This is a genomic window from Nocardioides sp. NBC_00850 (assembly GCF_045207335.1).
GTDB lineage: Bacteria > Actinomycetota > Actinomycetes > Propionibacteriales > Nocardioidaceae > Nocardioides.
The window spans coordinates 4,513,771-4,972,337 of record NZ_CP108845.1; the positions used below are offsets into that span (position 1 = coordinate 4,513,771).

Annotated in this window: 427 protein-coding genes, 2 tRNA genes and 2 pseudogenes (2 of these 431 only partly in view); 184 read left to right on the forward strand and 247 right to left on the reverse strand. The window is 69.3% G+C overall.

The features are described 5' to 3' along the window. From OH802_RS21975 to OH802_RS21985, 3 genes are all read right to left on the reverse strand, one after another. A protein-coding gene (locus tag OH802_RS21975) for a GAF domain-containing protein (protein ID WP_406022069.1) crosses the window boundary here: on the reverse strand, positions 1-1,298 show its 5' portion. It extends 361 nt beyond the left edge of the window; only the first 1,298 of its 1,659 coding nucleotides appear in the window; it begins with the start codon at positions 1,296-1,298; the stop codon falls past the left edge of the window. A gap of 135 nt (positions 1,299-1,433) precedes the next feature. Beyond that, positions 1,434-2,105 (reverse strand): response regulator, encoded by a 672-nt coding sequence (locus OH802_RS21980; protein WP_406022071.1) that lies wholly within the window; start codon positions 2,103-2,105, stop codon positions 1,434-1,436. 88 nt (positions 2,106-2,193) lie between these two features. Further along, positions 2,194-2,943, reverse strand: coding sequence for a DUF4389 domain-containing protein (locus tag OH802_RS21985; protein ID WP_406022073.1), 750 nt, complete (start codon positions 2,941-2,943; stop codon positions 2,194-2,196). Positions 2,944-3,097: 154 nt separating this feature from the next. On the opposite strand from OH802_RS21985, the gene OH802_RS21990 reads away from it, so the two are divergent. Next, positions 3,098-3,619 (forward strand): flavodoxin family protein, encoded by a 522-nt coding sequence (locus OH802_RS21990; protein ID WP_406022074.1) that lies wholly within the window; start codon positions 3,098-3,100, stop codon positions 3,617-3,619. A gap of 1 nt (position 3,620) precedes the next feature. Next, on the forward strand, positions 3,621-4,604 hold the full coding sequence (locus OH802_RS21995) for an Acg family FMN-binding oxidoreductase (protein ID WP_406022076.1): 984 nt from the start codon (positions 3,621-3,623) through the stop codon (positions 4,602-4,604). A 1-nt stretch (position 4,605) separates the two neighbouring features. Here the strand turns inward: OH802_RS21995 and OH802_RS22000 are convergent, their stop codons facing one another. The 4 genes from OH802_RS22000 to OH802_RS22015 all read right to left on the reverse strand — a co-directional run bounded on the left by OH802_RS22000 (position 4,606) and on the right by OH802_RS22015 (position 11,129). Then, on the reverse strand, positions 4,606-5,835 hold the full coding sequence (locus OH802_RS22000; RefSeq protein WP_406022078.1) for a universal stress protein: 1,230 nt from the start codon (positions 5,833-5,835) through the stop codon (positions 4,606-4,608). Positions 5,836-6,247: 412 nt separating this feature from the next. After that, on the reverse strand, positions 6,248-8,992 hold the full coding sequence (locus tag OH802_RS22005) for a GNAT family N-acetyltransferase (RefSeq protein ID WP_406022080.1): 2,745 nt from the start codon (positions 8,990-8,992) through the stop codon (positions 6,248-6,250). A 218-nt stretch (positions 8,993-9,210) separates the two neighbouring features. Further along, complete coding sequence (locus OH802_RS22010; protein ID WP_406022082.1) at positions 9,211-10,095, reverse strand: universal stress protein; 885 nt, start codon at positions 10,093-10,095, stop codon at positions 9,211-9,213. Positions 10,096-10,229: 134 nt separating this feature from the next. Beyond that, entirely contained in the window at positions 10,230-11,129 is a 900-nt protein-coding gene (locus tag OH802_RS22015) for a carbamate kinase (RefSeq protein WP_406022084.1), read from the reverse strand. A 168-nt stretch (positions 11,130-11,297) separates the two neighbouring features. Between OH802_RS22015 and OH802_RS22020 the strand changes: the two genes are divergently transcribed. Genes OH802_RS22020 through OH802_RS22030 form a run of 3 tightly spaced genes read left to right on the forward strand, consistent with a single transcriptional unit; the run spans position 11,298 to position 13,072 of the window. Next, entirely contained in the window at positions 11,298-11,912 is a 615-nt protein-coding gene (locus OH802_RS22020) for an HPP family protein (RefSeq protein ID WP_406022086.1), read from the forward strand. Positions 11,913-11,919: 7 nt separating this feature from the next. Further along, complete coding sequence (locus OH802_RS22025; protein ID WP_406022088.1) at positions 11,920-12,132, forward strand: hypothetical protein; 213 nt, start codon at positions 11,920-11,922, stop codon at positions 12,130-12,132. 4 nt (positions 12,133-12,136) lie between these two features. Continuing rightward, the gene (locus OH802_RS22030; RefSeq protein ID WP_406022090.1) at positions 12,137-13,072 is read left to right on the forward strand and encodes a universal stress protein; all 936 of its coding nucleotides are present in this window, start codon (positions 12,137-12,139) and stop codon (positions 13,070-13,072) included. Here the strand turns inward: OH802_RS22030 and OH802_RS22035 are convergent. The 5 genes from OH802_RS22035 to OH802_RS22055 form a co-directional block, all read right to left on the reverse strand. Then, a complete protein-coding gene (locus OH802_RS22035; protein ID WP_406022092.1) occupies positions 13,069-13,938 on the reverse strand; it encodes a carbohydrate ABC transporter permease in 870 nt (289 codons plus the stop codon). The two genes, OH802_RS22030 and OH802_RS22035, sit on opposite strands and share 4 nt — an antisense overlap. Then, positions 13,938-14,903 carry a carbohydrate ABC transporter permease gene (locus tag OH802_RS22040; RefSeq protein ID WP_406022094.1) on the reverse strand — a complete coding sequence of 322 codons (966 nt, stop codon included), beginning with the start codon at positions 14,901-14,903 and terminating at the stop codon, positions 13,938-13,940. The genes OH802_RS22035 and OH802_RS22040 overlap by 1 nt, the downstream gene beginning before the upstream one ends. A 2-nt stretch (positions 14,904-14,905) precedes the next feature. Continuing rightward, positions 14,906-16,273, reverse strand: coding sequence for an ABC transporter substrate-binding protein (locus OH802_RS22045; RefSeq protein ID WP_406022096.1), 1,368 nt, complete (start codon positions 16,271-16,273; stop codon positions 14,906-14,908). Between the two features lie 30 nt (positions 16,274-16,303). Beyond that, positions 16,304-17,941 carry an alpha-amylase family glycosyl hydrolase gene (locus OH802_RS22050; RefSeq protein WP_406022098.1) on the reverse strand — a complete coding sequence of 546 codons (1,638 nt, stop codon included), beginning with the start codon at positions 17,939-17,941 and terminating at the stop codon, positions 16,304-16,306. 122 nt (positions 17,942-18,063) lie between these two features. Then, entirely contained in the window at positions 18,064-19,083 is a 1,020-nt protein-coding gene (locus OH802_RS22055) for a LacI family DNA-binding transcriptional regulator (RefSeq protein WP_406022100.1), read from the reverse strand. 89 nt (positions 19,084-19,172) lie between these two features. Here OH802_RS22055 and OH802_RS22060 point away from each other — a divergent pair, with 89 nt between their 5' ends. The 4 genes from OH802_RS22060 (at position 19,173) to OH802_RS22075 (ending at position 23,252) form a co-directional block, all read left to right on the forward strand. Next, positions 19,173-19,862 (forward strand): FadR/GntR family transcriptional regulator, encoded by a 690-nt coding sequence (locus tag OH802_RS22060; protein ID WP_406022102.1) that lies wholly within the window; start codon positions 19,173-19,175, stop codon positions 19,860-19,862. Then, positions 19,859-20,620: a creatininase family protein gene (locus tag OH802_RS22065; RefSeq protein ID WP_406022104.1), complete on the forward strand. Its 762-nt coding sequence runs from the start codon at positions 19,859-19,861 to the stop codon at positions 20,618-20,620. Before OH802_RS22060 ends, OH802_RS22065 begins: the two co-directional genes overlap by 4 nt. Positions 20,621-20,724: 104 nt before the next feature. After that, positions 20,725-21,705: an alpha/beta hydrolase family esterase gene (locus OH802_RS22070; protein WP_406022106.1), complete on the forward strand. Its 981-nt coding sequence runs from the start codon at positions 20,725-20,727 to the stop codon at positions 21,703-21,705. 5 nt (positions 21,706-21,710) lie between these two features. Continuing rightward, a complete protein-coding gene (locus OH802_RS22075) occupies positions 21,711-23,252 on the forward strand; it encodes an AbgT family transporter (RefSeq protein WP_406022108.1) in 1,542 nt (513 codons plus the stop codon). Positions 23,253-23,318: 66 nt separating this feature from the next. Here OH802_RS22075 and OH802_RS22080 read toward each other — a convergent pair whose 3' ends face one another. Further along, positions 23,319-24,014, reverse strand: a complete 696-nt coding sequence (locus OH802_RS22080) for a type 1 glutamine amidotransferase domain-containing protein (RefSeq protein ID WP_406022111.1) — start codon at positions 24,012-24,014, stop codon at positions 23,319-23,321. 93 nt (positions 24,015-24,107) lie between these two features. Here OH802_RS22080 and OH802_RS22085 point away from each other — a divergent pair, with 93 nt between their 5' ends. Then, positions 24,108-25,001, forward strand: coding sequence for a LysR family transcriptional regulator (locus tag OH802_RS22085; protein WP_406022113.1), 894 nt, complete (start codon positions 24,108-24,110; stop codon positions 24,999-25,001). Between the two features lie 18 nt (positions 25,002-25,019). Here the strand turns inward: OH802_RS22085 and OH802_RS22090 are convergent, their stop codons facing one another. Both OH802_RS22090 and OH802_RS22095 read right to left on the reverse strand, forming a co-directional pair. Beyond that, the gene (locus OH802_RS22090; RefSeq protein ID WP_406022115.1) at positions 25,020-26,378 is read right to left on the reverse strand and encodes an FAD-binding oxidoreductase; all 1,359 of its coding nucleotides are present in this window, start codon (positions 26,376-26,378) and stop codon (positions 25,020-25,022) included. After that, a complete protein-coding gene (locus tag OH802_RS22095) occupies positions 26,375-27,106 on the reverse strand; it encodes an alpha/beta hydrolase (protein WP_406022117.1) in 732 nt (243 codons plus the stop codon). Before OH802_RS22095 ends, OH802_RS22090 begins: the two co-directional genes overlap by 4 nt. Positions 27,107-27,232: 126 nt before the next feature. Between OH802_RS22095 and OH802_RS22100 the strand changes: the two genes are divergently transcribed. From OH802_RS22100 to OH802_RS22140, 9 genes are all read left to right on the forward strand, one after another. Next, positions 27,233-28,120 carry a LysR family transcriptional regulator gene (locus OH802_RS22100; protein ID WP_406022119.1) on the forward strand — a complete coding sequence of 296 codons (888 nt, stop codon included), beginning with the start codon at positions 27,233-27,235 and terminating at the stop codon, positions 28,118-28,120. A gap of 122 nt (positions 28,121-28,242) precedes the next feature. Beyond that, positions 28,243-29,475, forward strand: a complete 1,233-nt coding sequence (locus OH802_RS22105; protein ID WP_406022121.1) for an LLM class flavin-dependent oxidoreductase — start codon at positions 28,243-28,245, stop codon at positions 29,473-29,475. Beyond that, positions 29,472-30,671 (forward strand): acyl-CoA dehydrogenase family protein, encoded by a 1,200-nt coding sequence (locus OH802_RS22110; RefSeq protein WP_406022123.1) that lies wholly within the window; start codon positions 29,472-29,474, stop codon positions 30,669-30,671. The genes OH802_RS22105 and OH802_RS22110 overlap by 4 nt, the downstream gene beginning before the upstream one ends. 46 nt (positions 30,672-30,717) lie before the next feature. Continuing rightward, entirely contained in the window at positions 30,718-32,373 is a 1,656-nt protein-coding gene (locus tag OH802_RS22115; RefSeq protein WP_406022125.1) for an ABC transporter substrate-binding protein, read from the forward strand. A gap of 7 nt (positions 32,374-32,380) precedes the next feature. After that, a complete protein-coding gene (locus OH802_RS22120) occupies positions 32,381-33,409 on the forward strand; it encodes an ABC transporter permease (RefSeq protein ID WP_406022127.1) in 1,029 nt (342 codons plus the stop codon). Between the two features lie 2 nt (positions 33,410-33,411). Continuing rightward, the gene (locus tag OH802_RS22125) at positions 33,412-34,257 is read left to right on the forward strand and encodes an ABC transporter permease (protein WP_406022129.1); all 846 of its coding nucleotides are present in this window, start codon (positions 33,412-33,414) and stop codon (positions 34,255-34,257) included. A 13-nt stretch (positions 34,258-34,270) separates the two neighbouring features. Then, positions 34,271-35,944 carry a dipeptide ABC transporter ATP-binding protein gene (locus tag OH802_RS22130; protein WP_406022131.1) on the forward strand — a complete coding sequence of 558 codons (1,674 nt, stop codon included), beginning with the start codon at positions 34,271-34,273 and terminating at the stop codon, positions 35,942-35,944. Further along, on the forward strand, positions 35,941-38,235 hold the full coding sequence (locus OH802_RS22135) for a molybdopterin-dependent oxidoreductase (protein WP_406022133.1): 2,295 nt from the start codon (positions 35,941-35,943) through the stop codon (positions 38,233-38,235). Before OH802_RS22130 ends, OH802_RS22135 begins: the two co-directional genes overlap by 4 nt. 12 nt (positions 38,236-38,247) lie before the next feature. Further along, positions 38,248-39,066 (forward strand): sulfurtransferase, encoded by an 819-nt coding sequence (locus OH802_RS22140; RefSeq protein WP_406022135.1) that lies wholly within the window; start codon positions 38,248-38,250, stop codon positions 39,064-39,066. 10 nt (positions 39,067-39,076) lie between these two features. On the opposite strand, the gene OH802_RS22145 is transcribed toward OH802_RS22140, so the two are convergent. Then, positions 39,077-40,276: a PrsW family intramembrane metalloprotease gene (locus tag OH802_RS22145; RefSeq protein WP_406022137.1), complete on the reverse strand. Its 1,200-nt coding sequence runs from the start codon at positions 40,274-40,276 to the stop codon at positions 39,077-39,079. After that, a complete protein-coding gene (locus OH802_RS22150) occupies positions 40,273-40,923 on the reverse strand; it encodes a hypothetical protein (protein WP_406022139.1) in 651 nt (216 codons plus the stop codon). The genes OH802_RS22145 and OH802_RS22150 overlap by 4 nt, the downstream gene beginning before the upstream one ends. Before the next feature lie 187 nt (positions 40,924-41,110). On the opposite strand from OH802_RS22150, the gene OH802_RS22155 reads away from it, so the two are divergent. Beyond that, positions 41,111-41,986, forward strand: a complete 876-nt coding sequence (locus tag OH802_RS22155) for an NAD(P)-dependent oxidoreductase (protein WP_406022141.1) — start codon at positions 41,111-41,113, stop codon at positions 41,984-41,986. Here OH802_RS22155 and OH802_RS22160 read toward each other — a convergent pair. Continuing rightward, on the reverse strand, positions 41,975-42,391 hold the full coding sequence (locus OH802_RS22160; protein ID WP_406022143.1) for a VOC family protein: 417 nt from the start codon (positions 42,389-42,391) through the stop codon (positions 41,975-41,977). The genes OH802_RS22155 and OH802_RS22160 overlap by 12 nt on opposite strands. Before the next feature lie 49 nt (positions 42,392-42,440). After that, positions 42,441-43,154 (reverse strand): TetR/AcrR family transcriptional regulator, encoded by a 714-nt coding sequence (locus OH802_RS22165; RefSeq protein ID WP_406022145.1) that lies wholly within the window; start codon positions 43,152-43,154, stop codon positions 42,441-42,443. A gap of 355 nt (positions 43,155-43,509) precedes the next feature. On the opposite strand from OH802_RS22165, the gene OH802_RS22170 reads away from it, so the two are divergent. Continuing rightward, a complete protein-coding gene (locus tag OH802_RS22170; protein ID WP_406022147.1) occupies positions 43,510-44,901 on the forward strand; it encodes a hypothetical protein in 1,392 nt (463 codons plus the stop codon). 58 nt (positions 44,902-44,959) lie between these two features. After that, on the forward strand, positions 44,960-46,843 hold the full coding sequence (gene nhaA / locus OH802_RS22175) for a Na+/H+ antiporter NhaA (RefSeq protein WP_406022149.1): 1,884 nt from the start codon (positions 44,960-44,962) through the stop codon (positions 46,841-46,843). Here the strand turns inward: nhaA and OH802_RS22180 are convergent. Continuing rightward, positions 46,840-47,376, reverse strand: a complete 537-nt coding sequence (locus OH802_RS22180; protein ID WP_406022151.1) for a DoxX family protein — start codon at positions 47,374-47,376, stop codon at positions 46,840-46,842. The two genes, nhaA and OH802_RS22180, sit on opposite strands and share 4 nt — an antisense overlap. A gap of 91 nt (positions 47,377-47,467) precedes the next feature. Between OH802_RS22180 and OH802_RS22185 the strand changes: the two genes are divergently transcribed. Next, a complete protein-coding gene (locus OH802_RS22185; RefSeq protein WP_406022153.1) occupies positions 47,468-48,334 on the forward strand; it encodes a hypothetical protein in 867 nt (288 codons plus the stop codon). A gap of 3 nt (positions 48,335-48,337) precedes the next feature. On the opposite strand, the gene OH802_RS22190 is transcribed toward OH802_RS22185, so the two are convergent. After that, on the reverse strand, positions 48,338-48,970 hold the full coding sequence (locus OH802_RS22190) for a TetR/AcrR family transcriptional regulator (protein WP_406022155.1): 633 nt from the start codon (positions 48,968-48,970) through the stop codon (positions 48,338-48,340). Between the two features lie 139 nt (positions 48,971-49,109). Between OH802_RS22190 and OH802_RS22195 the strand changes: the two genes are divergently transcribed. From OH802_RS22195 to OH802_RS22205, 3 genes are read left to right on the forward strand one after another with little or no spacing between them, the layout of a single operon-like run. Next, entirely contained in the window at positions 49,110-49,892 is a 783-nt protein-coding gene (locus tag OH802_RS22195; RefSeq protein WP_355016987.1) for an SDR family oxidoreductase, read from the forward strand. 2 nt (positions 49,893-49,894) lie between these two features. After that, positions 49,895-51,028 carry a DUF5938 domain-containing protein gene (locus OH802_RS22200; RefSeq protein ID WP_406022158.1) on the forward strand — a complete coding sequence of 378 codons (1,134 nt, stop codon included), beginning with the start codon at positions 49,895-49,897 and terminating at the stop codon, positions 51,026-51,028. Between the two features lie 10 nt (positions 51,029-51,038). Then, positions 51,039-52,580 carry an acyl-CoA synthetase gene (locus tag OH802_RS22205; RefSeq protein WP_406022160.1) on the forward strand — a complete coding sequence of 514 codons (1,542 nt, stop codon included), beginning with the start codon at positions 51,039-51,041 and terminating at the stop codon, positions 52,578-52,580. 5 nt (positions 52,581-52,585) lie between these two features. On the opposite strand, the gene OH802_RS22210 is transcribed toward OH802_RS22205, so the two are convergent. Genes OH802_RS22210 through OH802_RS22225 form a run of 4 tightly spaced genes read right to left on the reverse strand, consistent with a single transcriptional unit; the run spans position 52,586 to position 55,944 of the window. Then, the gene (locus OH802_RS22210; protein WP_406022162.1) at positions 52,586-53,092 is read right to left on the reverse strand and encodes a pyridoxamine 5'-phosphate oxidase family protein; all 507 of its coding nucleotides are present in this window, start codon (positions 53,090-53,092) and stop codon (positions 52,586-52,588) included. Positions 53,093-53,144: 52 nt separating this feature from the next. Next, complete coding sequence (locus tag OH802_RS22215; RefSeq protein ID WP_406022164.1) at positions 53,145-53,534, reverse strand: acyl-CoA thioesterase; 390 nt, start codon at positions 53,532-53,534, stop codon at positions 53,145-53,147. Beyond that, complete coding sequence (gene fahA, locus OH802_RS22220) at positions 53,531-54,733, reverse strand: fumarylacetoacetase (protein ID WP_406022166.1); 1,203 nt, start codon at positions 54,731-54,733, stop codon at positions 53,531-53,533. Before fahA ends, OH802_RS22215 begins: the two co-directional genes overlap by 4 nt. After that, positions 54,730-55,944 (reverse strand): homogentisate 1,2-dioxygenase, encoded by a 1,215-nt coding sequence (locus tag OH802_RS22225; RefSeq protein WP_406022168.1) that lies wholly within the window; start codon positions 55,942-55,944, stop codon positions 54,730-54,732. Before OH802_RS22225 ends, fahA begins: the two co-directional genes overlap by 4 nt. Positions 55,945-56,050: 106 nt before the next feature. On the opposite strand from OH802_RS22225, the gene OH802_RS22230 reads away from it, so the two are divergent. The 3 genes from OH802_RS22230 to OH802_RS22240 all read left to right on the forward strand — a co-directional run bounded on the left by OH802_RS22230 (position 56,051) and on the right by OH802_RS22240 (position 58,989). After that, the gene (locus OH802_RS22230; RefSeq protein WP_406022170.1) at positions 56,051-56,446 is read left to right on the forward strand and encodes a hypothetical protein; all 396 of its coding nucleotides are present in this window, start codon (positions 56,051-56,053) and stop codon (positions 56,444-56,446) included. Positions 56,447-56,843: 397 nt separating this feature from the next. Then, positions 56,844-58,118, forward strand: coding sequence for a DUF222 domain-containing protein (locus OH802_RS22235; RefSeq protein ID WP_406022172.1), 1,275 nt, complete (start codon positions 56,844-56,846; stop codon positions 58,116-58,118). A 301-nt stretch (positions 58,119-58,419) separates the two neighbouring features. Next, entirely contained in the window at positions 58,420-58,989 is a 570-nt protein-coding gene (locus OH802_RS22240) for a Uma2 family endonuclease (RefSeq protein WP_406022174.1), read from the forward strand. Here the strand turns inward: OH802_RS22240 and betT are convergent. From betT to OH802_RS22255, 3 genes are all read right to left on the reverse strand, one after another. Continuing rightward, positions 58,970-61,117, reverse strand: coding sequence for a choline BCCT transporter BetT (gene betT / locus OH802_RS22245; protein WP_406022176.1), 2,148 nt, complete (start codon positions 61,115-61,117; stop codon positions 58,970-58,972). The two genes, OH802_RS22240 and betT, sit on opposite strands and share 20 nt — an antisense overlap. A gap of 71 nt (positions 61,118-61,188) precedes the next feature. Then, positions 61,189-62,925, reverse strand: coding sequence for a choline dehydrogenase (betA, locus tag OH802_RS22250; protein ID WP_406022178.1), 1,737 nt, complete (start codon positions 62,923-62,925; stop codon positions 61,189-61,191). Between the two features lie 5 nt (positions 62,926-62,930). Beyond that, a complete protein-coding gene (locus OH802_RS22255; protein WP_406022180.1) occupies positions 62,931-64,418 on the reverse strand; it encodes an aldehyde dehydrogenase family protein in 1,488 nt (495 codons plus the stop codon). A gap of 167 nt (positions 64,419-64,585) precedes the next feature. Here OH802_RS22255 and OH802_RS22260 point away from each other — a divergent pair, with 167 nt between their 5' ends. The 5 genes from OH802_RS22260 (at position 64,586) to OH802_RS22280 (ending at position 67,823) form a co-directional block, all read left to right on the forward strand. Further along, positions 64,586-65,158 (forward strand): TetR/AcrR family transcriptional regulator, encoded by a 573-nt coding sequence (locus OH802_RS22260; RefSeq protein ID WP_406022182.1) that lies wholly within the window; start codon positions 64,586-64,588, stop codon positions 65,156-65,158. A gap of 93 nt (positions 65,159-65,251) precedes the next feature. Next, a complete protein-coding gene (locus tag OH802_RS22265) occupies positions 65,252-66,433 on the forward strand; it encodes an NAD(P)/FAD-dependent oxidoreductase (protein WP_406022184.1) in 1,182 nt (393 codons plus the stop codon). Next, the gene (locus OH802_RS22270) at positions 66,430-66,654 is read left to right on the forward strand and encodes a hypothetical protein (protein ID WP_406022186.1); all 225 of its coding nucleotides are present in this window, start codon (positions 66,430-66,432) and stop codon (positions 66,652-66,654) included. The genes OH802_RS22265 and OH802_RS22270 overlap by 4 nt, the downstream gene beginning before the upstream one ends. Beyond that, entirely contained in the window at positions 66,642-66,803 is a 162-nt protein-coding gene (locus tag OH802_RS22275; protein WP_406022188.1) for a hypothetical protein, read from the forward strand. Before OH802_RS22270 ends, OH802_RS22275 begins: the two co-directional genes overlap by 13 nt. A 72-nt stretch (positions 66,804-66,875) precedes the next feature. Then, positions 66,876-67,823 (forward strand): RNA polymerase sigma-70 factor, encoded by a 948-nt coding sequence (locus OH802_RS22280; RefSeq protein ID WP_406022190.1) that lies wholly within the window; start codon positions 66,876-66,878, stop codon positions 67,821-67,823. 37 nt (positions 67,824-67,860) lie between these two features. Here OH802_RS22280 and OH802_RS22285 read toward each other — a convergent pair whose 3' ends face one another. From OH802_RS22285 to OH802_RS22295, 3 genes are all read right to left on the reverse strand, one after another. Then, on the reverse strand, positions 67,861-69,192 hold the full coding sequence (locus OH802_RS22285; RefSeq protein WP_406022192.1) for an MFS transporter: 1,332 nt from the start codon (positions 69,190-69,192) through the stop codon (positions 67,861-67,863). A gap of 86 nt (positions 69,193-69,278) precedes the next feature. Continuing rightward, on the reverse strand, positions 69,279-70,139 hold the full coding sequence (locus OH802_RS22290) for a shikimate dehydrogenase (protein WP_406022194.1): 861 nt from the start codon (positions 70,137-70,139) through the stop codon (positions 69,279-69,281). A gap of 133 nt (positions 70,140-70,272) precedes the next feature. After that, positions 70,273-70,953, reverse strand: coding sequence for a TetR/AcrR family transcriptional regulator (locus OH802_RS22295; protein WP_406022196.1), 681 nt, complete (start codon positions 70,951-70,953; stop codon positions 70,273-70,275). Positions 70,954-71,036: 83 nt separating this feature from the next. On the opposite strand from OH802_RS22295, the gene OH802_RS22300 reads away from it, so the two are divergent. Next, positions 71,037-72,833 (forward strand): bifunctional sugar phosphate isomerase/epimerase/4-hydroxyphenylpyruvate dioxygenase family protein, encoded by a 1,797-nt coding sequence (locus OH802_RS22300; RefSeq protein WP_406022198.1) that lies wholly within the window; start codon positions 71,037-71,039, stop codon positions 72,831-72,833. 111 nt (positions 72,834-72,944) lie between these two features. Here OH802_RS22300 and hppD read toward each other — a convergent pair whose 3' ends face one another. Beyond that, the gene (hppD, locus tag OH802_RS22305; protein WP_406022200.1) at positions 72,945-74,150 is read right to left on the reverse strand and encodes a 4-hydroxyphenylpyruvate dioxygenase; all 1,206 of its coding nucleotides are present in this window, start codon (positions 74,148-74,150) and stop codon (positions 72,945-72,947) included. A gap of 119 nt (positions 74,151-74,269) precedes the next feature. Between hppD and OH802_RS22310 the strand changes: the two genes are divergently transcribed. Next, a complete protein-coding gene (locus tag OH802_RS22310) occupies positions 74,270-74,740 on the forward strand; it encodes an Lrp/AsnC family transcriptional regulator (protein ID WP_406022202.1) in 471 nt (156 codons plus the stop codon). A gap of 6 nt (positions 74,741-74,746) precedes the next feature. Here OH802_RS22310 and OH802_RS22315 read toward each other — a convergent pair whose 3' ends face one another. Next, positions 74,747-75,832 (reverse strand): sensor histidine kinase, encoded by a 1,086-nt coding sequence (locus OH802_RS22315; RefSeq protein ID WP_406022204.1) that lies wholly within the window; start codon positions 75,830-75,832, stop codon positions 74,747-74,749. 10 nt (positions 75,833-75,842) lie between these two features. Beyond that, a complete protein-coding gene (locus tag OH802_RS22320) occupies positions 75,843-76,508 on the reverse strand; it encodes a response regulator transcription factor (protein ID WP_141804182.1) in 666 nt (221 codons plus the stop codon). A gap of 85 nt (positions 76,509-76,593) precedes the next feature. On the opposite strand from OH802_RS22320, the gene OH802_RS22325 reads away from it, so the two are divergent. Continuing rightward, the gene (locus OH802_RS22325) at positions 76,594-77,724 is read left to right on the forward strand and encodes a lipid II:glycine glycyltransferase FemX (RefSeq protein ID WP_406022206.1); all 1,131 of its coding nucleotides are present in this window, start codon (positions 76,594-76,596) and stop codon (positions 77,722-77,724) included. A 40-nt stretch (positions 77,725-77,764) separates the two neighbouring features. Further along, complete coding sequence (locus OH802_RS22330) at positions 77,765-78,346, forward strand: VanZ family protein (RefSeq protein WP_406022208.1); 582 nt, start codon at positions 77,765-77,767, stop codon at positions 78,344-78,346. On the opposite strand, the gene murF is transcribed toward OH802_RS22330, so the two are convergent. Beyond that, on the reverse strand, positions 78,302-79,645 hold the full coding sequence (gene murF, locus OH802_RS22335; RefSeq protein WP_406022210.1) for a UDP-N-acetylmuramoyl-tripeptide--D-alanyl-D-alanine ligase: 1,344 nt from the start codon (positions 79,643-79,645) through the stop codon (positions 78,302-78,304). The genes OH802_RS22330 and murF overlap by 45 nt on opposite strands. Before the next feature lie 206 nt (positions 79,646-79,851). Between murF and OH802_RS22340 the strand changes: the two genes are divergently transcribed. Genes OH802_RS22340 through vanX form a run of 3 tightly spaced genes read left to right on the forward strand, consistent with a single transcriptional unit; the run spans position 79,852 to position 82,491 of the window. Beyond that, positions 79,852-80,847 (forward strand): D-isomer specific 2-hydroxyacid dehydrogenase family protein, encoded by a 996-nt coding sequence (locus OH802_RS22340; RefSeq protein WP_406029379.1) that lies wholly within the window; start codon positions 79,852-79,854, stop codon positions 80,845-80,847. After that, complete coding sequence (gene vanA / locus OH802_RS22345; RefSeq protein WP_406022212.1) at positions 80,840-81,880, forward strand: D-alanine--(R)-lactate ligase; 1,041 nt, start codon at positions 80,840-80,842, stop codon at positions 81,878-81,880. The genes OH802_RS22340 and vanA overlap by 8 nt, the downstream gene beginning before the upstream one ends. Next, entirely contained in the window at positions 81,877-82,491 is a 615-nt protein-coding gene (vanX, locus tag OH802_RS22350; protein WP_406022214.1) for a D-Ala-D-Ala dipeptidase VanX, read from the forward strand. The genes vanA and vanX overlap by 4 nt, the downstream gene beginning before the upstream one ends. A gap of 1 nt (position 82,492) precedes the next feature. Here vanX and OH802_RS22355 read toward each other — a convergent pair whose 3' ends face one another. Continuing rightward, positions 82,493-83,335: a CHAD domain-containing protein gene (locus tag OH802_RS22355; protein ID WP_406022216.1), complete on the reverse strand. Its 843-nt coding sequence runs from the start codon at positions 83,333-83,335 to the stop codon at positions 82,493-82,495. A gap of 10 nt (positions 83,336-83,345) precedes the next feature. Further along, a complete protein-coding gene (locus OH802_RS22360; RefSeq protein WP_406022218.1) occupies positions 83,346-84,341 on the reverse strand; it encodes a hypothetical protein in 996 nt (331 codons plus the stop codon). Between the two features lie 113 nt (positions 84,342-84,454). Between OH802_RS22360 and OH802_RS22365 the strand changes: the two genes are divergently transcribed. After that, positions 84,455-85,069 (forward strand): TetR/AcrR family transcriptional regulator, encoded by a 615-nt coding sequence (locus tag OH802_RS22365; protein WP_406022220.1) that lies wholly within the window; start codon positions 84,455-84,457, stop codon positions 85,067-85,069. Here the strand turns inward: OH802_RS22365 and OH802_RS22370 are convergent. From OH802_RS22370 to OH802_RS22395, 6 genes are all read right to left on the reverse strand, one after another. After that, the gene (locus OH802_RS22370; RefSeq protein WP_406022222.1) at positions 85,057-85,560 is read right to left on the reverse strand and encodes a hypothetical protein; all 504 of its coding nucleotides are present in this window, start codon (positions 85,558-85,560) and stop codon (positions 85,057-85,059) included. The genes OH802_RS22365 and OH802_RS22370 overlap by 13 nt on opposite strands. Then, positions 85,557-86,417 carry a dihydropteroate synthase gene (gene folP / locus OH802_RS22375; RefSeq protein ID WP_406022224.1) on the reverse strand — a complete coding sequence of 287 codons (861 nt, stop codon included), beginning with the start codon at positions 86,415-86,417 and terminating at the stop codon, positions 85,557-85,559. Before folP ends, OH802_RS22370 begins: the two co-directional genes overlap by 4 nt. Continuing rightward, positions 86,417-87,331, reverse strand: a complete 915-nt coding sequence (locus OH802_RS22380; protein ID WP_406022226.1) for a glucosyl-3-phosphoglycerate synthase — start codon at positions 87,329-87,331, stop codon at positions 86,417-86,419. The genes folP and OH802_RS22380 overlap by 1 nt, the downstream gene beginning before the upstream one ends. A gap of 69 nt (positions 87,332-87,400) precedes the next feature. Beyond that, positions 87,401-87,913 carry a DUF3830 family protein gene (locus OH802_RS22385; RefSeq protein ID WP_406022228.1) on the reverse strand — a complete coding sequence of 171 codons (513 nt, stop codon included), beginning with the start codon at positions 87,911-87,913 and terminating at the stop codon, positions 87,401-87,403. Next, on the reverse strand, positions 87,910-89,361 hold the full coding sequence (locus OH802_RS22390; RefSeq protein WP_406022230.1) for an amidase: 1,452 nt from the start codon (positions 89,359-89,361) through the stop codon (positions 87,910-87,912). The genes OH802_RS22385 and OH802_RS22390 overlap by 4 nt, the downstream gene beginning before the upstream one ends. Continuing rightward, a complete protein-coding gene (locus OH802_RS22395; protein WP_406022232.1) occupies positions 89,346-90,353 on the reverse strand; it encodes a D-2-hydroxyacid dehydrogenase in 1,008 nt (335 codons plus the stop codon). Before OH802_RS22395 ends, OH802_RS22390 begins: the two co-directional genes overlap by 16 nt. Positions 90,354-90,448: 95 nt before the next feature. Between OH802_RS22395 and OH802_RS22400 the strand changes: the two genes are divergently transcribed. The 4 genes from OH802_RS22400 (at position 90,449) to OH802_RS22415 (ending at position 94,227) form a co-directional block, all read left to right on the forward strand. Further along, positions 90,449-91,159: an Asp/Glu/hydantoin racemase gene (locus tag OH802_RS22400; RefSeq protein ID WP_406022234.1), complete on the forward strand. Its 711-nt coding sequence runs from the start codon at positions 90,449-90,451 to the stop codon at positions 91,157-91,159. After that, positions 91,156-91,875: a maleate cis-trans isomerase gene (locus OH802_RS22405; protein ID WP_406022236.1), complete on the forward strand. Its 720-nt coding sequence runs from the start codon at positions 91,156-91,158 to the stop codon at positions 91,873-91,875. Before OH802_RS22400 ends, OH802_RS22405 begins: the two co-directional genes overlap by 4 nt. A gap of 158 nt (positions 91,876-92,033) precedes the next feature. Continuing rightward, a complete protein-coding gene (locus OH802_RS22410; RefSeq protein WP_406022238.1) occupies positions 92,034-93,407 on the forward strand; it encodes an MFS transporter in 1,374 nt (457 codons plus the stop codon). A gap of 163 nt (positions 93,408-93,570) precedes the next feature. Next, positions 93,571-94,227: a GntR family transcriptional regulator gene (locus tag OH802_RS22415; protein ID WP_406022240.1), complete on the forward strand. Its 657-nt coding sequence runs from the start codon at positions 93,571-93,573 to the stop codon at positions 94,225-94,227. On the opposite strand, the gene OH802_RS22420 is transcribed toward OH802_RS22415, so the two are convergent. Beyond that, positions 94,224-95,039 carry a helix-turn-helix transcriptional regulator gene (locus OH802_RS22420; RefSeq protein WP_406022242.1) on the reverse strand — a complete coding sequence of 272 codons (816 nt, stop codon included), beginning with the start codon at positions 95,037-95,039 and terminating at the stop codon, positions 94,224-94,226. The genes OH802_RS22415 and OH802_RS22420 overlap by 4 nt on opposite strands. A 94-nt stretch (positions 95,040-95,133) precedes the next feature. Between OH802_RS22420 and OH802_RS22425 the strand changes: the two genes are divergently transcribed. Beyond that, positions 95,134-96,561, forward strand: a complete 1,428-nt coding sequence (locus tag OH802_RS22425; RefSeq protein ID WP_406022244.1) for an aldehyde dehydrogenase family protein — start codon at positions 95,134-95,136, stop codon at positions 96,559-96,561. A 55-nt stretch (positions 96,562-96,616) separates the two neighbouring features. On the opposite strand, the gene OH802_RS22430 is transcribed toward OH802_RS22425, so the two are convergent. After that, positions 96,617-98,083 carry an NAD-dependent succinate-semialdehyde dehydrogenase gene (locus OH802_RS22430; protein ID WP_406022246.1) on the reverse strand — a complete coding sequence of 489 codons (1,467 nt, stop codon included), beginning with the start codon at positions 98,081-98,083 and terminating at the stop codon, positions 96,617-96,619. Positions 98,084-98,190: 107 nt separating this feature from the next. Between OH802_RS22430 and OH802_RS22435 the strand changes: the two genes are divergently transcribed. The 3 genes from OH802_RS22435 to OH802_RS22445 are packed head-to-tail and all read left to right on the forward strand — an operon-like array spanning position 98,191 to position 100,339. Further along, on the forward strand, positions 98,191-99,444 hold the full coding sequence (locus OH802_RS22435) for an aspartate aminotransferase family protein (protein ID WP_406022248.1): 1,254 nt from the start codon (positions 98,191-98,193) through the stop codon (positions 99,442-99,444). Positions 99,445-99,462: 18 nt separating this feature from the next. Then, positions 99,463-99,648, forward strand: coding sequence for a hypothetical protein (locus OH802_RS22440; RefSeq protein ID WP_406022250.1), 186 nt, complete (start codon positions 99,463-99,465; stop codon positions 99,646-99,648). A 43-nt stretch (positions 99,649-99,691) separates the two neighbouring features. Next, positions 99,692-100,339, forward strand: a complete 648-nt coding sequence (locus tag OH802_RS22445) for a GNAT family N-acetyltransferase (protein WP_406022251.1) — start codon at positions 99,692-99,694, stop codon at positions 100,337-100,339. Between the two features lie 6 nt (positions 100,340-100,345). Here the strand turns inward: OH802_RS22445 and OH802_RS22450 are convergent, their stop codons facing one another. Genes OH802_RS22450 through OH802_RS22460 form a run of 3 tightly spaced genes read right to left on the reverse strand, consistent with a single transcriptional unit; the run spans position 100,346 to position 102,972 of the window. Then, positions 100,346-101,098, reverse strand: a complete 753-nt coding sequence (locus OH802_RS22450; protein WP_406022253.1) for a DoxX family protein — start codon at positions 101,096-101,098, stop codon at positions 100,346-100,348. A gap of 35 nt (positions 101,099-101,133) precedes the next feature. Next, on the reverse strand, positions 101,134-102,255 hold the full coding sequence (locus tag OH802_RS22455) for an FAD-dependent oxidoreductase (RefSeq protein WP_406022255.1): 1,122 nt from the start codon (positions 102,253-102,255) through the stop codon (positions 101,134-101,136). A gap of 48 nt (positions 102,256-102,303) precedes the next feature. Next, positions 102,304-102,972: a polysaccharide deacetylase family protein gene (locus OH802_RS22460; RefSeq protein WP_406022256.1), complete on the reverse strand. Its 669-nt coding sequence runs from the start codon at positions 102,970-102,972 to the stop codon at positions 102,304-102,306. 186 nt (positions 102,973-103,158) lie between these two features. Here OH802_RS22460 and OH802_RS22465 point away from each other — a divergent pair, with 186 nt between their 5' ends. Together OH802_RS22465 and OH802_RS22470 are read left to right on the forward strand one after the other, a co-directional pair. After that, a complete protein-coding gene (locus OH802_RS22465) occupies positions 103,159-103,575 on the forward strand; it encodes a hypothetical protein (protein WP_406022258.1) in 417 nt (138 codons plus the stop codon). 34 nt (positions 103,576-103,609) lie between these two features. Continuing rightward, positions 103,610-103,996: a nuclear transport factor 2 family protein gene (locus tag OH802_RS22470; protein ID WP_406022260.1), complete on the forward strand. Its 387-nt coding sequence runs from the start codon at positions 103,610-103,612 to the stop codon at positions 103,994-103,996. A 7-nt stretch (positions 103,997-104,003) separates the two neighbouring features. Here OH802_RS22470 and OH802_RS22475 read toward each other — a convergent pair whose 3' ends face one another. Both OH802_RS22475 and OH802_RS22480 read right to left on the reverse strand, forming a co-directional pair. Beyond that, a complete protein-coding gene (locus tag OH802_RS22475; protein ID WP_357352657.1) occupies positions 104,004-104,315 on the reverse strand; it encodes a hypothetical protein in 312 nt (103 codons plus the stop codon). Positions 104,316-104,397: 82 nt separating this feature from the next. Beyond that, on the reverse strand, positions 104,398-105,015 hold the full coding sequence (locus OH802_RS22480; RefSeq protein ID WP_406022263.1) for a TetR/AcrR family transcriptional regulator: 618 nt from the start codon (positions 105,013-105,015) through the stop codon (positions 104,398-104,400). Between the two features lie 86 nt (positions 105,016-105,101). On the opposite strand from OH802_RS22480, the gene OH802_RS22485 reads away from it, so the two are divergent. Beyond that, a complete protein-coding gene (locus OH802_RS22485) occupies positions 105,102-107,342 on the forward strand; it encodes an MMPL family transporter (protein WP_406022265.1) in 2,241 nt (746 codons plus the stop codon). Between the two features lie 5 nt (positions 107,343-107,347). Here OH802_RS22485 and OH802_RS22490 read toward each other — a convergent pair whose 3' ends face one another. The 6 genes and pseudogenes from OH802_RS22490 to OH802_RS22515 all read right to left on the reverse strand — a co-directional run. Then, positions 107,348-108,607 carry an alpha/beta hydrolase family esterase gene (locus OH802_RS22490; RefSeq protein WP_406022266.1) on the reverse strand — a complete coding sequence of 420 codons (1,260 nt, stop codon included), beginning with the start codon at positions 108,605-108,607 and terminating at the stop codon, positions 107,348-107,350. 131 nt (positions 108,608-108,738) lie between these two features. Continuing rightward, entirely contained in the window at positions 108,739-109,362 is a 624-nt protein-coding gene (locus OH802_RS22495; protein WP_406022269.1) for a flavin reductase family protein, read from the reverse strand. Between the two features lie 55 nt (positions 109,363-109,417). After that, positions 109,418-110,692 carry a DUF222 domain-containing protein gene (locus tag OH802_RS22500; protein ID WP_406022271.1) on the reverse strand — a complete coding sequence of 425 codons (1,275 nt, stop codon included), beginning with the start codon at positions 110,690-110,692 and terminating at the stop codon, positions 109,418-109,420. 396 nt (positions 110,693-111,088) lie between these two features. Beyond that, entirely contained in the window at positions 111,089-112,393 is a 1,305-nt protein-coding gene (locus tag OH802_RS22505) for a hypothetical protein (RefSeq protein WP_406022273.1), read from the reverse strand. Positions 112,394-112,432: 39 nt separating this feature from the next. After that, positions 112,433-112,816, reverse strand: a complete 384-nt coding sequence (locus OH802_RS22510; RefSeq protein WP_406029381.1) for a DUF6508 domain-containing protein — start codon at positions 112,814-112,816, stop codon at positions 112,433-112,435. Between the two features lie 72 nt (positions 112,817-112,888). Beyond that, positions 112,889-113,389, reverse strand: a pseudogene (locus OH802_RS22515) (O-acetyl-ADP-ribose deacetylase); the annotation flags it as partial. Between the two features lie 145 nt (positions 113,390-113,534). Between OH802_RS22515 and OH802_RS22520 the strand changes: the two are divergent. Then, entirely contained in the window at positions 113,535-114,926 is a 1,392-nt protein-coding gene (locus OH802_RS22520) for a purine-cytosine permease family protein (protein ID WP_406022275.1), read from the forward strand. A 33-nt stretch (positions 114,927-114,959) separates the two neighbouring features. Here OH802_RS22520 and OH802_RS22525 read toward each other — a convergent pair whose 3' ends face one another. From OH802_RS22525 to OH802_RS22545, 5 genes are read right to left on the reverse strand one after another with little or no spacing between them, the layout of a single operon-like run. Next, positions 114,960-115,877, reverse strand: a complete 918-nt coding sequence (locus tag OH802_RS22525) for a LysR family transcriptional regulator (RefSeq protein ID WP_406022277.1) — start codon at positions 115,875-115,877, stop codon at positions 114,960-114,962. A gap of 20 nt (positions 115,878-115,897) precedes the next feature. Then, the gene (locus OH802_RS22530) at positions 115,898-117,346 is read right to left on the reverse strand and encodes an aspartate ammonia-lyase (RefSeq protein WP_406022279.1); all 1,449 of its coding nucleotides are present in this window, start codon (positions 117,344-117,346) and stop codon (positions 115,898-115,900) included. Continuing rightward, positions 117,343-118,482 (reverse strand): M20 family metallopeptidase, encoded by a 1,140-nt coding sequence (locus OH802_RS22535; RefSeq protein WP_406022281.1) that lies wholly within the window; start codon positions 118,480-118,482, stop codon positions 117,343-117,345. Before OH802_RS22535 ends, OH802_RS22530 begins: the two co-directional genes overlap by 4 nt. Before the next feature lie 4 nt (positions 118,483-118,486). Continuing rightward, positions 118,487-119,155: a DUF1028 domain-containing protein gene (locus OH802_RS22540; protein WP_406022283.1), complete on the reverse strand. Its 669-nt coding sequence runs from the start codon at positions 119,153-119,155 to the stop codon at positions 118,487-118,489. Then, on the reverse strand, positions 119,152-119,604 hold the full coding sequence (locus OH802_RS22545) for a RidA family protein (RefSeq protein ID WP_406022285.1): 453 nt from the start codon (positions 119,602-119,604) through the stop codon (positions 119,152-119,154). Before OH802_RS22545 ends, OH802_RS22540 begins: the two co-directional genes overlap by 4 nt. A gap of 168 nt (positions 119,605-119,772) precedes the next feature. On the opposite strand from OH802_RS22545, the gene OH802_RS22550 reads away from it, so the two are divergent. Next, positions 119,773-121,032: a flavin-containing monooxygenase gene (locus OH802_RS22550; protein ID WP_406022287.1), complete on the forward strand. Its 1,260-nt coding sequence runs from the start codon at positions 119,773-119,775 to the stop codon at positions 121,030-121,032. Between the two features lie 222 nt (positions 121,033-121,254). On the opposite strand, the gene OH802_RS22555 is transcribed toward OH802_RS22550, so the two are convergent. From OH802_RS22555 to OH802_RS22565, 3 genes are read right to left on the reverse strand one after another with little or no spacing between them, the layout of a single operon-like run. Further along, the gene (locus OH802_RS22555) at positions 121,255-123,339 is read right to left on the reverse strand and encodes an FAD-dependent oxidoreductase (protein ID WP_406022289.1); all 2,085 of its coding nucleotides are present in this window, start codon (positions 123,337-123,339) and stop codon (positions 121,255-121,257) included. Continuing rightward, entirely contained in the window at positions 123,336-124,850 is a 1,515-nt protein-coding gene (locus OH802_RS22560; protein ID WP_406022291.1) for an APC family permease, read from the reverse strand. Before OH802_RS22560 ends, OH802_RS22555 begins: the two co-directional genes overlap by 4 nt. 29 nt (positions 124,851-124,879) lie before the next feature. Next, positions 124,880-126,364 carry an aldehyde dehydrogenase gene (locus OH802_RS22565; protein WP_406022293.1) on the reverse strand — a complete coding sequence of 495 codons (1,485 nt, stop codon included), beginning with the start codon at positions 126,362-126,364 and terminating at the stop codon, positions 124,880-124,882. A gap of 99 nt (positions 126,365-126,463) precedes the next feature. Between OH802_RS22565 and OH802_RS22570 the strand changes: the two genes are divergently transcribed. Continuing rightward, entirely contained in the window at positions 126,464-127,117 is a 654-nt protein-coding gene (locus OH802_RS22570) for a TetR/AcrR family transcriptional regulator (RefSeq protein WP_406022295.1), read from the forward strand. Positions 127,118-127,119: 2 nt separating this feature from the next. On the opposite strand, the gene OH802_RS22575 is transcribed toward OH802_RS22570, so the two are convergent. The 4 genes from OH802_RS22575 to OH802_RS22590 form a co-directional block, all read right to left on the reverse strand. Beyond that, positions 127,120-127,713 (reverse strand): GNAT family N-acetyltransferase, encoded by a 594-nt coding sequence (locus OH802_RS22575; RefSeq protein ID WP_406022296.1) that lies wholly within the window; start codon positions 127,711-127,713, stop codon positions 127,120-127,122. A gap of 67 nt (positions 127,714-127,780) precedes the next feature. Continuing rightward, positions 127,781-128,344, reverse strand: a complete 564-nt coding sequence (locus OH802_RS22580; RefSeq protein WP_406022298.1) for a PIN domain-containing protein — start codon at positions 128,342-128,344, stop codon at positions 127,781-127,783. Continuing rightward, on the reverse strand, positions 128,341-128,727 hold the full coding sequence (locus OH802_RS22585) for an excisionase family DNA-binding protein (RefSeq protein ID WP_378837717.1): 387 nt from the start codon (positions 128,725-128,727) through the stop codon (positions 128,341-128,343). The genes OH802_RS22580 and OH802_RS22585 overlap by 4 nt, the downstream gene beginning before the upstream one ends. A gap of 74 nt (positions 128,728-128,801) precedes the next feature. Then, positions 128,802-130,004 carry a CynX/NimT family MFS transporter gene (locus OH802_RS22590; protein ID WP_406022301.1) on the reverse strand — a complete coding sequence of 401 codons (1,203 nt, stop codon included), beginning with the start codon at positions 130,002-130,004 and terminating at the stop codon, positions 128,802-128,804. A gap of 47 nt (positions 130,005-130,051) precedes the next feature. Here OH802_RS22590 and OH802_RS22595 point away from each other — a divergent pair, with 47 nt between their 5' ends. The 9 genes from OH802_RS22595 to OH802_RS22635 all read left to right on the forward strand — a co-directional run bounded on the left by OH802_RS22595 (position 130,052) and on the right by OH802_RS22635 (position 138,801). Next, positions 130,052-130,708, forward strand: a complete 657-nt coding sequence (locus tag OH802_RS22595) for a FadR/GntR family transcriptional regulator (protein WP_406022303.1) — start codon at positions 130,052-130,054, stop codon at positions 130,706-130,708. 133 nt (positions 130,709-130,841) lie between these two features. Next, the gene (locus OH802_RS22600; protein WP_406022305.1) at positions 130,842-131,531 is read left to right on the forward strand and encodes a sensor histidine kinase; all 690 of its coding nucleotides are present in this window, start codon (positions 130,842-130,844) and stop codon (positions 131,529-131,531) included. Between the two features lie 64 nt (positions 131,532-131,595). Further along, complete coding sequence (locus OH802_RS22605; protein WP_406022307.1) at positions 131,596-132,363, forward strand: ANTAR domain-containing protein; 768 nt, start codon at positions 131,596-131,598, stop codon at positions 132,361-132,363. A 61-nt stretch (positions 132,364-132,424) separates the two neighbouring features. Continuing rightward, entirely contained in the window at positions 132,425-133,027 is a 603-nt protein-coding gene (locus OH802_RS22610) for a chemotaxis protein CheB (protein WP_406022309.1), read from the forward strand. After that, positions 133,027-134,940: a CheR family methyltransferase gene (locus OH802_RS22615; protein WP_406022311.1), complete on the forward strand. Its 1,914-nt coding sequence runs from the start codon at positions 133,027-133,029 to the stop codon at positions 134,938-134,940. The genes OH802_RS22610 and OH802_RS22615 overlap by 1 nt, the downstream gene beginning before the upstream one ends. Before the next feature lie 28 nt (positions 134,941-134,968). Beyond that, positions 134,969-135,817 (forward strand): GAF domain-containing protein, encoded by an 849-nt coding sequence (locus OH802_RS22620; RefSeq protein ID WP_406022312.1) that lies wholly within the window; start codon positions 134,969-134,971, stop codon positions 135,815-135,817. 171 nt (positions 135,818-135,988) lie between these two features. Continuing rightward, the gene (locus OH802_RS22625; protein WP_406022314.1) at positions 135,989-136,867 is read left to right on the forward strand and encodes a DUF1295 domain-containing protein; all 879 of its coding nucleotides are present in this window, start codon (positions 135,989-135,991) and stop codon (positions 136,865-136,867) included. Continuing rightward, a complete protein-coding gene (locus OH802_RS22630) occupies positions 136,864-137,982 on the forward strand; it encodes an FAD-dependent oxidoreductase (RefSeq protein WP_406022316.1) in 1,119 nt (372 codons plus the stop codon). The genes OH802_RS22625 and OH802_RS22630 overlap by 4 nt, the downstream gene beginning before the upstream one ends. Before the next feature lie 108 nt (positions 137,983-138,090). Further along, a complete protein-coding gene (locus OH802_RS22635; RefSeq protein ID WP_406022318.1) occupies positions 138,091-138,801 on the forward strand; it encodes a hypothetical protein in 711 nt (236 codons plus the stop codon). Here OH802_RS22635 and OH802_RS22640 read toward each other — a convergent pair. From OH802_RS22640 to OH802_RS22675, 8 genes are all read right to left on the reverse strand, one after another. Next, entirely contained in the window at positions 138,798-140,939 is a 2,142-nt protein-coding gene (locus tag OH802_RS22640) for a hypothetical protein (protein ID WP_406022319.1), read from the reverse strand. The two genes, OH802_RS22635 and OH802_RS22640, sit on opposite strands and share 4 nt — an antisense overlap. Positions 140,940-141,012: 73 nt before the next feature. Beyond that, entirely contained in the window at positions 141,013-141,438 is a 426-nt protein-coding gene (locus OH802_RS22645) for an RICIN domain-containing protein (protein WP_406022321.1), read from the reverse strand. 100 nt (positions 141,439-141,538) lie between these two features. Further along, positions 141,539-142,390, reverse strand: coding sequence for a class II fructose-bisphosphate aldolase (locus OH802_RS22650; RefSeq protein ID WP_406022323.1), 852 nt, complete (start codon positions 142,388-142,390; stop codon positions 141,539-141,541). A 1-nt stretch (position 142,391) separates the two neighbouring features. Further along, a complete protein-coding gene (locus OH802_RS22655; protein WP_406022325.1) occupies positions 142,392-143,300 on the reverse strand; it encodes a hexose kinase in 909 nt (302 codons plus the stop codon). After that, positions 143,297-144,235: an ROK family protein gene (locus OH802_RS22660; protein WP_406022327.1), complete on the reverse strand. Its 939-nt coding sequence runs from the start codon at positions 144,233-144,235 to the stop codon at positions 143,297-143,299. The genes OH802_RS22655 and OH802_RS22660 overlap by 4 nt, the downstream gene beginning before the upstream one ends. Before the next feature lie 4 nt (positions 144,236-144,239). Then, positions 144,240-145,160 carry an SIS domain-containing protein gene (locus tag OH802_RS22665; RefSeq protein WP_406022328.1) on the reverse strand — a complete coding sequence of 307 codons (921 nt, stop codon included), beginning with the start codon at positions 145,158-145,160 and terminating at the stop codon, positions 144,240-144,242. A gap of 91 nt (positions 145,161-145,251) precedes the next feature. Next, positions 145,252-146,034: a DeoR/GlpR family DNA-binding transcription regulator gene (locus OH802_RS22670; protein ID WP_406022330.1), complete on the reverse strand. Its 783-nt coding sequence runs from the start codon at positions 146,032-146,034 to the stop codon at positions 145,252-145,254. 38 nt (positions 146,035-146,072) lie between these two features. Then, positions 146,073-149,936: an endo-alpha-N-acetylgalactosaminidase family protein gene (locus OH802_RS22675; RefSeq protein ID WP_406022332.1), complete on the reverse strand. Its 3,864-nt coding sequence runs from the start codon at positions 149,934-149,936 to the stop codon at positions 146,073-146,075. Positions 149,937-150,041: 105 nt separating this feature from the next. Here OH802_RS22675 and OH802_RS22680 point away from each other — a divergent pair, with 105 nt between their 5' ends. Next, positions 150,042-151,808, forward strand: a complete 1,767-nt coding sequence (locus OH802_RS22680; RefSeq protein WP_406022334.1) for a glycoside hydrolase family 35 protein — start codon at positions 150,042-150,044, stop codon at positions 151,806-151,808. Positions 151,809-151,834: 26 nt separating this feature from the next. Next, positions 151,835-153,529: a dihydroxy-acid dehydratase gene (gene ilvD / locus OH802_RS22685; RefSeq protein ID WP_406022336.1), complete on the forward strand. Its 1,695-nt coding sequence runs from the start codon at positions 151,835-151,837 to the stop codon at positions 153,527-153,529. Here ilvD and OH802_RS22690 read toward each other — a convergent pair. Further along, on the reverse strand, positions 153,519-154,340 hold the full coding sequence (locus OH802_RS22690) for a helix-turn-helix domain-containing protein (protein WP_406022338.1): 822 nt from the start codon (positions 154,338-154,340) through the stop codon (positions 153,519-153,521). The two genes, ilvD and OH802_RS22690, sit on opposite strands and share 11 nt — an antisense overlap. 18 nt (positions 154,341-154,358) lie before the next feature. On the opposite strand from OH802_RS22690, the gene OH802_RS22695 reads away from it, so the two are divergent. Together OH802_RS22695 and OH802_RS22700 are read left to right on the forward strand one after the other, a co-directional pair. Next, positions 154,359-154,724, forward strand: coding sequence for a DUF4345 domain-containing protein (locus tag OH802_RS22695; protein ID WP_406022340.1), 366 nt, complete (start codon positions 154,359-154,361; stop codon positions 154,722-154,724). Between the two features lie 137 nt (positions 154,725-154,861). Further along, positions 154,862-155,299, forward strand: a complete 438-nt coding sequence (locus OH802_RS22700; protein ID WP_406022342.1) for an NUDIX hydrolase — start codon at positions 154,862-154,864, stop codon at positions 155,297-155,299. Positions 155,300-155,330: 31 nt separating this feature from the next. On the opposite strand, the gene OH802_RS22705 is transcribed toward OH802_RS22700, so the two are convergent. Both OH802_RS22705 and OH802_RS22710 read right to left on the reverse strand, forming a co-directional pair. Beyond that, positions 155,331-155,801: a GyrI-like domain-containing protein gene (locus OH802_RS22705; RefSeq protein ID WP_406022344.1), complete on the reverse strand. Its 471-nt coding sequence runs from the start codon at positions 155,799-155,801 to the stop codon at positions 155,331-155,333. 88 nt (positions 155,802-155,889) lie between these two features. After that, the gene (locus tag OH802_RS22710) at positions 155,890-156,579 is read right to left on the reverse strand and encodes a TetR/AcrR family transcriptional regulator (RefSeq protein WP_406022346.1); all 690 of its coding nucleotides are present in this window, start codon (positions 156,577-156,579) and stop codon (positions 155,890-155,892) included. A gap of 313 nt (positions 156,580-156,892) precedes the next feature. Between OH802_RS22710 and OH802_RS22715 the strand changes: the two genes are divergently transcribed. Genes OH802_RS22715 through OH802_RS22725 form a run of 3 tightly spaced genes read left to right on the forward strand, consistent with a single transcriptional unit; the run spans position 156,893 to position 158,585 of the window. Then, positions 156,893-157,636 carry a terminase gpP N-terminus-related DNA-binding protein gene (locus OH802_RS22715; protein WP_406022348.1) on the forward strand — a complete coding sequence of 248 codons (744 nt, stop codon included), beginning with the start codon at positions 156,893-156,895 and terminating at the stop codon, positions 157,634-157,636. Beyond that, positions 157,633-158,106, forward strand: coding sequence for an NUDIX hydrolase (locus tag OH802_RS22720; protein ID WP_406022350.1), 474 nt, complete (start codon positions 157,633-157,635; stop codon positions 158,104-158,106). The genes OH802_RS22715 and OH802_RS22720 overlap by 4 nt, the downstream gene beginning before the upstream one ends. 5 nt (positions 158,107-158,111) lie before the next feature. Further along, entirely contained in the window at positions 158,112-158,585 is a 474-nt protein-coding gene (locus OH802_RS22725) for an NUDIX hydrolase (RefSeq protein WP_406022352.1), read from the forward strand. A gap of 25 nt (positions 158,586-158,610) precedes the next feature. Here the strand turns inward: OH802_RS22725 and OH802_RS22730 are convergent, their stop codons facing one another. Together OH802_RS22730 and OH802_RS22735 are read right to left on the reverse strand one after the other, a co-directional pair. Further along, positions 158,611-158,988, reverse strand: coding sequence for a nitroreductase family deazaflavin-dependent oxidoreductase (locus tag OH802_RS22730; RefSeq protein ID WP_406022354.1), 378 nt, complete (start codon positions 158,986-158,988; stop codon positions 158,611-158,613). 1 nt (position 158,989) lies between these two features. Beyond that, a complete protein-coding gene (locus OH802_RS22735) occupies positions 158,990-159,508 on the reverse strand; it encodes a nitroreductase family deazaflavin-dependent oxidoreductase (protein ID WP_406022356.1) in 519 nt (172 codons plus the stop codon). Positions 159,509-159,524: 16 nt separating this feature from the next. Here OH802_RS22735 and OH802_RS22740 point away from each other — a divergent pair, with 16 nt between their 5' ends. Further along, the gene (locus tag OH802_RS22740; RefSeq protein ID WP_406022358.1) at positions 159,525-159,908 is read left to right on the forward strand and encodes an MmcQ/YjbR family DNA-binding protein; all 384 of its coding nucleotides are present in this window, start codon (positions 159,525-159,527) and stop codon (positions 159,906-159,908) included. Between the two features lie 25 nt (positions 159,909-159,933). Here the strand turns inward: OH802_RS22740 and OH802_RS22745 are convergent, their stop codons facing one another. Both OH802_RS22745 and OH802_RS22750 read right to left on the reverse strand, forming a co-directional pair. Then, a complete protein-coding gene (locus OH802_RS22745) occupies positions 159,934-160,479 on the reverse strand; it encodes a hypothetical protein (protein WP_406022360.1) in 546 nt (181 codons plus the stop codon). 188 nt (positions 160,480-160,667) lie between these two features. Beyond that, positions 160,668-161,093: an MmcQ/YjbR family DNA-binding protein gene (locus OH802_RS22750; RefSeq protein ID WP_406022362.1), complete on the reverse strand. Its 426-nt coding sequence runs from the start codon at positions 161,091-161,093 to the stop codon at positions 160,668-160,670. Positions 161,094-161,573: 480 nt separating this feature from the next. On the opposite strand from OH802_RS22750, the gene OH802_RS22755 reads away from it, so the two are divergent. The 5 genes from OH802_RS22755 to OH802_RS22775 all read left to right on the forward strand — a co-directional run bounded on the left by OH802_RS22755 (position 161,574) and on the right by OH802_RS22775 (position 168,682). Continuing rightward, a complete protein-coding gene (locus tag OH802_RS22755; RefSeq protein WP_406022364.1) occupies positions 161,574-162,461 on the forward strand; it encodes a nucleotidyltransferase in 888 nt (295 codons plus the stop codon). Beyond that, on the forward strand, positions 162,458-163,093 hold the full coding sequence (locus OH802_RS22760; protein ID WP_406022366.1) for a hypothetical protein: 636 nt from the start codon (positions 162,458-162,460) through the stop codon (positions 163,091-163,093). The genes OH802_RS22755 and OH802_RS22760 overlap by 4 nt, the downstream gene beginning before the upstream one ends. Positions 163,094-163,247: 154 nt before the next feature. Then, positions 163,248-164,900, forward strand: a complete 1,653-nt coding sequence (locus OH802_RS22765; protein WP_406022368.1) for a hypothetical protein — start codon at positions 163,248-163,250, stop codon at positions 164,898-164,900. Positions 164,901-165,356: 456 nt separating this feature from the next. Then, entirely contained in the window at positions 165,357-167,021 is a 1,665-nt protein-coding gene (locus OH802_RS22770; protein ID WP_406022370.1) for a hypothetical protein, read from the forward strand. An 8-nt stretch (positions 167,022-167,029) separates the two neighbouring features. After that, positions 167,030-168,682, forward strand: a complete 1,653-nt coding sequence (locus tag OH802_RS22775; protein WP_406022372.1) for a UvrD-helicase domain-containing protein — start codon at positions 167,030-167,032, stop codon at positions 168,680-168,682. Between the two features lie 112 nt (positions 168,683-168,794). Here the strand turns inward: OH802_RS22775 and OH802_RS22780 are convergent, their stop codons facing one another. Continuing rightward, complete coding sequence (locus OH802_RS22780; protein ID WP_406022373.1) at positions 168,795-169,529, reverse strand: hypothetical protein; 735 nt, start codon at positions 169,527-169,529, stop codon at positions 168,795-168,797. A gap of 147 nt (positions 169,530-169,676) precedes the next feature. After that, positions 169,677-170,603 carry an IS110 family transposase gene (locus tag OH802_RS22785; RefSeq protein ID WP_406022375.1) on the reverse strand — a complete coding sequence of 309 codons (927 nt, stop codon included), beginning with the start codon at positions 170,601-170,603 and terminating at the stop codon, positions 169,677-169,679. A gap of 772 nt (positions 170,604-171,375) precedes the next feature. Between OH802_RS22785 and hrpB the strand changes: the two genes are divergently transcribed. Together hrpB and OH802_RS22795 are read left to right on the forward strand one after the other, a co-directional pair. Continuing rightward, positions 171,376-173,925, forward strand: coding sequence for an ATP-dependent helicase HrpB (hrpB, locus tag OH802_RS22790; protein ID WP_406022377.1), 2,550 nt, complete (start codon positions 171,376-171,378; stop codon positions 173,923-173,925). A gap of 151 nt (positions 173,926-174,076) precedes the next feature. Beyond that, on the forward strand, positions 174,077-175,696 hold the full coding sequence (locus OH802_RS22795; protein WP_406022379.1) for a helicase: 1,620 nt from the start codon (positions 174,077-174,079) through the stop codon (positions 175,694-175,696). Positions 175,697-175,830: 134 nt separating this feature from the next. Here the strand turns inward: OH802_RS22795 and OH802_RS22800 are convergent, their stop codons facing one another. Further along, entirely contained in the window at positions 175,831-176,163 is a 333-nt protein-coding gene (locus tag OH802_RS22800; protein ID WP_406022381.1) for a hypothetical protein, read from the reverse strand. A gap of 193 nt (positions 176,164-176,356) precedes the next feature. On the opposite strand from OH802_RS22800, the gene OH802_RS22805 reads away from it, so the two are divergent. After that, on the forward strand, positions 176,357-176,872 hold the full coding sequence (locus tag OH802_RS22805) for a hypothetical protein (RefSeq protein WP_406022383.1): 516 nt from the start codon (positions 176,357-176,359) through the stop codon (positions 176,870-176,872). A 239-nt stretch (positions 176,873-177,111) separates the two neighbouring features. After that, entirely contained in the window at positions 177,112-177,591 is a 480-nt protein-coding gene (locus tag OH802_RS22810) for a GNAT family N-acetyltransferase (protein ID WP_406022385.1), read from the forward strand. Between the two features lie 113 nt (positions 177,592-177,704). On the opposite strand, the gene OH802_RS22815 is transcribed toward OH802_RS22810, so the two are convergent. Beyond that, positions 177,705-178,385, reverse strand: a complete 681-nt coding sequence (locus OH802_RS22815; RefSeq protein ID WP_406022387.1) for a DUF6928 family protein — start codon at positions 178,383-178,385, stop codon at positions 177,705-177,707. Positions 178,386-178,536: 151 nt separating this feature from the next. On the opposite strand from OH802_RS22815, the gene OH802_RS22820 reads away from it, so the two are divergent. The 6 genes from OH802_RS22820 (at position 178,537) to OH802_RS22845 (ending at position 185,820) form a co-directional block, all read left to right on the forward strand. Continuing rightward, positions 178,537-178,917 (forward strand): RidA family protein, encoded by a 381-nt coding sequence (locus OH802_RS22820; protein WP_406022389.1) that lies wholly within the window; start codon positions 178,537-178,539, stop codon positions 178,915-178,917. Between the two features lie 542 nt (positions 178,918-179,459). Then, positions 179,460-180,473, forward strand: a complete 1,014-nt coding sequence (locus OH802_RS22825) for an NAD(P)-dependent alcohol dehydrogenase (RefSeq protein WP_406022391.1) — start codon at positions 179,460-179,462, stop codon at positions 180,471-180,473. A 193-nt stretch (positions 180,474-180,666) separates the two neighbouring features. Continuing rightward, entirely contained in the window at positions 180,667-181,269 is a 603-nt protein-coding gene (locus OH802_RS22830) for an antibiotic biosynthesis monooxygenase family protein (protein WP_406022393.1), read from the forward strand. A 125-nt stretch (positions 181,270-181,394) separates the two neighbouring features. Next, positions 181,395-181,802, forward strand: a complete 408-nt coding sequence (locus tag OH802_RS22835) for a hypothetical protein (RefSeq protein WP_406022395.1) — start codon at positions 181,395-181,397, stop codon at positions 181,800-181,802. Further along, the gene (locus OH802_RS22840; RefSeq protein ID WP_406022397.1) at positions 181,799-183,703 is read left to right on the forward strand and encodes a caspase domain-containing protein; all 1,905 of its coding nucleotides are present in this window, start codon (positions 181,799-181,801) and stop codon (positions 183,701-183,703) included. The genes OH802_RS22835 and OH802_RS22840 overlap by 4 nt, the downstream gene beginning before the upstream one ends. 164 nt (positions 183,704-183,867) lie before the next feature. Continuing rightward, positions 183,868-185,820 carry a tachylectin-related carbohydrate-binding protein gene (locus tag OH802_RS22845; RefSeq protein ID WP_406022399.1) on the forward strand — a complete coding sequence of 651 codons (1,953 nt, stop codon included), beginning with the start codon at positions 183,868-183,870 and terminating at the stop codon, positions 185,818-185,820. Between the two features lie 112 nt (positions 185,821-185,932). Here the strand turns inward: OH802_RS22845 and OH802_RS22850 are convergent, their stop codons facing one another. The 3 genes from OH802_RS22850 to OH802_RS22860 form a co-directional block, all read right to left on the reverse strand. After that, positions 185,933-188,875 (reverse strand): metallophosphoesterase, encoded by a 2,943-nt coding sequence (locus tag OH802_RS22850; protein ID WP_406022401.1) that lies wholly within the window; start codon positions 188,873-188,875, stop codon positions 185,933-185,935. Between the two features lie 119 nt (positions 188,876-188,994). Continuing rightward, the gene (locus OH802_RS22855; protein ID WP_406022403.1) at positions 188,995-189,651 is read right to left on the reverse strand and encodes a response regulator; all 657 of its coding nucleotides are present in this window, start codon (positions 189,649-189,651) and stop codon (positions 188,995-188,997) included. After that, a complete protein-coding gene (locus OH802_RS22860; RefSeq protein ID WP_406022405.1) occupies positions 189,648-190,781 on the reverse strand; it encodes a sensor histidine kinase in 1,134 nt (377 codons plus the stop codon). The genes OH802_RS22855 and OH802_RS22860 overlap by 4 nt, the downstream gene beginning before the upstream one ends. 132 nt (positions 190,782-190,913) lie before the next feature. On the opposite strand from OH802_RS22860, the gene OH802_RS22865 reads away from it, so the two are divergent. Together OH802_RS22865 and OH802_RS22870 are read left to right on the forward strand one after the other, a co-directional pair. Next, positions 190,914-193,034, forward strand: coding sequence for an MMPL family transporter (locus OH802_RS22865; protein WP_406022407.1), 2,121 nt, complete (start codon positions 190,914-190,916; stop codon positions 193,032-193,034). Positions 193,035-193,188: 154 nt separating this feature from the next. Beyond that, positions 193,189-193,518: a hypothetical protein gene (locus OH802_RS22870; RefSeq protein WP_406022409.1), complete on the forward strand. Its 330-nt coding sequence runs from the start codon at positions 193,189-193,191 to the stop codon at positions 193,516-193,518. A 25-nt stretch (positions 193,519-193,543) separates the two neighbouring features. Here OH802_RS22870 and OH802_RS22875 read toward each other — a convergent pair whose 3' ends face one another. Then, positions 193,544-194,455, reverse strand: a complete 912-nt coding sequence (locus OH802_RS22875; protein WP_406022411.1) for a LysR family transcriptional regulator — start codon at positions 194,453-194,455, stop codon at positions 193,544-193,546. 115 nt (positions 194,456-194,570) lie between these two features. On the opposite strand from OH802_RS22875, the gene OH802_RS22880 reads away from it, so the two are divergent. Together OH802_RS22880 and OH802_RS22885 are read left to right on the forward strand one after the other, a co-directional pair. Beyond that, complete coding sequence (locus tag OH802_RS22880; RefSeq protein WP_406022413.1) at positions 194,571-195,857, forward strand: MFS transporter; 1,287 nt, start codon at positions 194,571-194,573, stop codon at positions 195,855-195,857. Next, a complete protein-coding gene (locus OH802_RS22885; RefSeq protein ID WP_406022415.1) occupies positions 195,815-196,651 on the forward strand; it encodes an alpha/beta fold hydrolase in 837 nt (278 codons plus the stop codon). Before OH802_RS22880 ends, OH802_RS22885 begins: the two co-directional genes overlap by 43 nt. On the opposite strand, the gene OH802_RS22890 is transcribed toward OH802_RS22885, so the two are convergent. Further along, positions 196,620-196,988: an SDR family oxidoreductase gene (locus OH802_RS22890; RefSeq protein ID WP_406022417.1), complete on the reverse strand. Its 369-nt coding sequence runs from the start codon at positions 196,986-196,988 to the stop codon at positions 196,620-196,622. The genes OH802_RS22885 and OH802_RS22890 overlap by 32 nt on opposite strands. A gap of 20 nt (positions 196,989-197,008) precedes the next feature. Here OH802_RS22890 and OH802_RS22895 point away from each other — a divergent pair, with 20 nt between their 5' ends. Then, positions 197,009-197,161 (forward strand): hypothetical protein, encoded by a 153-nt coding sequence (locus OH802_RS22895; RefSeq protein WP_406022419.1) that lies wholly within the window; start codon positions 197,009-197,011, stop codon positions 197,159-197,161. Between the two features lie 18 nt (positions 197,162-197,179). On the opposite strand, the gene OH802_RS22900 is transcribed toward OH802_RS22895, so the two are convergent. The 5 genes from OH802_RS22900 to OH802_RS22920 all read right to left on the reverse strand — a co-directional run bounded on the left by OH802_RS22900 (position 197,180) and on the right by OH802_RS22920 (position 203,087). Then, positions 197,180-198,025 (reverse strand): hypothetical protein, encoded by an 846-nt coding sequence (locus tag OH802_RS22900; protein ID WP_406022421.1) that lies wholly within the window; start codon positions 198,023-198,025, stop codon positions 197,180-197,182. A 3-nt stretch (positions 198,026-198,028) separates the two neighbouring features. Next, a complete protein-coding gene (locus OH802_RS22905; protein ID WP_406022423.1) occupies positions 198,029-198,706 on the reverse strand; it encodes a hypothetical protein in 678 nt (225 codons plus the stop codon). A gap of 41 nt (positions 198,707-198,747) precedes the next feature. Next, positions 198,748-200,112, reverse strand: coding sequence for a pyridine nucleotide-disulfide oxidoreductase (locus OH802_RS22910; RefSeq protein ID WP_406022425.1), 1,365 nt, complete (start codon positions 200,110-200,112; stop codon positions 198,748-198,750). Between the two features lie 73 nt (positions 200,113-200,185). Then, on the reverse strand, positions 200,186-201,574 hold the full coding sequence (locus tag OH802_RS22915) for an aspartate aminotransferase family protein (RefSeq protein WP_406022427.1): 1,389 nt from the start codon (positions 201,572-201,574) through the stop codon (positions 200,186-200,188). Then, the gene (locus OH802_RS22920) at positions 201,567-203,087 is read right to left on the reverse strand and encodes a CoA-acylating methylmalonate-semialdehyde dehydrogenase (protein WP_406022429.1); all 1,521 of its coding nucleotides are present in this window, start codon (positions 203,085-203,087) and stop codon (positions 201,567-201,569) included. The genes OH802_RS22915 and OH802_RS22920 overlap by 8 nt, the downstream gene beginning before the upstream one ends. 119 nt (positions 203,088-203,206) lie before the next feature. Here OH802_RS22920 and OH802_RS22925 point away from each other — a divergent pair, with 119 nt between their 5' ends. After that, positions 203,207-204,796, forward strand: a complete 1,590-nt coding sequence (locus OH802_RS22925) for a PucR family transcriptional regulator (protein ID WP_406022431.1) — start codon at positions 203,207-203,209, stop codon at positions 204,794-204,796. A 53-nt stretch (positions 204,797-204,849) separates the two neighbouring features. On the opposite strand, the gene OH802_RS22930 is transcribed toward OH802_RS22925, so the two are convergent. From OH802_RS22930 to OH802_RS22945, 4 genes are read right to left on the reverse strand one after another with little or no spacing between them, the layout of a single operon-like run. After that, entirely contained in the window at positions 204,850-207,345 is a 2,496-nt protein-coding gene (locus OH802_RS22930) for a beta-glucosidase (RefSeq protein WP_406022433.1), read from the reverse strand. A 53-nt stretch (positions 207,346-207,398) separates the two neighbouring features. Then, on the reverse strand, positions 207,399-209,204 hold the full coding sequence (locus OH802_RS22935; protein WP_406022435.1) for a sulfatase: 1,806 nt from the start codon (positions 209,202-209,204) through the stop codon (positions 207,399-207,401). 38 nt (positions 209,205-209,242) lie between these two features. After that, positions 209,243-209,863: a TetR/AcrR family transcriptional regulator gene (locus OH802_RS22940; RefSeq protein WP_406022437.1), complete on the reverse strand. Its 621-nt coding sequence runs from the start codon at positions 209,861-209,863 to the stop codon at positions 209,243-209,245. A 10-nt stretch (positions 209,864-209,873) separates the two neighbouring features. Continuing rightward, complete coding sequence (locus OH802_RS22945; RefSeq protein ID WP_406022439.1) at positions 209,874-210,851, reverse strand: formylglycine-generating enzyme family protein; 978 nt, start codon at positions 210,849-210,851, stop codon at positions 209,874-209,876. 83 nt (positions 210,852-210,934) lie between these two features. On the opposite strand from OH802_RS22945, the gene OH802_RS22950 reads away from it, so the two are divergent. Then, entirely contained in the window at positions 210,935-212,482 is a 1,548-nt protein-coding gene (locus tag OH802_RS22950) for a sulfatase (protein ID WP_406022441.1), read from the forward strand. 36 nt (positions 212,483-212,518) lie between these two features. Here the strand turns inward: OH802_RS22950 and OH802_RS22955 are convergent, their stop codons facing one another. The 3 genes from OH802_RS22955 to OH802_RS22965 are packed head-to-tail and all read right to left on the reverse strand — an operon-like array spanning position 212,519 to position 216,266. Beyond that, complete coding sequence (locus tag OH802_RS22955; RefSeq protein WP_406022443.1) at positions 212,519-213,688, reverse strand: family 1 glycosylhydrolase; 1,170 nt, start codon at positions 213,686-213,688, stop codon at positions 212,519-212,521. After that, on the reverse strand, positions 213,685-214,491 hold the full coding sequence (locus OH802_RS22960; RefSeq protein WP_406022445.1) for an alpha/beta hydrolase: 807 nt from the start codon (positions 214,489-214,491) through the stop codon (positions 213,685-213,687). The genes OH802_RS22955 and OH802_RS22960 overlap by 4 nt, the downstream gene beginning before the upstream one ends. Next, positions 214,488-216,266 (reverse strand): sulfatase, encoded by a 1,779-nt coding sequence (locus OH802_RS22965; protein WP_406022447.1) that lies wholly within the window; start codon positions 216,264-216,266, stop codon positions 214,488-214,490. Before OH802_RS22965 ends, OH802_RS22960 begins: the two co-directional genes overlap by 4 nt. Positions 216,267-216,351: 85 nt before the next feature. Between OH802_RS22965 and OH802_RS22970 the strand changes: the two genes are divergently transcribed. Next, positions 216,352-217,503 carry a serine hydrolase domain-containing protein gene (locus OH802_RS22970; RefSeq protein ID WP_406022449.1) on the forward strand — a complete coding sequence of 384 codons (1,152 nt, stop codon included), beginning with the start codon at positions 216,352-216,354 and terminating at the stop codon, positions 217,501-217,503. 18 nt (positions 217,504-217,521) lie between these two features. Here the strand turns inward: OH802_RS22970 and OH802_RS22975 are convergent, their stop codons facing one another. From OH802_RS22975 to OH802_RS22995, 5 genes are read right to left on the reverse strand one after another with little or no spacing between them, the layout of a single operon-like run. Further along, on the reverse strand, positions 217,522-218,460 hold the full coding sequence (locus OH802_RS22975) for a DUF3068 domain-containing protein (RefSeq protein WP_406022451.1): 939 nt from the start codon (positions 218,458-218,460) through the stop codon (positions 217,522-217,524). A gap of 38 nt (positions 218,461-218,498) precedes the next feature. Continuing rightward, complete coding sequence (locus tag OH802_RS22980) at positions 218,499-219,341, reverse strand: ATP-binding cassette domain-containing protein (protein ID WP_406022453.1); 843 nt, start codon at positions 219,339-219,341, stop codon at positions 218,499-218,501. Next, positions 219,338-221,155, reverse strand: coding sequence for a dipeptide/oligopeptide/nickel ABC transporter permease/ATP-binding protein (locus OH802_RS22985; protein ID WP_406022455.1), 1,818 nt, complete (start codon positions 221,153-221,155; stop codon positions 219,338-219,340). Before OH802_RS22985 ends, OH802_RS22980 begins: the two co-directional genes overlap by 4 nt. Next, positions 221,152-222,093 (reverse strand): ABC transporter permease, encoded by a 942-nt coding sequence (locus OH802_RS22990; RefSeq protein WP_406022457.1) that lies wholly within the window; start codon positions 222,091-222,093, stop codon positions 221,152-221,154. The genes OH802_RS22985 and OH802_RS22990 overlap by 4 nt, the downstream gene beginning before the upstream one ends. Before the next feature lie 6 nt (positions 222,094-222,099). Then, positions 222,100-223,629, reverse strand: a complete 1,530-nt coding sequence (locus OH802_RS22995) for an ABC transporter substrate-binding protein (protein ID WP_406022459.1) — start codon at positions 223,627-223,629, stop codon at positions 222,100-222,102. Positions 223,630-223,761: 132 nt separating this feature from the next. On the opposite strand from OH802_RS22995, the gene OH802_RS23000 reads away from it, so the two are divergent. From OH802_RS23000 to OH802_RS23010, 3 genes are all read left to right on the forward strand, one after another. Beyond that, positions 223,762-224,367, forward strand: a complete 606-nt coding sequence (locus tag OH802_RS23000; RefSeq protein WP_406022461.1) for a TetR/AcrR family transcriptional regulator — start codon at positions 223,762-223,764, stop codon at positions 224,365-224,367. Beyond that, positions 224,364-224,726 carry a YidH family protein gene (locus OH802_RS23005; protein WP_406022463.1) on the forward strand — a complete coding sequence of 121 codons (363 nt, stop codon included), beginning with the start codon at positions 224,364-224,366 and terminating at the stop codon, positions 224,724-224,726. Before OH802_RS23000 ends, OH802_RS23005 begins: the two co-directional genes overlap by 4 nt. A gap of 80 nt (positions 224,727-224,806) precedes the next feature. After that, complete coding sequence (locus tag OH802_RS23010; protein ID WP_406022465.1) at positions 224,807-225,634, forward strand: SDR family NAD(P)-dependent oxidoreductase; 828 nt, start codon at positions 224,807-224,809, stop codon at positions 225,632-225,634. A 67-nt stretch (positions 225,635-225,701) separates the two neighbouring features. On the opposite strand, the gene OH802_RS23015 is transcribed toward OH802_RS23010, so the two are convergent. Then, positions 225,702-226,751 carry an Lrp/AsnC family transcriptional regulator gene (locus OH802_RS23015; RefSeq protein WP_406022468.1) on the reverse strand — a complete coding sequence of 350 codons (1,050 nt, stop codon included), beginning with the start codon at positions 226,749-226,751 and terminating at the stop codon, positions 225,702-225,704. A 150-nt stretch (positions 226,752-226,901) separates the two neighbouring features. Between OH802_RS23015 and OH802_RS23020 the strand changes: the two genes are divergently transcribed. Genes OH802_RS23020 through OH802_RS23035 form a run of 4 tightly spaced genes read left to right on the forward strand, consistent with a single transcriptional unit; the run spans position 226,902 to position 231,778 of the window. Continuing rightward, positions 226,902-228,197 carry an MFS transporter gene (locus tag OH802_RS23020; protein WP_406022470.1) on the forward strand — a complete coding sequence of 432 codons (1,296 nt, stop codon included), beginning with the start codon at positions 226,902-226,904 and terminating at the stop codon, positions 228,195-228,197. Next, a complete protein-coding gene (locus tag OH802_RS23025) occupies positions 228,187-229,479 on the forward strand; it encodes an amidohydrolase (protein ID WP_406022472.1) in 1,293 nt (430 codons plus the stop codon). The genes OH802_RS23020 and OH802_RS23025 overlap by 11 nt, the downstream gene beginning before the upstream one ends. Then, positions 229,476-230,891 (forward strand): amidase, encoded by a 1,416-nt coding sequence (locus OH802_RS23030; protein ID WP_406022474.1) that lies wholly within the window; start codon positions 229,476-229,478, stop codon positions 230,889-230,891. Before OH802_RS23025 ends, OH802_RS23030 begins: the two co-directional genes overlap by 4 nt. Before the next feature lie 8 nt (positions 230,892-230,899). Continuing rightward, positions 230,900-231,778, forward strand: a complete 879-nt coding sequence (locus tag OH802_RS23035) for an alpha/beta hydrolase fold domain-containing protein (protein ID WP_406022476.1) — start codon at positions 230,900-230,902, stop codon at positions 231,776-231,778. A 15-nt stretch (positions 231,779-231,793) separates the two neighbouring features. Here OH802_RS23035 and OH802_RS23040 read toward each other — a convergent pair whose 3' ends face one another. Next, a complete protein-coding gene (locus OH802_RS23040; protein WP_406022478.1) occupies positions 231,794-232,222 on the reverse strand; it encodes a DUF309 domain-containing protein in 429 nt (142 codons plus the stop codon). 81 nt (positions 232,223-232,303) lie between these two features. Here OH802_RS23040 and OH802_RS23045 point away from each other — a divergent pair, with 81 nt between their 5' ends. Together OH802_RS23045 and OH802_RS23050 are read left to right on the forward strand one after the other, a co-directional pair. After that, positions 232,304-232,846 (forward strand): YciI family protein, encoded by a 543-nt coding sequence (locus OH802_RS23045; RefSeq protein WP_406022480.1) that lies wholly within the window; start codon positions 232,304-232,306, stop codon positions 232,844-232,846. 28 nt (positions 232,847-232,874) lie between these two features. After that, positions 232,875-233,225, forward strand: a complete 351-nt coding sequence (locus OH802_RS23050) for a UBP-type zinc finger domain-containing protein (protein ID WP_406022482.1) — start codon at positions 232,875-232,877, stop codon at positions 233,223-233,225. Between the two features lie 49 nt (positions 233,226-233,274). Here the strand turns inward: OH802_RS23050 and OH802_RS23055 are convergent, their stop codons facing one another. Then, on the reverse strand, positions 233,275-233,478 hold the full coding sequence (locus OH802_RS23055; protein WP_141804077.1) for a cold-shock protein: 204 nt from the start codon (positions 233,476-233,478) through the stop codon (positions 233,275-233,277). Positions 233,479-233,694: 216 nt separating this feature from the next. Beyond that, complete coding sequence (putP, locus tag OH802_RS23060; protein WP_406022484.1) at positions 233,695-235,203, reverse strand: sodium/proline symporter PutP; 1,509 nt, start codon at positions 235,201-235,203, stop codon at positions 233,695-233,697. A 180-nt stretch (positions 235,204-235,383) separates the two neighbouring features. Here putP and OH802_RS23065 point away from each other — a divergent pair, with 180 nt between their 5' ends. Beyond that, complete coding sequence (locus tag OH802_RS23065; protein WP_406022486.1) at positions 235,384-235,836, forward strand: hypothetical protein; 453 nt, start codon at positions 235,384-235,386, stop codon at positions 235,834-235,836. Positions 235,837-236,128: 292 nt separating this feature from the next. Here OH802_RS23065 and OH802_RS23070 read toward each other — a convergent pair whose 3' ends face one another. The 3 genes from OH802_RS23070 to OH802_RS23080 are packed head-to-tail and all read right to left on the reverse strand — an operon-like array spanning position 236,129 to position 237,944. Next, the gene (locus tag OH802_RS23070; RefSeq protein WP_406022488.1) at positions 236,129-236,587 is read right to left on the reverse strand and encodes an ArsI/CadI family heavy metal resistance metalloenzyme; all 459 of its coding nucleotides are present in this window, start codon (positions 236,585-236,587) and stop codon (positions 236,129-236,131) included. A 27-nt stretch (positions 236,588-236,614) separates the two neighbouring features. Beyond that, the gene (locus OH802_RS23075; RefSeq protein ID WP_406029383.1) at positions 236,615-236,824 is read right to left on the reverse strand and encodes a DoxX family protein; all 210 of its coding nucleotides are present in this window, start codon (positions 236,822-236,824) and stop codon (positions 236,615-236,617) included. A 55-nt stretch (positions 236,825-236,879) separates the two neighbouring features. After that, entirely contained in the window at positions 236,880-237,944 is a 1,065-nt protein-coding gene (locus OH802_RS23080) for a Kelch repeat-containing protein (protein WP_406022490.1), read from the reverse strand. 112 nt (positions 237,945-238,056) lie between these two features. Here OH802_RS23080 and OH802_RS23085 point away from each other — a divergent pair, with 112 nt between their 5' ends. Further along, a complete protein-coding gene (locus OH802_RS23085) occupies positions 238,057-238,914 on the forward strand; it encodes a helix-turn-helix transcriptional regulator (RefSeq protein WP_406022492.1) in 858 nt (285 codons plus the stop codon). A gap of 33 nt (positions 238,915-238,947) precedes the next feature. On the opposite strand, the gene OH802_RS23090 is transcribed toward OH802_RS23085, so the two are convergent. After that, entirely contained in the window at positions 238,948-239,793 is an 846-nt protein-coding gene (locus OH802_RS23090; RefSeq protein WP_331915638.1) for an SDR family oxidoreductase, read from the reverse strand. Between the two features lie 62 nt (positions 239,794-239,855). On the opposite strand from OH802_RS23090, the gene OH802_RS23095 reads away from it, so the two are divergent. Then, positions 239,856-240,452, forward strand: coding sequence for a TetR/AcrR family transcriptional regulator (locus OH802_RS23095; protein ID WP_160024183.1), 597 nt, complete (start codon positions 239,856-239,858; stop codon positions 240,450-240,452). Between the two features lie 96 nt (positions 240,453-240,548). Here OH802_RS23095 and OH802_RS23100 read toward each other — a convergent pair whose 3' ends face one another. Further along, complete coding sequence (locus OH802_RS23100; protein WP_406022495.1) at positions 240,549-241,634, reverse strand: oxygenase MpaB family protein; 1,086 nt, start codon at positions 241,632-241,634, stop codon at positions 240,549-240,551. Between the two features lie 355 nt (positions 241,635-241,989). Between OH802_RS23100 and OH802_RS23105 the strand changes: the two genes are divergently transcribed. The 4 genes from OH802_RS23105 to OH802_RS23120 are packed head-to-tail and all read left to right on the forward strand — an operon-like array spanning position 241,990 to position 247,047. After that, positions 241,990-242,616 (forward strand): (2Fe-2S)-binding protein, encoded by a 627-nt coding sequence (locus tag OH802_RS23105; RefSeq protein WP_406022497.1) that lies wholly within the window; start codon positions 241,990-241,992, stop codon positions 242,614-242,616. After that, positions 242,616-243,593 (forward strand): xanthine dehydrogenase family protein subunit M, encoded by a 978-nt coding sequence (locus tag OH802_RS23110; RefSeq protein ID WP_331915646.1) that lies wholly within the window; start codon positions 242,616-242,618, stop codon positions 243,591-243,593. The genes OH802_RS23105 and OH802_RS23110 overlap by 1 nt, the downstream gene beginning before the upstream one ends. Before the next feature lie 36 nt (positions 243,594-243,629). Further along, on the forward strand, positions 243,630-244,775 hold the full coding sequence (locus tag OH802_RS23115) for an XdhC/CoxI family protein (RefSeq protein WP_331915648.1): 1,146 nt from the start codon (positions 243,630-243,632) through the stop codon (positions 244,773-244,775). 10 nt (positions 244,776-244,785) lie between these two features. Further along, positions 244,786-247,047, forward strand: coding sequence for a xanthine dehydrogenase family protein molybdopterin-binding subunit (locus OH802_RS23120; RefSeq protein WP_406022500.1), 2,262 nt, complete (start codon positions 244,786-244,788; stop codon positions 247,045-247,047). Between the two features lie 81 nt (positions 247,048-247,128). Here the strand turns inward: OH802_RS23120 and OH802_RS23125 are convergent, their stop codons facing one another. Next, positions 247,129-248,142, reverse strand: coding sequence for an AraC family transcriptional regulator (locus OH802_RS23125; protein WP_406022502.1), 1,014 nt, complete (start codon positions 248,140-248,142; stop codon positions 247,129-247,131). Positions 248,143-248,258: 116 nt separating this feature from the next. Here OH802_RS23125 and OH802_RS23130 point away from each other — a divergent pair, with 116 nt between their 5' ends. Continuing rightward, positions 248,259-248,651: an ester cyclase gene (locus OH802_RS23130; RefSeq protein WP_331911425.1), complete on the forward strand. Its 393-nt coding sequence runs from the start codon at positions 248,259-248,261 to the stop codon at positions 248,649-248,651. A 28-nt stretch (positions 248,652-248,679) separates the two neighbouring features. On the opposite strand, the gene OH802_RS23135 is transcribed toward OH802_RS23130, so the two are convergent. From OH802_RS23135 to OH802_RS23145, 3 genes are all read right to left on the reverse strand, one after another. After that, on the reverse strand, positions 248,680-249,447 hold the full coding sequence (locus OH802_RS23135; protein ID WP_406022505.1) for a helix-turn-helix transcriptional regulator: 768 nt from the start codon (positions 249,445-249,447) through the stop codon (positions 248,680-248,682). A gap of 468 nt (positions 249,448-249,915) precedes the next feature. After that, a complete protein-coding gene (locus tag OH802_RS23140) occupies positions 249,916-250,962 on the reverse strand; it encodes an SDR family NAD(P)-dependent oxidoreductase (RefSeq protein WP_406022507.1) in 1,047 nt (348 codons plus the stop codon). 75 nt (positions 250,963-251,037) lie between these two features. Then, the gene (locus tag OH802_RS23145) at positions 251,038-252,417 is read right to left on the reverse strand and encodes an amidohydrolase family protein (RefSeq protein ID WP_406022509.1); all 1,380 of its coding nucleotides are present in this window, start codon (positions 252,415-252,417) and stop codon (positions 251,038-251,040) included. 95 nt (positions 252,418-252,512) lie between these two features. On the opposite strand from OH802_RS23145, the gene OH802_RS23150 reads away from it, so the two are divergent. After that, complete coding sequence (locus OH802_RS23150; RefSeq protein WP_160024194.1) at positions 252,513-253,151, forward strand: TetR family transcriptional regulator; 639 nt, start codon at positions 252,513-252,515, stop codon at positions 253,149-253,151. A gap of 270 nt (positions 253,152-253,421) precedes the next feature. On the opposite strand, the gene OH802_RS23155 is transcribed toward OH802_RS23150, so the two are convergent. After that, a tRNA-Val gene (locus OH802_RS23155) sits at positions 253,422-253,493 on the reverse strand. A gap of 111 nt (positions 253,494-253,604) precedes the next feature. Between OH802_RS23155 and OH802_RS23160 the strand changes: the two genes are divergently transcribed. After that, positions 253,605-254,414, forward strand: a complete 810-nt coding sequence (locus OH802_RS23160; protein ID WP_406022512.1) for an alpha/beta fold hydrolase — start codon at positions 253,605-253,607, stop codon at positions 254,412-254,414. Here OH802_RS23160 and OH802_RS23165 read toward each other — a convergent pair. Then, entirely contained in the window at positions 254,411-254,764 is a 354-nt protein-coding gene (locus OH802_RS23165; RefSeq protein ID WP_406022513.1) for a nuclear transport factor 2 family protein, read from the reverse strand. The two genes, OH802_RS23160 and OH802_RS23165, sit on opposite strands and share 4 nt — an antisense overlap. 99 nt (positions 254,765-254,863) lie before the next feature. Here OH802_RS23165 and OH802_RS23170 point away from each other — a divergent pair, with 99 nt between their 5' ends. After that, on the forward strand, positions 254,864-255,733 hold the full coding sequence (locus tag OH802_RS23170; RefSeq protein ID WP_406022515.1) for a LysR family transcriptional regulator: 870 nt from the start codon (positions 254,864-254,866) through the stop codon (positions 255,731-255,733). Positions 255,734-255,736: 3 nt separating this feature from the next. Here the strand turns inward: OH802_RS23170 and OH802_RS23175 are convergent, their stop codons facing one another. Continuing rightward, on the reverse strand, positions 255,737-256,384 hold the full coding sequence (locus tag OH802_RS23175) for a DUF3159 domain-containing protein (protein WP_406022517.1): 648 nt from the start codon (positions 256,382-256,384) through the stop codon (positions 255,737-255,739). A gap of 223 nt (positions 256,385-256,607) precedes the next feature. On the opposite strand from OH802_RS23175, the gene OH802_RS23180 reads away from it, so the two are divergent. Next, the gene (locus OH802_RS23180) at positions 256,608-258,362 is read left to right on the forward strand and encodes a histidinol-phosphatase (RefSeq protein ID WP_406022519.1); all 1,755 of its coding nucleotides are present in this window, start codon (positions 256,608-256,610) and stop codon (positions 258,360-258,362) included. Next, complete coding sequence (locus OH802_RS23185) at positions 258,359-258,901, forward strand: hypothetical protein (RefSeq protein WP_406022521.1); 543 nt, start codon at positions 258,359-258,361, stop codon at positions 258,899-258,901. The genes OH802_RS23180 and OH802_RS23185 overlap by 4 nt, the downstream gene beginning before the upstream one ends. A gap of 3 nt (positions 258,902-258,904) precedes the next feature. Here OH802_RS23185 and OH802_RS23190 read toward each other — a convergent pair whose 3' ends face one another. Beyond that, complete coding sequence (locus OH802_RS23190) at positions 258,905-259,534, reverse strand: trimeric intracellular cation channel family protein (RefSeq protein WP_406022523.1); 630 nt, start codon at positions 259,532-259,534, stop codon at positions 258,905-258,907. Positions 259,535-259,769: 235 nt separating this feature from the next. Between OH802_RS23190 and sepH the strand changes: the two genes are divergently transcribed. Together sepH and OH802_RS23200 are read left to right on the forward strand one after the other, a co-directional pair. Next, positions 259,770-260,765 (forward strand): septation protein SepH, encoded by a 996-nt coding sequence (sepH, locus tag OH802_RS23195; RefSeq protein ID WP_406022525.1) that lies wholly within the window; start codon positions 259,770-259,772, stop codon positions 260,763-260,765. Positions 260,766-260,923: 158 nt separating this feature from the next. Further along, a complete protein-coding gene (locus OH802_RS23200) occupies positions 260,924-262,606 on the forward strand; it encodes an alkaline phosphatase D family protein (protein ID WP_406022527.1) in 1,683 nt (560 codons plus the stop codon). A 133-nt stretch (positions 262,607-262,739) separates the two neighbouring features. Here the strand turns inward: OH802_RS23200 and OH802_RS23205 are convergent, their stop codons facing one another. From OH802_RS23205 to OH802_RS23235, 7 genes are all read right to left on the reverse strand, one after another. Beyond that, entirely contained in the window at positions 262,740-263,384 is a 645-nt protein-coding gene (locus OH802_RS23205; protein WP_406022529.1) for a thymidine kinase, read from the reverse strand. A 10-nt stretch (positions 263,385-263,394) separates the two neighbouring features. Next, positions 263,395-264,030, reverse strand: a complete 636-nt coding sequence (locus OH802_RS23210; protein WP_406022531.1) for a CGNR zinc finger domain-containing protein — start codon at positions 264,028-264,030, stop codon at positions 263,395-263,397. Between the two features lie 31 nt (positions 264,031-264,061). Then, a complete protein-coding gene (locus tag OH802_RS23215) occupies positions 264,062-264,685 on the reverse strand; it encodes a pyridoxamine 5'-phosphate oxidase family protein (protein WP_406022533.1) in 624 nt (207 codons plus the stop codon). A gap of 154 nt (positions 264,686-264,839) precedes the next feature. Continuing rightward, a complete protein-coding gene (locus tag OH802_RS23220; RefSeq protein WP_378833934.1) occupies positions 264,840-265,964 on the reverse strand; it encodes an alkaline phosphatase family protein in 1,125 nt (374 codons plus the stop codon). Between the two features lie 7 nt (positions 265,965-265,971). Beyond that, positions 265,972-266,556 carry a DUF5998 family protein gene (locus OH802_RS23225; RefSeq protein ID WP_141804060.1) on the reverse strand — a complete coding sequence of 195 codons (585 nt, stop codon included), beginning with the start codon at positions 266,554-266,556 and terminating at the stop codon, positions 265,972-265,974. Between the two features lie 34 nt (positions 266,557-266,590). Further along, a complete protein-coding gene (locus OH802_RS23230) occupies positions 266,591-269,293 on the reverse strand; it encodes a GNAT family N-acetyltransferase (protein ID WP_406022536.1) in 2,703 nt (900 codons plus the stop codon). A 49-nt stretch (positions 269,294-269,342) separates the two neighbouring features. After that, entirely contained in the window at positions 269,343-269,570 is a 228-nt protein-coding gene (locus OH802_RS23235) for a type II toxin-antitoxin system VapB family antitoxin (RefSeq protein WP_406022538.1), read from the reverse strand. A gap of 153 nt (positions 269,571-269,723) precedes the next feature. On the opposite strand from OH802_RS23235, the gene OH802_RS23240 reads away from it, so the two are divergent. Then, positions 269,724-272,204 (forward strand): DNA topoisomerase (ATP-hydrolyzing) subunit A, encoded by a 2,481-nt coding sequence (locus tag OH802_RS23240; protein ID WP_406022540.1) that lies wholly within the window; start codon positions 269,724-269,726, stop codon positions 272,202-272,204. Positions 272,205-272,309: 105 nt separating this feature from the next. Here the strand turns inward: OH802_RS23240 and OH802_RS23245 are convergent, their stop codons facing one another. The 6 genes from OH802_RS23245 to OH802_RS23270 are packed head-to-tail and all read right to left on the reverse strand — an operon-like array spanning position 272,310 to position 278,336. Then, entirely contained in the window at positions 272,310-273,296 is a 987-nt protein-coding gene (locus OH802_RS23245) for a cyclase family protein (protein WP_406022542.1), read from the reverse strand. Beyond that, on the reverse strand, positions 273,293-274,465 hold the full coding sequence (locus OH802_RS23250; RefSeq protein WP_406022544.1) for an alpha/beta hydrolase family protein: 1,173 nt from the start codon (positions 274,463-274,465) through the stop codon (positions 273,293-273,295). The genes OH802_RS23245 and OH802_RS23250 overlap by 4 nt, the downstream gene beginning before the upstream one ends. A 27-nt stretch (positions 274,466-274,492) precedes the next feature. After that, complete coding sequence (locus OH802_RS23255; protein WP_406022546.1) at positions 274,493-275,209, reverse strand: SDR family NAD(P)-dependent oxidoreductase; 717 nt, start codon at positions 275,207-275,209, stop codon at positions 274,493-274,495. Continuing rightward, positions 275,206-276,195, reverse strand: a complete 990-nt coding sequence (locus OH802_RS23260; RefSeq protein ID WP_406022548.1) for a fumarylacetoacetate hydrolase family protein — start codon at positions 276,193-276,195, stop codon at positions 275,206-275,208. Before OH802_RS23260 ends, OH802_RS23255 begins: the two co-directional genes overlap by 4 nt. 9 nt (positions 276,196-276,204) lie before the next feature. Further along, the gene (locus OH802_RS23265) at positions 276,205-277,182 is read right to left on the reverse strand and encodes a VOC family protein (RefSeq protein ID WP_406022550.1); all 978 of its coding nucleotides are present in this window, start codon (positions 277,180-277,182) and stop codon (positions 276,205-276,207) included. 26 nt (positions 277,183-277,208) lie between these two features. Continuing rightward, positions 277,209-278,336: an FAD-dependent monooxygenase gene (locus OH802_RS23270; RefSeq protein ID WP_406022552.1), complete on the reverse strand. Its 1,128-nt coding sequence runs from the start codon at positions 278,334-278,336 to the stop codon at positions 277,209-277,211. Between the two features lie 116 nt (positions 278,337-278,452). Here OH802_RS23270 and OH802_RS23275 point away from each other — a divergent pair, with 116 nt between their 5' ends. The 5 genes from OH802_RS23275 to OH802_RS23295 all read left to right on the forward strand — a co-directional run bounded on the left by OH802_RS23275 (position 278,453) and on the right by OH802_RS23295 (position 284,418). After that, positions 278,453-279,379, forward strand: a complete 927-nt coding sequence (locus OH802_RS23275) for a LysR family transcriptional regulator (protein WP_406022553.1) — start codon at positions 278,453-278,455, stop codon at positions 279,377-279,379. A 122-nt stretch (positions 279,380-279,501) separates the two neighbouring features. Then, on the forward strand, positions 279,502-280,692 hold the full coding sequence (locus tag OH802_RS23280) for an MFS transporter (protein ID WP_406022555.1): 1,191 nt from the start codon (positions 279,502-279,504) through the stop codon (positions 280,690-280,692). A gap of 17 nt (positions 280,693-280,709) precedes the next feature. Next, positions 280,710-281,912, forward strand: coding sequence for an MBL fold metallo-hydrolase (locus OH802_RS23285; protein ID WP_406022557.1), 1,203 nt, complete (start codon positions 280,710-280,712; stop codon positions 281,910-281,912). 62 nt (positions 281,913-281,974) lie between these two features. Further along, positions 281,975-282,697, forward strand: coding sequence for an LppX_LprAFG lipoprotein (locus OH802_RS23290; protein WP_406022559.1), 723 nt, complete (start codon positions 281,975-281,977; stop codon positions 282,695-282,697). After that, the gene (locus OH802_RS23295; RefSeq protein WP_406022561.1) at positions 282,694-284,418 is read left to right on the forward strand and encodes an MFS transporter; all 1,725 of its coding nucleotides are present in this window, start codon (positions 282,694-282,696) and stop codon (positions 284,416-284,418) included. Before OH802_RS23290 ends, OH802_RS23295 begins: the two co-directional genes overlap by 4 nt. Here OH802_RS23295 and OH802_RS23300 read toward each other — a convergent pair. Beyond that, positions 284,405-284,965, reverse strand: a complete 561-nt coding sequence (locus tag OH802_RS23300) for a DUF4188 domain-containing protein (RefSeq protein ID WP_406022563.1) — start codon at positions 284,963-284,965, stop codon at positions 284,405-284,407. The two genes, OH802_RS23295 and OH802_RS23300, sit on opposite strands and share 14 nt — an antisense overlap. Before the next feature lie 44 nt (positions 284,966-285,009). Here OH802_RS23300 and OH802_RS23305 point away from each other — a divergent pair, with 44 nt between their 5' ends. Then, positions 285,010-285,690, forward strand: a complete 681-nt coding sequence (locus tag OH802_RS23305; protein ID WP_406022565.1) for a MerR family transcriptional regulator — start codon at positions 285,010-285,012, stop codon at positions 285,688-285,690. A 19-nt stretch (positions 285,691-285,709) separates the two neighbouring features. Here OH802_RS23305 and OH802_RS23310 read toward each other — a convergent pair whose 3' ends face one another. The 5 genes from OH802_RS23310 to OH802_RS23330 form a co-directional block, all read right to left on the reverse strand. Continuing rightward, positions 285,710-285,958: a hypothetical protein gene (locus tag OH802_RS23310; RefSeq protein WP_406022567.1), complete on the reverse strand. Its 249-nt coding sequence runs from the start codon at positions 285,956-285,958 to the stop codon at positions 285,710-285,712. A gap of 85 nt (positions 285,959-286,043) precedes the next feature. Further along, entirely contained in the window at positions 286,044-286,187 is a 144-nt protein-coding gene (locus tag OH802_RS23315) for a GPGG-motif small membrane protein (RefSeq protein WP_328531433.1), read from the reverse strand. Between the two features lie 38 nt (positions 286,188-286,225). After that, on the reverse strand, positions 286,226-286,468 hold the full coding sequence (locus tag OH802_RS23320; RefSeq protein WP_406022569.1) for a hypothetical protein: 243 nt from the start codon (positions 286,466-286,468) through the stop codon (positions 286,226-286,228). A 96-nt stretch (positions 286,469-286,564) separates the two neighbouring features. Beyond that, positions 286,565-287,527 carry a glycosyltransferase gene (locus tag OH802_RS23325; protein ID WP_406022571.1) on the reverse strand — a complete coding sequence of 321 codons (963 nt, stop codon included), beginning with the start codon at positions 287,525-287,527 and terminating at the stop codon, positions 286,565-286,567. Continuing rightward, positions 287,524-288,618: an NAD-dependent epimerase/dehydratase family protein gene (locus OH802_RS23330; protein ID WP_406022573.1), complete on the reverse strand. Its 1,095-nt coding sequence runs from the start codon at positions 288,616-288,618 to the stop codon at positions 287,524-287,526. The genes OH802_RS23325 and OH802_RS23330 overlap by 4 nt, the downstream gene beginning before the upstream one ends. 180 nt (positions 288,619-288,798) lie before the next feature. On the opposite strand from OH802_RS23330, the gene OH802_RS23335 reads away from it, so the two are divergent. The 3 genes from OH802_RS23335 to OH802_RS23345 are packed head-to-tail and all read left to right on the forward strand — an operon-like array spanning position 288,799 to position 290,142. Beyond that, a complete protein-coding gene (locus OH802_RS23335; RefSeq protein WP_406022575.1) occupies positions 288,799-289,593 on the forward strand; it encodes a sigma-70 family RNA polymerase sigma factor in 795 nt (264 codons plus the stop codon). A 58-nt stretch (positions 289,594-289,651) separates the two neighbouring features. Then, positions 289,652-289,876, forward strand: a complete 225-nt coding sequence (locus tag OH802_RS23340) for a hypothetical protein (RefSeq protein WP_406022577.1) — start codon at positions 289,652-289,654, stop codon at positions 289,874-289,876. After that, the gene (locus OH802_RS23345) at positions 289,873-290,142 is read left to right on the forward strand and encodes a hypothetical protein (protein ID WP_406022579.1); all 270 of its coding nucleotides are present in this window, start codon (positions 289,873-289,875) and stop codon (positions 290,140-290,142) included. Before OH802_RS23340 ends, OH802_RS23345 begins: the two co-directional genes overlap by 4 nt. Before the next feature lie 92 nt (positions 290,143-290,234). On the opposite strand, the gene OH802_RS23350 is transcribed toward OH802_RS23345, so the two are convergent. From OH802_RS23350 to OH802_RS23365, 4 genes are all read right to left on the reverse strand, one after another. Next, positions 290,235-290,561, reverse strand: coding sequence for a plasmid stabilization protein (locus tag OH802_RS23350; RefSeq protein WP_406022580.1), 327 nt, complete (start codon positions 290,559-290,561; stop codon positions 290,235-290,237). Position 290,562: 1 nt separating this feature from the next. Beyond that, on the reverse strand, positions 290,563-290,709 hold the full coding sequence (locus OH802_RS23355; protein WP_355231268.1) for a hypothetical protein: 147 nt from the start codon (positions 290,707-290,709) through the stop codon (positions 290,563-290,565). 28 nt (positions 290,710-290,737) lie between these two features. Continuing rightward, positions 290,738-291,289 carry a sigma-70 family RNA polymerase sigma factor gene (locus tag OH802_RS23360; RefSeq protein WP_406022582.1) on the reverse strand — a complete coding sequence of 184 codons (552 nt, stop codon included), beginning with the start codon at positions 291,287-291,289 and terminating at the stop codon, positions 290,738-290,740. Positions 291,290-291,475: 186 nt separating this feature from the next. After that, on the reverse strand, positions 291,476-292,096 hold the full coding sequence (locus OH802_RS23365) for a response regulator transcription factor (protein WP_406022584.1): 621 nt from the start codon (positions 292,094-292,096) through the stop codon (positions 291,476-291,478). Positions 292,097-292,255: 159 nt separating this feature from the next. Between OH802_RS23365 and OH802_RS23370 the strand changes: the two genes are divergently transcribed. Together OH802_RS23370 and OH802_RS23375 are read left to right on the forward strand one after the other, a co-directional pair. Further along, a complete protein-coding gene (locus OH802_RS23370; protein WP_406022586.1) occupies positions 292,256-292,828 on the forward strand; it encodes a hemerythrin domain-containing protein in 573 nt (190 codons plus the stop codon). Between the two features lie 66 nt (positions 292,829-292,894). Then, on the forward strand, positions 292,895-293,092 hold the full coding sequence (locus tag OH802_RS23375; protein ID WP_406022588.1) for a hypothetical protein: 198 nt from the start codon (positions 292,895-292,897) through the stop codon (positions 293,090-293,092). Positions 293,093-293,095: 3 nt separating this feature from the next. On the opposite strand, the gene OH802_RS23380 is transcribed toward OH802_RS23375, so the two are convergent. Together OH802_RS23380 and OH802_RS23385 are read right to left on the reverse strand one after the other, a co-directional pair. Next, positions 293,096-293,698 (reverse strand): dihydrofolate reductase family protein, encoded by a 603-nt coding sequence (locus OH802_RS23380; protein WP_406022590.1) that lies wholly within the window; start codon positions 293,696-293,698, stop codon positions 293,096-293,098. A 118-nt stretch (positions 293,699-293,816) separates the two neighbouring features. Beyond that, positions 293,817-295,853 carry a M3 family metallopeptidase gene (locus OH802_RS23385; RefSeq protein WP_406022592.1) on the reverse strand — a complete coding sequence of 679 codons (2,037 nt, stop codon included), beginning with the start codon at positions 295,851-295,853 and terminating at the stop codon, positions 293,817-293,819. A gap of 61 nt (positions 295,854-295,914) precedes the next feature. On the opposite strand from OH802_RS23385, the gene OH802_RS23390 reads away from it, so the two are divergent. The 5 genes from OH802_RS23390 (at position 295,915) to tuf (ending at position 303,870) form a co-directional block, all read left to right on the forward strand. After that, complete coding sequence (locus OH802_RS23390) at positions 295,915-296,409, forward strand: beta-class carbonic anhydrase (protein WP_406022594.1); 495 nt, start codon at positions 295,915-295,917, stop codon at positions 296,407-296,409. Positions 296,410-296,489: 80 nt separating this feature from the next. Next, the gene (locus tag OH802_RS23395) at positions 296,490-297,275 is read left to right on the forward strand and encodes an ABC transporter ATP-binding protein (RefSeq protein WP_406022596.1); all 786 of its coding nucleotides are present in this window, start codon (positions 296,490-296,492) and stop codon (positions 297,273-297,275) included. 241 nt (positions 297,276-297,516) lie between these two features. Continuing rightward, positions 297,517-300,126 carry an ABC transporter permease gene (locus tag OH802_RS23400; RefSeq protein ID WP_406022598.1) on the forward strand — a complete coding sequence of 870 codons (2,610 nt, stop codon included), beginning with the start codon at positions 297,517-297,519 and terminating at the stop codon, positions 300,124-300,126. A gap of 10 nt (positions 300,127-300,136) precedes the next feature. After that, a complete protein-coding gene (locus tag OH802_RS23405; RefSeq protein WP_406022600.1) occupies positions 300,137-302,401 on the forward strand; it encodes an FdhF/YdeP family oxidoreductase in 2,265 nt (754 codons plus the stop codon). Between the two features lie 281 nt (positions 302,402-302,682). Further along, entirely contained in the window at positions 302,683-303,870 is a 1,188-nt protein-coding gene (gene tuf / locus OH802_RS23410; RefSeq protein ID WP_406022602.1) for an elongation factor Tu, read from the forward strand. Between the two features lie 57 nt (positions 303,871-303,927). Here the strand turns inward: tuf and OH802_RS23415 are convergent, their stop codons facing one another. After that, positions 303,928-304,380 carry a PaaI family thioesterase gene (locus OH802_RS23415; protein ID WP_355018477.1) on the reverse strand — a complete coding sequence of 151 codons (453 nt, stop codon included), beginning with the start codon at positions 304,378-304,380 and terminating at the stop codon, positions 303,928-303,930. Between the two features lie 25 nt (positions 304,381-304,405). Further along, on the reverse strand, positions 304,406-305,353 hold the full coding sequence (locus OH802_RS23420) for an NAD-dependent epimerase/dehydratase family protein (RefSeq protein WP_406022604.1): 948 nt from the start codon (positions 305,351-305,353) through the stop codon (positions 304,406-304,408). An 82-nt stretch (positions 305,354-305,435) separates the two neighbouring features. On the opposite strand from OH802_RS23420, the gene OH802_RS23425 reads away from it, so the two are divergent. Continuing rightward, positions 305,436-306,332 (forward strand): RNA polymerase sigma-70 factor, encoded by an 897-nt coding sequence (locus tag OH802_RS23425; protein ID WP_406022607.1) that lies wholly within the window; start codon positions 305,436-305,438, stop codon positions 306,330-306,332. A 12-nt stretch (positions 306,333-306,344) separates the two neighbouring features. On the opposite strand, the gene OH802_RS23430 is transcribed toward OH802_RS23425, so the two are convergent. Continuing rightward, the gene (locus OH802_RS23430) at positions 306,345-306,767 is read right to left on the reverse strand and encodes a hypothetical protein (protein WP_160024247.1); all 423 of its coding nucleotides are present in this window, start codon (positions 306,765-306,767) and stop codon (positions 306,345-306,347) included. Between the two features lie 4 nt (positions 306,768-306,771). Continuing rightward, positions 306,772-308,757: a type IIA DNA topoisomerase subunit B gene (locus OH802_RS23435; protein ID WP_406022609.1), complete on the reverse strand. Its 1,986-nt coding sequence runs from the start codon at positions 308,755-308,757 to the stop codon at positions 306,772-306,774. Between the two features lie 452 nt (positions 308,758-309,209). On the opposite strand from OH802_RS23435, the gene OH802_RS23440 reads away from it, so the two are divergent. The 5 genes from OH802_RS23440 (at position 309,210) to OH802_RS23460 (ending at position 312,861) form a co-directional block, all read left to right on the forward strand. After that, positions 309,210-309,416, forward strand: coding sequence for a hypothetical protein (locus tag OH802_RS23440; protein WP_040756289.1), 207 nt, complete (start codon positions 309,210-309,212; stop codon positions 309,414-309,416). A gap of 87 nt (positions 309,417-309,503) precedes the next feature. Then, a complete protein-coding gene (locus OH802_RS23445; RefSeq protein ID WP_406022612.1) occupies positions 309,504-309,992 on the forward strand; it encodes a DUF456 domain-containing protein in 489 nt (162 codons plus the stop codon). A 195-nt stretch (positions 309,993-310,187) separates the two neighbouring features. After that, the gene (locus OH802_RS23450; RefSeq protein WP_406029385.1) at positions 310,188-310,964 is read left to right on the forward strand and encodes an ABC transporter ATP-binding protein; all 777 of its coding nucleotides are present in this window, start codon (positions 310,188-310,190) and stop codon (positions 310,962-310,964) included. Further along, positions 310,961-311,818 (forward strand): ABC transporter permease, encoded by an 858-nt coding sequence (locus OH802_RS23455; RefSeq protein ID WP_406022614.1) that lies wholly within the window; start codon positions 310,961-310,963, stop codon positions 311,816-311,818. Before OH802_RS23450 ends, OH802_RS23455 begins: the two co-directional genes overlap by 4 nt. 35 nt (positions 311,819-311,853) lie before the next feature. After that, positions 311,854-312,861, forward strand: a complete 1,008-nt coding sequence (locus tag OH802_RS23460) for an ABC transporter substrate-binding protein (RefSeq protein ID WP_406022616.1) — start codon at positions 311,854-311,856, stop codon at positions 312,859-312,861. A 122-nt stretch (positions 312,862-312,983) separates the two neighbouring features. On the opposite strand, the gene OH802_RS23465 is transcribed toward OH802_RS23460, so the two are convergent. The 3 genes from OH802_RS23465 to OH802_RS23475 all read right to left on the reverse strand — a co-directional run bounded on the left by OH802_RS23465 (position 312,984) and on the right by OH802_RS23475 (position 317,383). After that, complete coding sequence (locus tag OH802_RS23465) at positions 312,984-314,948, reverse strand: N-acetylmuramoyl-L-alanine amidase (RefSeq protein ID WP_406022618.1); 1,965 nt, start codon at positions 314,946-314,948, stop codon at positions 312,984-312,986. Positions 314,949-315,090: 142 nt separating this feature from the next. Further along, on the reverse strand, positions 315,091-316,665 hold the full coding sequence (locus OH802_RS23470) for an RNA polymerase sigma factor (protein ID WP_355231231.1): 1,575 nt from the start codon (positions 316,663-316,665) through the stop codon (positions 315,091-315,093). Between the two features lie 139 nt (positions 316,666-316,804). Beyond that, a complete protein-coding gene (locus OH802_RS23475; RefSeq protein WP_406022620.1) occupies positions 316,805-317,383 on the reverse strand; it encodes an HhH-GPD-type base excision DNA repair protein in 579 nt (192 codons plus the stop codon). An 84-nt stretch (positions 317,384-317,467) separates the two neighbouring features. On the opposite strand from OH802_RS23475, the gene OH802_RS23480 reads away from it, so the two are divergent. Further along, positions 317,468-317,923 (forward strand): hypothetical protein, encoded by a 456-nt coding sequence (locus OH802_RS23480; RefSeq protein WP_406022622.1) that lies wholly within the window; start codon positions 317,468-317,470, stop codon positions 317,921-317,923. Here the strand turns inward: OH802_RS23480 and OH802_RS23485 are convergent. Then, on the reverse strand, positions 317,920-318,846 hold the full coding sequence (locus tag OH802_RS23485; protein WP_406022624.1) for a DUF4192 domain-containing protein: 927 nt from the start codon (positions 318,844-318,846) through the stop codon (positions 317,920-317,922). The genes OH802_RS23480 and OH802_RS23485 overlap by 4 nt on opposite strands. A 137-nt stretch (positions 318,847-318,983) precedes the next feature. Between OH802_RS23485 and OH802_RS23490 the strand changes: the two genes are divergently transcribed. The 3 genes from OH802_RS23490 to OH802_RS23500 all read left to right on the forward strand — a co-directional run bounded on the left by OH802_RS23490 (position 318,984) and on the right by OH802_RS23500 (position 323,733). After that, complete coding sequence (locus OH802_RS23490) at positions 318,984-320,294, forward strand: DNA polymerase IV (protein ID WP_406022626.1); 1,311 nt, start codon at positions 318,984-318,986, stop codon at positions 320,292-320,294. A 150-nt stretch (positions 320,295-320,444) separates the two neighbouring features. Next, positions 320,445-322,580, forward strand: a complete 2,136-nt coding sequence (locus OH802_RS23495; RefSeq protein WP_406022628.1) for a S9 family peptidase — start codon at positions 320,445-320,447, stop codon at positions 322,578-322,580. Positions 322,581-322,785: 205 nt separating this feature from the next. After that, complete coding sequence (locus tag OH802_RS23500) at positions 322,786-323,733, forward strand: RNA polymerase sigma factor RpoD/SigA (RefSeq protein WP_406022630.1); 948 nt, start codon at positions 322,786-322,788, stop codon at positions 323,731-323,733. A 123-nt stretch (positions 323,734-323,856) separates the two neighbouring features. On the opposite strand, the gene OH802_RS23505 is transcribed toward OH802_RS23500, so the two are convergent. The 4 genes from OH802_RS23505 to OH802_RS23520 all read right to left on the reverse strand — a co-directional run bounded on the left by OH802_RS23505 (position 323,857) and on the right by OH802_RS23520 (position 328,017). Continuing rightward, positions 323,857-324,996 (reverse strand): DNA polymerase IV, encoded by a 1,140-nt coding sequence (locus OH802_RS23505; protein WP_406022632.1) that lies wholly within the window; start codon positions 324,994-324,996, stop codon positions 323,857-323,859. A gap of 35 nt (positions 324,997-325,031) precedes the next feature. Next, complete coding sequence (locus OH802_RS23510) at positions 325,032-326,324, reverse strand: glycoside hydrolase family 3 N-terminal domain-containing protein (RefSeq protein WP_406022634.1); 1,293 nt, start codon at positions 326,322-326,324, stop codon at positions 325,032-325,034. Between the two features lie 86 nt (positions 326,325-326,410). Next, positions 326,411-327,001: a dephospho-CoA kinase gene (coaE, locus tag OH802_RS23515; RefSeq protein ID WP_406022636.1), complete on the reverse strand. Its 591-nt coding sequence runs from the start codon at positions 326,999-327,001 to the stop codon at positions 326,411-326,413. 41 nt (positions 327,002-327,042) lie between these two features. Continuing rightward, positions 327,043-328,017, reverse strand: coding sequence for a helix-turn-helix domain-containing protein (locus OH802_RS23520; protein WP_406022638.1), 975 nt, complete (start codon positions 328,015-328,017; stop codon positions 327,043-327,045). Positions 328,018-328,106: 89 nt separating this feature from the next. Between OH802_RS23520 and OH802_RS23525 the strand changes: the two genes are divergently transcribed. Beyond that, positions 328,107-328,253, forward strand: coding sequence for a hypothetical protein (locus OH802_RS23525; RefSeq protein WP_406022640.1), 147 nt, complete (start codon positions 328,107-328,109; stop codon positions 328,251-328,253). A 175-nt stretch (positions 328,254-328,428) separates the two neighbouring features. On the opposite strand, the gene rpsA is transcribed toward OH802_RS23525, so the two are convergent. After that, positions 328,429-329,910, reverse strand: coding sequence for a 30S ribosomal protein S1 (gene rpsA, locus OH802_RS23530; RefSeq protein WP_350661292.1), 1,482 nt, complete (start codon positions 329,908-329,910; stop codon positions 328,429-328,431). 250 nt (positions 329,911-330,160) lie between these two features. On the opposite strand from rpsA, the gene OH802_RS23535 reads away from it, so the two are divergent. Then, a complete protein-coding gene (locus tag OH802_RS23535) occupies positions 330,161-331,048 on the forward strand; it encodes a class I SAM-dependent methyltransferase (RefSeq protein WP_406022642.1) in 888 nt (295 codons plus the stop codon). A 93-nt stretch (positions 331,049-331,141) separates the two neighbouring features. Here the strand turns inward: OH802_RS23535 and OH802_RS23540 are convergent, their stop codons facing one another. Next, positions 331,142-332,104, reverse strand: a complete 963-nt coding sequence (locus tag OH802_RS23540) for a DUF3068 domain-containing protein (protein ID WP_406022644.1) — start codon at positions 332,102-332,104, stop codon at positions 331,142-331,144. 110 nt (positions 332,105-332,214) lie between these two features. Here OH802_RS23540 and OH802_RS23545 point away from each other — a divergent pair, with 110 nt between their 5' ends. Together OH802_RS23545 and OH802_RS23550 are read left to right on the forward strand one after the other, a co-directional pair. Beyond that, the gene (locus tag OH802_RS23545) at positions 332,215-334,137 is read left to right on the forward strand and encodes a hypothetical protein (RefSeq protein ID WP_406022646.1); all 1,923 of its coding nucleotides are present in this window, start codon (positions 332,215-332,217) and stop codon (positions 334,135-334,137) included. Positions 334,138-334,169: 32 nt separating this feature from the next. Further along, positions 334,170-335,402, forward strand: a complete 1,233-nt coding sequence (locus tag OH802_RS23550) for an acyltransferase family protein (protein ID WP_406022648.1) — start codon at positions 334,170-334,172, stop codon at positions 335,400-335,402. A gap of 2,123 nt (positions 335,403-337,525) precedes the next feature. On the opposite strand, the pseudogene OH802_RS23555 reads toward OH802_RS23550, so the two are convergent. Both OH802_RS23555 and OH802_RS23560 read right to left on the reverse strand, forming a co-directional pair. Further along, positions 337,526-339,577, reverse strand: a pseudogene (locus OH802_RS23555) (alpha-(1->3)-arabinofuranosyltransferase family protein); the annotation flags it as partial. Continuing rightward, a complete protein-coding gene (locus OH802_RS23560) occupies positions 339,544-340,341 on the reverse strand; it encodes a class I SAM-dependent methyltransferase (RefSeq protein WP_355018317.1) in 798 nt (265 codons plus the stop codon). The gene OH802_RS23560 and the pseudogene OH802_RS23555, both read right to left, overlap by 34 nt. Before the next feature lie 134 nt (positions 340,342-340,475). On the opposite strand from OH802_RS23560, the gene OH802_RS23565 reads away from it, so the two are divergent. Continuing rightward, positions 340,476-341,633, forward strand: a complete 1,158-nt coding sequence (locus OH802_RS23565) for a glycosyltransferase family 4 protein (protein ID WP_406022651.1) — start codon at positions 340,476-340,478, stop codon at positions 341,631-341,633. An 85-nt stretch (positions 341,634-341,718) separates the two neighbouring features. Here the strand turns inward: OH802_RS23565 and OH802_RS23570 are convergent, their stop codons facing one another. Both OH802_RS23570 and OH802_RS23575 read right to left on the reverse strand, forming a co-directional pair. Continuing rightward, complete coding sequence (locus OH802_RS23570) at positions 341,719-341,874, reverse strand: hypothetical protein (RefSeq protein WP_160024268.1); 156 nt, start codon at positions 341,872-341,874, stop codon at positions 341,719-341,721. 20 nt (positions 341,875-341,894) lie between these two features. Beyond that, the gene (locus OH802_RS23575; RefSeq protein WP_406022653.1) at positions 341,895-343,601 is read right to left on the reverse strand and encodes a hypothetical protein; all 1,707 of its coding nucleotides are present in this window, start codon (positions 343,599-343,601) and stop codon (positions 341,895-341,897) included. Positions 343,602-343,772: 171 nt separating this feature from the next. Here OH802_RS23575 and OH802_RS23580 point away from each other — a divergent pair, with 171 nt between their 5' ends. After that, the gene (locus tag OH802_RS23580; protein WP_406029387.1) at positions 343,773-345,014 is read left to right on the forward strand and encodes a lipopolysaccharide biosynthesis protein; all 1,242 of its coding nucleotides are present in this window, start codon (positions 343,773-343,775) and stop codon (positions 345,012-345,014) included. Between the two features lie 151 nt (positions 345,015-345,165). Here the strand turns inward: OH802_RS23580 and polA are convergent, their stop codons facing one another. Continuing rightward, the gene (gene polA, locus OH802_RS23585; RefSeq protein WP_406022655.1) at positions 345,166-347,853 is read right to left on the reverse strand and encodes a DNA polymerase I; all 2,688 of its coding nucleotides are present in this window, start codon (positions 347,851-347,853) and stop codon (positions 345,166-345,168) included. 102 nt (positions 347,854-347,955) lie between these two features. On the opposite strand from polA, the gene OH802_RS23590 reads away from it, so the two are divergent. Then, positions 347,956-348,426 (forward strand): hotdog fold thioesterase, encoded by a 471-nt coding sequence (locus tag OH802_RS23590; RefSeq protein ID WP_406022657.1) that lies wholly within the window; start codon positions 347,956-347,958, stop codon positions 348,424-348,426. Positions 348,427-348,488: 62 nt separating this feature from the next. Here OH802_RS23590 and OH802_RS23595 read toward each other — a convergent pair whose 3' ends face one another. Further along, a complete protein-coding gene (locus OH802_RS23595) occupies positions 348,489-349,733 on the reverse strand; it encodes an ABC transporter substrate-binding protein (protein ID WP_406022659.1) in 1,245 nt (414 codons plus the stop codon). 309 nt (positions 349,734-350,042) lie between these two features. On the opposite strand from OH802_RS23595, the gene OH802_RS23600 reads away from it, so the two are divergent. Further along, positions 350,043-350,633, forward strand: coding sequence for a GNAT family N-acetyltransferase (locus OH802_RS23600; protein WP_406022661.1), 591 nt, complete (start codon positions 350,043-350,045; stop codon positions 350,631-350,633). Between the two features lie 139 nt (positions 350,634-350,772). On the opposite strand, the gene OH802_RS23605 is transcribed toward OH802_RS23600, so the two are convergent. From OH802_RS23605 to OH802_RS23625, 5 genes are all read right to left on the reverse strand, one after another. Beyond that, positions 350,773-351,552, reverse strand: coding sequence for an ABC transporter ATP-binding protein (locus tag OH802_RS23605; RefSeq protein WP_406022663.1), 780 nt, complete (start codon positions 351,550-351,552; stop codon positions 350,773-350,775). After that, positions 351,549-352,499 (reverse strand): ABC transporter ATP-binding protein, encoded by a 951-nt coding sequence (locus OH802_RS23610; protein ID WP_406022665.1) that lies wholly within the window; start codon positions 352,497-352,499, stop codon positions 351,549-351,551. The genes OH802_RS23605 and OH802_RS23610 overlap by 4 nt, the downstream gene beginning before the upstream one ends. Before the next feature lies 1 nt (position 352,500). Further along, a complete protein-coding gene (locus OH802_RS23615) occupies positions 352,501-353,493 on the reverse strand; it encodes a branched-chain amino acid ABC transporter permease (RefSeq protein WP_406022666.1) in 993 nt (330 codons plus the stop codon). A gap of 8 nt (positions 353,494-353,501) precedes the next feature. After that, positions 353,502-354,842 (reverse strand): ABC transporter permease subunit, encoded by a 1,341-nt coding sequence (locus OH802_RS23620; RefSeq protein ID WP_406022668.1) that lies wholly within the window; start codon positions 354,840-354,842, stop codon positions 353,502-353,504. Positions 354,843-355,009: 167 nt separating this feature from the next. Further along, on the reverse strand, positions 355,010-355,549 hold the full coding sequence (locus OH802_RS23625; protein WP_406029389.1) for an ANTAR domain-containing response regulator: 540 nt from the start codon (positions 355,547-355,549) through the stop codon (positions 355,010-355,012). A gap of 182 nt (positions 355,550-355,731) precedes the next feature. Between OH802_RS23625 and OH802_RS23630 the strand changes: the two genes are divergently transcribed. Then, a tRNA-Leu gene (locus OH802_RS23630) sits at positions 355,732-355,807 on the forward strand. A gap of 794 nt (positions 355,808-356,601) precedes the next feature. Here OH802_RS23630 and pyk read toward each other — a convergent pair. Together pyk and OH802_RS23640 are read right to left on the reverse strand one after the other, a co-directional pair. Then, a complete protein-coding gene (gene pyk, locus OH802_RS23635) occupies positions 356,602-358,071 on the reverse strand; it encodes a pyruvate kinase (protein WP_406022670.1) in 1,470 nt (489 codons plus the stop codon). Between the two features lie 204 nt (positions 358,072-358,275). Continuing rightward, on the reverse strand, positions 358,276-359,409 hold the full coding sequence (locus tag OH802_RS23640) for a flavin-containing monooxygenase (protein ID WP_406022672.1): 1,134 nt from the start codon (positions 359,407-359,409) through the stop codon (positions 358,276-358,278). A 123-nt stretch (positions 359,410-359,532) separates the two neighbouring features. Between OH802_RS23640 and OH802_RS23645 the strand changes: the two genes are divergently transcribed. Further along, a complete protein-coding gene (locus tag OH802_RS23645; protein WP_406022674.1) occupies positions 359,533-360,645 on the forward strand; it encodes a helix-turn-helix transcriptional regulator in 1,113 nt (370 codons plus the stop codon). A 115-nt stretch (positions 360,646-360,760) separates the two neighbouring features. Here the strand turns inward: OH802_RS23645 and OH802_RS23650 are convergent, their stop codons facing one another. The 7 genes from OH802_RS23650 to trpC all read right to left on the reverse strand — a co-directional run bounded on the left by OH802_RS23650 (position 360,761) and on the right by trpC (position 371,482). Then, entirely contained in the window at positions 360,761-362,227 is a 1,467-nt protein-coding gene (locus OH802_RS23650) for a glutamate synthase subunit beta (RefSeq protein WP_406022676.1), read from the reverse strand. Further along, positions 362,220-366,776: a glutamate synthase large subunit gene (gene gltB / locus OH802_RS23655; protein ID WP_406022678.1), complete on the reverse strand. Its 4,557-nt coding sequence runs from the start codon at positions 366,774-366,776 to the stop codon at positions 362,220-362,222. The genes OH802_RS23650 and gltB overlap by 8 nt, the downstream gene beginning before the upstream one ends. 277 nt (positions 366,777-367,053) lie before the next feature. Next, positions 367,054-368,004, reverse strand: a complete 951-nt coding sequence (lgt, locus tag OH802_RS23660; RefSeq protein ID WP_406022680.1) for a prolipoprotein diacylglyceryl transferase — start codon at positions 368,002-368,004, stop codon at positions 367,054-367,056. Between the two features lie 28 nt (positions 368,005-368,032). Further along, a complete protein-coding gene (locus OH802_RS23665) occupies positions 368,033-368,641 on the reverse strand; it encodes an SCO family protein (protein ID WP_406022682.1) in 609 nt (202 codons plus the stop codon). Continuing rightward, positions 368,638-369,435 (reverse strand): tryptophan synthase subunit alpha, encoded by a 798-nt coding sequence (gene trpA / locus OH802_RS23670; protein ID WP_406022684.1) that lies wholly within the window; start codon positions 369,433-369,435, stop codon positions 368,638-368,640. The genes OH802_RS23665 and trpA overlap by 4 nt, the downstream gene beginning before the upstream one ends. Continuing rightward, positions 369,432-370,691, reverse strand: coding sequence for a tryptophan synthase subunit beta (gene trpB, locus OH802_RS23675; protein WP_406022686.1), 1,260 nt, complete (start codon positions 370,689-370,691; stop codon positions 369,432-369,434). The genes trpA and trpB overlap by 4 nt, the downstream gene beginning before the upstream one ends. Before the next feature lie 8 nt (positions 370,692-370,699). Next, positions 370,700-371,482, reverse strand: a complete 783-nt coding sequence (gene trpC, locus OH802_RS23680) for an indole-3-glycerol phosphate synthase TrpC (RefSeq protein WP_357355929.1) — start codon at positions 371,480-371,482, stop codon at positions 370,700-370,702. 149 nt (positions 371,483-371,631) lie between these two features. Here trpC and OH802_RS23685 point away from each other — a divergent pair, with 149 nt between their 5' ends. Next, positions 371,632-371,967, forward strand: a complete 336-nt coding sequence (locus OH802_RS23685; protein WP_406022689.1) for a DUF4190 domain-containing protein — start codon at positions 371,632-371,634, stop codon at positions 371,965-371,967. Between the two features lie 80 nt (positions 371,968-372,047). On the opposite strand, the gene OH802_RS23690 is transcribed toward OH802_RS23685, so the two are convergent. The 3 genes from OH802_RS23690 to hisI form a co-directional block, all read right to left on the reverse strand. Beyond that, positions 372,048-372,248 (reverse strand): HGxxPAAW family protein, encoded by a 201-nt coding sequence (locus OH802_RS23690; protein WP_378836587.1) that lies wholly within the window; start codon positions 372,246-372,248, stop codon positions 372,048-372,050. Between the two features lie 74 nt (positions 372,249-372,322). Beyond that, positions 372,323-372,874 (reverse strand): Trp biosynthesis-associated membrane protein, encoded by a 552-nt coding sequence (locus tag OH802_RS23695; RefSeq protein ID WP_406022691.1) that lies wholly within the window; start codon positions 372,872-372,874, stop codon positions 372,323-372,325. Next, positions 372,871-373,227, reverse strand: coding sequence for a phosphoribosyl-AMP cyclohydrolase (gene hisI / locus OH802_RS23700; RefSeq protein ID WP_355021876.1), 357 nt, complete (start codon positions 373,225-373,227; stop codon positions 372,871-372,873). The genes OH802_RS23695 and hisI overlap by 4 nt, the downstream gene beginning before the upstream one ends. 186 nt (positions 373,228-373,413) lie before the next feature. Here hisI and OH802_RS23705 point away from each other — a divergent pair, with 186 nt between their 5' ends. Then, positions 373,414-373,671: a CD225/dispanin family protein gene (locus OH802_RS23705; protein ID WP_350661348.1), complete on the forward strand. Its 258-nt coding sequence runs from the start codon at positions 373,414-373,416 to the stop codon at positions 373,669-373,671. Beyond that, positions 373,668-374,084 (forward strand): DUF2752 domain-containing protein, encoded by a 417-nt coding sequence (locus tag OH802_RS23710; RefSeq protein ID WP_406022694.1) that lies wholly within the window; start codon positions 373,668-373,670, stop codon positions 374,082-374,084. Before OH802_RS23705 ends, OH802_RS23710 begins: the two co-directional genes overlap by 4 nt. A 1-nt stretch (position 374,085) precedes the next feature. On the opposite strand, the gene OH802_RS23715 is transcribed toward OH802_RS23710, so the two are convergent. Both OH802_RS23715 and OH802_RS23720 read right to left on the reverse strand, forming a co-directional pair. Next, positions 374,086-375,903, reverse strand: coding sequence for an ABC transporter ATP-binding protein (locus tag OH802_RS23715; protein ID WP_406022696.1), 1,818 nt, complete (start codon positions 375,901-375,903; stop codon positions 374,086-374,088). After that, complete coding sequence (locus OH802_RS23720; RefSeq protein WP_406022698.1) at positions 375,900-377,684, reverse strand: ABC transporter ATP-binding protein; 1,785 nt, start codon at positions 377,682-377,684, stop codon at positions 375,900-375,902. Before OH802_RS23720 ends, OH802_RS23715 begins: the two co-directional genes overlap by 4 nt. Positions 377,685-377,772: 88 nt before the next feature. On the opposite strand from OH802_RS23720, the gene OH802_RS23725 reads away from it, so the two are divergent. Further along, a complete protein-coding gene (locus tag OH802_RS23725) occupies positions 377,773-378,396 on the forward strand; it encodes a TIGR03085 family metal-binding protein (RefSeq protein ID WP_406022700.1) in 624 nt (207 codons plus the stop codon). A gap of 216 nt (positions 378,397-378,612) precedes the next feature. Here the strand turns inward: OH802_RS23725 and OH802_RS23730 are convergent, their stop codons facing one another. Then, the gene (locus OH802_RS23730) at positions 378,613-379,875 is read right to left on the reverse strand and encodes a DUF222 domain-containing protein (RefSeq protein ID WP_406022702.1); all 1,263 of its coding nucleotides are present in this window, start codon (positions 379,873-379,875) and stop codon (positions 378,613-378,615) included. 466 nt (positions 379,876-380,341) lie between these two features. Between OH802_RS23730 and OH802_RS23735 the strand changes: the two genes are divergently transcribed. Beyond that, on the forward strand, positions 380,342-381,769 hold the full coding sequence (locus OH802_RS23735; protein WP_406022704.1) for a YncE family protein: 1,428 nt from the start codon (positions 380,342-380,344) through the stop codon (positions 381,767-381,769). 179 nt (positions 381,770-381,948) lie between these two features. Here OH802_RS23735 and hisF read toward each other — a convergent pair whose 3' ends face one another. The 11 genes from hisF to hisD form a co-directional block, all read right to left on the reverse strand. Continuing rightward, positions 381,949-382,740 carry an imidazole glycerol phosphate synthase subunit HisF gene (gene hisF, locus OH802_RS23740; RefSeq protein WP_406022706.1) on the reverse strand — a complete coding sequence of 264 codons (792 nt, stop codon included), beginning with the start codon at positions 382,738-382,740 and terminating at the stop codon, positions 381,949-381,951. After that, the gene (priA, locus tag OH802_RS23745; RefSeq protein WP_406022708.1) at positions 382,737-383,486 is read right to left on the reverse strand and encodes a bifunctional 1-(5-phosphoribosyl)-5-((5-phosphoribosylamino)methylideneamino)imidazole-4-carboxamide isomerase/phosphoribosylanthranilate isomerase PriA; all 750 of its coding nucleotides are present in this window, start codon (positions 383,484-383,486) and stop codon (positions 382,737-382,739) included. The genes hisF and priA overlap by 4 nt, the downstream gene beginning before the upstream one ends. Positions 383,487-383,643: 157 nt before the next feature. Then, entirely contained in the window at positions 383,644-384,363 is a 720-nt protein-coding gene (locus OH802_RS23750; protein WP_406022710.1) for a VOC family protein, read from the reverse strand. A 63-nt stretch (positions 384,364-384,426) separates the two neighbouring features. Beyond that, positions 384,427-384,897: an SRPBCC family protein gene (locus OH802_RS23755; protein ID WP_406022712.1), complete on the reverse strand. Its 471-nt coding sequence runs from the start codon at positions 384,895-384,897 to the stop codon at positions 384,427-384,429. 41 nt (positions 384,898-384,938) lie between these two features. Then, positions 384,939-385,448: a DinB family protein gene (locus OH802_RS23760; protein WP_406022714.1), complete on the reverse strand. Its 510-nt coding sequence runs from the start codon at positions 385,446-385,448 to the stop codon at positions 384,939-384,941. Then, a complete protein-coding gene (locus tag OH802_RS23765) occupies positions 385,445-385,879 on the reverse strand; it encodes a DUF1801 domain-containing protein (protein WP_406022716.1) in 435 nt (144 codons plus the stop codon). The genes OH802_RS23760 and OH802_RS23765 overlap by 4 nt, the downstream gene beginning before the upstream one ends. 9 nt (positions 385,880-385,888) lie before the next feature. Next, the gene (locus tag OH802_RS23770; RefSeq protein ID WP_406022718.1) at positions 385,889-386,221 is read right to left on the reverse strand and encodes a hypothetical protein; all 333 of its coding nucleotides are present in this window, start codon (positions 386,219-386,221) and stop codon (positions 385,889-385,891) included. Beyond that, positions 386,222-386,866, reverse strand: coding sequence for an imidazole glycerol phosphate synthase subunit HisH (gene hisH / locus OH802_RS23775; protein ID WP_406022720.1), 645 nt, complete (start codon positions 386,864-386,866; stop codon positions 386,222-386,224). 79 nt (positions 386,867-386,945) lie between these two features. Then, entirely contained in the window at positions 386,946-387,557 is a 612-nt protein-coding gene (gene hisB, locus OH802_RS23780) for an imidazoleglycerol-phosphate dehydratase HisB (RefSeq protein WP_406022722.1), read from the reverse strand. Further along, positions 387,554-388,648: a histidinol-phosphate transaminase gene (locus tag OH802_RS23785; protein ID WP_406022724.1), complete on the reverse strand. Its 1,095-nt coding sequence runs from the start codon at positions 388,646-388,648 to the stop codon at positions 387,554-387,556. Before OH802_RS23785 ends, hisB begins: the two co-directional genes overlap by 4 nt. After that, positions 388,645-389,955, reverse strand: a complete 1,311-nt coding sequence (gene hisD, locus OH802_RS23790; protein ID WP_406022726.1) for a histidinol dehydrogenase — start codon at positions 389,953-389,955, stop codon at positions 388,645-388,647. Before hisD ends, OH802_RS23785 begins: the two co-directional genes overlap by 4 nt. Positions 389,956-390,092: 137 nt before the next feature. Between hisD and OH802_RS23795 the strand changes: the two genes are divergently transcribed. From OH802_RS23795 to ybaK, 3 genes are all read left to right on the forward strand, one after another. Then, positions 390,093-390,848: a hypothetical protein gene (locus tag OH802_RS23795; RefSeq protein WP_406022728.1), complete on the forward strand. Its 756-nt coding sequence runs from the start codon at positions 390,093-390,095 to the stop codon at positions 390,846-390,848. Between the two features lie 75 nt (positions 390,849-390,923). Then, positions 390,924-391,592 (forward strand): LON peptidase substrate-binding domain-containing protein, encoded by a 669-nt coding sequence (locus tag OH802_RS23800; protein ID WP_406022730.1) that lies wholly within the window; start codon positions 390,924-390,926, stop codon positions 391,590-391,592. Continuing rightward, positions 391,592-392,080, forward strand: coding sequence for a Cys-tRNA(Pro) deacylase (gene ybaK, locus OH802_RS23805; protein WP_406022732.1), 489 nt, complete (start codon positions 391,592-391,594; stop codon positions 392,078-392,080). The genes OH802_RS23800 and ybaK overlap by 1 nt, the downstream gene beginning before the upstream one ends. Before the next feature lie 77 nt (positions 392,081-392,157). Here ybaK and OH802_RS23810 read toward each other — a convergent pair whose 3' ends face one another. From OH802_RS23810 to dnaE, 3 genes are all read right to left on the reverse strand, one after another. Further along, positions 392,158-393,678 carry a hypothetical protein gene (locus OH802_RS23810; RefSeq protein ID WP_406022734.1) on the reverse strand — a complete coding sequence of 507 codons (1,521 nt, stop codon included), beginning with the start codon at positions 393,676-393,678 and terminating at the stop codon, positions 392,158-392,160. An 89-nt stretch (positions 393,679-393,767) separates the two neighbouring features. After that, positions 393,768-394,397 carry a hypothetical protein gene (locus tag OH802_RS23815; protein ID WP_406022736.1) on the reverse strand — a complete coding sequence of 210 codons (630 nt, stop codon included), beginning with the start codon at positions 394,395-394,397 and terminating at the stop codon, positions 393,768-393,770. Next, positions 394,382-397,966: a DNA polymerase III subunit alpha gene (gene dnaE / locus OH802_RS23820; protein WP_406022738.1), complete on the reverse strand. Its 3,585-nt coding sequence runs from the start codon at positions 397,964-397,966 to the stop codon at positions 394,382-394,384. Before dnaE ends, OH802_RS23815 begins: the two co-directional genes overlap by 16 nt. A 144-nt stretch (positions 397,967-398,110) precedes the next feature. Here dnaE and mmuM point away from each other — a divergent pair, with 144 nt between their 5' ends. Next, positions 398,111-398,992 (forward strand): homocysteine S-methyltransferase, encoded by an 882-nt coding sequence (gene mmuM, locus OH802_RS23825; RefSeq protein ID WP_406022740.1) that lies wholly within the window; start codon positions 398,111-398,113, stop codon positions 398,990-398,992. 85 nt (positions 398,993-399,077) lie between these two features. Next, on the forward strand, positions 399,078-399,491 hold the full coding sequence (locus OH802_RS23830) for a hypothetical protein (RefSeq protein WP_406022742.1): 414 nt from the start codon (positions 399,078-399,080) through the stop codon (positions 399,489-399,491). Between the two features lie 55 nt (positions 399,492-399,546). Here OH802_RS23830 and OH802_RS23835 read toward each other — a convergent pair whose 3' ends face one another. From OH802_RS23835 to mraZ, 22 genes are all read right to left on the reverse strand, one after another. Continuing rightward, positions 399,547-400,023 (reverse strand): GNAT family N-acetyltransferase, encoded by a 477-nt coding sequence (locus OH802_RS23835; RefSeq protein WP_406022744.1) that lies wholly within the window; start codon positions 400,021-400,023, stop codon positions 399,547-399,549. Then, complete coding sequence (locus tag OH802_RS23840) at positions 400,010-400,876, reverse strand: RluA family pseudouridine synthase (RefSeq protein WP_406029391.1); 867 nt, start codon at positions 400,874-400,876, stop codon at positions 400,010-400,012. The genes OH802_RS23835 and OH802_RS23840 overlap by 14 nt, the downstream gene beginning before the upstream one ends. Before the next feature lie 71 nt (positions 400,877-400,947). Continuing rightward, a complete protein-coding gene (gene lspA, locus OH802_RS23845) occupies positions 400,948-401,466 on the reverse strand; it encodes a signal peptidase II (RefSeq protein WP_406022746.1) in 519 nt (172 codons plus the stop codon). A gap of 29 nt (positions 401,467-401,495) precedes the next feature. After that, positions 401,496-401,924 (reverse strand): TraR/DksA family transcriptional regulator, encoded by a 429-nt coding sequence (locus tag OH802_RS23850; RefSeq protein ID WP_406022748.1) that lies wholly within the window; start codon positions 401,922-401,924, stop codon positions 401,496-401,498. Positions 401,925-402,394: 470 nt separating this feature from the next. Continuing rightward, positions 402,395-403,162 (reverse strand): DivIVA domain-containing protein, encoded by a 768-nt coding sequence (locus OH802_RS23855; RefSeq protein ID WP_229788310.1) that lies wholly within the window; start codon positions 403,160-403,162, stop codon positions 402,395-402,397. 152 nt (positions 403,163-403,314) lie between these two features. Further along, positions 403,315-403,800, reverse strand: a complete 486-nt coding sequence (locus OH802_RS23860) for a cell division protein SepF (protein WP_141803932.1) — start codon at positions 403,798-403,800, stop codon at positions 403,315-403,317. Between the two features lie 36 nt (positions 403,801-403,836). After that, a complete protein-coding gene (locus OH802_RS23865) occupies positions 403,837-404,541 on the reverse strand; it encodes a YggS family pyridoxal phosphate-dependent enzyme (protein WP_406022751.1) in 705 nt (234 codons plus the stop codon). Then, on the reverse strand, positions 404,541-405,251 hold the full coding sequence (gene pgeF / locus OH802_RS23870) for a peptidoglycan editing factor PgeF (RefSeq protein WP_406022753.1): 711 nt from the start codon (positions 405,249-405,251) through the stop codon (positions 404,541-404,543). Before pgeF ends, OH802_RS23865 begins: the two co-directional genes overlap by 1 nt. Before the next feature lie 9 nt (positions 405,252-405,260). Beyond that, positions 405,261-406,499, reverse strand: coding sequence for a cell division protein FtsZ (ftsZ, locus tag OH802_RS23875; RefSeq protein WP_355229924.1), 1,239 nt, complete (start codon positions 406,497-406,499; stop codon positions 405,261-405,263). A 200-nt stretch (positions 406,500-406,699) separates the two neighbouring features. Beyond that, a complete protein-coding gene (locus OH802_RS23880; RefSeq protein ID WP_406022756.1) occupies positions 406,700-407,614 on the reverse strand; it encodes a cell division protein FtsQ/DivIB in 915 nt (304 codons plus the stop codon). Between the two features lie 17 nt (positions 407,615-407,631). Continuing rightward, positions 407,632-409,050, reverse strand: a complete 1,419-nt coding sequence (gene murC, locus OH802_RS23885) for a UDP-N-acetylmuramate--L-alanine ligase (RefSeq protein WP_406022758.1) — start codon at positions 409,048-409,050, stop codon at positions 407,632-407,634. Continuing rightward, on the reverse strand, positions 409,047-410,123 hold the full coding sequence (murG, locus tag OH802_RS23890) for an undecaprenyldiphospho-muramoylpentapeptide beta-N-acetylglucosaminyltransferase (RefSeq protein WP_406022760.1): 1,077 nt from the start codon (positions 410,121-410,123) through the stop codon (positions 409,047-409,049). Before murG ends, murC begins: the two co-directional genes overlap by 4 nt. 13 nt (positions 410,124-410,136) lie before the next feature. Next, complete coding sequence (gene ftsW, locus OH802_RS23895) at positions 410,137-411,429, reverse strand: putative lipid II flippase FtsW (protein WP_406022762.1); 1,293 nt, start codon at positions 411,427-411,429, stop codon at positions 410,137-410,139. A 107-nt stretch (positions 411,430-411,536) separates the two neighbouring features. After that, on the reverse strand, positions 411,537-413,000 hold the full coding sequence (gene murD / locus OH802_RS23900; protein ID WP_406022764.1) for a UDP-N-acetylmuramoyl-L-alanine--D-glutamate ligase: 1,464 nt from the start codon (positions 412,998-413,000) through the stop codon (positions 411,537-411,539). Beyond that, positions 413,000-414,118 (reverse strand): phospho-N-acetylmuramoyl-pentapeptide-transferase, encoded by a 1,119-nt coding sequence (mraY, locus tag OH802_RS23905; RefSeq protein WP_406022766.1) that lies wholly within the window; start codon positions 414,116-414,118, stop codon positions 413,000-413,002. The genes murD and mraY overlap by 1 nt, the downstream gene beginning before the upstream one ends. A 138-nt stretch (positions 414,119-414,256) precedes the next feature. Further along, on the reverse strand, positions 414,257-415,717 hold the full coding sequence (locus OH802_RS23910; protein ID WP_406029393.1) for a UDP-N-acetylmuramoyl-L-alanyl-D-glutamate--2,6-diaminopimelate ligase: 1,461 nt from the start codon (positions 415,715-415,717) through the stop codon (positions 414,257-414,259). A 139-nt stretch (positions 415,718-415,856) separates the two neighbouring features. Continuing rightward, the gene (locus OH802_RS23915; RefSeq protein WP_406022768.1) at positions 415,857-417,572 is read right to left on the reverse strand and encodes an MFS transporter; all 1,716 of its coding nucleotides are present in this window, start codon (positions 417,570-417,572) and stop codon (positions 415,857-415,859) included. Between the two features lie 56 nt (positions 417,573-417,628). Further along, the gene (locus OH802_RS23920; protein ID WP_160024333.1) at positions 417,629-418,063 is read right to left on the reverse strand and encodes a MarR family transcriptional regulator; all 435 of its coding nucleotides are present in this window, start codon (positions 418,061-418,063) and stop codon (positions 417,629-417,631) included. A 168-nt stretch (positions 418,064-418,231) separates the two neighbouring features. Then, positions 418,232-420,055: a peptidoglycan D,D-transpeptidase FtsI family protein gene (locus tag OH802_RS23925; protein WP_406022770.1), complete on the reverse strand. Its 1,824-nt coding sequence runs from the start codon at positions 420,053-420,055 to the stop codon at positions 418,232-418,234. A gap of 13 nt (positions 420,056-420,068) precedes the next feature. Further along, the gene (locus tag OH802_RS23930; RefSeq protein ID WP_406022772.1) at positions 420,069-420,665 is read right to left on the reverse strand and encodes a hypothetical protein; all 597 of its coding nucleotides are present in this window, start codon (positions 420,663-420,665) and stop codon (positions 420,069-420,071) included. Beyond that, complete coding sequence (rsmH, locus tag OH802_RS23935; RefSeq protein ID WP_406022774.1) at positions 420,662-421,660, reverse strand: 16S rRNA (cytosine(1402)-N(4))-methyltransferase RsmH; 999 nt, start codon at positions 421,658-421,660, stop codon at positions 420,662-420,664. Before rsmH ends, OH802_RS23930 begins: the two co-directional genes overlap by 4 nt. A gap of 251 nt (positions 421,661-421,911) precedes the next feature. After that, positions 421,912-422,334 carry a division/cell wall cluster transcriptional repressor MraZ gene (gene mraZ, locus OH802_RS23940; RefSeq protein ID WP_008363047.1) on the reverse strand — a complete coding sequence of 141 codons (423 nt, stop codon included), beginning with the start codon at positions 422,332-422,334 and terminating at the stop codon, positions 421,912-421,914. A 254-nt stretch (positions 422,335-422,588) separates the two neighbouring features. Here mraZ and OH802_RS23945 point away from each other — a divergent pair, with 254 nt between their 5' ends. From OH802_RS23945 to OH802_RS23955, 3 genes are read left to right on the forward strand one after another with little or no spacing between them, the layout of a single operon-like run. Next, a complete protein-coding gene (locus OH802_RS23945; protein ID WP_406022777.1) occupies positions 422,589-423,566 on the forward strand; it encodes an AAA family ATPase in 978 nt (325 codons plus the stop codon). 21 nt (positions 423,567-423,587) lie between these two features. After that, a complete protein-coding gene (locus OH802_RS23950; protein WP_406022779.1) occupies positions 423,588-424,880 on the forward strand; it encodes a DUF58 domain-containing protein in 1,293 nt (430 codons plus the stop codon). Continuing rightward, entirely contained in the window at positions 424,880-427,168 is a 2,289-nt protein-coding gene (locus OH802_RS23955) for a transglutaminaseTgpA domain-containing protein (protein WP_406022781.1), read from the forward strand. The genes OH802_RS23950 and OH802_RS23955 overlap by 1 nt, the downstream gene beginning before the upstream one ends. Positions 427,169-427,192: 24 nt before the next feature. Here the strand turns inward: OH802_RS23955 and OH802_RS23960 are convergent, their stop codons facing one another. The 5 genes from OH802_RS23960 to OH802_RS23980 all read right to left on the reverse strand — a co-directional run bounded on the left by OH802_RS23960 (position 427,193) and on the right by OH802_RS23980 (position 430,944). Further along, positions 427,193-427,561, reverse strand: coding sequence for a DUF3040 domain-containing protein (locus tag OH802_RS23960; RefSeq protein WP_406022782.1), 369 nt, complete (start codon positions 427,559-427,561; stop codon positions 427,193-427,195). Positions 427,562-427,706: 145 nt separating this feature from the next. Beyond that, positions 427,707-428,912, reverse strand: a complete 1,206-nt coding sequence (dinB, locus tag OH802_RS23965; protein ID WP_406022784.1) for a DNA polymerase IV — start codon at positions 428,910-428,912, stop codon at positions 427,707-427,709. A gap of 33 nt (positions 428,913-428,945) precedes the next feature. Continuing rightward, a complete protein-coding gene (locus OH802_RS23970) occupies positions 428,946-429,671 on the reverse strand; it encodes a methyltransferase domain-containing protein (RefSeq protein ID WP_406022786.1) in 726 nt (241 codons plus the stop codon). A 49-nt stretch (positions 429,672-429,720) separates the two neighbouring features. Continuing rightward, positions 429,721-430,182 carry an SAV_6107 family HEPN domain-containing protein gene (locus tag OH802_RS23975; protein ID WP_406022788.1) on the reverse strand — a complete coding sequence of 154 codons (462 nt, stop codon included), beginning with the start codon at positions 430,180-430,182 and terminating at the stop codon, positions 429,721-429,723. A 168-nt stretch (positions 430,183-430,350) separates the two neighbouring features. Next, positions 430,351-430,944: a hypothetical protein gene (locus OH802_RS23980; protein WP_406022790.1), complete on the reverse strand. Its 594-nt coding sequence runs from the start codon at positions 430,942-430,944 to the stop codon at positions 430,351-430,353. A gap of 142 nt (positions 430,945-431,086) precedes the next feature. Here OH802_RS23980 and OH802_RS23985 point away from each other — a divergent pair, with 142 nt between their 5' ends. Beyond that, positions 431,087-431,722 (forward strand): DUF4126 domain-containing protein, encoded by a 636-nt coding sequence (locus OH802_RS23985; protein ID WP_406022792.1) that lies wholly within the window; start codon positions 431,087-431,089, stop codon positions 431,720-431,722. Continuing rightward, complete coding sequence (locus OH802_RS23990; protein WP_406029395.1) at positions 431,632-433,044, forward strand: phytoene desaturase family protein; 1,413 nt, start codon at positions 431,632-431,634, stop codon at positions 433,042-433,044. Before OH802_RS23985 ends, OH802_RS23990 begins: the two co-directional genes overlap by 91 nt. 7 nt (positions 433,045-433,051) lie before the next feature. On the opposite strand, the gene metF is transcribed toward OH802_RS23990, so the two are convergent. Then, positions 433,052-433,942, reverse strand: a complete 891-nt coding sequence (metF, locus tag OH802_RS23995) for a methylenetetrahydrofolate reductase [NAD(P)H] (protein ID WP_406022794.1) — start codon at positions 433,940-433,942, stop codon at positions 433,052-433,054. A 34-nt stretch (positions 433,943-433,976) separates the two neighbouring features. Between metF and OH802_RS24000 the strand changes: the two genes are divergently transcribed. Then, complete coding sequence (locus OH802_RS24000; RefSeq protein ID WP_406022796.1) at positions 433,977-435,062, forward strand: polyprenyl synthetase family protein; 1,086 nt, start codon at positions 433,977-433,979, stop codon at positions 435,060-435,062. Positions 435,063-435,068: 6 nt separating this feature from the next. Here the strand turns inward: OH802_RS24000 and OH802_RS24005 are convergent, their stop codons facing one another. After that, complete coding sequence (locus OH802_RS24005; RefSeq protein WP_406022798.1) at positions 435,069-435,746, reverse strand: anti-sigma factor domain-containing protein; 678 nt, start codon at positions 435,744-435,746, stop codon at positions 435,069-435,071. Then, on the reverse strand, positions 435,736-436,338 hold the full coding sequence (sigK, locus tag OH802_RS24010; protein ID WP_406022800.1) for an ECF RNA polymerase sigma factor SigK: 603 nt from the start codon (positions 436,336-436,338) through the stop codon (positions 435,736-435,738). Before sigK ends, OH802_RS24005 begins: the two co-directional genes overlap by 11 nt. A 101-nt stretch (positions 436,339-436,439) precedes the next feature. Here sigK and OH802_RS24015 point away from each other — a divergent pair, with 101 nt between their 5' ends. Further along, a complete protein-coding gene (locus tag OH802_RS24015) occupies positions 436,440-438,014 on the forward strand; it encodes a molybdopterin-dependent oxidoreductase (protein WP_406022802.1) in 1,575 nt (524 codons plus the stop codon). Here OH802_RS24015 and OH802_RS24020 read toward each other — a convergent pair whose 3' ends face one another. From OH802_RS24020 to OH802_RS24030, 3 genes are all read right to left on the reverse strand, one after another. Further along, positions 438,015-438,437, reverse strand: a complete 423-nt coding sequence (locus tag OH802_RS24020) for a barstar family protein (RefSeq protein ID WP_406022804.1) — start codon at positions 438,435-438,437, stop codon at positions 438,015-438,017. It lies immediately after the preceding gene. 85 nt (positions 438,438-438,522) lie between these two features. After that, positions 438,523-438,939 carry a ribonuclease domain-containing protein gene (locus OH802_RS24025; protein ID WP_406022806.1) on the reverse strand — a complete coding sequence of 139 codons (417 nt, stop codon included), beginning with the start codon at positions 438,937-438,939 and terminating at the stop codon, positions 438,523-438,525. A 33-nt stretch (positions 438,940-438,972) separates the two neighbouring features. Continuing rightward, on the reverse strand, positions 438,973-439,344 hold the full coding sequence (locus OH802_RS24030) for an Rv2175c family DNA-binding protein (RefSeq protein WP_406022808.1): 372 nt from the start codon (positions 439,342-439,344) through the stop codon (positions 438,973-438,975). 289 nt (positions 439,345-439,633) lie between these two features. On the opposite strand from OH802_RS24030, the gene pknB reads away from it, so the two are divergent. The 4 genes from pknB to OH802_RS24050 all read left to right on the forward strand — a co-directional run bounded on the left by pknB (position 439,634) and on the right by OH802_RS24050 (position 444,382). Further along, positions 439,634-441,673, forward strand: a complete 2,040-nt coding sequence (gene pknB / locus OH802_RS24035) for a Stk1 family PASTA domain-containing Ser/Thr kinase (protein ID WP_406022810.1) — start codon at positions 439,634-439,636, stop codon at positions 441,671-441,673. A gap of 2 nt (positions 441,674-441,675) precedes the next feature. Further along, complete coding sequence (locus OH802_RS24040; protein ID WP_406022812.1) at positions 441,676-442,575, forward strand: deoxyribonuclease IV; 900 nt, start codon at positions 441,676-441,678, stop codon at positions 442,573-442,575. A 193-nt stretch (positions 442,576-442,768) separates the two neighbouring features. Then, positions 442,769-443,746 carry a hypothetical protein gene (locus OH802_RS24045; RefSeq protein ID WP_406022814.1) on the forward strand — a complete coding sequence of 326 codons (978 nt, stop codon included), beginning with the start codon at positions 442,769-442,771 and terminating at the stop codon, positions 443,744-443,746. Between the two features lie 168 nt (positions 443,747-443,914). After that, positions 443,915-444,382, forward strand: coding sequence for a GNAT family N-acetyltransferase (locus OH802_RS24050; protein ID WP_406022816.1), 468 nt, complete (start codon positions 443,915-443,917; stop codon positions 444,380-444,382). A gap of 99 nt (positions 444,383-444,481) precedes the next feature. Here OH802_RS24050 and OH802_RS24055 read toward each other — a convergent pair whose 3' ends face one another. Further along, complete coding sequence (locus tag OH802_RS24055; protein ID WP_183545321.1) at positions 444,482-445,822, reverse strand: class II 3-deoxy-7-phosphoheptulonate synthase; 1,341 nt, start codon at positions 445,820-445,822, stop codon at positions 444,482-444,484. Positions 445,823-445,932: 110 nt separating this feature from the next. Beyond that, positions 445,933-447,381 (reverse strand): APC family permease, encoded by a 1,449-nt coding sequence (locus OH802_RS24060; RefSeq protein WP_406022819.1) that lies wholly within the window; start codon positions 447,379-447,381, stop codon positions 445,933-445,935. A gap of 143 nt (positions 447,382-447,524) precedes the next feature. Between OH802_RS24060 and OH802_RS24065 the strand changes: the two genes are divergently transcribed. The 4 genes from OH802_RS24065 to OH802_RS24080 are packed head-to-tail and all read left to right on the forward strand — an operon-like array spanning position 447,525 to position 451,196. Next, complete coding sequence (locus OH802_RS24065; protein ID WP_406022821.1) at positions 447,525-448,367, forward strand: DUF1028 domain-containing protein; 843 nt, start codon at positions 447,525-447,527, stop codon at positions 448,365-448,367. Next, positions 448,364-449,833 (forward strand): FGGY family carbohydrate kinase, encoded by a 1,470-nt coding sequence (locus OH802_RS24070; protein ID WP_406022823.1) that lies wholly within the window; start codon positions 448,364-448,366, stop codon positions 449,831-449,833. The genes OH802_RS24065 and OH802_RS24070 overlap by 4 nt, the downstream gene beginning before the upstream one ends. Beyond that, on the forward strand, positions 449,830-450,294 hold the full coding sequence (locus OH802_RS24075; RefSeq protein ID WP_406022825.1) for a hypothetical protein: 465 nt from the start codon (positions 449,830-449,832) through the stop codon (positions 450,292-450,294). Before OH802_RS24070 ends, OH802_RS24075 begins: the two co-directional genes overlap by 4 nt. Positions 450,295-450,323: 29 nt before the next feature. Further along, positions 450,324-451,196, forward strand: a complete 873-nt coding sequence (locus OH802_RS24080) for a metallophosphoesterase (protein ID WP_406022827.1) — start codon at positions 450,324-450,326, stop codon at positions 451,194-451,196. Positions 451,197-451,273: 77 nt separating this feature from the next. Here OH802_RS24080 and OH802_RS24085 read toward each other — a convergent pair whose 3' ends face one another. Beyond that, the gene (locus OH802_RS24085) at positions 451,274-452,575 is read right to left on the reverse strand and encodes an endo-1,4-beta-xylanase (RefSeq protein WP_406022830.1); all 1,302 of its coding nucleotides are present in this window, start codon (positions 452,573-452,575) and stop codon (positions 451,274-451,276) included. Positions 452,576-452,802: 227 nt separating this feature from the next. Here OH802_RS24085 and OH802_RS24090 point away from each other — a divergent pair, with 227 nt between their 5' ends. Next, entirely contained in the window at positions 452,803-453,330 is a 528-nt protein-coding gene (locus OH802_RS24090; protein WP_406022832.1) for a GNAT family N-acetyltransferase, read from the forward strand. Between the two features lies 1 nt (position 453,331). Here OH802_RS24090 and OH802_RS24095 read toward each other — a convergent pair whose 3' ends face one another. The 5 genes from OH802_RS24095 to OH802_RS24115 all read right to left on the reverse strand — a co-directional run bounded on the left by OH802_RS24095 (position 453,332) and on the right by OH802_RS24115 (position 457,218). Beyond that, the gene (locus OH802_RS24095) at positions 453,332-454,150 is read right to left on the reverse strand and encodes an NADPH-dependent oxidoreductase (RefSeq protein ID WP_406022834.1); all 819 of its coding nucleotides are present in this window, start codon (positions 454,148-454,150) and stop codon (positions 453,332-453,334) included. Between the two features lie 63 nt (positions 454,151-454,213). Continuing rightward, a complete protein-coding gene (locus OH802_RS24100; protein WP_406022836.1) occupies positions 454,214-455,119 on the reverse strand; it encodes a hypothetical protein in 906 nt (301 codons plus the stop codon). A 25-nt stretch (positions 455,120-455,144) separates the two neighbouring features. Further along, positions 455,145-455,990: an arylamine N-acetyltransferase gene (locus tag OH802_RS24105; protein WP_406022838.1), complete on the reverse strand. Its 846-nt coding sequence runs from the start codon at positions 455,988-455,990 to the stop codon at positions 455,145-455,147. Beyond that, positions 455,987-456,430: a flavin reductase family protein gene (locus OH802_RS24110; protein WP_406022840.1), complete on the reverse strand. Its 444-nt coding sequence runs from the start codon at positions 456,428-456,430 to the stop codon at positions 455,987-455,989. The genes OH802_RS24105 and OH802_RS24110 overlap by 4 nt, the downstream gene beginning before the upstream one ends. 50 nt (positions 456,431-456,480) lie before the next feature. Further along, positions 456,481-457,218, reverse strand: a complete 738-nt coding sequence (locus tag OH802_RS24115) for a lysophospholipid acyltransferase family protein (RefSeq protein WP_406022842.1) — start codon at positions 457,216-457,218, stop codon at positions 456,481-456,483. A 181-nt stretch (positions 457,219-457,399) separates the two neighbouring features. Between OH802_RS24115 and OH802_RS24120 the strand changes: the two genes are divergently transcribed. Next, on the forward strand, positions 457,400-457,888 hold the full coding sequence (locus OH802_RS24120; RefSeq protein ID WP_406022844.1) for a hypothetical protein: 489 nt from the start codon (positions 457,400-457,402) through the stop codon (positions 457,886-457,888). Here OH802_RS24120 and OH802_RS24125 read toward each other — a convergent pair. Next, positions 457,885-458,567, reverse strand: the 3' portion of a protein-coding gene (locus OH802_RS24125; protein ID WP_406022846.1) for an ROK family protein. Its footprint extends 283 nt past the window's final position; only the last 683 of its 966 coding nucleotides appear in the window; its start codon lies beyond the right edge, outside the window — the gene reads right to left on this strand; it ends in the stop codon at positions 457,885-457,887. The two genes, OH802_RS24120 and OH802_RS24125, sit on opposite strands and share 4 nt — an antisense overlap.

Consider the following 458,567-nt stretch of genomic DNA (forward strand, 5'->3'; position numbering starts at 1 on the left):
TGGGACTGGATGTCACCGCTGTGCTCGGGGGCGCCGAGCTCGAAGACCGCTCGCCGGAGGTCGCGGATGGTGTCGTCGATGTCATCCACCGCCTTGTCGAGGCGGGCGCGAAGCTTGGGGCTCTCGGCCAGGTTGAGCCCGCCCTGCAGCCGCATGCCGATGACGAAGAGGCGTTGGATCACGATGTCATGGAGGTCACGACCGATCCGGTCGCGATCGTCGTAGACGGCCAGCCGCTGGCGCTCCTCGCGGTTCTGCGCGAGTCGGATGGCCAGCGCGACCTGCTCGGCGAAGGCGTTGGCGACGGCCAGATCCACGTCCTGGGCCTGGTCGGCGTGCTCGCGGCTCCAGGCGAGCGCGAGCACGCCGACCGCGTTCATCTCCTCGGAGGGGTCGGTACGCCCCAGCGGCACGAGCACGCCAGGTCCGATGTCGCTCAGGTCGATGACGGCAGCCGCGCTGCCGCCACCGGCGGCGGTCGCGATGTCCTCCACCATCATCGGCGCGCCGACGCCGATCGCCTGGCCGGCGACCGACTCGCGCAGCGGCGCGTTCTTCAGCGCCTCGACATCGATGTCGGTGCCCGAGACCACCTCCACCCGCAGCCGTTCGGCCGTGGGTCCGGTGACGATCCAGGAGACGTCGGCGCCGGAGATCTCGCGGGCCCGGTCGGCCACCAGCTGAAGGGTGGTGGTGCGGTCGATGTCGCCCATCAGCGCACTGGTGATCTCGGCCCGGGCGTCGAGCCACCGGCTACGGCGGGCAGCCTCTTCGGCCAGCAGGGCGTTCTCGATCGCGACGCCGGCGGCTGCGGCCAGGGCGACCACGATGTCCTCGTCCTGGTCGGTGAACTCGTCGCCGTCGATCTTCTCGGTGAGGTAGAGGTTGCCGAACACCTTCTCGCCGATGCGGACGGGCACGCCGAGGAAGGAGTGCATCGGCGGATGATTCGCGGGGAACCCGTAGGACGCCCGATGCGCGGTGATCTCAGGCAGCCGGAGCGGCTCGGGGTGGTCGATCAGCAGGCCGAGCACGCCGTGTCCGCTCGGGAGGTCGCCGATCAGGATCTGCTCCTCCACGCTGAGCCCATGGGTGATGAACAGGCGCAGCCGGCGATCGCCGGCGCTGGCAAGGACTCCGAGCGCTGCGTACTTAGCGCCGGCCAGTGCCCCGGCGACCTTGACGATCCGGTCCAGCAGGTCGTCGATGGAGAGCCCGGTGCCCATGGTGACGATGGCGTCGAGCAGCAACCGCCACCGCACCTGCTCGTCTCGAGCATCGGTGACCCTATCGAGCACTTCGGTCAGCAGCTCGTCGAACGGTGCGCCGTGAACTGTCGCTTCTACGGTCGTGGAGCTCGATCCACGACGCTGTCGGGGCGGTGTGCGTCCCACATCGACCCTCCCCATCGGATGAGTGGTACGCCCCCCAACCTAGCCCCCTTGCAGGGTCCTGGTCACCAGAATCGCAGCTTGGGTGCGGCTCTCCAGGCCCAGCTTGGCGAGCAGGGACGAGACGTAGTTCTTCACCGTCTTCTCCGCGAGGTGCATCTCCTTGCCGATCTGACGGTTCGTCAGCCCCTCGCCGATGAGCTCCAGGATCCGGCGCTCGTGATCGGTCAGGTGCTCGAAGGCCGAGTTGGTCTTCGGACCGCTGCGGATCCGGTCGAGGACCTGCGCGGTGACCGCGGGGTCCAGCATCGACCTGCCCGCGGCGACCTGGCGAACGGTCTCGACGAGGTCGGCGCTGCGCACCTGCTTGAGCAGGTAGCCGGACGCGCCGGCCATGATCGCGGAGAACAGCGCGTCGTCGTCGTCGAACGAAGTGAGGATCAGCGCGGCGATGCTCGGGTCGACCGAGCGTATGTCGCGGCACACGTCGATGCCGGACCCGTCCGGGAGGCGGCCGTCGAGGATGGCGACATGGGGCCTCAGCGCCGGGATCCGGCGCCGAGCCTCTTCGGCGAGGCCCGACTCGCCCACGACGACCATGTCGTCCTCGTCCTCGAGGAGGTCCTTGATCCCGCGGCGGATCACCTCGTGGTCATCGAGCAGGAAGACCCGGATGGGCTCTGCTGCGCTCTCCAGCGCTGGTGATTCGGTCACCTGTTCAATCTACGACCGCGTACGGCCAACGCCAATGCGCGTCGGGCCCGCAGGCCGAGGACCAAGGTCCCTAGACGCACCTGCTTCCTCACAGCTGACCCGTTTCGACAGGGCTGGGCGCGGGCTCGGGCGCCACCGCCTCACCCGACGGCATCGACGGCTCCGGCGGGACCAGTCCGGCCGGATCGCTCCCACCCTGGTCGAGGCGGAACGGCGGGTAGGTGTCGGTCATCAGGCAGACGTACGCGGCGACCCGAACCGCCCACCGGTCGATACCGAGGACCAGGTCGAAGATGCCCTGTGGGTAGCGACGCCCGAACAGCATCACCACGCCGGCGAAGAGAACCAGCAGTCCGAGGATCCCGCTCCCCCAGGACCAGGCGATCGCGTCGGTCCCCTGGGTCGCGTACAGGCCGCTGCCCAGGAAGAAGGCGAGGACCATCAGGTGCGGGATCGCCAGCAACCACGACTTCACCAGCACCAGGCCGCGAGAGAGGTGCTCGGGGTACGCGATGTGGAGGCGGGCCGGGTAGTCGGGCACGTCCTCGAGCGTGAACGGTGGATAGGTGTCGGTGCCGAGCGCGGCGTAGCCGTAGTAGTCCACCCGCCACGTCCAGCGCATCACGCCGAGGTTGAAGTCGAAGATCGCTCGCGGGTAGCGACCGGTGAACAGGATGGCGAACCAGGCGATCACGGTGAGTACGGCAAAGGCGATCCAGAGAAAGAGCAGGATGACGTAGTGCGGGATCAGCAACAGCCACTTGACCAGCCACAGCGCGCGGCTGATCCCGGAGTCGAGGCGTCCCTCCAGCACGACCGGGGAATCGAATGAGTTCATGTCTCCACCCTCCGCGCCATGTGGGCCGGCGGCATCGGACCAAGGTCCTCGGGTCGGGGACGTGCGCCACTGCCCGCGCGAACTGACGCGGCCGGAAGGTGGTGACACTGGCAGGACGCGGTGGGCGCGGCGCCAGAGGGAGGACGTGAGACAGATGCGAGCAGCAGTCGTCTACGAGTCGATGTTCGGCAACACCGCCACGATCGCCGGCGCGGTCGCCAACGGACTCCGGAAGGCCGGCGTCCAGGTCAAGGTGATCCCGGTGGCGCTCGCCGGCGACGACCTGCTCCGCGACCACGACCTGGTCGTGATCGGGGCGCCGACCCACGCGCTCGGGCTGAGCAGACCCAGCACCCGCGCCGATGCCGTCCTCCAAGGCGCTCCGGCCGAGGTCGAGGCCCGCGGCGTCCGGGAGTGGCTCGCGGATCTGACCGACGCTGACCCGAAGTCGGTGCGAATCGCCACCTTCGACACCCGGGCGCGAGCGATGCGCCACCTCCCGGGCTCTGCCGCCCGGCACGTAGCCCACCTGCTGCGCCGCCGCGGCTACGACGTACCCCCGGCGACCAGCTTCTACGTCGCCGCCACCGTGGGACCCCTCGCCCACGACGAAGAGGCACGTGCCAGCAACTGGGCCGCGAACCTCGGCCACCAGCTGAAGCGGCAGGTGGCCTGAGATGTCGAGGCTCCCCAACGAGACCACCTTGCACGCGATCCTGGAGCTGGCCTGCCGCGCGCCATCGGTCCACAACACCCAGCCCTGGGCATGGGTCGTACGCGACACCATGCTGCTGCTGCGTGCCGACCCGCATCGCAAGCTCCTCCACGCCGACCCGAACGAGCGCGACCTGGTGGTGAGCTGCGGCGCCGCGCTCCACGAGCTCGTCGTGGCAGCGGCCGGGATGGGCTGGGAATGCACCGTGCACCGCACCCCCGAAGGGGGCCGCACCGATCTGCTCGCCGTGGTGACGTTCACGCCCCGGGATCCCGACGTCGCGGACCTCGGCATGCTCGCGGCCATTGAGCAGCGGCAGACCGACCGGCGCCAGGTCTCGTCGTGGCCGGTGCCGCGCCAGCGCCTCGACCACCTCGCCGGCCTCGCCCTCGACTACGGCGTCGTGGCGACCACGGTCCCCGACGACCTGCGTCCGGTTGTGGTGGCCGCCCTGGAGACCGCTCGTGCCCATCAGACCACCGACGAGGCGTACGTGGCCGAGCTCTACTCCTGGACTCGCGGGGGCAGCGACGAGGGCGTCCCGCCATCCAGTCTGCTCGCCGCCGACGCCGACCCGACCTCCTACACCCGATTCCCGAGCGGCACCCTCGCCGAGGACCACGACGAAGTCGTGGTGCCCGCTGAGGAGTGGCTCGTCCTGGCGACCGCGTCCGACGATCCGGTCTCCTGGCTGCGCGCCGGGGAGGCACTCGACGCGATGTGGCTCTCGTGCACCACCTCAGGGCTGGCCCTGGTGCCGTACACGCAGCCGATCGAGGTCGGCTCCACCCGGCGAACGCTGCAGCACGACCTGCTCAGCGACAACTCCTGCCCCCAGGTGCTGGTACGCATCGGCTGGCCGCAGCGCCACCACCGGCCGCTGCCCCCGACCCCACGGCGTGCTCTCGACGACGTCCTCCACCACGAGAGCGCCTCGTCCTCGTGACCTACTGCTCGATCAGGTCGCCGATCGAGCCAGGCACAGAGCCAGGCACGGAGCCAGGCACGGCCTCGGCAGCGGCGTGCCAACCGGTCGGGACGACCGCCACCGGGACGGTGGCGCGGTGCAGCAACCGCCGGCTCACCGACCCCAGCGGCATCCGCCAGTGCCGGCCGTGGCCGGGTCTGCCGACCACCAGCAGCGATGCGTTCTCGGTCAGGCCGAGGATCACCTCCACCGGAGGGCCGGTCGGAGTGCGCTGCGTCACCGGAACGTCCTGGTAGAGCGCCCGTAGCGGGGTCACCGCCGCATCCTGGCCGTCGGCGATGCGCTCCATCCACTCCTCCTCGCTCTCGAGGAGCATGCGCGTGCCCGGCGCCACACCTGGCTGCCAGACCGAGACAGCGACGAGCGGGACGCGCTGCTCGTGCGCGTACGCCAGGGCGAACTCCACCGCCTCCAGGTGCGGCTCGAGCGCGTCGATCGCCACGACCACCGGTCTCCCGGCGACTGGGGGCGACCAGCCGGTCGGCACGGCCACGACCGGCACCCACGCGTTCTGTGCGATCGTGATCGCCGTCGCCCCCACATAGGAGTCGTCGCTCTCTTCATCGGCACGGCCCATGACAACCATCTCGCTGCCCAGCGACCGGGTGAGCAGGGCGCTCTCCGAGCCGACCAGGACCGAGGACGCGACGGTCACGCCCGGGTGGTCCTGGCGTACCTCCTCGACCAGGTCGGCCATCTCGTCCGTCGCGTCGGAGACCGAGCCACGTAGCGTACGTTCCCACGCCGGACCGGCGTCGTCGACGACGTGACACAGCTCGATCCCGAGACCGCTCGCCGCCGCATGCGCCAGCGACCACTGGACGGCTGACGTGAGGCCGAGCGGCCGGTCGATCCCGACGAGCGTCCTCGGCACCGACCGCCGCGCGCGGATGCGTCGTTCGGGCTCCTCGCTCGCCTCCGGCCCCGGCCCCTCCACCAGTTGACGTGCTTCGCCGAGCAGGCCGACCGCAAGCTGCTCGAGGGCGCGACTGGCGGCGAGCGTCTCCCCCACGGCCAGGTCCTGACCGGGGCAAAGACCCGCGTCCCCGGTGCCGACCAACGCCTCTCGGCCGCTGGCGTGGAGCTTCGCCTCGGCGTGCACGGTGCCGTCCTCGCTGTCGAGGAACACGTCCACCGCCCACACCGTGCCGGCGTGGCGCTCCACCTCGGAAGAAGTCTGGGAGCTCACCGATCCGTCTCCAGCCAGCCCTTGAGATCCGCGAACGGGTTGGTCGCGCGCTTGATCACCGTGCTCATCTGTCCTCCATGGGTTCGGCAGGCACCCGTGCGGCGCCTCCGTCCTCAGTCTTGTTCCGCTCGAGTCGGGGGCTCACGAGACCTTGGTCATCTTTGCCGGGACCTCCGCCATCTGCCCCGTCGAGCAGGGGGTGGTTGCCTGGGAGCGCAACCCCTACGGCCCCGGAAGGGAATCTCCCGATGTTTCGACTCATCCGACGTCGTGACGATCACCCTGACCCCGGCCCTGGACGGCGCGGATGCCCAGCCGGTCGGCGAGCCTGAACAGCCCGACCCCGGCATCGCGAGCTCGGCGCCCGACAGGCGCCCGTCACCTGTCGGTCGCCAACCCCGCATCGTCGCCATCACGAGCCGTCCCCCGCGGGCGGGCGCATGTTCCTCAGGTCGGGGTCGGGTGCCTGCGGCAGCGGGCGCAACCGCACCTTCGCATCGACGACCGAGACTCCGTGCTCGTGCACGATCACCGGGTTGAGGTCGATCTCGGCGACCTCCGGAACATCGTCGGCGAGACGACCGAGGCAGACCAGGAGGCGCTCGACGGCGGCCACGTCCAACCGAGGCGCGCCGCGGTAGCCGGAGAGCAGCGGCGCGGTGCGGAGATCGCCGAGCGCCGCGGCGGCATCGGCGCGGCTGAGCGGCGTGAGTCTGAAGGTGCGGTCGCCGATCAGCTCGGTGTAGGTGCCGCCGTAGCCGACCATGACCAGCGGTCCGAAGACCTCGTCCTGGGTGACGCCGGCGATCAGCTCGACCCCCGCGGCGGCCTGGCGCTGGACGAGCAGCCCGGGGCGCTCGGTCGGGGTGCGGAGCAGCTCCTGCGCAGCGGAGCGCACCTCGTCGGGACCGTTCAGACCGACGCGTACGCCGCCCACGTCGGTGCGGTGCACGATGTCGGGATCGGCGATCTTGACCGCTACCGGACACCCCAGCCATCCAGCGGCCTCGACGGCCGTCTCCGCATCGGCGGCGAGCACGCTCGGCAAGACCTCGATCCCGTACGCACCGAGCAGGTGCCGCACGTCGGGCTCCGCCAGCCGGCCTCCCTCCGGCGCCACCGCAGACGTCCTGGTGATCACGTCACGAGCCGCCGCCCGGCTGCCGGGCGCCGCATCGGCGACGGCTTGGCGTGGCTCGGCCCGCCACTCTGCGTAGGTGGCGATCGGGCCGAGCGCACGCGCAGCGTCCTCGGGGAACGCGAAGACGGGCACATGGCGGCTCCCGGCACTGATCGGACGACTCGGACCCCGCTGGTCGAGCACGACGGCCACAGTGGTGACCGGGGCGATGGCATCCCCCGGTGCACGGCGCAACGCTGTGCGCAGCGCACGGGCGAAGGATGCGTACGAGAGCGCGGGCAACGCCGTGCGCAACACGATCAGCATGTCGACCTCGCCGCTGCGGGCGATGGTCGAGACCACCTCGGAGTAGGCCTCTCCAGCGACCCCTGACCCGAGGTCGACCGGCATCTGCACCGACGACGCGTCGGGCACCGTCTCGCGGATCCTGGCCATCGTCTCGGCGCTCAGCGTCGTCAGCTGCAGACCGGCGCGCTCGCAGGCGTCGGCGGCCAGGATGGCCGGACCGCCGGCGTTGCTGACGATTCCCACCCGACGGCCGGCGGGCAGCGGCTGGTTGGCCAGCACGCTGGTCGTCTGCAGCAGCTGCTCGAGGCCGTCGACACCGATCACACCGCACTGCCGGAAGAGTGCTTCCACCCCGGACGTGGACGTCACCGCCGCCGCAGTGTGACCGACGGCCGCCTGCCGACCGGTCCGGCTGCTGCCACCCACCAGGGCGACGACCGGCTTGTGTACCGCTAGCCGCCTCGCCACCCGAGAGAACTTGCGTGGGTTGCCGAACGACTCCAGGTAGAGCGCGACCACGTCGCTGGCATCGTCCTCGGCGGCGTACATGAGCAGGTCGTTGGCGCTGACGTCGGCCTTGTTCCCCGAGGAGATGAACGCCGACAGTCCGACACCGAGCTCATCGGCCCGTTGCAGCGCGGCGATGCCCACCGCACCTGACTGCGCCATCATCGCCACTCGTCCGTGGGCGACGCTCGTCGGCGAGAAGGTGGCGTTCAGGCGCACATCGGGGTCGGTGTTGGCGATGCCGAGGCAGTTGGGGCCCACCAGCCGCATGCCCGCTCTGCGGGCCACCACAAGGACCTCGTCCTGGAGCCGCCGTCCCTCCGGCCCCTCCTCGGCGAAGCCGCTGGCAAGGATCACCAGATTCCGTACGCCGCTGTCGGCACAGTCCCGCACGACCTCCAGCACCCCAGCGGCCGGCACCGCGACGATCGCCAGATCCACCGGTGCCACCTCGCGTATCGAGGAGCGACAGCTGAGCCCGAGAAGGTAGTCACTGTGCGGGTTGACCGGATGGATGGTGCCGGTGAACCCGGCACGCAGCAGGTTGCGCACGACCTGGTGGCCGGCATGGTCCACACGCCGACTTGCCCCGACCACGGCCACGGAGCGCGGCCGCAGCAACGCGCGTAGAGAATCGGCGTCGGCCCGCTGCTCGCGGGAGATCATCGCCTCCAGCACCCGATCGGTGAGCCGCACCGGGAAGCGCAGCTCGACGGTCTCCTCATGCGGGATCGAGGTGATCTCGAACCCGGAGTGCCGGATGACGTCGAACGCAGCGGCATTGTCAGCCATCACGTACGCGACGAAGTCGGTCACCCCGGAGCCGGCCGCCGCGACGGCGAGATGCTCGAGCAGCAGGGTGGCCACGCCGCGTTGGGCATATCCTTCGGCAACGACCAGGTCCAGCTCGGCCTCCTCGTCGCGTCCCGTCTTCAGGGCGGTCGCCAGCCCGACGACGTGACCGTCGACGGTCGCCAGCTTCCCGAACGCCTCATCGCTGGTGAGCCGTGGCAGCAGGGAATCCACGAAGTGCACACCGTCGTGGTGGCCGACGTGGAAGAACGGTTCGCGGCGATCGCCCTCGGAGCACGCATCGTGCAGCCGGACCAACCGGTCCCGGTCCCCTGCCACCGCATCGCGTACGCGGGCGATCGTGCCGTCGCGCAGCAGCACGTCCTCCCAGCCCGGTCCCTGCACACCCAGCTCGATCCGAGCGGTCATCGTGCTACCCCCTGCTGTCGATCTCCGCACCCGCGCCATGCGACGCGTCGGGCCATCAACACCAGCGAACCGTCCGCGGCCCGCGCGCCGCGAGAGAACGGAGTCCGAAGGATTGGGGCCGTACGTCCCCTAGGCACGAGGACGTTCGGCGAGCTGAGATCAGCCCCATGTCCTCCCCGACGCGGTCTCCGCCGCATGCAGCGGGGACGTCTCTACGTTCATGGCGCCTCGGGCGCGGGCGGAACCACCTCGACGGGGCAGCTGGACTCCCGGAGCAGTGCGTGTCCGGTCCCGCCCAGACGCCGCAGCGGGAACGCATGCCCACGTCGGCCGATGACGAGCAGGTCGGCCCCCTTCGACTCGTCGGCGACGACCTGGGCGGGCTGTCCCTGGCGGATCTGGATCCAGGCCTCGGTCCCGACCGCGTGCGGCGCCAGGCGCCGCGCCCGGTCGAGGGTCTGCATCAGGCGGTGACGAGTATCCGCCTCCCAGGCGACCTGGTCGTGTTCCAGGGTCGTGTCGTAGAAGACCGCCGGCAGCTCCCACGCATGCACGAGAACCAGCTCGCCACCGCGGTCGGCGGCCTCGCCCAACGCGTGGGCGACGAGCTCGGCAGAGGCATCCCGTTCCGCGACGGCGACGACGACCCGAACGGTGTCCTGGCCGGGAGACCACACCGTCGGAACGACCACGACGGCCACCGGCGCGCGGGAGGCGACCCGGCCGGTCACCGAGCCGGTCACCAGGCGGGACAGCCCGTGGCGACGCTCGTCGCCGAGCACCACCATCCGGGCGTCGGCGGCCGCGTGAACGAGCTCGGCGACGACACCGCCGTCCAGAAGCGTCGTGGTCACGTGGTCGGCACCGACGAGGTCGGCGGCCAGCTTCTCCGCCCGGTCCAGAACGGTCTTGCCGGCCTCACGCACCTGATCCGCCAGCCCCTCATAGCCGTACGGGTAGAAGACACCGGTCGCGACCGCGAGGTCGACCACGTGAACGAGCCACAGGTCGGAGCCATCTCGTCGGGCCGCGGCGTAGCGGATCGCCGCCCGGCCACCCTCTCCCCCGTCGATGGCGACCAGGATCCGGTCGTGCTCGGACATGTGCCCTCCTTACGAGCTCGGCACGCGCGTCCGGCTCCCGGGTCTCCAATCTCGTCGGGACGGCCGGCGTACGTCAGGGCCTTCGGGGCCACGCACGGAGGACCTAGGTCCACTTGATCTCACCGGCACCGGCGTCATCGCCGCAGCTGAGTGCCCGACGTACCGGCCAGCACGCCGTCGATCTGGTCGAGAGAGCCGATCGCCGAGCGTCGGCCGGTCCGTCGGGTGAAGGCGCAGACGGCCTCGACCTTGGGTCCCATCGACCCTGAGGGGAACCACATCGAGGACAGCTCGGCGACGCTCACCTCCCGCAGCACCTTCTCGGCGGGGCCGCCGAAGTCCCGGATCACACCCTCCACGTCGGTGATGACGATCAGCAGGTCGGCACCGAGCCTCTCCGCGGCGAGGGCAGCCGCCCGGTCCTTGTCGACCACCGCGTCGACACTCTCGTATCTTCCGTCTCGGTTCACGACCGGCACTCCCCCGCCGCCTGCGAGCACGACGGTCACGCCTGCGTCGAGGAGCCGCGCGGCCACCGGGAGCTCGACGATGTCACAGGGAAGCGGGGAGGCGACCACTCGTCTCCAGCCCTCGTGGTCCGCCTGGATCGTCCAGCCGTACCAGCCGGCGAAGCGACGCGCCGACAGCTCGTCGTAGACCTGTCCGATGAACTTGGTCGGCACCTGGAACGCCCCGTCCTCCGGATCCACGACGGTCTGACTGACGAGCGTCACCACCTCGCCGGCCATCTCGGCGAGAAGAGCCTGCTGGAGCCATAGCCCGATGAGGCCCTGGGACTCCGCGACCAGATCGGCCAGTGGATAGGGCTCCGAGAGGCTGGGGTCCGAGCCGCTCTCGAGTGCCAGCAGACCGACCTGGGGCCCGTTGCCATGGACCACCACGACCTGGTGCTCGCGGGCGATGTCCGCCAGCGCGGCCGCCGCCGTGGCCACGTGACGGCGTTGGGGTGCCGCGTCCGGCCGCTCGCCACGCCGCAGCAGGGCGTTGCCGCCGATGGCGACGACGATCCTCACCTGGGTCCCTCCCCTCGGATGGTCGTGGACGGGTCCAGCACACCCCGATCGCGATCTCCGCAGGAGTGCCGAAGGTCTCCCCGGCTCGGGACCTTGCGCTCATGACCGACCTTCCCGGCCGGACGAGGCTGTCCCTATGAAAGACCAGCACTCGCACCGGGGATGACCATGCTTGTTCGAGAGATCATGACCCAGTCACCGGTCACCGCACGGAGAGGCACTCCCGTCAAGGAGGCGCTCGCCCTGCTCCGTGACCACCACATCACCGCCCTCCCGGTGGTGACCTCCGCGGGCCGCGTCTGTGGCGTCGTCGCGGAGATCGACCTGATCCGCGACCGCGTCCTGCAGGACCCTCGCGCGCACGTGCTCCCGCTCATACCGGTCACCGATCGGCCCGCGGCGTACGTCCAGGACGTGATGAATCCGGTGACGATCGCCGTGCGAGCCAGCGCAGAGGTCGCCGTGGCGGTCGGCATCATGGCCGACCGGTCGTTGAAGAGCCTCCCGGTCCTCGATGACGACGACGTTCTCGTCGGGGTCATCAGCCGCAGCGACGTGGCCAGCGCCCTGGCCCGCGACGACGACACGATGGTCCGGGACCTGACAGCGCTCGTCACCGAGCTAGGTCACCCCGACTGGGTCGTCGACGTCGCCGACGGAGGTGCCGTGATCTTCGGACCGGCGACACCCAACGAGCGCGCCCTGGCCGAGTCCGCCGCAGCGACCGTCCCGGGAGTCACCCGGATACGTACCGACTCGCAGCAACCGCACACGGAGGAGTGATCACGCCATGAAACGCATCCTGATCCCAGCAGCAGCGGCAGCAATCGCCACCGTAGCTCTCGTCGTCCCCGCATCGGCAGCACCCGGTGACGGGCAGGAGTTCGGACACCACGTCGTCCACTGTGCTCAGGCCGTCGGCTTCGACGGCACCCACAACCCGGGCATGCACCAGGGTTTCCGCGGCTTCACCGCCGACCACATGTGCATGATGGCGGGCTGACCAGATGACCGCCGACACCACGCCCGCTCCCATCGTCGTCGGCATCCTCGATCCCGAGGTCGAGACGGCACTCCTGGAGTACGCCGGAAGGCTGGCCGCGACCAGCGGGCACCCGTTGCGCCTGGTGCATGTCTTCCAGGCGAACGTCCTGTTCGGAGATCCCATCCTCGGCCTCCCCGGCGCGATGCAGCCGCAGTCGATGATCATCGATGACTCCGCGGTCGGGCGGATGGCCGAAGAGCTGCTCGGTGAGGCCACCGCGATCGCCCGGGACGTCGTCGCCGGAGCCGTCGATGTCTCCGGCGAGCTGTTGCGCGGCCACGCGGCCCACGTCCTGATCGAGGAATCGGAGGAAGCACACCGAGTCGTGATCCAGCGCCGCGGGTTCTCTCGCATCCACCGGATCTTCACCGGATCGATCTCCTCCCGGGTCGCGGCGCACGCCCACTGCCCGGTCGCCGTGGTCCCCGAAGGCTGGTCCGCCGAGGGCCGCACCGGAGTCGTCGTCGGCGTCAGTGACGACAAGGGCGACGCTCAGGTGCTGGGCCACGCCCTCGAGGAGGCGACCCGGCTGGGAGAGCCGATCTCCTTGCTCCACGGTCTCGACCTCCCGGCCCTCCACGGGGACCTGGTCGACCACGCCACCACCCGGGACTGGACGGCGCGTGGCGAGCAGTACCTGGCAGACCTAGTCGAGAAGGCCCGCGACCAGGCCCCGGAGCATCCCGAGACACCCCTCGCGACCCGCGTCTTCGCGGAAGCCCCGGCCGACGCCTTGGTGGCCGCGAGCGAGCAAGCCCGTCTCGTCGTCGTGGGACGAGCCTCGCATCTCAACGCATTCCCGCACCTGGGCGGAGTGACCCGCGCACTGCTTCGCGAGGCGGGCTGCCCGGTCGAGGTCCTTCCGCTGCCGAACCGACCGGGCCATCATCGCCGCTAACCCTTCACTGCCCCCTCCAGACCCTCGCTGCGCAGGAAGAATCGCTGGAAGAGGAGGAAGAAGAGGATCGGCAGCGCGGCGGAGATCGCCATCGCGGCGAGCAGGACCGAGAGGTCGGTGGTCGGCGCGATGGAAGGCAGCCTGACCGCGATGGGCTGCTTGGCCGGGTCGGGCAGCACGATCAACGGCCAGATGAAGTCCTTCCACGCGGCGAGCACGGCGAAGACCGACACCACGCCGAGCACTGGCCGCGACATCGGCAGGACCACCGACCAGAAGAGCCGGTACGCCCCGGCGCCGTCGATCCGCGCTGCGTCCAGGATCTCGCGGGGCAGGCTGTCGAAGAACCGCTTCATGATCACCACGTTGAACGCCGAGGCGCCCGCGGGCAGGAACGCTCCGGCGTACGTCCCGACCAGCGACCAGTGCACGACCGGCAGGCTCAGCACGGTGAGGTAGAGCGGGACGAGCAGCAGCACGATCGGCACGAACATGGTGGCGAGCACGGCTGCGTAGATGACCCGCCCGAACCGCGGCCGCAGCACCGAGAGCGCATAGCCCGCGGTCGTGGCGACCACGACCTGGACGGCCCAGGAGCCGGCGGCGATGACCACGGTGTTGACCAGGTAGGCCGACAGGCCCAGCTCGGTCCACGCCTGCGACAGGATCGAGAGGTCCGGCCCGTTCGGCCACAGCGAGATCGGCGAGCGCAGCGTGTCCTGGGTGGGCGTGACCGCCGACTTCGCCAGCCACAGCAGAGGCCCGAGGCAGACGACCACCAGCGCCAGGAGCGTCGCCAGCTGTACGCCGCGAAGACCCCAGCGCACCGACATACGCCGCCGGTCGAGGGAGGAGACGAAGCTCATCAGTCGCTCCACCCGCGAGTCAGCCGGAAGTAGGCCCACGACAGCAGCGCCAGCCCGACCGCCATCATCAGGCTCAGCGCGGTCGCCGGGCCGTAGTCGCCGCCGCCGGTGGTGCTGCCGAAGGCGTACTCGTAGATCAGGAGCAGCAGCGTCAAGGACGCGTGCGAGGGCCCGCCGCCGGTGAACAGGTAGGGCTCCAGGAAGACCTGCGCGGTGCCGATGATCTGCAGGATCAAGGTGATCAGCAGCACCGGGCGCAGGTGCGGGAGGGTGACGTGCCAGACCTTGCCGAGCACGCCCGCTCCGTCGGCAGAGGCCGCGTCGTAGAGCTCCTGCGGCACCGTGGTCAGCGCCGCGAGATAGATGATCACCGTGCCTCCGGCCGCGGCCCAGGTCGCCTCCATCACCAGAGACGGCAGCACCCAGTCGGCCGACTCCAGCCACGGCACCGGCCCGAGCCCGACCCAGCCCAGGACCGTGTTGAACACTCCCCCGGACCCGGCGTCGTAGAAGGTCTTCCACAGCAGCACCGCCACCGCGGGCGGCACGACGACGGGCAGGTAGGCCAGGCAGGCGTACAGCCCTCGCAGCCTGCGCAGCGAGCTGAACACCACCGCCATGACCAGCGGGATCGGATAGCCGAAGACGAACGCGATCGCCGCGAAGACCGCCGTGTTGCGCAGCGCCACCGGCAGCAGCGGATCGGTGAGCACCGTGCGGAAGTTGTCCAGGCCCACCCATTCCGCGGGCCCGACGAGGTTGGTCTCCTGCAGGCTCATCACCACGGTCCGCGCGATCGGCCACCACGAGAACAACCCGAAGACCAGAAGCATCGGCAGCAGGAAGACCAGCGTCGCCGCGCCCCCGCGCCACCACCTCGCGACCACGGAGACGAAGGACGTACGCCGGCGAGCCGGCCCTCTCACGAAGGCCGGCCCACCCACCCGGGACATGTCAGCGACCACGCTCAGCCCTTGTCCAGGATCTGCTGCACCGAGGCGTCGGCATCCTTCAGCAGCGCTGGGATGTCGGCGTTCTCGTCGCTGAGCACCTTCTGCACGACCGGGTCGAGCGCGCCGTACACGGCCTGCGTCTGCGCGGGCGGCTCGGCGACCAGGGTGAGGTCGAACATCCTCGAGGTGTAGCCGGTCATCTGCTCCAGCGGCACGTTGACGTAGTCCTTCACCCAGCCCTGGTAGGTCGTGTACGACGCCTCGTCGAAGATCGGGAAGGTCGGTGTCCCCACGGGCTGCTCGGCAGCGGTCTGGGTCTTGGCATCGGCGACGGCCGCCGACTCGTCGGTGTACTTGCGGACCCGGAAGAAGTCCGCCCAGGCCACGGCCGCCTCGGCCTCCGCATCGGTCGCCTTGGCGCTGACGACGTTGACCGAGCCACCACCGAGCGCACCGGCGTCGGCCGAGTCCCCCATCGGGACCGCGGTGAGCCCGTACGTCTTCGGGTCGATCGCCGAGGTGGTGACGAGGGAGTTGTAGACGTCCGATCCGCTGATGTACATCGCGACCTTCCCCGCCGCGAACGCCTGGTTGATGCTGTTCCAGTCGTAGGAGGTGTTGCCGGAGAAGGACTTGTCGGTCCAGCGCATGTCGTGCAGCAGCTGCAGCGCCTGCTCGGTCTGCGGGTTGTCGACGGTCGCGGTGAACGTGTCACCGTCCTGGGTCTCCATCCGGCCGCCGAGGGAGTAGGTCAGGGTCGTGAGGATCCAGCCGCCGGTGTTGGAGCTGGTCATCTCGGCGTAGCCGGTGGCACCGGTCCGGTCGTTGATCTGCTTGGCGGCCGCACGCAGCTCCTCCCACGTGGTCGGCGGCTTGTCGGGGTCGAGGCCGGCCTTGGTGAACAGGTCGCGGTTGTAGTGGAGCGCGTTGGCGTAGACGTCGGAGGGCAGCCCGTAGACCTTCCCGTCGGTGCCCTGTGCCGCGGCCAGCACGGTGGGGTTGAGCTGGTCGAAGTAGGGCAGCTCGCGGACCTCGGCGTCGACGTCGGCGACCTGCTTGCGCTCGACGAGGCCCTTGGTGTCGGTGAACGGCACCCGGAACGAGATCGGCAGCGTGCCGCCGGAGAGCTGGGCGGGGAACGTCTGCGCGTTCCACTGCCACTCCACCGGCTTCACGGTGATGTCGGGATGCTCCTTGTTGAAGGCCGCCGCCTGCGCCTTGACGGCGTCGATCGTGGCCTGCTTGTCGCCGGGGCGCCAGCCCTCGACGGTGATGGTGACGCCGTCGCCGTCGTCCGACGTCTCGCCGCAAGCGGTGAGCGAGCCGAGCACGACAGCCGCGACCGCGGCGAGCGCGACGCTGCGCAACCGAGTGGTTCTCATGGTCTGTCTCCTGGATGTTGTGGTGGGGTCTCAGGTCGTGGGCCGCAGCCAGACCGCGGCATCGGGAACGAGCCGGCCCGCCTCGAGCGGCGAGCTGGCGAGCCAGACGTGGTCGCTGCTCGGCAGCTCCACGGGCGTGTCGGTCAGGTTGACCACACAGGCGAAGTGGGTGCCGCGCCGGAAGGCGAGGATCCCGGGGGCGGTGTCGATCCAGCTGAAGTCGCCGGTGACGAGGTCGGGATGCGTACGCCTGATCAGCAGCGCCATCCGGTGCAGCGAGAGCATCGAGCGGGGGTCGGCCGACTGCGCCTGCGCCGTCAGCCGCGCCCAGCCCTCGGGCTGCGGCAGCCAGGTCTTCACGCCCGGCGGACTGAAGCCGTACGGCGGCCGGTCCCCGCTCCACGGCAGCGGCACCCGGCAGCCGTCCCGGCCGGGGTCGACACCGCCGCTGCGGAAGTGCATCGGGTCCTGGATCCGGTCTGGCGGGATGTCGGCCTCGTCCAGGCCCAGCTCCTCGCCCTGGTAGAGGTAGTAGGCCCCGGGCAGCCCCATCGCCAGCATCGCCGCCGCCCGCGCCCGCCGTTCGCCGAGGGCCCGGTCGGTCGGGGTGCCGAAGCGCTTGGTCTCGAACGAGAACGCGGTGTCCGCGCGGCCGTAGCGCGTCACCGGCCTGGTGACGTCGTGGTTGGAGAGGACCCAGGTGGCTGGCGCATCCGCCTCCCCGTGCACGCGCAGCGTCGTCTCGATGGAGGTCCGCAGTGCCTCGGCCTCCCACGGCGCGGTCATGAAGTCGAAGTTGAACGCCGCGTGCAGGACGTCGGGGCGCAGGTAGCGGATGAACCTGGCGGTGTCGGGGAGCCAGACCTCGCCGATCAGGGCCCGGTCGGTGCCGTACTCCTGCGCGATCCGCCGCCAGCCACGGTAGATCTCCTGGAGCTCCTCGCGGTCGACGTAGGGGTGCTCGCCGGGTCGCGGGTCGGCGGGGACGTCGGGGAGAGCCGGGTCCTTGGCGAGCAGCGCGGCGGAGTCGATCCGGATCCCGGCGACGGCCCGGTCGAACCAGAATCGCAGGATCTCCTCGTGCTCACGGCGTACGTCCTCGTGCTGCCAGTTGAGGTCGGGCTGCTCGGCGGAGAAGAGGTGCAGGTACCACTGCTCGGGAACGCCGTCGGGCGTCGTCAGCCGCGTCCATGGCGTGCCGCCGAACTCCGAGGTCCAGTCGTTGGGCGGCAGCTCGCCATCAGGTCCGCGGCCGTCTCGGAACCAGAACCGCTCCCGTTCAGGTGCGCCGGGCCCGGCAGCGACCGCGGCCCGGAACCATCGGTGCTGGTCGGAGACGTGGTTGGGGACGATGTCGATGATCGTGCGGATGCCGAGGTCGAGGGCGTCCTGGATCAACGCCTCCGCCTCGGCGAGGTCGCCGAAGATCGGGTCGATCGCGCGGTAGTCGGCGACGTCGTAGCCTCCGTCGGCCATCGGCGAGGGAAACCACGGCGTGAACCAGATCGCGTCCACCCCGAGGTCGCGCAGATAGGTCAGGCGCGCCCGCACGCCGGCCAGGTCACCGGTGCCGTCGCCGTTGGCGTCGGCGAAGCTGCGCGGGTAGATCTGGTAGATCGCCGCGGAGCGCCACCAGTCGGCGGGGCGCTCTCCGTTCTCAGTGCTCATCGCTTCGGGCTCCGCTTCAGCGGTAACTCACACTCGTGTGACAGCCGTCACCTTGACGGCGTGCAGCGACCGTAGAGCCAGCCACAGAAGGCGCGCAAGAACTTGACAGAGCGTAATTAATTTCAGGACTTTGCGCGCTGACTTGCGGGTCCGGTCGAGCGCCGGACCACCAGCTCGCCCTCGAAGAGCAGCTCGTCGACCGGCCCGAGCGTGCCGTCGATCTGGCTCACCAGGAAGTCGACCGCCGCCCGGCCCATCGCCTCGATCGGCTGTCGGATCGTGGTGAGCGGCGGGTCGGCGAAGGCCATGAACGCCGAGTCGTCGAAGCCGATCACCGACACGTCCCCGGGCGTCGAGAGCCGGGCTCGGCGGACCGCCCTGACCGCTCCCAGAGCGAGCGGGTCGCTGGCGCACACGATGCCGGTCGCACCCTGCTCGACCAGCCGCGCAGCGGAGGCCTGTCCGCTCTGGAGCGAGTAGAGGCTGCGTACGACCAGGTCCTCGTCGAACGGGACGCCGGTCCGGTCGCAGACGGCACGGAAGGCGGCCAGCTTGCGCTCGGAGGGAACGTGGTCGCGCGGGCCCAGGACCAGCCCGATTCTCTCGTGCCCAAGCGAGATCAGGTGCTCGGCAGCCTGCTCCATCGCGTCGGCGTCGTCGCAGACCACCCGGGGAAAAGGCAGGTCGTCGATGGCCGCGTTGATGAGCACGACGGGAAGGTTGCGGCCGGCCAGACGGTCGTAGTGGGCATGGTCCGCGTCTCGCTGTGCGTAGGCGCCGCCGGCGAAGACGACGCCGGCCACCTGCTGCTCCAGGAGCAGGTCGACGTACTCCGACTCGGTCACCCCGCCGGCGGTCTGGGTGCACAGCACCGGGGTCAGACCCTGCTGGGCGAGATGGGCGCCGAGGACCTCGGCGAGCGCCGGGAAGATCGGATTCTGCAGCTCGGGCAGGACCAGGCCCACCAACCTGGCGCGCTCGCCGCGAAGCTTCACCGGGCGCTCGTAGCCGAGCACGTCGAGCGCGGTCAGCACCCGCTCGCGGGTCGCCTCCGAGACCCCCGGCTTGCCGTTGAGCACCCGGCTCACCGTCGCCTCGGAGACCTTGGCACGGGCGGCTGCGTCGGCAAGACGTCTACTCATGAGCGCAAGAATATAACTGCTTTACGCAAACTGTCTGCAAGCGTTGCCTTCCTTGACGAGCAATTCAATAAGTGATTTAGTCACTTTCTGTGACCAGCAACACATCATCGCTCTCTGAACGCATCGCCGACGGGATCGTCGCCATGATCGAGGCCGCGGGCTTGGAGCCGGGCGACGCCCTGGCCTCCTCGCGCGAGCTGGCCAAGCGGTTCGAGGTGACCACACCGACGATCCGGGAGGCGCTGCGCCGTCTCGAGGCGACCGACGTGATCCGCTTCCGGCACGGATCGGGCACCTACGTGAGCGGCGGGGTGAACCGGCGCCTGCTGGTCAACCCGCATGTCTCGGAGTCGCGCAGCGAGTCGGTCCTCGAGCTCCTCGACGCGAGGATCGTGCTCGAGCCGCCGGTCGCGGCGGCCGCGGCCTCAGCGCGCACCGACGACGACCTGGCCGCGCTGACGCTCTCGGCCGACAACTCGCTCAAGCCACAGTTCGCCGACGAGCGCCCCGAGCTGCACTTCCACGTCGCGCTCGCCGGCGCCTCGGGCAACCTGCTGCTGCGCGAGACCGTCGAGGCGCTGCTGCAGGTGCGAGCCCGCGACCAGATCGAGATCCGGCACCGCTACACCGACCGCGACCGCGACCACGCCGACCACCTCCGGATCGTCGAGGCCGTACGCGACGGCGACCCCGACGCCGCGGCCACCCTCACCCGCGAGCACCTGCTCGCGATCCGCGAGGCGATCGCCTCCACCCTCGGCCCGGAGCAGGCCCGATGACCGCGAAGCTCGCCGAGATGACCACTCTCGAGGCCGCAGAGGCCGCCGAGAGCGGGACGGTCGTGGTGATCCCCGTCGGCGCGTTCGAGCAGCACGGCGCCGGGCTGCCCCTGGCCACCGACCAGATCCGCGCCGAGGCCCTCGCCGACGCCGTCGCGGAGGCCCTGCCCGGCAAGGTCGTCATCGGCCCGGGCGTACCGGTCGGCGTCTCGCCCCACCATCAGGCCTTCGCCGGCACGGTGAGCCTGCGCCCGGCGCTCTTCGCCGCCGTCGTCCGTGAGTACGTCGAGTCGCTGGCCGCCCACGGCTGGCGCCGGTTCCTCGTGCTGACCGGGCACGGCGGCAACAACGCCACCCTCGGCACCCTGGCCCAGGAGCTGCTGCGCGACCGGCCCGACCTGGAGCTCGCCTGGGCGCCGGTGACCGCGCTCGCCAAGGACAGCATGGCCGGCATGGAGCTGAGCGAGATCTCCGGACACAGCGGCGAGGCAGAGACCTCCCAGATGCTGCACATCGCTCCCCATCTCGTACGCCGCGACCTGCTCGCACCGGGCACCACCTCGCCCGACCAGCTCGACCCCTTCGCCCGGCTGGCCCGCTCGGTGAACCATCCCGCCGTGGCCCTCCCCTACGACCGCCTCTCCCCCAGCGGCGTGCTCGGCGACCCGCGTCGCGCCACCGCAGAGGACGGCCGCGCCATCCTCGCCGAGGCCACCGACCGCATCGTCGCCTTCATCAAGGAGTGGCTCGACACCTAGGCCACCTGCCCCCTCCAGCTCGGGACCCGACCGGGACGCACACCGCGTCGCCGGGCGATCCAGCACACCCGAAAACGCATCGACCTGCCCCGAAGGAGCACCCCATGTCCCCACGACAATCCCGCCTCCTGGCCCCGGCCGCCGCGGTCGCGGCGGTGGCCGCGCTGTCCCTGACTCCGACCGCCACCTCCGCCCTCACCCACGCCTCCGGTCAGGGCCGAGCGTCCGGCGAGAGCACCCCGGCGCCCTGCGCCAAGCCCACCGACCAGGAGTCCGACAGCAGCCAGAAGTACGAGCTGACCAGCGGCGACATCGAGCGCAGCTACGTACTCCGCCTGCCCGAGAGCTACGACCGGCGCGCGGACTGGCCGCTGATCGTCGCCTACCACGGCCGCGGCAGCACGGGCGTCGAGGTCGAGGGCTTCTCCGAGCTCTCCGACCTGCCTGCCGTGGTCGCCTATCCCGACGGCGCGATCGGCACCGGGTCCGGCTATCGCAAGGCCTGGCAGGGCGCACCGTACGAGGCACCCGGCGTCGACGACGTCGCCTTCACCACCGACCTGCTCACCGCCATCGAGGCCGACCACTGCATCGACACGAGCCGCGTCTATGCCACCGGGAAGTCCAACGGCGCCGGCCTGGCCGCCCTGCTCGCCTGCCGGCTGCCAGGCACGTTCGCCGCCGTCGCCCCGGTCGCGCCTGCCCTCTATCCAGGCACCCGGACCGGCTGCGCCGAGGCACCGCCGACGCCGATCCTGGAGATCCACGGCGTCGCCGACGCGACCATCCCCTATGCGGGCGACGCCGACCGTGACCTGCCCGCGATCCCCGAGTGGGTCCAGGGCTGGGCCGACCACAACGGCTGCACCGCCTCCACCACGCGCACCAACCGCGACGTCGAGACCACCCGATGGACCGGCTGCGACCAGGGCGCCGATGTCCAGCACGTCGCCGTCGACGGCGGCGGCCACGTCTGGCCGGGCGGCGACATCTACTCAGGTGGCGGCCACGTCACCCACACCATCGAGTCCGCGACGGTGATCTGGGACTTCTTCTCCCGCCACCGCCTCACCAGCGAAGGGTGACTCCCATGACCAGCACCACCACACCCACCGGCAGCGACAGGCTGCCGTGGATCATCCGCGCCATGGGCGTGATCGAGCGCGTCGGCAACGCCCTGCCGCACCCGTTCTGGCTCTTCTGGATCCTCGCTGCGATCCTCGCCGTGATCAGTGCGATCTGCGCTGCCGCCGGCGTCTCGGTCATCTCCCCCGGCGACGGGGAGGAGGTCGTCGTACAGAGCCTGCTCAGCGGCGAGGGCCTGGCGATGGCGGTCTCCACGATGGTCTCCAACTTCGCCGAGTTCCCACCGATGGCGACCATCGTCGTGGTCATCATGGGCGTCGCCGTCGCCGAGCGCACCGGGTTCCTCACCGCCGCGATGAAGACCGGCATCTCCCGGGTGCCCGTCGGCTGGGTCGTCTTCGCCGTCGCGTTCACCGGAACCGTCGCCCACGTGGCCTCGGCGGCTGCGTACATCATCCTGGTGCCGCTCGGCGGCCTCGCCTTCCGGGCCGTGGGCCGGTCCCCGATCCTCGGGATCGTGGTCGCCTACACCGCGATCGCCAGCGGGTACGACGCCAGCCCGATCCCCACGCCCAACGACGCGATCTTCGCCGGCATCACCACCGCCGCGGCCCAGATCGTCGACGAGAGTGCGTACGTCTCCCCCGTCAGCAACTGGTTCTTCAACATCGCCTCCTCGCTGCTGCTTGCCGCGGTGATCACCCTGATGACCAAGTTCGTCCTCTCCAAGCGGCCCGACCTCGACGCCGACGAGGACGCCGACGACGGCGACTTCGGCTCTCTCGATCTCGACGGCCGTGAGCGCCGGGCGCTGCGCTGGTCCATGCTGAGCCTGCTGGTCGCGATCGTGGTCGTCGCCGCCGTCGTGATCCCGCCGGCCTCTCCCCTGCGCGGCGAGGACGGGTCGCTGACCGAGTCGCCGTTCCTCACCGGCATCGCCGCGATCGTCGCAGTGCTCTTCGGCCTCGCCGGCACGGTGTACGGCACGCTGTCCGGTTCGATCACCAAGGCCGGCGACGTGCCGGCGCTGATGGGCCAGGGGATCAAGCAGATGGCGCCGGTGCTGGTGCTGTTCTTCGCGATCGCCCAGTTCCTGGCGTACTTCGAGTGGTCCAACCTCGGCGACGTGCTCGCGGTCAACTCCGCCGAGGCCCTGGAGACCAGCAACATCCCGGTGTGGGTGGTCTTCCTGCTCGTCCTGGCACTGCTCAGCATCGTCAACATCATGGTCACCAGCGGCTCGGCGATGTGGTCCATCGCCGCGCCGGTCCTGGTGCCGATGCTGATGCTGCTCTCGGTGCCGCCGGAGACCACCCAGGCGCTCTTCCGGATCGCCGACTCCGGCTCCACCGCGATCACCCCGATGAGCCCCTACTTCGTGATGGCCCTCGGCTTCCTGCAGCGCTACCGCAAGGACGCCGGCATCGGCACCCTCGCCTCCTACACGCTGCCGCTGGCCATCGCTATGAGCCTCGCCTGGACCGCCCTGTTCTTCCTCTGGTGGGCCCTCGGCATCCCGCTCGGCCCGGGCGCTCCGGTCCGCTGACCTTCAGACGGCGAGGCCCGGCGACCTGCTGAGGTCGCCGGGCCCTGTCACGCCTTCGGGAGCGGATCAGGCGAGCCGCTCCAGGAGCGCCTTCGCGGTCGAGACGCTGGACTGCGGGTTCTGTCCGGTGATCAGGGTGCCGTCGACGATCACGGTGTCGCTCCAGGGGTCGCCGGTCTCGACGATCCCGCCGGCCGTACGCATCCGCTGCTCGACCGAGAAGGGGATGCTGTCTCCGTAGCCGCCCTGCTGCTCCTCGGTGTCGGTGAAACCGGTCATCCGGCGGCCGCGGAAGAGCCAGCCGCCCTCGCCGGTGGCGGCGAGGAGGCCGGCGACGCCGTGGCAGAGCGCGACGACCGGTCGGCCGGCCGAGTCGGTGGCGGCCAGGATTGCGGCGAGCGACGGATTCTCGACCAGGTCCGTCATCGGGGCGTGGCCGCCCGGGATGTAGACGGCGTCGTACACGGCCGGGTCGATGTCGGCGAGATCGAGCGGGTGGGCGAGCTCCTTCTCGAGGGTCTCGAGGTAGGCGCGGAACCGCTCGGCGTCCTCGGGCTGGACGCCGCCCTGCTCGCTGAGCGAGAGCGCGTCGACCGTCGGCGCCTTGCCGCCCGGGGTGGCGATGTCGATCTCGACGCCGGCTCCGGCGAGCGTCTCGTGCGAGGCGGCGACCTCCTCGGCCCAGTAGCCGGTCGGGTGCTCGGTGCCGTCGGCGAGAACGAGGGTGTCGGCCGCCGAGACGACCATCAGTACGCGTGTCATGAGTTCTTCCTTCTTGTTCGGTTCGGTGATGACGTAACGACGACCCTCGCCCACTTCACTCCCGGCACGACGCGTGAGGTCATAATGATTTCTATGACCTCGCTCGACCTCTGGGAAGCGTTCGCGCATGCCTACCGGGAGCGCTCCATCAGCGGCGCGGCCCGTCGCCTCGACCTCACCCAGCCCGCGGTGACCGCGCGGATCCGCAAGCTCGAGGACGAGCTCGGCGCGACCCTGTTCGAGCGCTCCCGCACCGGTCTGGTGCCGACCGCGCGGGCCGACGCGCTCGCCGCCCGGATCACGCCGCTGGTCGACCAGCTTCGCGGCGCCGTCGGCACCGAGCCCTCGATCGGGCCCGCGAGCATCCGGATCGGCGGCGCCGCCGACGTGATGACCACCCGGATCGTGCCGGCCCTCGCCCCGCTCGTACGCGACGGCCTCGACGTCTCGGTGACGACCGGCCTCGCGCAGGACCTTCTCGACGACCTGGCCGCCGAGCGCCTCGACCTCGTCGTCTCCTCCGTACGCCCCGGCGACGAGCGGCTGCGGTCGGCCGCTCTGGTCGACGAGGAGTTCCTCCTGGTCGCGGCGCCGGCGGTCGCGGCACAGGTCGATCCCGCCGAGCTGGCACAGGACCCGGTGCGCGCGCTCGCGGCCGTGCCGCTGGCGGCCTACTCCCCCGACCTGCCGATCATCCGGCGCTACTGGCTCACCGAGTTCGACGAGCGCCCCACCAACCGCACCGCGCTCGTCCTGCCCGACCTGCGCGGCATCCTCCGCGCCGTCGTCGCCGGCATCGGCGCCTCGGTGCTCCCCCGCTACCTCGTCGACGGAGCCCTCGCCGACGGCACGGTCGTACGCCTCCACGAACCCAGGCTCGGGCCGCTCAACACCCTCTGGCTCGTCACCGGCGCCAGCGCGCCACCGGCCGTCGGCCACGTCTGCCGACACCTGAGCGCCGAAGCCGCCGGATGGGCCAGCACCTGACCTGCGATCCCCACCGGCTCAGTAGCCCTTGCCGGGGTTGAGGATGCCGCGCGGATCGAGGGCGGCTTTGATCGCGCGATGCACGCCGAGCGCCTCGGGGCCGACCTCGCGGGCGAGCCAGGAGCGCTTGAGAAGGCCGATGCCGTGCTCGGCGGTGACGGTGCCGCCGAGGTCGAGCGCGATGCCGAAGATGTCGTCGCCGGCGGCGATGACCTCCTTCGGCACCGGGCCGGCCGGGTAGCCGATCAGCGGGTGCAGGTTGCCGTCGCCGGCGTGGGCGAAGGAGTAGATGCGTACGTTGCGGCGCCGGGCCACTTCCTCCACACCGGCGAACGCCTCGGCCAGGCGGGAGCGGGGCACGCAGATGTCCTCGATCAGCACCGATCCCTTGGTCTCGATGGAGGGCAGGGCGAGACGGCGGGCCGCAACGAGCCGCGCCGAGGCCTCCTCATCGACGCCCTGCTCGATCCAGGTCGCCTCCTTGCCGAGCACCTCGGCGATCGCCTCGATCTCGGTCTGCGCTGCCGGGCCGTCGGCCTGGGCGATCACCAGGGCGCCGCCGCGCTGGGCGTAGGCGGTCCCCTGGGCGTCGTCGACGACCTGGAGCGTGGCCTGGTCGAGCAGCTCGAGCATGGCCGGATCGCGACGGTCGTGAGCCAGAGCAGCGCAGGCCCGGGCAGCGGCCTCCACTCCCGCAAATGAAGCAGCAACGGTCAGGGTCCGCTCCGGGAGGGGCCGCAGGCGTACGGTCGCCCCGACCACCACGCCGAGGGTGCCCTCGGAGCCGACGAAGAGGCCGGTGAGGTCGAGGCCGGCGACGCCCTTCAGCGTTGCCCGGCCGGTGCTGATCAGGGTGCCGTCGGCGAGCACGACCTCGAGACCGAGCACGGCGTCACGGGTGACGCCGTACTTCACGCAGCGCAGCCCGCCGGCATTGGTGGCGACGTTGCCGCCGATCGTCGAGATCGCGGCCGAGGCCGGGTCCGGGGCGTAGCGCAGCCCGTGCTCACCGGCGGCCCGGTCCAGATCAGCGGTGATCACCCCGGGCTCGACGTGGGCGATCTGGTCGACCGGGTCGAGCGAGACGATCCGGTTCATGCCGCTCACATCGAGCACGAGCGTGCCCGGCGCGGCGACCGCGCCCCCGGCCAGTCCGGTGCCGGCGCCACGGGGCACGACGGGTACGCCGTGCTCGAAGGCCAGCCGGAGCGTGGCCCGGACGTCTCCGACCGTGCTCGCACGGACCACCACGTCGGGCACTCCCTCGGCGACGATCCCGGAGCGGTCGACGGCGACCGCGGCACGGGACGACTCCTCGGTCGAGGCCGTCGGCACCGCCGCGGTGAGCTCGGCCAGGAACCGGGCGGGCAGGGTCACCGGCCGACCTGCCGCACGATCACCGGGAGGTCGGCGCCCAGCTTGAGACGCTCGAGGAAGAGCACCACGGTCGCTGCGACCGAGCGGTGCGTGACGTCGTTGAGGATGTCGTGGCGCCCGCCCTCGACGACGTGCTGCTCCACCGTCCCCGCACCGACCCACGGCTTCAGCGCATCGCCGACCGGGGTGACCCGGTCCTCGCGACCATGGACGACCAGCAGTGGGACGCCGGGCACGCTCAGCGAGACCTCGTCCCACGGCAACGTTCCGGCCAGGGCGCCACGAGCGAAGTCGGTGTCGGCGGAGATGGTCCCGCGGTATGTCGGACAGGCGCTGCGTACCTCCAGCTCGTCCTCCCACGCCGCGTCCACATCGCCGCTCGCGCCGGGCAGCGCGAGACCGGCGATGACGGCGGCGTCGACCGGCAGCTCGCCGACGAGAAGCGCGGCGAGGGTGGCGCCGGTGTCGGAGCCGACCAGCACCTTCGGGGCGGGTAGCGCCTCATCGGCCACCAGCTCCGAGACTGCCGTCCGGGCCGCGGCCAGGTCGCCGAGGTCCACCTCCGCGACCCGCACCTTGTACGCGTCGGCGGAGATGCGGCGGCCGAACCGGGCGTACGTCGCCGCGGTCTCTCCCCTTCCGGTGAGCAGGATCAGGGTGCCGCGAGGAGCGACCCCCTCGGGCTCGTCCCAGCTGTGAGGCAGGTCGGTCACGACGGTGGCAGTCATGCCACCATGCTCGACGCGACCGGCCGGTCGCGTCCAAGACCAATCTGCTCACCTGATCCATCGCCGATCGTGATCGGTATCTGGAAGGTCCCTCCACAAACGTCGCCGAGGGCGCAGACTAGATATATGAGTATTTCGCTGGACATTGAGCACCTGCGTACGCTCGTGGCGATCGCCGAGAGCGGCGGGTTCACCAAGGCGGCCGCGGTGAGACACATCAGCCAGCCAGCGCTGAGCCAGCACGTACGACTCCTCGAGCGCACCCTCAAGCGCCGCCTCTTCGAGAAGGACGGCCGCACGATGCGGTTCACGCCCGACGGGGAGCGGGTGCTGGTCGAGGCGCGCAAGATCCTCGCCACCCACGATGCCTCGCTCGCACTGCTGGAGGTCGCCAACCCGACGACCATCACCGTCGGCTGCGTCGAGCACGCGGTCGAGCAGATGCTCCCCGAACTCCTGCACGCGCTCACCCAGGCGTTCCCCGAGACCGGCACCCGCTTCGAGATCGGCCGCTCGACCCAGCTCTACGACTCGGTGGCCAAGGGGTCGGTCGACCTCGCCTTCGTCCTCGACCCCAGCGGCCAGGCCGCCGGCCACCAGGTCGGGCTCCTCCCCCTCCACTGGTACGCATCCCCCAGCCGCACCACGGTCTCCACCGCGACCACCGCCGACACCTTCAACCTGGTCGCGTTCGAGGAGCCGTGCGGACTGCGCGAGCGCGCGCTGGCGCTGCTCGCCGAGGCCGGCCACCAGGTCGAGGTGACCGCCACCTCGACGACGCTGGAAGGCGTACTGGCCGGGGTGCGCGCCGGGCTCGGGACGGCCCTCCTACCCGGCATCGGCGGCCGACCGCAGGGCGTCGTCGAGCGCTCGAGCCTGCCCGCCGCCGGCACCGCCCACCTGCGGATGATCGCCCGGCGCGGCCTGGACGAGGCGGTCGAGGAAACAGCGCTGGCCACGGGGCGCGACTTCCTCGCCGCCACCCCACCGCTGCGCCTGATCAGCAACGCATAAGCCAGCGCGAAGGATTCACATCCCACATTCCTGTTGGACGCCACGGCTCCCGCACCCCAGCATTGACAACTAAGTCAGTGAACTTTCTCGACTGAACCCGTGCGCCCCGGAAGGAACCCCTCGTGACCACCCCAGTCTTCGACGCCCAGATCCCGGCGACAGCATCACCGAAGGTCGAGTTCATCAGCCTCTCGCACCTGAACCCGTCCACCGAGCTGAACCCGGTCAAGGTCCCCCACGGGATCGACCTGGGCTACTTCAAGCGCTACGTGGCCACCTTGGAGGAGCAGGAGTACGACTACACGCTGCTCCCCTACGGCTCCAACTCGGCCGACTCGTTCATCACCGCGGCGGCCGTCGGCACGCTCACCGAGCGGATCAGGCCGATCGTCGCGCTGCGCCCCAACACGACGTTCCCGCTGGTCGCGGCCCAGAAGCTGGCCACCCTCGACCAGCTGACCCAGGGCCGCGCGGTCGTCCACCTGATCTCCGGCGGCTCCGACGACGAGCAGCACCGCCAGGGCGACTACGAGCCGAAACCGCGGCGCTACGCCCGCACCGGGGAGTACATCGATCTGCTGCGCCGAGCCTGGACCGAGAAGGAGTCGTTCAGCCACGAGGGCGAGTTCTACAAGTTCGACGACTTCGGTCCCGGTTTCGCCACCTACTCCGGCGAGCCGATCCCGATCTCCATCGGCGGCCAGTCGCAGGAGGCGTTCGACATCGGCGGCACCCAGGCCGACATCTTCTCCTTCTGGGGCGAGCCGCTCCCCGAGCTGCGCACCGAGATCGACCGGGTCAACGCGATCGCGGCCGCCGCCGGCCGGCCCAAGCCGCGCATCTGGGTCACCTTCCGGCCCATCGTCGCCGCCACCGACGCGCAGGCCTGGGAGAAGGCCTACGACTACATCGGCAAGATCGGCGCGACCTACGAGAAGGCCGCCTACTTCACCCGCCGCCACCAGTCGAAGGCCACCAACATCGGCTCGGTGCGCGCCCTCGAGTTCGCCGGCGCCTCCGAGCGCTACGACCGCGCGCTGTGGACCCGCACCGCCGCCGCGACCGGCGGGCAGGGTGCCTCCACCGCCCTGGTCGGCAGCCCCGAGACCGTCGCCGCCGCGATCCTCGACTACGTCGACGCCGGCGTCGACCTCGTCTCCATCCGCGGCTACGACACCTTGGCCGACGCCGCCGACTACGGGAAGTACGTCCTCCCGCTGGTGCGCCAGGAGATCGCCCACCGCGAGGCGACCGGCCGCCGTGGCACGCTCCAGTCCGAGCACCTCGGCTACTACAGCGACGACTTCGTCGCCGCCGCCGACAAGGCCGCGGCGCTCGAGGGTGCTGGCGCATGACCGCAACCGACGACACCGGCAAGAGGACGTACGACCTCCCCGTCCCGGACCTCTCCGAGACCGCGCTCGCCCAGGTCACAGCGGAGATCGCCGAGCACGCCGCCGACTACGACCGCTCCGGCGAGGTGCCGGCCAAGGGCCTCGAGGCCGCCTGGCGCGCGGGCCTGGTGACCGCCACCGTCGGCCAGCGCTACGGCGGCCCGGGAGTCGGGACCATCGACGCCGTACGGATCGTCGAGGCCATCGGAGAGGGCGACCCGTCGGTGGCCCTGATCGTCACCAACACCCTGATGGCGCACGCCGCCCAGGCCGAGCTCGGCGGCTGGTACGCCGAGCACTACGACGACCTGCTGCGCCGTTCGCTCCGGGAGCCGTCGTTCGTCAACGCCATCCGTGCCGAGCCCGAGCTGGGCGCCCCGGCACGCGGCGGGATCCCGAAGACCACCATCACCCGCACCGAGAGCGGCTGGCGTCTCGACGGTCACAAGGCGTACGCCACCGGAGGGACCGCCCTGACCTACCACAGCGTCTGGGTCACCGCCGACGAGCCGGACACCCCGTCACACCGGCCTCGGGTCGGGCACGTCACCGTTCCTGGGGACGCCGAGGGCATCACCTGGGTCGAGACCTGGGACCATCTCGGCCTGCGCGCGTCCAACACGCATGACGTCGTCTACGACGGGGTCGAGGTGCCGTACGAGGCCTTCCGGGAGATCCCGCGCCAGCCGGACGGCTCCTACCGCGACCCCGCCGCCACGGCCGGCCCCGGAAGCTTCGCCCATCCCGCGCTCTACATCGGCGTGGCCCGCGCGGCACGGTCGGCGTTCGCCGAGTTCGCCCGCACCCGGGTGCCCAGCGCGCTGGGCAGGCCGATCGCCGAGACCGAGCGGATCCAGGCGGTCGCCGGCGAGATCGACCTGCAGATCGCGACCGCCGAGACCCTCGCGTACGGGACCCTGCGCCGGCTCGAGGCCGGCGACGACACGGTCCTTCCCCAGCTCTCGGTGATCAAGGTCGCCATCGCCCGGGCCGTCGTCTCGGCAACCCAGACCGCGGTCGCCGCGCTCGGAAACCCGGGCCTGACGCGGAACAACCGTCTCGAACGCCACCTGCGCGACGCCCTCTGCATCCGGGTGCACCCGCCGCAGGAGGACTTCGCCCTCGTCCAGGCCGGCCGACGCGTTCTCCGCGCGTGAGTCACCCCACCTCGCACACGTCACGCACACCACCGAAGGAACCCAGATGAACATCGATCGACGCATCGCCGCGGGCCGCGCCCGCCTCGGCTCCTGGCGCCGCAAGGTCGCCCTGGCGGCGGTCGCCGCCACCGCCGCGGCCTCGCTGACCGCCTGCGGCAGCGCCTCCTCCGGGGCCTCCGCCGACGGCGAGCTCACCTTCCTGCTCGACTCCCTCGGCAACTCCTGGGTGCCCAACGGCGCGTCGATCTCCAGCTTCCAGGGCAACGTCTTCAGCCAGATCTACGACAAGCTCGTCTACGTCGACGACCAGGGCGAGATCTCTCCCTGGGTCGCCGAGAAGTGGGAGAACAACGAGGACTACACCTCCTTCACGCTCCACCTGAAGAAGGGGGTGACCTTCTCCAACGGCGACCCGCTCGACGCTGCCGCAGTGGTGGCCAACCTCGACTACTGGGCCAAGGGCCAGCCCGACCAGGGCATCGCCCCGATCAGCCTGTTCCCCAAGACGTTCGCAGGGGCGAAGGCCGTCGACGCGACGACCGTCCAGGTGAGCTTCTCGGCCCCGACGCTCGGGTTCATCCCCACCCTCGGCTACGCCGGCAGCGCGCTGTTCGCGCCCAAGGCGATCGCCGGCACCGCCGAGGAGCAGGCCGAGCTCTCCACCAACTACGGCTCCGGGCCGTACGTCGTGAAGTCCTGGAAGGCCGACGACAACGTCGTGCTGGAAAAGCGTGACGACTACGACTGGGGGCCCGAGGCGCTCGGCAACACCGGCCCGGCGAAGATCGAACAGATCACCTACAAGGTCAGCCCCGACGCCGCCGTACGCACCGCCGCGGTGCAGTCGGGCCAGGCCCAGGTCGCCTACAACCCGACGCCGCAGCAGATCTCCGACCTCAAGGGCCAGGGTTTCAGCGTGCACACGCCGGTCTACCTCGGCTTCGCCTTCGGCTGGGCGCTCAACACCAAGACGGCGGTCTTCAAGGACCTGAAGGTGCGCCAGGCGGTCCAGCACGGCATCGACCGCGGCGAGATCATCGACACCGTCTACACCTCCGACTGGAAGCCGGCGACCTCGTTCTTCAACGACACCGTCCCCGGCGTCTCCGACCAGTCCGCGGAGTTCGGCTACGACCCCGAAGCCGCGGCGAAGCTGCTGGCGGACGCGGGCTATGCGAAGGGCGCGGACGGCATCCTCGCCAAGGGCGGCCAGAAGCTGGAGTTCACCCTCTACTCCAACCCCTACCTGCCGACCTCCAAGCAGGTCGACCAGCTCATCGCCACCCAGCTGGGCAAGCTCGGCTTCAAGGTGAGCGTGCAGACGTACGACGTGATCACGTACGGCGAGAAGATCACCGTCGGGGCACCGAACGTGGCCGCCTACGAGGTCACCCGCTCGATCGGTGACGCCTCCACCGCCGCCAACGTGTTCACCGACGCCGACAGCGGTGAGAACTGGTTCGGCATCGGCGAGGCGGACGCCACCATCAACAAGCTGCGCGACTCGATCCGGGTCGCCACCGATCCGACCCGGCGCGACGCCGACCTGGCCGAGCTGCAGCGCCACGTGCTCGAGCAGGCCTACTACGTGCCGATCACCCAGATCGTGCAGCGGCCGCTCCTGGCCAGCCCCGATCTGAAGGGCGTCCAGACCGACAGCACGGCGTTCGCGAAGTTCGCCGCGGCCACCATCCAGTGAGCGCGTCATGAGGAGCTCCTACCCCGCATTCGTGCTGCGGCGCGTCGGCCAGGCGGTCGTGGTGATCCTGCTGGCCTACATCGCCACCTTCCTGGTGATCAGCGTGCTGCCCGGCGACCCGGTCTCCAACATGCTCAACAACCCGGAGAACGGGTTCTCGCCCGAGCAGGTCGACCAGATCGTGTCCTACTACAAGCTCGACCAGCCCGTGCTGGTGCAGCTGTGGGAGTCGCTGTCCCGCTTCCTGACCGGAGATCTCGGCGTCTCGCTGCGCACCAACCTGCCGGTCGCCCCGATGATCGGGCAGGTCGCGGCCTCGACGTTCTCGCTGGCCGGCACCGCCCTCGCCATCGCGCTCGTGCTGGCCTTCGCGGTCGGCTACGGCGCCCACGCGCTGCCCCGCTGGGCCGGGCGGGACCTGCTGCGGGCGTTCCCGTCGCTGTTCCTCTCGGTGCCCAACTACGTGGTCGGGCTGCTGGTGCTGATCTTCTTCTCCTTCCAGCTGCACCTGTTCTCGGTGATCGACTCCGAGACGCCGGTCGGCACCTTCTTCGCCGCGCTCACTCTCGCGATCCCGGTCTCGGCTCAGCTGGCCGAGGTGATCATCGCCAACCTCGACCACGAGTCCGCCCAGGAGTACGCCACGGTGGCCCGCTCCCGGGGCCTGACCCAGGCCGGCCTCTTCGTCCGGCACCTGCTCAAGCCGGCCTCGCTGCCGGTGGTCACCGTCATCGCGCTCATCGTCGGCGAGCTGCTCGGCGGAGCGGTGCTGACCGAGCAGATCTTCGGCCGCAACGGGCTCGGCAGCCTGGTCCAGCAGTCGGTGACCACCCAGGACACCCCGGTGCTCCAGGCCGTGGTGTCGCTCTCCGCGGTGGTCTTCGTCGTGGTCAACCTGGTGGCCGACCTCGTCTACCCGCTGCTCGATCCACGCGTACGCCTCGCCGAGACGCGCACGCGGCCGACCGTCCCGGCGCCCGGCCGCACCCCCGGTCCGTTCGCGCCGTCAGGCCTCTCCACCACGAAGGCGGGCTGAGAATGACCGTCGCAACCCTGTCCAAGCCGACTGTCGACGCCTCCCGCGTCACCGCGCTGAGGAGAGTCCCGCCGACCGTCGCCGTCTCGCTGCTGTGGTTGGCGATCATCGTGGCCTGGTCGCTGGCGCCGGGGCTCTTCACGAGCCACGACCCGGCCGCCGGCGTACCCACCGAGAAGCTCCTCGGTCCCGGTGCCGCCCACTGGTTCGGCACCGACGACCTTGGCCGCGACCTCTTCGCCCGGGTCGTGCACGGCTCGGCCTCCTCGGTCAGCTCCGCGCTCATCTCGGTGGCCATCGGGGTCCTCGCCGGCAGCCTGATCGGCCTGCTGGCCGGGTTCCTGGAGGGCTGGGTCGACACCGTGCTCGCCCGGCTCGTCGACGTACTCCTGGCGATCCCCGGATTCCTCTTCGCCGTCGTCATCGTCTCCGCGCTCGGGTTCAGGACCGTCAACGCCGCGATCGCGACCGGGGTGGTCGCGGTGGCCGTCTTCGCCCGGGTGATGCGCGCGGAGGTGATCAAGGTGCGCAAGGCGACGTTCGTGGAGGCCTCCTACCTGCAGGGCGGCTCACGGTGGCAGATCCTGCTCACCCACATCCTGCCCAACGCCTCGCGCTCGATCGTGCCGCTGGCGGTGCTGCAGTTCGGTGTCGCGATCCTGGTCATCGCCGGGCTCGCGTTCCTCGGCTACGGCGACCCGCCGCCAGCCTCCGACTGGGGCCGCCTCGTCGCCGACGGGGAGAAGTTCCCCTTCGCCCCGTGGATGATCTACGCCCCCGCCGCGGTCATCGTCGCCACGGTCCTCGCCCTCAACCGCGTCAGCCGCTGGCTGCGGCGGCCCGCCTGACCTCGGAGCACCCATGACGAACAGCCCTTCCGCATCACAGCCGCCCGCCCCACTGCTGGCCGCCGAGTCACTCTCGGTCTCCTACGGGCGTACCCAGGTGGTGACCGACGTCAGCTTCGCTCTCGCCGAGGGCTCCAGCCTCGCGCTGATCGGCGAGTCCGGCTCCGGCAAGTCCACCATTGCCCGCTCGGTGCTGCGGCTGCTCCCCCGCGACCTCGGCCGGGCCACCGGCTCGGTGCGTCTGTCCGGCCGCGAGATCCTCGACCTGCCCGAGCGGCGCTTCCGGCCGCTGCGCGGACGCGAGCTCGGGTTCATCCCGCAGGACCCGACCAGCTCGCTCAACCAGGTGCGTACCGTCGGCTCGCAGGCGTTGGAGGCGACCAGGCTCCTCGACGGCGACCAGGGCGCGAACAAGCACAGCGGCGCAGCGCGACGCGAACTCGTGCTCGACACGTTCGCGCGGGTCGGTCTCGATGACCCGCGGCGGGTCTTCGACTCCTACCCGCACCAGCTCTCCGGCGGGATGCTGCAGCGGGTGCTGATCGGGCTCACGATCATCCCCGAGCCGAAGCTGATCATCGCCGACGAACCCACCTCGGCACTGGACGTGACCATCCAGAAGCGGATCCTCGACCTGCTCTCGGGGCTGCGCGAGGAGCGCGGCATCAGCCTGCTCCTGATCACCCACGACCTGGCCATCGCCGCCGACCGCACCGAGGAGATCGTCGTACTCAAGGACGGCAGCGTCCAGGAGGCCGGCCCCACCCGGCAGGTCTTCGCCGCCCCGGCCTCCGATTACGCCCGCAAGCTGCACGGCGACGTACCCGCCCTGAACCCCGGCCGCTACGCCGACCTGCGCGACCGCGCCCTCGCCGCAGACCCGGCCCAGGCCGGTCCGAAGATCGAGTTCCGCGAGGTCGGCAAGACCTTCACCGTCGAGGGCCAGGACCTGCCAGCCGTCTCGGAGGCGTCCTTCACCATCGCGCCCGGCACGACCCACGCGCTCGTGGGCGAGTCCGGGTCGGGCAAGACCACCGCGGTACGCCTCCTGCTCGGTCTGGAACAGCCGACCGCCGGTGAGGTGCTGGTCGACGGTGAGACGGTCAGCCACCGGACCCACGCGGACCTCCGTGACGTACGTCGCCACCTCCAGCTCGTCTACCAGAACCCGTTCACCTCGCTGGACGCCACCTGGCGGATCCGGCACATCATCCGCGAGCCCCTGGACCGCTACCGGGTCGGCACGCGACGGGAGCGGGACGAGCGGGCACGGGAGGCGCTGGCCGCGGTCGGCCTGGACGAGGGGCTGCTCGACCGGCGCCCGACGAATCTCTCCGGCGGGCAGCGGCAGCGGGTCGCGATCGCACGATCACTGGTGCTGCGGCCCGATGTGATCGTGCTCGACGAGCCGACCTCGGCGCTCGACGTCAGCGTCCAGGCCGACATCCTCGAGGTGCTCCTCGGTCTGCAGGCCGACCTGGGGCTGACCTATGTCTTCGTCTCTCACGACCTGGCGATCGTGCGTCAGATCGCGCACACTGTCACGGTGATGAACCGCGGCCGGATCGTCGAGCAGGGCCCGGTCGACCGAGTGCTGTCCCGGCCGTTCACCGACTACACCCGCGAGCTGGTCGCGGCCATCCCCGGCCAGGACCTCGCCGAGCGGCCGATACCGCAGACCGCATGAGCACGGTCTCTTCCAGCGCCCACTGGGGCACGTTCGAAGTCGACGTCGGTCCGGACGGCGAGCTCGTCGCGGCCCGGCCGCACGCCGACGACCCCGACGCCTCCCCCGCCATCGGGAACGTGGTGACCGGTCACCGTCACCGCAGCCGGGTGCTCCGGCCGGCCGTACGCCGCGGCTGGCTCGAGGGCGGTCCGGGGCCGAGCGAACGCCGCGGCTCCCCCGACGAGACGTACGTCGAGGTCGGCTGGGACACCGCGCTCGACCTGCTCGCGGGTGAGCTGAGCCGGATCGTCGACGCCCATGGCAACAGTGCGATCTTCGGCGGCTCCTACGGCTGGAGCAGCGCCGGGCGGCTCCATCACGCGCAGAGCCAGCTGCACCGGTTCCTCAACCGGATCGGCGGCTACACCCGCTCGGTGAGCGACTACAGCCGGGGTGCGAGCCTGGTGCTGCTCCCCCACCTGATCGGGCGGGCGGCGATGACCGAGCTCCGCTCGCGACCGGTCTCCTGGCCGCAGATCGCCGAGCACACCGACCTGCTGGTGACCTTCGGCGGGCTGCGGCGCTCCAACACCTGGGTCGTCCCGGGCGGGCACGACCGCCACCTCGGCACCGCCGCCGCGAACCGCGCCGGCGCAACCACCCGCGTCGTCTCCCTGAGCGCGCAGCGCGACGACGCCTACAGCGGTCTCGAGGCCGAGTGGGTCGGCGTGATGCCGGGCACCGACACCGCGGTGATCCTGGCGCTGATCCACGTGCTCGTCGTCGAGGGCCTCGCCGACGACGCGTTCCTCGCCACCCACACGGTCGGCGCCGAGCAGGTCCGCGCCTACGTCCGGGGCGAGTCGGACGGCATGCCCAAGACGCCTGAGTGGGCCGCGGCCATCTCCCGCACCCCGGCGGAGCGGATCCGGCGGCTGGCCCGCGAGATGGCGGCGGGGCGCACCCTGGTCAACGTCGCCTATGCCCTGCAACGGGGAGAGCGCGGCGAGCAGCCGGTCTGGGCGGCGCTGACTCTCGCGGCGTTCCTCGGCCAGATCGGGCTGCCCGGCGGCGGGTTCACGCACGGCTACGGGTCGATGGGCGACTACGGCATCGGGGTCGCACCGGTGCCGCTGCCGACCTTCCCCAAGGGCATCAACCCGGTCGCCGACCTGATCCCGTGCGCCCGGATCGCGGATCTGCTGCTCCACCCCGGCGAGTCGTTCGCGTTCGACGGGCGGGTCCTGACCTATCCCGACATCCGGCTCGCCTACTGGGCCGGCGGCAACCCGTTCCACCATCATCAGGACCTCGGCCGGCTGCGCAGCGCGTTCGCCCGGCTGGAGACGTTCGTCGTCCACGAGACCCACTGGACCCCTACCGCGCGGCACGCCGACATCGTCCTCCCGGTCGCCTCGACCCTGGAGCGCTCCGATCTGGCTGCCGGCGCCGGCGACCGCAGACTGCGGACCATGCCGAAGGCGGCCGAGCCGCCCGGCGAGGCGCGCGAGGAGCTGTGGATCTACGGCGAGCTCGGCCGTCGCCTGGGCGCCGACGTCGACGAGGGGCTCACCTCCGGGCAGTGGCTGCGCCGGCTCTACGAGGACTGGCGCGAGCTGCCGACGACGCCGGACGACGCACCACCGTTCGAGGAGTTCTGGGCCGCCGGTGGACTCCTTCTGCCGCAGGACCTCTATCGCGACGCCGCGTTCTCGACCTTCCGTCACGATCCCCGCCAGCACCCGCTGGAAACCCCCAGCGGCCGGATCGAGCTGTGGTCGGCCACCATCGACGGCCTCGGCCTCGACGACCTGGTCGGTCACGCTCAGTGGCGCGAGCCCGATCAGTGGTGGGGATCGCGGTCCGCGGTGACGTACGACCTGCATCTGCTCGCCAACCAACCGTCCCACCGGCTGCACAGCCAGCTCGACATGGGTGAGGCCAGCCAGGCCACCAAGGTCGCCGGCCGCGAGCCGATCCGCCTCCACCCCGACGACGCAGCCGCCAGGGACCTCGCCGACGGCGACCTGGCACTCGTCCGCAGCGCCCAGGGCAGCCTGCTCGCCGGCGTACGCACCACCGACGATCTGCTGCCCGGCGTCGCGCAGATGCACACCGGCGCCTGGTTCGACCCCAGCGCGCCCCAGATCGCCGACTGCGTCAACGGCAATGTCAACGTGCTCACCCGCGACCTGCCGACGTCGTCGTTGACCCAGTCCAACACCGGCGCCCACGTCCTGGTGTCGGTCACCCGCTACGACGGCCCGACACCGCCCGTGCGTGCCTATGAGCCACCCACCTTCTCCTGAAAGACTTCACCCGTGAACGTACTCATCGACGCCGACGAGCTCGCGACCGCGCTCGCATCCGACCAGCCCCCGGTCCTCCTCGACGTACGCTGGCAGCTCGGCGGCCCGCCCGGACACGAGTCCTACCTCGAGGGCCACATCCCCGGCGCCGTCTACGTCGACCTCGACACCGAGCTGGCCCGCCACGGCGAGCCCACCGACGGCCGCCACCCGCTTCCCGAGCTCGCAGACCTTCAGGCTGCCGCCCGACGGTGGGGCATCTCCGAAGGTGACACCGTCGTCGCCTACGACGCCGTCGGCAACACCTCCGCCGCTCGCGCCTGGTGGCTGCTGCGCTGGGCGGGCGTCGCCGACGTACGCCTCCTCGACGGCGCCCTCGGCTCCTGGACCTCCGCCGGGCACCCGCTGGCCACCGACGACGTCGTGCCCGCGCCCGGCACGGTGACGCTCACCCCGGGCAACCTGCCCGTGCTGCCGTTCGATCAGGTCGAGGCGTACGAGGGCCTTCTGCTCGACGCCCGTGCCGCCGAGCGCTACCGCGGCGAGGTCGAGCCCGTCGACCCGAAGGCCGGCCACATCCCCGGCGCGGTCTCCGCGCCGACCGCCGACAACCTCGGAGCCGACGGCCGGTTCCTGCCCGCCGAGGAGCTCCGGGTGCGGTTCGCCTCGCTCGGAGTCGAGGCCGACGCTCCAGTGACGGCCTACTGCGGCTCCGGGGTCACCGCCGCCCATCAGATCGCCGCGCTGGCGATCGCCGGCTACGACGCCGCGCTCTACCCCGGCTCGTGGAGCCAGTGGAGCAACCACGACCTCCCGGTCGCCACCGGCTGACCGCTCGGGCTCAGGACTGTCTGGAACGCAGCCTGAGGACCTCGGCGCGCGCGAACTCGACCCGCTCGTCGCTGTCGCCTCCCGACCGCCCGAACTCGTGGGCGAGGTCGAAGACCGCCTCGAGCACATGGCGGTTGCGGCGGCGCTGACCCAGCCCATGGCCACTCGTGCGGTAGCGCCGGCGTGCCTTGCCGTCACCGGCCGCGGCGTCGGCCTCAGCCTGGGTCAGCACGCCGCGGGCCACCTCCGGAGTCAGGATCGGATGGAGGCTGGCCCTCTCCTCGGCGACGGCCAGGCGGAAGACCTGGATCACGATGGCGATCCCGATCAACGGCAGGCCGGCCATCAGCACCACCTGCGCGACGGCTGCAGCAGTGCCGCTGAACAGGCTGGCGACGATCGCCGCCTGTCCGTCCCAGGTGCCGTGCAGCACCATCGCCAGCAGGATCAGCCCGATCCCGCGACCCAGACGGCGCGGCTGCTCAGGCAGACCGAGTGCGTAGATCAGCCCCGTACAGAAGATCGCGCTGAACAGGATGTGCGAGCCGATCCCGGACGCCATCCGTACGGCGAAGGTCGACAGCGATGCCTCGATCTGGTTGGCCCCGAACTGGGTCGGTGCGGACTGGGACACGTAGAGGACGTCCTCGAGGATCTGGAATCCCAGGCCGAGGAAGGCGCCGGCCACGAAGCCGTCGTAGGCTGTGCGCATCACGCCGGGAGCCAGCGCGACGAGCAGCACGATGCCCAGCCCCTTGCCCCACTCCTCGGTGAACGGCGCGGCCAGAGCTGGCCCCCAGTCCATGGCGAAGGGCTGCCCGAAGAGCTTCGCGTAGATGCCGAGCAGCGCGTCGTTGGCTGGCAGCGCGATCGCGAAGGTCGCGGCGAACCCGCCCCACAGGAAGGCCATCATCCGCAGGAGCGCGGGATGGGATGCGTAGCGGTCGATGTGCTGGGTGAACCACCAGAAGACCGCCCCGTAGACCGCGAAGACGACGAGCGCGAGCCCGATCGCGGGCGCGTAGTAGCGGGCGGCGATCGTCGACTGCAGGTTGTACCAACCACCCCACACCACGAAGACACCCCAGACCCAGAAGGCGAGGTTGCGTGGTTGGAAGAAGCGGACACGAGCACCCCAGCCGTACGCTGCGATGGCGGCGCTGCGCTCCTGGTCGAGTGCGGCGAGATCGACGGACGATGAGGTGCTCACGCGCCCTCCTCCTCGGCGAACTCGACGCTGAGGATCATCGCCGAGACCTGCACGGCGACGTCCTGGTCGGTGTCGGCCGGACCGGTCGAGGTGACCTCGACTCCCGTGCCGTCGTGGACGTACGCCGCCAGCACACCGTCCGTGCCGACGCCGCCGTATCGCGTGAGCAGGCCGTCCTCGCCGTCGGCGCTGCGGATGCCGTGCGGCGCGCCGGTGAGGTGCAACCCGCCGCCGGTGGCGTCGGACGTCTTCTTCAGCTGCCTCATCAGCCCAGGGAGGTCGCCGTCGAAGGCCCCGACGGTGACCGTGAAGGAGACCTCCTCCGAAGTCAGGACCGTCGTCCGGGGCAGCGAGCCGCTCACGGGCTCGTCGCCCTCCACGATGCCGGACTCGATGCTCCATCCCGGCGCGGCGGCGAACGACACCCCCGACGACAGCAGCATCCGGTCACCCGCCGCCGTCACCTCGTCGTACGACAGCGCGGCATTGATCGCGGGGAGGCCGAAGTGCGCGACCAGCACGAACGCCAGGACGGCAAGGGCCGGGCGCAGGCTCAGCCGATCGAACCCCCACCAGCGACGATCTGCCGGAACCCATCCAGGTGGCGCCGCCGGAGGGCTCGTCGCTTCTGCGGATGCAGGCGCCATTCGGAGATCCTGTCGGCTCGATTTCACACGGTTTGTGTCAATTTCGAACGGCTTGTCGAAACCCGAGCTCATCGTAGGTGAAGCGCGCGGCGCCGAGGCGCAGGTTCGATGAAGTCGTACTCCCTTGACCTCAAGTCGGCTTCATCTTCGAGCATGGAGGCACACCGACGAGAGATGGAGCTGGACCATGACGGAACACAACGACCGCCCGGCCGTGACCGTGATCGGGATGGGCAACATGGGATCGGCGGTCGCCCGGGCATACCTCGAACGCGGCTACCGGACCACGGTCTGGAACAGGACGGCCGACAAGGCCGAGGCGCTCGCCGACGCGGGAGCGGTCGTCGCCTCCACCGCCGCGAAGGCGGTGGCGGCCAGCCCGCTGACGATCCTCAGCCTGCTGGACAACACCGCGGTCGAGGACGTCCTGGAGTCGGTCGGGCAGGCAGCAGCCGGCCACACCCTGGTCAGCCTGACCAGCGGCTCCCCCGCTCAGGCGCGGGCCAACGAGAGCTGGGCGGCCGAGCACGGCGCGGCGTACGTCGACGGGAAGTTCATGGGAGACCCGCCCGATGTCGGCACACCCAAGGTGTCCCTGGCCTTCAGCGGGGACCGCGACGCCTTCGAGACCGCCGAGCCGGCGCTGCGGGAGCTCGGCACAGTCCTCTACCACGGGCCCGACGCCGGGTTCGCGGCCGTCGAGTTCAACGCCCAGGTCGCGATGGGCTACGAGTTCCTGATCGGCTTCCTGCACACCCTCAACCTGGTGGAGAGGGAGGGCATGGACCTCGAGGCGTTCACCGAGCGGCTCGCCGGTTCGCTGAACGGCTACGCCGGCCTGCTGACCATGATGGCCGGAGCGATCAAGGGCGGCACGTACGGCCCCGACCTCGGCTCGCTCGACGTCCAGGCGGCCCTCATGGACGACCTGATCGGGCACCGGGAGTCGACCGGTGTCGAGGCCGTACGGATGCGGGAGGTGAAGTCGCTGATGGACCGCCGGATCGCCCAGGGTCACGGCGATCAGGGGTTCTCCAGCATGTATGAGCTGCTACGCCCCTGACGCCTGTGCCTCCCAGGCGGCGACCTCTGCCTCCGAGCGCAGCACGCAGAGCTGGTTGCCCTCGGGATCGGCGAAGATCACCCAGCCGGTCCCGGGGCCGTACTTCCCGCGGTGGTCGGCGATCTGGGTCGCGCCGAGCTCGAGGAGCCGGTCGACCTCCTCGTCGCGGGTGCCGGTGCGCGGGCGCAGATCGAGATGGATCCGCTTGGCGGGCAGCTCCTCACCGGGCACCTCGATGAACAGCAGCCGGTGACCGGTCTCCGGGTCGAGGATCATGCACTCCTCGTGACCGGGGAGGTTCGGGTCACCCTCCACGTCGACGTAGCCGAGCAGAGCCTTCCACCACTCCGAGAGTGCGTACGCGTCGTGGCAGTCGATGGTGGTGTGCGAGACGAAGAGGGTCATGCCCACATCGAAACCTAAGCGCGCACCCGAGTCCACCGGGTTTTGGGCCTCAGGCGGGCTCGACGACCTTCTCGTCGATGAACTGCGGGAGCAGCTCGATGGCGATGGGCGCCGCGGCGTCGATCTTCTCCTGCGGCACGTCACAGATCCGCAGGCAGGTGGCGGCGATCGCCCAGGCCTCGCGGCACGGGATCCGACGGTTCGGGTCCTCGGTGCGCATGTTGATCACGCCCTCGACCTGCTGGATGAGCAGGTCACCCAGCTGCTTGCGGCTGACCGTCGAGCGGACCGTCTTCGAGGCGATCTCGCCGGCCAGGTGTGCGTAGTGGCCGGCCAGCTCCGCGTGCTCGTTGCGGAACTCGTCGTAGACCTCGCACTTGGCCACGTCGGGGAGCTGGTAGAGCATGCCGACGTTGTGCGGCACGTCGGCGAGGGTGCGTACGTCGACGAGGACCAGCAGGTAGAGCGCGGTCTCGTAGTCGAGCGGCGGCACCCGGTCGAGGATCTTCTCGACCTTGTCCGTGGTCGGTCGCACCGACCGGCGGAGCAGCTCGCCGAGGATCTCGTCCTTCCCCGCGAAGTGGTAGTAGAGGGACGCCTGGCGGATGCCGACCATGTCGGCGATCTCGCGGGTAGACGTCGCCGCGAAACCCTGGGAGACGAACAGCCGCGAAGCGGCATCCAGGATCTGGTCGCGCGGTGAGGTCGTACCTGAATCGGGAACATGCCTAGGGCGGCCGGGCCGAGAACGCCTAGTTGTCATGTTGCCCATCTAACTCCCATCCAGACTTTCAAGGAAGACTTGAAAGGACTTTATCCTCTACAAAATATGAGTCATAGGACCTATTGGACATAGTTCGATCGGGCTATGTCCACGATGTGCGTGTTTGCGCCTGTCAGTACCCGGACGCATACGCCGGAAGCCCCCATGTACGGCTGAGCACCGGGTCGCGCCACTTGGTTCGGCGCTGTCATCCGGCTGTTACCCGCCGTCAGAGGGGCTAACGACGATGTGGGTGACAGGTCACGCATCTGTTGGACATTCGTGTAACGCCTGTGGCGACCGCCACATGATCTTCGACCGACCCGCTCGACTTACTCGTGCTTAGATCCTCCCCATGATCCGCCGGACCGCGCCCGCCACCGTCCTTCTGGCCCTTGTCGTCGTCCTCATGGCCGGCCCGGCAGTCGGCCCGGCGGCCGGCGCGGCCATGCCGCCGAACCCGTACGCCGGCCCGGACGGCACCTGGAACATGCACGGCGACGCCGGGGCGTCCGACACGACTCCGTTCGAGGGACCGGGAGCCGACCCCTCCCCCGCACAACCGGCGCCGCTGCCCGCGGTGTGCCCGACGATCCTCAGCGGAGCCGACGGCATGGTGCAGGCGCTGTGCACCGAGTACATCGACCGGGCGCCCAGCCTCTATCTGCTCGACCCCACCACGCTGCTCCCGGTCGCCCGGCGCCATCTCTCGGCCGGCTCGCTCCTCGGCGGCGTCTATGCCTACGTCGACAACGAGTCGCGACTCGTCACCGTGGACGGATCCGGCTCCCTGCTCTGGCTGGCGCACTCCCGGTCCGGCCTCCGCTGGTCGATCGACGTGGAGCGCGAGGTGCCACTGACCCTGCCGGAGGGCGACGCGGTCACCACCGTCGGACCGGGCTACGACTCCAACGTCTGGTTCGCGACCGCCCAGGGCCGCGCCGGGTACGTCACGCCCGACGGCGACGTCGTCATCGCGAGCCTCGGCGCCGGCGACGAGAAGGTCGCCAACTCCATCTCCAGCGCCCCCAGCGGGGTCGCGGTGACGACCGACCACGCGACGTACCTCCTGCGTGCGGGCGGCGACGGCGTGCGGACCGTCTGGCGGCAGCCCTATGACCGCGGAGAAGCCCGCAAGCCCGGACAGCTCAGCCACGGCAGCGGGTCGACGCCGACGTTCTTCGGCAAGCGCACGGGGGCAGAGTTCGTGGTGATCACCGACAACGCCGCCCCGCGCGAGAACCTCCTCGTCTACCGGGCGCGGGACGGACGGGAGGTCTGCCAGCTCCCGATCCTCACCGAGGAGAGCAGCGGCACCGAGAACTCCCCCGTGGCCTGGGGAAACTCCGTCTACATCGCCAGCACCTACGGCTACCCCTACCCCGCACAGGCGACCGAGGACGCTGGCGAGTCCATCCCGGCAAAGGCCGACTTCGCCGGCGGCATGGAGCGCACCGACGTCGACGAGCGCTCCGGCGCCTGTGAGTCGGTCTGGCGCAACGAGGTGCCCTCGGCCGCGGTCCCCCGGCTCTCCCGCGGCGAGGACGTCCTCTACACCGTCACCCGACGCGGCAGCGGGCTGACCTGGCGCCTGGCCCGGATCGACCCGGCCGACGGCCAGATCCTCTCCGAGACCTTCCTCGGCCTCGGGCCGCTGGCCAACACGCTGCAGATGGTCGGCACGATCCTCCCCGACGGCACCCTGCTCCAGGGCACGCTCGCCGGCCTGGTCGCCGTGCGGCGCTGAGGCGACTCTCACGCGGACAACGACAGATCGCGGCCCAGACGCGGCCTAGGATCATTCCGTGGGGAAACAGCAGACGACGTGCCGGCGTGACGAGGACCTGACCGGGCAGCTCGGCACCAGGCTGCGGCACTTCATGCATCTGGAGTCGACGAGCGCCACATTGCTGGTGATCGCCTCGCTGCTGGCGCTGGCCTGGGCCAACTCGCCGTGGTCGGACAGCTACGAGCACCTGTGGGAGACGGTGTTCTCGGTCCGGTTCGGGGACGTCGGCCTCTCGATGAACCTGCACCACTGGGTCAACGACGGCCTGATGGTGGTCTTCTTCTTCGTCGTCGGCCTGGAGGTACGCCGCGAGCTCGCCGTCGGCGAGCTCACCGACCGCCGCCGCATGGTGGTGCCACTGATCGCCGGTGCGGGCGGCCTGCTGCTGCCGGCCCTGATCTACCTGCTGCTGAACCCCTCCGGTGAGGCGGCGCGCGGGTGGGGCATCGTGATCGGCACCGACACCGCGTTCCTGCTCGGCATGCTGGCGCTGGTCGGGCCTGCGGTCTCGACCCAGCTGCGCATCTTCCTGCTCACGCTCACCGTCATCGACGACATCGTCGCGGTCAGCGTGATCGGGGTCGCCTACACCGAGAATCTCGAGGTGGGCCCGCTGGTCGTGGCCGGGCTGGCCCTGGTCGGGATCTTCGTGCTCGACCGGGTCAAGGTATGGCGGGCCGGGCCCTACGTACTGCTCGTCCTGATCGCCTGGGTGGCCACGCTCGGCGCCGGGCTGCATGCCTCGATCGCCGGGATGCTGGCCGGCCTCTTGGTGCCGGCCGCTGAGCCGACCCGGGCCCAGATGGAGGTCGCGACCTCGCGGTTCCGGGCTTTCCGGCAGTCGCCGCTGCCCACGCTGCAGCGCGAGACCCGCGACGAGCTGACCCGCACGATCTCGGTCAACGAGCGGCTCCAGGAGACGCTGCACGTACCGACGAGCTATCTCATCGTGCCGGTCTTCGCGCTCGCCAACGCGGGCGTCGACCTGCGCAACGGGGTGCTCGGCGAGGCGCTGAGCTCGCCGGTGACCTGGGGCGTCGTGGCCGGCCTGGTCCTGGGCAAGACGCTCGGCATCGGCGGCGGCGCGCTCGTGGCCACGCGGCTGCGGCTCGGAAGGCTGCCCCAGGGCGTCGGTGGCGGCCACGTTCTCGGCGGCGCGGCGCTGTCCGGCATCGGCTTCACCGTCGCACTGCTGATCACCACCCTCGCCTTCGACTCCGAGACGCTGCAGCGCGACGCGATCGTCGGCGTACTCCTCTCCGTAGTGCTCGCCTCCGCGCTCGGCTGGGTGATCTTCCAGCTCGCCGCGCGCTTCCTCGGGCAGCGGGACGCGGCCCTGCCGAAGCTGCTCTCTCCCGAGGTCGACCCGGAGCGCGACCACATCTACGGCGCCGAGGACGCCGAGGTCACCCTGGTCGAGTACCTCGACTACGAGTGCCCCTTCTGCGCCCGTGCCACCGGCACCGCCAACGAGGTCCGGGACTACTTCGGGCCCCGGATCCGCTACGTCGTACGCCACCTGCCCCTCACCCAGCACCCGCATGCCGAGCTGGCTGCCGTCGCCGCCGAGGCCGCCGCCCGGCAGGGCAAGTTCTGGGAGATGCACAAGCACCTCTTCGAGCATCAGAACGAACTCGAGCACCAGGACCTGGCGGGCTACGCCGGCCTCCTCGGGCTCGACGTCGAGCAGTTCCTCCGCGACCTCGAGGACCCGGCGCTGGCCGAGCACGTCCGCGAGGACATGGCCTCGGCCAACGCCAGCGGCGCCCGCGGCACCCCGACGTTCTTCGTCGGCTCACACCGCCACGAGGGCCGCTACGACGCCCGCACCCTCATCGCCGCGCTCGAGCGCTCTGCCACCGGGGAGACCGCTCGGCTCGGGATCCGATCGCGCCGTTAGGCCTCCGGGGTCGGCTCCTCCTCGGCATCCGCGGGCGCCTCGTCCCGCTGCGGCCGCCAGAACGCGGCGAGGAGGAGGGCGGTGCCGAGGACGCCGGCGCCGAGCGCGACCGCGCCGCCGACCCAGCCGTCGTAGACGATGTCGAGGGCCGAGTCGAGCGAGATCGTCCCGGGTCCGGTGACACCGAGCACGACCGCGACGACAGCCAGGATCATGACGTACTCCCAGCCGTCCTTGAAGATGAAGAATCCGTTGGGGCGGTGCGCGAGCAACGCAGCCACGAGCATCACCGAGACGACGGCGGCCGCTGCCAGCGGCGTGATCAGGCCCAGGATCAACAGCACGCCGGCACCGATCTCGGTCACCACGCTGGCCCACGCCTGCATGGTGCCGTGGCGCAGGCCGAGACTCTCGAACCAGCCCGCGGTGCCGGCGATCTTGCCGCCTCCGCGCCAGTGGTTGACGCCGTGGGCGATCATCGTGCCACCCACCGCGAGCCGGAGAAGCATCAGAGCCAGGTCGACGGGGTCCATCACAGAATTCCTCGGTGTTGTGGGGTTGGAGTGGCCCACCCTAGGAGGAGTCCGGTCATGATGCGCGCAGCGACGCCGTAGGCTCACCCGAATGCTGCTGCTCGGAGTCGTTCTCGCCCTGGGCTCAGCGATCGCCCACGCTGCCTGGAACACGGCCTCGAAGACCATCGCGCCGGCAGGAAGACCGGCGCTGTGGGCGGTGGCGATCGTGGAGAGCTGCCTGGTCGTCACGGTCACCGCGGTGGTGATGATCGTGCGTGGGCACGGCATCGCGTTGTCGTGGGAGCTCCTCCTGCTCTCGCTCGGCAGCACCACGATGCACGCACTGACCATGGGCCTGGTCCAGGTCGCCTACCGGGACTTCGACGTCAGCCAGATCTACCCGCTGTCCCGCGGCCTGGCCCCGGTCGTGGTGGCGCTCACCGGCATGGTGGTGCTCGGGCAGTGGCTGAGCTGGACGCAGTGGGTTGGCGTACTCCTGATGGCGGCGGCGGTCGGGGCGCTGCTGTTCGAGACCGTCCGCACCCGGGGCTCGCTGCAGGCGAAGCCACTGCTGTGGTCGGCCTGCATCGCCGTATCGATCGCCGGCTACACGACCTACGACGGCTGGGTGGTCGTCGAGCGCGGCCTCGACCCGATCGCCTACTACGCGGTCGGCACGGTCATCCAGGTGGTGCTGTGGAGCGTGATCGTCCACGGGAAGTACGCCGAGGGACTGCGCCAGGCCAGGACCCACGCGCGGACCGTGGCCGTGCTCGCGGTGCTGATCCCCACCTCGTACGTCCTCAGCCTCTACGCCACCCTGCATGCCCCGGTGTCGCTGGTGGCCGCGGTGCGCAGCTCGAGCCTGATCTGGGTCGCACTGTCGGCGGCCCTGGTGCTGCGCGAGCCGATCGGGAGGGTACGCGTCGCCGCGACGATCCTCGCCGCGGCGGCCGTGGTCGCGATGGTGGTCTGAGCCCTACGCCTTCGGCGCGAGCAGCATCGGCATCAGCCCGACGACCTGGTTGCGCAGGTCGTCCAGGGCGCCGTCGCGACCGTTGAGGTGGCCCAGCAGCGCCTGCTGGAAGATGCCGTCGAACATCCCGTAGGCCACCGGGGCCGCGATCGCGGGCTCGGTGCCGGCGAGCTCGGCGTAGCGGTTCACGACGCGCGCGATCATGTCCTCCAGGCTCTGGTCGATCTGGGTGACCGCCTCGCGCAGACTCTCCTCGAACATGGACTGCGAGCGCAGGTCGTACCAGAGCCGGTGCATCGGCGCTTCCTCGACGATCGTCTCGACGAGCTTGTCGCCGAAGCGGACCACGAGGTCATCGGGAGAGGTCGCCTCGGCGACGACACCGTCGTAGCGATGGACGCAGGTCTGCTTGTAGTAGCGCACGCAGTAGACGATCAGCTCGAGCTTGTCGTTGAAGTAGTAGTGCACGACGCCGTGGCTGAACTCGGAGTTGTTGGCGATCTCCCGCAGGCTGGCGCGGGCGTAGCCCAGCTCCCCCAACGTACGCAGCGCCGACTCGGCGAGCGTCTTGCGGCGTTCGTCGTGCTTGTCGGCAGGCGTGCGGCGAGGCGACTTGGGTGCGGCGACCTGGGTCATGGGCGGCAACGATACCCCCTCCCGTGCGTCGTTCGATGCCATCCGGACCATTTTCTAGTCAATCGTCAAGAGAAATCTTGACACTCGTCAAGATTCGCGATTGTCTGTGAGCCCGATCACAGCGACGAAGGAGTCACAGATGACCGATCTGAGTGGACGCACAGCACTCGTCACCGGCGGTGCCCAAGGCTTGGGCGAGGGAATGGCCCGAGCGCTCGCGGCGGCCGGCGCCAAGGTGGCCGTCGCTGACCTGAAGGACGACCAGGGCGCCAAGGTGGCCGAGTCCATCGGCGGCACCTTCGTGCACCTCGACGTCACCGACGACGCCTCCTGGGAGGCGGGCGCGGCCGCCGCGGTCGACGCGCTCGGCGGACTCGACATCCTGGTCAACAACGCCGGCGTCGAGATCACCAGCCTGGTCACCGAGCTCGACCCGAACGACGTGAAGAAGATGCTCGAGGTCAACGTGCTCGGCACCGCCCTCGGCCTCAAGCACGGGCTCCGTACGATGCGGCCCGACGGCGCCGCCGGCAACGGAGGCGTGATCGTCAACGTCGCCTCGGTCGCGGCCACCATCGCCTTCCCCGGCATCTCGGTCTACTCGGCCACCAAGAGCGCCGTCGACCGGCTGACCCGCGTGGCGGCGATGGAGAGCGGCAAGCTCGGCTACGGCGTACGCGTCAACTGCATCTACCCCGGGCTGGTCCCGACCGAGATGGGTGCCGGGCTGGCCAACGACGTCGCCCAGCTCGGTCTCTTCGAGTCTCCGGAGGCGGCCGTCGGCGGCGTCGTCGAGCTGACCCCGTCGGGACGCCTCGGCACGGTCGAGGACATGGCAAACGCGGTCGTCTTCCTGGCCTCCGACCAGGCGGCCTTCGTCAACGGAGTCGGCCTCGCGGTCGACGGCGGAATGGGGATGTGAAAATGAGCGAGAACAAGCCTGTCGTCGTCTACGGCGCCTCCGGCTACACCGGCCGACTGGTGTGCGAATACCTGCGCGAGCTCGGTGTGCCGTTCGTGGCCGCCGGCCGCTCCAAGGACAAGCTGGTCGCCTCGATGGCCGCCAACGTGCCCGGCATCGAGACCGCCGACTACGAGATCGCCGAGGTCGAGCACTCCGTCGAGGCGCTCACCGACCTGCTCACCGGCGCGCGTGTCGTGCTCAACACCGTCGGGCCGTTCTCGACGTACGGCCCCCAGGTCGTGGAGGCCGCACTGGCCGCCGGTGTTCACTACACCGACACCACCGGCGAGCAGGACTGGCTGATCACCTGCGACGAGACGTACAGCGAGGGCTTCGCCGAGAAGGGCCTGCTGCTCGCGCCGGGCATCGCGCAGATGTACACCACCGGCGAGATCGCGGCCGAGATCTGCCTCGAGCAGCCCGGCCTCGACACCCTCGACATCGCGGTCTTCTGGGGTGGCTCCCCCACGATCGCCTCGACCCGCACGATCCTGGTCAACGCGGCGACCTCGAAGGCGCACTACCTCGAGCAGAACGCGTACGTCGAGTTCGACCCCACCGCCGGGCTGGTCCCGCTGGTGGTGCCGGGCCAGCACGAGCTGGCGCTCTCGCTGCCGTGGGGCGGCACCTCGCACCCGGTCTGGTACCGCCGCGACCCGAAGGTGGCCAGCTGCAAGGCCCAGGGCGGCGTCTTCAACGCCGCGCTGATGAACGGGGTGCCGCAGATCGTGGCGGCCGCACTCGAGGCGACCAAGGACATGGACGCCGAGCAGCGCGACGAGGCACTGACCGCGACGGCGGCCCAGGTGATGAACCAGATGCCGCCACGCGAGAACCCGCGGCTCAACAAGTCGCTCGACTCGGTGCACGCCTCCGGCCCGCTGGGGCGCGCGCACTGCGTCATCCACGGCAACCAGAACTACAAGCAGACCGGCCTGCTGCAGGCGTACGTCGCCTACTCCCTGCTGCAGCAGCCGCCTCGCCGGGTGGGCTTCGCCTCGGGCTGCCAGGCTTTCGGTCACCGCGAGCTCCTCGGCCAGCTGCAGGCCTTCGGGCTGGTCTCGGAGCCGGTCGTGACCCGGCAGCGCGGCTGAGGGCGGCCCGATGCGGCTCGTCGACTATCTGGACAAGGGTGCCTCGCTCGGAGGCGACGCGCCCTGTCTCGTCTGCGGCGAGGACACCTGGTCGTACGCCGAGGTCGTCGATCTCTCGGTGCGCGTCGCCGCGGGCCTGCGGGCCCGCGGCGTCGCCCCGGGCGCGAAGGTCGCCATCCTCTCGGCCAACGACCCGGTCGCCTTCGCCTCCGTCTTCGGGATCAGTCGTGCCGGGGGCGTCTGGTGCCCGATCAACCCGCGCAGCGAGGCGGCGGAGAACCGGGAGCTCCTCGACCTCTTCGGCTGCTCGGCACTGATCTTCCAGTCGGCCTTCGCCGGCCTGGTCGACCAGATCCGCGGAGATCTCCCGGAGCTGACCACCCTGGTCTGTCTCGACGCGACCTATGACTGGGCGATCGGCTGGGACGACTTCCTCGGCTCTGCCGACGAGGTGTTCGAGCCGGCTGATGACATCGACGACCTCGCGATGGTCGTCGGCACCGGCGGGACCACCGGGCGCCCCAAGGGCGTCATGCTCACCGGCGCCAACCTGGAGACGATGTCGGCCATCACCCTGATGGCCTACCCGTGGCCGGGCGCGCCTGAACGTCCGACCTATCTCGCGCTCGCGCCGCTCACCCATGCCGCCGGGGTGCTCTGCTTCCCGGTGCTGTGCCTGGGCGGCAAGATCGTGGTGATGCGTACGCCGGACGTGGGTGCGTTCCTCGAGCACATCGAGCACCACCACGTCACCCACACGTTCCTGCCGCCGACGCTGATCTATCTGGTGCTGGACCACCCTGCGCTGAAGTCGACCGACCTCGACTCGCTGCGCTGCTTCTGGTACGGCGCGGCACCGATGTCGGCGACGCGCCTGGAGGAGGCGCTGACCCGGATCGGTCCGGTGATGGCGCAGCTCTTCGGTCAGACCGAGGCGCCGATGATGATCGCGACGATGGCGCCCGCCGACCACTTCCACGAGGACGGCACCGTCGCCACCGAGCGTCTCTCCTCGGCCGGTCGGCCAGCACCGCTGGTGACCGTGTCGATCATGGGCGAGCACGGCGCGCTGCTCGGCTCAGGTGAGCGTGGCGAGATCGTCGTACGCAGCTCGCTGGTCATGCGCGGCTACCTCGACAACCCCGAGGCAACCGCCGAAGCGAGCGCGCACGGCTGGCACCACACCGGCGACATCGGCTTCCTCGACGAGGACGGGTTCCTGCACATCGTCGACCGCGCCAAGGACATGGTGATCACCGGTGGTTTCAACGTCTACTCGACCGAGGTCGAGCAGGCGCTGATGACCCACCCCGCCGTCGCCGACTGCGCCGTGATCGGGCTTCCCGACGAGAAGTGGGGCGAGCGCGTCACCGCCGTCATCCTGCCCCGGCCCGGCGCCGAGGTCGACGTCGCCGAGCTCAAGGCGTACGTCAAGGAGCGGATCGGCGCGGTCAAGACCCCCAAGCAGATCGAGGTCTGGCCGGACCTGCCGCGTTCGAAGGTCGGCAAGGTGCTCAAGACCGAGATCAAGAAGAGCCTGACTCGGCCGTAAAGCACTCAGCCCGGGAACGAGGCGGGTTCGGCGGCGTACGCCACCATCCAGCTCGGCTCGATGGTGGCGTAGACGACGCCCGGTCCCTCCCAGGTCTGCGGGTCCGAGCCGTAGAACTCGGTGAAGTAGGCGTTGTGCTTCTCGAACTCCGGCCCCTCGGAGACCACGTGCGCGGTGCCGTGGGTGAAGACGCCGATGCGCTCCCCGTCGACGTGGGTCGCGCTGACGGCGGGGCGGGCGAGCATGTGCTTGGCCTTGATGGCGGTGGGAGAGGTCCCGAACAGCCAGCGACCGTGTACGAAGTGGCCGTCGACGCAGCTCGTCCGCGGCTCACCGCGGGCGGTCACGGTGGCCAACACGAGCACCTTCATGCCCGTCAGCTCGGTGACGAGCTGACGGGCGTTCAGGCGCTGGTCGTCGTTGACGATGCCGGTCAGATGGCCGCTCGCGCGGCCGATCGAGGCGTCCAGGAGGCGTTGCAGGTCGGCGATCTCTTCTTCTGTCTCGTGCACACGACGAGTCTCACACCGACGGCCACCGGGTCGCTTGACCGTTCTTGCGCGGCTATTCGATCGCGGCGGCGATCTCGGGCGGGATGGCGATCGACCCGGAGCCGTCGGCAGCGACGACCACGTAGACGACCGACACGGCGCAGGTGACGTCCTCGCCCCGGCGGAACTCGAACCCCAGCGTGAAGCTCTTGGTGCCGATCCGGGTGGTGCGCACCGGCACCTGGACGCGGTCGCCGAAGCCGATGCCGGCCTTCCAGTCCAGGTCGGCGTGGGCGAGGTGGGCGTCGACCCCCAGCTCCTTCCAGCGGGAGTAGGGCACCCCGCGGGCGTCGATGAAGTGGTTCATCGCCTCGTCGACGTAGCCGAGGTACCAGCTGTTGAACATCACCCCCTGCATGTCGACCTCGAAGTAGCGGGGCGTGAACTCGTAGACCGACGTCATGCGCGCTCCTTCGCGGGCAGGATCCGCCCGCTGACCTCGCCGAGCGCGATCCGGCCGCCGCCCGGCGCGGGCGCGGTGGCGGTGATGGTGACCTCGTCGCCGTCCTCCAGGAACGTACGCATCGACCCGTCGTCCAGCTTGAACGGCTCGGCCCCCGACCAGCTGAGCTCGAGCAGCGAACCGCGCTGGCCCGGCTCGGGGCCACTGATCGTGCCGCTGGCGAACAGGTCGCCGACGCGCAGCGACGCGCCGTTGGCGGTCATGTGCGCGAGCATCTGCGGGGCGGTCCAGTACATGGTGGCGTACGGCGGCTCGGCGACCAGCGAACCGTTGAGGCGCACCTCGAGGGCGAGGTCGAGGGCCCAGGGCTCCAGCGCCGAGTCGTCCAGGTAGCCGGCCAGCGGAACGTCTCGTTCCGGGGGCCGGACCCGGGCCGCCTCGAGTGCGGCGAGCGGGAGGACCCACGGCGAGATCGAGGTGGCGAACGACTTGCCGAGGAACGGGCCCAGCGGGACGTACTCCCAGGCCTGGATGTCGCGCGCCGACCAGTCGTTGAGCAGCGTGATCCCGAAGATGTGGTCGGCGGCCTCGGCGAGCGGGACGGGGTGGGCCATCTCGGAGCCGACGCCGACCACGAACCCCAGCTCGGCCTCGATGTCGAGCCGGATCGAGGGGCCGTCGACGATCCCGTCGGGCGTCTTCCGCAGCCCGGTCGGCCGGACGACGTCCGTGCCGGAGACGACGACCGTGCCGGAGCGGCCGTGGTAGCCGATCGGCAGGTGCTTCCAGTTGGGCGTCAGCGGCTCGGAGTCGGGGCGGAACATCTTCCCGACGTTGGACGCGTGGTGCTCGGAGGCGTAGAAGTCGACGTAGTCGGCCACCGTGAACGGCAGCAGCAGGTCGGCGTCGTCGATCGGCACCAGGTGCGGCCTGACCTCGGCCTCGCAGGCGGGGTCGCTGAGCAGCCGGGTCACCTCCGCGCGCACCTGCGCCCACACCTCCGGGCCCGAGGCGAGCAGGCCGTCGAGGCCACCCTCGCACTGCCCGGCCAGACCTTCGGCCGCCGCGGCGACGTCGAGCACCAGGTCACCGATCCGCACCCCGAGCCGCGGGGTGGAGTCCGCGGAGGTGCGGTAGGTGGCGTACGGGAGCGCCTCGAGGCCGAACCGACTGTTGTTGATGTCCAGCCACGACGTCACTTGCGGCCTCCCGCCCAGGTCCAGGCGTACTTGCCGTCGTCGACCGTGGCGCCGGCCTCACCGACCTCCAGGGGCCGGAAGGTGTCGACCATGACCGCGAGCTCGTCGAAGAACTCCGCGCCAAGGCTGCGCTCCATCGCGCCGGGCTGCGGCCCGTGGGCGTGGCCACCGGGGTGGAGGGTGATCGAGCCGATGCCGATCCCGGAGCCCTTGCGGGCCTCGTAGTCGCCACCGACGTAGAACATGACCTCGTCGGAGTCGACGTTGGAGTGGTAGTAGGGCACCGGCACCGCGAGCTCGTGGTAGTCCACCTTGCGGGGCACGAAGTTGCAGATCACGAAGTTGTTGCCCTCGAAGACCTGGTGGGCGGGCGGCGGCTGGTGGACCTTGCCGGTGATCGGCATGTAGTCGGCGATGTTGAAGACGTACGGGTAGAGGCAGCCGTCCCAGCCGACGACGTCGAACGGGTGGTGCGGGAGGACGTGGACCGAGCCGGCGATGCCGCCGGCGCCCGGGCCGCGGTGCTTGATGAAGACCTCAATTCCTTGGGCCTCCGCCTCGGTCGCGTCCACGGTCTGCGGGTCGGTCGGGAGCCGGAGGTCCCGCTCGCAGTACGGGGCGTGCTCGAGGAACTGGCCGAACCGGGAGAGGTAGCGCTTCGGCGGGGCGATGTGGGAGTTCGCCTCGATCGCGTAGACCCGCAGCGGAGCGTCGCCGCTCGGCACCCACCGGTGGGTGGTGGCACGCGGGATCACCACGTAGTCGCCCTCACCGACCTCCAGGTTGCCGAAGACGGTCTCGACGACCCCGGTCCCGGACTCGACGTAGACACACTCGTCGCCGATCGCGTTGCGGTAGAGCGGCGAGGTCTCCCCCGCCACCGCATAGTGAAGACGTACGTCGCCGTTGCCGAGCACCAGCCGGCGCCCGGTCACCGGGTCGTGACGCTTCCATTCCTCACCTGGGAAGAGGTCGTGAAGCCCGAGGTGCATCGGGCGCAGAGGATGGTTGGGGGTGGTGCCGTGGTCTGGCAACTCCCAGATGCGTACGTCCTTCACCGCCGAGGGGATGTGGCGGTGGTAGAGCAGGGAGGAGTCCGAGGAGAACCCTTCCTCGCCCATGAGCTCTTCGTAGTAGAGATTCCCTTCTCCGTCGCGGTGTTGGGTGTGCCGCTTGGGCGGGATGTGCCCGCGCTGTTGGTAATGCGCCATACCCCGGATCGTACGTGACCTGGACCACAGTGATCACGGGGGCCGAACGTCCTGAATTCGTCCCAGGTACCTCCCGGGGCATGCCTCCCTCCCCTAGGCTCCGGAGATGCCCTCCGACACCCCCGAGACCCTCTTCGTCGCACACGCGACGGGTCGTCTCCTGCATGTCCGGGCCTGCCCCCAGCTCCTCGGCCTCGACGCCCCGATCAGGGCCACCGCCGCGCAGATCGAGACGCTGGGCACGTGCGTTTGGTGCGCCAAGGAGCTCTCCGAGGCCGGCCGAAAATACTTCGACTCCGTCGAACAGGCCGTACGCACCCTCGACCCCTCCGACGACGCTGTCCGGGCTACCGAGGCGGCTCTGGGTGACGTCGACTATGAGCTCGTCTGGGTTCCGCCTAGCTATTCGCACATTGCTGTCGGGGACAAGGAACATGCGGTTGCTTGGATTGGGCGGGGTTGTGTGATGCATGAGGATGGGCGGCTCATCGACTTCGGTTGAGTCTGTTTTCACCCCTTGTTGCGGGCTGCTTCTTCTTGGTTGGCGTGGGCCGCCGACCCGTTCTTGGAGGGTCTTCTCGATCTGGACCGGCGTCAAGGACGCCCTTCGGGCGCCGGCTTCGCCGGCCGCTTCGCGGTCCTGGACTCCGGACCAGATCGAGAAAAGATTTGGCTGGCTATCGGGGCGGCGGCCCGGGTGTGGCGCAGCGGATCCTTGCCTGGGAAAGGTCAGGTTGAGGGGTGCGAGGGTGGCCCTTCGGGCCACTTACCATCCACAGATGCTAGGTCGTTCGCTCACCGCGAAAACCGTGGTTGACCTGGGAAAATAGATGGCCAGAGAAGGGCTGGAGGCGTAGAATCAGACCCATCACAGCACACCTCTGAAGGGGAAGATGGCGATGAGTCTCGGCCGCTCGATCGACCACTGGGGCACCAACCCAGGTGATGCGATCGACGCTGCCTTGAGGGCCATCGAGTCCGCCGTTCAGGAGCTGCTGGCCACCGATCCCGCCTATTGGCGCACGGGGCAGAAGAAGGATCTGCTGGAGCGGTTGGAGAAGCTCCAGGCCCAGCAGGCCGCCCTGAAACTCCGGGTACTCGCCACGGTCGGCGACATCGCCGAAGAGACCGGTGCCAAGGACGCCTCGGGGTGGATGCGGACCGAGCTCTTGGTCGACAAGGCCGTCGCCCGATCCCAGATCAAACTTGCCGCGAGTGTCGAGAAGTACGAGCTCGTCGCTGCTGGTCTGGCGGACGGTGTGGTGTCTCTGGACAAGGCCCGGGTGATCACCAAAGCGCTCGACAAGATCGGGGCTGATCCCGTCGCCAGCGCGGAGGATCTCGTGTTGGCCGAGAAGCTGCTGGTCGACTACGCCACCCGGTTGACCGCCAACGAACTCCGCATCGTCGGCAAACGCATCCTGGCCGAGATCGACCCCGTCCGGTTCGAAGACGCCGAAGCCAAAGCCCTCCTCGCCGAAGAAGAACGCGCCCACCAGAAGACCGCGCTACGGGTGTGGAACAACCACGACGGCACCATCGGCTTCGACGGCGTCCTCCCGACCTCGATCGGGATGCGGTTCAAGCGGCTGGTCGAGGCCTACGCCCAACCCCGCAATCAACAACTCATCGCCAAGGGTGCACCGCTGCCTCCCTGGGAGCGGCTGATGGGCCAGGGCTTCGTCCGGCTCCTGGAGACCGTGGATCCGGCCGCTCTGCCCCGCCACGGCGGCGACGCGACCACCATCAACGTGGTGATCAACCTCGAGGAACTCCGCAAAGACCTCGGCATCGCGACTCTGGGCTACGACGAGACCAACGGCACCACGATCAGCGCGGCGGAGGCCCGGAGGATGGCGTGCAACGCGACCATCATTCCCTGGGTGTTGGGCAGCGACAGCGAGGTCCTCGACGCCGGTCGAGGCAGCAGGTTCTTCCAACCCATCCAACGCAAAGCGATGCGGTTGCAGCAGAAGTGCTGCCAAGCCGAGGGCTGTGACATGCCACCGGAATGGTGCGACGCGCATCATCTAGAACCCTGGGCTGTCGGCGGGAAGACAGATCTCAAGGACGGGGCGCTGTTGTGCCCGCACCATCACCGCCTGGCGCACAACCCTGCCTACGTCCACGAGCGGCTACCCGACGGCACCATCCGGTTCACCCGCCGCCCCTAACCGGCTGCGCTGGAACCCTCTCGACTCCACACTCGCCGTTTCCCTGCTGATGGGAACACTTCCCCACCCCGGCGAAGGTTCCCCACGCTCCGGAGGATGGGGAACCTCCACGCCCAAGGGGAACTCTTCAGATCAGTGGGGAACTCGTCACCCTGCCGGCACCGAGCCGCCCGCGCACGACCAGCCACACCCCCAAGCCCGCACCCAACTGAATCCGCTGCGCCAAACCCTCGCCGCAACGAAGCGACGGTCACGTCCGCGCTCACCCACCGACCCCAACAACAGGCGGTATCCTCGAAACATGACCGCGTTGCCCGACTGGATGCACCCTCCCCGTGAGGAGGGTTGGTACTCCGAAGACCTCGACATGCTCGTCGAGGCGCCGCGTCATACCGAACTCATCGACGGAGCCCTGGTCTTCAATATGTCACCGCAGCGCCGCTGGCACAGTCGGCTCGTCACGGCCCTGACCAACTCGCTGACGGCGCAGGCGCCCGACGGGTTCGAGGTGGATCGGGAGCTGACGGTGGTGCTCGACAGGCGCAACCGGCCGGAGCCGGACGTGCTGGTGAGCACGGCACGGATCTCCGACCAGGCGTCGTTCTATGATGCCGATTCTGTGGTCCTGGTGGTCGAGGTGGTCTCGCCGGAGTCCGAGCACCGCGACCGGGCGGTGAAGCCGCAGAAGTACGCCGAGGCGGGCATCACCCACTACTGGCGCATCGAGAACGAGGACGGCGCGCCCGCGATCCATGTCTACGAGCGCGACGACCTCACCAACGTCTACGTCCCGATCGGGATCTTCCGCGACCGGCTCGACGTCCCGGTGCCGTTCCCGGTCAAGATCGACCTCACCGATCTGCTCCGCTGACATCCGCCGCCGGCACCTCGGGCACCTCGGCGGGCAGCTGCTCCTGCTGGACGAGGTGGAGGTAGGAGAGGTGGCGCTCGTACTGGTCGAGGACGTCACCCATCAGCTGCTCGCGTGAGTAGCCGTTGACGTCGTAGCCCTGGGTGCCCTCGGCGAGGTGGACCTCGGCGCGGAAGTAGACGTCGCCGGTGACCCGGCCGACGGCGAAGGTCGGAGCGGGGCACGGCAGCGGGGTGACCTTGTAGACGAACGCGGGCGCGTCCTCCAGGTCGGTGTGGATCTGGACCCCGGCGACGCCGCGTACGGCCTTGGTCTCGGTCACGACCGAGGACAGCCCGTGTGAGGAGAGCTCGGCGGCGACCTCCTCGAGGACCGGCTTCGCGACCGAGTCGATGAATCGCTCGGTGTCCCTGGCGGTGGGATAGGTGACCGAGCGGCGCAACCGCTGCGCGAGCGAAGGACGTACGCCGCCCTCGCCCGCCCCGGCCAGGCGGGCCGAGGAGATCGCGCCCGGGAACGAGTAGCGCGCGCTCGCGGTCTTGAACGACTCCAGCCGTAGCGAGCGGTGGAGTCCCACGGCGACCAGGGCGAGCACGACCGAGAAGGGCAGGCCCATGATGATCGTCGCATTGGTCAGAGTGGTCAGCCACGCGTCACCGCCGGCGAACATCAGAGCGAGGGTCAGCGCGCCGATCGCGACCGACCAGAAGATCCGCACCGGGATCGAGCAGTCGGCCATCGGGTGCGGCAGCCGCGAGGTGAAGTTGCCCATCACCAGCGCGCCCGAGTCGGCCGAGGTGACGTAGTAGAGGAACCCGGTCATGGTGGCGAGCGCGACCAGCGCGATCGCCCCCGGGTAGTTGTCGAGGAAGGCGTAGAAGCCCTGCGCGTAGTTGGCGTTGGTCAGCTCGCCGAACTCGGCGTCGCCGCCGCGGATACGGCCGAGCGCGCTGTTGCCGAAGATCGAGACCCACAGCAGGATGAACCCGAACGGGATCATCATCACGCCGACCAGGAACTGCCGGATCGTCCGCCCGCGCGAGATCCGCGCCAGGAACAACCCGACGAACGGCGACCAGGCCACCCACCAGGCCCAGAAGAAGAGCGTCCACAGGTTCTTCCAGACGCCGACGTCGGGGTTCTCGACGGTGTCGTACGGCATCGTGTCGAAGCTCATCCCGGGCAGGTGCACGAGATAGTCGCCGAGGTTCATCACCAGCGAGTTGAGCAGGAACGCGGTGTCGTCGGAGAAGAGCACGTAGAGCATCAGCGCCAGCGAGAGCAGCACGTTGAGCTCGGAGAGCCGCCGGATGCCCTTGTCGACCCCGGAGACGGCCGAGATCGTGCCGAGCAGCACCGCGACCACGACCAGGCCGACCTGCGCGCCACGGCCCTCGGGGATCCCGAAGAGAACGTTGAGACCCGCGTTGAGCAGGGCGATCGAGATGCCGAGCGAGGTGGCGATGCCGAAGATGGTGCCGAGCACCGCGGCCATGTCGATGCCGTCACCGAACCGCCCGTGAACCCGCTTGCCGAAGATCGGGTAGAGCGCGGAACGGATCGAGAGCGGCAGCCCGTGGCGGAAGGAGAAGTAGCCCAGCGCCATGCCCATGACGGCGTACATCGCCCAGCCGGACAGGCCGTAGTGGAACAGCGTCCACCCCACCGCCTGCTCGGCGGCGGCGATGGTGCCGCCCTCGCCGGTCGGCGGGGTGAGGTACTGCGAGACGGGCTCGGCGACCGAGTAGAACATCAGGTCGGCGCCGATCCCGGCCGCGAAGAGCATCGCCGTCCAGGTGAACATCGAATATTCCGGCCGGGACTCCTCCGGGCCGAGCCGGACCCGCCCGTAGCGGGACAGACAGATGAACAGCACGAACGCGATCAGCGCGGCGGCGAGCGCGAAGTACCACCAGCCGAAGTACGTCGAGATCCACCCCACGACGCGCCCGATCGCGGCGCCAGAGGCGTCCGGCGCGAGCAGCGTGAAGAGCGTGAACGCGACCACCACCCCGGCCGAGCCGAAGAAGACGGTCTTGTTCAGCTCCGGCTTCGTCGTCGGGATCTCGTCTGGGTCTGCGGCGGGTTCACCCAAGGGCGTACGCGACGGGTCGATTGTCTCCGGCATGAGCTGTCTCCTCCGGTTGGGGTGCCCGGCACGCTAGTCCGCCCGGCGCCGGTTCGGGTCACGGTTGGGTTTCAGGACTTGTTGCGCGGATCCCCGGCCGGCCACAGCGGCGAGTCGTCGCGGTGGCGGTAGTAGGGCACATCGGAGGGCGCCAGCGGAGTGTTGCCGGCGATCAGGTCGGCCGCCTTCTCCGCGACCATCATCACGGGCGCGTAGATGTTGCCGTTGGTGACGTACGGGAAGACGCTCGCGTCCACGACCCGTAGTCCTTCGGTGCCGTGCACCTTCATCGAGGTGGGGTCGGTGACGGCCATCTCGCCGGTCCCCATCGCGGCGGTACAGGAGGGGTGCAGCGCGGTCTCGGCGTCCTTGCGGACCCACTCGAGGATCTCCTCGTCGGTCTCCACGCTCGGCCCCGGTGACATCTCGCCCGCGTTGAACGGCGCGAAGGCGGGCTGGTTGAGGATGTTGCGAGCCACCCGGACCGCCTCCACCCACTCCTTGCGGTCCGTCGGGGTGGAGAGGTAGTTGAAGAGCATCGACGGCTTCCGCATCGGGTCGGCGCTCTTGATCCGCACGTAGCCGCGGGTGTCGGCGTACATCGGGCCGATGTGCACCTGGTAGCCGTGCTGGCCCTTCTCCTGGCCGGGCGCCATCGACCCGTCGTAGCGGATCGCGATCGGCAGGAAGTGGAACATCAGGTTGGGCCAGTCCACGTCCTCGTTGGACCGCGCGAACCCGCCGCCCTCGAAGTGGTTGGTCGCGCCCAGGCCCTTCTTCTGGAAGAGCCACTGCCAGGCGATCTTGGGCCGCTGGTGCCACACCAGACCGGGCGCGATCGAGACCGGCTGCTTGGAGGCGTACTGGATGTAGACCTCGAGGTGGTCCTGGAGGTTCTCCCCCACGCCGGGAAGGTTGTGCACGACGTCGATCCCGTGCTGTCGCAGCAGCGACTCCTCCCCCACGCCCGAGAGCTGGAGGAGCTGGGGCGTGTTGATCGCGCCGCCGCAGCAGATCACCTCGCCGGCGTTGACGGTGTGCTCCCGGCGCGCCCGGCCGACACCGCGTACGTAGTCCACACCGGTCGCCCGCGGAACATCGCCGGAGGTGTCGAAACGGATCTTGGTGGCGTACGCGAAGGTCTCGACGTCGAGGTTGGGGCGGTTCATCACCGGGTGCAGATACGCGCGGGCGGCCGACCAGCGGCGGCCGTCCTTCACGTTGCGGTCGAAGGGGGCGAACCCCTCCTGGCGGTAGCCGTTGACGTCGTCGGTCAGCGGGTAGCCGGCCTCCTGGGCGGCCTCGAAGAAGGCCGAGAAGAGCGGGTTGGAGGCTGGACCACGCTCGAGATGGAGCGGCCCGGAGCCACCGCGCCACTGGTCGGCGCCGGAGGTGCCGTCCTCGAGGAAGCGGCTCTCCATGCGCTTGAAGTAGGGCAGGCAATGGCGGTAGTCCCAGGTCTCCATGCCAGGGTCGGCCGCCCAGCGCTCGTAGTCCATCGGGTTGCCGCGCTGGAAGATCATCCCGTTGATCGAGCTCGAGCCGCCGAGCACCTTGCCGCGCGCGTGGTAGACCTTCCGGCCACCGAGATGAGGCTCAGGATCGGTCTCGTAGCCCCAGTCGTAGAGCTTCGAGCCGATCGGGAACGGCAGCGCCGCGGGCATGTGGATGAACGGGTCGATCTTGAAGTCGCTGTGACCGGCCTCGAGGACCAGAACCTTCGTGGACGGGTCGGCGCTGAGCCGGTTGGCGAGCGCGGAGCCGGCCGAGCCACCGCCGACGATCACGTAGTCGTAGGTCTGGGTCATCGTCTTCACTTCTCCTCGGTGGTACGCGGGGCGAACCAGTGCTGCGGGCTGGGATCGATGTTGTGCCAGATGTGCTTGGTCTCGCGGTACTCCTCCAGCCCGGCCTGGCCGAGCTCGCGCCCGATCCCGGACTGCTTGTAGCCGCCCCACTCGGCCTGGGCCACGTAGGGGTGGTAGTCGTTGATCCAGACCGTGCCCATCCGGAGCCTCGCGGCGACCCGCTCGGCGCGGCCGGCGTCGGAGGTCCACACCGCGCCGGCGAGGCCGTAGATGGAGTCGTTGGCGATGCGGACGGCGTCGTCCTCGTCGGTGAAGGTCTCCACGGTGAGGACCGGCCCGAAGGACTCGTCCTGGGTGACGGACATGTCGGTGGTGCAGTCGTCGAGGATCGTCGGCAGGTAGTAGAAGCCGTCGGCGAGCGCGGGGTCGTCGGGGCGCTTTCCGCCGGTGCGGAGGGTGGCACCCTCGGCGAGGCCCTTCGCGACGTACGCCTCCACCTTGTCCCGGTGGGCGCTGCTGGTCAGCGGGCCGGTCTCGGCCTCCTCGTCGAAGGGGCCGCCGAGACGGATCTGCTCGGCCCGGGCGACCAGCTCGTCGACGAAGCTGTCCTTGATCGACTCCTCGATGATCAGCCGCGCGCCGGCGGAGCAGACCTGGCCGGAGTGCAGGAAGACGGCGGTCAGCGCGAAGTCGAGCGCGGTCTCGCGGTCGGAGTCGGCGAAGACGATGTTGGGGTTCTTGCCGCCGAGCTCGAGGGCCACCTTCTTCACCGTCGCCGCGGCGTTGGCCATCAGCCGCTTGCCGGTGGCCAGGCCACCGGTGAAGGAGACCAGGTCGATGCGGGGGTCCTCGGACAGCGGCGCGCCGGCGGTCGGTCCCTCACCGAGGACCAGGTTGCCGACACCCGCAGGGAGCCCGGCCTCCTCTAGCACCTTCAGCAGATGGATCGCACTGTGCGGCGTGATCTCGCTGGGCTTCAGCACGAACGTGTTGCCCGCGGCCAGGCACGGCGCGACCTTCCAGGCGACCTGCAGCAGCGGGTAGTTCCACGGCGTGATCAGCCCGCAGACCCCGATCGGCTCGTGCACGATCCGGCTCTTCACAGCAGGGTTGCCGCTGTCGATCACTCGACCGGCGTCCTCGGTGGCGACGTGCCCGAAGTGGCGGAACACCGAGACCACGTCGGCGACGTCGTACTCGCTCTCGACCAGCCGCTTCCCGGTGTCGAGCGACTCCGCGCGGGCGATGATCGCGGTGTCCCGCTCGAGCAGGTCGGCGACCCTCAGCAGCAGGTCACCCCGCTCGCGCGCGGGCGTCGCCGGCCACTCGCCACTGTCGAAGGCATTCCGCGCCGCGGCGATCGCGGCCCGGGTGTCCTCCGCCCCAGCCTCCGCAACGGTTCCGACGACCGCGCCGTCGGCGGGACAGCGGATCTCCCGCTGCTCGCCCGACTGCGCAGGCAACCAGCGCCCGTCGATGTAGATCTGGCTCATGCAACCTCCGACGTCGGGTTGCTCGACAGGCAACCGCGGGTGAATTGCAAATGATCTTGTGCCGACATGAAGGGCCAGGTCAAGGGCCGGGAGGACAAAATTGTTGCAGGTGGTACAAATTTGTTGCAACTGATACAAATGGTTGCGGCGATTGTTACAGTCGCCGCATGACGACCGCTGGTACCGCGCCTGCAAAAGATCCACAGCGCCGCGCTGCCTGGGCCGAGCTGGCGACCGACTACGTCCACGAGCACGGCCTGATCGGCCTGAGTCTGCGCCCGCTGGCGGCCGAGCTGGGCACCAGCAACCGGGTCCTGCTCTACCACTTCGGCACCAAGGACCAGCTGGTCGCCGACGTGCTCCGCACGTCCAACGAGCGGTCGGTCGCCGAGGTCGCCACGCTCGAGCCCTCGGAGGACTTGCGATCCGCTGTCTATGACCTCTGGGCGGTGATGGAGGGCGACCGGTGCAGCCGGATCTATGTGGAGGCGGCCGCGCTCGGCCTCTTCGGCAGGGAGCCGTACGTCTCGGCGGTCCGCGAAGCCAACACACTGTGGATGGGCGTTCTCATCGCGCATCTGGACAAGTCCGGCGTGGATCCCGCCGTCGCCGAACGGGCAGCCCACGTCATCGACGCCGCCTTCATGGGCTTCCAGCTCAGCCTGGGTCCCGACGGCAGCCTCCCGGAGCGCGCCCGGTCCGTCGACGATCTAGCGGACGCCGTCGCCGCTCTGGCCTGATCCACCTGGTGCTCGTTCCTCTCCTCCGACCTGTCACGGATCGGCGACTGCCGGTGTCCTAGGGGCATGAACCTCGACAAGCAGGAGCAAGACATGAGCAAGCCCCATGTGATGGTCGTCGGAGGCGGATACGCGGGTGTGATGGCCGCGAACCGGCTCACTAAGCGCGAGGACGTCGCCATCACCCTGGTCAACTCGCGCGACCACTTCGTCGAGCGGATCCGGCTGCACCAGCTGGTCGCCGGCTCGTCCGAGGCGGTGGTGGCCTACGCCGACGTCCTGAGTCCGCGCGTGCGTCTGCACGTCGGCACGGTGAGTGCCATCGACGCCGCGGCTCGGACGGTCGCGCTCGAGGACGGGGAGGAGGTGGCGTACGACTATCTGGTCTACGCCGTCGGCAGCACCGGCGAGACCCAGGTCGCCGGGGCGGCGGAGCACGCCTTCGGGGTCTCGACCTACGAGGAGGCGACCCGGCTGAAGGCGGCGCTGGAGACGACGCCGGCCGACGCACCGGTGGTCGTCGTCGGCGGCGGACCGACCGGCATCGAGGTCTCCTCCGAGCTCGCCGAGGCCGGCCGGAACGTGGCTCTGATCTGCGGAGACAGGCTTGGTCCGTGGCTGCATGAGAAGGGCCGCGCCGATGCCGAGCGCGCCCTGCGGCGGCTCGGCGTCGGCATCGTCGAGGGCGCCCGGGTGGCAGAGGTGCTGGACGGCCGCGTACGCCTCGACAACGGCCGCGAGCTGACCAGCTCGGTGACGATCTGGACCGCCGGGTTCACCACCCCGGACCTGGCGCGCCGCAGCGGGCTCTCCACCGACGAGGCCGGCCGACTGGTCACCGACGAGACCCTGACCAGCGTCGACGACGACCGGATCGTCGCGACCGGAGATGCCGCGGCGCCGTCGGGACTGGCGTACCGGATGAGCTGCCAGGCCGCCAACCAGCTCGGGCCGCTGGCCGCGGAGACGGTGCTGAGCCGGCTCGCCGGCGCCACGCCCGAACCGATCAGCATCGGCTTCGTGGGACAGTGCATCAGCATCGGCCGCGGGCTGGGCCTGGTGAACTTCGCCCGCCGCGACGACTCGGCCGTGGGCGCCCGGCTCCGTGGGATGCCCGCGGCGAAGGTCAAGGAGCTCGTCTGCCGCAGCACGATCTGGGCCCTGGGGATGGAGGCGCGTCGTCCCGGATCCGCGATCGGGTTCAAGGACCGGTCTCGCGCCGCACGCGTCCAGGCGGCAGCGGTCACGCCACTGGTCCGGGAGCCCAGCCTGTGAGTCTCGCCGTCACCGTCGTCGCCTGGCTCCTGGCCGCGCTCCTGCTCGTCGTCGGTGTGGCCCACCTGGTCACCCCCGGCAAGGTCGAGCCGCTCGTTCCGGAGTGGTGGCCGGCCAAGCGGCTGACGGTGTACGCCTCCGGGGTCGCCGAGGTGGTCATCGGGGGGTCGGCCTGCTGGTTCCGGCCACCCGCCCCTGGGCGGCCGGCGTGGCGGTGCTGATGTTCCTCGCCTACACGCTGGTCCACCTCGACGACCTCCGCCACACCGCCGGTGCCTCCCGCCGCAGCGAAACCACCAGCGGGGTCGCCACCCGGGGCGTCGTGAACCTCGCGTACGCGGGTCTGGCGACCTTCGTCCTTCTCGGCTGAGGCCGCCATGTCACAGTCCCGGGCGCCGTCTCGTCCCAAGGGTGGAAGATGTTGACCCGAGGGAGGACGACCGTGACACCTGAGACCGAGATCGAGTTCGAGGAGCTGCGACCGCTGCTGTTCTCGATCGCCTACCGGATCCTCGGCAGCGTGACCGAGGCGGAGGACGCCGTGCAGGAGACCTGGCTCCGACTGGAGGGGACCTCGACGCAGCCCGACTCGCTCAAGGCCTACCTGTCGACCGTGGTCACCCGGATCTCCCTCGACGTGCTGCGCTCCGCGCGGGTGCGGCGGGAGACGTACGTCGGGCCGTGGTTCCCCGAGCCGCTGCCGACCGACACCCACGTCGATGATCATGCGGGCCTCTACGCCAGCCCGGAGCGCGCGACGGAGCTGGCCGACTCGGTGTCGATGGCGGCGCTGCTGCTGCTCGAGCGGCTCAGTCCGCTGGAGCGGGCGGTCTTCGTGCTGCGCGAGGTCTTCCACTTCGGCTTCGCCGACATCGCCGCGGCGGTCGACCGTTCCGAGGCCGCCTGCCGTCAGCTCGCCTCCCGGGCGCGGCGGCACATGGACGAGGGCAAGCCGCGGTTCGAGGCCGACCGGCGCAAGCGCGTCGAGCTGTCCAGCCGGTTCTTCGAGGCGCTGCGCGACGGTGACCTCGGCCAGCTCCAGGCTCTGCTGGCGGCCGATGTCGAGACCGTCAACGACGGTGGTGGTGTAGCCGGTGGCGTCGGCGGCCGGTTCGGTGCGGAGAAGGCCGCGCGCATCCTGATCGCGGCGGTGCCGCCGCTGCTCGCCATCGGTGCTCGCCTGGAGCAGCGCGAGCTCAACGGCGAGCCGGGCGCCATCCTGCGCGACGCCGATGGTGCCATCCTCGGCACCTGGACCCTCGACATCCTCGACGGCCAGATCCAGCGGATCCGTTCGGTCACCAACCCCGAGAAACTGGGCCACCTGGGCCCGGTCGCCGACCTGAAGGACGTCGTACGCCGCCGCAACCGCCACCGCCGCGGGCTGTGACTGGTGGTCACAGCCCGCGACGCGGGGGTTGAGGGGGTCAGACCGTCGCGCCCTGCGGTGTCGGAGCCGGCCGCATACCGAGGTCGGCGGTACGTACGTCCTTGGTCTCGCGGGCGGTCAGGGCAGCGATCGACGCGACGAGGCAGACGACCGCGGTGTAGCCGGCGGTGACGACCCAGCCACCCTCCTGCACGCCACCCAGCGCGGTGACGATCGACGGCGTGAACCCGGCCAGCAGGAAGCCGATCTGGGTGCCGATCGCGACACCGGAGAACCGCACCGGGGTCGAGAACATCTCGCCGTAGAACGACGGCCAGGTCGCATTCGCTGCCGCGTAGCCGAAGGAGAAGGTGACGATCGCGAGCGCGAAGACGAGCAGCTCGTTGCCCTGACTCATCGAGAGCAGATAGAACGGCATCATCACCGCACTGGCCACGGCGCCGTAGATGAAGACGGGCTTGCGCCCGATCCGGTCCGCGAGCCGGCCGAACATCGGCTGGGTGAACAGCGCGACGACGTTGGCAGCGACGACCAGCCACAGCGTGATCGAGTCGACCATGCCGACCGCGACACCGTAGGCGATGGCCAGGTTGCCGAAGACCGTGGAGACGGCCGCGATGAAGGCGCAGCAGATGACCCGCACCACGTCGACCCAGTGGTCACGCAGCAGCACCGCGAGGGGCAGCTTGGCGACCTGGTTGTTGGCCTTGGCCTCCTCGAACTCCGGGGTCTCGTTGAGGCGGCTGCGGATGAAGAACGCCACCATGACCACGATCGCGGAGAGCCAGAACGGGATCCGCCAGCCGATGCTGTACTTGATGTCGTCCGGCAGCGCGACGACCGGAATGAAGACGAGCGCGGCCAGGATCTGGCCGCCCTGGGTGCCGGTGAGCGTCCAGGAGGTGTAGAAGGAGCGCTGGTCGTCGGGGGCGTGCTCGAGCGTGAGCGAGCTGGCGCCGGCCTGCTCGCCGGCGGCCGAGAGTCCCTGGAGCAGCCGGCAGAAGACCAGCAGCGCGGGCGCGATCCAGCCGGCCCGGTCGTACGACGGCAGGCAACCGATCAGGAACGTGCCGCCACCCATCAGCAGGAGGGTGAACAGCAGCACCTTTCGGCGGCCGATCCGGTCGCCGAAGTGACCGACGAAGACCGCGCCGACCGGGCGGGCGACGTACGCGAAGGCGAACGTCGCGAACGACATCACCAGCGCGGCGTCGCCGGCGCTGGGGAAGAACACGTGCGGAAAGATCAGCGCCGCAGCAGAGCCGAAGACGAAGAAGTCGTAGTACTCGACGGCACTGCCCATGAAGCTGGCCAGCGCGGCCCGGACCGGGGTCTTGCCTTCTTGGTTCTCGGTGTCAGGTCCCGCCATCGGGTCCTCCTCGGGTAGGCCCGCGGTTCCTGACCGCGGACGGGTGGGGGGTGGAGTTTTCTGGATCTTCGAATTCTTGGGGGAGGTCAGCCGGCCGCGGCCAGCTCGCGCAGGTGGGCGAGCATCCGCTCGGCATCGGGGTCGATGCCGGTGATCAGCCGGAAGGCGTCGACGGCCTGGTAGACCGCCATGTGGCCTCCGTGGAGCGTCCGGCAGCCGACCTCGCGCGCCGCCTGCAGCAGCGCGGTGTCCAGAGGCCGGTAGACGATGTCCGCCACCCACAGCTCGGGGTGGAGGAGGCTCGTGTCCAGCGGCGTACCGGGGTGGTCGGCCATGCCGACCGGGGTGCAGTTGACCAGTCCGTCGGCGTCGGGAAGGAGCGCCGGCAGCTTGTCGACGTGGCTCGCATCGACGGTGCTCTCCGGGTGGTGGCGCCGGATCTCCTCGACCCGCGCCTGGGCGCGGTCGAGGTCCATGTCGGCGATGACCAGGTTGTCGACGCCCTGGCTCACGAGTGCGTGAGCGACGGCCGATCCCGCCCCTCCCGCGCCGAGCTGCACGACGGTGCCGAGCGGGGCGCCCGGCATCCCGGTACGCAGCGCGTGGCCGAAGCCGGTCGTGTCGGTGTTGTAGCCGACGGCACCCTCGTCGGTGAAGACGACGGTGTTGACCGCACCGAGTCGGGCCGCGGTCTCGTCGAGCCGGTCGAGGTGCTCGATCACGAGCTCCTTGCACGGGTGGGTGATGTTGAGCGCGTCGAAGCCGAGTCGCCGCGCCTCCCTCATCAGGTCGCCCACACCCTCGGCAGGGATCCCCAGCTCGGTGATGTCGAGCGTCTTGTAGACGTACGACAACCCGTGCTCGAACCCTTCGCGCATGTGCAGCGCCGGACTCAGCGAGGGTCCGACGCCCGCGCCGATCAGGCCGACAAGAAACGAAGACTTCATCCAGACGATCTTTAATGTACGAACTAGTACGTTACGAGAGTGAAGGGGATCACATCCGGCACCGCGTCGTCAACCCCCGCACGGCAAAGAGCCCGTCCCCGCGGCGCGGGAACGGGCTCTTCAGGGGTTTGCGTCAGCGGGCGGTGAGCCAGCCGACGACGATGTCGCCGAGGATGCGGCGGTGGCGCTCGCGCACGTCGGGGGCGAGCATGTCGCGGCCGAACAGGAAGCCGAAGGTGGCGCTGTTGGCGACCTGGAAGACGCAGTAGGAGCTGATCATCATGTGCACGTCGACGGCGTCGACGTCGGCGCGCAGCTCGCCGGAGGCGCGACCGCGGGCGAGGACCTCGTCGAGGAGGGAGGCGGCCGGCGTACCGAGGTCGCGCAGCGACTCGACCTTCCCCAGGTGCTGGCCGTGATGGATGTTCTCGACCGAGACGAGACGGATGAAGGCCGGGTGATCGTGGTGGTGGTCGAAGGTCAGCTCAGCGATCCGTCGCACCGCCTCGACGGGACTCAGGTGGTCGGCATGCAGGCTCTGCTCCCTCTCGCGGATGCGGCGATAGGCGGCCTCGAGGACGGCGAGGTAGAGCCCCTCCTTGCCGCCGAAGTAGTAGTAGATCATCCGCTTCGTGGTGCGGGTGCGCTCGGCGATCTCGTCGACCCGCGCACCGGAGTAGCCCTGCTCGGAGAAGATCTCGGTCGCGATCTCGATCAGATCGGCGCGGGTGCGTTCGGCATCTCGCAGCCGCTCTGCCGACTTCTGGACCGATTTCTGGACCGACTTCTGGGCTGACGGTTGGGTGTCGACCATGTCCCAGAGCCTAGAGCACGACCGGCTTCCCAACTCACAACAATGTATGTACCGTTTCGTACATTAGCGACGAACGGAGAACCATGCGCACCTCGATCGCCACGGTCTGCCTCAGCGGCGGCCTGGTCCAGAAGATGTACGCCGCGGCCGAAGCCGGCTTCGACGCGATCGAGATCTTCGAGCCAGACCTCATCGCCGCACCTCAGTCCCCCGAGGAGATCCGGGCGCTCGCCGACCGGCTCGGGCTCACCCTCGACCTCTATCAGCCCTTCCGCGACGCCGAGGGCGTCGACGAGACGACCTTCCAGGACGTGCTGCATCGCGCCGAGGCGAAGTTCCGGCTGATGAACCGGCTCGGCATCGACCTGATGCTGGTCTGCAGCAACGTCGGCACCGCGACCGTCGACGACGACGAGGTCTCCGCGGGACAGCTGCGGCGGCTGGGTGCTCTGGCTGCGACGTACGACATCCGGCTCGCCTACGAGGCGCTCGCCTGGGGACGGTTCGTCGACGACTACCGGCGCTCGTGGCGCATCGTCGAGCTCGCCGACCACCCCAACGTCGGGATCTGCCTGGACAGCTTCCACATCCTCTCCCGCGGCCACGACCCCAAGCAGATCGAGGAGATCCCGGCCGAGAAGATCTTCTTCCTGCAGCTCGCCGACGCTCCGGCGCTCAGCATGGACGTGCTCTCCTGGAGCCGTCACCACCGGCTCTTCCCCGGCGAGGGCAGCTTCGACCTGCCGGCCTTCCTCGGCCACGTCATGCGCGCCGGCTACGACGGCCCGCTGTCGCTGGAGGTCTTCAACGACACCTTCCGCCAGACCGACCCGGTCCGCACCGCCCGTCAGGCTCAGCGCTCGCTGCGCTGGCTCGCCGACCGCACCGCCGACCTGCTCGGCGAGGAGGCCGACAGCTCGCTCCCCCGGCTGCCCGAGATGGCCGCGCCGGAGGCCTTCGACTTCGTCGAGATCAAGGCGCCGGACACCTCCGGCGTCGAGGTGCTGCTCGAGCAGCTCGGCTTCGACTTCGGTGGCCGCCACAAGAGCAAGCAGGTGCGCCTGTGGACCTGGGGTGTGGCCCGCGTCGTGTGCAACGACGTGCCCAGCGCCTCCCCCGAGCCGCGCATCGCGGCCGTCGGCTTCGACGTCGCCGACTCGGACCCGGCCGCCGAGCGCGCCGCCCGGCTGATGGCGCCGCCGGTCCACCGCCGGACGTACGCCGGCGAGCAGGCCCTGCGCGCCTTCACCTCCCCCGACGGCACCGAGGTCTTCCTCTCGCACGCGGAGGACTGGATCGGCGAGTTCGACGGCGGGGTGTCGAACTCCGGGCGCGGCGCCCGGATCGACCACGTCAACCTGGTCCAGCCCTGGCACAGCTTCGACGAGGCGGTCCTCTTCTACACCAGCGTGCTGTCGCTGACCCCGCAGCCGACCCAGGAGGTCGCCGGCCCGTCCGGTCTCGTGCGCAGCCAGGTGATGAGCTCACCAGCCGGCGGCGTACGCCTTCCGCTCAACCTGCTCCCAACCGGGCAGCTCCCCAACGACCAGCAGGGCCACGCCCAGCACATCGCGCTCGCCTGCCACGACATCATCGGGGTCGTCACGGCCGCCCGGGAGCGCGGCCTGCGCCCGCTCGAGGTCCCGGGCAACTACTACGACGACCTGGTCGCCCGCTTCGGCCTCGCCGACGACCTCGTCGCCACCCTGCACGAGCTCGATCTGCTCTACGACCGCGACGCCGACGGCGAATACCTGCACTGCTACACCGAGACCGTCGGCGAGGTCTTCTTCGAGCTCGTCGAGCGCCGCGAGCGCTACGACGGCTACGGCGCCGGCAACGCTCCCGTACGCCTAGTCAGCCAGGCGACCGCTGGTTGAGCCCGGCGAGCGCCAGCGAGCCGGTGTCGAAACCAACACAGTTCGTACGCGACTGTGTTGGTCTCGACACGGATTCGCTCGTTCCTCACGAATCCGGCTCGACCAGCGGGGTCAGAAGTTGCCGCGGCGCTCCTGCTCGCGCTCGATGGCCTCGAAGAGGGCCTTGAAGTTGCCCTTGCCGAAGCCGAGGGAGCCGTGGCGCTCGATCATCTCGAAGAAGACCGTGGGGCGGTCGCCGATCGGCTTGGTGAAGATCTGCAGCAGGTAGCCGTCCTCGTCGCGGTCGACCAGGATGCCGCGCTTCTGCAGCTCCTCGATCGGCACGCGCACCTCACCGATCCGGGCACGCAGCTCGGGGTCCTCGTAGTAGGAGTCGGGGGTGTTGAGGAACTCGATCCCGGCGTCGCGCAGCGCGTCGACGGTGGCCAGGATGTCGCCGGTGGCCAGCGCGAGGTGCTGGGCGCCGGGACCCTGGTAGAACTCCAGGTACTCGTCGATCTGCGACTTCTTCTTGGCGATGGCCGGCTCGTTGAGCGGGAACTTCACCCGGTGGTTGCCGTTGGCCACGACCTTCGACATCAGCGCGGAGTAGTCGGTGGCGATGTCGTCGCCGATGAACTCGGCCATGTTGGTGAAGCCCATGACGCGGCCGTAGAAGTCGACCCACTCGTCCATCTTGCCGAGCTCGACGTTGCCGACGACGTGGTCGAGCGCCTGGAAGAGGCGCTTGGGGGCGCCCTCGGGCTTCTTCAGCGTCGAGGTGCGGGTGACATAACCGGGCAGGTAGGGGCCGTCGTAGCCGGACCGGTCGACCAGCGTGTGGCGGGTCTCGCCGTAGGTGGCGATGGCGGCGATGCGTACGGTGCCGTGCTCGTCGCTCACATCGTGGGGCTCCTCCAGCACGCGGGCGCCCTGCTTGCGGGCGTGCTCGATGCAGCGGTCGACGTCGGGCACCTCGAGGGCGATGTCGATGACGCCGTCACCGTGGCGGGCGTGGTGGGTGATGATCTCGCTCTCGGGCGCGACACCGCCCTTGATCACGAACCGGACTCCCCCGCTGCGCAGCACGTAGGAGTGGTGGTCACGGTTGCCGGTCTCGGGTCCGGAGTAGGCGACCAGCTCCATGCCGAAGGCGCTCTGGAAGAAGTGGGCGGTCTGGGTGGCGTTGCCGACAGCCCACACGACCGCGTCCCAGCCGGTGACCGGGAAAGGGTCAGAGGTGTCGTCGTAGGCCACCAGGCCGACGAGCTGCTCCAGCTCGGCCAGCCCGAGTCCGGCGAGCTTCTCTTGGTTGGTCAGGGTGTCTGCAAGCGTCATGCGGGCAAGTCAAGTGGGCCGAGTCACACCAAACAAGTTGACCACCGAGCACTGGTCAATCTGTCAGATCAGACCAGTCTAAACCACGGTTTGCTAGGCAATCTGACTACCATCGAGTCATGAACCTCGATGGCCTCGACGTCACCCTGCTGGAGACTCTGCACGCCCACCCGCGAGTCGGCGACCTCGAGCTCTCCCGGGTCGCCGGCGTCGCCCGCGCCACCGTGCAGAGCCGGCTGCGCAAGATGACCGAGGCCGGGGTGATCCGCGACTGGGCACCGACGGTCGACCCGGCCGCCGCCGGCCACACGGTGCAGGCGTTCGTGACCCTGGAGATCTCCCAGGGAGCCCTCGAGGACGTACGTCGCGACCTCGCCGAGATCCCCGAGGTGCTGGAGGCGTACGTCACCACGGGCTCCTTCGACGTCTTCTGCAAGGTGGCGACCGGGTCGCACGCGAAGCTCCAGGAGGTGCTCGTACGCATCGACCAGTCCCACGCCGTGGTCCGCTCGACCAGCGTGGTCACCCTCTCCACCCTCATCGAGCCGCGCACCCTCGACCTGCTGCGCACCGGAGCCACGCCGCGCTGACCGAGCTCAAGAGGCTCTGGGCAGCTCGACCGAGACCCGGAGCCCACCGCCGGAACGGGCGAGGACGGCGAGGTTGCCGTCGTGGGCGCGGGTGATGCTCTTGACGATCGCCAGGCCCAGACCGACCCCGGGGTGGTCGCCGTGGATGCGCTGGGTGCCTCGCTGGAACGGCTCGGTGAGCGTGGCGACGAGCTCGCGGGAGAGCTCCTCGCCTGTGTTCGCGACGGTGAGGACCACGCTCCGCTCGTTGGCGGCGATGGTGACCGACACCGACCCGTCCGCGGGCAGGTTGTGGACGATCGCGTTGTGGATCAGGTTGGTCGCGACCTGCAGCAGCAGAGCCGGCGAGCCACTGACCGACGCCTGGTCTCCGGAGGTCTCGATCCGCACGCCGCGCTGCTCGGCCAGCGGCAGCAGCGTCTCGACCGCCTCCTCGGCGACCAGCGACAGGTCGACCCGCTCGCGGACGAAGGAGCGTTGGTCGGCACGGCTGAGCACGAGCAGGGCCTCGGTGAGGTCGATCGCGCGGGAGTTGATCAGGCGCAGCCGGTCGAGGAGCTCGTCGACGTCGCGGTTCGGGTCCTTGCTCGCCACGTCGAGGAGCGTCTGCGTGATTGCGAGCGGAGTGCGCAGCTCATGGGACGCGTTGGCCGCGAACCGCTGCTGCTCGGCCACCTGCGACTCGAGCTTCGCGAGCATGTCGTCGAAGCCGTCGGCCAGCTCACGGAATTCGTCGCCGGGGCCGTCGAGCTCGATCCGGTGCGAGAGCGATCCATCGCCCGCCGTACGCGTGGCCTCGGTGATCTTCCGCAGCGGCGCGAGCATCCGGCCGGCGAGGATCCAGCCCCCGACCAGCCCGAACACGAGCAGGAAGCCCATCATCGTGGCCGCCCGTGGAACGAAGGCACGCTCCAGGTCCGAGCGGTTCGGGACGAAGGGCGCACTCGGCCTCCCCGGCTGCTGCGGCCACTCCATCCACACCCCGTCAGGGACGTAGCGCAGCAGGAAGACCCACACGACGGCGAGCAGCAGCACGCCGGTGACCACGATGACCCCGGCATAGCTGAGCGTCAGCTTGAGCCGGACACTCATCCCGGGACGTCTAGGAATCGACATCGATCCGGTATCCGACGCCCGGCACGGTGGCGATGATCGCGGGCTCGCCGAGACGTTTGCGCAGGGCGGAGACGGTGATGCGTACGGCGTTGGTGAACGGGTCGGCGTTCTCGTCCCAGGCCCGCTCCAACAGCTCCTCGGCGCTGACCACGCCACCCTCGGCGGCGGCGAGCACCTCGAGCACCGCGAACTGCTTGCGGGTCAGCGCCACGTAGCGGCCGTCGCGGTAGACCTCGCGCCGGAACGGGTCGACCCGCAGGCCGGCGATCTCCCGTACCGGCGGCCGGTTGTAGGCGCGCCGCCGGTCGAGCGCCCGCAGCCGCAGCACCAGCTCACGCAGCTCGAACGGCTTGGTCAGGTAGTCGTCGGCGCCGAGCTCGAAGCCGGAGGCCTTGTCGTCGAGGCGGTCGGCCGCGGTGAGCATCAGGATCGGCATCCCGGTGCCGGAGGCGACGATGCGCTTGGCGACCTCGTCCCCCGAGGGCCCGGGGATGTCGCGGTCGAGCACGGCGATGTCGTAGGCGTTGACGCTCAACAGCTCCAGAGCCGTGTCGCCGTCACCGGCGATGTCGGCGGCGATCGCCTCCAGCCGCAACCCGTCCCGGATCGCTCCAGCCATCAACGGCTCGTCCTCGACCACCAGCACCCGCATGCTCTGATCCTAGGTTGAGGACATATCGCCGACGTATCCGAAATGCCATACGCCCTGACGACATCCGCGCGGGTTCACTGGCACGGTGACCTTCACTGTCCGACCGATCAGCCCCGCCGAGCACCTCGACCACGTCAGGTCGCGGCGGTCGGTCAGCTTCCTGCAGACCCCCGCCTGGGCCGACGTGAAGACCGAGTGGCGCAGCGAGTCGCTGGGTTGGTACGCCGGCGACCGGCTCGCCGGGACCGGGCTGGTGCTGCACCGGCCGGTGCCGCGGCTTGGCTACACGCTGGCCTACCTGCCGTGGGGCCCCGACATCGACTGGGTCGGCGGGCTCACCGTCTGGTTCCCGCCGCTCGTCTCCTACCTGCGCTCGCAGGGCGCGTTCGCGATCCGGGTCGCTCCTCCGGTGCCCACCGACACCTGGAACGCTGCACAGGTCAAGGAGGGCATCGCCGACCCCGAGGTCGTACGCCTCACCGACATCCCGGGCCGGGCCGACCTGGTCGGCGCCGAGGTGACCCGCTATCTCCGCGACTCCGGCTGGATCCCGCAGAACCCCGCGGACGGGTTCGGGGCGGGGCAGCCGCAGTTCACGTACGAGATCCCGCTGCGTCACCCGGACGGAAGCGCCCGGTCCGAGGACGACGTGCTCGCCGGGATGAACCAGCTCTGGCGACGCAACATCAAGAAGGCCGCCAAGGCCGGCGTCGAGGTCACCACCTCGGCCGGCGGCGAGGACCTGAAGGCGTTCCACGACCTCTACGTCCACACCGCCGAGCGCGACCACTTCACCCCGCGGCCGCTGGCCTACTTCGAGAAGATGTTCGCGGCGCTGTCCGCGGAGGATGACGAGCGGATCAAGCTCTACCTCGCCCGTCACGACGGCGACCTGGTGGCCGCGACGATCTACGTCCGCGTCGGCGCCCACGCCTGGTACGTCTACGGCGCCTCCTCCACGGAGAAGCGGGACGTACGCGGCTCCAACGCCTGCCAGTGGGCGACGATCCGCGACTCCCTGGCCGCCGGGTGCGACGTCTACGACCTGCGCGGGATCACTCCGACCCTGTCCACCGACGACTCCCACGTCGGGCTGATCCAGTTCAAGGTCGGCACCGGTGGACAGGCGGTGAGGTACGTCGGCGAGTGGGACCTGCCGCTGCGGCCCATCGTCTACCGGGCGTTCGACCTCTACATGAAACGGCGGAGTCGATGAAGAAGATGTCGAGCAGGAAGATCAGGGAAGGGCACCTCGGATGATCGTGAACGAATCGGGCTCGCTGACGGAGACCGGCATCGTCGTGCTGACGGTGCTGGCGTTTCCAGTGGCCGTACTGGCCGTGCCTGTGCTGGCGGTGCTGCGCCGGGTCTTCGGGGTCGCCTGGCGGCCGGCTTGGCGCCGCTCGCTGGCAGAGGTCGCCATCGTCTACGGCACCGTGCCGGGTGTGCTGCTCACCATGTTGCCCGGCAACAACGGCATCCTGTCGGGCAACGTGAGTCTGGTGCCCTTCGAGGACATGTCCACCATGGGCCCCATCGGGCTGATCGGCAACCTGCTGATCTTCGCCGCGCTGGGCTTCTTCGGCCCCATTCGCTTCCCGGCGCTCCGCTCTGTGTGGCGGGTCCTGATCCTGGCCGGCACGGCCTCGGTGTCGATCGAGATGCTGCAGCACCTGCTGCCTCTCGGCCGGGTCTCCTCGGTCGACGACGTCATCCTCAACGCCGGAGGCGCCACCGTCGCCGCGATCCTGTCGTGGCCGTGGTGGCGCCGCCGGCGACCCCTTCCGCCGACCTCAGACCAGCGCCGCGGCGACCTGGTCGAGGCGGGCTCCGCGTGAGGCCTTGACCAGCACCACGTCGCCGGGCGCGAGGTGGCTGCGGAGCCAGTCGATCGCGGCGGCGTTGTCGGGCAGGGCGAGAGCCCGCTCCCCCGCGCCGTCCGCGATGACGACAGCCGCGGCGCCGACGGTGAGGACCAGGTCGGCCCGGGTGGCGGCGTACGTCCCGATCTCGTGGTGGGCGTAACGGCTCGTCTCGCCCAGCTCGAGCATCTCGCCGAGCACGGCGATGCGGCGCCTGGCGTCGATCGAGGCGAGCGCGTCGAGACCGGCGCGGGTGGACTCGGGGTTGGCGTTGTAGGAGTCGTTGAGCAGGGTCGCGCCGCTGGCGAGGGCGCGCAGCTCCATGCGCCACTTCGAGATCGAGGCGGTGTTCAGCGCGGTCGAGGTCTGCTCGAGCGGAACCCCTGCGGCCAGCCCCGCCGCCGCGGCGGCCGCGGCGTTGAGCGTCCAGTGGGCGCCGACGAACGGGAGCGTGACGACGGCCTCGGCGTCTGCGTGCTGAAGGGTGAAGGTGGGCCGGCCGAGCCGGTCCAGGGCGAGGTCGCGCACGCGTACGCTCGCCCGCTCGCCGGCGCCGAAGGCCAGCACCGGACCGTCGGTGAGCTCACCCATGGTGAGCACACGCGGGTCGTCGGCGTGGAGCACCGCCGTGCCGCCGGTCGCCAGCCCACGCACCAGCTCGCTCTTGGCCACAGCGATTGCCTCGCGCGACCCGAACGCGCCCAGGTGGGCCCGGCCGACGTTGGTCACGACGGCGATGTCCGGCGCGACCAGGCCGGTCAGCTCGGCGATGTCGCCGATGTGCCGGGCCCCCATCTCCAGGACGAGGAACCTGGTGGTCGCATCGGCGCGCAGCATGGTGAGGGGTACGCCGAGCTCGTTGTTGAACGAGCCGGAGGTCGCGACGGTCGGCGCCTCGCTCGCCAGCACCGCCTCGATCATGTCCTTGGTGCTGGTCTTGCCCTGGGAGCCGGTGACCGCGACCACGGTCATCTCGTCGCGCAGCAGCGCGACGACGTGGGCGGCCAGCCGCTGCAGCGCGGCCTGCGCGTCGTCGACGACGACCGTCGGGAGCGCCGTCGGACGCGAGCCGAGCACCGCGACGGCACCGGCCTCGGCGGCCTGTGGTGCGTACTCGTGGCCGTCGGTGCGCTCGCCCGCGAACGCCACGAAGAGGCCGCCCGGGTCTGCCTCGCGGCCGTCGATCACGGCCGGCGCGCTCACGGTCACCGAGCCGTCGCCGACGACCTTCCCGCCGACCAACGAGGCGATTTCGTCCAAGCTGAGGGGAATCATCCCCTCAGTCTTCGAAATCCCACGTTGCCGGCGCGTATCCGCTAATCGATATACGGACGATAACTCCGCCCGGTCCGGCCACGGTGATCCGTGCAGGCACCTATCGTCGGCATATCGGAAATTCCATACGGGGCCGCAACCGTTCCTGAGGTTTGCTGGCGTCGATGATCTACCACGAGCCGACCCTGACGGCGCCGACCGAGCCGATGGAGCAGACCGTGATCTCGCCGACCGTCGGGATCACGGTCTACGGCTGCGCCCCTGATGAGGGCCTCCTTTTCGACTCATTGGCGCCAACTCTCCGGGTCTCGCTGAGGACCACGACCGAGCCGGTCTCCGAGGAGAATGCCGCCCTCGCGATCGGAGACCGGTGCATCAGCGTCAGCCACAAGTCGCCGATATCGAACGAGACACTTCTCGCTCTGCACAAGAGCGGCGTCCGATATATCTCGACGCGAAGCGTCGGTTTCAACCACATCGACGTCGACTTCGCGAAAAGCATCGGGATAACGGTCGGAAACGTCTCCTATTCACCCGATTCCGTCGCCGACTACACGTTGATGCTGATGCTCATGTCGGTGCGCCAGGCGAAGTCGACGATCCGGCGCACCGATGCCCACGACTACCGCCCGGCGGCCACGCGTGGTCGGGAGCTGCGCGACCTGACCGTCGGCGTGGTCGGGACCGGGCGGATCGGCGCAGCGGTCATCGACCGGCTGCGGGGCTTCGGCTGCGACGTACTCGCCTATGACATCCGGCCCCGACCCGCGGCCGCCGGTGTGGAGCACGTCGATCTGGACACGCTGGTCGAGCGCAGCGACATCGTCACGCTGCACGCGCCGCTCAGCGCGGAGTCGCACCATCTCCTCGACCGGCGGCGCATCGACCGGATGCGCCCCGGTGCGTACGTCATCAACACCGGTCGCGGCGCGCTCATCGAGACGCCGGCGCTCATCAACGCGCTCGAGGACGGCCGGCTGGGCGGTGCGGCCCTCGACGTCATCGAGGGCGAGGAGGGCATCTTCTACGCCGACCTCCGGGGGCGGGATGTCCCCAACACCTGGCTGGCACGGCTCCAGGAGATGCCGAATGTGCTGGTCAGCCCCCATATCGCCTACTTCACCGACCATGCCCTCATGGACACGGTCGAGAACTCCATCGTGAACTGTCGTGAATTCGAAAGCAGGTTTCGGCATGTCTAAGCTCAAGGTCGGCATCATCTTCGGTGGCGTCTTCGAGGAGCACCCCGTCTCGGTGAAGTCGGCGCAGGAGGTCGCCAAGAACCTCGACGCCGACAAGTACGAGGCCTACTGGATCGGCATCACCAAGAGCGGTGACTGGCGCCTGTGCGACGGCCCCGAGGCGAGCTGGGAGGACGGCGCGCACCGCCCGGTCGTCCTCTCCCCCGACCGCAGCGTCCATGGCTTGCTCGTCCTCGATGGGGGCAGCTACGAGACGATCCGGCTGGACGTCGTGCTCCCGGTCCTGCACGGCAAGCTCGGCGAGGACGGCGCGATCCAGGGGCTCTTCGAGCTCTCCGGGCTCCCGTACGTCGGCTGCGACGTGCAGAGCTCGGCGCTGTGCATGGACAAGTCGCTGGCCTACACGGTCGTCGGCGAGGCCGGGATCCCGACGCCGAACTTCTGGATCCTCGGCCCCGGCGAAGCCGTCGACCCCGGCGCACTCCCCTATCCGGTCTTCGTGAAGCCGGCCCGCTCCGGGTCCTCGTTCGGGGTCAGCAAGGTGACCTCTGCCCAGGAGCTGGCCGACGCGGTGGCGACCGCGCGGCAGTACGACGAGAAGGTGCTCGTCGAGGAAGGCGTCGTTGCCGAGGAGATCGGCTGCGCGATCCTCGGCAACGGTGCCGAGCTCGTCACCGGAGAGGTCGACCATGTCGCGCTCTCGCACGGCTTCTTCAAGATCCACCAGGAGGACGCCCCCGAGACCGGCTCGGAGAACGCGACCTTCATCGTGCCCGCCGACATCCCGGCCGAGGCCCAGGAGTTGGTCAAGACCGAAGCGCAGCGGGTCTACCGCGCGCTGGGCTGCCGCGGTCTGGCGCGGGTCGACATGTTCCTCAAGGCGGACGGCACCGTGGTGCTCAACGAGGTCAACACCCTGCCCGGGCTCACCTCCTACAGCCGCTATCCACGGATGATGGCCGCGGCCGGGATCTCGATGGCCGAGTTCCTCGACCGCGCGGTCACCCTGGCTCTTGAAGAGACCCCGCGATGAAGGACGGCTTCGGCTTCGTCGACGAGCTCGCGCCGGGCATCCGCTGGGACAGCAAGTACGCCACCTGGGACAACTTCACCGGCAAACCGGTCGACGGCTACCTGGTGAACCGCATCGTCGGGACCCGCGAGCTGTGCGCCGCGCTCGTCCAGGCGCGGGACAAGGCCGCTGCTCTCGGGTTCGGGATCCTGCTGTGGGACGGCTACCGCCCCCAGCGCGCCGTCGACGCGTTCCTGCGCTGGGCCGCGGAGCCCGCGCCGGAAGACGACGAGCGCAAGCGAGTCCACTATCCCGCGATCACCCGCCCGGAGATGTTCGAGAAGGGGTACGTCGCCACGAAGTCCGGCCACAGCCGTGGCAGCACCGTCGACCTGACCCTCTTCTCGTTGGCCACGGGCGCACTGCTCGACATGGGCGGTGATCACGACCTGATGGACGAGATCTCCCACCACGGCGCGGCCGGGGTCTCCGAGGTCGCGGCGCGCAACCGGTCGCACCTGTGCTCGGTGATGGAGTCGTGCGGGTTCAGCCGCTACGAGAACGAGTGGTGGCACTACTCACTCGTCGAGGAGCCCTACCCGGACACCTACTTCGACTTTCCTGTCGGCTGACTCAGGGATTCAGCCAGCCGTGGACCTTCGAGCGGTTCGCCTTCTTCCAGATCGAGGCGAACTTCTCCTCGGCGTCGTCGGCGGCGGCCTCCTCGGCCTCGAGGAACTCACGGACGGCGTCGTCGGGCCCTGGAACCTGCCCGATCGTCTGGATCATGACAGCGGCGTCGTTGAGGTCGCCGAGAGTCGACTGGATCGACTTGGCGGCCTTCGCAAGGCGCGCGGCGTCCTTGCCGAAGACCTCGCGCGACGACTCGGCCGCGTAACGGACCCGCTTGGCCTTCTTGCGCACCTCGTGGAGCTGCCGGCGACGCTCTTCCGCGTCCTCGGTGTTCGCGGCCGCGTCGGCCGCGGCCGCCAGGCGCCGCCAGCTCCGGCGGAGCCGCTTGCGCAGAGCCTTGTTGCCCGGGCCCGCCCCTGACCAGGGCAGACCGTCGGCGAGGGCTGCGATCAGCGCCCGGTAACGATCGCCGCCCAGCTCCGGCAGCAGCCGGGCGCGCCCCTGGATCTGGCGCTCGGCGAGCGCCGCCCGCAGTGCGTCGACACCGGTCGGTCCCGGTCCATGCGCGGCCGCCCAGCGTCGCAGCCGTTTGCGCAGCACCTCTGCGTCGCGTACCTCTCCGAGGAGATCGGCCAGCCACTTCAGCTCTGCCCGGAGCGGCTCGGACCGTGCCACGTCGAGGAGCGGGCGGTACGTCGCCAGGACGCTGCGGAGCCTGCGTACGGTCACACGCATCTGGTGGACCGAGTCGTCCTCGTCACGCAGCACGAGCCGGCCCCAGCGGTGGAGCGCGACCACCTGGTCGCGCCACCACTCGCCGACCGGCTCGTGTGGATGGCTCATCCCTACTGTTCTACCGCGCCACGGAGTCCAGGTCACGCTCGGTTCGTCCGGCTCCGGCGTCCTCGGCGCTGCCCTTCTCGCGGTGCGGGAGCAGGGTCAGGAGCAGACCGAACCCGGCCCAGCAGGCGAGGACGATCAGCGGCGTCGTGGTCCCGGCGCCGTCAAAGAAGGAGAAGCCGCGCAGGACCGACCCGGCCGCGCCCGGGGGCATCAGCTGGCCGAGCCAGCCGAACGGCACCATCTCCGGTGCGGAGGTGATCCCGGAGAGCGGGTTGCCGACGAGCAGGATCAGGAGGGCGACGATGCCGACGCCTGCGGGGCCGATGAGGTGGCGCAGGCCGATGATCGGGAGCGCGACCGCGAGGATGCCGAGGGCGACGACTCCTGCGTTGGCCAGGTAGCTGCCCTCCAGAGCTCCGAGCCAGCCCTGGACGACGCCGGTCATCGCGAGACCGCCGCCGATCGCGATCAGGAAGGCGGCCGCGACCCGGTCACGGGTGCGGGTCAGCACCAGCGAGGTGATGGCGCCGGCCATGATGCCGCCGATCACCAGCGGTAGCGCGGACGCACCGAAGACGATGCCGCGCGGGTCGTCCTCCGCGCTCGCGACGACGTCGGTCACCTGGGGCTGCGTGCCCGTCTCGGCGCCCATGGCGGTGGCCATCTGGGTGAGCTGCTGAGCGACGTTGGCGCTGGCGGCGGAGGCGACCAGGAACTCCGGGCCCTGGGGGCCGACGACGATCGCGCCGTACGCCTCGCGGTCCTCGATCGCCTCGACCGCCTCGTCGCGGTCCTCGACGGCGGTGATCTCGAAGGCGTCCTCCCCCGCGTTGGCGGCGAGCTGGGTCTCGATCTGGGTGACCGCGGCCTCGGGGCCGGCGACGACCAGCGGCAGCGACCTGGGCTCCAGCTCGCTGGTGGGCCAGGCGAACGCGGAGATGAGCAACGTGAGCAAGGTGACCAGACCGAGGCTGACCCCGATCACGGCTTTCACTGACTTGGACATGGCGGGTTCCCTCCAAAAAAACGAATGTTCATTCTCTTTAAGGCGAACTCTCCTCCACCTCGTCGGATTTATCAAGAATGAATGTTCGTTTTCTTTTGAGGTATGCTTCCGGCATGCCGAAGATCAGCGAGGAGCACCGCGCCGAGAAGCGCCAGCAGATCATCGCGGCGACGCTGCGCTGCGTGGAGCGTGACGGCTTCCACAAGACGACGATGGCCGCCGTGGTCAAGGAGTCCGGGCTCTCCGCCGGCTCGGTCTACACATACTTCCGCGGCAAGAACGACATCATCCGCGCGATCGCCGAGTCGGGCCTGACGACCATCGTGGAGGCGATCACTCGTTTCACCCCGGACCCGAGCTCCGATGAGGACACTCTCCCGCCTTCACGGGCGATCGAGGCCGCGACCCAGCACTTTCTCGACGTCTCCGAAGAGCTCGGTGTCGACCTTCCCCGGATCGCCCTGCAGACCTGGGCCGAGGCCGCCCGCGACCCGGAGATCCGAGAGGTGATGGCCCCCGAGGCGCGCCGCATCCGGGCCGCCTGGCGCAGCTACGCCGAAGGCGCAATCGAGGCCGGCCGGTTCCGCAAGGATGCCGATCCCGAACGGATCGCGATGGTCCTCACCGGCCTGCTGCCCGGCTTCATCCTGCAGCGGCTCATGCTGGGCGACGTCACCCCGAAGATCTACGCAGCCGGGCTCACCGACCTGCTCGACTACGCCGACTGAGCCCAGCGGGCGACCCAGTAACGCACCCCGTAGGGGTCGCCGTCGTAATCGACCGCCACCGTGCCGACGCTGCGCAGCAGGTCGGCCGCCTCGATGATCGGGCCGACGTCGGCCCAGAGCTCATCGGCCAGCACCAGATCGAGCGCGCCGAGCGCCTCGGGATCGGGCGTGACCAGCGCCTTGCCGAGCGCCTCGTCGAACCCGGCGGCCCGCGGGTCGAGGTGGCCCGGCGCCTTCTCGCTGCGGCAGGCCGAGCCGTTGCCGACGATGAGGTACGCCGCCTCGCCGCTGGTCACCGGAGCCGTGCCGACCTCGGCCAGCAGCGAGGAGGCCACCCGGGCACCCTGCGCACCCGCGATCACGCGTACGTCCTCGCCCAGCCAGGCCACCGCGGCCAGGCAGGCCGAGCGGAGCTCGTCGACCGGGTCGTCGAGCGAGGCGTACTCCGGCAGCAGGGCCAGGCATCCCGGAACCAGCGCCACTCGAGTCACTGCAGTCCCCTGATCGCTCGCTTCGGACGTCGCCGGCCGGCGATCGTCCAGACCATGTCGACGGTCTGCCGGGTCTGCGGGACCTGGTGGACTCGGTAGATGCGGGCACCCGCCAGGGCGCAGACCGAGGTCGCGGCCAGGGTGCCGAGGAGGCGCTCTCCGACCGGCAGGTCGAGCGTCTCCCCCACGAAGTCCTTGTTGGAGAGCGAGACCAGCACCGGCCAGCCGGTCGCGACCATCTCCCCGAGCCGGCGGGTGATCTCGAGGGAGTGGAAGGTGTTCTTCCCGAAGTCGTGGGCCGGGTCGATCACGATCGAGTCCTTCGCGACGCCGGCGTCCAGGGCCCGCTGGGCGTAGCCGAGGGTCGAGTCGATCGCGTCGCGGACCACGTCGTCGTACTCGATCCGGTAGGGCCGCGTCCGCGGCGTCACGCCGCCGGTGTGGGTGCACACAATCGCAGCGCCGTGGGCGGCGGCGACGTCGACGAGCTCCGGGTCGGCCCCGCCCCAGGCGTCGTTGATGACGTCGGCGCCGGCCGCGCACACCGCGTCGCCGACCTCGGCGCGCCAGGTGTCCACCGAGATCACCAGTGCCGGGAACTCCTCACGGACCTGGGCGACGAAGTCGACCACACGGGCCTTCTCCTCCGCGGCGTCGATCTCGGCCCCGGGTGCGGCCTTGATCCCACCGATGTCGACGATCTCCGCGCCCTGGGAGGCCACCAGGCGTACGCGCTCGAAGGCCGCGTCCTCGGCCCAGGTCGCTCCCTTGTCGAAGAACGAGTCCGGGGTGCGGTTGACGATCGCCATCATCAGCGCCTCGTCATCACCGAAAGAATGTCGTCCGAGGCGCAGCATCAGGCGACCATACCGCCCGAGCCGTCGCGCACCGGCGGCCGCTCCAGGAGGCTCACGGACCGGTCGACGACCTTGGTCGAGCCGTCGATCGGGATGTACTGCCGCATCTCTACGTCGTCGCCCGCCGGACCGGTGCCGAGGCGGCGCGACATCATGCCCACGATCTGGGTCGCCATCAGGCCGAGATCGAAGAGATCCTGGTGGCTGTGGTCGCGCTGGCCGAGATCGACCTGGGCGATCGCGTCCATCCCTCGCGTGTCCAGGGTGTCGACGAGGGCGGCGAGCTCCACGCCGTAGCCGGTCGGGACCCGCAGCCGCTCGAACAGCGAGCGCCGGATCGACCACTCCCCCGCCAGCGGCTGGATCAGGTCACGCAGGGGCGTGCGGTGGAGGGCCAGCAGCGGGCGGGCGACGAGCTCGGTGACCCGGCCTCCGTCGAGACCGTGCTCCCCGGGGCGCCGATAGAAGCCCTTGACCAGCTCGATCGTCGGATTGTTGACAAGGGGGCCGACCAGGCCGCGTACGAAATGGGTGTCCCAGTCGGTCAGGTCGGCGTCCATGAAGACGATCAGCTCGCCGGTGGTCACGAACTGCGACTTCCACATCGCCTCGCCCTTGCCCGGGTATGAGCCGAGCTCGGGCCGGATCGCGGCCGAGGCGTAGACGTCAGCACCGGCGTCGGCGGCGATCCGCGCGGTGTCGTCGGAGGAGTCGGAGTCGATGACGACGAGCTCATCGACCAGATCCGAGGTCTCCATCAGGCTGGTACGCAGCTTGTCGACCAGGCCGCCTACGGTCGCGGCCTCGTTGCGCGCCGGCACCACGAGGCTCACCCGCTGCCCCTGCTTGGCCGCGACGAGGTCGGCCAGCGACCAGTCGTCCCAGTGATGGGTGTTGCTCTCCGACCACGACATGTCCAAACCCTATCGACGGTGCCCTCGAACACCGGACCGATACCCGATCCGTCCGGTTCCCAGCCGTCGCTACTGCGCGTCGTCGTGCGAGCGCGCGAAGGTGAGGATCTCGTCGGTGGCGCCGTTCATCCAGACGTCCTGGCAGGCCTGCGCCATCTCCTCGAGGCCGTCCACGACCGTGCCGAAGACGTTGCCCGGGACCCAGCCCTGGTCGCCGTTGATCAGCAGGTTGTTGCGGCCGTAGAAGAGGGCGAGGTCGACGATCTCGGTCATCTCTCCCGGTCCGCGGTCCTCCGGGTAGCCGTAGGACGGGTTGCCGAGGTCGTCGGAGGAGAAGGCGAAGTAGCACAGGTCCCCGGGGATCGGTGTGACCGTCGTGTTCTCCTTGCCGGGCTCCTTCGCCGCGAAGGCGGGCACCAGGTTGTAGATCTCGTTGCGGGCGTACTTGCCGTGGAAGACCTGGCCGCTGAGCGGCAGTGCGTCCCACACGGCGCCGGCGGTGCGTGGCGCCTCCTCGTCGAGCAGGCGGGCGAGGCAGGAGACGCCGCGGCGCTCCAGGGTGACGGTGATGTAGCGGCTCATCGGGCTCCTCGAGGATTGTCGACAGGTCGGACGAACAGCTCACCGCTGGCCCGTTCGTAGGCCCGCGCCACGCGCAGCACCCGGGCGTCGTCGTGGCGGGCGCCGACGATCTGGAGGCCGACAGGCAGTCCCTCCCCTGTGGTGCCGCAGGGCACGCTCGCCGCCGGCTGCTGGGTCATGTTGAAGGGGTAGGTGTAGGGCGTCCAACTCGGCCACCACTGCGAGGGCCAGCCCTTGGGCGCCTGCAGCCCCCGCTCGAAGGCGGTGATCGGCATGGTCGGGGTGACCAGCAGGTCGTACGTCTCGTGGAACCGCCCCATCAACCGGCCGAGGTCCATCCGGACCGCGGTGGCGTCCAGGTAGTCGGCCGCGGAGCCACGGCCCTTGGTCTCGATGCCCTCGCGCAGCAGCGGGTCGATCTTGTCGATCGCGCCAGGAGGATAGGCGTCGAGCACCTTCGCCGCACCGCAGAACCAGAGCACCTCGAACGCCTCGACCGGGTCGGTGAACCCGGGATCGACCTCGTCGACCTGGGCGCCCTCGGACTCGAGCACGGCGACCGCCTCACGGACCAGCCGCTCAACCTCCGGGTCGTTCTCGACGTACCCGAGCGTGGGCGAGAACCCGATCCTCAGCCCTTCGACACCGCCCTCGAGACCGGCCAGGAAGGAGGCTCCCGGTGTAGGCATCGCCGACCAGTCGCGGGCGTCGAAGCCGGCGATCACGTCGAGCAGCGCCGCCGCGTCGGTCACGGTCCTGGTCATCGGGCCGGCGTGGGAGAGGGTGCCGAAGGGGCTGGCGGGATAGAGCGGGATCAGCCCGTAGGTCGGCTTGATCGTCACCGTGCCGGTGAAGGAGGCCGGGATCCGGACCGAGCCGCCGCCGTCGGTGCCGAGCGCCCACGGTCCCATGCCGAGACCGACCGCCGCCGCAGCACCGCCGCTGGAGCCGCCCGAGGTCAGGCCCGGATCCCAGGGGTTGCCGGTGGAGCCGTAGCGGAGCGAGTCGGTGACGCCCTTCCAGGCGAACTCGGGGGTCGTCGTCTTCCCGGTGATCACGGCACCGGCCTCGCGCAGCCGCGCGACCGTGGGAGCGTCCTCGGGCCACGGGCCGGCCTCGTCGATGAACCAGGTGCCGCGGATTGTCGGCAATCCGGCGGTCCACAGGATGTCCTTGACCGAGGTCGGTACCCCGTCGGCGCTGCCGAGCGGATGCCCGGCCCGCCATCTCTCCGTGGACGCGGTCGCCTGCGCCAGCGCGCCATCCGGGTCGACCCGGACGAACGCGTTCACACCGGGGTCGCGCTCCTCGATCGTGTCGAGCACCGACCGCGTCGCGTCTAGCGGGGTGAAGGCGCCCGAGCGATAGCCGGCCACCAGCTCGGCGGCGGTCAAGGCGCTCAGCTCTGATCCGAGCGCGGTCTTCGGGTCGGTCATCGGGTCGGCCACGACCTCTCCCCCTGCTCCGCGACGACGAAGCCGCGCTGCTTGTCGACGACGTTCAGCAGCGGCTCGCCACTCAACCAGCGCCGGGCGTTGTCGACGAACTGGTCCGCCAGCGCCTCCCGCCAGCCCTCGTAGTCGCCCGACATGTGTGCCGAGACCGCCACTCCCGGCATGGTCCACAACGGGCTCTCGGCCGGCAGCGGCTCGACCTCGAAGACGTCCAGGGACGCCGCCTCGACAGGGCCGTCACGGAGCGCGGAGACGAGCGCGACCTCGTCGACGATCTGCCCACGGCCGACGTTGACCAGGTGGCTGCCCGGCTTCATCGCCGCGAGCACGTCCTCGCTGATCAAGCCGCGGGTCTCGTCGGTCAGCGGGGCCGTGACGACGACGTGGTCGGCCCAGCCGACGTGAGCGACCAGATCGGCGCTGGCGAGGACCTCACCGAAGTCCGGATCGCCGCTGCGGGCGGTGCGGCCGGCGCCGCGTACGTCCATCCCGGCCGCGCGCAGCAGCCGGGCCGTCTCGCGACCGATCGCGCCGGTGCCGACCACGAGCGCGGTCTCGGCGCTGATCAGCCGAGTCTCGCGGCGCAGCCATTTCCGGGCCGTCTGCAGATCGTGGCTGAGGTGGATGTCCTTGGCCACGGCCAGGATCGAGCCGAGCACGAACTCCGCCATCGCCCGGTCGAAGATCCCACGGGCGTTGGTGACGACCACGTCGGAGGCGACCAGCTCCGGGAACAGCAGCTTGTCGACACCGGCGGCCGCGACATGGAGCCAGCGCAGCGAGCCGGCGCTCGGCCAGGCGTCATGGACAGCCTCGGAGAAGTAGTCCCACAGCAGCAGCGCCTCGGCGCCGCGAAGCGCGTCGGCCAGGCCCGCGGCATCGGTGTAGGTGAGCTCGGCATCCGCCTCGAGACGCTCCATCCCGGCGGGTCTGCCGCCGTCAGGCGGACAGAGGACCGTGATCGCGGGGCGCCGGGACGTCTCCAAGAAAAATCCTCCGTCGCATCGACACACCTCCGCAATAATCCGAGACTACGCTAGGAGAGTCGATTGCAGATTGTCAACAATCCTAGCGAGGTGCGATGTCCCCAACGGTACGCATCGCCGTGGTCGTTCCCCATGACATGGTGCTCGACCACGAGCTGTGGCGGTGGGCCCCGCCCGACACCAGCCTGCTCTTCAACCGGACGCCCTTCACCGACCGCGCGGTCACCCTCGAGATGGCTGAGGAGATCGGCGAGACCGCCGTCGTCGAGCAGGCCGTGCGCGACCTCTCGGCCGCCGAACCCCACCTCTACGTCTACGCCTGCACCTCCGGCAGCTTCGTCCACGGCCGGCACGGCGAGCGGCGGCTGACCGCGGCGATGAGCCGAGCCGGCGACGCTCCCGCGATCACCACCTCCGGCGCCGTGCTGGAGTCGCTCGCCGCTCTCGGCGTCTCCCGGGTCGCGGTCGCCACGCCCTACGACGTCGCGCTCGCCGCCCGGTTCGGCAGCTTCCTGGCCGAGGCAGGGATCACCGTCGTGAGCACCGGCGACCTCGGGCTGGGCCACCACATCTGGGAGGTTCCGTACGAGACCACGCTCGACCTGGTGCGGGCCGCCGACACCGACGCCGCCGAGGCGGTCGTCGTCTCGTGCACGAACCTGGCGACGTACGACATCATCGGCCGGCTCGAGGCCGAGCTCGGGAAGCCGGTGATCTCCGCGAACCGGGCGACCATGGAGGCCGCGCTCCGGATGGTCGGACGCACCCCGCCGGCCGCCGAGGATCTGTTGGGGCATGCCTCATGACCCGGCCACCGGTCGTCGGGCTGCTCTATCCCGGCTACGCAGCCGAGGACGACTTCCCGGCGCTCGAGAACGCGCTGGGCGGTGCGATCTGGCTGCCGCTGGTCCACACCTCCATGGGCCGCGACGAGCACACCGTCGAGGCTCTCCTCGACACCGGTTCCGCGGACAGGCTCGCCGCGGGTGCCGACGCGATCGCGGCCCACTCCCCCGACGCGGTGATGTGGACGTGCACGTCGGGCAGCTTCGTCTACGGCCGGGACGGCGCCGCGGCGCAGGCGGCCGCGATCAGCGACCGCCTCGGCGTCCCCGCCTCGTCGACCTCGATCGCCTTCGTCGAGGCGTCCCGCGCGCTCGAGCTCAGGAAGGTCGCCGTCGCCGCCTCCTACCCCGAGGATCTGGCCGGACACTTCAGCTCCTTCCTGGCGGCGGGCGGGATCGACGTCGTCTCCTTCGGCGCCAGCGGGATCTTCACCGCCGTCGACGCCGGCCGTCTGGGCCCGGACGCGGTCCTGGAGATGACCTTGGCCGTCGACGTTCCCGAGGCCGAGGCGGTCCTCGTCCCCGACACCGCGCTGCATACGTTGACCTGCATCGATACGTTGGAGAAAGCCGTCGGGAAACCCGTGCTGACGGCCAACCAGGTGACCGTCTGGGAGGGCCTTCGACTCGCCGGGAGGCCCCGCCCCCTGCCCGGGCTCGGAGCCCTCTTCAGGTAGCGTCGCGGCTTTACATAAACCTCCCGTCACACCCCACGCCACCTAGCCATGTCGCACGGACAGCGCTAACGTGGCGCGAATTGTTGACAAACCTACAGTCAACACTGCGGGTCAAAAGCGGTCCCCAGCCATCAATCACACCGAGCAGGTGAGAAGAAATGTCAGGAACCCCAACCATCCCCTCCAACGAGGCACAACCCGACAAATCGAAGCTCCGAAGAGCCATCACCGGCTCAGCGGTCGGCAATGCGACGGAGTGGTTCGACTACGGCGCCTTCGCCTACGTCGCGACCGAGATCACCGCCAACTTCTTCCCCGAGTACGGCTTCGCCGGCACGGCGCTGACCTTCGCGATCTCGTTCATCCTGCGACCGCTCGGCGGCCTCTTCTGGGGCCCCCTCGGTGACCGCATCGGCCGCCAGCGCGTCCTCGCGATGACGATCATCCTGATGGCCGGTGCGACCTTCCTGGTCGGCTGCCTGCCGACGTACGACTCGGTCGGCATCTGGGCCGTGGTCCTGCTCGTGCTGCTCCGGGTGATCCAGGGATTCTCGACCGGCGGCGAGTACGGCGGCGCCGCGACCTACATGGCCGAGTGCGCACCAGACAAGAAGCGCGGGTTCTACGGCAGCTTCCTCGAGTTCGGCACCATCGTCGGCTTCACCGCCGCCATCGCCGTCGTCTTCATCACGGAGAAGAGCATCGGCCAGGAAGCGATGACCGAGTGGGGCTGGCGGATCCCGTTCCTGATCGGTGGCCCGATCGGCCTCATCGGCCTCTACATCCGGACCAAGCTCGAGGAGACGCCGGTCTTCCAGGAGCTCGAGACGCAGGACGCCGTCGAGGGCGGCGCCGGGGCCGCGCTGAAGGAGCTCTTCGCACTGTTCTGGAAGCCGATCCTCACCCTGATCGGCCTGGTCGCCGCGCTCAACATCGCCAACTACACGCTGCTGGCCTACATGGCGACCTACCTGCAGGAGGAAGCCGGCTTCAGCAGCTCCGACGCCGACCTGCTGGTCATCTTCGGACAGATCGCGATGCTGGTCTTCCTGCCGATCGCCGGAGCGCTCTCGGACCGGGTCGGCCGCAAGCCGATGTGGGGCGGCTCCTTCATCGGGCTGATCGTGCTGTCGGTCCCGATGTTCCTCCTGATCGGTCAGGGCTTCTGGCCGGCGGTCCTCGGGTTCACCGTGCTGGGCATCGTCTACGTCGCCCAGCTCGCGACGATCTCGGCGACATTCCCGGCGATGTTCCCCTCGCAGGTGCGCTACGGCGGCATGGCGATCGGCTACAACATCTCCACCGCCGCGTTCGGCGGCACGGCGCTGTACGTCAACAACGCACTGATCGGCGCCACCGGTGACGTGCTGATGCCGGCGTACTACATGATCGCCGGATCCGTGGTCGGTCTGATCGCGCTGTTCTTCGTCGTCGAGACGGCCGGCAAGTCGATCCGGGGCACCGAGATCCCGGGTACGCCGGAGTCCGAGGCGGAGCTCGCCGAGCTCGACAGTCTCGACAAGACCGTCTGACCGACGTCCGCGAACGAGCGTGCCGGGTGCGTCCCGCGTACCCGGCACGCTCGGTCGATCCGCTCACTGCCGGATCGGCCACATGCAATGATTGTCAACAATCAAACTCTTTCTCGGTGACCCATCGGAGACCACGTTGACAGTGACATCGAGCTTCGAACCCGTGCACAGGGAGTCGACGGCCTCGGTCATCGCTCGCCAGCTGCGCACGGCGATCATGGAGCGCACCCTGCAGCCCGGTGCACAGCTGAGCGAGACCGCGCTCTCGGCCCAGTTCGGCGTCAGCCGCGGCCCGCTGCGCGAGGCGATGCAGCGTCTGGTCCAGGAGGGCCTGCTCCGCAGCGAGCCCAACCGCGGGCTCTTCGTGATCGAGCTCGACGAGGCCGACATCCGAGACATCTACGTGGCCAGGGCTGCCGTCGAGGGTGCCGCCGCCACGATGATCGCCAAGGCACGGGTCCCCGCGGCGCTGCGCGAGCTCCGCGCCGCCTGCGACGCGATGACCAAGTCGCTCGAGCTGGGCGACCCGGCGGCGCTGAGCGATGCCGACTTCCACTTCCACGACGTGCTCGTGCAGTGCTCCGGTAGCCGGCGCCTGGCCCGGATGCACCAGACCCTGATCGTCGAGACGCGGATGTGCCTGACCGCCCTGGAGGGCACCTACCAGCAGCCGCTCGAGCTGGTCGAGGAGCACAACCAGATCGTCGACGCCATCGAGGCGGGCGACGTGAAGCTGACCCTCAAGCGCGTCGAGCTGCACATGGATGAGGCGCTGCGGCGCCTCATCCACGCCGAGGACAACGACGAGGGTTACGTCTAGACCCGTGACAGCATCCTGAGTCGACGCTCGCTCTCACTCCCGGGCTCGGCGGTGAACACCGTCAGAGCCTGGGGCCGATCGGGGTCGTGCAGAGTCTGGCCGTGCAGCTCGAGCTCGCCGACCTCGTCGTGGATCATGCGTTTCGCATCGCAGTAGGGACCGACTACCGGGTGATGGCTCCACAGCTCCTCGAACTCGGAGCTCGAGCGCCGCAGCGCGGTGATCATCGCGTCGGCGCGGGGACATGTGCCGGACGCGGCGGCCCGCGCGAGCTGGGCAACCAGTGCACGGCTGTGGGCCGGATGATCCTCGGGGGGCGTGCGCCGGCGCGTCGCAGGGTCGGTGAACCACCGATAGGCGCGGCTGCGCATCATCCCGGAGTAGCGGGTCTCGTCCCCGAGCAGAGCGACCGCCGCGGGGGTCTGCAGGAGGGTCTCGCCGACCTCGTCGACGATGAGGGCCGTCTCGTCCTGGAGCCGGTCGAAGATCCGCCGCAGGCCCGGGCTGATCCCGGGTTGCGGGTCCGCCGGACGTACGGCTGGATGGCCCGCCAGGCGCTGAAGGTGATCGAGCTCGTCGGAGTTGAGCCGCAACCCTCGGCCGATGGCCGCGAGCACCTGTGCTGACGGCACCGGGCCGCGCGGTTGCTCGATGCGGGTGTAGTAGTGCGTCGAGATGCCACTGAGCTCTGCGACCTCGTCGCGCCGGAGTCCTGGCGTCCGGCGGTGACCTCCCCGGGGAAGTCCGACGTCCTCTGGTTGAAGCGCCTCGCGGCGCGTGCGCAGAAACTCTGCGAGTCGTACGCGATTCACGTCTTCCCAACAACGGCAGGCGATCTCTTACTCCCCTTCAGCCTTGTCATGACCGGGCATGGATGGGGTCCGCCGGGCGAAGCACCGTAGTGGCATGACAAGCATCGACCTGACCTATGACGTCCCCGGCCACTGGGTGGCCGGCACCGTCGTCCCCGCGACCACCACGATGGAGATCGTCAGCCCTGTCGACGGGCGAGTGGTCGCCACCGCTCCGCTCGGCACCGCCGCCGACGTCGACCGGGCGGTCGAGGCCGCTCGTACGGCACTTCCGGGTTGGGCCGGCCTCGGCCCCGCCGCCCGAGCCGATGTGTTGGGAGTCCTCGCGGACGAGCTGACCGCTCGCAGCGAGCGGATCGCTCACGCCATCTCGACCGAGATCGGCGTTCCGATCGGGTTCTCCCGGCTCGCGCAGGCGGCGTTCCCGCCGTTGGTGACCAAGGCAGTCGCCGCCCTGGCCGCCGAGATCTCGTGGGAGGAGCGGGCCGGCAACGCATTGCTCGTCCGTGAGCCCGTTGGAGTCGTCGGCGCCATCACCCCATGGAACTTCCCGCTCCAACAGGTCGTGACGAAGGTCGTCCCGGCGCTGCTGGCCGGCAACACGGTGGTCCTCAAGCCTGCCGAGACCGCTCCGCTGACCGGACCGATCCTGGCCGAGGCAGCAGCGGCCGCCGGGATCCCGGCTGGCGTGTTGAACATCGTCTACGGCACCGGAAGCGTCGTGGGAGAGGCCATCGCGGCGCACCCTGGCATCGACATGGTGTCGTTCACGGGCTCGACCGCCGCGGGCAGGCGTGTCGCAGCGGTCGCGGCCGACACGGTCAAGCGAGTGGGGCTCGAGCTCGGCGGCAAGACCGCCAGCATCGCGCTCGACGACGCCGACTTCGACGAAGTGGTCGCGGAGACCCTGCAGTACGCCTGGAGCAATAGCGGTCAGGCCTGCGGCGCCTGGACGCGGCTGCTCGTCCCGGCCGCACGACACGACGAGATCGTGGCGAAGCTGCGCGAGGCCGCCGCCGAGTACACGGTAGGCGACCCTGCGGATGAGACGACCCGACTCGGACCGGTTGCCTCCGAGGCCCAGTGGCAACGGGTGAACGGCTACATCGAGAAGGGGCTCGCGGAGGGGGCCGAGCTCGTCATCGGCGGGCCCGGACGGGTCCCCGGCCTGGAAGGCGGTGCGTTCATCCGTCCGACGATCTTCGCGAACGTCGACCCGGACTCGACGATCGCCCAGGAGGAGATCTTCGGACCGGTGCTGAGCGTCATCGCCTACACCGACGACGACGATGCGGTGCGCATCGCCAACGGCACGCCGTACGGCCTCACCGCGGCGGTGTTCGGGAGTGACAGCCGAGCTCTCTCGATCGCACGGCGGCTCGAGGTCGGCCAGGTCCATGTCAACGGCGGGGCGTTCACGCCGCTGGCGCCTTTCGGTGGACGCAAGCAGTCCGGGACCGGCCGGGAGATGGGCAAGTCCGGGATCGAGGAGTTCACCGAGCTGAAGGCGATCCTGCTCTGACGTGGCCATGCCTGCGCCCCGGTTCCGGGGCGCAGGCATGGGCCAGGTCCTCGGCTCACATCGCGATGCCGACGTACTTGGTCTCGAGGAACTCCTCGATCCCGGTACGCCCGCCCTCCCGCCCCAGTCCCGAGGCCTTGACGCCGCCGAAGGGCGCGGCGGGGTTGGAGACGACGCCCTGGTTGAGCCCGACCATGCCGGACTCGAGCGCCTCGGCGACCCGCAGGCCGCGGCGCAGGTCGTTGGTGAAGACGTAGTTGACCAGGCCGTACTCGGTGTCGTTGACCGCCTCGACCACCTCGTCCTCGGTGTCGAACGGCGTCAGCGGCGCGACCGGCCCGAAGATCTCCTCGCTGCCCATCTTCGCGGAGGCGGGGACCCCGGTGAGCACGGTCGGCGGGTAGAAGTAGCCCGGCCCGTCGGGGGCGGTGCCGCCGGTCAGCACCCGCGCGCCACCGGCCACCGCGTCGTCCACGAGGGTCTGCACCTTCTCCCTGGCCGCCTCGTCGATGAGCGGCCCGACGCGTACGCCCTCCTCGACGCCACGACCGACGAGCAGCTCGGACATCGCCTTGGCGAGCCGGTCGCCGAACTCCTCGATGACCGAGCGCTGTACGAAGATCCGGTTGGCGGCCGTGCACGCCTCCCCCGTGTTGCGCATCTTCGCGGCCATCGCACCGGCGACCGCCTCATCGATGTCGGCGTCCTCGAAGACGACGAAGCCGGCGTTGCCACCGAGCTCCATGGACGTACGCAGCACCTGCTCCGCGCTCTGGGCGAGCAGCACCCGCCCGACCGCCGTGGAGCCGGTGAAGGAGAGCTTGCGGATCACGCCGGAGCGCAGCAGCGGCTCGGTCAGCTCACCTGGCCGGGTCGTCGGCAGAATGTTGACAACGCCGTCGGGCACACCGGCCTCACGCAGGATCTCCCCGAGCGCCAGCATCGAGAGCGGCGTCTGCTGGGCGGGCTTGATGATGCTGGTGCAGCCGGCCGCGATCGCCGGCCCGATCTTGCGGGTCCCCATCGCCATCGGGAAGTTCCACGGCGTGATCAGCAGCGCCGGCCCGACCGGCTGCTTCGTGATCAGGAACCGGGAGCCACCGGCGGGCGCGGTCTGGTAGCCACCCTCGATCCGCACCGCCTCCTCGGCGAAGTGACGGAAGAACTCCGCTGCGTACGCGATCTCGCCTCGCGCCTCGGCCAGCGGCTTGCCCATCTCGAGCGTCATCAGCAGCGCGAGGTCGTCGATCCGCTCGTGCAGGAGGTCGAAGGCGGCCATCAGCATGTCCGCGCGGGCGCGCGGCGCGGTGGCGGCGAACTCCTTCTGCGCGCCCGCCGCGGCGTCGAGCGCACGGCGGCCGTCCTCGGGGGTCGCATCGGCGACCGCACAGAGCACCTCCCCCGTCGACGGGTCGAGCACGTCGAAGGTCGCTCCGTCGCCGGCATCCACCCACTGACCTGCGACAAGAAGCCCCTTCGGCACCCCTGCCACGACCCGTGCCTCGTTCGGTTCTCCGCCCATCCCGCATCAGCCTCCAAGGTCAGCATTCGACTGTCCTACTGACAGCCGTCGAACGCTCGCCTACTGTAGTAGCCAGTCGGATTGTCGACAATCAACAGGAGTTCACGGTGGCCAAGCTCTCCCCCATCCTCAAGCAGGCAACTCCGGTCGTGGCGGCTCGCGGCGAAGGCGTCCTCCTCTTCGACGAGGACGACCGGCGCTATCTCGACTTCACCGCCGGCATCGGCGTGACCAGCACCGGACACAGCCACCCGAAGGTCGTCGAGGCCACCCAGCGCCAGATCGCCAACCTGGTCCACGGGCAGTACACGACGGTCAGGCACCGCCCGCTCCTCGACCTGGTCGACCGCCTCGGCCCCGTCCTCCCCGCCGGCCTCGACAGTCTCTTCTTCGCCAACTCCGGCTCGGAGGCCGCCGAGGCCGCGATCCGCCTGGCCCGCCAGGCCACCGGCCGCCCCAACATCGTCGTCTTCCACGGCGGCTTCCACGGGCGGACCGTCGCGGCCGCCTCGATGACCACCTCGGGCACCAAGTTCCGTGCCGGCTTCAGCCCGCTCATGGCCGGCGTCGTGGTCTCCCCCTTCCCCGACGCACCCCACTTCGGCTGGCCGCAGGAGCAGGCGACCGAGTTCGCGCTGCGCCAGCTCGACTACACACTGCAGACCCAGAGCGCCCCGGCCGACACGGCCGCGTTCCTCGTCGAGCCGGTCCTCGGCGAGGGCGGCTACGTGCCTGCCGACGAGACCTTCCTCAACGGCCTGCGCGAGCGCGCCGACCGGCACGGCATCCTGCTCATCATCGACGAGGTCCAGACCGGCTTCGGCCGCACCGGCGAGTTCTGGGGACACGACCACTTCAACGTACGTCCCGACATCATCATGACCGCCAAGGGCCTGGCCTCCGGGTTCCCGCTGTCCGCGATCGCGGCGAGCGAGGCGCTGATGTCGAAGGCCTGGCCCGGATCGCAGGGCGGCACCTACGGTGCCAACGCCGTCGCCTGCGCCGCGGCCCTGGCGACCCTCGACGTGATCGAGGAGGAGGGTCTGGTGAAGAACGCCGCCGAGCGCGGCGCCGAGCTCCGCTCCGCGCTGGAGCAGGTCGCGAGCAAGCACGAGGCGATCACCGACGTACGCGGCCTGGGGCTCATGCTCGGCAACGAGTTCCGCACCCCGGACGGGGAGCCCGACGGCGCCACCGCCGCCGCGGCCCAGCAGGAGGCCGCCCGACGCGGCCTGCTGCTGCTCACCTGCGGCGCCTGGGGCCAGGTCGTGCGGTTCATCCCCGCCCTCGTCGTCGACTCCGCGGCCATCGACGAGGCCGCCGGTCTCTGGGCCCAGTCCGTCGACGCCGTCCTCGGCTGACCGCACGGATCGCCGACGATGACGTACGACCTCGAGCGACTGCTCCGCTGGGAGCAGGCCGGCGCGACCTGGGAGGCGATCTGGCCGCGCGCCGGCGAGGTGACCATCGTGCTGTGCACCTGCGACAGCGGCGAGGAGGTCGACCGCTACACCTCGGCGGCAGCCGACCTGCTCGACCACGTGAGGAGTCACTCCGAGGGGTGATATCCGGTTGCTTGCTGCGTACGCGCTCTCGAATGATGGCCGGATGACTCCGACCGAGGTGTGGCCGCTGTTCGGCCTGGTGATCCGGACCCCGCGCCTGGAGCTGCGGCTGCCGACCGACGTCGAGCTCGCGCGGCTGGCGCAGGTCGCCGCAGACGGCGTGCACGAGCCGACCCAGCGGCCGTTCCTGACCCCGTGGGCCGAGCGGCCCCCGCTGGAGCGAGCCCGCCATGTGATGCGCGGCGCCTGGTCCAGCCGGGGCGAGTGGAAGCCCGACGACTGGAGCCTGGGGCTGGCCGCCTTCCTGGACGGCGACCCGATCGGGGTCGTGTGGGTCTCGGCGAGCGAGTTCGCCACCCGACGCGAGGTCAGCACCGCGTCCTGGCTCGGCCTGCGACACCACCGCCGCGGCTTCGGCACCGAGGCCCGCCTCGGCGCCCTCACCCTGGTCTTCGACCACCTCGGCGGTGCCTACGCCACCTCCGAGGCCTTCCCCGACAACGCCGCCTCGGTCGGGGTGTCGACCAAGCTCGGCTACGAGCCCGACGGCATCTCCCGCGACGTACGCGACGGCGAGGTGCTCGTCTCCCACCGCCTCCGGCTCGGCCGGGAACGGTGGGAGCTCAACGACCGCAGCGAGATCGCGGTCAGCGGCGTGGAGCCGTGCCTGCCCCTGTTCGGCACCGCGTAGACCGCCTCAGCCGAGGAAGCAGAAGACGAAGACGGCCACGCACAGGACCAGCGACCCCGTTGCGTTGAGGACGAAGTTGCGGCCGAAGTCGCGGGCCCGGATATGGGCCGAGACGGCGAGCACGAAGTAGGCCACCAGCGCCGCGCTGGTCAGCGCGCCGACGTACGGCACCCACAGCCCGGCGACCAGGCCCGCGGTGGCGGCGACCTTGACCCACGGCATCACCGGCCACAGCGCCCGCGGCAGCCCGACATCGGTGAAGCACTGGGCGATGAAGCTGGCCGGCTTGAAGCACATCGCCGCGTCGCCGATCTGGATCACCGCGAGCAGCACGACCGGCCACCACGAGTCCGGAAGATCGTTGACGTACGCCTCGACCGCCCCGCCGAGATCGTCCTGTCCCGCCGCGTACATCCCGGTGACGACGAGCGTGGCCAGCGAGAGCGCGAGCCCACCGACCGCGCGGCCCAGGCTCCGGTCCCCCACCCGCAGGTGCGCCCCGATCGCGAGCACGAAGAAGACCACGAACCCGGCGGCGGCGACGGTCCCGACCGCCGGGACCGCCAGCCCGACCAGCAGTCCCAGGAAGCCCAGGCCGTACGACGCCCCGATCGGGAACCTCAGCCATTCCATCGGCACCGAGAGCCGTTGGGCCTCGGTCACCGGTATCCGGTGACCGGTCAGGTTGAGCACCGCCCCGCCGAGCGCGGCGATCGAGGCGATAAGCGTCAGGGTGAGATAGGTAGCCGTCATGGCCATCCAGACACCGGCGCCCGCCCGGCTGTGACGCGGACCTACCTGCTCAGCAGCCCCGCGATCGCGCCGAGCCCCGCGAGCCCGGCGTCACGGACCGCCACCACCGGGCCGTTGTCGACCTGGCCGAGCACCCCGACCAGCCGGGAGGCCCGCACCAGCCGCTGGGTCGCCGGCCGCCGGGTGCGGTCGTACGCCACCAGCGCACTCTCGACGCGGGCATGCCCGGCGAGCTGCGCGGCCAGGACGGCGGCGTCCTCGATCGCGGCGCAGGCACCCTGGCCGAGGTTGGGGGTGGTCGCATGCGCGGCGTCACCGAGGAGCACGACCCGCCCGTGGTCGAACCGCTTCAGCGGCAGCCGCAGATCACAGATGTCGCCGCGGAGGACGGCGCTCGGCGGGGTCGCTGCCAGCAGCTGCGGGATCGGGTCGTGCCAGTCGCCGACGAGCGCGGTGACGTCGGCGTGATGGTCCCCGCCGGCCTCGCCCTCCGGTCGGTTGGCGGTGACGAACCAGTAGGTCCGGCCATCCACCAGCGGCGCGTAGCCGACGCGCACCCCGGTCCCCCAGGTCTCCCCGCCCGTCGTCGAGGCCTCACCCGGCACCGGCTCGGCGGTGACGCCGCGGTAGGCGGTGTAGCCGGCATAACGTACGTCCTCACGCTGGTGCAGCTCGTTCCTGATCGTGCTGCGGATCCCGTCGGCGGCGACCACCACGTCGGCCGGGCCGCGACCGTCGACGTCGTCGATGTCATCGAGATCGGCCAGACCGGTGACGGTCACCCCGGTGCGTACCTCGATCCCGTCGCGCGTCTCCAGCTCGCTCACCAGAGCCTCGTGCAGCCGGGCCCGATGCACCATCACCGGGGTCCGCTCGGCGGCGTCGGGACCCACCTTCGCCAGCCAGCGACCGTCGGGCCGCCGCAACCCCGCTTGTATCGCCGGCCGGGTCCCGTCCACGAGGCGATCCGCGACCCCGAGATCGGCGAGGATCTTCCACGCCCGCGGCCAGATCGAGAGGCCGGCGCCGACCTCGCCCAGCTCCGGCGCGCGCTCCAGCACGGTCACCTGCCACCCCACCCGGGACAGCGCGAGCGCCGTCGTGAGCCCGCCGATCCCCGCACCGACCACCAGGGCACTCCGGCTGTTCGTCGATCCACTCACGACGCGCAATCTAGCCGACGTCGCCGGCCCCGGCCGAGGCCGAGCCGCCTACGGCCTGGGCGTCCAGTCCGCGCCCGGGATGCCACCCTGCGGCAGGGTGAAGGTGTATCCCTCGGCAAGCTTCTCCGGGAGCACCGTCTCGATCGCGTCGACGGTGTTCTCGCGGTTGCCACCACCGTCGTGGGCCAGCGCTACCGCGCCGGGCTGGATCGCCGCGCGGAGGTTGCTCGCCAGCGTCTCCTCGGACAGGTCGTTGCCGTCCCAGTCGAAGATCACGTTGCCCAGCCCGAGCGGCTGCATGCCGAGGGATGCGGCGACCTCTCCGGTGTTGCCCCAGCTGCCGTTGGGAGCCCGGAAGTAGGGCACCTTCTGAGCCGGGTTCCCCAGCACCTCTCGGATCGTCGCGAGGTTGGCCTTGAGATCCCGCTCGACCTGGGCGTGCGACCAGTTGCCCATGTCGGCGTAGGACGTGGAGTGGTTGCACAGCGTGTGGCCCGCGGCGACGATGCGCCCAAGGATCTCGGCGCCGCCGGGGGCGGTGATGTTCTGGCCGATGACACAGAACACCGCGGTGACCTCGTGAGCCGCCAGGATCTCCAGCAAGCGATCCGTTTCGCCCGGGTTCGGGCCGTCGTCGAAGGTGAGGGCGGCAACGTTGCCCGCGCCTCTGGCGGCGGCGAGCGGCGTCGACGTCGGACGGACCGCGCCTCCCGGCACGAACCCGGGGTCCGGGCTGGGCTGCCAGTCGCTGCTCTTCTCCGCCGTAGTGATCTCCTCTCTCCTTCGAAATCGTTGTCGAACACGATCGAGGCGTAGCTGATCCGTGTCAAGCGTCGAGTCGTTCCCGCAAGTCTGAGTACTCGCACTCATGCGCCCCGCAGCCCGATCAGCGAGGCTGGAGACATGAAGCTCCTCGTACGCCTCGCCGTGATCCTCGGCGGCAGCCTCCTGTTCTCGATCGTGATGACCAACCTCTTCCCGACCGAGGACGCGAACATCGGCGCCGGCCTGATCTACTTCGCACTGCTGCTCGCCGTCTCAGGAATCTGGGGGCTGTGGGACGGCCACCACGCGAAGGCCCTCCCGCCCGTCTTCGTACGCTGGGCGCTGATCGCCGGCGTGGTCGGGCTCAGCGGCCCGTTCCGGATCTGGTTCGAGGAGGGTCGCGACTTCGGCGTGCTGTGGAGCGACCTGTGGAACCTGACTCCGTTCCTCGCCGGGCTCGTCCTCGCTCCCGCGGCGGTCGGGATCGGCATCGGCTACGCCCTCAACAGCGGTCGGAGGCTCGCGCCGAGCACGCCGCACCACCCGTCCCTCTAGGCTCTCTCCAGCAACCGACCCAGGAGGAGCCCAGATGACCACCTTCCGTGAGGCGATCGAGGCCAAGGACATGGACGCCGTGGAGGCGATGCTCGCCGACGACGTCGTGTTCACCAGCCCGGTCGCGTTCAAGCCGTACCCCGGCCGGGCGATCACCGCCGCGATCCTGCGCGCCGTGGTGAAAGTGTTCGAGGACTTCACCTACGTCCGCGAGATCCACGACGGCGTCCACCACGCCTACGAGTTCACCGCCAAGGTCGACGGCCTCGACCTCAACGGCTGCGACTTCCTCACCTACGACGACGAGGGCCGGATCGTCGACTTCAAGGTGATGGTCCGCCCGCTGCGTGCCGCCGAGGCCCTCGCCGCCCGGATGGGCGAGCAGTTCGAGGAGATCAAGGCCGCCGCCGTGCGAGGCTGACGCGCCGTCAGTCGACGGGTCGCCCCTGCCGGCGCTCCTCGAGCCGCTGCTGTGCCTCGGGCAGGAACTTCAGGCACGGCGCGTCCGCCTCGGGATGCTTCTGCGTCAGGTGGAAGATCCATCGGTCCATCGCCGCCATGAAGCCGTTGTCCTCACCGGCACGGTAGGTCGCCCACTTGATCCTGTCCCTGACGACGCACTCCGTGCAGGTGATCTTGTAGACGAACTGCTCCTGAGCGTCGAGGTCGATCCTCACCGTGGCCAGGGGCCCGGCCTGCGAGGCTGCCTTCCGCTCACGAGCGGACCTGCTCGCTGTCATGCTGCACCTCGTTCTGATCGGGAGACGAAGCCTACGTCAGCCACGCCGGACAGTTCGCCTCGGAGTCAGCGCAACGCGGGGTTCAGGCGCGAGTGAGATAGCCGGCCAACGCAGTGCGGAGCTCGGCCGTGAGTGCCTCACGGGTTGCCGGATCGGGAGCCTCGGTGATCAGCGGCATCATCCCGCGGACGATCTGGATCGCGACGGTGGCGATGCGATCGACGTCTGCCGGCTCGCGCTCGGTCATGAACCGTGCGATCAGCGTCGCGACCGTCTGGTGCATGGCCTGCTGGACCGGGGCGACGGCATCGCGCATGTCGGCCGGCAGATCAGATCGCGCGAAGAGGGCCTTGAACCCGGGGTGAGCGAGGCTGAACGCAACCAGCGGACCGACCACGGCGTCGATCGACGCCTCGATCGACGTCCCCTGACCGACGTCCATGATCGTCTGGCGCACGCCGGAGAGCTCGGCGGCGTAGTGCTCGCTGAGGGCGCGGGCGATGTCGGCCTTGCTGCTGAAGAACTGATAGAGCGAGCCCGGCGAGATCCCGGCCTCGGCGGCTATCGCATTGGTCGTCGCCCCATCCGGTCCACGTTCGGCGAAGACCACCGCGGCCGCACGCACGATCTCGCGCATGCGCTCTTCCCCACGCGCCTGCCGCTTGCGGCGTGTCCGGATCGGAACCGCAGGATCGGTCATCGTCGCCCTTCCTTGAAATATGCGAGTAGATACTCGTATATTTATCGCGAGCATCTACTCGTAAAACTAGCAGGGAGAGCGCGACAATGGTCGAGCCGATCCGCGAATTGATTCCCACCTCCGCCCCCACCACCCCCACCGCGCCGGCATTCCGCTCGACCTGGCTGGCGAAGCTGGGCCGCCTTGTCGCCCGTCGTCCCGGATGGATCCTCGGCATCGCGATCAGCGCGTTGCTCGTTCTCGGGTTCGTCGCCTCCGGGGCGATGTCATCGTTCGTACTGTCTCGCTGGGAGGTGCCGGGCACCGAGTCGGTGGCAGCACAGGACGAGCTCACCGAGCGCTTCGGCACCGGCACCGCGAACGTCATCCTGCTCGTCGAGGCGACCGGCGGATCCGTCGATGATCCCTCGGTCGAGCGGGAGGCCATGGCAGTCTCCGCCGACCTCGCCGATGAGTCGCGGGTGGCGGAGGTCTGGTCCTACTGGTCGAACGGACGAGACCCTTCCATGCGCAGCGACGACGCCGGCTCCGCGGTTGTTCTCGCCCACGTCGCCGGCGACGCCACGAGTGCGCGTGAGGTGATCGCGGGCCTGATCCCCGCCTACACGGTCCATGGTGAGGCGATCGAGGTACGCGTGGCCGGCGGAGAGGCGGCCTCGACTCAGATCAGCGAGCAGGCGGCGCTCGACTTCGTGCGCGCCGAGCTGATCATCCTTCCGCTGATGTTCGTACTGCTGCTGATCATCTACCGCCGGCTCAGCTTCGCGCTGCTGACCCTCGGCGTCGGTGTCTTCGCCGTGGTCGGCGCGCTGGCCGGACTCCGCGCCCTGACCGGTGTGACCGAGATAGCCTCGTTCGCCGCGAACATCACCCTGGTGATGGGCATCGGCTTGGGCGTCGACTACAGCCTGTTCGTGATCTCCCGATTCCGCGAAGCCCTCGGCGCAGGGCGGTCGGTTCCGGAGGCTCTGGCCGAGACCCTGGACACCGCCGGACGTACGGTGATCTTCAGCGGCCTGACGGTCGCGGCAGCGATGTCGATGCTGTTCGTCCTGCCGTACGACTTCCTGCGCTCCTTCGCATGGGCCGGCGTCCTCACCGTCCTCACCACGGGCATCGGCGCCATCGTCGTCCTCCCGGCCGCGCTCGCGCTCATCGGCGCGCGAATGGCCCGGCGCGGCAGCACTCCCCCTGCCCCAAGGCCGGTCGAGGCCGGGCGCTGGTACCGGCTGGGGCGACGGGTGATGGACCGTCCGCTCGCCTGGGGCGGGATCGCGCTGATCAGCCTGATCGCACTTGCCGCGCCCGCGGCGGGGGTTCAGATCGGAGTCCCCGACGACCGCGTACTACCGCCAGGACATTCGGTGCGCGACACCTACGACGAGTTGCGTGCAGGCTTCTCGGCCGAGCCCAACGATGCCCTTCAGGTCGTCAACACCGGCCCCGCCGTGGCTCCCCAGGACATCGTCGAGTACGCGACCGAACTCTCCACCGTGGACGGGATCGTGCAGGTCAACTCCCCTGCCGGGGTCTTCGCCGACGGCACCCGCATCGCCACGGCGCCCGACCGCCTCGACCAGGCCGACGGGCAGCGTCTCGAGGCGGTCCCGTCACGCGCTGCGCTCGACGCCGGTGTCCCGACCGAGCTCGTCCACCAGGTGCGTTCCCTGGACAGCCCCTTCACCGAACAGGTGGTCGGGGGTGACCCGGCGGAGCTGGTCGACTTCCGCGACGCACTGATGGAGCGGCTCCCGCTGGCCGGCGTCCTGATCCTGATGGTCACCTTCGTGCTGCTGTTCCTGTTCAGCGGCAGTCTGCTGATCCCTCTGAAGGCAGTCCTCCTGAACATGGTGAGCATCGCCGTGATGTTCGCGGTGCTCACCGTCGTCTTCCAGAACGGGCTGTTCGCCGACCTCCTCGGCTTCACCCCCATCGGCACTCTCGACCCCGCCTTCCCGATACTCATGTTCTGCGTCGTCTACGGGCTGTCGATGGACTACGAGGTGTTCATGGTCTCCCGCATCCGCGAGGAGTACGACCGAACCGGCGACAATCGGCAAGCCGTGCTCCTCGGCCTGCAACGCTCCGCCCCACTGATCACGGCGGCCGCCGTCACCCTCGCGGTCTCCTTCGCCGTCTACGCCTCCGGCGAGGTCATGTATCTGAAGATGATCGGCATCGGTACGGCCGTGGCCATCCTCGTCGACGCCACGATCATCCGCGGTGTCCTCGTCCCGGCAGCCATGCGGCTGGGCGGCAGCGCCAACTGGTACCTGCCGCCCTGGCTCAACCGCATCTTCGGCCGCCTCAGGCTCCGCGAATCGTGACCCGATCAGCAGGCGGTGACCACGTCGAAGCGGCCGCCCGCCGACTCCTGCAGGGTCGTCACGGTGGCGTCGCCCTGCCCGAGGTAGTCCTCCGAGACGTTCGCGTAGAACGGGTTGTACGGGTTGGTGCCGTAGGAGTGGGCGCGGCCGGCAGCCTCGTGCTGGGCGTTGGTCGCAGCGCCGCAGTAGAGGCCCGGCTCGGTCGGCGGGTCGGTGGGCTCCTCCGTCGGCGGGTCCGTCGGCTCGGCGCCCCGCTCGACGCGGCGGTTGTTGTCGAAGAAGAAGTCCGTGACGTACGCCGGGTAGTCGATCGAGTTCGTCGTGACGTACGAGCCACCGGGGCCGCCGCCGGCCGGCCAGTTGTGTCCCATCCCGGTGTTCTGGATCAGGGACACGCGCGGGCCGGTGCCGTCCGACCACAGCGTGCCGGAGCCGGCGGTGTTGTTGCCGTCGAGGCCAGACAGGGAGAAGGACGACTGCGACCCGGCGCCGTAGATCCCGGCCATGACCTGCGCGTTCAGCGTGTTGTAGCCGGGCGCGACGGTGGTGTCGTTGGAGCCGTAGATCACCGAGGTGAGCTGGCTGCCGAACCCCGACGAGGCGGAGCCGGCGAACGTACGGCAGGTGTTGGTGACCTGCGACTGGGTCACCGCCACCGAGCCGATCTGCCCCGAGGTCGTCCCGACCGAAGGGCCGGCGTTGATCCCGATCCCGGCGAACACGTCGGGCGCGAGACAGCCCATCACCATCGTCTCGCCACCACCCGAGGACAGCCCGGACAGATAGACCTGGTCGGGGTCGATGTCCAGGGCCGGATCGGCGATCAGGTCGTTGACCAGCTGGAGGAGGTTGTCGTCGTGCCGCCCCGGCGAGGTCCGGGAGTGGTTGCTGTCGTAGTAGTCCCAGCAGCCGAGGAGTACGCCGCCGTTCGGTGCCGCGGGGATCGCCACGACCATCCCGCGCGCATCCGCCGTCGCGGCCCAGTTGCCGCCGTCGCGCAGGGCGGCCGAGGTCTGGACGCAGCCGTGCAGGTTGACCATGAGCGCACGCCCGGTGCCGAGCGTAGGAGCGGTGCTGGGGACGTACAGCTGGGTCGTCATCCCGCCCGCCGTCCTCGCCGACCACGTACCGGCGGCGGCCGTGGACGTCTCGGCGGGTGCGACCGCGACAGCCGCTCCCCCGGCCAGCACCAGGCCGAGGCCCGCGAGCGCGGCGCCGATTCGTTGCTGCCGAAGCCTGGACGAGATCCGAAACCCGAGACCCATGACCGATCCTCCTGAGCGAGACCAGCCCGCCGCCTCCCGGCAGGCAGACCGACCGTAGATGTGACGCCCGCCACAGGTCTATGTCGACGCGGACCACAATCCGACGCCCGGACGTGTCGTTCCGGTGCCGCTCACCGATAGAGCTCCTCGTCGATGCTCGCCAGCCGCGACGGGTGGACCCGCTCCCCCAGCCCGTAGAACTGCTGAAAGCTCATCACCAGCGGCCGCCAGCGATCAGGATCGATCCGGTGGGCGTGGCCGTCGAGGCGCAGCTCCGGTGCGACCCGCACCGCGGTCACCGAGACCTCGACGGCGAGCAGCTTCGGCTCACCGAGCTCGTGGAGCGCCGCCACCGTCCCCTCGATGTGCACCGGGCACTCCGCCACCGACGTCGGCAGCACCGTGTCGGATCCGTACGCCGTCAGCCCGGCATGGGCGTACTTGTCGGAGACATGCACATACCCGCGCTCGGCCTTCGCCGCCGACATCGCCGCATTGCCCGTCGTCAGCGCGAGCCGGTCGACCTGGGTGACCAGGTCGACGCCAGGAAGATTGAGCACGATCTCGGGCCGATCCCTCAGATTGCGCGCGGTCTGCGACGACGCGCCGATCCCGAGGACTGCCGTACGTCCCAGCCAGAACACCGACGACATCGGCATCAGGTTCGTGGTGCCGTCCTCGTTGAGAGTGGAGAGCAATACCACCGGTGTACCGAAGTAGAGGATGGCCGGATCGATGTCGACATGCGTACCCATGCCTCGAAACTAGGGCGCCTCACCCGCGACTTCCGGCGGGTATCCGACGGCGCAGTCAGGGACGTCGGGCGAACCGAATCGTGCCATCCGGCAGGCGCTCATGGACGTACGCCGGGTTGTGCGCCAAGCGGTGATGGTGGGGGCAGAGCAGGGCGCCGTCTTTGAGGTTGGTCTTTCCGCCGGTTGCCCATGGTTCTAGGTGGTGGGCGTCGCACCATTCCGGTGGCATGTCGCAGCCCTCGGCTTGGCAGCACTTCTGCTGCAACCGCATCGCCTTACGTTGGATCGGCTGGAAGAACCTGCTGCCACGACCGGCATCGAGGACCTCACCGTCGCCGCCCAACACCCAGGGAATGATGGTGGCGTTGCACGCCATCCGCCGGGCCTCGGCCGCCGAGATCGTGGCCCCGTTGGTCTCGTCATACCCCAGAGTCGCGATCCCGAGGTCCTTGCGGAGCTCCTCGAGGGAGATCACCACGTTGATGGTGGTCGCGTCGCCACCGTGACGGGGCAGCGCGGCCGGGTCCACGGTCTCCAGGAGCCGGGCGAAGCCCTGGCCCATCAACCGCTCCCACGGCGGCAAAGGCGCGCCCTTGACGACCAGCTGCTGTTTGCGGGGTTGGGCGTAGGCCTCGACCAGCCGCTTGAACCTCATCCCGATCGAGGTCGGGAGGACACCCTCGAACCCGATGGTGCCGTCGTGGTTGTCCCAGACTCGCAACGCCGTCTTCTGCTGGGCCCGTTCCTCTTCAGCCAGGAGGGCTTGGGCTTCGGCGTCCTCGAACCGGACCGGGTCGATCTCGGCCAGGATCCGCTTGCCCACGATGTAGAGCTCGTTCGCCGTCAGGCGGGTGGCGTAGTCGACCAGCAACTTCTCCGCCAGGACCAGGTCCTCGACGCTCGCGACGGGGTCGGCGTCGATCTTGTCCAACGCCTTCGTGATCACCCTCGCCTTGTCCTGGGACACGACACCCTCAGCAAGGCCGGCCGCAACGAGGTCATACTTCGCGACACCAGCTGCGAGTTTGATCTGCGACCGCGCGGCCGCCTTGTCGACCAGTAGCTCAGCGCGCATCCACGCGGACGCGTCCTTGGCGCCGCTCTCCTCAGCAATATCGCCGGCAGACGCGAGCACCCGAAGCTTCAACGCAGCTTGTTGGGCCTGGAGCTTCTCCAACCGCTCCAGCAGGTCTTTCTTCTGCTCGGTGCGCCAGTAGGCGGGATCGGTGGCCAGCAGTTCTTGGAGGGCGGCCTCGATGGCCTTCAAGGCAGCGTCGATCGCGTCGCCGGGGTTGGTGCCCCAGTGGTCGATCGGGCGGCCGAGACTCATCGCCATCCTCTCCTTCAGAGGTGTGCTGTGATGGGTCTGATTCTACGCCTCCAGCCCTTCCCTGACCATCTATTTTACCAGGTCAACCACTGTTTTCGCGGTGAGCGAACGACCTAGCATCTGTGGATGGTAAGTGGCCCGAAGGGCCACCCTCACGCCCCATCAACCTCACCTGTCCCAAGCAAGAATCCGCCGCGCCACACCCGGGCCGCCGCCCCGATAGCCAGCCAATTCTTTTCTCGATCTGGTCCGGAGTCCAGGACCGCCGAAGGCGGCCGGCGAAGCCGGCGCCCGAAGGGCGTCCTTGACGCCGGTCCAGATCGAGAAGACCCTCCAAGAACGGGTCGGCGGCCCACCCCAACCCCGAAGAACAGTCCGAAGCAAGCGCCCCCAAGATCACCCCCGCCACGCCCTCCAGATCGCGTCGAGCAAAGGCCGGACCTCCTCGCGCCGTTCGGATTCGGACACCTCGATCTCGTCTCCGGCGCTCCGGAAGGTGACCTCCCGCCCGTCGTCGTCGCTGACAGTAACCAGCGTCCCGAAACCAGCGAGCGGCTTGACCACCCGAACCATGTCGGGCACCTCATCGATAGCCACGGTCACCGAGAAGTCGTCATCGGTGACCGTGAACGGCGCGTAGGCAGCAAGCCGCGGTGCCGCAGCAACTCGCTCAGCGACCACGTCCGGGGGTCCGGAAATCTGGTATCTCTCATCCCCGGCGACGGTGCCGGAGATCGAGATCCGGCTGAGACCGGCGGCGTCGGGCTCCCGTGCAATCTGCTGATGGATGGCGACGACATCGTCCAGGTCGACGCCACCGATCTGGAGACCGCGAGTATCGCTGCTGACCGACCCCACCGACGAGAGCGCAGCGAGATCGAGGACGAGCTGAGCAGCGGGGACGTCCTGGCTCCAGGCACTGATCTTGCCGCCGCTGACGCTGACGCGTTGACCGGGCGTCCTGCGCGCGAGCTCGTCGGCCGCAACCACGTCCTCGCCGCGACTCATCTCCAGCACCAGCGAGCCCGGCCTGATCGCATAGCTCACGACCTCGAGCCGATCCCGGATCTCGCGGAGGCCGGCGATCGGCTCCGTCATCGAAACCGCTTCAGGCAACGTTTCGACGTGCTCCCAGTAGTCAGCCGCATCGGTGACGCTCTGATCCTCTCCGTGGGTCACCAGCACACCGGCGCGCTCACAGCCCGGCGTCGCGGCCCGGAGCGAAACCAAGCCGTGATAGGCCGTCACCGCATCCGCACTCGCTTTCGCCGCGACGACACATGCCTGTGACCCAGCGCCGTAGGCGATGGTCGCGCTGCCCAGATCGGTGCGCTGCCGCACCTCGTCGAGCAACCGCAACCCGCTCGCGTTGCTCTCCTCGGATGGGCTCACCTGGAGATCGACGCGGTCGATCCCGAGCATGAGCTCGTAGTCGGGACTCTCCCCGGACACGTACGGCTCGAGGATCGCGGCGATCTCAGCGGCCCGCGCCGTGCTGATCCCGTCCTCCAAGACGATGGTTCCGCTGGCGTCACCCGCGAACGGCAGCACGTTGTTGCCACCGACCTCCACCCGCTCGATGCCGTCGACACCCTCGAGCCGATCGCTCAGCTCATCGGCCAGCTGGTCGCCCCGGTTGGCCGCGCACGACGACGCCATCAGCGCGATCGCGAGCGCCATGACGACAGTGCGAGTGCTCACAATGCTTCCTTTCGGTCCCGAGACATGGGTCATCACTGCTCAGCGCTCGCTCTCGAACCACGTACGCAACCGAGCGACGATCGCATCGATGGACCCGTCCTGAAGTGCACGCCCGAAGACACCGTCGTTGAACCGCTCACCACGAACATAGACCGTGGCGAGCCGAGCAGCGTCAGCGACCGGCGCGGCGGCGAGCAGCGAGGGGTCGGAGAGAAGCGGATTCCCCCACATCCACTTCATCCAGTCGACAGAGGCGCCCGGGAGCGAGCGGTAGAGCTGGCGGACCCGGTCGCTGTAGGCGGGATACGGCATCTGGATCGCGCCGCTCTCGGTCTTCTGCCCGCCACCCCAGGCGAAGTCGCGGTCCTCAGCAGTCAGCGCGTCGGCGGCCCGGAAGGCCTCGCGCCACATCGTCTCCGGCATGCTCCGCAGCTCAGATTCGACCTGGGCATCGGAGGGATCGAGGGCCTCGCGGGCGCGGTCGAAGGTGTCGTACGCCTTCTGGTCGAAGAGCACGACACGCACCTCGTCGACAGAGGTCGGGGTCCGGGCGAGGGTCCACAGCGAGACGTACGCGGCCTCGTCGAGCGGATAGCGGTAGACGCCGGTCGAGATCGCCGGGAACGCGACCGTGCGCGCCCCGAGCTCGTCGGCCACCCGGAGCGACTCACGGAAACACGACGCCAGCAGGGCGATGCGATGTCCTGAGCCTGTCGAAGGGTTGTCCTGGCCGTCGGTATAGACCGGCCCGACCGTGTGGATCACCCACCGCGCCGAGAGGTCGCCGGCAGTCGTCGCGACCGCCTGCCCGACCGGCAGACCGCCGCCGAGATGTCCGGCCCGCAGCCGCCGGCACTCCTCGAGGATCGCCGGACCACCTCGCCGATGGATCGCCCCGTCCACCCCTCCCCCGCCCAGCAGCGAGGAGTTGGCGGCATTCACGACCGCGTCGACCTGCTGCTCGGTGATGTCCCCGCGTACGACCGTGATCCTCACCTGCGCAAATCTAGCCGCCGCGACGCACGCAACCAGAGCCAGTCATCGGTTCTGCCGATGCATTACGCCAAAAGGATTCGTTTGCCAGAGGAACAGGCGAGTCACGACCATGGTGGGGCGCCTCACACCTTTTGGAGAATGAACCATGACAGACCAGCCAGTCGTCGAGAAGCACACCATCGGCTACGTCCCACCCGAGGACCGCCATGGCAAGGTGCGCGACCTCTTCACCCTGTGGTTCGGGACCAACATCGCTCCCCTGCCCGTCGTCACCGGTGCCGCCGGCGTCACCGTCTTCGGCCTCGACCTGTTCTGGTGCGTCGTCGCCATCGTGGTCGGCCACCTCGTCGGCGGTGTCTTCATGGCGCTGCACTCGGCGCAGGGCCCGCAGATGGGCATCCCGCAGATGATCCAGAGCCGCGGCCAGTTCGGCTCCTACGGGGCACTGATCGTCGTGGTGATCGCGGCGGTCATGTACCTGGCCTTCTTCGCCTCCAACATCGTCCTCGCCGGCCAGTCGCTGCACGGCATCGCCGACCCGATCCCGGTGGAGGCGGGCATCGTCCTCGGGGCGCTCGGCTCCGGCCTGATCGCCGTGATCGGCTACAAGGTGATCCACTCGCTCAACAAGGTCGCGACCTGGGTCCTGGGCATCGGGATCGTGCTCGGCACCGTCGCGATCTTCGTCTCCGGCGTGCCCGCGGGCTTCTGGACGCAGGGCGGCTACAGCACCGCCGGCTTCCTCGCGACGGTATCGCTGGGTGCCCTGTGGCAGATCGCGTTCGCGCCGTACGTCTCGGACTACTCCCGCTACCTGCCGGCGAGCGTCGGGGTGAAGGCGACCTTCACCGCCACCTACCTCGGCTGCACCCTCGGCTCGATCCTGCCGTTCGTCTTCGGCGCGATCGTGGCGCTGGCGATGAAGCCGGGCGTCGAGGTCATGACCGGGGTGCGCGACACCACCGGCGCGTTCGGGACCCCGCTGCTCGTCCTGTTCCTGCTCTCGGTGATCAGCCACAACGCGCTCAACCTCTACGGCACCGTGCTCTCGGTCATCACCTGCGTGCAGACGTTCGTCGCCAGCTGGATCCCGACCGCCCGCAGCCGCGTGGTGCTCTCGCTGGTGGTGATGGCCGCCTCGACGTACTTCGCCATCGGCGTCTCCGGCAACTTCATCTCGCACTTCGTCGACATCGTGCTCGCGCTGCTCGTCGTGCTGGTCCCGTGGACCGCGATCAACCTGATCGACTTCTACCTGATCCACCGCGGCAACTACGACCTCGACTCGATCTTCGCGGCCGACGGCGGCATCTACGGCCGCTTCAACGGCCAGGCGATCCTCGCCTACGTGATCGGCATCGTCGTCCAGATCCCGTTCATGGCGACGCCGCTCTACACCGGGCCGGTCGCGGACAGGCTCAACGGCGCCGACCTGAGCTGGATCATCGGCCTGGTCGCGACCGCGCCGATCTACTACCTGCTGGCGCGCGGCCGGAAGCTCGCGCCGAGCGAGATGGCGCTCGCCTCGCACGCCTGAGGCACCGAGCACTCCCACGGCGGGGAGGTCGCGTCAGCGGCCTTCCCGCCGTCGCGCTGCCCGGCCCGAGGAGCGGACGAACGCCTGGGCGCGGGCGGTGAGGCGTACGCCCTTCATCGAGGCCAGCACGACCTCGAGGGGCTCGACCGGGTCGGTGATCTCGAGGGTCACGATCTGCGCACCGTCGTACGTCGTGTCACTCGCCGGGCGCTGGTTGAGGACCGACCATCCCTGGCCGTTCGCGACCATCGCCCGGACGGTCTCGAAGCCGGCGCTGCGGTGGCGGATCTGCGGGCGGAAGCCGGCCGACTCGACGAGCCGCTCGAAGTACTGCCCGCTGTGCGGCAGGTCCAGGAGCACCATCGGCTCCTCCTCGAGCTCGGCGAGCGCGACCTTCTTGCGGCGAGCCAGCCGGTGGCCCTTGCCGATGAGGACGTACGGCGCGGCGAGGCCGACCCGGACGTGGTCGATGTCGTCGTCGAGGTCGTAGCCGTACATGAGCGCCAGCTCGCAGCTGCCCGAGCGCAGCGCGTGCTTGAGCGCGGCGTGCTCGTCCTCGACGACGGAGACGTGGATGCCGGGGTGGTCCTGCTCGCAGGCGGCCAGCAGCCGCGGCAGCTCGAACGGTCCGAGGGTGGTGAAGCAGCCGACGGCGAGGTCGCCGACGAGCGCCTGGCCGGCGGAGCGTGCGACCTCGACCAGCTCGCTGGTGTGGACGAGGTAGCTGCGCAGCTCGCGGAAGAACTCCTCGCCGGCAGCCGTCAGGGTCAGGCCGCGCGCGTGGTGGCGCAGCAGCAGCTGGACGCCCAGCTCCTTCTCCAGCTGGGCGACAGCCGTCGAGACCGCCGACTGCGAGACCACGAGCTGCCGCGACGCGGCGGTCATGCTGCCCAGCTCCGCAGCCGCGGCGAAGTAGCGCAGCTGGGTCAGGGTGAAGGACGGCTCGGCCATGCGAGCCATCCTGCCCGAAGTCACTCCCGTTTGGCCCCGTTCACGCTGTCGACGCCGGTCGCATCGAGGTTCGCGAGCGTCTCGGGACGCAGCAGCGCGTCGAGCACGACCGGGTCGAGACCACCGGCGGCAAGCGCCAGATCCCGTACGTCGCCCGCACCGCTCAGCGCGGCCTTGGCGATCTCGGCGGACCGCGCGTAGCCGAGCAGCGGGGTCAGGGCGGTCGCAAGGCCGGCGTTGCCGGCGGCAGCGGCGGCGAGCTTGGCGGCGTCGACGGTGATCCCATCGACGCACAGCTCCCGCAGCGAGTCGAAGGCGGCTGCGGTCCAGGTGAAGCCCTGGAGCAGCCCGTGCGCCATCACCGGCTCGAACGCGTTGAGCTGGAGCTGGCCGCCTTCGGCAGCCATGGTGACGGTGAGGTCGTTGCCGATCACCCAGAAGGCGACCTGGTTGACCATCTCCGGGATGACCGGGTTGACCTTGCCGGGCATGATGCTCGACCCGGCCTGGCGGGCGGGGAGCTGGAGCTCGCCGAGCCCGGCCTGCGGGCCAGAGCTGAGCAGCCGGAGGTCGTTGCAGATCTTGGACGCCTTGACGACGATCCGTTTCAGCACGCTGGAGACCTGCACGAACGCGCCGGTGTCGCTGGTCGCCTCGACGAGGTCTCCAGCGCCCACCACCGGCAGTCCGGTGATCTCGGCAAGGTGCCCGACGGCGAGCCGCCGATAGTCGGGATGCGCGGTGATCCCGGTGCCGATCGCGGTGGCGCCGAGGTTGATCTCGCACAGCAGCACCCGCGAGTCGGCCAGCCGGGCGAGTTCCTCGCGGAGCGTGATGGCGAAGGCGCCGAGCTCCTGGCCGACCGTCATCGGGACGGCGTCCTGGAGCTGCGTACGTCCGATCTTGGGGACCGCGCTGAACTCGGCCGCCTTGCGGGCGAACGAGTCGGCGAGGGCCTCGGTGCTCTCGGCCAAGCGGTCGATCGCCCCGACCAGGGCGAGCCGGACGGCGGTCGGGTAGACGTCGTTGGTCGACTGACAGCGGTTCACGTGGTCGAGCGGGTGGATCTCGTCGTAGCTGCCGAACGGCAGCCCGAGGATCTCGAGCGCGCGGTTGGCGACGACCTCGTTGGCGTTCATGTTGGTCGAGGTGCCGGCGCCGCCCTGGATCACGTCGACGACGAACTGGTCGTCGAGGGCCCCGTCGCGGACCTCCTGCGCGGCGGCGGCGATGGCGTCGTGGCGACGGTCGTCGAGCAGCCCGAGCTCGTGGTTGGCCCGTGCGGCGGCGAGCTTGACCGCGCCGAGGGCCGCGACCAGCGAGCGGTGGCTCTCGACGGTCGTGCCGCTGATCGGGAAGTTCCGCAGCGCGCGGGCGGTGTGCACGCCCCAGTAGGCGGTCGCCGGGACCTCGAACGGGCCGAGGGAGTCGTGCTCGGTGCGGGTCAGTGGGGCGTCGACGGTGGTCATCGCGCGGCCGCCTCCTCGGCGACGTCGAGCGCGGTCCAGGCCAGCGCAGTCGCGGCGTCGAGGAGCGCCTTCTCGGCGTCCCCGCCGACGCAGTGCGCGGCGAACTCGGGCTGGTGGTTGAGGGCGGTCCCGGAGTTGATGCCGACGTAGGGGTGGATCGCGTTCACGACCTGGGAGACGTTGCCCATGTCGGTGGAGGCTCGGTTCATCCGGCGAGCGGGAGTCCCCGGGTCGAAGACGCGTCCGATCTCCTCGGCATTGCGCCGGTACGCCGCCAGAGCGGGCGCGAAGGTGCGGAACTCGGCGTACGGCTTGCTCTCGGGTTCGACCGTGAGGTTCGCGCCGGTGGCGAGCGCGCCGGCCTCGAAGCAGCGCCAGACCTTCTCCTCGGTCTCGGCGAGCTGGGCGAGGCTCTCGGCACGGACGTACCAGCGGCCCTCGGTCCGCGCGGGGATGGCGTTGGGCGCCTCTCCCCCGTTGGTCATCACGCCGTGCACGCGCACGGTCGGCGGCAGCTGCTGACGGAGCAGGCCGATCGCGACCTGGGCGATGGTGAAGGCGTCGGCGGCGTTGACGCCCTGCTCGGGATAGGCCGCCGCATGGGCTGCCTTGCCGCGGTACTCGACGTGCGAGTGCGACACCGCGAACGGTTCGGCCTCGGCGACGTCGACGGGAGCGGGGTGGGCCATCATGGCCAGGTCCAAGCCGGCGAAGGCGCCGCGCTCGAGCAGCTCGATCTTGCCGCCGCCGCCCTCCTCGGCGGGGGTGCCGTAGACCTCGATCGTGAGCCCTGCGGCGTCGGCCAGCGGGGCGAGGGCACGGGCGGCGCCGACGGTGATCGCGGAGATCAGGTTGTGGCCGCAGGCGTGGCCGAGGCCGGGGAGTGCGTCGTACTCGGCGCACAGGCCGAGGCGGAACGGGCCGCTGCCGAAGGTCGCCAGGAAGGCTGTCTCCAGCCCGAGGTAGGCCGGGGTGACGGTGAACCCGGCCTCCTCGAGGGACTCGGCGACCCAGCGCGAGGAGCTGTGCTCCTCCCAGCCGGTCTCGGGGTTGGCGTGCAGCTGCTCGGAGAGTCGGACGAGCCGCTCGGCGTCGCTGCTGACGGTGGTCGCGGCGTACTGCTTCGAGGTGGTCATCGACTCACTCGTCCCCGGGCACGCCGTAGGACGGGGCGGCGGTGGGGTCGAGGCCGCGGGTCACGTAGTCGTCGCGCTGCGGCATCCAGACCTTCAGCAGGTCGCGGAGGTCCTCGACCGGGTGGTCGCTCCAGTCGACGCGGAGGTCGGTGACCCGCCAGGCGACGTCGCGTACGACGGACAGGCCGGCCGAGTGCAGCGGTCCGGCCTCGCCGCCCGCGGCCAGCCCGGCCTCCAGGGCGGCCAGGAGCCGCTCCTCGAGGTCCCCGGTCGCAGCCTCGAAGCCGGCGACGACGGCGTCGACGACCTCGGTGCCGGCCAGCAGGTTGCCGGCGGCGACGACCTGCGGCGCGACGGCGTGGTGGTGGATGCCGAGCGACCCGGACCCGCTGTACGCCGCACCGGCGCCGTCGAGGCCGAGCACGGTCAGCTGGCGGTGGTCGATGTGCTCGCGGCCCTGGGTGACCGATGCGAGGGCGGCCCGGGCGTCGAGCCCCGAGGTGAGCGCGTCGAGCAGCTCGGTGCCCAGCCGCGGGTCGGTGATGTTCTGCGAGGAGGCGCCGCCGACGCCGGGGCGCAGGTGGATGCAGCGCGCGGCGACTGCCGGGCTGGAGGAGGTCACGGCGATGCCGACGGCGCCCTTGCCGTCGGTCGCGAGGACGGAGAAGGTCACTTCGCCACCCCGGGGATGACCGCGATCGCGTCGACCTCGACCAGCCACTCCGGGCGGGCCAGTGCGGAGATCACCAGGCCGGTGGAGATCGGGTGCACGCCCTTCGTCCAGCGGCCGATCGTCCGGTAGACCGTCTCGCGGTAGCGCGGGTCGACGATGTAGATCGTGAGCTTGACCAGGTGCTCCATCTCGGCACCGGACTCCTCGAGCAGCATCTTGATGTTGGCCATCGCCTGCTCGGTCTGCGCCTCGACGTCGCCGATGCCGACCGACTCGCTGGTGTCGAGGTCCTGCCCGATCTGACCGCGTACGTAGACCGTGTTGCCCGCGACGACGGCCTGGCACAGGTCGTTGTCGAGGTTCTGCTCGGGGTAGGTGACGCTGGTGTTGAACGGGCGGATCCGGGTGTGCCCGCCGACGACGATGCTGCTGGGTTTGTTGGTCTCCACGACGACCAGTCCACCTCGCCCGAGAGCATGTGTCCAACAGATGTTTCCAAGGACTATCGTCAATGAAACAGATGCAGTGGCGTCGGCCGTGATTGCATCAGTCGATCCGATGGGTAAGGCCAACAACATCTGTTGGACACGAGCAACGCGGCGGCTCAGGATCTGAGTATGTCCAACGAACAGATCGAGGTCCTCGTCGTCGGCGCCGGTCAGGCCGGTGTGGCGGTGAGCGAGCACCTGAGCGACAACGGCGTCCCCCATCTCGTGCTGGAGCGTGACCGGATCGCGGAGCGCTGGCGCACGATGCGCTGGGACTCGCTCGTCGCCAACGGCCCCGCTTGGCACGACCGGTTCCCGGGCCTGGAGTTCCAGGACGTCGACGCTGACGCGTTCGCCACCAAGGACCAGGTCGCCGCCTACTTCGAGGCGTACGCCGAGAAGATCGCCGCCCCGATCAGGACCGGTGTCGAGGTCACCTCGGTGACCCGCAACCAGGGCCGTCCGGGCTTCCGGGTCGAGACCTCCGACGGCGTCATCGACGCCCGATTCGTCGTCGCGGCGACCGGCCCGTTCCAGCGGCCGGTCTACCCGCCGATCGTCCCCGACGGCGCGGTCGCCGTGCAGATGCACTCGAGCGACTACCGCAACCCCGAGCAGCTTCCCGAGGGCAACGTCCTCGTCGTCGGCGCCGGCTCCTCCGGCGTCCAGATCGCCGACGAGCTGCAGCGCTCCGGCCGCCAGGTCCACCTCTCGGTCGGCCCCCACGACCGTCCCCCGCGCAGCTACCGCGGCCGCGACTTCTGCTGGTGGCTCGGCGTCCTCGGTCTCTGGGACCTCGAGACCCCGGCCGCCGGCGCGGAGCACGTCACAATCGCCGTCAGCGGCGCCCGCGGCGGCCACACCGTCGACTTCCGCGCCCTCGAGGCGAGCGGGATCCAGCTCGTCGGCATGACCGACACCTACGACGCCGGCACCCTCACCTTCCGCGAGGACCTGGCCGAGAACATCGCCCAGGGCGACGCCAACTACCTCGCCCTCCTCGACGCCGCCGACGAGTACGTCACCCGCAACGGCATCGACCTGCCCGAGGAGCCCTCGGCCCGCGACCTCGGCCCCAGCCCTGCCGCCGCCACCACTCCGCTGCTCTCCCTCGACCTGGCCGAGGCCGGCATCACCACGGTGATCTGGGCGACCGGCTTCGCGACCGACTACGGCTGGCTCCAGGTCGACGCGCTCGACGAGAACGGCCGCCCGGCCCACCGCCGCGGCGTCTCCACCGAGCCCGGCGTCTACTTCGTCGGCCTCCCCTGGCTCTCCCGCCGCGGCTCGTCCTTCATCTGGGGCGTATGGCACGACGCCAAGCACGTCGCCGGCCACATCGCGACCCAGCGGAGCTACGCGGCGTACGACCGTCAGGCGCGCGGCTGATCCACGGCGCACAGCCGCATCGGTCGAAGGCCCGGATCCCTGATGGGGTCCGGGCCTTTCGGCAGGCCCGACCCCAACATACGACGGGGAGTTCAACAGGGGTTACCAGCGCGTAACCGGTGCAGAACTCCCCGTCGTACCTCTTTCGGTGGACCACGCGAGAAAGCCCGGTGTGGAGGGGAAGTCCCTCCACACCGGGCGCCAGCCGGCGGAGTTTGCGCCTCAGGCCAGCTGGGTCACCTCGCGCCGGAACGGCACCTCGTCGTTGGAGGGCAGGACGGCGTCGAACTCCTCGGCCGCGCGGCGGCCGGACCAGACGGCGGCGGCGATGGTGCCGGGGCCCCAGGAGTCGCCGATGCCGCGTACGGAGGCGATCTCGCCGGCGTCGCGACGAGCGAGCAGGTCGAGGTAGAGCTCCTCGCGCGGGAGGCGGGCGGTCACCATGATGACGGCGTCGCAGTCGAGGTCACGCTCGATGCCGGCGTAGACGTCCTTGACCCGGACACCGCCGGTCCCGACCGACGTGACCGCGTGGTCGGTCACCCGGGTGATGCCGTTCTCGATGAGCCGTCGCTGGATCCGGTTGATCTCGAAGGTGTTGTTGGTCCACGACGACACCTGCGCGCCGGTGGTGACGATCGAGACGTCGTAGCCCTTCTGCACGAGCAGCTCGGCGAGGACGCCGCCCAGGTAGTAGTGGTCGTCGTCGTAGACGACCACCTTCTTGCCCTCGGGCAGCCGGCCGGCGAAGAGGTCGTCGGGCCCGAGAACCTGGGCGCCCTCGGCGATCGGCATCGGGGTGGTGTGGAAGCGGGCGACGCCATCGGTACGCCAGGTGGCGCCGGTCGCTGTGATGACGTGCTCGAAGCCGAACTCGACGATGTCCTCGGCGGTCATCGGGCTCTCGCGGTAGATCTCGACGTTGGGGAGGTCGGCGAGGACCGCCTCGCGGTACTCCTTGACCCGGCCCCAGGCCGAGAGTCCGGGCAGCTTCGACTCGGACGTCACCCGGCCGCCGAGGTCGCGGCCGGCCTCGGCCAGCACGACGTCGTAGCCGCGTACGCCGAGCGCCCGGGCCGCCTCCAGGCCGGAGGGACCGGCGCCGACGACGAGGATGCGGGAGTCGCTCTCCTTGGCCCGGATCCGCTCGGGGTGCCAGCCGCGGCGCCACTCCTCCCCCATGCTCGGGTTCTGGGTGCAGCGGATCGGCGACATGGTGAGGTCGCCGGAGACGCAGATGTTGCAGCCGATGCACTCGCGGATCAGGTTGAGCCGGCCGTCGCGGATCTTGTTCGGCAGGAACGGGTCCGCGATCGACGGGCGCGCGGCGCCGATCAGGTCGAGGATGCCGGCCTTGACCTGGCGCACCATCGCGTCCGGCGACGTGAACCGGCCGACGCCGACGACGGGCTTGGAGGTGAGCTTCTTCAGCCCGGCGACGAACTCCTCCTGGCGGCCCTCGGGCGCGAACCGAGAGGTGACCGAGTCGCCCTCCCAGCTGCCCATCGCGAAGTCCCACAGATCCGGCAGCTCGCCGAGCTCGCGCAGCACGCCCTCGATGTCCTCGCGGGTGATCCCGCCGTCGATCTCCTCCTCGACCGTGATCCGGCAGGCCACCGCGGCCCGGCCGGCGACCTCGTCGATGGTGTCCTCGAGGAGCTCGCGCAGCAGTCGCATCCGGTTCTCCAGCGAGCCGCCGTACGCGTCGGTGCGGTTGTTGTAGCGCCGCGAGAGGAAGTGGTGCGGGGTGCCGTAGCCGTGGGCGCCGTAGACGTAGACGACGTCGTAGCCGGCCTCGAGGGAGCGGCGTACGGCATTGCGGTGCCAGCGCCGCAGGTCCTCGATGTCCTGCAGCGACATGGCCCGGGCCTGGACCGGCGCGATGGTGTCGGGAGCGACCGGGAGGTGCGCGGGCCCGAGCGGGGTCTCCCGGCTGAGCTGGTTCGGCGCGTTCATCCCGTTGTGCGCGAGCTCGATGCCGGCCAGGCCGCCGCCCTCGTGGATCGCGTCGGCGATCCGGGTGAGCGCGGGCAGGTCCTGGTCGTCCCAGATCCGCAGCTCGATGAAGGGCGCGATGTCGGAGGTCGCGTGGATCTCCACCTGCTCGGTGCACACCACCGACCAGCCGCCCTCGGCCTTGATCTTGCGCATCGCCGCCTGGGCGCTGGGGTCGCGGTAGCCCATGCCGTTGCAGTGGGGCACCTGGTAGAAGCGGTTCTTCGTGGTGAACGGCCCGATCTGCACGGGCTCGAACAGGATGTCGTACGGGGCGGCCACGGGCTTCTGCCCAGCGGTCTGCTCGGTCATCGGGTGGGCTCCTCGGTGGGAACGGACGGGGCGGGGGCGCCGACCTCGGCGCGGACGCTGGCACCGCGGACGTACCCGATGCCGCACAGGAGAAGCAGGCAGCCGAGGGTGCCGAGCGTGAAGACCTCGAAGGTCACTTGGCTCACGCCCCAGATCTCCTTGAACGGGTACGCCTCCCCGAACAGCCGCTCGAGGGTGCCCGGGAACACCGCGACCCACGAGCCGAGCAGCACCCAGGCGAAGGCAACCCAGCCGAGCACCGCGAAGCCGCGGTCGGAGACCGGCACGCGGAACGGGCGCGGGCGGTCGGGGTAGCGGGTGCGCAGCCGGATCGCGGCCGGGATGACCAGCAGGTAGCTGAGCAGGAAGGTGGAGATCGAGATGGTGAGTACGACGCCGAAGATCGACGCGCCCGAACCGGTCACCTGCATCGCGACGAGCAGGAACACCGTGGCCACGACGCCGGAGAGCATGTTGACCCGCACCGGCGTACCGAGGCCCTCGTGGAAGCGGCCGAAGAACCCGCCGAAGAAGGCGCCGTCGGCAGCGGTCATCGCCTGCATGCGGTCGGAGATGATCATCCACGCCGCGCCCTGGCTCATCAGGATGTAGACGAAGACGACGGCGGTGAGCGTGAGCAGCGGCTCGGCCGCGGCGCGGTAGACGGAGTAGACGGTGCCGACGGCGTCGAGGAGGCCGCCGATGCCGGTGATGTCGTCGCTGGGGACGACGAGCAGGATCGCGAAGATCGGCACCAGGTAGCAGACCGCGGCGGTCGCGCAGGAGCGGAAGATCGAGACCGGCACGTCGCGGGCCGGGTTCTCCATCTCGCCGGCGGCGCTGTTGGAGGACTCGAAGCCGAGGTAGGCGAAGAGCAGGATCGGGACCGACCCGAACAGGCCGAGCAGGGTCGGGCTGAAGTCGCCGCCGCTGAGGTCGACGACGCCGTTCTTCGCGGCGTAGATGATCGTGGTCAGCACGAAGAAGGCGAGCAGGCCGACCTTGAGGATCGCGCCGCTGGTCGGCAGCCACTTGCCCTTGGCGAGGCTGGCGATCGCGGCGACCACGGTGATCCAGATGAAGACGATCTTGAACAGGTAGTCGCCGAGCGAGCCGTGCTCGAGCGGGGTGATGTAGACGCTCACCGTCTCGGCGGCAAGGAAGGCCATCGAGCCACCGACCCACACCGGCTGGGTGATCCAGGTCAGGATCGCGGCCACCGCGGCGGCCGGGCGCCCGAAGGCGTCCCGGACCCAGGTGTATGCCCCACCCTCCTCGCTGAACGCGGCGCCGGTCTCGGCGAAGATCAGGCCGTACGGCACGAGGAAGAAGACCGCGAGCACGAGGGCCCACGTGAACGCCTCGGCGCCGTAGAGCGAGACCTGCCCGAGGGTCTCGAGGCCGACGACGGCGGCGATGAGCAGGAAGACGATGTCGAAGCGCCGCAGCGTCTTGCGTAGATGTGACTGTTGCTCGGCCGCGAGGGCGGTCGGCTGGTTGGTCTGCGTCATGGTGTGTCCCTGGCTGGTCGGGCTGGAGGTCAGTGGTTGATCCAGACGGTCTTGAGACCGACGTACTTGTCGAGGGCGTGCAGCGAGAGGTCGCGCCCGAAGCCGGAGCCCTTGAACCCGCCGAACGGGGTCCAGGCGCTGAAGGCGTCGACGCCGTTCACCGTCACGGTGCCGGCGTGGATCCGGTCGGCGAGCCGGTGGGCGCGGCTCAGGCTGCTGGTCGCGACCGAAGCGGCCAGGCCGTACGGGGTGTCGTTGGCGAGCGCGACGGCCTCGTCCTCGGTGTCGAAGGCGGTGACCGCCAGGACCGGCCCGAAGACCTCCTCGCGGGCGAGGGTGGAGGCCGGGTCGACGTCGTCGAAGACGGTGGGCTGGACGTAGCAGTCGCTGCCGTCGCGGGTGACCCGCTCGCCGCCGGTGACAAGGCGCGCCTTTGACGTCTTGGCGTCGTCGACGAACTGCATGATCCGGTCGGTCTGCTCCGGCGAGACGATCGCGCCCATCCCGGCGGCCGGGTCGAGCGGGTCTCCGGGGGCGTACGCCGCGGCCTCCTTCGCGACGAGGTCGACGAACTCCTCGTGGACCTCGCGCTGGACCAGGACGCGGGAGTGCGCCGAGCAGACCGCGCCCTGGTTGAACCAGATGCCGAAGGCGGTCTGCTTGGCCGTGGCGGCGAGGTCCTCGGCGTCAGCGAAGACGACGTGCGGGCTCTTGCCGCCGCACTCGAGCCAGACCTGCTTGAGGTTGGACTGGCCGGCGTACTGCAGGAAGTACGCACCGACCTCGGTCGAACCGGTGAACGCGAGCACGTCGACGTCCGGGTGGAGGCCGAGCGCCTTGCCGGTGGTCTCCCCCAGTCCGGGGACGACATTGAGGACGCCGTCAGGAATCCCGGCCTCGGCGGCGAGCTCGGCGATCCGCAGCGCCGAGGACGGCGACTGCTCGGCGGGCTTGAGCACGACGCTGTTGCCCGCGGCCATCGCTGGGGCGACCTTCCAGGCGAGCATGTCGACCGGGTAGTTCCACGGCACGACCGCACCGACGACGCCGAGCGGGACGCGGCGGACGAGGGCTGTCGTGCCCGGAGGGGTGGGGGCGACCTCATCGTTGATCTTGTCGATCGCCTCGGCGTAGTAGCGGAACAGGTTCACCGAGAACGGCAGATCGAGGTCGTACGCATCCACGACCCGCTTGCCCATGTCGAGCGAGTCCAGGACGGCGAGCTCGGCGGCATGGTCGGCGAGAAGGTCGGCGAAACGGAGCATCCGCTCCCGGCGGAAGGCGACACCCGCCCGCGACCAGCCCCCGTCGTCGTACGCCGCCCGCGCCGCCCGCACGGCGACGTCGACACCGGCGGCACCGGCGTCGGCGACCTCGGCGAGCAGCGCGCCGGAGGCGGGGTTGCGGTTCTCGAAGGAGCCCTCCGCGGTGTCGACGGAACGGCCGCCGATGAACGGTCGGGTCCGGAGCCGGACCTCGGCGGCAATCTCTCGCCAGTCCTGGTGGGTACGCACAAGCAGATCCTTTCTTTGCGCTTCACCGCAAATATGAGCCCCGCCACATCAGGTGTCAATCATTCGCCCGCAGATTTCACATACGCGTTACGGTTGAGCATGGCTCGACGCAAGGACCAAGCCGCTCGGCGCGAACACCTGACCGCGGCAACACTCACCGTGATCGCGGCCCACGGCTTGGCCGGCGCCACGATGAAGAACATCGCCGCGGAGGCCGGGATCTCACCGCGCCTGATCGCCTACTACTACCCCGAGCTCGACGGCCTCATCGAGGCCGCCCACCAGGCCGCGACCGACCGCTACTACTGGTCCCGGCAGCGGGCGATCGAGGGCGACCTGTCCCCCGCAGAGAAGCTCGGCCGCTTGATGTACTCGGGTCTTCCCCGAGGTGAGGACCTCCTCCTGAGCCAGGTCCTCGACGAGATCTCGGTCAACGCGAGCCGCAGCCCGATGCATGCCACCCTGATGACGCTGCTCTTCGACCGCGAGGTCTCGCTCTACACCGCCGTGCTCGAGGTCGGGCGCGCGACCGGCGTCTTCACGCTGACCGACTCGGCCGAGGCCATCGCCCGCAACTTCGTCGCCCTCGAGGACGCCTTCGGCCTCCACCTGCTCGCCCACAACTCGTCGCTGACCCTCGAGCGCGCCGAGCAGCAGCTGGCCAGCTACGCACTCTCCGCACTCGGCGTCCGGGTCGCTCCGATCGACCCAGAATTGCCTAGGGGCGCAAAGAATCCGGGCCTACGACCCTGACCTCAGGCAGGCTCGACCGTCTTCACCATGACGCAGTTCTTCAGGCCCTTGGGCCGGTCATAGGTGAAGCCGAGCCGCTCGTAGAGTCGACGGGTGCCGTTGTAGAGGAACGACGACGACATCTTCTTGGTCTGGTCGGTCAGGTCGTGCGGGTAGCTCTCGACCCGCCCGCCACCGGCCTGGGCGATCTGCTCGAGCGCACCGGTGATGGCCAGCTCCGTCACGCCCTGTCGCCGGTAGCGCTTGTCGACGAAGACGCAGGTGATCCGGTAGTCGGGGTCCGCGGTCTTCGTCGCGTCGTACTGCTTGAGGTGGTGGAGCGTGGGCAGCTCGGCCGGGGTGCCGTACTCGGCCCAGGCGACGGCCTCGTCCCCGTCCATCACCAGCGCGGCATGCGCCTCGCCCTTCTCGACGTAGGCCTTCTTCAGCGCCCGGTTCGCCTCAGCGCCTTGGCCGCGTTCCGGTCCGTCCGGATGGAACCAGATGCACCAGCAGCCACCGAAGATCCCGTTGTGCCGCTGCACCAGTGCATCGAACGCCGGCCAGGTCTCAGGGCTGAGTGGCGCGATGGTGAACGACGACAGCTCGGTAGCCATACCGTCCACGGTATGCGATCCCGCGAGCCGAGGTGGGTCTACGACCCTTCTCGCGTGATCCCAGCGATCATTCCCCAGCTAGCACTCGGCGGATCGCAGCAACAGCAGGATCGCCAACGCATCGCGCCAGCGTGGCGAGGAGGTCGCTCTCGTCCTTCTTCGAGTGCCGCAGGGTCACGTCATGCGCTGAACGGACCTTTCCGGGCACCGACTCGGCCAGGCGGATGAGCAAGTCTCCCGAGCCGACCAGTTCGATGCCACGACCATCCATCCATGCCCTCGGAAAGTGCCGGATGTTGTCGGTGAGCAGGATGTCGGCTTCCGCCGAGACCGCGGCAGCGAGAACGTGTCGATCCTTTGCATCCATCTCGACATCGGCGACCTCGTTCGTCGCTTCGTCACTGATCTCGACGAGGGCGTACTCCAGATAAGCGTTCATCAGCTGTTCGAGCCGATCGGTGTGCTCGGTGTCGATCCCGAGACCGGCGCGCAGGTTGCGCGACATCTCGTCCAGGATCTCCTGGGACCAATGGAGCTCGATGGCACCGGCATCAGCGGCGTACAGGAAGTAGTCCCGAAGCGTGCGGGAGTAGAGGATGTTGGCGTCCGCGAGAACAACACTGAGGGTCAATCGACGAAGCCGATCTCGTTCGAGAACTCCGCGAGTGCCTCCGCTGCCTTCGCTCGCCGGGCTCGTCTCGCCCGCTCGAACGCCACCAAAGGCTCAGCGGGGATCCGGTGGTGAGAGCCCACCATGATGTGCTCGATGTCGCCGGCGGCGATCATCTTCATCAAGGTCGGGCGGGAGACACCGAGGAAGCTGGCTGCTTCCGTCGTCGTGAACGCCTCTTTGATCGGCACGACAACCGCACCCGACGTACGCTCCGCATCCAGGAGGGCCAGCACCTTCTCGGCGCTCGCTCGCGGCAGGCTCAATGAGACGTGCACCGTCTCATCCGCGTCGTCGAGGGCCGCACGGAGCATCCGCACATCGTCGTTCAGCATCTCCGACATCTCGGAACCTCCTACACCCACTTGAAGCCAACTGATGCAAGTGTAACCCGGTTTCGGAGCGGTTGACGAGTGCTTCAGTCCTCGACACGGGCTCCGATGACGACCGGGCGGCCGGCGACGTACCCGGCGAAGATCTGGACGAGCGCGAGCCCCAGCAGGAGCGCGATCGGGACCGACCACGAGCCGGTGGACTCGCGCAGCAGGCCGACGAGGAACGGGCCGGCGGCAGCGAGCAGGTAGCCGATGCTCTGTGCCATCGAGGACAGCGCGGTGGTGCCGGCGGTCGTTGCGGTGCGGATGCTGAACAGGGTCAGGGCCACTGGGAAGACCGCGCCACCGATGCCGACGAGCACCGCCCAGAGCCAGGCGCCGGCGACTGGAGCGACCCAGAGCCCGGCGAACCCGATCGCCAGCAGCGCGGTCAGGACCGCGATCAGGTGGCCCTGCGACGATGCCCGGATCGCGAGTGTCGGGGCCAGGAAGAACACGGGTACGCCGACCAGGATGCTCACCGCGAGCAGCAGCCCGGCCGTCGCGTGACTGAAGCCGGCGTCGGCGTAGATGCTCGGCAGCCAGCTCATCACGACGTACGCGAACAGCGACTGGGTGCCGAAGACGACGGTCACGGCCCACGCCACCGGCTCGCGCCACAATGGGACCCGGACCGCGCCGTCTCGGCGCAGGCCGCGGTCGCGCAGGTGCGGCACCCACGCCAGCAGCGCGAGGGCGGCGAGCAGGGCCCAGACACCGAGGCCGACCCGCCAGCTTCCGGCCGCATGCGCGATCGGCACCGTGACCCCGGCTGCGATCGCCGCGCCGAGCGACATCACCGCGCTGTAGGCACCGGTGACCGCGCCGACCCGGTTCGGGAAGCCCTCCTTGACCACGGCGGGAAGAAGTACGTTGGCGAGCGCGATGCCGGCGCACGCGACGAACGTGCCGGCGAGCAGGAGCCAGGGGTCGCCGATCACCCGGACCAGCAGCCCGGCGACCAGGAGGCCGAGCGCGACGCCGATGCCACGATGTACGCCGAGCCGGCGCGCGAGCGTCATCCCCGTCGCACCGACGACCGCGAAGCAGAGCACCGGCAGCGAGGTCAGGAAGGCCCGGGTTCCGGCCGAGAGCCCGTCGAGACTGTCGAGCAGGGCACCGAGGGACGTGATGCCCCCGCGCAGGTTCGCGGCGACCAGCAGGACCGCGATCAGCAGCCACGCCGTCGACCGAACGGCTGTGTTCGACGGCGGAGAATCGGGGCGGGACTGGATGCGGGAGTTCACGCCATCTAGGATGCCAGACATCGGATGATTGGATGAAAGGACGGCACGTGCCGCTCTCCACCACCACGCCTCGCTCCCTGGTCGACCAGGCGATCGACGGCATGCGCGCTCTGCTCGCCGACGGCGAGTGGGCCGTCGGCGCCCGCATCCCGCCCGAGCCCGAGCTCGCCGCGGCTCTCGGCGTCAGCCGCAACACGGTCCGCGAGGCCGTACGCGCGCTGGCCCACACCGGCGTGCTGGAGGTGCGACGCGGGGACGGGACGTACGTCGCCGCCTCCAACGAGGTCGCCGCGATGATGCGGCGTCAGGTCGGCCGGGTCGACTTGGCGCACGTCCTCGAGGTCCGCCACGCGATCGAGACCCGCGCCGCCGCACTGGCCGCCGAGCGTCGTTCCGAGGACGACCTGCGATCCCTGACCGCGATCATGGAACGGCGCGCCACTGCCGTCGCGACCGGGGACGCCGACGCCTTCGCCGAGGCCGACGCGGAGTTCCACCTCGGCGTGGTCACCGCGACCCACAACCCGCTCCTCATCGAGCTCTACGCCGGATTCGAGGACACCCTGCGCGCCACCATCCACCTCGTCGACGAGACGGCCGAGATCGCCGAGGAGCACCTCGCCGTCTTCGACGCCATCCGCGCCCAGGACGCCGATGCCGCCGCGGCCGCCGTCACGGGTCTCCTCCACACGCTCGCTCGCTAGCCACCGGATCGTGTCACTGGCGTCGCCCGGCTGATAGTCTGCTGTTGACCTCGCGGTCCCCCCGTGACCACGAGCCCAACGCCCCTGACCCCGGTAGTCGATCCGTTACGTCTCGGCTCTTGGGGGAGCAGCGATGTCAACACCAACCTCGACCAACGATGCCGGCCGAGACCTTCTGCAAGAGCGTGAGCGCATCGCCGAAGAGCTTCGGGACGTGGCGATGGCGCGCCTACTCACTCTCGGCTTCGAGCTCGTCTCGATCAACAGCTCGGTCCAAGGACCCGCGGCGGACCGGCTGCGAGACGCAGTCGGCGACATCGACGACATCATCCGAGGCCTTCGCAGACTGGCGTTCGGACTCGACCGGCGCGACGATCACGACATCGACCACGACACGAACGGCCTCATCCTGCAGACACTGCTCGACGCGAGCGCCGACTTGTCGGCGCCCAGCGCGAGCATCTCGGTGCACGGCGACCTCGCCCGGCTTCCAGCGACCGTGGCCCGAGGCCTGGCCGAGCTCCTCGGGGGTGTGGTCGTCTCAGCGGCCGCGGGTTCGGGCCGCGGCCGGCCCGACATCACGATCGCGATCGGCGAGCGCGCCATCGACGTCATGGTCACCGACTGCGGCGCCTGGCAGCGCAGAGCCGGTGTCGGCCTGGACCTCGTCGGGATGCTCGACCGCGCCCAGCACCTGGGCGGACACTGCACCTTCACGCTCGACCCGGGCGGCGGCTCCGTCATGCACTGGGACATCCCGTACGCCCCGGCGGGCACCACTTCGGTGCCTTCTCCACTTGTCGACTCCCGCTTGGCCCTGTGACACAGAGCGAGTGGCGCGACGCGTCCCGAAGGGGCATGATCGAGGCGAGGGGAGAGACGCGAGCGTGAGCAACCCGGAGACACCCTGGCCAGACCTGAGCGACCTTGTCACTGTGCTCGCCGCAGGCGAGTTACCGTCCAACGGCCTGGACGTGATCACCGCAGCGGCATGCCGTCTCATGTCCGTCGACGCGGCGGTGCTCAGCAACGCCCATGACGCCGTGCTCTCTCGGGCCACACCTCGGCTCACCTCGCTGAGGGACCTCCCTGCCCCACCGCTGCTCGGGGACCGGCTCATGGCGATGGCCGACACCCGCACGGCCACCGTCGCCGTGGTGCAGGACCTGCGCCACGTATCCCTCACCGAGGAGTCGATGAGGGCCGAGCTCGAGGTCGCGGACAGTCTCGGCATCCGTACGATGGCGCACGTCCTCCTTCCCCTCGGTCAGGAGGACGGCGAAGGCGGCCTCACCCTCTACTCCCAGGAGCCGCACCTCTGGACCAGCGAGGATCTCGGTCTCGCCGGCTTCATCGGTGCGCTGACCTCCGCGTGCCTGACCTCGGCGACGCGCTTGGCCCACGAAAAGAACGCCGTCGGCCAGCTCCAGCACGCACTCGACTCCAGGGTCATCATCGAGCAGGCCAAGGGGGTCCTGGTCGCCAGCGAGTCGATCGATGCCGACGAGGCCTTCGGCAGGCTCCGCGACCAAGCGCGCCGCCGGGGCGTCACGGTGAGAAGCATCGCCGAAGCGGTCGTGAACAACGGATATCGGCCAGGTCCGCAGCGGTTGCCGATGCCACCTCGGCCACGCTCCCCACATGCGTCCGGATAGATCGTGCCGGACCCATGCCGAAGTCCCACTCTCGAACGGGTCCTCCGCTATGCTCGATGACGTGTCTGCGGCTGCCCCGGCGCGATCCACGGCGTTCGATGTCATCGCGATCGGCTCTTCGGCGGGCGGGGTCACCGCCTTGGGTCTCCTGCTCGCGGATCTCGCCGCGGACCTACCGGTCCCGCTCCTCCTCGTCCAGCACCTCGACCGGCGCCACGAGACCGTCATCGCCGAGGTTCTGCAACGCCGGTCCCGACTGCGTGTCAAGCTCGCCGAGGACGGCGAGAGCGCAGCGCCGGGGATCGTGTACATCGCGCCGCCCGACCGCCACCTCCTGGTCCGCGAAGGCGGCGTGCTGACCCTCACCGAGAGCGAGCTGGTCCACTTCGTGCGTCCCTCTGCCGACCTCTTGTTCGAGTCGGTCGCCGCGACGTACGGTGACCGCGCGATCGCCTGCATACTGACGGGCACCGGGGTCGACGGCTCGATGGGGGTGACCGCGGTCAGCGACCGTGGCGGTACGGTGATCGTCGAGGACCCAGGGACGGCCGAGTTCAACGGGATGCCCGAGGCCGCAGCGGCCACCGGAGCGGCGGACTTCGTCCTCCCCCTCGACCAGATCGCCAGCGTCCTCGACGGGCTGGTCAGACAGCGGAGAGCATGATGACAGACGACCAGGAGCCCAAGAACCAGGGCCCACGCGCCGAGTCACCGATCGATGGACAGGTCGATGGACAGCTAGATGGACAGCTCGAGGAGCTGCTCGTGTTCATCCGCGACGCCCGCGGCTTCGACTTCACCGGTTACAAGAGGTCGTCGCTTGCGCGTCGGATCCAGAAACGGATGACCGACATCGGCGTCGAGAGCTGGACCGACTACCGCGACCGACTCGAGACGGACGCCGACGAGTTCAGCTACCTCTTCAACACCATTCTCATCAACGTCACGAGCTTCTTCCGCGATGCCGAGGCCTGGACGTACCTCCAGGAAGAGATCATCCCGAAGATCCTCGCCACCGCCGAGGGTGAGGAGGAGATCCGGATCTGGAGCGCCGGCTGCTCCAGCGGCGAGGAACCGTACTCGCTCGCGATCGCGTTCGCCGAGGCCATGGGCCTTCAGGAATGCCTCGACCGGGTGAAGATCTACGCCACCGACGTCGACGAGGAAGCGCTGCAGCAGGCGCGGGCGGGTGTCTACGGGACGCGAGCGCTGAAGAACCTGTCCGAGGAACTGCGAGACCGCTACTTCGAGCACAACGGCACCAGCTACGGCTTCCGCCCGGACCTCCGTCGCAGGGTGATCTTCGGGCGGCACGACATCACTCGGGACGCGCCCATCTCTCGGCTCGACCTGCTGGTGTGCCGCAACACGCTGATGTACTTCAACGTCGAGGCCCAGCGCGAGATCATGGACCGGTTCAACTTCGCCCTGGGCGAGGGCGGCTTCCTCTTCCTCGGCAAGGCCGAGATGCTCACCTCGAGCGACCGGTTCGGTGTCGTGAACATGCGTCAGCGGATCTTCCGGCGCAACAGCCGCCACGCCCTGGGAAGGGCGCGGGCCGTACGGCCGCGACCCGAGTCCGCTTTCGGCGAGGTCACCACCGGTGCCACCGGCCGAAAGCGACAGCTGCGGGACAGCCTGATCGACGTCGCACCGTACGCCGTTCTCGGCATCGACTACGACGGCATCCTGGTCTCCGCGAGCAGCGCCGCGCGGACCCAGTTCGGGATCGGGGTGCAGGACATCGGCAGGCCGTTCCGCGATCTCGAGCTCTCCTACCGACCGGTGGAGGTGCGCTCGGTCATCGAGCAGGCGACCAACGAGCGTCGCACGATCCGGCTCACCGGGGTGGAGCGCCGCAGCGCCGACACCACCGAGTCCCAGTTCTACGACGTCGTCGTGCAGCCGTTGACCACCGCGAGCGGCCAGCTGCTCGGTGCCTCGATCGCGTTCGTCGACTGTTCCGCCCAGGTGCTGCTAGAGCAGGAGGTCAAGCGCGTGCGCGAGGACCTCGAGACGGCCTATGAGGAGCTGCAGTCGACCAACGAGGAGCTCGAGACCACCAACGAGGAGCTCCAGTCCGGGATGGAGGAGCTGGAAACCACCAACGAGGAGCTCCAGTCGACCAACGAGGAGCTCGAGACCACCAACGAGGAGCTCCAGTCCGGCAACGAGGAGCTCGAGACGATGAACGAGGAGCTCCGGATCCGCTCAGGCGAGCTCGACGAGACGCGCACCTTCTTGCAGAGCGTGCTCTCGAGCGTGGGGCTCGCGATCGTTGTGCTCGACGACCGGCTCGCCGTACGCAGCTGGAACGCCGCCGCTGAGGACATGTGGGGTCTGCGCGCCGACGAGGTGCGGGACGAGGTGTTCTTCGGGCTGGACTTCGGGCTGCCTGTCGCCGAGATCCGCGGCATCGTCGAGCAGGCCCGCACAGCCGACGTCCGCACCGGCCCGGTCGAGGTGCCGGCGATCGACCGCAAGGGCCGCGCCCTGGGTTGTCAGATCACCTGCTCGCCGCTCGTGGGCGAGAGCGGCGGCGTGGTCATCATCATGGAGCCGATCGACCGGCCCTGATCCAACGGCACAGGCGTATCCTGGACAGGTGGCCCGCTCCGGTCGATGGGATCTCAACCTGCTGCTGACGCGTGCGGCCGCGGAAGACATCCGCGCCGACTCGGCGGCCGCTCGCGCCGCCGAAGCCGAGCTGCGCGCTATGAGATGCGCCCCGGAGATGCACGACATCCACGTCTCGGCCGCCAGGGTCCACCGTAGTAACGAGGAGCTCCACCGGGCCACCGCCCGGCTCCACCGGTCGCTTGCCCGCCAAGTCACGACCCAGGCGGTGGGCGCCTCGGTCGTCACAGCCATCTCGGAGGCGACGGATGCACCCGATGTTGCACTGCTGCTCCTCACCAGCGACGGAGCAGCGGCGGGCTCTCAGGCCACCGACGGTCTCGGCGAGACGGCGCAGGACCTGGAGCTCGTGCACGGGGAGGGCCCGTCGCACTCGGCCTGGAACTCGCGGCGGCCGGTCCTGAACGAGGGCGACGAGATCGCGCATCACTGGCCCCACCTCGGACCGCCGCTGCGCAGTCTGGGGATCAGCACGGTCCTCGCCGTCCCCATCCGCGTCCCCCACGGGGTGCTCGGCGCACTCACGCTGTACAACCCCCCGGCCCAAGTTCGCTGCGGCAGCGCGTTGCAAGGGGCCGCCGATGCCTTCGCTCACCTCCTGGCCCGCACGGTCGACATCGGCCAGGCCCCGGACTCCCTCGATCTGGCCGACATCGACGGGGTGAGCCGGCTCCACCGAGCGGCCGGCGTCGTCGCCGTCGACTGCGACTGCAGCATCAACGATGCCCTAGCACTGATCCGCGCGCGTTCCTTCGTCGAGAACTGCGCCACCAGCGCCATCGTCGAGCGCGTCCTGAGCGGCGACCTTCGGCTCTGACCGAGCGACACCGCGTCGCGACGCAGGCGTCGAGGGCCCTAACGACCCGGGAGGTCGACCCGGGCTGAGCGCGACCGGCCCACCCTTGGTCCGCCGATCAATGCGAGCAGACGCGCGACCCCACCACTAGAACATGTTCCAATTCGTCGGAAGGTCCACTACCTTCGAGCGGTGAGCAAGAGAGAGTCTCTCGTCCGCGTCGCCGCGGCGTACGTCGTCGCCCTCGCTGTGGCTTCGGCTTGGCTGATCTGGGGACCCGACACGCGTGACCTGTGGCTCGACGCCCTGATCGCAGACGTCCTCGCGACGCTCGTCATCTTCGCTGCAAGCCGGTTGCACAAGAACTCCAGCTTCTACGATGCGTACTGGAGCGTCGTTCCTCCGCTTCTCCTTCTCTATTGGTGGGCCTCGGCCGGCGAGGACGTCCCCGACGTCCGCGTCATCCTCGTAGCGCTGGTGGTCCTCGGTTGGTCGATCCGGCTGACCGGCAACTGGGTGTACGCGTTCCCCGGGCTCCATCACGAGGACTGGCGCTACCCGCTGTTTCGCGAACGGGCCGGCAGATTCGAATTGATCGTGGACCTCGCCGCAATCCACCTCATCCCGACCTTCCAAGTGTTCTTGGGATCGTTGCCGATCTACGTCGCGGTCACCCTCACGGGTCAGGACGTCGGCTGGCTCGACATCGCCGCCTGCGCGCTAGGCCTTGGTGCCGTGGCTCTGGAGTTCGGCGCAGACCTTCAGATGCACCGGTTCACCCGCGACAGGCAACCGGGCCAGGTGATGGACCGCGGACTCTGGGGCTGGTCGCGGCACCCGAACTACTTCGGAGAGATCAGCTTCTGGTTCTCCCTCGCGCTGTTCGGCCTAGCCGCCTCACCCGACAACTGGTGGTGGCTGTTCGCCGGCACCGTCGCGATGACGGCGATGTTCCTGGGCGCGAGCATTCCGATGATGGAGAAGCGCAGTCTCGAGCGGCGGCCGGCGTACCAGGACGTCATCGACCGGGTGCCCCGCCTCGTGCCGAGACCACCCAAGGCGGCAGGATGAGACGCAAGCGGGTCATCATCGCGGGGCTCGGCGAGACGGGTGTCCTGACGGCGGTACGCCTCTCGAAGCACGCCGACGTCGTCGGGATCTCCACCAAGCCAGGGCTGATCAGCGGCCAGGAGCTCGGCGCTCGACTCAGCAGGCCGGCCGAGTGGGAGCGCGACTACCGGATCTCGTTCGACCGGTTCCGCGGACTTGATCGGGCCGATGCCATTCACGGCACTCTCGTCGGTCTCGACCTTGCACACAGGGCCGTCCATGTCGAGCGGCCGGACGGCACAACCCGCCCTGAGCCGTACGACCTGCTGGTGATCTCGACGGGGGTCACCAACGGGTTCTGGAGAATTCCGGGCTTCCAGACGGACGACCAGATCGATGCCGACCTGCAGCATGTCCACCAACAGCTGCAGAGAGCGGCCTCGGTGATCGTCATCGGCGGTGGCGCGGCGGCTGTCAGCAGTGCGGCCAACATCAGCGGCACGTGGCCCGACAAGCAGGTCGACCTCTACTACCCGGGCGAGCACCCCCTCCCCCAGCACCATCGAAGGACGTGGCAGAGCCTGGAGAAGCGTCTTGTCGAGAGAGGCGTCGGACTGCACCTGGGCCATCGCGCCGAGCTTCCGCCCGGCTTCGTCGGGGACGAGATCACCAGCGACGCGGTCACGTGGAGCACCGGCCAACCACCGGCGAAGGCCGACGCGGTCCTCTGGGCCATCGGCCGCGTGCACCCCAACACCGGCTGGCTTCCCGCGGAGATCCTCGACGACCGCGGGTTCGTCGTGGTGGATCCGAATCTCCAGGTCAAGGGGCAGAGCGGCGTGTTCGCGGTGGGCGATGTCGCGGCCACCGACGAGCTGAGATCCTCCGCAAGGAACCGCGCCGACCGACTCCTCGCTCGCAACATCAAGGCAGTTCTCAAAGGGAAGCCGCTCGGCAGCTACCAGCCACCCCGTCGCCGCTGGGGCTCGGTGATCGGCGTTCAGCGAGACGGGCTCCAGGTCTTCGCGCCCAACGGACGCCCGTTCCGCTTCCCCGCGTGGACGATCAACACCGTCCTGCAGCCTTGGATCGTGCGTTGGGGCATCTACAAGGGAGTACGCCGCGGCCGTGGCTGAGTCACAGCGGCGTCATGACGACCGACGTCGGCGTCACGTCTCGGATGCCCGCGTCTGCGGGCGCCATTGTGGTGTCCACGTGAGGGTGGGGAGCCCTACCATCGCCGCATGATCGAGTTCGTCAAGCTGATCGTCGACGTGGTCCTCAAGGCCGTTCCGGGCATCGTGAGCAGGAACGAACGCGACAAGGCGGCCTACCTCGGAGCGGACCTGTTCCTCATCTACGTACAGATCAATGACGTGCTCGTGCGTGCCGAGGAGATCGTGACCCAGATGGAGCGCTATGACCGGGCGTCGGACATCGAGCTCGCGACAGCCCGCGCCGCGCTGCTCGAGCTGGTGCCGCAGCAGATCTCCGACATCCGGGTGATCACCGAGCGTCTCCGGGAGCTGGACTGGGAGCTCAAGGTGCTCGGCGGCCAGTCCCACCTCGCCCTCGACTTCCTCCTGGGCATCAAGAGCTCTGCGTTGGACGTGCTCGCGCACGCGCTGACCCTCGACCAGCTTCCGCTGGGAACGACGAGCGTCGAGGTCGACGACGAAGGTGTCCGGTGGCCGGACATCCGGCCGACGTTCCGCGCCGGCCGGAAGGTGCTCGACGACCTCTACGACGAGCTCGGCCGGGAGAACCCCACCCGGGACGACGAAGTACGCCGCATCCGGGCCTATCTCCAGCACCGGCAGCCGCGGGAGGAGATGCGGGCGATCCGCGAGAACCTGGAGACGCTGCGTGAGGCGATCGCGGCCAACTTCACCATCCAGGACATCCTGATCCGGGCCGGCGACCCACGCCTCGGCCGCAGGCGCCGGCTTCGCTAGCGGCCCGGGAGGTCGACCCGGATGAACTTCGGCCGATACAGGAGCGGGTTGCGCAGGACCGCGCCGAGGTCGGTGCTGTTGCGGCTGTAGGAGACGATCACCGAGCCGGGCTGCTCGAGGATGTCGGGATGGGCCAGCGGCATGTAGCGGAGCTCGCCGCGTGCCACTCCGGAGGGAAGGGTGCCGACCGGCGGTTGCGCCCGGAACGGACCGGTCGGCGACGACGAGGTCCAGAAGACCAGGTCGTCGCCCAGGAACTCGTCGCTCTTGCTGAACGCATACCAGCGCCCGTCGCGCTCGAAGACGCTCAGCGTCTGGGAGACGCCGTCGGTGGCGGGGATCAGCTCGCTCGAGGAGCCGGCCCGCTTGTTCCAGCCGGTGCCGTCCCAGTAGGTCCATTGGTCGGGGTCGGCGACATGGTCGGGCGCGACGCGGGCGACGCGCAGGGCGAAGCCGGTGCCGAGCGGTGGGTCGGGCTCGCGGGCGGTGCCGTAGAGGTAGAGCCACTTCCCCGACACCGCCGCCGCGGCGCCCCACATCGGCCGGCGCGTGTCGGTGTCGTCGGCACCGATGTCGGTCACCGCGATCAACTGCGGGACTCCCCCGTCCGGGACCACGAACTGGGCGATGGCCGGTCCGAGTGCCTCGAAGCCGAACGCGTCGTCGGAGTCGGTCGTACGCACCCGCTGCGCGGCCACCACGACGAGGGCATATCCCGGTTTGTCGAGCGTGGTCACCGACATCGGCCAGTAGCCCACGCCGTCGTCCCGATCGGGGATGATGGCGCCGCCGGACTCCGGGAGGACGACCTGCAGGCAGTCGGGCTCGACGAGCAGCATCGAGTTGCGTACGAAACCGGCGCCCGAGAACTTCGCATCCCGCAGGGTGTCACCGAACATCCAGATGCTCCGCCCATCACTCAGATGGGCGCTCACCCCCACGTCGCCGCCTTGGAGCGCCGGCTCGGCGCGGAGCCTGGTGATCCGGTTGAGGTCGTCGACGTCCTCGACGGGTCCCGCCGGGATGCACTGGGTCGTCGAGGCGAGGCTGGCCAGCGGGCGCGGTACGGCCTCGCTGTGCAGTGCGGAGGTCAGCGCGGTCGCGAGGATCGTCAGGCAGGTGGCCGAGGCGAGGACCAGGCCGAGGTTTCGCCGCCAGGACCGCACCGATGCGAGCGCGCCCGGGCGTTCGACGTCGACCCGGACCAGCCACCGGATCGCCACCAGCACGGCCAGACCGAGCAGCGCCGAACCGGCGATGGTCACCACCGGTTGAGCGATCCCGGTGCCACCGTCCCCGGAAGCCGCCCACAACAGCGACTCGCCGGCCCCGGTGATCGTCCATCCGGAGCCGATCGCCCACGCATCCGCGAGCAGCAGTCGGTCCCCGGCGAGGAGTAAAGGCACCGGCCCGGCGACGATCACCGTCGCCGCGAGCAGCAGCCCCGGCAACCCGCCGATGATCTCGCAGGCGAAGGTCAACGCGCCCGCGGCGAGCACCGTGGCAGCGAGGACCGACGCCACCAGCATCCGCTCCCCCGCCGGTGCCGGCCCCGCGAGCAGCCAGCCGAAGACGCCCGCTCCCGCCGCCAGCGCGGCGAGGGCGGTCAGCCGCGCCAGGAGCCGAGGCAGCGTACGCGCGAAAGGCCCCCACACGAGCGAGACGACGCACACCAGCAGGAAGCCGGCCAGCGCGGTCGCGAAGGTGACCCAGGACAGCGGCCGTCCCTCGAGCCGATCAGGCGGCGCAGCGAGCACGACCGTACGTCCGCGGGTCTTCTCGATCCGCTCCACCTCGGTCTGGACCGCGCGAGCGAGCGCCGGCCGGTGTGCCGTGGCCAGGCGTAGCTGGTCCTGGGTGCCGGACAGGTCGATGTCGAGCTCGGCGACGACGTCACCGCGCTCCAGCAGCTCGGCCGCCTCGGCCCGGTTGTCGACCGCTCCGGCCGAGAACGGACGCCCCGGGACCGCGTTCACCTGCTTCACCAGCGGAACCGTGACGACATCGGGACCCACCAGGACCACCGGAGCCTCGTGCAGCTCTCCGGAGTCGGCTCGGAGCCCGGTGACGATCCAGCCCAGGGCGATCAGCACGAAGACGGCGCAGAGCACCACCTCACGACGACTCCCTGGTCGCACTGCTCACCACCGTCCTCCGTCACCGCAGCGCGCGGTTCATGAGGCCATGTAAGAGCAGTGCGACCGGGTGGGTCTAGTTCGGGGTGGCGCGCCAGCGTTGCGACGCGGCCGCGGTGTCGGTCTGCTGCACGACCAGCCCGTTGGCGCCGGCCGCCAGGCTGAGACCGCTGTGCCTCGCCGAGAACTTCAGCGACGCGCCGTCGGCCGCGATCACCCACCGTTGGTTGGGCGTGCCCGTGCAGGTGTACTCCACGACCGGGTCGCCGCTCGTCTTCGAGCTGTAGGCGACGTCGGCGCACAGACCGGTGCCGGCGTTCTTCAGCTGATAGCTGCCGTCATCCTCGTTCCACGGCGGCGTTGCCGGGCAGCGTGACCGCCGCGATCTCCTTGGCCGGGTCGGTGCGCAGTGTCTTGGTGAACAGGCGGTAGGAGACCGTCGGGTGGGCCGGGCCGTCCGGGTGACCGGGCTGAGCGCGATCAGGGCAGCGGCCAGAGCCACTCCCGGGACCAACAAGCGTCGGATTGGGTGATTGAACATGATCGCCTCACGCCCTAAAGAGTCAGAATCAATCGCAAGTTGGAGGCGACTGTAACGCAGGTCACACTGCGCGGTCCACCCTCGGTCCGCCGATCAGCGCGAGCAGACGGGCGGCCTCGCCGGCCACCGCATCGCGGCCGGCGCCGAGGTACTTTCGAGGGTCGACCTTGCCCTCGTCCGCGATCGCCGCGCGGACGGCGCGGGTGAAGGTCGCGTTGAGGTGGGTGGCGATGTTGACCTTGGTCATCCCGGCGGCGATGGCCGCGACGATGCCCTCGTCCGGGACCCCTGACGATCCGTGCAGCACGAGCGGCACGTCGACGGCAGCGGCGAGCCGGGTGATGAGCTCGTTGTCGAGGCTGGCCGTACGCGTCGTCATCGCGTGCGAGGAGCCGACCGCGACCGCGAGAGCGTCGACACCGGTCGCCTCGACATACTCCGCGGCCTCGGCCGGCTGGGTGCGGACGCCGGGTGCGTGCACTCCGTCCTTGCCGCCCACCTCACCGAGCTCGGACTCGACCGAGGCGCCGCGCTCGTGGCACCAGGCCGCGACCTTGGCGGTGGCGGCCACGTTCGAGTCGTAGTCGAGCTTCGAGGCGTCGAACATCACCGAAGGACATCCCAGCTCGACGGCCTCCTCGACGAGCTCGACCCGGGTCGCATGGTCGAGATGTACGCAGACCGGCACCGTGGCGCGCTCCGCGATCGCGATGCTCGCCTGCAGCAACGGAGCCACCGCGCCGCGGTAGTCGACGGTGTTCTCGGAGATCTGCAGCACCACCGGACGGCCGGCCTGTTCGGCGCCGGCGACGATCGCCTCGGCCAGCTCGAGCTGGATGACGTTCATCGCGCCCAGGCCGCGGCCGGTGCCGCGGGCGTTGTCGAGCAGCAGCGACATCGGTACCAGGGGCATGTCAGTCTTCCTCGTGGTCGATTCGGCTGACCCTGACGTCGGCCAGGAACGATGCGTACGCGTCGGGGTCGATCTCGCCGGCGACCGGCGTGACCACCGCGGCGGCGCCGAGCGCGGCGGCGTCGCGAAGGATCTCCGGCCACGGCCTGCCGTTGGCGATCCCGCGGGCGAGCCCGGCGGCGGCCGCGTCCCCGGCACCGGTCGGGTTGCCGGTGACCCCGGCGGGCGGGCGCACCTCCCAGCAGCTGCCGTCGGCGTACGCGACCAGCCCGTGGTGGCCGCGGGTCAGCACGACCGGGCCACCGTGGCGGGCGGCGAGCTCCGCGACCGCAGCGGCGGGGTCGGCGAGGGCGTGCCCGAGCAGGCGCGCAGCCTCGTCCTCGTTGGGGGTCAAGACGGCACCGGTGCCGACCGCGGCAGCCAGCGCGGCGTCGTCGAGATCGAGAAGCACCGGGACGCCGGCGGCGGCCGCGAGCTGTGCGATCCGTGCCGGGAGGTCGGTGGGCACTCCGGGCGCCAGGCTGCCGGAGACGACGATGGCCGTCGCTTCTGCGATCAGATCGGCGAGGAGGTCGAGCAGTCGCTGGTCGGCTCCGGGGGCCGCCTGCCTGCCCGGTTCCCACAGCGAGGTCGTCGACTCGGCGACGACGACCAGCGTGCGGCGTACCTCCTCCAGCTCGGGCAGGAAGGTCGCCGGCAGCTCCCGGGCGAGGACTTCGGCGAAGTCGTGGTCGGCGAGGCCGACGGCATGGGTCGGCTCGCCGAGCTGGTGCAGTACCCGGGCGACGTTCACGCCCTTTCCACCGAGCCGGCTGGTGACCTCGGCGACCCGGTGGACCTCTCCGACAGTCAGCCGAGGCAGCCGGTAGGTCACGTCGATCGCCGGGTTGAGCGTGACGGCGAGGATCATCTGCTCGTCCCCGTAGACGCCAGGGCGAGGCGGGCGGCGCCGACTAGGCCGGCTCGGCCGCCGAGGGCGGAGAGGCGTACGGGCGGGACCGCGGTCACGCCGGCGCGCTCGCGCATCCGGACCCGTAGCGGTTCGAGCAGGTATCCCCTGGCCTCGGCGACGCCTCCGCCCAGGATGATCTCGCCTGGCGCGAGCAGCGCACCCACCGCGAGGAAACCGTCGGCGAGGACGGTGATCGCCTCGGACCAGACCCGGGCGGCGCGCGGATCGTGCTCGACCCGCGCGACGAGCTCGGCGACGCCGGCGACCCCGGATCCGCCCAGCGACGCGTATCGCCGCAGCATGCTCCGAGCGCCCGCGCGCGTCTCCACGCAGCCGTGGAGCCCGCAGGTGCACAGCGGCCCGGCCGGGTCCACCACCAGATGGCCGAGCTCACCGGCCTGACCCGAGACGCCGACGATCGGCCTGCCATCGACGTACGTCACCGCAGCGACGCCCGTCCCGAGCACCGCAACGAGCGCGGAGGCCGGCGAGCCGGCGTCGGCCCAGATCGCGCCCGCGGCCGCGGCCGTGTCGTGCGACACCGACACCGGAAGACCCAGCCGCTCGGCCAGCGGGGCGGCGACCGGCGTGTCGACGAGACCGAGGTTGACCGCCTTGAGGGAGATCCCGGACTCGGTGTCGACGAGTCCGGGGAAGGCGACCCCGACCCCGGCGACCTGCGACCTCGCCGCGGGGCTCAGACCGGCGAGCAGCTGCTCGCCCAACTGCGCGATGTCGTCGAGCACGGCGGGGCCGGTGCGGGTGGCCACCCTCGACTCCGCCAACGACACGTCGCCGGCGCCGACCACGGCTCCGCGCACGGAGGTGCCGCCGACGTCGAACGCGAGGGCGAGAGCTCGCTCCGCGGCTGGTTGCGTAGGAGACTCGCTCATCGATTCACTCGGAAGGAGCAGCAGCCGGGCTCAGGATGATCGAGCGCGTGAGGTTGCGCGGCGCGTCAGGATCGAGACCGGCCCGACGGGCCCGCTCCACGCAGAGCAGATGCACGCGCACCAGCTCGGCGAGCGGGTCGACCTCGTGGTGCACCAGGTCGGCGCCGGTGACAGCGACGTCCTCGGCGAAGCCCGGCACCAGGTCACCGAAGACCCACACGACCCGGCCGGGGGCGCTGATCGAGAGCGGGCCGTGGCGGTACTCCATCATCGGGTAGGACTCGGTCCACAGCTGCGCGGACTCCCGGAGCTTGAGGGCCGCCTCCTGCGCGACTCCGTTGGTCCAGCCGCGGCCGACGAAGGTGAGCTGCTCGGCGGTCAGCGCCGGACCGTACGCACTCTCGCCGGCGTCGATGATCTGCTGGGCCTGCTCGGCAGCCCGGCTCAGGTCCTCGCCGAGGTGCCAGCGCAGCATGGCGAGCGTGGTGGTCGCGAAGCGGGTCTGGACCACCGACTTCTCGTCGACCTCGGGCATGAGGATCGGCTCGGCGACCTCGAGGGCCGGAGTCCCGGGCGAGGACGAGATCACCGTCGCCGGGATCCTGCCCTGGATCGCGGCAAGCAGGTCGACGACCTCGGTCGTGGTTCCGGACCGGGTGATCGCCAGCAGCCGGTCGTAGTCCCGGTCGAGCCGGGCCTCGGTCGGCGTCCAGGCGTCGGTGATGCCGTGACCCTGATCCTCGCGCAGCACGGCGTACGCCTGCGCCATGTAGAGCGAGGTCCCGCAGCCGATGACCGCGACCTTCTCTCCCGCCTTCGGCAGGGCATCGGCCGATCGCTCGGCGGTGCTCCTGGCTGCCAGCCAGTTGGCGGGCTGCGTCGCGATCTCGGCTGCGAGATGCGTCGTCGGTGCAGATGCGGTCATGGTGTTGGGTCACCCTCCGATGTGTTGCCGGCTGGACCCGAATCATCCAACGCGTTGCGCGTTTCTGTCAATAAATCACCACAAATGATCATTATCGCTCAGTCGTGACGATGATCTCCGTCCCGCCATCGGTCAGTGCCTTCGCGAGCGACTCCGGCACCGGTTTGTCGGTGACGAGCATGGAGACGCTGGAGAGGTCGCGGATGCGCGCGAAGGTCGGATGCTCGAGCTTGGTGCTGTCGGCCACGACGATGGTGCGCTGCGCCGCCGCGATGAAGTCGGCGCTGATCTTGGCCTCGGCCGGGTGGATCGTGGTGAGTCCGGCCCGCGTGCTGATGCCGTCGACGCCGAGGATCGCGGTGTCGATGTGGATCTTCGACAGCACCCCCTCGCTCAGCGGGCCGACCAGCTCGTAGGACTGGGTACGCGCGGCTCCGCCGGTCACCACGATGTTGACGTTGGGCCGGATCGAGAGCTCGTAGGCGATGTTGAGCGCGTTGGTGACGACGGTGATGCTGTCGTCCTCGGCCAGGTCTGGGTGGCGCCCGATCGCGCGGGCCACCTCACTGGTGGTCGTGCCGCCGTTGAGCGCGACCGTCTCACCAGGCACGAGCAGGTCGGCGACCGCGGTCGCGATCGCCCGCTTCGCGTCGGCCTGGCGACCGATCTTGTACTGCAACGGCAGCTCGTACGCCGAGCCGAGCGCGGTCGCACCGCCATGTGTCCGGGTGACCAGCCGCTGGTCGGCGAGGTGCCCGATGTCGCGGCGGGCGGTCGCCGCCGAGACGCCGAGCGCGCTCTCGACCTCCGCGATCGACACGTGCCCGTGCTCGCTGATCAGCTCGAGCAGCTGGTTGAGTCGCTGTTGCCTCATGGGGCCCCTTCCTGGGTCCCGGACAGCCTACGCAGATCTCAGCCCCCGCAGTGGAAGGTCGCGTCGGCCCAGTCGGCGTGGTCGTTGCCGTTCCCGTCGCTGGCGTCGCCGGCCACCAGATCGACATAGTCGGCACCGGTGACATCGGCGGTGATCGGAACGGTGGCGCTGGCCGGCCCCAGGGTGCCGGTCTCGGTGACCGTCGTCCCGTCCGCGACGACGGAGAACCTCACCGAGCCGCGCGAGGTCTGTACGTCGTCCACCCCGACGTCGGCCGTGAAGCTGGTGCAGTTGCCGGCCAGGTAGTAGCGCACCTTCGATACCGCGTGCGTGCCGAGCCCCTTGGCGTAGACCTTGCCGGCGAGAGTGATCGGCCCACCGTCGCCGGCACCGTTCTCCCCCACGCTGGTGTCGCGCTCGACCGGTCCCCAGCCGTTGGTGGCCGAGATCCAGCCGAGATCGCTGGCGTAGGTGTCCGCGGTCGGCGGAGGCGGCGCGGTCTGCACCGTGGCCGAGCGGGTCACCGTGCGCGTCTCGCCGCCGAAGTCGTACGTCGCAGAGCCGGTGAGCTGGTAGCTCGACTCGGCCGCGTCCGCCGGCGGCGTGACCTTCCAGGTCACCGAGTGGCTCGCCCCGGGAGCGAGCGAGTCGAAGGCCGCCGGCGTGGTTGCCTCCGCCGTCCAGCCCTCCGGCACGTCGAGACCGACCTTCCCGGCGCCGGTCTCCGACGCCTCGTCGCTGGTCAGCGTGGTGGTGACCTCGCCGGCCGCGCCCGGCAGCAGCTTCTCCTCGCCGGCATCGACGGCGAGGGTCGCGCAGGCCGGCAGGTCGCCGGCCGCACCGAGGTCCTCGACGGTGAAGTCGTCGATGCTGATGTCGCCGTTCGCACCGTTGTCGTCGGCGGTCCGCAGACCGACCCAGTAGTCGCCGCAGCCGCCGGCCACGAACTCCTCGCTGAACCGAGCCGCCTCGACCTGCTTGCCGATCGGGCGAGCACCGACCTCGACCGTGCGCGGGTCACCGCTCGCGACCGAGTCGTAGCCGGTGACCCACTCGTAGTCGTCGGCACGCTCGGTCTGGTGGTCGAAGGAGACGCGGTAGCGGTGACCGGGCTCGAAACGTACGGTCTGCGGGACCGTGCGGTAGACGAGGCCGCCGTTCTCGGCATGCGACTTGAGCGACCAGTCGCCGCTGATCACATCGTCGGTGACCTTGCCGTTCCAGCCGCTCTGCGTGTACGGCTCGTGCCGCTCGGCGAGATGAGTGCGCGGGTCGGTGACGCCGCCCGACGTGCCCTTGACGAACGGTGACCAGCCCTGGACGACCTCCTCGAAGTCCTCCTTCACGATGACCTTCGCGCCGGGCGCGGCCGGCAGGTCGCGCTTGACCGCGACGACGCGTACGTCATCGAGGCGGACGCGGCCGGCCCCCGCCTCCGCGGAGATCTTGACGGTCGCCGTGCCGTCACGGCCGGCGTCGAAGGGGACCTCCACACGCTGGAAGTAGGTGCTGTGCAGCTCGTCGGCGGCGACCAGGTTCTTCGCGGTCGTTCGCTCGACACGGTTGGTGTAGGTCTTCCCGCCGGAGGTGACGCTGACCGAGGTGGCGCGGCTGTGGCCTGGCTCGACCTCCACCCAGACGCCCAGAGCGTTGCGCCCGCTGCGCAGGCCCTGGAGGCGCTGGCTGATCGTGGCGCGCTCACCGGCGCCCAGGACGGCGACCTGCTGACCGGTCGCGGTCCGCCCGGTCGTGGCCGGGCCGCTCGGGTGCCAGGCGTCGAGGTCGCCGGCGTTGAATCCGGGGTCGGCGATGTGGCTGCCCTGGCCCCACTGCGGGTCGGGCGAGCCGTCGGGAGACTTCGTCAGGACGTACGCCGTGCCGGCCTTCGCCTCGAGGGTGACTTTGCCGCTACGAACCGGGACGCTGCCGGCCGAGACCCGGCCCTGCTCGGTGAGCTCGTAGACGTTGAGCCGTCCGCTCTGGCTCCACGCGTCGGTCAGGTCCCAGGTGGTCCGCCCGCCGTCGGCGTTGTAGTGGTAGAGCTTCGCGACATCCTGCTGTGACCTGGCCTTCCACGGCAGGAGGTAGGCGTCGCCGTCGAGCACGAGGTCACCGTCCTGGTAGATCTTCCGGGTCGCGTCGGTCTGGCCGGTGTTGACGACGCGTACGCCGCCGTCCTGGACGATCTCGTCGCGGCCCCAACGCAGGATCGGGTTCTTCTGCAGGTACTTGGTCGGCAGGTTCGTCTGCCAGATGTTGTCGTAGAAGGCGTCGACGTCGTTCTCGCCGGTCCACCCCTCGAACTCGACGATCTCGGTGTGCCCGAGCAGCTTGTCCGGGTTCCAGGTGTCCTTCTGCCCGTTGCGTACGAACCGGATCATCTGGCTGTTCAGGCCCTTGTTGGTGGCGCCGCCGTAGGACTCGTCGTTGGCCCAGTGGGACCAGAGCGCGTCCTCCTCGAAGTGGTAGGACCACTCGGTGCCGATGTTCCAGCCCTGCCCGCGCAGGTCCTGGGCGAGCCGCTCCTGGAGCCAGCCGTAGGAGTAGTAGACGTCGATGTAGAGGAAGTCGAGGTTCGGGTGCGTCTCGCGGCGCAGCTGGGCGAAGCGGTCGACGATGTTCTTGGTCGCGAGGTCGGTGCGCTGGTCGATGTAGTAGGACTGGTCGATCCAGTCCCAGCCGGGGCTGCCCTCGTCGACGAGCGTCTCGTCGAAGGTCTTGGCCTCGGGGTAGGCCTCGGTCGCGTTGACGTGGACGCCGAAGTCGGCACCCCACTTCTCGCCCGCGCGGACCAGGGTGTTGAGGTCGTCGAGCCCGCCGGCACGGGTGTTGTAGTTGCCGCCGTAGTCGGGGTGCGCGGAGTCGTGGCCCTCGGAGCCGTACCCCTTCAGCACCGCCAGCTGACCCAGCCCGTCGGTGGCCAGCGAGACCCGCTTGACGTCGTCGAGCGTACGCAGGAACGGGTGGGTCGCCTGGCTGGCGAAGTTGAACGGGATGTGGGTGACCACCCGCTCGGGTGTCTCCTCCGCGCCGTTCATCGGCCGCTGGATGTCGCGCAGGGCGATCGCGCCGTCCTGCCAGTCGACTGCCTGGTCACCGTTGGCGTCCGGGGTGATGGTGACCTTCGCCCACGGGAGCTCCTCGGTGTAGGGCGAGCCGGTCGCCCGATAGGTCCACTGGCCGCTCCACAGCCCGATCCGGCGGCCGCTGTCGGTGGCGCTCACGCTGCGCCAGACCCGGCCACGCTCCCGGGTCGCGTCGCCGCTGCTCTGGTCGTAGACCGAGTTGGTCTCTATCGCTGCAGCGAGCTGGTCGGTGTCGACGATGGCGTACGCCGATCCGACCGGCTTCTCGGTCGTGGCCAGGTCCGCGGTGACCTCGGTATGGGTGTCGCCGTTGGTCGTGCGGTCCGCGCTCACGACGGCGGTGTTCACGGTCGCACCGGCCTGGTCCGAGCTGACCGAGAGGAGGTCGTGTCCGGGGATGTCGAGTGTGCCGACCCGGTGCTCGGCGGTGTCGGTCACCTTGGTGACCGCGAAGGTGACGACGTCGCCGGCCACCTCGAGCTTCGCGTCGAGCTCGACGCCGGGCAGGTCGGCGAAGGTCAGCCGGTAGGTCGCGGTGTCGGGGTCGACCTGGGTGCCGGTCACGGTCGCTGTGTGCGCGGTGCCGTTGATCCGTACGGCGGTCGGCGTTGTCGTGGCGCCGCTGATCTCGCCGCCGGCGGTGTGCCGGTAGCCGAGCACGGCCGGGAAGTCCTCGGCCACCTGGACGCTGAGGACGGGCGAGGTCAGCGTGAAGCCGCCGCCCGCGGGGGCGGCATGGCTTTCGGGCGCGATGGCGACCACGCCGGCGAAGGCCGTCACGGACGCGAGGAGGGCTGTGGGGAAACGCTTCGGCATCGTGACTCCCGAGGGTGGGGGTGGGCCTGACGAGGTCCGACCATCATGCAGAGTTTTGCGCGGATTGGCTAGGTTGTGCTCAAAAGTTGTCATAGCCTCGGGCGGGTGACCCCTACCTTGACCTGGCGCGACGGCGAGTTCCTGAAGCACGGTGTCCCCCACCGGATCCTGTCCGGCTCCATCCACTACTTCCGCATCCACCCGGACCTGTGGGAGGACCGGCTGCGCCGGGTCGCCGCCACCGGGTTCAACACGATCGACACCTACGTCGCCTGGAACTTCCACGAGCAGGACGAGGGTTCCCCGGACTTCACCGGGCCACGCGACCTGGCCCGCTTCGTCACGATCGCCGGCGACCTCGGGCTCGACGTGATCGTGCGCCCCGGCCCCTACATCTGCGCCGAGTGGACCAACGGCGGGCTGCCGTCGTGGCTCACCGCACGCACCCGGGCACCGCGCAGCAGCGATCCGGTCTACCAGGACGCGGTCTCACGCTGGTTCGACACCCTGCTCCCCCACCTCGTCCCGCTCCAGGCCGCTCACGGCGGACCGGTCGTGGCCGTGCAGGTGGAGAACGAGTACGGCTCCTACGGCGACGACGCCGCCCACCTCACCTGGCTCCGGCAGGGGCTCCTCGACCGCGGCATCACCGAGCTCCTCTACACCGCCGACGGCCCGACCGAGGTCATGCTCGACGCCGGCATGGTCGAGGGCACGCTCGCCACGGCGACCTTCGGAAGTCGCGCCGAGGAGGCCCACGCGATGCTGCAGTCACGACGGCCCGGCGAGCCCTTCCTCTGCGCCGAGTTCTGGAACGGCTGGTTCGACCATTGGGGCGAGAACCACCACGTACGCTCCCCCGAGAGCGCTGCCTCGACGCTGCGCGAGATCGTCGACCTCGGCGGCTCGGTCAGCGTCTACATGGCGCACGGCGGCACCAACTTCGGGCTCTGGGCGGGCGCCAACCACGACGGCCGCCGCATCCAGCCCACGGTCACCAGCTACGACTCCGACGCCCCGGTCGGCGAGGACGGCCGGGTCTCGGAGAAGTTCAGCCTCTACCGCGACATCCTGGCGCCCGCCACCGGGCGCACGGTCGACGCGCTGCCCGCGCTGCCGCCGACTGGTCCGCGTCACGCGTTCTCGTCTGGGCCGGTCTCGCGCGGCACCGACCTGCTGTCACTGGTGACCCGTGGGCGGGCGACGCGCGCGGCGGGGCCGCTCAGCTTCGAGGAGCTCGGCGTCGACGCGGGCCTGGTGACGTACCGCGCCTCGGTCACGCTCCCCAGCCACGACGTCCATCTCACCGTGCGTGGGCTGCACGACAGGGCGTACGTCTTCCTGGACGGACGCCCCCTCGGCCTGCTCGAGCGCGACGACGCCGAGGCCGCGGTGCTGACGCTTCCCGGTCTCGGCAAGGTCGCCGAGCTGACCCTGGTCGTCGAGGCGCTCGGCCGCGTCAACTACGGCCCGCTGCTCGGCGAGCACAAAGGGATCCTCGGCGGCGTCCAGGTCGACCGACGCCTCGTCCACGGCTGGGCCCACCACCCCGCACCCCTCGACCGCTGGGACGGTAACGACCTCGATGGCGTCGCCAATGCCGTCATCGAGGTCTACGGCCCCGCCGACGGCTGGCTCGCCATCCCCGGTGACGGAGACCGGTTTGTCTGGCTCAATGGCACCCTGCTCGGCCGCTTGTGGAGCCGCGGGCCCCAACGCCGCCTCTACGCCCCCGCTCCCCTCTGGCGCACCGGCACCAACCAGATCTCCACCCTCGACCTCACCCACCCCGCGACGTACGTCGAGGTCCATCCTGACCCGGACTTCGGACCGACCGAGGAGTACATCGAGTCCCTGCCGACCGGCGTCTAGGTCACCACACGGTTAGCCTCGTACATGTGAACCCACTCAGCCCCGACACACCTGACATCAAGCCCAGGTCGCGCGCCGTCACCGATGGCCTGGAAGCCACCGCTGCCCGAGGCATGTTGCGGGCCGTCGGCCTTGGAGACGACGACTTCGCAAAGCCGCAGATCGGCGTCGCATCGTCGTGGAACGAGATCACCCCCTGCAACCTGTCCCTCGACCGGCTCGCCAAGGCAGTGAAGAACGGCGTTCACGCGGCCGCCGGCTATCCGCTGGAGTTCGGAACCATCTCCGTCTCCGACGGGATCTCGATGGGCCACGAGGGCATGCACTTCTCGCTGGTGTCGCGCGAGATCATCGCCGACTCGGTCGAGACCGTGATGAGCGCCGAGCGGCTCGACGGCTCCGTGCTGCTGGCGGGCTGCGACAAGTCGTTGCCCGGCATGTTGATGGCGGCTGCTCGGCTGGATCTCGCATCGGTCTTCCTCTATGCCGGCTCGACCATGCCCGGGCAGGTCGACGGCCGCGACGTCACGATCATCGACGCCTTCGAGGCGGTCGGGGCATGTATCGCGGGGAAGATGAGTCGCGATGAGGTCACCCGCATCGAGAAGGCGATCTGTCCTGGCGAGGGCGCCTGCGGGGGTATGTATACGGCCAACACGATGGCTGCCGTCGCTGAGGCACTTGGCATGTCGTTGCCAGGCTCGGCCGCGCCGCCCGCGGTCGACCGACGCCGCGACGGCTTCGCCCACCGTTCGGGCGAAGCGGTGGTCGGGCTGCTGCGCAGGGGCATCACCGCGCGTCAGATCATGACCAAGGAGGCCTTCGAGAACGCCATCGCGGTCGTGATGGCCCTCGGCGGTTCCACAAACGCCGTGCTGCACCTGTTGGCGATCGCCAACGAGGCTGAGGTCGACCTGGATCTTGACGACTTCACCCGGATCGGAGAAAAGGTCCCCCACCTCGCCGACCTCAAGCCTTACGGCAAGTACGTCATGAACGACGTCGACAAGATCGGCGGGATCCCGGTCGTGATGAAGGCGCTCCTGGACGCGGGGCTGCTCCACGGCGACTGTCTCACGGTGACCGGAAAGACCATGGCGGAGAACCTCGCCGAGCTGAGCCCGCCCGCCCTCGATGACGACGTGATCCACTCCTTCGAGCGGCCGATCCACCGCACCGGTGGTCTCACCATCCTGAAGGGCTCGCTCGCCCCTGAGGGCGCTGTCGTCAAGACAGCCGGCTTCGACGACACCGTCTTCCGCGGCACCGCCCGAGTCTTCGACGGGGAGCGGGCCGCGATGGACGCCCTTGAAGCGGGTCTCATCGTCGCGGGCGACGTCGTGGTCATTCGGAACGAGGGCCCGAAGGGCGGCCCGGGCATGCGGGAGATGCTTGCCATCACGGGAGCCATCAAGGGCGCTGGTCTCGGGAAGGATGTCCTGCTGATCACCGACGGCCGGTTCTCAGGAGGAACCACGGGTCTTTGCGTCGGCCACATCGCCCCAGAAGCCGTCGACGCCGGCCCGATCGCCTTCGTCCGCGACGGCGACCCCATCGTCCTCGACGTCGTCAACCGCACCCTCGAGGTCGGCGTGGAACCGGAGGAACTGGAGCGGCGGAAGGTCGGCTGGGAGCCACTTCCCTCGAAGTATCAGCGCGGAGTGCTCGGCAAGTACCGGCGTACGGTGCAGTCGGCCGCGGTCGGCGCCGTCACGAGCTAGTCAGGGTTTCGTCGACCGCGCGATGCTCCATGACCACGATGCGGAGCTGGTTGGAGAGCAACTGCGTGGCGGTGAGTCCGAACATCGCCCGGAAGGTGTCGCTGAAATGGCTCGGTGAGGCGAAACCCGCGTCGCTGGCGGCCGTCGAGAGATCCGCGCCCTGGCTGACGGCCGCTGCGGCGTACCGCATCCTGGCCCAGAGGCGGTAGCGGCGAAAGGTCGTGCCCGAGTGGGCCGAGAACAGATGCAGGAAGCGCGACTGGGACAGGTTGACCGCGGCGGCCATCTCCGCCGCGCTCCCCCGCTCACCGGGCCGGTCGCGAAGGAGCTGCATGGCGACGCGGATCCGCTCGTCGGTCGGGGTCGTCTCACCGGCATCGAGCAGACGTCGTCGCAGCATCTCCGGGTCCGTGACGGGCCCCTGCCTCCAGTCGGCGATCAGCGCCGCCTCGTCGCGATGGTCGTACGCGATCGTGCCCCTCCGGTCGGTCATCGCCCCCAACAGATGCGCCGTCCCCGATGCGCCAGGATCGACGTAGAAGAACAGCATCGTCTGCTCCTCCCCCACGACGATCTGATGGGACGTACGCGCGGGGATCAGCGCGCTCCGCACCCGCCGCGGCTCCCCCGGACCTGACCGCAGCAGGAAGGGAGCGTCCAGGCCCAGCGCGAAGCAGGTGACCGACCCGGAATGAGTGCCCAGCCGCAGCGACGGTCCTCGGTACGCCGCATGTCCCGACCAGAGCCAGACCGTCGGCCGTGCGTCGTCGCAGCACGAATCCGGAAGCGGCTCGGTCGCCATGCGCGTCATGATCCCACGGTGAACACCGTGGCCAGCCTGACCATCGCCGTCATCGGCGTCTTCTTCCTCGCGATGGGGACGTACGCCCTGATCACCCCGGCCGCGCTCGGCGCCCCGTTCCACCTCTCGGCGAAGACGCCCGAGTCCCGCTCGGAGATCCGCGCGGTCTACGGCGGCTTCGGCATCGCCATGGCCGCCGTGCTCGGCGCCGCTGCTCTCGACATCGGCGACATCCGGACCGGTGCCGTGACCACCGTCGGCCTCGCCCTGATCGGGATGGCAGGCGGCCGACTCATCTCGCGCCTGCTCGATACCCCCGTACGTTTCTATCCCATCTGGTTCTACTTCGGAGTCGAACTTGTGGCCGGCACGGCCCTGCTTGTGTGCGTTTGACCTCGGCAAATTCGGCTATGCTCGGCGCCGTGGGATCTCGGCCGACATTAGACACGTCTGTACAACCGCCACGTCCTCGCGCCCCCAGGCACTTGGGCCAACGAGTCGACTGGCACAACGATCCCTCGGCCCCCGAGGTGAACAGCATCCGACCCAGCGCCGGCGCCTTCGTGCTCGACGACCCGGGCAGGATCCTGCTGATCCGCCGCAACGACACCGGCAACTGGACGATGCCCGGCGGGGCGATGGAGCCCGGTGAGTCGCTGACCGCGGCCGCGGTCCGCGAGACGCTCGAGGAGACCGGCATCACCATCGAGGTGACCGGCCTGGTCGGGATCTGGACCGACCCGCGCCACCGCATCGAGAACACCACCAACGGCGAGGTACGCCAGGAGTGCTCCATCATCTACGCCGGCCGCTACCTCGCCGGCGAGCCCACTCCGTCGGCTGAGAACACCCACGCCGAATGGGTGAATCCCACGATCGTCCCCAGCCTTCAGATGGACCGGAGCCAGCGCGTGCGGATCGACTGGGCGCTCAACCGCAACTTCCCGCACCTCGATCCCAACCCCTGATCACAGCCATCGCCGTCTCGGCCTCCCGAGGTCACGCCCCGGCAGGTTCGAGCGGCCAGTGCACCACCGTGGTGATCTCATCGGGTGGGGAGTCGGGGCCGGTGAGGTACTCCTCCCACATGATCGCGGACGCATCGACGTGGCGCTCCTTCGCCTCGGCGCCTTCCTTCAACGCCTCATAGGCCATGCCCAGCTGGTTGTAGGGACCGATGTGCGTCGTGCTGGCGACATCGACGTCAGGGAGCCGGAGCGACTCGACGCCGTCACCGGGCGCGATGGGCCCGCCCACGACGAATCCCGAGGACACGTGGAAGCTGTCATCGGACATCTCGTAGCAGGACACGGCCGCCCCCTCGATCGGGACACCGATGGCAGCCAGATGCTCAGCAACCGTCCCGAAGGCCTGTCCCTGCATCTCGGCCATCTCGTCCGGCCGGCCCTCGAAGGCATGCACGGCCAGGAACCGACCGTTCTCGTGCTCGATCGTGACGTCGTACTTCATGCGACCTCCTCGGTTTCCTCCACGCTAAGAAGCCCGCCACCGGCACAGCAGGGTCAACCGACTCTCCCTGCCTGGTCGAAAGACCTTGCTACGCCAAACGCTTCTCGACAGACGCCACCGCGCGGGCAATCCTCTCCTCGGGCACGCCGCACATCCGCAGGCAGGTCGCCGCGATCGCCTGAGTCTGGCCACGGGTGACCTCCTCACCGCGGGACCGGATCCGGATCACCACCTCGACCGCCTGGACCAACAGCCCACCCAGCTGGTCCACGCCCACCGTGGCCGCGACGGGGCCGCTGACGACGCCGGCACCCAGCCGACCGTACGCCGCGGTCAGCTCCTGAAATGCCGGCTGGAACTCCTCGAAGACCTCGCTGCTCCTGACATCGGGCATCCGGTAGAGCCTGCCGATGTTGTGCGGCACCGTCGCGAGGGTGTCCGCGTCGATCAGCGCGAGCAGGTAGAGCGCCGCCTCCGGGACGTCGGCCGGGCACTCCAGCTCGATCGTCTCGACCTTCTCGAGGCTCGGCCGCACCGAGAGCTCGAGGAGCTCGGCGAGGATCCCTGGCTTGCCTTCGAAGTGGTAGTAGAGCGACGCCTGCCGGATGCCGACCTTCTCCGCGATGTCCCGCGTCGAGGTCGCCGCGAACCCACGGTTGACGAAGAGCTCGGCGGCCGCCTGGAGGATCTCATCCCGCGGAGCGAGCGCGCTTGCCGCACGCGCGATCACACGTGGCCGCCCTGGTCGGGTGGCGCCTCCAAGCGTGTACGTGCTCATCGGGTTCCTTCGCAGGAGTCGTCTCGGACTGGAAGTCCCCAGCGCTCCGGCGCCGATTGAGACCCGGCGCGCCGGGGACTTGAACCACCATGACCGCGGAGGCAGGGACGTTTGCACCTCCCGCTCGAGACCTAACTGGACGTTTGCGACACAAAAAGTGCGCGCCTGATCACCGGCAGCAAGCGACGCTCAGTAGCCGACGAAATGGCGGCTGCACGCTCGGCTGTGCCCTAGTAAGAGGTTGGCGAAGAGCGGGCGAAACACCTTCCTACGTCCACCAAAACGTCCCCGAAAGGTCCCTATGCTGAGCGGTGTGAACGATTCCTTGCGGAATGCGCTAGCCCATCGGGGGTGGTCTTCCGCCGACCTTGCTCAGAAGATCGAGCTCGACGAGAAGACTGTCGAGCGCTGGATCACCAAGGACCGGCGACCGCATCGTCGCAATCAGCGGCTTGCCGCTGACGCACTCGAACTCTCGATCGACCAACTGTGGCCCGATGACGCTCGTCACGACGTCGCGGCGGCTGGCGCTCACGCCGAGATCGTCGGGGTCTACCCGAACCGGGCCGGCGTCCCTCAGTGGAAGTGGATCAGCCTCCTCAAGGAGGCCCAGGCGAACGTCGACGTTCTCGTGTTCGCAGGAACCTTCCTCAACCAGACCAACCCGCGCTTCCCCGCGATGCTGGCTGAGCGAGCCGAAGCCGGCGCACAAGTGCGTCTGTGCTTCGGCTCTCCATCCGGGAGCGCAGTAGCTCTCCGTGGCGAAGAGGAAGGCATCGGCAGCGCACTCGGCGCGAAGGTCCAGGCATCGCTGACCTACTTCAGTGGCCTGCGCGATGTGCCGGGATGCGAGATTCGGCTGCACAACACCGCTTTGTACGCCTCGATATTCCGGTACGACTCGCAAGCGATGATCAACACTCACCTGTGGGGCAGCCCGGCCTCAGCCAATCCGCTGCTACATGTCCGGGACACGGGTGAGGATTCGATGTTCAGGAAGTACGTCGAGAGCTTCGACGCTGTCTGGGACGGCGCGAAGCCGTGGATGGCCGAGTGAACACGCGCATCGAGCACTGGAACAACCCTGACGCTCCAGCTGCCAACTCCCTTGTGCCGGCGTCGAATCTTCTGGTCATCAACAACGCTGGCGAGATTCTGATGCAACGGCGCCGTGACACTGGACAGTGGGCATTGCCCGGGGGCATGCAAGAGCTCGGCGAGACGCCGAGCCAATGCGCCGTGCGCGAGTGCGCTGAGGAAACTGGGATCTTGGCCGAGATCACCGGGCTCCTAGGTGTCTACAGCGACCCCAACCACCTGATCGAGTACCTCTCGGATGGCGAGGTACGACAGGAGTACGAGGTGACCTATCTCGGCAGGCCGATCTCAGGAGCCCCCACGACCAACGAAGAGGCGTCCGCAGTGCACTGGATAGAGCCGACGGCACTCGACGACTACGACGTTCACCCCACGATGCGCCGCCAGCTCAACGACTACCTCACCGGGCGCTACCCAGTAGCGGACTGAGCGATATGCCCCGGATCGACTGGCACGACGACCCCGCTGCCCCACCAGTCAACAGCCTGGTGCCAGCAGCCGCCGCTTTCGTCGAACGCGACGGCGAGATCCTGCTCATTCAACGCAGCGACAACGGCAAGTGGTCCATGCCCGGCGGCACCTTGGAGTTCGGCGAGAGCCTGACCACCTGCGTCGTCCGCGAAACTCTGGAAGAGACCGGCATCCACATTCAGTGCACCGGCCTGGTCGGCGTCTTCACCGACCCACTCCACCGCGTCGAGTACGACAACGGCGAAGTCCGTCAACAGTTCGCCATCGTCTACCGCGCGACCTATCTCGCCGGTGAACTCACCCGGAGCTCCGAAAGCCCTCGGGTCGAATGGGTCCCGCGTGCAAGGGCCTCCGCCCTCGACATGGATCCCAGCCAGCAGGTCAGGATCGCCTGGGCCATCCAGCATCCCAGCGCTGTTCGTATCGACCCAGCCTGATCGACATCGAACGACGACAGGATGATCAGGCCGTACGCAGCAGCCTGAACTCGTGCTTCTGCAGCACCTGCAACACCAGTTTTGCTGGATACCCGAAAGCGTCTCGGCCCTCCTCGGACGGATAGGGCTCGATCGCAGAGACCTGGTGCCACTTCCCGTCCACGAACACCTCGCAGCCTCCGGCCGCGACGATGTTGCGATACCAGTTGACGTCCTCGCCGTACGTCAGCTCCGCGATGAATCCTTCCGGCACCCGCGCGACGACGATCGGCGTCTCGTACGTCTTCCCCGACTTCCGCCCCACGTGACGCACGAGCGAGAACGGGCCGTGTCCAGTACGAGCCACCCGTGTCGTCACCTTGTTGAGCGTGTTCTTGATCAACCACAGCCACTTGCGACGCATCTCAGTCTCCTACGAGTCTCAGGTTCACCATCGGCAGTCCCTCGACCTCGTGACCGACCGCCGTCTCGATCGCACCGCGCAGGCGCCGCCAGGCCTTCGCGTGTGCCGTCTGATAGCGACCCAGCACCGCAGCGGACTCCTGCTCCGAGAGTAACGTCGCCTGCGCCGCGACGCTCGTACGCTTCCCGATGCTGACGCGACATGCAGGCTCGGCCAGGAGGTTTCGATACCACTGCGCCCCGGTGCCGAAGCCGCTCACCACCACGATCTCGTCCACGCTCGGCCGCTCGACGACCTCGAGACAGACATACCGCGCGACCCCCGATCGACGTCCGATGTGTTCGAGCATCAACATCCGGGACCCGAGAAGCCACCCGGCCCGGTGTCGATAGAGCCAGATCGGCGCACGTACGACAGCGCGGGTCCGCAACAGCCGGGACACGACCGAGTCGACCATGGACGTCACCGACCTGACCTTACCCACCGGCTTGGTCGAACCGGCCCGATCGAGCAGCGCCACGAACTACGCTCCAAACATGGCAACGCTCCAAGACGTGGCTCGGATCATCGGCGAACTGCCCGAGGTCGCCGAGGGCGAGCGTTACGGAAACCCGACCTGGTCCGTACGCGGCAAGGGCTTCGCCTGGCTGCGCCCGTTCAGCAAGGCCGACCTCAAGCGCTTCGGCGACCAGACCCCGCCCGATCCTCCGATCATCGCGGTCAACACCGCCGACCTGCACGAGAAGGAAGGCGTCCTCGCCGCCGGCATCGACGGGGTCTTCACGATCCCGCATTTCAACAACTACCCCGCCGTGCTCATCGAGCTCAGCGTCATCGCCCCAGGAGACCTACGCGACCTGCTGGTCGACGCCTGGCTCGCCGCCGCCCCAACTGAGTTGGTCGAGGCGTACGACGGCTGAAGCACTAATTCGAACGGCATCGAAGCTAGTTGCCGCCGATCACTTCTGACCTCATCGCTTCCAGCAGAGCCGATTGCGAATCGTCGAGCTCCACCAATCTCGCGGTCATTTCGGCGTCCAGCGAGTCACCTGCGGTGACCACCTCCGCGAGTAGCGTCGGGTCATCGGGATCGATACCCGAGAAGAGCTCGAGAGTTGTACGTTGCGCACGAAGGCGCCCCGCCGTCGCGTGCACGCGTCCGGCGGCCGTAACGAAGCGCTGATGAAGGTGCTTGACGCGATCGGACACGTATAGCTCCCATAGCTCGGGCCTGGGCTGCGGCCAGTTCTCGTAGTCGATTTCCTCGGCGCCTCCGTGCCGACTTTGCTCCGCCTGCAATCGGGAGGCCAGAGACGCGGCTCGAACCCACTGCAGGGTGGCCTCGTACGTCCCGCGCCTAGCTTCGTGCGCCGCCTGGAACTTGAGTTCCTGCAACTTCCGGCGGTACGACCACCGAGCTCCTAGCCAAGCGGTGACCGACCCCGCTATGAGCCCCAGCAACGACGTCAGCAGTACTTCAGGGAGATTCATCGACTCACTCCTATCGAGACCGCCGCGCGTGGTCGGAGCAGGATGTGTGCTTCAAGCAGCTCGTTCGCGGCGCCGAATCCTTGCTCCGCCGCGATGGAGTCCATAGTCGCGTCTATCGTGTCGAGATCCGAAGGGACGCGTGCCCGATCCCCCAAAGTTGGGTTCGCCACGGCCACCCAATGCCCGCGCTAGTCCGGTAGGTGCTCCTCGAGCCAGGTCGCTCTTCGGCGATCTGACGCGCGCGAGAGCCAAGCCTCCTGCACGACCTCGGCGAGCTCGTCATAGCTGATCTCCCCAAGCCGGCTCGCTCGGACTAGAACCGACAGGTGGCCGTCGAAATGCGGAGTGGTGAAGAACGGCGAGAACTCGTCCTGCACCATCGCCAGCTTGTCACCCTCGTTAGGCACCCAGAAGACGATGACGTCGTCGTAGCGCTGGCCTGTGTCCGGGTCGAACGCGTCAGGACGCGGGTTCCGGAAGAAGACGAACGACTTTCCACCCACCTGATAGATGGGCCTGTTCTGGGTGCCCGCGTAGACGCGGACGTGGGGCATACCAAGGGCAAGGTCGTGCACGTCCTCGACCCGCGCCGGCCGCCCGCCTGTTCTCTTCACACAGTCAGGTTAGGTATCACGGTCAATGCGCGGGCGACCTCCGCGTGCGTCACTTCGCCCAGAATGACGCGTGCTGAAACACGGATCCGCCGATGACGAGGCGGAACAGAGGTGGGCGACGGTCCAGCTACGCGGCTGCCACAATGCTCAGATGACGGGTGATCTGGAACGCGCCGTCGAGGGCGCGCGCGATATGCTCAACGCCCCGGACTACACCGACCAGGAAGCTTGGACGCGCTTCAATAAGCGGAACGACAGCTCGCTGCGGCGAAAGGCGAGCCCTGGGGCGGATCCCGTTGACCTCGGAGTCAGTTGGGATGCCGGAGCTCCGCTTCCAAACCTCGTCTCGAACGGACCCAATGGCGTACTATTAGTCGGGCATTCGGAACTCTCGGTCCCATGCCGCGCAATGTTGTGATATTGGCTCTTGGCGGAAAAGGCGATAAGTCCTACAATTTTAGAATCTAACGGGGAGACTGCGTGACGCTAGAAGAACAGTTGAGCGGCTGGACTGGACCGTCAAGCACGACAGAGCAAGATAAACAAGACCGCACTGAGCGGATGATTCGCGAGGCCATTAAGGCGCACACTGCGTTCGATGGCTGCGACCTCAGCGTTTACGCCAAAGGCTCCTACGCAAACAACACCAACGTCAAGGCCGATAGCGACGTTGATATCTCCGTGCAGTGCGGTGAGGCCGTGTACTGGGACGAGGGAACTAAGGGCGCGCAACCGCCGAGCGGGTCCTACACAGGAATCTGGACCCCGGCGAAACTACGCTTGGAACTTGAGGCAGCGCTGAGAGCGAAGTTTCCCGGTCAGGTCGACTCCTCGGGATCGACGGCACTCCGCATCCACTCCGGCAGCGCGAGGGTGGACGCCGATGTCGTGCCTTGCTTCGACTACCGGTACTACTTCTCGGCCACTAATTACCGGGAGGGCGCAAAAGTCTTCAAGAAGAACGGCAACTCTCTAGTGAACTACCCAAAGCAGCAACTAGAGAATGGTCGGGCGAAGAACACGCGCACCAACCAGTATTACAAAAGGGCAGTCCGAATCATGAAGCGCGTCGAGAATGTAATGGTAGCGTCAGGCGACCACCGTGAGGTTCCATCTTTCTTTGTTGAATGTCTTGTGTACAACTGTCCAGACAGTGTCTTCCTTGAGTCGAGTTGGACGAAGACCGTCGAAGGGATCATCCTGCACATCTGGCAAAAGCTTGAGGGCGATGAGCCCACTGTCGAATCCGAGCGTTGGCGAGAAGTGAGTGGACTCAAGTATCTCTTTCACAGTGCTCAGGACTGGAACCGTCAAGACGGGCGTGATTTCGTGAAAGCTGCTTGGAACTATCTGGGATACGCATCATGAACATGACGATTGTCATTCGCGCCATCGTTGGCGTGGTCGTCGGTGTTTTCATGATTACTGCTTGGATGCATGACGGAAGGCCAGACTGGGGCACGCTCAAGTTGTTCTCGACTGCGGTCTTTGTATGCACGATCATGTTCAACGTATGGGATTTCTGGCTATGGCGACTTGCTTGGATTCAGCGAATCCCAGGAGTAGGAATCCCGCGTAATCTCCGCGGGACCTGGAAAGGCACGCTCACGTCCTTCTGGGTTGATCCAGTAACAAGCAACAACCCACCGCCTAAGACCGTCTACCTGGTGGTGCAACAGACGGCCTCGCTAGTTTCCGTAAAGCTGTTGACGAATGAGTCTAAGTCGACATCTGCTTTGGCTAAGGTGTCGGAGGTTGATGGGTCTTTTCTGCTGACCTATTTGTATCTCAACAAGCCCGATATGCGTGTCGAGCATCGTAGTCCAATCCACCATGGTTCAACCGTGCTTGACGTGTCAGGCAACCCAGCGAGACGCCTAAAAGGCCGCTACTGGACTGATCGCGACAGCAAGGGCGAGTTGGACTTTGAAGTGCGAAACGAGAAGAAGCTAGCCGATGACTTCGCCGAGGCGGGAGAACTCTTTGGAGGGCCTGCGTGAGACCGGTCATGGCGAAGTTGAGGGGACCTCGGCCATAAGAGACGGCCGTGATTTGTTGAGGAGCGAATAGGCAATGAAGGAAGGGCGTGCCATCAGGCAGTTTATGTGGGCCTATCAACCCCACTTCAGAATCTCGGTAAAGGTTCGAGCCGAGATGACCCTTCAAGCAATCGGCTTCGCCGGGAATCCTGAAGTGGTGCTCGTTGGCTTTAAAGCTGCCGGCGAACACGAATTTGATGTATGCATTGAGCCTGAAGATGGCCCTTACTCGCCCGATGGCCTAGGTCAAGTAAGGCAGCGAGCGGTTGAGCTTTATAACAACCACCCTGACCGCGATATGATCCACAGCGTTGCTCATGTGCATGAACTGCGTCATCAAGAACTGCGCGACAGGATGCGCGCAAAAGCACTCGAAGAAGCCTTTGAAGCGATGCCGCGAGAGCAAGGAAGAAGGTTCTTTGCGAGTGGATCAGTCCGAGTGGGTGACTACGAAGTACACACGGCCATAAGCGTCGATAAGGCAGCTCTTAGCAGCGTTCCTCAGATAAGGACCGAGGAACGCGATCGCTTCCAGGTGTATCAGTCGCTGGTGCATTCTGTGATTCGGGAGATCCTTATCCGTTCCGCGCGAGCTTTATATATTCCGGGTGCTGGTTCGGGTTATTTTCCGGAGAGCGCGGATGAGCTCATAGGGAGCGCGACTGAAGCGATGGTTCGCTCCATGTTGTATTGCGCTGGTTTCTGGTTTGGCGGCGAGAACCACTTGCTCATGAGCGGTCTCTCTGCTCTGCCGTATGAGGGGCGGCCAGGAGCGGGACGATTGGTCATCGCCCAGCAGGACGATCCGGCTATTGAAGTATTCCTCAGGCTGAAGCACCCGGTGAAGATGCGTAACGTGCCGGCCGTGCGAAAGCTTCTGGAGGCCAGCGGATCTCAATCGGACCTACTGTCGGATGGCGAAAGAGTCTATGGACTTGGGGTAGTGAAGCCAGACTATGACGTTGATAGCGAAACGGTGTTCTCTGTCAGCTTCACAGCACGAGGCGTCTGGGAATTTTCGCATGCGGGTGAAGCACTACTGATTGTGCAGGACGGAATTCCGCGCTTGCCGACGCCTGTACTTGATGAAGAATACTTGGAAGACCTCGTGAGTCGCTTCTTCCTTGAAGCCGACCAGGACGCGCTTCGCGAAGCCGCACGAGCCGCCGGTAATCATAGGCACGGGGCGATGCTTATCATCTCGGGCGATGCTGCCAATGAAGCCGAGCGTCTATCGCCGCAGTCGTGGTCTATCGAGCCGACGCAGCTTACGAACGAGTTGTTGACACAGTTGACAGACATGGATGGCGCAGTCCTCGTTGACCCACAGGGCCTATGTCATGCAATCGGTGTTATTCTCGATGGCACCGCCCATGGTCGAGGCGATCCATCTCGTGGCAGTCGCTTCAATAATGCCATCCGATACCTTGACAGCGAGCGGCCCCGAGCGATCGTAATCGTCTACAGCTCGGATGGTGCGATCAATATCCTGCCGCAACTGCATCCACGCATCGAAAAGCAGATCGTGACGGATGCTGTTGAACGCTATCTCGTGGTTTCTTCGACGGAGCCACTCAATTTCAAGGACTGCAACGAGGCTTGGGACGCAGTGGAGTCGTTTCGCTTCTACTTGTCGGATGCTCAATGCGAAGCTTTGAATCGCGCCCGATCCCAAGTGGATGAGTGGGAAAAACAGACCCGGAACCTGCGAATTATCAAGTCAGACTTGAAGCCAGATTCAGACATGGACGAATCATACTGGCTATGACCTTTACCGCCAGAGCGTTCGATCACTCATCGCGAATCGGGCGCTTCTTCCTCTGCTGGCCCGTGGTCAGTTGGGTCTGCTGCACGAGCCGTTGGCGGCGACCTGCGTCTATCCGCCGCGAATCGCCCAGTAGGACGCGGCTTCGGCCCACCGCCCAGAATGGATTATGCCCTCGAGGGCGCGAACCCTGTCCGCGGACGCTGTCCCTGTCCCGTCACAAAGTCTCCCCCAAGCGGGGCGAACGATCGTCGGCGCAGACAGACGTGATTGCAAGTTTCGGCTACAGCGAGCACGGTCGAACGGGAAGATGGATCTCCATCTCCAAGGCGGAAGGTCCTGACGTTGCGCATTACCCAACTTCGTGCCGTGGACTTCCGCGGATGGCACCAACTCGACCTGCGCCCGCGAGGCCACGTCCTCGCGATCGGCGAGCCTCGCTCGGGCCGCTCTGACCTGGTGGCAGCACTCCGCCGCGTGCTCGATCCAAGGTCTACACGCAGCCAGCCAACAACGGCCGACATACGACAGACCCTCGCTGCCGCAGCGCCGGGTAGTACCTCCAACACTGTCCTGGCTCCGTACGCCGAGGTTGCGATCACGTTGGCCGACCTACCTATCGACCTCGAGCATGAAGCTGACGGCGCGTTGGAGCCGCTGTTGGCTGACGGCACGGCAGACCTTTCAGGGAGCGCCTCACCAGGGGCGTCGTTGGGTCTCCGTCTTGCCTACCGGGTTTCGTACGATGCAGTGACCGACTCCATCGAACACAGGGTGTTCTACCCGATCCTGAGCGACCCGTCAGCGGACAAGTACGTTCGCGTGCCGGCCGTAGTCAGGTCCCTCCTACCGGTTGTGTTTCTCGACTCGGCCCGGCCGCTCCAACTGCGCGCTGAGGGTCTGCTTCGGCGTCTGGTCTCTGATAACGATCCAGTGTCGTCGGCGACCGCCCTTCAGACGCTGGAACGCGACGTGGTGGCTGCGGCATCGGCCTTGTCTGCGAACAGCGCGATCCAGGGCGTTCTCGACGCTCTCGTAGCCGACACGGGACCAGCCCGGCGCATCGGCGACGGTCCTGTTGCAGGCACGGACATCACCTTCCTGCCGGAAGACGGTTCACTCGCCGGCCTCCTCCGCGCGCTCCAACCAGTCCTACACCTCGACGGCACAGGCGCCTTGCCGCTGGAGAGCCACGGCTCCACGACGACCGCTGTTCTATCGGCCGCAGAGGCACTCCTGGTGGCGTCCTCAACTTCGGGTGCCGTGATTGTCGGGGACGACCTCGGAGAATCTCTGGATGGCCCGTCTACAGAACACTTGGCGAACGCGCTCCGAGGAGCTGCCGCCCAGGTCTGGATCACCACCCGACGCGCCGACGCCGCTCGTGCCTTCGAGGCCACCGAGCTAGTGCGTCTGACCCGCCACACCGGCGCGCGACAGGTGCACCAGGTCGCGCCACCAGCCGATCGAAAAGAGGCAGGCCTTCACCGGCACATCCAAGCGCAACTGCTCCCGGCTCTCACAGCGACGACCGTCGCAGTGTCCGAGGGCCAGCACGACCTGTCAGCTCTTAGCGCGGCCGACAGGAGGCGGATGACTCCCGACCTTCCACTGGCCGCGCACGGGATCAGACTGATCACTGCCGACACGGGCTCAGGCGGCGGCACGGGGCAGATTCCGCAGGTCGCAAAGCTCGCTCATCAACTGGGCTATCGCGTCGTTGCGCTCGTCGACGGCGACCCGGCCAAGAAGGCTGGAACTGTCCTCGCCGACATTGAGAACGAATGTGATGCCCTAGTAAGGCTGCCCGACAACATGGCTATTGAACGGGCCCTCTTGGCTGGTGCTACAGCGACGCAGGTCCGCGCCGCTGCGGCCGTGTTCACCGACTACGGCCAGCCGGACCCGACGTTGGGCAAGCCGGACGAGAACGTCTCGAACGCGGTGATGAAACTACTTCACAGTAAGGGACTCCACGAGCAATTCCTTACTGCACTGGTTGAGGAAACAGGTGTGTTGCCTCCGGTAGTCGTCAACGCCCTCACAGCCGTTGCTCTGTGCGGGCACCCCACCTACGCACTCCAGAAACGCATCGACGTTATCGACCCAACCGCCGCGGTGTAGGTGCGCGCATGCCATACCAACCTTCGGCTCAGCAGCAAGCCGTCATTCACAGCGACGCGCCGGTCACCGTTGTCCTCGGCGGCGCTGGATGCGGGAAGACCACCACAGCTGCGGCTGCGGCCCGAAGGCGCCTCGATTCTCTTGAAGAATCTCGGCAAGCGGCGCGAGCAATCACCCCTGCAGGGGCTGCTCCTGCCCTGCCCGCGTCTCAGAAGGTCCTCTTTGTCTCGTTCTCACGAACAGCAGTTAGCCAGATCTTGGACCGATCGGCCAACGTCCTGGGTCCGCAGCAGCGGCAGGTAGACGTCGTGACATTTCACGGCCTCGCTTGGAGAATCCTGAGCAGCTTCGGACGCCACTACGGCCACCCGTACCCCCTGCGCGTCCAATCCGCAGCCGAAGCGAGCCTCGCCGCGGCTGCCTTCCCGGGCATGACCTACGCCGACCTTCTCCCCGCGGCCACCAAGCTCCTCCAGGCTCCAACCGTCCGCGACTACTACAACCGACGATACGGGACTGTCATCTGCGACGAGTTCCAGGACACCAGTGACGTTGAGTGGACCTTCCTTCAGTCGGTTGCGCCGGGAGCGCAACGAATCCTCCTCGGCGACCCCAACCAGTGCATCTACGCCGGGATGAAGAAGATCGACCCTTACGACCGGGTCGCACAAGCAACGGCCCTTCCAGGAGCTATCGAGGTCACCCTCCCGCCGCTCAGTCATCGCGACCCGACGGGCGTCCTTCCCGCGGCCGCTCTCGCAGCAATGGAACGCCGCTTCGGAGACGCTGCGATCGCTCACGCGGTCACCAACGGCCGCATCGTGCTGCACCACGCTCCTCCTGCCGAGCTATGCAGCGGCGTCGCCTCTGTCATCGCCGCCGAACGCCTCGCGAACAAGACTGTCAGCGTCTTCACCCACACACACGCGGCCACGGCCGAACTCTCGACCGGCCTCACTCAAGCAGGCATCGTCCACGAGCAGGTCGGGTTCACGGAGGCATTCGGTGATGCACTTCAAGCACAGTTCGCGCTCCTACGCTGGGCTATCGAGAGGGAGTCAGGGGGTCGCGCAGCGCTCGCCGCGTACGTGCACTCCATCAGCCGCGGAAGCCGCGAGAAGCAGATTCCGCCGAAGATCGTCAGCCGCGGGCTCCCAAAGTTCGAGGAAGCCCTCAAGGTGGCGACACTTGCGATCAGAACGGCGGCCGGCCCACCCCCAGACTTCGAGCAGCTTCTGAGCCGGATCAAGGCTCTTCACACGAATCTAGGTTTCCCGCGAGGTGAGGAAACCTGGAACGAAGCGAACCGCCAATTCGAACGAGCCCTTCGACTGCTCGAGCGCGGCGGAACAATGACCGATGTTGCGGCGCAAGTCGAAGAAGTCCGTGGCTCTACTCTCGTGGGCGCTCGATCGTCACGTCCGAAGCCAGTTCAGCTGATGAACCTGCATCAGACCAAAGGCCGTGAGGCCGACGCAACGGTCCTCATGTTGCAGCCCGACGAGTTCCATGGCTACGAGGGCGAGCCCTTCGCCACCGGCTCCCGGCTGCTGTACGTGTGCCTCACTCGCGCTCGTGAACGCGCCCACATCGTGGTTCCCGACAGTGGGACCGTCCACCGACTGTGGAAGCCACTCATCGACGCCTGCACTCCGGCCTGACTCGTCTGGGTAGGTCGAGACGCCTATCCCCGACCGCCAGCAACCTGACCCATTCCGCCGCATCTGAATAGACAGGTACGTAGCCATCCGCCGCTGCGCAGTTTCCACGCCTTCAGGTGGTCTCGCCGAACCTCTGACGTCTCGTGACTGGGTGCCCAAGGCGCTCCAGGCACAGCTTCCCGAACTCCGTGACTGGATATGTGATTTTTACTTCAGGTCCGCGGCTGTGTATCCCTCCGCGATCTGGTGTGACCCGTTCGTTGACCGACACCAATCCATGTCGCTCTAGCACGGCCAAAACGGCACCCGACAGGTCATCAGCGTTCATGAACTCTGTGACTGAGACGTCTCCCATCATGAATCTGTGGATGTCGCGCTGGGACCTCGATCTTCCATGCATATCCGCGAGAACCCGAACATGGATGGGATCCAGATCGGTGAGGGCGCGAACAATCAGGACCTCCTGGTCGACCCGAGCAGCGTCTTGAATTCCGTTGGCAAGGCAGCGCGCAAGTCCAGCGATCTTCTCCTCATCGGCAAGAGCCGCGCCTGCTTGGAGACTCACATCAAGAAGGCGGCCCCTAGCTGGGTCATCAGCAGCCATCGTCAGGAGAGTTTCAGGTGAGACGTCGGCGTAGGACGCAGCCTGCGCAATTACCTGGGTTGCGTTCCACTCTTTTCGGCCTCGGAGCTCGCCCCACGATTGCCCCACGAGATCCACCAGATACGGGGTTACTGCAGCCCCGATGACACCCCCGGCGGGCCCCCCAATCGCCGTGCCGGTGACTGCGCCAACTGCGGCACCTGCGGCCTCGATGTGCCTACTTGGCTTATCGCTCTCTCCCATACGCAAGTATGATGCCAGGCAGCACTGCAGCCATTCCCACGGACCGCGAGTCGACCTCTGATGCGCACCGCCAGGCCGCTGCGCGGCCGTCCACTCATGGTGCGACCCCGCGGATAGGTGTTGTGTCTTACCGGCTCCCTTCTGTTGTCAACCGGTTCGGCGTAGCCTCTGATTCGCGGGTCCGGGAAGTGGCTGATCCGAAGTGTCGATGAGCGGGAGCCGGTCGACCGCGCTGGATTGAAGAGTCGCCCCGCAGTGCCCTCCCGGGCCCGTGCCAAGGTCCTCGCCGGCGCGGTGTGCGTCCTCGAGCAGTTGACGGTAGATCGCGTCCGAGATTCTGCGCTTGAGGCACCTGATGGCTTCGAGCGACTTCTTGCCCTCGGCTCGCTTGCGTCGGTAGTAGGTCCGCCCATCGGTGTCGAGTCGGATCTGGCTGATCGCGGCGATGTGGATCATGTGGTTCATCCGCCGGTTCCCGGCCCGTGAGAGACGGTGCCGGTTCTGCTCACCCGAGGATGCGTCCAGGGGCGCAGTGCCGGTCCAGGACGCGAAGCGGTTGCGGTCGGCGAACCGGGCCACGTCGCCGACGTCGGCCAAGACCCGGGCCGCGACCACGGGGCCGACGCCGTGGATGTCCATCAGCTGTGAACCTCGAGCCAGCACGATGGCCTTCAGTTCGGCGGTGGCCTTCTTGATCTTCGCTTCGACTGCGATCAGCTCGGTGAGCTCCTCGGCGGCGATCCGGCGACGGGTCTTGCCGGCGATGTCTCGGGGGCGAACCGTGGCCAGCATCGCCTTGGCCTGGCCGGTGGTGATGTCACGTTTCGCCTGGCCAGGCAGCAGTTCAGCCAGCAGCGCCTGGAGCCGATCGACGGTCTGCACCCGCCGCCGAGTCAGTGCTTCGCGGCGATCGGTGAGCATCCGGAGTGCTTCCAGCTCGCCATCGACCTGGAGTACGCGCAGCGTCTTAGTGCGGACCGCGACGATCGCGATCGAGTGCGCGTCACGAGCGTCGGTCTTGCGGTTGTGACCGGTGTCGAAGAGTCGGACCCGCGCGGCAAGCTTGGCCGGCACGTCCACGACATGTTCGCCGTCTCGAGGAGTCGTTGCGCAAGAGGACGTCCGACACCGTTGGCCCCCTCGACCGCCCAGATCCGCGTCGGCCAGTTCTTCGCGTACTTCCGCATCGCGGTGTAGCCGGCCTGGTCGGTGGTGAACCGGCCAGAGCCGAGCAATTGCTCCTGCTGATCGACGACCTCGATCGTGGCTGACAGTTTGTGGGGATCGACCCCGATGATCACGTGCTCGACGTCCTGACTCATCTGCTGCTCCGCCTGTGCTTGTTCCGATGTGGACGGCGAGGTGGGCATTGCTACTACGAGCAGGGCAGTCCCTTCTGGAGCCACGCCTCGTCAGCGGCGTCCGGCGGGCTGCAGACCGATAGTGAGCCACACCAGCAAGCAGGTGGGCAGCCGCAAGGAGAGCTTCCCGCCGGACACCTGGACCGAGTCTGGCCAGACACCGGCCCTACGGGAATCCTCTAGTAGCCGCCAGTGGGGCGCACCAAACTGTGTCGAGGCTTGAGGCGGTGGTGGACGGAAGTGCGAGTGGCCGATGCTGCGCCGATCGGCTGGAGCGCTGCGGACACCGGATAGCGACCGGCTGCGGACGCGACGAGCCTGAGACACATGGCCCTTTCAGTACTGCTTCCCACATCCACCAGTCCCAGATCGTCATCTCCGATGCGATGCATCGGACGATGGGCTCGTCTGCTCGGGCGTCGTCGTGGTGACAGCCCTCGGCGCCGACGCGACACCGGCCGAGGCACGTCAGGCACACTGCAGGAGTGTCCGACCCTCTGCGCAATCTGCTCGCCGCGCCGCCCGATCTCCCGGTCACCGCCGGCTTGGCCGCTCTCGACCAGGCGCTTCGTACCCGCGGAGCCGCGGTGGTCCACGCACCGCCGGGCACCGGCAAGACGACCTTGGTCCCGCCCGCGGTCGCCGAGGTTGTCGCCGGACGGGTCGTCGTCACGCAGCCCAGCCGCATCGCAGCCCGTGCTGCTGCCCGTCGGCTGGCGCACCTGCTGGGCGAACCGGTTGGCGAGACGGTCGGATACTCCGTGCGCGGAGACCGACGCACCAGTCGACGTACACGTGTCGAGATCGTCACGACCGGCCTGCTGCTCCGGCGGATCCAGCACGATCCCGAGCTGGTCGGCGTCGGGGCCGTCGTGCTCGACGAAGTGCACGAGCGCCACCTCGACGCCGACCTGACCTTGGCGCTGCTCATCGACGTCCGGGCCCACCTGCGTGAAGACCTGTCCCTGGTGGCGATGTCGGCCACCATCGAGGCCGAACGGACCGCCGCCCTGCTCGGTGGGGTCGACACCGCTCCGGTGATCCGCGTCCTCGGTGCTCTGCACCCGGTCCAAGCGGTCTGGTGCCCGCTGCCTGCGGGGGTACGCCGCACCGACGACCGGGGTATCACCCCGGCCTTCCACGACCATGTCGCAGCGACCGTACGTCGTGCGCTCGCCGAGCACGAGGGTGACGTCCTGGTCTTCGTTCCGGGTGTCGCGGAGGTCGAGGCGACCGTACGCCGCCTTGCCGACGTGGACGCGTCCGTCCACGCCCTGCACGGACGTCTGTCCGGCGCCGAGCAGGATCGTGCGCTCAGCGAAGGCCCGCGTCGACGTGTGGTCGTCTCGACCGCGGTCGCCGAGTCGTCGCTGACGGTACCTGGGGTACGGGTCGTGGTGGATGCCGGATTCTCGCGCGAGCCGCGCACTGACCACCGTCGCGGACTGGCTTCTCTGGTCACCGTCGCGGTGAGCCGGGCAGCGGCCGAGCAGCGGGCGGGTCGGGCCGGACGGCTGGGACCTGGCGCCGTGCTGCGTTGTTGGTCCGAGGCGGAGCACGCGCATCTGGCGGCTCACCCGGAGCCCGAGATCGCCACCGCCGATCTGACGGCCTTCGCCCTGGAGGTGGCGTGCTGGGGCAGTGACGACGTGCACGACCTGGCGCTCCTCGACCAGCCACCGGCGCATGCGATGTCGGCAGCCAAGGAGGTGCTGGTGGATCTGGGGGCGATGACCGAGGAAGGGAGAGCCACCCCGCGGGGCCGGGTGATCGCTGGCGTACCGGCCGATCCCAGGCTGGCGCGTGCCCTCATCGACGGGGCTGGTCTTGTCGGGGCCAGGCGGGCCGCAGAGGTGGTCGCGATGTTGAGCGAGGACGTGCGCGCTCCCGGCGGGGACCTGGTTGCCGCGCTCCGGTCGCTGCGCGCCGGACAGGGGGCAGGCTCGTGGCGCGGCCAGGTCGCACGGTTGGAGAAGGTCGTCGAGAAGCAGGGCCCCGCCGGCGTCCGGAGCGGGGCGTCGGACCATTCCCAGGCAGCCCGAGCACTCACCGATGACGTGGCGGTGGGTCTGGTGGTGGCACTGGCGCATCCGGACCGGATTGCGCGCAAGCGTTCGAGTTCCGCGAGCTATCTGATGGCGTCCGGGACGGGCGCGGCGCTCGATCCGCGTGCTTCGGGGCCCTTGGGCGGACTGGAGTGGCTCGCGGTCGGGGACGCGGAGCGGCGGCCCGGGCAACGTGAAGCCCGGATCCGAGCGGCGGCCCCGCTCACCGAGGACCTCGCGCTGGAGGCGGCCGGGTCCCTGTGGACCGAGGTGGACGAGGTCACCTGGACCGGAGGGCGGGTGCTGGCTCGCCGACGTACGCTGCTGGGCGCGATCGAGCTCCGCTCCGTCCCGCTCAGCGATCCACCGGCCCACGCCGTGACCGACGCGATCCGAGAGGCGGTGGCGAGGGAGGGAATCGCTCTCTTCGCCTGGTCGGAGGCGGCCACGGCGCTGCGCGCCCGCCTCGACTTCCTGCACCGTGCGCTCGGTGACCCGTGGCCCGATGTGAGCGACGTGGCACTGACGCAGAACCTCCAGTCGTGGCTCGGGTCCCAGCTGGCGCGGGTTCGCTCGGCCCAGGATCTTCGTCGCGTCGACGTGGCTGCCGCGCTGCGGGCGATGGTGCCGTGGCCGCAGGCAGGCAGGCTCGACGATCTGGCTCCCGAGCGAGTGCAGGTCCCCAGTGGGTCGAGCGTGCGGATCGACTACTCCGCCGAACAACCGGTGCTCGCTGTGCGAATCCAAGAGGTCTTCGGCTGGACCGCAGCGCCGGTCCTCGCGGACGGCCAGGTCCCGCTCCTGCTGCATCTGCTCTCCCCCGCGCGACGCCCAGCAGCCGTCACGGCAGACCTGGAGTCCTTCTGGGACAACGGCTACCCCGGCGTTCGTGCTGATCTGCGCGGGCGCTATCCCAAGCACGCCTGGCCGGAGGATCCCCGCAGCGCACCAGCCACCGCGCGTACGAACAATCCCCGCCGCCGAAGATGAGCGGCGGGTCGGCTCGCCTGGAGGATAGCGTCTGGGTGTGGCCAGTCCTCGCCGATCCAGTGCTCGTCGCCGCGGCGGGCGTCCGCGCCGGAGCGGGACGCGACAACCGAAGCGGCCGTTGCCGGCCGCCGGCCCGGGAGAGCGGCTGTGGGTGCTCGACGTCCCTTACGGCACCCAGGTCGAGGACGCCACGTGGCACCCGGGAGTCAAGACCCACCTGTACGTCGGGCACGCTGTGCCGGCGCACCTCGCGCCCTACGCTCCGGGTCCGTACACGCTCGGTCGGTTCATCGAGAGCACCCTCAATCCCGACCTTCCGACGCAGAGCCTCGAGGCGGTTGACGCGCTCGAGCCGCGGCGGATCCAGTACGAGGCTGCTGACGCTATCGCGGCGCGCGCTGCGGCGGGCGGGCGGCAGTTCCTGCTGGCCGATGAGCCCGGCGTGGGCAAGACGATCTCCGCGGTCCTCGGGGCGACAGCGGTGGGCGACCTCCGCGGTGCGCGACGGGTGCTGGTCATCGCCGACCGTCCCGCCGCGATCACGATCGGCCACTGGTGCCGCACGATCACGGCGCTGGGCGACGGCGGTCTCGAATGGGTCGTGATCACATGGGACCGCCTGGAGAAGGTCAAGGATCACGCGTGGGACGTGATCATCGCGGACGAGGCCCACGCGCTGCGACGTACGACGACAAAGCGGTGGAAGCTCTGGGCGCGGATCTCGGGCCACGGGCGGCCGCACGACAAGGCACCCTTCGTCATCGCGACGACCGCGACGCCCGGACACACGCCGCTCGACCTGCCATATCTCGCCCCGGCCTATGCGCAGGTCCTCGGCGAGCCGATGCAGGAGTGGACCTCGGCGACCCAGCCCGGCGCCACGTTCGCCACCGCGCTCGAGCGCAACGGCGTCGGGGTCGAGCGCGGACGCTACGGCGCAACGTGGACCGCCGACCCGGCGCGGCGCGCCGCGGACCTCAAGCTGGTACGCGGCTGGCTCGAGGACGAACGGCCGCCCGCGATGCTGCACCGCGCGGCACCGTGGGGGCCGGTGCCGATCTCCGGCATGCCGGTGGCACTCACGCCGTCGGAGCGGACGGCGTACGAGGCCGAATGGGGAGAGTTCTGCCGCGAGATGGACATCGCCCGGCGTGGCCGCAATGTCGCGAAAGGGCGGGCAGCGCTGCTGCGCTTCCGGCAGAAGGCCGGGCTGATACGCGTCGACTCCACGGTCGCCTGGATCGTCCAGCAGGTCGAGGCCGAGCGACAGGTGGCGTGCTCGGTCGAGTTCGTCGCGACCGCCGCCGACCCGATCGCCGACCGGCTGCGTGACTCCGGCCTCGAAGTCGCCACGATCTACGGCCGCGACCGGTTCGACGCAGAGGCCGAGCGGCTCCGGTTCCAGACCGGGCAGGCGAAGGTCTGCGTCTTCACGACGGTCGCCTCGATCAGCCTGCACGCCGGCGAAGCCCTCGCCGACGGTCGCCGGGCTAGCGGCGAGCCGCGGGTCGGCGTGTTCCACCAGGCCCGCTTCTCGGGCATCGCAGGACGGCAGGTGACCGGCCGCACCCACCGCGACCACCAGCTCTCGCCGTGGCACATCGCGTACGCCGAGGGCACCGTCGAGGAGCAGGTCGGCAGGGTGATGGTCGAGCGGATCGCTGCGGCCTCTGCCACGGTGGGAAGCGACACCACCGGCCTCGCCGCCCTCGCCCAGCTCCTCGGCGCCGACTGGCTTCCCTCCACCACCCTGACCGAGGACGGCGCCTGACCTCTCGGCTCATGCAAGGCACACCGGCACCGTGGAGAAACCCATGCAGAGGTGGCGCGGCATTCCGCCGCGAGCGCGCTACATCGCCGCGATGGGTCACTCACCGAAGGGGCGGGCTGTCGAGGTCTCCCTTCCTATGGCGTCGTCGTGGCGAGGAGGCGTCGCGCACGACGACCCAGATCGCTCAGATCCACCCGACCCTCCTCGGCCGCGGCCGCCAGACGCGCGGCGAGGTCCATTGCCTCGTCGAGCTCGGGTGCGGTGACCGCGGACTCCTGGCCCATATCGCGAAGGATTGTGATCTCGGTCCTGGACGCGATCAAGGGGTCGGTGACCCCGTCGATCCAGACTCGAGTGCGGCGGCCATCGCCGCGGTCCTCCCCGGTGATGCGCTCCAGGGCGAAGATACGGTCGGCGCGCGCGAACTTTCCGAAACCCAATGCCACCATCCGGGAGTCCGATGCCATGTAGTCATCTTGCCATTACGCATCGAACTTTGATTTGGCGTGCAACCCCGGCTGACAGAAAGGGTCCCGCGTCATACCGCCGCGTGGAGGGCCTCTACGTCTCCTCGACCCTCTCGCAACGGTCGATGCCGCCGGCCGTCAACCGCGGCAAGTCGCTGCGGCAGTGACGCGCCGGTTGGTGCAGGGTATCCGTGTGGATGAGCAGCAGATCCAGGAAGCGTTTGATGATGTGCTCGACCAGGCGTTGGTCTTTCACGGCTTCGCCGACTACATGCGCGATTACGAGTTGTACATCTACGCAACAGCAGATCCCCGAACTGGGATCGAGCCCGAGCACCTGAGGTACCGGTTCACCCACTGTGTCCGCGCCACAGTGAACACGGCCGTGCGGCGTGATATCTGGTTCTACTCGCAGGACGACGACCTGATCGACTACGACAGCTGGATCCAGGCTGGTGAGCGCGAAGCGTATGTCTGGGGCGTCAAGTGGCAGGTGTTGTACCCCGGCATGCAACTCGTAGAGGGGTCCCCCGAGGCCCATGAGTGGTCAGCCGAGATGGGACGGCAGTTCCATGAAGCCTTGATCGAGACGAACGGGCACAACATCTCCCTCGTGTTCGCAGGCCTCGAGGTCACAACGATCCCACCCGGGTTCGCGCCGTTCGTCGTGCCGGCATCAGGGCCGGATGCCAAGTTTCCCCTGGATTGAAGTTCAGGACTCCGACGCCCGCCGCTCTGCTCCCACGCCGTTAGCATTGATCTGTTCGAGTGCCTGTGGCAACCGCCACCCATGAGCGCGCGACTCTGCCCCTGACATCGCTACTCAAGCCACTTCCACAGGCGCCTTGGCGGTGCCGGCTTCCCCCGCGAGATGCCGGGAGCCCACCGGCCAGGAGCCGAGTCTAAATCTGGTGGCAGTACCGACAGGTTTGCTGTCAACTCGGTGCCATGAACGTCGAGGTGCGCACCATCGCCGCTGATGACTGGTCCCTCTGTCGCAACGTCAGCCTGCGGGCGCTGGCCGACTCACCCGACGCCTTCAGAACGACGCTCGCCGAGGCCCAGGCTCGCACGGAGGACTTCTGGCGGAAGCGGGCCGAGGGGTCAGCACCGATCCTGGTGGTGCTGGAAGACGGCCGAGGAGTAGCGATGGGTGGCGTCTTCACTCCCCCGGACGGCGCCGTCGCCTACATCTGGGGCATGTGGACGGCGCCCGAGGCACGCGGCCGTGGGTACGCCGCCGGACTCCTCACCGATCTGGTGAACTGGTGCCGCGACCGCGATCTCGGCGTACGTCTGCACGTGACCGAGGGCAACCAAGTCGCACGCCAGCTCTATCTCGTCCACGGCTTCAAGTCGACCGGTGTGTGGGAGCCGCTGCGGGAAGGATCGGCACTGCGGGTCGAGGAGCTACAGCTAGCGACGTGACTTACTGTGACGCTCAGGACGAGGCGTCTCCGAGCAAGCACACACCCGGATCTGCCGCATCCCGCGCCGGCGGAACCTGCGTCACACCGGCCGCGAGGGGACTTCCGCGCCGGTCAGCGGCGACCGAACAGCCTGCGTCCTGGCTTTGGCGGAGCTAGGCGAAAGCCAGCGAGCGGGACGTCGAAGGGGTCGACAGAATCATCATCATCGGACATGCCCGTGTAGCCCTCGAAGACGAACCCGAAGAGGTTGTCAAGGCCAGCTTCCGCGAGTTCGAGCGGGTGAAACGGAAACGGGTAGTCCTCGTCCTCGTCCTCGTCCTCGACGGCAGGAAACTCACCGGCCCAGAAGGGTTGTTCGAACGGTAGGGGCTCTCCGGCGTTCTCGATGATCTCCTCATCCCCACCGCTGATGCTCAACGCCCGACGCAGTTGGCCGTCGGGACTCCAGACGCCTAGAGCGAACCAGTCCACGACGCTGTGCATCGCGTGCAAGTACAGCGTGCGTCCCCTGGCTTCGGCAAGGAATCGCGTATCCAGTTGCGAGGGACGATCCAACGCGACGGCGGCCGTGCACACGATGGTCACGCCCGGCCAAACAGCGGCGTACACCATGTCGTCCTGTGGATTTGCGTCCTCGGCCAGTGTCCCGTCCTCCTCGGGCACAACGGAGTGATTCGGGAACAGTCGCCGGACCAACTCTTCGGTGGCAGCGCGGTCGATCTCTGGCTGCCTGGCGAGCAGCTTCGACACGTCACCGTCGGCGTAGCAGATGAACCAGTCCTTCGCCCCCATGCGCGCGACCCTACCCAACTGTCGGGGCCTAAAGCCGGTGACCACGACGGCGCGGTGCGTGACACCGCCGCCTATCGGGTAAGAACACGCAAGCCGAGAAACACCTCCGCGGGGACCCTTTTGATGGAACGATCAGAACAGGAGGTCTGAGATGCCGCGTCAGATCATTACGACGTCAAACGCACCGGGCTCGTCGCTCTTCAGCCAGGGAGTCAAGGCCGGCTCCCAGGTGTTCATCTCGGGAACCACCGGTATCGACCCGAGCACGGGTCGCATGGCCGGCGACAGCATCCAGGCCCAGACCCGCCAGGCGTTCGCGAACTGCGAGGCCATCTTGCGAGAGGCCGGTGCGACCCTCGATGACGTCGTCGAGGTCGGCGTGCTGCTCACTGACCCGGATGACTTCGCCGGTATGAACGAGGAATACGCCCACTGGTTCCCCGTCGATCCGCCCACCCGCTACGCCGCCAAACTAGGAGCCGAGATACCAGGACTACTCGTCTCGATTCGCATGACGGCATGCCTTGCCTGACCGTCAGGTCCATGGTTGATCCACGTCCTGCGCCTCAGGTCTGGGCCTGCGTCACTTGGCCGCCTGTCGGCGAGTTCGATGCGCCGGCTCCCATCGATGGGCGGGCGCGTTGCCTTGAGGTGGCAAGACGGCTGAGCGCTAGGAGTAGCGGTGGCTCTTCGCCGCGTGGCCTTCCTCGCGTGTGCAGGTGCGTCCATTCATCGAACGGTGGCCACACAGCGCCTCGGCGGGCGAAGGCGGAGCAGCCGTCTTGACGGCCTGGGCCTTCGCAGGTCGAACCGCCGATCTGGTCGGCGTCGAGTCGGCGGTCGACGCATCTTGCCTCTCGCGATACCGGGCCTCGCGCATCGCCCGCATTGCGGCGTCCTTGCTCATTGTGTAATCACCTGACGAACTCTAGGCGTGCGTACCGACAGTTTCGTTCAGGCGCGGCGCCGACAGCCGCCGCCGCTTCCCATCCCGGCAGCCCGGGATCCACGAAGGCACCTCCTGTCGGCTTTCGTATTCATCGGTCGAGGACGCCGTCCCAGTACGCTCCGACCATGAGAGCGATCGTGCAGGACCGTTACGGATCCGTCGACGACCTCAGCCTGAGCGACGTCCCTCGGCCGGACCCAGCCGAGGACGAGGTGTTGGTCCGGGTCCGGGCAGCGTCCGTACATCCGGATGTGTGGCACGTCGTGGCCGGCCGGCCCGCGGTCCTCCGCCTCATGGGCTCCGGAGTCAGACGCCCCCGCGAGCGCGTGCCCGGGACTGACGTAGCCGGGGTGGTGGAGTCCGTCGGTAGCGCGGTAACCCGGTTCGAGCCGGGTGACGAAGTCTTCGGGGAGACCGTTCGCGGAGTCCAATGGCGCAACGGCGGTGCGTTCGCCGAGTACGCCACGGCCCCCGAGGAGGGAGTGGCGCTCAAGCCTTCCGGCGTCAGCTTCGAGGAGGCGGCCGCGGTGCCGACCGCCGGGCTCATGGCCTTGAATAATCTGCCCCAACGACGGGTGCCCTTCGGGTCGCGAGTCCTGGTCAACGGCGCTGCGGGAGGCGTCGGCGCGATCGCCGTACAGCTTGCCAAGGCCTACGGCGCGCATGTCACCGGTGTCGACCACGCGAGCAAGCTCGCACTCGTGCGCTCCCTTGGCGCGGACCGAGTCATCGACTACACCTCTGAGGACTTCACTCGCAGCGGTGAGCAGTGGGACCTCATCTTCGACGTGCCCGGCAACCACTCCTTCAAGGCGATCCGCCGTGCACTGGACCCGCGAGGGAGCTACGTCCTGATCGGGCATGACGCATTCGGGGCAACCGGCCACCGCTGGCTCGGCAGCATCCCGCGCCTCCTCGGACTCGTGGCACGCTCGGCGGTCTCCCCCCAACTGCGTGGAGGGTCCTTCGCGTCACCAGACAAGCGGCAGTTGATGGGCACCCTTGCGAGTCTCATGCAGACCGGCCAGCTGCGCGTGGTGGTCGACCGGATCTTCCCCCTGAGCCAGGCGCCACAGGCAATGCGCCACCTCATGTCCGGCCAGTCTCTTGGACGAGTGGTTGTCCGCATCGACGACTGAGGCACCGCGTCTGACCACCGCGAGCGGACATCCGAGGAGATTTCCATCCAGCACGGACAAATGTCGGACCCAGCCCGACGGGGGCCGAGAACCGCAGAGCTTGGCTATGGCGTCCCCGCGCCCAGAGGAGTAGACAGGAAACTACCGGCAGTGCCGGTCCGGGGCACTGCCCAGTCCTAGAAAGGAGCGGGCCGTGTACGCACGTTCAACTACGTTTCACGGGAGTCCCGGCAACATCGATGCGGGCATAACATTCGTCAAGGACGAGGTCGGTCCCATGCTCGACAGCATCGAGGGCTGTCGCGGCCTCTCGATGCTGGTCGACCGCGAGACCGGGCACTGCATCGCAACAAGTTCGTGGGAAGACGAGGCGGCCATGCGCGCCAGCGATGAGCAGCTTCGCCCGCTACGCGATCGAGGGAAGGACATCCTCGGCGGCTCCATGCAGATCGACGAATGGGAGATCGTCGTCATGCACCGTAGCCATCACGGCGAGTGCGCCCGAGTCAGCTGGCTGCAGGGTGACCTCGACGCCATGGCCGAGACCTTCCGGGTAGGGATCCTTCCCGAGCTCGAGCAGACCGCTGGATTCTGCAGCGCCAGCCTGCTGATGAACCGGTCGTCCGGACTGGGCTGCGCCACCACAGCCTGGGAGTCCCGCGCCGCGATGGAAGCCAGCCGCTCGGCGGCCGACAACATGCGCAGCCGGGCCGCGAGCGATGCGGGCGGCGAGATCGTCGACGTGCACGAGTTCGAGCTTGCGTACGCGCACCTGCATGTCCCCGAGATGGCCTGACGTCCACGTCTTCGCCGAGCCCGCCCCGGCCGGGCTCGGCCACCGTGTCGGTGAATCCGCTGACGAGCCCCCGGTCTGGGAGGACACTGACCATAAGGGGAGTCCTTTGAAGCGAGGAGCCGAGGATGAGTCGCCAGATGACCATCACGATCCACGATCCTGATGTGGAGCGTCTCGATGAGCTCAGCTCGGTCCTGCGCCGGGAGTTGCTGGACCTCGGCGTCGATGATGTCGAACGCGCGAGCGCGGGCGAGGCGCCTGCTGGCACCCGTGGCATCGACGTCGCGGAGATCGGGGTTCTGCTCGTGGCCTTCCGGGAGTCACTGGTCGCCGTGACCGCCATCGTGGGGGCGATCCGGGGGTGGATGTCCTCTACTCGCGGGGCCAACTCGGTCGAGCTCACCATCGGCGACCAGACACTCAAGATCGACTCGGCGTCGCGGGAGCAGCAGGATCGACTCATCGATGAGTTCGTCGCAGCCCTGCACGGGTCAGGCGAACCGGACCCACCTACTTCCTCACCGGTGCCATGACCGCGGGTCGGCGCAGCGCGCTGGTGGTGGCGAACGACACGTACGACGACCAGCGGTTGAGCAGGCTTCGCGCGCCCGCCACCGACGCCGAGCAACTGGCAAGCGTGCTCCGGAACGCCGAGATCGGGGGCTTCGAGGTCGAGGTGTCACTCAACGAGCCGGAGCATGTGGTCCGGCGCAAGGTCTCGAGCTTCTTCGATGACCGCGGGCCGGACGATCTCCTCCTGCTGCATCTTTCGTGCCACGGGGTGAAGGATGAGGACGGGAGGCTCTACTTCGCTACGCCGGACACCGAGATCGACCACCTGGACGCCACGTCCCTGCCCGCCGACTACGTGAACAGGCAGATGACGAAGAGTCGATCCCGGCGCATCGTGCTGTTCCTGGACTGCTGTTACAGCGGCGCATTCGCGCGCGGGATGATGAATCGCGGCGATGAGCGCATGGACATCATGGAGCGTTTCGATGGCCGCGGGCGGATCGTGCTGACGGCGTCGAGCGCGATGGAGTACTCATTTGAGGGCGACCAACTTGCCGGCGAGGGCAAGCCGTCGGTGTTCACCTCGGCTCTGGTCGAGGGTCTGGCCACCGGCGAGGCGGACCGGGATCGTGACGGTTTCGTGTCAGTCGACGAGTTGTACGACTTCGCCTTCGACCGGGTGCGGACCGTCACGCCGTCGCAGACTCCGGGCAAGTGGGTCTTCGACGTGCAGGGGGACTTCCACATCGCCCGCAGCAACCGCCCACCTGAACCGGTGGACCTGTTGGCCGACTTGCGTGGCGCCATCTCGAGTCCATTCACCAATGTGCGTCTCGGTGCAGTGGAGGAGCTGGCCGCGCTGCTGGACGACGAGGACTCCGCTCGCGCCGCCGCGGCGCGCATGGCGCTGGACGACCTGGCTGAGCATGACACACAGCGCGTCGTGCGAGGGTCGGCCGACCGAGCTCGTACGCCTGCCGGGGCCTCGCCCCCACCGTCACCGGTCGTCCCGGAGCAGCCGACAGTCGTGCCGCCCCTACGAGACACACCTGCACCGGCAGCCGAAGCCGCTGTCGCCCGCGAGCCCGAGCATCGCCCGCGGCCGGTGGCAGCTACCGAGCCCCAGCCGCCCGCGTGGGTGCCGGCCGTCGCGTCAATAGCTGCCGTGGCGCTCCTGGCTGCGATTCCGTTGCCGTTGCTGGCCGAGGCCCCGTCGTCCTGGGACTCGTTCGCGGTCGTCGCGCCGTTCGAGGCAGCGCTTGCCGCCCTTGCTCTCGTCCTCGCTGCGCTCCGGCTCCGCAGTCAGCAGTTGGCCACCGCCGACGCAGCCGGGCTGTTCATCGTTGTCGGGGTCCTCATGGGCGCCGCCGGCATCGGACTGGTGAAGTTCTCCCTCGAGGAGATCGGCGCCATCGGTGTTGTTCTGAGTCTTCTTGTCGTGTGTGGCGGAGTGGGGGCTGTCGTGGCAGGCCGGGCGTGCTTGAGCGTGTCGTCGAGGGATCGCGACCTTGGTCCTGTCGATTCCGTCTGGCTGGTATCGGCCATGGCGGGCGCTGGACTGGCCACCCTCGCGCTGTTCATCCCCTACGACGGCTTCAGCTCGTTCTGGACCGAGGTCGAGGAAGGCGCAAGCGCCGAGTTCATCTTCGAGCCGGCGGCAGTGGTCGGTTGCCTGGCCCTCGGCATGCTGTCGCTTTCCTCCCGGCGTCGGTTCGCCACCGCCGTCCTGATCTCTGCCGGTGCCCTCACCGCAGTCCACTACGTCGGGGTCGTGATAGCGGCCTGGCAGGCGATCGGCGAGGAAGGCGAGGTACGTTCCGCCGGGTGGGTCGGCATTGCCGGGGGCCTGCTGGTCGCCTTCGCCGCATGGCAGATCCAGCAGTCGCTGACACGGGCCGGCCCGGAGTCTGGCACAACCTGACCCGCTCAGCGGAGGCACGTCAACATCGCCTAGATAGGGCATGACTCCGCACATCAGCAGCAGTTCCATGGGTTATGGCTTTCTTTCCTGCGTCTTTGGCCGACTTCGGCCACGGCTCCATGACTCTGGGCGACGGGACGAAAGCTCTGGGTAATCGTCCACTGATGGCCCTTCTTGTCGATTGGGATAGCAATCCCAGCAAGATCGCGAGTTTCCATGGACTCGGCTACTACGAACAGTTGGCGTTCGGCAACCCAGCGCCGCCGTTCTCGACGGCCGACCCGATCAACCCGGCCAGCCTCTCCGCGTATTTCCAGGAGAACAGCCTGGGCCGCTTCGGCTTCACCCGGGTGGGCCTGTTCGAAGTCACGATGGGATCGACGGTTCCAGACGGGGTGCCGTCCAAACGCTGCAGGCAGGTGCTGGAGACGTTTCCGCCCAACATGCTTGCGCAGCACAACGTCGACGCTGACGCCGTGCTCGAGGAGAGCGAACTCAGCATCGTGATGGTGGAGAACTTCGCCGGCGCCTTGCCGGGCATCGCCTTCAACGAGGCCTTCACCCTGACCGGCAGCACCGTCCCCTTCCTCCCTGACGGCATCCAGATTCGGATCCGATTGGCCGGAGGCGGCCCCCTGACACCCTTCTATCAATTGGCCCACGAAGCTTCCCACCTGTTGCGCACGATCGACATGTACAACATGGGCCAGCAGCCCAACAACGGCAACGTGCTGATGACGCTGATGAGCTCCTTCTCCTTCACCAGCGACGATCAGGTCGTCGTGCACCTCGACATGTGGCACAAGATGCAGCTCGGCTGGGCGGAACCACGCCGGTTCGCGCTCAAGAGCCAACGGTCCGAGGACGTGCGCGACGACACCGCCGACGGGGCCATCATCCTCTGGGACGAGACCCGGCGGGACAGCGAGTACTTCCTCGTCGAGCGCCGCAGGTCCGATGGGCCGGCCCGGCGTTACGACGCTGACTTCCCCGGTGACGGCGTCTGCGTCTGGCGAGTGCAGAAGTCGACCCCGAACGGACCCATCGTCCAGAACCTGCGCCCGCCGGACCTGCTGGCCGGCGTCCAGGGAGTCTGGCAGGTGGGCCAGGAGACGCCTCCCCTTGTGTGGTCCGACGGGACGACGACAAACGTGACACTCAAGTTTTCCGCGGCCCCGGACGGCCGCGTGCGCGTCTCCTGGGGTGAGGCGCTGACCCACGCCAGCTCGGTGCGGCACTTGCGGCTGTTCCACGGAGGCAACGGTTCCGACGGCGTCGGTGGTCTCACCCGCCAGGGGGTCTTCTTCGGGGTGACGACCGAAGGCAACCTGGAGTGGAATCGCTACAACGGCCAGGGCGAACAGGCCGGCGACCCGCTGGCCCTCCAGTCGTGGTCTCCCAACACCGGGAACCTGATCGGCCGCGGGTTCGCTCACCTGAAGCAGGTCGTCGGCGCCGGAGACGGGGTGATCTTGGTGGTCCACCCCGACGGGACGCTGCGCTGGTTCGGCTACGACGGCAACGGCGAGCCCGACATCACCGGCGCCGCGGGGTTCGTGCCGAACTCCGGCAACACCATCCGCAGCGGGTTCGAGAACGTGACCAAGATGTTCGTCGCGCCGCGCATCGGCATCGGCATCCATGGGTTCAACATCTTCACCGTCGAGACCGACGGCTTCCTGCGCTGGTACCGGTACACGGGCAACGGCGAGCACGACCCGGCCGGCACGACAGGCTGGCACCCCAACTCGGGAAACATCGTCGGGCAGGGCTGGCAGGGCGTACGCCTGGTGTACGCCTCGGCGAACGTGTTCTTCGTGGTCACCGACGACAACCTGCTGCGCTGGTACTCCTACTCCGGAAATGGTGAGGAGGACCCATCGGGCGTGCTGGGCTGGGCCGCGAACACCAGCAACCCGATCGGCCGCGGGTTCGGTGACATCGTGCACCTCTTCGGCGGAGTCACCAATCAGGGTGGCTTCGGGCACAGCATGTTCGCAGTGAACCGAGCCGGGGACCTCCGCTGGTTCCACTACCGAGGTCAGGGCGAACGGGACGAGACCGGCGCGAGCGGATTCATCGCTCGCTCGGGAAACGTCATCGGCACCGGCTGGTGAGCGCCGCCCGCGTTCTGCTAGCGGAAGACAGATCGAACGTGGTCAGGTAGCCCACTAGCGGCCTGTATCGCGGACGTGAGTGCGTGCGGATTGAGATTGCTGTCGCGTTGGCTCACGTCGACCTCCGGGACGTTGAAGTGGTGGGAGTTGTTGGGCCCGAATCCGACGTGCGCGTCTCTCGCGGCAGGGAGCGATCAGTCTCCTGCGGGGGCGCATCCGTAAGGCTGATCCTGGCCACCTCTTCGATCTCGACCGGCTGGTCGCCACGGACGCGGTGGATCTTCACCACGGCCTCGGTGGGTGAGGTCTCGAACTCGAGGAAGTGCTTGAAGAACGGCGGCTCGTCGAGCGAGTAGATCTCGGAGACGAACTTCTGGATCGGCCCGAACGGCGGGTTCAGGCCGGGGAAGGCGATCTGCGCCCGGCGTCTGGTCCGCCGATCGACGCCCTCGACCTGGGCAGCTTGGCCGACCTCCTGCTCGGCCTCGATGATGGCCGTCGCGGCCGCCTCGCTGATGAAGTCGTAGTGCGTCGCGGCGCCCTGGCGGTAGCGGGGACTCACCCACGCCTTGGGGTCCGCGATCAGCGAGTACGCGCCGAGGAACACCAGATGGGCGAGGAAGACGGCGGCGCCGATCGCGATGACAGTGAAGAAGGCCGCGCCGACCGCCACGGCCGGCCACCATGTCCTGAGCTCGATCGCAACCTGGCCGGGCGCCGAGAAGCCCGGTACGTCGAGCAGGCCCGGCACCGCCGCCCCCAGCAGGAGCACCCCGAGGACGAGGACGGCGACGATCAACAGCGGCATGTACAGGCGCTCGACCTCCCGTCGCACCCAGTCGACGACCAGCATGCCGATCGCGGTCACCACGATGAGCGTTGGCAGGGCGAAGGCGGCCCGCATCCACGCTGAGTCGACGGCGTCGGCGGCCCACCACCAGAGCGCCAGCGTCACCGGCGGCGCCAGGAACACGAGGGGCTGGACCAGCCGACGCCGCCAGCCGAGCCACGCCCGCGCCCGGCGTACCGGCTCATCGCGCAGGCGGCGGGTGAAGAGGTCCGGGGCCAGAACGGCCGCGAGCACCACCACCGCGATCACCGCCAACGGCACGAGTCCGAGCAGGCCACTGAGGAACAGCACGGTCAGGCCCTCGCCGCTCATCACGCGCAACATCTCGCCCGAGACGACGGCCGCCTGCGCGAGCACGGCCCACACGACCGAACGCTCGAGCCAGCGCGCGGCCCTCGCGCCGTTCACGGTGGTGACGATCCGTTTCCGCCACCCGACGATCGCCAGGACGGCGTAGATGCCGACCGCGACGACGAGGACCCAGGAAACCGTACGTCCGTCGTCCGAGCCTCCCGCGTCCAAGCCCATCGGCAACAGAGCCAGGACCACGAGAGCCGCCAGCACGCACGCGAACGCGACGTGATGCCAACCAGGCACCCGCTCGACGGGGCTCCACCACCTCGACCAGCGCACGCACCAGGCGTTGAGGCAGATCCACAAGGTGCTCGCCCCGAAAAGCACCAGCAGCGCTCCGGCCGCATCAGGCAGATAGTGGTGCAGGAAGAGCGTCGCCATCACCCCCACGACCAGCGCTTCGAGACGCAGGAGCAGGCGGGGTACGAAGCGACTGCGTCCGGGACGTTGCGGCATCAGGTGCAGCAGCATCAGCACGATCATCGCGGCGATCGCCGCACCCCCGGGACCGACTCGCACGAGCTGGTCCCCGAGCTGGAGCTGACGGCTCCACCCGGTCTCGGCGAGCCACCGGCCCAGGACCACTCCCCCGCCGAACATCACGACGGTCAACAGCAGCCGCCAGATGCTGGGAACCAGCTGCTGGGCGAAGTACGACAGGGACTCGGCCGACCGCGGGAAGAGCTTGGTCGGCCGAAACCGCAGGTCGGTGCGCGCGTCCGAGGTGGCCGTCCTGATGGGATGGGTGGCGTGGGTGTACGCGCCGCCACCACCACTGACGATGTGCCACAGGCCGTCGCGTGAGCTGTCCGGCGTCGTCGGGTCGTACAGCTGGAAGTTATGGGTGTCACCTCCCACCGTCGCGACGTAGCGGTGCTTCTTCTCGGCCACGACGTCGTAGACGGTCTCGCCGGGTCGTCCGGCCACCGCACCCTTCCGGCGCTCACCGTTGACGAGCAGCGGCTTGCCGGTCATCAGGATCTTCGGCTTCTCGCCGCCCAGCGAGCTCAGCCAGTCGAGCTGCGCTCCATCGATGGTCCCGTCGATGCCGGTGTCGATGCACACCAGGTCCACGTGCTCGGTCTCGATGACGAAGTACGGCGCCGGCTGCAGCTGGGCTTCTGGCGCCGGCTCGCCACCCGCGGCCGGTTCACCCCACCGCGCCGGCGCGGCTCTGCCGGCCGGTTCGCTGGGTGTGCGCCACATGATGCGGCCGAAACGGTCCCGGATCAGCTGCCATCGCCCCAACGGCTCGTCGAACGACGGCGCCAGGAGATCGCTGGGCCAGGTCGGCGGTGCGTCCGCCGCGTACAGGAACTGGTGGGCGAAACCGTAGAGGCCGTCGTACCAGTCGTGATTGCCCGGCATCGCGTAGACCGGGACGTTCTCCGGAAGCGAGAAGCTGTCGCGTACGTCGAGGGGCGCCTTGAGGTCCGGCACCCGGTTCGACCGGTACGGCTTGTAGAAACCGTCCACGTAGTCGTTGACGTTGCCGGACGGGTAGATCACGTCGCTCAGGACGAGCACGAAGCCTGCTTGTTGCGCGGCTCGTGCCAGGGCGGGCGCGACCACGTACTGGGACGGGTCCTGCTCGCCGGTGTCGCCGATGACGAGGAACCTCGAGACCCCGGAGGCGGGGATCGTTAGGGCCAGGTCCTTCTTCGTCCAGTGCGCACGCAGGTTCTCGACGAGCCCCTGTGTACCGCGTCCCAAGACGTCGTTGACCGACTCGATGAGAGTGCGCGCCGCGATCCAGGAGAGGCTGTTCCACTTGGTCGGGTCGTGCTGCAAGTAGTCCCGCGTGCGAGCCCAGTCCTCGCTCCCGGTCTCGGAGTCATCGCCCTGAGCCATAGCCATCTCCTCTGCAGGACGGACCTGGTCGCCCGCGCGACCGCATACAACAGGTCTAAACAGATCCCCGCGCGGCGCTACGGTAGCGCGAGCCAACTACTCAAGATGGGGTACTGGCGCTATTCCTTCACGCGCTTGGTCTCGTACGCCCACATCGCGACCTCGACACGGTTGCGGGCGCCGATCTTGTTCATCAGAGCGGCGACATGGGTCTTCACCGTGCTCAGGGTGATCCTCAGCTCCTCGGCTATCTCCGCATTGGTGCGGCCGCGCGCGACGGTGAGCAGGACCTCCTCCTCGCGCTCGGTGAGCGGCTCGATCGGCTGGGCCGGCGGGGTGGCTCGCTCCAGGCCGGCCAGCGTGGTGAGGAGGCGGCGGGTGATGTTGGGCGAGATGAGCGCGTCGCCGTTCGCGGCTGCGTTGATCGCCTGGACCAGCAGCTCGGGACCGGCGTCCTTGAGCAGGAAGCCCCGGGCGCCGGCCTTGAGGGCCCCATGGACGTACTCATCGAGGTCGAAGGTCGTGATGACCACGATGGCGAGGGGGTCCTCGACGCCGGGGCCGGCGAGCTGGCGGGTGGCTTCGACGCCGTCGATGCCGGGCATCCGGATGTCGAAGAGGCAGACGTCGGGACGCAGCTCACGGGCCATCGTCACTGCCTGATGACCATCGACCGCCTCGCCGACGACCTCGATCCCGGGCTGCGCGTTGAGGATCATCGTCAGGCCGGTACGCACTAGCAGCTGGTCGTCGGCGACCACCACCCGGATGGTCATCGCGCCGCCTCGAGTGGCAGGGTCGCCTCGACGGTCCAGCCTCCGGCCGGGTCCGGCCCGGCCTGGCACACGCCGCCGAGCAGCTTGGCCCGTTCTGCCATGCCGAGCAGGCCGTAGCCCACGGTGGTCGCCGGGCGGGCTGATTCTCCGTCGTCGTGCACACGCAACCGTACGTCGCCGGCCTCGCCTCGGACCTCCACACTGACCTTCGTGGGGTAGAGAGCGTGCCGGATCGCGTTGGTGACCGCCTCCTGACAGATCCGGTACACCGACACCTCGACAGGCTGCGGCAGGTCGGCGAGATCGCCCACGCAATGCACCTGCACCAGGGGGCTCATCCGGGTCAGCTCGTCCAGATCGCCGATGCCCCGCTGCGGGGCGTAGTCGGCCGTCTCGCCATCGCGGAGCACCCGGACCATCGTGCGCATCTCGGACAGCGTCTGGGAGGCCTCGGCCTCGATCACCGCCAGCGCCTCGACGGCCGAGGCCGGGTCTGTGGCCGCCACCGCCCGCCCCGCCTGCGCCTGGATCGCGATGGCGGAGACGTGGTGCGCGACGGTGTCGTGCAGCTCGCGGGCGAGGTCGCCGCGCTCGAGGGTCCTGACCTGCTGGACCTCGCGCTGGCGCGCAACCGCGCGGTAGCGCATCGCGGCCCCGAGGGCGAACGACGCGACCACCACCATGGCGCCGCCGATCAGGTCCCCGACGTTCTCGGTCGCAGCAAGCCCCAGAGTCACCGGTACGGCGACGATCGCCGTGCCGATCAGAGCCTCGCGTCCCGATGCCCAGCGGTACAGGGAGTAGGGCAACAGCAGGACGCAGGCCATGGTGTTGAGCCCCACCTCTCCGACGCCGTCGAGGATCGTCGGGATCTGCAGCACCATCGCGCCGCCGCCGAAGCCGACCACGGTCGCCAGGAGTGGATGAGTACGCCGCCAGAGCAGGGCCGGGATCACCAGGAGCGCGACCACTGTGGCCAAGGGACGCCACGGTACGTCGGAGCGGAAGATCGCCTCGCCCACGGCCGTGACCAGCAGCGCGCCGACCAGGGGCCAGTCCCACCACGCCCGAGCTGGCGGGTCCGGGGCACGGGGCTCGGCTAGGACTGAGCGGACGAAGGCGGTCACCACCTCTCGACCCTAGCGAGCGGACGGCCTCCTCGTACGGGGCACAAGCACGATCCTCACCTCGTACTTTCGGCCGAGGAGCCCACTGCTCCTTGGCCCGATGTGGATCGTTCGTCGTCGGGCCACGGTGGAGTCATGTCCAATTTCCTCTACCGGCTCGGCCGGTCCGCCGCGACCCGTCCCTGGACCGCCATCGGTGCCTGGGTCGTTCTCGCGCTCGTCGTCATCGCCTCCTCCTCTGCCTTCGGGCGCGAGCTCGAGGAGAGCTTCGAGGCACCCGGCCTCGACTCCTACCAAGCCGCGGAGCTGCTCTCCGAGGCCCAGGCCGACGAGGGCGGGATCAGCGCCCACGTCGTACTCGAAGCACCCGACGCCACGGCGCAGGTGGCGCCCGTCGAGGCGGCCCTCGCGGAGCTCCCGGGTGTGCTCGGCACGACGAGCAGCGTCTCGCCGGACGGGAACATCGCGCTCGTGCGGGTGCAGTACCCGGCGGTCGAGCACCTCGAGGCCTCCGACCTGGACAACCTCAAGGACGCCGTCGCCGACCTGCGTGAGGAGTCGTCGTTGACCCTGGAGACCGGCGGCGACCTGTTCTTCGCGTTCGAGGAGGCACCCACCGGGCTCGGCGAGGTCGCGGGGATCATCGTCGCGATGGTCGTCCTGCTGATCGCCTTCGGCTCCTTCGTCGCGATGGGGCTGCCGATCGGGATGGCGCTGTTCGGTCTGGTCATCGGCATCACCTCGATGAAGCTGGTGACGTACGTGGTCGACATCCCGGCGTGGGCGCCGGAGCTCGCGGCCATGGTCGGGCTCGGCGTCGGCATCGACTACGCCCTCTTCCTGGTCACCCGGCACCGCGAGAACCTGGCTGCGGGGATGCCGGTCCCCGAAGCGGTCGGCCGAGCTCTGGCAACCGCAGGACAGGCCGTGCTCTTCGCCGGCGGCACGGTCGTCGTGGCGATCCTCGGGTTGCTCGTCGCGGGGATCCCCTTCGTGACCGGTGGTGGGGTCGCCATCTCCGCGATGGTGCTCGTGATGGTGCTCGCCTCGGTCACCCTGCTGCCCGCACTTCTCGGGCTGGCGGGCCACCGGATCAACGGACGCCGGCGACGGAATGGGGCGCACCGGCCGAGCACCGGCTGGTACCGGTGGGGTGCTCACGTGACCCGCAACGCGACGGCGTACCTCGTCGGCGGAGCGGTCCTGATGATCGCCCTGGCCGCACCCGTCTTCGCGCTCAACCTGGGCTTCCCGGACGACGGGACCAAGCCCGAGTCGAGGACCGAACGCCGCGCGTACGACCTGATCGCCGACGGTTTCGGGCCCGGGGCCAACGGGCCGCTGGTGATCGCGGTCGACATCTCGCAGGACAAGTCCGTCGTGGCGCCGCTGGCCGAGGCGGTGGCCGCAGACCCGGGCATCACCGCGGTCGGCGAACCGATCATCGATCTCTCCTCGGACGTGGCCACGCTGGTGGCGCAGCCGACCACGTCGCCCCAGGACGTCGCCACCCAGGAGACCGTCACGAGGCTGCGCAGCGAGGTCTTCCCGACGGTGCTCGACGGCAGCTCGGCGACCGCCCATGTCGGCGGTCAGACTGCCACCTTCGCCGACCTCGGTGACCGGGTGCAGGAGCGGATGCCACGCTTCGTGGCGGCCGTGCTGCTGCTGTCGTTCCTCCTGCTCGCCGTGCTGTTCCGGTCGGTACTGGTGCCGCTGAAGGCGGTCGTGCTGAGCCTGCTGAGCGTCGGTGCGGCGTACGGCGTGCTCGTCATGGTCTTCCAGTGGGGCTGGGCGGCCGGCCTGATCGGCGTGGAGTCGACGGTGCCGATCGTGTCGTTCATCCCGCTGTTCATGTTCGCGATCCTGTTCGGGCTCTCCATGGACTACGAGGTGTTCCTGCTGTCACGGGTACGCGAGCAGTACCGCCGCCACGGCGACAACACCCGCGCGGTCATCGAAGGGATCGCCGGCACCGGCCGCACCATCACCGCAGCCGCCCTGATCATGGTCGCGGTCTTCTCCGGCTTCGTCCTCGGCAGTGACCCGGTGGTGAAGATGATGGGCGTCGGCCTGGCCACGGCCATCTTCCTCGACGCCACCGTCGTACGGCTGATCCTGGTCCCCGCGACCATGAAGCTCCTGGGCGCCGCGAACTGGTGGCTGCCGGCGTGGCTCGATCGGCTGCTGCCGGAGCTCGACTCTGCGCCGGTGGAGAAGCCGGCCGAGCTGGAACTCCCCCAGATTGGCGTATAGCAACGCGTCGAGGCCGGACAGATGATGAAAGTGCTAGCCCTAAAACGACATCTCGGCCTTCCGGCCATTCGTCTGGTTGAGCGGACCGCCAACCACAAGCTCGGTGGTACGGCAGGGCAGGTCAGGGCCATCGAAGACGGAAGGAACAGAGATCATGAGGATTTGGATCGGAAGCTGTGCCATCGCGGCGGGGCTCGTGCTGGCGGGAGCCGGAGCCGCGAGCGCCGGAGAGGTGAACGGCAACGGCGGCGACATTCCCGCGCCGGAGAACGCCTCGTCGGAGTGCGTGTTCTCGGGCCAGGACACCGCAGACGCCATCGAGGGCAACCCGGAGGGCTTCGACGACGACGCGCTGGCCGTACGAGGCAACCAGAGCCCAGGCGGCACCGACCGCTACCACGGGACACAGAGCTACGGCATGTTCGCCCGAGCCGGACTCAAGGAGTTCGTCCCGTCTCCCGGCGAGGCATGCAGAGGCCACTGACAGCTCGCAGGGACGTGCGCTCTGATCAGGAGCTCAGGAGCAAGGCGTCATCGGGGACCGTGATCCAGCCATGCGCCTCGGACAACGCGCGTGCGCTGCGTCTCAGCACGTCGAGACCGGGGTGATCGAGATCCGCGCGCCAGCGCATCGTCCAGGGGAACAGTGCGACGGGCTCGACGAGCGGACGCATGACGATGCCCTCGACCGGCGCCTGGCTCTCCAAGGCCAGCCCGGGCGCACCGTGCAGCCGTAGGTGCGCGGCGAGCTCGGAACCGCCGAGGACATGGGGATGCCCGTCCGTCGGGTCCACGCCGAACGGCGCGAGGAGCTGACCCATCGCGCGTGCCCACGCGGGAGTCACGTGGTCGCCGGAACGCGTGCACACCTGGGCCGTCCGGAGGGCCTCGAGCGGCACGGCGTCGAGCGCGGTGAGCTCGTGGTCGTCGGGGAGCAGCACGATGATCCGCTCATGACGGACCGCCTGCCCACGCGGGGCCGCGACGCCCTGTGGGGTGGCGCCGAAGCCGACGTCCGCCCCGGCCACCGTGTCCGCGGACCCGCCGCCGAAGCGGACGATGAACTCGATGTCAGGGGCCGTACGCCGAGCCGCGTCCAGCACACGAGCAGGCGTCGTCCCCGGCGCGACGGCGTCGATGACGAGGCTGCCGGTGTCGGCACGCAACTCGCGTACGGCACGGTCGTGCAGCGCGATGAGCTCACGCGCCCGGTCCACGAGACGCCGGCCCTCCGGCGTGAGTGCGACGCGGCGCGAGGAGCGGTCGAGGAGGCGGACGCCCGCGGCGCTCTCGAGCCGGCGTACGTCTCGGCTGAGCGCCTGCTGGGCGATGAAGAGCCGGTCGGCCGCGCGCCCGAAGTGCAGCTCCTCCGCGACCGCCACGAAACGGCGCAGGAGCCTGATCTCGAGGTCGCCCGCCACGGGCCCATTCTGTCCGGTCGGCGAACCGGGCGGCAGCGGATCGACAACAGAAGTGCGTCGATCCGCGCTTCGCTGGTGTTGGACGCGCGTCCGAAGCCGCGAGCAACCTGGAGGCATGTCCTCGTCGAGCCCCGCGCCGAAAAGCCCTCAAGTGATCACCGCGCTGCACGGTGGAGTGGGCATGCTCGTCGCGGTCTGGGGCGCGGGGCTTCCCGTCCTCGACGCCCGAGTCGATCTCGGCCCCACGCGACTCGGGCTCCTGCTCCTCACCCTCGCCCTGGGCGCGGCGATCGCGATGCCGCTGGCCGGACAGCTCGCCCATCGCTGGAGCGACGCCGCCGTGCTGCGCATCGCCCTCCCCACCGCAGCGCTCCTCCTCGCCACGATCGGGGCGATGCCCGCAGCCGAGCCGATGATCGCGCTCGCCGCCGTCTTCGGCATCTGCTGCGGCGCCATCAACGTCGGGCTCACCTCGCAAGCCACAACCGCCGAGCGCGCAGCGGGACGGCCCGTGATCGCCCGGATGCACGGATTCTGGACGCTCGGCGCCGTCCTGGGGTCGTCGGCACTGGCAGCGGCGCTGCGCGCCGGCGGCGACAGCACCCTGCTCCTGCCGGCCGCCGCACTGAGCGCCGGCGCCCTGCTCACTCTGCTGGCGCTGCGGCTTCCGGTCGGTCGCACCGGCGCCGACCCGGGCACTGCTGCGGATCCGGACGGGGCGGCTGCTCAGGGGCCGACTCGCAGAATGAGTCCCGTACTCGTCGGCGCCGGTGCCGTGGCCGCCGCGGCCTTCGTGGTGGAAGGTGCCGCAACCGACTGGGCGGGGATCCACACCACGCGCGTCCTCGGTGAGGAACCGGCCGCCGGAGCGACGATGTACGCCGTCTTCTTCGCTGCGATGACCGTCGTCCGCTTCGCCGGAGACCGTCTGCGCGGCGCCGTCGTGGCACCGATCCTCGTAGCGGCAGCCGCCGGGGTGACGCTGCTCGGGTTCGTACTCGTCCTCCTCTCCCCCATCGTCGTGGAGGGCGCGCAGGTCGTGGTCGCCACTGGAGGATGGGCGCTCGCCGGCGCGGGCACGGCTCTCGTCTGGCCGATCGTGATCGGCAGCCTGGGCGCCTCCCGGATCGATCCGCGGCGGCTCTCGGTCGTCACCACGATCGGCTACCTCGGCGGATTCGTGGGGCCCGTTCTCATCGGCGGCCTCGCCGCCGGGGTGGGGCTGGCCGGCGCGATGGCGCTGCCCGCGGCGCTCACGGTCCTGCTCGCGGCTGCCGCGCCGCCCCTCGTCTCACGGCTACTGCGCCTGGAACCGACCCGCCCACTGCCATCACCGATACCGACACCGAGGAGAACGCCATGTACGCACCCGTCCAGATCGACCTGCCCGAAACACGCCTGAACTACGAGCTACGCGGATCCGGGCCCGCCATCGCACTCGTCGGATCACCGATGACCGCCGCGGAGTTCGCCCCGCTCGCCGAGGCGCTCGCCGCCCACCACACCGTCCTCACCCACGACCCGCGCGGGCACGGCGGGAGCGTCCTGGCCGATCGGTCCGTCGGCTCCACACCCGATCAGCGCGCGGACGATCTCGCCGAGCTCGTACGCCGCACGGACCTCGGCCCCGTCGCGGTCCTCGGGTCCAGCGGCGGTGCCGTGACGGCCCTCGCCTTCGCCCAGCGCCATCCGGAGCTCGCCACGACGATCGTGGCACATGAGCCCCCGCTGCTGGAGCTTCTCGACGACCGGGAGGAGCAGCGCGCGCTGACGGACACGATGAGGCGTCGGTACGCCGACGGCGACGTGGTCGGCGCGTGGGGCATGTTCTTCGAACAAGCGAACATCGTCGTGCCGGACGGCATGCTCGAGGCCATGTTCGGCGGCGAGCGCAGCTCGAGTGCCCTCGCGGAGGAGGCGTTCTGGTACGCCGATGAGCTGCCGGCCTCCGTGCGGTGGCAGCCGGACGAGGAAGCACTGCGCCGCGGACCACGGATCGTCCTCGGCATCGGCGAGGAGTCGGCTGGTCAGCTGTGCGAGCGTACGACCGAGGCGCTCGCCGCGCGGCTCGGAATCACCGCCATGCGGTTCCCCGGCGGCCACACCGGCTTCGTGGACCATCCGGAGGCCTTTGCCGCGCGGCTGAAGGACCCGCTCGGCTACCTCACGCGCTCCGCTGAGCGGCCGGGCGGATGACGATCTCGTTGACATCGACGCCGGCCGGCTGGCCGATCGCATAGTTGACGGCACCGGTAATGGCGTCCGCGGGGATGCTGGCGGCCCGGTACGCCTCCATCGCGGCTGATGCGACCGGATCCGTGATGTGCTCCGCCAGTTCGGTCTCCACGACTCCGGGCGAGATCGTGGTGACTCGGATGCTCGGATCGGACTCAAGTCGTAGGCCCTCAGTGAGTGCCCAGGCCGCGTACTTCGTGGCCGAATAGACCGCCGAGGTGGGAACGACCTCGTGGGCACCGATGGACGCGATCGTCACCACATGGCCGCCACCCTGCGCCTTGAAGTGCGGGAGCATACCACCCTGACGTCGGCGAGGTGACGCTCCGGATGGAGGCCTTCGACGTCCGTTCCAGCCCCGGGCAACAGCTCGTCGTGTATCACGCCGACGTCGGCTCGCCCAGTGCCGGGGCGCTGCAGCTGCTGGGCGCGCTGGACGCAACCAGAGCTGAGGAACAGAAGACCGACTGACACCCGATCAAGCCCGAGCTAGCTCGGTGGGGAGTTCCGGAACTGGAACTGGACCCGTACGTCGTCGTCGAGCCGGACGAGGATCGTGGTGCCACCGGGGCTCCAGGTGTCGGGCACGAGGAACATCCGGTCGTCCCCCTGGATCAGCAGCCTCAGTCGCCAGTAGCGGAAGCGGTATTCGTCCTCGCCGGCATCCGGCCGCACGACCTCCTCGACTCCAGCGGTGGCCGGGACGTGCAGCCGCTCGCGGGTGTCGAGGACGACGCTGGGCAGGCTGCGCAGGTTGCGGGCCTGCTCCATCGCTAGGCCACGGCCGGTCCACTGCGCGGTCGTGGCCGTCGCCCAGATCACGCAGGCGGCCACGCCCACCCAGAGCAGCACGATGCGCGGTTCGAGGTGGCCGCCGCGCAACCGCAGGGCGTACGCCACGAGTGCCGCGCCACCGCCGAGCAGGACAGGCGTCACCAGGGCGTAGTAGGCCCAGCCACCGACGAAGGAGAACCCCGCCAGCAGCAACGTTCCGGCCGCCAGGAGGGCCAACCCGACGCCGAGGACGATCGTGACGAGCCGGTCGAACCAAGGCTCCGCGGCCTGTCGCCGAACCCAATGGTGGAGGGCAACCACCGCGACGCCGCCCAGCACCAGGACCAGCATCGGGGTCAGCAGCGGCTGCGGGCTGCGCATGACGTAGGCACGGGTGCTGAGCCCGATCACGTCGACGTCGAGGCCGAAGTAGTCGTACTGGGCGCGGGCGGCGACGTACCCGAAGTAGAAAAGGACGCCGCTGATCACGGTCACCGGCGCGACGAAGCTCGTCGCCAGGCTCACCCAGCGGTCGATCCCCGTCGGCGGCGTATCGGTCATGGCTCAGCCAGATTCGGCCGGGTCCGTCGACTCGGTCGGCTCGGTCGGCTCGGTCGACTCGGTCGGCTCGGTCGGCTCGGTCGGCTCGGTCGACTCCGACTCCGTGTCGACCTCCGGCGCGTTGAGGAACGCCTCGGTGTCGCCACCCTCGACGTCCTCGAGCTCGCAGGGCTCGGACGGGCAGGTCATCTCGCCGCTGAGCCGCAGCACGGCGTCCTCACCCTCCTGCTCATCGGTCCAGGGAACCAGGGAGCGCATCGCCACCTGGCAGCTCAGCGAGTCGGCGGTGAAGACGAATCCGTCCAGGCAGGGCGCACCGTCGCACGCCGCGTCAGCCGGCTCGAAGACCTCCGGGTCGACCTCGTAGCCGGTGACGACGACCGAGACGCCCTCGGGCACCGACGGGTCGTCACCGCTCGGCCAGAGCCAGCTGACGTCGGCGCAGACCACGCCGGGGCTGCCGTCCAGCGGGTACGACCCGCCGCCGATCGGGAGCGTCGGCACGGCCACCACCGGCTCGTCGGGATCCGTCGGATCGTCGGGATCAGGGTCTCCCTGCCCGGTCTCCGCAGAGCTGGCATCCGTGACGTCCACCTCCGACTCTCCGTCGGACGAGCCGCACGCGGCGAGGAGCAGGAGTGCACACGGGATGACAGCGAGGAGCGAACGGTTCAACAGCATGAACAACACCTCCTGAACAAAGACGGAGCCCGGACGTACGCTCAGGTCAGCTGAGCCAGCTGAGCGAGTCCGGGCTTCGTGTGCTTCGCCAGCCGTTCGCGCGCGTCGTCGAGGGCTGCAGATCCGGGATAGCCGGGCGGGACCCGAGCCGGGTTGAGCGCGACCCCGTCCGACCACGCCTTGATGTCCGGCTCGGACGAGAACGACATGGCCGCCTGGGTGCCCAGGACGTTCATCGTCGCCCAGGTCGCCATCGTGTCGGGGAACGGACTCGGCGGGCAGAGCCGGTTCTTCTCGGCGTCGGCGTCGCGGGTCGCCTCGACGTAGCCGGTGACGGCGGCGCCGAAGCAGGGGAAGCCGGCCCGGATCGGCTGCAGCGTGATCGCCTCGGGGCGCCAGACCGGGAGCAGGGGCGGATACTTCAGGCCGTCCGCGGCGCAGTGCACGACCAGGGCGTCGTCGGCGACGGCGAGCGACCCGTCGGCGAAGGTGAGGGAACCGCGGTCGACGTGTCGGATGTGGCCGCGGCGTACGACGTTCTCGAGCGTACGCAGCTTCTCGAGCTCCCACGTCGCCAGCGTCGGCGCCTTGGCCATCGTCGGCATCACCGATCGGTCGATGCGGAGCATGATCCCGGCGTCCTCCAGCCCGAGGAACAGGGCCTCGAGCGACGTCGACCTCTCGGCGATCTGCATCGTGTCGGCGGCCATGCCCAGGAAGATCGCGGGATCGGGCTGGACGACGGCCCGGTTGAACATCCACGGGTCCCGCGGCCGCACCCAGCAGATCGCGTCGGGGTCGACGCCACGCGACAGCAGCCAGATGCACGCGTCGGTCGCGGTCTTGCCGGAGCCGACGATGACGTACTGGCTCGGCGTCTCCTCGAGTCGCGCTAGATCGTTGACCGGCAGCACCCGCGCGCCCTCGGCGACCCCGAACGGCGGCGGCTTCTCGGCGGGGATGCTGGGGGCCAGGTAGCGGGCGTCGACGATCCGGGCTCCGGGCATCTCGAGACGCTCCCCCGAGATGCGCGAGACGACGGTGCCGTCGCCGACGTACTCGCTGTTCGGGAAGAACTGGACCTTGCCCGACTCCACCATCCGCTCGAGGATCCGCGCGTAGTAGGCGCAGATCTCCGCCTGGGTGGCCCGCTCCTGAAGCCCCTTCTCGGGTCCGCGCTGCTGCAGCTGCCCGCCGCCGAGCAGTGTCGAGGGGACGCCGTAGAAGGCGGAGGACTGATGCAGGCGTACGAACGGGTACGCCTCCAGCCAGTGCCCGCTGACACCGTGTCGCCGGTCGACCAGCGCCACCCGCACATCGGCGTCCTCGATCAGAGCGTCTGTGAACGCCATCCCCATGGCGCCGGCACCCACCACCAGGTAGTCGACATCGACCGTGCGGCTCATGCCTCCACCAAAGCACGGCGAGGAGCCGCCCGGTCAATAGCCAGTTGGGTCTATGCCGCAGACGGGGTACAGCTCAGCTCGAGGTGACCGAAGCCCGCGCCTCCCCCAGAGCCTCACCGATCAGCCGGATCCCCGTTCGTACATCCTCGGCCGCGGTGTTGATCGGAGGCACTGTGTGGATGCGGTTGAAGTTCACGAACGGCAGGACGCCCTTCGCGTTCGCGGCCGAGACGACCGCGCCCATCTCGCGGCTGGAGCCGCCGTAGGGCGCGAGCGGCTCCCTGGTGGCTCGGTCGGACACGAGCTCGATGGCCCAGAAGGCACCCACACCTCGTACCTCGCCGATCCACTCATGGCTCTCCGCCAGGGCACGGAGCTCGGGCCCGAAGACCTCATCGCCCAGGGCGGCGGCATGATCGACGATCCCCTCGTCCTCCATCACCTCGATCGTCGCCACCGCGGCGGCGCACGCGAGCGGATGACCCGAGTAGGTCAGTCCTCCGGGATAGGGCCGCTGCGCGAACGACTTGTGGATCGCCTCGCTGATGGCGACGCCTCCGAGCGGGACGTACCCGGAGTTGACGCCCTTGGCGAACGTCAGGAGGTCGGGTACGACGTCGGCGTGCTCGATGGCGAACCACTTTCCGCTGCGCCCGAACCCGGACATCACCTCGTCGGCGATGAGCACGATGCCGTGGGCATCACACAGCTCGCGTACCCCTCTCAGGTAGCCGGGCGGCGGGATCATGATCCCGGCGGTGCCCGGGATCGACTCGAGGATGATCGCGGCGATGGTCGAGGCCCCCTCGAGCGCGATGACCTGCTCGAGGTGCTCGAGCGCGCGCTGGCACTCCTCGTCCTCCGTGGTGGAGTGGAACGGGCTGCGGTAGAGGAAGGGCCCGAAGAAGTGCACGGTGCCGGTCGAGCCGTTGTCGTTCGGCCAGCGGCGGGGGTCGCCGGTGACGTTGATCGCCAGCTGGGTGCCGCCGTGGTAGGAGCGGTAGGTGGAGAGCACCTTGTGCTTGCCGGTGTGCAGCCGCGCCATCCGGATCGCGTGCTCGTTGGCGTCGGCTCCCCCGTTGGTGAAGAAGACCCTGTCCAGGTCGCCAGGCGTGTGCGAGGCGATCAGCCGGGCTGCCTCGGACCGGGTTCCGTTGGCGTGCTGCGGCGCGACGGTGCAGAGGGCGGCGGCCTGCTCCTGGATCGCCTCGACGATCCGCGGGTGCTGATGGCCGAGGTTGGTGAAGACCAGCTGGGAGGTGAAGTCGAGGAGCTTGCGACCCTGGCCGTCCCAGACGTAGGAGCCTTCTCCGCGGGTGATCACGGTCGGCTTGATCAGTTCCTGGGCGGACCAGGAGTGGAAGACGTGCTGCCGGTCCAGCTCGTAGGCGCGGCCGGCGTCCTCGGTCAGTGCTCGCATGCTCGTGCCCGCGTTCGCAGGCGCGGAGATGGTCTCAGTCATTCTGCGGGAACCCCAGCTCGAGGCCGCCGACGGGCCGGGCGGCCGGGTTGATCCAACGGGAGGTGACGACCTTGCCTCGGGTGAAGAAGTGGACGCCCTCGGTGCCGTGGGCGTGGGTGTCGCCGAACAGCGAACGCTTCCACCCGCCGAAGGAGTAGTACGCCACCGGCACCGGGATCGGTACGTTGATCCCGATCATGCCGACCTGGACGTCGGCCTCGAAGCGGCGGGCGGCGCCACCGTCGTTGGTGAAGATCGCGGTGCCGTTGCCGTACTCGTTGGCGTTGATCAGCTCGACGGCCTCGTCGTAGGAGCCGGCACGTACGACGGAGAGGACGGGGCCGAAGATCTCCTCCCGGTAGATCTCCATGTCCGGGGTGACGTGGTCGAACAGCGTCGGGCCGAGCCAGAAGCCGTCGGCAGCTCCATGCGCCTCGACATCGCGACCGTCGATGATGACCTTCGCTCCGGCCTGCTCTCCGGAGTCGATGAAGGAGGCCACTCGGTCGCGGTGCGCCTTGGTGACCAGCGGCCCCATGTCGGCCTCGACGGCACCGTTGGTCTTCTTGGCACCGTCGCCGATACGCAGCGTGCGGGTCCGCTCGGCGATCCGGGCCACCAGGTCGTCCGCGATCGGCTCGACCGCGACCAGAACGCTGATCGCCATGCAGCGCTCGCCGGCGCTGCCGAAGCCTGCGTTGACCGCCGCGTCCGCGGCGAGGTCGAGGTCGGCGTCGGGCAGGACGACCATGTGGTTCTTGGCACCGCCCAAGGCCTGGACCCGTTTTCCTGTCCTGCTCGCCTCTTCGTAGACGTACTGGGCGATCGGCGTGGAGCCGACGAAGCTCACCGCGTCGATGTCGTCGCTGCGGAGCAGGGCGTCCACCGCGACCTTGTCGCCCTGCAGGACGTTGAAGACACCGTCGGGAAGCCCGGCCTCCTTCCAGAGCCTGGCCATCCAGATCGCCGCCGACGGATCCTTCTCGCTGGGCTTGAGCACCACCGCGTTGCCGGCAGCCAGCGCGATCGGGAAGAACCACATCGGCACCATGGCCGGGAAGTTGAACGGACTGATCACCGCCACCACGCCGAGCGGGTCGCGCTTGGAGTGCACGTCGACGCCGGTGGAGGCCGACTCGGAGTGGCCGCCCTTGAGCAGATGGGAGATCCCGCAGGCGAACTCCACGACCTCCTGACCACGGGAGATCTCCCCCAGAGCATCGGAGTGCACCTTCCCGTGCTCGGCGGTGATGATCTCCGCCAGCTCCTCCTTGCGAGCGTTGAGGAGCTCACGGAAGGCGAAGATCACCTGCGTACGCCGGGCCAGCGAGGTCTTCGCCCAAGCCTTGCCGGCCGCCGCGGCGGAGTCGATGACGTAGCGGGCATCGCGTTCGCCGGCCAGGGCCACTCGGCCACTGACATCGCCGCTGGCGGGGTTGGTGACATCGGCCCACTGCTCCGAGGTGCCGATGAACTCGGCGCCGTCGACCCAGTGTGGGATCTGCTTGGTCATGGGGTCTCCTGTTCGGTCCTGATGCCACGATCTTGGTGCTGGGCATGGCCCCTCCCGGGAGACATTCCGTAGGATCTGTGCCGGATACCCAACGATCTGTCGGGAAGCAGGAGGTGGTCATGGCCCTGGTGACGGTTTCCCGGGTACTCGAAATGCCCGTCGTTCGAACGGCCGCACCAGAAGTAGTGGCGGGTCGAACTGGGCTCGACCGCGAGGTCCGCTGGGTGCACTCCGCCGAGCTGGCCGAGATCGGCGCCTTGTTGCGCGGCGGCGACCTGCTGCTGAGCACGGGTATCGCTCTGCCCGAGGACGCCACTGAGCTCGTGGCGTACGCCGACTCCCTCGCCCACAGCGACGCCGCAGGGCTCTTCATCGAGCTGGGCCGCCGTTGGTTCGAACTCCCTCCAGCTCTCATCGAGCGATGCGATGATCTCGGCCTTCCGCTGATCACGCTCGGTCACGAAGTCCGATTTGCCGCCGTGGCCCAAGTCGTGGGTGAGCGCATCGTCGACGAGCAACTGGCAGACCTGCGCGAAGCCCAGCGAGTCCACGACACGTTCACTGAGCTGAGCATCTCCGAGGCAGGTCCAGCGGAGATCCTTCAAGCCGCCCAGCGCCTGTGCGGGGCCGCCGTGGTGTTGGAGGACGATCAGTTCAGAGTGCTTGACTATCGCCCCGGCCCCGATGATATCGATGCGTTCCTGCGCGACTGGAGCACCCGTTCCCGGCGCATCTCGCTTGAGGGCAGATCCGCATGGGACCCCACGAACCACTGGCTCGTGACCCGCGTCGGGCGCCGCGACCGCGGCTGGGGCAGACTCATCGTCCAGTCCGACCAGCGTCCCTCCCCTGGTTTGGTTGCTACCGCAGAGCGGGCCGCCGCGGCGTTGGCGATGCACCGGCTCCACGACCGTCAGCGCGACAGCGTGGTTCGACGTACTCACCACGAACTGCTGGTGGCTCTGCTCAACGACCCGAACGACCCCGACCTGGTGCGTCGCTGCGAGCTGGCCGGGCTGCCGGTCCACAAGCGTCAGTTCGTCGCCGCGAGCGTACGCGCGCAACCGCGCCCGTCCGACACAGCAGGCATCACCCGCGTGGATGAGGTCGTTGCTGCGATCACCCACGCCCTCAGCGCCCGCCAGGTTCCCGGACTCGTCGGAATCATCGACCAGGATGTGCGCGTGCTGTTGTCGCTCTCCCGGACGGCGGACGCAGACCTCGTCGCAGACCAGCTCGCCGCGACCATAGTCACCAAGATCCCCGCGACGATCACCGCAGCCCGCCCGGTGGAGGACAGAAGCCTCATCGATCACACCCTGCGCGAGGCCCAACAGGTCATGGACGCACTCAAGCCGGACCAGCTCGCAATGACCTCGACCCGGGCGTATCGCCTGGAGGACGCGCACCTTCGGGGTCTGCTCACGCTGCTTGCCGGGGACGATCGTGTCGCGCTATACGCCGACCGCGAGCTCCATGCGCTCGAGGCGTATGACGAACTGCACGGGACCGATCTGCTCGCCGTGGTCCGAGCGCTGGTGAACAACCCGGTCAGCAAGTCGGAGGCCGCGGCCAGCCTGCATCTCTCACGGCCCGTCTTCTATGACCGCCTCGCCAAGGCCGCTCGCGTGATCGGCGCCGACCTCGACGATCCCGACATCCGGGTCTCACTCCATGTAGCCCTGTTGCACCGGGATCTCCCTGCCTGATCAACAACACGGACCATGATCAGCGGAGACCACCGCCCTCGGGTGCGGATCAGCTAGGAGCCGACCACGACAGTGGCCTGGAGCGGGAGCTCGTCGACGCTCGCGCCGACCAGCAGGTCGAAGGCGCCCGTCTCGTACCACCACGTCCCGTCGACCCAGGCCGCAAGGCTACGCGCGGGCACATCGACCTCCACCCTGACAGCCTCACCAGGATCGGCGCGCACGACGCTCCACCCCGCGAGCCAGCGCACCGGGCGGGAAACCTCGCTGGATCCACGCGCGGCGTACACCTGGACCACATGCTTCCCCGGTCGGTCCCCGGTGTTCCTGACTGTGAGGCTCAAGGAGAAGGACTCCCCGCCGGCCACCTCGGCCGGAACCGACAGACCGGACATGTTCCAGGTCGTGTAGCCGAGACCGTGGCCGAAGCAGTAGGCCGGCGTCGCGCCTTGCTTCAACCACGCGCGGTGCCCGATGTCGATTCCTTCGGCGTAGTGGACCTTGCCGTCAACGGGGCGATCCGGCCCGACCGGCACGGCCTGCTCGTCGCCGGGCCAGGTGGTGGGCAGTCGCCCGCCCGGCTCGCGGTCACCTGCCAGCACCTCCGCAAGAGCGGTACCTGTCCGCTGGCCGCCGAACCAGGTGACGAGCACAGCGCTGGCACGGTCATGCCAAGGCATCAGCACCGGACTGCCAGCGTTCACCACGACAACCGTGCGCGGGTTCGCCGCGAGCACCGCCTCCACGAGTGCGTCCTGACCTCCGGGCAGCGCCAACGACGTGCGGTCGATCCCCTCACTCTCTGTGCGCGAACTCGTGCCGACCACCACCACGGCGACCTCTGCCGCGGCCGCAGCAGCGACCGCTTCGGCGAGCATCAGCTCGTCAGGCCCTGACCGCGGCGCCATGCCGATCATGATCGCGTGGACCATCGGGAGCGGCGCGGTCGTCAGGTCACAGACAGCGACCAGGTCGATCGGGGTGCCCTCCACCAGGTCGACCGGCACCGCGGTGACCGGTGGCGCGAAGATGTTGGCGGTGATGTCGGAGGTCTCCAAGCCACCGTCACGGGAGCTCGCGCTCTCGGCGGTGCTGAATCTGTCGATGACGGTCTCGCCATCGATCGACAGCGAGACATGTCCGGCCACGGCGACACCCACAGCACAACGCTGCGTGATCGCAGGCGTGTACCTGGTCTGCATCGTGAGAGTGGTCGCACCCTCGGGCATGGTGCCCATCCAAGCCAGCTCGGCGCTGAGCCGGATCTCCTCGAGCAGGACGGTGCCATCGGCCGCGGAGAAGACGACGTGGACGCCCGGCGTCCCGGCAACGGGGTCGAGGAGCAGGTCCCGATCGAGCGGGAAGATCTCCGTAGGCGCGGGAACACCCATGTCGAAGGAGATGCTGGCGTCGGGGAAGCGGTCGCGCAGTCCCTCGAGCGGCGAGATCACCCGGTCCGGAACCACCGTCGCACTTCCACCACCCTGACTTCGCGCGCACATGGCATTCGGGCCGATCACGGCGATCGATGCCGGAGCGTGACTCCAGGGCAGCTCGTTGGCATTGCGCAGCAGGACCATGCTCTCGGCGCCCAGCTCGGTGACAGTGTTCAGCGGCTCGGGAGCTTCGCTGTCGACCCTGGGCGCAGGCTCCACGCCCTCGAGCGCGCCGACGCGAGCGGCCAGGCGCAGGACGCGCAGCACCTTCTCATCGATCGTCGATTCCGCGACCCGACCCTCACGGACCGACTCGACAAGCGCATCCCCCCAGGGGCTGAGCAGGTCAGGCATCACCACGTCCTGAGCAGAGTTGGCCGAGGCGTCCGTGGTCTTCACGGCGATCCAGTCCGAGAGCACCACGCCGTCGAACCCCCACTCGGTCTTGAGCGGGTCGCGCAACAGGTCGTTCTCGCTCATGGTCACACCGTTGACACCGTTGTACGCCGACATCACCACCCACGCCCTCGCCTCCACGATCGCGTCCTCGAACGCGGCGAGGTAGAGCTCGCGGAGAGCGCGCTCCCCGACCTCAGAGCTCGCGGTGTGCCGCTCTATCTCATAGTCGTTGGCCACATAGTGCTTCGGGCACGCGGCGACACCGTGGGCCTGGATGCCCTCGACGTAGGCGGCCGCCAGACGAGCGGTCAGCAGCGGGTCCTCGGCCATCGCTTCGAAGTGGCGGCCCCCGTAGGGCGATCGATGCAGGTTGATCGTGGGACCGAGCACCACATCCGCGTGCTTGCTCAGGGCCTCCCGGCCAAGCACGTCGCCGTAGCGACGCGCGACATCGACGTCCCAGGTCGCACCCAACGCGCTCCCTGACGGGAGATTCAACGACGGATTTCTCTCGTCACCGACCTCGCCGCGGACCCCCGCGGGTCCGTCGGAGAAGACGATCGAGCGCAGACCGATGGAATCGTCGGCAGGCAGCGACCAGAAGTCCGCGCCCGAGAGCAGGCGCACCTTGGCCACGAGGTCCAGCTTGCCGAGACGCTCGTACAGGATCGCTTCGAGCTCGTCGGAAGGGGTGGACGGAATCAAGGACGACATGGCTCTCCTCGGGTCGACGGAGTTGCCAACCTACCAACCGAGTACTCGGTAGGCTAGCCTTTCGCTCGACTCTCTGCGAAGAAGGCCGCCCAGGGCCCCACCGCCACCGAAGGCTCGTACCGGCCGGCGACCCGCAGATGGAGGTACTCGATCGCCTGGGAGAGGTAGTCGTCGTCCTCCCCATCCACCGACAACGACCCCACCCGGTTTCGCAGCCGTCGCGGGTCGAGGCATGCCAAAGCGTTGAGCGCTTCCAGCCGTACGCCGAACGGGTGATCGCGACCAGCCAGCCGTACCAACGCGTCGATGCCGACGATGTCATCGAGGTCCAGGCGGGCCAGAGCCTCGGCGAGCACGACCTGTACGGTCGCGTCGGCTTCTGCAGCGAGCCTGGCCGCCACGGCACCGGCAAGCAGGGCGTCCCCGGAGGAATCAGCAAGCATCAACAGCCCCATCGCCGCCCAGCGCCGCAGGAGGGGGTCGGGATCGTCCAGGCGACGGCTCAGCACTCGCCCATTGCCCGGATCCTGCACCAGTGCGATGTCCGAGAGCTCAAGGACGGCGGCCAGGTCGTAGGCGCCCGGGATCCGGCTCGCGTCCCACCCCTCCGCAGGCGATCCCTCAGGAAGGAAGCCGTTGTCATTGATGGCGACCATGTGCTCGCGCAGGGCGGTCGCCAGCCTGCCCTCGACCTCCGCGAGCGACGGGTCCCCTGCACGATTGACCACCTGGTCCGGATCGGCCTCGAGGTCGTAGAGCTCGACAGCTGGGCGCGGCAGCCAGAACAGGTCTTGTTCGGGAGTGAGTCGCCCCGCCAGATGCTCGGACTCCCAGGAGCGGTAGCCCGCGGCGGCCCAGGCGAAGGCGTTGTACTGACCACCGGGACGGTGGGGCATGAAGTTGCGCACATATCGGTGCCGCCCGTCCGTCACCGTCCGCACGAAGTCGTAGCGCTCATCCATTCGATTGCGGGCGCCGTACGACAACGACCCCACCGGTGATACAGGACCGGCCAGGCTCGGCTCGGACATGTGCTCGGGCACAGTTCCATCGGCCAGATCGATGAGGGTAGGCGGGATGCTGGTCGTAGTGACCGCCGCTCGCACCCTGGTGCCCGGCGGCGGAAACCGCTCCGCGAACCGTCCAGGGGCGTGCACGAGCAAGGGCACCCGGAGCCCCTCCTCGTAGCAGTGCCGCTTGGAGCGCGGATTCACGCCTCCGTGGTCGGAGGTGTGCACCACGACCGTCGAGTCGGCAAGCCCGTCGTCGGCGAGCTGCGCAAGAAGCTCGCCGACAACGGCATCCATCCGCTCCACGTCCTCGTAGTAGCGCGCGATGTCATCCCTGATCTCCGGAGTGTCCGGCAAGTACGCCGGGACACGCACCGCGGATGCGTCGACTGTCGGAGCGCCCGCCCGGAAGACGGCGGACTCATGGGTCCCGTCGATGTTGAACACCGCCAGGAAGGGCTGACCCTCGGCGCGGTTGCGCCAGTGCGCCCGGCCGGAGCACTCATCCCACAGCTCGTCCGGATCGACGTCAGCGTTGTAGTCGGTCTTGGAGTTGTTGGTGCAGTAGTAACCCAGCGAGCGCAGGACCTGCGGGTAGGTCGTCATCCATTCCGGCAGGACGGCCCGCGCTCGCATGTGAATGGCCGGCGCATGCGCCTCGGGAGCGACCCCGGTCAGCAGCGCGAACCGCGACGGCGCACAGACCGGAGCGGGCGAGTAGGCATGCTCATAGAGCACTGAGTCGGCAGCAAGGGCATCAAGGTTCGGCGTACGGGCGAGAGGGTCGCCGTAACAGCCGAAACGTGGCGGACAGTCCTCACTCACGAGCCACAGCAGGTTTGGTCGCACAACGCACCCTAACCGACCGAGCAGTCAGTAAGCCAGTGTCAGCGCCCCGATGGCGAGATGTCGCGGCGCAGCATCGCGGTGAAGTCGGCGAAGGATCCGGCCAGATCGACCGACGGATCCACCAGCCACTGGTTCTCCAGGCCCTCCGATGCGGCGATCAGCATCGTGGCGATCGCACGGGGATCCACGTCTTCACGCACCTGTCCCGCATCAATCCCTTTCTGCAGCGCGGCGGAGCAGAGGTCACGGAAGTAGCTCGTTCGCAGCACCACCCACTCGTGGGCCGGATGATCAGCCCTGGTCGCCTCAGCAGCGGTGAGGTGCGCAAGCTGCACCATGTTGCGGTTCTCGGCGTTGTGCCGAACGAGCCCCTCGAAGAAGTCGAACAGCTGCTCCGCGTCCAGCTCGGCGATCTTCTCCACCTCCATGCCGACGGCCTCGAGGTCGCGCGTATCCCTCTCCACGAGGACGGACATGAACAGCGCGGACTTGTTGGGGAAGTGATGCAGGAGCCCCGGCTGAGAGATGCCCACCTCGGCAGCGATCTTCGCCAGGGAGGTTCCCCGGTAGCCATATGCGCCGAAGTGCTCGAAGGCGGTGTCGATGATCCGTGCCCGCGAGAGCTTTCCCGAACGCTCGGCAGATTCCGTACTGGCCATGCCACACAGCCTAGGCGACCAGCAGCGAGGCGGTCCGGAAACCCGCGTTGCCCACGGACGAGTCGGGAGTGTTCGCGGAGCGTGCCGCATTGCGGTAGCGATTGCAGTAGGAGTCGTGACACAGGTACGAGCCACCGCGCAGCACCTTCGCACTGCCTGAGGCCGGGCCGCGCGGATGCAGCCGCGGCGAGCGAGCGTAGTAACCGGGGTCGAACCAGTCGGCACACCATTCCCAGACGTTGCCGACCGACTGCCACACCCCGTATCCGTTCGACCGGTAGCTACGCACCGGGGCGGTGGTGAGCCATCCGTCCTCCCTCGTGTTGGCGTCGGGGAACGAGCCCTGCCAGATGTTGCAGGGCCATGCCCCCTGGCCGTCACGCGCCGGAAGCTCGTCGCCCCAGGGATACCGCGCGTCAGGCAGGCCACCACGCGAGGCGACCTCCCACTCAGCCTCCGTCGGAAGGCGGCGACCAGCCCATTCGCAGTACGCCACCGCATCGTTCCAACTCACATGGACGACCGGGTGGTCAGAGAGGCCGTCGAGGGAGCTGTGGCGCCCGCCGGGACGGCGCCAGTCGGCGCCTCGAACACCAAGCCACCACGGCGTCCTGGCCGCTCTGCTGATGACGTCACCCGGATCGGCCGCCAGCGCCAGGTGGAACACCGCAGAGTATCCGAACCGCTCTGCCTCGGTGACATGACCGGTTGCCTCCACGAACGACGACCAGGCCTCGTTGGTCACCGCCGTGCAGTCGATGTCGAAGTCCTCGATCTCGACCGCGTGCACCGGCGTCTCGCCGTCGCCGGCCTTGCCGTCACCGTGCATGTCTCCGATGTAGTGAACCCCACCAGGGACGGCGACCTGCTCGATCACGTGCCGCACCACCCCAACCTCGGCCACCTGCGCACTGGGAGACCACGGAACGGAGGTCGCGAGCTCCTCGCCCACCGACATCCGGTCGGGGCCACAACAAGTCTCACTCATGACCACCTACGGCCTTTCGGAATCACGACGCGGCAACTAACCTACCGAACAATAAGTCAGTTCACAATCAGCCCGGAGGCAACGTGAAGATCATCTACGTCGACGTGGACACCCTGCGTCCGGACCACACTGGGCCCTACGGCTATCAGCGCCGTACCACGCCGAACCTGGATGCGATGGCGGTCGACTCGGTGCGGTTCGACCACTATTACTGCTCCGACTCGCCCTGCCTGCCGTCCCGCACTGCGCTCATGAGCGGCCAGTTCGGGATCACCAACGGGGTGATCGGGCACGGCGGACCCGCCGCGCAGTACCGGATGGACGCCGGGCACGCGATGCAGTTCGATCGGCCGCTGCTCGGGCAATGGCTGGCCTTCCACGGCTACTACACCGCGGCGGTCTCCAGCTTCGCGGAGCGGCACCGCGCACACTTCTTCCACGGCAACTTCCGCGAAAGCATCCGCTCGACCCCGGAGATCGGGGACGAACCGGCCGACGCCGTCACGGACGTGGCGATCGACTGGATCGAGCGCAACCGTCACCGCGAGGACTGGTACCTGCACCTGACCTATTGGGACCCACACACCGACTACCTCCAAGACGTCCGCTGGACCGAGGCATCTGCGGCGGCGGGGCCAGCGCCGGACTGGCCCGACCAAGAGGCCATCGACGCCCACCAGGACATCTACGGGCCCCGGACGGCGAAGGACCTGCACTACTCGATGGTGCCGCGCACCAGCCCGGTCCCCCACAACATGCCCGACCAGATCGCGACGCGTGCCGACTTCGAGCACCTGATCAACGGGTACGACGGCGGGATCATGTTCTGGGACAGCCAGTTCGGGCGCCTGCGGGCCGCCTTGGCCGAGATGGGGCTTACCGACGAGGTCGCCATCGTGGTCAGCGCCGACCACGGCGAGTCGTTCGGGGAGCAGGGTTCGTACGCCGAGCACGGTCTCGCGAACGAGCCCACCCACCACCTCCCGATGGTGATGTTCTGGCCGGGCGTGACCGACAAGGCCGAGCAGCGTGAGCACGATGCGCTGCTCTACAACATCGACTACGCGCCGACGATCTGCGAGCTGCTCGGGCTGCCGATCCCGGAGAAGTGGCAGGGTCAGTCGTTCGCCGACGCCGTGCGCGGGCAGGAGATCGAGTCGCGCGACCATCTCGTCTGGGGACACGGGGCGCACACCTACCAGCGCGCCGTCCGCACCCGCGACCACCTCTACATCCGCACCTACCACCCTGGCGCGTTCAAGGCCGAGCTGGAGTCGTTGTTCGACATGAAGGCCGACCCCCACCTGACCACGAACCTGATCGACTCCGAGCCGGACCTGGCGGACCGAATGAGAGCCCGGCTCTTCGAGTGGTGGAGCTTCCACGCCGGTACGCCGGGGGCGCTGCCCGACCCGATGCAGATCTCGCTGCAGCACGGCCCGACCCTCTACAACGACCCCGACGACTACATGGCCCACCTTCGCGCCACGGGCCGGTCCGAGCAGGCCGACGACCTCTACGCCCGCCTCCACCCCGGCAACGGCGCGGTGCGCGCCTCCTGGACGGCCGAGGGCCCGCCCCTCCGCCCGGAGGAACGGGCCCTGTTCAAGGCCTACGCGCAGCAGAAGTGACCAGCAGCGGCCGGCCCCGGCACTGCTTCAGGCAGGTCAGGGCCGGCCGCGCCGGGCGACGCCGCCGAGCCAGGCCAGGCTCGGTTTCGGCGTACGCACGAACGTCTCGCGGTCAACCGCGATCAGGCCGAAGGTCGGACCCCAGTGGCCCCACTCGTAGTTGTCGACGGCGCTCCAGTGCAGGTAGCCCCGGACATCCACGCCGTCGGCCATCGCATCCCGGAGGTGGCCCAGCGCAGCCTCCGTGTAGTTGATCCGTCGCTGGTCGTCGTCGGTCGCGATGCCGTTCTCCGTCACCAGCACGGGGACACCACCGGTCACCTCCCATGCGCGCCGAGCGGCCATGCCGAGCGCATCGGGGCGGTAGGCCCATCCCGTGATGGTGTTGTCCGGGCTGGGCGGATGCGGAATCGGACCGTCCGCGCCGACCAGCTGGCTGGTGTAGGACTGAGAGCCGACGAAGTCGTCGCCGCGGGAAGCCTCGAGGTAGAGGTCCTCCCACACCCAGGCCGTCTGCCGCAGCATCTCGTCGTGCTCCGGCCCCGCCGACTGGAACGCCTGCTGCGCGATCGTCCAGCCGACGGCGGCATCGGTGTGACGTCGCAGCGCGTCGACTGCCGCCCGGTGCACCTCAACCATCGTGGCCCCGCTCCTCTCATCCGGGGCGGGGAGTCCTCCAGCGAGCGCTTCGAACCCGTCCGGACCAGAGAGCAACCGGCGAACCGAGTCCATCACCGCCACCATGTTCGGCTCGTTGATGGTGCATACCCAGTCGACGTTTCCGAGGATCGACGACGTCCGTTCGACGTACCGGGTGAACAGTGCGACCGCGTCCGATCGCCCCCAGCCGCCCCCAGCCGCGAACCAGCGCGGGTTGCTGAAGTGGTGCAGGGTGACCACCGGCGTGAGGCCGAGCTCGAGCGCGGTGTCGATCATCCGGCGGTAGTGCGCAAGAGCCGCGGCCGAGAAGCGTCCCTGCTCCGGCTCGATCCGGGCCCATTCGACGCCGAACCGGTAGGCGTTCAACCCGGCCTCGGCCAGCAGCGTCATCTCCTCGCGATAGCGGTGATAGCTGTCGAGGGCATCGCCGCTACGTTCCGGAAGAAACGACTGCTCGGCGTTCTCCAGCTCCCACCAGTCGCTGTTGAGGTTGTTGCCCTCGGTCTGGTGGGGTGAGGTGCTGGCTCCCCAGAGGAATGGGCTCACGCCGGCCACTTCCCATCATCGATCTGGCGGACCTGTTCGAGGTCGGTTGTGGGCGCGAGCAGGAAATCCACGATCAACTCCGTGGTGCGGTCGAAGGCAGGGTTGCCCTCGGGACGAGGCAGGAAGAAGCCGTGTCCGGCTCCCTCGAACTCGACCAGCTCGCAGTCGTTGCCAGCTGCTGCCATCGCCTCCCGGAACTCCCGCGCCAGACGGAGAGGGACGATGCGATCGCGCGTGCCGTGGAGGACGAGCGACCGCGGAGCGCCACGACGGACGTGGTGCAAGGGCGACGCGTCCCGCGCGGCCTCGGGCGTCAGGCCCACGAGGCGCCGCGACAAGGCGGCCAGGAGCCCTCGTCCGCAGCACATGTCCACCGCTGGGTTCAGGAGCACGAGGCCGTCGTACGCCGTCGGCTGGTCCCCGCCCGGGGGCATGGCCAGGGCGAGGGCGAGCTGGGCGCCTGCGGACCCGCCGCCGATCGCGATCCGGTCCAGGCCGGCGTCGGCGGCGATCTTGCGGAAGGTGCGGTCCGCCTGAGCTGCATCGGCCAGGCAGTCCGCCGGCGACAGGGCGCCCGATCCGACCAGTCGATAGGCGGAGCTCGCCGCCAGAATCCCGGCGTCGGCGAGGCGTCGGGCGTGCGGCAGCAGCATCGACGGCGCCCCCTTCATCCAGCCACCGCCGTGGAACAGCAGGACCGCCGCTCGCGGACGCCGCACCGGCGAGCAGACGTGCAGGTCCAACGGGGTGTCACCGTCGGCCGCGACGTACTGCTCGATCGTCTCCGTGAACGACTCGGTCATACCGGTGCCTGGTCTGGCTCGGCGAGGGCGGCGTTCAACTTGTGCAACAGCTCCGGCGACACGGCCGGCGTGGTGGCAGCGAGGTTGTACGGCGTCATCCGGCCCACCCGCGCCCGCAGGTCGTCGTGGGCGAGGATCGGCATGAGCGCGACGATGACGGCACGACCGCGCTCGTCGTCGAGGAGCTCGTCGAGGGTGCTCAACGCGCTCAGTCCGTCCCTGGCGAACACCGAGGGCGGAGGCAACGGCCGTGAGGACGCCGCCACCTGCTCCTGCTGCTGGCGGGCGAGCAGGTGCTCGGTGGTGACCGCTCCGGCCACCGGGAGTCCCAGCCTCTCGAACTGACTCGGGGGCGCTTCGCTGGCTCGCAGCAGGTCGACCATGAGTTCGGCCATCCGCAGCTCGAGGTCGTCATCGACCAGCGGCTGCCGCTGGGCGGGGTCGTTCGCCAGGTCGAAGAGCATCGTCCCGAAGGCGTGGGGATTGCCCCAGCTCGCACCTGGCACCTTCAGCACCGGGACTCCCTTGGTGAAGCCGAACGGCCCGGCCAGCTCGGCGTCGCGGAGCTCGCTGGGGTCGAACCGGCTCTTCATGTGCGTCGGCATCAGGGTGTACTCCTCCAGCGGGGCGTTGGAGGAGTCGACGCTCGCGCGCATGTAGACGTAGCGCCCGTCGGTCACATTGATGTGTCCGCCGAAGACACCGAACAATCCGGCCTCGCGCACCGGCTCGTCGGCCGCGACCGCCCCCGCCAGGGGCTGACCCTGCATGTCGGGGGTCGGCGCCAGGCCGAACCAGTCGAGCAGGGTGGGACCGAGGTCGATGGTCTGCACCAGACTGCCTCTACGCTCGCCGCGGGAGCCGGCGCGCGGGTCCCAGATGAACAGCGGCGTGTGGATCGTCTCGTCGTACCAGGGCTGGACCGACTTGCCCCACCACCCGCGTTCACCGAGCAGGAAGCCGTGGTCGGTGCAGACGATGAGCATCGTGTCGTCCCACAGGTTGTGCTCGTCCATCGCGTCCATGACCCGGCCCAGCGACTTGTCGCACATGGTCAGCAGCGCGGAGTACTCGGCGCGGATGTGCTCGACAGCCTGCTCGTCGTCAGTGACCCGGCCGTACGCCGGCCAGTCGTACTCCGGTCCGTCGTACTGGTGCACGTAGTGCGCGCGGTGCTCGTCGTAGCTGAAGAACGGCTCGTGCGGGTCGAAGGTCTCGATCTGGAGGAACCAGTTGTCGTCGTCCTGGTTGGTCGTCAGGAACTCGAGGCCGGCATCGAAGGTGAGGGTCTGGCAGTGCCGGTCCTCGGTGGCCATGTACTGACGGTTGATCGTGTCCTGACGGGCGCCCCCCATGCCGCGCGACGCATTCGCCAGGACCTCGGGGTCGGCCACGTGGCCCTTCCACTTGTCGCCCTCCTGGCCACGGAAGAGCTCATAGCTGTCGAACCGGTTGTGATAGGTCGCGCCGCCGTCCTCCCAGTAGTGGTAGTGGTCGGTGCTCAGGTGCGTGTAGACGCCCGCGCGGGAGAGCATCTCGGGCACCGAGTCGTCGAACGGCTCGAGCGGCCCCCAGCTGCGGTGCAGGAAGTTGTGTCGTCCGGTGTGCAGCTCACGACGCGCCGGCATGCACGGCATGCTCCCCGCGTAGCAGTTGTCGAAGGTCACCGAGCGCTGCTGCAGCCGTTCGAAGTTGGGCGCATGAATGCCCTCGGCGCCGTATGGCGGGAGGTATCGACGGTTCAGGGTGTCGAACATGACCATGATCGCGCGCACGACGGTTCCTTTCGGGAGAGGTGCCCACTAACCTACTTACCAATCAGTCGGCCAGCAAGAGCCGACCTCGACCCCGAGGAAGATCATGGCCACCATCCAGGGCACCTGCACGCCGGAATTCGAGCTCGTCCGGGACGCGTTCACGACCCACTTCGATCAGGGCCTCGAGGACGGCGCCAGCGTGTGCGTCACGCTCGAGGGTCAGGTTGTCGTCGACCTCTGGGGAGGCACCGACGGCAACGGCGATGCGTGGCAGTCCGACACCCTGGTCAACGTCTGGTCCGTGACCAAGACGATGAGCGCGACGGTGATGCTGATGCTCGCCGACCGCGGCGAGCTGGACCTGGAGTCGCCCGTCGCGCACTACTGGCCCGAGTTCGGCACCCTCGGCAAGGACGAGGTATTGGTCCGCCATGTCCTCGCGCACACGGCCGGCCTGCCGGGCTGGACCGTCCCGATCGCGCCGCGCGACCTGGCCGACCACGAACGCGTGACCACCGCCCTGGCCGCGCAAGAGCCGTGGTGGCGGCCCGGCACACGTTCGGGCTATCACCCGCTCACGCAGGGCTTCCTGGAGGACGCCATCGTCCGCCGGATCACGGGTCAGAGCCTCGGGGCCTTCATCGATCATGAGGTCGCGCGGCCGCTGGGTGCCGACTTCCACATCGGCCTGCCTGCAGGAGACGACGCACGCGTGGCACGGATCACCGCCCCGGCCTTCGGCATCGGCGGCGACCCGGCGACCGCGGTCGACGACGCAGCCGAGGCCGAGCTGGCGGATCGCGTCACCTCGAGCTGCCCGCTGATCGGCGACGAGCCGAACGAGCGGTGGTGGCGAGAGGCGGAGATTCCCGCGGCGAACGGCACCGGGAACGCGCGCTCGATCGCACGGGTTCATGCGGCACTCGCCTGTGACGGCACCCTCGACGGAGTCCATCTGATGAGCCCTGCCATGCTCGACCGCGTATTGGAGGAGCAGAGCAGCGGCATCGACGCAGTGATGGGCTACCCGTTGCGGTACGGCGTCGGATTCGGGTTGGTGAGCCCCGAGGTGCCACTCAGCCCGAACTCCCGGTCGTTCTGGTGGGCGGGCTGGGGTGGCGCCATGGCGCTGGTGGACCGGGACGCCAAGATGACCGTCAGCTATGCGATGAACAAGATGTCGTCCCAGGCCCAGGACCTACGTGCGGTCAACCTGATCTTCCACGCGTACGCCGCTCTGGAAACCCGCGCCTGACCGGCGTCCCCGACCGGCTCACCGCCGCGAGCGGCCCCTCAACATGCGCGCTGTGACGAGGCCTGCGAGAAGACCCAGCAGCCCGAGCATCAGGACCACGGCCGGAATCTGCACCGTGAAGCGCTGCAGAGTCGTAGCACGCTCGCCGTACTTGTCCGCGTTGGCCTGGACCTGCTCGTCGGGGTAGGCGAGCTTGCCGGCGAAGAGGGTACGTACCGGCTCACCGTCGATGGTGAGCCGGTCACGCACGTCCTGCACATCGTTGAGGATCGCGCCCGTGCGCGGTTCGACGTACAAGGTCCTGTCGACGCCGTAGGTGCGGTCGGCCGACACGTCGCCGTCGGCTGCCAGTCCGACGGCCTTGGCGTTGACCTTCTGGCTACCGACAACGGTATCGGCGACCTCGATCTCGAACCGGTAGGCGCTCACTCCCTCGACATCGGTCGTGCCGCGGTAGGCGGCCTTCACCTCCTTGCCCAGAGTGCTGTCCCACACCTCATAGCTCTTCTGCTCCGTCCCGAAGGGGAACCTCAGCACCAGGCCGGTACGGCGGTCCTCCTCGATCGCCTGGTCGACGACCTCGGCGAAGCTCTCGCAGCAGGGCTCCGCCTTCCCCGTGGAGGCGTCCATCGCCGTGCGGGCCATGCTCTGCTGCACGATGACTCCCTCGGCGGTCAACCGCGTGGTCGCCGTGAACCAGACGACGACTCGTCCCGGCGCCTTCTTCGCCGCCTCGAGGTCGCCGACCGTGTACTGCTTGACGGTGACGTCGGAGGTGATCTCGGTCTGGGTCGACGGGACGAACACCGTCGCGCCGCTGGCGCGCATGGTGGTCATCTCGCGTGGGTCCTCCTCCGCGACCGCGAGCTGGGCGGAGCCGAAGAACCGTAGGACCAGGGCTGCAGCAACGAGGAAGGCACCGACGCTGATGAGGACAACGGGCAGGTAGCGACGCATGGGGGTTCTCCTAGAGACGAGAGAGGTGGGGCCGAGTCCTAGAGGTGAAGAGGGTCAGCGGACGCGACTTCGCGACGCGCCTGCCGCATCGCCCGGCGCTCGCGCTGACGAACCGGGTCGGCGACCGGTGAGGCGAGCAGCAACTCCTCGGTGAACGCGTGCGTTGGTCGGGAGGTGACCTGCGCACACGACCCGAACTCGACCACCCGGCCCTGTCGTAGAACAGCCACCCGGTGGCTGACGTGCCGCACCACCCCGATGTCGTGCGAGACGAACAGGTACGCGACCCCCGTCCGCTCCTGGATGTCGACGAGCAGCTGCAGCACCCGATCCTGAGTGGACAGGTCAAGCGCCGAGACCGGCTCGTCGCAGACGACCAGCTCTGGTTCCAGGGCCAGCGCACGAGCGATCGCCACCCGCTGGCGCTGCCCTCCCGAGAACTCCCTGGCGAAGCGGTCGGCCGCCCCGGCCGGCAGACCGACCTGATCGAGCAGCTCGACCACGCGACCGCGCGCGGTCGCCCGGGTCCACCCCGCCGCGCGGAGCGGTTCCGAGAGGATGTCTTCGACCGTCATCGCCGGATTCAGCGACGTGTACGGGTCCTGGAAGACCACCTGGATCCGCGCAGCCAGCGGGCGCCGTTGCGCCCGGGTCAGGGACTGGATCTCCTGGCCGTCATACCGGATGCGACCGGAGGTGACCGGGGCCAGTCCCAGTACCGCCCGCCCGATCGTCGTCTTCCCTGAGCCGGACTCACCGACCAGACCGACCGTCTCGTGCGGGCGTACATCGAGGGTCACGTGGTCGACCGCCGTGAACGCGCGGCCCCGACGACGTCCCGGGTACCGGACCACCAGGTCGTCGATCTCCAACAGGCTCATCGCTGCATCTCTCCTGTCCGGGCGTCGTCGCGCGACGACGGGGTCTCGACGTACTCGGGGCGGACGTGGTGCTCGTCGGGTACGGCGTCCAGCAGCATCCGCGAGTACTCGTGCCGGGGACGAGCGAAGAAGTCCTCGGCCGAGGCGGACTCGATCACCTGGCCGCTGCGCATCACCGCCACGTCGTCGCAGAGGTCGGCGATGACTCCGAGGTCGTGGCTGACGAGGATGATTGACATGCCGAACTCCTCCTGTACGCCGCGCAGAAGATCGAGGATCTCGCTCTGCACCGTGACGTCCAGGGCCGTGGTGGGCTCGTCGGCCACCAGGATCCGCGGCTCGGTCGAGACCGCGCCCGCGATGAGCACCCGCTGCGCCATTCCGCCCGAGATCTGGTGGGGGTAGGACCGCATCACTCGCTCGGGATCTTGGATGCCCATGCGCGCCAACAGCGCGACTGCGCGCCTTCTGGCCTTGGACCGAACGACTCCACGAACCCGCATCGGCTCCATCAGCTGGTATCCGATGGTGAAGGTCGGGTCCAGATTGCTCATCGGCTCCTGAGGTATGTAGGCGATCGCGTCCCGCACCAGCTTCGCGCGCTCGCGCGACGGGAGCCGGAGCATCTCGGTTCCGTCAAGCCACACCTCGCCGTCCATCAGAAGCGCCTGGCGCGGCAACAGGTCGAGCAACGCGAATGCGGTCTGCGTCTTGCCCGATCCGGATTCACCGACGACGCCTAGCGTGTGACCGCGACGCAACGTCAGCCCGGCCCCGCGCACCACCTCGGCGACGCCATCGCCGGTCGGGTAACCGATGGTGAGGTTGCGGACGACGAGGATCTCCCCATCGATGGGCGGCGCCTCAGCAGAGGCCGGGACCGACTTCAGGTGCGCTGTCGTTGCGCGTGCCGCCGCACCACCACCGCCACCACCACCGCCGTCCGCACGTTGCAGCGCATCGCGCGCGCCGCTGGCGATGAGGAAGAAGGCAGCCACGGTGATGGCCATCGCCAGACCGGGCCAGATGAACAGGACGTCGTTGGCGCTCATGGCCGCGAAGCCCTCGCCGAGCATGCCGCCCCAGGTGATCGTCGTGGCATCGCCCAAGCCGAGGAAGTCCAGTCCCGTCTGCACCGTGATGGCTACACCGGCCAGCACACTGATCATCAGGACGAGCGGACCGCGCACGACGCGGAAGATGTGGCGCGCGACGATGCGCGCATCGGAAAGGCCGGCCACCTTGGCAGCATCGATGTAGAGGTCGTTGCGTACGGCATGCACCTGGGCACGGAGCAGACGGAACACCGCCGGCGCCATCATGCATCCCAGAGCGGTCATCGAGATCCACATCGAGGTGCCCAGACTGGACACGATCGCCAGCATGACCACGATCGCGGGAAGCGACATGACCATGCTGGCCAACCAGTCCAGCACCAGGTCGACACGGCCCGAGTAGTAGCCGGCGACGAGTCCACCAGGCACCCCGAGCAGGATCGCCACCGTCAAGGCGATCACACCGCTGAACATCGTGGCCTTCGTCGCCACGACGAGTCGTGCGAGCACGTCACGTCCACCACTGTCGGTCCCGAGCAGGTGGCCGTCCGCGCCCGGAGGCTCGTTGCGCCGGTAGAGGTCGGCACGCCAGGCTGCTTCCGGGGCGGCCCAGTCGATCGCGATCGCCGCGACGAGGGCACAGAGGACGAGGACGAGCAGCACCACCCCGACCCGAGATAGCGGGTTGCGCAGGATCATACGAAGCGTCGACGTGCGCTCCGGGGCGTCCAGTGCTTGCGCGGAGATCTCGATGCTCATGCTGTCCTTGCCTTGGGAATGAGCCACATCTGAGCGAGGTCGACGAGAAGGTTGACGAGGATCACGAGGCCGCCGGTCAGCAGAACCATGCCCATGATCACCGGACGGTCGCCCGCGGCTGTGGCGTCGACCGACAGCACGCCGAGCCCCGGAAGGGCGAAGACCTTCTCCACCATGAACGCACCGCCCAGCATCGCGACGAATCCGAGCGAGAGTGACGTCAGCCAGGGAGGCGCCGCATTGCGGAGCGCATGTCGGAACAGGAGCGATCCGCCCGAGATGCCGCGCGAGCGAAGCGTCCGCACATAGTCGGCTTCGAGTACGTCCATGAGAGACCCTCGGGCCTGGAGCGTTGCGCCTGCGACGCTGCCCAGCGTGAGCGCGAGCACGGGCAGCACGAGCGACCGCAGCCACTGCGCCGGAGACTCGCTGAGCGGCACGTACCCGAACACCGGGAACACATCGAGCTTGACCGCGAAGACCAGCAGAAGAAGCAGTGCCAGCAGGTACGCCGGCAGCACGTGCCCGATCACGGCGAGCAACTGCACGAACCGATCGACCGATCTCCGTCCGTAGACGGAAGCGACCGCAAGCACCAGGCTGAGTCCCGAGATCACCATCATGCTCAACGCCACCATCGACATCGTCACCGGCAGGTTCGCCGCGATCTTGTCCGCGACCGGCTGGTCACCGATGTAGGAGGTCCCGAGGTCACCGCGCACCACCCCACCGGCCCAGTCACCGAACTGCGTGAGCATCGGGCGGTCCACGCCGAGGCGGTGGTTCTCGGCCGCCACCTGGGCATTGGTTGCCTCCGGCCCGAGGATGTTGCGAGCCGGATCGCCGCCACCGATTCCCGTGATCACGAATCCGACGACGCAGACCGCCACAAGCAGGATCGATGCGGCGACACACCGCCGGAGCAGAATTGCCAGCATGACGAGTCACTTCTCCGAACGCTGGAACCGGACCAGATCGATCCCCTGGGTCTGCGGTTCGACGGTGATGCCGTCCACCGAGACCCAGTTGGTCGAGCTTGCGAACATCGGCGCGAACCAGGCGTTCTCGACCAACCAGGTGTTGATCGCGCGGAAGGCCTGGTCCTGAGGCGCGCCGGGAGCGGCCTTCTTCGCGACAGCGAGCAGCTTCGCCAGGGCAGGATCTTCACTCTCGTACGGGTTGAAGGTCGCGGTCGGCAGCACGGAGAGCTGGATGTCCTGCCACGGCGCCTTCGTGCCGAGCGACATGAAGAACATGGGGAACTTACCGTCCTGCATGGAGCTGAGCAGCTCCGTCACCGGCACCTTCTGCCAGACCACCTTGATGCCGATCTCGCCGAGCTGCTGGGTGATGGCGGTGTTGAGAGCCGGGCTGCCGACGAACTGGCTCAGGTCCGGCATCGTTGCCGTGAAGCCGCTTGCGAAGCCAGCGGCGGCCATCAGGTCCTTCGCCTTGGCGAGATCGCGCTCGTACTGCTGGTTGAGCTCGTCGTCGTACACCGCTCCGCCGGGTGCGAAGATCTGGGCGGACAGGGTGGATCCGCCGGGCAAGAGCTCCTCCGTGAACAGCTTGCGGTCGACGGCGAGGTTGATCGCCTGACGCACTCGGACATCGCCGAGCGGGGCCAGCACGTCACCGGCACGGTCCGCCAGGATCAGGCCGTACCAGGCGCCCGCGGACTCCCGGACCGTGAATCCGGCTTCCTTCACAGGCTTCAGCTGCTGACTCAGGACGGCGGCGGCATCGATCTGCCCGACCTTGAGAGCGTTGAGGAGTGTGTTCGGGTCGGCCAGCTGTACGAGCTTGAGGTGGTCGAAAGGGTAAGCCTCCGCGTCCCAGTAGTCCTCGTTGCGCTCGAATACGGTTGTGCCGGTCTGCGACTTGTCGGCGCTGTAGAGGTAGGGCCCCGAGGTGACCGGCACCTTCGTGAGGTTGCCGGACTTCAGCGCGGCCGGCGAGGTCATGATCCCCAGGTTGTCGGTCAGGTTGACCAAGAGCGCCGGGTCTGGCTCTTTCAGCTTGATCACGAGACGGTCCGGGCCTGGGGCGCTGACGCTCTTGATGGCGTCCGCCACGGTGCTTCGGGGGCCGTCCGTCCGCCCGAACCAGTCGATCACCGCCTTGGCAACCGTCGCGTCGAACGCTGTGCCGTCACTGAAGGTGATGCCCGAGCGTAGCTCCAGGGTGAGTTCGGTCCGCGTGTCGTCGTAGGTGAAGGACGTTGCCATTCCGGGCTCTGGCGTGCCGTCCGGGGCCGGATGAAGCAGCGTGTCGTAGGCCGCCTGGCAGTACAGGCGCCCGGAGCCGCAGTCCATCTGGGTCGGGTCGAAGGTCGTCAGCGGGGTGGGTGTCGCGAGGGTGAGGGTGTCCTTGGGCGCACCGTCCCCTTCCGACGATCCCCCGCATCCAGCGAGCGCGGCGGCGCTCAGCACGGCGGCAGACAACAGGGCGACGAGTTTCGTGGGCTTGCGCAAGGTCGCACTCCTCCGGCGATTGGCGGGGTCGGGAGACCCACATCAGTCATGGTGCGGTGTGGCGGGCGCCACATGCCTGGGCTAACCTACCTATCATTAAGTCGGTTTGCAACGGTCGTATTGAGGAGTTCCATGGCACGCACCCAGGAAGCAGATCGCGTGGGCAAGAGACGCCGCGCGCAGATCGTCGACGCCGCACTCGAGCTCTTCGCGGCCCGGGGTTACGACGCGACATCGCTCGCCTCTGTGGCGCGCGCGGTGGAGATGAGTCAACCGGGGCTGCTGCATCACTTCGACGGCAAGGAAGCCCTGCTGGCCGCCGTCCTGGACGAGCGGGATCAGCGCGCCTTCACCGCCAGCGACATCGAGAGCGACTACGACGTCAGCCCGTTCGAGCGCGCGCTCGAGGTCGCCGAAGCAATGGTCGCCTGGAACGCACAGCACCGCGACCTGGCGCGGCTGGGCCACCTGGGGGCGGCCCACCACCCACCCTTGGCGACCGCTTGGGCCAGGGAACGCACCATCCGGTTGCGCGCCCAACTAGCCGCGGTGATCTCCCGTGGCATCACCGACGGCACAGTGCGCCCGACGGCGGATCCAGAGATCGTGGCCACCTTCGTGATCGCCGGCGTCGGTGGACTCGAGGCTCAGTGGCTCGTCGACGAGGACTTCGACATGGTCGCCGCCATGCGCGAGTTCACCCAGATGCTCCGCCGTGACCTACTGGTCGCCTTGTGACGCGCCGGCCTCGGTCGGTCTACGACCACGGAGACGAACCGGATCCGCGCTTCTCGCTCGCCAACGAGCGCACGTTCCTGTCATGGATCAGGACCAGCCTGGCTCTGATCGCAGGTGCCGTGGCCTTCGCTGCTGTCATCCCGGATCTTCCGCACGCGGCACGCGCGGTGAGCTGCGGAGCGCTCTGCATGGGCGCCCTGATCTGCTCACTGGCGGGTTGGCGACGCTGGCGGCACACCGAGCGCGCGCTGCGCACCGGAGCCCCGCTGCCGGGATCGGCCCCGACCGCCACCCTGGCGGTCTCGACAGCGGCCGCGGCCTGCGTGGTCGTGGCCTGGGTCGCCGCGATGACCTGGTGAAGCCCGCACGTACGCCGCAGCTACTGGCTACTCGGTCGGTAGGTCAACCCTTCCTGTTACAAGCAAACGAGGAGAAGCCCATGCTCGAACCCGAAGACCTGAAGCATCGCACTGCTGTCGTCACCGGAGCAGCCAGTGGCATCGGCGCCGCGCTCGCCGCCGAACTCGGCACGCACGGCATGGCCGTCGTGGTCGCCGACATCGACGTCGAGGGCGCCCAGCAGACCGCCGCGGCCTTGGAGGAGCGCGGAACCCCCGCGCTCGCGGTCCGGGTCGACACAAGCGATGCCGATTCCGTGCAGGAGCTCGCCGAGGCGGCGTACGCCACGTTCGGATCGGTCGAGCTCGTCTGCAACAACGCTGGCGTCCTCACCTTCGGCAACGTGGCCGACTCCCCCGTCGCCGACTGGCGCTGGCTCTCGTCGGTGAACGTCGAAGGCCTGCTCAACAGCGTGCACGCCTTCGTGCCGCGGATGCGCACCCAGAGCGGATGGCGGCACATCATGAACACCGCCTCCACTCATGCCTTCCTCCCGGACCCGGGATACACCGGTCTCTACAGCGCGACCAAGCAGGCAGTGGTGGCGATCAGCCGCGGTCTTCGCCAGGAGCTAGCACCAGAGGGCATCGACGTCACGCTGCTCTGCCCGGGCCAGGTTGTCAGTCGGATCCTGGACTCTCAGCGCAACCGGCCGGAACGGTTCGGACCCAACGCAGCGGAACCCTTCGGAACCGGGGTTATCCCGATCGGCACGATCGAGCCGGAGGAGGTTGCTCGGCAGGCGGTCACCGGGCTCCTAGCCGGCGCCGAGATCACCTTCGCGCTCGGCGAGTCCAGCGTGTTCCGCGAGCAGGTCGCCACCTGGACCCGCATCGTCGACCAGGCGATCGTCGTCGACCGCAGCTGAGGCGGTCACGGCGACCGGGCCTGGGTCCCTGTTCAGCCACATGAAGGTCTCGTCGTCGGGTTCGGAGTCAGTGCCTGCGGGGCAGCGCTCCGATGGGTGCCAGCGCGTGCGAGGTGGAGATCTGGTGGGAGAACCGTCCGTCCTGTGTGAGGACGGCGCCGGAGCGCTTGGCGACGGAGGGGACGAGCCAGGTCTCGCACAGTTCGATGCGCGGATGGGCGTGCTCGATACGTGTCAGCAGTGGCTCGAGGTCCTGGGCGTGGTGGAGCCACACGGTGATGGCGAGGTTCATCCGGTCGAGGATGGCGGCGGACAACCGCACTCCCGGGACCTCCGCGATGCTCGCGCCGACGGTGCCCAAGTCGGTCGTCGGCACGCGGTACCAGAGGGACGCGGCCGTGGTGTAGCCGAGGGCATGGTGGGCGAAGTCCGTCTTCGCCGTGAACCAGGGAGAGCCGAACAGACGGTGGATCGCGCGGGTGACACTGGTGGTGGAGAGCCCCAGCTCGGCAGCGATCTCGGACGCTGGTCGGCGCGCGTCCGACAGCAGGCTCTGCATGACGCTGACGAGGAGCGGTGTGGGTGCAGAGGCTTCACCGGCGAAGCCCTCGGACGCGCGCCGCAGGGCGCTGATGACATCGGGTGCGAGGACATCGAGATGTGAGCGTGCCCCGTCCTTGTAGAGGGTCTGCACGAAGCGGGTACGCGTCGCACGGATCCCGGGGACGCTCGCGATGCTCTCGGCGATGAACGCGTCGGCGGTCGCGATACTCGCATGCACCACCGTGAGCAGCAGATCGCGCGAGCCGGAGGTCCGGGCGATCTCGATGACCTCTTGGAGCGGGGTCAGATCGGCGACGACCTGCTCACGCTGCCCCGCACGGACGTCGACTTCGACGAGCGCCATCGCCGGAAGCTCGACGTCGAGATGCTCAGGCTGCTGGTAGCAGACCGTCCACGCCAAGCCCGCATCACGCAGTCTGGTCCAACGACGGGCAAGCGTGGTGGGGTCGTAGCCGAGGATCTTGCCCAGCTGCATCCAGCTGATCCGCGGAAAGATCTGCAGGGCATTCGCCAGCTGCTTGTCGACGACATCGATGACCGATTCCTGCACCACGTACGCGAATCTAGCCCATATCCGGATGACTGAGGTTCCTTTACGAACCGAATCCCGGTGACCTGCCTACGATCCCGGAAATCTTCGGACTCAAGGCGGGCCCGGCTCGGCGCGTGCAAGCACCGTGCATTACGTCATCAGGGAGCATCTGTGAGCAAGACCTCGCCACAACCGGCGCTCAGCCGAACTCAGAAGAAGCCGCGGGTACGGCTGCAGCGGGACGCCAAGCTCGCCGTCCTCCTCTTCTTCCTCGGGTGGGTGATGAGCTACGCCGACAGGCAGCTCATCACCCTCGCACTGCCGTATATCGGCGAGGATCTCTCGCTCACTCCGACGCAGCAGGGCATGCTCATCTCGGCGTTCTTCGTGACGTACGCGATCGTGCAGATCCCCGGCGGCATCCTCGTCGACAAGGTGGGCGCGAAGCGCACCGCGGTCACGGGCGTGCTCGCCTGGTCCGTCTTCACCGTGGCGACAGGGACCGCTGGATCCTTCGCGGTGATGCTCGCCATCCGGGCGCTGTTCGGCATCGGCGAAGGCGTGTACCCCGCGGCATCCGTGAAGGCCGTTGCCGAGCGGACCAGCTCCGAGCAGCGCATGACCGCGACCGGCTGGATGTACAGCTCGAACGCTGTCGGCACCATCGTCGCCGCTCTCGCAGGAGCGGCGCTCATCAGCGCCATCGGCTGGCAGGAGGCGTTCTTCATCCTCGGGGCCATCGGCGTGCTCGTCGCGGTGGCGATCGGCTTCTTCCTCCCGAACGCCCGCGCCGACTCGACGGCGGCCATCGAGGTGGAAGAGCAGTCGCAATCGACGATCACCTCCAAGGATCTGTTCCGGTCCCCCGCGCTCTGGGGGCACGTGGCCATGTTCTTCGGCTACGGGGTCGTCGCATGGGGCATGAGCGCGTGGGTGCCCAGCTATCTCGTCGACGCCCGTGGCATCCCTCTGGGCGTGGTCGCAACCGCTGCGGTGATCCCGGTGCTCGCCGGCGGCGTCGCCTCGGTGCTGGGAGGGCGCCTCGTCGACCGGCTGGGCGGTCGACACCGCCTGATCATCATCCCGGGGATGCTCGCAAGCATCGTGACGTTGGCGATGATGACGCAGGAGCTGCCCGTCCCCGTCTTCGTCACGCTGATCGGACTGCTCTCGTTCTTCAGCGGAATGTGCTACATGCCTGTGTTCTCGAGCCCGGTCCGCGGCCTGCCGACCGCGGTCGTCGGGACGGCGTACGCCACGATCAGCACCGGCAGCCAGGTCGGCGGCATCCTCACCCCCACGATCATGGGCGTCGTCGTGGAGAACGTGAGCTGGGAGGCGGCCTTCGGCGTCCTCATCGCCGGTTGCGTGATCTGCCTCGTCGCCGCGATGCTCGTGCCCCGCGGGCCGGAGGAGTTCTTCGCCACCTTCACGCGTCGGCAGAAGGTGACGACCGATGTCGCCTGATCCCCTGTTCTGGCCTGTGCCGGCCGGCTCCGTGGTGGACCTGTATCGCGATCTGCACCGTCATCCCGAGCTCAGCGGCCAGGAGACCCGCACCGTGGCCCGCCTGGCATCAGAGCTGGCCCGCCGGCAGATCGACGTCACCGAAGGCATCGGAGGCGCCGGAGTGGTCGGCATGCTCCGGAACGGTGAAGGACCCACCGTTCTCCTCCGCGCCGACATCGACGGTCTCCCCGTCAAAGAGCTGACCGGCGCGCCCTACGCGTCGGCCGCGAGCGGCATCGACAGGACCGGAGCGACCGTCCCGGTCATGCATGCCTGCGGCCACGACATGCACGCAGCCGCTCTCATCGGCGCTGTCGATGTCCTGCAGGCGCGAACCACCGAGTGGGCAGGCACCGTCGCGATCGTCTTCCAGCCCGCCGAGGAGACCGGCGAAGGTGCTCTCGCCATGATCGCCGACGGGCTCCCTGAGCTCGTCGGGACACCGGTCGTCGCGCTGGGGCAGCACGTATCGCCGGTGCCGGCCGGTGCCGTCGTGGCCGCCGCGGGCATCTACGGCGCCGCGTCGGACAACTTCCGTATCCGCATCCATGGGGTGGGTGGCCACGCATCGACCCCGGAGGCGGCCGTCGACCCGATCGTGGCCGCGGCGGCGATCGTGATGCGGCTCCAGACCGTGATCTCTCGAGAGATCGCGGCGCACGAGCCCGCCGTACTCACGGTGTCGTCGATCCATGCGGGTCGTGCCGAGAACGCCATCCCGGACGAGGCGGAGCTCACCGTCAACCTCAGGAGCTTCAGCGCCTCGACCCGGCACCGTCTCATCACCGCGATGCGTCGGGTGATCGATGCGGAGTCGGCGGCGGCAGGGATGACCCGGCGGCCGAGCATCGAGCGCATCAGCGGCGCGCCCCTGCTCCTGAACGACCCCGATGCCACACGCCGCACGCTCGGCGCGATCGGCGAATCCGGGCTCGACGCACACCTGGCCACCCAGCCGATGACCGGCAGCGAGGACTTCGGCGCGCTCGGCGAAGCGCTCGGCTGCCCCAGCGTCTTCTGGCACTGGGGTGGCACGGCACCCGACAGATACAGCCCGGCGGAGCTCGCCACGCTCCTGGCCGAGGCACGCTTCCCCGAGCACGTTCCGATGAACCACTCCCCCGAATACCTGCCAGATCTGGAATGGGCCCTCCCCGCCGGCATCCAGGCGATGAGCGCGGCCGCCCTGCACTGGCTTCAACAACCCAATTCCGCTCCCATAGATCAAGGAACACGATGAACGATCTCATCTACCTCTCCGCCACCGAGTGCATCGAGGGATACCGCACGGGCGCGCTGTCGCCTGTCGAGGTCCTCGATGCGCAGCTCGCCCAGGCGGCACTCGTCGACGGCTCGCTGAACGCTTTCACCGAGACGATGGAAGAGGCCGCTCGTGCGCGAGCGGAGGACTCGGAGCGTCGCTACCGCGACGGCACCGCGCGAGCGTTGGAGGGCGTCACGGTCGCCGCGAAGGAGAAGCACCAGATCGCCGGCATGGAGGTGGTCGAGGCGTCGAACGCCTGGGCCGGCTACACCGCAACGGCGAACGCGCCGGTCATCGACAGGCTCCTGGACGCGGGCGCGATCATCCACGCTCGGACGGCTACCCCCGAGTTCTCCATCGCCGCCTTCACGCACTCCGATCGGTGGGGAGTGACCCGCAACCCCTGGAACACCGCGTTCTCCCCGGGCGGCTCGTCCGGTGGGTCCGGGGCTGCCCTCGCGGCGGGGATGACGACTCTCGCCACCGCATCCGACATCGGCGGGTCGACCCGTGGGCCGGCGGCGTTCACGGGCAACGTCGGCTACAAGGCACCCTATGGGCGGATTCCGGGAGCAGGCCCCATGAGCGTCGACTACTACCGCGGCGACGGTCCGATGGGACGTACGGTCGATGACGTCGTGCTCTTCACGAACGTGATCAGCGGACCCGACCCGCGCGACCACGTCGCGCTTCGGCCCAAGCTCACCCTGCCGTCCAGCTACCCGGGGGTCGAGGGACTACGCATCGCCCTCAACCTCGATCTCGGCGGGTTCGTCGTCGCCGACGAGATCCGGCAGAACACGCGTCGCGTCGCGGACGAGCTCGCCAAGGCCGGCGCAGAGGTCGTCGAGGTCGACTTCACCTGGACACGCGAACTCATCATCGGCGCCGCGATGCCGCACTTCGGCCACATGATGGGCGCCATGGTCCACGATGCGATCGGCGGGAAGACGTCAGACCTGAGCGACTACGCCCGCGATTTCGTCGAGCAGACCCGTGAGATCCGCGCGACGGCAGCCATGTTCGACGCTGCGAAGGCCGAGTACGCCGTCCAGCAGGAGCTCGCGCGCGTGATGACAGGGTTCGACGCCCTGATCTGCCCGACCACGGCAGCCGTCGGGTTCCCCGCGGGCGACACGCTGATCGACGGGATCGACATCGACGGCCACACGGTCTCCGGCCTCGAAGGCACGCTCACCCTTCCGTTCAACATCAACAATCGCTGTCCCGTCCTTGCCGTGCCCAGCGGTCACGCCGAGAACGGGATGCCGACCGGTGTACAGATCGTCGGCCACACCTACGACGACGCCACGGTCTTCCGCGTCGGAAAGGCAGTCGAGCGCCTGCTTCCCTGGGCGTACACCGAAGGGCACCGCCCACAGCTGTGAGTGCGTCGATGAGGCTCGTTGCTCTCTACCTTCGGGCGAGGAGCAGACGACATTTCGCCACCGCCGATGGTGCCCGCCGGATGCTGGCGAGGGAGAAGACCACGTCGGCGCCACCGGAACGACTTCGGGCTCGTCATGTGCTGAGCTACGCCCTGCACGAGGGGTTCGGCTGCTGGACCGTCGAACCGCAGCACCCGGACCCCAGCCGGACGGTGATCTATCTGCACGGCGGCGCCTACGTCAACGAGATCTTCCCGCAGCATTGGAAGCTCATCGAGCAGATCGCCGACGCAGGTGCCCGAGTGGTCGTGCCGGTGTACGGGCTCGCCCCGCAGCACGGATACCAGGACGCCTACCGTCTTCTCACCGCTGTCTACCGCAGCACGCTGTCGACGACGCTTCCCGCTGACGTCGCCATCGCCGGGGACTCCGCCGGCGGGGGCCTTGCCCTGGGGTTCGCTCAGACCCTCATCGGCACCGGGCTGCCACAGCCCGGCCGGCTGGTGCTCATCTCGCCCTGGCTGGACCTCACCCTCCGGAACCCCGACATCGAGCGCGTCGCCCGCAAAGATCCCTGGCTCGCAGTGCCCGGAGCACGCGAATGCGGCCGAGCGTGGGCCACCGGCGATGACCCATACATTCCGCAGCTGAGCCCGATCTCCGGCACCTTCGCCGGTCTCGCACCCATCGACGTCTACATCGGCACCCGCGACATCCTGCTCCCCGATGTACTGCTTCTACGTGACCGCGCACCGGACGGTTCCGCCATCACGCTGACCATCTGCCCGGGCGGGGTGCACGTGTACCCGCTCACGCCCACGCGGGAAGGACGGGCCGCATCCGCCCGGATCGTGCAGTCCGTCGCCTCCGAGAGACTCGAGGTCTGACTCTGCGCGCGTCAGTCAGGCGTCCTGCACCCGGCCCCGAGAGCACGCGATGAGTCCGCCGAGGTCGAGACCGTACGTCGGGCCAGCACCCTGTTCGTACGTCTCGAGCCGACGTGCTGCCCGCTCGATCAGCCGGGAGGCGCCGACGGTGTTGCCGCGCTCGTGGTGGGTCAGACCGACGCACAGCTGGGCGAGGCCCTGCCACAGCTCGCGCTCCTCGTCCGGGCACGACTTCCATCGGACCTCGAGGGCTTCGTGGGCGGCGAAGGGGCGCCCGTCGTCGAGCAGGCTGCGGGCGTACGCCAGGGTCTCGTCCGGCGGAAGCGGTTCCTCGGAGATGGGTTCGACACCGACTGCGCCATAGGGCAGAGGGCGGCCGAGCGCGTCGCGCGGTCGAGCCTGTTGTGCCCGCCCTTGTTCGTTCCGGTCGCGATCGCTCACCATGTCGGCCTCCTCGGCTCCCACCCTACGGACCCGCTGAGATAACCGATTGCGCGGGACGGCGGGGCAGGTGAGTCTCAGCCCATGGAGTTCTTCTGCTACCACCGCGACCGCCCGGGGTCGACGCCGCTGCGCACCCAGATGGTCGAGGAGCATTGGACCTACATGGACCGGTTCGCCGCGACGATGATCGCCCGCGGCCCGACCTTCACCAGCGATGAGACACTGACCGGGAGCGTGCACATCCTCGACCTCCCGGATCCCGCCGCAGCTCGCGCGTTCGCCTTCGAGGAGCCCGGCTACCAGGCCGGTGCCTATCGTGACGTGCTGCTGCGGCGGTGGCACAACACGCTCGGCCGGACCATGTGGGACTTCGACGGCCGGCCCGACGCCAACCGCTACCTCGTTCTCGGGTTCTGCGAACCGACGACCGACCCGGTCGAACTGCCGCGCGGTGAAGCGCTGATCGCGGCCGGGCCGCTGCTCTCCGACGACGGGACGGTGGTGCTGGGCGCGGCGGTGCTGCTGGAGGCAGCCTCCGAGCATGCCGCTCGGCGAGCCCTCTCCCCCGATCAGTACGTCTGGATCGAGGCCCATCGGTGGGAGTTCGGCGGGCGGCCCACGTAGAAGGGCCCCGACCGGTAACGTGAGCGGCATGACCGGCACACCAGGGATCAACGTCGCTGCCCCGCCGTCCGGCACAGGATGCGCCGAGTGCCTCGCGAGCGATTCCGGATGGTGGTTTCACCTTCGACGGTGCGCCGAGTGTGGGCACGTGGGCTGCTGCGACAGTTCCCCGGCGCAGCACGCCAGCCACCACTTCCGCGAGACGGGCCACCGCTACATGCAGAGCTTCGAGCCCGGCGAGACGTGGTTCTGGGACTTCGAGAGCCAGGAGGCGCTCCAGGGACCGGCGTTGGCCGAGCCGACGAGCCGACCCGAGCCGCAGTCCCCACCTGCGCCGGCGGATCGCGTCCCACAGGACTGGCAGACGCACCTGCACTGACGCACGAAGGGCCCCGACCGCAGCTGCGGTCGGGGCCCTTCGTTGAAAATCAGGCGACGCGGACGTTCTCGGCCTGCGGGCCCTTGGGGCCGGCGGTGACGTCGAACTCGACCTTCTGGTTCTCGTCGAGCGACTTGTAACCGCTGGTCTGGATAGCGGAGAAGTGAACGAACACGTCCTCGCCGCCGCCGTCCTGCGCGATGAAGCCGAAGCCCTTGTCAGCGTTGAACCACTTGACGGTGCCCTGAGCCATAATCTTTTCCTCTGTTCGGTGCAAGGGACACTGTGCCCCAAGCCGCTGAAGACATCCATCTGTGCTGATGTCCAGCGAACCGAAAACCAGATAAAAGATACAAGCCGCGACGTGGTGTGCGGCCAGGACGGCTTACAGAGCCATCCCTTCAACAAGATCAACAGTACGCCATCGGGCCCGGGATCGTGGTTTCCCCGAGATCCCGGGCCCGTCGCGTCAGACCCGCACCGACTCCTCGCGCGATCCGTCAGCGTCCAGCAGCCGGATCGCCTCGTCGAACTCCGCCTCGATGTCCGGGTTCTCCCGGTAGGTCACCATGCTGACCACCACCGCGACGATCGCGTTGAGAGCGAAGCCCGGCACGATCTCGTACATCTGCGAGCTGAGCGCGTCGATGTTGCCCCACACGACGACGGTCACCGCACCGACGACCAGACCGACCAGCGCGCCGGCCGCGGTGAGCTTCCGCCACCACAGCGCCAGCAGGATGATCGGGCCGAAGGAAGCGCCGAAGCCCGCCCAGGCGTACGCGACCAGGTCGAGCACGGTCCCGCTCTTGGGCCACGCCAGGACAGCAGCGATGACGGCGATCCCGAGCACGGCGAGCCGGCCGAACAGGACCAGCTGGCGGTCCGAGGCGTCGTTCTTGAAGACCGCCTTGTAGAGGTCCTCCACCAGCGCCGAGGAGGTCACCAGGAGCTGCGAGGAGATCGTGCTCATGATCGCGGCGAGCACGGCGGCGAGCATGATGCCCGCGACCAGCGGGTGGAAGAAGATCTGCCCGAGCACGATGAAGACCGCCTCCGGGTCGTCGAGCTCCGCCTCGGGGTTCTGCTGGTAGTAGGCGATGCCGACGAGGGCGGTGCCGACGGCGCCGAAGAGGCTCAGCAGCATCCAGCCGATGCCGATCCGCCGCGCGGAGGCGGCCTCCCCCGCCGTACGCAGGGCCATGAACCGGACGATGATGTGCGGCTGACCGAAGTAGCCCAGCCCCCATGCGACCGCCGAGATGACGCCGAGGGCGGTGGCGCCCTCGAGCATGCTCAGCCGCGACGGGTCGACGGCGCGGATGCTGTCCAGGGTCTCGGCGGGCCCGCCGGTCACGAAGACACCGACGACCGGCACCAGGATCAGCGCGAGCAGCATGATCGCGCCCTGCACGAAGTCGGTGTAGGAGACCGCGAGGAAGCCACCGAAGAGCGTGTACGCCACCACGACCCCGGCCACCACCAGCATGCCGGTGTGGAAGTCCGTGCCGAAGGAGCTCTCGAAGAAGACGCCGCCGGCGACCATGCCCGAGGACACGTAGAAGGTGAAGAACACCAGGATCACGGCCCCGGAGGCCATCCGCAGCAGCCGCGAGCTGTCCTTGAGCCGGTTCTCCAGGAAGCTGGGCACGGTGATCGAGTCACCCGAGACCTCGGTGTACGTCCGCAGCCGCGGCGCCACGACCTTCCAGTTGAGCCAGGCACCGACGGTCAGACCGACGGCGATCCAGCCCTCCATCAGCCCGGTCGCGTAGATCGCACCGGGCAGGCCCATGAGCAACCACCCCGACATGTCCGAGGCACCCGCGCTCAACGCACTCACCATCGGGCCGAGATCGCGCCCGCCCAGCATGTAGTCGTCGAGGTTCGAGGTGCGCCGGTACGCCCAGGCGCCGATGCCGAGCATGGCGACCATATAGGCCACCAACGCCAGCATTTGATAGGTCAGGTCTGACATCAAAAACTCCAAGATCGGGGGAATGCCGCCGCAGAACCTAACCCGTAGACCACGTTTGACTGCGATCGGCACCCCACGGCTGCGCTACGCCACGCCTGAGGTCGCTTGACACCGGCTCGGACGACGGCCAGACGCGGCTTCCGATGCGCGGCGACGTCGGATGCCCTACGGTCTCCCGACGTGACTACGACTGTCGTTGTGACCGCGATGGGCATCCTCGCCACCCTCCTCGGAGCCTGGTGGGGCGCGTACTGGCAACACCGGAACTCCCGCGACCTTCAGCTGCTGGACGCCAGGGTCCGCGTCTACGGCGAGTGCGCTGCGAGCCTGTACGAGTTCGAGCGCATCACCTACAGTCGCGTCAAGGCTCGCCTCGCCGACCTCCCCGCTGCCGAGCGGGAGTTGTTGCGCCAGGAGGCGTACCGCAACAACTCAGCGGCTCGCGCAGCCATCGGCCAGCTGAGCATCCTCAGCGCAGGCGGGAAGATCCCCAGAGGATTCGAAGCCCTCCGTCAGGCGATCGGCGACCTCAACGACGCACCTGGTCTCGATGAGCTCAGGGAGCGACACGACGAGATCTACGTCGACCTCGACCGAGTCCTGGAGCAGGCGCGCGCCGACCTCGCGCGCTAGCTCGCCCGGCGGTAGCCGTTGCTGGTCGCGGGCTCCGATCGGTCACCCACAGCAAACGGCTGGCTGCCGCAACGATGAGCGACGTGCTGCAGAGCGGGCGATGGCGCGGGCACGGGTGATTGCCTTCTTCCAGTTGCTGGGGCGGCAACAGCGAGCGATCGCGGCCAGACGCGCCTTGCGAGCCTGCTGGATCCGTTCGCTGATCTGCTGTTCGGCGATCGCGCTGGTGAGGTCCACTGGTCTCACGGGATCTCCTCCTCTCGGACAGTCGTCGCTTCTTGTCCGGTGACCGTCAGCAGCAGGCGGCCTCGGCCGGCACAGGCGCAGCCTCGGCGGACGACCCGCAGCACGTTGACCCGCCGGCCTCTGCTGCGTTGAAGGTGTCGCTGTCGGCGAGCACGGTGTAGACCTCCCACCGTTCGCCGTTCGGGGCGTTCTCGACCCAGAACTTGTCCTGCTTGGCGTAGCAGCAGGTGGTGGCGCGCTCGTCGACCGAGGCGAACCCGGCGGAGTGCAGACGGTTCTGCTCGGCGTCGACCGTGTCGGTGTCGGCCACCTCGACGCCGAGGTGGTTGATGGTGCCGCCCCGGCCGGCGTTCTCGACGAGCACCAACTTGAGGGGCGGCTCGGCGACCGCGAAGTTGGCATAGCCGGGCTTGGTCTTGGCCGGCTCGACGCCGAACAGGGTCGAGTAGAACGCGATCGACTCCTCGAGATTGTCGACGTTGAGCGCGAGCTGGATGCGGGACATGGCTCCTCCTGAGTGAGATATCGATGACTATCGATATGAGATCCTGCTCCTCATATCGATGACTGTCAATGTCTTAGAAGGGCTGCAGGTCGAACCGCCTCCAGGCGACGAACGTCGGACCCGCATGGCTGCGGCGCCAGTCATGAACATCACCATCCCGCAGACCGCGAGCGGGGTCAGGACCGGCAGGATCAGGCCGAGGATCCCGATGGACTTGACCGTTGCGATGAACTTGATACCGGGTTCAGCCGTTTATGACCGATCACCCCGGAGACCTCACGATCGCAACGTGTCATTCCGGTGTGAATGCTTCGTTGCGAGCGCTGGCGAAGTTGCCGCCCACCTCGGTACCCCCGCCGAAGGTGTAGATGACATCACCGACCGTGGCGGCGCCGAGCCCGTGGCGCGGCGTGGGCAGGTTGCCCGCGGCGGTCCACTCATCGGCTTCCGGGTCGTATCGCCAGACGTCGTCGTAGACCAGCGGGTCAGGATTGTGCTGCTCGCCACCGAACACGTAGATCGAGCCGTCGTGCACGGCTGCGGCCAGTCCGCCGCGGGCTTCGGGGAGCGGGGCGAGCGTCTCCCACTCGTCGGTGGCCGGCTCGTACGCCTCGACCGTCGCGACGTTCTCCTGGACGGCGGAGCCGTCCTCGGCCAGCGAGAACTCCCTGCCACCGATCACGTAGATCCGGTCGTCGACGACGGCGGACGCTGCGCTGTTCCGCGCCGTGGGAGCCGGAGCAAGCGTGGTCCACGTGCCGGTGTCCGGGTCGAACATCTCGTTCCTGTCGCTGTCGACATGGGTCGTGAACGTGGTGGCGTCAGGTGTCTCCCGGACCCGGCCACCAATGACGTACACGTGGTCACGCACGCTCTCGATCACGAACTCGGCTCGCGGCTCTGGCAGGTCGACCCCGGTGGACCAGGCATCGTCCTCCGGCGAGTAGACGAAGGTGTCGGGCTCGGCCCGCCACCGGGGAAACCCACCGCTGAACCCACCGACCGCAAACAGGGAACCGTCCGCCTCGGCAAGGCCGATGTGGTGCCTGGCCTGCGGGAGCGTCGCCAGCCGGTTCCAGGTGTCCGCAGCGGGGTCGTAGGCGTCGAAGTGTGCCGACACACCGGTGTTAGGACTGAGCAGTCCCCCGGCGACGTAGATCCGGTCGTCAACGACCTCAGGGTAGAGCTCCTGCCGTTCCAGAGCCATGGGCGCGCGCTCCTGCCAGGCACCTGTCCGACTCGAGGACGCCGGTGACGACGAGGCGGGCGCGGCGGCGCACGCCGTGGTCAGCATCGTGCCGACGACGAGTACGGCAACGACCGAGCGGGTGCGGGGAGCAACAAGTTGTCTGTCCACGGTGAATCCTTCTTCTGTACGTCGGGAGTTCCCACGTTCCAGGACCTCGAAGACGGGAACGAGGGGTTGTCATCCCCTGTGACGGCGGCCCCGCTGACGTGATACTTGAGGAATGAGAACCGCCGGGTACGCCGAACTAGGCGCATTCCTGCGCTCCCGCCGCGAACGAATCCAGCCCGAGGAGGTCGGGCTCGTGCCCGGTCCACGGCGCCGGGTGCCCGGTCTACGGCGCGATGAGGTCGCCCAGCTGGCGGGCGCGTCGGTGGACTACTACAACGAGCTCGAACGCGGTGCGGGCTCCCAGCCGTCCGAGCAGATGCTCGCCGCGCTCGGCCGGGCGCTGCGGTTGACCGACGACGAGTGGCGTCACCTCTTCCACCTGGCCGAGCGGCCCGTGCCTCCCGCGGGCAGTGCGGCGTCGCACGTGCAGCCCGGGATGCTGGACCTGCTCGGCCGCTTGGCCTCGACGCCCGCGAAGGTGATCACCGATCTGCACGTGACGCTGGTCCAGAACCCGCTCGCCGTCGCGCTGGTGGGCGATCACACACACTTCACCGGCAGGCACGCCAGCTTCGCCTACCGCTGGTTCGTGGCCCCTGCGTCCCGCGCCATCTACCCCGAGGCCGACCACGACGCCCAGTCACAGGCATTCGTCGCCGACCTGCGTGCGGGAGCCGCCCGCCGAGGCAGCCGGGACACGGAAGCACGGTCCATGATCGCCGAGCTGCGAGAGGGCTCCGCGGAGTTCGCCTCACTGTGGGACCGCCACGACGTCGCCTTTCGCCGTCGAGACCGCAAGCGCATCAACCATCCCGAGCTCGGCCTGATCGATGTCAACTGCCTCAACCTGTTCAGCGAGGACGGTCGGCAACGACTGCTCTGGTTTACCCCCACGCCGGGCACCGACAGCGCTGACCTGCTCGAACTGCTCGCCGTGATCGGAACACAGTCGCTCACCGAGCGGTCCTGAAGCTGCCGACGCATGGCCACGAGTACTGGCGGCCTAGCCGTTCGCCTGACGGTGTGTGGTGAGGGCAGGCACAGTGGCCGGGGTGTTGCGTGAGCGGGCACCGAACTGCCCGGAGATGATCACGGCGCGGCGGCGGGTGAAGAAACGGCCCGCGCCGGCTGCGATGCCGTTGACCCGGCCCGAGACGATGCTGGGCCGGCGGTTGCCGCGGTCCAGCGAGCGCAGGCCCGCCTCGACGACCTGCTCGGGCGTCTGGTAGCTGCCGTTGTAGGCGCCGCCCGCCAGGTCATCGAAGAACTCGGTACGGGTCAGGCCGGGGGCGAGAGACAACACGCGCAGGCCGCTCGACCGCGACTCGTACCAGAGCGCCTCGGTGAAGCTCAGGACGAAGGCCTTGCACGCCCCGTAGACGGCCATGTCGGGCCCGGGCATGTAGGCGGCCATGCTCGCGACATTGACCAGGACGCCGCGTCCTGACTGGCGGAGCGGCTCGATGAAGGCGCGCGAGATGTCCACGAGATTCGCCACGTCGACGGCAATCTCGTCCTGCAGACGATCGGGGTCCTCCTCGTGGAACGGCCCATCGGTACCGAAGCCGGCGTTGTTGACGAGGCTCGTCACGGTGAGGCCGCGGGCAGCTATCTCACCGGCAAGGGCCTGTCCGGCTCCGCGCTTGCTGAGGTCGAGGGCGATCGGGGTGGCGCGGACGCCGTGGTCGCGTTCGAGCTCGCTCGCGAGCTCCCGCAGGCGGTCGAGGCGGCGGGCGACCAGGATCACGTCGGAGCCGCGCTTCGCGAGAGCCCGTGCGAAGGCGGCTCCAATGCCCGAGCTGGCGCCGGTGACGATGGTGGTCTGAGAGGTGAAGTCGACGGAAGGCATACTGCACTGTAGGCAGCTTCTTGCATCGAATGCAAGGAACGTACTAAGGGTAAGGTTGGTGCATGGATCCACAGCCCAATGCCCCGACGCTGCGCGAACGCACGCGCAGGGCCGTCCATGCCGAGATCACCAGCACCGCTTTGCGCTTGTTCGTGGAGCAGGGCTATGAAGCGACGACCGTCGACCAGATCGCGGCTGCCGCCGGGATCTCGCGACGGTCGTTCTTCCACTACTTCGGAAGCAAGGAGGACGTCGTGATGGGCGACCTCGAGGCGCTCGGAGCGCGTGTGCGCGAGACCCTCGAGGCGCGCCCCGCGACGGAGACGGCATGGGAAGCACTCCGCGAGACGTTCATCGGCTTGCAGGAGCAGGCCACCGACGCCGCGACCCCGCTGCAGATCGCCGATATGTACGCCGAGGCCCCGTCGCTGCGTGCACGACACCTCGAGAAGCACCTGCGATGGCAGGAGCTGCTCGCCCCGAACATCGAGCGGCGTCTGGGCATCGAGCCCGGCGCGACGGCCGACCCGCGAGCCCGCGCGGTCATCGCCGCGGCGCTCGCCTGTCTCGACGTGGCGGTGGAGGCGTGGCGCCAGTCGGGCGGCACGAGCGATCCCGTGGACCTGTTCGACCAGGCCGTGGCCGCCCTCCGGGCCTGACCCGCAGTCCCAGGAGCACAGAGTTCGGACCGAGATCGAACGAAGAGCGACCAGGAAGCCCTCCTGTGGTCGTGTGGGCCATGGTGTCGGGCCCTGTCACGGGGCGGCCGTGGCCTGGTCCTGATAGACGGTGCCGTCTCCGGAAAGCGCGGTGACCAGTCCTCGTACGGCGAGGGTGCCGTCCTCCACGGCGTGCTGCACGGCGCCGGGTACCTGGGCCTGGTAGTGACGCGCCCTCGCCTCCCCTGCGGCGAGCAGCGGCAGCACCGCCGCGAAAGGCGAGTCCGGGATGCCCAGCGGGCCGGCGGCCTCGCCGTGGTACCGACCGGCCAGGGCGTTCAGTAGGTCGCGCCAGCCCGGAGCGCCCATCGGCGATTCCGGTACCGCCGCGAGGGCCTCCGCCGCCGCATCGAACAGGGCTCCGACGAGAGCGCGGCTGTTCTCGTCCGGCGGAGCGGTGGTCGAGTCCAGCAGATCGAGCAGCTCACCGGCCCGTGCGTGGTCCTCGATGTCGAGGAAGAACTCCTCGTCGAGGCCGAGCAGGTGACCGATGTACCACCAGTAGCGGTACATACCGGACTCCTCCTCGGGAGTGAGCTGGTAGCCGACTCCCTCCAGGAACGTGAACGGCACCACTGTGAAGTCGAGCCAGGTGCGCGCGATGTCAGCCTGGTTGATCGGCACCCCCCACCGGTCGGCGTCCCAGCCGTGCGCCATGGCCGAGGCCCGTACCCGTGCGTGCAGCAGCCGGACCTGCACGGTCTGCACGAAGCCGGGAGCACCGCGACGCAGACCACCGGGCAGGATCGCCGAGGCGTTCCACAGCCCGGTCTCGGCGAGCCGGCGCGGCGCCGTCGACGTCAGCCTGCCCGTGCCCACGAGCAGCTTCGCGATCGCCGGGGAACTGTAGGTGTGCGCCAGCGAGCCACCGGAGAAGGCCAAGCTGCGCCAGTGCGGCGGCACAGCGAGCGACGTCCGGTCCCCGTCGTCCAGCAGCTCCGAAGAGACCCAGCCGGGCACGGTCTCGGCGTGAGCGAGCAGCGCGTCCACGGCGGGCGGAACGTCCGGCACGCTTGCCCGACCCTCGGCGAGACCACGCTGGAGCGCGGTACGGGCGGACCGGCCGAGCTCGTCGAACTCGACGATCACGGCGTCGGCGAGCGGGTCCCCCACCTGCAGCATGCGCAACATGAAGTCGGCACGATCGCCGTGCGTGCTCCGGGCTGAGGTAATGCCGACAACGCGGTCAGGCACCAATGAGTCAGTGTTCGAAGAGGTCATGACGGCATTCAAGCCGCCTCCCAGACCGACAGCCACGGCCTGTCAATCCCCCCAAACACACACATCGTGTCCCCGACCCGCTCGATGCCCGCTCCAACGCTGTCGGCTCGACCCCAGCCTCGGATCGACAGAGCCTGGATAGTCCCGCTCCCAGCGGCCAGCCTTGGAGCAGCACCGACCCCGGAGACCACACGAATGGTCGCGGCGCTGTCCTGCCCCTGCCCCTGCCCGAACGTGCGACCAGCCAGGAGACTCGATGAACCAAGACGACGACGCCGGACCGAACCGCTGGGGTGTGTCCCGGCGCAACTTCTTGGGTGGCAGCTTGGCTGCCGCTGCCGCCGTGACCCCGCTGACGACCGGACAGGTCGAGGCAGCGGGAGCCGCCTCGGCACTCACCGTGGACGGTGTGGCCCAGGTGACGGTGAGGGCCGCCGTCAACGGCGCCCCGGTCACGCTGCGGGTGGACCCGCGGGCCACCCTGCTGGACACGCTGCGCGAGCGGCTGGACCTCAAGGGCACCAAGAAGGGCTGCGACCGCGGCCAATGCGGGGCCTGCACCGTGCATATCGACGGGCAGCGCGTGCTGTCCTGCCTCACCCTGGCCGCCACCACGACCGGCCGGAAGATCACCACGATCGAGGGCCTTGCCGACGGCGACCGACTGCACCCGATGCAGCAGGCGTTCATCGACCACGACGGCCTCCAGTGCGGTTTCTGCACCCCCGGGCAGATCATGTCCGCGGTCGCGATGGTCGACGACGAGGGCGGAGCGGACTCGGACGACGAGATCCGCGAGCGCATGTCGGGCAACATCTGCCGGTGCAGCGCCTATCCCCGCATCGTCGACTCGATCCGGGACGCCCAGCAGGTGATGCGCTGATGCGGCCCTACACCTTCACCCAGGCCCGCTCCGTACGCGAGGCCCTGCGGGGCGCGGGACCGGACACCGCGTTCCTGGCCGGGGGCACGACCCTGGTCGACCTGATGAAGCTCGAGGTGATGACCCCCGAGCGCGTCGTGGACATCAACCGGCTGCCTCTGGACGGCATCACGCTGGACAGCAAGGGGCTGCACATCGGCGCGCTGGAGCGGATGAGCGACGTTGCCGAGCACCGCACGGTGCGCGAGCACTACCCGATGGTCGCGCAGGCGCTGGAGCTGAGCGCCTCGGCCCAGCTGCGCAACATGGCCAGCATCGGCGGCAACCTGTTGCAGCGCACGCGGTGCGGGTACTTCCGCGACGTGACTACCCCGTGCAACAAGCGTGAGCCGGGCAGCGGCTGCGCGGCGCTGGAGGGGATCAACCGCGGCCACGCGGTCCTGGGCACTAGCGAGGCATGCATCGCGACGCACCCCAGCGATCTGGCCGTACCGCTGGTCGCTCTGGACGCGGTGGTGCACCTGGGCTCTGCCCGCGGCACCCGGACCGTGGCGCTGGACGACTTCTACACGCTGCCCGGGGCTACGCCCCACATCGAGAACACTCTGCGACCGGGCGAACTCATCACCGGGATCACGGTGCCCCGCTCCCGCTTCGCTGCACGCTCGCACTACCTCAAGATCCGCGACCGGCAATCCTACGAGTTCGCGCTCGCCTCCGCCGCCGTCGCCCTCGAGCTGCGCGGGCGCACCATCACCCAGGCCCGGATCGCCGTCGGCGGCGTCGGGACGCGGCCGTGGCGGCTGCCAGCGGTCGAACGCGCGCTGACCGGGCGGCCCGCGAACGCCGCCACGTTCGAGGCCGCCGTCACCCGCGCGGCGGACGGCGCCGAGCCGCGCGAGTACAACGCGTTCAAGCCCGCCCTGCTACGCCGCACCCTGGTGCGGGCGCTGACCGAGCTGCTGGAGAGCCGATGAGCGACGGGTCAGACGGCGCGAGGGCGGGCGGTCGCCGTGCTTGAGCTCGCCGCCCGGCTGCTCGGACGTGCCCGGGGCCGCACCCCGTTCGTGACGGCCACCGTCACGAGTGTGGCCGGCAGCGCACCCCGCCAGCCCGGCTCGTCGCTGGTCGTCGACGCGGACGGGGCGGTGCTGGGCAACGTGTCCGGCGGGTGCGTCGACGCCGCCGTGCACGACGCCTGCCAGGACATGCTCGCCGGGAACCACGAGCCCCAGGCGCTGCGGTTCGGGTACTCCGACGCCGATGCACTCGGGGTCGGCCTGACCTGCGGCGGGATCATCGAGGTGCTGCTACGTCACCACGACCCGGGCGCCGAGCCGGAGCTGGAACCGGCCCTCGCCGATGCCGCGAGCGGCCAGGCGGTGGCCGTGGCCACGGTGGTACGCGGCCCGAGCACGCACCTCGGGCGGGCGCTCGTCGTGCGGACCGGCCGGCCCGCCGAGGGTTCCCTCGGCGACGCCCGGCTCGACCAGGTCGCCGAGACTCACGCGGCTGCGGCCCTGGATGCGGGTCGCACCGGCACCGTCGAGATCGGGGTGGCCGACAGCTACTGCCGCGAACCCATGACGCTGCTGGTGGAGTCCAGTACCCCGCCCCCACGGATGCTCGTGTTCGGCGCTATCGACCATGCCGCCGCCCTCACCCTGCTGGGCACATTCCTGGGCTACCGGGCGACCGTCTGTGACGCACGGGCAACATTCGCCACGCCGGAGCGGTTCCCGGACGCCGACGTGGTCGTCGACTGGCCGCACCGCTACCTCCAGGCCCAGGCCGACGCCGGGCTGCTCGACGGCCGCACCGTCGTGTGCGTGCTCACCCACGACCCCAAGTTCGACCTCCCACTGCTGACGGCCGCCCTCCGGCTGCCCCTGACGTACGTCGGGGCCATGGGCTCCCGCCGCACCCACGAGAACCGCCTGGCCCGGCTCCGCGACGCCGGCCTCACCGACCACGAGCTCGACCGCCTGCGCTCCCCCGTCGGCCTCGACCTCGGAGCCCGCACCCCGCAGGAGACGGCCCTGTCGATCGCGGCGGAGATAGTCGCCCACCGGCACGGCGGCTCGGGGGCACCCCTGAGCACCGGGGTCCCCATCCACCACAGTGCGCCGTCGACCGGTGCACTCGCACTCAGTAGCTGAAGGAGTCACGATGCCCAGTTCCCCCGTAGGCCGCGAGACCGACCGCGTCGACGGCAGACTGAAGGTCACCGGCGCAGCCGAGTACTCCGGTGACTACCGCGCCACCGACCTCGCCCACGCCCACCTCGTCACCAGCACCATCGCACGGGGCACCATCACCAGGATCGAAACGACAGCCGCCCGTGCGGCGCCGGGTGTCCTGCGCGTCTACGCCGCTCCGGAGTCCCGGCTCAACCTGTATCCGATCACCGGCCCACTCGCCGGCTTCGTGGAGAACTACGTCCCTCTGAAGGACACGGAGGTCCGATTCCATGGCCAGGCCATCGCGATGGTCGTCGCCGAGACCCCCGAACAGGCGCGTGACGCCGCCGCACTGGTCACAGTGGCCTACGCCGCACAGCCACCGCGCACCTCTCTCGCGGACGAACCCCACGAGCCCGCAGGCCCCACCCTCAGCGGGACGCCGAGCAGCCTCGAGGTCCTGGCCCCTGGCGTCGAATCGATCGACGCCGCGCTCGACGCCAGCGACGTCGTCGTGAAGGCCGAGTTCCACCAGCACATCCAGCACCACGTAGCCATGGAACCGCACGCGATCCTCGCCGTCTGGAACGGCGACCGGGTCACCATCCACGCCGGCGCGCAAGTCCCCGCAGCGTTCGCACTCGGGATGTCCCAGCGGCTTGGCGTCCTTCCGCAGAATGTCCAGCTGAACACCAAGTACGTGGGCGGCGCGTTCGGCGCCCGCGTCATCCTGTGGAGCGACACGCCGCTCCCCGCCGCCGCCGCCCGGGAGATCGGCCGCCCGGTCCGGCTGGTCCTCACCCGCGAGCAGATGTTCACCCTCACTGGACACCGGCCCCAGCTCACCCAGACCGTTCGGCTGGGCGCCTCCCGCGACGGCGTCCTCAACGCCGTCAGCCACCAGAGCGTCTCCGAGCGCCCGACCACGGTCACCTTCCCCATGACCCCGGCCCACAACACCACGGACGCCCTCTACCGCACGCCCAACCTGCGCGTCCATGCGGAGCTGGCCGTCCTCGACATCCCCGGGAGCCGGGCGATGCGCGGACCCAATGAAGCCCCCGGATCCTTCGCCCTGGAGACGGCCATGGACGAGTTGGCCGTAGCCACCGGTATCGATCCGGTCGAACTGCGGCTGCGGAACAACGCCACCGTCCACCCCGTCTCTGGGCTGCCTTGGTCGAGCAAGCACCTTGAGGAGTGCTACCGCGTCGGCGCGCGGCGATTCGGCTGGTCCGCCCGCAGCGCCACGCCCCGCGCACGCATCGACGGGCAGTGGCTGTACGGCACCGGTATGGCCACCGGCATCTACCCTGCGCACCGCCGTCCCGCGAGCGTACGCGTCCGGTTGCTCGACGACGACACGGCCGTGGTCTCGACGGGGATCTCGGACTTCGGCACCGGCGGGGCGACCATGGTCGCGGTCTCCGGTGCCGACGCCCTGGGGATACCCCTGGACCGGGTGACGCCCGAGATCGGCGACTCACTGCTGCCTCAGGGAGCACCCGCCGTCGGCTCCAGCGCCACGCACGCCACCGTGCCCCAGGTCGTGAACGCTGCCCGCGATGCGATCGACGAACTCAAGCGGGTCGCCGTCACCGACGACGGGTCGCCGTGGCACGGCGCCAGCGCGGACGACCTGCGCTACGAGCGCGGGACCCTGCATGGGCTCGGCCGCTCGATGACCTTCGGCCGCCTGCTCAGAGCTGTCGGCTCACCGGGCATCACCGCGCTCGCCGAGTCACCCGGTGCCGCCGACCCGGAGTACGTGCACCACAGCTTCGGCGCCCACTTCTGCGAGGTACGCGTCAACCGATTCACCGGCGAGACCCGAGTCACCCGGTTCACCACCGTCGCCGACGTCGGCCGCGTCATCAACGCCAAGGCCGCCCGCAGCCAGCTCGTCGGCGGCGTCATCTTCGGCATCGGCCACGCCCTGCTGGAGGAGAACCACCTGGAGCTCGACACCGGACGCCTGGCCAGCAGCACCCTCGCCGACTACCTGGTTCCCGTCAACGCGGACGTCCCCGATATCGACGTTGTCATGCTCGACCGGCCCGACCCCATCCTCACCGGACCGCTCGGCGACGGCGGCGAGGACGTCGGGACCCGGAGCCTGGGCGCCAGAGGCCTCGGTGAGATCGGCACCGTCGGCTCGGCGGCCGCGATCGGCAACGCCGTCTACAACGCCACCGGCATCCGGGTGCGCGACGTTCCCATCACCCTCGACAAGCTGATCGAGCACTTGTGACCGGGCCATCTGCTGCGAATGGCCTGGTCACGAGGTCGGTACCCTGGGAGCAGCGCGCTGCTTGCCGCAGGCGTGTAGGCCTCAGGCGACACCGAGGGTGACCTCGTCGCGACGTTCCTCTGTCCCAGCGGCTCGCAGCGCACGGTCCCGGAACTGCTTCGGCGAGGCACCGACTACACGCCGAAACGCGGTGCTGAACGCGCTCTCGGACTCGTACCCCGTGGCGAACGCGAGCTCGGAGATCGTCTGCGTGTTCCGCCGAAGAGCGTCGCGCGCCAGGCTCATGCGCCACTGGATCAGGTACTCGAGCGGCGCGAGCCCCACCTGTCGTTTTAATGACTTCGCAAAACCCGAGCGCGACAGGTGACTGATACCGGCGAGCTCTTCAACGGTCCAACGGCGGGCCACGTTCGCGTGCATCGCACGCAGCGCAGCGCCGACACCGTCGTCGACCAGCGCCCCCAGCCACCCGACCGGGCGGTCCGCCTGTTCGGCATGAGCACGCAGCACCTGGACCAGGAGGATCTGGACCAGATGATCAAGGATGAGGGAACTCCCGATGGCGCAGGTCCCGACTTCGCTGGACAACAGTTCTGTCACATACGCCAGCGAACGGATCCGTGGATCGTCCGCGTGAATGTGCACCAGCGGCGGCAGGATGTCGAGCAGGATGGGGGCGTTGAGCTCGTCGAACCAGAAGTACCCACCGCACAGATAGGTGTCTTCGTCGTCGACCGGCCCGATACGCACGGCGCCCTCATCGGCGGTGTCCCACAACGTCGCGGCCGGCAGCGGCTCGACGGACAGGCTGCTGCCCAGCGAGTAGGCCGGCGGGTTGCTCAGCAGGTAGAAGTCGCCTTCATGCAGATGCACCGGCTCTCGCCCGTCGAGTGCCAGCCAGCTCTCGCCGCGCACCACGCCTCCGATCTTGACGTGCGGGAACGCCTCGAAGCGCACTCCCCACAGCCCACCGGCACGCAGCGCCGGATAGACCACGGTACGAGGTCGTAGCAGCCCGATCGCGTCCGCGACCGGATCGCTCGCTCCCCCCTCAGACGGGAGAGTGGACGATGCGTAAGAAAATGCGGACGGCACGTTATGGATTCTAGCAACGGGCGGCTTCAGGCTTGTCCTGTCCTCGCGCCGCGAACGCAATGAACGAGACGAGGCGACAACGCGCGGCGCAGTTCTAGTCGAGAGGGAAAGTCGAAATGACACACACCGAACTCCACAAGTTCTACGAGCGCTACATCGCGGCGCTCAACGCCCACGAGTTCCACCGCCTGGACGAGTTCGTCGCCGACGAGCTCACGCACTTCGGTGACGCCGTCACCCGCGACCAGGTCCTCGCCGCACTGACTGCCCAGGTGGACGCCGCGCCGGATCTGAAGTGGCGCCTCGACGACCTCAGGGTCAGCGGCCACGACCTGGCCGCGCGCCTGACCAACACCGGCACCCCGGTCAAGGAATGGCTCGGCGTCGCCCCTACCGGCGCCTCGTTCGAGGTCACCGAGTACGCCCTCTACCGAGTCCGCGACGGACGGTTCATCAACATGACGAACCTGCAGGACTCCGACACAGCCAGAGAGCAGCTGGGCGGCTGACCACGAAGGCATCGGACGGGGGAACGATTCAGCGCAGAGCCTGTGCGCCGATGACTGACAGCATCTGCACCTTCTCGTAGCTCTCGGAGCCGGGGACCGCGGTGTAGACCATCAGTGAGTGGGCCTGGTCCGGGTCGACCAGCCGCTGGCAGTTCAGCTCCAGCGCACCGACCTCGGGGTGCACGAAGTGCTTGACATCGTGGGGGCGGATCCCGATCTCGTGCTCCTCCCACACCCGCCGGAACTCCTCGCTGCCGTCCAGCAACAGGTCCGCGAGGTAGGCCGCCCGGGAATCGGGACCCCGGAGAGTGACGAGCCCACGCAACCCGGCGGCGTACATCCTGGTCAGGAAGGCGTGCTCCTCGGGCGCATAGAGTTCCCGGGCGTACGGGTCGGTGAACCACCGGTAGCCGATACTGCGAGCCGGCCCGGTGTACTGGGTCGTATCACCCGTGAGCGCCACCCCCATCGGCGTCTGCCGCAGGGTCTCGCCCAGTTCGGTGACGATCTCCGCAGGAGTGTCCTCGAGGCGGTCCAGGATCCGCAGCAGCCCAGGGCTGATGTGCTCGCTGGAACTGCCCCGGGGTGGCGGGTTGTGCCCGGCCAGCCGGAACAGGTGGTCACGCTCGTCGATCGACAGGTGCAGCCCCTGAGCGATCGAGGCAAGCATCTGCGGCGACGGCTGCGGGCCACGCTCCCGCTCCAGCCGGGAGTAGTAGTCCGCCGACATGTTGCACAGCGCCGCGACCTCCTCCCGCCGCAGCCCGCTGGTCCGGCGCCGCTGCCCGCGAGGCATGCCGACGTCCTCCGGCTGCATTGCCTCACGCCGATTGCGGAGAAACCCCGCCAGCCCGGTGCGATCGATCAAGACGCTCCCCCTTCTGAGAGTTCTGACTTTGGTTCTATCCCAAGCGGGCGAACGTATCCATGCTCTGGCGATCCCCTTATGGCGGAGCCGTGACCTCGACGCATGTGATCGGGAGGGCCTGGATAAGGCGCTGTCCCGCTGAGGATCTGGACCAGGGCCGGGTCAGCGGACGAGTGGGGCGGCCCGGATCGCAGCGGGCTACACCCTCGACCACTACGGTATCGGGCAGGCCCTGCGCATCTTCCGCACCGAGAGACGCAGCCTGGGCTCTGACAAGGCCGACATTCCTGACGGTGCGCGTCTTGAGCGGGCCGATCGGGACGCCGATCGACGCTGACGCCGGGTCCCGGTCCAGGCTCGGGCCGGCAAGCCCTTCGAGGCTCATGGAGGCACACCTCACCACGGCAGGGGCGTTGCCTCCCAGGTGGTGAAGGTGCCGCCGGGGTCGCCCGGTCCGAGCCGGACACACCTCAAGATCTCCTGAGATGCATCCTCGATGGTCTCGGTGCCCATGAATCCGACGAGGGCTGTGCGGGCAAAGCCAGGAGACACGAGGTTGACTTTGATCTCGGACCCCGCCAGCTCGTCCATCATCGTGATCGTGAGGGCATTCAGTGCTGCCTTGGATGACGCGTACACCGGGTCGAACATGCGACGTACGTCCGACGCCGGGTCGGAGGCCAGGGCCAGCGAGCCGAGCGCGCTGGTCACGTTGACGACGCGCGCATCCGAGGACTCCCTGAGGAGCGGCATGGCGGCCTGGAACATCGCGAGCGGCCCGAACACGTTGACGTCCCACACAGCGCGCATCTCCGCAAGATCCACGATGCTCGGCCTCGCGCGCTCTCGCGCGTCCTCGAGGTCCCGCGGAGGGCTGCCGACCCAGGCTGCACCTGCGTTGTTGACCAGGATGTCGAGCCGTCCGGAGATGTCACGGATGCTGCCGACTGCGGACGTGATGGACGCTGCATCCGTCACGTCGAGCTCCACCGCGTGTGCGTTCGGTCCCGCCCCGGCGGCGGCCTCCTCGCCGCGGGCGAGGTCTCGCGACCCGAAGAAGACCGTATGGCCGTCCCGGGCGAGCGACGTTGCGACGTACCTCCCCATGCCCTGGTTCGCTCCAGTGACAAGTGCGACACGTGTGGTCGTCATGCTCATTTTACCCTCCAGTTGGTGTTCCGAGCGCCTTCTGGTGCCTCCGTCATCTTCGCTCCACCCCAGCGCCGCAAGGAGGGCCTTGCGATCCCAGGACCGGTTCGCTCCTCTCATCCGGATCGACCCGAAGGTGTAGATGACATCACCGACCGTGGCGGCGCCGAGCCTCTGCCGCGGCGTAGGCAGGTTGCCCGCGGCGGTCCACTCATCGGCTTCCGGGTCGTATCGCCACCCGTTCCCCGGGGTTGTCGCCCCAAGAGCACGGAGACGGGGCGCACGAATCGACATCGTTGAGCCGGGTGAGGATCGTCCAGTTGTGCCGACCTCTCGCGAGCGAGGTCGGACACGGCTGGAGTGGTGCATTCAGGCTGTGGGGTGCGTGGTCACTAGCGGTGTAGTCGGCAACGCCGCCCGGTCGATCGCTCGGCCTGCTTGATACACATCGGTGATCGCACGCAGGTTGCGGATGTCGTCAAGTGGGTTCTTGTCCAGCAGGACGAAGTCTGCGAGCTTACCGGTCTCGACTGAGCCAATCAGGTCGTCTTTCCCGTATCCACGGGCCACCTGAAGGGTGGCGCTGGTGATGGCCTCCAGTGGGGTCATGCCCCTCTCGACCATCGACTGGGTCCAGTGGAAGTGGTCTCCGCCGATTGTCCATGGTCGGTCTTCGCGTTCGAGTGGCGAGAGGTCGTTGAGGTGGTCGTTGCTGGGACACCCAGCATCCGTGCCCATCAGGATCTTCGCGCCGGCGCTGACCAAGGTGCGCTCGTTGTCCGCGAAGGCGCCGCCACCCATCAACGCGGCCCAACTGCCAGCCTCTTCGAGACCCTTGCGGTGCGCGTCGTGGATGGTCTGCAGTTCAGCGTAGGAATCACTGGCGACGATCTTGTCGACCAATGAGTGCGGATAGGGCTGGCCCATTGTGTAGTTGGCGTGAATCAACACATCCGCGCCGAGGTCCACGGATGTTTCGAGCGACTCCACAGACAGACTGTGACTCAGCACCGGCACCCCGACGGCGCGAGCCTCCTCGATCATGACGTCGAGCACCGGCCGGGTGAAGGTCTGGTAAGAGCGATCCAGCCCGACAGTCATGAAAATGTGGTCACTGACGGCGATCTTGAGCATGTCTACACCGCGGGCAAGGTAGTCGCGGACGCGGGCGCGAACCTCGTTGCGGGGCAACAAGCTCAACTGGTGGCCGACTCCTGCCTCGAACATCTCATCGATGCGATTGACGAACGTCTGCGACGCCGCCTTGCGCCCGCCGAAGTGAAAGTCGGCGCTGAACGGGCCCCCCATCCCGACGATGGCGCCAGCGGCGAAGATCCGCGCACCCTGTGAGGTACCGGCGTTGATGCGATCACGGGCGCTGAGTACCGGTTCGATGGCGTTGTAGGTGTCGAACACGGTGGTGACCCCGTTGCGAAGCACCAGTTGGGCAGCTTCTTCTATGACCTCGACATAGCGACCTTCCCAGCGAGCGAGGTACTCAATCGTGCCCGGACCCACCATGAACATCCACGCGTCGAGCAGGTGGACATTGCCGTTGACGTACCCCGGCACCATCCAACGATTACTGCCGTCGACCACAGTCGCATCGACGGGAACCTCCGTATTCGCAGAAGGACCGATCGTGGTGAACCGGTCGCCCTCGACCAGCACTGTCATGGCCGGCCGCGGCGCGCCTCCGCGGCCATCAATGAGTTGCACGTTGGTGATGGCGGTAGGGGTTGTGGTCATCTCATTTTCCTTTGTGATCGAGGTCTCAAAGTGGAGAGTACCCGAATCGATCGTTTCGGTAAATGAGGTGTCCGGCCGCCTGTAGGGTCAAGGCCATGGCAAAGGCAGGTAGCGGCGCAGTGGCCACCGCCGACGGGCGAGCACTCCGGTGGGAGCACCGCAAGCCCGAATTGCTCCGAGCGGCAACCGATTACGTGCTCAGGACCGGGGTGGCTGATCTGACCTTGCGACCCCTGGGTGCGGCGATCGGCGCATCCATCACCTCGCTCAATCGCCAGTTCGGAAGCAAGGATCAGTTGATCCGAGCAGTGTGCGAAGAGATCCATGGGCAAATGGCGACGGCGTTTGACGAATTCTGGGCGAGCAGCAACGGGCGACCGGTCGAAGTACTACGAGCCCTGTGGAACCTCTGGCTCGCCCCTGAGTACGAGCGACAATTTGCTTTCCTCTTTGAGCTCCATGGGCTCGCGCTCCGTCAACCTGAGAAGTACGAATGGTTCGCACGGTCCGTCGTCAAGGACTGGAAAGCCCCGCTTGAGAGCGCGCTCCGCCAAGATGGCATCCACCCAGACCAGGCCGAGGCGCTGTCGACCCTCGTTGTGGCCATCATCCGCGGCCTATATCTGGACAAGACCATCACCGGCGACGTCGACCGCGTTGGCGCCGCCTACGAACTGTCGCTGAACCTTCTGGCGTCGACACTGGAAGCGACGAGAGCTAACCAAGGCAAATAAAACGCAGCCCCCTTCGGACCTCGGTCGGCCCGTCCGAGGTTCATCAGGGCCGGGTGACCGAACAGGTCTACCGTCACGAACTCCGGCCCGTCAGGCACACCGGAGCACAGGTCATGGACAGCCTGTTCGGCGATGACGGTCAGAAGAAGTCCGCGTGATCGGCTAGTCAGGCACTTTTGTCAGGCACCCCAACAGCGCCGAGAGACGGGCCAAACGAAGAACCGGCCGCGGATCAGGTAAAAACCCTGGTCAGCGGCCGGTTCTTCGTTGTGCGTGATACTGGGTTCGAACCAGTGACCCCTTCGGTGTGAACGAAGTGCGCTACCACTGCGCCAATCACGCGTTGCGGGTGAAACATTAGCGCATCCGCTCGCCGGACCCACATTCGGGCCATGCCGGGACGTAGGCTCCCGGCCATCGGCATGACACCCAGAGGCGACCGAAGGAGCGAGGATGCTCGCGTACGAACGGACCGGCAGCGGGGAGCCGCTGCTCCTGATCCATGGCATCGCGCACCGCAGGCAGGCGTGGGGCGGGGTGGTGGAGCGGCTGGCCGACGAGTTCGAGGTGATCACGATCGATCTGCCGGGGCACGGTGAGTCGCCGGCGTTCGATCTGGCGGGACGTACGGTGCGGGAGGCGGTGGCCCACGAGCTGAACGAGCTCCGCGAAGAGCTCGGGATCGAGCGGCCGCACGTCGCCGGCAACAGCCTCGGTGGGCTGCTCGCGCTGGAGATGGCCGATGCCGGGCACGCGCGGTCGGTGACGGCGCTCTCCCCCGCCGGGTTCTGGGTGAACGGCGTCGACTACCTCTACGTCAGGGGCCTGTTCGCCGGGATCCAGGCGGCCGCGCGGCCGCTGGCGCCGGTGGCGGGGTCGCTGCTGCAGTCGCGGGTGGCGCGTACGGTCACGATGGGCTGCTTCTTCGCCCACCCGGAACGGCTCGACCCTGCCGTCGCGGCCGCCGACACGGCCAACATGGTCGCCTCGCGCGAGGGGGTCAAGACGTTCTTCAGCGGTGTCTACCGCTACAGCTACCCAGGGCCGACGCAGACCTACGTCCCCACCACCGTCGCCTGGGCATCGCGCGACCTCACGCTCCTCCCCTACCAGGCGAAGGTGGCCGCACGGCGGCTCCCGCATGCGACCCACCGGTGGCTGGCCGGCTGCGGTCACGTACCGATGAACGATGACCCCGACCTGGTGGCCGAGGTCATCCGCGAGACCGCCCGGACCCAGCCGCGCGACGAGCAGGTCGCCTAGCCCCGAGCGGCGAGGATCCCGCGCGGGTCGAAGGCGACCCGGATCTCGGTGATCAGCCCGTCCTCGACGCGCATCCAGTTGGCGGTGGGGGCGGGCGCGGCGACGGTGGTGTGCAGGTCGAACCAGGTGATCACGCTCGGACCGTCGGCGAGCCGCTCCTTCACCTCGATCTTGTCGAGCACCTGCGCCATGCCCTCGAGTCCGGCGACGCATTCGTCGGCACCTTCGATCGTGGCGAGCGGGCCGGCGAAGCTCACGTCGTCGGCCAGCAGCGCGCGCAGACGGGTGAAGTCACGCTCCTGCCAGGCGGTGAAGTACGCCTCGGCGAGCTCGGCAGCGGATGCGGTCATCGGTTCTCCTCAGATCGGTTCGGCTTTCACCTCCCAGCCTGACCCGACGCCCCCGAACACTCAAACAGATAGTTCTGCTGCTTGCTAGCATCAACGGTGATGGAAATCGGTCAGCTCCGCTACTTCGTCGCCGTCGTCGACCACGGCTCGTTCACGGCCGCTGCGCAGCGCCTCCACGTCAGCCAGTCGGGCATCAGTGCCCAGCTGGCCAAGCTCGAGCGCGAGCTCGGCCATGACCTGCTCGTCCGGGGTCCCCGCAACGTACGTCTCACCCACGCCGGCGAGACGCTCCTCCCCCGCGCTCGTGAGGCGATCCGGGCGATCGAGGGTGTGCGGCAGAGCGCCGACGAGCTGAGCGACCTGATCCACGGCCAGGTACGCCTCGGGATGATCGCCGGCTGCACGATCCCCGGCTTCCTCGACGCCGTCGCCACCTTCCGCCGGGAGCATCCCGGGGTCAGCGTCGAGCTCGTCGAGGACACCTCCGACCGCCTCCAGCGACGTACGCTGGCCGGCGAGCTCGACCTCGGCCTGATCTCCCATGCGGGACCCGTCATCGACGGCCTGGCCACCGAGTCCGTCAGCAACGAGCGGCTCGCGGTGATCACGCCGGCCGGCCACCGTCTCGTCGGCGCCCGGCCGAGGCTCGCCGACCTCCACGAGGAGACGGTGCTCTGCATCCCGCCAGGCACAGGCGTACGCACGGCCCTGGAGCAGTCGTGCGCGCGGGCGGGCGTGGAGCCGAAGGTCGACCTGTCCGGGTCGAACCCGGAGACGCTGCTCGGGCTCACCGCCCGCGGGCTGGGCGTCTGCGTGCTGGCCGAGTCGATGGCGGCCGGGACGGATCTGGTCGCGACGCCGATCGTCGACGCGGAGGTGCGTGCCGGGCTTGCGCTCGTGGTCCGCGACGGTGACCAGCAGCGCGCGACCCGGCGGCTCTACGACCTGCTCCGCGCAGCCCTGACCTGAGACTCAGGCGGCCTGCGGGTGACGCAGCCCGGGATGATCCTCGGGCAACGAGCGCCGCAGGACGACCCAGCTCACCAGCAGGCACAGCGCGACCAGCGGCCAGCTGAGCGCGACCCGGGCGATCGCCAGGGCGACCACGTCGCCCGACCACCACAGCGGGCCGAAGACGGCGACCCGGATGACGTACTGACAGACCCAGACCCAGCTCGCCAGCGCATAGCCCCGCAGCAGGACGGGGTCGCGACGCCAGGCTCCGCGCTGGCGCAGCACCAGGCCGACGACCACGCCGAGCAGCGGCCAGCGGAACGCGATGCTGACCACCCACACCAGGGCGCTGGCCGCGTTGGCGGCGAGCTGGATCACGAAGAAGTCCTCCGCCCGGCCGGTACGCAGCGCGATCATCGCCGCGACCGCGACTCCCGCCACGCCCAGCAACACCGCGCGCGGCTTGCGGCCCTTGCGCCACTGCCAGACGGCCACGATCGCGGCCACCGCGAGCGCCACCACGGTCGCGATCCACAGCTCTCCGCTGACCAGCCAGCCGGCCGCGAACGCGACCGGCGGGACAGTGGCGTCGATCGCACCACGCGCACCTCCGAGGAGGTCGGCGAGCGTCTCGGCGTCTTCGTTGCGGCGGTCGGTGGTCGTCACACGAGTAAGGCTAGCCTTACTTGCAAGGGCGCGTGACGCCTCGGTCCCCCTGAGTGACTTCTCGGACGACTGGACTGACGCCTCGGCCGACGGGGGTGACGCCTCGGCAAAATTTCACCGGGAGGGCAACCGGCGGACGTACAGCGGCCATCCGGCGCCGCTTTGCTCTGAGCGCCGCTGCTCGGGCACGCGGGAGACGCCCTATCCAAGCGGAGGATTCAACGTGTCACACGAGCACCACCCCCACTCGCACGGGCCGGACGGGCACCACCACGCCCACGCGCACGGCCACGACCACACTCACTCCCACGAGGTCGACGAGATCACCCTCGCCGCCTCCTCGGACGCGTCCGACAGCGACCTGCGTCCCGCCGAGGTCACCCGGCGCAACCTGCTCCGCGCCGCCGGCATCGCCGGCGCCGTGACCGCCGGGATGGCCGGCATGACCGGCGTGACCCCGGCGATGGCCGAGACCGCCACGACCGCCACCGCGAAGAGCGGCAACCGGGCCACGATCCGGCACTGGCTCGCCGGCGACCACCACATCCACACCCAGTACAGCTCGGATGCGATGTACCGGGTCATCGACCAGGCACAGCACGGCGCCGCGTACGGCCTGGACTGGCTGGTCATCACCGACCACGGCGGCGCGACCCACGCCAAGCTCGGCGTCGACCTGGTCAACCCCGACATCGTGGCCGCGCGCAAGGTACTCAAGGACACCCTGATCTTCCAGGGTCTGGAGTGGAACATCCCGGCTGCCGAGCACGGCACCGTCTTCGTCGCCCCGGGCGCCAACGAGGTCGCGGTGCTCAAGCAGTTCGAGAACGACTACGACGGCTCCGTCAAGGGCGCCAGCGGCAACTCCCCGCAGAACGAGGCGCTCGCCGTCGCCGGCATCCAGTGGCTCGGCAAGCAGGTAGACAAGCGCCGCGTCGCGGACGCGCTCTTCCTGGCCAACCACCCCGCCCGCAACGGCATCGACAGCCCCCACGAGGTGCGTGCCTGGCGCGACGCCGACCCGCGGATCGCGATCGGCTGGGAGGGAGCGCCCGGCCACCAGGCGGCAGGACTGCCCGCCGGCTACGGCCCCGGCAGCGCCCGCGGCTACTACGGCAACTCCGCCGGCCCGAACTCCTTCCCCGGCTACCCGGCCGAGTCCTACCGCTCCTGGGGCGGGTTCGACTGGTTCACCTCGACAGTCGGCGGCCTGTGGGACTCGCTGCTCGCCGAGGGCAAGCCGTGGTCGATCAGCGCCAACTCCGACTCCCACGTCAACTGGGGCACCACCTCGCGCCGCCCCGACGGATCGGACTCGGCCTCCTTCAACGCCAACGGCCGCTACGGCGACCCGGTCTACGCCGGCTCCCTCAACACCACCGCCGGTGACTTCTGGCCGGGCTACTACAGCCGCACCCACGTCGGCGCCTCCGAGCGCAGCTACGGCGCGGTCATGAAGGGCCTGCGCAACGGCCGCGTCTGGGTCGACCACGGTGCGCTGGTGAAGTCGGTCGACGTACGCGTCGTCTCCTCCGACGGTGGCTCGGAGAGCCTCGGCGGCACCCTGAAGGCGAAGAAGGGCAGCCGGATCTCGCTGGTCGTCACCATCGCCGCCCAGGACGTCCCGAACTGGTCGCAGTTCCTCCCCACCCTCAATCGGGTCGACGTGATCCGGGGCGCGGTCGACCCGACGTACGTCTCCGACCGCGACACCTGGAAGGCGCCCGACACGAAGGTGATCGAGCAGACCGACACCTCGGGCCGCACCGGCACCTTCCAGCTGCGCTACGACCTCGGTCGTGTCGAGGAGGCGTTCTACGTGCGTGTCCGCGGCACCGACGCCAACCGGTCCCAGCCCGGCTACCTCGGCGAGAGCGTCGACCCGGCCGGTCCCGCCATCGACGTCGTCGGCGACGCCGACCCGTGGGTCGACCTGTGGTTCTACACCAACCCGGTCTGGGTCGTCCCGACTCGATGACCACCCGACGCCTGGCCGTCGATGCCGACGCCCGGGACCTCGCCGCCGCCGAGCACCTCGTCCACCGCCTGGACGAGGTGCTCGGCGCGGGGCAGGCCGAGGATGCGTACGTCATCAGCACCCATGTCGTGCGCGTGCCGACCGGCCGCTTCGTCGCCGTCCTGGACTGGCCCGATGGCCCGGCGGTCGAGGAGCTGACCGCGCTCCTCTCCGACCAGCTCCCCCAGGCGTACGTCACCCCCGACTCCCCCGCGATCGACGAGGCCGCCGCGCGCAGTGCCGGGCGGCTGGCCCGCTACCCGGGACGCACCGGGATCGAGACCGTGACCACGGTGGCCGCGGTCGAGGCGGACAGCGTCGTCGACGCCGTCGAGGGCCTGGCCGGGATCTCGCTGGAGCCGGGCGACACCCTCGATCTCACCGGGTTCGCGCGGCCGGTGTGGCGCGAGGGGCGCTGCGTACTCCTGGTCCAGCGCTCCGCCGTCGGTCTGGTGCCGTTCGAGATGCGCCACCAGATCCCCTGCTGCTCGGACCACTGAGGTTCAGACCGACGCGGAGCCTCGCGGCAGCGGAGCCTCCCAGTGGCGCCACATCGCCAGCAGCCGCCAGCCGGCGCAGACGACGAAGGCGGTGGCCATCACCAGCGGCTGCGGCAGCGTGAGGAACAGGCCGAAGGCCACGATCGCCGCACCTGCGAAGGCAGGGATGGCGTAGAAGACGCTGCGGCGCAGGATGATCGGCACCTGACCGGCGAGCACGTCGCGGATCACCCCGCCGCCCACGCCGGTGGCCAGCCCCATGACCGCGGCCGCGAGCGGGGAGAGCCCGAAGTCGAGTGCCTTGACCGCCCCCGCGATGACGAACAGCCCCAGGCCCAGGGCGTCGAAGACGTTGATCATCGGCCCGAGCCGGCCCAGCGCGGGATGGAAGTAGAAGGTCAGCAGGCCGGCCGTCATCGGCACCACGAGGTAGCGCCAGTCGGAGAGCGCGGCGACCGGGGTCGCGCCGATGGCCATGTCTCGCAGGATGCCGCCACCGAGGCCGGTGACGCAGGCGAGGACGACCACTCCGAAGATGTCGAGCTCCTTGCGAACCGCCATCAGGCCGCCGGAGAGCGCGAAGACGAAGCACCCGACCAGGTCGAGCACGAGGAGGGTCAGCGTCTGTTCCACCACCGAATGGTCGCCTCGTTCGTCCCAAAAACCCCAAATGCCACGGCCACGCCGCACGGCAGCCCAATACGATGCAGGTCTGTGGCGTAGGGTCGTCACAACCGTATCTAGAATTGAGAAGAGGATGTCAGCCGAAGGATTGCCCCTGACTCCGGGCCAGCTCGAAGAGCAGGCACCGGATGAGGCTGGACCCGTCCTTCTGCGGCTCATCTCGGTCAGTGACGATGGTTTACGCATGCTTCTCGTCGATGACGAGGACCGTGAATACACCGCCGACATCGACGACCGTCTCCGTGCAGCACTCGAGGCTGTGTCGACCCGCCGATCGGAGCAAACCGTGAACAAGACCCCGAGCAGCAGCCTGCGGCCCCGTGACATTCAGACCCGTATTCGTTCGGGCGAGAGTGCCGAGGAGGTCGCCGCTGTCGCCGGCACCACGGTCGAGAAGATCTTGGCCTTCGCCGGTCCCGTCCTCGCCGAGCGCGAGCACATGGCACAGCGCGCCCAGCAGGCTTCCGTGCGCCGTCGGCCCGGTGAGGCCGCCAGCACCGCCCGCACCCTGGGCGAGGCGGTCAGCGCCCACTTCCAGACGATGTACGTGGACCCCGAGTCGGTCAACTGGGACTCCTACCGGCGCCCTGACGGGCGCTGGAAGCTCACCGGTGAGTACGAGACCCCCGAGCGCTCCGGCATCGCCGAGCTGACCTACGACGCCCCCGGCAACTTCGTCGAGCTCGACAACGACGACGCCCGCTGGCTGACCGGCGAGAAGCTCGAGGCCGCAGCGCCCGAGCCGGAGCCGATCACCGACGACATGCTCGCCGCGCGGCGTCGCCGCGCACAGAGCTCGACCCCGTCGGCCCCGGCTGCGCAGGCTCCGGCAGCGCCCGCGCCGGCCCCGCCCGCCCAAGCGCCGGCTCCGGTCACTCCTCCCCCGGCTCCCCAGCCGGTCAAGGAGGCCAAGGCCGCCAAGACGGCTCAGGTCGATGTCGACACCCCGCTCGAGGCGTTCTTGGGCGACGAGTCCCCGACCGGCAAGCAGGCGCCGGTCCCGGCAGAGCCCGAGCCCGAGCCGACGGTCGTCGAGCCCCCGGCCGCCGAGGCTCCGGCCGAGTCCGAGCAGTCCGAAGAGGCTCAGTCGAAGCCGGCCAAGAAGTCGTCCGCGCGCCGCAAGCGCGCCTCGGTCCCGAGCTGGGACGAGATCATGTTCGGCGGCGGCAAGTCGGAGTGAACCGACTGGTGTGAACCCGTTCACGGACCGGCCATCGGCCGGTCCGTGTTACGTCGGCGACCCGACCCGACAGAGTCGGCAGCGGGTCGGGCGCAGTTCACGCGCCCCCGATGAAGTGAGTGGAGGCAAGCACTTCCACCCTTCTCGGAGGCCCCCCGATGCTCCTGCCCGACTCGCTGAGCCGACGCTCCCTCCTCTCCACCACCGCCACGACCGGCTTCGCCGCATCCGCAGCCATGCTGCTCGGCACCGGCTCGATCCCCGCCGACGCGGTATCCGTCAAGGGCGCCACGTCGCTCTCCGGCTACCCGTTCACCATGGGCGTCGCCTCCGGCGACCCGCTCCCCAACTCCGTCGTCCTCTGGACCCGCCTCGCCCCCGAACCGCTCGCCCCTGACGGTCTCGGCGGCATGCCGCAGGAGCCGGTCAAGGTCCGCTGGCAGGTCGCCGAGGACCCCCTCTTCCGCAAGGTCGCGAAGTCCGGCACCGTCACCGCCACCCCGAACTTCGGCCACTCGGTCCACCCCGAGGTCTGGGGCCTGCGCCCGGGCCGCGACTACTGGTACCGCTTCCTGGCCGCCGGCGAGGTCAGCCAGACCGGCCACACCCGGACCGCACCGGCGTACGGCTCCTCGCTCTCGAAGATGAGCTTCGCCTTCGCCTCCTGCGCCCTCTACAGCCACGGCTTCTACACCGCCTACCGGCACCTGGCCGACGAGGACGTCGACGTCGTCTTCCACCTGGGCGACTACCTGTACGAGTCCGGCGTGACTCCCGAGAACAACTGGCGCAACACCCCGGTCTCCCCCGCCGTCGGCGGGGAGACGCTCGACCTGGCGCGCTACCGCCTGCAGTACGGCCTCTACAAGTCCGACCCGGACCTGATGGCCGCCCACCAGTCCCACGCGTTCGTGGTCGCACCCGACGACCACGAGGTCGAGAACAACTGGGCCGACGAGACCCCCGAGGAGCGGAGCCAGTCGCAGGGAGATCTGTGGATGCCGCGGCGTACGGCTGCCTTCCAGGCCTACTACGAGCACCTGCCCTTCCGTGCCAGCTCGCTGCCGGACGGTCCGGACATGCAGATCTACCGGAGCCTGCGCTACGGCGACCTGGTGGACTTCAACGTGCTCGACACCCGGCAGTACCGCGACGACCAGGCGTACGCCGACGGCAGCGACCCCGCCAGCCCGGAGCTGACGCCGGACATCTACGACCCGTCGCGCTCGATGATGGGCTTCGAGCAGGAGAAGTGGCTCCAGCGCAACTGGCGCCGGTCGACCGCCCGCTGGCAGGTGCTCGCCAACCAGGCGCCGATGGCGGAGACCGACCTCGACGAGACCGAGGCCAAGACCCTCTACATGGACCCGTGGGACGGCTACATCGCCAACCGCAACCGGCTCCTCGAGGGCGCTCGCACCAGCGGCGTCGAGAACCTCGTCGTCATCACCGGCGACCGACACCACAACTACGCCAGCAACCTGCTGGCCGACTACGACGACCCCGAGTCAGCGGTCGTCGGCAGCGAGTTCGTCGGCACCTCCATCGCCAGCGGCGGCGACGGCGCCGACATGACCACCGGCGGCGAGACCCTGCTGCGGGCCAACGACCACCTGAAGTTCTTCAACAGCCAGCGCGGCTACGTACGCGTCAAGGTCACGCCCGAGGAGCTCTCCAGCGACTTCCGGGTCGTGCCGTACGTCCAGCGCCCGGGCGCCCCGGTCTCCACCCGCGCGACCTACGTCGTCGAGAACGGCCGCCCCGGCGTCCAGCTCGACACCAAGAGCACCCCCGTCGGAACGAGGTACGCCGACGTGCCCATGCCGACGCTCAACCGCTAGCCCCCGCTGGTCGAGCCGCGAGCGCCAGCGAGCGTGTCGAGACCAACACAGTCCCGTCAGCGCTCCATCGGACCGTGTTGGTCTCGACACGCCTCCGCCTAGCGGCTCCGGCGGCTCGACCAGCGTGGCGGGGTCAGCCGAACGGCAGCGGCTCGGGCACCAGGGAGACCGACTGGGCCCGGGCCGCGGTCAGGCGGCGGCGGTGGTGCTGGCGGCAGAGGACCTCGTAGGAGACCGCGCTGGGGGCCTCGTCGGTGTCGCCGACGACGACCTGGTCGCCCTCGGTGACCATGACGCCGTCCTCGACCCGGGCGTTGTGGGTGGCTCGCTTGCCGCACCAGCACAGCGCCTCGACCTGCAGCACCTCGGTCCGGTCGGCGAGCTCGACCAGACGAGCGGCGCCCGGGAAGAGCCGGGTGCGGAAGTCGGTGAGGATGCCGAAGCAGAAGACGTCGATCTGCAGCTCGTCGGTGATCTTGGCCAGCGCCTCGATCTGCTCGGGCGTGTAGAACTGCGCCTCGTCACAGATGAGGTAGTCGATCCGGGCGCCGTGGGTCAGCGCGTCGACGGCGTGGCGCCAGAAGTCGAAGTCGTCGGTGACCTCGATCGCGTCGTGGGTCAGACCCAGCCGCGAGGTGACCGCCGCCTCCCCGGAGCGGTCGTGGGCGGTGAAGATCAGCCCCACCCTGCCGCGAGTCGCGTGGTTGTGGTTGGTCTGCAGCGCGAGAGTCGACTTCCCCGCGTCCATCGTCCCGGTCCAGAAGGTCAGCTCAGCCACTTGCGGAAGCCTAGTGGGCTGCGCTGCGGCTCGTGGCAGGACCCTCAGAGCTGGACATGTTCCGGCGATAGTGGCGCGCGACCCGCGCCCGGTTGCCGCAGCCCGCGGAGCACCACTCGCGCCGTGGGTGGTCGCGGACGAAGTACAGGACGCAGCCGGGGCCGCCGCACGCCTTCAGCTCATGGGGCGCGTGCTGGGCCAGCACCTCGGATCCCTCCAGCGCCACCAGGTTCAGCTCCCGCTGCGGCCCGGTGTCGTCGGTGAGCCACTCGCGCTCGTAACCGCCCTGCGCACCGTGGCGGAGAATCGGCGCGCAGTGGGACACGAACTCGTTGAGCACGGCGAGCGCAACTTCTGTGCTGAGCGCCTCGGAGACGCTGTGCGGCCGGCCGTCGGCGGTCAGGTCGGCGGCCAGCCGGCGCAGGGCGTCGCGCAGCGCCCGGGCCCGGCCGAGGTCGTGTTCGTTCAGGTCTGGGTGGCGGCCGAGCCCCGCCTCCTCGGCCCAGGCTTCCAGGTGCGCCAAGGTCTCCAGCGAGTCGTGCACGCCCGTCCGGTCTGCCCAGATCGTGTTCATGAGGCGTACGGCCCGGGGCTGGGTCGGGTACAGCACCGGCACCTGCAGCTCCACGGCCGACTCGTCCGTCATCGATCTCTGTTGGTCGGTTCTAATGGTCAGTCTAAGGTTCAACCGTTACGCCACGCGCGGCGGCCAGCTCGGCCTCGAGCTCGCTGATCCGCTGGGTCAGCTCGGCGACGGTGTGCCGGGCGGCCCCCAGGGGCACCAGCTGCGGGATGTGCTGCTTGCAGTTCCAGTCGAACGCCTCGACGTCGATCAGGATCCCACGTTCCACGCGCGCCGAGCTCCCGGCCGGAGCGAGCGAGGGGACCAGCTCGGGGTCGTCGTCGAGCTCGACGACCCGCGCACGACCGAAGATCTTCATCCGGGCCTGCAGCTGGTAGTCGATCAGGAACAGCGAGACCCGCTCGTCGTGATCGAGGTTGCCGCGGGTGATGTACTGCCGGTTGCCCCGGAAGTCGGCGAACCCCAGCGTCGTCTCGTCGACGACCTTCAGGAACCCGGGCGGTCCGCCGCGGTGCTGGACGTAGGGCCATCCGGTCTCGCTGACGGTCGCCAGGAAGAAGCTGTCCCGCGAGGTGATGAACGCGGCCTCGCCCCTGCCGATCCGGTCCGGCGCGTCACCCGCCTCCGACATCCGAGCGTACGCGTCGGCGCTCCCGTGGATCGTCTGGTGCTCGGCCACCAGCGGCGTGAACGCGACCTGCCCGTAATGCCCGGTCATCGCCTGCCCTCGTCGACTCTGTGCTCACCCATGACAAACCCTTCCGCCGGACACGACGAGTGTCCCCTAATTGATACGTAGGTTGTAACCATTAGAACGGCCAGTCATTCCCGCCCGGTGAGGTTGGAGCACAGCAGCGCCCGAGACGAGCGCGTCAGGAGACCAGCAGCGGGATGAGCATCTCGTCCGGGGTCAGCGATCCGTGCAACCCGACCAGGGTCGTCTCGTACTGGAACAGGCTGGTCGAGACGACCGCGTGCTCGCCGTGGGAGGCGACGATGACGTCGCCGAGCCGCGGCAGCACCGATGGGGTGACCGGTCCGAACCAGCCACGCCGGATCGCGGTCTCCCGGGTCATCACGTCGGCCTTGTCGCCGAGCGTCTCCGACCAGGTCGCGACCACGTCCTCGACCGCACCGCGCGAGCAGTAGAGATGCCGGAAGCGGGCCTCGCCGCCGACCAGGGCGACCCCGTGGCGGAGCTCGGGGAAGTCGTCGATGTCGGTGCGGGAGGTGGCGGGCGAGTCGACCATGCCGTGGTCGGCGAGCACCAGGAGGCGTACGGACGGGTCCAGGGCATCACGCAGCTGCTCGGCCTCGGCGTCGATCATCGAGAGCTGCTGCAGCCAGGGCGAGGAGGCGACGCCGTACTTGTGGCCGGTCCAGTCGAGGTCACCGTCGTAGAGGTAGGTCAGCGAACCCGGCACCCGCGAGAGCGCGACCGCCGAGGCGATCCGCTCGCCGACCCGGTCGGCGCCGACGAACTCCGCGCCCCGGTGGGCGGCGATGGTCAGCCCCGAGCCGCCGAAGACGCGCTTGTTGATCACCGTGACCGGCACGCCGGCCTCGCCCAGCCGCTGGAAGACGGTCTGGTTGGGCTGCCACTCGACAGGGTCGACGTCCTTGCGCCACTGCAGCGCGTTGAGCAGGTGCTCGGTGCCGGGGATCCGGGAGGTGTAGCCGACCAGCCCGTGCCCGCCGGGCGTCAGCCCGGTGCCGAACGAGGTGAGGCTGGTCGCCGTCGTCGACGGCACCCCGGCCGTGCCGGTCTCCTGGTCCTCGCTCAGCGAGGCCAGGAACGGCGCGGCGTGCGCATAGCGGCGCAGCAGGTTGGTGCCCATCCCGTCGACCAGGAAGACGACGTACGCAGCGGCCGAGGGCAGCTCGAGACCGGGTCGCGCCTCGGAGGTGCCCAACGGGATGCCCATCGCAGCGGCGACCGCCGGCAGGACATCACCCAGTGAGCGCTCCCCGTACGCAGGGGCGACGAACCCGGTCACAATCCCGTCACCGGTTGTGGGTGCGAGCCGAGAGCGATTCCGCGAAGGAGAGCAGGCGGTCGACCGAGTCGTGACCGTCGGCGGCGGCCGAGACGCGCAGCGAGAAGTCGTCGGGGGTGAGCACGCCGGTGTAGCCGTGGTCGGCGTCGCAGTTGGGGTCGGAGCAGCCCGCGGGCTCCAGGTCTACGCGGTTGACGCCGCCCCAGCCGATGGTCATGACCACCTCGGCCGGCTTGCTCGATCCCTTGGTCGGGTTGGTGATCATCCGGGTCACCACCACGGAGTTGACCGAGTCGATGCGTACGGCCTCGGTCGAGGTCGAGGTGTAGGGCTCGGGCAGCAGGTCGTCACCGGCGTGCTCGTCGGTGTGGGCCAGGATCAGCCGCGTCGGGGTCAGCACCAGCACGGAGAGGTGGCGACGCACCTCGTCACGGTCGAACGTCGGCTCGTGGTGCAGGAAGAAGGAGGACACCTTCTCTCCGGCCACTGCGGAGGCGACGCAGTCGGCCACCACCTCGGGGTAGTAGCCGGTGCGGTCGATCTCGGCGCGCAGGTCGTCGGCGCGGTCGAGATCATCGGTGCGGGTGCTCATGACACCCATCCTTCCACGCGCCGCCACAGGCCGCCTAGCCAGGAAGGGTGTCGCCCACCGCGGGGTTGAGGCGGCGTACGAACCAGTCGGAGCGCGGATCGGCGACCAGGTCGACCCTGGCGCCGGCGGTGAGGACGGCGGATCCCTCGAGCCCGACGAGGACCAGCGAGAGGTCGAGGGAGGAGATCTGGGGCAGGTCGTTCTGCAGCTGGGCGACCCTGAGGACGAGCCGCTCGATCTCGTCGACGTCGACCATGTCGCCGCCGCGGTAGCCGAAGAGCATCGGCGCGGCCTTGATCTCGCGCACCATCGAGGCGGCATCGCGCTCGGACAGCGGCGGGATCCGGTAGGCCTTGTCGGCCACCAGCTCGGTGATCGGGCCGGCGATGCCGAAGGAGACCACGGGGCCGAACAACGGGTCCTCCATCGAGCGGATCGCGACCGGGACGCCCGGCGGCGCGGTGCGCTGCACCGTGAACCCGCCGGTCTCAGGCGGGATCCGGCTGGTGATCAGCTCCCAGGCCTCGGTCATCTCGTCGACGTCGTCGATGTTGCGTACGACGTGAGCCTGGTCGGGCCGCTCCCGGACGCTCTCGACGGTCGCCTTGAGGACGACACCCCAGCCGAGGTCCTCTCCCGCGGAGATCGCCTCCTCGAGGGTGCTGACGCTGTGGGTGTTCCACAGCTTGATCCCGTAGGCGGCCAGCACCATGCCCAGGTCCTCGCGGCTCAGGTCGCCCCCGGCCGGACGCGCGGCGAGCACGTCGGTGACGATCTTGCGCGCCGTGCGCGGGTCGCACTCGTCGGTGCTGAGCCACGGGGTCTCGCCGTCGGCGGAGCGCAGCCACACGGCGTACTCCACGACCTTGGCCAGGGCACGTACGGCCGACTCCACCGAGGAGTAGGACGGCACCGAGCCGCGGCCCGCGGTGGAGCCGGCGACGTCGGGGACGCGGAGCAGCTCGGGGACACCCTCGGCACCCAGGAAGCTGGTGACCAGCGGCTTGTCGGACTGCTCCCCCACCGCGGCGAGCACGTTGGCGATCTCCTCGCCGGAGACGTTGAGCGGCGGGATGTAGACCGAGATCACCGCGTCGACCTCGGGGTCGTCGATGGCCGCGTCGAGCGCGTCCTCGAAGTCCTCCGCGCTCGGCTCGGTGGGCAGCGGGACCTGCTTGTTGACCTGCAGACCCGCCGAGACGGCGGCGTCGGCGGCCAGCAGGCCCAGGGCGTCGGAGTTGCCGACGATGGCGACCCGCCGGCCGCGCGGGAGCGGCTGGTGGGCGAGGAGCTGGGCGACGTCGAACATCTCGTCGAGGGTGTCGACCTGGATGATCCCGGCCTGGCGGAACATCGCGTCGACGGCCGCCGGCGGGGCGCTGATCTTGCGGACCGCGTGGCCCATCGGCACACCCTGGGTGGTGCGGCCCGAGCGGACCGCGACGATCGGCTTTCGCAGGGAGACGCGGCGGGCGATGCGGGAGAACTTACGCGGGTTACCGATCGACTCCAGGTACATCATCACGACCTCGGTCGAGGCGTCCTCCTCCCAGTACTGGAGGAGGTCGTTGCCGGAGACGTCGGCGCGGTTTCCGGCGCTGACGAAGGTCGACAGGCCCAGGCCTCGGTTGTTGACCTTCTCCAGGATCGCGGAGCCGAGCGCGCCGGACTGGCAGAAGAAGCCCGCGCGGCCGCGCGGCGGCATCGTCGGGGCGAGGCTGGCGTTGATCTTGACCTGCGGGTCGGTGTTGATGACGCCGAGCGCGTTGGGCCCGATCAGCCGCAGCCCGTAGGAGCGGGACAGGTTCACCAGCCGCCGCTGCCGCTGGCGGCCCTCCTCGCCGGTCTCGGCGAAGCCGCTGGAGATGACCACGAGCCCGTGCACGCCCTTGGCGGCACAGTCGAGAACGACGTCCTGGACGGCGTCGGCGGGCACCGCGACGATCGCCACGTCGACGTCATCGGGGATGTCCTGGACGCTCTTGTAGGCCGGCATGCCGCTGACCGCGGTGGAGCTGGGGTTGACCATGTAGACCCGGCCGGTGAAGTCACCGATCACCAGGTTGCGGACGAGCGCCTGGCCGACGGTCTCCTGCCTCCGGCTGGCGCCGATGACCGCGACCGAGCGCGGGTTGAAGAAGCGGTGGATCGAGGCGGACTCGGCCTCGTGCTCGCGCAGGGCGAGGCGGCCGACCGCGGTGTCGGTGACGTCGATCCCGAACTGCAGCGAGATGACCCCGTCCTCGTAGACGCTGGCCACCTTGTAGCCGGCGTCGCGGAAGGTCTGGATCATCCGGGCGTTGTCGGGGAGCACGTCGGCGGTGAACTTGGTGACCCCGCGCTCACGCCCGGCCTGGGCGAGGTGCTCGAGCAGGATCTGCGCGATCCCCCGGCCCTGGTAGTCGTCCTCGACGAGGAAGGCGACCTCGGCCTCCCCGGGCTTGACCACGTCGTAGCGCCCGACCGCGATCATCCGGCCCCGCAGGGTCAGGATGAACGCCACCCGGTCCTTGTGGTCGACCTCGGTGAAGCGCGCGACATCGCGGGCGGACAGGTGCGGCATCGGCGAGAAGAAGCGGTAGTACTTCGACTCGTCGCTGACCCGGTGGTCGTAGAAGTCGACCAGCAGGTCCTTGTCCGCCGACCGGATCGGCCGGATGTGTGCCGTCCGCCCGTCGCGCAGCAGCACGTCCGCCTCCCAGTGGGAGGGGTACGGCGGGGTCTGCTGCGCGGTCACGAGAGAAATCTAGCGGGAGAGGCCAGGTTCTCGCGCGCAGCAGCCGCCGTCAGTGACGTACGACGTTGGCGCGGTCGCGCTCGTTGAGCACCCGCCAGCCGTCATAGTCCCAGTTCCGCGCCAGCTTCTGGGCGTGCTTGGGGGCGTCGCCCTCATGGTTGCGGATGACGAGTTCACGCACGGCGAACTCCACCGCCTCCTGGGGCGTGGTCGTGCCGGAGATCCGCTGGATCTCCGCGAGCAGCTCGGTGTCGATCTCGATCTGGGTGACAGCCATCTTCAAGCACCTCCATGTGCGTTGAACCGGTGACTCCGGACTCCTCCAATGTACGCGGATGTACCGCGTATGAAAGGGCGGCTCGGCTACGACTTGGCCCCAATCGGCGAGCCCGGTGTCGCGTTCGCACACGGATTCGAGACAATGCCCCTTATGGCACGCGGCAAGACCAAGCAGGACGTACCCGACGATTTCGAGGAGCACATCCTCGACACCGACATCGGGGACGAGATGCGGTCCTCATTCCTGGAGTACTCCTACTCCGTCATCTACTCCCGGGCACTGCCCGACGCCCGCGACGGCCTCAAGCCCGTGCAGCGCCGGATCCTCTACACGATGAACGATATGGGCGTACGTCCAGACCGCGGCCACGTGAAGTGTGCCCGCATCGTCGGTGAGGTGATGGGCAAGCTGCACCCGCACGGTGACGGCGCGATCTACGACGCCCTGGTCCGGATGGCGCAGCCGTGGGCGATGCGGCTGCCGATGATCGACGGGCACGGCAACTTCGGCTCCCCCGGCGGTGACGACCCGGCTGCCGCGATGCGTTACACCGAGGCCCGGATGGGCCCGGCCGCGCAGGCGATGACCGATGACATCAAGGAAGACACGGTCGACTTCCGGCCCAACTACGACTCGCGGGAGATGGAGCCGAGCGTGCTCCCCGCGGCGATCCCCAACCTGCTGGTCAACGGCGCCACCGGCATCGCGGTCGGCATGGCCACCAACATGGCCCCGCACAACCTGATCGAGGTCATCGCCGCCGCGCGCCACCTGATCAAGCACCCCGGCGCCGAGCTCGACACGCTGATGAAGTTCATCCCCGGCCCCGACCTCCCCACCGGCGGCACCATCGTCGGCCTGGACGGGATCCGGGATGCGTACGAGACCGGCCGCGGCTCCTTCAAGATCCGCGCCACCACGCGGATCGAGCCGTTCGGGCGCCGCAAGGGCATCGTGATCACCGAGCTGCCGTTCAACATCGGCACCGAGAAGATCATCGAGCGCGTCAAGGTCCTGGTGCAGTCCAAGAAGATCCAGGGAATCGCCGACCTCAAGGACCTCACCGACCGCGAGCACGGCACCCGGCTGGTGATCGAGGTCAAGAACGGGTTCGTGCCCGAGGCCGTCCTCGAGCAGCTCTACAAGATGACCCCGCTGGAGGACTCCTTCGGGATCAACAACGTCGCGCTCGTCGACGGGCAGCCGCGCACGCTCGGTCTCAAGGAGCTGCTCGAGGTCTTCCTGGGCCACCGCTACGACGTCGTACGCCGCCGTTCGCAGTTCCGCCGTGACCGGGCGGCGGACCGGCTCCACCTCGTCGATGGGCTGCTGATCGCGATCCTCGACATCGACGAGGTCATCCAGCTGATCCGCGCCTCCGACAACGCCGGCGAGGCCAAGGAGCGGCTGATGTCGGTCTTCGACCTGAGCCAGCCGCAGGCGGAGTACATCCTCGACATGGCGCTGCGCCGGCTGACCAAGTTCTCCAAGATCGAGCTGGAGAAGGAGCGCGACGACCTGCGCTCGACGATCGAATACCTGGACTCGATCCTCGGCGACGACGAGATGCTGCGCAAGGTCGTCTCCGACGAGCTGGGCGAGGTGGCCAAGACGTTCGGCACCCCTCGGCGCACCGTGCTGCTCGCCTCCGCCGGCACCCCGGCGCTCGAGGCGATGAGCCTCGAGGTCGCCGACGACCCGTGCTTCGCGCTGCTCTCCTCGACCGGTCTCCTGGCCCGCTCCTCGGACGCGGAGCCCTTCTCGACCGGCTCTGGCCGCGCCAACCACGACGTGATCGTCTCGGTCGTCCCGGCGACCGCGCGCGGGCAGATCGGCGTGCTCACCTCCCGCGGCCGTCTCGTACGTCTCGGGGTGCTCGACCTGCCGGCGATGCCGCCGACTCACGGCGACCCGAACCTCTCCGGCGGCCTGCCGCTGTCCGCGCTGCTCTCGCTGGAGTCCGACGAGCGGGCGCTCGCGCTGACCACGTTGGCCACCGACGGTCCCGGCATCGCGCTCGGCACCAAGCTCGGCGTTGTCAAGCGGGTCAACCCCGAGGTGCTGCTCAACAAGGACGAGTGGGAGGTCATCAAGCTCGCCGACGGCGACGAGGTGGTCGGCGCGGCCCAGCTGCGCACCGGCACCGAGGCGCTGGTCTTCGTCACCTCCGACGCCCAGCTCCTGCACTTCCCGGCGGACGTCGTCCGTCCGCAGGGCCGCAGCGCCGGCGGGATGGCCGGCGTCCGGATGGCGCACGGGTCCAAGGTCGTCTTCTTCGGCGTCGTCTCCCCCGACGCTCCTGAGGGGGCCGCAGTCGTCACCGTCGCCGGTTCGTCGAGCGCTCTGCCCGGCACCGAGACCGGCTCGGTGAAGACCACGCCGTTCAGCGAATACCCGGCCAAGGGCCGGGCCACCGGCGGCGTACGCGCGCACCGCTACCTCAAGGGCGAGGACTCGATCGTCTTCGCCTGGGTCGGCGCCGCTCCTGCGATGGCCGCGGCGGCCTCCGGCGCGCCCATCGACCTGCCCGAGATCGACCCGCGCCGCGACGGCTCCGGGATCCCCCTCGAGCAGCCCATCGACGCCGTCTCGGGGCCGGTGGCTCACACGTTCCCGGTTGCTGCCGGCTAGGTGTCGGCTGCTCACCGAGGTAACTCGGTCGACGCTCGCTTCCCTCGCGGAGTTCCACGAGGGAAGCGACTGCTCACCGAGGTACCTCGGTGAGCATCCACCCCCTCAGCGCAGCGCGATGGGGTTCACCGGGGCGCCGACGGCGCCGGTGACCCGCAGCGGCGCCGCGGTGAGCAGGAAGTCGTAGCGGCCGTCCTCCGCGCAGGCGGAGGCGAGGCCGTCCAGGTCCCACATCTCGCCCAGGAAGAGGCCGAGGTGCGGGATCGCGACCTGATGCAGAGGCTGGAAGGCGTCGTCGAACTCGTTGGGCCGCACCTCGAAACCCCAGGTGTCGGTGGCGATCGCGGCGATCTCGGTGCGGTGCAGCCAGTCGGCGGTGGTGAAGGAGAGGCCGGGGGCCGCTCCCCCGGCATAGCCACCCCAGCCCTCACCTGCGGCGACGCCTCGGCGGGCGCGGGAGAGCTGCCCGGTGCGTACGACGACGATGTCGCCGCGGCCCACGGCCGCGCTGGCACCCTGGGCGGCGATGGTGCGCTCCAGGTGCTCCTCGGTGATGGCGAAGCCGTCGGGGAGCTCTCCGTCGGTGCCGACCGCGCGGCCGACGTCGAGCAGCACCCCGCGGCCGCAGACCACGTCCGCGACCGTCTCGATCCCGGTGACACCGTCGCCCAGCGAGGTGACCACCGACTCCGCCGGACGGCCGTTCCAGGCCCGTCCGTGGTCGAAGATGTGGCCGAGCCCGTCCCACTGGGTCGAGCACTGCAGCGGCATCGCGATGACGTCGTCCGCGCCGCCGATCCCGTGCGGGAACCCCTGGATGCCGGCGACCGCGTCGGTGCCGGTGTCGAGCATGGTGTGCACCGGATTCGTACGCCGCCGCCAGCCGTTCTGCGGGCCGTCCATGTCGAAGGGCAGCGAGAGCGAGTAGGAACGGCCGGTCTGCACCAGCCCCGCAGCCGAGACCCGCTTGGCGTCGGTGAGGAAGTTCATCGTCCCGCGGACGTCGTCCTCGCCCCAGCGCCCCCAGTTGGAGACGCGGGCGACCGTCTTCGCGATCTCGCCTTCGGGATCGCTCCGATCAAGCGAGGTCACGACGCGTCCAGCTCGGCGAACGTGTCGGCGACCCAGTCGGCGATGAAGCCGATGACGTGCGGGAAGTGGTCCAGGCCGATGTGCTCGGTGGCGCCCTCCTCCGGCGTGAAGATCCGCAGCTCGCGCTTGGGGCTGTTGACCGCCTGGTCGTAGGAGCGATGCGCGTAGGAGAGCGGGATCTGGCGGTCGTTCTCCCCGTGGGCGATGAGGAACGGCACGGTGATCTCCTCGACCACGCCGTCGAGGTTCACATCCTCGGCGAAGTCGATGAACGTGTCGATGTCGGGCTGCCCCCACACCCACAGCACGTGGTCCCAGTAGTGCGGCACCGGGTTCTCGCCCTCACGCTGCAGCCGGCGCTTCTGCACCGCGCCCCAGTCGTGGTTGGCACCCCAGGCCACGCACAGCGCCAGCCGCTTCTCGTACGCCGCGGCGCGAGGCGCGTAGTAGCCACCCAGCGACCAGCCCACCAGCCCGATCCGGTCGGCACGGACGTCCGAGCGCGTCTCGAGCCAGTCGACGCAGGCCGCGGCCCAGGCCTCGGTGTCGACGCGCGCGGTGAGGCCGTCCAGACGCAGCGCCTCACCGGCGCCACCGCAGTCGACCATCAGCGTCGAGATACCGCGAGCGGCGAGCTCGGTGTGGACACCGGCGCCGACCATCATCTCCTTGGTCGAGTCCAGGCCGTTCCACACGATCATGACCGGCGCCGCCTCGCCCGCACCGACCGCCGGGTGGAAGTAGGCGGGCAGGCTGGTCTCGCGGCCGTCCTCGACGTACGGGATGGCGACCTTCACCGTCGGCTGGTCGAGCAGCTCGAAGGAGCGGACCAGCAGGTCGACGCTGCGCTGGTACTCGGCGTTGCGGCCGGAGTCCTTCGCGCTCTGCATCCGCTCGGCCTGGGAGACGTAGACGGAGGCGCGGAAGAGCTTCTGCCCGGCCGTACGCCGGTGGCCGGCCTTCTCGGCCTCGCCCGCCTGCTCCTCGAGCTGGTCGGCGACACCGCGCCAGGCGGCCATGAACTCGACGGTGCCCACGTCGGAGCCCTGCGCGGCCAGCTCCTTCAGCGGCCGGCAGGCTCGGTCGACCTCGTCGATCAGGCCGCCGGAGTTGAGCGTGGCGACCACGCCCAGGTTCCAGACGTAGTTGCCGGGAAAGTACTCGAACATCTCTTGTCCTCTTCTCATCGATGAAACTCAGCGCAGGGCGTCGGAGACGGCCTTGGCGCCGGCGTGCGAGGCGACCCCGCCGTCGACGGGGATCTCGGCACCGGTGACGTACGCCGCGCCGTCGCCGAGCAGGAAGACCACGACCGACGCGACCTCCTCGGGCGTGCCGACGCGGCCGAGCGGAGCGGCGGCGACCGAGGCCTTTCGGAACGCAACCGGCGCGGAAGCGGTCATGGCGGTCTCGATGAAGCCCGGGTGTACGGCGTTGACCCGGATCCCGCGCTCCCCCAGCTCGAGCGCCGCGGTGTGCGTGAGCCCGCGAACGGCCCACTTGCTGGTGGTGTAGGCCACCGGGTAGTGCCCCTGCAGCGCGGCGAGCGACCCGATCGTGACGATCGACCCGCCGGCCGGCATCAGCGGCGCCAGCGCCTGGATCCCGAGCAGCGGCCCGAGCACGTTGACGTCGTGGGCGTCGCGCATGTCGGCCACGCTCGCAGCACCGACCCGGGCGCGGCGGGTCACGCCGGCGCAGCTCACCAGCCCATGGACCTGCCCGGTGAGCTCGCCCGCGAGGTCGGCCCAGGCGTCCTCGTCGCGGACGTCGAGGGTCCGTACGCCGGGCGCCGACTCCCGGTCGACACCCACAGCCGTCCCTCCGGCGGCGATGACGGCCTCCGCGACCGCCGCCCCGATTCCCGAGGCCGCTCCGGTGACCACGACCGTACGTCCGGCCAGCGAGCTCATCGGGGCGCCTCGCGAGCAGCCGCTCGTGCGGCACTGTCGCGGCGCCGCACCGGCGGAAGCTCGGGGGCGGGCGACGCGACGCCGACGGTGTTGGTGAGGGTGCCGATCCCCTCGACCTCGAGGGTGACCATGTCACCGGGTTGCAGCGGTTTCGGCTCCTGCGAGCCATGACGGCCCCACAGCTCGGCCAGGCACCCGCCGTTGCCGACGGTGCCCGAGCCGAGGACGTCGCCGGCGACCACGCGGGAGTCGCGGGAGGCGTACGCGATCATCGTCTCGAAGGTCCAGCCGACGTTCGAGAGCCGGTCGCGGCCGACCTCGGCGCCGTTGACCGACACCGTGCACAGCAGGTCGAGGAAGCCGTCCTCGTCGCGGTAAGGCTCCAGCTCGTCGGCCGTCACGATCCACGGCCCGAGCGTGGTCGCGAAGTCCTTGCCCTTGGCCGGCCCGAGACCGACCTGCATCTCGCGGCCCTGCAGGTCACGAGCCGACCAGTCGTTGAAGATCGTGTAGCCGAAGACGTACGCCCCGGCCTCCTCGGGCGGGACCGACCGGCCCTCGGCCCCGACGACGGCGGCGACCTCCAGCTCGAAGTCGCGGGCCGCGCAGGCTGCGGGGAACGGCACCTCCGCGCCCGGTCCGAGGATCGCGTGCGGGTTGGTGAAGTAGAAGGCCGGGGCGTCGTACCAGGCGTCGGGGACGCCGCTGACGCCGTCGACCGAGCGGCGTACGCCCTCGACGTGCTCCTCGAAGGCGACGAAGTCGCGCACCGAGGCCGGCTCCAGCGGCGCCAGCAGCTCGACCTCGGCGAGGTCGATGGCCTCCGCCGCCCGGGCATGGTCGGCGGCGCGGTCGAGCGCCTCGCGGCCGCCGGCGATGAGCGTACGCATCGTGTGCCGGACGGCGAACGGGTGCAGTCCGTCCTCGGTGACCAGGCCGACGCGCGGCACGCCGAGGTCAGGATCGTGGAAGGTTGCCAGCTTCATCGGCCCTCCTCAGACCGGCGGGGCGACGAAGACGCCCTTGTCCGGGTCGTTGAAGGACTTGCCGGCGACCAGCTCGTCCATCGGGTTGGCGGTGCCCCACTGGTCGGAGACCTCCGGGTCGCTGAAGTCGTACAGATGCGGGTGCCAGTTGTCCTCGACGAGCTCCTCGAGCTCGGTGGTGTACTCGACGGTGTTGCCGTGCGGGTCCAGGAAGTAGCTGAAGGTGTTGTTGCCGGCCAGGTGCCGCCCCGGCCCCCAGATCTTCTCCACGCCGGCCCGCAGCAGCCGCCCGGTGCCGCGCATGTACTCGTCCAGGCCGCGCATCTCGAAGGAGGCGTGGTGCAGCGCGACGTGCGGCCCGCGGGCGATCGCGAGGCTGTGGTGGAAGCGGTTCGTACGCAGGAACCACATCATCGAGCCCAGCCGCGGGTGCATCAGGGTGTCGGAGAGCGCGAAGCCGAGGTGGCGCTGGTAGAACGCCACGGTCTGCTCGGGGTTGGGCGAGTTGATGACGACGTGGGAGAGCTTCACCGGGACCGCCTCGCCCTCCTCGATCTTGCGGTGCTGCCGCACGGCGACGTCGCAGGAGACCTCGACCGTTCGTCCGTCGTTGTCGAAGAAGCGGAAGCCGTAGCCGCCGCCCGGCGTCAGCACCGGGCCCGGCTCGCTGACGAGCTTCACCCCGGCACGGCCGAGCCGCTCGGCCATCGCGTCCACGTCGGCCGGGCTGGCCGCGCCGAACGCGATCAGGTCCAGGCGCTTGTCGTCGGCGCGGCGCAGGCGCACGGAGTAGTGCTCCGGGGAGCCCTCCGCGGCCAGGAACGCCAGCCCGCTGTCGGTCGTCTCGGCCTTGAGCTTCCAGGTGTTCGTGTAGAACTCCAGCTGCCGCTCGTAGTCCGGCACGGCCAGGTCGACGTGGCGCAGGTGGGTGATCAACCGCTCGGCGGGCGGGGTCTCGATGGCTGGGTCGATGATGGTCTCGGTCACGGTGTTCTCCTCGTGAGATGGGGTGGTCAGGCGGGCTGGGTGACGAGGGCTGCGACGCGGGCCATCAGCCCGGGTACGTCACCACGCTCGCGCGCCTTCAGCCAGGTGCAGAGCTGGAGCGAGGCCTCGACGACCGCCCGCGCGCGGGGCAGCCGGCGGTCGGTGAGCGCGGGCCAGACGGTGGCCAGGTCGTCGTGGCCGGTGAGGAGCTCGGCGAGCACGGCGGCGTCCTCGAGCGCCTGGGCGGCGCCCTGGGCGAGGGTCGGCGGGCAGCTGTGGGCGGCGTCGCCGATGATCACGACCCGGCCGCGGTTCCAGGGGCCATCGACGACGTGGCTCTCGAAGTGGGTGTGGTTGACCCGCGTCGGGTCGGTCAGCGATCCGCGGATCTCGTCCCAGGGCCCGTGATAGGCCGCCGCGAGCTCGCGCATCACGGCCAGCCCCTCCTCGGCCGACAGACCGCTCCGGTCCTGCGCCGGCTCGACGATGTAGGCGTAGAGACTCTCCTCCGAGGTCGGGCAGTAGCCGGCGATGTAGGACGGTCCGCCGTAGAAGAGGTCGGTGCGGGTGACCTCGGCCGGTCGACGCGTGAACGCTCGCCAGATACCCATGCCCACCGGCTCGGGCTCGACGTCGATGCCGATCGCACGGCGCGTCCACGACCGCACCCCGTCGGCGCCGACGACGACGTCGTAGCGTCCGTGCGACCCGTCCGCGAACGCGACGTCGACGCCGGTCTCGTCCTGAGAGAGCTCGGTCGCGGTGGCCCCGAAGCGCACCTTGGCGCCGGCGACCCTGGCCCTCTCGAGCAGGATCCGGGCCAGGGCGGGGCGGTACATCCCCATCGTGGCGGGCAGGTCCGGACCGCCGGTGCGGTGGTCCTCGAGCTCGACCAGCAGCGTCCCGGCCGGGTCGGGCGCGCGCAGCCCGAGGGTGTCGTACCCGTAGCCCTCGGCGCGCACCTGCTCCCACACGCCGAGGTCGCGCAGCACCCGCAGCGCGTTGCCCTGCAGGGTGATCCCGGAGCCGAGGGCGGAGACGTCCGGCTTGGCCTCGACGAGGTCGACCGAGACGCCCCGCTCGGCGAGCAGGATGGCGGTCGCCGTCCCGGCGGTTCCGGCACCGATGACGAGAACCGAGCTGATGGCGGGCATGAGATCTCCCTGATGTGCGAGATGGTGGAGTGACGAGCACCACTCTGAACGCCATGCAACTATTCGGGAAGAGCAGATTTCCTATCCCGCCTATACACCGCGTTTATAGTCAGACCATGGCGACCGATCCGCTCCGCAACCTCGATCTCAACCTCCTGCTCTCTTTGGATGCGCTGCTCGAGGAGCGCAACGTGACCCGCGCGGCGGCCCGCCTCGGACTGAGCCAGCCCGCGGTCTCGGCCGCACTGCGGCGCCTTCGGCGCCACTTCGGCGACGAGCTCCTCGTCCGCACCGGCAACCGCTACGACCTCACTCCCCTGGCCACCCAGCTGCGCGGGACCACCACGACAGCCCTCGCCGGCGTACGCCGTGTCTTCGAGGCCGAGCCCGGCTTCGACCCGGCGACCTCGACCCGCGAGTTCACGGTGGTCGCCTCCGACTACTCCACGACCGTCCTCGGCGACCACCTCGCCACCGAGCTGGCCCGGGAGGCCCCCGGCGTACGCCTCCGGTTCCAACTGCAGACCCACGGCGACGTCGACCAGGCGCCGGAGTCGCTGCGGCACGTGGACGGGATGGTCCTCCCCCACGGCTTCCTCCAGGACCAGCCCGCGGTCGAACTCCACACCGACGGCTGGGTGCTGGTCGTGTCCGCCGACAACGACGCCGTCGGCGAGACGATCACCATGGAGCAGCTCGCCGAGATGCCCTGGGTCGTCACCCACCACGCCCCGACCGCCTTCACCCCAGCCGTACGCCAGCTCAGCATGATCGGGGTCGAGCCCGACGTCCATGTGGTGACCGAGAGCTTCCTCCCGGTCCCGTTCCTGGTCGCCGGAACCCCGCGCGTCGCCCTCCTGCAGCGCCAGCTCGCGACCCGGCTGGCGGGTGCCGCCGGCGTACGCATCCTCGACTGCCCGTGGGACGTGGTCCCACTGAAGGAGGCGTTCTGGTGGCACCCCGCCCATCGCGCGGACCCGGCGCACGGCTGGCTGCGCCGGATGATGACGCTCGCCGCCGCGCGGCTGGAGCAGTCGGACTGACCTTCGGGTATCGACGGGGCTGATACCCGGCAGAAGCAGGTTTGGCTTCCGCAATACCTCCTGGATCTCCCACGATTCTGTGACTGCTGTCACACGATCTCGGCCTGATCCATGGAGACCCCATGCCCGACACCATCACGCCCGTCCGGCAAGCCGGACGCACGCAGGGCTTCCTGCTGATGTTCATGAGCTGCCTGCCGATCCTCGGCGCGGTGCTGCTCGCTCCCGTCCTGCCCCGGATGCAGGACCACTTCGGCGACAGCGGCGCCGCGACCGCGCTGGTCCCGCTCTCCCTCACCGTCCCGGCGCTGATGATCGCGCTGCTGGCGCCGTTCGCGGGCCGCATCGTGGACACGTTCGGGCGCAAGCGGCTGCTGCTGACCGGCCTGGCCGTCTACGCGGTCTTCGGTACAGCGCCGCTGTGGCTGGACGGGCTGGCAGCGATCGTGCTCAGCCGGGCCGGGGTCGGCGTCGCCGAGGCGGCGATCATGACCTGCTGCACCACGCTGATCTCGGACTACTTCAGCGGCACCGAACGCGACCGCTGGCTGGGCATGCAGACCGTGTTCGCGTCACTGTCGGCCACCTTGTTCTTCGCGCTCGGCGGGGCGCTGGGTGCCCAGGACTGGCGCAACCCGTTCTGGCTCTACGCCTCCAGCCTGGTCTTCCTCGCCCTCGCCGCGGCGCTCATCTGGCCGCCCGCCGGCGAGTCCACTTCCGCCGATGAGCACGCCCCGCTGCCGCCGCTGCCCACCCGCGCCCTCGCGCTGCCGTGCGCTGTCACGGTCGTCGGTGGCATCGTCTTCTACACCCCGATCGTGGAGCTCCCCTACGTGCTCGACGCGGCCGGGATCACCGCCGTCCCCGCCATCGGCGCGTTCGCGGCGCTCGCCTCCCTCGCCACAGCCGGTGGGGCGTACACCTTCGGCCGGGTCTCCGGCCGCGGCACCGCCACGCTGCTGCCGATCGCCTTCGGGCTGGCCGGGGTCGGCCTGGTCGTGCTCGGTGCCACCTCGGTGGTGCCGGTCATCGTGCTCGGCGCGGTCATCGCCTCGGCCGGCACCGGCCTGATGCTGCCCACCCTGCTCGTCTGGGCCCAGTCCGGTCTCACCTTCGAGCAGCGCGGTCGCGGCACCGGCCTGTGGACCGCCGCGCTGTTCCTCGGCGAGTTCGTCTGCCCCCTCCTGGTCGTCGCCTTCACCGGTGCCCTCGGCGGCCTCGGCGCCGCCGTCGTCCTCGTCGGCGCCATCGCGCTTCTCCTCGCCCTCCTCACCCGCCGTGTCCTCACCCGCGACGTCGCCGTCGCCGCCTGATCCAGGAGCCGATCCACATGTGTCATGTCCTCAACGAGGCCGTCGCCTCGATCCCCTCGACCGACCGGCGCCGGCTGCTGTCGATGGTCGGCCTCGGAGCGGTCGGCGCGGTGACCGCGACAGCCCTGGGTACGCCGGCGGCCGCCGCACCCGCGTCCGCGGACTCGACCGAGCGCCGATCGAAGGCACGAACCCGTGTCGTGCTGCTCGGCACGTCAGGCGGCCCGGCCGTGCTCGACGGCGGCCGGCACGGGGTGTCGACCGCGATCGCGTTCGAGGACAAGGTGTACGTCGTCGACCTCGGGGTGGGCGCCTTCGGCCGGCTGCAGCAGAGCGGCCTCGCCCCGGACACCGGCCTGGGTTCCGCCCTCTCCTGGCTGCGCGGCATCTTCTTCACCCACCTGCACAGCGACCACACGGTCGACTGGCCCACGACGTACGCGATCGGGTCGATGAACATCGTCGGGCGCTCCGGCGGGCCGGTCCAGGTGTTCGGCCCGGCGCCCCGGGACACGCTCAGCCGGGTCTTCCCGCCCACCCGGCCGACCCCCGCCCTGGTCAACCCGGACGAGCCGATGCCCGGCATCTCCTCGATGACCGGTCATCTGCGCAACGCGTTCGCCCAGGACTTCAACGACCGGCTCCGCGACAGCAACTTTCCCGACCCGGACACGCTCTTCGAGGTCCACGACATCGACCACTCGGCGCTGTGGACGATCGGCCCGGAAGGCGTCCCGCCGCGGCTCGAGGCGCCGATCCAGGTCTGGAAGGACGGCGAGATCACCGTGACGGCGACGCTCGTCGATCACCATCCCACCGCGCCGGCGTACGGCTATCGCTTCGACACCCCGGACGGGTCGGTCGTGGTCTCCGGCGACACCTGCGTGAGCCAGAACCTCATCGATCTGGCGCGTGGCGCGGACGTCCTGGTCCACGAGGTGATCGACCCCGAGTTCGTCGAGCGGCTCACCGCGGCCCTACCTCCCGAGACCGCCGAGGCGCTCCGCAAGCACCTGCTCGAGTCGCACACAACCATCGAGCAGGTCGGCCGCGACGTCGCCGAACAGGCCGGTGTCGGCACCCTCGCGCTCTCCCATCTGGTCCCCGGCAACAACCCGCCCGCGCGCTGGCGCAAGGCCCAACGGGGCTTCTCGGGAGAGCTCGTCGTCGGCGAGGACCTGATGGTGATCCCGGTCGGCCGCACGCGCTGGAACGGCTGACCCGGCATGGCCAAGGCCACCTCACCACCCACAGGGTTGCGGGACGTGGCATTCTGACCCGCATGCTCAGCTCGATTCTGGGACGGACCCTGCCGCGCCTCGTGTTCGGTCTCATCGCCCTCCTCGCCGCCACGTTGGTGCTCACCTCCTGCGGCGACGAGGACCCGGCCAAGGGACGTACGCCGAAACAGGTGCTCGCGGCGGCGCAGAAGCACCTCGACGAGACGAGCGGGATCAACTTCTCGATCGCCTCCGACGACCTGCCCGAGGGCATCACCACGTTGAAGGCGGCGACCGGGACGCTGACCCGCGAGCCCGCCTTCGAGGGCACGCTGACCGTGCCGGTGATGGGCACGGAGGCGCAGGTCGAGGTGGTCTCGGTCGACGGCGTCGTCTACGCGAAGCTGCCGTTCACGACCGCGTTCCAGGAGCTCGACCCGGCCGACTACGGCGTGCCCGACCCGGCCGCGCTGATCGCCCCGGAGACCGGCATCTCCTCGCTGCTCGCCGCGACCGAGGACGTGAAGATCGGCAAGTCCGTACGCGGCGGCGCCGACAACGACGAGATCCTCTCGACCTACACCGGCACGCTGCCGGACACAGCGGTCCAGAAGATCCTCGCCGGCGCGACCGGCGACTTCGACGTCACCTACATCATCAACGACTCCGACGAGCTCACCGAGGCCACCATCAAGGGCAACTTCAGCGGTGAGGGCGAGGCGGCGTACTCCTACACGATCGACGTGACCGAGTACGGCGTCGAGAAGGAGATCGCCAAGCCGTGAGAGCCGTTCTCTGGCTCGCTGCGATCGCGGTGGCGTTCGCCGCCGCGGACACCTACGTCGTCGTGTTGGCGCTGCCGGACATGATGGCCGGCGTCGGGCTCTCGATCGAGGAGCTGCAGCGGGCCGCGCCGCTGATCTCGGGGTTCCTGCTGGGCTATGTGGCGGTGCTGCCGCTGATCGGGCGCCTCGCCGACCTTCTCGGGCACCTGCCGGTGCTCGTCGGCGGGCTGGTCGTCTTCGCGCTCGGCTCGTTCCTGACGGCCCTGTCGTGGGACCTGGCCGCGATGGTGGTCGGCCGGTTCTTCCAGGGGCTGGGCGGTGGCGCGCTCGTGCCGGCGACCCTCGCGCTCGTCGCGGCGCTCTACCCCGCTGAGCGCCGTGGGGTTCCGCTCGGGCTGGTCTCGGCGGTCCAGGAGCTCGGCTCGGTGCTCGGGCCGCTCATCGGAGCGGCCGTGCTCGCCGTCGCCGACTGGCGCGCGATCTTCGTGCTCAACCTCGTCGTCGGCCTCGTGCTGGCCGTGACGATCCGGCGGCTGGGCCGCTCGGACCCTGGCGCTGCCGCCCGGGGTCGCCCACGACCGGACCTGATCGCGCCGCTGCTGTTGCTGTTCGCCGGCGTCGCGTTCGTGCTGCTGGCGATCGAGCCAACCGCCCTGGTCCAAGACCTGACCTGGGGCGCGCTCTACGTGCCCGCGGCCGGGTCGACGCGCTGGCTGACCCCGCTGGGCCTGGTCACGATCATCGCGACCCTCGGGTTCCTGGTGAAGTGCGGCCTTCGGCCGAACGTACGCCGCGTGCTCGGCCGGATCGCCGCCGAGGTCGACCTCCTCGGGGCGCTGCTGCTCTCGTTCGCCCTGGCCGGGGTGATCCTGGCCTTCGCGACCGCCGACCCCGAGGTGGCGGTCTTCTCGGAGCAGGGCACCTGGTACCTGGTCGCCGGTGGGCTCGCGCTGCTCGGTTTCGTCTTCCACCTGCGCCGCGCGCAGGACCCGATCGTGCCCCGGGGCGCGTTCGCCCGGACGCCGGCGTGGGGCTCGGTGCTGATCTCGTTCTTCGTCGGGGCCGCGCTGGTGGCGGCGCTGATCGACGTACCGCTCTTCGCTCGCACCACGATCTACGGCGACAGCCAGCTGAAGGCGGCCCTGGTGCTGCTCGAGTTCCTGGTCGCGCTGCCGGTGGGCGCCGTGCTGGGTGGCTTCCTGACCAGACGACTGCCGGCGGGCGTGATCGCGGGTGGCGGCATGCTGCTGGCCGCGGTGGCGTTCGTGCTCATGGCGCGCTGGGACGCCGACGCGCTGCGCTCGCTGTCGGCGACCGTCGTGCTCGTCGCGGGCGGCCTCGGCTTCGGCCTCGCCCTGGCGCCGGTCAACGCGGCGATCCTGGCCACGACCGAGCAGTCGATGCACGGCCTGACCACCTCCTTCACCGTGGTGGCCCGCATGGTCGGCATGCTGGTCGGCATCTCGGCGCTGACCACGATCGGCCTGCGCAGCTACTACGCCGCCCAGGCCGACCTGCCGTCGCTGTCGTCGGTGTGCACCGGCGGCGGCATGTGCGAGGACTACCAGGACCTGCTCATCGGAGCCGCCATCGCCCAGGAGCACACCGTCTTCGCCGGCGCCGCGGTCTGCGCCGGGATCGCCGCCCTGCTCTCCGTGGTGCTCCTGCGAGGCGCGCCCACCCGGGCGCTCTCCCCCACCGAGACCGTCACCGCCCTGTAGAGGTCTCGACGTACTCCGGGCGGGTGGAGCCCATCTGTTCGTGGGTCGCGTTCCGCCGCCCCGAAGCCCGTTCGACGACCCCGAGCGCGGCGCCGAGGCCGAAGGCCGGCATGTTGCCGTAGAGCGTCTCGACCTGGTCGGCGGGAACCCGATAGGTCTCGTGCCAGATCCCGATGTCGCCGGTCGAGGCCGCGCGCCGGTTAAAGGCGGCCCAGGCGGGAGCGTGGGTGAGGGACGGGTCCTTGGCGAACCGGCCGAGGTCCTCGACGCTGCGCCAGTACTGCACCGTGAGCAGCACCCTCCCCGACCAGTAGCTGCGCGCCGCGAGCAGCCCGAGATCGGGGGTCTTGGCGAGCTCGGCGAGCATCCGCGGCATCGCGACGAACGCCGGGAACCAGCTGCGCACCTTGTGCCAGCGGTGGATGCGCATCCCGATCAGGAACACGACGACCTCGTCCGTTCCCACCTCGGCGACGCTGTGTCCGGGCGTGACTCCGTCCGGAACGTTCTCAGGAGCCCCTCGATAGCCCCGGGCGATCTTCGACATGGCCGTCCTCCTGACTGGATAGCGTTAGTATCTAGTCTAAGATAGTGCTCCTATCCAGCAACGCCGTCAACCCGTTTCCCGGAGGAACGATGCGGATCTCCGAGCTTGCCGACTCGACCGGCGTGAGCGTCGCGACCATCAAGTACTACGTACGCGAGGGCCTCCTCTCGCCCGGCAGGAAGCTCTCCGAGCGCCTGGCCGACTACGACGACCAGCACGTACGCCGCCTGCGCCTGCTCCGCGTGCTCCGTGATGTCGGCGCCGTCCCCGTCGGGGCGCTCAAGGCACTGGTCGACGCGACCCAGGACCGCACCGCGTCCGTGCACGACATGTTCGGCAAGGCCTGCGACGCGCTCCGTGTCGAGACGAGCGTCCCTGCGGCCCGTGGCGATCACACCCGCGAGCTCGCCGACCAGATCGTCGCGCAGGCGGGATGGACCGAGGTCCGGGCGGATGCCCCCGAGCGCGACCACCTCGCCGGGATCATCGAGGTCATCCTCGACAGCGGTCTGCCCACCGACCCCGAGGGCGCGGCGACCTACCTTCCCCTCGTCGACGCGATCGCTGCCTATGAGCTCGATCAGATCGATGACACCCAGGACCGCGAGGCGATGATGGAGCAGATGGTCCTGGGGCAGGTCGTCCTCGGGGAGTTCCTGCTCTGCCTGCGCCGCTTGGCCCACGAGCACCACAGCGCCCTGCGGTTCGCAGAGCGCCGTGAGTGATCGGACGGGGCGTACGCGCTCAGGAGCCGCTGGTGACCCTGTCCCTCACACCCGTCACGCCGACCGAGTGGGCACAGTGGGCGCAGCAGAACATGTGTTGCTCGTTCTGCACCCCGTGCCCGAGGATGCGGGTGCCGCAGTTGACGCACACGGGCGCGATCACCGCTACAGCACACTCGATCGAGTCGAAGACATGGTGCTCACCCGAGGCCGTCGTCACCTCGAAGCTCTCGTCGTAGTCGTTGCCGCACGTGACGCACTTACCCATGGTTCGGTCCTTTCCTTGCTTCGTACCGGACTTCACGCCGGACGCCACGCGGCCCGGGCCCTCGAGGGCCCGGGCCGCATGGTGTCTAGGTGAAGATGCTCACCCCACCGGGGCCGACCAACAGGCCGACCACGATGAGGACTGCTCCCCATAGGATCTGGCCGCGTACCAGGGCCAGAATGCCGCCGATAACCAGGACTGCCGCGATCAGCCAGAGAATTAGTGCCATTCGATCTCACCTCGGTGTGTAGTTGTTGCGGGGGATGCTCAGACCTTGTCGTCCAAGCGGCTACGGAGCAGGGCCTTCGCCTCCTCGGCGCCCTGCACGGAGTTGGCCTGCGCCCGGATGAACAGGTCCTCCAGGTCGGTGTCCTTCGAGCGGCGCGCGTCCTCGATGTAGGTGTCCAGACGCAGCGCGTTGTCCAGGCATGCCTCGGTGAACCAGATGAGGTTGTAGTCCTTGTCAGGGGTTCCCGTGACTGTTCCGGTCTCAACGCTCCTCATGGTCATGCGGATCACTCCTCATGAGTTCTCTCGTTCGTACGGCCCTCCCGGTACCCACCGGGGGCGTTCCCAAACCTCGAGATCCATCGAGATCGCCGACGATCACGGTGCGGTCCCCGCGACCACCGCGCGCAGCACGTCGTCCCACTCGTCGAGGAACCGGTCGAGGCCATAGCGCTTCCGTGCGTGCCGGCGCCCGATGAGCCCGGCCTCCTCGGCGACGTCTGGATCCTTCATCAGGTGGCGTACGGCCGGGACGATCTCGTCGCGGCGGGTGGTGACGAAGCCGGCCTCGTGCGGCACTGCGAGCGGAGTCTCGGTCGTGGCCAGGGCGACGACCGGCATGCCGAGGTGCATCGCCTCGATCAGCGAGAGGTCGAGCGACGTCCAGCGGCTGAGGTGGACATATACCCGGCGCCGCGGAAGGTGGTCGTGCAGGTCGCGCTGTGGCAGGTCCTCGTACGTCCGCAGACCGTGGTAGGCGGGCAGGCGATCGACGCGCATGCCGAAGACGTCGGCGCCGACGTCCTCGGCCAGCGCCGGGATCAGGTCGGCGCCGACCGAGCGGCCTCGGCGTACCGGATCGTTGACGACCACTCCCGCGCGCTCGATGTCGCCGGTGTAGCGGCGGCCCGGGTCGGGGATGCCGTGTTCGATCACGATGGTCGGGGTGCCGTCGCAGTCCCAGACGAGGTCGTTGAAGCCGGTCACGTGCACGATCGGGATACTGCCGCCCGCCATCGGGTGGCGGGTGTCGGGGAGCGCGCCGGCGGGGGTGTTGTGCTCCAGGTAGACGGCGGGCAGGTCCCGGCCGGGACGCCGTCCACCGAGCCACTTCTCGGCCAGCCCGACCTCGTGCGGACGCTGCAGGACGACGAGGTCGACGTCCTCGTCCGCCAGGGCCTCGGTGGCCACCTCGCGGGCGGCCGCGGGCCACTCGCAGGTGCGAGAGCGCCCTTGCCCGTCGGGGCCGCGGTCGAGGCTGGTCGGGAGGAGGTAGTCATGGCGACCGTGCACGAACGCCGTCGTCCAGGCCTCGCGCACGTGCCAGATCAAGATTCTCATTCACCGTCGGTGCCCGCGAGCACCTTCGGTGATGCGGCCGGGCAGGACAAGTTCCGAGGTGGGGCATACGAGCGGCCCGCCTGCTCACGGCTCGAGCGCGTCTCCTCCATCCACAGAGCCGTACGCTTGAGCCCCTCCTCGAGCTGCATCTCCGGCTCCCAGCCGAGCAGCAGCCGGGCTCGGGTCAGATCGGGGCGGCGTACGTGCGGGTCGTCCGCCGGCAGCGCCACGTGATGGATCCGTGACTCGGACCCGGTCAGCTCGATGATCGTCCGGGCCAGCTCCAGCATGGTGACTTCGTGGTCGCTGCCGATGTTGATCGGTCCCGCCACATCGGCGCAAGCGAGCCGCAGCAGACCCTCGACGGTGTCCTCGACCCAGCACAGCGACCGGGTCTGGGAGCCGTCACCGGCGACCGTCAGCGGCGCCCCGCTCAGAGCCTGGTTGAGGAAGGCCGGCACGACCCGGCCGTCGTCCAGGCTCATCCGCGGACCGTAGGTGTTGAAGAGGCGCGCCACGCCGACGTCGACACCGCGCTCGCGGGCATAGGCCATCGTGGTCGCCTCCGCGAACCGCATGCCCTCGTCGTAGACGCTGCGTACGCCGATCGGGTTGACGTGGCCCCAGTACTCCTCGCGCTGCGGGTGCACCTCGGGCTCCCCGTAGACGTCAGCGGTGGAGGCGAGTACGAACCGGGCGCCGTGGCGGGCGGCCAGCTCGAGGGCGTTGACCGTCCCCTCGCTCGCCACCCGAAGGGTCTCGAGAGGCAGCCGCTGGTAGTGCGCCGGTGAGGCAGGACAGGCCAGATGCATCACCACGTCGACGCCACCGGGGTCGGGGATCGAGTGGCTTGCGTCGGCGATGGTGATCGCGAACCCGGGACGGCCGAAGAGATGCTCGATCTTGTCGGCCGTGCCGGTGAGCAGGTTGTCGACGATCCACACCTGCGCCCCGGCGTCCAGGAGTCGCTCGCTCACCCACGAGCCGACGAACCCGGCCCCGCCCGTGACCAGCACCCGGGCGCCGCACAATGACTCCTCCCAGGCGCGAACCGGATCGTCGAGACCGCTCGTGCCGTCCATCTCGTTCATGGTGCTCCTCCCAGGGCGCGTGTCCGTTCACCTGCACCGGGTACCCGCAGCCATCCGTCACAGCCCAGCCGGGCCGCTTACCACCCGTAGGGGTGGTTGCGCCGTCCACGACCCACACCCGCGGGGGTGAACCTTGCGCCGAAGCCGTTGGGAGACGGCCGAGTCGGGCACTACCTACACATGACGACGACAACTTTCGAGACAGACCTACCCCGAGCCGAGCGACAGCGTCTGACCTCAGAGCTGTTGGCGAAGGCACACACCGCGGAAGGTGAGGAGCAGGACCGGATCCTCGAGGAGGTGATCCTGCTCAACGCCGCGGTCGCCCGCTCGATCGCCCACCGCTACACCGGGCGAGGCATCCCCCGTGCGGACCTGGAGCAGGTGGCGTACATCGCCCTGGTCCGGGCCGCGAAGAGCTTCCACCCCGATCGTGCCGACGACTTCCTCACCTATGCGGTACCCACCATTCGCGGTGAGGTGAAGCGCTGGTTCCGGGACCACGGCTGGACGGTGCGGCCGCCGCGCCCCATCCAGGAGCTGCAGAGCACGCTGCTGCGGATCGGGTCGGAGCGAGGCAACCTGCCCACCTCCGAGCTGGCCGAGATCGCCCACGTGCCGGAACAGAAGGTACGCGAGGCACTCGACGCCCGCGGTTGCTTCACCCCGTCCTCGCTGGACGCCCCGCTGCGCCCCGGCGAGGCGCAGTCCTCGGCCGAGACGACCCTCGGCGACATGCTTCCCGGCATCGACGGCGGACTCGCCGACTGCGAGACCCGTCTGGCCCTGGAGCAGGCGATCCACGTGCTGTGCCCGCGTGACCAGCTCGTGGTGAGGATGCGCTTCATCGAGGACCGTAGCCAGGCAGAGATCGGCGAGGCCATCGGCGTCACCCAGACCCAGGTCTCCCGGATCCTGACCCGGATCATCGACGAGCTGCGCGTGCAGCTCGAAGGCGTAGGAATCGCCGCATGACCCGCACCCACCACGGGTACGGGACACGAAAGCCGACCCCGACACAAGGAGATCTGGCATGACGTACTCAACGATCACCGGCGAGCGCTCCAAGAACGCTCAGCGCTCGCTGTGGAACGGCACGACGCCCAAGACCAAGTGGCAGGAGTCGTCCTGGGGCAAGCGGATCACCGCTGTCGCCGCCTTCGCGGCCCCGATCGTGATCACCGTCGCCACCACCGTCATCCGCAAGAAGGGCACCGACGCTCTGCTGCGAAAGTTCAAGGGAGGGAAGAAGAAGTGAGGACGAAACGCAACCTCTTCACCTTCGCCCTTGGTGGGGTAGCCGGCTACGTCGTCGGCCGCTACCCCGCCGCCACGTACGAGAAGCTACGTGACGGAGCCGGCATCACCATGGGCCTCGCCCGCGAGCGGATCGGCATCATGTCCGAGACCTTCCCGCTCGGGCGCCCCGGCGACCACCGAGCTCCGACCGCGCCGTCTCCGGAGACCGCTGACGGCGTCTTCGAACGGACCTCGACGGCCTACGTCTCCAGGCCGCATCCCTAGCCCTTGGCTGCTTCGACGCGTTCCCCACTGCACTGAATGTTCCCCACCCTCCGGAGGGTGGGGAACATTCAGTGCAGTGGGGAATCTCTCCGCTAGCGCCCAACAGCCTTCTCGAGCTCGGCCTTGCTCATCTTCGAACGCCCCTTGACGTTCTTGTCCTTGGCCTCTTCGTACAGCTGAGCCTTGGTTCGCCCACCCGAGCCGCGGTGGCTGCGTAAGCCACCGCGGCGGCCTGAGGAGATGTCCTTGGTCGAGGTGCGGCTGCGTTCGCGGGACTCTCCCCCGCGGGCGCGCTCCTTGTTCACCGTACGAGCCGCGATCTCCTCGGCGGTGTCCTCGTTCTCACCGCGCTCGAGCAGACCTTCCTTGATGTGCTCGTACTGTCGTTCTCGCTTCTTGCTCCAGGCACGTTGCGGCATCTCAGCTCCTCCTCCTTCTCGGCTGATCGAAGCGCTCCTCGTCATCGGCGACGCGCTTGTTCCGGCGGGCGTCGTAGAGCCAGGCGGCGATGCCGGCCAGGATGACGATCACCCCGATCACGGTGAAGATGACGGCTTGGGTAGTCATGTCTTCCGGTACCCCCCAGATGCATCGGTTACGCGGCGACGGCGACCCGCATCCGGCGAATGATCCGGGCCAGGGCGCGGGAGACCTGCGCCTGGGTGGCACCGATCCGCTCGCCGATCTCGGCCTGAGAAAGACCGTCGACGAAGCGCAGCCGCAGGATCATCAGGTCCGTCTCCCGGAGACCGCCGATCGCCTCCGCGACCAGGACGCGCGCCTCGGCGCGCTCGAAGCCGGGGTCGGACTCCCCCATCTGCTCGAGCAGCTCATCGTCCGCACCTTGCGGACGTACGCAGCGGGCCAGCTCGCGGAAGCAGTGGCGGATCTCGCCCTTGGCCATCGGCACCGCATAGGTCAGGAACTCACCCTCGGCGGGGTCGTAGCGGCGGGCAGCCTTCACCAGCCCCATGTGCGCGGCCTGGCGGAGGTCGTCGGCCTCGACACCGCGGCCCGAGTAGCGGGCGGCGAGTGAACGGGCCACCGGGAGGTGGCGTACGACCAGATCCTCCTGCTGAAGCGGAGCCAGAAGCGGCGAGTCCTGCTGAAGCGGAGGCAACGGCGATGCTTCCTGTGTCCTGTCCATGGTCCGAGTCTTTCGCGCGGACCAGCGAAAAGCGCCGGCTCAGGAGAGAAATGGCCCCCAGGGGTGAGCTCAACCCCCACAGCACACTCACCCCTGGGGGTTAGGACCGCGGTCCCGGGTCCGTTGCCGAGACCGCGGCACCGACAGGGCAATCGTGGTGTCCACCCCCTGCGTGGCCGGCGGCAGTCACCCAGACTGCTCTGTCGATAAGCTATCGGTAACCATCCGGGCCCCAACGGATGCACTCGACTCCAGGGAATTCTCGTCGGGGGGCGCAAACCCGTGGGTGATCGCCCAGCTCACCGCCTGGCTGCGGGTGGTGACGTCGATCTTGCGGTAGGCCTGTCGGATGTGGCTCTTGAGCGTGTTCACGCTCACGACGAGCTTCTCGGCGATCTCCTTGTTGGACAGCCCCTGGGTGATCAGTGCGAGCACCTCGACCTCGCGAGTGCTGAGCCCAGCCACCGTGCTCATCCGGTCCTCGTGCTCGCCGATCGGCTGCCCGGCGGCGGCGAGCTCGATGCTGCGTACGAGCTCACCGGCGTGCACGCTCATCGACACCCAGGCACGGGCTCCCAGCGAATAGGCCTGGGCCCGCAGATCGGGGCGCATGTCGCGGCTGAAGACCAGCACCTCGGCGTCGGTCTCGTGCAGCAGATGCTGCAGGTCGGCGCCGTCGCTCAGGTACAGACCGAAGGTGTCGTAGAGGATCACGTCGACGCCCGGAGCCCGGCTGCGTACCGACGGAAGAGCGGTCACGACCACTCGGTCAGGAAAGTCCGCGAGCATGCTGATGAGCCCGCGCATGACAACCTCCTGCGGACTGACCACCGCGACCCGCAACACCCCCAACCTCATCACATCTGAACCTTCTCAGATCAGTGGTCAATTGGACAGGCGTATGGGCAGAACACGCCGCGGGTACCAGGGCAAATGTCCATACAGATCCTGAGACAGGAGCAGCCCATGTCCCACGTGACCGAAGACCTCAAGAAGGCCTCCGAGCTACCCGACGGCGACGTGGTCAGGATCCTCCTGCAGCAGCACGCCGGCATCCGGCAGCTCTGCGCGACGGTGGCGAACTCCGAGGGCGCGGCCAAGCGCCAGGCGTTCGACGATCTCCGGGTCCTGCTTGCCGTGCACGAGACCGCGGAGCAGATCGTCGTCCACACGGTCACCTCGACCCATGGCAGCGAGACGCTCGCCAAGGCGCTCAACGCCGACGAGAAGGAAGCCCTCGAGATGCTGGCCCGGCTCGAGGAGGTCGGCGTCGACAGCCCCGAGTTCGACGAGACGTTCCCGATCTTCCAGATCGCGGTCGAGCAGCACGCCGAGGAGGAGGAGCGAGTCGAGTTCCCGCTGCTGCTCACCACGATCGACGAGACGTCCCGGCACATGATGGGCAAGCGGCTGAACGCGACCGAGCTCGTCGCACCGACCCACCCTCACCCCGGCTCCGCCGGATCGGTGCCCAAGCAGGTGGCCACGATGCCGTTCCACTCCATCGTCGACCGTGTCAAGGACGCGCTCCGATCGTGACGTGGCACAGTGGATGCTGAACGGCATCGACGACAGCATCGAAGTCTTCAGATGGGAGCAGAGAACATGGTCGAGAAGGAAACCAAGGACCCCGCGACCGGCGCCGACGAGAGCACCGAGGCCCCGATCCCCTTCCCCACCCCGGAGCGGGTCGAGGAGGAAGGCGAGGAGCGCGATCGCCAGGACGAGACCGAGGAAGAGACCTTCCCCGCCAGCGACCCGCAGTCCAGCTGGGCAGGACCCGCAGACCCGCGGGATCGCTGATCCTCAGGCGTTCCAGGCCGAGTGGCCAGGGTCGGCCGGACCCTCGACGCGGTACCGCAGATGCGTCACCCGGTCGCCCTGGACCACCTCGGGATCACTGAGCAGCACCGATGATGCGTACGTCCCGAAGAACGGCTTTCCCCTGCCGATGAGCAACGGTGCGACATCGAGCTGGATCTCGTCCACCAGCCCGGCAGCGAGCGCCTGACCCGCCACCTCGCCGGCGCACAGGCCGATCGGGGTGCCGCCGGCCAGCTCCTTCGCCTTGGCGATGCCCGCCTCGACCGAGGTCTCGAAGTGGTAGCTGGCCTCGGGATGCCACCCCTCCGGCTTGGGCCGGTGGCTGACGACCACCACGTGGTCGCCGGTCGGCGGCTTGCCCTCCCAGCCGTTCGTGATGTCGAAGAGATGGCGTCCGATCACCATCGTCGTCGAGGTCTCCCAGAAGTCGCGTACGTATTCCCACGACGCCTTGGAGATCCGGCCAGCGCCGCCGAGCACCTCGACGTCGCCGTTGTTGTACCAGTCGAACAGGTGCCCCGGCATGTCGTCCTCGTAGCCGATGAACCCGTCGACCGACACGACCGCCTGCATGATCACCGTCATCGTCCCCACCACTCTCCGCTATTCAACCGATTGGTTGACTACCAGGAAAGCCCGAAGCGGCGCCGCTTGTCAACCATGTAGTTGATAAACGGCGCCGCTTGACGGTGATTCGAACGCCTCAGGCGAGGCCGCGACGCTCCAGCAGCGGAGCGATCGGGGCCGGACGGCCGCGCCACTCCGCATAGGACTCCAGCGGGTCCCGAGTGCCGCCGATGCCGATCACATAGCGGACGTACGCCTCGCCGTTCTCCCTGGTAAGGCCGCCGTTCTCCTTGAACCACGCGACCGTGTCGGCGTCGAGGACCTCGGACCAGATGTAGGAGTAGTAGGCCGAGGCGTAGCCACCGAAGATGTGCTTGAAGTACGCCGTGTAGTAGCGGGCCCGCACCGCCGGGTTGTCCAGGCCGACAGCCGAGAGCGCGGCCGCCTCGAACTCCTCGACCGCCTCCGGCGAGGTCGGCACCTCGGCCGGGCCGAGCTCGTGCCAGGCCAGGTCGATGAGCGCTGCGGCCAGGTATTCGGACGTCGCGAACCCCTCGTTGAACGTGGCGGACGCCTCGAGCTTGCCGAGCACGTCGGCCGGGATCGGCTCACCGGTCTCGTGATGCACGGCGTAGTTGGCGAGCACCTCGGGCCACAGCATCCACATCTCGTTGACCTGCGACGGGTACTCGACGAAGTCGCGGTAGACCGACGTCGCCGCGAACCGCGGGTAGGTCGCCCGCGCCAGCAGCCCGTGGAGCGCGTGCCCGAACTCGTGGAAGAGCGTGTTGACCTGGTCGAAGGTGAGCAGCGTCGGCTCCCCCGGCGCCGGCTTGGGCACGTTGAGGTTGTTGGTCACGACCGCCGACGGCTCACCCAGCAGCGTGTTGGCGGTGACGTAGGAGTTCATCCACGCACCGCCCTTCTTCGAGTCCCGGGTGTAGAGGTCGAGCAGGAAGAGCCCGATCGGCTCGCCGTCGCGGGAGACCTCGAAGACGCGTACCTCGGGGTGGTAGCCCTGCAGGTCGGGGCGCTCCTCGAAGGTCAGCCCGTAGAGCCGGCCGGCGGCGAAGAAGACGCCGTCGCGCAGCACCCGGTCGGCCTCGAACCACGGCCGCAGGACGGCCAGGTCGACGTCGTACTCCGAGACCCGGACCTTCTCCGCGTAGAAGGGCCAGTCCCAGGCCTCGATCGTGCTCTGCCCATTTTCTGAGCGAGCCGACGCCTCGAGGGCGGCCTGCTCGGCCCGCGCGTTGCGAGCCGCCGGCGAGGCGAGCCGCTCCAGCATGTCGCGGACGGCCTTCGGGGTGCCGGCCGTGTTGTCGGCGGTCACCAGACCGGCATAGCTGTCGAAGCCGAGCAGCTGCGCCTTCTCGGCCCGCAGCCGCAGCGCGTCGAGCGCGATGCCGCGGGTGTCGTTGGCGTTGCCGCGCGAACCGCGGGCGAGCTGCGCCTCGAACAGCCGCTGCCGCAGCTCTCGGTTCTCCAGCACCGACAGGTAGGGGTGGGCGGTGAACAGGGTCAGCGTGATCAGGAACCTGCCCGCCAGCCCCCTGCCCTCTGCGGCCGCCGCAGCGGCGGAGATCTCCCCCGGGGTCAGCCCGGCGAGCTCCTCGACGGTGTCGACGACCACGGCGAGGTCGTTGGAGTCGGCCTGCGCCGCCTGCCCGAAGGCCGCCTCCAGGCCGGAGATCTCCTGGTTGAGCTCCCGCAGCCGTGCCTTCTCCGCGGGCCCCAGGGCAGCACCGGCGAGCACGAAGTCGCGGTGGTAGCGCTCGACCAGATAGCGGTCCTCGCCCTCCAGCTCGGCCCGCTTCTCATAGACCGCGTTCACCCGGGCGAAGAGCGCGTCGTCGAGGAGCAGCGCGTCGTGGTGGGCCGCCAGCCGCGGAGCGTACGCAGCATGGAGCTCGTCGAGATCGTCGTCGGAGTCCGCGGAGAGCAGCGAGAAGAAGACCCGCAGGACCCGGTCCAGCCGCTCACCGGACCGCTCCAGGGCGACCAGGGTGTTCTCGAACGTCGGCTCCTCGGCCGAGGCCGTGATCGCGGTGAGTGCGGCCAGCTGCTCGGCCATCCCCTGCTCGATCGCCGGGCCGTAGTCCTCGATCGAGATGTCCGCGAAACGGGGCAGGCGGTGGGGCAGGTCACTGGGCTCGAGTAGGGCGTCGATCACATCTCGCACGCTATCTGAAACAGCGCGCGGACGGCCCGCGGATATCGGCTACCTTGACGTCATGGCCGATTTCGATGACCTGCTTGCCGCGAACCAGACCTACGCCGAGACGTTCGACACCGGCGGCTTCGACGGCGTCGCCCACGCCGGAGTAGCGATCGTGACCTGCATGGACTCCCGCATCGAGCCGCTGGCCATGCTGGGCCTGAGCCTCGGGGACGCCAAGATCTTCCGCAACCCGGGCGGCCGGGTGACCCCGCAGGCGATGGAGGCACTCGTGCTCGGCGTGCACCTCCTCAACGTCAAGCGCATCCTGATCGTGCCCCACACCCGCTGTGCGGTCGCTTCCAACACCGAGGCCGAGCTGCGCGCCAAGCTCGCCGAGTCCGCCGGTCAGGACGCGTCCTGGCTCCACCTGCACGTCGTCGACGACCAGGTCCGCGCGCTCGCCGAGGACGTCGCCAAGGTCCGCTCGCACCCGTTCGTCCCCGAGGACGTCAAGGTCGGCGGGTTCATCTACGACGTCGACACCGGGCTGCTCAACCAGAAGGTCTGAATCCACGACCCCGCGAAGCGGGGCGAGATCTACCTCTGAATTGGCATGCGCCCCAACCACCTGTAGGCAAGAGTTGAGGCGTGAGCCTCACAGAACCGGCACAGCGTGAGATCGCCGCCCAGGCGATCGACCTGCACAAGACCTACGGCAAGGGCGCCGCAGAGGTCCGCGCGCTCGACGGCGTGAGCCTGGATCTCTACGCGGGGCAGTTCACCGCGATCATGGGTCCTTCGGGCTCGGGCAAGTCGACGCTGATGCACTGCCTGGCCGCGCTCGACAAGCCCACGACGGGCGAGGTGGTCGTCGGCGGTCGCAAGCTCGGCAAGATGCGCGACCGCCGCCTCACCTCGCTGCGGCGCGACAAGATCGGGTTCGTCTTCCAGGCGTTCAACCTGGTGCCGACGCTGACCGCGCAGGAGAACATCCTGCTGCCGCTCTCGCTGGCCCGGAAGAAGCCGGACCCGGGGTGGTTCGACCAGGTCATCGACACGGTCGACCTGCGGCCGCGGCTCTCCCACAAGCCGAGCGAGCTCTCCGGTGGACAACAGCAGCGCGTCGCCTGTGCCCGGGCGCTGGTCTCCAAGCCCGACATCGTCTTCGCCGACGAGCCGACCGGCAACCTCGACTCCACCTCTGCCGCCCAGGTGCTCGACTTCCTGCGCCACAGCGTCGACGACCTGGGCCAGACCATCGTCATGGTCTCCCACGACCCGGTCGCCGCCTCCTACTGCGATCGGGTGATCTTCCTGGCCGACGGCCGCGTCGTCGACGAGCTGGCCAAGCCGAGCCGCGAGGAGATCCTGGCCCACATGGCCGACCTGCAGGCGCGGGCGATGGGCCTGGCTCCGATCGGCGAAGGCGCCTGAGGGTGAACGAGCGTCAGCGAGTGAACCAAACAATCGGCACGCCGCCACGTCTGTACTCTGGCGCTTGCGCAACGGCGACGACCGGAGCGAGATCGAGCGGCGAGACGACCGGAGCGAGGTCGAGCGGCGAGCTTGCTCGTCCGTTCGCGCCGAGCGAGGGAGTAACCGCGCGCAGCGCGGAGCTTGCTCGTCCGCTCGTGCCGAGCGAGGGAGTGACCCCGCGAAGCGGGGAGGTGGCAGCGTGCTCCGGCTGACACTGCGCAACCTCGCCGCGCACAAGGTGCGCCTGCTCATGTCGACGCTCGCAATCGTCCTGGGCGTGGCGTTCCTGGCCGGCGTACTCACCTTCTCGCACGGGCTCGACCGCACCTTCTCCGGGATCATCAACGGCTCCACGCCCGACGGACAGGTACGCCCGACCAACAGCGCCAGCTCGGCCGAGGCCAGCCGCCCCGGCAGTGGCGGCGCGGCCACGCTGGAACCGGCGGCCATCGAGGAGCTGCGTACGCTGCCGGAGGTCGCCCGCGCCGACGGCGTCGTCCAGGGCGCCGGCCTCTATGTGCTCGACACCGACGACAAGCTGGTCAGCAGCTCGGGTGCGCCGACGCTGGCGTTCAACCACACCGGAACCCCCAACCTGCTCGGCGAGCCGTCGCTCGAGCTCATCCGAGGGAGCTGGCCGACCGGGGACAAGGAGCTCGTCCTCGACGAGGCGACCGCGGAGAAGGCCGGCTACCAGGTGGGAGACTCCGTCACCCTGATCGCACCCCAGGGCGAGACCCGCCGCAAGGTCACCCTCACCGGCACCGCCTCCTTCAACGGCGGTGGCACCGCGGGCGCGCAGCTGCTGATCTTCAGCACCGCAGGCGCCCAGAGTCTGTTCACCGACGGCAAGGACGTCTACTCCGGGATCTCGTTGACGGCCGCCCCCGGGGTCTCCCAGAAGGAGCTCGTCGAGGCCGCGGAGACGGTGGTCCCGAAGGGTTTCGAGGCCGTCACCGGCGACAAGATGGTCGAGGAGTCCGAGGACGCGATCGGCGAGTTCCTCGACGTGATCTCGGTCTTCCTGATCGTCTTCGCGGTGATCGCGGTCATCGTCGGCGCCTTCATCATCGTCAACACCTTCTCGATCCTGATCGCGCAGCGCTCCCGCCAGCTGGCGCTGCTGCGCGCCCTGGGGGCCTCCCGCCGCCAGGTCACCACCTCGGTGCTCTTCGAGGCGCTGGTGATGTCGCTGATCGCGGCCACCATCGGCGTCCTCGCCGGCTGGGGGCTAGCCCACGGCCTGGCCGCCGCCTTCCGCCAGGCGGGGCTGGAGATCGCCTCCGACGTCCTCGTCCTCACCCCGCGCACCATCTGGATCTCCTACGCCGTGGGCGTCTGCGTCACGCTCGCAGCGGCCCTGCTCCCCTCCCGCCGGGCCGGAAAGGTCCCGCCGGTGGCGGCGATGCGCGAGGACACCCAGCCTCCGGCCAGATCCACCATCCTGCGTACGTCGGTGGGGCTCGTGCTGCTGGCCGCCGGGCTCGCGATCGCTGCGGTGCCACGGATCGGGGTCCCGGAGATCAGTCTTCCCGGCGGGTTCGACGTGCCGACGAGCCCGGCGCTGTGGGTGGGTGTCGGAGCCGGGATCTCGATCCTCTCGGTGGCCTGGATCAGCGCGTTCCTGGGCCGCCCGGTGCTGGCGGCGCTGCGTACGGTCTCGGGGGCGCTCTTCGGGATGACCGGCAAGCTGGCCGGCCAGAACGCGATGCGCGACCCACGGCGCACCGGCGCCACCGCGTCGGCGCTGATGATCGGCCTGGCGCTGGTCTCCCTGATCGGCGTGCTCGCCGCCTCGATGAACGCCTCGATCTCCGACGTGGTCGAGGAGCAGTTCAAGCCCGACCTGGTCGTGCAGAGCCCGACCTTCACCCCGTTCCCGACCTCGATCGGCGACGAGATGGAGAAGGTGGAGGGCGTCGCGACCGTCTCCCGTTCCCAGATCGCCCAGGCCGTCGTCGGCAAGGTGGACCTGCAGAACCCGAAGAAGAACGAGGTCGCGTTCCTCTTCGGCGTCGACGAGCACCTGCCACAGGTCTATGACCTCGACGTGCTCGAGGGCAGCGAGGACGTCAAGCCCGGCCAGGTGCTGGTCACCGACGAGGCCGCGAAGGAGCACAAGTGGCAGCTCGGTGACCGCATCGACCTCACCTTCGTCAGCGGCCGCCAGCAGCGACCGCAGATCAGCGGGATCATCGCCCGGACCCAGGTCACCGGCGACATCACGGTGCGCATCGAGGACCTCGTCGCGGCCAAGGTGCCGCGCGAGGACGCCTCGCTGAGCATCATGCTCGCCCGCGGAGCCGACCCGGCCGTCGTCCACGACCGTCTCGACAAGCTCGTCGAGGACCAGCCGGTGGTCGCGGTGCAGGACAAGGACGAGTTCGCCGAGTCGATCAAGGGGCAGGTCAACCAGCTGCTCTACATGATCTACGGCCTGCTCGCGCTGGCGATCGTGATCGCCGTGATCGGCATCGTCAACACCCTCGGCCTCAGCGTCATCGAGCGCACCCGCGAGATCGGGCTGCTGCGCGCCATCGGTCTCTCCCGCAGCCAGCTGCGCCGGATGATCACCCTGGAGTCGGTGACGATCGCGGTGCTCGGCGCGGTCCTCGGGCTCGCCCTCGGGGTGCTCTTCGGGGTGCTGCTGCGCGACGCGCTGCGCGAAGACCTCACCAGCCTGTGGGTGCCGCTCGACCAGCTGGCCGTCTTCATGGCGATCGCGGTGGTCGTCGGCGTCCTGGCCGCGCTCCTCCCGGCCATCCGCGCCGGGAGGGAAGACGTCCTCAAGGCCATCGCCTCGGAGTAGTGTGCCTCGGGTGAGCACCGAGCACTCCGTAGACCTGCCCGAACCCACCCTCCGCGTCACCGAGCCGGAGACGGCCGCGGTCGGACTCCCCGGGGTGGCCCACTCGATGGAGTACGCGCTGCGCGAGATGGGCCCCAAGCGCAGCCTGCAGACGCTGCTCAAGGTCAACCAGGTCGGGGGCTTCGACTGCCCCTCGTGCGCCTGGCCGGACCCCGACCACCGCAAGGCGGCGGAGTTCTGCGAGAACGGCGCCAAGGCGGTGGCGTGGGAGGCGACCCGCAAGCGGGTCGAACGCGACTTCTTCGCGGCCAACTCGATCGCCTCGCTCAACGAGCGCGACGACCACTGGCTGGAGTCGCAGGGCCGGCTGACCGAGCCGATGTACGTCGCCCCCGGCGAGACCCACTACTCCCCCATCACCTGGTCCGACGCGATCTCGCTGATCGCCGACCGCATGCGGGCGACCGACCCCGACCGTTCGGTCTTCTACACCTCCGGCCGCGCGTCCAACGAGGCCGCGTTCGCCTACCAGCTGCTCGCCCGCCAGCTCGGCACCAACAACCTGCCCGACTGCTCCAACATGTGCCACGAGTCCAGCGGCACCGCGCTCGGTGAGGTCATCGGCATCGGCAAGGGCACGGTCACCTACGACGATCTCGCCGAACACTCCGATCTGATCTTCGTGGTCGGCCAGAACCCCGGCACCAACCACCCGCGGATGCTGACCGCGCTCGAGTCCGCCAAGGAGAACGGCGCCAAGGTCGTCTCGATCAACCCGCTGCGCGAGGCCGGAATGGGGCGGTTCCGCAACCCCCAGACCGTACGCGGCGTCACCGGCGTCGGCACCCAGCTCGCCGACGTCCACGTGCCCGTGCAGGTCAACGGCGACCTGGCGCTGTTCGCCGGGATCAACAAGCTGCTCGTCGAGCGCGACGCCATCGCGCACCCCTTCATCGAGGAGCACACCGACGGCTTCGAGGTCGCGGCGCAGGCGTGGGCAGCCATGGAGTGGGATGAGATCACCCGGCTCAGCGGCATCTCCCGCGAGGAGATCGAGTCCCTGACCGACCTGGTCGAGTCCCGCGAGCGTGTCATCGTGTGCTGGGCGATGGGACTGACCCAGCACAAGAACTCGGTCGCCACGATCCGCGAGATCGCCTCGTTCCTGCTGCTGCGTGGCAACATCGGCAAGCCCGGCGCGGGCGCCTGCCCGGTCCGCGGCCACTCCAACGTCCAGGGCGACCGCACGATGGGCATCTGGGAGAAGCCGCCGGCGTGGTTCCTCGACGCGGTCGGTGCCGAGTTCGGCATCAAGCCGCCGCGTGAGGACGGTTTCGACGTGGTCGCCGCCATCGAGGCGATGCGCGACGGCGCCGTCGACGTCTTCCTCGCCCTGGGCGGCAACTTCGCCGCCGCGACCCCCGACACCGCCGTCACCACGGCCGCGCTGGCCAACGTCGGCCTCACCGTCCAGATCTCGACCAAGCTCAACCGCAGCCACCTCCACCACGGCCGCGAGAGCCTGATCCTCCCCTGCCTGGGCCGCACCGAGCGCGACCAGACCGGCGGCCGCGAGCAGTACGTCACCGTCGAGGACTCGATGGGCATGGTCCACGCCTCCTACGGCCGGCTGCTACCCGGTTCGAAGGAGCTGCGCAGCGAGGTCGGCATCGTCTGCGCCATCGGCGAGGCGCTGTTCGGCTCGGACCAGGGCGTCGACTGGGCCACGATGGGCTCGGACTACTCCCGGATCCGCTGGCACATCTCCGCGGTGATCCCCGGGTTCGAGGACTTCGAGACCCGGCTGAAGGCACCCGGCGGCTTCGCCCTGCCCAACGGTCCCCGCGACTCGCGCAGCTTCAACACCGCGACCGGCCGGGCCCTGGTCACCGCCAACCCGCTGACCGCGGTCTCGGCTCCCCCGGGCCACCTGCTGCTGCAGACGCTGCGCTCCCACGACCAGTTCAACACCACGGTCTACGGCTACAACGACCGCTACCGCGGCATCAAGGGCGGGCGCCACGTCGTCTTCGTCAACCCCGAAGACCTCAGCGAGCTCGGCATCGCCGACGGCGACACCGTCGACATCGTCTCGGTCTGGACCGACGGCGAGCGCCGCGCCGAGGGCTTCCGCGTGGTCGCGTACGCCACCCCGCGCGGCTCCGCCGCGGCGTACTTCCCGGAGACGAACGTCCTCATCCCGCTCGACTCCTACGCCGACGGCAGCCGCACCCCGACCTCGAAGTCGGTCGTCGTACGCCTGGAGACGCGCTAGCCGGGAATTACATTGCTGGTGTCCGTGTTGGCACCTAACGTGATCAACATGTTCCGCGTGGTTTCCGAGCACCACCTGTCAGGCATGAGCCTGACGGGCGCTCCCACGTGGGCACCGTCAGTCGATTGCACCGGCGCGCGAAGCTGACCCTCCTCCTGCTCTGCAGGACCCGCGGAGGAGGGTGGCCCGCACCGGCCCCCTCACCGCGGTGACAGCGCTGTGAGGGCTTGCCGGAGGGTCCTGGCTCACCCCGAAATCTTCTGACTGACGAAGGAACTCTCATGGCCAAGGGCCAGTTCGTGCGGACCAAGCCGCACCTCAACATCGGGACGATGGGTCACGTCGACCACGGCAAGACCACCCTGACCGCCGCGATCACCAAGGTGCTCGCGGAGCGCGACCCGAGCGTGAACCGCTTCATCGCCTTCGACGGCATCGACCGTGCGCCGGAGGAGCTGCAGCGCGGGATCACGATCAACATCTCGCACGTCGAGTACGAGACCGCCACCCGGCACTACGCGCACGTCGACATGCCCGGGCACGCCGACTACGTGAAGAACATGATCACCGGCGCCGCCCAGGTGGACGCCGCGATCCTGGTCGTCTCCGCGCAGGACGGCGCCATGCCGCAGACGCGCGAGCACGTGCTGCTCGCGCGCCGGGTGGGCGTGCCGTACCTGGTGGTGGCGCTCAACAAGGCCGACACCGTCGACGACCCCGAGCTGCTCGACCTGGTCGAGCTGGAGGTCCGTGACCTCCTCTCGGAGTACGGGTTCCCCGGCGACGACGTACCTGTCGTCCGGGTCTCCGGGCTGAAGGCGCTGGAGGGCGACCCGGAGTGGACCGCCGCGATCGGTGACCTGCTGGACGCGATCGACGGCTACGTGCCGGTGCCGGAGCGTGAGCTCGGCGAGCCGTTCCTGATGCCGATCGAGAACGTGGTCACCATCACCGGCCGCGGCACGGTGGTCACCGGTGCCGTCGAGCGCGGGTCGCTGAAGGTCGGCGACGCGGTCGAGGTCGTGGGCCTCGGCGCGACGATCACCAGCACGGCGATCGGCCTCGAGACGTTCGGCAAGTCGCTGGAGTCCGCGGACGCGGGCGACAACGCGGCGGTGCTGCTGCGTGGCGTCAAGCGCGACGAGGTCCGTCGCGGCCAGGTGGTGGCGCTGCCGGGCAGCGTACGGCCGCACCGGAAGTTCCGGGCGAACCTGCACGCGCTGTCCACTGCCGAGGGTGGCCGGCACACCCCGTTCGCCGCGGACTACCGGCCGCAGTTCTACTTCCGGACCACTGACGTGCCCGGCGGGATCGACCTGGGTGAGATCGCCCTGGTCATGCCTGGCGACACGATCGAGCTCGGAGTGGAGCTGGAGAAGCCGATCGCGATGAACGTCGGACTCGGCTTCGCGGTCCGCGAAGGCGGTCACACCGTCGCCGCCGGCACGGTGACCGAGCTGCTCGACTAGCTCGACCGAGAAATACGGAACGGCCCTCACCTGGTGGGGGCCGTTCCCTCAATCTTCTCAGTCGCGGGGGCGCCAGCGCTTCCACAGCGCCTCGCCCTCGGCGCGGACCTTCCCGTCCCACTCCAGCCGCACCAGCGAGGTGATCTGGTCCTCGCTGGCGTCCTTGGTGGCGGCGACGAGCGTGACCGGCTCCCTGAGCGGAGCCGGCCGCCGGTAGCGTACGTCGATCCCGGCCGTGACGTAGGCCAGCGACTCCCCCTCGGCAGGCATCCAGCCGTTGAGGAAGGCCTCCTGGTGCACCGCGGCGGCGCTGTGGCAGTCGAGCACGGTCGCGATGATCCCGCCGTTGAGGAACCCGCCGCCGTTGTCGTGCTGCGGCCACGGCTGGAAGGTCGCGGTCACGCTCCCGTCCAGCTGCGGATAGCTCTTCAGCTGGAGCCCCTGGGCGTTGGCAGGCCCACACCCGAAGCAGGTCATCGTCGGCCACCACTCGTCCTGCAACGCGATCATCTTCACCGCGCCACCATAACCACGATCAGCCGATCCCGGTCCGGAAGCCCTCGCGCCAGGTGGCGTACGACGGCGTCCAGCCGAGCTCCCGCTTCGCCTTGGCGTTCGAGGAGCCTCGCACCGAGGTCATCAGCGCGACCCCGAACTCGCCGAGCAGCGGCCGGGCGAGCCAGGCCGGCAGTCGCATCGGGTTCTTGCCGCCGACCTCCTCGGCCAGGAGCGGGATCCACTGGTTCACCGGAGCCGGCTCGTCGTCGACGATGTTGTAGATGCCCGGCGCGCCCCGGTCGAGGGCCGCGACGGTCGCGGAGGCGACGTCGTCGATGTGGACGAACGACCACACCCCGGTGCCGCCGCCGACCACCGGCATCTTGCCCTTGCGCAGCATCTCGCCGAGCGCGCCCTCACGGGAGGTGGCGTTGCCGGGGCCGTAGAAGTTGCCGTAGCGGAGCACGACGCCTTCGAGGTCGGTCGCCGCGGTGACCGCGGACTCCAGGTGACGGATCGCCGCCAGGGTGCCTCGCGCCTCCTTGCCGGGGTCGTCGATGAGCGGGTCGGTCTCGTCCTTGACCCAGCCGCCGGTGCGCTCGTGGGTCCAGCCGCCGCCGAAGCTCTGCGCGATGAACCGCCGCACCCCGGCTGCCCGGGCCGCCGCCAGCAGGTGGTCGGTGCCCTCGGTACGCAACCGGTTGGTCATCGCGAAGTCCTGGTCCCACTTCTTCAGGTTGCCGCTGAGGCTGCCCAGCGCGGTGAGCTGGTGCACGACGACCTCGGGCTCGGCCTTGGCGACGGCGTCGTGGACGCTCTGCGCGTCCAGCGGGTCCATCACGATCCCGGTCGCGCCCATGGCAGCCAGGGTCTCGAGCCCCGCGTCGTGCCGGGTCGAGCCGTAGACCTCGTGTCCGGCGGCCACCAGGAGCGGCACCATCCGGACTCCGACCGCACCGGTTCCGCCTGCGATGAAGATACGCATCGTTCTGTTCCTTTCGTCGTTGTTGACCCCACCGACGAAACAACCTGCGCTCCTGTGACAGCTGGCGTAAGGTCCTGCACTCGTGGACCTCGCAAGCGCTCATGACGGGCTTCGCCCGCTGATGTTCTCGATCGCCTACCGGATGCTCGGCAGCGTCGCCGAGGCGGAGGACATCGTGCAGGAGGCGTTCCTGCGGATGCACCGCAGCGACGAAGAGGTCGACAACCTCGATGCGTACGCCACCACGGTCACCACCCGGATCGCCATCGACACCCTGCGCTCGGCCCGCCACCGCCGTGAGCAGTACGTCGGCCCGTGGCTGCCCGAGCCGATCCTGATCTCCGACGAGGACCCGAGCCACCGCCTCGAGCTCGACGAGACCGTCAGCACCGCGTTCCTGGTGCTGCTGGAGTCGCTCACCCCGGTCGAGCGCGCGGTGTTCGTGCTGCGTGAGGTGCTGGGCTACGACTACGAGGACATCGCCCCCGTCGTCGACAAGAGCGCGACCAACTGCCGCCAGATCTTCACCCGTGCCCGCAAGCGGATCGCCGACGGCACGCCGCGGTTCGAGCCCTCACGCGAGCGCCGCGACCAGCTCGCCTCGCAGTTCGTCGCCGCCCTGTCCGCGAGCGACATCGCTGGCCTCGAGCGGCTGCTCGCCGACGACGTCGTGTTCGTCGCCGACGGCGGCGGCCGGGCTCCGGCCATCCAGAAGCCGATGCTCGGCGCCGTCGCCGTCGCCCGCTTCCTGCTCGGGCTCATGCGTCAGGGCGAGCGCTTCGGCGTACGCCTGGAGCTCTCCCACGCCAACGGTCAGCCGGCGATGCTCACCCGTGGTGCCGACGGCGCCCTGCTGGGCGTCATCGCCCTCGACGTCGACGGCGGCCGGATCGTACGCATGCACAACGTCCTCAACCCCGACAAGCTCGGCCACCTGGGTGAGGTCGGCGACCTCTTCGCCCTGCTGGCGGAGCGCTGACCGTCCGGGCCTCTACCCGTCCAGAAACGTACGCAGCGACTGGTCGACCAACGGCCGCCCCAGCGTTCCCTCCGCCAGCGCGTCGCGCAGCGCGGTGACCGAGTCGAGATCGGCGACGAGCGTCACCAGCTCGTCGACCTCCTCACCGATCTCGGCGGGGGTGGTGGCCGCGACCGGCCGGTCGAGCAGCAGCGGGCAGTCGACCGGACCGCCCTCCGGCTCCGGATGGCCGAGGGCGGCGACCCAGCAGCCGATCTCGTAGCGCAGCGGCGCGCTCGGCCCGGCGCCCTGGGCGCGCAGGTCGACGTACCAGACGATGTCGTCGCTCTTGGGGTCGCCGAGCCGGTGATGGCCCTTGCGCAGCGGCATGCCGCCCGTCTTGAACGCCTTGGTCGCCGCTGTCCGGGCTGCCTTCTGGTCCATCGCTGAGGTCACGGCCCTAGAAGTCGAGGTCGGTCTCGGAGAGCTGACCGCCTCCGGCGACGATGAACTCCTTGCGCGGAGCGACGTCGGAGCCCATCAGCAGGTCGAAGACCGCCGCGGCCGCGTCGGCATCGTCCAGCGTCAGCCGGCGAAGCGTCCGGTGGCGCGGGTCCATGGTGGTCTCGGCCAGCTGGTCGGCGTCCATCTCACCCAGACCCTTGTAGCGCTGCACCGGGTCCTTCCAGGTGACGTTCTTCTTCTTCAGCTCGGCGAGCTTCCGCTGCAGCTCCGGGTCTGAGTAGGTGTAGATGTACTTGTCCATCCCCTTCTTGGGGTTGGAGATCTCGATCCGGTGCAGCGGCGGGACCGCGGTGTAGACCTTGCCGGCGGCGATCAGCTCGGGCATGTACTTGAAGAACAGGGTCGCCAGCAGCGTACGGATGTGGGCGCCGTCGGAGTCGGCGTCGGCCATGAAGATGATCTTGCCGTAGCGCGCCGCGTCCAGGTCGAAGCCGCGACCGGTGCCCGTCCCGACCACCTGGATGATCGAGGAACACTCGGTGTTCTTCAGCATGTCGCCGACCGAGGCCTTCTGGACGTTGAGGATCTTGCCGCGGATCGGCAGCAGCGCCTGGAACTCCGAGTTGCGGGCCACCTTGGCGGTGCCGAGCGCGGAGTCACCCTCGACGATGAACAGCTCGGCCCGATCGTCGGTGGTGCGGCAGTCGGCGAGCTTGGAGGGCAGCGCGGAGGACTCCAGCGCGTTCTTGCGCCGCTGGTTCTCCTTCTGCTGACGCAGCGAGAGCCGGGTCTTGGAGGCGGAGTAGACCTTCTCCATCACCAGCTTGGCCTGCTGCTTCTGCGCCCCGCGCGACTCGGTGAGGAACGTCTTCATCTCCGCGGCGACGACCTTGCGCACCACGCTGCGAGCGGCCGGGGTGCCGAGGATCTCCTTGGTCTGGCCCTCGAACTGCGGCTCGGCCAGGCGCACCGTCACCACCGAGGTCAGCCCCTCGAGGATGTCCTCCTTGACGATGTCCTTGTCGTTGACCTTGAGCACCTTGGCGGCGCGCATGGCGTCGTTGAACGTCTTGGTCAGCGCGTTCTCGAAGCCGCTGACGTGGGTGCCGCCCTTCGGGGTGGCGATCACGTTGACGAAGGAGCGGATCTCGGTGTCGTAGCCGCTGCCCCACCGCACCGCGATGTCGACGCCGAGCTCACGCTCGACGTCCTGCGGCGTCATGTGGCCGGCGTCGTCGAGCATCGGCACGGTCTCGGTGAAGGTGTCCGAACCCTGCAGGCGAAGTACGCCGCTGACCGGCTCGTCCTTGGCCAGGAAGTCGACGAACTCGGCGATGCCGCCGTCGTGGCGGAACTTCTCCTCGACCGGGTCCTCGCCGGACTGGTCGCGGATGACCAGCTCGAGCCCAGGGACGATGAAGCTCGTCTGCCGGGCCCGGCCGAGCAGCCCCTCGAGCTCGAAACGGGCGTCCTTGGTGAAGATCTGCCGGTCTGGCCAGAACCTGACTCTGGTGCCGGTCTTGCCCTTGGCGACCCGCTTGCCCTTGCGGGTCAGGCCGCTCTGCGGCGTGAAGGCGGCCGTCGGGCCGTCGCCGTCGAACACGCCGGGCACACCACGGCGGAACGACATCCCCTGCTGGGCCGGCGAGCGGTCCACGTCGATGTCCATGCGGCTCGAGAGCGCGTTGACGACCGAGAGGCCGACGCCGTGCAGACCACCGGTCGCGTTGTAGGAGCCACCACCGAACTTGCCGCCCGCGTGCAGCTTGGTCGCGACCACCTCGACGCCCGGCAGCCCGGTGCGGGGCTCCTTGTCGGTCGGGATGCCACGACCGTCGTCGTAGACCTCCACCGAGCCGTCGGGGTGCATCGTCACCTCGACGTGACCAGCGACACCTGCCAGCGCCTCGTCGACGCCGTTGTCGATGATCTCCCACAGGCAGTGCATGAGGCCGCGGGTATCGGTCGAGCCGATGTACATACCGGGACGCTTGCGCACCGCCTCCAAGCCCTCGAGGACGAGGAGGTGCGCGGCGTTGTAGGTGTTGTCAGAGATGATCGGCTCCTGCGTAACTGCGTTGTTCCCGGGTACTGCGTGGGGGTGTTTCTCGGATGAAATCTACCGTGCGACACGCCCGGGTCTCACGCAGGCACGCGGCAACCGGCCCACGCGCCATCGGGCGGCACATGTACGTCGTGATCGGTCCGTTACGTGGAACTTGCGGGTTTCGATGCACGAAATGGTCGGTCGACAGGTAAGAATGTCTGTCACGGACAGCGATGTCCCGCGGGGTAGGTCCGACCCGGATCCCCAACCCGGAGCGACAACTGCAAGGATTAGAGGTGCGACCGCGGTAAGAGTCCAGGCTAGGGAATCTTCCAGGACTCACGTACGTTATCCCGGCGCAATCATGATTCAGAAATGAGGCCGATGTGACCACTGCCGTTGCCACCAGCTCGCCGCTCACGTCCGAGGACCGTTGCGACCGGTGCGGAGCGCAGGCCTACGTACGCGCGGAGCTCCACTCCGGCGGCGAACTGCTGTTCTGCGCCCACCACGCCCGCGAGCACGGTGAGAAGCTCAAGGAGATCGCGAGCTCGATCACCGACGAGACACACAAGCTCACCGAGAAGAACTGACCCCACCCACCGACTCCCCGAAGGCCCGGACCACGACGGTCCGGGCCTTCGGCGTCTGTGGGGTACCACGGGGCTAGGGTTCGCTCCGTGAGTCTCGTCGAAGTTCTCGTCGCGCTGGTCATCGCCTTCGGCATCGCCGGCATCATCGTCCCTGTCCTCCCCGGCGGCGCGCTGCTCGTCGCCGCCGCGATCCTCGGCTGGGCCATCTGGCTGGGAGAGTCCACCGGGTGGGTGATCTTCGGCATCTCGGCCGCCTTCATCGCCATCGGGCTGATCACCAAGTACGCCATTCCCGGCAAGCACCTCAAGGACTCCGGGATGCCGCTGTCGACCCAGATCGTCGGCGCGATCCTGGCCATCATCGGCTTCTTCGTGATCCCCGTCGTCGGTCTCTTCGTCGGCTTCCCCGTCGGCGTCTTCCTCGCCGAGCTCCGTCGCCACGGCGGCGACGCGCGCGTCGCCTGGGCCTCCACCTGGACCGCCCTCAAGGCGATGGGCCTGTTCATCCTGATCGACGCCACCGCCGCCACCCTCGCCACCATCACCTGGGTCGTGGGGGTCGTCATCACGCCGTAGCCGCGGGCGGGATACCCGGTTAACCGGGTATCCCTGCACTTCTCAGGTGTTGCATTGCCCGAGAAGTGCAGGAAACACCCGAGAAGTCCGACCCCTGGGCCGCTCCGGCCAGCACTTCTCCAGGTCGCTATAGTCGAGTGACTTAGTTTTCTAAGTCGACTCTGACGACCACATCCCTGGAGGCCTTCCGTGTCCATGCTCGAGGTCAGCGACGTACGCCTCGGCTATCTCGTCGACGGTGAGCCGCACCTCGCCGTCGGCGGGGTCTCGTTCTCCGTCCCGCGTGGATCGACGACGATGCTGCTCGGTCCGTCGGGCTGCGGGAAGTCGACCATCCTGAAGGCCGCGGCCGGGTTCCTACGCCCCTGGTCCGGCACGATCACCGTCTCCGGCCGCACCTCGATCGCCACCCCGGGGCCCGACCGGGCGGTCGTCTTCCAGGAGTTCGACCAGCTCTTCCCGTGGCGCACCGTGCGGGGCAACCTGGAGTTCCCGCTGCGCGCCAACGGACGCACCCGCGAGCAGGCCCGGGAGCGAGCCGACCGCTGGCTGACGACGATGGGGCTCGACCAGGCCGGGGCGCGCTATCCGCACCAGCTCTCGGGCGGCATGAAGCAGCGGGTCGCGATCGCCCGCGCGCTGGCGCTCGAACCCGACGTACTCCTCATGGACGAGCCGTTCGGCGCCCTCGACGCCCAGACCCGTGATCGCCTCCAGCGCGAGCTCAAAGAGGTAGCCGCCGAGACCGGAATCACCGTCCTCTTCGTCACCCACAGCATCGCCGAGGCGGTCTACGTCGGCGACCAGGTCGTCGTCCTCTCGACGCCCCCGTCGCACGTCGTGGACACGCTCGACGTACGCGGCCTCGACGACCCCACCGATCCGGCCTTCGTCGCCGCCCAGACCCGCCTGCGGTCCCTGCTCGCCGGCGACGGGACCGACGGGTCCGGCGAGAGCGAGGCGGCAGCATGACCCAGACCGCTCCCCCGCCCACCGCCTCCCGGACCGCTGCCGACCTGCCCGGCGACCTGCAGAGGAGACTGCCCCGCTGGGGCGACATCCCCACCGCCGTACGCCGCGGCCTCCTGCTCCTCGTCCTGCTGCTCGCCTGGGACCTCGGTGTCAGGTTCGGCGGAGTCAGCCCGCTCGTGCTCGTCGGGCCGCTCGACGTCGCGCAGGCGATGGTCGAGGGCGTACGCAGCGGAGCTCTGGTCGACTCGACCTTGCTGACCCTGCGCATCCTCGGCCAGGCGCTTGTCATCGGGATCGTGGCCGCCGCCGTGCTGACCACGCTCGCCACCTGGACGAAGATCGGCGAGGACCTTCTGGTCCTGCTCACCTCGATGCTCAACCCGCTCCCGGCGGTCGCGATCCTGCCGCTGGCGATGCTGTGGTTCGGCATCAACACCACGGCTCTGATCGTGGTGATCGCCAACGCGGTGATCTGGCCGATCGCGATCAACGTGAGCCAGGGCTTCCGCACGGCCAATCCCACCGTGGTCGCGGTCGGGCGCAACATCGGGCTGCGCGGCGTACGCCTGGTCTGGTACGTCCTCGTCCCCGCCGCCCTCCCCCACACCGTCTCCGGCCTGAAGAGCGCCTGGGCCTTCGGCTGGCGCACGATCATCGCCGCCGAACTGGTCTTCGGCGTCGCCGGTGAGGGCGGCGGTCTGGGCTACTTCATCAACAACGCCAAGACCTACCTGCACATCGCCGATGCCTTCGCCGGCCTGGTCACCATCGCGCTGATCGGGATCCTCTTCGACCTCGTCTTCAGCTGGCTCGAGCGCCGCACCGTCGTGCGCTGGGGCATGAAGACCGCCTGACACTCTCCGCCAACCCCACGTCAAGGAGCTCCACCATGTCCTATCGAGGTTCCCGTCGAGGATCGCGTCGAGGCGTACGCAGCCTGGCCGCAGTCTTCGCCGCCACCCTGCTCACCGGCGTACTCACCGCCTGCGGCGCCGGCGCGGACGACGGACCGGCCGACACGATCACGATCGGCTACCAGCCCGGCCTCGGGTACGCGACCCTGCTGGTCATCAAGGAGCAGAAGACGCTCGAGAAGGCGCTGCCCGACACCGAGATCAAGTGGCAGGAGCTCGACTCCGGCGGGGCGCTGCGCGACGCGGTCATCGCCGGCGACGTCCAGGTCGCCTCGATGGGCGCCTCGCCGTTCCTGGTCGGTGTCGATGCCGGCGTCGGCTGGAAGACGGTCGCCGCGATGAACCAGATGAACCTCCAGCTCATGGTCACCGACCCCGCGATCAAGTCGCTGAAGGACCTGCCGAAGGACGCCAAGATCGCCATGCCGGCGCCCGACTCGATCCAGTCGCTGCCGCTGCGCAAGGCCGCCGGCGAGCAGCTCGGCGACCCGCATGCCCTGGACAAGAACATCGTCGGCATGGGCCACCCCGACGGCCTCCAGGCGCTCGTCTCCGGCCAGATAGCCGGCCACCTCACCGCCCCGCCGTTCGTCGCGCAGGAGGCCGAGGCCGGCGCCCACCCGATCCTGAAGAGCTACGACCTCTTCGGTCGCACCACCTTCAACGCGATCTACGCCAAGCCCGACTTCCTCGACGCCAACCCCGACTTCACCAAGGCCTTCTACGCGGCCCTGAAGGAGTCCAACGCCCTGCTGAGCGACGACCCTGCCCAGGCCGCGGAGATCCTCTCCGCCGAGTCCGAGGGCGAGCTCACCGCCGCCGAGGTCAAGACCCAGATCACCGATCCCGACGTCACCTGGTCCCTGACCCCCACCGGCTTCGGCGAGTTCGCCGACTTCATGGAGTCGGTCGAGATGATCAAGAAGGCCCCGGCCACAGAGGACATCTACGTCGACAACGAGTTCAACACCGACGCCAGCTGACCCCTCCCCGCCGAATCGGTAGTTCTGGCGGCCGAGAAGGTAGTTGTGGGCGACGAAACTCTGGTTTCGTCGCCCACAACTACCTTCTCGGCCGCATCTTCTGCGGTCTCGGCTGGGGTCGGTCAGCCGTTGGTGACTGTCACGTCGTCGGCCATGACGTACGCGATCCGGTGGTTGAACCAGATCTGGTAGTAGACCGTGCCGCCGGTGATCACGATGCAGTCGGGGATGCCGTCGACGGTGGCGCAGTTGAAGTTGACCGCCTTGTAGTAGTCGGTCGGCACCGTCGCGTCGGCCAGGACGTACTTCTGACCTGCGGGGATGGTGTACTGCAGCGGCGCGATCGTCCGCGGCGTGACGCCGTCGGGGTAGTCGCTGGCCTTCGTCGGATAGGCGGTGCCGTAGATCTTCGCGGTGGTGCCGGCCTTCGGGGTGACGACCTTGCCGTCGGAGGGCAGGAGTACGTCGCGGGGGTTCTGGATCCAGCCCTGCTTGCCGCCGAACCAGACTCCCCACCACGTCGAGCGGGTCCGGTCGTTGACGACGACCTTCTGCCCGGCCGCCAGGCGCGGGCCCCAGTTGGAGACCTTGGCCGACCCGCCGACGACGGTGTCCGGCAGCAGCGGAGCGTCGGTCGAGGGCTCGGAGCGGACGTTGACGAAGTTGGTGCCCCGGTCGCTCGGGCACGGTACGCCCGCCTCCGTGCAGCCGGTCATCACGTTGTCGGTGTTGGTGTCGAAGTCGGGTTTGACCGTCCAGATCTCGCTGCGCGACTTCCGGTCGGCCTTGATCGGCGACCTCAGCAGGTCGAAGTAGTGGCTCCAGTCCCAGTAGGGGCCCGGGTCCCAGTGCATCCCGGCGACGTTGGCCGGAGCGACGCCCTGGACCTGGTCGTGGCCGATGATGTGGGCCCGGTCCAGCGGGATCCCGTAGCTCTGGGCCAGGTAGCCGACCAGGGTGGCCGAGGTCTGGTACATCGCCTCGGTGTACCACGCTCCGTCGGCGGCGTACCCCTCGTGCTCCAGCCCGATCGAGTGGCTGTTGACGTACCAGTTGCCGGCGTGCCACCCGACGTCCTTCCCGGGGATGTGGTGAGCGACGTGGCCGTCGACCGAGCGCAGCGTGTAGTGCCAGCCGAGGTAGGTCGGGTCCTGGACCAGCCTCACGGTGCCGTCGTAGGAGGTCTCGGTGTCGTGGATGACGATGTAGTCGACCGAACCCTCCTCGGGCCGGCTGCCGAGGTCGTGGTTGCCGTAGTCGCCGATCGTGTCGCCGGTCTGCTCGTAGGGCGCCGGCAGCGACTCACAGCCGAGCACCGCCGGACACTCGACCGCGTCCCCGGTCGCGGACTCGGCGAGGTCCAGCCGTCCGATCGCCTCCTCGCTGGCGGCGACCGGCTTCGCGGCCAGAGTGACCTGGTGCCCGTCGTTGGTCGTACGCGACTCCCCCGCGCTCAGCGTCGCGAACACCTGCCGGGCGAACTTGAGCGCGGTCGCCTCGTCGGCGGCCCCGCTGTAGCGGCCCACTGCCGCACTCCAGTCCGCCAGGCTCTCGGCCCCGCCCGCGGCCTCCTGGTAGTCGGCGAGGACGGCGGCGCCACCGCAGATGTTGGCGACCGCGTCCTCGCGCAGGTCGGTGACCGGGATCCCCGTGATGTCGTTGGCCGTACGCAGCGTCTCGACCTCACCCAGCCGGACCGCCTCCTCGCGCTGGCGCGTGGTGGTTGCGGGCAGGTTGGAGCCGTCGCCCTTGCCGAGCGGGTCGAGATGGGCCTCGGTGTCCTTCGCCAGGGCCGGCAGGTCCGTCAGGTGCATCGGTCCGTAGCCGCCCGATGTGCTCGGTGCCTCCCCGTGGGCATCCCAGCGCGACTCCATGTAGGAGACCGCGAGCAGCACCTCGGCAGGCACCCCGCTGGTCTCCGCCGCTCGCTCGAAGACCGCCTGTCGGTCGGTGGTGCCCTCCAGGCAGGCGTTCCAGTCGGGCTCGGCGGCCGAGGCGACCGCCGTGATCGGCACCGCGACGAGCAGGCCACCGAGCAGCGCTCCGGCCGCGGCCAGGGCCGGCCGGTGTGGACGTGAGAGACGCATAGGCACGAGAAGACCTCCCGGGACGCGGACAAACCGACCCGTGCAACCTAGCCGAATCCGCAGTTGTGGCGGGCGAGTCTGCGGAAATGGCGAACGCCCTCCCAGAAGTCCGGGAAGGCGTTCGAGGAGATCTTAGCCAGATTCAGTCGAGATAGTCGCGCAGAACCTGCGATCGGGACGGGTGTCGCAGCTTCGACATCGTCTTGGACTCGATCTGGCGGATGCGCTCGCGGGTGACCCCGTAGACCTTGCCGATCTCGTCTAAAGTCTTCGGCTGACCGTCGGTCAGGCCGAAGCGCATGCTCACGACGCCGGCCTCACGCTCGGAGAGCGTGTCGAGCACCGCATGCAGCTGCTCCTGGAGCAGCGTGAAGGAGACCGCGTCGGCCGGGACGATCGCCTCGGAGTCCTCGATCAGGTCGCCGAACTCGGAGTCGCCGTCCTCACCCAGCGGGGTGTGGAGCGAGATCGGCTCGCGGCCGTACTTCTGGACCTCGATGACCTTCTCCGGGGTCATGTCGAGCTCCTTGGCCAGCTCCTCCGGGGTGGGCTCGCGGCCCAGGTCCTGGAGCATCTGGCGCTGGACGCGCGCGAGCTTGTTGATGACCTCGACCATGTGCACCGGGATACGGATGGTGCGGGCCTGGTCGGCCATGGCGCGGGTGATCGCCTGACGGATCCACCAGGTGGCGTACGTCGAGAACTTGTAGCCCTTGGTGTAGTCGAACTTCTCGACCGCACGGATCAGACCCAGGTTGCCCTCCTGGATCAGATCCAGGAAGAGCATGCCGCGGCCGGTGTAGCGCTTGGCCAGCGAGACGACGAGACGGAGGTTGGCCTCGAGGAGGTGGTTCTTGGCGCGCTTGCCGTCCTCGGCGATCCACTCGAGCTCATCGAGGATCTTCGGGGTGATCTTGCCGCCCTTGCCGAGCTTCTCCTCGGCGAAGAGGCCGGCCTCGATCCGCTTGGCGAGCTCGACCTCCATCTCGGCGTTGAGCAGCGGGACCTTGCCGATCTGCTTGAGGTAGTCCTTGACCGGGTCGGCGGTCGCGCCGGCGACCATGACGGTCTGCTCCGGCTCGTCGGTGTCGTCGGAGGTCGAGACCACGAAGCTCTGCTTCGAGGCCTCCTTCTCGTCCTCCTTGATCGTGGGATCGGCGGCGACATCCTTCTCGAACTGCTCGTCGGGAATGTCGGGCAGGACCTTCTTGCCGTCAGGACCGAGCGGGACGACCGGGGTCTCCTCGTCGGTGTCGTTGTCCGAGTCGTCGACCTCGATGTCGTCGACGTCGACCTCGACGTCCTCGAGGACGATCTCCTCGCCGTCCTCGTCGATCTCGGTCGTCTTCTTCGGCTCGGGCTCATCGGCCTTCTTCGCCGCGACCTCGGTGGCCGGCTTCGCGGGCGCAGCCGCCGCCTTCTTGGCGGCCGCCTTCTTCGCCGGCGCCTTGGCCGTGGTCGTCTTGCGGGTCGAGGTAGTCGCCGCCGCGGCACGGCCGGTGACGGCGGTGCCTAGGTCCACCGAGATGCCGAGCGTGCTCAGGTGACCGAGCAGTGCCTTGAGGTGCCTGGGCTCGACCGCGGCATCCTCGCTGGCCTGGCGGACCTGGTCGGGACTGACCCGTCCGGTTGGCTTGGCCTGGTCGATCAGCGCCTTCACGGCAGGGTGGGCGAGTACCTCAGCAGGTATCTTGCGCGCGTTCGAGGACACGAACACCTCTCCGTCGAACTTGGTCGAGACTTATCAAAAACTGAGTTTGGGCGCGGCAGGGCCCGGGGTCGTCAAGAGCCGCAGATTCATTCTGCCACGATGGTGGTGAACATTCCCCATCCGGGGCATCATGTCCCCCAGCAACTCATCCGGCTGCTTTGGCTGCGGCTTTCTTCTGCTGTTTGTAGTCACGTACCTTCTGCAACGACGCAACGTCGACGACGTCAGCCACAGAACGGTAACCATCGAGTGCGTAGTCACCGACGGCCTCCTGCCAGCCATCGGGCCGCACTCCCAGCTGCTTGGCCAGCAGCGATACGAAGATCTGCGCCTTCTGCTTCCCGAAGCCCGGGAGCGCCTGGACCCGCTTGAGCAGGTCCTTGCCGCTGGTGGCCTCGGTCCACAGCCGGGAGACGTCGCCGCCGTACTCGTTGGTGACGATGGTCGCGATCCCCTGCACCTTCGCCGACATCGAGCCGGGGAACCGGTGGATCGCGGGCGGCGTCGAGGCGATCGTCTTGAACTCCTCGGGGTCCATCTCGGCGATCTTGGCGGGATCCAGGTGGCCGAGGCGGGTCACCAGCTTGTGACCGCCCTTGAACGCATCCTCCATCCGATACTGCTGATCCAGGGCCATACCCAGCAGCAGCGCAAACGGATCCTCGGAGAGCAGCTTGTCGGCGGCCTCGTCGCCGGTGATGTGGAGAGAAGGCATAAGGGACATCCTGCCTCATCTCGCGGTGCAGTACGTGGTCATGCCTGTGGAAAGACGGTCGCGGGAATCCGGCGTCCGTTGCACGCTAGGCCCATGGCCACCATGCCCACTCTGTCCGAGACGTCCGTCGAAGGGCTGCACGAGCCGCTCTCGCCAGTGCTCGAGAAGCGGTTGCGACGTGCTGTGCTCGACCACACCGCCACCGAGCATCGACGCTCGTTCCTGGCGCTCGTCCATCTCGGCATCCCGGGCGGCAAGGAGGTCGCCCACGCGCATCGCGAGGACGAGCCCACCGACCAGTGGCTGCGCACCGACATCATCCACAGCATGCGCCGTCGGGTCGGCGTGCCCGAGCCCATTGTGTGGCTGACGCGTGCCGGCGGCCTGGAGATCGAGGACGTCGACCTCCGCTGGCTCTCCGCCGCCCGACAGGCGTTCCGGGAGATCGGCACACCCCTGACGTACGTCGTGGTGACCCGCAACGCGTGGGTCGATCCACGCTCGGGGCTGAGTCGCCGGTGGAAGCGGCTGCGCTACCGCAACGACTAGGCCGGACGGTCCGACCAGGTGAGCGCCTCCTCCCAGGCCGTCGGAGGAACCGCACCCTCGAGCATCTGCGCGACCAGCACCCCGAGACCGTGGTGACGCTCGCTCGCGAAACACCTGTCGAGCGCACACCAGGCGAGCGCACCGTCGCCGCCCAGCCAGGCGGCGAAGGCCAGCACGGCGGCCGGGTGGGCGACGTGGTCGTCGGGGCTGCGGCGTACGACATCGGTCCACAGACGCACGTGGGCCCTCGCCTCCTCCCGGGTCATCCCGCCCCAGGCGGCGTCGCGCCGCTGCGGGTCGCGCAGCGCGAGCAGCAGGGAGGCGATCTGGGTGGCCGACAGCACCGTCCCGGCCACCGCGTCGTCGACCAGTCGGCCGACCTCGTAGATCTTCATCGACGACGCCTGCTCCAGAGCCGCCTCGGTCTCGGCGACGGCCTCGGGCACCGCGGCGATCGAGGCGGCCAGCTCGGTGCGCGAGCGGCGCACCAGATGTCCGTCGTAGACCGCCTGGGCGCGGAACGGATGCGCACCGACGTCGAAGGGCACGCCGTCCTCGGAAACGCCGTGGAACCCGAGCGGGTCGAACCACCGGCCGTCCTGCACCCGCAGGCACCCGATCAGGTCGATCTCGCACTCCGCGAGCCTCTCGGCGAGACGGCGGGCGAGCTTCACGCCGAAGCGCGAGCCACTGTCGTAGAGGACGAGCAGGACGCCGCGCACCTGGTGTCGGACGGCGGGCAGCAGCAGGCTGTCCAGGCAGTCCTCGACCTCGTCCGGCGGAGGTAGGTCGATCCTGCCATGGACCTGATGCTCACCGCCGAAGGTCAGCATGACGATCGACTTCTCTGGCTGGAAGCCGAGCAGGACTGGGACTGCCGCCAGGACGTCCTCGGGACGGGCGATGGAGAGTTTCGTGGTCATGCGGACCACACTCGCCGCGACCCACCGACAGTTTCGTCGCCAATAACCGTGCCTGTGGACAACCGCCTCCCCAACCGCACCTGTGGACGGTGAACGGCCCGCCTCAGACTGTCCCCGCTGCCAGATAGGTTGCCACCATGAGAGCGCACGCGTCGGTGATGCACCTCGACCTGGACGCGTTCTTCGCCTCGGTCGAGCAGCGCGACAAGCCGTCCTTGCGCGGCAAGCCGGTGGTCGTGGGCGGCATCGGAGGACGCGGCGTGGTCAGCACCGCCTCCTACGAGGCCAGGACCTTCGGGGTGCGCTCGGCGATGTCGACCCGCGAGGCCCGCGCGCTGTGCGGGCACGCCGCCTTCCTCTACCCGCGCTTCCATGCCTATAAGAAGGTCAGCGAGCAGGTCTTCGGGATCCTGCGCGAACTCTCCCCGCTGGTCGAGCCGCTCTCGCTCGACGAGGCCTTCGTCGACCTCGCCGCCGCCGACCTCCCCGACCTCGAGGTCGACACCGTCACCGCGACCGCCTCGAGGATCCGCGAGGAGGTCGCCGAGGTCACCGGCGGGCTGAGCGCCAGCGTCGGCCTGGCCAGCTCGAAGTTCATCGCGAAGATCGCCAGCGACCTCGACAAGCCCGACGGCCTGGTCGTGGTCGCGCCCGGCACCGAGCTCGACCTGCTCCGTCCGATGAACGTCAAGGTGATCCCCGGCGTCGGTCCTGCCACCTCCGAGCGCCTGCGCCGCGCGGGCATCCACACCGTGGCCGATCTGGAGCAGGTCAGCGTCGAGGAGCTCGTACGCCTGGTGGGCAAGTCCCACGGCACCAACCTCTACAAGCTGGCCAGGGCTCAGGACGATCGCCGCGTCGAGCCCGAGCGCGAGACCAAGTCGGTCAGCGTGGAAGGCACCTACGATACCGACCTGACCGACCGGCCGCTCATGGAGCAGATCCTCACCCGACAGGCCGGCGAGGTCGCCGCCAGGCTGAAGAAGAACGGGCTCTCGGGCCGCACGATCACGATCAAGGTCAGGCTCTACGACTTCACCACGATCAACCGGTCCACGACCCTTCCGGCGCCGACCGACCAGGCCGGCACCATCGCCCGCCTGGCCAGGACCCTGCTCGGCGAGCTCTTCACCGCAGGCGAGACGGCCGGGGGCGTACGCCTTCTCGGGGTCGGCGTCTCCGGACTCGCCGACTGGATCCAGGAGGACCTCTTCGGCGACGACACCGACGAGGACGCCGAGCCCGACCTCCCCCTGCCCGAGCCGGCGCGGCGGCCGACCTGGGCGGCCGGGATGGACGTCGTCCACGCCGAGATGGGCCGCGGCTGGGTCTGGGGCTCGGGGCGGGGCGTCGTGACCGTGCGCTTCGAGACCGCCGAGACTCCCGCCGGTCCGGTGAGGTCGTACGCCGTCGACGACCCCGACCTGCAGCCGTTCAGCGAGTCCTGACGCCCACTCCCCCGGCTCGATCTCGCCGTCGCGGCGAGCGGGTGCAGTATCGCGCCAGACGACCAAGGTGTGCGATAGCGCGTTGCGATGGACCGGGCGCGCCGGTCCCGTGGTCGAGGCAGCGAGGGTGGCGGGGATAGGGTCTCGTTCATGTCTGCCGCCCTCTCCTCGACGCCCTGGCCGATCGCCCCCAAGAAGCCCTCGTCCAAGCAGTTCCACGGCCTGACCCGGACCGATGACTACGAGTGGCTTCGGGAGAAGGAGAACCCTGAGGTCATCGCCTACATCGAGGCCGAGAACGCCTATACCAAGGAGCAGACCGACCACCTCGCCGACCTGCGCACGCAGATCTTCGAGGAGATCAAGGCACGCACTCTCGAGACCGACCTGAGCGTCCCGACGCGATCGCGCGGCTACTGGTACTACGGCCGCAGCTTCGAGGGGAAGCAGTACGGCGCGAGCTGCCGGGTGAAGGCCACCGACCCCGACGACTGGACCCCGCCGACCCCGGCCGACGTCACCCACGACCAGCCCGCGCTCCCCGGCGAGGAGGTGCTGCTCGACCTCGACGCGCTCGCCGAGGGCCACGACTTCTTCAGCCTCGGCGGCTCCAGCGTGAGCCCGTCGACCACCCTGCTCGCCTACGCGACCGACGTCGCCGGCGACGAGCGCTACACCGTACGCGTCAAGGACCTCACCACCGGCGAGCTGCTCGACGACGAGCTCACCAACGTCCACGGCGGCGCCACCTGGGACCGCGAGTCCTCGGCGCTCTACTACACGACCGCCGACGAGTCCTGGCGTGCCGACAAGATCTGGTGCCACCGCCTCGGCACCAGCCAGGACGAGGACGAGCTGGTCTTCCACGAGACCGACGACCGGTTCTGGGTCGGCGTGGGACGGACCAAGTCCGACCGGTTCATGTTCATCGGCACCGCCGCGAAGATCACCGCCGAATACCGCTTCCTCGACCTCGACGACCCCGACGCCGGCTGGCAGGTCTTCGCCGCCCGCGAGGAGGGCGTCGAGTACTCCATCGAGCACGCCACCATCGCCGGCGAGGACGTCTTCCTGGTCACCCACAACGCCTCGGGTCCCGACTTCGAGATCGCCACCGCGCCGATCGCCCCGACCCCGCGGACCGAGTGGCAGCCGCTCGTCCCCCACACCCAAGGCGTACGCCTGGAGGACGTCGACGCCTTCGCCGGCCACCTGGTCGTGCACCAGCGCAGCGAGGGCCTGACCCAGCTCCGCATCCTGGAGCTCGGTGAGAACGGTGTCGCCGACGACTACCTGGTGAAGTTCGACGACGAGCTCTACACCATCGGCTCGGGCTCCAACCCCACCTTCGAGAGCCCGATCGTGCGGCTCGGCTACACGACGATGCGCACCCCGGCCTCGGTCTACGACTACGACGTACGCAGCCGCGAGCTGACGCTGCTCAAGCAGGCCCCGGTGCTCGGTGGCTACGACCGCGACGACTACGAGGAGCACCGGCTCTGGGCGACGGCCGAGGACGGCGTACGGGTGCCGATCTCGATCGTGGCGAAGAAGGGGCTCCACGAGACCGGGCCGATCCCGGTCCTGCTCTACGCCTACGGCTCCTACGAGGCCAGCATGGACCCCTACTTCTCCATCGCCCGGCTGAGCCTGCTGGACCGCGGGATCGGCTTCGCGATCGCCCACATCCGCGGCGGCGGCGAGATGGGCCGGGCCTGGTACGACGACGGGAAGATGCTCAAGAAGCAGAACACCTTCTCCGACTACATCGCCTGCGCGCGCCACCTCGCCGAGTCGGGCTGGTCGACGCCCAGCCAGATCATCGCCGAGGGCGGCAGCGCCGGCGGGCTGCTGATGGGCGCGGTCGCCAACCAGGCGCCCGACGCCGTGGGCGCGATCGTGGCCGCGGTGCCGTTCGTGGACGCGCTGACCACGATGCTCGACGCGACGCTGCCGCTGACGGTCACCGAGTACGACGAGTGGGGCAACCCGGAGGCCGACAAGGAGACGTACGACTACATGTCCTCCTACGACCCCTACACGAACGTCACCCGGCAGCACTACCCGCCGATCCTGGCCGAGACCAGCATCAACGACACCCGCGTGCTCTACGTCGAGCCCGCGAAATGGGTCGCCAAGCTGCGCGCGACGACAGAGAATCCTGGTGACGTACTCCTGAAGACGGAGATGGCGGCCGGACACGGAGGAGTCTCGGGGCGCTACAAGGCGTGGGAGGACCGGGCGTCCAGTCTCGCCTGGATGATCGACCAGGTGACCTCTTCGTAGGGCATATCTGCGGGGATCTCGGGGTACTCCATGAGAAACCCCTGAGATTCACCTCGCGATGCAACTTATCGCCCGCGGCGTACGTCGAACCGGACAAGAGATCGAAGACGGATTCGATGACAAGGCGCTCTACCAGGGAACACCTGGGAGGGGCGAAGCGTTGAAACCACCGTGAGGCCACAAACCTCACCGTGAGGAGGTTCCCATGGCGACACGCACCGCCACTGCCACCCGAGAGATCGAGGGCCGTGACAGCGTCGGGCTGTATCTCGACGAGATCGCCCGCAACGAGCTCTTGGATGCTGCCAAAGAGGTTGAGCTGTCCAAGGCGATCGAGGCCGGCCTGATGGCCGAGCATCTGCTGGCCGAGGGCCGCGTCGGCCGCAAGAAGGCACCCGGTGGGGCCACCCGAGCCGAGCTGGAGTGGCTGGCCGAGGAAGGCCACCGCGCCACCCGTCAGTTCATCAACGCCAACCTGCGACTGGTGGTGTCCATCGCGCGGAAGTACGGCCGCGCGCAGATGCCGATGCTCGACCTGATCCAGGAAGGCAATACCGGCCTGATCCGGGCCGTTGAGAAGTTCGACTACACCAAGGGCTACAAGTTCTCGACGTACGCGACGTGGTGGGTGCGCCAGGCGATCACCCGCGGCATCGCGCAGCAGGCGCGTGTGGTCCGGCTCCCGGTCCACGTCGTCGAGGAGCTCAACCAGGTCGGCGGCGCCCGCCGCACCCTGGAGCGTCAGCTGGGTCGCGACCCGGAGCCGGAGGAGATCGCCGGCGAGCTCGGAATGGACATCGACCGCGTCCTCGACCTGCTCTCCTGGGGGCGTGACCACGTCTCGCTCGACACGCCGATCGACGAGGACGGCGACACCTCGCTGGGTGACCTGATGGCTCAGGAGTCCACACCGTCGCCTGACATGGACGTCATCGACGTCGAGTCGCGCGAGCGGCTCAACTCGCTGGTCGGCCAGCTCGACGAGCGTTCCGCCGACATCGTCCGCTCCCGCTACGGGCTCACGGACGGCCGTCAGCACAAGCTCGCCGACATCGGCGTCAAGCACGGCATCTCCGCCGAGCGCGTACGCCAACTCGAGCGCGAGGCCCTGCAGAAGCTGCGCCGCTTCGCAGACCCCGACCTCGCGGCCTGATCCCAACCCCAGATTCGGCGCCCCTCCTGGAGGGGCGCCGAATCTGTAGTTTTGGCGCGCCGAGAATGTAGTTCTGGGCGACGAAAGTAGAGTTTCGACCGCCACAACTGCAGTTTCGGGCGGTCAGTAGCCACCGGGCGGCGGAGCCATCTCCAGGCGTACGCCGATCAGGCGGACCGGGCGGTCCTTCTCGACCCGCTCCAGGAGCGCCTCGGCCTCGTCCGCTAGGCGGTCGGGGTCGAGGGTGGGCTCGGGGAGCTTGTGGCCGCGGGTGACGGTGAAGAACGGCTTGAGCCGCACCTTGATCTCGACCCTGGTCACCGGGCGGCCCTCCTTCACCACGTCCACGAGGCACTCGGCGCACAGGCGGCGGGTCGCGGCGACGATGTCGGGCCACTCGACGAGGTCCTGCTGGAAGGTCTCCTCGTGGCCGTGGCCGCGCGCGACCCACGGCGACGGGTCCACGGGGCTGGTGTCGGCGCCACGGCCCAGACGGCGCAGCCAGGGGCCGGTCGTGGGGCCGATCTCGGCGGCCAGACGCTCCGCCGAGGCCGCTCCCAGGTCGGCGACCGTCTCGATCCCGAGCCCGGCGAGCCGCTTCGCGGTCTTCGCCCCGATCCCCCACAGCGCGTCGGTCGGACGGTGACCCATCTCGGCGTCCCAGGTCTCATGGGTGATCCGGTAGACGCCGGTCCCCCGCAGTTGCCCGCCCGGTCCGGGCTCGTGGCCGCCAGCACCGGCCTCACGCGCGAGGGCACCGTCGACCCGCTGCTTGGCGAACCCCGTGGCGAGCTTCGCCTGCAGCTTGTTGTCGCCGACACCGACGCCGCTGCGTAGCCGGGTGCGTTCGAGCACGAGATCGCGTACGTCCTGGGCGAAGGCCGCCGGATCGCCGAGGTCGCCGTGACCGGGGCCGGGCCCGAGGAACGCCTCGTCCCAGCCGAGGACCTCGACCAGGACAGGTACGCCGCCCCACTCCAGCGATCGCAGCGTGTCCATGACGCCCGCGGAGGCCTCGTCGTAGGCCACGTGGTCGACCGGCAGCAGCACCGCGTCGGGACACTTCCGCACCGCCAGCCGCAGCGGCATCCCCGAACCCACCCCGTGCGCCCGAGCCTCATAGGAGGCCGTCGAGACCACCGCCCGCTCGGTCGGGTCCCCGCGCCCACCCACGATCACCGGTTGACCGGCCAGCTCGGGCCGGCGTAGCACCTCCACCGCCGCGATGAACTGGTCCAGGTCGACGTGCAGCACCACCGTCATGCGTCGATGGTGCCACGAACAGCCGCAGCGAAGCGTCAGCCTTGCGAGGCAGCCTCGGAGAGTGCCGCGGAGGCCCGCTCCGCCTGCTCGCGTACGTCGCCGGGAACCGGCACTGCGCCGGCGGTGCGCTGCTGCCACAGCTGCATGGCGACGACCTTCGCGGCGGCGTCCTCGACGAGTGAGCGCTCGAGGCGGCCGGAGCGCAGAGCCTTGACGACGCTGCGGTGGGCGGCCTTGGAGTTGGCCGGCATCAGCAGGAGGTCGGCGCCGGCCTCGAGGGCGGCCACCGAGGGCTTCTTGGTGGTGGTCGTGACGGCGCCCATGCCCAACGAGTCGGTGACGGCGATGCCGTCGAAGCCGAGGTCGTCGCGGAGCAGGTCGTAGATGGGGGCCGCCATGCTGGCCGGCTTCCCGGGTGCCACGGCCTTGACGTCGACGTGGCTGATCATGACGGCCGGTGCGCCGGCGTCCACGGCGGCGTCGAACGGCACCAGGTCGCGGCGCTTGAGCTTCTTCTTCCCGAAGTCGAGCTCCTGGAGCCCGAGGTGGGTGTCACCGGTGACCGCGCCGTGGCCCGGGAAGTGCTTGGTGGTGGAGACCAGGCCGGCGGCGTTGTAGCCCTGCACGGCCGCGGAGACCGCCGTCGCGGCGATCCTCGGGTCCTCGCTCGGGGAACGCGAGCCGATCGTCGGATCGGCCGCGCCGATGGTCACGTCGGCGACCGGCGCGAACGCCCAGGTGAAGCCCAGGTCGCGCAGCTCGAGCGCCGTCGTCCGCGCCGCCTCGGTCGTCACCGTGACTCCCTTGCCCGGCTTCGCCTCGATGGCATCCCCCGTGCGTGCGAACTCGGGGAACTCGGTGGCCACGCCGCGCAGGTGGGAGACGACGCCACCCTCCTGGTCGACGCCGATCACCGCGGGGAACGAGCGGCCATCAGCCGCGACCGCACGGGAGACCGCGGCGGTCGTCTCGCGCACCTGTGCCTCGTCGACGACGTTCTCGCCGGTCACGCTGACGCCGGCGAGGTGGAGCTTGCGCACCATCTTGGCGGCCTTGGCCGGGTCGGTGCCGTGGTAGCGGCCGACGATCACCTGTCCGGCGAGCTGCTTCTCGTCCCAGCCCGACACCAGCTCGCGGGCGGTCGCCAGCTCTCCGCGCGTCGGCCCCCAGGCGAGCGGGGTGGTGTCCTTCTTGGGGTCGGTCTTCGTGGTGGCATTGGCCGGCCTGTTCGGCTCGTCCTCGACCCTCGTCGGCATTCCGACGGTCACCGCCGCCGCGCCCGCGCCGGCCGCCAGGGCCAGCACGGCACCCGCGATCACCGGTCTCATCCAACGCCTCGGCCGACGCCGCTGATCCTCTGAATCGGTGTGCTTGCCCCCAGTCACGCGGCCGAGTATGTCAGCAACCCCGCCTATTAACACGTTCCGGCGAGTGCGTCGTAGATCTCCCGCACGCGCTTCCGCAGGTCGTCGAGGGTGCCGGTGTTGTCGATGACGTACGTCGCCGCGGCGAGCCGATCCTCGCGACTGGCCTGCGCGGCGATGCGGGCGCGGGCGTCGATCTCGGTCATCCCGCGCGCGATCGCCCGCTCGACCTGGGTCTCGACCGGTACGTCGACGACGATCACCTCGTCGAAGAAGGGCGCGTAGCCGACCTCGACCAGCAGCGGGATGTCGTTGACGACCAGCTTTCCGGCCGTCCGCCCGGCCTCCTCGAGCTCCGCGGAGCGTGCCCCGACCAACGGGTGCACGATCGCGTTGAGCCGCTCACGGGCGCCCTGGTCGGCGAAGACGATCTCCCCCACCTTGGCCCGGTCGAGCGCACCGGACTCGGTCAGCACCGAGGGCCCGAACTCCGCCACGACCTGCGCGAGCCCCGGTGTGCCCGGCTCGACGACCTCCCGGGCGATCTTGTCCGAGTCCACGATCACCGCCCCGAACCCGGCCAGAAGCTCCGACACCGTGCTCTTCCCCGAGGCGATCCCGCCGGTGAGTCCTACGCGCATGGGCCCAACCTAGTGGGGCCGCTGTCAGCGCCTCACGCCGCCTAGGCGGGCATGGCCGCGTCGAGGCTGTCGCTGCAGGCGAACCGGCGCCGGTAGGCCTGCGGGGAGAGCCCTCGCACGCGGGTGAAGTGGTGGCGCAGCGCCGCGGCGTTGCCGAAGCCGACCTCGCCCGCGATCCACTCCACCGATCGGTCGGTGCGCTCCAGCAACTCCTCCGCCCGGCGCACCCGTTGGGCGGTGATCCAGGCATAGGGCGTCGCGCCGGTCTCGGCGCGGAACCTGCGGGCGAACGTACGCGGCGACATCAGCACCTGCCGGGCCAGCGAGTCCACGTCGAGGTCTTCGTGGAGGTTCTCCACGATCCAGGCCAGCAGTGGACCGAGCGTCTCGGCGTCGACCTCCGGCACGGGGTGGGAGATGAACTGCGCCTGCCCGCCGTCGCGCTGGGGCGGCACGACCATGCGCCGGGCCACGGCCGAGGCGACCGCTGCACCGTACTCCTGGCGCCAGATGTGCAGGCACGCGTCCAGTCCGGCGGCGGTGCCGGCGCTGGTGATGATCTGCCCGGTGTCTACGTAGAGCACCTCGGGCACCACCTTCGCCTCGGGGAACCTCTCCGCGAGCTCGTCGGTGTACTTCCAGTGGGTGGTGCACTCACGCCCGTCGAGCAGACCCGCCGCACCCAGTGCGAAGGCCCCGCCGCAGACGGTCAGGATCCGGGCGCCACGGTGATAGGCGCGCAGCAGCGTCTCGGCCACCAGCGGCGGCACCGGGTCTCCCCTGCGCATCGCCGGCACACACACCAGGTCGGCCTCGTCGGCCCGCTCGAGACCGTACGTGGCCTCGATCCCGAAGCCCAGGTTCGTACGTACCAAGCCGGGCTCGAGCGAACAGACGCCGAACTCCAGCAGCGGCACCCCGTCGTCACGCCGGTCGAGCCCGAACGCCTCGCACACGACTCCGAACTCGAAGGGGGCGACACCGTCCCAGATCACCGCAGCTACGTTCCTAAGCACCTTAGAAGGGTGCCAGTTGGCAGGAAATCGCGCAACTTAGGCATTTCTGCCAATGTGGCAGGAATACCTGGTAGCGAAGAATTACTGCCATGAACACAGCACTCCTCGCCCTCATCGTCCTGCTCGCCGTCGCCGCCTACGCCACCATCTCGACCGTACGCCACGACCGCCCCAAGGCCGCCCCGCGGTCCCACGCCTCCGACCCCGACTTCCTCCCCGCAGTCCGCTGGCACTGAGAGACGGGCACCCGAATGAGTGCACCTGAAGATGCCGAAGACCCGGCCCCACGACAGGGACCGGGTCTTCGGCGTTTCAGAGCCTCAGCTCCGCGCTTCGCGCGGTTACTCCTTCGCTCGGCTCGAGCGGACGAGCAAGCTCGCCGCTCGACCTCGCTCCAGTCGTCTCAGCGTTTCACTGACCGCCGGTCAGCTTCTCGCGGAGAGCCTGCAGCGCCTCGTCGGAGGCGAGCGAGCCGCCCTCGTCCTCGGAGACGGTCTCGTCGACCGAGCCACCCGAGGAGTAGGAGGTGGCCTCGCCGGCCTCGGCAGCCTTCTCCGCGGCCTCCTGCTGCTGCTTGATGTGGGCCTCCCAGCGAGCGTGGGCCTGAGCGTACTGCTGCTCCCACTTCTCACGCTGCTCGTCGTAGCCCTCGAGCCACTCGCCCGTCTCCGGGTCGAAGCCCTCGGGGTAGAGGTAGTTGCCCTGCTCGTCGTAGCTGGCCGGCATGCCGTAGAGCGTCGGGTCGAACTCCTCGACGTCGGTCGAGGTGACCGTCTCGTTGGCCTGCTTGAGCGAGAGCGAGATGCGACGACGCTCGAGGTCGATGTCGATGATCTTGACCATGACGTCGTCGTTGACCTGGACGACCTGCTCGGGGATCTCCACGTGGCGCTCGGCCAGCTCGGAGATGTGCACCAGGCCCTCGATGCCCTCCTCGACACGGACGAACGAACCGAACGGCACCAGCTTGGTGACCTTACCCGGGACGATCTGACCGATCTGGTGGGTGCGGGCGAAGTGCTGCCACGGGTCCTCCTGGGTCGCCTTCAGCGACAGGGAGACACGCTCGCGGTCCATGTCCACGTCGAGAACCTCGACGGTGACCTCGTCACCGACGGTGACGACCTCGGACGGGTGGTCGATGTGCTTCCAGGACAGCTCCGAGACGTGGACGAGACCGTCGACGCCGCCGAGGTCCACGAACGCACCGAAGTTGACGATCGAGGAGACGACACCCTTGCGGATCTGACCCTTCTGGAGCTGGGTCAGGAAGCCGTGGCGAACCTCGGACTGGGTCTGCTCGAGCCAGGCACGGCGCGACAGGACCACGTTGTTGCGGTTCTTGTCGAGCTCGATGATCTTGGCCTCGAGGGTCTGACCCACGTACGGCTGCAGGTCGCGGACGCGACGCATCTCGACGAGGGAGGCCGGGAGGAAGCCACGCAGGCCGATGTCCAGGATGAGACCACCCTTGACGACCTCGATGACCGCGCCCTCGACGACGCCGTCCTCCTCCTTGACCTGCTCGATCGTGCCCCAGGCGCGCTCGTACTGCGCGCGCTTCTTGGACAGGATCAGGCGGCCTTCCTTGTCCTCCTTCTGGAGCACCAGGGCCTCGACCTTGTCGCCGACCTCGACAACCTCGGACGGGTCGACGTCGTGCTTGATCGAGAGCTCGCGCGACGGGATGACACCTTCGGTCTTGTAACCGATGTCGAGCAGGACCTCGTCCCGGTCGACCTTGACGATGACACCGTCCACGATGTCGCCGTCGTTGAAGTACTTGATGGTCTCGTCGATCGCGGCGAGGAAGTCCTCTTCCGACCCGATGTCGTTGATCGCGACCTGAGGCGCGTCGTAGTCGGGAAGAGGAATGTTGAGCGTGCTCGTCATAAGGGAGGTGGTTTCCTTGGGTGGACAGATATCGTCGGGTCACACACGGCTCAAGTCTCGGGTCGGCCACCCCTGCCGGCACCAGCACAACAGGCTTCGTCGCCCGGCGTGAACCGGCGGTCGAGGTAGCAAGCCAAGGTCCACTAGGTCTGGGACCCGGGCAGACTTCAGACGCAGTTTCTTAGCCTACGCTCCCGTCACAGGCTCCGTCCAACTGTCGACGTCACCCCGCTGGGCCTACGCTGTAGGGGTGGACCAAGCCATCAGCCCGGTCGTCCGACCGGAGGCGCCCATCGATCCCTTCGGCGCGATCGAAACCATCGGAACGACCGGCCCTGTGGTCAGAGCCGAGCGACGTACGGTCGGTGAAGCCGAGTCGCGCCGTGCGAACGGCCCCGACTGGGATCGTTACGCCGACGAGTACCAGGCAACGCACGGACCGTTCCTCGGTGAGGCCGGGTTCGTCTGGGGACCGGAGGGCCTGACCGAGGCCGATCTCGGCATCCTCGGCGACATCAGCGGCAAGGACGTGCTCGAGCTCGGCTCCGGCGCCTGTCAGTGCTCCCGGTGGGTGAACACCCAGGGCGGGCGCGCGATCGGCCTGGACCTGTCGGGTCGCCAGCTCCAGCACTCCCGGCGCCTCGACGAGCAGACCGGCGTGGTCGTGCCCGCCGTGCAGGCCACCGCCACCGACCTGCCCTTCGCCGACGACTCCTTCGACGTGGTCTTCTGCTCCTTCGGAGCGCTGCAGTTCGTCAGCGACATCGCCCACGCGCTCGCCGAGACGGCCCGCGTCCTTCGGCCCGGCGGCCGCTTCGCGTTCTCGATCACCCACCCGACACGGTGGATGTTCCCCGACGACCCCGGCCCCGAGGGCCTGATCGCGGCGCAGTCCTACTGGGACCGCACCCCCTACGTCGAGGTCGACGACGAGACCGGCGAGGTGTCGTACGTCGAGCACCACCGCACCCTCGGGGACTGGGTCTCGTTGCTGGCCGGTGCCGGGTTCCGGATCACCGACCTGGTCGAGCCCGAGTGGCCCGAGGACCACGAGCGGGTCTGGGGCGGCTGGTCGCGCACCCGGGGGCTGTTGACCCCCGGGACCGCGATCTTCGGTGCGGACCTGGCGAGCAGCTAGACAGGGTCCAGCTCAACCAGGCATGGAAAACGTCTGCGGGCCCGGAGACTGTCCTCCGGGCCCGCAGACGTTGACGCTGGTGTGTGCTGAGCCTCAGGCATCAACCAGGGTGCGGTCGTCCGCGGCGGCGTGGGCGCCACCGTTGGGCTTGCGACCGCGCAGCGCCAGCCACAGGCCGATCAGCAGGAAGATCAGGCCGGCGACGACGCCGCCGACGGGGATCCAGGTGCCGATCAGGTTGAGCTGGGCGATGTTGTCCTTCGCGTCCTCGGCGTTGTTGGAGACGGTCTCGTCGGAGTAGCTCATGTCGGCGTCGATCAGCACCATGCCGGTGCTGGTGACCATCTTCTGGGTCGCGCTCTGGTCGATGTAGGAACCGGTGGTCGGCTCGACGAAGATCGTCTGGGTCGCCTCGTAGGTGCCCCGGATGTCGTCCTCGGTGTCCTTCACCCCGTCGTCTCCCGCCGAGAGCGACGCGTCGTCCTCGGAGGCAGAGACCTCGAACTGGTAGGTCTTCACGCCCTCGACGTCGACGTCGTCGACGTAGGTGGCGATGACGGTCGTGCCGAGCGTGTCGTCCCAGTACTCGTAGTCGTGGCGCTGGGTGTCGAACGGGAACTTGCCGGCCAGGCCGGTCATGCCGTCGACGGCCCGGTCCTCACCGACGTACTTGGCCTGGTCCTCGACGACCTCGGAGGTCTTGCGGTCCATGGCGTAGGCGCGCTCCGTCGTGGTCACCACGCGGTCGTCGTCCTCGGCGCGGGCGCACGGAGGCGTGTCGCCCTCCTGGATCATGATGCAGCCGGCCTCGACGAAGACGACGACGTCGTCGGTCGACTCCTTCGGCGCCGCCTCGGTGGTCCGGGTGTACTTCACCGGAACTGGGGTATCCGACTTGGCCAGCGCGCCGCTGGCAGTGCCGTCCAGGACCGTCGTGGTGTTGACGTTGAGCGGCACGGTCGCCGCGGCGTCCCGGCCCCAGAAGCCCGCTACCGCGGCAGCGACCAGCGCAAACGCGCCGACCAGCAAGAAGACGTAACCAATCACTCTTCGCATGTTTTTGCCCCTCCCAAGGCCTCAGTTCCCCCCTCGATCCGCGAACCGTAGCAGCAATACCCGGTCCGGTGTGCAACGGGTCACAAACCGCTGTGCGACACTTCCTCTTCGTGTCCTCCCCCCACTCCGCCACCACCGCTGCCGGGCACACCGGCGGGCCCGCAGACGCGCCCGCTGCCGACGGCCTGCTCGCGACTCCCCGAAGTGTCGTGGCGACCGCGCTCGCCCTGATCGTGGCCCAGCTCGCCTTCCGCGCCTGGGCGCTGAGCGGCTCGTGGTACCGCTTCGACGACGCCAACTTCATGTCGAAGCTGATGTCGGACGGGCTCTCGGCCGACCTGCTCTTCCACGGGTTCGCCGGACACCTGATGCCGGGAGCGTTCGCGCTGACGGCCTACAACTTCGGCCTCGACCCCTACGCCTGGGCCTATCCGGCCGTCGAGCTCCTCGTGCTGCAGGCGATCGCGAACCTGGGCGCGCTGGTCTTCCTCTGCTCCGCGTTCGGGAAGCGGCGCGGGATCCTGCCGCCGCTGGCGCTGTTCCTGTTCAGCTCGATCAGCCTGCCGGCGTTCCTGTCCTGGGGTCCTGGGATCACCCAGCTGCCGTTCCTCGCCGCGATCTTCTGGGGGTCGTGGGCACACCTCAACTACCTGCGTACGCGGCGGTTCCGCTGGGCCCTGCTGACGATCCTCATCACGCTGGCCGCCATCGCCTTCGGCGAGAAGGCGATGCTGCTGTTCTGGCCCTACGCCGTGCTGGCGCTGGGCTGGTTCGCCACCGGCGACATCCTGACCCGGTTGCGGACGATCCTGACTCGCTACCTGCCCGGCGTGCTCCTCTACGGGGTCGTCTCGATCGGCTCCGTGGTCGCCTACCTCACCCTGGGCGCGGGATCGTCGAAGGCGTCGGGCAGCTCCGACGCCAACGGGTTCGCGCTGGTCGCCCAGCGGTTCCTGCTGGAGTCGTGGGCGCCCGGCGTGGTCGGCGGACCGCTGCGGTGGAAGTGGATCGAGGGCAACTCCGCCGGCTGGGCCGAGCCCGGCGCGGTGGTCTCGGTGCTCGCCGTCGGCGTGCTCGCGCTGCTGACCTTCGAGCTCGCCCGCACCCGCTCGATCGCGCTGCGGGCCTGGTGGCTGGTCGGCGGCATCCTCGTCATCGACATCGCTCTGATCACCGCCATCCGGGCCGGCGGAGTCGGCGCCGACATCGCGCTCGCCTACCGCTACCTCACAGACACGATCGCGGTCACCGCGATGGCGCTGGCGCTGGCCACGCTGCCGTTGCGCGGGGCGGTGGAGACGCTCACCCCGACGCGTACGTCGCCCTTCCTCGACGTCCCCCGGCGGGTCGCGGTGGCGACCGCGGTCGTCGCCGCGCTGGGGCTCTTCTCGTCCTACTCCTACGTCCAGGGCTGGCACGACGACGACAACACCCGGCGCTACATCGACACCGTCCGCGCCGACCTGGCCGAGGTCGACGAGCCGCTGCCGATGGCGGACGGGCCGGTGCCCGAGTGGATGGTCTGGGGCGCGTCGTACCCCTACAACCAGGTGAGCCGGGTCCTCCGGCCACTGTCGGACAAGATGGCGTTCCCCCGGGCCAGCACCGACAATCTCTACCTGGTCGACAAGGACGGCCACATCCGGCCGGCCCTGGTCGAGCCCGAGCGACGCTCGGTCGGCGCCGTCGACCCGACACCGAGCCTGGACAAGTGCAATCTGCGCGTGCGGCAGACACCGCTCCAGGTGGGCTTGGACGGCGGCGTCGACGGCGCCGGGTGGTGGATCCGGATCGCCTACGTGGCTGCCGACAAGGACGCGGGCCGGATGCGGGTGACCGCCGGCGACCACTCCTACGACGTCGAGGTCGAGCCCGGGTTCCGCAGCCTCTACCTGCGTACCGGCGAGGGACGCTTCGACACCATCGGCCTCCAGAGCCTGACTCCGGGGTCGAAGCCCTGCCTGGGTGGCATCGAGGTCGGCAGCGTGGTGCCGTTCGGCGACCCGATCTCAGGACCTGAGGACGAAGGCTGATGATGGACGGCCGAAGCGAAGCCCGAGGCGCTATGGACCGCCGATTCCCCACGCTCGACGCGCTGCGCGCCGTCGGGGCGCTGATGGTCGTGCTGACCCACGTCGGGTTCCACACCGGCCGCTACCCGCAGGGGTGGACCGGGGCGATGCTGGCCCACTTCGACCTCGGCGTGGCGCTCTTCTTCGTGGTCTCCGGGTTCCTGCTGGCCAGGCCGTGGTTCGCGGCCAGCGCCGCCGGGGCTCCGCCGCCGAGCACCGGACGCTACCTGTGGAAGCGGGCGCTGCGGATCCTGCCGCTCTACTGGGTCGTCGTGGCCGTCTGCCTGATCGCTGCACCCGCGAACTCCGACGTCGGCGTCGGCGGCTGGATCGCCAACCTGACCCTGACCCAGATCTACACCCAGGACACGCACGCCTACGGCCTGGCGCACATGTGGAGCCTGTGCACCGAGGTCGCCTTCTACCTCGCGCTGCCGCTGGTGGTGCGGCTGCTGACGCCGCGGGACCGCCTGGACGTACGCCGTGTGCTGGTCGTCTGCCTGCTGCTCTCGATCGGCGGCGTGGCCTTCGCGGCAGGCGCCCGGACCTGGTTCGACCAGCCGTTCGCTGCCGAGTGGCTGCCGGCCTACCTGCCGTGGTTCCTGGCCGGCACCGCGCTCGCGGCCTGCTCGGTCGACCCGGGCATGCGCGCGCGGCTGGACGCTGCCGCGCGCGACCTGGCCGGCTGGTGGCTGCTGGCACTGGGGCTCTTCGTCGCGGCCTGCACGCCGATCACCGGCCCGATCGGACTGGTCGATGCGCCGACACCGGCCGAGTCCGCGCTCAAGTGCGTGCTCTACGGCGCGGTCGCGGTGTGCGTCATCTTCCCGCTGGTCTTCGGGCCCGAGCTCGACGGCCCCGTACGCCGCTGGCTGGCCAGTCCGGTGCCCAGCGCGCTGGGCGAGATCTCCTACGGCGTCTTCTCGATCCACATGTTCGTGCTGCTGATGGGCATGGAGCTGCTCGGGTTCGGCACCTTCAACGACCGCTTCTGGACCGTCCTGGGGATGACGCTCGCCGTCACCATTCCGATCGCGGCGCTGTCCTACATCTTCTTCGAGCGCCGGATGATGCGGCTGCGCGGCTGGCGTCCCTCGGGGCGCCGGGCGAAGCGGCGGCCCGAGCCGGAGCCTGAAGCTGAGGCCGCACCTGAGTCTGCGTCAGAGCCCGGTGAGACCGAGGCGGCCGCGGCGACCAGCACGATCGCGACCAGCGAGAGCGCCTGAGCCGTCCAGGCGGGCGGGTCCCAGGGCAGGTCCCAGGCGGTCGGGAGGATCTCGACGGCCAGGGCGCCGGCGAGCAGCGCTGCCCCCGACCCGGCGGCCAGGAGGCGTACGAGAGCCGGCCGGCGGCCGGTCAGGCGCGGCAGCAGCCAGGCGACCACGGCGGCCAGGGCGCCCCACCAGCCGGCGAGCAGACCGGCCACCAGGACCAGCAGCCCGGCGTCGTACCACCGCCACGGCGCGGCCACCGGGAACAGCTCCAGACTCGGTGGGGTGCCGCGGCGACGCCATGAGGTCACCAGCGCGAGCACCAGGACCAGTGCGGCGCCGCCCGCACCGGCGATCAGCCCGGCACGGTAGGTGCCCTCGGGCGCGAAGCCGAAACGTACCTCTCCCCCGGCGCCGGCGGGCACGATCCAGCCCTGCTGCCAGCCGTCGACCCGCTGGGCGCGCAGGACCTTGCCGTCCAGGGTCGCGGTGGCGCCGGTGTTGATGTTCTGCGGGAGCACGAGGACCCGGTCGTACGCCTCGGCGGAGACCGTCGCCGAGACCGCGGCGTCGCGCTCGTCGCGCTCCACCTCGACCGCCTCCGGAGACTCCGCGTCCGCGATCACCTCCGCGCTGAGCTCGAGGCTGTCGACACGGAGCGCATCCACCGGGTCGGCGAGCAGGGTGTTCTCGCCGGCGGCCAGGTTGATCGGGGCCGTACCGCAGACCCTCAGCGGCAGCTCGCCGCCTCGCAGCAGGTCGGAGAGCGACCCGTTGACCGCGGTACGCAGCACCCGCTCGCCCACGCGGATGCGAGGACCGTCGGCGCAACCTGCCCGGAGGGTCCCGTCGCCCAGCGGACGGCCGTTGACCTCCAGCTCGGAGATGCCGGCGGGCAGCTCGGTCGCATCGGCCATGCTGGAGGGCTGGTCGTAGGCGGCGTCGGTCTCGGTGATCCGGATCCGGAGCCGGTCGGTGCGCCAGCCGCTGGGCACCTCGATGTCGCCGTCCGAGTCGACCTCGCGGGTGACCGTGCGCTTGGGACGGCGCAGATCGGTGATCTCGACCTCGGTGGGGATGCTGACCGGGGCCGCCTTGTTGACCACGAGTCGCAGCGACCTGATCCGCTGCCGCTCGGGCAACCCGAGGGTCACCGTGGCCGGGCCGGTCGAGGGCGCGCGCCAGGAGGTGCCGTCGTCGCCGTCGGCCATCGCGAGCGCCGACTGGGCGATGTCCCCGCTGCTCGGGGCGGTGATGTCCACGTCGGCGAGCGCGGCGGCCGCGGCGGCGTAGGCGTGGTCGCGGCGCAGCGACACGGTCCCGGCGACGTCGAACGACTGCCCGCGGGTGAGAGTGATGAGCCGGTCCAGATCGTCGCCGTCGTCGCCGGTGGCGGCCAGGAACGGCTCGCAGTAGAGCACCCCGCCCTGGTCCGCGCTTCGCGCGGTTACTCCCTCGCTCGGCGCGAGCGGACGAGCAAGCTCGCCGCTCGACCTCGCTCCGGTCGTCGCGATGCAGCCGCTGCGATCGGTGTCGCGACCGAGCCGGATCTTGCGGATCGTGGTGTCCTCCGGCGGCTCGGGGAGCGCGACCAGGCGCTGGGCGTCGACGCCCTCGATGTCGAGCTCGCTGATCCCCCAGGGGCCGTAGGCGGTGGCTCCCCGGGCGGTGATGGTGAGGTTGCGCGCGCTGAACCCGGTGAGGTCGTACGTCGCCTCCTCCCCCGGCTGCGGGGCGTAGACCTTGCGCATCTGGGCGCCGGCGACGAGCTCGAGGCGTTCGACCCCGACGACGTTCGCAGGGATCGTGATGGTGACCTTGCCGAGGTCGGTCTCGTCCTCGAACCGCACCCGGAACCAGGCGCCCTCGGGGGTGCGGTCCCATCCGGTCTCGGTGCGCCACGCGGTGTCGGGGTCGCCGTCCAGGGCCGCCGAGGGCGCCCGGCCGCGGTCGACCGGGACCTCCTCCGGGGTCGCCGCCGAGCTGGAGGCCTCCACGGCCTCGACCCCGCGCCAGACCATGGTGCTCTGCCACCGCTCCTGGTCCTCCAGGTAGCGGTGGAAGCTCTCGGGCTGGTCGGAGTCGACGCCCTCCTCGGCGGTGCGGGTAGCGGAGGAGTTGGCGCGGACCCCGGAGAAGAGGGTCGTACGCCGCCGCTGGCCGTCGGTCAGGATGACATCGGCCCTCTCCTCGGAGCCGTCGGCGGCCGACCGGGTGTCGTCGGCGGTCAGCACCGCCGGTGCCCCGCTGGCGGGCTCGCCGGGGTCGCCCATCACGGTCGTCTTCGCCGGGATCAGGGTGCCGTCGGAGGTGGCGTCGTCGACCTCGTAGATCTCGATCGGGGGATACTCCCCGGCCAGTCCCCCGTCGACGAGGACGCGGGTGCCCTTCTCGCGGTGGTAGGTGGTGTTGCCGAACTCGGTGCCGAAGCTCGCCTCCCGGGTCAGCCCGGGCGACTGGGCGAGGGTGGCGTGAACCAGCGAGGGCGGCGGGGCACCGGTGGTGCCCCAGTGCAGGTCGTTGCGTACCAGCAGCCGCGTGACGCCGGCCTTGGCCAGCATCGGCGCGAGATCCGCGCTGGGGGTGCCGCGCTCGATCTCCTCGGTGACCCGGTCGAGCCAGACGACGTTGCCGGGCTCGGCCAGCGGCACCACGCCGCGTACGGCCCAGCGGGAGTCGGCGTAGGGCTGCAGGACCTCGTCGTGGGTGCTGCCCCACAGGTAGTCGCCGAACCGGGCGGCCGGGACCACGAGCGTCACGCCGCCGTCGTCGTTCTCGGAGAGATAGTCGGCGGCGTCGGTCCAGAAGGCCGGGACGTTCTCGATCGACCCGGGCGGCGGCACCTGGCCGCGCACCCAGGGCACCGCCAGGCCGGCCAACGCGGCCACCACGGCGATGACGAACACCGTCCTGAGCCACTGCGCGGCCTTCGTGGCCGTCCCGGAGGCTCGCGCCAGCTCGGCGCGGAAGAGGATGGTCTCGACGGTGAGCACGACCCCGGCGGCGAGCCCGAGGCGGAGCACCGCGTCGTACTTGTGGCTGTTGCGCACCGCGGCCAGGGCGCCGTCGACGAGGTCCTGACGGGCCTCGGCTCCCCAGCCCGCCAGCGCACCGGTGTAGCCGATCCCGACCAGGACGGCCCCGGCCAGCACGCAGCCGATCAGGAACCGGGACTCGGGGTGGCGACGCGCGCGGCCGACCCCGGCCAGCCCGGCCAGTCCGATCGCAACGACAGCGGCCGCGTCGAGAACCAGGAAGGGCGTGGCGTGCAGGCTCTGTCCGGCCGGGTAGTAGAGCGGGTCCGCGTACGCCACCCAGTCGGAGGTGCCGAGCAGCGTCGGCAGCAGGCCCGTGGTCGAGGAGGTCACCGCGGCGGTCTCGATGTAGTCGAGGAAGGGCGGGATGTAGCGGCCCTGGAGCACCAGCGGGATCGTCCACCACAGGGTGGCGAGGATGGTGAACACGCCCCACAGCACCAGTGCGGCGAACCGCCGGGCACCGGTCCTGGTCAGCAGGAAGACCACACCCGGGACGATCACCGCCGAGACCGCGGTCGCGTTGACCCCGCCCGCGCAGGCGACCGCGAGGGCGGCCACGGCACACCAGCGCACCAGGTCCTTCGTCGTGGTGGTGCCGCTGGCCCGGATGACCGCGAGCAGCACCCACGGCGCGATCGCGGTCGGCCACAGCTCGGCCGAGTTGGCGCCGAGGATGGTCATCACGCGTGGCGTCAGGACGTACGCGGCGGCACCCGCGACCTGCGCCCACGGCCGCCCCAGCTGCAGCTCGCGGGCCACCGCAAGGACACCGAGGAAGGCCAGGTTGAGCAGCAGCGCCCACCACAGCCGCTGGATCACCCAGTCCGGAAGCTGCGCCAGCTGGCCCAGCCCGTAGAAGGGACCCATCGGCCACACGTAGCCGATCGCCTGGTTCTGGACCTGGCCGAAGGCGCCCTGGGCGTCCCACATGTTCAGCGCCCGGGCCAGGAAGGTCCACGGGTCGGCGCTGAGGTCGAACTTGGTGTCCGCGACGATCCGGCCCGGGGCCTGGGTGAACGTGATCGCGGTCAGGATCGCGACGTACGCCGTGATCCTCAGCTTTGAAGTGGCCGAAGCGGAGCCCGAGGCAGTGGGTATGGCGCTGGGTCGGTCCGGGGTCACGTCTTGCGCAGCACGAGCAGGAGGTTCCATGAGAGCACCTCCCTCACCACCGGGACCCGCATCAGCCACGCCGCCCACGCCGGGTGGTAGCGCGGAACCGCAGCCAGGATCTCGGCGTTGCCCGCCCGGCGCTGGGCGCGCGCCCAGCGCAGCCCGGCGGAGGCGGTCGCTGCGTACATCGACTCGCCGAACTTGTTCTTGGGCTCGTGGCCGTGCTTGCGCAGGTAGCGGCGGCGCGCGTACCGGCCGCCGAGCAGGTGCCACGGGCTGGTCTCGTGGCCGCCCCAGGGGCCCCACCACAGCGTGTAGGAGCAGAAGACGACGCCGCCGGGCCTGGTGACCCGGAGCATCTCGTCGAGCATGGCTGTCGGTGTCGGGACGTGCTCGAGCACGTTGGAGGAGTAGCAGGCGTCGACCGAGCCGGTGCGGACCGGCAGCCGCATCCCGTCGCCCAGCATGCTGCCCTCGGCGACGATCCCGGCGCCCTGCATCTCACCGGCGTCGGCGTCGAGCGCGAGGTAGGTCGCGCCGGCCCTCATGAAGGCGTCGCGGAAGTAGCCCGGGCCGCCGCCTACGTCGAGCAGGACGGTGCCCTGAAGCGTCTCGCCGTCGGTGTAGTGCGCGAGCTGGCCGACCGAGTCTGCCGCCAGCGCGGTGTAGAAGCGCGCGGGATCGGTCTGCTCCACGCGGAAGTCGCTGAAGAGGCGTACGGAGCGCCGCAGCGTCGCCCGCCAGCCGCTGCCGACCGGGGCGTCGATCTGGTCCCCGCTCCGGGGGTCGAGGAGGTTCGGCACGGCGGGAACCCTAACCGAATTACCCCAACGGGTGTGCATTTGGTCACGAAGTGTCCTACTCTCCGGTAACTGCGTGACCCCTGGGGAGGGAGCGCTCAGTGCGGGGAAACTGCGAGTCAGGGGAGAACTGAGTTTTGCGCGCCAACGAGGGAGCGCAGCTGGAGGGTCGCCATGTGGCGGTCTTCAGCTGGCGCGATACGGACAACCCTGAAGCCGGTGGAGCCGAGCACTATCTCCACCAGATCACCGCCGGACTGGTGGGCGCGGGAGCACGGGTCACCGTGTTCACCGCCGCCTATCCGGGCGCGCGTTCCCGCGAGGAGCGCGACGGCATCCGCTACGTACGCCGCGGCGGCAAGCTCAGCATCTACCTGTGGGGCGTGCTGCTGCTGGCGCTGGGCCGGCTGGGCCCGATCGGCCGCGTCGACGCGGTCATCGACGTGCAGAACGGGCTGCCGTTCTTCTGCCCGCTCGGCACCAGGGCGCCGGTCACGGTGCTCGTCCACCACGTCCACCGCGAGCAGTGGCCGGTGGTCTATCCCGGGCTGTCCGGACGGATCGGCTGGTGGGTCGAGTCGTGGCTCGCCCCGCGGCTCTACCGCCACAAGCAGTACGTCGCGGTCTCCCGCGCCACCCGGGCCGAGCTGGCCACGCTCGGCGTCGACCCCGCCCGGGTCGCGGTCGTGCATAACGGCGCCGCGCCGGCGCTGAGCGACCGGCCGTCGAAGACCGAGCACCCCTCCATCTGTGTCGTCGGGCGGCTCGTGCCGCACAAGCGGGTCGAGCTCGCCGTCGACGCGGCGGTGGCGCTGCGGGCGTCCTACCCGGACCTGAGGCTGAGCATCGTGGGCGGCGGCTGGTGGGCCGACGAGCTGGCTGCGTACGTCTCGCGGGTGGGGGCCGGCGACTTCGTCGAGATGCTGGGGCATGTCGACGAGGAGACCAAGGAGTCGGTCTACGAGCGGTCCTGGCTGATGGCGCTGCCGTCGCTGAAGGAGGGCTGGGGCCTGGTCGTCACCGAGGCCGCCCAGCACGGCACCCCGACCGTCGCCTTCCGCGACGCGGGCGGGACGACCGAGTCGATCGACGACGGCGAGTCCGGGGTGCTGGTCGACGACCAGGCCGGTTTCGTGGCCGCGCTCGACCACCTGCTCGGCGACGAGATCCGCCGCAAGGAGCTGGCCGAGGGTGCCCGATGGCACGCGCGCAAGCACACCTGGGAGCAGAGCCAGCTCAACTTCAACGCCGTGCTCGCCTCCGCGCTCCAGGGGCACGTGGTCAGCGCGGACTGAGGGCTCTGGATTGTCGTAGAGACTGTCGTAGAGATTGAGAAGAGGCCCGGCGGATCACCGCCGGGCCTCTTTCGCTTTGTCGAGCTCAGTCGTTGGTGCCGTACTGAACCGTCGACTCAGAGACGCTCGGAGGATTCTCGACGGTGTTGTCCGTGCTGCTGGTGACGACTCCGACGATGGTCGCTGCGGCGACTCCGCCGCCGACAAGAATGCTGGCGACGATGGCAATGATGTTGCCCATGGATATGTGACCTCCCTCTCCTAGCGGCGAACTTTAGCAGCCGGCCGGCGAACAATACTGATCAGTAGCAGAACTGTTGATGTTGTGGCTCCGAGCCAGGCCAGGCCGTACGCCACCCACGCGACGATCACCGCCGTCAGGGTCACCGGGCCGATGGCGTACGCGGCCGGCGGGGTCGCCTCCCCCGGCAGCCGCTGCAGGAACAGGTCGCCGCTGTCATGGACCGTCTCGCCCGCTATCTGTGGCGCGTCTCCAGCGGTGCGGTCGGTGATGACGTACCCGATTCCGAGGCGGCTCAACTCGGCCGCCCGCGCCTCGGGGTCCGGTGCGGCGAGGGCCTCGGCGGCGGCGGCGGTTGCGCGCGGGTCCTCCCCCTCGACCTCGGTCTGGCCGATGACGAGGTCGCCGTTGGTCACGCTCGCCCTGGGCAGCATCCTCGGCAGCGGATCGAGGACGGGACGATGTTCGTTCCACGCCGATGCTCGGTAGGCGGACCAGGGCAGGACGAGTACGTCGCCAGGTGCCGTCTCCTCGGCCAGCGCCGCGCCGGCTCGCTGCCATGACGTCGGGTAGTCGGCCGTGCCGATGCCGCCGGCGAGACCCCAGGCGGCGTCGGGCAGGACGGCGATCGGGGCGAGGGCGAAGGCGATGGCAGCGGCCCATCGGGGTGCGGTCCCGCGAAGCCGGTCGCGCAGCGCGTCGACCCCGGCCGCGACGGTCAGGACGAGCAGCGGCAGGCACAACGGAAGCAGGCGGCTGCTGTCCCGCATCAGTGCGAGACCGGGAATGTCCTGGGCGAGGTCGTCGAGGGCTTCGGGCGCCGCCCAGCCGGCGACGGCGATCGCCATCCCGGCCACCCACAGCCCCAGGATCGCGGTCCGTTGGCTGTCGGAGACCCACCACCGCCGGAGTCCTGCACCGATCAGCGCCACCAGGAGCGCGAGGGCCACCCAGGCCGGCCAGCTCTCACGGCTCGCGGGGACGACCGAGGTGTTCCAGATCCCGCCGAGAGTCAGGGCTGCCAGCGGGGCGGGCAGGGCGTCGCCGCGCAGCGCGAAGACCTCGAACCCGGTCGCCGACGCCGCCTCCCCCGCGTGGGCCAGGCCGGCGATCACCCAGGGAGCGTTGACCGCGGCGACCATCGCGAGCAGCAGCACCGGTCGCCGGCCCCGGCGCAGCCCGGTCGCGAGCAGTACGGCGGCCGACACGATCCCCGCACTGGCGCTCAGGCTCCCGATGAGCAGGACCGGGAGCAGCCACACCGGGCCGCGCTCGGCACGGCCGGCCTCAGCCGCGGCCCAACGGCGGCCGGCCAGCACCAGCCAGGGCACCGCGGCATAGGTCAGCAGCATCGGCCAGTGCCCCATCCACAGCCGCTCGGCGACGTACGCGCTCCACACGGTCAGGCTCACCACCGCCAGCCGCGCGGCGAGCGAGCGCTCCCGCACCAGCTCCGCGGCACCCGCCCCGGCGAGCACGAGCGCTCCCACCAGCACGAGCTTCTGCAGCAAGAGGCCCGGCACGACCTCGTCCAGCACCGCGATCACGGCGTCCGACGGCACCGCCCGCGGCAGCCCCGACCCGAGCCCGAGCACATCCCGGGTCAGCGCGAGATCCGGCACCCACACCATGTCGTAGCTGAGCACGAACCCCGCCCCCAGCGCCGGCCCCAGCATCAACACCGCCAGCACACCCGCCCACAAGGTCGGGGCCGCCCGTTCGATCACGCGGCAACCCTAAGCCCTTCCCAGGCCCGCCCCGCCGAGAAGTCACCCCGGTCGCGCGAGACGTCAGTTATGTCGGACGAGACGTCAGTTGTGGCGATCGAGTTCCGGTCCTGGGCGGATGCCGGTGCCGGCATGTGACCCGCCGCACCCTAGGCTTTCCAAGTGCCTACGATGACCGACAGCCCGACCAGCGCCCGCCGGCGCAGGCTGTCCGCGCTCATCCGAAGCAGCGGCTTCCTCGCCGTCTGCATCATGGTCACCAACATCGCGACGTACGGCTTCCAGATCATCGCCGCCCGGATCCTCGGCCCCGGACAGTACGGCGGCGTCGCGTCGATGATGTCGCTGCTCCTCGTGGTCGGCGTGGTCCAGCTCGGCATGCAGGCGACGGCGTCGCGGCGGGTGACCGAGACGCCCGGCCAGGAGCGCGTGATCGAGCAGACTGTGCTGCGAGCGACCTACCGCGCGGCCATCGTCGTCGGGATCGTCATGCTCGCCGCCTCGCCGCTGGTGTCGCGGGTGCTGCGGCTCGACTCGATCTATCCCGCTCTGCTGGTCGCGGTGTGTGCCGTACCGCTGACGATCATGGGTGGTCAGGCCGGGGTGCTGCAGGGCGAGCGCCGTTGGCTGGCCCTGGCGATGGTCTACCTGGCTCTCGGTATCCCCCGCGTCATCGTCACCACCGCCGCGATGTGGATCCGCCCCACCGAGGGCGCAGCCATGGCCGGCGTCGCGCTGGCCCAGTTCGCACCGGCGATCGTCGGCTGGTGGGTGCTGCGACGTCGCGCCGACAGCGACGCGAGGCCGGGACCGGTGAAGCCCGTCGTCGTCGAGATGCTCCATGGCTCGTTCGCGCTGCTCGGCTTCTTCGCACTCTCCAATGTGGACATCCTGATCGCGCGCAACGTGCTCACCGACCACGTCTCCGGCCTGTACGCAGGTGGCCTGATCCTCACCAAGGCGGTGCTGTTCCTACCGCAGTTCGTGGTGATCATCGCCTTCCCGTCGATGTCGGCCGAGGCCAGCCGCCGCTCCGCACTGGTCAAGTCGCTCGCGCTCGTCGGCGGTCTCGGCGCGTGCGCGATCGCCGGATCATGGCTGCTGTCGTGGCTCGCGATGATCTTCATCGGCGGCCCCGACTACGCCGAGATCGAGGGACTTCTCTGGGTCTTCGCGATCCTCGGCATGGTGCTGTCCGTGCTCCAGCTGCTCGTCTACTCGGTCCTGGCCCGGCGCAGCCGGCTCTCGGCGTACCTTCTCTGGATGGCCGTCGCCGCCGCCCTCGCCCTCGGCGCGATGCAGACCACCGTCGAAGGTCTCGTCTGGGCAGTCCTCAGCGTCGATGCCATCCTCGCCGCCGTCCTCCTCGCAGTCACCTTCTGGCGCCTCAGTCAGACCCCTCACCGCTCCTGACCCGCCGAGGCGTCACCCCCGCCGGCCGAGACGGCAGGTACGTCGGCCGAGATGGCAGTTGTGGGCGACGAAAGTGCAGTTTCGTCGCCCACAACTGCCATCTCGACCTACCGAACTGACGTCTCGGACGACCTACGTGACGCCTCGGCGATCAGTGGGCGGCTTCGTGCCAGGACAGGCCGGTGCCGACAGAGACGTCGAGGGGGACGTTGAGGTCGGCGGCGGAGCCCATCTGCTCGCGTACGAGCGACTCCAACGCCTCCCGCTCCCCCGGGGCGACCTCGAAGACGAGCTCGTCGTGGACCTGGAGGAGCATCCGGGAAGAGAGGCCGGCCTCGTCGATCGCGGCCTGGACCCGGAGCATGGCGACCTTGATCAGGTCGGCGGCCGAGCCCTGGATGGGGGCGTTGAGCGCCATCCGCTCGGCGGTCTCGCGCCGCTGACGGTTGTCCGAGAGCAGGTCGGGCAGGTAGCGGCGGCGGCCCATGATCGTCTCGGTGTAGCCCGTACGCCGCGCCTCCTCGACCAGGCTGCGCAGGTAGTCGCGGATGCCACCGAAGGTCTCGAAGTATTCCTCCATCAACCCGCGCGCCTCGCTCGGCTCGATCCCGAGCTGCTGGGAGAGCCCGAAGGCGGACAGGCCGTAGGCGAGGCCGTAGTTCATCGCCTTGATCTTGGCCCGCTGCTCCACGGAGACCGCGTCGGGGTCGACGCCGAAGACCCGCGCGGCGGTGATCGAGTGGAAGTCGCGTCCGGAGCGGAACGCCTCGATGAGCAGCTCGTCCTCGGACAGATGCGCCATGATCCGCATCTCGATCTGGCTGTAGTCGGCGGTCATCAACGACTCGAACCCCGAGCCGACCACGAACCCCTTGCGGATCCCGCGACCCTCCTCGGTGCGTACGGGGATGTTCTGCAGGTTGGGCTCGGTCGACGAGAGCCGTCCGGTGGCCGCGATGGTCTGGTTGAAGGTGGTGTGGATCCGGCCGTCGTCCTGCACGGTCTTCAGCAGGCCCTCGATGGTGACCCGCAGCCGGGTGACATCGCGGTGGCGCAGCAGGGCGAGGAGGAACGGGTGCTCGGTCTTGACGTAGAGCTGCTGCAGCGCGTCGGCGTCGGTGGTCCAGCCGGTCTTGGTGCGCTTCGTCTTCGGCATGTCGAGCTCGTCAAAGAGCACCACCTGCAGCTGCTTGGGCGAGCCGAGGTTGATCTCCTTGCCGATCACGCCGTAGGCGTCGTCGGCAGCCTGCTTCATCTGGCCGGCGAAGTGCCGCTCCAGAGCATCGAGGTGCTCAGCGTCGACCGCGATGCCGGTCTTCTCCATCCGCGCCAGCAGATGCAGCAGCGGAAGCTCCACCTCGGAGAGCAGCCGGTGTCCACCCGCGGCCTCGACCGCCGAGTCGAGCTCGACAGCGAGGTCGATCACGGCCCGGGCGAAGAGCATCGAGGTCCTCGCCACCCCGTCGCCACCGACCTCGTCATCGCCGAAGAGCGACTCCTGGCCGCCGTCGTCCTCCTGCTTGAGCTCCCGCTTGAGGTAGCGCAGCGTCAGGTCGGCGAGGTCGTAGGAGCGCTGGTCGGGCGCCACGATGTAGGCCGACAGCGCCGTGTCGGTCACCAGCCCGCCCAGGGTCCAGCCGTGGGCGTCGATCGCCAGCTCGGGACCCTTGGCGTCGTGCATGATCTTCGGCTTCGTGGCGTCCGCGAGCCAGCCGGCCAGCGCGGCGTCGTCCTCGGGGGTGAGCCCCTCCACCCCCACGTACGCAGCCCGCTCCTGCGTCGCGAAGCCGAACCCGTCCACGCGGCCGGTGCCGGAGCCCCAGGTGCCGCGCACGTGCACGCCGACGGGCGTGACCCCGAGCTCGTCGAGGAAGGCCCCGACGGCACCAGCAGCCAGCGTCTCGCCCTCGAGCGCGAACCCGCTCTCGTCGACCGGGACGTCGTCCTCGGGGGCGAGCACGTCGGTGATCCGGGTGCGGATCTCGCCGCGGAACTCGAGCTCGTCGAGGAGCTCGAGCGCGGCTGCCCGGTCCCACTCGACCCGCCCGAAGTCCTGCGGGCCGACCTCGAGGTCAAGGTCGCGCACCAGGGCGTTGAGCCGCCGGTTGCGCATGACGTCGCCGAGGTGGGCGCGCAGGTTGTCGCCGGCCTTGCCCTTGATCTGGTCGGCGTGGGTGATGACGTTGTCGAGGCCGTCGTAGGTGTTGATCCACTTCGCGGCGGTCTTCGGACCGACGCCCGGGATGCCGGGCAGGTTGTCGGAGTCCTCCCCGACCAGCGCGGCGATCTCCGGATAGCGGTGCGGCGGGACCCCGTACTTCGCCTCGACGGCCTCCGGCGTCATCCGCGCCAGGTCGGAGACACCACGCATCGGATAGAGCACGGTCGAGGACTCGGTGACCAGCTGCAGCGAGTCGCGGTCACCGGTCAGGATCAGCACCTCCATCCCGGCCTCGAGCCCCTGGGTCACCAGGGTCGCGATGATGTCGTCGGCCTCGTACCCCGCGAGGGACAGGTGGCGGATGTGCAGCACGTCGAGAAGACGCTGGATCAGCGGCAGCTGGGATTTGAACTCGTCGGGGGTCTTGTTGCGCTTGGCCTTGTATTCGGAGTATTCCTCCAGCCGGAACGTCTGGCGCGACAGGTCGAAGGCGACCGCGACGTGGGTCGGGGTCTCGTCGCGCAGCACGTTGACCAGCATCGAGGTGAAGCCGTAGACGGCATTGGTGTTCTGCCCCGTGACGGTCGAGAAATTCTCCACCGGCAGGGCGAAGAAGGCCCGGTAGGCCAGCGAGTGCCCATCGAGAAGGAGCAGTCGGTCACGCGTCACGTCAGCCACGGTCCGACTCTATCCACGACCACCGACAACGGCGCGACCGCGGGTCGAGACCCGCGCGTCCCCCGTCCCCCGGCCTCGCGCGGCACATGCGACGATGCATCTATGACCGATGCATCGACCACCGACCAGTCCGTCGCGCAGACCGACAAGACCGCAGGCGAGACCTTCTTCGCCTCGCTCCCCCACGGCATGGGTGGCCTCAACGACAAGATGGGCGTCAAGATCCTGGAGATCTCGGCCGAGAAGGTCGTCGGCACCATGCCGGTCGAGGGCAACACCCAGCCGTACGGGCTGCTCCACGGCGGCGCCTCGGTCGCGCTCGCCGAGACGCTCGGCTCCACCGGCTCCGGCATGCACGCCGCGTCCTTGGGCAAGATCGCCGTCGGCGTCGACATCAACGCCACCCACCACCGGTCGGCGACCTCCGGCGTCGTCACCGGCACCGCGACAGCCATCCACCTCGGCCGCAGCTCGGCGGCGTACGAGGTCGTGATCACCGACGAGCGCGGCAAGCGGGTCTGCACCTCGCGGATCACCTGCTCGCTCATCGACGCCGACCGGATCTCGATGTAGGAACCAACGTAGAAGGGCCCCGGAGCGTTTCGCTCCGGGGCCCTTCACTGGGTGGATCTGGATCAGACCTCGCCAGCGATGTACTTGACGGGGGCGTAGGTCGCCTTGTCGTTGTACTGGTAGATACCGATGGACGCAGCCGTCGGGCTACCGGTCTCGCCGAGCTCGATCGGACCGGACTTGCCGTCGTAGTCGACGTCCTTGCCGTCCTCGATGAGCTTGACGCAGTCGGCGTACGTCTCGCACTTCTCGCCACCGGTGGTGATGTCGACGATCTCCTTGGCGATGGCCTCGCCCGCGTCGCTGTCGGCCTTCACCGCGGCCAGCGCCGAGACGATGGTCGCGTCGTAGGACTCGGCGGCGTAGGAGTAGTCGGCCAGCTTCGGGTCGACCTTCAGCAGCTGCTCCTTGAAGTCACCAGTGGTCTCGGCGCCCGGCAGGGTGCCCTTGACACCCTTGAGCTCGCCCTTGGTGAAGTCCTTGGAGTAGTCGGACAGGTTGCCGTCGACGAAGTACGTCGGCAGCTTGGCCGGACCGGCACCCGCGGCGATGAGCTGCGGGATGAGCTTCTTGGTCTCCTCGAAGGCGACCACGACGACCGCGTCGGCACCCGAGCCGGCGACCTCGTTGATCTGGGCGTCGAACGAGGTGGCGTCCTCGGAGTAGAACGCCGTGGTGGCGACCTTGGAGCCGGCCCCCTCGAGGTTGGCCTTGATCTCCTCAGCAAGCGTCTCGCCGTAGGCGTCCTGGCGGGCCAGGATCGCAACGTTGGTGCGCTTGTCCTCGAGCAGCAGGTTGGCCATGACAGCGCCCTGCAGGATGTCGGACGGAGCCGTGCGGAAGTAGAGGTCCGGCTTCGAGAAGTCGCCCTCGTCGAACTCGGTCGAGGTGTTGGCCGGGGAGAACATCACGGTGCCCGACGACATGATCTTGTCGATGACGGTCATCGACACGCCCGAGGACGCGGTGCCGACGATGACGTCGGACTTGGCGTCGATGAGCTTGTCGGCCTCGGTCGGAGCGATCGCGGAGGTGGTGTCACCGGAGTCCGCCACGACGGACGCGACGTCCTTGCCGAGCACACCGCCGGCGGCGTTGATGTCCTGGATCGCCAGGTCGGAACCGGCGAACTCGGGCGGGCCGAGGAACGCGAGGCTGCCGGTCTGCGGGAGAAGCTGCCCGATGGTCAGAGTGCCGTCGCCCTTGGCGGCGGGCGTCTTGTCCGGCTCCTCGGAAGCGGTCTCGCCGCCGCAGGCGGCGAGGGTGAAGCTGAGCGCCAAGGCGCCGGCGCCTGCGGTCAGCTTCATCCAGGTAGAGGATGATGAGTTCACTGCTTAGTCCCTCTTTCGTATGGGCTGGCCCGGCTCACGCCGGACCTTGCGGAGACACATTAGAGACGGTGGGAGGGCGAATCACCCGAGGGACCTGTCTTTTCACCAATCCGTTACATCTCCCCCATGGCATCATTGCCTGGGTTGCCGCCATCATCGGCTCCGTACTATCGGTGCCGTGGTGACCCATAATCACTCGGGAAACCCGATTCCGCCCAAGAACAGCCACGATCGTGGAGGAATTGTGATCATCTGTACGCACGGCACTCTCGGAGGACGGACTCGATGAGGGTGCCGGTGACGATGCGAGAGGCACGAGCCGATGACGCGCTCTTCCTTCTCGGCATCTGGCAGGACTCGCTGCGGATGGCGAACGCCGAGGAGCAGCTGAGCGACCTGGAGACGATCATCCGTGCCGCCGACGCCTCCCCCGACCAGCGCCTCCTGGTCGCCGAGTGCGGCAGCGAGCCCGTCGGGGCGGTCTACGTGCGTGCGACCACCTTCGGTCCGCTCAACCTGGAGCCGACGGTGCAGATCTTCGCGCCCCACGTCGTTCCCAGCTTCCGCCGCCGTGGCGTGGGCCGGATGCTGATGGAGTCGGCCGTCTCCTTCGCCGAGGAGCGCGGGGTCAGGACGATCGCGGCCGCGGCCTCCGCCGGTGGCCGTGACGGCAACCGGTTCCTCGCCCGGATCGGCCTCGGCGCCCAGGCCGTGATGCGGGTGGCCCCGACCGCGGTCGTACGCTCCCGGCTCAACGTCCTGGGCCGGGCCCTGCCCCACCACGCCCGCCTGCAGCGCGGCCCGAAGCAGTCCAGCGCCGTCGGCGAGCTGCTCGCCGCCCGGCGCTCCCAGCGACGCTCACACACCGTCGCCTGAGCACGAACGGCCGGGCCCCGGAGCATGCTGCTCCGGGGCCCGACCGTTTCGGGACGTACGTCAGTCCGGCCGCCTTCGGCGGCGGAACTTCCTCGCTCGGCGCGAACGGACGAGCAAGCTCGCCGTTCGGCCTCGCTCGTCAGTCCTCCTTGGCACCCAGAGTGCCGAGGTAGAGCTCGATCACCTTGGGGTCGTCGGCGAGCTCGCGCCCAGCGCCCGTGTAGGCGTTGCGGCCCTGGTCGAGCACGTAGCCACGGTCGCAGATCTGCAGGCAGCGACGGGCGTTCTGCTCGACCATCACGACCGAGACACCCGCCTGGTTGATCTTGCGGGTCTGCACGAAGACCTCGTCCTGCATGACCGGCGAGAGCCCTGCCGAGGGCTCGTCGAGCAGCAGGACCGACGGCTCCATCATCAGCGCCCGGCCCATCGCGACCATCTGACGCTCACCTCCGGAAAGGCCACCGGCACGCTGCTTACGCCGCTCACCGAGGGCAGGGAAGATCCCGGTGACGAACTCGAACCGCTCCGCGAACTTCTTCGGGGCCTGGTAGCAGCCCATCTCGAGGTTCTCCTCGATGGTCAGGCTCGGGAACACGTTGTTGTTCTGCGGGACGAACCCGATGCCCCGCGAGACCAGCTCGTCGGCGCGCTTTCCGGTGATGTCCTCACCCTCCAGCTTGACCGTGCCCTCGTGGATCTTCACCAGGCCGAACAGCGCCTTGAGCAGGGTCGACTTGCCGGCACCGTTGGGGCCGATGATGCCGACCAGCTCGCCGGGCTGGCAGTAGAGGTCGGTGTCGTTGAGGATGTTGACCCCGGGAAGGTAGCCGGCGATGAGCCCGTCGGCGCGGAGCACCGCACCCTCGGCCTCGCTCAGGTGCTTCTCGCGGAACTCCTCCGCTTCGGTGGAAGTCACTTCGAGTCCTCCTCTTGGACGATGTCGCCCTCGAGCTCTGCCTCGACCTCGGCCTCGAGGACCTCTTCGTCGAGCTCGCTCAGGTCGGTGTCGTGGTGGGCCCCGAGATAGGCGTCGATGACACGCTGGTCGGCCATGACCGAGTCAGGCGTGCCCTCGGCGACGATCTTGCCCTGGGCCATCACGATGACCCAGTCGGAGATGTCGCGGACCATGTCCATGTCGTGCTCGACGAAGAGGACCGTGCGGCCCTCGTCGCGCAGCGACTTCACGTGGCCCAGCAGCGACTGCTTCAGCGCCGGGTTCACACCCGCCATCGGCTCGTCGAGCATGACGACCTCCGGGTCGACCATGAGCGCGCGGGCCATCTCGAGCAGCTTGCGCTGACCGCCGGAGAGCGAACCGGCGAAGTCCTCGCGCTTCTTGTCCAGCAGGAACCGGCCCAGCAGGTCGTCGGCCTTCTTGGTGACCTCGTCCTCCTGCTTGCCCCACAGGAACTTGAACGGCGCGGCCCAGATCCGCTCACCCTTCTGTCCCGTGGCGCCCAGGCGCATGTTCTCGATCACGGACAGCTTGGCCAGCACCTTGGTGAGCTGGAAGGTGCGCACCATCCCGAGGCGGGCGACCTTGTAGGGGGCGATGCCCTTGAGCGACTTGCCCTCCAGGCTCCACGAGCCGGTGTTGGGCTGGTCGAAGCCGGTCAGCAGGTTGAAGAACGTCGTCTTCCCGGCTCCGTTGGGGCCGATCAGCGCGGTGATCGCACCACGCTGGATCTCAACGTGGTCGACGTCGACGGCGGTGAGTCCTCCGAACGTACGCGTGATGTTGTCGGCGACGATGATCGGGTCGGACTTCTTGCTGCCCGGCTCCGTGCTCGCCCCGACCAGGCCCGCGGGCCCGGTCTTGCTCGACGCGGCGTTCGTCTCGGTGCTCGTCTGGTCAGTCATGTCAGCGTCCATCGATCGCAATCTCCCTACGGTCGCCGATGATCCCCTGGGGACGGAAGATCATCAGCAGCATGATGGCCAGCCCCAGCATCATGTAGCGGATCACACTGGCCTGGGTGTCGGTCATGATCACCGTCGGGATCCATCCGCCCTTACCCGCTGACTGGCTGAAGAACGAGCCTAGCCCTGCGATCAGGAACCAGAACAGCACCGACCCGAGGACCGGGCCCATCACCCGGGCGGCTCCGCCGAGGAGCAGCGCGGCGAAGGCGTAGAAGGTCATCAGCGTGGAGTAGTCGCTCGGCACGACCGAGGCCTGCTTGAGTGCCAGGTACATGCCGCCCAGGCCACCGATGACACCACCGAGGGCGAGGGCCTGCATCTTGTACGCGAACACGTTCTTGCCCAGCGAGCGGACCGCGTCCTCGTCCTCACGGATGGAGCGGAGTACACGGCCCCAGGGGCTGCGCATCAGCGCCCACACCAGCACGCAGCACAACGCGACCAGGATCCAGCCGACGGTCAGCGACCACAGGTCGTTGCGCCCGAAGGAGATGATGCCGATGTCGATGCCGCTGCTGTAGGGGTTGGCCTCCTGGAACGGCTTGGCGTAGCCGTTGAGCCCGTTGGACCCACCGAAGGTGTCCTTCATCTCCACCGAGCCGAAGACGAACCGCAGCACCTCGGCCGCGGCGATGGTGACGATCGCCAGATAGTCGGCGCGCAGACGAAGCGTCGGCACACCCAGGACCACGGCGAGCAGCAGCGGGGCCACGATCGCCATGACGATACCGAGCCAGAACGGCGCCCCGTAGGTGACCACGGAGACGGCGAGACCATAGGCGCCGACCGCGACGAACCCCGCCTGGCCGAAGTTGAGCAGGCCGGTGTAGCCGAAGTGGATGTTGAGGCCGATGGCGGCCAGGGCGAAGACGATTGCCTGCGGGCCGAGTGCCTGCTGCAACGCTGCCCGGAGAATGTCGAGGATATCCATAGTCTCTCCTACCCGAGCCGCTCTTTACGACCCAGGATGCCCTGGGGCCGCACCAGCAGGATCACGATCATGATCAGCAGCGGGCCGATCTCCTTGATCGAGGCGGGCACGCCGAACAGCGGCCCGAGCTCGTAGACGAGCCCGATCACCAGCGAGCCGACGAGAGCACCCCAGATCGTGCCGAGACCACCGAGAGTGACCGCGGCGAGGATGACCAGCAGGATCCGCATTCCCATGAAGCTGTTGACCTGCAGCTGCATCGCGTAGAGCACACCGGACAGCGCGGTCAGCGCCCCACCGATCACCCACGCGTTGGTGATGACGCCGTCGACCCGCAGTCCGGAGGACGCGGCCAGTGCCGGGTTGTCCGAGACCGCGCGCATCGCCTTGCCCATCCGGCTCTTGGCCAGCCACAGGCAGACCGTGGTGATCGTGACGATCGCGATCAGCACGATGAACACCTCGCGGTCGGCGAGCGAGAGACCGAAGTAGTACCAGTGCTGTTCACGCTGCTGGCCGTTGTACTGCGACAGCGACCGGGTCGAGGAGCCGTAGAAGTACTGGAACAGGTAGCGCAGGAAGATCGCCAGGCCGATCGAGACGATCATCATCGCGATCAGGCCGGTGCCGCGCCGGCGCAGCGGACCCCACAGCACCTTGTCCTGCACGTAGCCGCCGAGGCCACCGAGGAGGACGGCGATGATGCCCGCGAGGAGCACCGAGACCGTGGCCAGGCCAGCGGTCTTGAAGAACTGGTCGAAGGTCCAGGCCATCAGCGCACCGAAGGTGAGCATCTCACCGTGGGCGAAGTTGGACAGGCCGGTCGTGCCGAAGATCAGCGAGAACCCGAGGGCGGCCAGGCACAGGACCAGGGAGAACACGATGCCCGCGCGCAGGTTCTGGGCGAGGTCCTTGCCGAAGTTCGACTCCTCACCGGCGGTGACCCCGATCGGGAAGATCGCCCGGTTGTTGGGCCCCTGGAAACGTACCTGGACGGTGGCTTCGCCCTTGGTGTTCTCGTCGAGGACCGTGCCCTCCGGGAGCGTCTTCTCGTCGAGGGTCACGGTGTACTTCCCGAGCTCCTCGACGACGATGATCGCCACACCCTTGTCGTCGGTGACGCCCTCACCGGCCTTCTCGCCGTCCTTGCTGACCTCGAGGGTCACTCCCGGGATCGGTTTCGGATTGCCTTGGGCATCCTTGTTGGCCTCGTCCTGAAGCGTCACCTGGATCGCGGTGGCGTCCGGCGGTGGGGTCTCGGTTGCCTGTGCGGCACCCGGGCTCCCAACCAACAGCACCATCAGCGCACCGATGAGCGCGACGAGGACTCTGTAGAGCCGCTTGCGCACGTGGGTACTCCTGCCTGTGTGTCCTAAAGACGGACCCTGACACCAGCTGAATACGCTGGTCGGCCGGATCCGCGCGGGCAGTCTAGGCCGAGATCACCCACGAACAAGCCACAGGTTGACCCTCATCTGAGACCGCAACCGATCTGTGACACGCCGTTTACACGGATTCAGGTACGTGGCCCGCTCACGCCGTGCTCGATGACGCCCTCTGCGACCTGGCGCATCGACAGCCGCAGGTCCATCGCAGTCTTCTGGATCCACCGGAAAGCGTCGGGCTCGCTCAGCGTCAGACCCTCCTGCAGGATCCCCTTGGCCCGGTCGACCGCCTTGCGGGTCTCCAGCCGGTCGGTCAGACCGGCGACCTCCCGCTCGAGCTGGGCGAGCTCCTGGAAACGGCTCACCGCCAGCTCGATCGCGGGCACCAGGTCGGTGATGTTGAACGGCTTGACGAGGTAGGCCATCGCACCCGCGTCGCGGGCCCGCTCCACCAGGTCACGCTGGGAGAACGCGGTCAGCATGACGACCGGCGCGATCCGGTCGCGCGCGATCGCCTCCGCTGCCGCGATCCCGTCGAGCACCGGCATCTTCACGTCGAGGATCACCAGGTCGGGTCTGTGCTCGGTGGCGAGCTCGATCGCGGCCTTGCCGTCGCCCGCCTCACCGACGACGTGGTAACCCTCCTCGGTGAGCATCTCCTTGAGGTCCATCCTGATCAGGACCTCGTCCTCCGCGATGACGACCGTACGCCGCGCCTGGCTCTCCGGGGTGCTGCTGGGGTTGCTCTGCGTCACGAGCACAGACTAGGCCATCACGCGCCCGCACCGGCTACGTGATCTCAGACTCGGTCCGGTAAGTTTGCCCCATGCCAGGCCCGTACGCGGGCCCCGGAGCCCCGGTACTCCAACGGCAGAGAGGGCGGTCTCAAACACCGTATAGTGTCGGTTCGAATCCGACTCGGGGCACCAAATTCGTTCCCCTGTTCCACCAAGCTGTCGGTGGTCGAGTGCAGACTACGAGCATGTACGCAGGCCGCGTCCGCACTGAGGCACTCGCTCTCCTTCGGCAGGGCGCCTCATTGTCGACTGTCGCACGCGCAACAGGAATAGCGCGGTCCACCATTCGCGAGTGGCGGGATCGCGAGCCGCGCAGCAGGCCTGGCGTCTGCCCGCGATGTGAGGAGTTGCCGATCGACCAGGAAGCGTACTCGGCACTTCTCGGCTTCTACCTCGGTGACGGCTACATCGCGAAAGCTGCCCGCTACTACTTCCTGCGGGTGACCTGCGACCTGGCCCATCCGCGGATCATCGACGATGTGGTCGACCTGCTCGGTCGGGTCAGACCCGGCGGCAAAGTCTTCACGGTCAAGAAGTCCGGCTGCGTGGACACACAGTCGAACTGGCAGCACTGGCCCTGCCTCTTCCCCCAGCACGGCCCCGGCCGCAAGCACGATCGCGAGATCGCCTTGCTGCCTTGGCAGCAGAAGATCGTGACAGCCCACCCTGGCCCATTCCTACGCGGCCTGTTCCATTCGGACGGGTGTCGCGTGTCGAACTGGGCGACCCGAGTCGTCGCGGGAGAGAAGAAGCGCTATGAGTACGGCCGCTGGCAGTTCACCAACCACTCCGACGACATCCGCAACCTGTGCACCGCGACCCTCGATCTGGTCGGCATCCCGTGGCGCCAGTCCTCCTGGAAGACCATCAGCGTCTCGCGCCGCGAAGCAGTCGCGGCGCTCGACGCGTTGATCGGCCCGAAGAACCTAGCTCTTGCGCTCGTAGGCGGGCGCGACCTCGTTGATCGCGTCGCCGATGCGGTGGATGCGCAGGGCGTTGGTGGAGCCGGGGATGCCGGGAGGCGAGCCGGCGATGATGACGACGAGGTCGCCCTCCTCGACACGGCCGAGCTTGAGCAGGTTCTCGTCGACCTGGCGGACCATCTCGTCGGTGTGCTCGACCTCGTCGGTGCGGAAGGTCTCGGTGCCCCAGCTGAGCGCGAGCTGGCTGCGTACGGCATCGGAGGGGGTGAAGGCGAGCAACGGGATCGCGCCGCGCAGCCGGGAGAGGCGGCGGGCGGAGTCACCGGAGGTGGTGAAGGCGACCAGGTATTTCGCGCCGACCCGGTCGGCGACCTCGGCGGCAGCCTTGGCGATGACGCCGGAGCGGGTGTGCGGGTCCCAGTCGATGGGGCTGAGCTCGGCGGCGCGGCTGCCTTCCGAGGAGAGGGCGTGGCGCTCGGTGGCGGCGATGATGCGGGCCATCGTCTCGACGGTGTGGATCGGATAGTCCCCCACGCTCGTCTCGGCGGAGAGCATCACCGCGTCGGCACCGTCGAGGACGGCGTTGGCGACGTCGTTGGCCTCGGCGCGGGTGGGCGCCGGGTTGGAGATCATCGAGTCGAGCATCTGGGTGGCGACGATGACCGGCTTGGCGTTGAGGCGGGCCAGCTCGATGATCCGCTTCTGCAGGAACGGCACCTCCTCGAGCGGGCACTCCACGCCGAGGTCGCCACGGGCCACCATGAACATGTCGAACGCGGCGATGACCTCGTCGAGGTTGTCGATCGCCTGAGGCTTCTCGATCTTGGCGATGACCGGGACGACGCGCCCCTCCTCGTCCATGATCTTGCGGACGTCCTCGTAGTCCCTCGCGTTGCGCACGAAGCTGAGCGCGATCATGTCGACGCCGAGCTTGAGCGCGAACCGGAGGTCCTCCTCATCCTTCTCGGACAGGGCCGGCACGGAGACGGCGACGCCGGGCAGGTTGATGCCCTTGTTGTTGGAGACCGGCCCGCCGACCAGCACCTCGGTGTGGACCTCGGTGTCGTCGACCGCGGTGACCCGCAGGCGCAGCTTGCCGTCGTCGATCAGGATCGGATCGCCGACCTTCACGTCACCGGGAAGGCCCTTGTACGTCGTCCCGCAGATCTCGTCGTCACCCTGCACGTCGCGCGTGGTGATCGTCCAGGCCTGGCCGCGGCGCAGCGTCGCGGAGCCTTCCTTGAACCGCTCCAGCCGGATCTTGGGCCCCTGCAGGTCGGCGAAGATGCCGACGCTGTGCCCGCTCGCAGCGGCCGCCTCCCGCACCAGCGCGTAGTTGCTGGAGTGGTCGTCGTGGGACCCGTGGCTCATGTTCATCCGGGCGACGTCCATGCCTGCGTAGACGAGCTCGCGGATGCGACGCTCCGTCCCGACGGCGGGTCCCAGGGTGCAGACGATCTTCGCTCTTCTCACGGGAGCCCAGACTACCCCTCTGGATCGTTCAAACCAGCACTCGGACCACGTCCTGATCAGGCCGTTCGTTCAATGTTTACGCCGCCACCGGCGGCTAGCCCGTCGCTGCGGGCCCGGCAATGCACGTGTACGACAAACTCCTCGCCACAAGTGTGTAGAAGCGGGGCCGGGCCGGTGGTACCTGATCGCGAAGAGCAGTGCCGATCAGCGAGCCCGAAGTTCCTTGGCGATTGCCTTGGCGGCGTGTCTGGCTTGTTTGGCGGCGTACCCGATCTGTGCGGCACGTGGGACGAAGCCGATGAAGCGCAGCCCGGGTGCGGCGGGCACCTTGCCGGTGCTCGTGGGTCGGCCCTGATCGTCGAGCACGCCGAGGTGGCCGACCAGCTTCGCCAGCCCGCGCCTGAAGCCGGTCGCGCAGACGAGGACGTCAGGACGGATGATGCTGCCGTCGACCAGGTGCACGGTGTCATTGGTCAGCGAATCGACTGCGCCGACGACCTCGAAGGCATGGTCACGGATGGCGGTGATGACCTCACGGTCGACGATCGCCGGAGCGACCCCGAGCCGTTCACTCCGGGCGAAGATCCCCTCTGCGGGTGCGGGGAGCCCGAACTCGCTCAGGTCACCGATGGCGAGTCGGCGTCCGAAGCGGGCGATGGCATCCGCGATCCGGACGGGCGAGTTGTGGAGAGGGATCGCGATCACGTCGCCGGGCAGGCCCAGCGGGCCCTCGCGCAGCATGATGTTCGGCGGTGTTCGTACGGCGAGCCAGACCTTGTCCGCGCCGCCGATGGCCAGGTCGAAGGCGATCTCGAGGCCAGAGCTGCCGGAGCCGACGACGAGGACCGTGCGCCCAACGAAGGCAGTGGGGTCGGCGTAGTGCGAGGAGTGCACCAGATCACCGATCCACGACTCGCGACCTGGCCATTCGGGCACGAAGGGCTCGTGGTCGTAGCCCGTCGCCATGACGACCTGGGGAGCTTCGAAGGCACCGTCGGAGGTGATGACCCGCCAGCCGTCCCTGCTCCGCTCGACCCGCTCGGTCGAGCAGCTCAACCGCAGCTCGATGCCGCCATCCGTGGCGTGCTGCTCGAGATGGGCGATCACCTGGTCACGGGTTGGGTACGTCGGTGTTCCCTTGGGGTACGGCCGCTTCGGCAGGTGTGAGAACTGCCGTCCGGTGTTCAGGCGGAGTCGGTCGTAGCGACTGTGCCACGAGGAGCCGACCTGGTCGGCCCGGTCGACCACCAGCGGCCGGACGCCGCGGTCGGCGAGCGCGACCGCGGCCGAGAGACCCGAGGTCCCAGCGCCGATGATCACGACCTGTCGGGGGTGCATGTCAGGCCAGTGATCGGTTCGGGAGTGATGTCGTCCATGCCTCCACCATCAGGCTCCTGGACGCGGAGGTAACTCCCAGATTTCTGGGCTGTTCATCTGGTGCCGCAGGCCTATCGTGGAGCCATGGACGCCGACCGGCTCGCCGACCAGTTGCGCGGCCTCGCCCGTGACGGGCTGGCCTGGACCGACTACGTGGCCGCGGCCGACCAGCTTCTCGGTCGAGCCATCGACTTCGACCGGTCCTGCTGGCACACGGTCGATCCGGGCACGGTCTTGCTGACCGGCAGCGTCAACCGTGAGGTGAGCTGCAGCGGGTCGTGGCTCGCGGAGTTCGAGTACGTCGTCGAGGACGTGAACAAGTGGAGCTTCCTCGCACGCTCCGGCCGACTGGCCGGATCCACGAGCCAGGCCACCCACGGCAGGCTGACGCGCAGCGCGCGCCATCGCTCACACCATGAGTTCGGCATCGGAGACGAGCTCCGGGGAAGCATGGTCGATCACGACGGCTACTGGGCCGCCGTCGGGCTGCTCCGCGACGACGGCCGGGCCTGGTTCGCCGAGAAGGACGTCGCCCTGCTCGCCCGCCTCTCCGCCGTCATCGCCGCCGCCGCACGTCGGGCGCTGGTGAGCACCATCGCGGCCGAGACGATGGCCGGCTCGGTCGGCCCCGGGGTGGTGACCTTCGACGTCGACGGCAAGGTCGAGTCGCTGACACCCGCGGCCGAGCAGTGGATCGGCCTCATGACGGAGAATCCGCGACCCGACACGCCCGGGGAATCGAAGGTCCTCCAGGCCGTGGCTGCTCGAGCCCGCAACGCGACGGACGGTGACGCGCTCGAGACGGCGGCACGCGCCCGCCTGCGAGCCGCCGACGGCACCTGGCTCCTGCTCTACGGCAGTCGGCTCAGCGGCGGCGACGGCCGGACCGTGGTGGTCATCCAGCAGGCCTCGCCCTCCGAGGTCGCGCCGCTCGTTGCTCTCGCCTACGGGCTGACTCCACGCGAGGTGGAGGTGACCCGCATGTGCATCGCCGGCCTCGCTACCAAAGAGATCGCCGCGCGGCTGCACCTGTCGGCGTACACGGTCCAGGACCACCTCAAGGCGATCTTCGAGAAGACGGGTGTGCGATCGCGTGGGGCGCTGCTCGGGCAGGTATTTCTCGAGCACTACATTCCGCGCTGGCAGCCACTGGAGCACCCACCCGACGGCTGGCACGGCTACCAGTCGCGGACCTGACCGCGCGCTCCCTGGCGCCCGTCGGTCGTCCTCTCGAACCCGACTGACCCGGCACCTCCGATGTGGAGGTGCCGGGCCAGTGGTCGGCACGCCGTTGTGCCTCGGGGTCTCAGCCTCAGACCATCAGCTGCCGGTCAGTCGGGCGGATCGGCGCGGGCAGGTTGGTCGAGCCGGTGAGGAAGGTGTCGACGGCGGCCGCGGCGGCGCGGCCCTCGGCGATCGCCCACACGATCAGCGACTGTCCGCGACCCGCGTCGCCGGCGACGTACACGCCGGGGACGGAGGTGGCGAAGGAGTCGTCGCGGGCGACGTTGCCGCGAGCGTCGTACTCAACACCCAGCTGGGTGAGGAGGCCGTCCTTCTCCGGGCCGGTGAAGCCCATGGCCAGCAGCACCAGGTCGGCGGGGATCTCCTTCTCGGTCCCCTCCTTCTCGGTCAGCTTGCCGTCGATGAACTCGACCTCGACGAGCTTCAGAGCGCGTACGCGGCCGTCCTCGGTGCCGAGGAACTCCTTGGTGGAGACGGCGTAGACACGCTCGCCACCCTCCTCGTGCGCGGAGGCGACCCGGTAGGTCATCGGGTAGGTCGGCCACGGCTGAGCGTCGGGACGCTCCTCCGGCGGACGCGGCATGATCTCCAGCTGGGTGATCGACTCCGCGCCCTGGCGGATCGCGGTGCCGAGGCAGTCGGCGCCGGTGTCACCGCCACCGATGATGACCACGTGCTTGCCCTCGGCCAGGATCTGGTCGGGGACCGCCTCACCGAGCGAGGCCCGGTTGGACTGCGGCAGGTACTCCATCGCCTGGTGGATCCCGTCGAGCTCACGCCCGGGGACCGGCAGGTCGCGACCGACGGTCGAGCCGTTGGCGAGCACGATGGCGTCGTAGCGGTCCCGGAGCTGCGCACCGGTGATGTCGGTGCCGACGTCGACGCCCGGACGGAAGACCGTGCCCTCGCGGCGCATCTGCGCCAGGCGCTGGTCGACCTGCGACTTCTCCATCTTGAACTCCGGGATGCCGTAGCGCAGCAGCCCGCCGATCTTGTCGGCCCGCTCGTAGACGGCCACGGTGTGGCCCGAGCGGGTGAGCTGCTGGGCGGCGGCCAGACCCGCGGGGCCGGAGCCGATGACCGCGACCGCCTTGCCGGAGAGCCACTCGGGCGGCTGCGGCTTGACGTGGCCCGCGTCCCAGGCCTTGTCGATGATCGCGACCTCGATGTTCTTGATGGTCACCGCGGGCTGGTTGATGCCCAGCACGCAGGCTTCCTCGCACGGGGCCGGGCAGAGGCGACCGGTGAACTCCGGGAAGTTGTTGGTCGCGTGCAGGCGCTCCGAGGCGCCCTCCCAGTCGTTGCGCCAGACCAGGTCGTTCCACTCGGGGATGATGTTGCCGAGCGGGCAGCCCTGGTGGCAGAACGGGATGCCGCAGTCCATGCAGCGCGAGGCCTGGGTGTTGATGATCGGCAGCAGGGTCTTGCCGATCTTGCCCGGGTAGACCTCGTGCCAGTCCTTGACCCGCTCGTCGACGGGACGACGGGTCGCGACCTCGCGACCGTTCTTCAGAAAACCCTTCGGGTCAGCCATGGAGGACCTCCATAATCCGCGCGGCAGCCTCGTCCTCGTCGAGACCCTCCTCGAGGGCCTCCTCCTGGGCTTCGAGCACGCGCTTGTAGTCACTGGGCATGACCTGCGTGAAGCGGGTCAGAGAGTTCGGCCAGTCGGCCAGGAGCGCCTCGGCGACGGCCGAGCCGGTCTCCTCGAGGTGGTCGCGGACCAGCTGCTCGAGCTCGGCGGCGTACTTCTCGTCCACCGGGGTGGCATCGTCCAGCTCGCTGTTGAGGCGCTGCTCCTCGAAGTCGAGGACCCAGGCGACCCCACCGGACATGCCGGCTGCGAAGTTGCGCCCGGTCGGGCCGAGCACGACGACACGACCACCGGTCATGTACTCGCAGCCGTGGTCGCCGACACCCTCGGTGACGATGCTGGCACCCGAGTTGCGGACCGCGGCCCGCTCCCCCACGCCTCCGCGGATGTGGATCCGCCCGCTGGTGGCGCCGTAGGCCAGCGTGTTGCCGGCGATGATGTGCTCCTCGGCCCGGAACCCGGCCGTACGTTCCGGGCGGATGACCACCCGGCCGCCGGAGAGGCCCTTGCCGACGTAGTCGTTGGCATCGCCCTCCAGGCGCAGCGTCAGGCCGCTCGGGATGAACGCGCCGAAGGACTGGCCCGCCGACCCGGTGAAGGTGATGTCGATCGTGCCCTCGGGCAGCCCCGCGCCGCGGTAGCGCTTGGTGATCTCGTGACCGAGGATCGTGCCGACGGTGCGGTTGACGTTGCGGATCGGCAGCTGGGCGCGTACGGGCTCGCCGCGCTCGAGAGCCGGGGCCGCGAGCGGCAGCAGCTCGTTGACGTCGAGCGACTTCTCCAGACCGTGATCCTGGCCCTTGGTGTTGTAGAGGGCCTGGTCGGAGAACTGCTGCGGCGACTCCACGCGGGTGAAGATCGGCGACAGGTCGAGCCCGGAGGCCTTCCAGTGGTCGATCGCGTCGCGGGCGTCGAGCGCCTCGGCGTGGCCGACGGCCTCGTCGATGCTCCGGAAGCCGAGCTCGGCGAGGAGCTCACGGACCTCCTCGGCGATGTAGCGCATGAAGTTGACGACGTACTCCGCCTTGCCGGTGAACCGCTCACGCAGGACCGGGTTCTGGGTGGCGACGCCGACCGGGCAGGTGTCGAGGTGGCAGACCCGCATCATCACGCAGCCGGAGACGACCAGCGGCGCGGTGGCGAAGCCGAACTCCTCGGCACCGAGCAGCGCGGCGATGACAACGTCGCGGCCGGTCTTGAGCTGACCGTCGGTCTGCACCACGATCCGGTCGCGCAGGCCGTTGAGGAGCAGCGTCTGCTGCGCCTCGGCGAGGCCGAGCTCCCAGGGACCGCCGGCGTGCTTGAGCGAGGTCAGCGGGGAGGCACCGGTGCCGCCGTCGTGACCGGAGATCAGGACCACGTCGGCGTGGGCCTTGGAGACACCCGCGGCGACGGTGCCGACGCCGACCTCGGCCACGAGCTTCACGTGGACGCGAGCGCTCGGGTTGGCGTTCTTGAGGTCGTGGATCAGCTGAGCCAGGTCCTCGATCGAGTAGATGTCGTGGTGCGGCGGCGGGGAGATGAGGCCCACGCCCGGCGTCGAGTGACGCGTCTTGGCCACCCACGGGTAGACCTTGTGGCCGGGCAGCTGGCCGCCCTCACCGGGCTTGGCACCCTGGGCCATCTTGATCTGGATGTCGTCGGCGTTGGTCAGGTATTCGCTGGTGACGCCGAAGCGTCCCGAGGCGACCTGCTTGATCGACGAGCGACGCTTCGGGTCGTAGAGACGATCCGGGTCCTCGCCGCCCTCACCGGTGTTGGACTTGCCGCCGAGGATGTTCATCGCGACGGCGAGCGTCTCGTGAGCCTCCTTGGAGATCGATCCGTACGACATCGCGCCGGTCGAGAAGCGCTTGACGATCGCCTCGACGGGCTCGACCTCGTCGATCGAGATCTTCTGGCGACCCAGCTCCTCGGCGCCCTTGAGCTTGAACAGTCCGCGCAGCGTCATCAGTCGCTCGGACTGCTCGTTGACGCGGTCGGTGTACTGCTTGAAGACGTCGTAGCGGCCGCTGCGGGTGGCGTGCTGGAGCCGGAAGACGGTCTCCGGGTCGAACAGGTGCGGCTCACCCTCACGGCGCCACTGGTACTCGCCGCCGATGGGCAGCGCGCGGTGGGCGTTGGCGACGCCGTCGCGCGGGTAGGCGGTGGCGTGCCGCTTCGCGACCTCCTCGGCGATCACGTCGAGGCCGATGCCGCCGAGCTTGGAGGTGGTGCCGGTGAAGTAGCGCTCCACGACCTCCTTCGACAGGCCGACGGCCTCGAAGATCTGCGCGCCGGTGTAGGACGCGACCGTGGAGACGCCGATCTTCGACATCACCTTGAGGACACCCTTGCCGAGCGCCTTGATCGTGTTGGCCATCGCCTTCTCGGCGTCGGCCTTCACGTAGTAGCCCTCGTAGGCGAGGTCCTCGACGGACTCGACCGCAAGGTAGGGGTTGACCGCGGCGGCGCCGTAGCCGATCAGCAGGGCGACGTGGTGGACCTCGCGTACGTCTCCGGCCTCGATCAGCAGGCCGACCTGCGAGCGGGTGCGCTCGCGGACCAGGTGGTGGTGGACCGCGCCGGTCAGGAGCAGCGACGGGATCGGCGCCATCTCCTGGGTGGAGTGACGGTCGGAGAGGACGATGATCCGGGCGCCGTCCTCGATCGCCTGGGAGACCTCGGCCGAGATCTCGTCCAGACGGCTGCGGAGCGCCTCGGCACCGCCGTCGACCTCGTAGAGGCCGCGGACGATGTGGACCTGGAAGCCCGGCATGTCGCCGTCACGGTTGATGTGACGGATCTTGGCCAGGTCGTCGTTGGAGATGACCGGGAACGGCAGCACGATCTGACGGCACGAGGCCGGACCCGGGTTGAGCAGGTTGGACTCGGCGCCGATGGTGCCGTTGAGGCTGGTGACGAGCTCCTCGCGGATCGCGTCCAGCGGCGGGTTGGTGACCTGCGCGAAGAGCTGGGCGAAGTAGTCGAACAGCATCCGCGGCTTGTCGCTCAGCGCCGCGATCGGGCTGTCGGTGCCCATCGAGCCGATCGGCTCGGCGCCGGTGTTGGCCATCGGCGCGAGCAGGATCCGAAGCTCCTCCTCGGTGTAGCCGAAGACCTGCTGGCGGCGGGTCACGCTCGCGTGAGTGTGGACGATGTGCTCGCGCTCGGGGATGTCGTCGAGGCGTACGAGACCGGCGTGGAGCCACTCGTCGTAGGGGTGCTCGGCGGCGAGCTCGGACTTGATCTCGTCGTCCTCGATGATGCGGTGCTCCGCGGTGTCGACGAGGAACATCTTGCCCGGCTGGACGCGGCCCTTGCGGACCACGGTGGCGGGGTCGATGTCGTCGAGCACACCGGCCTCGGAGCCGAGCACGACCAGGCCGTCCTCGGTGACCCAGTAGCGGGAGGGACGCAGGCCGTTGCGGTCGAGGACCGCGCCGATCTGGGTGCCGTCGGTGAAGACCACCGACGCGGGGCCGTCCCAGGGCTCCATCAGCGAGGAGTGGAACTCGTAGAACGCCTTGCGGGCGGGGTCCATCTCCTCGTGCTTCTCCCAAGCCTCCGGGATCATCATCAGCATGGCGTGCGGCAGGCTGCGGCCGGCCAGGTGGAGGAGCTCGAGGACCTCGTCGAAGGAGGCCGAGTCGGAGGCGCCCTCGGTGCAGATCGGGAAGAGCCGCTCGAGGTCGCCGGGGATCAGCTCGGACTCGAGCAGCGACTCGCGCGCCTTCATCCAGTTGCGGTTGCCCATGACGGTGTTGATCTCGCCGTTGTGGGCGATGAACCGGAACGGGTGGCTCAGCGGCCAGCTCGGGAAGGTGTTGGTCGAGAACCGGCTGTGGACGACGGCGATCGCGGAGGCGACCCGCTCGTCGACCAGGTCGGGGAACACCTCGGCCAGCTGGGGCGTGGTGAGCATGCCCTTGTAGACGATGGTGCGGCTCGACAGCGACGGGAAGTAGACGTCGGTCTCCTTCTCCGCGCGCTTGCGCAGGCAGAAGGAGAGCCGCTCCAGGGCCAGGCCTGTGACGCGCTGCTTGGCGCCGGCCACGAAGAGCTGGCGGAAGGTCGGCATGACCGCCTTGGCGGTGGCGCCGAGCGAGTCGGGGTTGACCGGTACGTCACGCCACCCGAGGACCTCGAGGCCCTCCTCGGTCGCGATCTCCTCGACCATCTTCACGGTGCGCTCGACCTGGTCGGCGTCGCCGGGGATGAAGGCGGTGCCGACGGCGTAGGCACGCTCGGCCGGAAGGTCGAAGTCGACGACCTCACGAAGGAAGGCGTCGGGGACCTGCAGCAGGATCCCGGCGCCGTCGCCAGAGTTGGTCTCGGCGCCGGCGGCGCCGCGGTGGTCGAGATTCACCAGGGCACGGATGCCCTGCTTCACGATGTCGTGGCTGGCCACGCCGGTCAGCGTCGCAACCATGGCGACGCCGCAGGCGTCCTTCTCGAACCGAGGGTCGTAGAGGCCCTGGGGGGATGGATACGAGTGCTCGTACGGCACCGGGATCTCCCGTCTGTCCGGGCTCAGGCACGCACCGACCGACGCAGCCCAATAGCCCCGGTTCTCTGACTCTGCTTCGAGTCGAGTCCGGAGCGGGGGATGTCTGCGACAGGTGCGCGCGCCCTTGCGGGGATGAAACTGGCAATCTGCAGGGGACAGCGTTGGCCCGCGCGAGTGCGGCTAGGTTACCACTGTGTCACGCGTAGGTTGCGAACGAGGGTCCATCGGCGGACACCCTCCCGCGAGGCGCTACGTTGCGCCTAATATCTGCGTCTGATCAGGCCTTTGTCGAGGATTCCTCGTCGTCGGTCCCGTTGTCGGCTGCGTTGCCGTCAGTCTCGCTCGCGGGTTCGTTCTCGGTGTCGTCGTCGACGTCGTTCGCCGGGGCCTTGGCAGGATCGCTGTAGACCTCCTCCTCGAGGGTACCCCGACCGGTGAAGGTGGCGTACGCCCACCACGCGGCCGCGAGCACGAACAGGATGATCGACATCCACTCGCTCCAGCGCAGGCCGAGCACGTTGACCAGCTGCACGTTGTCGATGCGCAGGGTCTCGATCATGCCGCGGCCGAGGCAGTAGGCCATCACGTAGAGGGCGACCACGCGGCCGCCGCCCAGACGCAGCTTCTTCTGCAGGTAGACGATCACGAAGAAGGCGAGGATGTCCCAGCAGAACTCGTAGAGGAACGTCGGGTGGAACGTGGTGCCGACCGGGAACTGGCTGGGTCCGTCGGGGTAGCGCGACGGGTCGATCTCCAGGCCCCAGGGCAGGTCGGTGGGCCTGCCGAAGAGCTCCTGGTTGAACCAGTTGCCCCAGCGGCCGATGCCCATCGCGAGCAGGCAGGTCGGGGCGATCGTGTCCAGCAGCGGGATGATCTTGATGCCCTTCTGCTTCGCGCCGATGATCGCACCCACGGCGCCGAGCGCGATCGCGCCCCACACACCGAGCCCGCCGCGCCAGATGTAGAGCGCCTCGATCGGGTTGGACCCGACGCCGAAGTAGAGCTGCCAGTCGGTCATGACGTGGTAGATCCGGCCGCCGACCAGACCGAACGGAACCGCCCACAGCGCGATGTCCTGGATGTCGCCGGCCCGGCCGCCGCGGGCCTGCCAGCGCCGCTCGGAGACCCAGACGGCGACGATGATGCCGAGGATGATCGCGAAGGCGTAGCCGCGCAACGGGACCGGCCCGAGCCAGAGCACGCCTTCGGCCGGGCTGGGGATGGACATCGGGAGGATCATGCGGGGCCCTTCTTGGCTACTTCTGAGTGAGAAGGCGGTGGATGTCGTCGGCGAACTGCTTGGGAGAGGTGTTCATCGACCACACCACACTGGCCTGTCCCTGGGAGACGGCCGAGACGTGGGTGTCGTGGACCCCGAGATCGTAGCCCCCACTGGGTAGCCGGTCGGCCTCCCCTATGTAGAGCCGCATCGACTCGGCCAGGGTGACGATGTCCTTCAGGTCACCGGTGAGGCCGATGAAGTCCTCGTCGTAGCGGTCCAGGTACTTGCGCAGGACCTCCTCGGAGTCGCGCGCGGGGTCGGTGGTGACGAACACGACCTCGACCTTGTCCCGGTCCGCGTCGTCGAGGCGAGTCAGCGCCGCGGTCAGGCTCGACATCACCAGCGGGCACTCGTCAGGGCAGCTGGTGTAGCCGTAGAAGACCAGCGTCAGGGGCTTGTCGACGTCGGTGGCCAGCGAGAACGGTTCGCCCTCGGTGTCGGTCAGCGCGGTGTCGGAGAGCCGGTAGGGCGTGTGCTCCTGCCCGGTCATCGCCGAGGCCGGCGCCTGGCCGGCGCCGGGAGCGCCGCAACCGGTGAGCACTCCGATGAGGACGAGCAGGACGGGAAGAGCGAGGAACCTCAACGCGCGCGGACTCCCGCGGCCAGGTCCTCGGTCAGGCTCGCCAGCGCCTTGAGCGCAGCCTGCTCGTCGGAGCGGTTGTCCAGCAGCGTACGCACGAAGGCGGAGCCGACGATGACCCCGTCGGCGTACGCAGCCATCTCGGCCGCCTGGGCACCGTTGCTGACCCCGAGACCGACGCCGACCGGCAGGTCTGTGGTCTTCTTGGTGCGGGCGACCAGCGGGGCGGCCAGGTCGGAGGTCTTGGCACGGGCGCCGGTGACGCCCATGACCGCGGTGGCGTAGACGAAGCCTCGGCACTGGGCCGTGGTCATCGCGATCCGCTCGTCGGTGCTGCTCGGCGCGACCAGGAAGACCTTGTCGAGGTCACGGGCGTCGGCGGCCTCGATCCACTCCGGCGCGAAGTCGGGGGTGATGTCAGGCGTGATCAGACCCGCGCCGCCCACGTCCTGCAGCTGCTGGGCGAAGCGGTCCACGCCACGGCGCTCGATCGGGTTCCAGCTGGTCATCACCAGGGTCGGCACCCCGGTCGCGGCCACGGCCTCGACGACGCGGAACACGTCGTCGACACGTACGCCGCCGTCGAGCGCCTGCTGCACCGCGTCCTGGATGGTGGGGCCGTCCATGACCGGGTCGGAGTAGGGCAGGCCGATCTCGATGATGTCGCAGCCGGCCTCGACCATCGTCGTCAGCGCCTCGATCGAGCCGTCCACCGTGGGAAAGCCCGCCGGGAGGTAGCCGACCAGGGCGGCGCGGTTCTCGGCCTTCGCCTTCGCGAACGCTACCGACGTACTCACTTTGCTTCTCCCTGCTTGCTGTCCCCGAGCCCGAAGTAATCGATGGCCGTGCCCATGTCCTTGTCGCCGCGACCGGACAGGTTGATCAGGATCGTGGCGCCCTCGCCGTGACGCTCCTTGATCTGCGGAGCGATCTTGATGGCACCGGCGATCGCGTGGGCCGACTCGATCGCCGGGATGATGCCCTCCGAGCGCGACAGCAGCGCGAAGGCGTCCATCGCCTCCTTGTCGGTGATGCTCGTATAGCTCGCCCGGCCGGACTTTGCGAGCCAGGCGTGCTGCGGCCCGACCCCGGGGTAGTCGAGTCCGGCGGAGATCGAGTGGGACTCGATGGTCTGGCCGTCCTCGTCCTGGAGCACGTAGGTGCGGGCGCCGTGGAGCACGCCCGGGTCGTTGGCCTGGATCGTGGCTGCGTGACGGCCGGTCTCGAACCCGTCTCCCCCGGCCTCGAAGCCGTGGATCTCGACGTCCTCGTCGTCCAGGAACGCGGTGAAGATGCCGATCGCGTTGGAGCCACCGCCGACCGCGGCGACGACGGCGTTCGGGAGGCCGCCGAACTGCTCGAGGGACTGCGCCCGGGCCTCGTCGCCGATGCCGCGCACGATGTCCCTGACCAGCGTCGGGAACGGGTGGGGCCCGGCGGCGGTGCCGAACAGGTAGGCGGTGTGGTCAACGCTGGCGACCCAGTCGCGCAGCGCCTCGTTGATCGCATCCTTGAGGGTGCCGCTGCCGGAGGGCACCGGGACGACCTCGGCGCCGAGCAGCCGCATCCGGGCTACGTTGAGCGCCTGGCGGTCGGTGTCGACCTTGCCCATGTAGACGGTGCAGTCGAGACCGAAGTAGGCGGCCGCGGTCGCGGAGGCCACCCCGTGCTGGCCGGCGCCGGTCTCGGCGATGACCCGGGTCTTGCCCATCCGCTTGGTCAGCAGCGCCTGGCCGAGCACGTTGCGGATCTTGTGGGCGCCGGTGTGGTTGAGGTCCTCGCGCTTGAGGAGGACGCGTACGCCGAGCTGCTCGGAGAGCCGGGTCGCGTGGTAGAGCGGGCTCGGCAGGTTGGCGTAGTCACGCAGGATCGCGTCGAACTCGGCCACGAACTCCGGGTCGGCCTTCGCCTTCTGCCAGGCGTCGTCGAGCTCGATGAGCGCCTTCATCAGCGCCTCGGGCATGAAACGGCCGCCGAATCCCTCGGCCTCGCCACCGAACCAGCCGAACTCGTCGGCGTCGTAGCTCGTCGTTTCGTGGATGTGAGTTGTCATGGCTGGTCCTAGCCTTGGATTCCGGTGAACTCGGCGACCGTGCCTTGCGGGTCGCCATGCTTGACCAGCGCCTCGCCGACAAGGACCGCGCGGGCCCCTTCGGAGACGTGGCGCTTGACGTCGGTGGCGGTGAAGATGCCCGACTCGGCGACCTTCACCCGGTCCTCGGGGATGAGCGGCGCGAGCCGTCCGAAGACGTCCTGGTCGATCTCCAGGGTCTTCAGGTTGCGGGCGTTGACGCCGATCAGCTCGGCGCCGAGGTCGACCGCGCGGGCGACCTCGGCCTCGTCGTGGGTCTCGACCAGCACGGTCAGCCCGAGCTCACGCGCCTGGTCGTAGAGGCTGCGCAGCGTGTCGTCGTCCAGCGCGGCCACGATCAGCAGCGCGAGGTCGGCGCCGGCTGCCCGGGCCTCCAGCAGCTGGTAGGGCTCGACGATGAAGTCCTTGCGCAGGATCGGGGTGTCGACGGCGGCGCGGACCGCGCGCAGGTCGGCGAGGGACCCGCCGAAGCGGCGTTCCTCGGTGAGCACCGAGATCGCGGCGGCACCGCCGGCGGCGTACTTCTGGGCCAGCTCGGCCGGGTCCGGGATGTCGGCCAGGGCGCCCTTGGAGGGGCTCTTCCGCTTCACCTCGGCGATCACGCTGCTGCCCGCCGCACGGAAGTGCGGCATCGGGTCGCGGGGCGCGTCGACGTCGGCCAGCCGGGCCCGCAGATCCGCCTCGGACACCGTCGCCTGGCGCTGCGCCAGGTCCAGACGTACGCCGTCGATGATCTTTTCGAGCACCGACATGTTTAAACCTCTCGTTTCCGGGTATGACCCACGTGCAAAGCCTCTCACCCGAACCGTGACACGCCCGATTTGGCGCCACAGTGCGGGCGGGAAACGTTAAGTTTCTTCCATCTCTACCCAACTCGCCTGACTTTGGAGGTCAGACACACATGAGCTACGGAACTCCTCCGCCGCCGCCCCCGTACGGTTCGCCGGCACCCGGGCAGCCCGGTCAGCCTGCGGGCAACAACAAGAAGGCGATCTGGGCACTTGTCCTCGGCATCCTCGGCTGCATCTGCTGCGGAATCTTCACCGGTATCCCGGCGATCATCCTCGGCAAGATGGCCCAGAACGAGATCGACGCCTCCGGTGGCGCGCAGAGCGGGCGTGGCATGGCCACCGCTGGCTTCATCCTCGGCATCGTCGCCATCGTTCTGTTCGTCATCGGGCTCATCCTGAACCTGTCCGGTGCTCTCGACTTCAGCGGCAGCACCACCACGTACTGAGCTCAGTCCATGTGAGCTCGGCTCTTTGAAATCAGCGAGGCCCCCGGCGAATCCGCCGGGGGCCTCGCTGTTTCACAGGCTCAGTGCGACTCGACGTTGAAGCCGAGCTTGGAGAGCACGATGAAGAGCAGGCCGCCCGCGACGGTGACGGCGACGCCGACCCAGAAGACGAACCAGCTGATCGGGTCGAGCATCATGGCGACGCTTCCGATGAGGAAGCCGAGGAGGCCGACCGCGACTGCGATCCAGGCTGCCGGGGTGTTGCCGTGGCTGGCGGACATGCGATGACTCCTCTACGAGTTCTCTTGCTGAAGCGAAGCCCGAAGCGATCCAGGTGGGCTTGGCTGCAGTGTATTCATTGATCCCCCGTTGTCGGGTCACGACCCTCGTCCAACGACTTCCAGACGTCGATCGTGGACTGCTCCTCCAGCGGTTTCTGATCCGGCTTCGCGTCGACCGGGGCGTCGTATCTGCGGCCCATCTCGGGCCACGAAGGAGCCAGCCGTACGGCCGCGACGGCCGCCGCGACGGTCAGGACCGCGCCGAGGAGCGCGAGGTAGGGCCAGGGGGTGGTGGTGTGCTCGGTCTCGCCCCAGACCACCTCGGAGTCGATCGCCCGGCCGAGCGCGTCGATCCCGGCATGGCCGAAGAAGGTGACGATCACGCCGATCCCGGCCAGGCCGGCGAGGGCGGCCACCAGGCGGCGTACGAGACCTCGGGTGACCAGGACCACGCCCCAGGCCGCGAGGGCGACCAGGGCCAGGCCGGTGGTGGCCGGCGAGTCGTTGAGGTCGGCCGGCATCTGGGCCGGGGCGGTCACCTTCACCCATTCGTTGGAGCCGGCCCACGCGGCCAGGGCCGCGCCGGCGAGTCCGGCGATGACGGTGGGGCCGAAGGCGGCCTTCATGAGATCAGGCCGGCGTCGAAGCAGGTGTGGTCGCCGGTGTGGCAGGCGGGGCCCTCCTGGTCGACCTTGAGCAGGATCGTGTCGCCGTCGCAGTCCAGGCGCACCTCCTTGACGTACTGCCGGTGGCCGGAGGTCTCCCCCTTGACCCAGTACTCCTGCCGGCTGCGGGACCAGTAGGTCGCCCGGCCCGTCGCGAGCGTGCGCGCCAGGGCCTCGTCGTCCATGTAGCCGAGCATCAGCACCTCGCCGGTGTCATGCTGCTGCGCCACCGCGGGCACCAGTCCGTCGGGGTTGCGCTTGAGGCGGTCGGCGATGGCGGGGTCCAGTCCCTCGCTCGTGGGTCCAGTAGTCACGGCTCCAGTATCCCGCTGGGCAACAGTACGGACACAACCGGCATGTCGCGGCGCTTATCGAGAGCCCTCGAGGCCCCGGGCTGCCAGACTCTGCCGGTCATCTGGGCCGGTCATCTGGGCCGGTCTCGGTACGGCCCTGTCAGCCGACTCTTCGAGTCGACTATTCAAACTGGAGAACACCGCACCATGGCTAACCCCACCCCGCAGCCGGCACCGGCGAAGCAGACCGACACCAGCGCCCTCGTGATCGGCATCCTGGTCACGCTCTTCTGCTGCCTGCCCTTCGGCATCGTCTCGATCGTCAAGGCCGTCCAGGGTGACGCCGAGGGCGCCAAGAAGTGGGGCATCATCGGCGCCATCACCGGCGTCGTCGTGATCGTCCTCTACATCATCGCCTCGGTCGTCCTCGGCGTCGGCATGGCCGCCCAGTCGGGGACCATGTGACCACACCCTCACGGGTGCGCGCGGGGCTCGTCCCACTGGCCGTCGTGGCCGGCGGGGCGGGCCTCGCGGCCGTCTTCGCCACGTCTCCCGGGCTCGTCGCCTACGTTCCGCCGTGCCCGGTCCACGCTCTCACCGGCATCGACTGCCCCGGCTGCGGGATGACGCGCGGCACGATGTCGCTGCTGTCGGGTGATGTATCCGGCGCGATCGGCCACAACGCGCTGATGTTCCTGCTCGGGCTGCCGCTGCTCGCACTGCTCTGGTTCTTCTGGCTCCGCGGCCGCGTCGGCGGCCCTCCCGCGCCCGGCTGGGCGCGCTCGCGCACCGCGCTCTACACGTGGCTGGCGCTGACCGTCGCCTTCACGGTCTTCCGCAACCTTCCCTGGGCTCCGTTCACCGTGCTGGCGGCTTGATTCAGCTGCCCTGCTGGGCGACCCAGGAGGCGTGCAGGCGTGCGTACGTCGAGCCTGCCTGCGCCACCAGGTCGCTGTGCGGGCCGCGCTGGGCGAGGTGTCCGGCGTCGACGACGATCACCTCGTCGGCCGCCTCGGCGGTGGAGAGCCGGTGGGCGATCGTGACCGACGTACGGCCGCTCATCAGGCGCTCCAGGGCCCGGTTGATCCGCATCTCCAGCCGCGGGTCGACCGCGGAGGTGGCCTCGTCGAGGACGAGCAGGTCGGGGTCGGCCAGCTGGGCCCGCAGGAGCGCCACGAGCTGGCGCTCGCCGGCCGAGAGCGACTCGCCGCGCTGCCCGACGTTGGTGCGGACGCCGGCGGGGAGACCGGCCAGCCAGTCCCCCAGGCCGAGAATCCGGGCGGCCTCCTCGATCTCCTCGTCGGTCGCGTCGAGCCGCCCGTAACGGACGTTCTCGGCCAGGGTGGAGTCGAAGAGGAAGCCCTCCTGCGGGACGAGCACGACGCTGGTGCGCAGCGAGGCGTTGCCGATCTCGCGTACGTCGACGCCGTCGAGACGGACCCGGCCGTCGGTCACGTCCATCACCCGGGTGAGCAGCTTCGCGATCGTCGACTTCCCCGATCCGGTCTCGCCGACCACGGCGACCCGGCGGCCGGGCGCGATCTCGAAGGAGATGTCGTGCAGGACCGGACGGCCGCCGGGATAGGCGAAGGTGACCGCGTCGAACTCGATCGAGAGTGGTCCCCGGGGCAGGACCGTGCCGGCCGCGCCCGGGTCGACGAGGTCGGCGGGCGTGTCGAGGATCCCGATCGTGCGCCGCCAGGAGGCGATCGCGTTCTGCGCGTCGGTGAGGATCTGCGTACCCATCTGCACCGGGCCCACGAACAGCGTCACCAGGAACGCGAAGGCCAGGATCTCGCCGACGGTCAGCGCGCCGCCGGTGCCCTGGTAGGCGAGCGCCAGCAGGACGCCGCCGACGATCACGCCGGCGTTGGCGAGGCCGCCGGAGAGGCCACCGAGGCTGAAGAAGACCGAGGTGTAGGCCTGCGCCTTGATCTGGGCGGCGCTGGTGGCATCGATCTCGCGGTCGATGCGCTCCTGGGTGCGGTCCTCGACGGCGTACGCCTTCACCACCGCCGCACCGACGACCGGCTCGGAGACCGCGGAGAGCATCTTGGCGACCTGGCGGCGGGAGAGGGTGTAGGCCGCGGACAGCTTGCGCTGGAAGAACCGCAGGCTCAGGAAGAGCGGGCCGAAGCAGAGCCACACCAGGATCGCGAGCTGCCAGGAGTAGATCACCATCACGACGGTGGCGATCAGCATCTGCCCGATGCTGACGATGAAGAGCAGACCGCCGAAGACGATGAACTGGCTGACCTGGTCGACGTCGCTGGTCACCCGCGAGACCAGGGCCCCGCGGTGCTCGGTCGACTGGGTGAGCATCGGCAGGTCGTGGACGTGCCGGAAGGCCTTCGTACGCAGCGTCGCCAGGCCCCGCTCGGCGGCGGTGAAGAGCCGGCTGGTCATCTTGAACGACGCCCAGCCGGTGACGGCGATGGCGACCACCGCGATCAGGCCGGCGCGCAGGACGTAGCCGAGGTCGGGGCCGTCCGGACCGCTGAGGCCGTTGTCGAGGGTCTGCTGGACGACGACAGGTACGACGACCTGCCCGATGCTCGCGATCACGGCCAGCGCGAAGGTGCCGCGGATGCCCTCGACCAGCTCCGGGGAGTGCTTGATGCCCCGGCGGATGGTCTCGATCGCGCCGAGCTCCTCGCCGCTGCCGACCCGGGTCTCGGGCTCGAGGGTGGCGGTCACTGGATGGTCTCCGGGGTCTCGTAGGCGTTCACCAGGCGGGCGTACGACTCGTCGCGGGCGAGCAGCTCGGTGTGGGTGCCGCGGTCGCGGATGCGACCGTCCTCGAGGTGCACGACCTCGTCGGCGAGCGCGATCGTGGCCTTGCGGTAGGCGACGACAACGAGGCTGGTGTCGCCCGCCCCGTCCCGTAGTGCGGCGAGGATGCGCTGCTCGACCTCGGGGTCGACCGCCGAGGTGGCGTCGTCGAGGATCAGGAGTCGTGGGCGGCGTACAAGCGCTCGGGCCAGGGCGAGGCGCTGGCGCTGCCCGCCGGAGAGGCTCGCCCCGCGCTCGCCGAGGGTGGTGTCGAGGCCGTTCGGAAGCGCGGTGACGAAGCCGTCGGCCTGGGCGGCCTTGAGCGCGGACCAGACCTCGTCGTCGGTGAGGTCGGCGCCGAGGGTGACGTTGCCGCGTACGGAGTCGTCGAAGACGAAGGCCGTCTGCGGCACCAGCGCCGCCACCCGGGCCCACTCCCCCGCGCCCAGGTCGCGCAGGTCGTTGCCGTCCAGGGTGATCCGGCCCGCCTCCGGGTCGACCAGCCGCGCGAGCAGCATGGTCAGGGTGCTCTTGCCGGCGGCGGTCTCGCCGACGATCGCGACCGTACGCCCCGGCTCGACCTCGAAGTCGACACCGTCGAGGAGCGTCGGGCCGTCGGCGTAGGCGTAGGAGATGCCGTCGACCCGGACGCGGGCGCCGGTCGGCTCGCGGCTGGTCGTCGCGCTGCCGTAGGCCAGGCGCCCGGTCGCGTCCAGTACCCGCTGGACCCGCCGATAGCCGACCACGCTGCGCGGGAACTCGCCCAACAGCCAGCCGAAGGAGCGGATCGGGAAGGCGACGATGGTGAGCAGGAAGCTGATCTGGACGACGTCACCGGGTGCGGCGGCACCGCTGGAGACACGGCCGACGCCGACGGCCAGGACGGCGAGCACCCCGACGTTGGGCAGCGCGGCGAGGATCGGGTCGAAGGCGGCGCGGAGCCGGCCGGCGTGGGTGTTGACGTCGCGCAGCTCCTGGGCCTTGTCCTGGAAGCGGGTGGTCTCCTCTGCCTCGCGGCCCAGCGTCTTGACGACGAGGGCACCGTCGAAGGACTCGTGCGCGATCCCGGAGAGCTCCGCGCGCAGCTGCTGGGCGCGGGTCATCAGCGGCGAGGAGAAGCGCTGGAAGACCAGGTTGGCGACGACGACCGCCGGGAACACGAGGATCGCGATCGAGGCCAGGACGACGTCGGTCCAGAACATCTGCCCGATCGCGATCACCATCATCGCGAGCGTCCCGACCGCCATCGGCAGCGGCGCGATCGGCGCCCAGGACGCCTCGACGTCGGAGTTGGCGTTGGAGAGCAGTTGGCCGGTCGGGTGCCGGTGGTGCCAGGCGAGGGGAAGCGCGAGGTATTGGCGGGTGACCGCGCGACGCGAATGGGCCTGCATGCGGTACTGCATCACCCCGGCGCCCAGCCGCCGCGCCACCACCCCGACGGCACGCAGGATCGCGACACCGACGAAGAGTCCAACCACGGCCCACAGCCAGCCGGCGCCGATCTCGCCGTCGCGCAGCGCCGGCACCAGCACATGGTCGGTGGACCAGCCCAGCACCCAGGCGTCGGCGACGGTCAGCGCACCGAAGAGCGCAGAGCCCAGAGTCGAGAGCGTGAAGACCGCCCACTCGCGCCGGATGGCGACTCCAAGAACCTTGAACCCGTCGGTCGTCGTGGCCCGCTGGGGTATTTGTTCCTCGTCGCTCATCTCGAGGTAAAGCCTAGGTCAGCACCGTGACTGCGACGAATTTTTTTGAAACCACCCAGCGCTGGATTGGCTCGATAAGGTGCAGGCCGTGGCTTCCTTCGCGCGCTCCGAGCGCATCGCCCTGTGCGACACCGCCGTCTCCCTCGGGCCGACGGCCCCCACGCTCTGCGAAGGCTGGGACGTCAAGGACCTGCTGGTGCACCTGCTCGTCCGCGAACGCCGCCCGTGGGCAGCGGCGGGCATCCTCCTGGCGCCGCTCGCGCCCGTGCTGAGGAAGGCGGAGGCTGCGTACGCCGCCCAGCCGCTCGACGCTCTCGCCGCCCGCCTCCGCGACCCGAAGGGCACGCCGTTCGCTCTCGGTCCCATCGAAAGGGCGGTCAACACCGTCGAGTTCTTCGTCCACCACGAGGACCTCCGCCGCGCCCGGCCGGGCTGGGAGCCGCGTACGCTCCCCGCCGCTGCCGAACGAGACCTCTGGCGCACCCTGAAGCTTCTCGGCAAGGGCCTGGTCCGCTCCGCTAACACGCCGCTCGTGGTGAGCAACGGCACCGACACCGCCACCCTCCGCGCCGGCGACGAGCCCGTCACCATCACCGGCCCGGTCGGCGAGCTCCTGCTCTTCTGCTTCGGGCGTCATGAGGTGCGGGGCTTGTCCTTCGACGGACCGGCGGAGCGGATCACTCAGTTGGAGAACGCCAGTCTCGGGTTCTGAGGCTGATGTTGCTTCGTGGGCTGGGGCCGCCGACCCGTTACGGATGATGTTCTCGCCGGATCGGTTTGGCGCGGATTTCTTTGGTTGCGTACGGGCCTGGGAGCCCGGTCGGTGACTCCTGGCAGCGGACGGGCTCCTCGTGCTTTTACAAGACGATGACACCTTGTGAATCCTTCACAAGGACACGCGGCGAGCGGTCGCACCAGAGCAGGTCGCTCAGGTGCGCCGGGTGAACCGGATCCGCCCGCTCGGGAGCCGCTCGTACCCGTAGTTGGGGTCATGGATCCGGCGATGGTCATTGGAGCAGAGCAAGACCATGTTGGCCAGGTTGGTGAGGCCGCCTTCGGACCAGGGTTTGAGGTGATGGGCCTCGGTCCAGGCTGCCGGTGCGTCGCAGTCTTCGGCCTGGCAACACTTATCTCGTAGCCGGAGCGCCTTGTGTTGGATCGGATACGCCAACCTCGCGGTCCTGCCCAGGTCGAGGATCTCGGAGTCGGTGCCCAACACCACCGGGACCAGATCCGCGTTGCAGGCCATTCGTCGGGCTTCGGCGGCGGTGATCTGCTCTCCGGCGAACCCGAGGGCTGCGGTGCCGAGGTCCTTGCGGAGGTCATCGACGCTCATCGTGACGAACACCGTGGTGCCGTGACCACCGTGCCGGGGCAGTTGGTCGACGTCGTAGGTCTCGATCACCCGGGCGAAGGCTTGACCCAGCAGTCGGTCATACGGGGCTTTGTGGCCCTTGTCTTCGGCCGAAAGCTTCCTGGGCTGGGCTAGCGAGTCCAGCTGGGTGCGGAGCCGCATCCCGACCGCACGGGAAACGCGGGCGTGGATCTCCACAGTCCCGTCCCCATTGTCGCGGGACTGGAAGAAGGTACGCCGTTGGGCGTGCTCTTCTTCGCGCTGCAGAGCCTTGGCTTCAGCCTGCTCGAACCGATCCGGGTCGACCTCGGCCAGGATCCGTCGCCCGACGATCTTCAACTCATTCGCCGTCAACTGGCTGGCGTAGTCGACCAAGAGCTTCTCGGCCAGGACCAGATCCTCGCCACTGGCGGCGGGATCGGTCTCGATGGCGTCGAGGGCTTGGGTGATCACTCGGGCTTTGTCCTGGGACACGATGCCTTCGGCGAGGCCAGTGGCCACGAGGTCGTACTTGGTCACCACCGTCGCGAGTTTCACCTGGGAGCGAGCGACGGCCTTGTCGACGAGGAGCTCGGTTCGCATCCACCCGGAGGCGTCTTTCGCTCCGGTCTCCTCGGCGATATCACCAGCCGTCGCGAGCACCCGCAGCTTCAGGGCGGCTTGTTGGGCCTGGAGCTTCTCCAACCGTTCCAGTAGGTCCTTCTTCTGGTCCGTGCGCCAATAGGCGGGATCGGTGGACAACAGCTCTTGGAGGGCGGTCTCGATGGCCTTCAAGGCAGCGTCGATCGCGTCGCCGGGGTTGGTGCCCCAGTGGTCGATCGAGCGGCCGAGGCTCATCGCCATCTTCCCCTTCGAAGAGGTGTGCTGTGATGGGTCTGATTCTACGCCTCCAGCCCTTCTCTGGCCATCTATTTTCCCAGGTCAACCACCGTTTTCGCGGTGAGCGAACGACCTAGCATCTGTGGATGGTAAGTGGCCCGAAGGGCCACCCTCACGCCCCATCAATGCCAACCTCAACGCGCAAGATTCTCTCCGCGCCACACCCGGGCCGCCGCCCCGATAGCCAGCCAAATCTTTTCTCGACGGGCCCCGGTGTCAAGGACCGCGAAGCGGCCGGCGAAGCCGGCGGCCGAAGGCCGTCCTTTACTCCGGGGACTGTCGAGAAGACCCTCAAAAACGGGTCGGCGGCCCACCCCAACCCCGAAAAACAGTCCGCGCACGCCCAAGACCCCTACCCGCCCGTAACCTCCCACCACCAGGGACGTTGTGTCTCAGATAACCGAATCCCCCAGGAGGTCCCACGATGCGTCGTGCGGCAGCAGTCACCGTCGCCATGCTCTTCGTCTTCTCACTCAGCGCAGCCGCTCCAGCAGTGAGCGCGAGCGCGACACCAGAGCTGCGGGACGTGATGGTCGTGGGCAACAACTGGGACGGAACGGCTTCGATCGTCGATGCGCGCAGCTTCGAGGTGCTGCGCAAGGACATCGACCTGGTGCCGGACAAGGACGAGGAGATCGCCGAGATCCACCAGGATCCCGAGCGGCTGGCGATGTACTACCTCGTCCGCTACGGCCCCGGCGAAGGCAACGACCAGCTCGTGGACGACATGTTCACGACCCGGGACGGCAAGCTGCTGGCGGTCTCGCGCCCCAGCCTCGCCGACGTGGTCTGGATCGACATCGAGAAGGCGCTCGCGGGCTCGCCGGACTCCGTCGTGGTCGAGCAGCAGATGGACGGCCACCGCACCGACCACATGGGCCTCTCCCCCGACGGCACCAAGCTGCTGGTCTCGGACTCGACCTCGCGCTCGGTGCACGAGTACTGGATGGGCGGCGCGGGCGACCCGCGGACGGGTGAGCGGCTGCGTACGTTCGAGTCGGGCGAGACGCCCCACGAGAACAACTACTCCGAGGATGGCTCGCGCATCTTCCACGCCTCCATCGGTCGCGTCTACCTGCCCGGCGACCAGAAGGAGATCTCCCTCGACTCGCTGCCGCTGATCAACCTCGACCAGCTCGGCCTCGGCACCATCCCCGGCACCGACCTGCTCCCGCCGATCAAGATCGGCCCGATCCACGACGCGATCAAGGGTGACCGCTGGTTCGAGATCGTCGACGAGTCCAGCTTCGAGGTCTCCCAGCGCTGGGAGATGGGCAAGGAGCTGGAGGAGGCCGGCTACCCCTCGATCTCCTCAGCCGTACGTCCCATGGCGGTCGCCCCCGGTGAGCGGTTCATCTACTTCCAGATGTCGTTCCTGCACGGCCTGGTCGAGTTCGACACCCAGGCGGCCGACATCGATGGGAAGGTCGGCTATTCGACCGGCTCCGTCGAGGAGCCCCGCACCGGCGCTGTCACCCGAGTCATCCAGCTCCCCAAGCGCACCCAGCTGCCGCGCGAGCTCTACGTCAACGACTCCGCCCACCACGGCCTCTCGATCGACTCCAAGGGCGAGACCCTGTGTGCGGCGGGCACGATGGACGACTACGTCGCGATGGTCGACCGCGCCAGCGGCGAGCACACCATCCTCGACGAGGAGACCACCGGCCACTACTACGGCAAGCCCTACTGGACCACCGAAGGCATCGGCAACACCTGCTGGGCATCGCTGTCCGACGCCGACGCGGTCGCCGTGATCGACTTCCGCACCGGCGAGGAGCTCGCCTACCTCGACGTCGGCAACCACCCCCAGCGCGTACGCCACGGGCAGATCCCGAGCTCGCTGCTGAGCTAGCCGCCCGCGCCAGCGCCCAGATTCCCGGCATGGCGGGAGTCTGCGCCGGGCCAACCTGTTCCCGGCGACGGGGCTGTGCGGTAGCCGCGCAGGCGACCCAGGCGTGCGATAGCGCGCCGGGCTATCCAGTGAATAGAAGCAGAGTCCCGCCATTGCGGGATTCTGTCCCGGGCGACCCGTCAGCGAACAGGCGCACCCGCGCCGGAGAGCGCCTGCTTGACCTCGCCGATCCGCACCTTGCCGAAGTGGAAGATGGTGGCCGCGAGGACGGCGTCCGCGCCGGCGTCGACCGCGGGCGGGAAATGCTCGGCCTTCCCGGCGCCACCGGAGGCGATGACCGGGACGGTCACCTCGCTGCGTACGGCCTTGATCAGGTCGATGTCGAAGCCGTCCTCGGTGCCGTCGGCATCCATCGCGTTGAGCAGGATCTCGCCGGCACCGAGCTCGACAGCCTTCGCGGCCCACTCGATCGCGTCGAGGCTCTGCCATTCGCCTCGGGCTCCGCTTCGGCCAGCAGACTTCCGGCCGCCGTGCGTGGTGACCTCGAAACCTGAGTCGGTCCCGGGCGCCCGGCGGGCATCGACGGACAGCACCAGCACCTGGTTGCCGAACCGGTCGGCGATCTCGGCGATCAGCTCAGGACGGTCGATGGCCGCGGTGTTGACCGCGATCTTGTCCGCACCGGCACGAAGCATTCGGTCCACGTCGTCGACGCTGCGGATGCCCCCGCCGACCGTGAGCGGGATGAAGACCTGCTCAGCGGTGCGGGTGACGATCTCGAGCGTCGTCGCGCGCCCCTCGTGGGAGGCGGAGATGTCGAGGAAGGTGAGCTCGTCGGCGCCTTCCTTGTCGTACGTCGCGGCCAGCTCCACCGGGTCGCCGGCGTCGCGCAGCTCCTTGAAGTTGATCCCCTTGACGACGCGACCGGCGTCGACGTCGAGACAGGGGATGACACGTACGGCAAGGCTCATGACTGGTCTCCTCGCGGCCGGCCGAGAGTGAGGTCGAGCGCCTCGGCGAGGTCCAGGGACCCGGTGTAGAGCGCCGTGCCGGCGATCGCGCCCTCCACGCCGACCTCGACCAGACCCATGAGGGCCTCGATGTCGTCGATGGTGGTCACTCCCCCGCTCGCCACGACCGGGCGGTCGGTGGCCTCGCAGACCGCGCGCAGCAGGTCGAGGTTGGGGCCTTGGAGCATGCCGTCCTTGTTGACGTCGGTGACGACGTAGCGCGCGCAGCCCTCGGAGTCGAGGCGGGTGAGCGTCTCGTAGAGGTCGCCGCCGTCCTTGGTCCAGCCGCGCGCGGCGAGGGTTCGGCCGCGTACGTCCAGACCCACCGCGACCCGGTCGCCGTAGCTCGCGATCGCCTGCCGGGTCCACTCCGGGTTCTCCAGCGCGGCGGTGCCGATGTTGACGCGGCGGCAGCCGGTCGCCATCGCCGCCTCGAGCGACTCGTCGTCGCGGATCCCACCGCTCATCTCGACCTTGATGTCGAGCTTGCCGACGATCCCGGCGAGGATCTCGCGGTTGTTTCCGTGGCCGAACGCGGCGTCGAGGTCGACCAGATGGATCCACTCGGCCCCGGTCTCCTGCCACCTCAGGGCAGCCTCGTAGGGATCGCCGAACCGCTTCTCCGACCCGTCCACGCCCTGGACAAGCTGCACCGCCTGCCCGCCCTTCACATCGACGGCCGGCAGGAGCTCGAGGTAGTCACCCATGGGGACGATCCTATGTTCTGTACGCCGCCACCCCTGCCCCGCCGTCCTGCTGCGAGACGGTTCCTCCATCAAGGTATGCAGACGAAGGAACACATCCCTCCCGGAGTTCCGCGCGGGAAGCATCCTTTCGGCTGCATACCTTGATCAAGGAACACGCTCAGCAGGGCGCCAGCAGCTCGAACTCGTACGCGTCCGGGTCGGTCATCCTCGCCCACCGCCCGTCACCGTACGTCTCGGCGACGACCGTGGCGCCGAGCTCGACGAGGCGCTGGATCTCGGCGGCCGGGCCGGTGTCCTCGGACGCGATCAGGTCGAAGCGGAACCGGTCCCGCGGCCCACGCGGTACCGGCGGCGGCCCGCCCCAGGCGACCTTGGCACTGCCCGACGGGGTCGCGACCGCGGTCTCGCCGTCCTCGTCCCAGACCAGCGGCCAGCCGAGCGCCGCGCTCCAGAAGATCCCGGTCTCCCGCGACCCGTCCGCGGCGACCTCGCCGAGGAAACCCGTCCCGTCCAGCCACCGGTTGCCGGCCGGGATCACGCACAGCTCGTTGCCCTCCGGATCGCCGAGCACGATGTGGTCCTCGTCCGGCCGCTGACCCACGTCGAGGTGGGTGGCCCCGAGGCCGATCAGCCGGTCGACGGTCCGCTGCTGGTCGTCGGGCAGGCTGCTGGTCAGATGGAGATGGTGCGGGTTCTCCAGCGTCTTCGGCGCGTCCGTCGGCAGGAACCGGATCCGGAGGTCGTCCTCCGCGCGCGGCAGCAGCCGGATCTCGTCGCCACTCGTCTCGGTCTCCCGGCCCAGCACTGCTGCCCAGAATCCCGCGACCCGCTCCGGGTCGTTGGCATCGATACAGATCCCGAACCGCCGAGGTGTCATGTCCGGCAACCTAGGTCGCGCGGGGATCGGTACGCAATCGGTTTCGGCTCCGCGCCGACGGACTCAGTCCGTGCCTGCCGGCCGCGCGGCCACGGTCGCCAGCTTGGCCAGTCCCTTCTCCATGTCGGGCGCGATCGCCTTCTCCATCGAGTAGAACTTGGTCATCAGCCCCATCACACCGCTCACCGACCCGGTGTGGGTCCACTTCAGCTGCGTACCGCCGGCGACGGTGGCCAGGTCGAAGCTCACCGTGCTCCGGCTCTTGAACGGCTTCAGGAACTCCAGCGCGACCTCGATGTGCTCGGGGCTCGACTCGGTGATCTCCATCGCGCCGGCGCCCGCGCGCTTGTTGCCCGACCAGGCATAGCGCGCCCCGACACCGGATTCGGCGCCCGAATAGGTGCGCGTCATGTCGGGGTCGAGCTCCTCCCACGGCGACCAGGCCGGCCACTGATGGAAGTCGTCGAGCAGCGCGTGCACGCGCCCGATGTCGCACGGCAGGACCGCGGACCTGGAGACCTCGTAGTCGGTCATGTCCCGACACTACATCCGGCGGCGACGAGCCTGAACCGTACTCAGTCGCTCCCGGGGTTCACGCCGACCGAGCCGTCGATGGTCTCACGGAGGATGTCGGCGTGGCCGGCGTGACGGGTGGCGTCGCAGAGGCGGGCGGCCATGATGTTGAAGAGCATGACTTCCTCGTCCCACCACGGTACGTAGCCAGGAGCGTCGATCGGGAGCGCCTCGATGGTGGCATCGACGTGGGACCAGACGCGGACGGCGAGGTCGAGGACGTCGGCCCTGGTCTCATGCTCTGTCGCGCAGTGGGTGGCGTCCCACCATCCGGCGGTGTCCCACGGCGGGAGGTCGACCGGCGGCGTACGGCCGAAGACCTCGCCGAAGTAGCGGGCGTCGGAGAGGGCGTTGTGCTTGACCAGGCCGAGCAGGTTGGTGCCCGTCGGCGTCATCGGGCGGCGGACGTCATGTTCGGAGAGCCCCTCGAGCTTCCACACCAGCGCCTCCCGGACGCCACGAAGCTTGTCGTGCAGGTGACCCTTCGCGAAGGCGTCGTTCACGACGCTCATCCCTCCGCGGCGCGCTTGCCGTAGGTGCCGCCGGTCAGGGTGGCGTACGAGCGTCGGACGATCTCCTCGAGAACGCTCAGATCGACCGCGGCGACGTCCTTGAGATAGAGGCAGCCGACGCCGTGGGTGTGTGGGCCGAGGCGGGCGAGGAGGTCTTCGTGGGCAGAGATGCCGTCGTTGAGGTAGACGACCGAGGCGGCCTTGCGGGGCGAGAAACCGGCGGCCGGGGCATCGCCCTTGGTGCCGCTGGCGTACTTGTAGTGGTACTCGCCGAAACCCACGATCGCGGACCCGAACATCCGTGGCTCCACCCCGGTGGCGCGCCGCATCAACTCCAGCAGCGTGGCGGCGTCCCGACGGCGACCCGGAGGCTCGACAGCCTCGATGAAACCCACCGGATCGGCTTCGGTCCAGGTCGTCTTGGCTGCCATCCGGCCACTTTAGCGGCGGAACAGCAGCGTGTAGACCACAGGCGCGACCAGCACCGACGCGATCGCCGCGAAGACCACCGTGCCGACGTCCTCGGTGACGAGGTAGACGAGCGCGTTGAGGAGGAGCAGGACGACGATCAGGATCCGTACGTTGCGCCGCCGGCGCTCCGCGAGCGCACTGTTCGGCCGGGACCGGCGAGCCGGAACCCATCCGCTCAGACGCTCACGACGGGCCCGGCGTTCGGCGGACCTGGCCGCCCGGGCGGCACGCTCCTCGGCGGCCTCGGCGGCCAGCCGCTCGCGCTCGGCACGGGCCTTCGCCCGGGCTCCGGTCTGGGCCACCTAGGCCGCCTTCAAAGAGGACACCCAGTTGCGCAGGACCGCGGCGCCGGCGTCGCCGGACTTCTCCGGGTGGAACTGGGTGGCGCTCAGCGGGCCGTTCTCGACGGCGGCCACGAACCGGTCGCCGCCGTGCTCGGCCCAGGTGACCAGCGGGGCGACGGTGCGGTCGTTGGTGACCAGGGTCCAGTCGCGCACGCCGTAGGAGTGCACGAAGTAGAACCGCTCCTTCTCGACGCCCGCGAACAGCGACGTCCCGGACGGCGCGTCGAGCGTGTTCCAGCCCATGTGGGGCACGATCGGCGCCTGGAGGCGCTCGACGACGCCGGGCCACTCGCCGCACCCCTCGGTCTCGACACCGTGCTCGATGCCGGTCTCGAAGAGGATCTGCATGCCGACGCAGATCCCCATGACCGGGCGACCGCCGGCGAGCCGGCGGGCGATGATCCGCTCGCCGCGGATCGCGCGCAGGCCCTTCATGCAGGCCTCGAACGCGCCCACCCCGGGCACCAGCAGACCGTCGGCCGCCATCGCGGCGTCGAGGTCACCGGTCAGCTCGACCGAGGCACCGGCGCGCTCGACGGCGCGGACGGCGGAGCGTACGTTTCCGGAGCCGTAGTCGAGCACAACCACCGACGGAGCACTCACAGCACCACGTCCGTGACGCAAGCGCCAGAATACGAACGCGGCGCTGTAGGGACACGATTGTTCACTCGCTGACGCTCGCTCACAGTGCGCCCTTCGTCGACGGGATCCCGGTCTCGCGCGGGTCGTAGGCGATCGCGTCGCGGAACGCCCGCGCGAACGCCTTGAACTGCGTCTCCACGATGTGGTGCGGCTCGCGCCCGGCGAGCACGTTGACGTGCATCGTCAGGTGGGCGTGGTGGGCGATCGAGTCGAAGATGTGCTGGGTCAGGGAGCCGAGGTAGGGCACCCCGGAGCCACCGAGCAGCACGTACTGCTGGCCCTCCGGCTCGCCGGTGTGGACCGAGTAGGGGCGTCCGGAGACGTCCACGACGCAGCGTACGAGCGCCTCGTCGAGCGGGACGGTCGCGTCACCGTAGCGGCGGATGCCCTTCTTGTCCCCCAGCGCCTGGCGCAGCGCCTGGCCGAGCACGATCGCGGTGTCCTCGACGGTGTGGTGAGCGTCGATGTGCACGTCGCCCTCGGAGTGCACGGTCAGGTCGACGAGCGAGTGCCGCCCGAAGGCGGTCAGCATGTGGTCGTAGAACCCGACACCCGTCGAGACGTCCACCCGTCCGGTGCCGTCGAGGTTCACCTCGACGACGACCTTCGACTCCGAGGTCTCCCGCTCGATCCGCGCGGTGCGTGCGGTCATGATCGTGCTCCGTTCACATCGGTCAAAGCTTGCTTGAAAGCGGTCATCTCGTCGGGCGTCCCGACCGAGACCCGCAGCCATCCGTCGGGCCCGGTCTCGCGGATCAGCACTCCGCGGTCGAGCAGCCCCTGCCAGACCGCGTGCCGGTCGGCGTAGCGCCCGAAGAGGACGAAGTTGGCGTCCGAGTCGGCGACCTCGAGCCCCTGCTCACGCAGCCACTCCACCAGCGTGTCCCGCTCCTCGCGAAGATCGGCGACGTAGCCCAGCAGCTCCGGCGCGTGCCGCAGGGCCGCGCTCGCCGCCGCCTGGGTCACCGCGGAGAGGTGGTAGGGCAGGCGTACGACGCGGATCGCGTCGCAGATCGCCGGGTCGGCCGCCAGGTACCCGAGCCGCAGCCCGGCTCCGGCGAACGCCTTCGACATCGTGCGGGTGACGACCAGGTTGCGGTGGCGGTCGAGCAGCTCGAGCGCCGAGGGCACCCCGGTCCGCCGGAACTCGCCGTAGGCCTCGTCGACCACGACGATGCCGCCGTCGCCGACCGCCTCGCACAGCACCGTGACCGCCTCCGGCGGCAGCGCGGTGCCGGTGGGGTTGTTGGGACTCGGCAGCAGTACGACGTGGGGCCGGGTCTCCTCCACCAGCGCCCGTGCCTTCTCCAGATCGATCGCGAAGTCGCTCTCGCGGTGTCCGAGGACCCACTCGGTGTTGGTGTCGCGGGCGTACTCCGGATACATCGAGTAGGTCGGCGCGAAGCTGATCGCGGTGCGCCCGGGACCGCCGAAGGCCTGCAGCAGCTGCAGCATCACCTCGTTGGACCCGTTGGCCGCCCACACCTGCTCCGGCGCGATCTGCGCCTCCACGTCCGAGGAGAGGTACGCAGCCAGCCCCTCCCGCAGCGCGACGAACTCGCGGTCCGGGTAGCGGTTGAGCGTGCGCGCCGCCTCGCCGACGCTGGCCGCGATGTCGGCGACCGTCTCGGCGGAGGGCTGGTAGGGGTTCTCGTTGACGTTGAGCTGAACCGGGACGTCAAGCTGCGGAGCGCCGTAGGGCTCGATCCCGGCGAGCTCGGCACGGATCGGCGGCCAGCTCATGACGAGAACCTCACCGACACCGCTGCGCCGTGGCCCGGCAGGTCCTCGGCCTCGGCGAGCGTGACCACGTGGTCCTTGACCGCGGCCAGCCCCTCACGGGAGTAGTCGATGACGTGGATCGACTTGGTGAAGGCCCGCACCGAGAGCCCCGAGGAGTGGCAGGCGCAGCCGCCGGTGGGCAGCACGTGGTTGGACCCGGCGCAGTAGTCACCCAGCGACACCGGAGCGTAGGAGCCGACGAAGATCGCGCCGGCGTTGCGGATCCGGCCGGCGACCTGCGCGGCGTCGGCGGTGTGGATCTCGAGGTGCTCGGCGGCGTACGCGTTCACGACGTCGACCCCCTGGTCGATGTCGTCGACGAGCACGATGCCCGACTGCGCGCCGGTCAGCGACGTACGGATCCTCTCGACGTGCTTGGTCGCGGCGACCTGCTTGTCGAGCTCGGCCTCGACATCGGCGGCAAGCGTCTCGGAGTCGGTGACCAGCACCGATGCGGCCAGCGGGTCGTGCTCGGCCTGAGAGATCAGGTCGGCGGCGACGTAGGCGGCCTCGGCGGTCTCGTCGGCGAGGATCGCGATCTCGGTCGGGCCAGCCTCGGAGTCGATTCCGACCTGCCCCTTGAGCAGGCGCTTCGCGGTGACGACGTAGATGTTGCCGGGACCGGTGACCATGTCGACGCGCTCGCACGGGACGACGCCGTAGGCGAACATCGCGATCGCCTGGGCGCCCCCGACGGCGTAGACCTCATCCACGCCCAGCAGCGCGCACGCGGCCAGGATGGTCGGCTGCGGAAGCCCGCCGAACTCCTTCTGCGGCGGCGAGGCCAAGGCGATCGAGGGAACCCCGGCGACCTGCGCCGGAACGACGTTCATCAGCACCGAGGAGACCAGCGGAGCCAGACCACCAGGCACATAGAGCCCCACGCGCCCCACCGGCACCTTGCGATGCGTCACCCGGGCGCCGGGCGCCAGGTCGGTGACCGCGTCCTCCTCGAGCTCGGCGGCACAGGTCGTACGCAGCCGCGCGATCGACTCCTCGAGCCCGGCCCGGATCGCCGGGTCCAACTCGTCGAGGGCCTTGGTCAGCGCCGCGGCCGGGACCCGGATGTCGTCGACGCGCACGCCGTCGAACTTCTCGGAGAACTCGGCGATCGCCTCCTGGCCGCGCTCGCGGACGGCGTCGATGATCGGCTGCACCGCATGAGTGGCCGCCTCGATGTCGAACTCGGCACGCGGAACGGCGGCGCGATAGTCGATGGTCGAAGCGGAGCCTCTGTCGGCACCCCTCAGGTCGATGCGGCGGATCATGCCTCAAGTCTACGAGTGGGCGGCCTCCGGAGCCGATCTGCCGACGCCACGTGGACGCCGCGACACCCGGCGGAGTGACGCATACAGCGCCCCGATCCGGGTACTCGGAAATCTGACCCACCATAAGGAGGATCGTCATGGCACTGACACGACCTTTCCACCGACAACACCAGCAAGCAGACGAGAACCAGCCCGGTGTCGACGAGAACCACGCCGCGACCCGCGACTACGAACCCGGTGGTCCGGCGGTCGTCGGCCACGATGACCGAGTCGAGCGCCCGCACAGCGCCGACGGCGAGGCCGGCCACCTGCGCGCGGGAGACGCGGTCGAGCACCATCGCCACGCCGAGGAGGGCCGACGTGCCGCCCTTCATGACACCTACGGAGGCATGAACTGGGGCGCCTGCTTCTTCGGCTGGCTGGTCGCCATCGGAGTCACCGTTATTCTCGGAGCGATCGTCAGCGCCCTCGCCTCGGCGATCGGCACCAACCAGAACTGGACCCAGACAGACCTGCAGGAGATGTCCGGCTCGGTCGGTATCGCGGCGGCGATCACGCTCGCCGTGGTGATGTTCGTCGGCTACTACGCCGGCGGGTACGTCGCCGCCCGGATGTCCCGTTTCGACGCCCGCCGACAGGGCCTGGGCGTGTGGATCGTGGCGATCGTGGTGATGATCATCGCTGCCGTCGCCGGCACGCTGTTCGGCGCCAGCTACGACATCATGCGGCAGGTCGACCTGCCCAGCGTGGGGCTGAGCACCGACCAGCTCAGCTGGGGCGCCCTGATCACCGGCATCGCCCTCCTGGCCGTGATGCTCGTCGGGGCAGTCCTCGGCGCCGCCAGCGGTCAGCGCTACCACACCAAGATCGACCGGGCGGTCTACGACGGCTGACGGCTCGGGTCGGCAGCTGAAACAACACGGGGGTTCGCGGGCGCACACGCCCGCGGCCCCCATAGGTTGGTGCCCGTGAACGAGCGCCAGCGACTACCCATGTTCCCGCTCAACGCGGTCCTGTTTCCCGGCGTGACGCTACCGCTGCGCGTCTTCGAGGACCGCTACCGCGCGATGGTGCACCACCTGCTCCGCCAGGAAGAGGAGGACCGCCACTTCGGCTCGGTCGCGATCCGCGAGGGCTATGAGGTCGGCGAGACCGGCGCCCAGTCTCTCTACCGCGTCGGGGTGAAGCTGCTGATCACCGAGGTGGAGCGGCACGAGGACGGTTCCTTCGACCTCGAGGTGCTCGCCGTCGACCGGATCCGGATGGACAGCCTGGTCAGTTCGGGCGACTTCCCCGTCGCCGACGTCGAGGACCTCCCGGAGGACCACGTCGCGGTCCCGGGCGCGATCGTCGACACCGCACGGGCGACCTTCACCGCCTACCGGGCCGCGCTGCTGGAGTTCCGCGACGACCCGTTCTCCGGCTCGCTCCCGAAGGACCCGGAGTTCCTGTCCTGGACCATCTCGGCCACCACTCCCCTGCCCATGCCCGACCGGCAGGCGCTCCTGGAGGCACCCGATGCCGGCATACGCCTCGGCATGGCCACCGACCTGCTCCGGTCCGAGCTCAAGGCGATGAACGTGATCCCCTCGCTACCCGCGACCGAGGTCGCCCGCACGAAGTGGTCCCCCAACTGATGCCGAAGAAGCGCACTGGCGGCGGCACCCCTGCGACCGTAGCCCTCACCCAGGCCGGCATCGACTACACCCTGCACCCCTACGAGCACGATCCGCGCGCCGAGTCCTACGGCCTGGAGGCCGCCGAGGCCCTCGGCGTCGAGCCGAAGCGGGTCTTCAAGACGCTGATGGCCTCCCTGGACGGGAAGCTCGTCGTCGGCATCGTCCCCGTCACCGGCCAGCTCGACCTCAAGGCGCTGGCCCGCGCGCTGGGTGGCTCGAAGGCGCAGATGGCCGAGGTGACCGCGGCCGAGCGCGCGACCGGCTACGTCGCCGGCGGGATCTCACCCGTCGGCCAGAAGCGTCCCCACCCGACCGTCCTGGACGAGTCCGCGACGACGTACGACTCGATCTACGTCTCCGGCGGCCGCCGCGGCCTGGACATCGAGCTCTCCCCCACTGACCTGATCAAGATCACGGACGCCACCACGGCCCCCATCGCCAGATGACCCCGCCGAGTCGGCTCGTCATGACGAGCCGACTCGGCGACGGATCTTGTCAGTTTGAGCCGACTCGTCGCGGCAGGTCAGTCGACGGTGATGCGAGCCAGGGCTCGCGAGGTGTCGCCGTCCAGGTAGGCGCTGAAGCCGAGCTGGCCGAGCGCCTCGATGTCGTCGGAGACCTCGGGAGCCTCGGCCGTCACAAGCTCGTCGAGACCGTCGAAGTCGATGTAGACCACCCCGGAGGAGTCCTCGGCGTTGGGGACCGCGTTCTTGAACTTGTCGGTCTCTGCCAGGCCACCGTCGGCGAGCAGGTCCTTGCTGTAGTCGCCCATCCCGACAGAGGTCACCTCACCCTCGCTGTCGACGCTGACGATGCCCTCGGCACCGAAGCCAGCGGTGAGGTCGCCGACGAACTTCTCGACATCGGCGGAGTCGGCACCGTCGAGCTTGATCCCGATGTCCAGGGAGTCCGGAGCGCTCAGGTCGATCTCGCCGGCAGCGATCGCGAAGCTGTCACCGAGGAGCTTCTCGAGGTCACCGGGCGCCATCCCGAGCATCTGCGTGAACTGGTCCTCGGCGCCGCTCCCGGCGAGGCCGGTCGTGAGCCAGCCGTCGGCCGGGTTGGCCGCGATCACCGCGGTGGTGTCCTTCGGCAGCGTGCCGGCGAGGGTGCCGGCCTCCGTGGACTCAGCCTGATCGCCCATCGACGAGGCGGCCTCGAGCTCGAAGGCGTTCTCCTCGGCACGTACGGTGAAGGCCGCGCCGCCGAAGTCCTTCATCGCCGACCGAATCGTGTCGGCCAGGGCAGCCGGGTCGGGCAACGGCGCGATCCCACCCATCGGGTTCTCGGCGAGCTCACCCTCGGCCTCGTCGAACGCGCCGTTCTCAGCCGCCTCGGCGATGGCGTCCGGCAGCTCCTTCGCGGCGTACGCCGTGAGGAACCCGGTGCCGCCGACGTCACCGGTCCACTTCTCGAAGCCGGCGTCCTCGGCCAGGGTGCCGGTTGCCACTGCCTTCTCGATCGCGGCAAGGTCGTCGTCGGTCTCGGCGATGAGCGCCCAGCCGTCGCCGACCGACCAGGCTGACTCCGAGCCGCCGCACTCGGCGAGCTTGGGAAGGCCGGCCTCGGCATCGGACTCGTCGGTGACCTGGAGTGCGAACGCGAGCACCGGCTCCGCGTCCGTCGGGACTGCGCCGACCGCGGCTTTGTAGCCGATCCACGGCTCGACGTCCTTCGCGAAGTCGAGGTCGTCACAGGCGTTGGTGAACAGCGTCTCGCGCGGGTCCTCGCCCTTCTCGAGGCCGAGCTCCTTCTCGAGCGAGGGCAGCTTGCGCAGCGTCGGCAGGGCGTTCTTGGCCTCGGTCAGGTCGATCTCGGCGTAAGCGACGGTCGAGGCGGGAAACGCCTCTGCCGGGGAGCCACCGGCGTTGCTCAGTGCGACAGCGGTGAGGGTGCCGGCGGTCGCCACCGCAGCGACGCCGACGACGGCTGCCGCGCCGATGATCAGCGGCTTCCTGCTCTTTCCGGCAGGATCTCCGCCGAGATCGAGGATCTCTGCCGCCTCCGGTCCGGACGGGTTCTGACCCGGCGTGTTCTCTGACATCAGTGACTTTCAGGTTCTGTCGGTCAGCATCTGTGCCAACCGTCCAACCTGTTGAATCTACGCCGACCAACGGCGGGTGTCCGCCGAATTTACCTTTCGGTCGCGGCCTGCTGCCCGTCGAGCTCGTGATCCGCGGGAGGGTGCGGCGCCCACATCAAGAAGATGACCATCAGCGCCAGCATCGCCGAGCCCGGGACGAGCAGGACCAGCCACGGCGAGGCCAGCTGGAAGCTGTCCTCGAGCACGGTGCCGTCGGCGGCACCCTTGGCGAGACCGTTGGGGTCCTCGGGCGAGAGCAGCGAGGTGATCAGCAGCATCAGGCCGCCACCGATCGCACCGCCGACCATCAGCGCACCCAGGGTCACCAGCTCGGAGCGGTTGAGCCAGACCGCGGCCGCGATGCCGACCAGCAGGCCGAGCACGATCGCGCAGACCGAGAACCAGGCGGTCGCGGCGAAGACGCCCTGATCGATGTTCTGCCCGATGGCGGGCGGGTCGATCGAGATGAGCCCCCGGTACCACTTGTCCTCGAGCACCATCCCGGTCGGCGGGGTCCACAACGTCGCCGCCGCGAGACCGGCCGCAAGGCCGCCGACGATGAAGGCGGCCACGATGATGGCCACTTGGACCAGCACCGGACGGGACAGGTCGGGACGGGCGGGGCGGTGGCCGGTCGCGTAGAGACTGGGCGGCGGCGGCACGATCAGATTGTCAGGCATCCTGGTCCGAGGAGTTGTTTGAGGTCGGCGAACAGCTCGGGAGTCGGTGCCACCCGCAGCCGGTCATCGAGCTTCATGACCCGGGTCGCGTCCCGTGTCATCAACCGTAGCCTGACCTCGGCTACTCCGGGATAGGTGGTCAGTACGTCACGCAGCGACGCGATCACCTGCGGCGTGCACCGCGTCGAGGGCAGCGAGATCACCACCGGTCCCCCGGCGGCACCCGGGCCGCCGGTCAGGTCGGGGACGGTGACCTCCTGGCCACGCAGCTCCGGCTGGTCCTTGTCGCGGGAGAGCTGGCCCTTGACCCGGATGATCGAGTCCTCGACCAGATGCGGCGCGGCCAGCTGGTAGGAGGACGGGAAGAGCAGCACCTCGACCGAGCCCTCGAGGTCCTCCAGGGTCACCGTCGCCCAGGCGTCGCCCTTCTTGGTGATGCGCCGGTTGACGTTGGTGACCAGCCCGGAGACCGTGACGGTGGTGTTGTGGGGCCGCGTCTCGTCGGTCATCAGCTGGCCGATGGTGCAGTCGGTGCCGTTGGCGAGGACGTGCTCCAGGCCCATCAGCGGGTGGTCGGAGACGTAGAGACCCAGCATCTCCCGCTCATGGCCGAGCAGGGTCATCTTGTCCCACTCGTCCATGTCGGGGATGGCCACCGAGACGCCGAAACCGTCGCCGCCGTCCTCGTCGAGGCCGCCGAAGAGCGAGTCCTGGCCGATCGCCTCGTTGCGCTTGATGTCGATGTACTGGTCCACGGCGGTCTCGTGGATCGCCACCAGCGCACGGCGGCGGTGCTTCATGTCGTCGAAGGCACCGGCCTTGATCAGCGACTCGATCACGCGCTTGTTGCAGGCCCGCTCGGGCACCTTGGAGAGATAGTCGTTGAAGTCCTCGAACCGGCCCTTGGAGGTGCGGGCCTCGACGATCCCGTCGACCACCTGGGCGCCGACGTTGCGGACGGCGGTCAGGCCGAAGCGGATGTCGCTGCCGACCGCGGTGAAGTCGTGGGCGGACTCGTTGACGTCGGGCGGCAGCACCGCGATCTTCATCCGGCGACACTCGTTGAGGTAGATCGCCATCTTGTCCTTGTCGTTCTTGACCGAGGTCAAGAGCGCGGCCATGTACTCGGTCGGGTAGTTGGCCTTGAGATAGGCGGTCCAGTAGGTGACCACTCCGTAAGCCGCCGAGTGCGACTTGTTGAAGGCGTAGTCGGAGAACGGCAGCAGGATCTCCCAGATCGTGTCGATCGCCTTCTGGGAGTAGCCGCGCTCGAGCATTCCGGCCTGGAAGCCGGCGTACTGCTTGTCGAGCTCGGCCTTCTTCTTCTTGCCCATCGCGCGGCGCAGGTTGTCGGCCTGTCCGAGCGAGAACCCGGCCAGGACCTGGGCGATCGACATCACCTGCTCCTGATAGACGATCAGGCCGTACGTCTCCCCCAGCACCTCGGCGAGCGGCTTCTCGAGCTCGGGGTGGATCGGCACGATCGGCTCGCGGCCGTTCTTGCGGTGGGCGTACTTGTTGTGGGAGTCGGCGCCCATCGGGCCCGGCCGGTAGAGCGCGGAGACGGCGGTGATGTCGGCGAACCGGTCGGGCAGCATCGAGCGCAGCAGCGCGCGCATGCCACCACCATCGAGCTGGAAGACGCCGAGCGTGTCGCCGCGCTGCATCAGCTCGTAGGTCGGCTTGTCGTCGAACGGGACCTCCTCGAGCACCAGGTCGATGCCGCGGTTGGCGCGGATGTTGCCGAGCGCGTCCTCGAGGGTGTGGAGGTTGGAGAGGCCCAGGAAGTCCATCTTGACCAGGCCGAGCGCCTCACAGGTCGGATACTCGAACTGCGTGACGACCTGGCCGTCCTGCTTGGGCTCCATCAGCGGGACGATGTCGATGATCGGCTCGGAGGCCATGATCACGCCCGCGGCGTGGATGCCGGTCTGCCGGATCTGGCCCTCGAGGCCGAGCGCGGTCTCGTAGATCTTGCGGACGTCGGGGTCGGTGTCGTGCAGCGCCCGGAAGTCGCCGCCCTCGCCGTAGCGCTTGTGGTCGGGGTTGAACAGCTCCTTGAGCGGAACGCCCTTGCCCATCACGTCGGGCGGCAGCGCCTTGGTGATCCGGTCGCCGATCGCGAAGCCGTGGTCGAGGATGCGGGCGGCGTCCTTGATCGCCTGCTTGGCCTTGATCCGGCCGAAGGTGGCGATCTGGGCGACCTTCTCCGCGCCGTACTTCTCCGTGACGTACTTGATCGTCTCGCCGCGGCGATGGTCGTCGAAGTCGATGTCGAAGTCGGGCATCGAGGGACGTTCGGGGTTGAGGAACCGCTCGAAGAAGAGCCCGTGCTCGAGCGGGTCGAGATCGGTGATCCGCAACGCGTACGCCACGATCGAGCCGGCACCGGAACCACGGCCCGGTCCGATCCGGATGCCGTTGTCCTTGGACCACTGGATGAAGTCGGCGACCACCAGGAAGTAGCCCGGGTAGCCCTTCTGCAGGATGACGTCGATCTCGAACTCGACGCGGTCCCGGACCTCCTGGGTCGTCTTCTCGCCCGGGTAGCGCAGCTCGATGCCGCGCCAGGTCTCCTTGCGCAGCCACGACTCCTCGGTCTCGCCCTCGGGGATGTCGGCGAGCGCCATGTAGCCACCGGTCGACTCGGTGAACTGCACGTCGCAGCGCTCGGCGATCAGCAGGGTGTTGTCGCAGGCCTCGATCAGGTCCTGCTGGCCCCACAGCTCGCGCATCTCGGCGGCGGTCTTGATGTAGTAGCCGCTGCCCTCGAACGCGAACCGCTTGCCGCCCTTGGAGTAGGGCGGCTCGGTCATCCGGCTGCCCGACTGGACGCACAGCAGCGCCTCATGGGCGGCGGCGTCCTCGGGGTTGTTGTAGTGGGAGTCGTTGGTCGCGACCGGGCGGATGTTCATCGCCTTGCCGAGCTTGAGCAGGTCGTCGCGGACCCGCTTCTCGATGGAGATGCCGTGGTCCATCAGCTCGAGGAAGACGTTGTCCTTCCCGAAGATGTCCTGCAGCTCGCCGGCCTCCTTGAGCGCCTCGTCCCACTGGCCCAGCCGCAGCCGGGTCTGGATCGCGCCCGAGGGGCAGCCGGTGGAGACGATGATCCCCTTGGAGTGCTCGGCAAGGATCTCCTTGTCCATCCGCGGCTTGAAGTAGTAGCCCTCCAGGCTGGAGCGGCTCGAGAGCCGGAAGAGGTTGTGCATCCCCTCGGTGGACTCGGCCCACATCGTCATGTGGGTGTAGGCACCACCACCCGAGACGTCGTCGCCGCCCTCCTGCGCCTGGTCGCCCTTGCCCCACCGCACCCGCTTGCGCTCACCGCGCGGGGTGTTCGGCGTGATGTAGGCCTCGATGCCGATGATCGGCTTCACGTCGTGCTTGCGGGCCTTCGACCAGAAGTCGTAGGCGCCGTGCATGTTGCCGTGGTCGGTCATCGCGATCGCCGGCATCTCCAGCTCGGCGGTGCGCGAGAACAGCCCGTCGAGGAGCGAGGCTCCGTCCAGCATCGAGTATTCGGTGTGGACGTGCAGGTGGACGAATGAGTCCTTGGAGCCGGCCGCCATTGGCGTGGAGCCCTCCTCGAGGTCGAACGGATGGAGCGGGCGCAGGAGCCCGTGCTACAAACGGACGACCTGGGGGAAGGACTACAGACTATCTGGCGCCACCGACAGTTTTTCGGGCGGCTGGCCGTACAGTCTGGAGTTGTGGTGACGATCCTCGACGGCGGCCTGTCCAACGCGCTGGAAGCACGCGGTCACGATGTCTCCGGGGCCCTGTGGACGGCCCGGCTGCTGGACGAGTCGCCCGCGGAGATCGCCGCGGTCCACCGCGCCTACTTCACCGCCGGCGCCGACGTAGCCACGACCGCCAGCTACCAGGCCAGCGTGCCCGGCTTCGTGGAGGCCGGGATGACCCAGACGTACGCCACCGAGCTGCTGCGCCGCAGCGTCCGCGTCGCGCGCGAGGTCGCCGAGGAGGCTCCCGGACGCCTGGTCGCCGCCTCGATCGGACCCTATGGTGCCTACCTGGCCGACGGGTCGGAGTACCGCGGCCGCTACGGCGTCTCGGCGGCCGTGCTGCGTGACTTCCACGCGCCCCGGCTGGCCCTGCTCGAGACCGAGGACCCCGACCTCATCGCGGTCGAGACCATCCCCGACATCGAGGAGGCCGAGGTGCTCGTCGACCTCCTCGACGACATCGGTCTCCCGGTGTGGTTCTCCTACTCCTGCACCGGCACCCGCACCCGCGCCGACCAGCCCCTGGCCGACGCACTGGCGCTGGCCGCGGGCATCCGCTCGGTCGTCGCCGTCGGCGTCAACTGCTGCGACCCGGCCGACGTACCCGCCGCCGTCCAGCTGGCCACCGCCACCGGCGAGCCCGCCGTCGTCTACCCCAACACCGGCGAGACCTACGCCGACGGCGCCTGGACCGGCACCCCTCACTTCCGGCCCGGAGAGGCCCTCTCCTGGGTGCGATCCGGGGCCGAATACGTCGGCGGCTGCTGCCGCGTCGGACCCGCCGAGATCGCCCTCATCGCGGCCGAGATGGACCACCTCAAGGGCGAGGCGTCAGGTACGTCGGCCGAGTAGGCATCGACGTGCCATCTCGGGCGACGCAAGTGACGCCTCAGCCGTTCTGCCGGCGCGCCCGTCCTCGACATGCCACACTCTCGCCGTGCCGCCGTCCACTGACTCCGCATCGAAGCCGGACACGGCTCGGGCCCGCTGGGTTCTGGTGGTGGTCATCCTGGTCACCTTCGGACTCCATATCGCCGACCCGCAGTGGCTCTCGGAGTCGCAGTCCATCTCGCTCGCGGGGTTGGCCACGATCGCCATCGGAGCCCTATGGCAGATCGTACGAGCCAACGACCCCTCCGATCGGCTCCTCGGCTTCAGCCTTCTCGTGCTCGCGGCGGTTCTTCTCGGACTGCTGCCCGGCGGCGACATCGCCGATGCTCCCGACGCATTCCGCGGCATCTTCATGCTCGTCGGGCCGATGGTCGGGATGATCCTCGCTGACCGGTGGCTGCGGCGTACGCCTCGAGCCACGGCCGACTCGGTCGCCGCACGGGACGACTCGGCCGCATGAGCTGACGATTCGCCTGTCAGAAGTGACTTCTCGACCTACCGGACTGACGCCTCGGCTACGGCCAGGCCATCCGTACGTCGGGGGTCTTCTCCTGGTTGGCCGAGCCGTCCGTGCGCTCGGCCTCGCGCAGCCCGTGGCGGGTGTAGAACGCTCGCGCCGGGGTGTTCATCTCGAAGACCCACAGGCCGAAGCCGTCGGGGGTCAGTGACTTCACCAGGTCGAGCAGCATGGTGCCGAGGCCGGTGCCCTGGGCGCGGGGGTGGACGAAGAGGTCGTCGAGCCAGGTCGGGGTGAAGGCGACGAAGGCCGAGACAACGCCGTCGACCTCCGCGACCCAGACCTGCGACCCCTTCTGGGGTGCCAGGACCTTGACCGCGAGCCACTCCCGGATGTCCGACTCGGGGTAGATCGGCGCCGGCATCGGCGCGGCGGCACGGGCCTCGACGTAGGTGCGGACGATCTCGGCGATGTCCTCGGGCTCCGCTACGCGAAGAACCGCCTCAGTCGGAGTCGCGGATTCAGTGATGTTCACGGATATAGGCGAGCGCGTGCTGGAGGTCGTCGGGGTAGGTCGACTCGAAGGTGACGTACTCACCGGTCTCCGGGTGCTCGAAGCCGAGCTGCACCGCGTGCAGCCACTGCCGCTCGACCCCGACGCGCCGCGCCAGAGCGGGGTCGGCGCCGTAGGTGAGGTCGCCGACGCACGGGTGCTTCAGCGCCGACATGTGGACGCGGATCTGGTGGGTGCGCCCGGTCTCGAGGTGGATCTCGAGCAGCGAGGCGAACCGATGCGCCTCGAGCGTCTCGTAGTGGGTCACCGACTGACGCCCGTCCGCGCGGACCGCGAACTTGTAGTCGTACTTCGGGTTGCGCCCGATCGGTGCGTCGATCGTCCCCTCGAGCGGGTCGGGGTGGCCCTGGACCAGCGCGTGGTAGGTCTTGTCGACCGTACGCTGCCGGAACGCGTTCTTGAGGACGGAGTAGGCATGCTCGGACTTAGCGATCACCATCACGCCCGAGGTGCCGACGTCGAGGCGCTGGACGATGCCCTCGCGCTCCTTGGCCCCCGAGGTCGAGATCCGGAAGCCGGCCGCGACGAGGTGACCGACGACGGTCTTCCCCTGCCAGCCCGGCGAGGGGTGGACGGCCACGCCGACCGGCTTGTCGATCACCACGAAGGCGTCGTCGTCGTAGATGATCTTGATGCCCTCGACGATCTCGGGCTTGATCTCCAGAGGGTCTGCCTGCGACGGGATCGTCGCGTCGAGCATCGACCCGGCGCTGACCCGGTCGCTCTTGGCCACGACCGAGCCGTCAACGGTCACCAGCCCCTCGGCGATCAGCTCCGCCGCGCGGGTGCGGGAGAGGCCGAACAGCCGCGCCATGGCGGCATCGACCCGCTCCCCCTCCAGACCGTCCGGGACATGCAGCGTGCGCTGGTCGGCGTGACCGAAGTTCACTTCTTCTCGCCCTCGGACTCGTCCGCGGCACCGCCATCGATCGACCCGTCCAGCCCGATCCCCTTGAACGAGAAGATCACGATCAGCACCGCGGCGACGTTGATGCACATGTCGGCGACGTTGAAGATCGGCCAGTTGGGCAGCTGCAGGAAGTCGACCACGTGCCCGACGTAGAAGCCCGGCTCACGCAGCAGCCGGTCGACCAGGTTGCCGCTGATGCCGGCGACCAGGATGCCGAGCGCGATGGCCCAGCCACGGTGGCGCACCCGCCGCGCGAACCAGAGCACACCGATCGTGGCCGCGATCGAGAGCGTCGTGAACACCCAGGTGTAGCCGGTCCCGGTCGAGAAGGCCGCTCCCGGGTTGCGGATGATGTTGAGCTGGAGCACCGAGCCGATCAGCTCTTGCGGCTGCCCGGGAACGAGCGTCGCGACCGCCCAGAGCTTCGTGATCTGGTCGATGACCAGCAGAAACACTGCGACGGTCGCGAACTCTGCCCATCGAACAGGGCGCACGTCGGACTCAGGACCGGTATGTGCGTCGCTCAGCGACGCTCCTCGCGCTGCTTGCATGTCATGCACAGTGTGGCACGCGGGAACGCCATGAGCCGCATCTTGCCGATCGGCTCCCCACACGACTCACAGATGCCGTACGAGCCGTCCTCGAGGTATCCCAGGACACGCTCGATCTGGGCCAGCTTGTCCTTCTCGCTGTTGACCACGGTCAGCTCGTGGTCACGCTCGAAGCTGGTCGCGCCCATGTCGGCCTGGTCCTGGCCGGCGCCGTCGCCGGAGTCCTTCATCAGGCCGGAGAGCTCGGCTTCGAGAGCGGTGAGCACCTCGAGGCTGTGAGTCCTCATCTCGTGAAGCTCGTCGATGACCTCGTTGAGCTCATCCTTCGTCCACGGGTCCTCGCCGTCCTTGACCTTCAGCTGGTCAGGAGAGACGACGGTCTTGGTTGCTTTCTTAGGCACGGCACTCGCTTTCTGGTGTGAGACACGGCCCCCCGGGCCGCACGGTGGTCATTTTTGGCTTAGGCGCTCGCCGCGGCCACCGACGTGGAAGCCGTGACGTAGGAGCTGGTATTCCCAGAAAGCTCGGGCGTCGCCACCTGGACGCGCCCGACTGCCGCGCTGGCGCGACACCTCATCGGTACAGACATGGAGTCCCCTTTCTCCTGCCGTCACTTCGCGCCGCCGAGTCGGTGCGGAGTGCGTGCCCGGAATGTAGCCCGGGATTCGGCTCCACTCAACTAACACACCGAAACTCCACGCATATTGGTCCGCAGCGTGGAAAAACTCCGAAATCCTCTTACAGGACCCGCCTCACCTGCTACAACGCGTTCCTGCCGGAGCCGGCGGGCCCCGGCAGGAACACAGCGGACGTACGCATCGGCCGGCCCCGCGATGCGGGACCGGCCGATGGAAGCCTGACTACGAGGACCTCAGCCCTCGTCCTCCCCCAGGATGGAGCGCAGGCGCTTGGGCGCCGGGCCCGACTCGTTGACGGCGGCGGCCATCACGGGCGCCTGTGACTCAGCCGAGTTGTTGAGCGCGTCGAGCTGCTGCGTGAAGTAGCTCTTCAGGCGGGAGCGGTACTCACGCTCGAAGTTGCGCAGGGTGTCGACCTCGGTGGTCAGGTTGTCCTTCTCACGCTCGAGCTCGCCGAAGAGCTGCTGGCGACGCTCGGCGGTCTCGCTGTCGAGCATCTGCGCACGGGTGCGCGCGTCGGCCTCCATGCGGTCGGCCTTCGACTTCGACTCGGCCTCGAGGCGCTCGGCCTTGGTGCGGGCCTCGCCGACGATCTTGTCGGCGTCGTTCTTGGCAGTGTCGATCAGCGCGTCGTGGTTGCGCGTGGCCAGCTCGAGCAGGCGCGCGGCGGCGTTGGACGCCTCCGGCACGGTCTCGACCCGGATCGTCTCGATGCCGCCGGTCTGCGGTGCCTCCTGATACATCGGCATCTGGTGCGAGACCGGCTCAGGAGCCGGCATCGGCTCAGGAGCAGGCGGCTCGGGAGCCATCGGGAAGGACGGACCCCCACCCGACTGCGCAGATGCCAACTTCCCGCGAAGGTCGTCGTTCTCCCGGGTGAGACGTGCCAGTTCGGCCTCGACCTCGTCGAGGAACTGGTCCACCTCGCCCATGTCGTAGCCCTCGCGGAGCCGGACGGGAGTAAAGCGCTTGTTGCTCACGTCCTCTGGCGTCAGCGGCATGACCTCACCCATTCATTACTCGGTTGACTCAGACGTACGGACTGCACCGCCGGGGGGCGGCATCAGGTAATGCTGTCGAAACTCTAGCGCCTGTCCGTAGACATGCCAGATGCGGACCGCATCCAGGCACCTACGAGCAGGTGTCGAAGGCCTCAGCTCTGGTTGAAGAAGCCGCCCTCAACGATCCTCTGCTTTGCCTCAGCCGTGACCGAAACGTTCGCAGGTGAGATAAGAAACACCTTGTTGGTGACCCTCTCGATGTTCCCATAGGTAGCAAAGATCAGGCCGGCCGCAAAGTCGACAAGCCGTTTCGCGTCCGGATCGTTCATCTCGGTGAGGTTCATGATCACCGGCGTGCCGTCGCGGTAGTTCTCGCCGATCTGACGCGCTTCGTTGTAGGACGTCGGGGTCAGCGTGATGATCTTGGAAAGCTCTGCCACTGCAGGCACCACCGTTGCTCGTCGCCGCTCGGAAAGGTCAGCCACCGGAGCCGGGCGTGACTGCTTCGACCGCACCGGGGCCTTGACGGCCTGGTGGGAGCGGGTCTCGTCGTCGTCACCCTCGTAGACATCGTCGTCGTACCCGGTGTCCTCGAGCAGGCCGAGGTATTCACCGAACCTGCGCATCGCGCCGCTCATGTAGCCACCTTCCCCAAAGTATTGCTGACCGAGACATTACTTGACAGTTGGCCTCTCTCCGAGGACCGCAGACCCGACACGTACGTGTGTCGCGCCATGGGCAACCGCCTGTTCCAGGTCGCCGCTCATCCCCGCCGACAGCACCGTCGCCTCGGGATACTCGACCAGGAAGTCCTCCCGGATCCGCGCCAGCCGGACGAAAGCCTGCTCAGGTTCCTCACCGAGAGGCGCGACCGCCATCAGGCCTCGCAGCCGGAGCCCGTCGGTCGTCTCGACCTCAGCAGCCAGGTCGCGTACGTCGCCGGGATCCGCCCCGGCACGACCCTCGCGCCCGGGCGGGTCGAGGGACACCTGCAGGAGCACGTCGAGGATCTGGCCGCGCTCCCCGGCGCCGCGGCTGAGCCGGGGCAGCAGCGAGGACCGGTCGACGGACTCGACCACGTCGGCGTAGCCGGCCACGGCCGCCGCCTTGTTGGACTGGAGCCCGCCGATGTAGTGCCAGCGCAGATCGAGGTCGGCGCACTCGGCCGCCTTGGCCGCCGCCTCCTGGTGGCGGTTCTCGCCGACGTCGGTGACGCCGAGGCCGGCCAGGATGCGTACGTCGGAGGCGGGGAAGAACTTGGTGACCACGACCAGGTGGACGTCGTCGGCGGGGCGACCGGCGGCCTTGGCGGCCACCGCTATCCGCTCGCGGGTCTCGGCGAGCCCCGCGGCGATCTCATCGGCGCGATCGGTCGCCATCAGGCACCACGCAGCCGGATCAGGGCGCCCAGCGACATGCCGGCGCCGTCGCGGCGGTAGGAGTAGAGGTCGTTGGACTCGCGGGTGCAGCGGCTGGCGTCGACCGTCTCGACACCCTCGCGGGCCAGCTGGGCGAGCACTCCGGCGCCGACGTCGAGGCTCGGCGTGCCCCAGCTCGTGGTGGCGCGCGCAGCCGGCTCGACCGCGGCGATCTCCTCCTGCATCTCGGCAGGCACCTCGTAGCACTTGCCGCACACGTGCGGCCCCACCCAGGCGCTGATCCGTGTCGCGCCGAGCGCGCGCATCCGGGCGATGGTCTCGGGCACGACCCCGGCCGCCATCCCCTTGCGTCCGGCGTGCGCCGCGCCGATGACCCCGGCCGCCTCATCCGCGAACAGCACGGGTACGCAGTCGGCGGTGCGGACCAGCAGCACCAGGTCACGCTCGGCGGTGACGATTCCGTCCGCCTCGGGGCGGGTGCCGCACTCCGCGTCGACGACCGCGTTGCCGTGGACCTGGTAGAGGTCGGCGTAGGGCGCGCCGTCGGCGAAGTCGGCCAGCAGCAGCCGATGATTCTCGGCCTTCGCCTCCGGCGAGTCCGAACCGTTGACCGCCAGGTTGAGCTCGGCGTACGGAGCGAGACTGACCCCGCCGTACCTGTCGGTGAACGCCAGGTCGACGAGGCCTGCTGAGGCTCGGAACGAATACAAGCGCGGGACCTACTTCAAGAAATCGGGAACGTCGAGCTCGTCATCGCTGTACTGGACGCTCGGAGCGGGCTTCTTGGCGACCGGGGCGGGCTCGGCCGGCGGAGCCGCGGGCGGAGGCGTGGCCGGGGCCGGCTTGGCGGGCTTGGCCGGCTCGGCGGCCGGGGTCTCCTCGGCCTCCTCGGCGCGACGGGTGGCGACCGCGGTGGCCACGGCGGCGGTCTCGCCGTTGTTGGCCGACTGGGAGCTGGTCGAGCGGCTCTGCATGGTGCCGAGTGCCGACTGGCCCTCGCGGCGCTTGGGCATGCCACCGTCGAAGCCGGCCGCGATCACGGTGACCCGGACCTCGTCGCCGAGCGCGTCGTCGATGGTCGCGCCGAAGATGATGTTGGCCTCCTGGTGGACCGCGTCGGCGACCAGCGCGGCGGCCTCGTTGATCTCGAAGAGGCCGAGGTCGGAGCCGCCCGCGATCGAGAGCAGGACTCCGTGGGCGCCGTCGATCGACGCCTCCAGCAGCGGCGAGGAGACGGCCATCTCGGCGGCCTCGACGCTGCGGTTGTCACCGCGCGCGGAGCCGATGCCCATCAGCGCCGAACCGGCGTTGGACATGACCGACTTCACGTCGGCGAAGTCGAGGTTGATCAGGCCGGGCGTGGTGATCAGGTCGGTGATGCCGGAGACACCCTGCAGCAGCACCTGGTCCGCCTGGCGGAACGCGTCCATCACCGAAACGTTGCGGTCCGAGATCGACAGCAGCCGGTCGTTGGGGATGACGATGAGGGTGTCGACCTCCTCGCGGAGCTTGGCGATCCCGTCCTCGGCGGAGTTGGCGCGACGACGGCCCTCGAAGGCGAACGGGCGGGTCACCACACCGATGGTCAGGGCGCCGAGGGAGCGGGCGATGCGGGCCACGACCGGGGCGCCACCGGTGCCGGTGCCGCCACCCTCGCCGGCAGTCACGAAGACCATGTCGGCGCCCTTCATGACCTCTTCGATCTCGTCGGCGTGGTCCTCGGCGGCGCTCTCCCCCACGCTCGGGTTGGCGCCGGCACCGAGACCGCGGGTCAGCTCGCGACCGATGTCGAGCTTGACGTCGGCGTCGCTCATCAGCAGCGCCTGGGCGTCGGTGTTGATGGCGATGAACTCGACCCCCTTGAGGCCGACCTCGATCATCCGGTTGACAGCGTTGACGCCGCCGCCACCGATGCCGACGACCTTGATGATCGCCAGATAGTTCTGTGCAGCTCCCACGGTGGTCGCCCCTTCGATCGCTGGTTGGTCCTTACGGCGGGTTTCTCAACCCTTACCCTCAACCTGAGGGTTATAGTTATGTCAACCTCGCCGTTCTCAGAACAGTAGGCAGACGTACGGCCTCAAACTGGCGCGACACGCGGATGCGGATCAGTTGTGCCGATCCGTTGCCGTGGAGTAGAGAAGATCCCCGCTCCGGATCAGTCGACGCTCTTGCTGGTGACCGGCTGGCCGGGCACGGAGACGTCGTAGCGGGCCACGTCGGGCTCCGCCTTCATCAACGCGACCAGCACGTCGGCCTTGGTGTCGGACTGGGCGCTGCTCCCCCACACCACCCGCTTGTCGTTGCGCAGCTCCAGGGAGATCGAGTCGACGGTGGTCACCTCGACGTGGTCGACCGTCTTGGCGAGGTCGGCCGGGAGCGCAGAGGCCACCGCAGCGGCCTCGCGGAGCGCGTCGGAGTTGGTGCCGGTCACGGTGTTGACCATCGGCAGACCTCGCGGCGCCTTCTTGTAGTCCCAGAAGACGGTGCCGGTCTCGTCGAGCGCACGGAGCCGACCGCCGATGGAGACGACGGCCACCGGCGTACGTTCGGTGACGTCGACCCTGATCTTGTCGGGCCACTCGCGCGAGACGTTGACCGAGCGCACCATCGGCAGGCCGTTGAGCACGCGCACCTGCACGGCCTCGAGGTCGGCGGTGGCCAGCGGCTCGCCGACCGGGACGGCCGCGAACTCGACGACCTGCTTCGCGCTGGTCATCTTCATCGAGCCGTGCACCGAGGTGCCCTTGACCTGCAGCCAGGTGGAGAAGTAGACCGCCCAGATCCCACCGAGCAGGAGGGCGATGACCAGGGTGCCGACGATCAGATAGCGCCACGCCAGCCAGCGCCGGCGCCACTGGCGCCGGGCGAAGGCCTTGCGGCTCTTCAGGGTCGCCGGATCGACCGGCGCAGGCTCGTCCTGAGACTCCTCCGGCTCCGGTTCGGCGCTCGACTCAGCGCCGGCCTTGGCTTCCTCCGAGTTGAGATCGATCTCGCGCTCCCCGGACGCCGACTGGGCGATCTCCAGGGCCTCGGCGATCTCGGTCTCGACCCCCGACCCCTTCTCCCCCATGCTCGCCTCCCCCAGCGTTACTGCTCTGCCGTACGTAGCCTGGCGAGCACCATCGGGCCCACCTCCGTCACGGTACCTGCCCCTAGGGTCAGAACGAGGTCACCCGGACGGGCGCGGCGGGCCAGCTCGACGGCGGCCTCTTCGAGCCCGGCGACGCTGACGACCCGGTCGGGCGGCAGCGGCACCGCGTCGGCGACGAGCTTGCCGGTGACCTCGGGGTCGTAGTCCTCGCGGGCGAGGTAGACGTCGAGGACGACGACCTCGTCGGCGGCGCCGAGCACGCGGCCCATCTCCTCGCCGAAGATCCGGGTGCGGGAGACCATGTGCGGCTGGAACGCGACGATGAGCCGCCCCTGCCCAGCCACGGACCGGCCGGAGACGAGGTCGCCGGCGATCTCGGAGGGGTGGTGGGCGTAGGAGTCGTAGACGCGTACGCCTGCGGCCTCTCCCTTGCGCTCCATCCGCCGCCGGGTGCCGGTGAAGGACTCCAGCCCCGCCTTGAGCAGGTCGAAGGAGTGACCGAGGCGCAGGCCGACTGTGAGAGCGGCCAACGCGTCGGCGACGTAGTGACGCCCCGGGATCTGCAGCGTGACCCGGCCCAGCTCGTCGAGCCCGTCGACGACGGTGAAGGAGGAGGTGGTGCCCTCCAGGACGACGTCGACGGCGCGTACGTCGGCCAGCTCCGACTCACCGACGCCGATGAAGCGGCGGCCGAGCGAGTGGGCGACGTGACGCAGGTCGGCGGCGCCGGGGTCGTCGATGACCGCGACCAGGAATCCGTCGGGAGCCAACCTCCCCACGAACTGGGCGAAACCCTCGCGGTAGGCCTCCTCGGTCCCCCACTGGTCGAGGTGGTCGGCCTCGACGTTGGTGACGACCGCGGCGTACGGCTTGTAGACCAGGAAGGCGCCGTCGGACTCGTCGGCCTCGGCGACGAACAGGTCGCCCGAACCCTCGGCGGCGTTGGTGCCCGAGGCGGCCAGCTCGCCGCCGACGGTGTAGGTCGGCGCGGCGCCCGCGGCCTGCAGGGAGACGGTCAGCAGCGAGGTGGTCGTGGTCTTGCCGTGGGTGCCGGCGACGGCGAGGACGCGGCGACCCTCCATCACCGAGGCCAGACCGGCCGAACGCGGGTAGATCCGCAGGCCTGATCCGACGGCCGCGACGTACTCGGGGTTGTCCTCGCGGATCGCGGTGGAGACGATCAGCGTGTCGACGCCTTCGACCTGGGAGGCGTCGTGACCGACGTAGACGGTCGCGCCCTCCTCGCGCAGCGCCGCGACCATCGACGAGTCGGCGCCGTCGCTGCCGGAGACCTCGATCCCGCGGGCCAGCATGACCCGGGCGATCGCGGACAGACCCGCCCCACCGATGCCGATGAAGTGGACCCTGCCCAGCTGCTCGGCCGGAAGGATGTGCTCAGGAACGGGCACCCTCATGACTTACCTCCGTTCGCTGTCTCCATCACGATCCGCGCCAGCCGTTCGTCGGCGTCGCGCGGCACCAGGTCGCTGGCGGCCTTCGACATCGCCTCGAGGCGGGCGCGGTCGGTGACGATCGGCGGTACGTGGCTGGTGACCCAGGCGGCGTTCATGTCGGCGTCGGAGACGAGCACGGCGCCGCCGGCATCGACGACGGCACGGGCGTTGAGGGCCTGCTCGCCGTTGCCGATCGGGAGAGGTACGTAGACGGCCGGCACTCCGACGGCGCTCGCCTCGATCACCGAGTTGGCGCCGGAACGACAGATCATCAGGTCGGCGGCGGCCAGCGCGAGGTCCATCCGATCGACATAGTTGAGGACGTGGTAGCCGGGACCGGGCGAGACCAGCTCGTTCTTCGGTCCGATCACATGGAGCACCTGGATCCCGTTGCTGGCCAGGGCCGGGTAGGCGCCGGAGACCGACTCGTTGATCGTCCGAGCGCCCTGTGAGCCGCCGGTGACCACGATCGTCGGGCGATGCTGGTCGAGCCCGAAGAAGGTGCGCGCCTCGGCGCGCAGCGCCCAGCGGTCCATGGTCGAGATCATCCGGCGGATCGGCAGCCCGATGTATTCGGCCTTCGGCAGCTTGGTGTCCGGGAAGCTCACCGCGACCCGGTCGGCGAGGCGAGCGCCGACCTTGTTGGCGTAGCCGGGCATCGAGTTGCCCTCATGGACGATCACCGGGATGTGGCGCCGCTTTGCGGCGATGTAGGCCGGCACCGAGACGTACCCGCCGTAGCCGACGACCACGTCCGGCCGGATCCTGTCGAGCACCTCGTAGGTCGCGTCGACCGCGCCCTTCAGGTTGGCCGGCACCTTCAGCAGGTCGCTGCTGAGCTGGCGCGGCATCGGGACCGGCGGGATCAGCTCGAGCGGGTAGCCCGCGGCGGGAACGACCTGGTTCTCCAGGCCGCGAGGCGTGCCGAGGCAGGTCACCTCCACGCTGGGGTCCAGACGGCGCAGGGCATCAGCCGTGGCGAGCAGGGGGGATGTGTGTCCGGCGGTGCCACCACCGGCGAGGAGGGCCTTCATGATGCGTCCGAACTTATCGGTTGCGTTGAGCGGACCGGTAAGCGGCTGCCTGGCGTGCCCGATCCTTTGCCAAGGCTTTACGCTGCTTCAGCGCCGCGGCTGCCGCCGGTTCACGACGGGCGAAGCCGATCACGACGCCCAGCGCCACCATCGACGGGATCAGCGCGGAGCCGCCGTAGGAGACCAGCGGCAGCGGGATGCCGATGACCGGCAGCAGTGCGAGCACCATGCCGACGTTGATGATCATCTGGCCCAGCAGCCAGACCAGAATGCCGAAGCTGAAGTAGCGTACGAACGGCCGGTCGGTCTGGCGCGCGACCTTGACCAGCGCGAATGCGAGGGTCAGGAAGAGGCCGACGACGAGCAGGGTGCCGACCAGGCCTAGCTCCTCGCCCAGCACCGCGAAGATGTAGTCGGTGTGGGCCTCGGGCAGGTCGCCCCACTTCTGCTGCGATGCCCCGATCCCCTGGCCCAGGATGCCGCCCGAGCTGAGTGCGTAGAGACCGTGGGAGGGCTGCCAGCCCTGTCCGTGGTAGTCCTTGAACGGGTCCGCGAAGCTGGTCAGCCGGGCAAGCCGCTCGGTGTCGGTGCTGATCAGGAACAGCACCGAGACGCCGATGATCGAGATCGCCATCCCGAACAGCCGCCCGGGCGCCCCGACCACCCACAGCATCCCGAGCACGATCGCGAAGAAGACCAGGGCGGTGCCGAGGTCCCGACCGGCGAGGACGAGCCCGGTGGCCAGCGCGATGCCCGGCAGGACCGGCATCAGCACCTCGTGGAGGCTGTCGAGCCGGCGCTCCTTGAGCGCGTAGACGTGGGCCGCCCACAGCACGATCCCCAGCTTGGCGATCTCGCTCGGCTGGATCTTGACCGGGCCGGCCCCGATCCAGTTCTGCTGCCCGTTGACGTCGTGGCCCAGGAAGATGGTCAGGAAGAGCAGCACGCAGGCGATGACGTATCCCGGCCAGGCCAGCCGTCGCAGGTGCTTCGGCCGGATCCTGGAGGCGATGAACGCGCACGGGATGCCGATGATCACCCACAGCACCTGCCGCCCGACGATCGCGTAGGAGTTGCCCATCTGGGTGTAGGCCCACACGCTCGAGGCGCTCAGCACCATGATCAGCCCGATGGTCAGCAGCAGCGCGGTGCTGGTGAGCAGCAGGTAGTAGGCGGCCAGCGGCCGGTTCAGCGCCACCCTCAGCGCGTGGAACCAGGCCTTGAGGTAGCCGAGGACCGACTTCGGGTACGCCTTGGCCTGCTCGGCCGAGCCGGAACCGGTCTGGTCGGGGCTGGTGGTCGTCACGGCCTACCTCCCAGTTGCGGTGCGACGTACGTCCATTACATTCTCGCCGCCGTCTCCGCGTTCGCGGCGCATCTCCCCCGCGTGTCGCCCCTGCCGAGGCGGGTGGGTCAGAGCTGGCGGCGTACGGCGTCGGCGAAGGCGTCGCCGCGGGCCTTGTAGTCGCGGAACTGGTCCTGGCTGGCGCAGCCGGGGGCCAGGAGCACGGTGTCGCCGGGCTTGGCCAGCGCGGCGGCGATCTCGACGGCCTCCGCGAGAGCGGCCACGCCGTCGGGGTCGTCGAGCTCGACGATCTCCAGGTCACCGGCGTGGGCGGCGAGGGCGGAGGCGATGACGTCGCGGTCCTGGCCGATCAGGATCACGGCTCGCAGCCGGTCGTGGATGGAGGCGACCAGGTCCTCGAAGCGGGCACCCTTGGCCAGCCCGCCGGCGATCCAGATCACCGGGTCGTAGGCCTGCAGCGAGGCCTGGGCGGCGTGCGGGTTGGTCGCCTTGGAGTCGTCGACCCAGGTGACGCCGCCTGCCTCGGCGACGACCTCGATGCGGTGGCCGTCGGGACGGAACGACTTCAGCCCGTCGCGTACGGCGGCCTGGGAGACCCCGTGCGCCCGGGCGAGCGCGGCCGCGGCCAGCGCGTTCTGGACGTAGTGGGGCGCGGAGGAGGCGAGGTCGGAGATCTGGCACAGCTCCGCGGCGGAGGTCTGACGCTCCTCGATGAAGGCCCTGTCGACCAGGATGTCCTCGACGATCCCGAGCTGACCCACCGCCGGGGTCCCGAGGGTGAAGCCGATCGCGCGGGCACCCTCGACGACGTCGGCCTCCTCGACCAGGTGCAGCGTGGCCTCGTCGGCGACGTTGTAGACGCAGGCCCGCTCGACGCCCTCGTAGACGCGGCCCTTGTCGGCGGCGTACTCCTTCATCGAGGGGTACCAGTCGAGGTGGTCCTCGGCGATGTTGAGCACTACGGCGGCCTGGGCGCCCATCGAGGAGGTGTAGTGGAGCTGGAAGGAGGAGAGCTCCACGGCGAAGACGTCGTAGGGCTCGGGGTCCATCACGGCCTCGACGATCGGCAGGCCGACGTTGCCGACGGCGACGGACCGGAGCCCGGCGGTACGCAGGATGTTGTCGAGCATCTGCACGGTCGTGGTCTTGCCGTTGGTGCCGGTGACCGCCAGCCAGGGGGCGGCGTTGTCGGGGTCGCGCAGCCTCCAGGCGAGCTCGACCTCTCCCCAGATCGGGATCCCGCGCTCGCGCGCCTGAGCGAGCAGCGGAGCCGTCGGCCTCCAGCCGGGAGAGGTGACCACGACGTCGACGTCGTCGGGCAGCACGTGGGTGGCGCCCTCGCCGAGGCGTACGTCGGCACCGAGGATGCCGAGGAGCTTGGCCTTCTCCTGGCGCTCCTCGTCTCCCGGCGACTCGTCGAGCGCGATCACCGAGGCACCCAGGTGGGTGAGGTTGTCGGCGGCGGCGAAACCGGAGACGCCGAAGCCGGCCACGACCGCCTTCACGCCCTCCCAGGAGTCGTTGCGGCCCAGCTTGTCGAGCTTCTCAGCCATGTCGTCTGGCTCAGTCATCAGATCGTCGCCACCCATTCGGCGTAGAAGATTCCCAGTCCGGCCGCGACACAGAGACCGGTGATGATCCAGAACCGGATCACCACGGTCACCTGTTCCCAGCCGAGCATCTCGAAGTGGTGATGGATCGGTGTCATCCGGAAGATCCGCTTCGGGGTGCCGGTCACCTTGCGGGTGAGCTTGAACCAGCCCGTCTGCAGGATCACCGAGAGCGTTTCGGTGACGAAGAGGCCACCGAGGATGATCAGCAGGAACTCGGTGTGCGACAGGATCGCGAAGCCGGCCAGCACGGAGCCGAGCGCGAGCGAGCCGGTGTCGCCCATGAAGATCCTCGCCGGGCTCGCGTTCCACCACAGGAAGCCGATGCAGGCGCCGCTGATCGCGGCGCCGAGGATCGCCATGTCGAGCGGGTCGCGCACCTCGTAGCAGGTGCCGATCTCGACGCTCGGGCGGCCGCAGCGCTGGTTGTTCTGCCAGATCGAGATGATCGTGTAGGCGGCGAAGACGATCGCCGAGGAGGCCGCCAGCAGCCCGTCCAGGCCGTCGGTGAGGTTGGTGGCGTTGGACGTGCCGGTGACCATGATCCAGAAGATGACCAGCAGCAGGGCGCCACCGAGCCAGTAGAGGATCCCGTCCCCGCCGAGGAAGTGTGGACCGAAGTCACGGATGAAGGAGAGCTGGTCGGCCGCCGGCGTGATGCCGTCGGCGTTGGCCAGCTCCGGGTGGATCGCCACCGCGCCGAAGCCCACCGCGACCAGTGTCTGCCCGACCATCTTGGACCACGCGCGCAGACCGAGGTTGCGCTGCATGAAGACCTTGATGAAGTCGTCGACGAAGCCGACCGCGGCCATGCCCACCAGGAGGAAGAGCAGCAGATAGGCCGTCGCGCTCGGGGCGTCCCCGGTCAACAGCTTGGCCGCGAAGTAGCCCACGACGACCGAGATCACGATCGCGACGCCACCCATGGTCGGGGTGCCTCGCTTGGTGCGGTGGGTGGTCGGGCCGTCCTCGCGGATCTCCTGGCCGTAGCCCAACTTCGTGAACTGTACGATCGCAAATCGGGTGCCGAGCAGCGAGAACAGAAGCGCAATCGCTCCGCTCAGCAAGATCGCTCTCATGTCAGCCGGGTGCCTTCCTTGCCATGCCGTTCCATGTCCTTGCCCCCGGGCCGGTGTGCATAGCGAAGACACCGGCCCCCGGCATTCTTCCCTACGGGTTCGCCGGCTCTGCGGCACCCCGCCGTATCAGCACATCGATCACTGTGCGGCCAACGCCGTTCGCACGACCTCGCGGTCGTCGAACGGGTGGGTGACGCCGTTGATCTCCTGGCCCGTCTCATGCCCCTTACCTGCGACGACGACGATATCGCCGGGCTCGGCGAGGCTGATCGCGCGTACGATCGCGGCCCGCCTGTCGCCGATCTCCTCGACGCTCGCGCTGCCGCCGGTCGTGCCGTCCAGCACCTGTCGCCGGATGCTCGCCGGGTCCTCGGTGCGGGGGTTGTCGTCGGTGACGATCACGTGGTCGGCCAGGCGCGCGCTGATCTCCCCCATGATCGGCCGCTTGCCGGTGTCGCGGTCTCCCCCGGCCCCGATCACCACGATCAGCCGGGACTCGGTCAGCGGACGGAGCGTGCCGAGGGCGGCCTCGACAGCGTCGGGCTTGTGCGCGTAGTCGACCACGACGGTGAACGGCTGGCCCTCATCGATCCGCTCGAGGCGTCCCGGGACGCCGGAGCCCTTGGCGAGAGCGGTGGCGACGTCGCGCACCACCGTCTCGTCGCCGTAGGCGTGGTGGATGCTCGCCAGCGCGGCGAGGGTGTTGCTGACGTTGTAGTCGCCGGCCAGCGGGCTGGCCCCTGGGAACTCCAGGCCGTCGGGGCCGTGGACGGTGAAGCTGGAGCCGTCCGGGCGCAGCTCGACGTCGGTGGCGCGCCAGTCGGCGGTGTCGTCGTGCAGCGCGTAGGTGAGGATCGGGATGGTCGCCTCGGCGGCGAGGCGGCGGCCGTGCTCGTCATCGATGTTGACGATGCCCAACATCGCCCGCTCCGGGGTGAACAGGTCGGCCTTCGCCGCGTAGTAGTCCTCGACCGTCTCGTGGAAGTCGAGGTGGTCGCGGCCCAGGTTGAGGAAGACGGCGACGTCGAAGACGACCCCGTCGACGCGGCCCATCACCAGGGCGTGGGAGGAGACCTCCATGGCGCACGCCTCGGTCCCCTCCTCGACCATCCGGGCGAAGAGACCGTGCAGGTCGGGAGCCTCGGGCGTGGTCAGCGGCGTCTTCACGTCGCGCCCGCCGATCCGGGTGCCGACGGTGCCGATGACGCCGGCGCGGTGGCCGGCGTCGAGCAGCGCGCTCTCGGCCAGCCGGGTGGTCGTCGTCTTGCCCTGGGTGCCGGTGACCCCGATCAGCCGCAGCTTGCCCGACGGGTTGCCGTAGACGCGGGCCGAGAGCGAGCCGAGCACCTTGCGCGGTTTCTCGACGAGCAGCACGGGCACCTCACCGAGACCCTGGGCCTCCAGCTCGGCGGCGCCGGCGGCGTCGGTGAGCACCGCCACCGCTCCGGCCTCGACGGCACTGGCGGCGTAGCTGGCGCCGTGCGCCCGGCTCCCGGGGAGGGCGGCGTAGAGATCACCGGGCAGTACCCGTTGGGAGCTCAGCGTGACCCCGGTGACACGGGCCTCGCCCCGAACCTCCAGGCCGAACTCGCCGGCCAGCTCGGCCAGCGTCACCGGCTCGGTCACTCGCGGGCGGGTCGGGCTCTTGGGATCCGCCGTCTCGTACGCACTGCTCACCTGGCGAAGGTTATCCGCCCGGCGGGACCAGGTCCCGCCGGGCCGACCCCTGGCGTGGCGTTCAGGCGTGGCGTAGCTGGGTCAATGCCGCGGCGCTGAGCTCATGCGGCTCCTGGCCGGGAACGACGAGCACGACAGGTACCCCGGCGTTCCGCACGACCGCGGAGGTGATCGAGCCGTCGGCGAGCTGGGCGGCACGGCCCCGGGGCGAGGAGCCGAGCGCGATCGTGCGGACCCGGGCCTCGGTGGCGTACCTGGCCAGCACCATCCCGGCACTGGCGTGGTCGCCGACACTGTGCAGCACCAGGCCGGTCGCGGTCACGCCGCGGGCGGCGAGGCGGTCCAGGTGGGCGCGTACGGTCGCGGTGGCCATCTCGGGCTCCTCGGCGTCGATCGCCAGCTCCTCGACCACCTCGGTCTCGCGGACGTGCACGACCTCGAGCGGTGCGCCCTCGGCAGCGGCCATCTCGGCCGCCCGGTCGACGACGGCATCGGCGTCGAGGGTGGCGCCGACGGCGACCAGCACGGGGCGGCCCTCACCGCGGACCGGGCCGACGGGCTCGAGCGTCGGCGTGACGGGCTCGGCGGTCTCGGCCGACTCGGCGGCCGTGATCAGCTTGTGGCCGCTGGCCAGGACGGGGATCGCGACAAGGAAGGCCGCGGCGCCGACGTAGAAGGCCACCGACTGGTCGGTCGCCTCGGCGATCTTGCCCGCGGCGAAGGGGGCGAGACCGCCGCCGATGAAGCGTACGAAACCGTAGGCCGACGACGCGATCGGCCGCTCCACCGGCGAGACCAGCATGACCGCCTGGGTGGTCAGCGTGTTGTTGAGGCCGACGAAGATGCCGGACAGGATCACGGCCACGATGACCACAGTCGGCGAGGAGACGCCCAGGCCGATGACGGCGAGCAGAGCACCGAGACCGAGCAGGTTGACGTAGAGGGTCGGCGCGGTGCCGAAGCGGCGCTGCGCCCACGGCGCGCCCCACACGGCGAAGACGGCGACCAGGATGCCCCAGGCGAAGAAGACCCAGCCGAGCTGGAGCGGGTCGTGCAGGCCCATCGGGTAGGGCGCGTAGCCGAGCAGGGTGAAGAAGCCCCAGTTGTAGAGCAGCGCCATGATGCCCATCGTCAGCAGCCCGCGGTGGCGCAGCGCGGCGAGCGGCGCGAGCAGGGTGACCTTCTTCTCCGGCTTGGGCGTCGGCGGCAGGAAGACCAGCGTGGCGACCAGCGCGATCGCCATCAGCGCGGAGACGCCGAAGAACGGGCCGCGCCAGGAGATGCCACCGAGGACGCCGCCGAGGAGCGGGCCGACCGCGATGCCGAGGCCGAGCGCGGTCTCGTAGAGGATGATCGCTCCCGCGAACCCTCCGGTCGCCGAGCCGACGATGACGGCGAGGCTGGTGGAGATGAACAGCGCGTTGCCCAGGCCCCAGCCGGCCCGGAAGCCGACGATGCCGTCGACACCGTCGACGGTCCCGGCCAGCCCGGCGAACACCACGATCAGCACCAGGCCGAGGATCAGCGTCCACTTGGCGCCGATCCGACTGGAGACCCAGCCGACGCCGATCATCGCCACAGCGGTCACCACGAGGTAGCTGGTGAACAGCAGCGACACCTGTGCCGGCGTCGCCGCCAGCTCCTCGGCGAGGACCGGCAGGATCGGGTCGACGAGCCCGATGCCCATGAACGACACCACGCACGCGAACGCGACCGCCCACACGGCGCGTGGTTGCTTGAACGGGCTTGCGGCAGCTGCCCCTTGGTGGGAGCTCATTGTTCTTGCCTCTTCTCAGACGTTGGTTTCGTACGCGTCGCCGGCAGGCCGGCGCGTCAGGAATCGAGCACGGCGTCGACGAGCCGGTCGAGTGCGGGCAGCGCCGCCGCGATGGCGGCACGGTCCTCGGCGGAGACCCGGGCCAGGGCGGCGTCGAGCACACCGGCTCGCTGCCCGCGCCTGGTCTCGAGGACCTCTCGTCCGGAGTCGGTGACCTCGACGAGGACCGCCCGCCTGTCGGCGTCATCGGCGACCCGGGCGAGCATCCCCTGCTGGGTGAGCCGGTTGACCAGCTGCGTCATCGCGGGCTGGGACACCCCGGCGACCCGTGCCAGGTCGGTGACCCGCTGCGGTCCGGTCCTCGCCAGCCCGGCCAGCACCGTGGCCGCCGTCGGCGACACGTCCCCGGCGGTCGACACCTCCCGCACCAGTCGCACCACCTTCTCGAGGGCGAGCGACAGGTCACGTCCGGAGGCAGATGTCGTGCTCACCCAAGAAACATAACATACCTATGTTATGCATTTGGGGCGGATCATCTGTCTCGTCCGTCACAGCGCACAGGCAATGCCTGCACTTCTCCGGTGTTGCATTGCCCGAGAAGTGCAGGCCTGAGAAATTTGCAGAGGCCGGTGAACCGGGTATTCCTGCAACCGCGCAACTCACCAACCAGTGGGCATCTTCGAAGGCTCGGTGCCGGTCGGCGGGACGCCGTAGCGGCGCAGGGCGAAGGACATGATCTGGGAGAAGACCGGGCCGGTGACGGTGCCACCGCCACCGCCGTTGCCGGGGTTGTGGATGGCCACGTAGACCGTGAACCGCGGGTCGTCGGTGGGGGCGAAACCGCCGAAGGAGACCGTGGTGGTGCCGTCGTAGCACTTGCACTCGGAGTTGACCCGCTGCGCGGTTCCGGTCTTGCCGGAGACGCGGTAGCCGGGAACGGCGGCCTGCGGAGCGGTGGCGTTGTCCGGGTCGTTGATGACCCGCTCCATCATCTCCGCGGTCTGGGAGGCGGCCTCCTCGGAGACCACGCGGGTGCGATCCGCGGTGTCGGTGCCGACCTCGATGCCGGAGTTGTTGGTGGCGCTCCCGGCGATCAGGCTCGGGTCGATGCGTACGCCGCCGTTGGCGATCGTGTTGAGCGCGGCGGTCATCTGCACGGCGTTGACCGAGATCGACTGGCCGAAGTCGATGCGGTCCTCGTCGGCCGGGTTCCAGCTCTCCGGCGAGGCGAGCAGACCGGCCGACTCGGTGTCGAGACCGAGGCCGGTGCGCCGACCCTGACCGAAGGCGGCCAGGTAGTCCCGCAGCTGGCCGTCGGAGTACTTGTTCGCGGCCATCACGGTGCCGATGTTGGAGGACTTCGCGATCACCCCGGCCAGGGTGAGCTTCTCCATGCCGTGCTCGTACCAGTCGTGGATGTCGGCGTCACCCGAGCGGTAGGACCCCGGCACCTTGAGCCGGGTCGAGGGCGAGACGAGCCCCTGGTCGAGCAGGCCGGCGACGGTGAGCACCTTCTGCACCGAGCCGGGCTCGTAGACGTTGGAGAGGGCGTTGCTCCCGCGCAGCGACTTCGGCGAGGCGGCAGGGTCGCGGGCATCGAAGGTCGGGTAGTCGGCCAGGCTCAGGATCTCGCCGGTCTGGGTGTCCATGACCACCGCCATCCCCGACTCCGCGCGCGACTTCTGCACCGCGTCCATCAGGGTCTGCTGGACGTAGTACTGCAGGTCGCGGTCGATCGTGAGGGTCAGGTCGTTGCCGTCGACGGGGTCGACGCGGTTGTTGGTGCCCAGCGGCATCCGGGTGCCGCTGACCGGGCTGGTCGCGTCGTACTCGGCATGGCCGTCCTTGCCGGCCAGGTGCTTGTCGAAGGCGGCCTCGAGGCCTGCCAGCGGGCCGTCGTTGCCGAGGAAGCCGACCAGGTTGGCCGCGACGTCGCCGTTCGGGTAGTTACGCAGCGGGTCGCGGCTGGTCCACAGCCCCTGGTAGCCCTCCTTGCCCGCCTTCTCGACCGCGGCGGTCGCCTGGGTCGCGGGCACCTGACGCTTGATGTACTGGAATCGGCTCCCGTCCTTGCGGAGCTTCGCGAGCGCCGAGGCGTAGTCGACCCCGAGCTCCTTGGCCAGGAACGCGGCGATCGCCGGGGCGTCCTTCTTCGTCTGCTTCGGGTCGGCCAGGACCATCAGCCCGTCGGAGGAGTCGGCCAGCGCCTCGCCGTCACGGTCGAGGATCTCGCCGCGCTCGGCCGGCAGCACGACGTCGACGACGTTCTCGGCGGCCGCCATCGCGGCGTACGAGTGCGGGTCGATGCCCTGCAGCTGCACCAGCCGGCCCCCGAAGACCGAGAGCACCATCGCCACCAGGATGAAGCCGACGCGGAGCCGGATGTGCACCGGCCCGCGTCGCTGCGTCGCCTTCGGCGTCGACCGCGCGGCAGGGCGGCGCGCCGGCCGGCGGACCTTCCGCTTGACCTGTCGCTGGGCCATCGCTCCGCTCCCCCTACCGAGCCTCGCCCGAAGACGTACGCTGCTGCTCCTCGGCCGTCTGCTTCTCTGCCGCCTCCTGGGCGCGCTTCTTCTCGGCGAGCTCGGCCGCCTTCTTCTTCGCGGCGGCCGCCTCGGCCGCCTTCTGCTCGGCGACCAGCACGCTGTAGGGCTTGGCGACCTTCGGGTGCAGCGGCGGCGTCGCGGATCGGTCGGCCGCGGCCGCCTCGCCCTCGATCTTCGCCTCGGGGACCCGGAGCATGGCCGCGTTCTGCGGAACGACCATGCCGAGGTCCTTCGCCTTGGCGGCGATCTTGTGCGGGTCCTCCATCTTCTTCAGCTCACCGTCGAGCGCCTGCTCCCGGGCGGCCAGCGTGGTCGCCTGCTCCTGGAGACGCTGCTCCTGGAAGGCCGACTGCTGCATGGAGGTGTTGAAGACCAGCAGACCCACGACGCCACCGATGAGCAGCATCGAGACGAGCACGACGAACGGCAGCCGCGGCGCCATCGGGGCAGGCAGCGGCGCCGGCACGGCGGTGAGCCGTGTCTGGGTCGTCTCGTTGGCCCGGTCCGGGCTGCGCACGGGCGCCTGTGGCGCGGCGGCGATGCTCATCTGGCTGCTCCAGGGTTCGACTTGGGAAGGTTGGTTCGGGGCTTGGTGCGCTCCACCGCGCGCAGTCGCACAGAGGCGGCGCGCGGGTTCTCCTCGATGTCTGCTTCGTTGGCCTGCTCGGCACCACGGGTGAGCAGGCGGAATGACGGCTCGGCCTCGGGCGGCACGAACGGCATGTCGGGAGGTACGTCCAGCTTCGTCGCCTCGGCGAAGGCCCGCTTGGTGAGCCGGTCCTCGAGCGAGTGGTAGGACTCGACGACCACACGGCCACCGACGCCGACGGCCTCGAGAGAGTCCGGCAATGCCGTACGCAGCGCCCCGAGCTCGTCGTTGACCTCCATCCGCAGCGCCTGGAAGGTGCGCTTGGCCGGATGTCCGCCGGTGCGACGGGCAGGTGCCGGGATCTCCGCGTAGAGAAGCTCCACCAGAGGCGCGCTCGTCGTGAACGGCACCGTCTCGCGACGCTTGACGATGGCGTAGGCGATCTTCTTGGCGAACTTCTCCTCGCCGTAGTCCCGCAGGATCCGGGTCAGGTCCGCCGCGGAGTAGTTGTTGAGGACGTCCGCCGCGGTCTGACCCCGGGTGGCGTCCATCCGCATGTCGAGCGGCGCGTCCTCCGCGTAGGCGAAGCCGCGCTCGCGCTGGTCGAGCTGCATCGAGGAGACGCCGAGGTCGAAGAGGACCGCCTGGACCTCGTCCAGACCCTGCCCGGCGACGACGTCGAGGATCTCGTCGTAGACCGCGTGGACGCCTGTCCACCGGTCGCCGAAGCGGGCCAGCCGCTCCCCCGCGATGCCGAGGGCGTAGGTGTCTCGGTCGATGCCGATCACCCGCGACCCGGGAACGCGCTCGAGGACGGCCTCGGTATGACCACCGTGACCGGTCGTGCAGTCGACGAGCACGCCACCATCGGCGAGCGCCGGCGCGAGCAGGTCGACGATGCGGTCGAGCATCACCGGCACGTGCTTCTGGTTCGTCACCGCCTCGACCCCCATCGCACGGCTTCGTCTGGTGTGTGTTCTCCCCCAGCTCTTTGGCAGAGCCACGGGCTGACAACGCCACGGATCCGCAGAGCCAGGTCTCATGCCCGCTCCGTCACCACCAGGTGCCGTCCGGAGCCGGGGAAGGTGCCCCGGATGGCTGGATGAGTGGAGCGGGACTGAGACCTCGTCCTGCGGATCCGCTGTTGACTTGTTTCGTTTCTGATCAGCTCTGCTGCTTGTCGCTTTGTCGATCTGTCCCTTTATCAGTCCGTCGACTCGTCGAGGTCTGCGAACTTGGCCTGTGCACCCGCGGAGTACTCCGCCCACTTGGCCGGGTCCCAGATCTCGATCCGGTCCATCACACCGATCACGACCACGTCCTTGACGATCCCGGCGTAGTCGCGCAGGAGCGGCGGAATGCCGATCCGGCCCTGCTTGTCGGGTGTCGTCTGCTCGGCCCCCGCAAAGAGGACACGGGCGTAGTCACGTGCGTCCCGAGAGGTGAGCGGCGTCTGCTGGGCCCGCTGCGCCTCCTGCATGAAGACGTCCTCGGGCCACACCACGAGGCAGTTCTCCTGACCTTGCGTCACGACAACCCCCTCCGCCAGTCGATCTCGGAACTTTGCCGGGAGGAAGATCCGGCCCTTCTCATCGAGCTTCGGCGTGTACGTGCCCATGAAGAACATGTGCTCGCCCCCGCGGTCAGCTCAACGTGGATCGTTCCTCCACTTTGCCCCACCGTACCCCACAATCCCCCACATTCAAACCACCTTCCTCCCCCACGAGGCGATTTCCCACCACCGCCCGCTCCCCCGGCCCGCGTGCGGCGGAGGCCGGCGGCATACCGCCTACAGGTCACAGTCGGGTGAATGACGCAGACGCCCGTAGGCGCTACCCCGTACGGTGTTCCCATACGCAGGGTGAGTCGGAAGGACGCGACGTGACGACGCCGTTGGAGGCCTCATCGCATGGGGCAGAGATCGAGACATTGGTGCGGGTCGCGGGCCGCATTCGCGACAGCATCGAGAAGGTGATCGAAGGAAAGACCGACGTCGTCGACTCCACGCTGACCGTGCTGCTCGCCGAGGGACACCTCCTGATCGAGGATGTGCCCGGGGTCGGCAAGACCCAGCTCGCGAAGGCGCTGGCGCGCTCGATCGACTGTTCGGTGCGCCGCATCCAGTTCACGCCAGACCTGCTCCCGAGCGATGTCACCGGGGTGTCGATCTTCAACCAGAACACCCGGGAGTTCGAGTTCCGCCCGGGTGGCATCTTCGCCAACATCGTGGTCGGCGACGAGATCAACCGTGCCTCCCCCAAGACCCAGTCGGCGCTGCTGGAGTGCATGGAGGAGCACCAGGTCACCGTCGACAACGTGACCTACCAGCTGGACTCGCCGTTCATGGTGATCGCGACCCAGAACCCGATCGAGATGGAGGGGACGTACGCCCTCCCCGAGGCGCAGCGCGACCGGTTCATGGCGCGGGTCTCGGTCGGCTATCCGCCGGTGGCCTCCGAGATTGCGATGCTGGCCAGCCACAGCGCGTCCAACCCGCTCGACGACCTGGACCCGGTCACCGACGCCGTGGAGATCCGCAAGCTCGTCGGCGTCGTCAACCAGATCTACGTCTCGGAGGCGGTCCGCCGCTACACCGTGGCCCTGACCGCGGCGACTCGCACCAACAACGAGCTCGCCCTGGGCGCCTCGCCGCGGGCGAGCCTCCACCTGCTGCGGGCCGCTAAGGCTCATGCCGCCCTGCACGGACGCGAGTTCGTCCTCCCCGATGACGTACGCAGGCTGACCGGTCCGGTCCTTGCCCACCGTCTCCTCCCCAGCGCCTCCGCGGCGATGCACGGCCGGTCGGTCACCGACATCCTCGAGTCCGTCGTGTCCGCCGTCGCGGTGCCACAGTCCTGATCCACGAGGGAACCGTCCGATATGCGTGAGGCACTGTCCGGGCTGACCATCCGGGGCCGGGCTTTCCTGGCCGCCGGGATCACCGCCATCGTCTGCGGGATCCTGCTGGACCAGTCCACACTGTCCCGGATCGGGATGCTGCTGGTCGCGCTGCCGCTGGTCACCGCGGTGGTCGCCGCCTGGGGCCGCTACCGGCTCGCGCTCGTCCGCCACATCGAGCCGCACCTGACCGAGGCCGGTCAGCCGGCCAAGGTCGAGCTGACCATCGCCAACGAGGGCCGGATCCCCACCGGGACCCTGCTGCTGGAGGAGACGGTGCCGTACGCCCTGGGTGGGCGCCCGCGCTTCGTGGTCGACCGGATCGGCTTCGGGTGGCGCCACAAGCTCGGCTACCAGATCCGCTCCGAGATCCGGGGCCGCTTCGACATCGGCCCGATGCGCGTGACCGTGGCCGACCCGTTCGGCCTGGTCGAGCTCAACCGCGCCTTCCAGTCCACGGTCCCGTTCACGGTCACGCCGAGAGTGGTCCCGTTGCCCCCGACTCCCCTGACCGGCAACGCGACCTCGTCGGGCGACTCCCGGCCGAGGGCGTTCCTCGGGGGCAGCGCGGAGGACGTCACGGTGCGTGAGTACCGCCGCGGCGACGAGCTGCGGCGGGTGCACTGGCGCAGCTCGGCCCGCCTCGGCGAGCTGATGGTGCGCCGCGAGGAGCAGCCCTGGCAGGCCCGCGCCACCGTCTTCCTCGACAACCGTCGCCCGGTCCACCGCGGCCAGGGCGCGGGCTCCTCCTTCGAGCACGCCGTCGTGGTCGCCGCCTCGGTCGCGGTGCACCTGGTCGAGGCCGGCTACTCGGTGCGGCTGGTGACCTCCGGCGGAAACACCCCCGGTGCCGCGGGCAGCGGTGAGCTCAATTCCGGCTGGCACGACCGCGAGGGCCAGGCCGACGCGGCCGCCCTGCTGGAGGCGCTCGCCGTGGTCGAGACCGTCCAGCACCACCGCATCGACGCCTCCTGGATCGGCGAGGCCGGACAGGGCGGAGTCACCGTCGCGGTGCTCGGCTCTCTCGACGAGGACGACGCCGGCGTGCTTCGCCGGGTACGTCACCACACCGGGTCCGCGCTCGCCTTCTCGCTCGCCGTCGACGGCTGGAGCGCGGTGCACCTGGCGCCGGAGCAACGGCGGCCCTGCGGCGTACCTCTGCTCATCCAGCACGGCTGGAAGGCGGTCGAGCTCGGGGTCGGTGACTCGGTGGCCACGCGCTGGCGCGAGCTCGGCACCCGGGGCGCGGCAGCGGGAGTGGGGGCAGCGCGATGATGACCTCTCGAGACGCACGCGGCGTCGTGCCCGCCATGGCGGTGCCGCTGACCTGCTTCCTGACAGTGCTGTTCGCGCTGTCGTCATGGGGCTCGTTCACGAGCACCCGGTTCCCCTACCTCGGCCCGATCCTGGTCGCCGGCCTGCTCGTGGTCGGCACGGGCATCTCCGCGCGGCTGCTGCGCGTGCACGGCTCGGTCGTGGTCCTGCTGCAGGTGCTTCTCGGCACCATCGCGACCAGCCTGCTGGTCGTGCAGCACCCCTTCCCCGTCACCGGCGGCGGCCGGGCGCGGGTCACGGCCGAGATGACCGAGGCGTACGTCGCGTTCAACCCGTTCGACCTGCCGATGTCCGGGTCGGAGGTGGCGCCCTACCTCATCCCGGGCGGTGTCGCGGCGGTGCTGCTGGCCGACATCCTCGCCGTCTCGCTGCGGCGGCCGCCGATGATGGGGCTCGTGGTGCTGGGCGTCTTCACGGTGCCGTTCAGCATCATCGGCGCCGGTGGCTGGGGCGGGGTCTCCTGGGTCGTCTTCGCGCTCACCGCGATCTCGTTCCTGGTGATGCTGCGCCTCGACCGAGCCCAGCAGCTGAGCCGCTGGGGCCGGCGCCTCGATGACGACCTCCCGGTGGTGCCCGCCGCCGGGCCGGCTGTCATCGGCGTCTCCGCGGTCGTGATCGCGCTGCTCACCCCGGCTTGGCTGCCCAGCCCGAACGTCTCCCTTCCCGGTCTGGGTCCGGGCGACGGCAACGGCCCCCTGCGAGTGATCAACCCGACCGTCGGGCTCTACGACGACCTGCGCCGGCAGAGCGACCAGGTGATGGTGTCCGTGACCCCCGTCTACGGCGACACCGAGACTCCCCCGTCGTATCTCCGCGTCGGGGCCCTGACCAAGTTCACCGGTACGGAGTGGACCTCGGGCAACCGCGACGTGCCCTCCGACCACAGCGGGGTGGCCACCTTCGAGCCGCCGATGTCCGACGCGTCCCTGCTCGGCGATCCCACGACCTACCAGCTGCGGGCGAGCGCGAAGTTCCAGTCGACCTGGCTGCCGATCTTCTCCCATCCCCTCGAGGTCACCGCCCGGGGGCCGTGGCGCTACGACGAGGACACCCTCGACTTCATGTCCACCGAGGGCAGGGACCAGACCGTCGCCGGGCAGAGCTGGCGGATGACCGCCGCCCCCGTCGAGCCGTCCCAGGAGCGCCTCCTCGCCGCCGGCGACCCGGGCGTCGGCGCCCCACCGGGCATGACCGACCTGCCGCTGCTCCCCGACGAGATCGAGGAGATCGCGTTGGAGCGGACCGCCGGCCAGGACCGGCCGTTCGCCCAGGCGGTCGCCCTGCAGAACTGGTTCCGCCACAGCGGCGAGTTCACCTACAGCCTGGAGCGTGACGTCGGCTCCGACAGCGCGGCCTTGCTGGACTTCCTGACCGACAACAAGATCGGCTACTGCCAGCAGTACGCCACGGCGATGGCCGTGCTCGCTCGCGAGCTCGGCATCCCGGCCCGGGTCGCCTTCGGCTTCCTGGGCGGCGACCAGGACGAGGACGGCGTGTGGCAGTTCCGCGGCCGAGACCTGCACGCCTGGCCCGAGCTGTGGTTCGAGGACATCGGCTGGATCCGCTTCGAGCCGACCCCGGCGGCCGCCGACACCAGCGAGCCCGGCTACACCACCGGTGCGCTGGGCAACGCCCGCAACGAGCCGGAGGCGCCTGTTCCCAGCGCCGGCACGAGCGTCGCGCCGGTGCCCAACCGTCCGCAGCGCGAGGAGCCGGACACGCCCGAGGTCGCCGACACCGGCACCGAGGAGTCCAACGCCGGCGCCGTCTGGACCGGTCTGGGGATCGTCGCTCTGGTCGGCCTGATCGCGCTCGCGGCGCCGGCCGTGATCCGGCGCCGGCGGCGTACGACTCGCCTCGCGGGCGACGCCGAGGCCGGCTGGAGCGAGCTGGGCGACACCGCGATCGACCTCGGTCTCCCCTGGACCGGGACCCGTTCACCCCGGGAGGAGGCCGCCGGCCTGGCCCCGCATCTGCAGGATCGCGAGCCGATGCTCGCGCTGCAGCGGATCGTGGCCGCCGTCGAGCGCAACCGCTATGCGGAGCACCGTGACACCGCGGCGGTCGGGGACGACGTACGCCTGGTCTCGGCCACGCTCAGGGAGCACGCCGATCGGCGTGCCCGGCGCCGGGCGCGCCTGTGGCCGGCGTCGGTCTTCCGCCGTCCGCCGACGCCAGCCTCCGACGGACCGGTTGCACGGTCCGAGCGGGAGCTGATCTCGTCCTAGAGGTCCCTCTGAGAGGTCATTCCCTCAGAGGTCGTTGTCGCGGCGGCGCTGCTTCCAGCGCTCGCTGGCCCGGTCGAAGAACGAGCTGCGGGGCGCGTGGTCCCCGTCGTCCTCCTCGACCGCGGCAGCACCACGAAGAGCGGTGAGCAGCACGGAGGTCGAGGCCAGCATCACCAAGAAGCCGACCACCCCGACGATCCACATCCGTGAGATCACACCGGTCATCAGCAACGCGACACCACCGGCGAGCACGATGCCCGCGATGACCGCGTGTCGACGTTGGGCACGGCGCAGGGCCGTGCCTCGGAGGGCGGAGGCGAACTTCGGGTCCTCCGCCGAGAGCGCGCGCTCCATCTGCTCGAGCAGGCGAAGCTCCTCTTCCGAGAGTGGCACCGTACCTCCCATGTCCTGTTGGGGTATCCCCAAGTCTAGGCTGGCCACCCTGAAGGCGGTAGTGAGCCCAGAAAATTCTTGCCCCTTGACGTTCTGCCACATGGCACAACCAAGACCGATTGTGTCAAGCAAAGTGGCTGGTGCGTCAACCCCGGCCCTGATCGAGCAGGCTCGCGCGGCGTACGAGGCTGGATCCGAAGCGCTCGGCGACCTGGTCGATGGCGCGGTCGGCCTCGGACCAGCCCCGCTCCCGCTCGCCGAGCACCAGCTGCCGGTCGGTGCCCTCGCGGGCGACCAGGTGCTCGACCCGGACCCCGACCAGGCGCAGGGCCCGGCCCCGGAGATTCAGCTCGTCGTAGAGGCGGACCGCGGTGGCGTGCACGTCCTGGGTGACGTCGGTGGGATCAGGCAGCGTGCGCGAGCGCGAGATGGTCTTGAAGTCGGTGAACCGCACCGTCAGCGCGACCGTGCGGCCGACCGTGCCGGCCCGCCGCATCCGCCGGGTGACCCGGGCCGAGAGGCGCAGCAGCTCGCGGACGATGTCCTCGCGGTCGCTCAGGTCGTGGCCGAAGGTCTCCTGGGCGCCGGTGGACCGGTCGGGCAGGTCGGGGCCCAGCCGCCCGGTCAGCTCGCGCCGGTCGGTGCCGGTGGCGAGCCGGTGCAGGTGGCCACCGAGGCGCGGGCCGAGGATCTGGTGGAGGGTCGGTACCGGGGTGCGGGCGATGTCGCCCACCGTCTCGAAGCCGAGCCGCCGCAGCCGGGTCCTCGTGCTCGGGCCGACGCCGTAGAGCTCACCGACGTCGAGCGGGTGGAGGAAGCCGGGGATCTCCTCCGGCCGCACGACCACGACGCCGTCGGGCTTCGCCTTGCGGCTGCCGACCTTGGCCACGCTCGGGGTGGGCGCGACGCCGACCGAGCAGGTGATGCTCAGCTCCTCGGCGATCTGGCGGCGGATCCGCTGGGCGATCTCCTCGGGGCTCCCGAAGAGCCTGGTCGCTCCCCGTACGTCGAGGAACGCCTCGTCGACGCTGACCACCTCCACCAGCGGGGTGGCGCGGCGGAAGATCTCGCGGACCTGATGGGAGACCTCGGCGACCTCACCGAAGTCGAGACGGACGGAGACGAGCTGAGGGCACAGCCGTCTCGCCATCGAGCCCGGCATCGCGGCCCGCACGCCGTAGGCCCGCGCCGGATAGTTGGCGCAGGTCACCACGCCACGGGCATGTCCGCCGACCACCACCGGCTGGTCCCAGAGCTCGGGCTGGTGCCTGATAGCCACCGACACGAAGAAGGCGTCCATGTCGACATGGAGGATCGGGGTGGCCTCCGGAGCGCCGGCGGAGGAGGTCACCCCGATCCTCCAAGGACGCGGACAAGCGCCCCGTCAGCGAAGCGAAGCGAGCAGATGCAGCTGCGAGGCCAGCGGCAGATAGTCCGGACGCGTGGACGCCGCCTGCTCCAGATCGACCAGTGCGTTGGTCGCGCCAGGGTCGACATCGAGCAGCGACCCGGGAACGTGATCCACGAAGACACGTACGCCGCGAACGTCCGAGACCGCGAACCCGGCGGCCTCGAGCAGCCCGGTGACCTCGTCGAGAGCGAAGCGCCGACCGGAGCGCCCCTGGGAGGTGGTGTCGTCGAGAAGCTCTGCGGCCTGCGCGAAGTGGCCGGCCAGAGCACGGGAGAGGACGGCGGCGGTGCGCTGGGCGACCAGCAGGCTGAGCGTGCCGCCGGGACGGAGCACCTCGCGGATCCCTGCCAGCGCCTCAGCAGCGTCGGGGACGACCTCGAGGACGCCGTGGCAGAGCACCACGTCGGCACCGCTGGGGTCGGCGACGTCGGAGAGTGCGGACAGGTCGCCCTGGCGCGCGTCGACGGAGACGCCGGCCTCGCGCGCCCGGCGGTCGAGCGCGGCCAGCGCATCGGGGCTGGGGTCGACGACGGTGACCCGGTGGCCGAGCCCGGCGATGCGTACGGCTGAGGTGCCGGTGCCGCCGCCGATGTCGAGGACGTCGAGCGGCCCGGAGGCCAGGACCGGGTCGAGCGCGTCCCAGACGGCGACGGTCCGGGCGCCTGCCCGACGACTGGTGGAAGCGGAGCCAGCTGACATGGGGCCAAGCGTAGGCCCTGCCTCCCACCCTGCGTACGCCACACCTGGATCAGCCCACGAGGCGGTCGTGCCGGAGCTGGGTGGCCTGCGAGGTGTGGGCCATCAGGCCGAGCGACTCCTCGACGACGGCGAGGAACCGGTCGGCGTCACGCACCTGCTCGTCGGCCTCCTCCGCGGTGACCGCACGGATCGAGCCCGCCTCCGCCGCGGCGCGCTTAGCGGCGCCGGCGGCGAAGTAGTCGGCCCACTCGGAGAGCTCGGGCGCGACCTTCTTGAGGCGGACCCAGGCGTTCCACGGACGACGGCGACCAGCGCGGCTCGCGGCCTCGACGGGGTCGGTGCGGGCGGCGATCAGAGCGGCGGCGGCCTGGAGTGCGGCGACGTGAGCGATGGCGTACCTGCTCGGCACGTCGTCGGCCACGATCGCCTCCGCGAGGGTCTCGGTGGCTCGGAAGAGGTAGTTGTGCGTCGTGGCCGGCAGCAGATGCATCGGGTCGTCCTTCTCGCTCACGGTCGACCCCGCAGTGGACGGCTCCGGCGGGCGTCGGGGGTCGAGGACGACGCCCGCCAGAGCCTGGTTGTTCGAACATCTGTTCGAACACGTGATTAAACTACACCCCACCACCGACAGTCACAAGACGTTCGGTGGCGGGGCGTGTCGAGCGGTGCTGCCGGCCGCTCAGTCTTCGGCGACGGCGCCGCGGATGAGGTGCGGCGGGTGGATGTAGCGGGTGTTGGCCGGCAGCCACATGACCACCAGCAGCCCCGCGGCGATGACGATCGCGATCGCGGTGAGCACGCTGATGATCACCGGCGGGCCGGTCAGGATGCCGCCGACGCTGGCCACCGCGGAGATGAACACCAGGAACGAGATCGTGATGCGGGCCCACTCGAAGCCGTTTCGGAGGAAGACCGCGAGCACACCGAGCATGCCGGCCATCACACCGAACAGCGTGATCGCGGGGGCGATGAACGCCGGCGCGCTGACCCGGTTGTCGGTGGGCGGGTTGATGAGGGCCTCGAGCCCCTCGGTCTCCAGGATGCGCTTGGCCGAGGCGTTGCCCTCCGCCCACGCGCGCACCAGGTCATCGGAACGCAGCACCATGACCACGACCACGACGGCGCTGAACGCGATCAGACCGACGATCAGCCGGACCGCCCACGTCATCTCCCGCGGCACGGGCTCAGCAGCGAGGGCCGCCACCTCGACGGTGGTCTCCAGGTCCTCGTTCACGACCACACCTTCGTTCTCGTCGGGTGTCGTCATGGTCATCCGGTCTCCTTGCGACGTGGGGGAACTCTGCGTTGATCAGCCCATTCTGCCGCACGGGGCACAACGGAGGTAAATACGGGATCGCGTGCGCTTGGTCTCGGGCCGAGTCCGAACTGTCGGTGTCGTACGCCAAGATGTCTCCATGGAATCTCTAGCGCTGACCTTCTCCAGCGGGTGGGCCAGTGGCATCAACGCCTATCTGGTCGTGCTGGTGCTCGGCGTCGTGCAGCGTACGACGGGGGCCGAGGAGATCCCTGACGTGCTCGGCACCTGGCCGGTGCTGGCGGCCGCCGGGGCGATGTTCGCCATCGAGTTCGTCGCGGACAAAGTGCCGTACGTCGACTCGACCTGGGACTCGATCTCCACGGTGATCCGGCCCACGATCGGCGCCGTGATCGGCGTCCTGCTCGCCGGCGAGGCCGACTCGCTCAACGCGGCCGTCGGCGGCGTCGTGGGCGGCACCTCGGCGCTCATGTCCCACCTGGTCAAGGCCAGCGAGCGGCTGGCGGTCAACTCCTCCCCCGAGCCGGTCTCCAACTCGGTGGTCAGCCTGGCCGAGGACGGCCTCGTACTCGGCGTGGTCTGGTTCGCGACCGAGCATCCGCTGGCCGCCGCCGGTATCGCCGCCGTTCTGCTGGCCGCCGGGCTGGTGCTGGTGTATTTCATCGTCCGCACCATTCGCGGGGGCTGGCGCAGGCTGACCCGGCGCGGAAGACGTGGCGCCCCGCCGTCGGAGGGCCCGGCCGACGGCACGACCAAGCCCTACCCCGTCCAGTGACGCGCGTCGTCGTCCTCGGGGGCGGGTACGCCGGAATGGCCAGCGCCGCCAGGCTGGCCAAGCTCGGCCACTCGGTGACCCTTCTCGAGGCCTCCGGTCAGCTCGGCGGCGCCCTGGTACCCGTGCGTGAGGAGGGGTTCACCTGGGACGCCTCGGCGACCTCGACGCTGCTGCCCGCGGTGATGCGCGACCTGTTCCGCAAGTCCGGGCGGCCGGCCGAGCGAGAGCTCGAGCTGGTGCCGATGGACGTCATCCGCGAGCACCGGTTCGCCGACAAGACCTCGGTCTCGGTGCCCGGCGGCACCCGCGGCGCCCAGCTGGCGGCCTTCGACGAGCTGGGCCCGGGCATGGGTGAGCGGTGGACCGACTACGTCGCCAGGTTCAGCGAGGACTGGGAGGTGCTGCGCCAGCACTACTTCGAGGTGCCGTGGGAGCCCTCGGCCCTGCCCGCGGCCGTCGCGGAGCGGTTCCGGTCGCGCGAGACCCTCCACAAGCGGCTGCGCAAGACGTTCAAGGACGAGCGGCTCAGGCTCGTTGCGGCGCACCCGTTCGTCGCGGCGGGGCAGGAGCTGCGTGACGTACCTGCCTGGGCGGGGCTCACCGCCTATCTCGAGCAGCGCTTCGGCGCCTGGCGGGTCGAGGGCGGGATGGGGGTCGTGGCCGAGGTGCTCGCCGCCCGGATGACCACCCGCCGGGTCTCGGTGCAGACCGCGACCCGCGTGGAGGACATCGTCGTACGTGATGGACGGGCGGTCGCGGTCAGCACCACCGCCGGCGAGATCGATCTCGGCGCCGACGGAGCGGTCGTGGTCGCCTTCGATCCGCGCTCGCTGCCGGCCCTGCGGCCGCTGGTGGAACGTACGTTGCCGGCGATCCCGCCGATGACGTTCCACCTCGGACTCTCCTCGCTGCCCGATCACCTCGTCGATCTTCCCGACGAGCTGGTGCTCCACGGCGAGCCGACCCTGGTCGTACGCACCCGCGGGCTCGCCCCCGAGGGCCAGCATGCCTGGACGATCCACTCCCACGGCAAGCTGATGGAGGACGTCCTGCTGGCGCTGGCGCGCCACAAGATCGATCTGCGCGAGCACGTCGTGCACCGTGTCGACCTGGGCGCCGCCGAGCTCGTACGCCGCTGGCGCGGGTCGCCGCTGGGCGTGAAGTGGGCGGGACGGGGCACGGTGTTCCAGCGCCTCGGGCCGCGCACCCCGCTCCCGAACGTCTACGCCGCCGGCGCCCACGCCACCCCCGGCTCCGGGCTGCCGTTCGCCGGGCTCTCGTCCGCGCTGGTCGCGCAGTCGATCGGGCCTGCCGAGAAGTGAGCGCGGCCTAGACGGTGACGTTGAGCTTGGCGAAGATCTCCAGCGTCGCCTTGGAGCGGTTGAGGGTGTAGAAGTGCAGCCCCGGGGCGCCTCCGTCGAGGAGCTCCTGGCAGAGCTCGGCGGCCACGGCGATGCCCTCGGCACGGATGTCGGCGGGCTCGGGGCCAGCGGCGCTGAGCCGCTCGACGATCTCCTCGGGGACCTCGGCCCCGATCAGCTCGCTCTGGCGGCGGATGGCGGCGAGGTTCAGGATCGGCATGATCCCGGGCAGGATCGGGATGTCGACGCCGCGGGCACGGACCCGGTCGACGAGGCCGAAGTAGTCGGCCGCACGGAAGAACATCTGGGTGACCGCGAACTCCGCGCCGGCCCTCGCCTTGGCGACCAGCACGTCGGCGTCCGCCTCGAGCGACTCGGCGCTCGGGTGGCCCTCCGGGAAGGCGGCGACGCCGATGCGGAAGTCACCTCGCTCACGGGCCAGGTTCACCACGTCGATCGCGTAGTCGAGACCGCCCGCGGTCGGGGTCCACTCGGCGCGCGGCCCCTCGGCGGGGTCGCCGCGCAGGGCCATCACGTGCTCGACGCCCTTCGCCGCGTAGGAGTCCAGGATCCCCGCCACCTCGTCGCGGGTGTGGCCGACGCAGGTCAGGTGGGCGACCGGGAGCAGCTCGGTCTCCGCGGCGATCCGGCCGGTGATGGCGACCGTCTTGTCACGGGTCGAGCCGCCGGCGCCGTAGGTGACGCTCACGAAGGTGGGGCGGTAGGGCTCCAGTGCGCGCACGGCGTTCCACAGCTGCTCCTCGCCGGCCTCGTCCTTCGGCGGGAAGAACTCGAAGGAGAACGAGCGCTCACCTTGGTTGATCAGCTCCGCCAGGGAGCGTCCACGTCCAGTCACCATCGGGCCATCCTAGGCAGTGCCCTAGGCTCGGAGAGTGAATGAAACGTGGGACGCCGATGAATTCCGCAGTCGCGTCCAGGGGGCGCTGGACACCTTCCTCGAGACGCAGTCCCAGCGGTTGGCTCCGCTCGGTGACGAGGTCGAACCGCTGCTGCGCCGCGCCCGCGAGTCGATGTCCGGCGGCAAGCGGCTGCGGGCCGCGTTCTGCTACTGGGGCTTCCACGCGGTCCGCCCCTCCCCCTCGCCGGCCGAGGAGGAGTCGCTCGTCCGGGCGGCCGCCGCGCTCGAGCTGCTCCAGGCCTCGGCGCTCGTTCACGACGATGTCATCGACGACTCCGACACCCGGCGCGGAGCGCCGGCCGCGCACCGCGCGTTCGAGGCCGACCACTCCGCCGCGGGCTGGCCGGGCCGGTCCCGCGCCTATGGCGACGCCGCGGCCGTGCTCCTCGGCGACCTGCTGCTGACCTGGTCGGACGAGCTGCTGCGTACCTCTGGGTTCGGGGGCTCCGAGACCTCGGCCGCCCTCTCGGTGTTCGACCACACCCGCAGCGAGGTGATCGCAGGGCAGTTCCTCGACATCACCGTCCAGGCCCGCGGCGCTGCGGACGTCGAGGCAGCGATGAAGGTGGTCCGCTACAAGGCGGCCAAGTACTCCGTCGAGCGCCCCCTCCACGTCGGCGCCGCCCTGGCCGGTGCCTCCCAGGAGCAGATCGAGGCGCTGTCGGCCTACGGCCTCCCCGTCGGCGAGGCCTTCCAGCTCCGCGACGACCTCCTCGGCGTCTTCGGCGACCCCTCGGTCACCGGCAAGCCGGCCGGCGACGACCTGGTCGAGGGCAAGCGCACCGTCCTGGTCGCCCTCGCGCTGAAGGCGTCACCGTCCGCCGATGCCGACCTCCTGGACCGCTCCCTCGGCCAGCCGCTCACCGTGGACCAGGTCGCGGCGCTGCGTACGATCATCGCCTCCTCCGGTGCCGAGCAGCAGGTCGAGAAGACCATCACCGAGCTCGCCGACCAGGGCCTCACCGCCCTCGACGACGCCAAGTCGTCGGGCGTCCTCGACGCCAACGCCGCCGAAGTCCTCCGCGCCCTCGCCACCGCCGCCACCCAGCGCACGGTCTGACCGGCGTCAGAGGCGCTCGGCAGGCATCTGGAAGAGGACCTTCTCGGAGGGCTTGTCGGAGCCGCCCTCGGGTTCCATGGTGACCATCAGGTCGCCGTCCTCGACCGGTACGGCGACGGCCATCTCCTCATCGAGGACACCGGCGGACTCCATGCCGGCGTCGGTGTGCCACCAGACCTGATAGGTCATGCCCGCGGGGCGGTCGAGGTGGGCGGTGTCGACGGCGACCATGTGCATCTCGTGGGACATCGCGACCATCAGCTCCCCGTCGGAGGTCTCCTCCTTGTGCATCCGCGCGTCCGGGGCCGACATCACCTCGGCGGCGGTCATCGCGGGCGGGTCGTCATCTCGTACGACGACGCCGACCGTCACGCCGACACCGATGATCAGGGCTGCGACCGCGGCGATCGCGCCCGCGAACCAACGACGACGAGCGCGGCCCGCGGCGACCACGGGCGGGAGCTGCGGAGTCTCCGAGGCCGTACGCATCACCCGTGCGCGCAGCGACGCCGGAGGGGTCTCGGCGACCTCACCGGCCAGCGACGCGGTCGCCGACCGCAGCGAGTCGACCTCCTCGCGGCAGTCGGGACAGGCTGCCAGGTGCGCCTCGACCTCTGCTCGCTCACCGGGCTCCAGCGCGTGGAGAAGATAGGCCCCGACCAGACCGTGTACGTCAGGCGCCATCCCGAACCTCCAGGCAATCACGAAGACGGATCAGCCCGTCCCGCATCCTCGACTTCACCGTCGGCAGCGGCCGGCCGAGCAGCTCGGCGACCTCGGGATAGGTGAAGCCCTGGTAGTAGGCCAGCCGCACCGCCTGGGACTGCAGCGGCGTGAGGGAGTCCAGGCAGCGGCGTACGCCTTCGTGCTCCGACGCCGTGACGACAGCGTCCTCCGGGCCGGCGACGTCCACCGGCTCCCGCCGGCCGACGTGCTCCTCCCGCGCCCGCGAGGCCTGCGTGGAGCGCACGGTGTCGACCGCGCGACGGTGCGCGATCGTCAGCACCCAGGTCCGGACGGAGCCGCGCGACGGGTCGAACCGGGCCGCCTGGCGCCACAGCTCGGTGAACACCTCCTGGGTCACCTCCTCCGCACGCGAGGGGTCGCGCACGACCCGCCGGGCGACGCCGAAGACCAGCGGAGCCAGCTCGTCGTAGAGGCGGCCGAAGGCATCGAGGTCGCCACCGGCGACCGCGGCGAGCACCGCCGCCGGGTCCAGGTCGTCATCGGGGTCAGGTGGCGACTCGTCGCCCACGACCCGCAGCGCTCGCCGCATGCGCACCCCTTCCGACAAATGACAGATCTCATCCCGGGTTCGCAGCCGAAGAGTGGGAGGATTGGTCCCATCCGCCCATCGATCGGCCACGAACCCACAGCATGACATCCGGCAACCTCGCCGAGCAGAAGGCCTCGGGCTCCGCTTCGGCACCACGTCTTCCGTACGGCCCCCTCGCGGGCATCGCCGCCGGCGTGCTCGGCCTCGGCGTCGCCGAGCTCATCGCCGCCCTGGCCGGCGGCGCCTCGCCCCTGCTCGCGCTCGGCGACCGGGTCATCGACCTCACCCCGCGCTGGCTCAAGGAGGCGGCGGTCGCCACCTTCGGCACCGCCGACAAGCCGATCCTGCTCGCCTGCGTCGGCCTGGTCACGCTGGCCCTGCTCGGGGTCGCCGGCGCCCTGGCCGTACGCCGCCCCGCCCTCGGTGCGGGCATGCTCGTGCTCCTGGGGGCCGTCGACATCGCGGCCCTCCTGGCCGACCGGGCCGGCAACGGCACGACGAGCCCGAAAATTGGCAGCGTGGCGATCGTGATCGGCCTCGCGGTCGGCGTCACCGCGCTGATCCTCCTCACCCGGCCCCTGCGCGACACCGACAGCCCGCCCACCGAGGCAGAGGCGCCCGACGGCTTCGACCGTCGCAGGTTCCTGGTCGCCGCCGCGGCGGTGACAGCCGTGGGTGCGGCCGGCGGGGTCGGCGCCAAGGTGGTCACCGCACGCCGGCACCCGGCGACGAGGGTGGCCATCCCCGCGGCCGTCTCCCCCGCCGCTCCCCTCCCGGCGGGCGCGGAGCTCCGGATCGACGGGCTGACGCCCCACCTGACCCCGGTCGACGACTTCTACCGCATCGACATCGCCCTGCTCACCCCACGCGTCGACGTCGCCGACTACAGGCTCAAGATCCACGGCCTGGTCGACGATCCGGTCGAGCTGACCTACGAGGACCTGCTCGCGATGCCGCTCTACGAGCGCCGCGTGACGATCTGCTGCGTCTCCAACGAGGTCGGCGGCGACCTGATCGGCAACGCGACCTGGACCGGCGTACGCATCCGCGACGTCCTCAAGCGTGCCGGCCTGTCCCCCGACGCCGACGCGGTGAAGTCCACCGGTGCCGACGGCATCACCATCGGCACCCCGCTCGAGGCGCTCACCGACGGCCGCGACGCTCTGCTCGCGATCGCCCAGGACGGCGAGCCGCTGACCCGGGACCACGGCTTCCCCGTACGCATGGTCGTCCCCGGTCTCTACGGCTACGTCTCGGCGACCAAGTGGCTCACCGAGCTGGAGGTCACCCGCTTCGACGACTTCCGCGCCTACTGGACCGACCGCGGCTGGTCCGCCGAGGGCCCGATCAAGACCGAGTGCCGCATCGATCTGCCCGGAGACGACGTCATGCCCGGTGAACGCACCGTCGCCGGCGTCGCCTGGGCGCAGCATCGGGGTGTGAGCAAGGTCGAGGTACGCATCGACGACGGCCCCTGGCAGCCCGCCACGCTCGCCGCCGAGGACAGCATCGACACCTGGCGCCAGTGGACCTACCGCTGGGACGCGACCGAGGGCGAGCACCGGATCCAGGCGCGGGCGTACGACCGCACCGGCACCCCGCAGACCGCCGACGAGGCACCGCCCGCTCCCGACGGAGCCACGGGCTACCCCACCCGTACGGTCGACGTCGGGTGATCAGCCCAGGTCGGGCAGGTCCGTCTCCGGACCGTCCCCGCGCAGCAGCACGGTGAACGCCGGCCGGTCCTCGGAGATCTCCGAGGCACGGTCTTGGAGGACCCGGACGATCTTGTCGAAACCGGCACGATCCGCGTACGCAGCGCACCCCCACGTCTCCCACAGCAGCACCGTGGGCGCGGAGAGATCGCGCAGCGAGTCCCAGAGCGCGTCGAGGTTGCGGCCGAAGTGGGCCGGGAAGCCGAGCGCGGCGCCGATGGCACCGAGCACCTCGTCCTTCGTCTCGGCCACGTCGGCGATCTGCGCCAGCGACCAGCCCGCGCCGGTCACCGACTCGGAGAGGTCGGCCGCGGCCAGCTCGGTGTGCCAGCGATAGACGCCGGGATCGACCTTTCCCGCTAGAAGACCTGCCAGTCCACTCATGCCGTCGCCTCCGTTCCGTACAGCGAAGAATACGGAAGCGACGGCATGAGGCCTACTGTCGCTCGCTGGCGCTCGCTCATGCCCATCACCCCCGGTCGATCCGTGAGAACGACTCGTAGTGGTCCTCGGTGAAGTAGAACTCCCCACCCTCGCCTGTGACGATACGCCGCGCGCCCCGGCCATCGGAGCCAGGCGTCGGCACGGTGTATTCGGCGTAGTAGCCCGACGCCTCCTCCGGCAGGATCCCCTCGCGGTTGCCGAAGGTGCTGCCGTCCTTGCCCGGGTAGGGGAACGGGCCGCCGGCGTCGATCAGCTCGAGCGTCTCCACGCCCTCGGGCGGCAGGTCGGACTCCGCGATCCAGGCGAGCCCGCTCTCGGGGTCGGTGCCGGTCTTCCCGCCACCGCCCGACCCGGAGTCACCTCCGGTGCCGCCTCCACATCCGGCGACCAGCGCCATCAGGACGGCGAGCAGCAGGGCGACCAGGGCAGACTTCGACCTCACGAGGTTCCTCCGAGACGTACGGAACGGGCGGGATCAGAGTGCCATGGCCTGGGCCCGGCGCTTGACCTCCGACCCGCGGTTCTCCCGAAGCGCGTCGATCGGGCGGCCGGGAAGGTCGTCGTCGAGGAAGAGCCAGGCGATGATCTCGCGGTCGTCGTAGCGTCCGTCGTGGAGCACGTGCAGCAGCCCGCCCAGACCTTTGACCGGCAGACCGTCCTGGATGAACAGGGCCGGGATGTGCTGGCCCTTCATCCCCGGAGGCACCGCCGCGGCGAGCTCGTGCTCGCGGATCATGGTGCGCACCTTCCCAACGGTCACTCCGAGCAGCGACGCGGCCGTAGCCCAGTCGATCCACTCTTCAACCAGGACACCCAGATCCTGCTCCGCCAACCGCAAGTCGCTCATGCCGCCACCTCCGTAGCGCACGCGCCAGGATACGGACGTGGCGGCCTGAGGCCCATGGTCACTCGCTGACGCTCGCTCATAACAATCACATTACCGGCCCGGGTAGCTGGTCCGGAAAGTCGTGAGTGGGACCCGCTGGTCCGTACCATTGCCCGGTCCGGAATACTTCTCCAACCGGAGACAGGAGGATCGCGTGGCTAGTGAGGCGGACCCCCGTGACGACGTCATCGGGCGCCACGGCGGAGGCTCGGCTACCGCATCCGAACCCCTTCTGGGCAAGGTCTTGGGGATGCGTTACCGGATCGTCGAGAAGGTCGCGAAGGGCGGCATGGCGACGGTCTACGTGGCCCACGACATGCGGCTGGACCGCATCGTCGCCGTCAAGGTCATGCACCAGGACCTCGACGAGGAGGGCAACTTCGCCGAGCGGTTCGTCCGCGAGGGCAGGTCTGCCGCGAAGCTCTCCCACCCCAACGTGGTCGCCGTCTACGACCAGGACGAGGACGACGGCGTCGCCTTCCTCGCGATGGAGTACATCGAGGGACACACCCTGCGCGACACCATCGCCTCACAGGCTCCGCTGGGCGCGGCGAAGGCGCTGGCCTACATCGAGCCGATCCTGAGCGCGATGACCGCGGCCCACGCGATCGGGATCGTGCACCGCGACATCAAGCCCGAGAACGTGCTCATCACCACCGGCGCCGCCTCGATCTCGCAGCGGGTCAAGGTCGCCGACTTCGGTCTGGCCCGGGTGATGAACAACAACTCCAACGACGCCACCACCGGCAACCTGGTCGGCACCGTCTCCTATCTCGCGCCCGAGCTGGTCACCGAGTCCAGGTCCGGGCCGCGGTCCGATGTCTACGCCGCCGGCGTCGTGCTCTACGAGCTGCTCACCGGACGCAAGCCGCACAGCGGTCCCTCGCCGGTCGAGATCGCCTACAAGCATGTCCACGAGGACGTCCCGCCGCCGTCGAAGGCCGCCCCCGGCATCCCCCGGTACGTCGACGCCCTGGTCGCCCGCGCGACCGCCCGTGACCCCGAGCTGCGCCCGGCCGACGCCGGCGTGCTGCTGCGCATGGTCAACCGGGTCATGGCCACCCTGTCCGCGGGCATCTTCGACGACCCCGACCTCACCGCCGACCTGGCGCTCCCCCGGCCCGGCGCACCCGAGCAGGGCGCCCAGGGCGCCGGTGGCACCGACTCCCCGGCACGGGCTCACGACGAGTCCGGCTCCGAGACGACCGCCGTCCTGCCGGCGCTCGGCCTGGGACCGTCCGGGCAGTCAGGGCCGTCCGGTCCGCCGCCGGGTCGTCCCCCGGGTCCGCCGGGACCGCCTCCGGGCGTCGGACTCCCCGCGGGCGCCCGGCTCTCGCTGAGCGAGCCCGAGGAGAACGTACGCATCGCCCCGACCCCCGCGCAGCCGAAGCAGCGCTGGAGCATGCCGGCGACCTGGAAGGGCCCGCTCGCGATCGGCGCCGCCGTGGTGGCCGTCGCGCTGGTGGCGACCGGACTGTGGTGGTTCGTGGACGGCCGCTACGAGCGGGTGCCCTCGGTGGCCGGCCTGAGCAAGGCCGCGGCGACCACGCAGCTGCAGGACGCCGGCTTCGAGGTCTCGGCCAACACCGAGTTCTCCGACACCGTCGAGGAGGGCGTGGTGATCGACTCCGACCCCGGCCGCGACGACAAGGCGCTGCCCGGATCGACGGTCGAGATCAGCGTGAGCAAGGGCGTCGAGGAATACTCCGTGCCCAAGGTCAAGGGCATGCTCGCCGACGACGCCCAGGACGAGATCCGCGACAAGGGTCTCGGCATCGGCGACCCGATCGAGAAGTTCAACGACAACGTCCCCGAGGGCCACGTCATCAACTCCCAGCCTCGCGCCGGCACCCTGGTGCGGCCCGGCAAGGCGATCGTGCTCGTGATCAGCAAGGGCCCGGCTCCCGTCGACATCGTCGACTGGACCGGCCGTAGCGCCGAGCGCGCCAAGAAGTCGCTGGAGGCCGACGGTCTGAAGGTCGAGATCCAGGAGGAGGAGAACCAGGAGATCCAGCCGGGCACCGTGCTCAGCCAGAGCCCCAACTCCGGCACCCTCCCCAAGGGCGAGACCGTGACCCTGGTGGTCGCCAAGGGCCCCGCCGCTGTCGCGGTTCCCAACGTCGTCGGCGCCGACAAGGCCACAGCCAGGCAGACTCTCGAGGCCGCCGGATTCAAGGTCAAGGAGGAGCCGGAGGCCGGCATCAACCTCGGCCTCGGCTACGTGACCCGTCAGGAGCCGGCTAGCGGCGAGGCTCCCTACGGCTCCGAGATCACGATCTGGCTGAACTGACCTTGACCACTTCTCGGACCTCCCTTCGCAACCCGATCGGCACCCACGTACAGGTCGGCAAGGGTCTCGTCGCCGGTGCCCTCGCCAACACCGACGCGGTCGGCGGCGAGACCCTGCAGATCTTCGTCGGCAACCCGCGCGGCTGGGCGCTCTCGGCCGGGAAACCCGCCGAGGACAAGGCGTTCCGGGCGGAGATCGAACGGCGCGGCATGCGTGCCTTCGTCCACGCCCCCTACCTGGTCAACCTGGGCTCGCCGACCCCGGCCACCTACGAGAAGTCGGCCGCCCTGGTCGCCCACAACCTCCGCCGCGCCGCCGACATCGGCGCCGAAGGGGTCGTCATCCACACCGGCTCCTTCGTCTCCCCCGACGGGGATGCGACCGAGAAGCAGGCGGTCGCGATGAAGCAGGTACGCGAGGCGCTGCTGCCGGTGCTCGACGAGATCTCCGCCGAGGACGCGCCCTGGCTGCTGCTGGAGCCGACCGCCGGCCAGGGACGCTCGCTGTGCGCGGGCGTCGAGGACCTGCCGGCCTACCTGGAGGCCGTCGACTTCCACCCCAAGGCCGGGATCTGCCTGGACACCTGCCATGTCTTCGCCGCCGGCGCCCCGCTGGACGAGCCCGGTGGCGCGACCGCGTGCGTCGACCGGATCGTCGAGATCGGCGGCCCCGGACGGCTCCGGCTGATCCACGCCAACGACTCCAAGGACGTACGCGGCAAGCACCTCGACCGCCACGAGCAGATCGGCCGCGGCCACATCGGCACGACGGCCTTCGAGGAGCTCTTCGCGCATCCGGCGACCGACGGAGTCCCCTTCATCCTGGAGACTCCCGGCTCTCGCGACGCGGACAACCCCGATATCCCGCTGCTCCGCGATCTACGGGCATCGGCCCAAGGTTAAGGCGGGTGACCTAGGCTTGGGAACGCACGGGAGTGATCTTCGACGCCATGGGGGTGGCATGACCAGCTGCGCACAGTGTGGACACCGGCTGTCCGATGAGCCGGCGTGCCCGATGTGTGGTCTAGAGGTCGCCACGGAGCCCGACCGAGCAGCCGAGGCTGACTCCACCGATGTAGAGGAAAGGACGCCGCCCGTGTCCGCTGCTGAAGCGAAGCCCGAAGCCATCCAGCCTACTGCGAACGACGATGTCACGCCCGATGAGCTCGACGAGCCCAACGAGGCGACCGTGATCCGGAAGCCCGTCTCCTCGACCGCCCCGGAGGCCGTCGAGGACGAGCCCGACGCGGCGCAGACCTCCCTGAGCCTGCCTCGGATCAGCGCCTACGGCGACGACAACGTGCCGGGTCCGGCATCGTCGGCCTCCAACGACGAACCCACCGAGCGCACCTCGAGGCGCCAGGCGCCGTCCGTCGAGGAGAAGCTCGACACCGACGACGAGCCCGACGGGACCACCGCGGTCCGCCCGGCGTACGCACCGCCGACCGTCCCGCCGCCGACCACTCCCCCGCCGGCACACGAGCCGGCCGCCGCGGAGCAGGCCGTGATCCCCGAGCCCGAGCCGTCGCCCATCCCGGACCCCTCGCCCTTCCCGGAGCCGACACCGGTCCCGGAGCCCGAGCCCGTCCCCGACCCGGCGCCCGTGCCCGACCCGACCCCGGAGCCTGGTCCCCTTCCCGGACCCGAGCCCGTCCCCGAGCCCGAGCCGGTCTCCGAGACCACGGTCGAGGCGGCGTACCAGCCCTTCGTCCAGCCCTCCGGGATGCTCGTCCAGGAGTCGCGCAACGGTCAGGCCCGCCACTGGGCCCCGCCTCAGGAGCAGGAGACTGCGGCCGAGATCTACGAGACCGAGCCCGCCTACGCGACCGGCTACGCGGAGGATGCCTACGCAGGCGAGGAGGCCGGCGACTGGCAGACCGGCTACGGCTACGCCGCCGAGCAGGAGCCGATCGAGCAGGACTTCGGCGACTACGGCGCCCAGCAGGAGTACGTCTCCTCGCTGATGGCCACCGAGGCCGAGGACAACCCCTCGACCTGGATCGTGCTGCTGTGGGTGGGCGCGATCTTCATGATCGTGATGCTCGTGCTCGGCATCTGGCTGATGACGCTGTAGCCGCCTAGTGCCCCGCACCTCAATTCCGCACCGTAAGTCGCACGCTGCGCACGCACCTCGCTGCGTTGGCGCCGCTCGGAAGACGCCCGGTATGCCGTCGCGACGCCGCCTTGCGATGCACGCACGCATCGCACGACTTACGGCACGGACTTTCGGATTGGGGCACTGATGCCGAGAATCATCGTCGCCGAGATCAGCAGCGACGAGCAGCGCGCCCTTGCGCTCGACGTCTGGCGGGCGGCCAACGCCGCCCGCCGCCGCACCGCCACCGAGGCCCGCATCCGCCGCGTCCGCGAGAAGCTGGACTCCGCCGAGCTGGCGCTGCTCGCCCACTACGGCACCCGCCCGGCGGGGATGCTGGTGGCCGAGACCTACCTCGTCGACGGCGTACCGCTTCCCGGCTATGGCCACATCTCGATGGTCTTCGTCGACCCCGCCGTCTGGGGCTCCCACGTCGGCACCGAGATGATCCGCGACCTCCAGTCACGCGGCTGGGAGGGCCTCAGCGTCTGGACCCGCACCGACAACCGCCGCGCCCAGCGCCTCTACGAGCGCACCGGCTTCACCGACACCAACAACCGCAGCATCCTCCACGACGGGGACGAGATTATGCAGCTCGCCTGGGCGCGGGAATGAATACCCGGTTAACCGGTGAAACCTGCACTTCCGGGGTGTTGCAATGCCAGAGAAGTGCAGGAATACCCGGTTAACCGGGTATTCCTGCGACGCATGTGACTAGCGCGAGCGCAGCATCTCCGCGACCTGGAACGCCATCTCGAGCGACTGGACGCGGTTGAGGCGCGGGTCGACGACGGACTCGTAGCGGTGCACGAGGCCGGCCTCGTCGAGCTCCTCGCCACCGCCGATGATCTCGGTGACGTCGTCGCCGGTGTTCTCGACGAGGATGCCGCCGGGGACGGTGCCGAGGGCGTGGTGGACGTCGAAGAAGCCCTGGACCTCGTCGAGTACGTCCTCGAAGCGGCGGGTCTTGTAGCCGTTGGAGGTGGAGAAGGTGTTGCCGTGCATCGGGTCGGAGATCCAGGTGACGTTGACGCCTTCGGCGGTGATCTTCTCGACCAGCCCGGGCAGCCCGTCGCGCACCTTCCCCGCGCCGAAGCGGGTGATGAAGGTGAGCCGGCCCTCCTCGTTCTTCGGGTTGAGCTTGGCGGCCAGCGCGAGCGCGTCGTCGGGGGTCGCGGTGGGGCCGAGCTTGCAGCCGATCGGGTTGTTGAGGTGGCGGAAGTATTCGACGTGGGCGCCGTCGAGCTGACGGGTGCGCTCGCCGATCCAGACGAAGTGGCCGGAGACGTTGTAGGGCGTCTCGGTGCGCGAGTCGATGCGGGTCATCGCGTGCTCGTACTCGAGCAGCAGCGCCTCGTGGGAGGAGTAGAAGTCGACCCGGTGGAACTCCTCCGGGTCGGCGCCGATGGCCTCCATGAACGCGATCGCGCGCTCGATCTCGGAGCCCATCGCCTCGTACTTCGCGCCGACGGGCGAGTTGCGCACGAACTCGGAGTTCCAGGTGTGCACCTGACGCAGGTCGGCGTAGCCACCGGTGGTGAACGCGCGCACGAGGTTCAGGGTCGAGGAGGAGGCGTGGTAGACGTCCAGCAGCCGCTGCGGGTCGGGGATGCGGGACTCCTCGGTGAACTCAAAGCCGTTGACGGCGTCGCCGCGGTACGCCGGCAGGGTCACCCCGTCGCGGGTCTCGGTGTCGGAGGAGCGCGGCTTGGCGTACTGCCCCGCGAGCCGGCCGATCTTCACGACCGGGACGGAGGCGGCGTACGTCAGGACCACGGCCATCTGCAGCAGCACGCGCAGCTTGTTGCGGGTGTTGTCGGCGGTCGCCTCGGCGAAGACCTCGGCGCAGTCGCCGCCCTGCAGGATGAACGCCTCACCACGGCCGGCGGCGGCGATCGAGCTCTTGAGCTGGTCGCACTCCCCCGCAAAGACGAGCGGCGGCTGGTTCCTCAGCTTCTCGACCGCCGCGGCCAGCGCGGCCGGGTCGGAATAGGTCGGCTGCTGAAGGGCTCCGATGGCGTGCAGCTGCTCGAGGGAGGGGAAGGCGTCGTTCACGAGCCTCAGGGTACGCGGATCGGGCGATTGTTACGAAGTCATCTCAGACACGGCAGGGCCGGCGTACGTCCTCGAGAGTTCGTACGCCGGCCCTGACCGAAGTCACCCGGTTACTTGTCGTCCTCGGGGTTTACGTCCATGTGCTCGATGTCGGCGAAGTGACCGCCCTCGGGCTTGTAGAAGATCCGCGTGATGCCCCACAGGATCACGCCGATCACGAGGAGGACACCGGCGACGTTGTACTGGTCGAGCTGCTCGGAGCTGCGTGCCCACGGCCCGGCCAGGTAGAGACACGTGATCGCGCCGATGACCGGGATGATCACCGGCGCCTTGAAGTAGTCCGGGTTCTCCGGCGGGCGGCGACGGATGACCAGCAGCGCGATGTTGACCACCGCGAAGACGCACAGCAGCAGGAGCGACGTCGTGCCACCCAACAGCGTGACGGTCTCGGCGCCCTTCTCCGAGCCGCTGGCGTTGACCACCCAGATGATCAGGCCGAAGGCGATGGTGGTGGTGAACAGGATGGCGATCCAGGGCGTACGCCGTCCCGGGAGCACCTTGCCGAGCACCGGAGGGAGCACCAGCTGCTTGGCCATGCCGTAGACGAGCCGGGAGGCCATGAGCATGTTGATCAGCGCAGAGTTCGCGACCGCGAACATCCCGATGAACGGGAAGATCGTGTCGAACGGCAGGTTGGGGGCACCGGCGGCGACGACCTGGGTCAGCGCCGACCCCTTTTCCAGGTCGGTGAGGTCGCCGACCGGAACCAGTGCGACCGCGGAGATCGACACCAGGACGTAGATGAGCCCGGTGATCCCGAGACCGGTGAGCATCATCTTCGGAAAGTCACGGCGGGGGTTCTCGGTCTCCTCGGCCATGTTCACCGAGTCCTCGAAGCCGACCATCGCGAAGAACGCCAGGGTGGTGGCCGCGGTGACCGCCATGAAGGCGTTCTTGCCTTCGGCGGACTCGAAGATCATCACGCGGCTGAAGTCGGCCTTGCCTGCGAACATCCCGGCCAGACCGACGAAGATGACCAGCAGCAGACCTGAGACCTCGACGAGGGTGAGCACCACGTTGGCCTTGACGCTCTCGCCCACGCCTCGCAGGTTGATCAACGCGACCAGGGTCATGAACCCGAGCGCGATCAGGACGAGGGGCAGGCTTCCCGGCGCGGCATCGAGCCCCAGCCCGTCGTTGAGGAACCCGGCGAACGCGTTGGACGCGGTCGAGGCCGAAGTGATTCCCGAGCACATCACCGTGAAGGCGACCAGGAAGGTGAAGAAGTGGATGCCGAAGGCCTTGTGCGTGTAGAGCGCCGCCCCGGCCGCCTGCGGGAACCGCGTCACCAGCTCCAGGTAGGAGAAGGCGGTGATCGTCGCGACGGCGAAGGCCACCAGGAACGGGGCCCAGGCCGCGCCCCCGACCTCGCCGGCTACGGAGCCGGTCAGGGCGTAGACACCGGTGCCGAGGATGTCACCGACGATGAAGAGAAGCAGGAGCTTGGGGCCGATGACTCTTTTGAGCTCGGGGGTCTCCTCTTGCGCCAGGTTGGTCATAGTTCCTCCTGGTAAGGATTTCGAGACATGTACTCGAAAAGGATGAAGGGATCCGACCATCAAAGCCCAACCTCGCCGTCAGGTGTACGACAATTCGTAAACACGCCGTAACCAGCCGAATTTTCGTGGATAGGGTCGCTTCCATGACCTTCTCCATCGTCGCCAGAGCAGTTGATCCCGGCACCGGGGAGCCCACCTGGGGTGTGGCCGTCGCTTCCAAGTTCCTCGCCGTCGGATCGGCCGTCCCGGCCGCCGTCGCGGGAGTCGGAGCCATCGCCACCCAGGCCGAGGCCAACGTCGCCTACAAGGGTCTCGCGCTCGCTCACCTCGACGAGGGTGCGACCGCTTCGGTCGCCCTCGAGAGGCTGCTGGAGGAGGACGAGCGACGGGACCACCGTCAGGTCGGCATCGTCGACGTCGACGGCAACGCCGCGTCCCACACCGGACCCTCCTGCTTCGCCTGGGCGGGTGGCCGGACCGGCTCCACCGAGGATGGGGCGTACGCGATCCAGGGCAACATCCTCACCGGCCCCGAGGTGGTCGAGGCGATGGAGGCCGCCTGGCTCGCCTCCTCCCCCGAGGAGCCGTTGCAGCACCGGCTGCTGGCGGCCCTGGCCGCTGGCGACGAGGCCGGCGGCGACAGCCGCGGCCGGCAGAGCGCGGCCCTCCTGGTGGTGCGCGAGGAGGCCGGCTACGGCGGCAACGACGACATCGCGGCCGACCTTCGGGTCGACGACCACGCGGCGCCGATCACCGAGCTGAAGCGGCTCCTGGACCTCAGCGACTTCTACCTGACCGCGTCGACCGAGGCCGAGAAGGTGCAGGTCACCCCGGAGATCGAGGCCGAGGTGGAGACGTACGCCGCGGCGCAGGGCGCCTCGGGCTTCCTCGCCTGGGTCGCCACCGAGAACTACGAGATGCGGGTGGCCGAGGACCTGTCCTGGATCGACCGGCGCATCCTCGACATCGTCAGGACGCCGAAATGAGCTCGCTCCTCGCCATCGATGCCGGCACCACCGGTGTCACGGCCCTGATCGTGACCGAGAAGGGCGAGGTCGCGGCTCGGGGCTATGAGGAGTTCGACCAGCACTTCCCCAGCCCGGGCCGGGTCGAGCACGTGCCCGAGGGGATCTGGCAGGCGACCCTGGAGGCGTGTCGCACGGTCCTCGCGGCCCACGGCAAGGACGACCTCGTCGGCATCGGCATCACCAACCAGCGCGAGACGGTCGTGCTGTGGGACCGGGAGACGCTGGGGTCACCGCGGCGGGCGATCGTGTGGCAGGACCGGCGTACGACCGCGATGTGCGCCTCGATGGCCGACCACGACGCCCGCGTCCGGGAGCTGACCGGGCTCCGCCTCGACCCCTACTTCAGTGCGACGAAGCTGGCCTGGATCCGTGAGAACGAGCCGCACACCTGGGCCCACGTCGAGTCGGGGCGCTACGCGATCGGCACCGTCGACTCCTACCTCATCGCCCGGATGACCCGCGGCATGCACCACGTCTCCGACGTCTCGAACGCGTCGCGGACGCTGCTGTTCGACATCGGCGCCAACGACTGGTCCGACGAGCTGTGCGACCTCTTCGGGGTGCCGCGCGACGCGCTTCCGGAGATCGGTCCCAACTGGGGCGAGGGCGTGGTCACCGACCCGCGCTCCTTCCTGGATCTCTCGCTGCCGATCGCCGGGGTGGCCGGGGACCAGCAGGCGGCGCTGTTCGGGCAGGCCGCGTTCGAGGTGGGCGACTCCAAGTGCACCTACGGCACCGGCTCCTTCGTGCTGACCAACACCGGCACCACCCCGCAGCGGTCGGACTCCGGCCTGCTCACCTCGCCGGGCTGGATGTCGCCCGACGGAGAGGTCACCTACGTCCTCGAGGGCTCCATCTTCGTGACCGGCGCCGCGGTGCAGTGGCTGCGCGACGGCCTGCAGATCATCGGCTCGGCCGCGGAGACCGAGGCCCTGGCGCGCACCGTCACCTCGTCCGAGGGCGTCGTGTTCGTGCCCGCCCTGACCGGCCTCGGCGCACCCCACTGGGACCCCGACGCCCGCGGCACGATCATCGGCATCACCCGCGGCACCACCCGCGCCCACATCGTGCGGGCGACCCTGGAGGCGATCACCTTCGAGGTACGCGACGTGATGGCGACCATGCCGACGCCCGTCGCCTCGCTCAACGTCGACGGCGGCGCGGCCGCCAACAACCTGCTGTGCCAGCTCCAGGCCGACCAGCTCGGGGTCGACGTCTCCCGCCCCCGCTACGTCGAGACCACGGGTCTCGGCGCGGCCTTCCTCGCGGGCCTCGGGGTCGGCGTGTGGTCCTCCTTCGACGAGATCCGCGAGACCTGGGCCCTGGACCGCACCTTCTCCCCCGACGCGTCGCGTCGCGATGTGGCCGATGAGGCGTACGCCACCTGGACCAGGGCCGTCGAGCGCTCCCGACAGTGGGCATGAGCACACCGCGACGGGTGCCCTGGTGGGGCTGGGCGCTCGTGGCGGGTGCCGTGTTCGTGGTCCTCGTCCTGGTCGGTCTCGTCGGGCTGATCGCCTGGGTGGGCGCGGACCTCGGTGAGTCCGCGGAGGCGGAGCCGATCGACTGCGTCGAGCTCGCCCAGGCGGTCGGTCGCCCCGACCTCCCGGCCGGGACCTCGGCTGCGAGCTGCACGTATGTCGGGTTCCAGGACTGGCAGATGGAGGGCACGCTGACGGTCCCGCGTTCGGATCTCGACACCTGGCTCGCGCAGGTTCCCGGCTCCCCCGTGTTGAGCGAGGCCGGCTGCACGGACGCGATCGCCTGCGTCCAGGTCGACCTCACCCAGGTCGGCGAGGAGGTCGACGCCCACTACCTCCACGTCGCCGTCCTCGGCGAGCACGACGGCGTCGCCGAGGTTCGCATGTCAGCCTTCACCACCTGACCCCCTTCGACTCGGACAGGAAGCACACGTTGACCCGGATCCTGCATCTCTCCGACACCCATGTCACCGCGACCGGCGTCGACATGGACGGTGTCGACGCCGTCGCCGCGCTCGAGCGCATCCTGCACGACGCCCGCCACCTGCCCGGCCTGGACGCCGTCGTGGTCAGCGGCGACATCGCCGACGACGGATCGGCTGCGGGCTGCCGCTCCGTCATGGAGCGGGTGGGCGCGTTCGCGGCCGAGCGCGGCATCCCGCACCTCTACTCGACGGGCAACCACGATGCCCGCGGCCCGTTCCGCGAGGTGCTCGGCAGCGGGCATCGCGATCCCGACGGGAGCGACCGCGGCCGGCTGCTGGATCCGGACTCGGACCTGTGCGCGGCGGTCAGCTACCTGGGCGAGCTCAGGGTCATCACCATCGACAGCCTGGTCCCGGGCAAGACCCACGGCTTCCTCGACGAGCACCAGCTCGCCTGCCTCGCGAACGAGCTGGCCACTCCGGTGCGCGACGGAACCGTCCTCGTCCTGCATCATCCGCCCCTTCACCTCGCCTCGCTCCCCTACGTCGCCGATGTCGTCCTGCGAAACATCTCCGCCCTCGGCCGGGTGGTGCGGAGCAGCGACGTACGCGCCGTCCTCACCGGACACCTGCACTTCCAGGTCAGCGGATTCCTCGCCGGCGTACCCGTCTGGGTGACACCCGGCGTCGTCACCCGCATCGACACCACCGCTCCCCCGCATCTCGTACGCGGCGTGCTCGGTGCCGGCGCGACCGTCGTCGACCTCGCCGACCCGGCCTCCCCCACCTTCCACGTGCTCTCCGCCCGCGACCCCCGCGCGGGCGAGCAGGTCTACCTCTACGACCCCGCCTCCGGAGAGGACGCCCTCGAGGAGCTCTGAGGCGTCCGTTCGCCACCTTCCGACGACGCAGCCTCGGCTGCGGATCATCCGCAGCCGAGGCCTCAGGCGTATCGGTGTCAGGCCGCGGTACAGGTCGCGGTCGGTGTCCCGGTGTTCCCGCCCGAGTAGAGCGTGATCCCGAACTGGTTGCCGTTCCCGTTCGGTGTGGCGGTGAGCGTTCCCGACGTACCGGAGACGGTCGCGTTCCAGACGTTCTGCAGGCTCTGACCCGAGCCGGTGCTGATCCGGACCACCCAGTCATCGGTGCCGCTGGCGGTGAACACGGTGTTGAACCGGTCGTTCCAGGACTCGGTCCGGGTGACGCTCACCGTGCAGTTCCCCGCCGGTGGCGTGGACCCGCCGTCCGCGGTGTTGAGCTGGTCGAGGACGTAGCCGTAGGCGAGCTTCTTGTTGCCGGAGCCGTCGAAGAGCAGCGGGGTGTCCGAGGCCCGCCACGAGTCGGTGTCGCGTACGCCCCAGACGGTGATGCCGGTGCAGCGGGTCACTGCCATGCAGGCCTGGGTCACACCGCGGAACTGCTCGGCCTGCGAGGTGCCGGAACCGGCGATGTCGAGCTCGGTGATCTGTACGTCAACGCCCAGGTCGGCGAAGTTCTGCAGCGTGACGTGGTAGTTGCTCGGCACCGGGTTGCCCGAGTTGAAGTGGGCCTGGAAACCGACGCAGTCGATGGGTACGCCGCGCGACTTGAAGTCGCGGACCATGTTGTAGACGGCCTGCGTCTTCGCATGGCTCCAGTTGTCGGTGTTGTAGTCGTTGTAGCAGAGCTTCGCGTTCGGGTCGGCGGAGCGAGCGGCACGGAAGGCGGCCTCGATCCAGTCGTTGCCGGTGCGCTGGAGGTTGGAGTTGCGGCGCGCCCCCGAGGAGCCGTCCTCGAAGGCCTCGTTCACCACGTCCCAGGCGTAGATCTTGCCGCGGTAGTGGCCGGCGACGCCGGCGATGTGATTGAGCATCGCGCTGCGGAGCGAACTGCCCTCCATGTTCTGCATCCAGCCCGGCTGCTGTGAATGCCAGGCCAGCGCGTGCCCACGGACCCGCTTGCCGTTCTGGATGGCCCAGTTGGCGATCTGGTCCCCGGAGGAGAAGCTGAACTGGTTCGGCGACGGCTCGGTCGCGTCCATCTTCATCTCGTTCTCGGCGGTGATCATGTTGAACTCGCGGTTCGCGATGGTCGTGTACTGCGAGTCGGACATCCGACTCGCGGCGATGGCGGTGCCGAAGTAGCGGCCGGACTCGGCCGCGGCTGCCTGCAGGGTGGAGCCGTCGGCCCGGGCGGGGCCGGCGACGGCAGTGATGGCGATGCCGCTGGTGATCACCAAGGCGGCGAGGGTGGTGAAGGCGGCGGTTCCTCTGGCCTTCATGGCGCGCAGGGGTCTAACACGAACTCGGGTCATCATCGATCCTGTTCTCCCGGAATGAAAGGTGGTCGGTGGTACCTCAGAGCTCGCGCGAACTCGCTAGAAAACGTTATCGACATCGTTTTACAGCGTCAATAGATTCGGCCGAACTCGCGTGACTTACCTCACACAGGAATCCTGTACCTGGCCGCCCGTCAAGGAAACCGCAGAGTCATGACACGCTTTGACACGTGCCCTTCACCCACCGCATCGCGACCCAAGAAGACATCCCGGCCCTGACGGCGATCATGAACGTGTCGATCGGAGAGCTGCAGAAGGGCTTTCTGACCGCGGCCCAGATCACCTCGAGCCGAACGGTGATGGGCATCGACACCCAGCTGATCGAGGACGGCACCTACTTCGTGGTCGAAGAGGACCACCAGATCGCCGGCTGCGGCGGCTGGAGCAGAAGGGCGACGCTCTACGGCGGCGACCACACCCCGGGCCGCGAGCCGAAGCTCCTGGACCCGAAGACGGACCCGGCCAGGGTGCGGGCGATGTACACCAACCCGGCCTTCGCCCGACGGGGCGTGGGCAGGCTGATCCTGGACCTCTGCGAGCGTGCCGCGGCAGCTGAGGGCTTCACCACCCTCGAGCTGATGGGCACCCTCTCCGGCGAGCCGCTCTACACGGCGTACGGCTTCGAACCGGTCGAGCGGATCACCGACGACCGTGGCGGCGCACCCGTCCCGCTGGTGCGGATGCGGAAGAGCATCTGAGTCAGCGGCCGGCGAGCCCGAGGCGCTCGAGCTGCGCCCGGAGCCGGTGGCGACCGGCCATGCTGGCTGGCCCGACGAGGCGCGTCAGGACGCGCTCGGACCAGCCGCCGCCGAGACCGTAGGTGGCGTTGTAGCCGCCGAGCCGCTCGTCGTACGCAGCGAGTTCGTCGGCCCCCGGGGGCGAGTAGGTCTCGTGGTGGAGAACGACGGACTGAGGAAGCCGTGGCTTGACGCCGGCCTCCTCAGCAGGGTCAGGAACGCCGACCGCGAGGCCGAAGACGACGAACGCGCCCGGAGGCAGGCCGATCTCGGCCGCGATCTCCTCAGGGTGGTTGCGGGCGCCGCCGACGCAGACCGTGCCCAGGCCGAGCGAGGAGGCGGCGACGATGGCATTCTGAGCGGCGAGGGTGGCGTCGATGACACCGAGGAGCGTCGACTCCAGGTAGTCGGTCGCCTCGACCCGGGCCCCGGCAGCTGCTGCGAGCCCGCGGGTGCGGCTGAGGTCGGCCACCCAGAGCAGGAAGAGCGGTGCCGCCTCGATGAACGCCTGGTCACCGGCCAGCCTGGCAAGCCGTGCCTTGCGGGCGGGGTCGCGTACGGCGACGACGCTCCAGGTCTGCAGGTTGGACGAGGTGGGCGCCGAGGAGGCGGCTGCGATGATCGCGGTGAGCTGGTCGTCGGTGACCGGATCACTCAGGAACGAGCGCACCGACCGGTGCCCGAGCTGGTGCTCGATCACCGCGCTGGTCGTCGCCAAGGCGGCGAGCTGGGGGTCGCGGTAGCGGGCGGCGACGGCGGAGCCGGGGGCAGTCTCGGTCACCCCGTCAGAATAGTCGACCAAACAACTCGACATTGACCGCGTCCACGGACGGCCAGAAAAGACCTATCCGCCGAGGCGCTCGATCTCTGCGGCGGCGGAGTCGCGGGCGGCGGCAGCCTCGGTCACCGCGGTCTCGGCGGAGTCGCGGGCATCCTCCGCGTCGGTGAGCTCGTCGTCGACGTCGGCGGCGGCCGACTCCAGGTCGGCCAGCCGGCGGCGTAGGTCCTCGATCTCCGACTTCACCTGGAGCGACCTTGCCTCGACGTCCTTGAAGGCTGACATGGCCTTGGCGCGCTTCTCCTCGGCACCGGACAGTGCGGACTCGGCCTCCGTGAGCGCCTCCCGGGCCTCGTCGAGCGCCGCCGTGTCGGGCAGGTCCGGGACCGCCCGCAGCGGCTCCGGGGGCGGCGGGACCACCTCGGGGACCTCGAAGCCCAAGGCGTCCGGAAGCGCGACCGCGTCCGTCGCGTTCACGGCGTCGATCCCGGTGGCGGCCAATGCGGAGATGAGCAGGCCGCTGCGTACGGCCTGGGCGGCGGACTCGTCGATCATCGCCGCGGTCAGCGTCGCCTCGACCTGGGTCGCGACCGCCTCGGTCACCCGGAGACCGTGTTCGCGCGCCAGCCCGCGCGCACGGGTCGTCACCGCTGCGGTCAGCTGGCGGCGCTGCTTGGTGAGCTCCCGCAGCTGAGCCGCGTCCATGCCCGTCTGCGCCTCGCGCAGCAGGGCGCCGACCAAGATCACCTGCTCCACCTGCTCGGTCTCGTAGCGCACCAGCAGATTCACCACCCACGCCGCGGTCGCCGGCTTCTTCAGCGCCTTGACCTGACCCGCCAGCGCCGGACCTTCAGAGCGCAGTCCTTTGAGATCCTTGACCCGCGCGTCGCGCTCCGGGGTGAAGTCGGCCAGCGGCAGCCCGTAGAGCTCTGCCGCGATGTCGAGCAGCTCGGGGGCAGGTTCGTCGCTCATGTCCGCCATCTCAGCACGTCGCGGACTACCGCGTCAGCAACCACTCGTCGTATTCAGCGGCCTGTCGCTTGTGGAGCTCGCGCAGCGCGTCGTCCTCGACCCCGAGGAACGACAACCCGAGACCACCCAGGGCCGCGCGCCACTCCTCGAAGTCCCGCAGCTCACGAGTCGACGCCCCAGATCCGGTCCGCGTGTGCCGGATCGAGCGAACGGTGTCAGCACCTGTCGCGTCACGCCGCTGCACGACGAGCTTGCGAGCGAAGTCGCCCTCGGGCGGCGTGGAGAGACGCAGGTGCGACGCCTCGATCGCCTTCTGCGCCACCTCGCCACGCACGAAGCTCCCGTTGAAGGAACCGTGCGGATCATGGTGGAAGGTCCACCCCGACTCCCCCACCCGCGCCAGCCGGTAGACGAAGCCGGACTGCCGGAAATGTCCGTCGACCAGCGGCAACGGGTCACGGAAGCCGTCTCCGTAGCCCACGTCGGCAGCCCACCGGCCCGCCGGATTGGATGCGGTCGGCAGGCCACGGACCTCGATCGCCAGGTGGTCCAAGGTCCCCGAAGGACCGGTCGCCTCGAGCATCTGGCCCGAGCGGCGTACGACGTCGAAACCGAGGTTCTCCAGCACCAGCGAGAAGACGCCGTTGTTGTGGAAGCAGTAGCCCGCGTTGCCCCCGGCCGCGACCCGCGCCAGCGTCACCTCGGGGTCCACCGGGTCCGGTGCCCCGACAGCTCCGATGGCGGCGAGCATGATCGAGAGGTTCTCATAGGGAAGCGTGTCGAGATGGCGGTGATGAAGATCGACAAGCGTCTCGTACGTCGCCTCCGGCCGCCCCTCGATGCCGAGCCGTCGCAGATAGCCCTCGATCATCGCTCATACCTCCCGTGCCGGTGGACCAGCGGGTCGGTGTCGTCACCGACCTCGAGCGACACGATCTCGCACGTCGCCAGAGCGGACCAGCCGATTTCCTGCATCGACACCAGGCGTACGCCTGCCCAGGTCGGCGCGTCGGCGAGCCGACGGCCGAACTCGGTCGTCTCCCATGACCCCGACCGGAACGCGCCGCCGGGAGCGGGAGCGGTGCCCCCGAACGCCTCGGCGAGGTCGCGATGGCGCCAGTGGAGCAGTGACACGACCCCCACGCCGGTCTCCTCGAGCTCGTCGCGGAGGTCCGAGTCGGGATCGAGCAGGCCGAGGACAGCTCCGGGCGACCCGTTTGCCACCATCAGCGAGGAGACCGTCAGCCCGGCCCAGGAATCGGCAGAGCCACATGTCCACAGCGACACCCGCCCACCCAGACGACCGCGCAACCGGCGTACCGGATCCTCCGGCGTCGGGAACGGGTGGGACGAGTGGATCGTCAGGCTACGTCCTTGGTAGGCCCGGAGGACTTCTTCGCGGGCTTCTTGCCCTCGGCCAGCTTCTTGGCCTCGGTGGCGTACATGTCGACGTACTCCTGGCCGGAGAGCTTCAGGATCTCGTAGACGATCTCGTCGGTGATCGCGCGCAGGATGTAGCGGTCGTTGGTCATGCCCTCGTAGCGCGAGAAGTCCAGCGGCTTGCCGTAGATGATCCGCGGGTGCACGAGCTTGCCGAACTTCTTGCCCGGAGGTGCGATCACATCGGTGCCGATCACGGCGACCGGGATCACGGGCGCCCCCGTGTCCAGGGCCAGTCTGGCAATGCCGGTCCGTCCCCGGTAGAGCTTGCCGTCGTGGGAGCGGGTGCCCTCGGGGTAGATCCCGAAGAGCTCGCCCTCGGCCAGGACCCGCTTGGCGGCGATGAGCGCCCCCTCGGCGGCGGTGGCGCCACCGCGGTCGATCGGCACGTTGCCGGTGCCCGAGAAGAAGATCCTCTGCAGGAAGCCCTTGGGGCCCGTTCCGGTGAAGTACTCCGCCTTGGCGACGAAACGCACCATCCGCTTCATCCCGAGCGGCATGAAGAGCCAGTCGGCGTAGGAGAGGTGGTTGCTGGCCATGATCGCCGGGCCCTTGCGCGGGATGTTCTCCGTGCCCTCATAGGACGGACGGAAAACCGCCCGCAGGAGAGGCCCGATCGCGACCCACTTCAAGAACGAGTAGAAGAGCTTCGTCGACACCCCATCGCCTTCCCTATTTGCCTTCGACCGATGAGCCTATAACGAGACAGGTACTTCTACTCCCGCACCCTGTCATGAGATCCGGCTAGGCTGGAGAAGTGAGCGAGCGTCAGCGAGGGAACCGAGGGAACAACACGCCGCCGCGTCCGTATTCTGGCGCTTGCGCGACGGAGGTGGCGGCGTGAGCGACCGAGACGACCGGCCCGAGGACGCGACCGGGGCCTCCGACGACGCCTCCGTGCCCTCGGAGGGCCCGTCGTCGGACGACGAAGCATGGCGCGAGATCGTCGAGAACTACGGCGACCGCCCCGCCCTCGAGGAGGAGCCCGTCGCCCGCGATCTCTTCGAGAAGAAGATCGACATCGTCGAGACCGTCGACGAGCCGGACGCCTATGACGACATGTGGCGCGACGACGAGGAGGGCTACGTTCCACCGCCTCCGCCGCCGCTCCCGAAGCCGACCCCGGCGCGCCTGCTCGCCTGGATCGGGGTGCTCGGCGCACCGGTCGCCGTGCTGGTCCTGATCGTGATCACCCAGATCACCGGCCGGCACTTCAACAGCTGGGTCATCGGTGGCCTGGTCGCCGCCTTCCTGGCCGGCTTCGTCTACCTGCTGGCGACCATGCCGTCCGAGCCCCGCGACCCCTGGGACGACGGCGCTCGCGTCTAGCTCTGGCTCGAGGTGAGGCGGCGAGCCAGGATGCTCGCTCCCACCACGCCGGCCTCCGCGCCGAAGGCGGTCGCCACGATCCGCGGCACCTCGCGGTGCAGGCGGCCGACGAGCGAGGCCTCCAGCGCCGTGCGCGCCGGCACCAGCAGCAGGTCTCCCGCGGTGGAGACTCCCCCGCCGACGACCAACAGCTCGGGGTCGAAGGCGGCCACGAGGCCCGCCATCCCGACCCCCAGCCACGACCCCACCGACTCGTACGCAGCCAGCGCGAGCGCATCGCCGCGGGCCGCGGCGGCGGTGACCGCCGGGCCGGTGATCTTGAGCGGGTCGCCGGCGGCCAGCTCGTCGAGCGCGCAGCCGGCGTACTCCTCGGTCTCCACGCGGGCGCGCACGAAGGCGACCAGCGCGTTGCCGGAGGAGTACTGCTCCCAGCAGCCGGTGAGGCCGCACTCGCACGGGAGCCCGCCGGGCACGACCTGCATGTGGCCGAACTCGCCGGCCATGCCGTTGCGGCCCCGGACGACCCGGCCGTCCAGGACCACGGCACCGCCGATGCCGGTGCCGAGGGTGATGAGCAGGGCCGAGTCGACGCCACGGGCCGCGCCGAGCTCCAGCTCGGCCAGCGCGGCGCAGTTGGCGTCGTTGTCGAGCGCCACCCGGGTGCCCCATCGCGAGGAGA

Bases quoted from the DNA above. Each gene is read 5' to 3' on its own strand.
- OH802_RS23070 (WP_406022488.1), bottom strand. From the start codon at position 236,587: ATGTCCCGCATCCAGCTCGCGCTCAACGTCGACAATCTCGAGGAGTCG.
- OH802_RS22365 (WP_406022220.1), top strand. From the start codon at position 84,455: ATGCCGAAGATCAGCGAGGAGCACCGCGCCGAGAAGCGCCAGCAGATC.
- OH802_RS22290 (WP_406022194.1), bottom strand. From the start codon at position 70,139: ATGAAGTCTTCGTTTCTTGTCGGCCTGATCGGCGCGGGCGTCGGACCC.
- OH802_RS22055 (WP_406022100.1), bottom strand. From the start codon at position 19,083: ATGAGTAGACGTCTTGCCGACGCAGCCGCCCGTGCCAAGGTCTCCGAG.
- OH802_RS23600 (WP_406022661.1), top strand. From the start codon at position 350,043: ATGAGGGTGCCGGTGACGATGCGAGAGGCACGAGCCGATGACGCGCTC.
- OH802_RS24075 (WP_406022825.1), top strand. From the start codon at position 449,830: ATGAGCACACCGCGACGGGTGCCCTGGTGGGGCTGGGCGCTCGTGGCG.
- OH802_RS22765 (WP_406022368.1), top strand. From the start codon at position 163,248: ATGACCCTTCAAGCAATCGGCTTCGCCGGGAATCCTGAAGTGGTGCTC.
- OH802_RS22195 (WP_355016987.1), top strand. From the start codon at position 49,110: ATGACCGATCTGAGTGGACGCACAGCACTCGTCACCGGCGGTGCCCAA.
- OH802_RS22070 (WP_406022106.1), top strand. From the start codon at position 20,725: ATGTCCCCACGACAATCCCGCCTCCTGGCCCCGGCCGCCGCGGTCGCG.
- OH802_RS23370 (WP_406022586.1), top strand. From the start codon at position 292,256: ATGTCCCACGTGACCGAAGACCTCAAGAAGGCCTCCGAGCTACCCGAC.
- OH802_RS23695 (WP_406022691.1), bottom strand. From the start codon at position 372,874: ATGAAGGCCGCCTTCGGCCCCACCGTCATCGCCGGACTCGCCGGCGCG.
- OH802_RS22330 (WP_406022208.1), top strand. From the start codon at position 77,765: ATGATCGTGAACGAATCGGGCTCGCTGACGGAGACCGGCATCGTCGTG.
- OH802_RS23510 (WP_406022634.1), bottom strand. From the start codon at position 326,324: ATGAGACCGGTGATCGCGGGTGCCGTGCTGGCCCTGGCGGCCGGCGCG.
- mraY (WP_406022766.1), bottom strand. From the start codon at position 414,118: ATGAGAGCGATCTTGCTGAGCGGAGCGATTGCGCTTCTGTTCTCGCTG.
- OH802_RS23705 (WP_350661348.1), top strand. From the start codon at position 373,414: ATGGCTAACCCCACCCCGCAGCCGGCACCGGCGAAGCAGACCGACACC.
- OH802_RS22630 (WP_406022316.1), top strand. From the start codon at position 136,864: ATGAGACGCAAGCGGGTCATCATCGCGGGGCTCGGCGAGACGGGTGTC.
- OH802_RS23350 (WP_406022580.1), bottom strand. From the start codon at position 290,561: ATGCCGCAACGTGCCTGGAGCAAGAAGCGAGAACGACAGTACGAGCAC.
- OH802_RS23640 (WP_406022672.1), bottom strand. From the start codon at position 359,409: ATGCACCCCCGACAGGTCGTGATCATCGGCGCTGGGACCTCGGGTCTC.
- mraZ (WP_008363047.1), bottom strand. From the start codon at position 422,334: ATGTTCTTCATGGGCACGTACACGCCGAAGCTCGATGAGAAGGGCCGG.
- OH802_RS22480 (WP_406022263.1), bottom strand. From the start codon at position 105,015: ATGACCGATCCTGCGGTTCCGATCCGGACACGCCGCAAGCGGCAGGCG.
- OH802_RS22110 (WP_406022123.1), top strand. From the start codon at position 29,472: ATGACCGCAACCGACGACACCGGCAAGAGGACGTACGACCTCCCCGTC.
- OH802_RS22130 (WP_406022131.1), top strand. From the start codon at position 34,271: ATGACGAACAGCCCTTCCGCATCACAGCCGCCCGCCCCACTGCTGGCC.
- OH802_RS22520 (WP_406022275.1), top strand. From the start codon at position 113,535: ATGACAGACCAGCCAGTCGTCGAGAAGCACACCATCGGCTACGTCCCA.
- OH802_RS23865 (WP_406022751.1), bottom strand. From the start codon at position 404,541: ATGGCGACCGATCGCGCCGATGAGATCGCCGCGGGGCTCGCCGAGACC.
- OH802_RS23260 (WP_406022548.1), bottom strand. From the start codon at position 276,195: ATGAAGCTGGCAACCTTCCACGATCCTGACCTCGGCGTGCCGCGCGTC.
- OH802_RS23335 (WP_406022575.1), top strand. From the start codon at position 288,799: ATGACGACGACAACTTTCGAGACAGACCTACCCCGAGCCGAGCGACAG.
- OH802_RS23095 (WP_160024183.1), top strand. From the start codon at position 239,856: ATGGATCCACAGCCCAATGCCCCGACGCTGCGCGAACGCACGCGCAGG.
- OH802_RS23645 (WP_406022674.1), top strand. From the start codon at position 359,533: ATGGACGCCGACCGGCTCGCCGACCAGTTGCGCGGCCTCGCCCGTGAC.
- OH802_RS23330 (WP_406022573.1), bottom strand. From the start codon at position 288,618: ATGAACGAGATGGACGGCACGAGCGGTCTCGACGATCCGGTTCGCGCC.
- OH802_RS23490 (WP_406022626.1), top strand. From the start codon at position 318,984: ATGAGAGCGCACGCGTCGGTGATGCACCTCGACCTGGACGCGTTCTTC.
- OH802_RS22900 (WP_406022421.1), bottom strand. From the start codon at position 198,025: ATGACCGATACGCCGCCGACGGGGATCGACCGCTGGGTGAGCCTGGCG.
- OH802_RS23365 (WP_406022584.1), bottom strand. From the start codon at position 292,096: ATGCGCGGGCTCATCAGCATGCTCGCGGACTTTCCTGACCGAGTGGTC.
- trpB (WP_406022686.1), bottom strand. From the start codon at position 370,691: ATGACAACTCACATCCACGAAACGACGAGCTACGACGCCGACGAGTTC.
- OH802_RS23650 (WP_406022676.1), bottom strand. From the start codon at position 362,227: ATGGCTGACCCGAAGGGTTTTCTGAAGAACGGTCGCGAGGTCGCGACC.
- OH802_RS23250 (WP_406022544.1), bottom strand. From the start codon at position 274,465: ATGTTCGAGTACTTTCCCGGCAACTACGTCTGGAACCTGGGCGTGGTC.
- OH802_RS22285 (WP_406022192.1), bottom strand. From the start codon at position 69,192: ATGGCGGGACCTGACACCGAGAACCAAGAAGGCAAGACCCCGGTCCGG.
- OH802_RS23235 (WP_406022538.1), bottom strand. From the start codon at position 269,570: ATGGCTGTCACCCAGATCGAGATCGACACCGAGCTGCTCGCGGAGATC.
- OH802_RS22510 (WP_406029381.1), bottom strand. From the start codon at position 112,816: ATGCCGGAGACGATGTGGCGCGAGGCCTTCCGGGCCGCCGACGCGCTG.
- OH802_RS23255 (WP_406022546.1), bottom strand. From the start codon at position 275,209: ATGAGCTCGCTGGCCGGACGTACGGTCGTGGTCACCGGAGCGGCCTCG.
- OH802_RS22980 (WP_406022453.1), bottom strand. From the start codon at position 219,341: ATGAGCCTGTTGGAGATCGACGACCTGGTGGTCCGGTACCCGGGACGT.
- OH802_RS22380 (WP_406022226.1), bottom strand. From the start codon at position 87,331: ATGTCGTGGTCGGAGAGCAACACCCATCACTGGGACGACTGGTCGCTG.
- OH802_RS22120 (WP_406022127.1), top strand. From the start codon at position 32,381: ATGAGGAGCTCCTACCCCGCATTCGTGCTGCGGCGCGTCGGCCAGGCG.
- OH802_RS22450 (WP_406022253.1), bottom strand. From the start codon at position 101,098: ATGGCCATGACGGCTACCTATCTCACCCTGACGCTTATCGCCTCGATC.
- OH802_RS22430 (WP_406022246.1), bottom strand. From the start codon at position 98,083: ATGGGCGGAGAACCGAACGAGGCACGGGTCGTGGCAGGGGTGCCGAAG.
- OH802_RS23625 (WP_406029389.1), bottom strand. From the start codon at position 355,549: ATGGACCTCAAGGAGATGCTCACCGAGGAGGGTTACCACGTCGTCGGT.
- betT (WP_406022176.1), bottom strand. From the start codon at position 61,117: ATGCCGGAGACAATCGACCCGTCGCGTACGCCCTTGGGTGAACCCGCC.
- OH802_RS22180 (WP_406022151.1), bottom strand. From the start codon at position 47,376: ATGGACCCCGTCGACCTGGCTCTGATGCTTCTCCGGCTCGCGGTGGGT.
- OH802_RS23280 (WP_406022555.1), top strand. From the start codon at position 279,502: ATGCCCGACACCATCACGCCCGTCCGGCAAGCCGGACGCACGCAGGGC.
- OH802_RS22025 (WP_406022088.1), top strand. From the start codon at position 11,920: ATGAAACGCATCCTGATCCCAGCAGCAGCGGCAGCAATCGCCACCGTA.
- OH802_RS23460 (WP_406022616.1), top strand. From the start codon at position 311,854: ATGTCCTATCGAGGTTCCCGTCGAGGATCGCGTCGAGGCGTACGCAGC.
- OH802_RS23325 (WP_406022571.1), bottom strand. From the start codon at position 287,527: ATGAGAATCTTGATCTGGCACGTGCGCGAGGCCTGGACGACGGCGTTC.
- OH802_RS23480 (WP_406022622.1), top strand. From the start codon at position 317,468: ATGGCCACCATGCCCACTCTGTCCGAGACGTCCGTCGAAGGGCTGCAC.
- OH802_RS23105 (WP_406022497.1), top strand. From the start codon at position 241,990: ATGAACCAAGACGACGACGCCGGACCGAACCGCTGGGGTGTGTCCCGG.
- OH802_RS23055 (WP_141804077.1), bottom strand. From the start codon at position 233,478: ATGGCTCAGGGCACCGTCAAGTGGTTCAACGCTGACAAGGGCTTCGGC.
- OH802_RS23150 (WP_160024194.1), top strand. From the start codon at position 252,513: ATGGCAAAGGCAGGTAGCGGCGCAGTGGCCACCGCCGACGGGCGAGCA.
- OH802_RS22115 (WP_406022125.1), top strand. From the start codon at position 30,718: ATGAACATCGATCGACGCATCGCCGCGGGCCGCGCCCGCCTCGGCTCC.
- OH802_RS23045 (WP_406022480.1), top strand. From the start codon at position 232,304: ATGGAGTTCTTCTGCTACCACCGCGACCGCCCGGGGTCGACGCCGCTG.
- OH802_RS23000 (WP_406022461.1), top strand. From the start codon at position 223,762: ATGGCACGCACCCAGGAAGCAGATCGCGTGGGCAAGAGACGCCGCGCG.
- OH802_RS22650 (WP_406022323.1), bottom strand. From the start codon at position 142,390: ATGCCCCTGGTACCGATGTCGCTGCTGCTCGACAACGCCCGCGGCACC.
- dnaE (WP_406022738.1), bottom strand. From the start codon at position 397,966: ATGGCGGCCGGCTCCAAGGACTCATTCGTCCACCTGCACGTCCACACC.
- OH802_RS23930 (WP_406022772.1), bottom strand. From the start codon at position 420,665: ATGAGCATCGCCGCCGCGCCACAGGCGCCCGTGCGCAGCCCGGACCGG.
- OH802_RS22635 (WP_406022318.1), top strand. From the start codon at position 138,091: ATGATCGAGTTCGTCAAGCTGATCGTCGACGTGGTCCTCAAGGCCGTT.
- OH802_RS23170 (WP_406022515.1), top strand. From the start codon at position 254,864: ATGGAAATCGGTCAGCTCCGCTACTTCGTCGCCGTCGTCGACCACGGC.
- OH802_RS23925 (WP_406022770.1), bottom strand. From the start codon at position 420,055: ATGGCCCAGCGACAGGTCAAGCGGAAGGTCCGCCGGCCGGCGCGCCGC.
- OH802_RS22920 (WP_406022429.1), bottom strand. From the start codon at position 203,087: ATGACCAAGCAGATCCCACACTGGGTCGACGGCGCCGAGTTCATCGGC.
- OH802_RS22170 (WP_406022147.1), top strand. From the start codon at position 43,510: ATGATCCGCCGGACCGCGCCCGCCACCGTCCTTCTGGCCCTTGTCGTC.
- coaE (WP_406022636.1), bottom strand. From the start codon at position 327,001: ATGCGCGTAGGACTCACCGGCGGGATCGCCTCGGGGAAGAGCACGGTG.
- OH802_RS22575 (WP_406022296.1), bottom strand. From the start codon at position 127,713: ATGGCTACCGAGCTGTCGTCGTTCACCATCGCGCCACTCAGCCCTGAG.
- OH802_RS23580 (WP_406029387.1), top strand. From the start codon at position 343,773: ATGACCGACAGCCCGACCAGCGCCCGCCGGCGCAGGCTGTCCGCGCTC.
- OH802_RS23765 (WP_406022716.1), bottom strand. From the start codon at position 385,879: ATGGCAGCCAAGACGACCTGGACCGAAGCCGATCCGGTGGGTTTCATC.
- OH802_RS22780 (WP_406022373.1), bottom strand. From the start codon at position 169,529: ATGGGAGAGAGCGATAAGCCAAGTAGGCACATCGAGGCCGCAGGTGCC.
- OH802_RS23685 (WP_406022689.1), top strand. From the start codon at position 371,632: ATGAGCTACGGAACTCCTCCGCCGCCGCCCCCGTACGGTTCGCCGGCA.
- OH802_RS24085 (WP_406022830.1), bottom strand. From the start codon at position 452,575: ATGAAGGCCAGAGGAACCGCCGCCTTCACCACCCTCGCCGCCTTGGTG.
- OH802_RS23735 (WP_406022704.1), top strand. From the start codon at position 380,342: ATGCGTCGTGCGGCAGCAGTCACCGTCGCCATGCTCTTCGTCTTCTCA.
- OH802_RS22150 (WP_406022139.1), bottom strand. From the start codon at position 40,923: ATGGCGCCTGCATCCGCAGAAGCGACGAGCCCTCCGGCGGCGCCACCT.
- OH802_RS22970 (WP_406022449.1), top strand. From the start codon at position 216,352: ATGGCCACCATCCAGGGCACCTGCACGCCGGAATTCGAGCTCGTCCGG.
- OH802_RS22445 (WP_406022251.1), top strand. From the start codon at position 99,692: ATGACTCCGACCGAGGTGTGGCCGCTGTTCGGCCTGGTGATCCGGACC.
- OH802_RS24060 (WP_406022819.1), bottom strand. From the start codon at position 447,381: ATGACCAACCTGGCGCAAGAGGAGACCCCCGAGCTCAAAAGAGTCATC.
- hisF (WP_406022706.1), bottom strand. From the start codon at position 382,740: ATGAGCCTTGCCGTACGTGTCATCCCCTGTCTCGACGTCGACGCCGGT.
- OH802_RS22310 (WP_406022202.1), top strand. From the start codon at position 74,270: ATGAACCTCGATGGCCTCGACGTCACCCTGCTGGAGACTCTGCACGCC.
- OH802_RS23955 (WP_406022781.1), top strand. From the start codon at position 424,880: ATGACCTCTCGAGACGCACGCGGCGTCGTGCCCGCCATGGCGGTGCCG.
- OH802_RS23215 (WP_406022533.1), bottom strand. From the start codon at position 264,685: ATGACCGGGCATTACGGGCAGGTCGCGTTCACGCCGCTGGTGGCCGAG.
- OH802_RS22910 (WP_406022425.1), bottom strand. From the start codon at position 200,112: ATGAGCCGCACGGTCGATGTCGACTACCTGGTGGTGGGTGCCGGCGCC.
- OH802_RS22825 (WP_406022391.1), top strand. From the start codon at position 179,460: ATGAGAGCGATCGTGCAGGACCGTTACGGATCCGTCGACGACCTCAGC.
- OH802_RS22410 (WP_406022238.1), top strand. From the start codon at position 92,034: ATGTCAGGAACCCCAACCATCCCCTCCAACGAGGCACAACCCGACAAA.
- OH802_RS22915 (WP_406022427.1), bottom strand. From the start codon at position 201,574: ATGACTGAGACCATCTCCGCGCCTGCGAACGCGGGCACGAGCATGCGA.
- tuf (WP_406022602.1), top strand. From the start codon at position 302,683: ATGGCCAAGGGCCAGTTCGTGCGGACCAAGCCGCACCTCAACATCGGG.
- OH802_RS22400 (WP_406022234.1), top strand. From the start codon at position 90,449: ATGTCCCCAACGGTACGCATCGCCGTGGTCGTTCCCCATGACATGGTG.
- OH802_RS23085 (WP_406022492.1), top strand. From the start codon at position 238,057: ATGAGAACCGCCGGGTACGCCGAACTAGGCGCATTCCTGCGCTCCCGC.
- OH802_RS22810 (WP_406022385.1), top strand. From the start codon at position 177,112: ATGAACGTCGAGGTGCGCACCATCGCCGCTGATGACTGGTCCCTCTGT.
- OH802_RS22760 (WP_406022366.1), top strand. From the start codon at position 162,458: ATGAACATGACGATTGTCATTCGCGCCATCGTTGGCGTGGTCGTCGGT.
- OH802_RS22990 (WP_406022457.1), bottom strand. From the start codon at position 222,093: ATGCTGGCAATTCTGCTCCGGCGGTGTGTCGCCGCATCGATCCTGCTT.
- OH802_RS23210 (WP_406022531.1), bottom strand. From the start codon at position 264,030: ATGACGGACGAGTCGGCCGTGGAGCTGCAGGTGCCGGTGCTGTACCCG.
- OH802_RS23755 (WP_406022712.1), bottom strand. From the start codon at position 384,897: ATGACCGACTACGAGGTCTCCAGGTCCGCGGTCCTGCCGTGCGACATC.
- OH802_RS22240 (WP_406022174.1), top strand. From the start codon at position 58,420: ATGACCGCGTTGCCCGACTGGATGCACCCTCCCCGTGAGGAGGGTTGG.
- OH802_RS24070 (WP_406022823.1), top strand. From the start codon at position 448,364: ATGAGCTCGCTCCTCGCCATCGATGCCGGCACCACCGGTGTCACGGCC.
- OH802_RS22745 (WP_406022360.1), bottom strand. From the start codon at position 160,479: ATGAATCTCCCTGAAGTACTGCTGACGTCGTTGCTGGGGCTCATAGCG.
- OH802_RS23415 (WP_355018477.1), bottom strand. From the start codon at position 304,380: ATGATCGCGTTGCAGGACGAGTGGTGGCCGACGATGACCTGCTTCGGG.
- OH802_RS22215 (WP_406022164.1), bottom strand. From the start codon at position 53,534: ATGACGTCGGTCTACGAGTTCACGCCCCGCTACTTCGAGGTCGACATG.
- OH802_RS22655 (WP_406022325.1), bottom strand. From the start codon at position 143,300: ATGATCCTCGCCGTCACGCTCAACCCGGCGATCGACGTGACCTACCGG.
- OH802_RS22615 (WP_406022311.1), top strand. From the start codon at position 133,027: ATGACAGACGACCAGGAGCCCAAGAACCAGGGCCCACGCGCCGAGTCA.
- OH802_RS23785 (WP_406022724.1), bottom strand. From the start codon at position 388,648: ATGAGCTGGCCGCCGATCCGTGCCGAGCTCGCCGGGATCGAGCCCTAC.
- OH802_RS22425 (WP_406022244.1), top strand. From the start codon at position 95,134: ATGACAAGCATCGACCTGACCTATGACGTCCCCGGCCACTGGGTGGCC.
- OH802_RS22925 (WP_406022431.1), top strand. From the start codon at position 203,207: ATGGCCCTGGTGACGGTTTCCCGGGTACTCGAAATGCCCGTCGTTCGA.
- OH802_RS22820 (WP_406022389.1), top strand. From the start codon at position 178,537: ATGCCGCGTCAGATCATTACGACGTCAAACGCACCGGGCTCGTCGCTC.
- OH802_RS23375 (WP_406022588.1), top strand. From the start codon at position 292,895: ATGGTCGAGAAGGAAACCAAGGACCCCGCGACCGGCGCCGACGAGAGC.
- murF (WP_406022210.1), bottom strand. From the start codon at position 79,645: ATGATTCCCCTCAGCTTGGACGAAATCGCCTCGTTGGTCGGCGGGAAG.
- OH802_RS22890 (WP_406022417.1), bottom strand. From the start codon at position 196,988: ATGCTCCCGCACTTCAAGGCGCAGGGTGGCGGCCATGTGGTGACGATC.
- OH802_RS24050 (WP_406022816.1), top strand. From the start codon at position 443,915: ATGCCGAGAATCATCGTCGCCGAGATCAGCAGCGACGAGCAGCGCGCC.
- OH802_RS22945 (WP_406022439.1), bottom strand. From the start codon at position 210,851: ATGAGTGAGACTTGTTGTGGCCCCGACCGGATGTCGGTGGGCGAGGAG.
- OH802_RS23915 (WP_406022768.1), bottom strand. From the start codon at position 417,572: ATGAGCTCCCACCAAGGGGCAGCTGCCGCAAGCCCGTTCAAGCAACCA.
- OH802_RS22975 (WP_406022451.1), bottom strand. From the start codon at position 218,460: ATGCGTCGCTACCTGCCCGTTGTCCTCATCAGCGTCGGTGCCTTCCTC.
- OH802_RS22705 (WP_406022344.1), bottom strand. From the start codon at position 155,801: ATGAAGTACGACGTCACGATCGAGCACGAGAACGGTCGGTTCCTGGCC.
- OH802_RS22065 (WP_406022104.1), top strand. From the start codon at position 19,859: ATGACCGCGAAGCTCGCCGAGATGACCACTCTCGAGGCCGCAGAGGCC.
- OH802_RS22550 (WP_406022287.1), top strand. From the start codon at position 119,773: ATGTCCAACGAACAGATCGAGGTCCTCGTCGTCGGCGCCGGTCAGGCC.
- OH802_RS23025 (WP_406022472.1), top strand. From the start codon at position 228,187: ATGTCGCCTGATCCCCTGTTCTGGCCTGTGCCGGCCGGCTCCGTGGTG.
- OH802_RS22880 (WP_406022413.1), top strand. From the start codon at position 194,571: ATGTCCTCGTCGAGCCCCGCGCCGAAAAGCCCTCAAGTGATCACCGCG.
- OH802_RS22485 (WP_406022265.1), top strand. From the start codon at position 105,102: ATGGTCGAGCCGATCCGCGAATTGATTCCCACCTCCGCCCCCACCACC.
- OH802_RS22440 (WP_406022250.1), top strand. From the start codon at position 99,463: ATGACGTACGACCTCGAGCGACTGCTCCGCTGGGAGCAGGCCGGCGCG.
- OH802_RS23760 (WP_406022714.1), bottom strand. From the start codon at position 385,448: ATGAGCGTCGTGAACGACGCCTTCGCGAAGGGTCACCTGCACGACAAG.
- OH802_RS22660 (WP_406022327.1), bottom strand. From the start codon at position 144,235: ATGAGCGAGTCTCCTACGCAACCAGCCGCGGAGCGAGCTCTCGCCCTC.
- OH802_RS24065 (WP_406022821.1), top strand. From the start codon at position 447,525: ATGACCTTCTCCATCGTCGCCAGAGCAGTTGATCCCGGCACCGGGGAG.
- OH802_RS23110 (WP_331915646.1), top strand. From the start codon at position 242,616: ATGCGGCCCTACACCTTCACCCAGGCCCGCTCCGTACGCGAGGCCCTG.
- OH802_RS22300 (WP_406022198.1), top strand. From the start codon at position 71,037: ATGCGCACCTCGATCGCCACGGTCTGCCTCAGCGGCGGCCTGGTCCAG.
- OH802_RS23145 (WP_406022509.1), bottom strand. From the start codon at position 252,417: ATGACCACAACCCCTACCGCCATCACCAACGTGCAACTCATTGATGGC.
- OH802_RS22740 (WP_406022358.1), top strand. From the start codon at position 159,525: ATGGCAACGCTCCAAGACGTGGCTCGGATCATCGGCGAACTGCCCGAG.
- OH802_RS22190 (WP_406022155.1), bottom strand. From the start codon at position 48,970: ATGACCCAGGTCGCCGCACCCAAGTCGCCTCGCCGCACGCCTGCCGAC.
- OH802_RS23340 (WP_406022577.1), top strand. From the start codon at position 289,652: ATGACGTACTCAACGATCACCGGCGAGCGCTCCAAGAACGCTCAGCGC.
- OH802_RS22265 (WP_406022184.1), top strand. From the start codon at position 65,252: ATGAGCAAGCCCCATGTGATGGTCGTCGGAGGCGGATACGCGGGTGTG.
- OH802_RS23570 (WP_160024268.1), bottom strand. From the start codon at position 341,874: ATGGGCAACATCATTGCCATCGTCGCCAGCATTCTTGTCGGCGGCGGA.
- OH802_RS23465 (WP_406022618.1), bottom strand. From the start codon at position 314,948: ATGCGTCTCTCACGTCCACACCGGCCGGCCCTGGCCGCGGCCGGAGCG.
- OH802_RS23285 (WP_406022557.1), top strand. From the start codon at position 280,710: ATGTGTCATGTCCTCAACGAGGCCGTCGCCTCGATCCCCTCGACCGAC.
- OH802_RS22815 (WP_406022387.1), bottom strand. From the start codon at position 178,385: ATGGGGGCGAAGGACTGGTTCATCTGCTACGCCGACGGTGACGTGTCG.
- OH802_RS23880 (WP_406022756.1), bottom strand. From the start codon at position 407,614: ATGGGGGAGAAGGGGTCGGGGGTCGAGACCGAGATCGCCGAGGCCCTG.
- OH802_RS22475 (WP_357352657.1), bottom strand. From the start codon at position 104,315: ATGACAGCGAGCAGGTCCGCTCGTGAGCGGAAGGCAGCCTCGCAGGCC.
- OH802_RS22405 (WP_406022236.1), top strand. From the start codon at position 91,156: ATGACCCGGCCACCGGTCGTCGGGCTGCTCTATCCCGGCTACGCAGCC.
- OH802_RS22930 (WP_406022433.1), bottom strand. From the start codon at position 207,345: ATGTCGTCCTTGATTCCGTCCACCCCTTCCGACGAGCTCGAAGCGATC.
- OH802_RS22855 (WP_406022403.1), bottom strand. From the start codon at position 189,651: ATGACCATCCGGGTGGTGGTCGCCGACGACCAGCTGCTAGTGCGTACC.
- OH802_RS23135 (WP_406022505.1), bottom strand. From the start codon at position 249,447: ATGCCTCGCGGGCAGCGGCGCCGGACCAGCGGGCTGCGGCGGGAGGAG.
- OH802_RS22960 (WP_406022445.1), bottom strand. From the start codon at position 214,491: ATGACCGAGTCGTTCACGGAGACGATCGAGCAGTACGTCGCGGCCGAC.
- OH802_RS23100 (WP_406022495.1), bottom strand. From the start codon at position 241,634: ATGCTGCAGGTGGGGGACCCGCTCGCCGACGCCGTGATCGTCGAGTTC.
- OH802_RS22385 (WP_406022228.1), bottom strand. From the start codon at position 87,913: ATGAGCCGCTACATCACCGTCACCCTGGAGCGCCGCGGCGTCTCCTGC.
- putP (WP_406022484.1), bottom strand. From the start codon at position 235,203: ATGTCAGACCTGACCTATCAAATGCTGGCGTTGGTGGCCTATATGGTC.
- OH802_RS23275 (WP_406022553.1), top strand. From the start codon at position 278,453: ATGGCGACCGATCCGCTCCGCAACCTCGATCTCAACCTCCTGCTCTCT.
- hppD (WP_406022200.1), bottom strand. From the start codon at position 74,150: ATGACGCTTGCAGACACCCTGACCAACCAAGAGAAGCTCGCCGGACTC.
- folP (WP_406022224.1), bottom strand. From the start codon at position 86,417: ATGCTGCGCCTCGGACGACATTCTTTCGGTGATGACGAGGCGCTGATG.
- rpsA (WP_350661292.1), bottom strand. From the start codon at position 329,910: ATGACGAGCACGCTCAACATTCCTCTTCCCGACTACGACGCGCCTCAG.
- OH802_RS22690 (WP_406022338.1), bottom strand. From the start codon at position 154,340: ATGACGCGCATGGCGACCGAGCCGCTTCCGGATTCGTGCTGCGACGAC.
- OH802_RS22255 (WP_406022180.1), bottom strand. From the start codon at position 64,418: ATGAGCCAGATCTACATCGACGGGCGCTGGTTGCCTGCGCAGTCGGGC.
- OH802_RS22315 (WP_406022204.1), bottom strand. From the start codon at position 75,832: ATGAGTGTCCGGCTCAAGCTGACGCTCAGCTATGCCGGGGTCATCGTG.
- OH802_RS22020 (WP_406022086.1), top strand. From the start codon at position 11,298: ATGCTTGTTCGAGAGATCATGACCCAGTCACCGGTCACCGCACGGAGA.
- OH802_RS23140 (WP_406022507.1), bottom strand. From the start codon at position 250,962: ATGTCGATTCGTGCGCCCCGTCTCCGTGCTCTTGGGGCGACAACCCCG.
- OH802_RS22160 (WP_406022143.1), bottom strand. From the start codon at position 42,391: ATGACCCTCTTCGTCTCGCACACCACCATCGACTGCCACGACGCGTAC.
- OH802_RS23450 (WP_406029385.1), top strand. From the start codon at position 310,188: ATGCTCGAGGTCAGCGACGTACGCCTCGGCTATCTCGTCGACGGTGAG.
- OH802_RS22010 (WP_406022082.1), bottom strand. From the start codon at position 10,095: ATGTCCGAGCACGACCGGATCCTGGTCGCCATCGACGGGGGAGAGGGT.
- vanA (WP_406022212.1), top strand. From the start codon at position 80,840: ATGTCTAAGCTCAAGGTCGGCATCATCTTCGGTGGCGTCTTCGAGGAG.
- OH802_RS22235 (WP_406022172.1), top strand. From the start codon at position 56,844: ATGAGTCTCGGCCGCTCGATCGACCACTGGGGCACCAACCCAGGTGAT.
- OH802_RS23810 (WP_406022734.1), bottom strand. From the start codon at position 393,678: ATGTCAGAGAACACGCCGGGTCAGAACCCGTCCGGACCGGAGGCGGCA.
- OH802_RS24030 (WP_406022808.1), bottom strand. From the start codon at position 439,344: ATGAGCGACTTGCGGTTGGCGGAGCAGGATCTGGGTGTCCTGGTTGAA.
- OH802_RS22155 (WP_406022141.1), top strand. From the start codon at position 41,111: ATGACGGAACACAACGACCGCCCGGCCGTGACCGTGATCGGGATGGGC.
- lgt (WP_406022680.1), bottom strand. From the start codon at position 368,004: ATGTCCATCCCCAGCCCGGCCGAAGGCGTGCTCTGGCTCGGGCCGGTC.
- OH802_RS23355 (WP_355231268.1), bottom strand. From the start codon at position 290,709: ATGACTACCCAAGCCGTCATCTTCACCGTGATCGGGGTGATCGTCATC.
- OH802_RS22600 (WP_406022305.1), top strand. From the start codon at position 130,842: ATGTCAACACCAACCTCGACCAACGATGCCGGCCGAGACCTTCTGCAA.
- OH802_RS21985 (WP_406022073.1), bottom strand. From the start codon at position 2,943: ATGAACTCATTCGATTCCCCGGTCGTGCTGGAGGGACGCCTCGACTCC.
- OH802_RS23420 (WP_406022604.1), bottom strand. From the start codon at position 305,353: ATGCGTATCTTCATCGCAGGCGGAACCGGTGCGGTCGGAGTCCGGATG.
- OH802_RS22885 (WP_406022415.1), top strand. From the start codon at position 195,815: ATGTACGCACCCGTCCAGATCGACCTGCCCGAAACACGCCTGAACTAC.
- OH802_RS23500 (WP_406022630.1), top strand. From the start codon at position 322,786: ATGGCGACACGCACCGCCACTGCCACCCGAGAGATCGAGGGCCGTGAC.
- hisB (WP_406022722.1), bottom strand. From the start codon at position 387,557: ATGACCGCACGCACCGCGCGGATCGAGCGGGAGACCTCGGAGTCGAAG.
- rsmH (WP_406022774.1), bottom strand. From the start codon at position 421,660: ATGGGGGTCGAGGCGGTGACGAACCAGAAGCACGTGCCGGTGATGCTC.
- OH802_RS23950 (WP_406022779.1), top strand. From the start codon at position 423,588: ATGCGTGAGGCACTGTCCGGGCTGACCATCCGGGGCCGGGCTTTCCTG.
- OH802_RS22800 (WP_406022381.1), bottom strand. From the start codon at position 176,163: ATGGCATCGGACTCCCGGATGGTGGCATTGGGTTTCGGAAAGTTCGCG.
- OH802_RS21995 (WP_406022076.1), top strand. From the start codon at position 3,621: ATGTCGAGGCTCCCCAACGAGACCACCTTGCACGCGATCCTGGAGCTG.
- OH802_RS23050 (WP_406022482.1), top strand. From the start codon at position 232,875: ATGACCGGCACACCAGGGATCAACGTCGCTGCCCCGCCGTCCGGCACA.
- OH802_RS23595 (WP_406022659.1), bottom strand. From the start codon at position 349,733: ATGAAGCTGACCGCAGGCGCCGGCGCCTTGGCGCTCAGCTTCACCCTC.
- OH802_RS23550 (WP_406022648.1), top strand. From the start codon at position 334,170: ATGGACCGCCGATTCCCCACGCTCGACGCGCTGCGCGCCGTCGGGGCG.
- OH802_RS22340 (WP_406029379.1), top strand. From the start codon at position 79,852: ATGGAGCAGACCGTGATCTCGCCGACCGTCGGGATCACGGTCTACGGC.
- OH802_RS22775 (WP_406022372.1), top strand. From the start codon at position 167,030: ATGCCATACCAACCTTCGGCTCAGCAGCAAGCCGTCATTCACAGCGAC.
- OH802_RS22500 (WP_406022271.1), bottom strand. From the start codon at position 110,692: ATGAGTCTCGGCCGCCCGATCGACCACTGGGGCACCAACCCCGGCGAC.
- OH802_RS22080 (WP_406022111.1), bottom strand. From the start codon at position 24,014: ATGACACGCGTACTGATGGTCGTCTCGGCGGCCGACACCCTCGTTCTC.
- murD (WP_406022764.1), bottom strand. From the start codon at position 413,000: ATGACTGAGCCAGACGACATGGCTGAGAAGCTCGACAAGCTGGGCCGC.
- OH802_RS23010 (WP_406022465.1), top strand. From the start codon at position 224,807: ATGCTCGAACCCGAAGACCTGAAGCATCGCACTGCTGTCGTCACCGGA.
- OH802_RS23040 (WP_406022478.1), bottom strand. From the start codon at position 232,222: ATGGTGAGCGATCGCGACCGGAACGAACAAGGGCGGGCACAACAGGCT.
- OH802_RS23380 (WP_406022590.1), bottom strand. From the start codon at position 293,698: ATGACGGTGATCATGCAGGCGGTCGTGTCGGTCGACGGGTTCATCGGC.
- OH802_RS23720 (WP_406022698.1), bottom strand. From the start codon at position 377,684: ATGAGCGACGAGGAACAAATACCCCAGCGGGCCACGACGACCGACGGG.
- OH802_RS22675 (WP_406022332.1), bottom strand. From the start codon at position 149,936: ATGCCGAAGCGTTTCCCCACAGCCCTCCTCGCGTCCGTGACGGCCTTC.
- OH802_RS22865 (WP_406022407.1), top strand. From the start codon at position 190,914: ATGTCCAATTTCCTCTACCGGCTCGGCCGGTCCGCCGCGACCCGTCCC.
- OH802_RS22985 (WP_406022455.1), bottom strand. From the start codon at position 221,155: ATGAGCATCGAGATCTCCGCGCAAGCACTGGACGCCCCGGAGCGCACG.
- OH802_RS22035 (WP_406022092.1), bottom strand. From the start codon at position 13,938: ATGAGCTTCGTCTCCTCCCTCGACCGGCGGCGTATGTCGGTGCGCTGG.
- OH802_RS23985 (WP_406022792.1), top strand. From the start codon at position 431,087: ATGGAATCTCTAGCGCTGACCTTCTCCAGCGGGTGGGCCAGTGGCATC.
- OH802_RS23840 (WP_406029391.1), bottom strand. From the start codon at position 400,876: ATGGCGCGGCTGTTCGGCCTCTCCCGCACCCGCGCGGCGGAGCTGATC.
- OH802_RS22670 (WP_406022330.1), bottom strand. From the start codon at position 146,034: ATGAGGCAACAGCGACTCAACCAGCTGCTCGAGCTGATCAGCGAGCAC.
- OH802_RS23495 (WP_406022628.1), top strand. From the start codon at position 320,445: ATGTCTGCCGCCCTCTCCTCGACGCCCTGGCCGATCGCCCCCAAGAAG.
- OH802_RS23590 (WP_406022657.1), top strand. From the start codon at position 347,956: ATGACCGATGCATCGACCACCGACCAGTCCGTCGCGCAGACCGACAAG.
- OH802_RS22905 (WP_406022423.1), bottom strand. From the start codon at position 198,706: ATGCTGTTGAACCGTTCGCTCCTCGCTGTCATCCCGTGTGCACTCCTG.
- metF (WP_406022794.1), bottom strand. From the start codon at position 433,942: ATGGTGACTGGACGTGGACGCTCCCTGGCGGAGCTGATCAACCAAGGT.
- OH802_RS23320 (WP_406022569.1), bottom strand. From the start codon at position 286,468: ATGACCATGAGGAGCGTTGAGACCGGAACAGTCACGGGAACCCCTGAC.
- OH802_RS23610 (WP_406022665.1), bottom strand. From the start codon at position 352,499: ATGACTGACCAGACGAGCACCGAGACGAACGCCGCGTCGAGCAAGACC.
- OH802_RS22535 (WP_406022281.1), bottom strand. From the start codon at position 118,482: ATGACCACCTCGAAGCAGTACGCCGCGACCACCGTCAGCAGCGACGCC.
- OH802_RS23270 (WP_406022552.1), bottom strand. From the start codon at position 278,336: ATGCCCGCCATCAGCTCGGTTCTCGTCATCGGTGCCGGAACCGCCGGG.
- OH802_RS22165 (WP_406022145.1), bottom strand. From the start codon at position 43,154: ATGACAACTAGGCGTTCTCGGCCCGGCCGCCCTAGGCATGTTCCCGAT.
- OH802_RS22205 (WP_406022160.1), top strand. From the start codon at position 51,039: ATGCGGCTCGTCGACTATCTGGACAAGGGTGCCTCGCTCGGAGGCGAC.
- OH802_RS23290 (WP_406022559.1), top strand. From the start codon at position 281,975: ATGCTCAGCTCGATTCTGGGACGGACCCTGCCGCGCCTCGTGTTCGGT.
- OH802_RS22870 (WP_406022409.1), top strand. From the start codon at position 193,189: ATGAGGATTTGGATCGGAAGCTGTGCCATCGCGGCGGGGCTCGTGCTG.
- OH802_RS23090 (WP_331915638.1), bottom strand. From the start codon at position 239,793: ATGCCTTCCGTCGACTTCACCTCTCAGACCACCATCGTCACCGGCGCC.
- OH802_RS24020 (WP_406022804.1), bottom strand. From the start codon at position 438,437: ATGAGTGGACTGGCAGGTCTTCTAGCGGGAAAGGTCGATCCCGGCGTC.
- OH802_RS23185 (WP_406022521.1), top strand. From the start codon at position 258,359: ATGACCACCCGACGCCTGGCCGTCGATGCCGACGCCCGGGACCTCGCC.
- OH802_RS23485 (WP_406022624.1), bottom strand. From the start codon at position 318,846: ATGACCACGAAACTCTCCATCGCCCGTCCCGAGGACGTCCTGGCGGCA.
- OH802_RS22585 (WP_378837717.1), bottom strand. From the start codon at position 128,727: ATGTCGGAGATGCTGAACGACGATGTGCGGATGCTCCGTGCGGCCCTC.
- OH802_RS22710 (WP_406022346.1), bottom strand. From the start codon at position 156,579: ATGAGCACGTACACGCTTGGAGGCGCCACCCGACCAGGGCGGCCACGT.
- vanX (WP_406022214.1), top strand. From the start codon at position 81,877: ATGAAGGACGGCTTCGGCTTCGTCGACGAGCTCGCGCCGGGCATCCGC.
- OH802_RS23455 (WP_406022614.1), top strand. From the start codon at position 310,961: ATGACCCAGACCGCTCCCCCGCCCACCGCCTCCCGGACCGCTGCCGAC.
- OH802_RS22730 (WP_406022354.1), bottom strand. From the start codon at position 158,988: ATGCGTCGCAAGTGGCTGTGGTTGATCAAGAACACGCTCAACAAGGTG.
- OH802_RS24105 (WP_406022838.1), bottom strand. From the start codon at position 455,990: ATGATCGAGGGCTATCTGCGACGGCTCGGCATCGAGGGGCGGCCGGAG.
- hisD (WP_406022726.1), bottom strand. From the start codon at position 389,955: ATGATCCGCCGCATCGACCTGAGGGGTGCCGACAGAGGCTCCGCTTCG.
- OH802_RS23160 (WP_406022512.1), top strand. From the start codon at position 253,605: ATGCTCGCGTACGAACGGACCGGCAGCGGGGAGCCGCTGCTCCTGATC.
- OH802_RS22045 (WP_406022096.1), bottom strand. From the start codon at position 16,273: ATGAGAACCACTCGGTTGCGCAGCGTCGCGCTCGCCGCGGTCGCGGCT.
- OH802_RS23525 (WP_406022640.1), top strand. From the start codon at position 328,107: ATGAACACAGCACTCCTCGCCCTCATCGTCCTGCTCGCCGTCGCCGCC.
- OH802_RS22465 (WP_406022258.1), top strand. From the start codon at position 103,159: ATGAAGCTCCTCGTACGCCTCGCCGTGATCCTCGGCGGCAGCCTCCTG.
- OH802_RS23815 (WP_406022736.1), bottom strand. From the start codon at position 394,397: ATGCCTGACAATCTGATCGTGCCGCCGCCGCCCAGTCTCTACGCGACC.
- OH802_RS22725 (WP_406022352.1), top strand. From the start codon at position 158,112: ATGCCCCGGATCGACTGGCACGACGACCCCGCTGCCCCACCAGTCAAC.
- OH802_RS23240 (WP_406022540.1), top strand. From the start codon at position 269,724: ATGGCACGCGGCAAGACCAAGCAGGACGTACCCGACGATTTCGAGGAG.
- trpC (WP_357355929.1), bottom strand. From the start codon at position 371,482: ATGTCGGTGCTCGAAAAGATCATCGACGGCGTACGTCTGGACCTGGCG.
- OH802_RS23855 (WP_229788310.1), bottom strand. From the start codon at position 403,162: ATGCCGCTGACGCCAGAGGACGTGAGCAACAAGCGCTTTACTCCCGTC.
- OH802_RS22560 (WP_406022291.1), bottom strand. From the start codon at position 124,850: ATGACGCAGACCAACCAGCCGACCGCCCTCGCGGCCGAGCAACAGTCA.
- OH802_RS22570 (WP_406022295.1), top strand. From the start codon at position 126,464: ATGGCTCGACGCAAGGACCAAGCCGCTCGGCGCGAACACCTGACCGCG.
- pknB (WP_406022810.1), top strand. From the start codon at position 439,634: ATGCGTTACCGGATCGTCGAGAAGGTCGCGAAGGGCGGCATGGCGACG.
- OH802_RS22100 (WP_406022119.1), top strand. From the start codon at position 27,233: ATGAGTATTTCGCTGGACATTGAGCACCTGCGTACGCTCGTGGCGATC.
- OH802_RS22845 (WP_406022399.1), top strand. From the start codon at position 183,868: ATGGCCCTTCTTGTCGATTGGGATAGCAATCCCAGCAAGATCGCGAGT.
- OH802_RS22030 (WP_406022090.1), top strand. From the start codon at position 12,137: ATGACCGCCGACACCACGCCCGCTCCCATCGTCGTCGGCATCCTCGAT.
- OH802_RS23315 (WP_328531433.1), bottom strand. From the start codon at position 286,187: ATGGCACTAATTCTCTGGCTGATCGCGGCAGTCCTGGTTATCGGCGGC.
- OH802_RS22125 (WP_406022129.1), top strand. From the start codon at position 33,412: ATGACCGTCGCAACCCTGTCCAAGCCGACTGTCGACGCCTCCCGCGTC.
- OH802_RS22940 (WP_406022437.1), bottom strand. From the start codon at position 209,863: ATGGCCAGTACGGAATCTGCCGAGCGTTCGGGAAAGCTCTCGCGGGCA.
- betA (WP_406022178.1), bottom strand. From the start codon at position 62,925: ATGACCCAGACCTACGACTACGTGATCGTCGGCGGTGGCTCGGCCGGC.
- OH802_RS22470 (WP_406022260.1), top strand. From the start codon at position 103,610: ATGACCACCTTCCGTGAGGCGATCGAGGCCAAGGACATGGACGCCGTG.
- OH802_RS22050 (WP_406022098.1), bottom strand. From the start codon at position 17,941: ATGAGCACTGAGAACGGAGAGCGCCCCGCCGACTGGTGGCGCTCCGCG.
- OH802_RS22095 (WP_406022117.1), bottom strand. From the start codon at position 27,106: ATGACTGCCACCGTCGTGACCGACCTGCCTCACAGCTGGGACGAGCCC.
- OH802_RS22850 (WP_406022401.1), bottom strand. From the start codon at position 188,875: ATGGCTCAGGGCGATGACTCCGAGACCGGGAGCGAGGACTGGGCTCGC.
- OH802_RS22530 (WP_406022279.1), bottom strand. From the start codon at position 117,346: ATGACCACCGTCGACGCCCCACTGACCCGCACCGAGCACGACTCCCTC.
- OH802_RS22135 (WP_406022133.1), top strand. From the start codon at position 35,941: ATGAGCACGGTCTCTTCCAGCGCCCACTGGGGCACGTTCGAAGTCGAC.
- OH802_RS23730 (WP_406022702.1), bottom strand. From the start codon at position 379,875: ATGAGCCTCGGCCGCTCGATCGACCACTGGGGCACCAACCCCGGCGAC.
- sepH (WP_406022525.1), top strand. From the start codon at position 259,770: ATGCTTCTCGTCGATGACGAGGACCGTGAATACACCGCCGACATCGAC.
- OH802_RS23970 (WP_406022786.1), bottom strand. From the start codon at position 429,671: ATGTCAGCTGGCTCCGCTTCCACCAGTCGTCGGGCAGGCGCCCGGACC.
- OH802_RS22360 (WP_406022218.1), bottom strand. From the start codon at position 84,341: ATGTCCAAGTCAGTGAAAGCCGTGATCGGGGTCAGCCTCGGTCTGGTC.
- murC (WP_406022758.1), bottom strand. From the start codon at position 409,050: ATGAGGGTGCCCGTTCCTGAGCACATCCTTCCGGCCGAGCAGCTGGGC.
- OH802_RS22225 (WP_406022168.1), bottom strand. From the start codon at position 55,944: ATGGCGCATTACCAACAGCGCGGGCACATCCCGCCCAAGCGGCACACC.
- OH802_RS21990 (WP_406022074.1), top strand. From the start codon at position 3,098: ATGCGAGCAGCAGTCGTCTACGAGTCGATGTTCGGCAACACCGCCACG.
- OH802_RS23615 (WP_406022666.1), bottom strand. From the start codon at position 353,493: ATGGATATCCTCGACATTCTCCGGGCAGCGTTGCAGCAGGCACTCGGC.
- OH802_RS22260 (WP_406022182.1), top strand. From the start codon at position 64,586: ATGACGACCGCTGGTACCGCGCCTGCAAAAGATCCACAGCGCCGCGCT.
- OH802_RS22005 (WP_406022080.1), bottom strand. From the start codon at position 8,992: ATGACCGCTCGGATCGAGCTGGGTGTGCAGGGACCGGGCTGGGAGGAC.
- OH802_RS23860 (WP_141803932.1), bottom strand. From the start codon at position 403,800: ATGAGCGGCGCGATGCGCAGGTTCGGTGAATACCTCGGCCTGCTCGAG.
- OH802_RS22085 (WP_406022113.1), top strand. From the start codon at position 24,108: ATGACCTCGCTCGACCTCTGGGAAGCGTTCGCGCATGCCTACCGGGAG.
- OH802_RS22320 (WP_141804182.1), bottom strand. From the start codon at position 76,508: ATGCGGGTGCTGGTGGTCGAGGACGAGCCGTTGATGGCTGGAGCGATC.
- OH802_RS23690 (WP_378836587.1), bottom strand. From the start codon at position 372,248: ATGTCCGCCAGCCACGGCAACACCCCGGCAGCCTGGATCGCAGTCGCG.
- OH802_RS23750 (WP_406022710.1), bottom strand. From the start codon at position 384,363: ATGACACCTCGGCGGTTCGGGATCTGTATCGATGCCAACGACCCGGAG.
- priA (WP_406022708.1), bottom strand. From the start codon at position 383,486: ATGGGTGACTACCTCGAGCTCCTGCCGGCCGTCGATGTGAAGGGCGGG.
- OH802_RS23360 (WP_406022582.1), bottom strand. From the start codon at position 291,289: ATGGACAGGACACAGGAAGCATCGCCGTTGCCTCCGCTTCAGCAGGAC.
- OH802_RS23475 (WP_406022620.1), bottom strand. From the start codon at position 317,383: ATGTCCCTTATGCCTTCTCTCCACATCACCGGCGACGAGGCCGCCGAC.
- OH802_RS22490 (WP_406022266.1), bottom strand. From the start codon at position 108,607: ATGGGTCTCGGGTTTCGGATCTCGTCCAGGCTTCGGCAGCAACGAATC.
- OH802_RS22555 (WP_406022289.1), bottom strand. From the start codon at position 123,339: ATGACCGAGCAGACCGCTGGGCAGAAGCCCGTGGCCGCCCCGTACGAC.
- OH802_RS23435 (WP_406022609.1), bottom strand. From the start codon at position 308,757: ATGTACATCGGCTCGACCGATACCCGCGGCCTCATGCACTGCCTGTGG.
- OH802_RS23980 (WP_406022790.1), bottom strand. From the start codon at position 430,944: ATGACCATGACGACACCCGACGAGAACGAAGGTGTGGTCGTGAACGAG.
- OH802_RS23310 (WP_406022567.1), bottom strand. From the start codon at position 285,958: ATGGGTAAGTGCGTCACGTGCGGCAACGACTACGACGAGAGCTTCGAG.
- OH802_RS22075 (WP_406022108.1), top strand. From the start codon at position 21,711: ATGACCAGCACCACCACACCCACCGGCAGCGACAGGCTGCCGTGGATC.
- OH802_RS23540 (WP_406022644.1), bottom strand. From the start codon at position 332,104: ATGCGAAGAGTGATTGGTTACGTCTTCTTGCTGGTCGGCGCGTTTGCG.
- ybaK (WP_406022732.1), top strand. From the start codon at position 391,592: ATGCCGAAGAAGCGCACTGGCGGCGGCACCCCTGCGACCGTAGCCCTC.
- OH802_RS23300 (WP_406022563.1), bottom strand. From the start codon at position 284,965: ATGTCGAAGATCGCCCGGGGCTATCGAGGGGCTCCTGAGAACGTTCCG.
- OH802_RS23035 (WP_406022476.1), top strand. From the start codon at position 230,900: ATGAGGCTCGTTGCTCTCTACCTTCGGGCGAGGAGCAGACGACATTTC.
- OH802_RS23120 (WP_406022500.1), top strand. From the start codon at position 244,786: ATGCCCAGTTCCCCCGTAGGCCGCGAGACCGACCGCGTCGACGGCAGA.
- OH802_RS22840 (WP_406022397.1), top strand. From the start codon at position 181,799: ATGACCGCGGGTCGGCGCAGCGCGCTGGTGGTGGCGAACGACACGTAC.
- OH802_RS22355 (WP_406022216.1), bottom strand. From the start codon at position 83,335: ATGAGCCATCCACACGAGCCGGTCGGCGAGTGGTGGCGCGACCAGGTG.
- OH802_RS22230 (WP_406022170.1), top strand. From the start codon at position 56,051: ATGCCCTCCGACACCCCCGAGACCCTCTTCGTCGCACACGCGACGGGT.
- OH802_RS24100 (WP_406022836.1), bottom strand. From the start codon at position 455,119: ATGAGCGACGAACCTGCCCCCGAGCTGCTCGACATCGCGGCAGAGCTC.
- OH802_RS23505 (WP_406022632.1), bottom strand. From the start codon at position 324,996: ATGACGGTGGTGCTGCACGTCGACCTGGACCAGTTCATCGCGGCGGTG.
- OH802_RS24005 (WP_406022798.1), bottom strand. From the start codon at position 435,746: ATGGCGCCTGACGTACACGGTCTGGTCGGGGCCTATCTTCTCCACGCG.
- OH802_RS22185 (WP_406022153.1), top strand. From the start codon at position 47,468: ATGCTGCTGCTCGGAGTCGTTCTCGCCCTGGGCTCAGCGATCGCCCAC.
- OH802_RS22835 (WP_406022395.1), top strand. From the start codon at position 181,395: ATGAGTCGCCAGATGACCATCACGATCCACGATCCTGATGTGGAGCGT.
- OH802_RS23200 (WP_406022527.1), top strand. From the start codon at position 260,924: ATGCTCCTGCCCGACTCGCTGAGCCGACGCTCCCTCCTCTCCACCACC.
- OH802_RS23795 (WP_406022728.1), top strand. From the start codon at position 390,093: ATGGCACTGACACGACCTTTCCACCGACAACACCAGCAAGCAGACGAG.
- OH802_RS23030 (WP_406022474.1), top strand. From the start codon at position 229,476: ATGAACGATCTCATCTACCTCTCCGCCACCGAGTGCATCGAGGGATAC.
- OH802_RS24015 (WP_406022802.1), top strand. From the start codon at position 436,440: ATGACATCCGGCAACCTCGCCGAGCAGAAGGCCTCGGGCTCCGCTTCG.
- murG (WP_406022760.1), bottom strand. From the start codon at position 410,123: ATGAAGGCCCTCCTCGCCGGTGGTGGCACCGCCGGACACACATCCCCC.
- OH802_RS23165 (WP_406022513.1), bottom strand. From the start codon at position 254,764: ATGACCGCATCCGCTGCCGAGCTCGCCGAGGCGTACTTCACCGCCTGG.
- OH802_RS22200 (WP_406022158.1), top strand. From the start codon at position 49,895: ATGAGCGAGAACAAGCCTGTCGTCGTCTACGGCGCCTCCGGCTACACC.
- OH802_RS22665 (WP_406022328.1), bottom strand. From the start codon at position 145,160: ATGACCGCATCTGCACCGACGACGCATCTCGCAGCCGAGATCGCGACG.
- OH802_RS23390 (WP_406022594.1), top strand. From the start codon at position 295,915: ATGGCCGATTTCGATGACCTGCTTGCCGCGAACCAGACCTACGCCGAG.
- OH802_RS23225 (WP_141804060.1), bottom strand. From the start codon at position 266,556: ATGAGCACCCGCACCGATGATCTCGACCGCGCCGACGACCTGCGCGCC.
- OH802_RS22495 (WP_406022269.1), bottom strand. From the start codon at position 109,362: ATGGGTACGCATGTCGACATCGATCCGGCCATCCTCTACTTCGGTACA.
- OH802_RS23130 (WP_331911425.1), top strand. From the start codon at position 248,259: ATGACACACACCGAACTCCACAAGTTCTACGAGCGCTACATCGCGGCG.
- OH802_RS22525 (WP_406022277.1), bottom strand. From the start codon at position 115,877: ATGGCCGAGCCGTCCTTCACCCTGACCCAGCTGCGCTACTTCGCCGCG.
- OH802_RS22295 (WP_406022196.1), bottom strand. From the start codon at position 70,953: ATGGTCGACACCCAACCGTCAGCCCAGAAGTCGGTCCAGAAATCGGTC.
- sigK (WP_406022800.1), bottom strand. From the start codon at position 436,338: ATGCGGCGAGCGCTGCGGGTCGTGGGCGACGAGTCGCCACCTGACCCC.